The following is a 369,943-nucleotide window of genomic DNA, read 5'->3' on the forward strand; positions in this document are numbered from 1 at the left end:
CACATTCAATTTTCCCAACATCGGATTCAAATAGAAGTAGACTTAGAGAATTTAATATAGAAGATTCTTATTCAAACACATTTGCATATAGACTTGAAAAGGCTAATGTACCATTATATTTTATAGATTTTAAAGAAGCTTCCAAAGATAAGGATATTGATAAATGGCTATCTGAAAATCAACTTGTTCATGAAATAGGGGCAGTATATTCACAAATATTTCAAAGTATGTCATTATGTCCACAGGTTCCAAAAGAAGCATTTGATGGAATTATATTTATAAGGGAAACATCAGCGTCAATTGATATAAAATAATAATTTGCTAGATAAAATTTATAGTTTTACTTAAGTAATAGAAAAAGGACTTTTCGCAATACATATCTATGCATTGTGAGATAGCCCTTTTGTATTTCTATAATAATTTGCATTATAGGTTTTAAGGTTACTCAAAATTTTTAGTATTTCTTGTGAAGATAAATTAGGATTAAGATTTGATAAAAAGCTATATATAGCACCATTAGATAGTTTAGTTGGAGCTAATAAAGAATTTTTTGTTGTATTTTCTATATTGTAATTACTTAAAAGTTGACACCATTTATTATTTTGTGCAAAAGCTAATTTTTTATATATAATTATTGATTTATTTAGATTTGTACAAATTATATTTATAAAATTTTTATTTATAATATCATTAGTATATACGATAGAAGAAAGTATAGAGTTTATCTCTTTTAAATGAATATTACAAGGAAGCTTATTTGTGATATCAGTCATAATTTTAAATATATCCACAGGATTTTTATATCCTAATGATAAGTAACAATTAGCTAATTCACTAAAATGCTCCTTAATTATTTTTAATAACGAGCTATCTAAAGTATAACAAATAAGAGGAAAATTTAGATTGTTAAGCAACTTTTCTATGAATAAATTTAAATTAGTACAATCTATATTTTCTTCAATAAAATTAATTAAATGGCATATAGAAATACCAGAAAGAGGTCCAGTTTGAGAGTAAGTGATAACTTTTTTACAGGTATGGTTTTCCTTATAACCTAATTCATAAATTACTTCAATTAAATTCATATAACACATATCTAGAACTAATACATCTATACTTATGTTGTAATCTTTTTTTATTAAATTTATAGCATAGCACATTTCGGGTATTCCCATAATATAAAAATTATCTAGAGTTATATCTGTAAGACCTCCAATATAAGATATACCATGACCAGATACAAGAAGCATATAGTGTTTAGCTGGAAAATTGACTATACCCCATTTTATAAAATTATATAAAGTTTTAGGATCTGCCATATTCAAAAATCCCATATCTTGAATAAGTATTTCTTTTTCATCCATTATTATATATCGTCTAACACCAGACCATTCATGTATTTCTTTAGGAATAATTTTTGATGGATTTACCATAGTAACTAACATGTTATTAGCCTTACCTATTTGGGTAACTATATTTATATTTTTAGTAGAAGTACATTTTTTTGAATTAATAAAGCTTCTATAAATTTCAGGTGACATTTCATTATTTCCATTATTGTAAATCAATAATGTCCATTCTTTTATATCATTAAACATTTTATTATCACAACCACTATAATATTTAAAGAAAGCCCCAAATAAAGGGGCATTTTATTCTATTATATCTATATCTATAAGGTCTAAAAAATTGATTCCTCGGGATGGTTCAAGTTCACAAGTAGGTCCTATTATAGTTCTATTATCGCAGCCACCACCACTTTGATTGCTGCCTCCTTTTATAGCTACATTAATTAAACCTGGCTGGTAACAACCAATTAAAGTAAAATTATATTCGCCTATATTAGGATGGACATTAGGTTGCACATCTGCATTACTTAAATTATCCCATTTTATTACTCTTACAGTTTCATTAGGATCAAATAAACAAGAACTATTTGAATTTGGAGGATTAAATATTAATATATCTAAATCTGATGCATCATCTATAGGTACTGTAGTTCCATTTTTTGAAACACTTACTAAATCATGATTTGGGCAAAGTTCTAACTCCCAGTGGCTTATTTCTGTACCAACAGTAGGTCCTGTTTTAGTAATAATGTATATCCAGGTTTGCTCAAATCTATTTGTTTGAGGGTTAAATTCACATTGTGGAAAACCAGCTTTTAAAGCTATATCATAATTAAGATTGGTCATAATATCACCTCTTTTTATTTGTAATGGTTACCCATATTTCAAGTAGTACTTATTCATACTCAATAAATTGAAATATTAACAATGTTAAAGATTGGATGAAATAAGTTTATCTATTTTATTATATTAGTTATACACTAACTAAGTTACTTAAATTAATATAATCTTATATTGCTAGCTTATGTAATAATACATATATGTAACAATATATATAAGAAAACATATAATTATATTAGATGTAAAAGCTATTTCAGGGGGATTTTATTTTGAATAATAAACTAAAATATGATTGTGGATGGAGTGAAAAGATAATAGAGGTTAAGCCCTGTGAATTTTCTAAAAAAGTCAAAATAAATCTTCAGCCAGCCCCCCTTTCATCATTATATGTAACTTATGTTGATATAGAAAAAATACTTAAATTTCTAATAGTTTTTATTATTATTAGAAATAGATGGTTTAAAAAGAAAGGGTACTATTTTAAAAAAATTCCTTAAATTATTTTATAGCTTTAGTATAAAGCTAAGTACTTATTAGTAATACTTAAAAATAAATATTATATTTAGAGTAATTTAAGGGGTGATATTATGGGAACAAAAATAAAAGATGTAAAAGATATAAGAGATACGAGAGATTCAGTTGTAAGACAGGCTGCAACATGTAATACTATAACAGCACTTCCGTGTTCCATATGTCAAAAAACTACTTTAGATCCTATTAGTTTAGATAATCTTTTGCAAATAACAGTAACAGCTACCGTAAATAATGTATGTGTAAATAAAACTTTAGCCATAGGTGCTTATACTATGTGAACAAATAGAAGATCAATCTGGAACTACAAATAGGGTGATTTCAACACAAATATTCACAAGGCCAGCTAGTACCGGGAGTACCTGTGAAAGTGTAACTCATGATTTTATATTTGTTATTCCAGATACCTGTCGTCAAACAAATAGAATATTTAAAGCTACAGCCGTAGCTAATTACATTTTAGACAATACAGATTGTGAATGTCCATGCTCTTAACATCAGTGTTTTTTATTTCAAATAGAATAAATTTTAGATTAATAGGGTAAGGGGAAGTCTTACCCTAATTATTTTTTCGTATTTTAAATACAACAGGTTGTATCTGTGGGTCTAAAGATATTATAGCTATGAGTAGAAAAAAGATACCTCCTTTGCTAGAATAAATGCAGGTTCGCCAAGCGCATTGATAATATTTGATAGACATGCAAACTTGAAATATAAGTGTGAAAGAATTTATTGACTTGTTTACAGGTGGTCATGACTTTATGAAAATTTATATATTAAATATACTGATAATAATTTATTAATAAAATAAGATAAAAAATTATTTAAATTAAGGAATATGTACAATTATTTACAAAATTATTTAAAATATTGACAAAATCGCTATTTATTCTTATAATTATTGGCATATGATAAAATTTTATATTTAAATATAGGTGCTAATTTATGGATTAGTGAAAAGGGAAGTAGGTGAAAGTCCTACACGGTCCCGCCGCTGTAACAGAGGAGTTTAACTATATTACCACGGAGTTTACCGGAAGGGTAGTTTAAATTATGATACTGAAGTCAGAAGACCTGCCTATATTTTGTTACACTTAACTTTACGGAGGATAGAGGAGGTGAATTTATTTTGAACAAATAAAGTGCCCTTTATTAACTTTTTAAAGCTTAATAAAGGTTTTTTTTATTTTAATTATTAAAAAAATTAAATAAGAATGAGATATGTAACTCATAGGAGGATTTGTATGAAAATTAAAAAAATTACAAGTATGATTTTGATGACAGTTTTAATGGCAGTATCTATTTCAGGATGTAAAAATTCAAAGGATGTAAGTAATAGTGATACTAATAAAAATGAAAAGAAAATTACATATCTATATGTACATGCTACAAATACATTAAATCCACACTTAAAAGCAAGTGGAAATATTCCCATAAGAGCTGGTATTGTTGAAACTCTTGTTAAAATTGATAATAATTTCACTCTTAAACCATGGTTGCTTGAAAGCTTTAGCAGCAATGACGGAAGACACTGGGAATTTAAGGTCAGAAAAGGTATAACCTTTCATAATGGAACTATGTTAGATGCAGCTATGGTAAAGGCAAATATTGAAAACTGTACTAAAAATAATCCAGGCATTAAGAATACATTAAATATTGAATCTATGGATGCTAGAGGAGATATTTTAAAAATTATTACAAAAAAGCCAAATGCATCATTACCATCAGAATTTGTTCATCCTAGTACAGCCATAATAGATGTAAACGCTTCCGATAAAGATACAAAGCCTATTGGTACAGGTGCTTTTAAGGTTGAAAATTTTAAATCTAATGCATCTATACAGTTAGTAAAGAATGATAAATATTGGGATGGAAAAGTAAAGCTTGATAAAGTAAGTTTTGAATTTAACCAAGATGCAAATGCAAGACTTCAAGCGTTACAGTCAGGATATGCAGATATAATTTTTAAACCTGCATCAGAGGCTATAAATAAACTTAAAAGTGATCCAAAATTTACAATTGATACTACACCAGGATTACGTACAAATGTATTGTTATATAATGTGAAGAAACCAATTATGTCCAATGAGTATTTTAGAAAAGGTTTAGATTCACTTATCAATAGGAAAGAAATAGTGGAAGGCATAATGTCAGGACAAGCTACTGTGGCATATGGTCCGTTTATGGAGAAACTTCCTTTTGCAATAGATTATGAAAAAAATGAATTTGGATTAGATAAAGCTCTTGAGCATTTCAAGAAAGCAGGATTAACTGTAACCAATGGTAAAGTATCAGATAATGGAAAGCAATTAAAGTTAAAAGTAGTTTCATATGCATCAAGAGTAGAATTACCACAGATTGCACAAATTGTTCAATCAAATGCTAAAAAATTAGGCTTAGAAATAGAAATAATTTTAGTTGAAGGTGAAAATGTTGATGAATATTTGAAAAATAATGATTGGGATTTTTGTGTATATTCATTACTTACAGCACCAAGAGGGGATGCAAGCTATTATTTAAATTCTTGTGTTGTACCTGGAGGAGTTTTAAATCATGGACATATTAATGACGCTGATTTGATATCAATAGTTAACAAATTAAATAGTTGCACAGATGAAACAAAAAGAAATCAAGTTGCTAGAGAGGCTGTTACAATAATAAACCAAAAAACATATAATTCATATATAGCATATCCAAATGTAATTGTAGCGTATAATAATCGTGTTGCTAATTGGGTAACATCACCAAGTGAATTTTATATGATAACAAAAGATTTGGATGTGAAATAAAAAAATGTATGGAATAATTAAGAAATTTGGTAATGTTCTTTTATTTATATTTCTACTTTCCTTTTTTAGCTTCATAATTTTAAAATTAGCACCAGGAGATCCTGTAATGAATATATTAGGCACTCAAGAGTTAGCTGCCACAGAACAAGATGTAGCACAAATGCGTGAGCAATTGGGACTTAATAAACCAATAATAATTCAATATTACGATTGGTTAAAGAAAGTAATTCACTTAGATTTGGGAAATTCAATAATAACAGGTAAATCTGTTATAAGTCAGATAGGAAAAGCATTCCCATATACATTTATATTAGCCTTAAGTTGTATCATAGTAATGTTAATTATAACAATACCTTTAGGAGTAGCATCTGCTTTTTATAGAAATGGCATAATAAATAAAATAAGTGAATTATTTAATATTATAGGATCATCAATACCAGGATTTTGGCTGGGCTTTATATTGGTAGATATTTTCGCAATTAGATTAAATTTGCTACCTTCTATGGGCATAGGGGGAATAAAACATATTATTCTACCAGCATTAACTTTAGGTATATCAATGGCCCCACCTTATGTTAGATTGCTAAAGACAAGTTTAATTGAGAGTATGGATCAGGATTTTATTAGAGCTGCTCATGCAAAAGGAGTACTAAAGGGAAGAATATTCTTTTTTCATATTCTTAGAAGAAGCTTAATCCCTTTGCTTACTCTCTTTGGAATGAGTATGGGAAGTCTTATGGGAGGAACAGTTGTTATTGAAGTTTTGTTTTCTTATCCTGGATTAGGTAAACTTGCTATAGAGTCTATAACTAATAGAGATTATCCTATGATACAGGGGGTTATTTTATTTATTGGTATGATTGTATTTATTATTAATCTTACTGTAGATATATTATATCGTTTTATTGATCCTTCTATAGCTATTAAGGAGGCTGAGCAAGTTGAAGTTTAAAATAAATTTCATAGTAATTTTCTTTACTTGTATAATATTGATAATGATTATTGGTAAAAAATTTACCCCTTATGACCCTAATTTAGTAGATATGTCAATTAGATTACAATCACCTAGTGCTGAACATATACTTGGAACAGATAACTTAGGAAGAGATGTGTTTTCCAGAGTACTTGCAGGGGCTTGGACCACTGTTGGTACAGGGATTATAATACTTATGTTATCACTACTAATAGGAATTCCTATAGGATTACTATCAGGATATGTGGGAGGAAGAATAGATTGGATAATTATGAGATTTATAGATGCATTTCTTGCTTTTCCTGATTATATAGTGGCAATAGTATTAAGTGGTGTTCTTGGATCAGGTACATTTAATCTCATACTTGCTATAGTAGCTGTAAAATGGGTTCGTTATGCTAGACTTGTGAGAAGTACCGTGAAATCTGAAAAAATGAAAGATTATATTTTTATGGCTAAGCTTAATGGTATGGGTACAATATCAATATTAGGTAAGCATTTAATACCACATGTTTTAGGAAATGTTATGGCAGTAGCTACTATGGATATGGGAAAAATAATAATTATGATTGCCTCTCTTTCATATATTGGATTAGGAGTGCAGCCACCAAATCCAGAATGGGGATCTATGCTTAATGAGGGAAGAACTTTTTTTCAGAGTGCTCCATATTTGATGATTGCTCCAGGTCTAGCCATAGTAATTGTGGTGCTTGCGGTAAATTTGTTTGGAGATTCAATTGGCAAACAATATAGTACTAATAGACAAAAGAGGTGATAATTATGTCTATACTTAGTATAAAGAATTTAATAATACATTCTCATGGTATACCAATAGTGGACAATATAAATCTTTCAATAGAACAGGGAGAATGGATGGCATTAATAGGTGAAAGCGGGAGTGGGAAGAGTGTAACAGCATCTTCTGTAGGACTATTGATTCCTAAAGACTTAGAACTAGTTTCAGGAGAAATTAACTTTAATGGAAAAGATATGAGAATGTTAGGAGAAGAAGAACTAAGAAAGATTAGAGGAAAAGAAGTTGCATATGTATTTCAAGATTATCAAAATGCATTTACCCCTTTTATAAAGATTGGAAAGCAGATTGATGAAATGATAAAATGCCACATAGATATCCCAAAAGAAGAAAGAAAAAATATAATAATCAAAGCTTTAAATGAGGTAGGATTAGATGAAAAAAGAGTATTTAATAGTTATCCATTTCAACTAAGTGGAGGGCAATTACAAAGGGCGGCTATTGCACAAGCAGTTATACTTAAACCTAGGCTTTTGATAGCTGATGAACCAACAACTGCTCTGGATGCAGTTAATGCTGTAAAGGTGCTAAAGCTATTGCAAGAAGTAAAAGAAAAAACAAAGTGTGCAGTATTATTTATAACTCACGATTTGAGATGTGCAAAAAGTTATGCAACAACAATGGCTATTATGCATAGTGGAAAAATAGTTGAGATAGGCAGTAAGAACAATATAGTAAATAACCCCAAACACAGCTATACTAAAAATTTATTTGCGTCAATTCCCCCTATGCAACATGTACCGGATCGTTTACCAATAACAGATAAATATTATATTGTATAGGCAGTGGAAAAAGGAGAATAACCACATGGAGAATATTAATATTTGCAAAAGCAAAACAGAAGAAAAGTTATTAATTGTAAATGGAGTTATAAAAAAATACTCAAATGAATATCTAGCTGTCAAAGAAGCATCTTTTTCAATGAAAAAGGGTGAATGTCTTGGATTGGTAGGTGAAAGTGGAAGTGGAAAAAGTACTCTTGCTAGATGTATACTCATGCTTGAAAAAATGACAAAAGGAGAAATATGGTTAAATGGACAAGCTCTTCATAATATAAAAGGAAGTGATTTGAAGAAAAAACAAAGAAGAATGCAAGCAGTATTTCAAAATCCAACTTCTTCATTAAATCCAAAGTTGAAAATTTTAGACTCATTAATAGAACCATTAGATTATCAGTGTGATATAAATCCGTCTTTCTTAAAGGGGATAAGAAGTAATAGAAGAAAGTCAGCACAAGTACTTCTTGACATGGTACAAATACCTACAAAATATTTAGATTGCTATCCTCATGAATTAAGTGGTGGACAAAAGCAAAGAATTATAATTGCACGTGCTATAAGTGTAGAACCATGGCTTATAGTATTAGATGAACCTACTGCTAGTCTTGATGTATCAATCCAAGCAAGAGTATTAAATTTATTAAAAGATCTTCAACAGAATCTTAAACTTTCATATTTTTTCATTTCCCATGATTTAAGTGCGGTTAATTTTATGTGTCAGCGAATGATGGTGATGAAAGATGGTAAAATTGTAGATAGATTTAGTAGAAAGGACTTATTTAATGAAGAAAGAAGTTCTTATACAAAGCGGCTATTAGAGATTTTTGGAACATAAATAATTAATTTTGGAATAGAGATCATGGAATATAGTTACAAAATTTTGTGGTCTCTATTCTATAAAATATATTTTGAAATTCAATGAAATGGAGATAAAAAATGAAAAATGGAGTAGTTTATGCAATTTTAACTTCACTTGTATTTAGTATTATGAATGCTCTTGTAAAAGCAGTTAGTCTAACAGTACCTTCAACGGAGGTTGCTTTTTTTAGAAGCATTATAGGTACTGTTATAATATATTTTATTATGAAATACAATAAAGTTAAGTTTTCTACTGAAGGAATACCTTTACTTGTAGTAAGAGGTGTTTTAGGAGCTTTATATTTGATAACTTATTTCTATACTATTTCTAAAATTCCATTAACAGATGCTAGTATATTAGTACATCTATCACCATTCTTTGTTATTATTTTTTCTGGAATTTTTTTAAAAGAAAAGATATCTCGAAAAAGCTTTTATCTATTGCCTATAGTTTTTTTAGGAGCATTATTGTTAATTAAACCATTCAAGTATTCTTATTATTCTTTTGAAGCTATCTTTGGTATAATTAGTGCAATGTTATCAGCAGCAGCTGGGATTTCTATAAGATTATTAACTAAAAAGCATCATACCTATGAAATTATATTTTATTTTTTGGCAACAGCCACATTAGTATCTATACCACTTATGTGGAATAATTTTGTAGTACCAACAAAGCAAGAGTTCTTTTATCTTATAATTATAGGTATTGTCTCCTTAATAGGACAAGTATTTTTAACTAAAGCTTTTACTCACGAAAATGCGATTATTGTAGAAGTAACTCGTTATATAGGTATTGTTTTTAATGCCATGTGGGGATTTTTATTTTGGAGAGAGATACCTGATATGTTAACTATTATAGGAGGAATTTTAATTGTTTCTGCTTGTATAGCTCTATCAAGACAAAAAGGAAGATGAAAAGATAAAATATAGTGATAATATTCTAAGAAATAAATTTTAAATTAAAAGGGTAGGGAGAAAAACCTTGCCATATTTATTTTTCATAAAAAATAATTGTAAATATTAAGAAAGATTTAAGAGAGTTTACTAGAGTTTTGAAAAAAATTTTTATGGCATGTGCTATAATATTTATAGCAAAATTTTTAGGAAAAAAGGTGAAAAAAATTGAATAAAAGAGTGGTTTTAGATATTGTAAGAAGAGAGTATGAAGAAGATATTGAAAAGAATATAAACTTTGAAAACACAAAAAAGTTTTTTAATATGAGTGAAAAAGAATACTATACCATTGATGGGGAAACTTGGGATGACTTGGACATGAATAGAGTATATAAAGAGTTAGATAGAAGCTATAGTACTTTAGGAGAAGCAGTTTTATATTATATGCTAAGAAATCCATTAAAAGATGAAGAGAAATTAAAGAATAGAGATAGACTAATACAATTATTTAAGAAGGATGCAAAATTAAGAGAAAAGCTTTTATGTATATTCTTTCAATTAGGTAGAGATTCAAAAAATACTTTTTTAGAAATGATAGAAAGTGAGCTTGTAGTAAATAAATTTAAATATTATTTGTATACTTTATTAGGGAAAATAGTTCCTTTAATAGCGATTTTTTTAACTGTATTTGTACATGAAAAGTATGCTTTAATGATATTTGGTTCTACTGCTTTAAATATGATTATAAATTACAATGAGAAAAATACTATTAAATCTCGAGGAATAGTATATTTAAGAGATATTATAGTAGCCGCTAAAAATGTATGCAGCATAAAAAATGATGATATTAAAGAATATATAGATAAGATAAAAGATAATTTTAAACATGTTAAAGATATTAATAGAAGTACTCTATTAATAGGACTTATAGATGTATGGGGAGGATTTTTTGAAGTTGTTTCTCTAATCTTTCTTATAGAAGAATGTGCTTACTATAAAATATCAGGTGTTTTAAAAGAGAAAAAAGGATATCTGATGAATATATTTTATATTTTAGGTGAACTAGAAGCAATATTATCTATATCTGGTTATCAGAAAAATTTAAAGCAATCCTATGTGAAACCTAAATTTACAAAAGAAGTTTTATTAAATATTAAAGAAGGTATTCATCCGCTTTTAGATGATCCAGTAGCAAATTCTATATCTATTAAAGATAAGGGAATAGTACTTACTGGTACAAATATGTCTGGTAAATCAACCTTTTTAAGAATGTTAGGTATAAATATACTTTTATCACAAACCTTTTATTTTGCGTTGGCTAAAGAGTATAAAGCATCATTTTTTAATATAGTATCATCAATTAGTCCTAATGATGATTTAGCAAAAGGAAAAAGCTATTATATGGCTGAAGCTGAAGGAATACTTAGAATAGTTAATGCTCTTAAAAAAGAATTACCTGTATTTTGTCCTATAGATGAAATATTTAGAGGAACTAATCCTATAGAGAGAATAGCTATGTCTGCAGAAATATTATCCTACTTAAATAATAGAAGAACTATTTCTATTGTGGCTACTCATGATAGAGAATTAGTAGATATTTTAAAGGATACTTATGAATTTTATTATTTCAGCGAAGATGTTGACAATAAAAATGGATTAAGCTTTGATTATAAACTTAAGGTGGGGGTTTCTAAAACAAGAAATGCAATAAGACTTTTAGAGTATATTGGTTATCCAAAGGAGATAACAGATAAGGCATATAAAAGAGCAGAAACTATTAAAGGATTTATTTAATGCTATGAATTATAAACGTAATAGATTATTATATGGAATTATGACGATAATTGTAGCTACTTTGGGAATATGTTCAAGAAAAATGGCTTATATTATACCTGACTTTTTAAATACATATCTAGGTGATGCTTTGTGGGCTTTAATGATTTTTGTTTTTATTGGATTTATTTTTAAAACTATGGATACAAAGAAAGTTGCACTAATAGCAATATTATTTTGCTACTCCATTGAATTAAGCCAATTGTATCATGCTAGTTGGATAGATAATATAAGGAAAACAACCTTAGGTGGTTTAATACTAGGATATGGATTCTTATGGAGTGATTTATGGGCTTATACTATAGGAATTGCCATAGGAGTAATTATTGAAGTTTTATATAAAATCATCAAAGGTCGGCAAATATACTAGTCTAATATTTTAGCAAGAGGTATTTCTTATTGAGATACCTTCTTTTGTTGTATTTAAAACTTATTTGTTTTATTACAATAGGATAGATAAGTATTGGTAATAAATTTAAAAATAGATGTAAGAAAAATAAATATTTATATTACAAAAAAATTTATTTGTTGATAGAAAATCTATTATTAAAGACGAAGTAATAGATAGGAGCTCTAAAAAATAAAAGTTCCTCTTTATAAAATATATTTTATAATAAGCTTAAGCGTGGAAAGGAATTTGGCAATGAAAATAAATGAAGAAAATTTTATAAGGTATTTAAAAAAGAAAAATGAAAAAGCTTTGGATTATATTATAGACGTCTATGGAGGATTAATAAAAAGTATAGTTAAAAAGCATTTGTACAATTTGGAACAGAGCTTTTATGTTATCTTTACTAATATTAAAGTAACTTGTTCAATTGTGAACCATTATATATAATAAAAGTAAAAGGTAAGTGCTGAAATTATTTCAACAAGTTAATAATCAATAAAAAGGAACCCATATTAATAGAGTTGAATTTATAAATACAAAAACTAGTGTTTATATATTACGCTATTTTATAAATAATAAGGAGTTTAAAAAGGAAGTGAAATTTAATTAAATTAAGGAGTGAAGTTATTGAGAACTAAAAGAAATGTAAAAATAATACCCTTAGGGGGACTTGGCGAGATTGGAAAGAACATCACAGCAATTGAATGTAAAGATGAAATTATTATAATTGATTGTGGATTGGCATTTCCAGATGAAGAAATGTATGGTATAGATATTGTAATACCAGATATAACATATTTAATAAATAATAGTGATAAAGTAAAAGGATTTTTTCTAACTCATGGACATGAAGATCATATTGGAGGACTGCCATATATATTAAAAAAACTAAATGTTCCTGTATATGGAACAAAATTAACTTTAGGATTAGTTGAGAGTAAGTTACAAGAACATAATATAATGTCAGAGTGTAAATTAAATACTGTAAAACCAGGTGATGTTATAAAATTAGAAAGTATGTCTATTGAATTTATAAGAACAAATCATAGTATAGCGGATAGCTGTTCATTAGCAATTCGTACTCCTTTGGGATTAATTGTTCATACAGGAGATTTTAAGGTGGATTATACACCTATTGATGGTGAAATGATAAATTTATCAAGATATGCTGCATTGGGAAAACAAGGAGTATTATTGCTTATGGCAGATAGTACAAATTCAGAACGCCCAGGATATACTATGTCAGAAAAAACTGTAGGTGAAAAGTTAGATGATATATTTTTCAAAGCAAAAGATCGAGTTATTGTGGCTACATTTGCATCAAATATACATAGAATTCAGCAGATTGCAAATTCATCAGTGAAACAAGGAAGAAAAATAGCATTTAGTGGCAGAAGCATGGAAAAAATATCACAAGTGGCATTGGAATTAGGTTATTTGAATATACCTAGTGAATCATTAATAGAGATAGATGATATTGATAAATACCCTAAAAACAAAGTTACCATTGTTACAACTGGAAGCCAAGGAGAACCTATGTCTGCACTTAATAGAATTGCCTTAGGTACTCATAGAAAAATTAATGTAGAACAAGGGGATTTGTTTATTATTTCAGCTTCACCTATACCAGGAAATGAAAAGCCTATATCTAATGTAATAAATGAATTATATAGAAAGGGTGCAAAAGTAATTTATAGTTCGTTGGAGGATGTACATGTTTCGGGACATGCCTGTCAGGAAGAATTAAAATTGATACACATGCTTTTAAAGCCAAAGTATTTTATTCCTGTACATGGAGAATATAGACATTTAAAGACACATGCTATGCTTGCTAAAAAGATGGGTTTAAGTGAGTCTAACATTTTTATTTTAGACATAGGGCAAGTATTTGAAATAACATCTAAAAACGCACAGATTGTTGGTAGAGTTCCTTCGGGAAGAATAATGGTAGATGGACTAGGGGTTGGAGATGTAGGAAATATAGTACTCAGGGATAGAAAACATTTATCCCAAGATGGAATTATAACAATAGTTGTAACAATTGATAAACAAGCTGTCGATGTAATCGCAGGACCCGATATTATATCAAGAGGTTTCGTATATATGAAAGAGTCAGAACAATTATTGAAAGAAGCAAAAATAGTTGTTAAAGATGCATTAGATAAGTGTTTTAGCAATAATGTCATTGAATGGTCAGTAATAAAGACTAGGATTAGAAGTGATTTAGGAGAATTTTTATATAAGAAAACAAAGAGAAAGCCATTAATACTTCCTGTTATTATGGAGATTTAATTTTATATCATAAGTATTTCGTATAATATAATAAATATTGTTTAAGAAGAGAGGTCACATAAATTAGCAAAAGTTAATATGATAACTCTCTTTTTTATATGTCCTCAATTTTATATATCAATATGTAATATAACTATTATAAATTAATCATAATAAATGTAAAAGTTTTATATAGTAGTAACATTAAAACAAAATGTGAATATTATAAGTTTATATAGAGAGTGGTAAATGTAATTAATATTTTTATATGAGTAAAACTATTTTGTATTGACAATTCATCTATATAAGTCTATGATTTATATAGATGAATATCTATATAAGGGGTGATTAAGTGAAACTAAATTATGAAGAAAACTCTAAAATAATTAAAGCATTGTCTGACGCTAATAGATTACGAATAATTGATATATTATCCTGTGGTGAAAAGTGTGCTTGTGATATATTAGAACATTTTGATTTTACTCAACCTACACTTTCACATCATATGAAAGTATTAATGGAATGTGGTCTTGTTAATTGCAGAAAAGAAGGGCTATGGAGTTATTACTCATTAAATATTGTTAATTGCAACAAACTAGTTTTATTTTTCATGAATCTTATAACAGATACAGATGAATGTATTTGTAAAGATAAAAGTAAATGTAAATGTAAATAAAAAGGAGTGAATAATTGTGAAAAAAATGATTATTTTTGATCCAGCTATGTGTTGTTCAACAGGAGTTTGTGGACCATCTGTAGATTCTGAATTATTAAGAGTTGCTACAGTAATAAATAAGCTAAAGAATAATGGAATATTAGTAGAAAGACATAACTTAACTAATAACCCTCAAATATTTGTTGATAAGAAAGAAATATTTGAAATCTTAAATAAAGAAGGAGTAGAAGTACTTCCAGTTATAATGGTTGATAATGTTGTAGTAAAAACAAATTCTTATCCAACCAATAAAGAATTCTGTGAATTGTTGGATATACCAGAGGAATATTTAAAAACTACCATAAAAAAACCATCTAAAGGATATGGCTGTAAAAATGGATGCTGTTAAAAAAAGAAAAGAGGTATAATTAATGTTTAAAAGTTTTAATTTAGAGAATATTAAGTTAACAAAATACTTGTTTTTTACAGGAAAAGGTGGAGTAGGTAAAACTTCAACAGCATGCGCTACAGCAGTAAATTTAGCTGATAAAGGTAAAAAAATTATGCTTATTAGTACTGATCCAGCCTCGAACCTTCAAGATGTTTTTGAAACTAAGTTAAATAACAAGGGAGTTAATATAAAAGAAGTTCCTAATTTAGTAGTAGCAAATTTTGAGCCAGAAGAAGCTGCTGCTGAGTATAGAGAAAGTGTAATAGCTCCTTATCGTGGGAAGTTGCCAGAAGTAGTTTTGAAAAATATGGAGGAACAACTTTCAGGTTCATGTACTGTGGAAATCGCTGCATTTAACGAATTCTCAACCTTTATAACTGATGAAAAAGCAGCAGAAGAGTATGATCATATTATATTTGATACAGCACCAACAGGACATACGTTAAGAATGCTTCAGCTTCCATCAGCTTGGAGTAATTTTATTAGTGGAAATACTCATGGGGCATCATGCTTAGGCCAGCTTGCAGGACTTGAAGACAAAAAAGAAGCTTATAAAAATGCTGTTAGTACTTTAGCAGACAAAGAAAAAACCACACTTATACTTGTATCACGTCCTGAAGTATCACCACTAAAAGAAGCTGAGAGAGCATCTAAAGAACTTCAGGATATAGGAGTAGATAATCAGATATTAGTTATTAATGGAATACTAGAAAGTTATAATGATAATCTTTCAAATGCGATTTTTATGAAGCAACAGAGTGCTTTAAAGGACATTTCAAAACATCTAAGAGCACTAGAAATTTATGAAATTCCACTAAGACCTTATAATGTAACAGGTTTAGATAATGTAAGAGAATTTTTAAAGGGTGATAATATTAAATGTAATAGTGAAACGTTAAATATTAATGATATACCTAAATTAAATAATGTAATAGAGGATTTATATAACAATGATAAAAAAGTAATATTTACAATGGGTAAAGGGGGAGTCGGCAAAACTACAGTAGCTGCTGCAATTGCTATGGGATTAGCTAAAAAAGGTAAGAAAGTGCATTTGACAACTACTGATCCAGCAGCACATTTAAAGTTTGTATTAAATGAGAACTATGGAATTACTTTAAGTCATATTGATGAAAAAAAAGAGCTTCAAAAATATAAAGAGGAAGTATTAAGTAAAGCAAGAAAGACAATGAGTGAAGAAGATATTGCTTATATTGAAGAAGATTTAAGGTCACCTTGTACTCAGGAAATTGCTGTTTTTAGAGCTTTTGCCCACATTGTTGAGAGATCAGAAAATGAAGTAGTGGTTATAGATACTGCACCAACTGGTCATACACTATTATTACTAGATTCCACTCAAAGTTATAATAAAGAAATTCAACGTTCTCAAGGGGATATTCCGGAATCAGTTAGAAAGCTTTTGCCTAAGCTTAGAAACGAAAAAGAAACAGAAGTAATTATTATAACATTAGCTGAGACTACTCCGGTTTATGAAGCTGTAAGATTGCAAAAAGATTTAAATAGAGCTGGTATACACAGTAAATGGTGGATTATAAATTCAAGTTTTTATGCATCAAATACAACAAATAATATTTTAAAAGTAAAAGCAAGCAACGAAGTTCAATGGATTAATAAGGTAAATGAAATATCTGAAGGAAATTTTGCTATTATAGAATGGATAAGTGAAGAAGTTAAAGGTGAAAGACTTAATGATTTAATTAACTAGACATAATTCCACTGCAAAACGTAAATATAAACTTTGCAGTGAATCTTTAATATGGATACAGGGAGGATAAAAAATGAGAATACTTGTTATCGGTGCAGTAGCAGCAGGAACTTCAGCAGCTGCTAAGGCTCGTAGGAATGATGATACTGCAGAAATAGTGATATATGAAAAAGATAAAGATATATCCTACTCAGGTTGTGGTCTTCCATATTATATTGGTGGTGGAATAGAGGATATAGGTGAGCTTGCACCAAGGGATTCTTTATTCTTTAAAAATAAATATAATATTGATATTTTTACAGGGTTTCAGGTATTAAACATAAATCCAGAATTAAAAGGACTAAAGGTTAAAAATTTATACACAGATGAAATTTTTGAAGATAAATATGATAAATTAATTATAGCTACAGGTGCAATACCTTTTGTACCTAACGTAAAAGGTATAGATAATAATAATGTATTTTTTTTAAGAAATGTTGAAAGTGCTAAAAACATTAGAAATTTTATAGAAGAAAGAAAACCACAATATGCTGTAATTGCAGGGACAGGATTTATTGGATTTGAAATGCTTGAAAATTTAATGACAGATGGGATAAAAGTAACTATTATTGAAAAACAAAACAAAATAACACCTAATCTTGATGAAGATATGGCAGCATTTTTAGAAAATGAGTTAATTAAGAAGAACATGAATATAATAAAAAACTCAAGCATTATTGAAATTAACCAAAGTAATGTTATTTTAGAGGATGGTAGGAAAGTAAAAAGTGATATGGTTATTATGGCTACAGGAATTAAGCCTAATGTTACATTAGCTAAGAAGGCAGGGGTTGAAATAGGTGTAACTGGTGCAATTAAAGTAAGTACTAAAATGGAAACAAGTATTAAAGATATCTATGCTTGTGGTGATTGCATTGAAACTTTTTCAATAGTTACAGGAAAGCCAGTATATAGACCTTTAGGGTCAACAGCTAATAAAACTGGAAGAATTGCAGGAGATGTAGTTACAGGTGGCAATTTAGAGTATAAAGGAAATCTAGGAACAGGGATATTTAAGCTCTTTAATATGACAATTGCAAATACAGGATTGACAGAAATGGAAGCAATAAAAGAAGGATATGAAATAGCTATATGTCATAATATTAAACCTGATAAACCATCTTATTTCCAGGGTAAAGAAATGGTTATAAAAGCTGTTGCAGATAGAAAAACAGAAAAATTATTAGGAGTACAAATTGTAGGATATGATGGAGTAGATAAGAGAATAGATATATTTGCAACATTGATTACATATGGAGCTAAAGTTAATGAACTTTTTCATTTAGATCTTGCTTATGCACCACCATTTTCAACAACTAAAGACCCTGTTCACTATACTGGAATGATATTAGACAATGCCTTAAATAAAAATAGACTAACTATTACGGCTAAAGACACTGAAAATTTAATTAAGAATGAAGAAAAAATACAGATTATTGATGCTAGAGATAGTAAACAATATACTGAATCACATGTAGATTCAGCTATAAATATACCTCATAGTCACTTAAGAGAGAAATTAAAAGAGTTGGATAAAAATATAACAACAATAACTTATTGTAATAAAGGGGTAACTGGCAATGCAGCACAGAATATATTGATTAACCATGGTTTTAAAAAGGTTTATAATCTTTCAGGAGGACACAAATTTTATAAATCAATAAAGAAAATTTAAATCAATTTTATACAAAAAAATCATATGGTATGGATTATAGTACCATACCATATATATATATCAAAAATAAAGATGCTTTTACTAAGGATAACTTTACTTTTCATATATTAATATAGTATTGATGATGTAACTATTAAATTTATATTTATAATGTTTTTTGCAGTTTCAATTTGTTTAAATATAACGCTATTTGAGAAGCTGCAAATATCATAACTAAAGGCATAATAGGATAGGAATATCTCCCAAAAGTATAATAAGGTAGGTATATTAAATTAAAGTATAATATCACTAAGAATATAAATAATGAGTTTTCATTCTTTTTAATGTTTTTAGTAATGCCTATACCACCTATAATTAATATTATCCAATGATAAATTGTAACAACAATAGAGGGAATGAAAAGTATAGTTTTCCAATAAAAAGGCACAGCCCAAAGAAATAAAGTTTTACCTATAGTATACCAATAGAGATATAAAAGAGGCTTCTTTGTTACATAGGTTTTTAATCTATAAATACCTGTATTAATTTCTATGGTATCTTGTTCTATTAAATCATCTACAATTTTATAAGGAGTAGGGTTAACTGCATTGTTATGTACATAAGTACCCTGTAAAAATGGATTACCTGTAGATTTAGTAAAAGGTATAAACATATTAAATACCTTATAATTTCTTATCCACCAAGGGCTTAAAATTAAACAAAAAACAGTAGAAACTATGAGGGTGAATTTTATAATATCTTTAAAGTTATATTTATTTTTAATCCACATTATCAATATAACTATAGGATAAGCTCCAACTGTTGGTCTAAATAAACATGCTAAAGCCCAGATAATTCCACCAAGTATATATAGTTTTATACTTTTAGTTTCTACAGCATAAATACTTATGTATATAAGAAGTAGAAGTAGGAATTTAAAACTACATTCCATTAATATTAAATTAGCTGTATATATTTCACAAATATAGAGTGCATCTAGTATACAAGCTATTATAGCAACTTTACTATTAAAAACTTTTCTTCCAATAAGAAATATAAGATAAATGCTAGTCATTTGAAGAATTAATTGAAATATTTTAAAAGCAGTAATACCTCCAAATTTTCCAAATAACAGCGTAAAGAATGATAAAGTAAAAGTAAGACCTGGCATAATATAAACTGTAGATTCATTTATATTATGATAACTTATAATTTTTTTATTGATTAGAGTCCAAGCACTTCTTATATATCTAACATCATCGTTATCAAATTTTTCTAAACTTCCAAGTAAAAGAGAATTTCCATATTTAAATATAGTAAATAGTGTCACACACATAAATATTAATTGGATTAAAATAAAAGTCTTTTTAATATATTTTTCTTCATTTTTTAAGCTAAACATAGTTCCTCCTAGATGCCTATTTACATATTATTATAGCTCCTGATAGTATCAGAAAGGTTCCAATAATTTTTTGTATGGTAATGTTTTCTTTAAATAACGTTATTCCTATTATACATGCAAATATATAGCATAAGCTTTGAAGAGGGTAAATTTTACTTAACTCTTCTTTAGATAATAAATAAATCCATATAAATGTAGCAGCTACATATATAATTATTCCTGAAAAAACGTATATATTAGTAAAGGTATTTGCTATTCCTTTAAAGGAAAAAGAGAAATTTATTTTAGATGAACCTATTTTCCAAAAGGTTTGTCCAATTACTAATAAAATTATATTTAATATAAGTAATAAATAATTCATTTACTTCTCCTTTTCAGAAAGTTTGTTTTTTAATATAGCATTGTCTTGAATAACTCTTGTAAGTTTTCTTTGTATATCTGATATAACAAGCATAAGATAAAAAATAAGTAAAAAAGAAAATAGTATACCAACTAAAAATAATAAAGAAGGAGAATATGTAATACCTATAAATTCAGATAAATATTCTAAAAGATTTTTATTAAGAGACAAAATTATTAAAATTATATTTATACATATCCAAAGAAAGCTATATTTAAACTCTAAAGTTCTTTTTTTCAAAAATAGTATATTTAGAACAAGAAATACCAATGAAATAAAAAGGCAAAATTCATTCAAATTATAATACCTCCTTTATTCTAGGTTGAAGAATTAAGGATAAAGTAACTTTAAACATATAATAAATAGATTTAAGTGGAGTTATTGAAGACTTACCACCTTGTCTTTCATCCATATCTACAGGAATCTCCTTAACTATCATGTTATGTTTATTTGCTAATAAAATTGTTTCAACTTCAGGATAATCTTTTGGATAATAGTTAGCAAATAGTTTTATCATTTTTTTATTAACTGCTCTATACCCAGAAGTAGTATCAAAATAGGGAGATTTACACAAAAAAGATACAAGCTTTGAAAAATATATTATACCCAATTGTCTAAAGGGACTTGGTTTATAATCAGTAGATCTTATGAATCTAGAACCTATAACCATATCTAAATTTTTAAATTTTATCTCATTAATCAGCTTATTCAAATCTTTAGCATTGTGCTGTCCATCACCATCTATTTGAATAGCTATATCATAATTGTTGTAAAGTGCATAAATATATCCTGTTTGTACAGCTCCACCTATGCCTAAATTACAAGATAAATTTATAATTTTTGCACCTGCGCGCAGAGCTTCAGAATATGTATTATCTGTAGAACCATCGTTTATCACTAAAACATCTATATTAGAATTATTAAGTTTTATAGATTTTACTACATTGAAAATACATTTTTCTTCATTATAAGCTGGAATGATAGCTATATATTTCATTCATAATACCTCCTTAAATTACTGTATAATTTTATAGTAATATCAAATATTTAAGGAATTTTTACTTAATTTATAAAATGATTTTTTATTTTCATACAATTACTTTATTTAACACTTCATACATTTTAACACTGAGAAGTTAATATATCAATACATTGTTAAACTTAATAAATATAAAATTAAAAGTAGACCTATAGAATGGGCATAAGTAAAAAGAGTCTATTCATATAAGTTCTTTTTTGTATAATTAAAAGCGTTATTGGAGGAATTATATATGAGCAAAAAAATATTTACTAAGGTTGCCATTATATTAGATACTACAATCAAGATAGATATCAATGGAATCTAAAAAAGATGACTCCTGAACAATACAGGAATCATCTTTTAAGTTATTATATCTGTGAGCCAAAAATAGCTACATATTGATTATCTAAAACAAATCTATTATTTTCCCATTTTAAAGTATTTAAAATATATCCTAAAGAATCAGCATTATATCTTCCAGCTATTTTTTGATATGCCAATAATTCATATACGTTATTTGAATCAAAATCTACAGGATACAATCCGCTTAGTGGATTTACGAATCCGGTGATTGGAGCTTTAAGCTTACCATTTTCGTCGTATATTTCATTTAAATAATCGGATCCTCTATTGGATATATCTATAATATATTTTGTATTATTTTTCTTGCTGATAACTTCAACTTTATAGTTATCTTTATAAGTAACATTGTATTTATATTCTTCGTTATATACATTAAAATCAAATAATAATTTAGGAATGTTGCTAACGAAGGAATAAATATAGTAGTACATTATTCCACCACTACCACCTGAAGCAATACTTATTAGAATATCATATACACCATCACCAGTAAAATCAAACAAAGATAAATTAGGATTATATCCTGCATTATCCTTTAGTTGTATACTAGTAAATCTGCCTGTAACTCCATCCTGTATTACTAAGGTAATATTTTGCGTAAATGGACTAGATGGTGTTCTTATGCCAGTTAAATATATGTTATCAGGAATTCCATCACCATTTACATCTCCCCAAGCATATGACACAATACTTGGATATGTTATATTTGTTCTAAAATAACAATTATACATAACGACTCCTTTGAATTATAAGCTTTTGTATATATTATGAGATAATTAATAAACATGTTACATGACATAGCATATTAAAGACTCCTTATGTATATTTGTGGAACACTTTCTGAATTCAATCATAAAATGTAGTTGATGAGTAGTTGAATATAAATAGAAATATGAGGAGGTTTTCAATGTATAATAATTCATTTTTTTATTGCCCTTATTGTATGCAACAACCTATTTTTCCGTTTAGAAATGATGGAATGAGGAATATAATTCCTATTCCTATTCCAGGTGGTAGATGGAGTCGTTGGGAGGATCTCGGTGGAGTTTTAGCTTCCGCTCCAGGTGCTTCCTCATGGGCACCCAATAGGATAGATACTTTTGTAAGGGGAACTGATGATGCCCTTTGGCATAAATGGTGGGATGGATCTCGCTGGAGTAATTGGGAAAGTCTTGGAGGTAGGTTGACATCAGCTCCTGCTGCTGTTTCCTGGGGCAACAATAGAATTGATGTATTTGCAAGAGGTACAGATAATGCTATGTGGCATATATGGTGGAACGGATCTCGCTGGAGCAATTGGGAAAGCCTTGGTGGCGTTTTGACTTCTTCCCCTGCAGTTGCATCATGGGCAGCTAATAGACTAGATACCTTTGTAAGGGGAACTGATAATGCTCTTTGGCATAAATGGTGGGATGGATCTCGCTGGAGTAATTGGGAGAACCTTGGAGGAAGATTAACCTCTTCACCTGCTGCTGTTTCTTGGGGTAACAATAGAATTGATGTATTTGCACGAGGAGAAGGAAATCGTCTATATCATCTATGGTGGGATGGTGCCCGATGGAGTAGATGGGAAAATCTTGGAGGAAGATTAACTTCTGGTCCAGCAGCTTCTTCTAGAAGAGCGAATAGACTTGAGGTATTTGCTAGGGGATTAAATAATCAATTAATCACTAGATCTTGGAATGGATCTAGGTGGAGTAATTGGTGGAATATTGGTGGAAACATAACTTCTGCTCCAGCAGCAGTATCTTGGGGACCAAATAGAACTGATGTGTTTGCTAGAGGAAGAAATAATGCAATGTGGCATATTTATAGAAATTAGATTAAAGGTAGATAAAGATCTAAAATAACACTATCTCTTTTATATCAATATTACACATATTAAGTAGGTGGTAAAGCTATATAAAGACATTCGATCTTAAAAGATTGAGTGTCTTTTCATATAAGATGTTGAATTTATTAAAAAAACCACGTTAAGTTTTTACTTAACGTGGCATCTATAATATGTCTTCTCATTAGAGGTACTAGAACGCCATCAAAAATCATCTATTTTTAATAAAATAAAAGATATTGGTTGCTAAAAGACATACAACTACTGTTTAACTAAAGAAATTTAATAATTATAAGTTTCATAAGTTAATCACATGGTGAAGTATAGTTAGCTATCACCTTTACATTTAAATCTAATGGTGAGCATACATCACTAACAGGAAGTATGAATCTAAATGCTCTTCTCACATCTATACAAGGGCCAGAACATCCGCAGTTATCAATATTTTTATCTTCAAGAATTATATTATCAGTTTCTATACTTGGTACTCTATCTCTGGATACTATAAATGTGTCTGATTTATAAGCAAGTATTCTTCCAGATCTATTTGTTACTATGCAACCTACAGTTATTTCTTTTCCTGGACAACAATTTACTAGCCTTACTACTACTCTTAATAATCTTGACACATCATTAAGACTAGTACTTAACACAACATTTTTACAAAGTTGGCAAGCATTAAAACGTACATTTCCATTAGTTGCAAATGGATCCTGCTCATAAAAGCTTAATAATTCAGAATTTCTATCTATTTCTTTAGTTTCTTTGTAAGAATCTGTTTTACTCAATTAAGGCACCCCCACTTTTTTATAATATACTGTTTATAATGTATTATATTAAGTGAAGGTGAAATGTGTTAATGTTATTTCCAATTTGATTCAAAATATTGTCCATTCATATTCATATCATATTCAATTTCTATATCTGCATCATCATTTTCAACAGGCATACTAATGCTTTTGTTTTCTTCTATAGGTTCTGGTTCTTCTATTTTAGTTATAGTTTCCTTTTTAGGAATAACTTCTACTATTTCTTCTTCATATTCATCTATGTCATCACTATATATAGGACATACTAATAATAAAAGTGAAACATAAAATCCTCTATTACTTTGTTGTGTTACTATAGCATCCTCAATAAAAGTTTTAGCAGTTAAATTGTGTGTTTCTATATTATTTGTTGGTAATAAACATGAAAAATGTTTATAAAATTCTATAGTATTAATAGGGCTAGATGGTTGTTCAGCAACATAGACTATTTTTGTTGTTATAATGCCATGAAGGAAAAGTTTATCTTCACCTTGAGTATATATTACCTTACTTTTTACTACTTTTGTATCAAAAAAAATTTGTAATGGGGTTTCAACATTAGGCATATCTTCGGAAAAATTAATACCGAAGGTTTCACATACTTCTTTACGTGGATAGTGTAAATTGTAAGAATTTAAATCCTCCTGGGTGATAACACCTGATATTTCTATGTCATTAACTTTCATTTTTTACTCCTTTCCATTTAAATTACTAAAGTTTATATGATCTTATATTTTTAATACTATGAAAATAATGGTGCTATATATACTCTTGTTGACACCATTAATTCTTTTGGATCTATTACTTTTAGGTTAAATTTATCTACTGGTACATAAACATTTTTTATATTCACATCATTATAAGCATAGGATATTTCTGTTGAGAAGGGTATTTTGTAGTTTAGTTGGTGATCCTTTTTAGCTGAGGCATTTGATACATAGTTAATATCTATGTTTTTAAAGCCTATAATATTTACTTTGCAACCTCTTTTTAACTTTATTTTCTTGAATATTTTTATACTAATTCCTATGTTTATACTTAATATCTTTGATATCTCACAAGGGATATATGATAATTTAAGTATATTAGTTTGAGTTATTTTAGAGTGTGGTATATTTATTAAATTTCTAGAAATTTCTTCTGAAGAGGTTAATCCATTAATTACTATATTGTAATCCTTCACTTACTCTCCTCCTTAATAATTTTTATAATATATAATATGTTTTATTTAAATAAATTCCACAATATAATAAAAAAGGAGAATATTATTTAATTAATTGCTTTTTAAAATTATATTAGAAACAAAGCAATATTTTATAATATGATAAAATGGATTATAGATTGACACATAATTCTTCAGATGCTATCATTGGCTTACTCAACTTCGTATTATGGGGATACTAAAACAATATTTGATTAGTACATTATAAGTTATTAAAGTTTACTGCTTTGAAGGAAGTGTAATAATGAATAAAAAGGATGGATTCAAGTTTAATATAAGAAGTGTATTTTTTAATACTTTCAAGATGATAATTATTATGGTTATTTCCACTATATTATCATTTATATTTAGAGACATTGGGTTTCATGAATCAAATGTAATTATAGCATTTATTTTAGGAGTATTATTTGTTGCAAAATATACAGAAGGATATTTTTATGGTGTAGGTTCTTCAATAATTGGAGTTTTGACGTTCAACTTCTTTTTTACTGAACCATATTATACTTTTTCAGCATATAGAGCAGACTATCCAGTTACATTTGCTGTCATGCTTATAGCGGCAGTTATTACAAGTACATTAACTTCAAGAGTTAAGAAAGAAGCAAGAATTTCTTCTATTCGTGAAAAAAGAATAAAACTTTTATATAAGATTAATAAAGGATTGCTTAAATCTAGAAATAAAAATCAAGTAATAGAATTTTGTGGCAAAAGCTTGGTTGAAATGTTTAATAGAATGGTTATTATAGTAGTTACAAATTCGGATTATAATATTGAAGAGCCTAGCACTTATACATCGAAGACAAATGATAATATTAATATTTTTCAATCAACTATAGAAAAGCAAGCTATTTTAAAATCATTTAAAACAGGAAAAGCTATGGGAATTGGAACAGAAATTTTTTCTAACAGTAGTGCATATTATCAACCTATTATAGGACAAAATTCTATTCTTGGAGTAATTGGTTTATCTTGCTTTGATAAGAATTTATTATCGGAAAATGATAAGATATTATTGAAATCGGTGTCAACACAAATTGCTCTAGCTATTGAAAGAGAACATTTATTTGAAAAACAAAAAAAGGCAAATTTAGAGGCAGAAAGAGAGAAAATGAGAGGAAATCTTTTAAGGTCAATTTCACATGATTTAAGAACTCCTCTTACAGGAATTTTAGGCTCAGTTACTACAATAATTGATAATAGTAACTGTTTAGATGACAACATTAAAAATGAACTTCTGCAAAATATTTTTGAAGATACAAGTTGGTTGATACATTCTGTTGAAAATATATTAAGTATGACTCGTATAGATGAAGGAAAATTTGAAATTAAAAAGAATTTAGAGTTAGTAGAAGAAATTATTTCTGGAGCAATATCGAAGGTTAAAAGATTTACTGGAAATCATATTTTAAAAATAAATGTACCAGATAATTTAATTATAGTTAATGTTGATGGATTACTTATTGAGCAAGTAATAATTAATTTAATTGATAATGCTATAAAATATACACCAGTTAATTCAGTTATACAAGTTAATGTTAAGGAAGAGAATGATAAGGTGATTTTTGAGGTTTCAGATACGGGAAAAGGTATTGCTCAAGAAGATTTAAATAACATTTTTGACAGATTTTATACTAGCAGTAAGTCTGGGCATTTAGAAAAAAGAGGAACTGGTCTTGGGCTTGCAATATGCAAATCAATTATATTAGCTCATGATGGAGAAATCTTTGCCTTTAATAATTCATCTGGTGGTGCGACATTTAAATTCAGTTTACCGTTAGGGAGTGATGTAAGTGGATATGAAACCATTAATTTTAATAGTTGAAGATGATAAACCTATCTGCAAGTTTATTCATGTATCACTTGAAACACAAGGGTATAAGTGTGTTAATACACAATATGGCAAAGAAGCTATTTCACTTGTGTTTTCTCATAGTCCAGATATTGTGATTTTAGATTTAGGATTGCCCGATATGGATGGAATTGATGTCATTGAAAAAATAAGACCAGTAACTAAAGCAAAAATAATTGTTGTATCAGCACGTGGACATGAAAGGGAGAAAGTTACTGCATTAGATTATGGAGCTGATGATTATTTAACTAAACCTTTTAGTGTGGCTGAACTTTTAGCACGGATTAGGGTAGCACTTAGACATTCTAATCAAATTAATAATTCTCAAAATGAAATAACAGAAATATTTACAGTTAGAAACTTAAAAATAGATTTTGAAAGACGAAAAGTTTCTATTTTAGATAGAGATATACACTTAACACCTATTGAATATAAGCTTATGGAATTAATGGCTAAATATGCCGGACGTGTTTTAACTCATAAATTTATAATTAATGAAATTTGGGGTAGTTGTTGTGAAGACGATACAAAGTCACTTAGAGTTTTTATGGCAAATATACGAAGGAAAATAGAAAAGAATCCTGCTCAACCAGAATATATTTTAACTGAAGTAGGGGTTGGGTATAGACTTATTGATGAATAATATATATTAAAAAAATGAAGCTAAAATTGGCTTCTTTTTTTATTAATAAATATTAATACAATCTTTATACAGGACAAGCTATTTTAATACTATCTTTATAATAATTTTGATAAACTTTATAACATACACAATAGAAAGGAGAGAAATTATGGTCAAAATTTATAATAAGTTAGAATATTTTCAAGAAAATATAAAGGAAGCCATTATAAATTTAAAAACTAACAATTGTTCTTTGGCACATGAATATATAATTTTGGCTATGGTGGAAGATGAGAATGCACCAGAAGGACACAACTTGCTTGGTATTCTTTCAGAAATTAAAGGTGATTTAATATTAGCAGGAAAACATTATAGAGCTTCTTGGGCACTTGACCCAACATATAAACCAGCTTCTAGAAATTTAGAGAGAATAACTTCTTTTAATTATATATTTAATAGAGAGCATATAGATTATGGTGATAAGCCTGAAAAGGAAGAGGAGATAGTTTATTATATTGAATATAATTCAAAAAATATAGGACATTTAAAAAAGAAGGAGTAGGTTTTATGAAAAAAAAATATAATTATGTAATTATAGCAGGTTGTAGTAGGTTTGGTGTTAATATAGCTTCTTTATTATCAGCGCAAGGAAATGATGTCATCGTTATTGACAAAGATAAAACAGCCTTTAGAAAATTACTGCATGATTATAGTGGATTTAAAATGTATGGTGATGCAACTGATATTGATATCTTAATGGAAGCAGGAATTAAAAAGGCTAATATAGTTTTAGCTGCAACAGATGATGATAATACAAATATTATGATATCTCAAATAGCTAGTGAATTATTTGAAGTAGATAAAGTAGTTTCTAGAATTTATGATACTGAAAAGGAGATTGTATATAGCGATTTAGATGTAAAGATTATTCGCCCAGCGAAGTTATCGATAAATGAATTTGAAAGATTAGCATTGGATAATGTAACGGAGGTACACTAATGAATATATTAATAGTTGGTGGATGGAAAAAAGCAGATTTCTTATTGAATTCTCTATTATCAAAAAAGCATAAAGTAACAGTAATTCATGATAATTATGAATATTGCAAAATTTTATCACGTAAGTATGATGCTCCTATAATATGTGGTGATGGAAGTAAACAATATATTCTTGAGGAAGCAAAAATATACAATGCGGATATTATAATTGCAATGACACCCAAAGATGCAGATAATTTAGTTATATGTCAGCTTGCAAAGAATGTGTACGGTATTAAGAGAACATTTGCTACAGTAGCAAATCCTAAGAATGTAGAAGTTTTTAAAAAATTGGGAGTTGATACAGTAGTAAGTGCCACATATATAATGGCTGGTATAATTGAACAAATTGCAACTGTTGAAGAAATATCTAATTTTATACCTTTAGAAGGTGGCAAAATAGTTTTGATGGAGATTATTATAAAAAGCGAATATCCTATTTGCAATAAGTCTATCACAGAAATAAAATTTCCTGAAAAGGCTATTATTGGATTTATTATTAGAGGGGTAAATAGCATAATTCCAAAAGGAAAAACAAAGATTTTAAAGAATGATAAATTAATTGTTTTATCACCACCTAATGTACAAAAAGAGGTAATAAAACTAGTAGTTGGGAGTAATGGTTTATGATGTCAAGGAACAATAATATATTTAGCGATAATAAAGTTGTATTTGGATATATTGGGGTTCTAACAATGATAATTGGAATTATTATTTTACTACCTTTAATTGTTATAATTGTTTATCCAAATGAAAGCAAATATGCGGCTGACTTTATAATACCATCATTTATTGCTATACTTGTTGGCTTTATACTAAGTCGTTTCATAAAATTGAATGAAAGGCAAAATTTATCTGTTGCTCAAGATACAATAATAGTTGTATTTGTATGGATATTAGCTAGTTTTTTTTCTGCAATGCCATTTATTTTATCTGGACAATTAAATTTCACTCAAGCATATTTTGAAGCAGTAAGTGGGTGGACAACTACTGGATTATCAGTGGTTAATGTTGAAGCTGCACCCAAAATATATTTGATGCATAGAAGCATTATGCAATTTTTTGGTGGAATTGGTCTGGTTTTAGTAATGGTTTCAGCATTATCGGCAACTTTTGGAATGAAACTTTATTCTTCAGAAGGACATTCGGATAGATTGTTACCTAATCTCCTTAGATCATCTAGAATGATTATGTCAATTTATATTGGGTATATTATTGCAGGAACAATATTATATTATATTTTTGGAATGCCTTTATTTGATGGCATAAATCATTCTATAGCTGCTTTATCTACTGGTGGATTTGGTATTAAAACAGATAGTATAGGTGCATACAAAAGTTTTTCTATTGAATTAATAACAATTATTTTAATGATTTTAGGTACAACAAATTTTGCTGCTCATCTATTGTTAGTGAAAAGAAACTTTAGAAAATTTTTAAAGGTGGATGAAGTAAGATTTATGTTTTTAGTATTTGGAATATCAATACCGTTAGTGGCATTTTTTTCACTAAAAAACATTTATGGAAGTGTTTCAGAAAGTTTTAGAATTTCTGCTTTTCAGGTTGTATCAGCACTTTCAACTACAGGATTTTCTACTGTAAGTTTTAATAATTGGGATTCTTTTTCTATATTTATTATGATTATTTTAATGGTTATAGGTGGAGGGGCTGGTTCTACCGCTGGAGGAATAAAACTGTACAGAGTGTATTTAATGATTAAAACATTCTTTTGGAATTTAAAGAAAAAGTTCATGCCTGAACACATGGTTAATGAAGATTTTGTTTTTAAACCAGAAGGTAAAGTATATATACAAGAAAGTCATATACTAGATGCAACCAATTATGCATTTATCTATATTGTTATATTATTTATAGGAACTGGTATTATAGTAGCAAATGGATATTCATTACAAGATGCTTTATTTGAATTTGCATCATCATTGGGAACAGTAGGATTATCAGTAGGGATTACATCTCCAACTACATCTGCAATTGTCTTATGGACCGAAATAATTGGAATGTTATTTGGTAGATTGGAGATATATGTAATATTTATAGCTATAATTAAAGTGTTTAAAGATATTAGAGTAGTTATAAATAGGAAATTCTAATAAATAAAAAATAACGATATGAAGATACCATACATTTGAATTTTAAAAATGTAATCGACAATTAATCTATAAACCTTATACTATAAACTTTATGTAAAGATATAATCACTGAATGAACAATATAAATACTTACGTTTAAAAGGGCATTGTAGGTCAAGAAAAATCATAGAGATTTTGTTATTCTTATTGTAGGAGGTGTGGATTTATGGAATCATGGGAATCTATTCAAAAAACCTTAGATTACATTGAAGAAAATTTATCCGAAAAAATAGAAATCAATAATTTGGCAATGTCAGCACATTTGTCACCTTTTTATTATCAGAGGTTGTTTAGTCGATTGGTTGGTAAGTCAGTTATGGAGTATATAAAGCTTCGTAGACTTGCCAAAGCTGCTGATCTTTTAGTAAATAGTAATAGTAAAATTATTGATATTGGAATGACTGTTGGCTTTGGAAATCACGAAACATTTACTCGTTCATTTAAAGAAGCCTATAGTTTAACACCAGAAGCTTTTCGTAAACAGCCAAGACCACTAACACATTTTTTAAAGCCAGATTTATCTATGCAATATCGATTAGTGGAAGAAGATGTTCCACTTATAGCAGATGGTATTATTTTAGAAGTGAGCCGTAGAGGGTTAAGGAATCCCCGTTTTTTTGAAGGTTTATCAAGTGATACACCTTTTCCTAATAATCCAGGATTAGATTATTTAGCTGAACTTTGGCACAATTTTCATAGTAAAAAAAGTACTATTGATAATTTAAAGCAAGGGGGTAATGAGATAGGTGTTGGAAGCCCTAGTGAAAAAGAGGGGTATCTTAAGTATTTTGTAGGAGCGGAAGTAACAAATCCTAATAATCAAAGAGAGTTTACAATTTGGACGATACCAGTTGGAAATTATGTAGTTTGTTCATTTGAAGCTGAAAACTTTCATCTTTTAACTACTAACGCATTAGATAAAGCAGTACAATATATGTACAGTACGTGGCTTCCAAAAAATAAAATAATCACAGATCCATTTATGGCTGAATTATATTTTGATATTAATAAAGAAGCTGTTTATATGGAAATTTGGTTAAAATTAGTTTAGATTATATAAATTAGAATACTTTTAATTCTTGCGCTTATTAACAATTGTAGTATAAGTAACAAATTAAATCCATAAAGTATAATATAATCTCTTTTTATATGGTAAAGCATAAGCCTATCTTATATAATAATAAGGTACTAAAAATTTTTGAGAGAAGGTTAAAGAGCATATGAAAAGAATAAATGAAATTTTTAGTGATTATGAAGTAGGGGGGAGCATAAATACTGCCATTGTGGAATCTGTGGTCTTAAGTAAAAAAACTAAAACTGTAAAAATGAAAATAAGCTCAGATAAATATATTGAAATAAGAGAACTTGAACGCTTTAATAAGTTTATTAGACAAAGGTTTGCATTAAATGATTCTAAAATCGCTGTAAAGTATGCTGATGGAATAGATAAAAAGCCAATAGAAGAAGAACTGAAAAATATTATATTCTTAATGTCAGATAAATATCCTGCTTTAAAAGCAGTACTAAATAGTAGCGAATTTGAGGTGGTTAACAATACCATAAATTTTAATTTTAAAGTACCAGTATCAGGTTTTTTAAAATCCATGGATTATGATAAAAAAATCTATAACATTATAAAAAACCTATACGGCACAAACTATAAAATAGATTTTATTGATAAAGTAAGTAGTGAAGAATTAATAAGGATGCAAGAGGATAAACGTGCAAGTGAAATGCTAATTATTACAAAGGAAGTCAAGAACGCCTTAAGCAATAATACCCCTAAATTGTCTAAGGAAGTTGTAGAAAAAAAACAGGAAATAAAAGTAGAAAACGATGGGAAAAAGGGCAATTCCCTGTTGATACTAGGCAGAAGCATTAAAATTAGAGAAACTATAATAAAAATTACTGACATTACACCGGATGAGGGAAGGGTTGCTATAGAGGGGGAAATATTTAATATAGAAGAAAAGGAATTAAGGAGCGGAAAAACATTAATTTCCTTTGATTTATATGATGGATCAAGTTCTATGACCTGTAAGGCTTTTTGTAAACCCGGTGAAGAAAGTGATGTATTATCCAGGCTTAAAAAGGCTAAGGGGATTAGAATTGCTGGAAATGCTGGCTATAGCAAGTTTACCGATGAAATTGAGATTATTGCCAATACTATAGTAGAAACAGAAGGCTTAAAGAAAATTAAGAGGCAGGATAATGCAAAGGTGAAGAGAGTAGAATTGCATATGCATACACAAATGAGTCAAATGGATGCTATGACCGGTGCTACTGATTTGATTAAAAGAGCTATGAGCTGGGGGATGAAATCCATTGCCATAACAGACCATGGAGTGGTGCAGGCTTTTCCTGAGGCTCATAAGCTCTTAGGAAGAGATAATCCTGATATGAAGGTTATATATGGAGTAGAGGCCTACTTGGCACCAGATAAAAAGCCTTCTGTAACAAACCCAAAAGGACAGAGTATTGATACTATTTATTGTGTGCTGGATTTGGAAACTACAGGTTTTTCACCAGTAACAGAAAAAATTACTGAAATAGGAATAATGAAACTTAAAGATGGAAAAGTAATAGATCAATTTAGCTGTTTTGTAAATCCTGAAAAGCCTATTCCATCAAGGGTGATAGAGGTTACAAATATAACTGATGATATGGTAAGAGATGCAGAAACTATAGAACAGGTATTTCCTAAGATGCTAGATTTTATTAAGGATAGTGTTTTGGTTGCTCATAATGCTACATTTGATGTGGGCTTCTTAAAGCATAATGCAAGGATGTTAGGTTATGACTTTGATTTTACATATGTAGACACTTTGTCCTTAGCACAGGGACTTTTCCCTGATTTTAAGACTTATAAATTAGGGAGAATTGCTAAAAATCTTGGCATAAAAGTGGAGGTTGCTCACAGAGCTTTAGATGATGTAGATACTACCGTTAAGGTATTTAATGTAATGCTTGAAAAGCTAAAGAAAAGGGGAGCAGAAACTCTTCAGGATATAGATACATACAGTATTGATGAGGAAGCTAAGAAACAGCAATATAAAAAGCTTAAAACCTATCACGCTATAATATTTGCAAAGGATTATGTGGGACTAAAGAACTTGTATAGATTAGTATCTTATTCTCATTTAGATTATTTTTATAAAAAGCCTCGTATATTAAAGAGTTTATATAAGAAATATTCTGAGGGGTTAATTCTTGGTAGTGCTTGCAGTGAAGGTGAGCTGTATCAGGCAATACTTTTAGGAAAATCTGATGAGGAAATTGAAGCTATTGCAAAGGAATATGATTATTTGGAAATACAGCCGCTAGGAAATAATGATTATTTAGTAAGAACAGAGCAGGTACCAAATAGAGAATATCTAAAGGAAATCAATAGAAAAATTGTGGCTTTGGGAGAAAAACTAAATAAGCTTGTAGTAGCCACAGGAGATGTTCATTTCATGGATCCTGAGGATGAAATATATAGACGTATACTAGAGGCAGGACAGGGATTTAAGGATGCAGATAATCAGGCTCCTCTATATTTAAGGACTACAGAAGAGATGCTTGAGGAATTTTCCTATTTAGGGCAAGAAAAGGCTTATGAGGTAGTAGTCACTAATACTAATAAGATAGCAGATATGTGTGAGCCAATTAGTCCTATTTCCCCAGAAAAAGCTACACCACACATAGATGGATGTGAGCAGACTATTAAGGATATAGCTTATGGTAGGGCTCATGAGCTATATGGAGACCCATTGCCGGAAATTGTTCAGTCTAGACTGGATAGAGAACTGGATTCCATTATAAAAAATGGTTTCTCTGTAATGTATATTATCGCCCAAAAATTAGTATGGAAATCCAATGAGGATGGCTATCTGGTAGGTTCCAGAGGTTCTGTTGGTTCCTCTGTTGTAGCATATATGACAGGTATAACGGAAGTAAATGCATTACCGCCTCATTACAGATGCCCTAGCTGTAAATATTCTGATTTTACAGATTATGGTATTAAGAATGGCTTTGATTTATCAGATAAAACTTGCCCTGTTTGTGGAGAAAGTCTAGCTAAGGATGGAATAGATATACCTTTTGAAACATTTTTAGGATTTAATGGTGATAAGGAGCCGGATATAGACTTAAACTTTTCAGGAGAATATCAGGCAAAGGCCCATAAATATACAGAGGTCATATTTGGAAAGGGCACAACTTTTAAGGCTGGAACCATAGGTACCATAGCGGAGAAAACAGCTTTCGGGTACGTAAAAAAGTATTTTGATGAAAAAAATCGTACAGTAAATAAGGCGGAAATTACCAGAATCTCAAAAGGCTGTACAGGTATAAAAAGAACTACGGGACAGCATCCTGGAGGAATAATAGTAGTGCCAAAAGGGCGTGAAATTTTTGAGTTTTGTCCCGTACAGCATCCTGCTGATGACCCAAATTCAGATATTATAACAACACATTTTGATTATCACTCTATTGACCAGAATTTATTGAAGCTGGATATACTGGGCCATGATGATCCGACAGTCATAAGAATGTTGCAGGATATAACTGGAGTAGATCCACAAACTATACCTATGGATGATAAGGAGACTATGTCTATATTTTCATCTACAGAAGCTTTAGGCGTAACACCAGAACAGATAAATTCCAAGGTAGGAACCTTTGGTATTCCTGAATTTGGTACTAAATTCGTAAGAGGAATGCTTTTAGATACTATGCCCAAAACCTTTTTTGATTTAATATGTATTTCTGGACTTTCTCACGGTACTGACGTATGGGTGGGAAATGCTAAGGACTTAGTTGATTCAGGAGTAGTTACATTAGGTGAGGCAGTATGTACCAGAGATGATATTATGATTTATCTTATCAAAAAAGGTCTGCCACCGAATACTGCCTTCAAGATAATGGAGTTGGTACGTAAAGGAAAGGCACTAAAGGATCCTGAAAAATGGGCAGAATATGAGGCTTTAATGAGGAAGCATGAGGTGCCGGAATGGTACATAGATTCCTGTAAAAAGATAAAATATATGTTCCCTAAAGCACATGCTGCAGCCTATGTAATGATGGCTTTTAGAATAGCTTGGTTTAAGGTTCATATACCTAAGGCCTATTATGCAGCGTATTTTACCATCAGAGCAAAGGCCTTTGACAGCGAATTTATGATATTCGGAAAAGAAAAGGTTAAAGAAAAGATGAAGGAAATTGAAATGATTGGCAATCAAGCTGCTCCTAAGGATAAGGATATGTACGATGACTTAGAAATAGTTTTGGAAATGTACGAGAGAGGTATTAAATTCCTGTCCATTAATTTATATAAATCCCATGCTACCAAATTCCTAGTAGAGGAGGATGGCTTAAGACCGCCTCTAAACAGTATAGCTGGTATGGGAAATGTGGCTGCAGAAGGTATATTTAATGCAGCACATGAAGAAAAGCCATTAAGTTCTATAGAGGATTTAAAGAAACGAGCTAAGATTGGGAATGTTGCTATAGATTTACTTAAAAAATTTGGCTGTTTAAAAGGTCTTCCAGAAAGTGATCAAGTGTGCTTTTTTGATATAATGTAAAGTACATTATTGACTGCTAGTTTATTAATTTCATTCTAAAAGGTAGATAATAAAAAAGAAAGCTCATAAGAAAATAAAGTGTAACTTAAGTTGCACTTTATTTTCTTATGAGGTGTTCTTACAGCGATTTCTATTAACTTTGAAACTTTGCTAATCTTCAATTCCAAAAATCTTCTGTTTCCTTTAAGATATCAGAAGTCGGTGTAATGGTAGCTTCAAATATTGTTTTGCCAGTTTTATTAAGATAATGCTTGATCAGCTGATATCCACAAGCATATCCTGCACAATAAGGCATACCAACTGGTAATATGCCACGCATGGTTACGATTTCGTCACCATAAAGAAATGCTGAAAGTTTATTAAAATCATTAATATTCAAATTCTCCTTAATTGCAGGTTTAATGATAGTTTTAAGTGTTTCTGTTGTTGTATTTTTAACCCACATACCTATTTTATCTTCGCCGAACATAAAGGAGGCAAAGTTTTCTGCTAACCCTTCACTAACAACCATATCTCCCAGTGTAATTTTATTGTTACACTGCATAAATTGCCATCTTACATTGTGATTAGTTTCGTGAGCAAATACCACAGGTAACATTTTAAGCGACTTTTCATTTGGAATAATTGTTCCAATGATATATCCGGGAATTCCCCCATCCCCACAATAATCACCAGTCATTTTTGACATTGGATTTAGTGGATCATTCAACAAAATAGTAAAAATATAATCTTTTACATGAAGTGAAATGCCGTTATCCTCAAATCCTTTAAGTGTTTTTGTAATACTTTCTTTACAAGCCTGCCAAAAGCTTTCATTACTGATTTTTTCAACAGCATCAACTTGTTCACTGTTAATCTGGCTTGGCGCAAATCCGCCACCCATACTATTTGCTATAACAACATCGTAGCCACCTAGACAATCTGATTCAAGTGGGATACCAACACATGACCACTTAAATTCAAATGGTTTCATCAGTTCATAGCGATATATGTCATCACGGTCTTCAGGCTTTGAAGAAATCATTTTTTTATAGATTTCATCTGATCTAATTGCTGTAACTTTCATTTTTTTACCTCGTTTCTTTTTAATATAGTTATAAAATACACTATTACGTTGCGTTAAAGTCAATAGCAATCAACAACAAAATCTGAAGTTGGGTTTATTATTTTTATCATTTTGAAAAATGTGGTGAAAGGTATAGCTAAATAGAGACTTGATTAAAAATCACAGAATGAAGTTGATGATGTTTTAGATTAAATTAATCAATATGAGATTAATGGTATAGTTAGTAACTTAGAAAAGACGTTAGATTAAATAAAGCAGACATAAATTACTATATCTCAAAATCTGGAATACTTTTTTCATTTATATAGCAAATTATTTTCCACGCTTCATCTATTACTCTTTGATAGCCTTTTTCATTTTTATACCAATTATCTCTTTGAGTAGTTATATCATTTGCTGGACAAGGACTAAATGTTATCCAACTTGGCATATACGTTTCAGCCATCAATAAGCTTCTTCTCATATGATAATTAGTGGTTACTAAAAGAATGTTATTAATATTACTTAATTTAAATGTTCTTTCTAAGGATAGTAATGCACAAATCATATTCTCTTTTGTTGTCATTGACAGTTTTTCTAATAAAATATCTTCATCTGGTATGCCCATTTCAAGAGCCTTTCTCTTCATTATATCTGCTTCGCTAAGAAAACCATTTTCAGTTTCTAACATTCTACCGCCACAAAGAAGCATTTTAGAAGCTCGTTTATCTTGGTAAATTGATATTGCTTTAGGCAGTCTGTATTTATGTGCTTTTCTACTGCCAAGAACCATTATACAATCACCTTTTTCTCCCATATCATCTAATCCTTCATAAAGCATTTTATCAATTATATTCTTTGATAAATCGTCCTTTTTAAGTAATGATACTTTCATTTGTATCCCTCCTGCAATATAAAATATCCTTTGCATTATAATAATTTACTGATGAGATGTAGTTATGGTGAAACTATATCTTATTTCCAATATAGTTTCACCAATGGCTTATATAAAAATTCCTATTTAACACTGTATTATTTAGTTTATTCATATATCTAATTTTTATTATTTCTTCGTTAAATATTTATATTGCAATACAAAAAACACCACAAAATTCAATTCATGAATAATGAGGTGTTCAGATAAATTATTTGTTTTTTCAGTATTAAAATATTATGTATTAGTATTACTAAATATTTAGTAATATATTTGAAATTTCCTCAAATCTTTCATCAGTTATACCAAGTTTTTTTCTAAATCTTTCATCTTCTATTCTTTCAATAATTATCTTGTTAGGAGATATTTTCTTAATAATATTTTTTATCTTCTGAATTGATTCTTCATCGTCGTTATAGCCCTTAATGATAGTAATTTCAAATATAAATTTCCCTTTGTATTGTTTATTAAAGGAAACCATGTTTGAAATATATTCTACTAACGTATATCCTTTAATGGGTCTTTGGATTTTTTGAAAATCTTCTTCTGTTATTACTTTTATCTCTCCAACAACCTCATCACATTTATTAGCAATTTTCATATATTCATCTTTACTTAGTAAGTATCCATTAGAAAGCAGTCTTACAGGTAAACCTTTGACTTTGATAAAGTCAATAATATCACCAATTTTATCATTTACTAGGGCTTCTCCTTTTGAGTTAATAAATATTAATTCTGCTTTTGTATTTTCTATCATGCTTTCTAGTTCAATCAATGAACTAGAAATTTTATCAAATGACTTTTGGGTATCTACCTTATTTTGCGACCTTCCAATAGGACAAAATATACAATCAAAGTTACAATACTTTTCAGGTAGTATGTTTACTTCCAATACCCTTTTGCCATCCTCAATATAAATATCTTTATAACTGAAACCACCCATTCCTTTATCCTCCTAAAATTACTTTATTACTAGTTCTTTATTATTAATATCCAGAATTGAAATTTTACTTGTTCCACCTAAATTATTCTGTACTGTTATAGCCAAGTCTTTTAATGCGTTCTCAAATTCTATTAATCTACTTTCATCAACTAATTCAATACACAAGAAAGCATTATTTGTATTTTCAGTAAGCATTGTTCTTACTGCTTCACGCCAATTAAAGCATCTGCAAATTGCACCTTTATCATCTTTGTAGACTATTTCGCCCTCATACGGAGGTGTATTTTCATCTGTTCCAAGGGGAATAAATTCCTCATTTCCCACAGCTGTAGTTAATCTTATATCACCAGCAAATTTGTCTATATCCTCACCACCGCATGGTAATGCATATCTCAATGAAATAGAATTGTAAATATCAACTAGTGGGTTAATAGTTCCTATATGATTTCCATTATGAACTCTCTTTAGTAATGCCTCTATGGATGACCTTGCACCTTTCTTTGTTTTAAATTTTTGAAATGCTTCTCTCCATACTTTTATTACTGGATTATTACTAAATTCTGAATTTTGTAAATACTTTAATGTTTCCTTTTGTGCCTCTAAAATCATTTCATTATATTGTTCTTTATCTATTATAGAATTATTTATACCATGACAAATAACAACTCCAATTTTTGCATTAGGAAATATGCTCCAAAAATCATCTTCAATAACAAACTTTTTCACTAAAAATCCTCCTTCATATTAAAATGATATAGCTACATATTTTAACCTTATCACTTCTCTTTCGATAATATTACACGTATTTTTGTTATTTCTAAACTATATACCATTATTAGTTTATTGATATTAATTTTAGACCAACGATTCCAAGAACTATAAATACAATACAAATCATACGCATTACATTAATAGGTTCTTTAAATAAAATAATACCTAAGACTACAGTACCAACAGTTCCTATGCCTGTCCAAATTGCATATGCATTGCCTAGTGGTAAGTTTTTTAAAGACAATGATAAAAAATAGAAACTTGCAACCATTCCTATAACAGTTAGTATACTAGGTAATATTTTTGTAAATCCTTGTGAATACTTCAGACCCATTGCCCAGCCTACTTCGAAAAAACCTGCTATAACTAAATAAATCCATTCCATAAACTTTACCTCCCTAAATTAGTAGTTAAGATTAGCATAGTAATATCTCATGGCTTATTTAAAAGAAAATAAAAAAGCCTAAGGAAATATTATGAAAATATCTCCCAGGCTTTTATCCTTCCGTGTACACAGTTACCTATGCGTCTTCTCTCGGACCAGCCAATGATAATTGCGGAACCCTAGAAAACTAAACTATATATCATTATAATTTACAAGTACAAATAAATTTTAGCACAATATGGTATTTTAGGTCAACACAATATTATTCCTTACAAAATCCTAAAATAGAATAAAATATTTTTGCTTTAGCTTTGGAAGGCAAACAAACTGCATGTAATAATTCATTTTAGGTACCTCCAATGATAGTCTTATTTAATTAGGGATAGGTTTATCTAAACTCTATACCCCGTATTCTATCAGGAGGTGCTTTTTTATCCACTCTTAAATTATTTCATTACAGGAATGCTCCTTTAGTAAATAAAAATAATAATATTCTATAAATATTTAAAAGGTTAAAAATTGATGGTAGATGTTTCTTAATTATCTTATTTCAACTCTATTAAATGTTGAAGTATCATTTAGTAATTTCAAAACATTCTAATATGAATTAATTATAACATATCATCAGAAAAATTGTGGTAAATGACAATGATCACTTTATTCAAAACAGAATAAAAAACTATATGTTTCTAATCTTTTTTAGAAACATATAGTTTTTTAGAATTATCTATAGTGGCAAGATAAACATTTTTTATATCATTTATATTGTACATAGTAAGATTGTTCATAAGCCATTTTTTATCTACACCTGATTTAATTAAATTTTCTTCAAATAATTTACCATCATTGATAATGACCAAGGGCAAGCCTACAGGTTTAGCAAGTAAGTTGAAATCTGTTGGAGTAACTGGATTATGAGATTCTTTTTTTATAATGCTAAAATGCCCATTGGGTTCTAGAATTACATATTTAACTTCTGAAATATCAAAAATATTTTTTAGTCTTAACTCACTCATAAGCAAATCAACATTTATAAAATGCTTTTTTAAATTCTTTCTTATTATCTTCCCATCATCTATTAAAATTATAGGTTTCCCGTTAAAAAATAAAGACAATTTTCTGTTTTTTAAAGATATAGAATTAAATATATAATGCCAAAAAAACAAAGTTAATAAAGGAACAAGTATATATGTAAAGGATATTTCTCCATCTAACAATGGGGCAACGGTAAGGGCTCCTAATATCCATGCTAATACGAAATCATATGCAGTTAGCTGATTTATAGTTCTTTTTAATATAAATCGTCCTACTAAAAAAGCTATTACACCTACTAGAAGGCTTCTCATGATAAAACCTAGTATTGAAATGTTTTTAATAACGCCAAAAACCCTTAACATAAACTCACTCCTATGGATTTATATATAATTTTTTATCAGAAGTTAAAATTCCTAAATAAATATCATTTATATTATCTATATTATTAGATTTAAGTTCCTTATCAATCCAATCATAACTTAATCTATTTTTTTTCAGAATTTCTCTATCTATTTTTCCTTTATAAATGAGAATTTGAGACAAAACATCTTGAGGGGATTCTATTGCCATATCTAATTTAGTTATAGGAAGACTATTGTTATCTATAGCTACACTAAAATCTCCTGTAGATTCAGCAATTAAATAACCTACTTTTTCCAGATTAGATGCATCTTTTTGTCTTAGTATAGAAAATAAATTATCTATAGTTAATCTTGCCTTTTTAAGATTATTATTCATTATCTTTCCGTTTTTGACCAGTATTATAGGGTTTTGAGAGATTAAAGATGGAGCTTTAAAATATAAGTATGAAATAAGTAAATTAATTAAAGTATATACTACTATTATAGCCATTGCATCTACTAATCTTGATTTAGGATTTACCATACGAGAAGCTGCAATATGGCTAATGCCTGCAGCCATTAAAAAATTATATGGAGTTAATATACCAGGCTGGCGAAATCCCATCATTTTTGCTGAGCCAAATAACATAAAGTATAAAATAGATGCTCTAATAAATAATTCAATTATATTTAACTTTTCTCCCTGAAAGAAAATAGTATGTATATCCATGAAATCACCTCATAAGATAGTTTTGGCAAAATGTTAAATATTATGTAGTAAACAATTATAAATTAGAAATAATTAAATTTTTATAATCTACACATACTAATATTACAAAATTTTATAGACAATAACTGAGAATTATGTTAATATTATTGAGTGAAATCTGTGGTGATGGAGTTCGCCATTAAATGCGTAAAGCTAATGACTCCTACAAAATAGCAATTTATATAATTGTTACTTTGTAGGAGTATTTTATTGTATTTAATAATAAAGAAAAAGTTTTTAAGTACTGCTAATCAATTGATAATAACAGGAGGAAGAATAAAAAATGAATGAAGATAGACAAGAAATTAAAAAAAGACTAGCTATTATTAGGAATAAAAGTAATAGTATTTCTATTGCAATATCATTAATAAAATGGATTTTTATTGGAATTATAGTAGGGGCTTTAACAGGCTGTGCAGCTGCATTATTTTTAAAGAGTTTAGAGATAGTCACAGATTTACGTATAAGGTATACATGGTTATTATTTATTTTGCCATTTGGAGGAGCATTTGTAAGTTACTTATATTCAAAATATGGTAAGAATTCATCTAAAGGTAATAATTTAATTATAGAAAAGATTAACGATAACAATGGAGAAGTACCTTTACGTATGGCACCATTAGTTTTTTTTGGAACTGTTGTTACACATCTATTTGGTGGTTCAGCTGGAAGAGAGGGGACAGGAGTACAAATTGGAGCTAGTATAGCAGAAAGCATAGGAAATTTATTTAAATTAGATAAGATAGATAACAGAAAGATTCTTATGGCTGGAATGAGTAGCGGATTCGCTTCTGTATTTGGAACGCCGCTTGCAGGCACTATTTTTGGATTAGAAGTTGCTACACTTGGATTGATGAGCTATGAAGCTTTGATTCCATGCTTTACAGCAAGTATTGTTGGAGATTCTATAGTATCTGCATTAGGTGTTCATCATACTCATTTTAAAGTTTTTGGAGTTCCGAATTTATCTTATATAATTATAATGAAAATAGCTTTTGCATCAATTTTATTTGGATTAACAAGTAAACTTTTTAGTGAATTAACCCATAAGTTAAAAGAAGTTTTTACTGAAGGATTTAAAAATCCAGTAATTAAGAGTATGATTGGTGGCGTTGTTGTTATTGTTTTAACATATATAATTAGAACTAGAGAGTTTTTAGGATTAAGTATTCCTCTTATGGAAGAATCATTTAAGGGACAGGTACATCCTTTTACCTTTTTAGGTAAAATAATATTTACATCAGTAACTTTAGGAACAGGTTATCAAGGGGGAGAGGTTACTCCACTATTTGTTATCGGCTCTAGTTTGGGAAGTGCTTTATCAAAACTACTTCATGTTTCACCTTCATTTTTAGCAGAACTAGGTCTTATTGGAGTATTTGCAGGTGCAACTAATACACCTATTGCATCATTTATATTAGGCATAGAAATGTTTGGTTCTGAAGGAATTGTATTTATATTTATGACTTGTGTTATTAGCTATATTTTTTCAGGTCATACTGGTATATATTCTTCACAAAAAATTGGTAGGAGTAAAAGTAGGTTAATTGAAGTACCAAGTGATGCTACAATATCTTATTTTAGAAAAAGGAATAGTAAGTAAAAAATAATATTATTATGATTAAGAATTTTAGGGGAACATATAGAATAAAGCCATTACAGTTAAAACTGCACATGGCTTTATTCTAGAAAAGAAGAACAGTATAAATACCATTTTTTTAATGTACAGTTTCCCTAGGATTTTCAAAACTAGGAGGAGTTGGATTTGGTGCTTCAAAATGTTTTCCTGGCATTGAAAGGTCGAAATAAAGTTTAGAATCAGGAGTTACACCAAAGTCTCTATTTGATCCAGCATTTTGTACTTTGTTTAAAGCCTCTCTAAATAGTGCATTATGTGCTTCTTCTCTGTTTAAGAGAAAATCTATAGTTTCTTTTACATATTTATCATTTATTTGTCTATAAAGATATTCATATACAACCTTAGCTCTTTGTTCAGCTGCAATATTGGATAATAAATCTGCAGCTAAATCTCCAGTGACATTTACATAGTTTGCTGTCCAAGGTTCACCAGAAGCATTAGCTAGCATTGGGGAGAGTCCTCCAAGCACCGCACTTTCAATTTGCCCTGCAGTTATTTTTTCAAATGCTAAATCATGACCATTTAAAAGATTAATAGTTTGAGCTACCATTTCCATATGACCTAACTCTTCAGCGCCTATGTCTAGAAATAAGTCTTTTATAGCAGGGTCTTTAATTCGAAAACTCTGAGAAATATATTGAAGTGCAGCTTTTAGCTCACCATTTGGACCACCAAGTTGTTCCTGCAATAAAGTTGCATATTGAGGATTAGGTTTTTCCGCCTGTACATCTCTTAATAATTTCTTGTCATGTTTAAACATTATTTATACCCCCAATAAGTTTTATTGATTCTGATTGTATTGTGGTTCTTCGCTTTTTACAAAGTTTAATCTGCTTTCTAGCATTTGAGATATGTTTTCAGCATTTGTAGATAGCATATTAAACATTTGTTTTGCATTTTGATCATTAGTATCCATTGAAAAAGTTTTTAAGTCTGAAGCAAGTCCTTTAGCGTCTGTTAAAGCTTTTTCTAATTTATTCATTGTAGTCATTAAATCACCTCCAATTAATTTTCAATATTATTATTACCAAATGTTTATTTAAATATTAAGAAATGTTTGGTGTTTTTATTTCTTTATTTTTTAAATTTACAAATAGTTTCCCGGATGAATCATACTGAGCTAAAAGTATTTCATCAAAACTTCCAACAGAAAAGGCTTTAAGCTGGTCTAACAGCCACTTTTCATCTTTTTGAAAAAAGTCAAGATTTATTTTATCTACTTCTCCATCAATAATAAGAGGAAAACTTAAATTTACTGAAGGTGTAGGTATTCCCATTTCCTTTGGAGTAACAGGACTAGCTTGTGGGTCAGGTATAACTGATAGTTTTCCACTTGGTTCTATTATGGCATATTTAACATCAGATACATTTTGATAACCTTTTATTCTAAGTTCTGATAAAAGCAGAGGTACATTCATACGAGATTTTTTTAATTCTTTCTCAATAATCTTTCCTTCTGTAATAACTATTGTGGGTTTGGCATCTATATTATAAAAAAATTTTTTTAGGGATAAATTTCCTAAAAAAACTGTGGCAACTAATATTGCAAAAACTCCTACTGTAGCCTTAGACATTATCTTATAAACTAAAGGTTCTGCTGCTACTGTGGTCAAAAGCATTATTGCTGCTAAATCGTAGGATGTCATCTCAGCAATTGATTTTTTTCCTATTAGTTTTACTCCAGTCCAAGATACCAATAGCATAATAATACTTCTTATTATATATATAATTATTTCCATTGTATCCCTCCTTATGGTTCTGGAACAATTTTTCTTATATTTATCCATATATCCTGGGCAGCTAGTATATTACTTAATGTTGTATCTAATTGTTTTGCTTTAGCTCCACCCATAATATAGCCAAGATGATTCTCAAACATAGTAAATTCTGCCTCAGCAAAATTCAACATTAAAAAATGCTTTTTACTATTCCAAGATTCTTTTATATCTATAGAGGTTTCTAAGACTTTATCCCACTCTTCATTTATTGCATATTTTTCTGCCAATTTTAAATTTTCTGTTATATCTTTTTGGAAAGATGAATTTAAAATTAAGAAGTATCCTGTAAATATAATTATAATAATTGTAACTAGTGCTATATTTACTGTGGAATTTTTCATATAATCACTCCTTATGACTTAATATAAATTTATTATGGCTATATAAATTTAAAAATATGTGTTTTAGCAATTATAATTATCCTTAATTGTAGTACATATTTACATTATTATCTGGATAAGCTTACTATAAGAATTAGATAACTATATAATATAAAATCAATATCATCAGGGAGGAAAAACATATGTATGAAATAATAACATTTTCTATAATTAGAGGAACTATTGCATATATTTTGGCATTAATTCTTACTAGATTGATGGGAAGAAAACTTATTTCTCAAATGACATTTTTCGATTTTGTGGTTGGTGTTTCAATGGGATCAATGGTTGCTAATTTATCCATAGGTTCAAAGAATACTCCTATTACTGCACCAACTTCTTTAATTACCTTTGCAATATTAACAATATTAACAGGACTTATGTCTATTAAAAGTTTTAAAGTTAGGAAAATAATTAACTCCGAGCCAGTTGTTTTGATAAATAGCGGCCATATAGTTCAATCTAATATGAAACGTGTACGTATTACAATAGAGCAGCTAACTATGCAATTACGTGAAAAGAATATTTTTAGTTTAGCCGATGTGGAATTTGCTATTCTAGAAACTAATGGACAATTATCTGTACTTCCTAAATCAGATAAAATTCCTCTTACGCCTTCCCATATGAATATTCCAACCACAGGGATGGGTCTTATGAAAGACATTATAATAGATGGAAATATTATCAAAGAAAATCTTGAAGCTGCAAAATTCGATATGCAGTGGCTTCAGTCACAACTTACTATGAATGGCATACAAAATGCCTCAGATGTATTTTATGCTGGAGTGAACAATACGAAAAATATTTATTTATCTAAAAAGAGTGATAGAAATGTAGAGAAGCATGGTAAATATGGTATAGAGTAGTTTTATAATTTGTAGTTATCTTTCCACATTTGATATAGTATTAAATCCAAGAAATTTGGAACGATATTTGATATATTTTAGAATTGATAATAGCATGAATAGGAGTGTTATGTTAACACTCCTTTGTTTCGTGATAATGATATTATATAACAAGTAAAAAATTTATTTTTCAATAAATTGTGTCAATTCTTTATTAAATTCTTCACGTTGATCATAGAACAACCCATGACCACTATTTTTAAATGCTATAAGTTTTGAATTTTTGATACACTGTTTTTGTGCCTTAGCCAATGGAAAGAGACAAACTTTATCATGAATACCATGGAGAATTAAAGTTGGAACACTTATTTTCTTTAGATCAGAGAATAAGCGTTCTTCATCTAACCAGGAGTTTGCAACTGCCGCAGTAGCCCAGCCGGCTGCTTGTAAGCCCAATTGGAAGAACCAATCTGAAAACGGTTCAGTTATATACTGGAAAAAAAACATGTCTCCAAATCCTCGTAACATTTTAGGACGGTCATTATATGTTTGTTGAATAATTTGATTTACGGTTTCTTTTTCTAAACCATATGGAAAGTATGGTCGTTTAATAAGACTAGGAGCAGCTGCTGCAAAAAGAGCAAGTTTAGAGACACCATATTCATTGTGTCTTGCCATATATCTAATAGCAATTGCCCCTCCTGTAGAGTGACCTGCCAGTGTGAAGTTTTTTAATTTAAGTGCTTCAACTACACAACGAACATCATCTGACAATCTATCATAGCAATATCCAGTGAAAGGCTTATCTGACTCTCCAAATCCTCTTTGATCTATGCCAATACATCGATATCCAAGTTTAGGAAGCTGATTAAATTGATATTCAAACAGTTTATGACTTCCAGGCCATCCGTGTAGAAACAAGATTGTTTTTTTGCCTTCTTGGTTAAGATCTTCTACATAAATTTTCACATTTGATTCTACTTTAACATAATATCCCATAGGAAAACCTCTATTAATACAATTTATTCATTATTAGTTTATTACATTGGAAACAAATAGGTGAATTAAATATGCAGTTGGAAAAATAATATGTAAAAAATAATTTAATATTATATATTTACTATATATTTTGTTGGTACATAATTTGTTAGATAAACACCATTTTCTGAACAATAAAAAGCATAATCATCCTTAACCATGTCATAAGAATCTATTTTTAACACTATGGTATTATAGTATGAATTAAGACGCAGAAATTCATTTATGTAGAATAAATTTTATTTCAACGGTTAAAGTGTTTAATTATAAACTTTTTCAATGTTCCTATTGTTGTATTTAACATCTCTATGCTTTTTAATGTATCTGAACATTCAAGACGATGATTGCCACCAGATATTTTAACTAATTCAATGTTTTTATTGTTCTCTATTATATTCATATTTGAAATACTTATTTTCCTGTCTTCTGTACCTGTAATAACTAAACATGGATAATCTACTATGTTTTCAAATGTTTTATCTACCGGTGTTAAATAAACATGAATTTGCTCATAATCTATTAATTCTTTAGATAATTTACTTTGAATAATAGTTCCTAAACTTTTACCAATAAAAATTATCTTTTTATAATTTTTACTCAAACATTTTTTTAATATCTGTTCTGATTCTCTGACTACAATATCAAGTTCTGTGTTCATATCAAAATCTTTATGTGAAATTTGAAAACCATAATCTATACAAAGTACATCTAATCCAAGTTCTAATGCAACTTTATATGAATAATACATAAGTGGTTTTTCATTTGTATAACCTTCTCCTGGAAGAATAATAGTTAGAATATCACTATTTTGATTAATATATCTATTTTCTAAAATTACACTCCAATGAGATTCTAATTGAACATCTCTTTCATTAATTATTATTTGCCCCCTTTAATTTTACTAGTGTAGATTAATTATAACATAGCATTTATGTAGATTATGGTAAAGTGTAATATTTATTATTTATGATAAAAATTAATTAAGGGCATTTTTTAATTTTTTGCATACTATAAATATAATATTGGTAATATTAAAAGATTTCTATTATATTTTTAGGAGGATTTTTATGAAAAAGATTGTAATGTTAGCTACATTAATGATCATAGCTTTAGGAGTGACAGGTATAGCAAAGGCTCAAGGAGACTATATGGCAAATAGTATATTTGAAGCAAATAGATATGAAACGTCTATAAAAATAAGTTCAAATTATAGTAATGATAAATTTAAAAATGTGATCATTGCAAGTGGAAGCAATTTTCCAGATGCTCTATCAGGAAGTGCTTTAGCAGCAAAATTAGATGCACCTGTAATATTGACCCATGGAGCCAACATATTAAATCAGAAAGAATATTTAGACACTAATAATTATAAAAATCTTATACTATTAGGTGGAAATGCTACTATAAGTAAAGAAGTAGAATATATATTAGAAAATAAACCCGTAATATCGAATAAAAATGCTAAAGAATTATTATTTAATGGAGATGAAGCCTTCAAAAAGATGCTGAAAATAGATGTAGATGATGAAAATTATATTGATTTACATGGAATAAGCTTTGCTAAGATCAATGATGATATAAATTCATACGGCTCCATAGAGAATTATTTAAATAAAAACTATGAACTAAATAAATATTATAGTAATACATTTATAAAAAATATGATAAATTTTGTGTTTACTAATATTAATGGAGAATATTATATGAGATATGGCAATCCAGAACCAGCAATTAATCTTGAGAATGCTGAAATAGTAGAGAAAAAATATAAAGCAAATAAGGTAGAAATTTTAGTTAAAGGATATTATTATGATCCTGAGCCATACTATTTAAAAGCATCACTTGAATATAATGGTGGGAAATGGGTAATAGATCAGTTCCATAATTGGTTTTAAATGAAATGTACATTTAAAAAGAAATAGTATAAGTTAATACAAAGGAGAGGAGTATTATGCGGATACTCCTTTCTTTGGTGATATAAAAATAGGATGAATTACTTATAAAACATTTTATTCTAGTAGGTAGTTCCAATCTTAAATTTGGTTGATACAGTCTTTAAGAATCATGTGTATATTTTTATTTATTAAGGATTGTTTGTAATTGTGCTTGTTTAGGTAAATTTTCTTTTAAAATAGTAATAACTCTATCATAATCACTATTTTTAAAATGAAATGTTTGTTCAATAAAACCACCTAATAACTGAAGTTTTATATCTTTTGAACTAATTATAATAACTTTTTCAATTTCATTCCATAGTATGGTTTCTTTATATTTATACATTGATACGAAACCTTTTGAATTAATTCCTTGTTTAATCCATATGCTTACAAACATAAAAATACCTAATGCTCCTGTTACGTAATGAATCCAAGTATTTGCATAAAAATATATAATCCACATGAAAATACCAATACTAAATAATACAGTAATAATTTCTATATAACTTTTTTTTGTAGGTATTATTAATTCTTTTATATATCTTAACTGTTTTAAAATAATTACAATAAAAAGCAATGGAATAATAATATCAACAATACTCATTAAAAATCTCTCCTTATATAAACAATTATAAACAATGTTATTTATTAATATTTAGTATATATTTGTATTGAAACAGAAAAACACCACAAAATTCAACCAGGAATAATGGGGTGTTTAGTAAATTGTTGGATTTTCAAGTTGTTATACTAAATAACAATAACACTCATTAATATAATATATTATAATAGGCTAGTTACCTATAAGGAAATCCAATATATTCCATCCGTCGGAAGACTTTGCTTTGTACAATTCTGTGTACCCACATCTTTTACAGCTGATAGTAATAAATTTTTTATTTTGTATATCAAATATCTTTGCAAAATTCCCACCAGTTGCCTGAAATTGGTCAGTTTCATATTCCATGTTACCGCATTTTGAGCAGATATACTGTTTCTTTTCCATTTTGAGCCTCCTCTTAATCTATATATAAATTTTAAGTAATTAATCTCAATTATACCATAATATTTTAAATAATTATTGTCTAATATTACTTTATATTTTCGTAGTTTATCTGCATATCCTCTTTTTCTGCTAATTTTTATCACAACATCACCTCAATAATTTTGTAATTAATTAATATATAATAGAAGGGTTATATTTATTACCATATTCTTTTTTTGCCTTTTCTGTATATTTCAAAATAAAATCAGACTTGGCATCTGTATATCCATCACGATCATGCTCATATTTTTCTATTAATTTTAATTTAAGTTTACCATATTCGTTAGCAATCTCTTTATGCTCCATAAGGTAGTCCCTAAAATACAATTCATTCCAGTTATCATAGTAACGAACATGTAAATGATATACTTTTTCTTCAAATCCTTTTTTTGTATATCCTTTATTAAATACAATGTTCAAATGTGGCTTTTTTTGGCATGACATTAATGTCCACCCATTATGTGATAGGATATTTATTAATTCTTCAATATTACTTTCATTATCTATTTCCAATAAAATATCCACTGTTGGTTTAGAAATCAATCCTTCAACTGCACTACTTCCTATATGATTAATGCGTATAATATTTTTCTTATTAATACAGTTTAAAAGTCTTTGTTTTTCAATTTCATACCACTTTTTATAATCTGTATTATGTTCTTTTAAAATAATAGGAAATAAACTCCATAATTCTTCTAATGTCATTTCTGACAATTCTTTTTCCATATATACCTCCTATGGAGAGGAAAATATAAATAATCCTTATTTTTCCATCTTCAACAATTCTCATTTACCCTAATAGTAATTATATCATATGCTTCTAATTGGTAGTTATTAGTTTAGGATAGATATGATATTTGGAAGGGATTAAAGAATTTCAGAGGAATAAATTAGGGAAGATACTAAATATGATGTGCTAGTAAACGAAGTACAAATTAAATAATATTATTATGAATATAACAATAGCAGCTATATTTTCTATATAATCATTGGAAATGAGAGATACAAGTTATGAGTAAGATTGTTAAAAGGTGCATCTATATTTATTGGAAACCACTATTTATTGTCTGAGAGACAGAGGCTAGCTTTGATAAGAGCTGTATCTTCAAAACAAGATATCGAAATGCGAAAGAATAAGGAAGTTACTAACAATTTAGAAAAAACTGTTATAAATATTGATGGAATATTACAAACATTAGATAATGTTATAACTAATAAATTTGAAATATAAGTATGGCAACAGACATTTTTTCTGTAAAGGATATTATGTAGATACTGTAGGAATAAATAAGAAGGAAATATAGGAATACATAAAAAATCAGTTACAGGAACATATAGCAAGTGATCAAATAAGCATAAAACAATTTATTGACCCTTTTTTACGGATGGTCATGACTTTGTTTCCATACATATATGAAATAAGCTGCCATAAAATATGGCAGCCATATTGTGGTAGTAATACAAATTTATTTTAAACTAATTAGCACTTGTATAACCACTTATATAGTGAATATGACCATCTTCAAGTTCAACTCTAGTTCTAAAGCAATGATAATGGCGTCCATTTGGTAGGTTGATTCCAGGACTTGTTTCAGTAATATATTTGTGTTCATGACCATCATTAAAAGTTGTAACACCTTTCATTTTGTGATTATGAGGTACTCTACTTGGTGCTTTAGAAGTAACCCCACCGTAATGATGAATATGACCTTGGTTGTATGTTGTAGTGCCTGAGTAACTGTGAGAATGTTGTAGCATTAAAATTCCTCCAAGTTAATTTATACATAAATAATATATGTCTGTTTTAGTTATAATGCTACATTTATCTGAATTTAAAGTTCTTCCGAGGCTATCCATAGATTCCAAGGAGAATAAAGTAGTATTTTTTAATGTAATACTAATACTTAAAAATGAGAATTATTTTAAAATATATTTGGATCTTTTTTATTAGGTCCCTCACCTTGATATCTCAAATGATTAAATGCAGGTCCCTCAACATTATCGCCATCATAGGTAAATCTAGAACCGTGACAAGGACAATCCCAAGTTTTTTCTGATTCATTCCATACTAATTCACAACCTAGATGCGTACAAGTAATATCAACTATGTGCAACTTACCATTTTCATCACGATAAGCACCAACTCTTTCACCATTTACGTTAATGACCTTTGCTTCCCCATTGTTGATTTTAGCATCATTCGGTACAGGGATAATTTTCCCCTTTAAAAGTGTAGATGCTACATTTAAATTTACTGATGCTAACTTAGGAAATGAACTTACATCAAATCTTGATGGACTATATACTTCTTCCCATGAACTTTCTTTTTTAGTGATAAGATCTGTTAAAATCATTGCTGATACTGTGCCATTTGTCATACCCCATTTACCAAAACCTGTTGCTACAAATATATTAGAGGTTTTTGAAGTAAGATACCCAATATAAGGAATATTGTCTACAGTCATACAATCTTGCGTTGACCACCTAAATAGTATGTTTTCTAAATCAAAGGTTGTTTTTGCAAAATCAGCTAAGTTTTTATAGTGAGCATTAGTATTTTTCTCACTGCCGGTTTTATGTGGTTCTCCACCTACTAATATAATTTCACTGCCATTATATTTTTGAGAGCGAAGAGAATGTCCTGACTTTTCAGCAGTTATGAACATACCCTCAGGAAATGGTTCTTTAACCTTAACTCCTAATACATAGGATTTTTCTGCATACATCCTGGCGAAGTACATTCCAAGCCCGTCATAACAAGGAAAGTGAGATGCCACAATTACTTTAGATGCAGACACTTTTTTGTCTTGATTTGTTAATACCACACAATGTCCATTATCGTTATCATCAACATCAACAACTTTTGTGTGTTCAAAAATATAACTTCCATCACCAGGTATTTCCTTAGCAAGGGTAAATAAATATTTCAATGGATGAAATTGAGCTTGGTCATCGAAGCGCACAGCAGCTTTTATATTAAAGGGAAGAGGTACTTTATCTAAATAGGATGCCTTTATCCCTAGACTTGAAGCAGCTTTCACCTCATTTTCAATTTTTTCTACGTATTCATTGGATTGGGTATATATATAAGCAGGTCTCCAAGAAAAGTCACAATCGATATTTTTTTCTCTAACTAAATTAGCAATAAAGTGAATTGCAGATTCATTTGCTTCTGCATATTGCTTTGCGTTTTCTTCTCCAATTTTTCTTAGCATATTATCATAAATTAAATCATGTTGAGAAGTTATTTTTGCGGTTGTATGGCCTGTAGTCCCATGAGCGATTTTATTAGCTTCTATTATAGCAACCTTTAAACCTTTTCGTTTTAAAAGGAAAGCTGAAGTGATTCCAACTATTCCTCCTCCAATTATAGCCACATCTACATTAATATCGTCGTCTAATATAGGACAATCTATTGTAGAGGTAGAACTAATCCAATATGGTTCATGAGTACTAGAGAAAACATCTAGATTAGGTAAATTTTCGTTATTCATTTATACTCTCTCCTTTAAGGTCTTTGAATATAATTATCATTTGCTGATGATAAAAATTTATGTATATAGTATTAGCTAAAACATTTTTTGGGATATGATTATAGGATTTTAAAAACTAAGTTGTAGTAAGTATTAATTATGTATTTTAAGGCTGCAGAATTTATCCTTAGGAAATAGCTTGTAGTAGCAGTTATGGATAACTTGCTGAAAGAAACTTTGTTTTTAATATTAGGAGATTATAAGAATTTAAATCTTTGGATAATTTGTGGACATATAAATATGATGTTATAATTTATAATATAATGTAAAAGGAGGGTTGAAAGCAGATGCTTAATCCTATAGTTATTGTTGCATAGCAAAGGTTATTGCAACAATCAGTTAAAAATAAAACTAAGATGTTAATATAGCCTTTGCTATTCCTAATTGTAATAAAACCTTTAGGAGGGCAAAATGAGCTATAAGAAAGCAATCTATATACTCCCTAATCATTTGCTTGAATAGGTGCAGAAATATGTAGATGGTGAGTTTATATATATTCCCAGAAAATCATGCAATAAAAAAGAAATACTAGTAGGTATTTTGGAATTAGTTAAAGGATTTGAAAAGAATAACATACTTGCGGTAGACGAAGTAGTAAGGTTGTATATTTTATAATATATTTAAGGAAATTATTGGTTTTTATTAGTTAAGGCATTAATAAGAAGATGACGTCTTAACTTTATTGTCTACATTTATAGTAACGTAAATTGTTTATGAACATCTGAGTGTATAAATAAAGATAAATCATTCCAACTCCTATTATCAGGTATTCATTCGGAAATTTAGATTTTTCTACTGTATGGTGGATTTTAAGTCTAAACGCATACGAACTGGCTTTTCGCAAATGCCAGGGTGAGGATACAATAACGGCTGTATTCAGTTCCTTGTTCTGCATGATTTCCCTTGAATTTACTAAATTTTCATATGTATTCTTAGCAAGTTTTTCACGAATTATATTACAATCAGGCACTCCTAATTCAATTAAGGCATTTGCCATGACATCAGCTTCTATATAATCGTTAGCAACAGCTGCACCAGAACAGATTATGACTCCAGCAATCCCTTCATGATATAACTTTGCTGCTTTACTTATTCGTTCTCGTAAAATTGGTGATACATCACCGTTTTTTTTGCAGCATAACCAAGTATAATAATCACATCTCTTCTTTGTCCATTATTATAGGCTGCTACTTTAAAACTGCTACGGATCATAATATACTCAACTATAAAGAACAATAATATTGAGCATAAAATATATAATATCATCATTTTACATATCTCCTTTTATATATGTTTTTTGATACTATTCAATAACATATAAATTATCCTTAATTCACACAAATCCACTATTTAATTTTATTACTAGTAATTATATCACAATTTGTATGGATAAAACTAACCTAACTCTAACAAATGTGAAATAATTCTGTTTGTTCATTACATTAGATTTCTCACAAGGGAGTTGATACTCACAGTTGCTTAATTAGTAGAATAATTTTGTTGTTCACAATAAAATGTATTTATATTATAATAATTTATATTTGCAGTATAATTAAACAATTGTATTGCTGAAATTTAGTACAATTTTGACATGAGGATATAAATATGAAAAATTTGCAAACGTATTATAATAAAAAAATGCCAGATCCAAATTTCGGTATAGATATATTCTTAGCAGAAAACTTTAAGAAAGGAAGAAAATTTAATACACATTGGCATGAAAATATGCAGCTATATTTTTTTACTGAAGGCAAGGCTTTAGTTGAATGCAATAAAAAGCGTTATTATGTTACAACTGACAGTATTGTAGTAATTAATAATAATGAACTACATTCCCTTGAAAGTTTAAGTGATGATCTGAAGTTTTATATAATTCGTATCGATTCTTCATTTGTGTTTAGTAATCAAGTTGATCTATGTCAGACAAAATTCCTTTCGCCACTGTCACAAAATCAAATATCTTTTCAAAATTTAATTGAAAATGACAAACAGATATTGGACTGTGTCACCATAACAATACAAGAATATTTTTCGAAGAAAATTGGGTATGAACTTGCTGTAAAATCCTTTGTTTACCAATTAATTGTCCTCCTATTAAGAAAATACATTAGTAAATTTCTAACTAGAAAAGAACTTATTTCAAAAGTAAATAATTTAAAACGTTTTGATTTGATTTTTAAATATATAGACAGTAATTACTCTAAAAAAATATGCATTGAGGATCTTTCAAATATTGTTCATATCAGTACCTATCATTTTTGCAGAATTTTTAAGGAAATGACAGGTAAGACAACTACAGATTATATTAATGGAATAAGACTGGAAAAAGCTGTTGACTATTTGAATAAAGGTGATATGAATATAACTGAAATAGCGTTAAGATGTGGATTTGATAGTATAAATTATTTTAGCCGTTTATTTAAAAGACATTATAATGTTTCACCAACAAAATTTAGAGAAACTTTATGATATAAATTGTTTTAAAAAGATATAACCTGTTATTTACCACACGTAAGTGGCATTTTCAATATAATCACAGGGATACTAGTAAACCCATGGTATTTTAAGTACAATAAAAGAGAAGATCAGATACTTCTGATTTCTCTTTTATTTTTATTAAGAACTATCTTACTTCTTGCTTTATAATAAATCTAAAGAAAGTGATTTATTATTTTTTATGCCTGTATAAATTACACAAAGCCTGTCTACAGTATATTAGCATCCATAAAATTTTAGATATTTTTCAATGTTTGATTGTATATATTTAGCACTGTGATTACCAGGGAATACATGATTTTGAGAATTTATGCCTTTCTCTTTCAATAGTTTATGTAAAATTGAACAGCCTTCATAAAATCTACCTTCATCCTTATCTCCAGCATCAAGATAGACATCAATATGAGAAGAAATATTATTGTTTTTTGCAATATATATTGGATCATATTTTTCCCATACACCAATGTCTTTATAATATGCTTTGTCTTCCTCTTCAAGTTTCAGTTCTAAAGCAGGCATATGCCCGCCTACTTTTGAAAACATATGTTGATGTCTTAATGTATTGTGAAGAGCTGCATACCCTCCAGCAGATGCCCCGCCTATATATCTTCCTTTTCTATTTTTTATAGTATTGAAAGTTTTATCTGTTAAAGGTATTATTTCATTCATAAAGTAATCTTCATACATTCCTAAATTTATAATTCTACTATTATCTCCAGTATCAGAAATCTCTTTACAGATTAAGGATGAATTCAATCCCCGGCTGTTTTCAATTCTTGGACATATAATTATCATAGGTTTAATTTCCTCATTTTTTATCATTCGATCAGCTATAGTGTTTATATCCATTTCAAACATTACATTTTCATCTCCACTTCTTCCATGTAGAAAATATAATACAGGCAGAGGAGTTAAACTATTATAGTATTTAGGTAAATACACCAACATTGACATTTGTTTAACAAGTACATCACTATAAAAATTTACTTTTTCTACTTTTGATCTATTCATTTTTATACCACCTCATTTGGGATTTTCAACTTAAATTGTTATGTTTATAATATCATCATTAACCATATTTATCATGAATAATCTTGCTTACTATTAGCATTATTTTGTCATTAATCCAATTGCTAAAACAGCTGGTTGGTAGGGGATGACTACCGAAGCTAAACAATTTTATCATTTCGACTTACTGAAGGTGAATTGATAGTATAAAATTACCAAATAAAATAATTAATATTATTGTTGACAATAGATAAATAATGTATTAATATTTTAAATAAATCCTAGTATTCATACTTGTTTAATGGGAATTAAAAACTAAATGCTATGATAAGAAATAGTAACATAATCTAAACTAACAGAGAGAATTCCTCATTGGCTGAAAGGGATTTTAAGTGTAAGTTATGTGAATGCATCTTTGAGCACTGCTTCGAAATATAGTAGACGGCAGCAGGTACGCCTGTTATAGCGTTAAGGTAAAAGGAGATATCGCTATATATTTATATAAGTGATAATTAGAGTGGAACCGCGGAAGTTAACTTCTGTCTCTAAATTATTAGAGGCAGAAGTTTTTTGTTTCTCAAAATCCGGAATTTGAGCAATGTACAAGATTTATTAATTATTACTTTGAAAGTCTAAAAAATATTAAAAATGAATGTAATTATGAAAATATAGGAGGAATTATTATGATAAAAAATAAAAAATTAGTAGGTGTACTAGCGTCAATATTAATATTATCAGGAGTATTAAGTGGATGTGGTTCAAAAGCAGTTAATAAAGCTTCTTCTAATGAAACTGCAAAGGTTATTAGGATTGGAACATCAGGAGGATATTATCCTTATACCTTTATGAATAAGAAAAATAAACTTGATGGTTTTGAGATAGATGTATGGAATGAGATTGGAAAAAGAACAGGTTATAAGCCAGAGTTTGTTACTGCTTCTTTTAGCGGATTATTTGGAATGTTAGATGCAGGAAAAATAGATACAATAGCTAATGAAATTACAATAACAGTTAAGAGAAAAGATAAATATTTATTTTCAAACCCTTATGTTTACTCAGGAGCACAGATTGTAGTTAAAAAGGATAATAACTCAATAGAAAAACTTGAGAACCTAAAGGGCAAAAAAATAGGGGTTAGCTTAGGAAGTAACTACGAGCAAATAATTAGAAATTTTGATAAGAATAAAGAAATAACTGTAGTAACCTATGAGGATGATGGAGGAATGAGACAGGATTTAGCATTAGGAAGAATAGATGCTTTAATGGATGATAAGGTATCAGCTATTGCAACAGTTGAAGAAAATAAAATACCTGTAAAACTTGCAGGAAATGATGTAGAACCATTAGAAAATGCTTTTCCATTTATAAATAATGAAGAAAACAAGGCAGTTGTTGAAAAGGTAAATAAAGCTATTGCAGACATGAAGGCGGATGGAACCTTTGAAAAAATATCCAAAAAGTGGGTTAAAATCGATATAACTAAAAAATAATTAATTTTAGGTGGTAATGAAGTTGAATGCAAATTTTGATTTGAAATATTTTATTGAAATAATACCAACATTAATAAAATACATTAACACAACTTTAAGTTTATCAGTAATATCAATGGCTATAGGATTAGTTTTAGCCTTGATTTTGCAAGTGATTAGAATGTATAAGATAAAAGGATTAAACTCTCTAGCTAAAATATATGTATCTTTTTTTAGAGGAACACCATTATTAGTGCAGCTATTTTTGCTATACTATGGGCTTCCACAGATAATGCCAATGTTTAAAACTATGAATGCTTACAGTGCAGCTATTTTAGGGTTAAGTTTAAATTCTTCGGCCTATATGGCAGAAGTCTATAGAGCAGCTATAAGCTCTATAGATAAAGGTCAGATGGAAGCTGCCCTTTCTGTAGGAATGACACATTGGCAAGGAATGAAAAGAATAGTAATGCCGCAAGCCTTAAGGACGGCAGTACCTTCTTTAGGTAATGTTTTTATAGATTTAATAAAAGGTTCATCTTTAGCCTTTACTTTAGGGCTAGTTGAAATACTGGCTCAAGCAAAAATGTCTGCTGCAGCCAGCTATAAATTCTTTGAAAGCTATTTAGCTGTAGCCATAATATATTGGATTATTATTGTAGCTTTTAATTATCTTCAAAGTATATTGGAAAATAAAATGAATAAAGCATGCTAGGATGTGAACAAATGATTAAGATAAAAGGTTTAAAGAAAAGTTTTAAAAATTTACAGGTGTTAAAGGGCATAGATTTAGAGGTTAATAAAGGTGACATTGTAGCCATTATAGGACCTTCAGGTTCCGGTAAATCTACTTTTTTAAGATGTATAAATTATTTAGAAAAACCTGAAAGTGGAACTGTACAAGTAGGTGAAGTTTTCATAGATGCGGCTAAAGTGAAGGATAAGGACATATTGAAGTTAAGACAACAGTCTGCTATGGTGTTTCAATGCTATAACCTATTTAAGAACAAAACTGTCCTAGAAAATATCACTGAAGGTTTAATAATAACAAAGAAATCAAATAAAGTTAAAGCAGTAGAAATAGCAGAACAGCTATTAAAGTTGGTTGGACTATATGAGAAAAGAAATAACTATCCAGCCACTTTGTCAGGAGGACAACAGCAAAGGGTAAGCATTGCCAGGGCAATGGCTTTAAATCCAGAGGTTATCCTTTTTGATGAACCTACTTCTGCACTGGATCCAGAATTAGTTCAAGAAGTACTTAATGCTATAAAAGTTTTGGCAGAAAGGCATATGACTATGATTATAGTTACTCATGAAATGACTTTTGCAAGGGAAGTGGCAGATAGAGTGGTTTTTATGGATGGAGGAGTAGTTGTAGAGCAAGGAACACCAGAGGATATATTTGATAATCCTAAAGATGAACGGACTAAAAAATTTCTTAGTTTCTTTTCCTAGGGTTTTGCAAAATTAAAATACAGAATAATTTCAAAAGTAGATATAGAGGAAATATAGTAACAGTATTTCTTGACAGATGAAACAGATATTTTAGTAAAAATATATATTAAATACTCTATATGTAAATATACCTGCTGCAACAGCTATGGAAACCTTGAACAAACAGGGAAGAATATTAGCATTAGAAAGAAAAATTACAGAACATTATCTAAATTAACTAAATCTTTCCTGTTTACAATCAGAAAGCTTTTAGAGCTATTAATTATCCCATATTTCTAACTTCGATATTTTTTATCGATTTCCTTATCCACAATTTTTGAATCCCCTTTAATACTAATGTGAGGTATTTCCTTTTTTAACCTTTCAGTTAAATGCTTTACCTCTTTATATTGATGGTTATTAACTGAAACATCTTCTAAAGTTACTGGCTGCTTGTGTATGTGGATACGTTCTTCACTGATGGGTATTCGAATAGTTTCAGTATGAACATCTGATTTGTTACGGAATTGTGAATCAAAAACAGTTTTTTCAATAACAAGTTCCTCACGTTTTACAGGTACAGTAATATTTTTTTCTTCGGTTAAAACTTCTTTGTGAATGGATACTCCACCAGTTTGTATTTTGTTCTTAGATATTTTCATCTGTTCTTCGCGAAGTTGCATCTTTATATCACTATCTGCATTATGAGGAATCTTCTTTGGAATTGTTTCAATATCGTTCTTATATGTCTTACTCTGAACCATTAGCCTACCTATAATTACACCTACAATAATGCCTAATATAGTTCCTATTATGATTGGATCAATTGATGTAATTATAAATATATTTACAAATCCGGGTATAGTTAAAATAGAGAACTTATACAAAATAGCAATTATAAAACCAATTATTCCGCCAATAGTAGCACCTGTTAAATATTGAATACTTTTTATGTTAGATACATCTTTGTTTAACATGCTCTATCCTCCTAAAAAACACCTCCTAAATCTAACATATAATTTGAGAGGTGTTTTTTTATTTATTTTATAAATTCCTTAATGGAAGCCATCATCTGGATTGTTATCTACTATATTTGCATCACCATTTGTGTTTATACGAGCTTCTTCTCTTTTTAGGTTCTCATCCACTTGCTTTGTTTCTTGGACTTCACGTTTATAAGCAGACACTTCTCCAGTTACCACTGTGTGTTTATCCACATTAACCTGTTCTTCACTGACTGGAATACGTATGGTCTCCTCGTCACTAATAGGTGTATCACTAGCTTCGTTATTTATTGATCTTCTTTCGATAACAACTTCTTCATGAGTAACAGGAACATCAACTGTTTTTTGTTCTTCAATAATTTCTTTGCTTAGTTCAACTTCACCTTTTTGAACCTTGCTTTTATTTATATCAAGTTCTTCCTTATGAAGTGTAAGTCTTCCTTCATCTTTATTTTTCTTATTATCATCGTCATTGTCATTGCCTAAAATATTGTCAAATAAACCCATCATAAGTATTACCTCCTATAAGTACATATTTTCAATTCATTAATATTTTATCCCTGCTAGAGTAATATATCCTTTGTGAAATATGGAGTTAAAGTAAATAGATTACAACAAATAAATGCTATTTTCATATATGATATTTAAAGAACTACATTTTTCAATCGATACCTTTAAAATTTAGTTTCTACCATTAATGTATAAAAAACTTAAAAATTTTAAACACCATATTATTCGGTAAAAGTATTATCAGATTTAGGAGAATTTGATTTAAACGTGCCAATAGATAGAGAATGAACTTAAAAACAGAGGAGTTACTGAATTAATGTAAAAATATTTAATATTTTAAAATAACTAGGCATCAGGATAATAATACTCTTACCTAGTTATTCTTAAACACATAATTTTAAAATTTTTATGGAAGCTTATACAAAATTATTGATAGGCTCCAACAATAATGGAAAAAATTTTAGAACAAAGTGCAATTAATTGGAATTTTCCTATAGAACAATAAAAAAAGAGCTTATTTAGGATACACATTACAAATCACCTAAATAAGCTCAAAGAGAAATCTTTTATTAAAATTAAGTTAATACATATTGGCATAATTTCAATAATAGAGAAATTTCTTATATTTTTCTTTTATCTTCTCTATCATTTGTTTCACAATTTCTTTCCCTTGATACTTCGGATTTACGAAAACGTAATGAATGTAAGCAACTAGTTCGCTGTCGTCCAGTGCTCTGACAAGCCATACCAGATTTTCTCCATTTCAAGCCGTAATTACTGTACCAGAATTCATTAATGCCTTATGTAGTCTGTTTGGATATTTACTGGATACCCAGCCAACGGATAAAAATAACTTTTGAATCACTTCTTTTGTAAATATTTTTTTGATTTATATTGAATTTCTATCATTTTTACACCCCTCTAAAATACTATACAGATTGATTCACCATATTCCACGCACAAAAAACAAGAAATGCCCCAAAAATAGCATTAATGAACTTAAAATGTTTCAAATAAATGTCCTGTATTTTTATCCCATCAATGCCCACATAAAAGTAGCAAAAGACCCCACTGCTGTAATGAGAATCTCTGTAATAATCATTGAGTATATGGATTGATAATATGGCACAATATATCCGCTTAATAATGTGATTCCATAAAAATATATTTTAACATTTACAAATTGCAGCAAAAAACCTGTCCAAATACCAAAAAATAATTTTCTTCCTTTTTCCCATCCATGCTTGGTCATTGTGTTGAGTGCTAGTATATTTCCTGGTCCAGGAGTAAATGAATTGATTAACATATAGATAATCAATGCCCACAAAACAGTGATAGGCATTTTTACACCCCCTAGTCATTTTAAGATATAAATTTTTTCAGCGTCACATTTAGCAGTAGGAAAAAAAGCCCAATGCCTTTATTCAGTATTGGGCTTTCTGGATATGTCATGTAGCTAAGAATATTTTTGATTACAATACCTTCTTGTTATCAGCTTCTGGAGTTGTAACGATGACTTGTTTTGGAGTAATGATAAGCGCTCCCTTCGCAGTTGCTGCACCATTAAACATGTCAGAAACCAATTTTTTAAAAGTATCTACAACCGGGCCTTCTGTCACATATTCAGCAGTACCTTTGATTTGATATCCTTCCATAGTTTCTCCGTTGCACGTAGAAACAGCTATCTTACCATTAGCCTTGATATTAGAAAGGGTTGTATTTAAAAATACATCTCCAACTACCAGCTTACCATCATCTGTGACATCCTTAAATGCCACTGGTACAGCATTAGGTTCATCAGAATATGTGCCCAAATACCAAAGTTGCTCTTTTAAAAGTTTTACTACATCTGCGTTCATTTAAATCTTCCTCCTTTTTTATACAGCTTTAGCTGCTTAACTCAGTATCATTATACAGAACGCAATATAGAAAAATAAGATATTAAGAAATTTATAAGTCACTAATAAATTTCTTAGTATAAATTGTAATCACACTTCTGACACTGTGATAGAGTATGTTCATTGTCTTCTTTGTGATACGCACCAGACCATCTGCAAATACTTTGCAAAATTGGTATAACCGACTTCCCTTTGTCTGAAAGACAATATTCCACCTTAGGTGGAATTTCATTAAATTGCTGCCTGATAACAATGCCGTCTGCAATCAATTCTTTTAGTGTTGCCGCCAAAACAGCATCTGTGATATTTGACAGTTCCTTGCGGATGGCACTGTAACGCAGAATTTGCTTTTCTGCCAGAACACAGATAATTCGTGATTTCCACTTTCCACCAAAAACATTCAAACCATATTCCAAAGGACAACGAATATCCTTTTCTAATTTGGGTTTATACATCTTACTTAACCTCCTGTATTTGCTATTATAAAAGCAACATTATGTAAACACAAGTAACTATGAAATTTATAAGTAAGTAAATTTCTCACTTACTTATGATATGGTTCTCCATATCACCTATAAGTGAGGTTTTTTATTAATTGCATTATTTAAATGAATATTTATAACTTTTATTTTTACTGTAAACCAAATAATGTTTAATACATACTTTATTGATAAAGGATGTATTATAGGTATCATAGTACCATCTTTAGCATTAAAATTTGGTTAGATGTTGTAATTGATAATGAAACTGCATTAAAATTTTGATATCAATTGGACTTGTCCAAGTCAAAAGAAATAAAATAAATTTTAGGGAAAATATTGAAAGAGAAGTTATTGTTATGGAAAAATAATTAGATAGAGAATTTTAATTTTGTTTATAGATAAAAACAATTAAATAGTTGAATGGCAATAGATATAAAATAGAAAGGATAGAATAAAAATGTTTAGCTATAAGACTTTAGATAAAACTAGCATAGAAATACTTCATAAAGCATTTGTAAATGCATTTTCTGATTATCAGGTTAAGATAGATTTACCTATTTGGAAGTTTAAACAAATGCTTCAAAGAAGGGGTTATATTGCGGAAATGTCTATAGGAGCATTCTTAAATGAAAAATTGGTTGGATTTGTTTTGAATGGATATCGAATTTGGAATGGAAAGTTAACTGTATATGACATTGGAACAGGTGTTGTAAGTAATTATAGAAGACAAGGAGTAACAAATAATATACTTTCAAATATAAAAAATATAATTAAAGAAGAACAAGTAAAACAATACTTGTTAGAAGTAATTAAATCTAATGAATCTGCAGTGAACCTCTATAAAAAGCAAAATTTTGAAATTCAAAGAGAGTTAGAGTGTTTTCAGCTAGATAAAAGTCAATATAATTCTATAATTAATTATAAGGTTGAGCATGTGAACAAGATTGATTTAAATCAATTGATACAGTTTTGGGATTTTAATCCATCTTGGCAAAATTCTATTGATTCAATTAATGCTATTTCAGAAGCTTTTTTATATTCAATTGTACGTTTTGACAATACTATTGTTGGTTATGGCATTATCGATAAGAAAACAGGAGATATTCCACAAATAGCTGTAGATAAAAATTTTAGGGGGAATGGAATTGCAAGAAGCATAATAACGGACTTGATAAAGAATACAGAGTCTTCTAAAATTAGTGTTCTTAATATAGATGCTCAAGGGAAATCAATCCAAAATTTTTTATTTAAATTAGGTTTTAACAATAGTGTTACTCAATATGAAATGTTATTAAATTTGTAATTTTACTTTGTTCATAATAATATAATGAATATTTTATCATGTAGAAAGAGATATGGGATGGAAAATATAATAATAAGAAATTACAATTAAAAAGATTGGTCACGCATTGAAGAAATTCATGATAGTGCTAGAAAAATAGAACTGCACCTTGCAGGACTAGACGATGATAAATCTCGTATTTATTCTATACTTCTTTAACTAAAAGTACAAAAATATTTGTTAGCATCATTTGATTTATAAAGCATAGTGAAATTGTAGTACCTCAAAATTTGGAATGTTAAGATTTTTAATTTTGATAAAATGGGTATATATTACTACTAATGAACAGAAAAGAGATGAAGGACATATTCATTTTATTGATGAAAATATAGTTTATATAATTGAAAAAGAAAAGGAAAAAGATTATTTTCTTTCTTATTACTAAAGCGCTCATTAATAAATGAAGTAGCAGTTTTCATAATTTCATCTATAAGTTGTTCTGCTAACTCATATTTGTCTGAATAGTACTTATAAAAAGTGGAACGATTAATTAAAGCCTTATCTAATATGTTTTGTATAGTAATTTTGTTGAATTCTTTTTCAGTTGTTAACCAATTGTTAACCAAAAGCAATAAAAAAGCACTTTAAATAAATTATTCAAAGTGCTTTAAACCTATATAAATCAATGGTGCCGAAGGCGGGACTTGAACCCGCACGTTGTTACCAACGACGGATTTTGAGTCCGTTGCGTCTGCCAATTCCACCACTTCGGCTCGACAAAAAAATAATAACATATAGACCAGTATAAGTCAAGAGGCAATATACATAGAGCATGAAAATTATTAAAGTCCATTTATATTAAATAAAAACAAAATTTGTAGTAAAATAATATTTAGAGTATCATTAATAGAAATATTATTTCAAATAGGAGAGATATTTATGCTTAGATTTTTAGATGCTGGAGAATCTCATGGTAAGGCCATGGTAGCTATAATAGACGGTATACCTTCAAACTTTAGGGTGGATATAGAATTTATAAATAATGAATTAAAAAGAAGACAAAGTGGCTATGGTAGAGGGGAAAGAATGAAAATAGAAGAGGATACAGTGGAATTTTTATCTGGTGTTAGAGGGAGAAAGACCACTGGTAATCCTATAACTATGTTAATTTATAATAAAGATTATGAAAATTGGAAAGGCATACTTACAAGAGAACCAAAAGTAGATGAGAGAATAGTAGTTCCAAGACCAGGGCATGGAGATTTAGTAGGATATTTTAAATATGGTACTGGAGATATTAGGGATACTATTGAAAGAACTTCTGCTAGAGAGACTGCCATAAGAACTGCAGTAGGTGCTTTATGTAAAGAGATACTTAAGGATATTGGTATAGAAATTAGAAGCAAAGTACATAGTATAGGCAATCTTTATGATGATGTAGTGGACTTGTTTAATGAGGATATATATGAAAAAATAGATAACAGTGAAGTTAGATGTTATAATGGAGAAATAGAAAAAGCATTTATTAAAAAGATTGATATTTGTAAGGAACAGGGAGAAACTATAGGTGGAAGTGTATTTCTTTCAATAAAAGGAGTTCCCATAGGAGTGGGAAGTTACTCTCAATGGGATAGAAAGTTAGATGCAGTATTAAGTTATGGAATTATGTCTGTCCAGGGAGTAAAAGCCATAGAATTTGGCAATGGATTGGATTTAAATTTAAGAGGAAGCAATTTTAATGATGAAATTGTGTATAAACATGGTAAGATAAATAGAAGTACAAATAATTGTGGTGGTATAGAAGCAGGAGTGTCTAATGGTGAAAATATTGAAATTAAAGCTTTTATAAAACCAATACCTTCTATTAGAAAAGATGTTTGTACTATAAATTTACGAAAGAGAAAAGAAACTAATACTAGATATGAACGTTCTGATGTATCTGCTGTAGTACCAGCTTCTATAGTTTTAGAGAATGTGGTAGCTTTTTATATTTTAAAAGAGATATTAGATAAGTTTTCAGCAGATGAGTTTTTTGAGTTAAAAAAAAGTATAAATCATTATAGAGATACAGTTTATTTAAGATAGATATTTGATGGGAGAGATTATTATATGGATAAAAAAGAAAAGCTACTTATTTTAGATGGAAATAGTTTAATGAATAGAGCTTTTTACGCATTACCACCGTTGACTAATAGTCAAGGACTACATACTAATGGGGTATATGGATTTACTACTATGCTTTTAAAAATGAAGGAAGAAATAGAACCGGATTATATAGTGTGTACTTTTGATAGAAGTGCTCCTACTTTTAGACATAATGAGTATAAAGAATATAAGGCAGGAAGAAAAAAGATGCCGCCGGAATTAGCAGAACAATTTCCATTAGTTAAGGATCTTTTAAATAAATTAGCTATAGATATTTTTGAAATAGATGGCTTTGAAGCAGATGATTTAATAGGTACTTTATCAAAATTTGCTGAGGGAAAAAATATTGAAGTTTATGTTGTTACAGGAGATAAAGATGCTCTTCAGTTAGCTTCAGATAATACAAAAATTATAATTACTAAAAAGGGTATCACAGAGAAAGAAGTTTATGATAAGAACAGAATGATTAAAGAAATGGGAGTAACTCCTACTCAATTTATAGATGTAAAAGGACTTATGGGAGATACTTCGGATAATATACCAGGGGTTCCAGGAATTGGTGAAAAAACTGCTTTTAAGCTTATAAAGGAATATGGTAGTGTAGAAAATGTTCTTCAAAATATAGATAATATAAGTGGTAAAAAGATAAAAGAAAATTTAAAGGAAAATTATGAACAGGCTATTTTTAGCAAAAAGTTAGCTACTATTATAAGAGATGTTCCTATAGAAATAGATTTAGATTCAATAAAATCTAAGGATAATTATGATGAAGAAGGAGTAAGAAATATCTTCATAGATTTGCAATTTAAGTCTTTAATAGATAAATTGCCTGATGCAGAAAATACCAGTGAAAAAAATAGCGAATTTAATGTAGAATATAAAAATATAAATAATGTATTAGAGTTAAAAGATTTATATAGCTATATAATTTCAAATAATGATGAAAAGTTGTATATTACTTTTCAATTATCAAATGAAAATATTTATTCAAAGGCTGCAATTGAAAGGATGTTTATCAATTTTAAAGATAGCAATTATATAGTTTATTTACAGCAGATTTTAAGCGAAAATAATAATGAAACTGTTAATTTATTAAAAGAAATATTTGAGGATAACAGTATAGAGAAAGTATTTCATGATGTGAAAATGCCTCATACTATACTTCATAAGATGGGAATAGATTTAAATGGAGTGAAATTTGACACAAAAATAGCAGCCTATTTAATTGATTCTTCAAGGGGAGATTATGAATTAAGTACTTTAATTTCTCAGTATTTAAAAATTCTAATAAAGGATGATGAAGAAAAAGACATAAAAGAAACTTCTTTACTTAAAGAAGTTTATAAGGAATTAGAGCGTGAAATAAAATCTTTAGATATGGAAAAACTTTTTTACGAAGTAGAATTACCCTTAACTACAGTTTTGGCTTCTATGGAAACAGAGGGGTTTAAAGTAGATAGAGATATGCTAACTAAGATAGGAGATAAATTTCAAAAGGAAATAAAGAGAATTCAAAGTGAAATATATGCTTTATCTGAAGAGGAATTTAATGTAAATTCCCCAAAACAGTTAGGTAAAATTCTTTTTGAAAAGTTGGATTTGCCAGTAATTAAAAAAACAAAGACAGGATATTCTACCAATGCAGAAGTTTTGGAGGCACTAGAGGGAAAACATCCTATAATTGAAAAGATAATTTATTATAGACAGCTTACAAAACTTTATTCAACTTACGTAGAAGGTTTGAAAAATGTAATTGATGAAGATGGAAAAATTCATTCAAGTTTTAATCAAACTGTTACAACTACAGGAAGGCTTTCAAGTACAGAACCTAATCTACAAAATATACCTATTAAATATGAAATGGGCAAAGAAATAAGAAAAGTATTTGTATCTAATAATGAAGATTCCATAATTGTTTCAGCAGACTATTCTCAAATAGAGCTAAGAGTACTTGCGCATATTGCTGGAGATGAAAATCTTATAGATGCATTTAAACATCATGCGGATATACATACTAAAACAGCCTCAGAAGTATTTAAAGTTCCAATTGAACAGGTTACTTCTAGAATGAGAAGTAATGCTAAGGCAGTAAATTTTGGGATTGTTTATGGTATAGGAGATTTTAGTTTAGCTAAGGATTTAAAAATATCTAGAAAAGAAGCAAAGGAGTATATAGATACTTATTTTGAAAGATATCCTAAAGTAAAAAAATACATGGAAGATACAGTAGAAGATGCTAAAAGAAATATGTATGTTTTAACTATATTAAATAGAAGAAGATTCATTCCAGAGATATCTAATGCTAAAAAGATTGTTAAAGCTTTAGGAGAAAGGCTTGCAATGAACAGTCCTATACAAGGAAGTGCTGCAGATATTATTAAATTAGCTATGGTTAAAGTTTATAATGAGCTTCAGAAAAGAGCTTTAAAGAGTACATTGATATTACAGGTTCATGATGAACTTATATTAAATACTTACAAAGATGAATTAGAAGAGGTAAAGGCTATTATAAAAGATTCCATGGAAAATGTTATGCCACTAAGTGTACCATTAGAAGTAGATATAAATGAAGGAGAAAATTGGTATGAAGCCAAATAATTTAGTAAAACTGTTAAGTAAAGAAGAGTTGAAAAAATGTAATGGTAAAATGATAAAAATTGGCTTAACTGGAGGAATTGGGACTGGTAAAAGTACTGTAACTAAAATGTTAAAAGAAAAAGGAATACCTGTAATAGATGCGGATGTAATTGCTAGAGAAGTGCTTAATATATATCCGCGAATTGTTGAGAGTATTAGTGAGAATTTTGGGCCTGAGTTTATTGATAGCTATGGTAATTTAAGAAGAAGAGAATTTGGAAATTACATTTTCTCTTCAGAAGATAGAAGAAAGAAATATGAAACTATTATTATACCTTATATAAAAAAAGAAATATTTAATAGTTTTAATAAACATGAAGTAAAAGGTAGTAAATGTTGTATTTTAGACGCTCCCACTTTAATTGAGCAAAATATGCATAAGTACATGGACCTTACAGTTCTTGTATGGGTAGATAAAGAGACGCAAATTAAAAGGATAGGAAAAAGAGATAAATTGGCTATGGATCAAATATTAAATAGAATAAATGCACAGATGCCTTTAGATGATAAGAAAGTTATAGCAGATTTTGTTATATATAATACTTTAACATTGGAAAATACAGAAATGCAAGTAGATAAACTAATTGATATTATTAATGCTTTATAGGGGAGTGGGAAATAAAATTGAAAAAACTTATAAAATTTATTATATTTATATTGCTAATAGCTGTACTTTTTAATGCATCACAATTCCTATTAAAAAAGATATACCCTATGACATATTCACAAAACATATATAAATGTGCTGAAGAATACAATTTAGATCCATATCTTGTGGCAGCTGTAATTAAAACTGAAAGTAATTTTAATCCTAAGGCAGTATCTTGTAAAAATGCCTATGGACTTATGCAAATAACGGCAAATACAGGTCAGTGGATTGCGGAACAAATGCAATTAAAGGATTTTGAAATAGAAAAACTTTATGAGCCTGAATATAATATTCATATGGGATGTTGGTATTTAAATAATTTGAAAAAAGAATTTAATAATAATATGGATTTAGTGTTAGCAGCTTATAATGGAGGAAGAGGAAACGTTCAAAAATGGTTAAATGATTATAATCATTCTAAGGATGGAAAAAATCTTCATTATATTCCTTTTAAAGAGACAGATAAATATGTAAAAAAGGTTAAAGTAAATTATAAAGTTTATAGATTTTTATACAATAAATAGATGTTGACATTATGAAATAGCGTAGTATAATAATATTGTAAATGCGAGAGTGGCGGAATAGGCAGACGCGCACGTTTGAGGGGCGTGTGGGAGACCGTACGGGTTCAAGTCCCGTCTTTCGCACCAAAAATTGCTATTGAAAATATTCAGCGAGTCTGATATAATAAAATCGCAAAGTGAAATAAATTGAATAATTTCTGAGATATTCGCTGGCTCTATATTTTGAACCTACATTACAGTAAAGGGAGTTCAAGATTTAGAGGTGGATATGTACTTTCATGTGAGACCTTTAGACGGCATTGAAGGCGATAGAGACTTCTGTGAGAACACCCACCTATCGGAGAGATAGGTGTCAAAATTAGAGTAACGGTATTTTGGATTATAACATTGAGATTAAGAGAGACAGTGATGTCTCTCTTTTTAATATAGTTAGAGTTTAGAATGAACTTTGTAAGAGAATACAAAAGAACCTATACAAATAGAATCTTTTTTATAAGTGTCTATTTTATAGGTTCTATTTTATATTTAAATTTTGTTTAATTTTTAGTAGAAATATAAGATGCTATTATTTTTTATGAACTAAGAATAATAGTCTTTTAAAGTAATCTAAGTTAATTCCTTCGTTTTTACAAAAGAATCTAATGTTTTTATTACACTCATTATTATATTCATTGTGGAAAGAATCCACATAGTAATCTAAATTAGGTGCTCCGAAGATAAGCATATATATCACCTCCCAATAAAGTTTTAATTCCTAAATTATTAATTTTTACTGCCATTTTTCAATCTCTCCTTTCTTAAATTTATATATAAAAAAGCCATGGATTTTCCATGGCTTTTCAATAGCGTAATTAAATGTTATAAATTAAAAAAACCACAGGGATAGATAACTCCGTGGCTATAAAAGCTAGTATATTACAAAACACCTTCGGCAGAGTCATCTACTATTTTTGCTAAAACATATTCAGTTAAATTATTTGATAAAATATTTAAATTTAACATAACTCTACCTCCTAATATAAAAATTAATTTTTTTACAAAAATATTATATCAAATAATAAATTACATGTAAATATATTTTTTACCAATAATTCATAAATATAAATTGTGAAATAAAGTTGAAATATTAAGAAAATATATATATAATTATAGGTGATAATAATTTTAAATTTTGGCAGAGAATAAGAGAGCCACATAAAGATAGGTAACTATCTTTATGTGGCTTTTTGCATTTTGATTTAAGAAAAGGTATACAGGAGGAGAGAATATGGGAAAATATGTACTGGTTTTAGACCAAGGAAGTATTAGATCTAGATGTGTATTATTTGACAAAAATGGTGAAATAATAGGAGTTGGAGAAAGAAAAACCAATCCTATATATCCAAAACCAGAATGGGTAGAACTTAATCCTATGGAAATATGGGCAAGCCAATTTGCAGCAGTTACAGAAGTAATGGCTAAATACAATGTAGTGGCAGAGGATATAATTTCTGTAGGAATTACAAATCAAAGAGAAACAGTATTAGTATGGGATAGAAGAACTGGATTACCAATTTATAATGCTATTAGTTGGCAGTGTAGAAGGACAGCAGAAATGTGTGAGGAACTCAATAAAAAGGGTCTTGGAGAAGTAGTAAGAGAAAAAACAGGTTTAGTTTTAAATGCTTATTTTTCTGCCACAAAAATAAAATGGATACTTGATAATGTAGAGGGAGCAAGAAAAGAAGCAGAAAAAGGTAACTTGATTTTTGGAACCGTGGATTCATGGCTTATTTGGAATTTAACTAAGGGAAAAAAACATATTACAGATTATACAAATGCATCTAGAACAATGCTTTTTAATATAAATACGTTAAAATGGGATGAAGACCTCTTAGAGCATTTTGATATACCTAAAGAGATGGCGCCAGAAGTTAAGCCTTCTAGCTATTTATTTGGATACACGGATAGTGTTTTATTTAGTAAAGAGTTGCCTATAGGAGGAGTAGCTGGAGATCAACATGCATCTTTATTTGGACAAGCTTCTTTTGAGGAGGGTATGGCTAAAAACACATATAGTACAGGATGTTTTATGTTTATGAATACAGGAAATAAGCCTATAAAATCTAATAGAGGGCTTTTAACTACTATAGCTTGGGCAACTGAAAATGAAGTGAAATATGCCTTAGAGGGAAGTATTTTTATGGCAGGAGAAGCTATAAGATGGATTTCTGATGATTTAAGAATGTTAAAGTCTCCTGAAGAATCTGAGGAGTATGCTTTATCAGTAGAAGATACAAATGGAGTATATATGGTACCAGCTTTTGCAGGACTTGGCGCACCTTATTGGGATCCTGAAGCTAATGGTGTAGTTATGGGACTTACAAGAGGAACTAAAAAAGAGCATTTTATAAGAGCAGTACTTGAATCATTAGCATATCAAAGTTATGATGTTTTAAAAGTAATGGAGGAAGACTCCAGTATAACTTTAAAAAAGTTAAGGGTAGATGGAGAATTTTCATTAAATAATTTTTTAATGGGATTTCAATCAGATATTCTAGACTGTAAAGTAGAAAAATCAAAACATACGCAGGATACAGCAGCTTTAGGAGCAGCGTATTTAGCTGGACTTACAGTTGATTTTTGGAAAAGCAAAGAGGATATATTATCTAACAATGGAATTGAAAAGGAATACAATAGCACTATTACACAGGAAAAAAGAAAAGAACTTTTAAAAGGATGGCACGAAGCTATTAAAAGATCAAAAAGTGATTATTGCAAATAATTTAAGAAATATTACCTCTTTATAAAAATCTATAAGGAGGTAATATTTTTTATAATATATATAAATTAATGTACAATACTTTCAATAATTAATGAAAAAAACGTACAACTTAGGGTATAATCATAGATGTGATTATAAATACCAAGGAGGCAAATTATGTTGGGTAATGCCAAAGAGGTTTTAAAAAAATATTTTGGGTATGATGAATTCAGAGGTGCTCAGGAAAAAGTAATAGAAAGTATTTTAAATAGTAAGGATACTGTAGCTATTATGCCTACAGGAGCAGGAAAATCTATTTGTTATCAAATACCCGCTCTTTTAAAGGATGGAGTTACTATAGTAATATCTCCACTTATTTCTCTTATGAAAGATCAGGTTGATTCATTAAAGGAGTTGGGAATAGAGACCACATATATCAATAGTTCTTTAAGTAACTTAGAGATAGAAGAAAGAATTTTTAATGCTGAACAAGGATTTTATAAATTGCTTTATATTGCTCCTGAAAGATTAGAGGCTGAAAATTTTTGTAATAGATTAAGCAATTTACATATATCATTAGTAGCAGTAGATGAAGCACATTGTGTATCACAGTGGGGACATGATTTTAGACCTAGTTATACAAAAATTAGTAAGTTTATTGATAAGTTATTTCCAAGACCAGTAATTGGAGCTTTTACAGCTACTGCTACAGAAGTTGTAAGAAAAGATATATTGTCATTATTAGCTTTAAAAGAGCCTAATGTATTTGTAACTGGATTTGATAGAGAAAATCTAAATTTCACAGTAATAAAGGGAGAGGACAAAGAAGGTTTTATATATGATTATTTAGAAAATAATAAAGGAAAGATAGGAATAATCTACACTTCTACTAGGAAAGAAGCAGAGGCTTTATATAATAAGCTTAAAAATAAAGGATATAAAGTGGGAGTGTATCATGCTGGATTAAGTGACGAAGATAGAAAGAGGGTTCAAGAGGATTTCTCTTTTGATAATATAGATATAATAGTTGCAACAAATGCATTTGGAATGGGGATAGATAAGTCTAATGTAAGGTTTGTAATACATTATAATATTCCTAAAAATATGGAAGCTTATTATCAGGAAGCAGGCCGTGCAGGAAGAGATGGAGAGGAAAGTGAATGTATATTATTATTTTCCCCTCAAGATATACATATTCAGAAGTATTTTATAGATGAATCTTTGTTACCACCAGATAGAAAAAATTATGAATACAATAAATTAAGAGCTATGGTAGATTATTGTTACACTTCAAAATGTTTAAGAGCCTTTATACTTGAATATTTTGGTGAAATAGATGTAATGGATAAATGTAATAATTGCAGCAATTGTAATGATAATAGAGAAGTTAAGGATATCACTATAGAAGCTCAAAAAATATTTTCTTGTGTTTATAGAATGAAAGAGCGTTTTGGAGTAAATATGGTAGGAGACGTACTGAAAGGGTCGAAAAATAAAAAGGTTTTATCAGCAGGATTAAATGAACTTTCTACCTATGGAATAATGAGTGAATTTTCACAAAAACAAATAGTAGCTTTGATCAATAAATTAATAGCAGATGAATATCTTCTAACTACAGATGATAAGTATCCAATAGTTAAATTAAAGCCTAAGTCTTATAATGTATTAAAAGGTAAAGAACCTGTATTTATGAAAGTTACTAAAGCTATTAAAAAGCCTAAAGCAGATAATATGTTGTTAGAGATTTTAAAGAGTTTGAGAAAAGAAATATCTCAAAGAGAGGGAGTTCCTCCATTTATGATTTTTCACGATTCTACATTGAAGGAGCTTAGTGAATATATGCCAGCAGATAAAGATTCTTTACTTAAAATTAAGGGGGTTGGAGAGAGAAAAGCTGAGGTATATGGAGATAGGTTTATAGATACTATAAATAAATATATAGAAGATAACCATTTAGAAAGAGAAAATCATAGGAAAGATTATGAAGAGAATAATATACATAATGAAGTTAAAGTTAAAACTCATATAATAACATATAATCTTTATAAAGAAGGGAAAAGTTTAGACGAAATAGTAAAAGAAAGGAATCTAAGTATTGTAACAATACAGCAGCATTTATTTAAATGTTTAGATGAAGGCATGGATGTAAATATAGATGATTTTATTCCAAAAGACTATGAAGAGATAATATTAAATGCAATTAAAAAAATAGGTGGAAATAAATTGAAACCAATAAAGGAAGTTTTACCACCGGAAGTTGATTATATGTGGATAAAATCTGTTTGGTATAAACACATGAAGGAAAAAATAGGTTGAATTTTATGTAAAAATGTATTTTAATTTAAAGATACATAAGTTAAAATAAAAATACATATAATTAAATTGAAATTTAAAATTATGTAACAATATATTTTAATTGAATACATTGGAGGGTTTTGTATGAACAAGTCTAATTTCAAAAGATTACCTAAACACATTGGAATAATTCCAGATGGCAATAGAAGATGGGCTCAAAGCAGAGGCTTTGAAAAAAAAGATGGATATAAATTTGGAATAGAGCCCGGAGTTAAATTATTTGACTTATGTTCACAGATAGGAATAAAGGAAGTAACTTTTTATGGTTTTACCAAAGACAATACAAAAAGACCCTCTGAACAGACAGAAGAATTTAGAAAAGCTTGCGTAGAATCTGTTATGGAATTAGTTAATAAAGATTCAGAGATATTAGTTGTAGGAGATACAAAATCACCCTTGTTTCCAAAAGAATTAATCAAATTTACTAAAAGACAAAAGTTTGGAAAAGGTGGTATTAAAGCAAATTTTTTAATTAATTATGGTTGGCAATGGGACATATTTAAGTATAATGAAAACAATATAAATGAAAGAATAACAACTGACAATATAGCCTCAGGAGAAATATCTAGAATAGATTTAATAATAAGATGGGGTGGAAGACGTAGATTAAGTGGATTTTTACCAATACAATCTGTATATTCAGATTTTTATATATTGGAAGATTTTTGGCCTGATTTTAAACCAGAGCATTTTTATGATGCATTAAGCTGGTATGAAAATCAAGATGTGACTTTAGGTGGCTAATTTATAGTGTAAATAATTTAAGAGTCTTAGAGACTCTTTTTTTATTTTATTTTTATTCTAGGTAATAAATAAAAAATTAAATTAATAAGATATTAATAACATTTAAAAATGCATAATGTACTAATAAATTGAAGGGGGATTATAATTGGAGAAAGAAAACACTAAATTATCACCAGGGAAATTATTTCTTATGGGAGGAGCTCTGTTTTCTATGCATTTTGGGGGATCAAGTATGATATGGCCAATGACCTGGGGAAAGGAAAGTGGAAATAGTATTTTTCCTGCTTTTATAGGAATATATTTAACAGCTCTGTTTTTTCCACTTTTGGGGTATTTAGCTTTATCTAGAGCTAAAGGAACATTTTATCAAGTATCGGAAAGGGTATCACATAGGTTTGCTAATTTCTTTTGTAGTATGGCTATGTTGGTTTTAGGTCCATTATTTTGTATTCCAAGAATGAGTGCAGCAGCTTGGGATGCATTTTTGCAAGTAAGCAAATTTCAGCCGCAATCCTATATGGCACCATTAATTTTTTCAATTTTTTACTATTCACTTACCTACTGGTTTATAGCTAAAAAATCCGATGCTGTAGATAAAATCAGTAGAATATTATTTCCAGTACTTGTAATTGCAGTAATAGCTATAATTTCTAAAGGAATTTTATTTCCTATTTCTACTGTACAACCTAAGGTATATGGTATTAATGCATTTGCTTATGGGTTCAAAAATGGATATGCTACAGCAGAACTTTTATGTGCTTTGGTTTTTGCAACAATAATTATTGATGATTTAAAATTTAAAGGAATTATAGATAGAAAATTAGATATTAATTTAATGAAAGTGGGATTGATTGGAATAGGAATGCTTACATTAACTCATTTAGGGCATATGATTGTAGGCTCTTTGACAGGGACTACTTTTGGGGAGACTAAATATGCAGCTCTTTATTCTGCTGTTGTTCTAAAGCTTTGGGGGAATGTTGGAGGCATGATTTTTAATATAGCCTTATTATTTGCAGCTTTAACCACAGCTATAGGACTTGCAGTTGCTACAGCTAATTATTTTCAAGAAGTTACAAATAAAAAGATTTCCTATAATAAATCTGCAATTATAACTTTAATTATAAGTGCTATTGTAAGTGCTATTGGACTTTCATCTATTGTAGAATTAGCAGCACCACTACTTGATATAGTATATCCAGCAGCCATAACTATGACTCTTTTCTATGCCTTTATACCTAATTTAGACATAAAAAGAAGAACGTTTTCATCTTACAAGTTTGGAATAATAACAGCTTTAATATGGGGAATATTTGAAGGAATATTAACTTATATGGATATGTTTAAAATAGATGTTAGTATTATAAAAAAAATACATGATTTTTTCCCTTTTACTTCTGTTGGTCTTGGGTGGATAAGTATTACTTTTATAGCAATAATCATTGGAGCCATATTAAATATAGATTTTAAAAATAAGACTATAAAAAGTATAGATTTGTATAGGTAGAAATGTACTTATATAAATTTATGTAATAATAAAACATACTTATTCATAAGTATTAGATATAAAAGCTTAAACATTTAAAATTAAGGACACTAGGGAAAAAATAAATGAATTGGGGGAATGATTAAATGACAAAAGCATTAGAAGGTATAAGAGTTCTTGATTTAACACATGCATATAATGGTCCATTTTGTACTACTCTTCTAGCAGATAATGGTGCAGACGTAATAAAAATCGAAAGCTTAAATGGAGATCAGTGTCGTAGTTGGGGGCCTATTGATGCTAAGAGTGGGGAAAGCGGATTTTATGCATTTCTAAATAGAAATAAGAAAGGTATTACATTAAATTTAAAAACTGAAAAGGGTAAAAAAATATTCTATGAAATGGTAAAGACTGCAGATGTAGTGGTTGAAAATTTTAGAATGGGAGTTACAAAAAAGTTAGGTATAGAGTATGAAACTTTAAAAGAGATAAATCCTAGAATAATATTTGCTTCAGGTTCTGGATTTGGACAGTATGGTCCAATAAGTAATAGACCTTGTTATGATATAGTTGCACAATCTATGGGTGGAATGGTTAATTTAACAGGTTTTCCCAATACACCACCAGCTAAAGTTGGGCCATCTATAGCAGACAATGTGACAGGAATATATTTATGTGTAGGAGTCTTAATGGCTCTTTATAATAGAGAAAAAACAGGGTTGGGACAAGCGGTAGATGTAGCTATGCTGGATACTATATTTAGTTTACTTGAGAATTCTATAGTGGTGACTACTATGACTGGAGAGATACCACAGAGAAAAGGAAATATAGATCCATCCATAGCACCTTTTGATATATATGAAGTTAAAGATGGATATATAGCTATAGGAGTTGGAAATGACAAACTATGGGCCAAGTTCTGTAATGTAATTGGAAGAGATGATTTAATTGAAGATCCTAGATTTTTAACTAATGATTTAAGATGCCAAAATTATGTTCCGGATTTACAGAATTTAATTAGAGAGTGGGCAAAAGATAAAACTAAGAAATATTTAGAAGAATTACTTGATAAATGTGGAATACCTTGTGGGCCTGTATTGGACATGAAAGAGGCAATAGAACATCCACAAATTCAAGCTAGGGAAATGATGGTTCATATTGATCATCCAGCTATAGGAGAAATGTATTTTCAAGGAGTTCCTATAAAATTATCTAGAACCCCAGGAAGTGTAGAAGCACCAGCACCTCTTTTAGGACAGCATAATGAAGAAGTATATTCCATGTTTGGTATAGGAAAGGAAGAACTAAAGGATTTGAAAAAAGAAGGGGTAATCTAGTTATAAAAATTAGGAGGTATATTTTATGAGAAAAGAATCAGTATTAAATTATAAAATGACTCCATCAGATGGAAATAATTTAGGGGATATAGTTCCTGTTGGAAGGCAATTAGATATTTGGGGAGATGCAGAAACTGAACTTATGATATTAGTTGATGGGGATGAATCTTTATGTTTAGGCTATAGAGATATTAAATTTTATAAGGATATATATGTAGGAGATCAGATAGATGTTAAGGCTACGTTAGTGAAGGTAGGAAATACATCTCGTACATGTAAATTAGAAACTTATAAAGTTGCTACTCCATCAAGGCTTAATGGAAAGCCAGAAGCCGCTTTAAATGATGTAGATATTTTAAATCCTCCTGTTTTATGTGGTGAAGGATATTCAGTGCTAGTAGTTAAAAAAGAACTTCAAAGGGGAAACCAACCAGATGGAACTATAGAAGATCCTTGGGAAGAAATTGAATAGTAAATTTTATTACAGTAGGAGGTGTAATTATGGCATTTGAAAAATTAGATAGAAATTATGAAACAAAAATGCGTTTGCGTATGTCTTCTAAAGATGTATTTTATGGGGGTGGCGTTGTAAATGGATCACGTTCAATTACATTAATGGGGGATGTAGCTACTAGACTTATGATTATGCATGATGGAAATGAAGGTAAATGTGTAGGGTTTGATAATATAAGATTATATAATCCTATTTTTGCAGGAGATTATTTGGAGTTAGTAGGAAGAATTTTAGGAGTAGAAGATAATAAAAGAAAAATACAATGTAGAACTTTTAAAATAGCTGAAAACCCCAATATTGTCAATCAAGCAAGTGCAATAGATGTTTTAGAAAAACCAATTTTATGCACTGAATTTACTGCAATTTATGAAGTGCCAGAAAGATAATTAAAAGGATTGCGAAGCAACTTTTCAAAGCACAGATTAAAGAGCATAGAATACAGATAAGGAAAATTTTCTGTAATAATAACGGAAAAAAGCTTCCTTATCTGTAATCTGTAATCTTTTCTATGTACTATAAAAAAGTGTGTCGCACTTTTTTTGTATTGTGATTTTTTATAAGAGAAACATAAATAATAAAACTAAAAATATGAATTTTAATATAATAGGAGAAATGAGGGGGAAATATGAATTATAAGCTAAGTAAAGAGCAACTAATGATTATAAAAACACTTAGAGAATTTGTTGAAAATGAAATAGAACCTATTGCGGCTAAAATAGATGAAGACTGTGAGTTTCCTAGAGAAAATATTATGAAAATGGGGAAATTAAATATGATGGGAATACCATTTTCTACTGAGTATGGCGGAGCTGGAGGAGATGAGTTAACTTTTGCAATGTGTATAGAGGAAATAGCTAAAAAGTGCGCAGCTACTGCTGCAATTTTAGCAGTTCACACTATACCTTGTTGGTTGATGTTAAATTATGGTAAGAGCTATCAGAAGGAAAAATATTTGCCGCCTATGCTAAAGGGAGAAAGCTTAGGAGCTTTTGCATTAACAGAGCCTAATGCAGGTACAGATTCTGCAAGTCAAACAAGTGTTGCTGTTTTACAGGGAGATAATTATATATTAAATGGACAAAAATGCTTTATAACTAATGGAGGAGAAGCGAATACTTATATAATTTTAGCCATGACAGATAAAAGTAAAGGTAATAAGGGAATAAGTGCATTTATAGTAGAGGATAGCTTTCCGGGCTTCTTTATAGGAAAGAAAGAAAATAAAATGGGAATAAGAGCTTCTGCTACTTCAGAACTTATTTTTAAAGATTGCATAATTCCTAAAGAAAACCTTTTGGGAAGAGAAGGGGAAGGCTTTAAGTTAGCTATGAAGGCATTGGACGGTGGTAGAATTGCTATGGCATCTCAAGCAGTTGGAATAGCTCAAGGAGCTATAGATGAAACCATAAAATATTTAAAACAAAGAGAACAATTTAAAAAACCTTTGGCTAATTTCCAAGGACTTCAATGGATGTTAGCAGATATGGAGACAAGTGTTAATGCTGCTAGGTTATTAGTTCATAAAGCAGCAATGAAAATGGATAATGGAGAAGCTTTTAGCAAAGATGCTTCTATGGCTAAATTGTTTGCATCAAAAACTGCTATGTATGTAACAACAAAGGCAGTTCAAATGCATGGAGGATATGGATATATGAAGGATTACCCTTTAGAGAGGATGATGAGAGATGCAAAGATAACTGAGATATATGAAGGTACATCAGAAGTACAGAAAATGGTAATTTCCAGAGCTTTATTATCATAGATAAAGGAGTGAATAAAGTTATGAGGATAATAGTTTGTATAAAACAAGTTCCAGATACTAATGAGGTTAGAATAGATCCCATAAAAGGAACATTAATAAGAGAAGGAGTACCAAGTATTATAAATCCTGATGATAAAAATGCTATAGAAGAAGCTGTAAGAATAAAGGAAAATTTAAAAGATGTAGAAATAGTAGCTTTATGTATGGGACCGCCACAGGCAGAAATTGCTTTAAGAGAAGCGTTGGCTATGGGAGTTGATGATGCAATTCTTTTAAGTGATAGACAATTTGCAGGCTCTGATACTTGGGCTACTTCTTTAATACTAGCTTCTGCTATAAACAAAATTGGAGATTATGAAATAATATTCTGTGGTAGACAGGCTATAGATGGGGATACAGCACAAGTTGGACCGGAAGTTGCTGAGCATTTAAATATACCACAAATTACTTATGTAAATAATTTAGAGATACAGGGAAAAGAAGTAATAGCCCATAGAGCTACAGAAGATGGATATTATATAATAAAATCTAAAATGCCTATATTATTAACTACAATAAAAGACTTAAATAAACCTAGATATCCTTCTATATTAGGTATATATAATGCTTTTAGAGAAAAAGAAATTAAAGTATGGAATATAAATGATATTTTAGTAGATAGAGAAAACATAGGTCTTAAGGGTTCCCCCACAAATGTAAAGAAATCTTTTACTCCTTCAGTAAGTTTTAAGGGAGAAATTCTTCAGGGAAATATTAAAGAAATTACCGAACAGTTAATAGTAAAGTTTAGAGAAAAACAGATTATTTAGAAGGAGGGGAAAAAATGGGTAAAGATATTAGTAATTATAAAGGTGTATGGGTTTTTGCAGAGCAGAGAGAAGGAAAATTATTAAATATAGCATTAGAATTGTTAGGAGAAGGAAGAAAAATCGCAGATAAATTAGGAGTAAAACTTACTTCTATTCTTCTTGGAGATAAATTAGATATTATGGCAAAAGAGTTAATAGAGTATGGTGCAGATAAGGTTATTTGCGTTGAAGATAATTTTTTAAAGGTGTATTCTACGGAGGTTTACACTAGAGTAATAAGTAGTTTAATAAATGAAAGAAAACCTGAAATTGTATTGATAGGAGCTACTTCTATAGGAAGAGATTTAGGGCCAAGATTAGCTGCTAGACTTAAAACTGGGCTTACAGCAGACTGTACAAAACTTGAAATTGATGAGCAAAACGGTGAATTTTTACAAACACGTCCTGCTTTTGGTGGAAATTTAATGGCTACAATAATTTGTCCTAAACATAGGCCACAAATGTCCACAGTAAGACCAGGGGTTATGAAAAAGCCTAAATATAATGCTAATAGAATTGGGAAAATAGAAAAGATACCTTTTAATTTATGTGAAGATGATAAGAATGCTATTGTATTAGAAATAGTTAAAAGGGAAAGACAGGAAGTAGAATTAGCAAAAGCAGATGTGATTGTATCTGGAGGAAGGGGACTAGGTGATAAAGAAGGCTTTCAATTAATAAGAAAGCTTGCTAAAAGACTTAAAGGAGAAGTTGGAGCTTCCCGTGCAGCGGTGGATTCAGGATGGATTGAGCAACCTCATCAAGTTGGACAAACAGGGAAAACCGTTAGGCCTAAACTATATATAGCTTGTGGTATATCAGGAGCTATACAACATTTGGCAGGAATGAAGGAATCAGACTTAATAATTGCTATAAATAAAGATAAAAATGCGCCTATATTTAAAGTGGCTCATTATGGCATTATAGGAGATTTATATGAAGTGATACCAGCATTAATAGAAGCTTTAGAACATTCAGAGGATATTTTAGAAACTTTTATAACGCATTTAAATATTTAAAAGAGACAAGCCCTGCAACAATATGCAGGGCTGTGTATTATCTAAAAACATCTCCAGCTATAACCATTTTTTGTACTTGATTTGTTCCTTCATAAATTTGAGTTATTTTAGCATCTCTCATCATTCTCTCTACAGGGAAATCTTTTGTATAACCATATCCACCTAGTAATTGAACAGCTTCTGTAGTTACATACATTGCTGTATCAGTAGCTGCCCATTTTGCTCTTGCTGCAGAGGCTGAATAAGGAAGTCCATTATCTTTATCCCAAGCAGCTTTATAAACTAGGTATCTTGCTTGCTCAATTTTTAAGTTCATTTCTGCTATCATCCACGATAATCCTTGGAATTTATACAATTCTTTTCCGAATTGTTTTCTTTCCTTCATATATTTAACTGTTTCTTCGAAGGCTCCTTCAGCTATTCCTAAAGCTTGAGCAGCAACGCCTATTCTTCCACCATCGAGAGTTTTCATGGCTATTTTAAAACCTTCTCCCTCTTTACCTAATAAGTTTTCTTTTGGAACTATACAATCTTTGTATATGGTCTCAGCTACTTGAGCAGCTCTTATACCCATTTTATCTTCAAGTTTTCCAATAGAGAAACCAGGGAAATCTTTTTCTACTATAAATGCAGAAATTCCTTTAATACCTTTACTTTTATCGGTCATAGCAAATACTACAAATATATCAGCCACAGGGCTGTTAGTTGTAAATTTCTTTTCTCCATTTAATATATAATGATCACCATTTAAGAGTGCAGTAGTTTTCTGTCCACCAGCGTCTGTACCAGCATTAGGTTCTGTAAGGCCGAATCCTCCTAACTTTTTACCAGAAGCTAATTGAGTTAGATATTTTTGTTTTTGTTCTTCTGTTCCAAATTGATATATAGGATAAGCACAAAGTGAAGTATTAACTGAATAAGATATGCCTGTAGCAGCACATGCCTTAGATATTTCTTCAACAGCTATAGCATAAGAAAAATAATCACCACCGGCTCCACCATATTCTTTAGGGAATGGAAGACTAAGTAAACCCAAGTCAGCCATTTTTTTAAAACTATTCATTGGGAAAATACCTGTAGCATCGCTTTCAGCCGCTATAGGTTTTATATTATTCTGAACAAACTCCTTAACCATTTGTCTTATAGATTCTTGCTCTTTAGTCAATTGAAAATTCATATATTTTACCCCCTTAATTGTAAATAATAAGTAATTTTCATAAAATAGAAAAACTTATATAATACTTATGAACCAATTTGATTTAATATAACTTTAATTAAAAGGATTTTAATAATATTTGTAGAATAAAAAATTAAAGTGAGATGAAGTGAGGTGAATCTATGTTAGATGTAAGTATTGACTTTGAAGATATTAATATAATGAATGTTGAAAAAGAAGATATCTCCTTTATGCAAGAATGGATTAATTATCAGAGTAGTTATATGGAGCAAAACATTGTGAATCCAATGAAATTTGACGAGTTATATGAAAGATTTTTAGAATATTATATAAGCGAAAGTGAATTTTTCTTAAAGATAATTAAAAATAATGAATTAATAGGAGTAATAAAAGGAAGATTAGAATTTAAAACTGTTATTGAAGTATGGGTTGGATGCTTTTTAATAGACAAAGATATGAGATATAAAGGCATAGGTAGTAAAATACTTAAAGAATTTATTGACTATCTTATAAAAGAATATAATGTAAAGAAATTTTTTGCAACGGTTATGGCTAAAAGTCATGATACTATAAAGTTTTGGAAAAAAAACAATTATGAAATACTAAGAATATCTAAAAATTATTATAATATAGATGGAGAAGAATCAGATATGATTATATTAAAAAGAGTAGGGGGATTTTATGGATAATAATCTTTTATGGAATTTAGAAAAAAAAGTAGAAAGAACTATTAAAAATTTAGAAAAGAATAATATGGAAGCTTTTTATGTTAAGGATGAAAAAGAGTTAAAATTAAAACTTAGTCATGTGATTAAAGAAGGATCTATAGTATCAGTTGGAGGATCTATGACTTTATTTGAATTAGGCGTTATTAATTTTTTAAGGGATGGAAAATATAAATTTTTAGATAGATATGAAAATGATTTAACGCCAGAACAAATCAAAAAAATTTATAGAGAAACATTTTCAGCAGATATTTTTTTATCGAGCAGTAATGCTATAACAGAGCAAGGTGAATTATATAATGTAGATGGTAATGGAAATAGAGTTGCTCCTATAATTTATGGACCAGATGAAGTTATAATAATTTGTGGAGTAAATAAAATTGTAAAAGATATAAATGAAGCTGAGGAAAGATTAAGAAGAGTGGCAGCTCCTACTAATGCAAAACGATTAAATAAAGATACTCCTTGTGTAAAATTAGGATATTGTATGGATTGCAAAAGTGAAGATAGAATATGTAGCGATTATGTTATTATGAGAAGACAAAAAGTAAAGGGAAGAATTAAAGTTATTATTGTAGGAAAACAACTTGGATATTAATTGATAAAGATATAATAAAGGTATAATGTTTTAAAAGCTATTTTTTTAAATAGCTTTTAAAATTTATATGAAAAATTTACGGATAAAGTAAAATAATACGTATAAAAATATAAAAAGTTATAACAAAATAACATGAATTCTTAAGAATTTCTTAAATTTTCTTGACTTTTTAATTAACAATAAATTATAATGAAGAAGTGCTGAATCCTAAGATGATAAATAATTAGGTACGGAGGAACCAGTAAATTGGGGTTAATCTTGACAATATTATTTGTTGAGTAGGGGAACCTTAACCCGAACCCGGCAGCTAACTTCGGAAGCAAGAAAGGTGGAAAATATGAAGACATTAAAGAAAAAAGTTATGGTAACAGCTCTATTGTTTCTTTGTTTTTCATTACTTGGAGCAAATAGAGTAAATCCTGCAAAAGCTGATGCTAAAATTAATAATGCTAAAAATACAACAACGGTTGTTAGAGCAGCTAGCGTAAAAACAGATAAGGTTATTATAGTTCCTAAAAAAGCAGATACTTCTAAAAATACTGTTAAGAATTCAAAGAAATCATTAAGTAGAGGAAGTAGCGGAAGAAGTGATGTTGTATCTTATTCCTATAAATTTTTAGGGAAACCTTATGTTTGGGGTGCATCTGGACCATCTTCATTTGATTGTTCAGGATTTACAGCATACGTTTACAATGCTTTTGGTGTAAGTCTTGCCCATTATACTGGGTCACAGTTTCAAGTGGGACAAGCAGTATCAAAAGAAAATCTTCTACCAGGAGATTTAGTTTTTTTTAATACATATGGAGACATTTCGCATGTAGGTATATACATAGGTGGAGGTCAATTCATACATGCTTCTTCAGGAAGCGGAAAAGTAACTATAAGCCAACTTTCAGGAAGTTACTATACTTCTAGATATGCAGGAGCTAGAAGAATTTTAAATTAAGTTTTTTAAATAGATTTAGTCCCAGTCTTTTAATAGGTTGGGTATTTTTTTAATCATAAATAAAATCGCTTCTAAATATATTAGTAGTAAAGATAAAACTGTATAAGCGGAGGTGATGAAAATTAAATATACTAGATACGATTTAAGAAGAAGAAAGAATAATTTTTATTTTTTTCTTATTGTTTTAATTATATTACTTGCGTCTCTTCTATTAGGAAGTTTATTTTCTAAAATTTTCATGAAGAATTTATCAAAGAATATTCCTTCTGATAGTAAAGAAGTAGTATATGAAGAGAAAAATCCATCTAAGGATAGAATAGCAAATAAAAGTGAGAGCAATAATAATGCTAAAACTAATGATTTAAAAGGTACAGTATATTCAAAAGGAAAGACAGTATCATATGTAGCTATTCAAGGAGGAGTGTTTGAAAATGAGAAATATGCCTCAGAGACATTAGGAAAATTAAAGCAGGTTGGCAATCCTTTTACCATAAAAGAGGGAAAGCTTAAGAGAGTATTTTTAGGTATATATGAAGAAAAAGAAAGTTTAAATATAATAAAAATATTAGATAGTAAAAAGATAGCAAATTCAAAGATGATTTTATCCATAAAATGTAATGATTTATGCGATGTAGAAATTGTAGAAATTATTAATGCATACATAAAAATACTTAATAAATTATCTGAAAAGAATGTTAAATCAATTCAGACTAAGGAAATTAAAAGTTGGTGTGCATCACTTAAAGAAGTTGACAAAAACAGTAAGAATATAAAAGTATTGAATGAGTTAAAGAATAAGATAAATAAATTGCCAGATAATATTAGTAAAGATAAAACTTCGGAAAATTATATATTTATATATAATTTTCTAAAAAAGTTGAATTAAGGTAGAATTATGTAAAAAAATAATAAAATTATGAGAGAAATAGGGATATGTTCAACAAATCCCTATTTTTTATATTATTTAATAAATATATGAGGTTATATATAAAATTTTTTTTAACAATATATTATATATACTTGTTTAACATTTTATTAAATGATAAACTATAAAAGATATATAAACATATAAAATATTGCATATAAAATATAGAAAATGAAGATATATTTTGTATAAATATGGCAATAATACTAAAGAACAAATATAGGAAGTGAAAAAAATGAATATTATTTTAGCCTCTGCTTCTGAAAGACGAAAAGAACTTCTTAAAAGAATAGTAGAAGATTTTTCTATTATAGTAAGTGATTTTAATGAAAATGAGGTCTTATTTAATGGACATTGTGGATTTTATGTCATGGATTTAGCTAAAGGCAAAGCGCTAGAGGTTGTTAGGAAGTTAAAAGAATCTGGTAATAAGGATGAAAGTATAGTTATAGCTTCAGACACTATAGTTTTTTTCAATAATAAAGTCCTTGGCAAGCCAGTAAATAAAGAAGACGCCTTTAATATGCTTAAATCTTTAAGTGGAAAGATACATCAGGTCTATACAGGCATTTCAGTATATAATACTATAGATGGAAATTTAGTTAAAGATTATGTTTGTACAGATGTTAAATTTTCTGAGATACCTGATGAAACTATAAGAAAATATATAGAATCAGGAGAACCTATGGATAAAGCCGGTGCCTATGGAATACAAGGCTATGGAGGGATTTTTGTTGAAAAAATTAATGGATGCTATTATAATGTTGTAGGGCTTCCTTTAAATAAATTGTATTCTATTTTAAAGGGTATGGGGGTAAATCTTTAAAAGGAGATTTACTTATGAATAAAAACCTAAAAATTAGAGATTTACCTGAAAATGAAAGACCTAGAGAAAGATTACTAAGATATGGCACAGAAAGTATTTCTAATGTAGAGTTATTAGCTATAATTTTGAGAACAGGAAGTAAAAAAGAAAATATAATTAATCTTTGTGGAAGATTGATAGAAAAATGTGAAGGATTAAATGGCATTTTAAATTCTTCACCACAGGAACTTCTAAAAATAAGGGGAATAGGTAAAGCAAAAGCAGCTCAATTGCTAGCATTAGGAGAATTGTTTAAAAGATTTAAGACCTTTAAGTCTGGTGAAAATTTTAAGATAACTAAACCTAATGATGTAGCTTTATTAGTTATGGAAGAAATGAGATGTTTAAAGCAAGAGTTTCTTAAAGTTATAATGCTAAATACTAAAAATTATGTTATAAAAATAACAAATATATTCATGGGAAGTTTAAATTCTTCCATAGTACATCCTAGAGAAATATTTTGTGAAGCTATAAAAAATAGTAGTTCATCTATAATTATATGTCATAATCATCCATCGGGAGATCCTAAACCTAGTAATGAAGATATTAATGTAACTAATAGACTTAAAGAATGCAGCAGAATAGTTGGAATAGATTTGCTGGATCATATAATTATTGGAGATGGAATTTATATAAGTTTAAAGGAAAAAGGTATATTGTGAAAGTGAAAGGAGAAATACTAAATGGGATTATTTGGAATATCTAGAGATATGGGAATAGACTTAGGAACAGCTAACACATTAATATATGTAAAAGGTAAAGGAGTACTTTTAAGAGAACCTTCAGTTGTGGCTATAAATAGTGATACAAAAAGAGTTCTTGCAGTTGGAGAAGAAGCAAAACAGATGATAGGAAGAACTCCAGGAAATATAGTGGCTATAAGACCTTTAAAAGATGGAGTAATTGCAGATTTTGACGTTACTCAGACAATGCTTAAGAAGTTTATTGAAAAAGTAAGTGCTAAAAGTGCTTTTACTAGCCCAAGAATAGTAGTATGTTTTCCATCAGGAGTTACAGAAGTTGAGAAAAGAGCTATAGATGAAGCAACAAAACAAGCTGGAGCAAGAGAAGTACTTTTAATGGAAGAACCAATGGCTGCAGCAATTGGAGCTGGACTACCAGTAAATGAACCAACTGGTAGCATGATAGTAGATATAGGTGGAGGAACTACTGAAGTAGCAATAATATCCTTAGGCGGTATAGTTACAAGCAAATCTTTAAGAATTGCGGGAGATGAGCTTGATCAGGCTATAATAAGTTATATTAAAAAACAGTATAATTTAATGATTGGTGAAAGAACCGCTGAGAATGTAAAAATTCAGTTAGGATCTGCTTATGATACAGGAGAAGAAGATAATTCAATGGAGATAAGAGGAAGAGATTTAATAACAGGATTACCAAAAGTTATAAATATTACAGAAAGCGAAGTTAGAGAAGCTTTAAGAGAACCTGTAGCGGCTATTGTAGATGCTATAAAAAGTACATTAGAAAAAACACCACCAGAACTTGCTTCAGATATTATGGATAAAGGTATTATGCTTGCTGGTGGAGGAGCGGAATTAAAAGGATTAGATTTACTTATAAATAATGAAACTCATATGCCTGTTCATATAGCAGAATCATCTATGGATTGTGTTGCACTTGGAGCCGGAAAAGCATTAGATACTTTAGATACATTAATGAGTAATAAGAAAAGATAAATATGAACTTCTTTAAGAATAAACTGGCAGTAACAATAGTTGTACTGTCAGTTGCATTTTTAACATTAATTGGATATAGCATTAAAAGAGACAAAGTATCTTTTGTGGAAAATGGCATAGGTGTAACGATTAATTCTGCTGGAGGAGTTTTTTATAATATTAATAGCAAAGTTAAAGGGTTTATAGAGTTTTTTTCTAGTTTTTCCGAAGTAAAAAAAGAAAATGAAGAATTAAAAAAAAGAAATAATGAGTTAGAAAGTAAAGCTAAAGAGTATGATGTTTTGAAAGCTGAGAATGAAAGACTAAGAGGAGCTTTAAATTTTAAAACTCAAACCTCACAATATAATTATGTAGGTTGTGACATAATATATAAAAGTGGAGGAAGTTTTTTAAATGAATTTGTAATTAATAAAGGAAGAAATGATGGTATTGAAAAACAAATGGTAGTTACAACAAATGATGGACTTGTTGGACAAATTACCTCTGTAGGAGATAATTGGGCCAAGGTACAAACTTTATCAAATGAGAATATAGCAGTTAGTTGTATGATACAAAGCACAAGAGAAAGTGTTGGTATCATAAAAGGATACAAAGACAGCAACAATAGACAATTAGCTAAATTATATTATCTTCCTCTAGATTCTAAGATTAAAGTTGAAGATTCTATTTTAACTTCAGGAATAGTTGGAGGGCTTTACCCTAAGGGAATTAGAATAGGTAAAGTAATAGATGTAGAAGAGGATAAAGGTAAAGTTATGAAGAATGCAGTAGTTCAACCCTATGTAGATTTCTCTAAGTTGGAAGAAGTATTTGTTGTTGTTCCAAAAAGTAAACTGGATATAAAAAATTAAGGTGATGTAAATATGAAGAAATTTATTACTTTATTCTCAATAATTATGTTGTTACTAATATTTGATAATGCTTTTGTGCCGTTTTTTTCTATTAAAGGATTTATACCTAGTGTATTATTTACTTTTATAATAAGTTATTCAATAGTAAATGAAAGTTGGGAAGGTCTATGGGTAGGCGTTTTTGCTGGAGTTTTACAAGATTTATATTTCAACAATGTATTTGGCATTAATGCCTTTGTAAATATGTTAAGTTGTGTATTAGCAGGTTTTATAGGGGTAAATATATTTAAAGAAAAGATTTTTGTACCTATTATTTCTAACTTTTTTTTAAGTGTATTTAAAGGAATACTTGTTTTTGTTATACTATATTTATTAAAAATAAATATGGATGCTAAAATTATATTTTTTAGCAGTATTTATAATATGATAATTTCTATACCTATGTATAAATTAGTTTATAAATTATGCAATAAACAGTATATGCAAAGAAAATGGAAATTTTAAAGGAATGGTGAATATGAAAGAAAAAAAGAAAAAATTTAATAGGTACACAGCTTTTTTTTTAGTAATAGCTATAATATATTCAGTTTTAGGATATAAGCTTTTAAAATTGCAGGTAGTAAAAGAAGAGTATTACAAGGAACGAGCAGATATGGCAGCTTTAACTGAAGTTCCTGATCCAGCACCAAGGGGAAACATAGTAGATAAGAAAGGTGTGGTCTTGGCTACTAACAAACAAAGTTATATGTTAGTGTATAACGAAACGAGTGATAATGAAAAGTATTTTTTTGAAACTATGGATAAGGTTTTTCAACTTTTAAAAGAAAATAAAGAACAGCAAGAAGATGATTTTGAATTAAAGATAAATCCTTTTAGATTTGAATTTAAGACAGAAAGTGAAAGTGCTAAAAGAATTCAAGAAGTAAGATTTAAAAGAGATAGAGGATTAAATGAGGCTATAGAGAGGAGATTATTTCCTGATAAAAAGGATAATATTACTAAATTTACAAATGAACAGAACGATATGGTAGATAAAGAGTTGCTAAAAATATCTCCGGAAGAAACATATAAACTATTAGTAGATAAATATGAAATAAATCCCAAAAAGGATTTTTACAACCTTTTGGAACAGTATAAGGTAAATCCACAAGAAGCATATAAACTTATATTAAAAAGATTTAATATAAAAGACAGTGAACAGTTAAAATCTCAATTAGATAAATATGTAAAAGCTAAGTCTAAAGATGCAAAAGCAATATTTAAAGATTTAATATCACAATATGGTATAGATAAATTAGAATATGATTTAGAGCTTCAGAGAAATTATATGATAATAAAAGATACCAAGAGGATGCAAAGTTATTCTGGTTACAAACCAGTAATAATAGCTAGTAACATTGAAAAGAATTCAGCATTTATTTTCTTAGAGAGATTAAATGATCTTCCAGGAATAGATGTAACTAATCAGCCTTTAAGAAAATATCCTTTTGGTGAGTTGGGATCTGCTTTTTTAGGATATATATCTAAAATAAGTAATAATCCTGAAAAATATAAAGAAAAGGGATATGATGTAAGTTCTGATTATATTGGTACTGCTGGATTAGAATATGTCTATGAAGATAGACTTAGAGGATCAAAAGGTGGAAGGATTGTAAAATTAAATAAACAAGGAAGAGTTATAGAAGAGTTAGGAAGAAGAGAGCCGTATCCAGGACAAACGTTACAACTTACAATAGATAAGGATGTTCAGATGGCGGCAGAAACAACATTAGATAAAGTTATGGAAGATTTAAGAAGAAATCCTAATGTGAGCTATGATGGGGTAAATACATCTAATGCTACAAGAGGTGCAGCAGTGGCTATAAATGTAAAAACCGGAGGGGTTTTAGCACTGGCAAGTAGACCTGGATATGATCCCAATATATTTTCTACTCCAGGAAAGCTTACTACTGGGGAATATAATAAATTCTTTAATCCAGATTTAGAAGCCTTTGCAAAAAATTATATTTCTGCTAGAAATTTACCTGTAACAATGGATGAGCTATTTCCGCCTATGAATAATAAAGATAATAAATCAGGAAAAGTTCAAAGAAGAGATCAGTATGATATATATCCTAAGCCGTTTTTTAATTATGCTACTTCAGCGTTAACTGCTCCAGGATCAACTTTTAAACCATTAACTGCTATAGCCGGTCTTGAGGAAGGAGTAATAACTCCAACGCAAAAAATATATGATAAATTAATATTTACCAAATACGGATATAACGGAAAGGACTGGAATACTGAAAGTAAAGGAGATTTAGATGTTGCAGGGGCTCTTGCATGTTCTAACAACTATTTCTTCTTTTCAGTAGGAGATGGACTATATGAAAAGAGCTTGGATACTTTAGCAAGCTATGCATGGAAATTTGGATTAGGAGTAGACCCAAAGGGGAAAGCAAAACCATCTACCGGAATAGAAATTCCGGAAAATTTTGGACAGGTATTTAACGTGCAATCTGAAAGAAACAGATCAGCTAATGTGCGTATGTGGAATGTTTATGATGATTTAAAAAATATAAGAAAAGCTAAAGATGGAAGTGGAAATGAAGGAATTGATATACAAATACAAAATGAAGATAGTGAAAAAATAAAGGATTTAAAAGGTAAAATCCAAGATACTATAAAGTCACAGATGAGATTTAAGAATGTAGATAATTTTTCAGATACTGTTAAGTCATTATTAAAGGAATTAGTAGAGAATACACCAGCTTTAAAAAATAAAAAATTTACTGATGGTGATATATCTACAGCATTATCCAAAATATATACACAAATAAATGCCATTGATGAAGAGACTGTTAGACCAGGTAATGTATATAATGCAGCAATTGGTCAGGGTTCTAATGAGTTTACACCACTACAATTAGCAAATTATGTGGCTACTATTGCCAATGGTGGAAATAGATATAAAGTCCATCTTGTTGATAAATTTTTAGATTCAAATAATAATTTAATACAAGAAGTTAAACCAGAAGTTATTGAAAAAATAGATGTAAAGCCTGAAACATTGAAGGCAGTAAAGGAAGGAATGAAGAAAGTTACCGAAGATGGTACAGCTTCTGCTTTGAATAATTTTCCTATTGAAAATGCAGGTAAAACAGGTTCAGCAACTTTTAATGAAAAACTTCAGGATAAGATAGGAAGAACTTCCGCAGCGGTTTTCGTAGGATTTGCACCATATGATAATCCTGAGATAGCCATATGTATATTTGTATTTGATGGAGGGCATGGAGGAGAGTTAATTCCAGTAGCTGAAGCAATGTATGAGCAATATTTTAAGGATGAATTAAAGAAAAAGAATTATAATTTTAAATATAATTATGATAAATAAATTATAGGGGCATATACAAAAAAGTATGTGCCCTTTTTAGAAAAACTATTAATTTGTAGAAGGAATTGTAGGATATTTGTTGAAATATAAACATATGCCGACTCTTGGAGGTTTAAGTTATGTTAGATGAAAGTATAATTATAAAAGGAAACAAAGAAGGACTTAATGCAGTAATAAATATGAACAAATTTAAAGATTTTGACGAAATGCTCGAATTTCTAATTGAAAGGTTATCTAAAGGAAGAATTTTTTATAAAGGATGTACTTTAAAAATAACCACAGAACTTAAATACATCAATGAAAAGGATTTAAGAAGATTAAAGGATATACTTTTTGATGAATTTTTAATCAAAGATTGTATTTTTGAAAATTCAGAAGAAAAGAATATAAAGACTTTTTCAGGTATATATGAAGGAAGAACTAAGTTTATAAGGAGAACTATTAGAAGTGGACAGATAATAAATTACCAGGGAAATGTTGTGATAGTTGGAGATGTAAATTCAGGTTCAGAAATATATGCAGGTGGCAATATAATAGTTCTTGGTGCATTAAGAGGATATGTACATGCTGGTATGGGGGGGAATGGTAAAGCTATAGTAGCAGCTTTTTATTTACAGCCACAAATACTTCAAATAGGAGACATAGCTACCAGAGCACCTGAGGATAATATTAAACCTCAATATCCTGAAGTAGCAAAAGTAAAAGGAAACAGCATAGTGGTAGAACCTTATTTACCTAATAAATTTATTTAACGGAGGGAAGATATGTATGGGAGAAGCTATAGTTATAACATCTGGTAAAGGAGGGGTTGGAAAAACTACAACTACTGCTAATATAGGAACAGCTTTGGCCTCTATGGGAAAAAAAGTTGTAGTAGTAGATGGAGATACTGGCCTTAGAAATTTAGACGTTCTTATGGGACTTGAGAATAGAATAGTTTTTACATTAATGGATGTAATAGAAGAAAGTTGTAAGTTAAAACAATCTTTAATAAAGGATAAGAGATTTCCTAATTTATTTTTATTGCCAACAGCTCAAACTAGAGATAAAACAGATATTTCAATGGAGCAAATGCTTATATTGATTAATCAATTAAAAGAAGAATTTGACTATATATTAATTGATTGTCCTGCAGGAATAGAACAGGGATTTGAAAATGCTATAGCTGGAGCTGATAGGGCATTGGTTGTGGTGAATCCTGAAGTTACCTCTGTAAGAGATGCGGATAGAGTAATAGGAAAACTAGAAGCAAAAGGGGTAGAAGATCATCAATTAATAGTAAATAGAATAAACAGTGATATGGTGAAAAATGGTGATATGTTGGACGTAAATGATATATTGGACAGCTTAGCAATAAAGCTTATAGGTATAGTTCCTGACGATAGAAATATAACCATATCAACAAATAAAGGAGAACCTATTGTTTTAAATAATAAAGCCTTATCTGGACAAGCTTTTAGAAATATAGCACAAAGAATAACAGGAGAGCAAGTGCCGTTTTTAAGCTTTGATAGTGATAATGAAAGTAAGTTTTTACATTCGTTAAAAAAGCTTTTTGGCATTAAGTAGGAGGGATATATATGGATTTTTTTGGTTTCTTTGGCCAAAAGCCTGCCTCTAAAGAAGTAGCCAAGGAAAGATTAAAGCTTATTTTAATACATGATAGGGCGGATTTTTCTCCAGAACTTCTTCAAAATATAAAGGAAGAAATAATGAATGTACTATCTAAATATGCTGACATAGATAAGGAAGAATTGGAAATAAAAATGACAACTACAGATGAAACAGAAGGAAATTCTCCAGCTTTAATTGCTAGTATACCAATTAAAAAGATGAAAAAAAGAAGATAAAATAAAGCTAAAAATTTTAAGCTATGTATAATTTATACATAGCTTTTTTTGAATTACACTGCTATAATCATATTTATATTGGAGGGATTTTAACAATGCTTGATAAATTGAAGATTAATAGAAAGTTACTTAGAGAACTTGATTTTAGTATATTGATTATAGTACTAATTATTAGTATTTTTGGAGCTTTAAATATATATAGTGCTACCCATATGAAATTTGGAATAAGTTTTTTTACATCTCAGTTAAAATGGATAGTATTAGGAACAATTGTAATGTATTTCATCCTTGTTTTTGATTATTCTTTAATACAAGGATATGCCAATATTATTTATTGGTTTGGTGTAATATTATTGTTTTTAAATGATACAATTTTTAAGTCCACAGTTAATGGAGCTGGATCTTGGATGAAAATAGGTTCTACAACAATAGGACAGCCCTCTGAGTTTGCAAAACTAGGAATGATAATCATGCTTGCTAAAAAATTGGATGAAATGGAAGGGAATATTAATAATATCAAAAACTTTTTTATTTTAGCTATGTATGCGGCTATTCCTATGATACTTATTGTTATTCAGCCAGATATGGGAATGATGATGGTGTGTTTTTTTATTGTTTTAGGAATATTTTTTGCAGCAGGATTAAATTTAAAAGTAATTTGTGGAGGTTTTGCAGCTATTATAGGGGCTATTGCTATAGTGTGGAACTCCCCATTAATGCAGAATTATTGGAAAGTAAGACTGATATCTTTTTTAGATCCAGAGGCGGATGAGTTAGGAGCTGGACTTCAGTTACTTCAATCTCAAATAGGTATTGGTTCTGGAGGAATATTAGGAAAAGGATTTTTAAAAGGTACTCAAGTAGCGGGAGGATTTATACCAGAATCTCATACGGATTTTATATTTGCTGTGGTAGGGGAAGAATGGGGTACTTTAGGAGCTATATTTTTACTTGCTTTATATGGAATTTTGATTTATAAATTTATAAATATAGCTAAAACTTCTAAAGATATATTTGGTTCTATGATTTCAGTAGGTGTAGTTTCTACATTTTTGTTTTCCATATATCAAAATATTGGTATGGCTGTTGGAGCAGCACCAATAACAGGCATTACCTTGCCTTTGATGAGTTATGGGGGAAGTTCTTTTATAACAGCTATTATGTCAATTGGACTGGTTGTAAATGTTGGAATGAGAAGGAAAAAAATAAATTTCTAGGGGGATAATTTATGAGAATTGCATTAATCGCACATGATAAGAAAAAAGAGGAGATTATTGAATTTGTAAAAAGATATAAGGAAGTTTTTCAAGAACATGAACTTTTTGCCACAGGAACTACAGGAAGGCTTATAGAATATAATACTGGTCTTAAAGTCTATAGATTCTTATCAGGTCCATTAGGTGGTGACCAGCAAATAGGTGGAAAATTAGCAGAGGGAAAAATTGATTTTGTAATATTTTTAAGAGATCCGTTGACAGCTCAGCCACATGAACCAGATGTTACAGCTCTTATAAGGCTTTGTGATGTACATTGTATACCATTAGCTACTAATATGGGGTCAGCAGAAGTTTTTATTAAAGCTTTGAAAGCACATAATTTTTAACAATAAGAAACCACAAAAACTTAAATATTTAAGTTTTTGTGGTTTCTTATTGTTATATCATAGTCATCAATATTCCCTAAATTTATAGATGGAATATAGTATATGCTGCTTTGCTAGATAAATTATTCTATATAAACATAGCAGTTATTTAATTATTAAAGAAACAGGGTAATATTTAAAAAAAATAATCAATATATATATAAAAGTAATATTTGGTAGTGGGAAGGGAGCAAAAAAATGGGAAGTTATAACTCGCAATATGAGGAGTATTATAGGAATTTAAAAAGACGAAAAGAAGGAAGTAAGATAAACTATTTTAACAGGAAACCATATGATTTATCTTCTAATTATATTAGTAAGAGAATAATTAGAGATTTAGTTGGAACTTGTGTATTATTTTTAATAGTAATATTTTGTAAAATTATAGTTACTCCTGAAACACAGGCCGTTTATAATTATTCTAAGAAAACAGTAAGTGAAAATTATGATTATAAACAAATATATAATAAAGTTAAATCCTTTGATATTAATAGTATAGAAGAAAATGTTACAGATTTTATTGAGAAAGTTAAAGCTAAAATAACAGGAGGTAAAACTATTAAAGAAAAAATAGAAAATCAATTTCAACTACCTTTAGAAGGTAAAATTACTTCTCATTATGGATATAGAGATGATCCTATAGATAAAAGTAAGAAATTTCATGAAGGAATAGATATAGAAGCAAAAGTAAATACGGATGTAAAAGCAAGCTTTAATGGAAAAGTAAAGGATTGTGGAGAAGATACTAGTTTAGGTAAATATATTTTGATAGATCATGGAGAGGGAATAGAAACCAAATATGGACATTTAAATTTGCTATCAGTGAAAAAAGGTATAGAAGTAAAAAAGGGAGAGGTTATAGGGAAAAGCGGAAATACAGGAAAATCTACTGGACCTCATCTTCATTTTGAATTACTTTATATGGGTGAAAGTAAAAATCCAGAAGATTATATAGCAATTTAGAGGATGGGGAATAATAAATTGATAAAAATAAATAGATATTTCATTCCATATATAATAGTTCTAATGATTATTGGATTTAAAGAAAAATTGATAATATCATTTATAGTAGTGTTTATACATGAATTTATACATTATTTAACTGCTAGAATGCTAGGGTTTAAAGGATTTGATGTAGAAATATTGCCTATAGGCACAGTATTAAGATTAAAGGATATTGAAGAAGCTTCTCCTAATGAAGATTTAATAATTGCTTTATCTGCGCCAATTATAAATTTAATTGCAGCAGGTATATTTTATTTATTATATAACAATTATTCTATAGATATATATAATTTATTATTTCAATGTAATTTTGTTATAGGAAGTTTCAATCTTATACCTGCTTATCCATTGGATGGAGGAAGAATATTAAGAGATTTAATAAATTTTAAATATATATATAAAGTTGCAAATAAAGTAACTGTTAACATCAGTTTGATTATAGGATTATTGTTAATTTTTTATTATCTTTTTTTATTTTTTGCAGGAATAAAAAGCATAAATTTAGGTATCATAGCTTTATTTATAATTTTATCATCCTTAAAGGAAAGAGAAAGGATAGTATATTTAATTATGGGAGATATTATTAAGAAGAAATATAAATTTATAAAAAGAGGATATATAGAGAATAAAAGCATTTCTATTTATTATAAAAAAGATCTTGTAAGTGTATTGAGTATTGTAGAGAAAAATAAATACAATATATTTTTTGTTTTAGATGAAAGTATGAAGCTTATGGATATAATATATGAAGAAGAAATAATAGAAGCGCTAAAACTTTATGGCAATGTAACCTTAGAAGAATTGATGGAAATTCAAGATAAACTAGAGATATAAATTAGTTTTCAATTTGTTAATTTATATGTTAGAATATAAAATTGAATAACCTATGAGGAGGTATTTTAATGAACGTAATTTCAGATGATATACTATATAAAGTAGAGAAACCAGCTAGATATATAGGGGAAGAATTTAATTCATATAAAAAAGATAAAGAAAAAGTAGATATAAGATATGCATTTTGTTTTCCAGATGTTTATGAAGTTGGAATGTCCCATCTGGGATCTAAAATACTTTATTATGTTTTAAATGAAAGAGAAGATACTTATTGCGAGAGGGCTTATGCACCATGGCCAGACATGGAAAAGCTTATGAGAGAAAATAATATTCCATCTTTTACATTAGAAACTAAAGATTCTTTGAAAGAGTTTGATATGTTAGGATTTACTCTTCAATATGAAATGAGTTATACAAATATATTAAATATGTTAAATATGGCCGATATAAACGTAAGAGCCTCAGAAAGAGGAGAAGAAGATCCAATAATCATGTGTGGAGGCCCTTGTGCCTATAATCCAGAACCTCTTTATGATATACCAGATATGTTTATTATGGGAGAAGGAGAAGAGGTCTTAAATGAAATATTAGATTTGTATAAAGAATATAAACATAGAAGTAAAAAAGAATTTCTAAGAGCTGTTTGCAAAATAGAAGGAGTTTATGTACCATCTTTATATGAAGTATCTTATAAAGAGGATGGAACTATAAAAGAATTCAAGCCTTTATATGATGATGTGCCAAAAAAGGTAAAAAAGAGAATAATAGCTAATTTTAATGAGGTACCATATCCCGATAAACTTATAGTACCGTATACAGAGATAGTTCATGATAGAATTACTTTAGAAACTTTTAGAGGGTGTACTAGAGGATGTAGGTTTTGTCAGGCAGGTATGATTTATAGGCCAATTAGAGAAAAGAAAACAGATAAGCTTATGGAGTTAGCAGAAGGCCTTTTAAAAACTACGGGATATAATGAAATCTCTCTAACTTCTTTAAGTATATGTGATTATTCTGATATAAGAAATCTTATTTATTCTTTAATAGAGAAACATAAGGATGAAAAGGTAGGGGTATCACTGCCATCACTTAGAATAGATTCTTTTTATGTGGATTTAATTAATGAAATTCAAAAGGTGAGAAAAACAGGATTAACTTTTGCTCCAGAAGCAGGTACTCAGAGAATGAGAGATGTTATAAATAAGGGAGTTACAGAAGAAGATCTTTTGAATGCTACAAGAAGTGCTTTTGAATCCGGTTGGTCAACTATAAAGCTTTATTATATGATAGGTCTTCCTTATGAAACTATAGAGGATGCTAAGGGAATTGCATTTACCACTGAGAAAGTGGTAGATGAATACTATAAGATTCCAAAAGAAAAAAGAAAAAAAGGTTTAAAAGTAACAGCTAGTGCGTCTATATTTGTTCCTAAACCTTTTACACCTTTTCAATGGGCTCCTCAACTCAGAGAAGAGGATGTTATGGAAAGAGTATATGCTATAAAGGATTCTATAAAAAGTAGAGCTATATCCTTTAATTATCATGCTTCAAAGGTAAGCTTTTTAGAAGCTATTTTTGCAAGAGGAGATAGAAGAGTTTGTAACGTGCTAGTAGAAGCATCTAAAAATGGGGCTAAGTTTGATGGTTGGTCTGAATATTTTAATTATGAAATATGGATGAATGCTTTTAAAAAATGTGGAGTGGATCCAGAATTTTATTCTTATAGAGAAAGAAGCTATGATGAAATACTGCCTTGGGATTTTATAAACATTGGAGTAAAGAAAGAATTTCTTATTAGTGAAAATAATAAAGCCAAAGAGGGAATAATTACACCAGATTGTAGATTAGGTTGTACAAATTGTGGCGTGAATGTAAATCTAGAAGGGAAGTGCTTTGAAGGTGCGATATCTAATAAAATTCAGTAAAGAAAGTAACATAAAATTTGTATCTCATTTAGATTTGATGAGAACTTTACAAAAAATTATAAAAAGAGCAGGACTTCCTATAGAGTACTCAAAAGGATTTAATCCTCATATGAGTCTTTCTATAGCACAACCTTTGTCTGTAGGAATGTATTCCAAAGGTGAGTATATGGATATAGTTCTTAAAGAAGAGTTAAGTACTATTTATATAAAAGATAAATTAAATGATAATTCTCCTTCTGGTGTTAAGTTTATAGAGGTAATTAAGATAAGAAAAGCAAAAGATAATGAAAAAAAGATACCACAGTCAATGGCTGCAATAGAAGGAGCTAGTTATTCGATAAAAATAAAATATAATAATACAGAAAGCTTAGAACAAGAAATTAATAAGTTACCTAGTATAAAAGAATGGAATGTTATTAAAAAAGGAAAAAAAGGAGAAAAGGAAATAAATATTAGACCTATGTTGAAAAAATTTAAATATAAAATAACAGATAATATTTTAAATCTTCAAGTACTTGTTAGTTGTGGTAGTAGAGAAAACTTATCAGCAGATCTCTTAAGTAAATTTATTCAAGATAACACATCAAATGTCAATAGAGATGCTTTTGTGCAAATAGAAAGAGAAGAGATGTATGGAATTAAGAATAAAAAGTATATACCCCTTCATGAATTTTTAGAAAGAATGTAGACGAAGAAGAGTGGTGTTTAAAGTGAAAGAAATATTTATAGAGCGTCAAGAGAATATTTTAAGAATTGTGTTAAAGAAGAATAATAAATTAAAAGAATGTTTTATAGAGCAGTATAAAGGAGAACCAGTTGTTGGTGAAATATATAAAGGTATTGTAAAAAATATAGTACCGGGTATAAAATGTGCATTTGTGGATATTGGACATAAAGAAAATTGCTATATGTATATGGATAGAAAATTTAAAAATACAAATATAAAAAAAGGCGATGAAATGATGGTCCAAGTAATGAAGGAAGCCATAGGTAAGAAAGGACCTAAAATTACAAATGCTGTATCTATACCGGGTAGATATTGTGTGTTAAATACATTAGATACATCTATAAGTTTTTCTAAAAAGATAATAAATGAAGACATTAAAGCATATATAAAAGAGAACTTAAAAAAGCCAAAAGATATTGGTATTATGATAAGAACCAATGGAGAAAATGTTCCTGTAGAAATAATAAATGAAGAAATTAAAAAAATATATAAGTTATATGATGAAATTAGAAGAAAGTCAAATTATTCGATAAAACCAACATTATTATTAAGAACTGGCGGATTATTAGGAAGAGTACTAAGGGATAAGCTAGATAATAGTACAATAAAAATATATGTTAATACTATAGAGGATTATAATGAAATAGAAAACTATATCTGTAGTGCTAAAGATACTAATGTACATTTAGAACTGCACAAAGATGAAAGAGAACTATTTGAATTTTATGGTATTGAAAAAGAAATACTGAAATTAAGAAATAGAAAAGTTCAATTGAATTGTGGTGGATACATAATTATTGAAAAAACAGAGGCTATGTATGTAATAGATGTTAATTCAGGGAAAAATACTGGCAGTAGCTCCTTGAAAAAAACAGCTTTTATTACAAATATGCAGGCAGCGGAAGAAATCGCAAATCAAATAATACTGAGAAATTTAAGTGGTATTATACTTATAGATTTTATTGATATGAATGAAGAAGAGGAAAAATTAAAAGTATTAAACAAACTTCAAGAAGGTTTTTATACAGATAAAAGTAAAACAGTTATATATCCCTTTACTCAATTAAATTTAGTTCAAATAGCAAGAAGAAGAGTAGGAAAAGCAATTTATGATTATATAGATGAACCTTGTAGAGAATGTAATGGAAATGGAAGAAGAATTAAATTATCATATGTTAATTTTTTAATAAAAAATGAATTGAAAAATATAAAAAATAACATAAAACATGTTTATATAGAAATTAGTAAAATATATGAAGAAGAAATAAAAGGGGATATTTTGGGTTTTATAAAGACAATAAATGCATTAGATAAAAATATTTACTTAAATTTTGTTAATGAAGAAAATTATTTTAAAGTTGAACCGCTCATTTTTATGAATCAAATAGAAAATTTACAAATGTATAAGGTATATGGATAAAAAACTTTACAAAGTATTTTATATATGTTAAAATGGCTTTTGTAGACCGCACAGAAAAGGCTTAAATCATAGTTTTGGCTATGTGCCTTAATTGGCGAGACTGGATTGAGGAGGTGTTTTTAATGTACGCAATATTAGTTACTGGAGGAAAACAATACAAAGTATCTGAAGGAGACGTTATTTTCGTTGAAAAGTTAGATGCTGAAGTTGATGGAACTGTAGAACTAGACAATATACTTGCAGTAAGCAAGGAAAATGGAGAGTTTGTAGTTGGAAAGCCTGTAGTTGAAGGAGCTAAAGTTACTGCTAAAGTTGTAAAGCAGGGCAAAGCTAAAAAAATACTTGTATTCAAATACAAGAGAAAGAAAGACTACAGAAAGAGACAAGGACATAGACAGCCTTACACAAAACTTCAAATAGAAAAAATTAATGCATAATTATGATTAAGGCAGTATTTAAGAAAAGAGAAGATAATATAGTTTCTTTTACAATAAAAGGTCATGCTAATTCAGTAGATGAAGGGTATGATATGGTTTGTAGTGCTGTTTCTGCTATATCTTTAGCTATAGCTAATGGTATTACTGAAATTGTAAAAGCAAAGGCTTGCATAGGCACTGAAGATGGTTTTTTGAGTTTAAGCTTAGAAGATGAGAATGTTGAAACAATACATAAGTGTCAAATTTTAATGCAGACTATGTTACTTGGATTAAAAAGTGTAGAAAAAAGTTACGGTGAATATATAAAAATAAAATTAGAGGAGGTGGAATAGAATGTTAATTATGAACCTTCAGTTATTTGCTCATAAAAAAGGAGTAGGTAGCTCAAGAAACGGTAGAGATAGTGAAGCAAAAAGACTTGGTGTAAAATCAGCAGATGGTCAGTTTGTTTTAGCGGGAAACATCCTTGTTAGACAAAGAGGAACTAAGATTCATCCAGGTGTAAATGTAGGTAAAGGTAGCGATGATACTTTATTTGCAAAGATTGACGGAGTAGTTAAATACGAAAGAGTTGGTAAGGATAAGAAAAAAGCTTCTGTATATCCAATAGAAGTTGAAGAAACAGTTGCAGCTGAATAATTTAAAGCACCCTTTGTTTAGGGTGCTTTTTTTAAAATTTATATAGAGGGGTTATTATGTTATGGAGGAAATACATGGATTCATAGAATCATTAAGAGAACAAAGACATGATTTCATGAATGAGCTTCAAATTATATATGGATATCTACAAGTTGACAAATATGATAAGGCTAAAGAATTCATAAAGAAAATAAGTTTAGAAAATGAATCATTAAGTCAAATATATAGTTTGGGGGATAACTATTTAGGTTACTGTTTAGAAAAAAATATAAAAAGAGTTAGTTCTAGAGACATAGATGTTAATATAGATATAGAAATATCACATTTTAGCAAAAAACATTTTTATAATGAATACAATAAAAAAATAAATTTAGTAAATAATATATTTAATGATTTAGAAAAAATTGATTCTAAATCTATATGTATATATATTTTTGAAGACTCTATGGGAGAAGGAATATTTATTTCTAACAGTGAGTCAATGATAGATGAGATGAATTGGATGGAAAACTGGGAAAATATAGATGTGTCTGTAGAAGGAATTAAAATTTATAAATGTAGTTATAAAAATGAATTAGCCTATAGGCTAATATTTTAAAATAATATGTAAAAAAATAACAAAAGAGGTGAATTTAATTGTTTATAGATAGAGCGAAAATATTTGTTAAATCTGGAGATGGCGGAAATGGAGCTGTATCTTTTAGAAGAGAAAAGTATATTCCACTAGGAGGACCAGATGGTGGCGATGGAGGTAAGGGTGGCGATGTAGTATTAATAGCAGATCAAAATATGACTACTCTTATGGACTTTACATATAAGAAGAAATATGCGGCTGAAAGAGGAGAAAATGGTTCTGGATCTAAATGCTATGGTAAAGATGGAGAAAGCTTATATATAAAAGTTCCCATGGGAACCATTATAAGAGATAAAGAGTCAAATAAAATTATGGCAGATCTTTCTCACCCAGGAGATAAATTTATAGTAGCTAAAGGTGGAAAAGGTGGAAAAGGTAATGTGAGATTTGCAACAGCTACAAGGCAAGCACCAAATTTTGCTGAGCCAGGTATGCCAGGAGAAGAAAGATATATAGTGTTAGAATTAAAATTACTTGCAGATGTAGGATTAATAGGTTTTCCTAATGTAGGTAAATCAACTATATTGTCTATAGTATCTAATGCTAAACCAAAGATTGCAAACTATCATTTTACTACATTAAGTCCTAATTTAGGAGTTGTTGCTACTAAGGGAATTCAACCATTTGTTATAGCAGATATTCCAGGAATAATAGAAGGTGCTTCAGAAGGTGTAGGATTAGGACTAGATTTTTTAAGACATATAGAAAGAACAAGGCTTCTTATACATGTAGTAGATATTTCAGGTATAGAAGGAAGAGATCCTTTTGAAGATTTCATGAGAATAAATGAAGAATTAAAAAAATATAGTGTAAAATTATGGGATAGACCTCAAATAGTAGTGGCAAACAAAAGCGATATATTAGAAGATGAAGCAGTTTTTTTAGAGTTTAAAGAAAAAGTGGAGAAATTAGGATACAAAGATATATTTAAAATATCTGCAGCTACAAGGCAAGGTATAGATGAACTTATGAAAGAAGCAGCTAGAGTTTTATCAACTATACCAGTAAAAGACTTAGAAATAGATGAAGAAGAAAGATTTATTCCAGAAGACAAGAAGTTTACATATACTATAAGAAAAGAAGATAATATATATATAATTGAAGGAAGTTTTGTAGATAGATTATTGGCTAGTGTAAATGTAAATGATCCTGATGGATTAAGATACTTCCATACAGTACTTAGGAATAAAGGTATTTTAGATGAATTAATCAAAATGGGAATTAAGGATGAAGATACAGTAAGACTTAATGATTTTGAATTTGACTTTGTATTATAATATTATTAGGAGGGAGGATAGGTATGATAACTAGCAAGCAAAGAAGTTATTTAAGATCCATTGCAAACACAATTCAACCTATATTTCAAATAGGCAAAGGTGGAATAGAAGAAAACTTTTTAAAACAAATAGAAGATGCTTTAGAAGCCAGAGAAATAATTAAGATAACAGTATTAAACAATAGTGGATTAACAGCTCGTGAGGCATCAGATATTATATGTGAGGAATTAAAGTGTGAAGGAGTTCAATCTATAGGAAATAGATTAGTTATATATAAGAAATCAAAAAAGAAGCCTAAAATAGAATTACCATAGAAATTTAAGTTGAGAGGTTAGATTTATTATGAAAAAAGAAGCTATATTTGGAGGTACCTTTGATCCTATTCACAATGGTCACCTTCATATAGCCTATGAGGCATTGTATAGGTTAAATTTAGATAAGATAATTTTTATGCCTTCAGGAAATCCGCCACATAAATCTAATAAAAAAATTACTAACAGTTATATCAGATATGAGATGGTACATATGGCTATTAAGGAAGAGAAGAAGTTTGAAATAAGCGATTATGAGATAAAAAAGACAAGATTGAGTTACACTTATGAAACATTAGAATATTTCAAAAACACTTTTCCTTCTGTGCAATGGTATTTTCTCACAGGAGTTGATTGTTTAATGGATTTGCATAAATGGAAAAATATAGATAAAATAATGAAAAATTGTGAATTTGTAGTCTTTAATAGACCTGGATACAATAAAGATACAGTAATAAGACAAAAAAAAAGTGTGGAAAAAATATACAATAGGAAAATAATTTTTTTAGATATACCATTGTTAGATATATCTTCTACAGATGTGAGAAAATTAATTAAAGAAAATAAAAATGTAAGATATTTTCTTCCAGAAAGTGTTTATAATACAATTAAGGAATTAAAATTATATATTTGATTTTATAAAGTTGAGGAATATTTATTTGCATTTTTACTATTAGGAGTGATAAAAGGGATGTGGAGTGAGGAACATATAGAATCTTATTTAAAGGAAAAGTTAGAAAGTAAGAGATTCCTTCATAGTTTAAGTGTAAGAGATACCGCTGTTAAAATGGCTAGACACTATGGAGTGGATGAATATAAAGCAAGAATAGCTGGATTGGTACATGATTGTGCTAAAAATATTAAGGGTTACGAATTAATAAATATAGTTAAAAAACATGGATATAAAGTTAATGAAATTTATGAAGAAAGTCCTCAACTTTTACATGGATTAGTTGGTGCCATTATTGCAAGAGATATTATGGGAATAAAAGATAAGGAAATATTCAATGCAATAGCTTATCATACTACAGGAAGAAAAAATATGACACTATTGGAAAAGATAATATATCTTGCAGATTACATAGAACCTTTAAGAAAATATCCTGGTGTAGATGAACTTAGAAAGTTAAGTTATGATAATATAGATAAGGCAATAGTTAAATCTTTTGATATAACTATAAAATATGTTATTGAAAGAGGACAAATGCTTCATTTAGATACTATAGAAGCAAGAAATTACCTAATCAAAATAGTAGGTGAGTAGTGATGAAGAAGAGAAAAAAAAATAAGTTTAGATTTTTTATCTTATTGTTTATAGTTTTATTTATAGTAATGATAGGAGGATTATATCTCTATTTATTAAGTTTTAGAAATAGTTCAAATAGTGGGTATGGGTTAGCTTCTGTTGAAAAAAAAGAAGTTTTAGATGGAGAACCAGTGAATATATTAGTTATGGGTGTTGACATAGGCAATCCTAATAATAAAGATGAACCAACAAGGACAGATACCATTATGTTAATAAATTATAATCCATCTAATGAAACTATAAATATGGTTTCAATACCAAGAGATACACTTATAAAAATAAACGAGAAAAATCAAAAGATTAATGCTGCTCATGCAATAGGAGGAGTAAAATACCTCATACAAGAAGTAGAAAAGCTTTTAAACTTAAATATAAATTATTATGGAAAAGTTAATTATGAAGGTTTTAGAAAGATTATAGATAGTATAGGTGGAGTTGATATGGAAATTGCTCAGAATATGTATTATGATGATGCATCTCAAGATCTTCATATTAATTTTAAAGAGGGAGAGACTGTCCATCTAGATGGTAAAAAGGCAGAAGAATTTTTTAGATGGAGAAAAAACAATGATGGTACAGGATTGGCAGGAGGAGATATAGAAAGAATAAATAATCAGCATATATTTATAAAAAAAGTTTTAGGTAAGTTTAAAAGTCCTACTATTATACCAAGATTACCAGGTCTAATGAGTGCATTGCCTAAATATGCGGAAACCAATATGGATCCAGAAGAAATAATAAAGTATGCATATACTTTTTTAAAAGTAGATAAAGACAATATAAAGATAAGTACACTAAAAGGAGATGCTAAATATATAGGAAGAATTTCATATTTTATATATAGTGAAAAAGCTAATAAGGATTTATTATTAGCACTGCAAGGAGTTAAGAATGATAACTTTGACAGAAGTAATATAAAAGTTGAAATATTAAATGGTACAAATATAAATGGATTAGCAGGTAATTTGTCTTCTAAAATGCAAAAAAGAGGATATTCTAACATAAAAACTGGAAATGGTGAAAAAACTTCAAAATCAAAAATAATAGTAAGAGATATAGATAAAAAGTTTATAAATTTAATAAAAAGAGATTTTAATATAAGTAATATAGAAAGTGAAGACTATAGACAAGGAGATTTCAATATAACTATATTATTAGGAGAAGATTTTAATAGATAATTATTAGGAGTAGTTATGAGCAGTTTATTAAATTTCAAATATGAAAAAGATGATAAATTAAAGCTTAAAGAATATTTAAGAATAGAATTAAAACTTTCAGGCAGGCTTATAAGAGGCGCTGCAAAAGATGGAAGAATTAAAGTTAACGGAGAAAGAGCTAATCTTAAACATATATTAAAACAAGGAGATTTAGTGGAAATATGTGTTGATAAAGAAGAGAGTCAAAATATAGAACCAGAAGAAATGAATTTAGATGTAGTATATGAAGATGAAGATATTATAGTTATTAATAAAAAGCCAGGAATGGTAGTGCATCCTACTAAAAGATATCCTACAGGTACTTTAGCAAATGGATTGTTGCATTATTTCAAGAGTAAAGGTGAAAATTGTATAGTAAGATTAGTTAGCAGATTAGATATGGATACTTCAGGACTTATAATAATAGCTAAAAATCAATTTTCTCATATGGCATTAGCAAGAGATATGGGAGAAGAATTTTTTCAAAAGGGATATATAGCAGTTGTGCATGGAGCTATGGAAGAGTTAGAGGGAACAATAGACTTACCTATTTACAGACCGGGAGAAGGAAGTATAAATAGAATAGTAGATGATAGAGGACAAGAAAGTGTAACTCACTACAGGGTTTTAGAAAAATTTTCAAAGTGTTCAATTGTGAGTTTAGTTTTGGAAACTGGTAGAACGCATCAAATAAGAGTACACTTAAGTCATTTAGGTCATCCATTATTTGGGGATGTTTTGTATGGAGGGAATTATGATGATAGTAATTATATTCGTAGGCAGGCCCTTCATGCTTATAAACTATCATTTCCTCATCCTAGGACTCGAGAAATCATTAATTTAGAGTGTAGTTTACCAGAAGATATGCATGACTTAATTGATACTTTAAGAAGAGCTAATAATTAAATTTAATTATTAGCTTTTCTTTTTTTTAGTTTAATTATTGATGCTATTACAATTATACATAATGTTAAAGATATAATTATAGTTAAAGTTTTACTAGAAGTTATCTTATTGTTTAAAAATTTATAGGAAGTTATAATATGATCTGAATCACTTGACAAATTTAAAGTTCCTATAGATTTATCCTTTAAAATAATTGATGCAGTTGAAATATTATCACCTTTTTTAAAGGATAAAGAAGATAAATCTTTTTTATCTAAAATTACTGATGCTTCAGAGGGATCTTTTTTATTTTTTATATAGTAAAAATCATCATTAGCCAATAGATTGATATTTAAATCTTTATTGTTATATGTACTAACTATATCACCTTTTGAATACATTTTAACTAATTCAAAGTTATTGTATCCATAATTAAAAAGCTTTATTGCATCCGGAAAGAAGGTTTTGTTTTTATCGTGAATTAAAGCAAGAATAAGTCTTTCATCATTTCTAGTTGCACTAGCTACATATGAATGTTCTGACTGAATAGTATATCCTGTTTTACCAGCTTCACAACCTTCATAATAATATGTAGAAGAATTTTGGATTAATTTATTTTTATTCCAAAGAGGTCTAGTTTTTTTACACTTGTTAGTAGGAGCAATTTTATAAGAAATAGCTGTAGAAATTTTAGTATATTCAGGATGTTTTACAACCTCCCTCATTATAAGAGCTAAATCTCTAGCAGTAGTTCTATGCTTGTCATCATATAAACCGCTCGGATTAACAAAGTTTGTATTTTTACATCCTAATTCTTTTGCTCTCTCATTCATAAGTTTTGCGAAATTTTCAATAGAACCGCCTATATGTTCAGCTAAAGCTTCTGCACAATCATTAGCAGACTCTAATAAAAGAGCATATAATAAATCTTTAACTTTCAGTTTTTCATTTTCGTAAATAAATATTTTACTACCATCTGCTAAAGGGGGTTTTTTTCCTACAGTAACTATGTCATCTAATTTACAATTTTCTAATGTAAGTAATGCAGTCATAATTTTAGTAGTAGAAGCTGGCGCATATGGTTTATCTATACTTTTTTCATATAATATTGTACCAGTAGTAGCATCCATTAGAATTGCTCCATAAGCAGATACTTTGGGTGGGGCATCCTTAGCATTTACAAAGTTCGAACTTATACTAAGAAAAAGAATAAATAAAGTTGTAAATAAAGTAAACGTTTTTTTCATGTTATCCTCCTTTGTTTTGCTAAAAATAATTATATCAAAAATTTTTATTCTGTGCGATATTAATTTTTTCAAAATTGTCAATAATTAAGAGAAAGAATATATAACTTAGGAGTGATTATTTTGAAAGAAAAGAAAAAAATAATAGGTTCCATAGTCCTTGTTTCTATGTTTATATTCTTTATTTTTATAGGATATTTTATATCAAAACCTGAAAAGAATTATAAAAAAGAGGATATATTCGTAGATAATACTGTAAAGGGAGAAGAAAAAAAATCTATTACTATTTATGTGAATGGTGAAGTTAAAAAGCCTGGAGTGTATAAATTAAAGGAAAATAGTAGAATAGAAGATGGAATTAAAATTGCAGGAGGATTTACTGAAAACGCAGACAAAGATAGATTGAATTTAGCAAAAAGATTGAAAGATGAAGATTATGTATATGTGGATGAATTGAAAAATAATAATGATGATATTAAAAGTGAAAAAAATAATAGCAAAGAAGGTAGTATAAATAATAACGGAAAAATAAATATAAATAAGGCATCAAAAGAAGAGTTAAAAACAATTCCAGGAGTTGGAGAAGTAACAGCTGAAAAAATAATAGATTATAGAGAAAAAAATAGGGGTTTTAACTCTATAGATGAATTGAAGAAAATAGAAAGAATTGGAGAAAAAACTTTTGAAAAATTTAAGGATAAAGTAGATATAAGATAATAACAAATGAAAATTTTATTAATATATGAGTAGATTAATATTTAAGTAGTATTTGAAAAAATATACAGGTAATATATAATTAATATAGTATTATAAATTAAATTAAGAAAGTAGGTGACTTTAATGGTTAAACTTACATCCATGTCTAGAACAGCTGGATGAGCAGCGAAAATAGGGCCAGAAACCCTTTCAAAAATCTTAGGTAGGTTACCTGAGATGAAAGATAATAATTTAATGGTTGGAATAGAAACTTCCGATGATGCAGCAGTGTATAAATTAAATGAAGATACAGCTATTATACAAACCCTTGATTTTTTTACTCCAATAGTTGATGATGCATATATTTTTGGACAAATAGCTGCAGCTAACTCCTTAAGTGATATCTATGCAATGGGGGGGGAACCATTAGTTGCCTTGAATATAGTATGTTTTCCATCATGCTTACCAGTAGAAATATTAGGAGAAATACTAAGAGGAGGAGCTGACAAAGTAATAGAAGCAGGAGCTGTAGTTGTGGGAGGACATTCTGTTGAGGATAATGAACCTAAGTATGGACTATCTGTTACAGGAGAAGTTAATCCCAAAAAAGTTTTAAGAAATTATGGATGCAACGTTGGAGATATATTAATTTTAACAAAGCCATTAGGGATTGGAATAATAAATACTGCAATTAAAGGTGGACTTGCATCAGAGGAAAGTTATAAAAAAGCAGTAAAAATAATGACAACTTTAAACAAATATGCAGCAGATATTATAAATAAATATGATGTAACAGCTTGTACAGATATAACTGGTTTTGGACTTATGGGTCATAGTTACGAAATGGCTTCGGCATCAAAAGTAAGTTTTAAAATTTATAAAGAATTGATTCCCTATATAGAGGAAAGTAGAGAATATGCTGAAATGGGTATTGTGCCAGAAGGAGCCTATAGAAATAAAGAATATTTAAAAGGAAAGTATTCTTTAATGAATGTATTGGAATGGATGGAAGATATATTATTTGATCCTCAAACTTCGGGAGGTCTTTTATTTTCCATATCTAAAGAGTTAGGTGAAAATATAATAGAAGAATTAGGTAAGTTAGAAATAGAATCTTCTATTATAGGAGAGGTAATTCCTTTAGAAGAAAATATTTTGATAGTAGAATAAGGGTGAACATATTGGTAAATAAGAAGGAACTATTAAGAAATCTGCCTAAGGTTGATGAGATTTTAAAAGAAGAAGTAATATTGCAAAAATTAAATGAAAATCCTAGGACTTTAATAGTTCAGTGCGTAAGGGAAAGTATAGACTATTATAGAAATAGAATAATTAAAGAAGAAATGAATTGTTTAACAAAGAATGAAATAATAAAGATGGTTCTTCTTTATCTAGATAAAAAGAATGCAATGAGTCTTAAAAAGGTAATTAATGCTACAGGGGTTATAATACACACTAATTTAGGCAGAGCAATTTTATGTGAAGAAGCAATTAGAAAAATTGCAGAAGTATCAGGAAGTTACAATAATCTGGAGTATAATTTACAAGAAGCACAAAGAGGATCTAGATATGAATATGTAGAATATTTGATTAAGTATTTAACAGGAGCAGAAGCTGCTATGGTAGTAAATAATAATGCAGCTGCGATACTTTTAGTTTTAAATACATTATGTAAAAATAAACAAGCTATAGTTTCTAGAGGAGAATTAGTTGAAATAGGTGGAGCGTTTAGAATACCAGATATAATGAAATTCAGTGGAGTAGAATTAATAGAGGTTGGTACTACTAATAGAACTCATTTATATGACTATGAAAATAGTATAAATGAAAATACTGGAGTTTTATTAAGAGTACATACATCTAACTTTAAAATAATAGGTTTTACTGAGAAGATTTCCTTAGAAGAATTAGTACAGTTAGGTAAAAAGAGAAATATACCTATAATTGAGGATATAGGAAGTGGCACGTTCATTGATTTTTCTAAACATGGAGTTAGCTTTGAACCTACTGTTCAGGAAAGTATAAAAAAGGGAATAGATATTGTAACTTTTAGTGGAGATAAGATGTTAGGTGGGCCTCAAGCTGGAATCATTGTTGGAAAAAAGAGTTTAATTGATGAAATAAAAAAGAATCAGTTAACAAGGGCAGTAAGAGTTGATAAGTTGACTTTAGCTGCTCTTGAAGGCACTTTAAAAATGTATTTGAACAGTGAACAGGCAATAGAAAATATTCCTACCTTACATATGATTTTAAGCTCTAAAACATTACATAAGACTAGAGGAGAAAAACTGAAAAGAAAGTTAAAAAGAAAGTTGAAAAACTTTAGTTTTTATTTAGCAGAAGATTATTCAATAGTAGGGGGAGGCTCTATGCCACAGGAAAAAATAGAAACCTATGTATTGAAAATAAAAAGTAATAAGTTTAAATCAGTAGAGATGGAAAGACTTCTAAGAGAAAACTACATACCTATTATTGTTAGAATAAATAAGGATGAAGTTATCATGGATTTAAGAACAATAATGGATAAGGACTATGATAGTATTTTAGAGGCACTTAAATATATAGATGAGCTTTAGGTGAAACGGAGAAAGATAATAAATGAGACATATAGTTATAGGAACAGCAGGCCATATAGATCATGGAAAGACCTCTCTTATAAAAGCTTTAACAGAACAGGATACAGATAGATTAAAAGAAGAAAAAAAAAGAGGTATATCTATAAATCTGGGATTTGCTTACTTAGATTTACCATGTGGTAAAAGAGCTGGAATAATCGATGTACCAGGACATGAAAAGTTTATAAAGAATATGTTGGCGGGGATAAGTAGTATAGATTTAGTTCTTATGGTTATAGCGGCGGATGAAGGAGTAATGCCTCAAACTAGAGAACATTTACAAATATTAAAGCTTTTAGATATAAAAAAAGGGATAGTAGTTTTAACTAAAACAGATTTGGTTCAGAAAGAGTGGATAAATATTGTAAAAGATGAAATAAAAAAAGAGATACAAGAAAGTTTTCTTCAAGAATCAAAAATATATGAAGTATCCTGTGTAACTAAAAAAGGAATAGAAGAACTTATAAAGGCTTTAGATGATATTAGTGAGGAATTAGAAGAAGAGAATATTAAGGAAGATTTTAGAATGTCTGTAGACAGAGTCTTTACTGTTAGTGGTTTTGGTACTGTGGTTACTGGTACAGTTTTAAATGGTATGGTAAATCAGGGGGAAACTATAGAGATATATCCTTCAAAGATAAATTGTAAAGTTAGAGGAATACAGGTACATGAACAAAAAGTGAATTTTGCTAAAATTGGACAAAGAACTGCATTGAATTTATCTAATGTAAAAGTAAAAGAGATTAAAAGAGGGGATGTAATATCTTCTATTAATGCTATGGAATCATCTATAATAATAGATTGTAGACTTCACTATTTAAAAGAGAATAACAAGCCTTTGAAAAATAGACAAAGAGTAAGATTACATCACGGTACATCAGAAATACTATGTAGAGTAGTAATACTTGATAAAGAAGACATAAGGCCAGGAGAAAGTGTTTATGTTCAGTTAAAACTTGAAAGTCCTATAGCTTGTAAAAGTGAGGACAGATTTATTATAAGAAATTATTCACCTATGTATACTATTGGTGGAGGAATTATTATAGATCCTGTAAGTAAAAAAGCAAAAAGGTTTGATAAAGATTACATAAATGAATTAAAGATTAAAGAAAATAGAAATGTGGAAGAAATATTAGAAAATGTTATTAAAAAATTTACAGAGCAAGTACCAGATAAAAATTTAATACAAAAACATTTAGATATTGATGATGAAGTGTTAAAAAAGGAAATTAATAAATTAAAAGACAAAGGAAAAATTATAGAAATATGTATAGATAACAATATTAGATATATTCATAATATTTATTGGAAAGAAAAAGCCAAAGGATTAATAGAAATATATAATGAAGCAGGGTTTTCACCACCAAAGTATGAAGAAATATTGGAAAAAGAAAATAATAAAAAAATATTTAACATAATATATTATTCTCTAATAAAAAATAAGGATATAATAATAATTAGTGAAGATATAGTTCTTTCTTGTAGTAATTATTATAAAGCAAAAAGAATAATTATAGATACTATTAATAAAAATGGTAATATTACATTAGCAGAATTTAGAGATATTCTTAATACTAGTAGAAAATATGCATTAGCAATAATAGAACACTTTGATAGTATTAAATTAACTAAGAGAATAGGGGATAAAAGAATTTTATATAGTGTTGACTTAAAAGAAACATTCGTATAAAATTATAGATAATATTTGGGAGTAGATAAGTGCTGGTGTGCTTACCAGTCTTCAAAACTGTGTTGTGGTGCTAATAACATCATGGGTGGGTTCGATTCCCACATGCTCCCGCCACATAAATAAAAAGTTAAATTTGAGGGCAGCTGTAATGTTTTATATATTGCAGCTGCTTATTTAGATTAAATATCTTAAGAAAAATCATTATAAGACATATTTTTTGAAGATATGCTTAAAATTTGTCATAAATAGAATAATAATATATAAAAATAGATTTAATTTAATATTCAAACTATTTCCATATAGATTGATGCAGATATTCTTGTGAGATATAATAACATATGTATTTAATAATAAAACATTGGGGATGAGAAAGTTGGAGATGATAGAGTTATTAAGGCAAAAGCTAAATGAATTAGTTACAAAAGAAACTACTTTAAGTAGGGGTGAAGTTCTTAAATTGAGTCAAGAATTAGACAAGCTTATATATAAATATTATAGTAGTACACCAGCATAAGTTGGTGTTTATTTTTTTGTAAATTTATATTGTATTAAATTCAAAATTAAATTGTTGAAAAATTAATTTTATATTGATAATATTAAAAAAAATAGGAGGAATTTTATTACAGACGTAGAATATATGAATGTATGACAGGTATATAATGGTATAGAGGGGGTAAATTAATGATTCATTTTAATCATAAAGAATTAGAAATTCTGGATTCTCAGAATTTTGCTAAATACATAAAAAATATTAATGATACTTTCTCTTATAATAATCAATTGGATTTTTTACAAGTTAGGAGTATTGTACTTATTGCTGTAAATAAAGATATATATTTTAAATGTAAAGATAATATAGTAAGGTTACTTATGTTATTAGCAATAACTAGTTTAGACAATGGAAAAAATTATAATTTTACTACAGAAGAAGTTATGGAAAGAATAAGTATTATTGTTAAATATTTTAAGATTAAGTCTCCTGAAATAATAAATAATACTGTTTATTTTAAACCTGATATGACTAAAATAGAAAAGCTTTTAGAAAAAGCTAAAAATGGAATTAAAGTTGGAAAAGAAGAAAATATAATATTTAAAATCTAAATATCTATATGCATGAGTATCAATTGCTCCAATTAAAACCTTGAAATTTCAAGGTTTTTTATTTTTGGTATCAAAAATAGTATTATAAAATTATGAAAAATGGTAATAATATATCTATAGATAACCTCTTCATTTTGTCCCGCTTAAGGCGGGGCTTTTTTTTATAATACATACTTTTCAGGAATAAAAAATAGTTTGGAGTTAAAAATAAAATTATAAGGGAGGTGTGGTAACATGCATAGAGAAGATAAGAAGAAATCTAAAAGAGGAAATAAAAAAAGTTCCAATCCTGATATTATTCATGTAGATGAAATGAAAAAACATAATAATAAAAATAAAAATTTATAAATATAATATTTAAACTATATAAAAAAGAGGAAGATTACTTCACCTTGTAGAATAATGTTATATGGATAAACTTGTGTGAAAATATATGAAAATTAATTTACTAGTTTATATATCTAATAAAACACAGAAAGGTGGAGTATTTTACATGAGTAAAAAAATAGAATTTAAATATGGAGACTTAGAGCAGATATTGGAATATAAACCAGGGCAAGAGATGGAATTTAATTTCCCTATGGGAGCCATATTTTTCGTTGGAAATAATCAAGGTATGGTATTTTGTAATAAAATACACGCTTTTAAAGAAAAAGCTCCAGATAAAGAATTTACTAAGTTTGCATTATATAATAATGATAATGCGGTTGGATATTTTTTCTTTGATTTAGATAAGAATATACAAATAATTCTTTCTTCAGATGATACAGTATTTAAACCTATATTTATATATAATGTTTTTTAAAAAGAGCTTTAGGCTCTTTTTTTATGTTGATTTAAATTTTATATTGATAAAAATATTAATACATAATACAATATATAAACGTTAGTTTTTATATTATAGGTATTAGTTGAAGCTAAAAATTTCTTAATTTATATTTAGAACTAAATTTATAGTCAAACATAGGAGGAGAAAGATTATGTATAAACTATTTGTTAAAAAATTAAATGAAGATGCTATTGTGCCTAATTATGCTCATGAAGGAGATGCAGGAATGGATTTATACTCTATTGAAAATAAATCCATAGAACCTGGAGAAACTGCATTAATACATACAGGTATAAGTATTGAATTATCAAAGGATACTGAAGCACAAGTAAGACCGAGAAGTGGATTAGCATTAAAACATTCTATAACGGTACTAAATACTCCAGGGACCATAGATGAAGGTTATAGAGGAGAAATTGGTGTAATATTAATAAATCATGGAAAAGAAGTTTTTATAGTTGAAAAGCATATGAAAATAGCTCAAATGGTTATTAAACCTACATATAAAGTGGAAGTGTGCGAAAAAGATATTCTTTCTGAAAGTGAAAGAGGTGCTGGTGGTTTTGGGTCAACTGGATTAAAATAATATTAAAGTTATTAAAATATAGAGAGAAGTGATAATATGTTTGATATAGATACTTGTGTAGCATTTATTACTAATAGTTCAGCTAAAAGAATAGCAGAATGTTTCAATGATAGATTAAGCAAGCTTGGAATTACAAGAGTTCAATGGATTGCATTATATTTTATGGGGAAATACGAAAATATAAGTCAAAGTGAATTAGCAGAAAAAATGGATATTAAAGCTTCTTCAGTGGCTAGACTAATTGATAGAATGGAAAGAGATGAATATGTAATTCGACAAAGAGATGAAAATGATAGAAGAATAATTCATTTGGTTTTAACTGAAAAAGGAAAAGAATTAAGAGAAAAAATTATGCCAGAAGGGGAAAAGATGAGTAAGTTAGCATCAAAAGGATTAACTGAAGAAGAAATAGGAATCTTTAAAAAGGTTTTAGAAAAGATGAAAGAGAATGTAGAAGAGGTTAAGAAATAATTTTATAACTTAATTATAATAAGTATATTGGAATTTATAAAAATAATTGCTATACTAATAATTAGTATAGCAATTATTTTTATATTTTATGGGAGGAATATATATGATTACTGAAATTAAGTTAGAAAAATTATCACCAGGGACTAAAGAAGGTAAAGTTGGCAAAGTGCATAAAAATATTGGAGACAGTATAAAAGTTGGAGATATATTACTAGAGGTTGAAGGGAAAAAAGGTAATATACCAGTGAAATCAAAAATAGAAGGAAAACTTACTAGTATAGAAGTAGAAGAAGGATCTACTGTGAAAATTGGAGATATATTAATGAAATTAAGCAATGAAGATGAATGTGAAGAATTTATGTGTGACAAAGAAAATTTTGCAGTGAAATTAGAAAATAGGTGTTGTAAAAAGACTTTAGAAGGAGATATTGCAATTATTGGAGGAGGTCCAGGAGGTTATGTAGCAGCTATACAAGGAGCTAAATCAGGAGCCAAAGTAATATTAATTGAAAAAGATAAGGTAGGAGGAACATGTTTAAATAGAGGATGTATACCTACTAAAGCTTTAGTTCGTTCAGCTGAAGTATATAATAATGTGAAAAATTCAGAGAAATTTGGTATACAGGTAGAAAACTATAATATAGATATGGAAAAAGTATTAGAAAGGAAAAATAGAATTGTAGAAAGTTTGGTCAGTGGAATAGAATACTTATTAGATAAACATAAAGTAACCTTTATAAAAGGTAATGGTAAGCTAATAGATACTACTACTTTACAAGTAGATGAAGATATCATAGTTAAAGCTAAAAATATAGTGATTGCTACTGGATCTAAAACATCTTATTTGCCTATAAAAGGAGCTAAATTAAAAAATGTTATTACTAGTGAAGAGGCTTTAGATTTAAAGAAATTACCAAAGAAAATGGTGATTGTTGGCGGAGGAGTTATAGGAATGGAGTTTGCTTTCATATATGCTAATATGGGAGTAGAAGTATATATTGTAGAATATTTTAATAATATTTTATCGGCTCTAGATGAAGATATAATTAATAAAATAACAAATATAGCTAAAGAAAAAGGAATAAAATTATATACAGGATGCAAAGTAGAGGAAATATTAGAAGGTGAAGGAGAAGAGTGTATAGTAAAGTTTAGCCAAAATGGAGATTTTAAATATATTTCTTGTAATAGTGTTTTAATGTCTATAGGCAGAGAACCTTTTTTTGAAAATATAGGTATAGAAAATTTGAATATTGAATTGAATGAAAAGGGCAAAGGAATAAAAGTCAACAACAGATTACAAACAAATATTCCTAATATATATGCTATAGGAGATGTGACTAATAAAATGCAGTTAGCACATGTAGCATCCCATCAAGGAATAATAGCTATAAAAAATATCCTAGGAGAAAATAAACATATGAAATATAATGCTGTTCCTAGCGTTATATTTACTGAGCCAGAAATAGCTACTGTAGGAATAACAGAAAAAATTGCGAAGGAAGAGAATAGGAATATAGAAACAGGTAAATTCCCTTTTTCAGCCAATGGAAAAGCTATGACTTTAGGAGAAAGTAGAGGTTTTGTGAAAATTATAAAGGATAAAGATACTGGAGAAATAATAGGAGGTAGTATTATAGGACCACATGCTTCAGATTTAATAGGAGAAGTTACTTTAGCCATAAGTAAAGGTTTAAGTTCAGAAGATATTATAGAAGCAATACATGCACATCCTACTACAGCAGAAGCAATACATGAAGCAACTTTATCAACAGAAGGTGGTGCAATACATTTTGCAGAATGATTGCAAACTTAAATTTATAAAATCAGATAGAGTAGACCCTTATTATAATTTAGCCTTAGAAGAATATTTATTAAACAATATAAAGGAAAATGAAGTTATTCTATATCTATGGCAAAATCAAAGTACTGTTGTTATTGGTAAAAATCAAAATCCTTGGAAAGAATGTATAATTTCAAATTTAAAAGAAGATGAAATTAAAATAGCTAGAAGATTATCTGGAGGCGGAGCGGTTTTTCATGATTTAGGAAATTTAAATTTTACATTTTTAATGAGAGAAGAATTATATAATTTAGAAAAACAATTACAGGTTATATTACAGGCTGTAAAAGATATAGGGATTAAAGCGGAGTTCACAGGAAGAAATGATATTACAATAGAAAATAAAAAGTTTTCAGGGAATGCTTTTTATTTTGATAATGATAAAGCTTATCATCATGGTACTTTATTAGTTAATAGCGATTTGAATAAGCTTAATAAGTATCTTAAGGTATCTAAAGAAAAAATAGAATCAAAAGGAATTGATTCTATAAGATCTAGAGTTGTAAATTTATCTGATATTATAGAAAGCATTACTTTAGAGAAAGTTATACATTCTATTAAAAAAAGTTTTTCCAAGGTATATGATGGTAAAATAGAACAACTTCAGCTTTCCTTAGAAAAAGATGAAGTTGAACAATTAGTGAAAAGATACTCTTCATGGAAATGGATATTTGGAGAAAGTCCTAATTTTAATGTGAATTTTACTAAAAGATTTTCTTTTGGTGAAATAGACATAGGCTTTATATTAAAGGATTCAAAAGTATATAAAGTTAATATATATTCTGATTTTATGAATGTAAAATTAATAGAAAAAATAAAAGATTCCCTAAAAGGTATAAATTTGCATATTGATGAAATTAAAAATAAATTAGATGATGTTCATGGAAATAAAGAAGAAGAAATTATGATAAATTGTATTAAGGTATGGTTACAAGATAAAGTGAAAAATATGTAAAGTTAAAAAGCATGGAGTTTTTTCCATGCTTTTTATTATTCTGTATCTGGAATAAACAAAAATTTCCAATTGAATTTTCCTACGATATGAAAGATTAATTCAGCTAATGCTATAGCTGATATTAAATCCATGATAACATGTTGTTTAACAAAAAGAGTAGAAATGATTATCGTAATAGAAGTAATGTAAACAAATAATTTGGTAAATTTATTACAATTACTTTGAAAGTTTATGCCTTTAATCATTAAATAGCAAGTAAGAACATGAATGCTTGGAAAACAATTAAAGGGTTTATCAAATCTATATATTAACTTTGTTAATTGTATAAATATGTCATTACCATACAAATGAGGTCTTGGTACTGTAGTTTGAAATAAAAAGTAAGTTATATAGCATATAATCAAACCTATATTTAAACTTATGAGAGTTCTATAATAAGTATTTAAATTTTTTAAACATAAATATAGAAAAATAATAAATATATAAGGATACCACATTATATAAGGAATTATAAATTCCTTCATAAAGGGTATGTTTTTATCTATTTCTGTAACAAGACTAAATGACCCCCTTTCACTATTATTTAGTAATCCGTAAAATATATTTATTATAGGGATAGATAATAATGCTAATAAGTGAATGGAGTTATTTTTTATTCTTTCCATTTTTACCTCCTAAGTTTATTATGTCATTATATTATCATAATAATGCATAATTCTTAAAGTTTTTTATCAAAATTCTTAAATTAATCTTAAATATTCATATAATATTTTTTTGAAATTATTGTATAAATTTTATCAATAATTCATATATCTTTAAATGTATGTTTTAAGAAAAGAATTAAAGGTTTGAAAACTAGAAAACTTTTGAAAATTTTGTTAAAATATATATTAAGTGAGTAATTACTATAAAGGTGGTGGGGTATAATGAAAAAAGAGGAAATAGTAGCAATGATATTAGCTGGTGGACAAGGAACTAGATTAGGAACACTTACAAAAGAAAATGCTAAGCCAGCAGTTCCCTTTGGTGGAAAGTATAGAATTATAGACTTTACACTAAGCAATTGTTCAAACTCAGGAATAAGTACTGTAGGAATTCTTACACAGTATCAACCCTTGAGCTTGAATTCTCATATAGGAATAGGAGTTCCATGGGATTTAGACAGGACTAATGGAGGAGTAACATTATTGCCACCATATCAGACAAAGGACGGGGGGGATTGGTATAAAGGAACAGCTAATGCAATCTATCAAAATATAAATTTTATAGATGAATATGACCCAGAATATGTTTTGGTATTATCCGGAGATCATATTTATAAGATGGATTATTCAAATATGTTGGAATATCATAAAGAGAAAAATGCAGATGTAACTATTGCTGTAATAGAAGTTCCTTTGGAAGAGGCAAGTAGGTTTGGAATAATGAATGCTAAAGAAGATGGACGAATCTATGAGTTTGAAGAAAAGCCTAAACAACCTAAAAGCAATTTAGCTTCCATGGGAATTTATATATTTAATTGGAAATTATTAAAAGAGTTTTTAAAAAATGACGAAAATGATATTAATTCTAATAATGACTTTGGCAAGAATATAATTCCTAATATGTTAAATAGTAATAAGAAATTATATGCATATTCTTTTAAAGGATATTGGAAGGATGTTGGGACTATAGAAAGTTATTGGGAAGCCAATATGGATCTTATCAATGATGCTGTAGATTTAGACCTATATGGGGATTGGAAAATTTATTCTGTTAATCCTGTGAGACCTCCTCAGTATGTAAGTGAAGAAGCAGTTATTAATAATTCATTAATAACTGAGGGGTGTACAATACATGGAGAAGTAACTAATTCAGTTATTTTTGCGGGGGTTTTCATAGGCAAGAATGTGAGGGTAAAGGATTCAGTAATAATGTCAAATTGTACAATAGAAGATAATGCTGTTATAACAAAAGCCATAGTAGGAGATGGTGTAATAATAAGCAATAACACAGTAGTTGGCAATGAAAATAGTATAACTGTAATTAGTAAAGGAGAAAAAATACTATAGAGAGGATGAATCCTATGTTAAAAGAGTATATGGGAGTTTTAAGTTTATATGAAGAAGAAAGTAATATAAGACCTCTTACGTTGGGGAGGCCACTAGCTTCTATACCCATAGGGGGGAGATATAGAATTATAGATTTTATACTTTCTAATATGGTTAATTCAGGCATAACAAACGTAGGGGTTTTTGGTAAAACAAAATCAAGATCTTTATTAGACCATTTAGGTTCAGGAAAACCTTGGGATTTAGATAGAAAAATAAATGGTTTATTTATTTTTAATTTTGGACATATGGCATCTTGTGATGGAAACTTAGAATGTTTAATAAATAATATGGAATATTTTTCAAGAAGCAAACAGAAATATGTTATAATGGCTTCTTCAAGTATGATTTGTAACATAAATTTTAAGGAAGCAGCTAAATGCCATGAGGAATCACAAAAAGATATTACTTTAATATATAAATCTGTTCATGATGGAAAAAATAATTTTCTTGGATGTCATACAATTAATATTGGTGAAAATAATAAAGTGTTGAGTATTGGGAAAAACATAGGTAAAGAAGATAAAATAAATGTATTTATGGAAATGTTTATTATGAAAAAGGAATTTCTGATAAAATTAATAACTAAATGCTTACAAACTGGATGTGAAAAAAGTATCAAAGATTATATAGAAAACAATATTAAATTATTAAATACAAATGTTTATAAGTTTAATGGATATTTAAATTGTGTAAATTCAATAAATTCTTATTTTAAAGCTAATATGAATATGCTAAATGAAAATATAAGAAAAGAATTGTTTTATGAGAATGGACTCATTTATACAAAAGTAAAAGATGAACCACCAACAAAATATGGGGAATGTTCAAGCATCCATAATTCTTTAATAGCAAATGGTTGTTTAATTAATGGAACAGTAAAAAATAGTATCATAGGAAGAAGAGTAAAAATAGGAAAAGGATCTGTATTAGAAAATTGTATAATAATGCAGGGAAGTAAAATAGAAGAAAATGTTATTTTAAAAAATGTTATTATAGATAAAAATAATATTATACAAAAGGGAAAAGAATTGAAAGGTGATAGTGAATTTCCAGTAGTTATAGAAAAAAGCATATTAGGTTAGGAGGTATTAAAAATGAAAGTACTTTTTGTAGCCTCTGAAGTAGATCCATTTATGAAAACAGGTGGTTTAGCAGATGTAGCATATGCTTTACCAAAAGCTTTAAGAAAACTTGGAATAGATATTCGAGTAATGATGCCAAATTATGAAAGTATCCCTCAAAAATATAAGGATAGAATGAGTAAAATTTCTAGTTTTTCTATACCGGTTGGATGGAGAAATCAATATGGAGGATTATTATATTTAGAGGAGGATGGCATCCCATTTTATTTTTTAGATAATGAATATTATTTTAAAAGAAGTGATGGAGCTTATGGATATTATGATGATGGGGAAAGATTTGTTTATTTTTCAAGAGGTGTAGTAGAGAGCATTAAGTTCATGGGAGATTTTAAGCCGGATATAGTTCATTGCAATGATTGGCATACTGCAATTATTCCATTATTGATTAAAGAACAATATAAAGGGAACCATATTTTTAGCAATATAAAAACTTTATTTACTATACACAATCTTCAGTATCAGGGAATATTTAACAAGGAAATACTTGTAGAGTTATTAGGATTAGGAGATAATTACTTTTCTGAATCTAGTTTAAAGTACTATGATAAAATTTCTTTTATGAAAGGTGGAATAATATATTCTGATATAGTAACTACAGTGAGTAAAACTTATAGTGAGGAAATACGAACGCAAAATTATGGTGAAGGACTTCACGGACTTTTAAATGAAATAAGTTACAAATTATATGGAATTATAAATGGAATAGACTATGATTTGTTTAATCCTAGATATGATAAGGACTTATATTTTAATTTTGATGAAAATAATATAGAAGATAAATGGAAAAATAAACTGGAATTACAAAAATCATTAGGGTTGTCTGTTGATATGAATATACCTATGATAGGCATAGTATCTAGATTAGCAAGCCAAAAAGGTATGGATTTAATATGCTATGTAATGGAAGAGATAATGAAGTTAAATGTACAGTTAGTAGTATTAGGAACAGGGGAGAATAAATTTGAAGAGGCTTTTAGATATTATGCTCAAATTTATCCTCAGAAAGTTTCTAGTAATATCTTTTTTAGTAATGAATTAGCTAAGAAAATATATGGATCTTCAGATATGTTCTTGATGCCATCTCAATTTGAACCTTGCGGAATAGGACAGCTTATTGCTATGAGATATGGAAGCTTGCCTATAGTGAGAGAAACAGGTGGATTAAAAGATACAGTGAATTCTTATAATGAATTTTCTGGAGAAGGAAATGGATTTTCTTTTACTAATTATAATGCACATGATATGTTATATACTATAAAAAGAGCCCTAAATTTTTATTATAATAAAGGTGTTTGGAATAATTTGATGATAAATTCCATGAAAATAGATAATAGTTGGAATAAATCTGCTAATGAATATATACAAATATACGATAAATTATTATGGGATATGTAAATTTTAGATTAATTTAAACTAAGGAGATATTAAATTGAAAATATTAATATATGATAATTTAGAAGAAAAATTTATTAATAGTATTAGACAAAATGGAGAAAATGAAGTTATTACGCTAAGTAAAGGTGCTTTTGAAAAAGGGGATAAAGAATTAGAAGACGCTGATATATTAATAGGTTGGGGAGATACTAGAGATTTTACAGAAGAAAGAATTAAAAAAACAAAAAGATTAAAATGGATACATGTGTTAGCTGCTGGAGTAGATAGATTACCATTTGAATATATAAAGGGAAGAAATATAAAGGTGACTAATTCCAGAGGGATTCATGCAATACCTATATCAGAGTATGTTTTTGCTACACTTCTATTTTTGACAAAGAGCTTAAATATTCTATACAAACAGCAGATGAATAAATTCTGGATGGAACAACCAATAGAAGAGCTTTCAGGAAAGACCATGGTTATAATAGGCTTAGGGAAAATAGGTAAAGAAATTGCTAGGAAAGCTAAAGTATTTGATATGAAAGTTTTAGGCATAAAAAATAATCCTACTTCTGTAGAATATGTAGATGAAGTGTATTCTATAGATAGTCTAAAGGAAGTATTGGGTCAGTCACAAATAGTTGTTGTAGCTTTGCCTTTAACAAGGGAAACCGCAGGATTGTTTAATTTAGAAGTATTTAAGTCTATGAGAAAAGATGCTTATTTTATTAATATAGGAAGAGGTAAACTAGTAGATGAAAAAGCTTTAATTCAATCTCTGAAAGAGGGAATAATAAAAGCAGCTTCATTAGATGTATTTGATAAAGAACCTTTACCTCAAAATAGTCCACTTTGGGAAATGAATAATGTTATAATTACTCCACATCAAGCAGGGCATTCTGCGCTTTATATGGAAAGAGCAATAGATATTTTTATAAATAATTTAAAACGAATGGCAAATAATGAACGATTGGTGAATTTAGTAGATTTAGATAAACAATATTAGTAAATACAATTAAAAGGTAGGAGATATATTGTGATTATAGGCACAGGGAAAATATATTTAAGAGCTAGTTGGGCACATTCATTAAAGGAAAAAAGAATGATAGTTCAAAGTTTAACTACAAAAGTAAGAAATAAGTTTAATGTATCTATTGTAGAAATTGAAAATCAGGATATACATCAATCTATAGTTCTTGGGATAGCCTGTGTTAGCAATAGTACAAGACACGCTAATAGTGTCATACAAAATGTAATAGATTATATAGAAAATAATACAGATGCTGTTTCAGAAAATGTAAGTATTGAAATACTATAAAAAGCAGTGAATATATCACTGCTTTTTATAAGTAATTTATGTGAAATTTTAATTAATATATTTACTTATGAATAAAATTCCCATATGATAAATATTAAAGACCATATAATTTGTGGAGGTAATAGTATATGACTGAATGGTATAGTAATAGCTGGAATGATATTGTGAAAAAATTAAATAGTAATATATATAGTGGACTGAGCGACAATAAAGTTGAAGAAATTCAAAGTTTATATGGTAAAAATATTATAGAAATTCCTAAAAGTAAAAATTTTATATCAATCTTTATTAGACAATTCGGTAGAATGTGGATAGTATTACTTTTAATTACTTTAGGTATATTTTTCTATGTTGGAGATGTGAAAGCTTTTACTGTTTTGCTTTTTATTTTATTTTTAAATTTATTTTTTTTAACAAATTCCCAATATAAAGAAGAAAAAAATTTAATGGAACTTCAAAAGTTAGAATCTAAATATACTATTGTAATAAGAAACAGAAAAGAAGTGAAAATTTTATCTGAGGATTTAGTAGTAGGAGATATAGTTGTATTAAATAAAGGAGATATAGTTCCTGCAGATTTAAGAATAATTGAAAGCAATTCATTAAAAGTTAAAGAAGGTGCAGTTACAGGAGAAGGATATACTGTAGAAAAGTATTCTACTAAAATTGAGGATAATGAAATTTCTTTAAGTGAAATGAAAAATTTGTTATTTAAGTCTTCTGTAATAATGGACGGCAATGCTACTGCTATAGCAATAGCAACAGGAATGAATACTCAAATAGCCAATATATTGAGTATGCTTTTTGAAGAAAAAACGGAGAAACATCTTTTAGAAAGTAAATTGCAAAAATTAATGAATAGTTTAAGTGTTATAGCTATTATAGCTACATCAGTCTTTACTATTTTTAATATTGTTTCAAAGGAAAAGCTAAATTACATATTATATAATTTAGGGTGTTTGCTAATAGCTTTTATACCTGAAAACATATTTCTTATATTGGTTATAATAGGGTACATACTTTTAAAGTATTTTAGAAAAAAAGGAGTATACTTTAAAAATTTATCTGTAATACAGAATTTATCACAGATTTCTTTAATATGTGATGATAAAGTTGGAGTAATTTCAGAGAATACTATGGATATAGATAAGCTATATGCAAATGAAAATATAATAGAAAGCTCACAGGTAACATTAGATGAAGAAAATGAAAATAATCATATTATAGAGAGAATGGTACAAATAGGATTATTATGTAATGACACTAAAGTAATAAATGGAGATTTTATTAATAATAAAAATGATTTAGTAGAAATAGGTATTTCAAAATTTGCCTTTGATGTTGGAATGAGTAAAGAAAGAATAGAAGTAGGACAAGAAAGAATTTTTCAAATTCCATTTGATAGAGAAAGAAGAATTATGACTACTATTAATAAAGTAGAAGATAATTATAGAGCTAATGTAAAAGGTGCAGTAGATGTGCTATTAAATAAATGTACTCATATAGTAAAAAGTGGTATAGAGAAAGAAATAACAGAAGAAGACATAAAGAAAATTAAAAACGCAGATATAATTATGTCTAAAGAAGGATTGTCTTCAATAGCTTTTGCTTATAGAAGTTTTAATTATGAGCCAAGCCTTAAAGAAAATATAGAAAGTAATCTAGTTTTTGTTGGATTAATGGCATTTAAAAATCCTTTGAAAGCTAATGCTGATAATTTAATTAAAAATTGTAGAGCTATGCATATAAAACCAATAATAATTACAGAAGATAATAAAATAGCTGCAGAAGCTTTTGGTAGGAATATAAGCATGGTTGGAAAAAATAAGAAAATATTATCTGGTGTAGAAATAGATAATATGCCAGAAGAAGATTTTGAAAAGATTGTAGAAAACATAGGTGTATTTTCTAGGATAGGAGCTAAACAAAAAGTTAAAATTGCTAAATTTTATAAGGAACACAAGCATAAAATCTTAATGTCTGGAGCTAGAATTACAGATCTACCTTATTTAAGAATTGCCAATGTTGGTATTTCTACAGGTAATAGTAATATAGTGAAAAAATTATCGGATATTATATTAATAGAAAGAAGCTTTAGCAATACGCTAAATATAATAGAGCTTTCTAGAAAATTTATAAATAGCATAAAGAAGGTTATTATATATATACTTGTTTCTAGTTTTTGTGAATTCATTTATGTTGCATTAACTAATTTATTTGGATATAAATATTCTTTAATGTCTTTAAATATGCTATGGATAAATAGTTTTACTGTTATGTTAGCTTCCATTGCTATAATGTTGGATTATAAAAATGAAAATATTGATTATAGACCAGATATAATAGATGATTATATATTAAAAGATAATATTGGGAGTATAGTTTTAAAATCTGCCTTTGTAGCTTTAACAGCATTTATAGCTCTAAAGTTAAATACAGACTTAAACTTAGAAATTAAAAGTACAATATCATTATTCATATTGAATATAAGTTTAATAATTTATTCTCTTGTTTATTCTGAAGGATATTTTTTTAAGAATAAAGTTTCAAATGTAATTACAGTAGTTAATATATTGTTTCAAATAATTCCTATTATAATTATAAATAAAATTAATGTATTTAGTCTATTTAATATAAATTTATGGAAAATGCCAATAATAATGGTATTTGTGTATATTGCTATAATTATCTTTGGGAAAATTATTCATAAACAAGAGCAATATGAATAAATTTAAATAGTAAAGTATAAAAAGAAATATTTTGCAGTTTAAACCTCCAAGTTATTGGACAAAATAGTAACATGGAGGTGTATTTTCTATGGTTGAAAGTGTATTTGAAACAATAATAATGGGGAGTAATACAATATTTCTAGATATACCAGAAGAGCAATACCTTTTAAAATATACTTCTTTATCATTAGACTCTGCTCAAAATTTAGCTGATTATTATTTCAAATATAGAGGAAGAGATGTTATGCCAGAAGTAAAAGACATAGATTTGAATTCAGATATCCACAGGGTGAAAATAACAGTGGAGTTAAATGAACCTAAAAGGGCATAAAATTTAAAGGTTTTTAAAAACATATTATGAATATAAATAAGCCACTTGTATTTTATGCACTTTCTTTTTTTATAGGTTCTCTTTCCTCTCTTATTTTCAGAAATAGCCTAATAATAGGTGCAGTTGTAGCTGCATCTTTTTTATATGTAATTTATTTTACAAATACAAAAATGTTTACATTAATAAATGCTACTTTTGTATTATGTGGAATTATAAGTTTTAATATGTATTTTTATTTTTTGCCAAGTAATTGTGAAAAAATAAGAGTAGTAGAAGTAAAAAGGTATTGCACAATAGGAAAACTAAAGGGAAGAAATATATTATTAAAGGGAAATACAAAAAATTTAAAAGAAGGCAGAAAAATAAAAGCTAAAGGCAAATTCCAAAAAAACATAATTTATGATAAGGGTATAATAGGGAATTATTTTATAGATGAATATGAAAATTGTAATGAAGACTTTATATATAATTGTTATTGTTTAAAAGAAAGAATTAAATATGAGTTTTCTAAAAGATTAGATGATAATAAAAAAGCCTTAGTTATGTCATTGTGTTTTGGAGATACTAGCTTATTAACTATAGAAGAAAAAAATAAATTTCAAAAATTAGGAGTAATACATGCAGTAAGTGTATCGGGATTTCATTTATCTATAGTATATAAAATATTAGAAATACTAGGAGGGGTGAAATTAGGTATAATACTATCTTTTTTATATGTAGTATTTACTGGCTTAAGATACTCTACTTTAAGAGCCTTTATAATGATAGTAATTTTAAAGTTTTCTAAAATAGTATATAAAAATTATGATAGTATATCTGCTATTTCATTAGCTTTTTTATTAATTTTATTTATAAAGCCCTATTCTTTTATGGAAATAGGATTTATGTTATCTTTTCTTTCAACATTAGGAATTATATTATATTATAATAAAATAAGAAAGAAATTATATTACCTTCCTAGTAAAATAAACGATTCTTTAAGTATTACTTTAAGTGCTCAAATATTTACATTACCTTATATAGCTTTTACTTTAGAGGATTTTAGTCTTGGGTTTATAATTGGTAATTTATTTTTACTTCCTTTATATAGTGTAGTAATAATAGTAGGGAATTTTGCATTATTAGCTATTAATTTTAAATTTTTATTTAGTGTAATTAATATATTATTATACAATTTAACTATAGGAATAGAAGGAGCTAATTATATTTTATTAAAAATATGTCCACCTATGATCAATTTAGGTGGGAAAGAAGGAATATGTTTAATAATCATATATTTTAGTTATGTAATGATTAAGTATGGGAAAAAACAATTTAAGTATTTACCTGTAATGGCTGTAACAACTTTATTTATTAGTTATTATACTATATTTCCTGAGATATATATTATAAATGATGAGAAAATGAGCTCAGCAATTATAAAGTATAATATAAATTGTTTAATGATATGCAATTATGATTTAGAAAAAGGAAAAGATGTTATTAAGCTAAAAGAAAAGTATAATGTTAATAAAATTATTACTAATAAAGAAGATAGTATTGTAATTACAACTAATAATTCAGTAGTGAAAATTATAGATGATGATAGAAAAATAAATAGTATAGCAGTAAAAAATATTAAAGGAAAATATATATACTATGATATAATTGATAGAAGCCAAAATAAAGAGATATTATATAAAATTATATTTGGCAAAGTTTATAAGAAAGATTTTAGTTTAAATGGAGGTGAACACCACTTATTTAAGTGGAATTTATGATAAATTTAACTCAGTATGAAGAAAAATTAAAGAAAAATAATATAGATAATTGTTATATATTTTGTGGTATAGATGAAGAGTTAATAAAAGAAAATATTAAAAATTTATTAGAAACAGTGTTAAATAAAGATTTTATAGACTTAAACTATGTTAAAATTGATGGAAATACTTTAGATAGTTTTGATAAAGTTATAAATGCTTGTGAAACTCTTCCTTTTATGAGTGATAAAAAGGTTGTGTTAGTATATAGATCAAACTTTTTAGATGAAGGGGAAGATAACAATAAGAAAAAATTATTTAATGAATTAAAAGAATATGTAAAATCTGTTCCTGAATCCTGTATATTGATATTTTATTATATATTCAAAAATAAAAGAGAAAAGCCTAGTAAAAAAATATATGCATTAGACAGTAAGTGCACAGTGATAAAAGCAGATAAGATTTATGGAAAAGCACTTGAAATGAAGGTTAAAAGCATATTTGATAAGAAAGATAAAAACATTGGAAATGTAGAGTTAAAATTGTTTTGTTCTAATATACCTAATGATATGGGTATATTAGAAAATGAAGTGGAAAAACTATGTTGTTATACTATAGATAGAGACATAAAAAGAGAAGATATATATGCTATGTATCCTAAAAAGAATGATGACGATATATTTGATTTAGTAGATTTTATAGGAGATAAAAAAGTTAAAGATGCGTTAAAAGTTCTAAATGAGCTTATATATAAAGGTGAAGATATACCAGTAATAATATATATGATAGAGAGACAATTTAAATTACTTTATAATATAAAACAGTATATTGAAGATGGTAAAGATAAAAATTTTATAGCATCTAAAATTAAACTACCTAATTTTATAATTGAAAGATTAATTAGACAAAGTAAGAAATTTACACTAAAGCAGATAAAGGGAGCTTTATACATATGTTTAAATGTAGAGGAGAAGATAAAAAGTTCTTCTTTAGATAAAAAAACTGAAATGGAATTATTAATTATAGAAACTATAACAGCATAAATTTAACAAAATAAATAACCGGTTATAAAAAACCGGTTTATTTATTAAGCATTTAAAGCAGTTAATTTTGCAGCTAATCTTGATTTAGTTCTAGCAGCCTTATTTTTATGTATTACTCCCTTTGAAGCAGCCATATCTAATGCTTTAGCAGTTGCTTTAAATTCAACTTTTGCTTCTTCAGCGTTTCCAGTAGCAATAGCAGTTAAAAACTTCTTTATGTTAGTTTTTAAAGCTGATTTTACTATTCTGTTTCTTAAAGTTTTAGTTTCAATAACCTTTATTCTCTTTTGAGCTGATTTTATATTTGCCATTTTTTCACCCCCTTGTATTTTTATAGGGTCTCAGCAGCTTTGGGGAAATCTGCATATGAGTCTAAATTATTAACAAAGGTTATTATATCATTAATTTTAGAGTACTTCAAGTAGAATTTACCTCTAATTTAATAAGAATATGAATAATATTATTGGAAAAACTATAATTAAAATACATGTGGAAAGGAAGAGGCCATATGGTAAGTGTAAGAACTGATTTAGCGGTAGAAGCTAAGGAACTTTATGAAGAAAAAAGTAGCGGGAAAATTCCTGGAGTGGAGGTAGAAGAATATAGAGAAGGATTTATAAAAGTTACTAATGTTAAAATCGTAAGCGAAGAGGGAGAAAGGGTGATGAATAAGCCTAAAGGAAGCTATATTACTATAGATATTCCTGAAATAAGCGGATATGATAAGGATACTATGGAGGAAGTAAGTGAAGTTTTAGCAAAGGTATTAAGCCCTCTTGTAAAATTAGAGGATAGTATGACGGCTTTAGTAGTTGGCTTAGGAAACTGGAATGTTACTCCAGATGCTTTAGGACCTAAGGTGGTAGAAGGTTTAATGATAACAAGACATTTAAAAGAATTAATTCCTAATGAAATTGATGAAGGAATAAGACCAGTATGTGCTATTGCACCAGGAGTATTAGGATTAACAGGTATTGAAACTGGAGAAATAATAAAGGCAGTTTCAAATAAAATAAAACCTAATTTAATAATATGTATAGATGCTCTTGCATCAAGAAAGTTAGATAGAATTAATAGAACAATTCAAATAGGAAATACAGGAATATCTCCAGGATCAGGGGTAGGAAATAAAAGGATGGAGATAAGTGAAAGAACATTAGGTATTCCGGTTATTGCTATTGGAGTGCCTACTGTGGTGGATGCTGCAACTGTAGCAAATGATACTATAGACATGGTTATAGATGCTATGATAAATCAAGCCACTGAAGGAAGTAAGTTTTATAATATGTTAAAAGATTTAAATAGGGATGAAAAGCAAAGGATGATAGAGGAAGTCTTAAATCCTTATGTAGGCAATCTTATGGTTACGCCTAAAGAAGTGGATAGTGTAATAGATTCTATATCAAAAGTAATATCTACAGGAATAAATATAGCACTTCAGCCAGCATTAGACTTAAATCAAATAAATAATTATATAAGTTAAATAAGGTATATATAAAGTCCTCTTCTCATATAATGATTAACATATAAAATTATCTTACATATGAGAGGGGGACCATAAATTTGCAAGAACAAAAAGAAAAGAAAATAAACTACTTAAAAAGTAAAAATAAACAAGATAATAAAAATAAAATTATATTTTTTATTTTAACTATCTCATTAGTACTTTTTGTAATATTACCTTTTGTCGTTAAAGCAAATACTAAAAATGAAAGTACAAGAGAAAATATGTTTTATGTACAAGTTTTAAACTCTGGAATGCCAATAATTGAATCAACGGTTTTTAATGAAGAAGATATGGCAGAAACAGATTTTTCATTTAAAGATGGAGTTTTTAAAATATTTCACGTAAATATATCTAATCCAATATCATTAATAGGAAAAGAAATATCTTGTATGAATATAGAAAATGGAATTGAAGATAGTTTTAAAGATAAGCCGGTAGATATAACATTTGACCCTTTTAAACTTAATGATAAATCTATAAATATAGATAACAATAATGAAAGTACAGATTTACCTAATAAAACTGTAAAATTATATGATCCAGAATTAAAGAAAGAATTAAATAAGTCAAAACCAGAAGTATTTATATATCATACCCATACCACTGAAAGTTATAAACCGGAGGATAAATGTAGTTTAGATGAAACTAAAAATGTTTGTGCTGTAGGTGATGTATTAGCTAATGAACTTGAAAAAAATTATGGAATAGGAGTTATACATGATAAAACAGTTCATGATGCAGCGGCATATACTCAAAGCTATGAAAGATCATCCGTAACAGTGGATAAACATTTGAAAAAATATAAGAGTTTTAAACTTGTAATTGATTTACATAGAGATGCAGTTGATAATAGAAAAGCTGTAACTACAAAAATGAATGGGGAAGATGTAGCAAAGTTTATGTTTGTAATGGCAAGAAAGAATCCTCATTATAAGAATAATTTAGATGTAGTAAATAAACTTGTGAGTATATCAAACAAGTTGTATCCAGATTTTTGTAGAGGAATTTTTTATTATAACTATGGTACAAGGTATTTTAACCAAAACAAAAGTAATAACGCTGTACTCTTAGAAGTTGGAGCTAATTCAAACAATCTTCAAGATGCTAAAAATTCAGCTAAATATTTGGCCAGAATAATAGGAGAGTATATAAATGGTAAAAAATGAATAAAATCTAAATAAAAGGACACCCTTATAACAGTGAATAGTTAAGGATGAAGAGTGAATAATAAAGAATAAATTTTCTCCATTAAAATTAGAAAAATTTTAAAATTGAAATTTTTAAATATAGAATTGAGAATGAATAAAACTTTTATTGGCAGAAAAGTAGTATTTATTCTTTATTATTTCAAAAGACTGTTCTACACTCTTTATCATTAATTATTAGAAAGTAATTTTGGGGGTGTTTTTTTTGAATAAAAAAGGAATGAAGATTATATTGATAATTTTCGTATTAATTATAAGTTTTGGTTTTATTAAGGTAAGTAGTAATCTTCCTAGGTTTATAAAAAATAATTCTAAATTAAAAGTTTTTTTTACTGAAAAACCATTTAATTTAACTTTTGAAACAGATAGATATATATTATATATTAATGATAACGCTATTAATAATATAAAAGAAAATATATTTGAAACTTATACTAATATAAAAAATAGTATATCAATAGGTGGAGAGAATACGTCTAAAAGTATACAAAAAACTTTCGGTGATACATTTGATAGACTTAAAAAATTATATAAACACATAGGAGAAGGGGATAATAGGTAATTTAAAAAAATAATTGATATTGACATATCCCCTTTTACTTATGCTATAATTTATTTTGAATTATTCTACAATGGAGGTAAAATTCATGCAAAGCGAAAGACAAAAGCATATAAGAAATTTTTCAATTGTTGCGCATATAGATCACGGTAAATCCACACTTGCAGATAGATTATTAGAAAAGACGGGTACTTTAACTCAAAGAGAGATGGAAGAGCAAACTCTTGATACTATGGAGCTTGAGAAAGAAAGAGGCATAACAATAAAATCTCAGGCAGCTAGGCTTATATATAAAAGACCAAATGGAGAAGAATTTATATTAAATTTAATAGATACACCAGGACATGTAGATTTTAATTACGAAGTGTCAAGAAGTCTTGCAGCTTGTGAAGGGGCAATACTAGTTGTAGATGCTACTCAAGGAATACAAGCACAAACTTTGGCAAACTGTTATCTTGCCTTAGATCATGATTTGGAAATAGTTCCTGTTATAAATAAAATAGATCTTCCAAGTGCAAGACCAGAGGAAATAAAACAAGAGATAGAAGATGTAATAGGAATAGAAGCTGCAGATGCACCATTAGTTTCAGCTAAAACTGGATTGAATATAGAAGATGTTTTAGAATCAGTGGTAGAAAAAGTTCCAGCACCAGAAGGTGATGAAGAAGCACCACTTAAAGCACTAATATTTGATTCATATTATGATAGCTATAAAGGTGTAGTTTCATATGTGAGAGTGAAAGAGGGAACTGTAAAATCTGGCACAAAAATAAAGCTTATGGCTACAGGTAAAGTTTATGAAGTTACAGAAGTAGGGGTATTTGTGCCTCAGTATATGAAAGTAGATGAACTTAGAGCTGGAGATGTTGGGTATATTACGGCTTCAATTAAAAATGTTAGAGATGCTCGAGTAGGAGATACAATAACAGAAGCTAATAGACCAGCAAATAAACCTCTTTCAGGATATAGACCGGCAGTGCCTATGGTGTTTAGCGGTATATATCCAGTAGATGGAGCAAAGTATGAAGAACTAAAAGAAGCACTAGAAAAATTGCAGATAAATGATGCTGCACTTTCTTTTGAGCCTGAAACATCTATAGCATTAGGGTTTGGATTTAGATGTGGATTCTTAGGACTTTTGCATATGGATATAATTCAAGAAAGAATTGAAAGAGAGTTTAATTTAGATATTATTACTACAGCCCCATCCGTTATTTATAAAATAGCAAAAACAGATGGTACTATATTAGAAATTACTAATCCAACTAATTTACCAGATACAACAGAAATAGATTATATGGAAGAACCAGTGGTAAAGGCTTCGATTATTACGCCTTCCGATTATGTAGGAACTATTATGGATCTCTGCCAAAATAGAAGAGGAACTTTTAAAGATATGCAATATATTGAAACTACTAGAGTAGTTTTAAATTATGACATACCTTTAAATGAAATTATATATGATTTCTTTGATGCATTAAAATCAAGAAGTAGAGGATATGCTTCTTTAGATTATGAACTTAAAGGATATCAAACAACTAAGCTTGTAAAACTTGATATAATATTAAATGGAGATGTGGTTGATGCTCTATCTATGATAGTACCTGATGAGAGAGCTTATGCTAGAGGAAGAAGTATGGCAGAAAAGCTAAAGGAAATTATTCCAAGGCAGATGTTTGAAATACCTATACAGGCAGCTATAGGCTCAAAAATAATAGCAAGGGAAACAATAAAAGCCCTTAGAAAAGACGTTTTAGCAAAATGTTATGGTGGAGATATATCAAGAAAGAGAAAACTGTTAGAGAAACAAAAAGAAGGAAAAAAGAGAATGAGACAGATAGGTTCTGTAGAAATTCCACAGGAAGCATTTATGGCTGTGCTTAAGACAGAAGAATAATATTAAAGTGAAGAGTGAAGAGGATGAAAAAACCTCTTTTACTCTTCTTTTTTCAAGGTAGAATAACAGTAGTCACAATTTTTTTAGTGGGGTGAAGCCATGTATATTGAAGATGAAGAAGTTGGTTTATATATTCATATACCTTTTTGTAAACAAAAATGCTTATATTGTGATTTCCCTTCTTTTTCAGGAAAAGAGAATCTTATGTTAGAATATTCTAAGGCTTTGGCAAAAGAAATAGGAAGAAATTCTAATAAAAAGATAAAGACCATATTTATAGGAGGAGGTACTCCTACATATTTAAATTTAGATGCTTTAAATATTTTAAAGAAAGCTATTAAAGGTTTAGATAAGGATGAAAATATTGAATTCACAGTAGAAATGAATCCTGGAACTGTAAATGATGAAAAATTAAAAATTTTAAAAGAAATGGGGGTAAATAGATTAAGTATAGGATTGCAAGCATGGCAAGATGAATTATTAAAAAAACTAGGAAGAGTGCATAAATTAGATGATTTTTTACAAGTATATAATGAAGCTAGAAATTTAGGATTTAGTAATATAAACATAGATATAATGTTTGGTTTACCTGATCAAACTTTAAAAGATTGGGAAGAAACATTACAAAATGTTTCTATGTTAAATCCAGAACACATATCTTGCTATAGCTTAATAATAGAAGAGGGAACTAAGTTTTATAAGATGTACAATGATGACAAATTAAATATTCCTTCAGAAGAAGTAGAAAGAAATATGTATGCTTATGGAATAAAATTTTTAGAAAGTAAAGGATATATTCAGTATGAGATATCAAATTTTTGTAAACCAGAAAAACAATGTAGACATAATCTTATATATTGGGATTTACAACAATATGTAGGCTGTGGATCAGGAGCACATTCTTATATAAATGGGTTTAGATATAGAAATACTGATAATATAGAAAAATACATTATAGACATAAATAACAATATAAACATGAAGTTAGATTTACATAAAAATTCAGCTAAAGAACAGATGGAAGAGTTTATGTTTATGGGGCTTAGGAAGATAAAAGGAGTAAATTGTAAAGAATTTAAAAGAAGATTTAATAAAGAAATTACAGAAGTATATGGAGATGTAATAAATAAATATTTTAAAAATAATCTTTTGACAATAGATAAAGAAAATATATCTTTGTCTTCAAAAGGTATAGAAATTTCTAATAGCATAATGTGTGAATTTATATTAGATTAATTATAATAGAAATTCATAGTTATAATGAGAATTATTGAGAAAAACATGCAAAAGGTTATTTAAATAACATTAAATATAACAATATAATAATATTGAGATATATTTAAATTTGACAAATATAAAATAGAATGATATTTTTTAATCATAGTAGTTAGCACTCACTTATGTTGAGTGCTAATAAATGAGGTGATTATATGGAAATGGATGAGAGAAAAATAAAAATACTTCAGGCTATAATACATGATTATATTGATACAGCTGAGCCTGTTGGTTCCAGGACCATAGCAAAAAAGTATGATTTAGGTATAAGTTCTGCTACTATAAGAAATGAAATGGCAGACTTAGAAGAAATGGGGTATATTGAACAATTACACACTTCTTCAGGAAGAAAACCATCAGATAAAGGGTATAGGCTGTATGTAGATAAGTTTATGCAATTGAGACAGCTATCACCTATGGAGGAGTATGTTATAAGAACTCATATACTAAAGTCTGCTTTATATGAAATGGATAAGGTAATAAAACAGGCAACAACTATTCTTGCAGAATTAACTGGACTTACTTCTATAGTTAAATCACCTTCAAGTAAAAATAGTTGTATAAAATCTATTCAGCTTATTAGTATTGATAGTAATAATATTTTATCTGTGATAATAGTCAATACAGGTATTATAAAAAATAATGTAATAAGATTAAAAAATCCAGTAAGTACAGATGTATTAGCAAAATTAAGTAACATTTTAAATGTTAGACTTAATAATCTAACTATTGAAGAAATAAACTTAGAAGTTATAAATGATTTGAAAAATGATCTCAAAGATTATGAAGATATATTTAATGCTATAATACCAGCTCTTTATGAAAGTTTAAATAGTATAGATACTTCGGATATATATTTGGAGGGAACTACCAATATATTTAACTATCCAGAGTACAATGATATTCAAAGAGCAAAGAGTTTTTTAGCTTTAATTGATAACAAAGATAAGATTAAAGATTTGATAAATAGTAATGATACTATAAATATAAAAATTGGAGAAGAAAACTTTATAGAAGATGCTAAGGAATGTACTATTATATCATCAGTATATAGACTTAGAAATACACCTCTTGGAACAATAGGGGTTATTGGACCAACGAGGATGCCGTATTCTAAAGTTATATCTATATTAGATAAAATAGTTAAAGAAGTAAACAATATTTTAAATGAAGAATATAGGGATGAATTTTAATATTAAGTGCTTAATATTAAATGTGGTTTAAAATATGGTTTAAAATATAAAGAATTGAGAAGAATGGAGGCATGGAATAAATGGAAAAGGACAAAATTCACAGCCTGGAAACAGATTTGAAGGATGAAAATTTTAAAGAGGAAACAGAAATTAAAGAAGAAACTTTAGAACAGGCTGAAAAAAAAGAAGATGAAGAGTTTGAGGGAATAAGTAAAGAAAGTAAAGATGAAAGTAAAGATGAAAGTATCATAGATAATATTAAAGAAGAAAATAAAAAATTAAAGAATGAATTGGATACTTTGCAAGATAGGCTAGTAAGAACTGTAGCAGAATATGATAACTACAGAAAAAGAACTTCTAAAGAGAAGGAAGGAATATACTCTGATGCTTGTGAAGATGTTCTAAAAGAAGTATTACCAGTACTTGATAATTTAGAAAGAGCTTTATTAGCAGATGGAAATATAGATGATTTAAAGAAAGGTGTAGAAATGACTCTAAAACAGTTTAATGATGCTTTAGAAAAATTAGGAGTTGAAGAAATTTCTACAAAGGAAGGCTTTGATCCTAATATCCACAATGCAGTAATGCATATAGAAGATGAGAATTTTGGAGAAAATGAAGTGGTGGAAGTATTTCAAAAGGGATACAAAAGAGGAGAAAAAGTTATAAGATATAGCATGGTTAAAGTTGCTAATTAGTCTTAAATAGAAAGATTCTATTTAATATATATGATAAAAATTTGATTTTAAGCTAACTATTAAGGAGGTTTTTGATATGTCAAAAGTAATAGGTATTGATTTAGGTACTACAAATTCATGTGTGTCAGTTATGGAAGGTGGAGAAGCCGTAGTTATTACAAATTCAGAAGGAGCAAGAACAACCCCATCCGTTGTGTCATTCCAAGCAAATGGAGAGAGATTAGTAGGTCAAGTTGCAAAAAGACAGGCTATAACTAATCCAGATAAAACAATTATATCAATAAAGAGACATATGGGAACTGATTACAAAGTAAATATAGATGGAAAAGAGTATACTCCACAAGAAATTTCAGCTATGGTGCTTCAGAAATTAAAGGCAGATGCTGAAGCATATCTTGGAGAATCAGTAACTCAGGCTGTTATAACTGTACCAGCTTATTTTAACGATAGCCAAAGACAGGCTACAAAAGATGCTGGTAAAATAGCAGGACTTGAAGTTTTAAGAATAATTAATGAGCCAACAGCAGCATCACTTGCTTATGGTGTTGATAAAATGGATACAAATCAAAAGATATTTGTATATGACTTAGGTGGAGGTACTTTTGATGTATCCATATTAGAATTAGGAGATGGAGTATTTGAAGTTAAAGCTACAAATGGTAACACTAAACTTGGTGGAGATGACTTTGATCAAAAGGTAATTGACTATATAGCAGATACATTTAAGGCTGAAAATGGTATTGATTTAAGAAATGACAAAATGGCTCTTCAAAGATTAAAAGAAGCAGCGGAAAAAGCTAAAATAGAATTATCATCATCAATGCAAACAAATATAAATCTACCATTTATAACAGCTGATGCTACAGGACCAAAACACATAGATATGAATTTAACAAGAGCTAAATTTAATGAATTAACTCATGACCTTGTTGAAGCTACTTTAGAACCAATGAAAAAATCATTAGCTGATGCTGGATTGTCAATGAATGAAATAGATAAGGTTATACTTGTAGGAGGTTCTACAAGAATTCCAGCAGTTCAGGAAGCTGTTAAGAACTTTACAGGAAAAGAGCCTTCAAAAGGAATTAATCCAGATGAATGTGTTGCAGTTGGTGCAGCAATTCAAGCAGGAGTTTTAACTGGAGATGTTAAAGATGTATTGCTTCTTGATGTAACTCCATTAACACTTGGAATTGAGACTTTAGGAGGAGTAGCTACTCCATTAATAGAAAGAAATACAACAATTCCAACAAGAAAGAGTCAGGTATTTTCTACAGCGGCAGATGGTCAAACTTCTGTTGAAATTCATGTAGTTCAGGGTGAAAGACAGATGGCTGCAGATAACAAGACTTTAGGAAGATTTACTTTATCAGGAATAGCTCCAGCTCCAAGAGGAATTCCACAGATAGAAGTAACTTTTGATATAGATGCTAATGGTATAGTTAATGTTTCTGCAAAAGATAAAGGAACAGGAAAAGAAGCAAATATTACCATAACAGCTTCAACTAATCTAAGTGATGATGAAATAGATAAGGCAGTTAATGAGGCTAAAAAGTTTGAAGAAGAAGATAAGAAGAGAAAAGAATCTATAGAAGTTAAGAACAATGCTGATCAAATAGCATACCAAACTGAAAAGACTTTAAAGGAGCTAGGGGATAAGGTATCACCAGAAGATAAGGTTACTGTAGATGAAAAATTAAAAGCTTTAAATGCTGTTAAAGATGGTACAGATATTGAAGCAATAAAGAAGGCTACTGAAGACTTAACCCAAGCTTTCTATGCAATTTCATCAAAAATGTATCAACAAGCAGGTGGAGCACAAGATGCAGGAGCAGCAGGATTTGACCCGAACAACATGGGAGGAGCAAATGCAGGAACTAACAATGAATCAAAGGATAATGTAGTAGATGCAGATTATAAAGTGGAAGATGATAAATAATAAATATTTATTATTAACTAAATTAGCATAAATAGTGTATAATATATAATTGAGAAAATTAAGGGATGAGGAAACCTCTTCCCTTAATTTTAAGTTAATAATTAATGGATAATAGATAATAAAGAATAAATAACGATTATTGAAGTGATTTTTTATACAGAAAAAATTTCATTTGGCCTGTTATTTATGATTTTAAATTTATTATTTAATTAAAGTAGTAGGTGGTGAAAGGATGGCAAAAAAAGATTATTATGAAATTCTTGGTCTCCAAAAAGGAGCAAGTGATGAGGATATAAAAAAGGCATTTAGGAAATTGGCTATAAAATACCATCCAGATAAAAATAAAGGGGATAAGGAAGCAGAGGAAAGATTTAAAGAAATAAATGAAGCATATCAGGTGCTTTCAGATCCTCAAAAGAAAGCTCAATACGATAAATTTGGTACAACAGACTTTAATGGAGCAGGTTTTGACGGTGGATTTGGAGGTTTTGATTTTTCTGATTTTGGTGGGTTTGGAGATATATTTGATTCGTTTTTTGGAGGCGGATTCAGCGGAGGAAGAAGAAGGAATGGTCCTCAAAGAGGAGCAGATGTTGAATATACTATTAATTTAACTTTTGAAGAAGCTGTATCTGGAGCTGAAAAGGAGATAAGCTTAACAAAAAGTGAGACATGTACAAAATGTAATGGTACAGGAGCTAAATCTGGTAGCCATCCAAAAACATGTGGAAAATGTGGTGGAACTGGTCAGGTTAAAGTTCAGAGAAGTACACCTTTTGGAAGTTTTGTAAGTGTTACTACTTGTGATGCATGTAATGGAAAAGGTACAATTATTTCAGATCCTTGCCCAGAATGTAAAGGAAAAGGAACTGTAAGAAAGCAGAAAAAGATAAAGGTAAATATACCTGCTGGAGTAGATACAGGAAATGCAATACCTATAAGAGGCCAAGGGGAAGCAGGAACTAATGGAGGGCCTGCAGGAGATTTATATGTAAGTATAAAGGTAGCGCCACATCCTTTCTTTAAAAGAAGAGGGGATGATATATATATAGATGCTCATATAAGTTTTGCTAAAGCTGCATTAGGTACAGAGCTTAAAGTGAAAACCATTGATGGAGAAGTAAAATATGATGTGCCATCAGGTACTCAGCCAGGAACTATTTTTAGATTAAAAGGTAAAGGTGTTCCACATGTAAACGGAAGAGGTCGAGGAGATCAATATGTTAATATAATTGTGGAGATACCAAAAACGTTAAATCAAAAACAAAAAGAAGCTATAATTGAATATATGGAAGCTAGTGGAGAAATAAAATCTTCTGAAAAAGAAGGTATTTTTAAGAAGTTTAAAAAGAATTTCAAATAATAAAAGAATTTGTTTCCTGAGGGGGAAACAAATTCTTTTATTGTTTGATTGTTTTAAAGTTTATAGGTTATAATGTATAATTGAATAATAAGAAAATGAAATACATATTTTAAACTTGGAGGTATAGTTAATGAATAATGAAAAGGACTGGTTAGAAGTTACAATAGTTACTAGTAGTGAAGCAGTAGAAGCTGTATCAGCTATTTTATATAATACAAACGTAAAAGGAGTATCTATTGAAGATCCAGAAGATATAGAATTTAAAAAAAAGCACCCAGGAGATTGGGACTATTTTGATGAAACTTTATTAGAAGTTAAAGATGGTGCTATTATAAAAGGATATTTTAAAGAGGATGATAAGTTTGAAGAATATATAAAGTACATAAAAGAAAGTGTTGATAATTTAGACAAGTTTGGATTAGATAAAGGAAAAGGATTAGTTACGGTAATAAAAGTAAATGAAGAAGATTGGGAAAATAACTGGAAGAAATATTATAAACCTACTAAAATAGGAGAAAAGATTATTGTAAGACCTATTTGGGAACCTTATAATAAAAAAGAAAATGAAATTGTAATAGACTTAGATCCAGGTATGGCATTTGGGACAGGAACTCATGAGACTACAAGAATGTGTGTGCAGGCATTAGAAAGATATGTGACAGATAAAACTACTGTATTTGATATTGGAACTGGTTCAGGTATATTAGCTATTGCTGCAGCAAAACTTAGAGCTAAGAAAGTAGTAGGAGTTGATTTAGATCCTGTTGCAGTTACTTCAGCTAAAGAAAATGTTGCATATAATAGTTTAAATAACATAGAAATACTTCATGGAAATTTAATGGAAGTTGTAAATGGCAAAGCAAACATAGTAGTAGCTAATATCATAGCAGATATAATAATTCTTTTGTCAGAAGATGTTAAACACTTTATTGAAAAAGGAGGATATTTCATATCTTCAGGAATAATTAAGGATAGAAAAAATGATGTAGTTAATAAATTGGAACAATGTGGTTTTGAAATAGTAGAAGTAAATGTTGACGGAGAATGGGTGTGTATCATTTCAAAACTAAATTAAGGAGTGTATGCTGTGCATAAATTTTTTGTACTACAAGACAATATTATTCTTGATGAAGCTATAATTCAAGGAGATGATGTAAAACATATTTATAAGGTTTTAAGATTAACTGAAGGTACTATTATAAGTGTAAATAATTGTAATGGAGAAGAATTTTTAGGAGAAATTAAATCTATTGATAAAAAAGAAGTAAGAGTTAAGTTAAAAGAAAAGTTAGATATAAATAATGAAAGTAAAGTGGAAGTATATCTTTTTCAAGGTTTACCAAAATCATCCAAGATGGATTTGATAGTGCAAAAAAACTGTGAATTAGGTGTTAGGGAAATTACTCCTATTATAACAGAGAGAGTAGTAGTTAAAAATGAACTAGGTGAATTTAAAAAATTAGATAGATTGGCAAGAATAGCTTTAGAAGCTTCTAAACAATCTAAAAGGACATTAATACCAAAGATAAATTTCCCTATAAGTTTTGATGAGTTATTAAGAAGATTAAAAGATATGGATTTAATTGTAGTGCCTTATGAAAATGAACAGGGTTTTGGAATAAAGAATATGATAAATAGTATAGATAAGGGCAAAATAAGAAAAGTTGGAGTGATTATAGGGCCAGAAGGTGGTTTTGAAAAAGAAGAAATTGAAGTTTTAAAAGATATAGGGGCTTTTATTGTTACATTAGGCCCAAGAATATTAAGAACAGAGACTGCAGGATTTGTAAGTATTTCTTTAGTTATGTATGAATTAGGCGATTTAGGAGGAAATATTTAATGAAAGTTGCTTTTACTACTCTTGGTTGTAGAGTAAATCAATATGAAACGGAAGCTATGACAGAAAAGTTTATTAAATCTGGATATAAATTAGTGAATTTTGATGAATATGCAGATGTTTATGTTATAAATACTTGTACAGTTACAAATATGGGTGATAAAAAGTCAAGGCAGATGATAGGAAGAGCTAAGAAAAACAATGAAAAAGCTGTTATAGCTGTAGCAGGTTGTTATTCACAGCTTGCTCCAGATAAAGTAGCAAAAATAGATGGAGTAGATGTGGTTATAGGAACAAGAAATAAAGGAGAAATTGTACATTTAGTAGAAAAGTGTATAAGTGAAAAAAAGCAAATAGTTCATGTTAAAGATGTATTAAGAGATAATATTTTTGAAGAGTTAAACATTGAAGAATATCAAGATAAAACTAGAGCTTTTTTAAAAATACAAGATGGATGTAATAGTTTTTGTTCTTATTGTGCCATTCCTTTTGCTAGAGGAGCAGTTTGCTCAAAGAAGCCAGAAAAGATATTAGAAGAAGTTAAAAAACTAGCATCTCATAACTTTAAAGAAATTATATTATCAGGAATACATATTTCATCTTACGGTGTTGATTTACAAGGAGATTGGAACTTAATAAATATATTAGAGGAAATTGAAAAAATAGATGGCATAGAGAGAATAAGAATAGGCTCTATTAGCCCTAAGTTTTTTACAGAAGATGTTATTAATAGAATATCTAAATTAAATAAGATGTGTCCACATTTTCATTTATCATTGCAAAGTGGATGTGATGCTACATTAAAAAGAATGAACAGGCATTATACAGTTGAGGAATACAAAAATGTAGTAGAAGCTTTAAGAAAAAATATTAGATATGTTTCTATAACTACAGATATAATAGTTGGATTTCCAGGAGAAACAGAAGAGGAATTTAATAGTACATATAATTTTTTAGAGGGAATAAAGCTTTCTAAGATGCATATTTTTAAATATAGTCCTAGAGAAGGAACAAAGGCTGCTGCAATGAAGGAACAAATAGATGGAAATGTTAAAGAGTATAGAAGTAGTAAACTTATAGAGTTAAATAGAAGACTTGAAAAAGAATTTATGAGAAAGTTTATAGGAAAAAGCTTTCAAGTGCTTTATGAAGAAAAAGTTAAAAACAAGGAAAACTTTTATGAAGGATACACACCTAATTATATAAAAGTAATATGTAAGGTTGATGATGACATACAAGGAAAGATAGTAAATACAAAAATAATTTCTGTAGAAAATGAACATAGTATAGGGAGTATAGATACTCACTAGAGCATAATTTTATACAGTGAACATGTAATAAAAGAAGGGAATAAATATAATTTGTTGAATAAATTTAATTAGATGTATTTTAAAGGAGGTGATATTATGGGTAATTGTATTTTTTGTAAAATAATAAAAGGGGAAATACCTTCAGAAAAAATATATGAAGATGATTTAATATTAAGTTTTAAAGATATAAATCCTGAAGCTCCTATGCATGTTCTTATAATTCCTAAAAAGCATATTTCAAGTTTAAATGAATTAAAAGAAGAGGATAGTAAAATTATTTCTCATATTTTTATCGTAGCAAAAGAAATAGCTAAGAAGCTTGGAATAGACGAAAAAGGATATAGAATAGTAACTAATTGTGGAGAGGATGGCGGTCAGACTGTAGAACATATACATTTTCATATGTTAGGAGGAAGACTACTTCAGTGGCCACCAGGATAGAATAATAAATAAAGTAAAACAATTAATGAAATTGTTGACAGCATCCGCTCAAGTATTATATAATAAACTATGTGCTATGTAACCCATATTGCCTGTTTAATTTATTTAATTAAATTGAGCTAGCGGAGGGAGGGAGATCAATGTCAGAAATAAAGGTTGGAGAAAATGAATCATTAGAAAACGCATTAAGAAGATTTAAGAAAAAATGCGCTAGAGCTGGTGTTCTTTCAGAAGTAAGAAAAAGAGAACATTATGAAAAACCAAGCGTAAAGAGAAAGAAAAAATCTGAAGCTGCGAGAAAGAGAAAATTCAAATAGAATAGAATTTTTTTGAAAGAAGGTACTAAATTATGGCCCTTAAAGAAACACTGCAGGAAGATTGGAAGCAAGCTTTAAAGGCAGGAGATAAGTTTAAAGCAAATGTTGTAAGTATGGCTAGAGCAGCAGTACTTATGTTAGAAAAAACTGATGGAAGAAAGCTTGATGATGAAGAAATCATTGAAGTTTTGGCTAAGGAAGTTAAGCAAAGACGTGAAGCAATTCTTGAATTTGAAAAAGGAAACAGACAGGATTTAGTTGAGAAAACTCAAGCTGAAATAGAAATCTTGTTAAGTTACCTTCCTCAGCAATTAACAGAAGAAGAAATTATAGAATTTGTTCGTCAGGCAATTAATGAAGTGGGTGCTAATAGTATGAAAGACATGGGCAAAGTTATGTCTATTGTTGTACCTAAGTTAAAAGGTAGAGCAGATGGCAAACTTGTAAGCCAAATTGTAAAGCAAAGTTTGAATAATTAACTATAATTAATAAATAAAAGACTGAGATATCTCAGTCTTTTTTATTTTACTATGTCATTTATTTAATGGTAAATTCATAAATTAGTATGAAAGTACTTTTTGAAGGTGTAATTTTGGAGGTTAAGTTGGATAAAGCTAAGAATAGTTTAGCAGAAAAATTGGATTTGCCAAGAGATGTGGTTTTAGATTTGCCTAAAATAGTAATCACTGGAGATAGTGAAATAAGTATTGAAAATCATAAAGGTATAATTATTTTTGATGAAAGACAGGTTAAAATAAATTCGAAGATAGGCCTTGTATCTATCTATGGCAGTAATTTTGAGATGCTTTTTTTAGAAGGGAGTACTATGACTTTAAAAGGAAAATTTAAATCGGTGGTGTATGAAGGAAATGAGTAAAATTGATTTAGATAAATATAAGAGAAGTATAATTACTCTGGAAATTAAATCATTAATGCCAGAGAAATTTATTAACCTGCTTTGGAAAAATAAAATTTTTATAAAGAATGTTAGAAAAAAAGATATATCTACTTTTGTTATGGATATCAGTTTAGGGGATTATAGAAAAATAGAAGAAATTGGAAGAAAAACTGATACAAAAATAAAAATTGTAAAGAGAAAAGGAATGGCGTTTTTTATATTGAAAATGAAAAAAAGAAGAGCTATGATATTTGGCTCAGTTATTTTTATATTTATTATTTATTATTTATCTACTTTTATATGGAAAATAGACATAGAAACAGATAAAAATTTATCCCCCTATGAGATAAGAAGAGAATTATTATCTTATGGAATAAAGGAGGGGATAAACAAGAAAAATTTAAATGTATATTCTATAGAAGAAAAATTGATAGAGGATAATGAAAATATAATGTGGGTAAGAGTAAGAACAGAAGGATCTATTCTTAAAATTGTTGCATCTGAAAGGCAATCACCACCTAAAGTTGTAATGGATAATGAACCTTGTAATTTAATTGCAAAAACTGATGCAGAAATCACTAGAGTATATACTACTTCAGGAACTGCTGTAGTGAAGAAAGGTGATATAGTAAAAAAAGGTGATATATTAGTAAAAGGGGAACAAGGCAAGGAAGGAAATGAATATCAGGTTCATGCCAAAGGAGATGTGATAGCAAGAACTTTTTATGAGAAGATAAAAAATGTAAATAAAATAGAAATAAAAAAAGAAAGAACTGGGGAAAAGGCAGAGAATATATATATTCAGATTGCAGGGAAAAAGTTATATATCAAAAAATCTATGAATAATTTTACCAAGTATGATAAAATAGAAAATAGTAAAGGGCCAATTGTATTTGAAACATATTATGAAGTAAAAGAAAATACTCATAATCTAGATAAAAAGAAGGTTGTAGAAAATATATCTAAAGAATTGATTAATGAAATTACTTTAAATTTTGATAGAAATGTAAAAGTAGTCGATAAAATAATAAATCACTCAGAAGAAAACGGAAAGATTAAAGTGAGAGTTCTGTTGGTTGCGGAAGAAAATATAGCATTACCTGAAAAAATAATAGACGAAAGTTAAATTATATTAATCAAAGGATGGTATTTTATGGATAAGATTACCTTAGAAAAAATATATAAAGGAAGTAAAATTAAGAGAATCTTTTTATTTTTGTGTACGTTTCTATTTATATATTGTGTACTAATTACTTCATTGGTTACGCAGAAATATAGCCTAAAAGAAGGAGATATAGCAAGAGTAGATATTAAAGCACCTCGTGAAATAGTTGATGATGTAGCAACAAAAGCTAAAATACAACAGGCTATTCAATCTGTTCCATTACAATATAATAAAAATCCTGAAGTTAAAATAAATATTATAGATAATATTAATGGATTATTTGAAAAAGTATATGTATTGAAAAATAATAATTTAGATATTAAAGAAAAATTAAATAAATTGAAAACAGAATCTAAAGTTAGTTTAGCGGATGAAGACTATATGGAATTATTAAAAGCAAATAAAGAAGATTTAAAGTTACTTAATACTTTTCTAGAGAAAACTATGTCTAATTTATATGATAGCATTAACATAAATGATGATAGTCAAAGTAAAAATGGAGAAGATATTAAGAAAGCTCAGGAATTTATATCATTAAAAGTAAATAGTTCTAAGTTGCCTAAAAAAGCATTAAAAGATTTGGCTATTGCAATAGGCTATAGTCAGATAAAACCGAACTTCTTTTATGATAAGGAAAAAACTGAAGAGCTTCAAAATGAAGCTAAAAAGAAAGCTCCAGTAGTTATAAAAAAAGACCAGACAATAGTCAAAGAAGGAGAGCCTGTAACAAAAGCTCAAATAGAAATATTAGAGAAGTTAGCACTTTTAAATTCAAAGGATAAATTTGAATGGTATATATATTTAAGTTTAGCTATATTGATAATATTTATATTAAATTTGCAATGGTATTATATAAAGAAATATAATAAAGAAGTTTATAATGATACAGGTAAATTGATATTGGTTAATATATTAACTTGCATTTCAGTTATATTAGCTAGAGTTTTAAGTCCAATACCATTTTTAATTCCACTTGCTTGTGCACCTATGCTTTTTACGTTACTTATTGATAATAGATTGTCTTTAGTTATTAATGGATTAAGCTGTATATTAATTAGTTGCGCAGTGGAATTTAATGTTGAGATAACTTTATTAGCTATTATAAATGCCATAATAGGTTCTTTAGTTTTAAAGAAAATGCAACAAAGAAATGATATTTTATATTCTGCTTTTTATATAGCTATAATTAATGTAATATTGACTTTTTCAGCAGGATTTTTATTAAGTAATAATACAATAGATGTAGTTAAAAAAGCAACATTTGCTTTTCTAGGAAGTGTATTATCAGGAATACTTACTATTGGATTTTTACCTTTATTTGAAAGTGTATTTGATATAGTAACTACAATAAAGTTATTAGAATTATCAAATCCTAATAATCCTTTATTAAAAAAATTATTAATGGAAGCTCCAGGAACTTATCATCATAGTATATTAGTTGGTAACTTAGCAGAAGTTGCAGCAGAAGAAGTAGGTGGTAATCCAGTTCTTGCTAGAGTAGCTTCTTATTATCATGATGTAGGAAAAATAAAAAGACCTTATTTTTTTAAAGAAAATCAGTTAGGGAATGATAATCCGCATAGTAAAATAAACCCTAATTTAAGCACACTTATAATAACAGCTCATGTTAAAGATGGGGTAGAGTTAGCTAAAGAATATAAAATTCCAAAAGCTATATGGGATATAATTGAGCAACATCATGGTACTACGCTTGTAAAATATTTCTATATAACAATGAAAAATTCTAGTGAGAATCCAGAAGAGGTAAATGAGGAAAATTTTAGATATCCAGGTCCTAAACCAGCAACTAAAGAGGCAGCAATAATAATGTTAGCTGATGGAGTAGAAGCAGCTGTTAGATCTATAAGTGAACCTACTAAAGGAAAGATAGAAGAAATGGTTAATAATATAATTAAAGCTAGATTAAACGAAGGGCAGTTAGATAATTGTGATTTGACATTAAAAGATTTGGAAAAAATCAGAGAATCATTTACCAAAATATTGATGGGTATATATCATCAAAGAATTGAATACCCAACAGATAAGTGGGAAAACAAAACTGAAAGGAAAGATAAAAGAAAATGATATATATAGATAATAGACAAAACAAGTTAGAAGTTAATAATGATTTAAAAAGTACTATAGAACAGATAGTTCATTATGCTTTAAAGGATGAAAAAGTAGAGATAGAATATGAAGTAAGTATCATTTTTGTAGATAATGAAACAATTAAGCAAATTAATAGAGATAGCAGGGAAATAGATAAAGTTACAGATGTTTTATCTTTTCCAATGTTAGATTATCCAAAAGGAAAAGTGTATAAGGATGTTTATTATAATTATGAATTTAAATCAGAAGATTTAGATGGAAATAATTTGGTTTTAGGAGATATAGTATTGTCTTTAGAAAAAGCTAAAGAACAAAGTGAAGATTTTGGACATTCTTTTTTGAGAGAAGCTTGTTATTTAACTATACATTCTGTATTACATCTTTTGGGATATGACCATATGGAAGAAGAAGAAAAATTATTAATGAGAAAAAGAGAAGAAGATATATTGGAGAAGTTCAATATTGGAAGGAAAAGTTTTTAAAAGTGAAGAGAAACTTCTAGTATATAAGAAAACATTTTAAGCATTAGCTAAACTTTAGAGTGGGTGTTTTTATGAAAATGAAGAAATTATTGGATAGCTTCAATTTTGCTATAGAAGGAATTGTCTATGCAGTAAGAACTCAAAGAAATATGAGAATACATATGATTGCAGCTTTATTAGTTCTTACTGCTTGTTTTTTTTATGATATAACTAAAATGGAGTTATTAATTATATTAATTACAATTACTATGGTGATTACAGCAGAACTTATTAATACAGCTATAGAATGTACTATTGATACAACTACTAATTATTATCATCCATTAGCTAAAATTGCAAAAAATGTAGCAGCAGGAGCAGTATTGATTACTGCAATAAATGCAATAGCTGTAGGATATATCATTTTTTGGAAAAAACTAGAGGTGATAAATCTTATAGTTATAAATAAAATAAAAAATTCAGACCCTTATATGATTTTTATAATATTATTTATTGTATGTATATCTACGTTAGTTGTAAAAGCTATATATGGAGAAGGAACACCTTTAAAAGGAGGAATGCCTAGTGGGCATAGTACTATAGCATTTTCTATTGCTACAACTATAGCACTTATTACAGAAGAAGTTGTTCCAATAATACTTAGTTATTTTTTAGCTATTATAGTAGCACAAAGTAGAGTGGATTCTGAAACACACTCGGTTTTAGAAGTAGTAGTTGGAGCAGTATTTGGCACAATGCTTACTATATTATTATTTAAAATATTTGGGTAAAATAAAAGATAACTATAAGTTTAAAATATATTTATTGAAAAGAGTAAAATTAATGCTATAATTTTATTTACAAGATAATGATAGACTTCTTTTGAAAGGAAGGGTTTATATATGGGAGATATAAATTATAAAGAATTGATTAGGAAGGCATTAGATGGGAGAAAAAAAGCATATGTTCCATACTCTAAGTTTAAAGTTGGAGCAGCAGTACTTACATCAGAAGATAAGATTTATACAGGTTGTAATATAGAAAATGCATCTTATGGTGCTACAAATTGTGCAGAAAGAACTGCAATATTTAAAGCAATATCTGAAGGGGAAAAAGATATAAAGGCAATTGCTATAGTTGGAAGTGAAGAAGAATTAACTTATCCTTGTGGAATTTGTAGACAGGTGATTAGCGAATTTGCAATGGATGATATTAAAATTATAATAGGAAAAAATGAAAATGAATATGTTGTAAAAACACTTGGAGAAATACTTCCTGGAGCTTTTACAAAGAAAGATTTACACAAATAAGGAGGATATATGTTTAAATCAGGATTCGTAACAATAATAGGAAGACCAAATGTGGGGAAATCTACATTATTAAATACAATAATGGAAGAAAAGTTATCTATAGTATCTAGTAAACCTCAAACTACAAGAAATAATATACAAACAATTTTAACAGCACAGGATTATCAAATTATATTTGTAGATACACCAGGTATACATAAGCCTAAACATAAATTAGGAGAATATATGGTAAAATCTGCAGAAGATTCATTAAAGGAAGTAGATTTAGTTTTATTCTTAACTACTCCTGAAATTAATCCAGGAAGAGGAGACGAATACATTTTAGAAGAGTTGAAAAATACTAAAACACCTGTATTCTTAATAGTAAATAAAATAGATGAAAATACTCAAGAAAGAGTAGCAGAAACTTTGAAAAATTATTCAGGAATAATAGAATTTAAAGAATATGTTCCTATTTCAGCTATGAATGGGAAGAATGTTGATACATTAATAGAACTTATGAAAAAGTATCTTCCAGAAGGACCTAAGTACTATCCAGAAGATATGATAACAGATCAACAAGAAAGATTTATTGTTTCGGAAATAGTACGAGAAAAAGCTTTAAGATTATTAAGTGAAGAAGTGCCTCATGGAATAGCTGTAGATATAATAACTATGAAAAAAAATGATAATGGAAGTTATGAGATAAATGTGAATATGTTATGTGAAAAAGATTCTCATAAAGGCATTATAATAGGTAAAAATGGATCTATGTTGAAAAAAATATCTAAGTATGCAAGGGAAGATATTGAAAAATTCTTAGGTAATAAGGTTTATTTGAAAGTATGGGTAAAAGTTAAAAAGGATTGGAGAGACAGTAATTCGCTTCTAAAAGAATTAGGATATAAGTAGGTTATCCTGCCTAGGTTCAAGTATGTTTTTGCTAAATTTCACATTTTGGTTAGGAGATGATTTTCTGTCCATTTTTGATACTAGAGCAGTAGTGATAAAAACTCAGGATTATAAAGAATGGGATAAAATAATATGGTTTTTTAGTGAAAAATTAGGTAAAATTTCTGTTATAGCAAAAGGAGCAAAAAAAAATAGAAGTAAGCTTTTTTCAAGCACTTTATCATTTTGCTATGGTAATTATAATGTATATAAAGGTAAAGGTATGTATACTCTAAATGAAGGAGATATAATAGATTCTTTTCAGAGTTTATTATCAGATTTAGAAACTATAACTTATGCTTCATATTTCTGCGAATTGATAGATATTGCTTTAAATGAAGAGGAGAGTAATAGACAGCTATTTAAGGATTTTGTAGGAGCATTTTATTTAATGAAAAACAAGGCAGTTGATTTAGAAACTTTAGCTAGGATTTTTGAATTAAATATATTAAAAGCATCTGGTTATGGATTGAATCTAGATAAATGCTCTATTTGTAGAAAAAAATTAAGTTCATCTAATTATATGAGTTTTCAGTATTTGGGAGGAATTTGTGGTGAATGCGAGAAAATAAATGGTATTAAAATAAGTCATGCCTCTTATAATATAATAAAGTACTTAAATAATTTACCTTTAGAGAAGAGTTATAGAATTGTTATACCTAATGGATTAAAAGAAGAAATTTATAAAATATTAAATATAATAATTTCTCAAAATTATTGCAGGAAACCAAAAAGCTTAGAAACACTTAAGTATATACCTTAGATAAAAATAATATTAATTTAAAAGGAGAGGAAGAAATGAGTGAAATAACTTTAGAAAAAATAGACCTTGTTAGGGAAAGAACAAAGGTTAGTTATTCAGAAGCAAAAGAAGCTTTAGAAATTACAGATGGGAATGTAGTAGATGCATTAATATACATAGAAGAAAAAAAGAAAGCTTCAAGAGATGAATTGTATACTACAAAAGAAGAATTTGTTACATGGATAAGAGAATTAGTAAAAAAGGGAAATATCAATAGAATAAAAATTAAAAAAGAAGATAAAGTTATTGCAGATATACCTGTGAATGCAGGAGTAGCTGTAACTTTAGTTGGATTATTTGCTTCCCCATTTATAACTATAGCATTATTTGCAGCAGCTTTAACTCAAGTTACTGTAGAAATTACTAAAACTGATGGAACAGTAGAGGTAGTAAATAAAATAATTAAGACTACAGTAGATGATGTAACAGAGAAAGTTAAAACAAAAACTTCTTCTGTTAAAGAAAAGTTTTCAACAGACAAGAAAGCTGACGAAAATGTTAATAATACATTTACTTATACAGTAAATTTTGAAGATGAGGACGAAGATAATAAATAATATTTTAATAGAGATAGTCAGCAGAGGAAGTCTGCTGACTTTTAGATTACTAACTCTGAAACATATTGAATAAAAATTGATAATTTGGTAAGATTTAATAGGGGGTATTTAACGAAATATTTTAAATAAGTTAAATATTTTAAATAATGATTTTCTTACAAATTACATATATAATTTTTCGGTAATTATATATTATTGAAAAAATTTTAAAAAATTATGCAATTTAGGCACATAAAAAAAAGATACACATAGAATACAAAAGGAAAAAATATATAAGAGGTAGAATAGTGTAAATAAATAAGCATAAAAGGGTGAAAGTGATATACTAATTCGATTAATATGGTGATATAATATACTAGAATTTTAAATTATTAATCTTTTTGAAAAGAGGGTGAGAAATATTAAATTATCACAAAGACAAGAAGAGATTATTAAGTTAGTTAAAGGCCATGAGCCTATAACAAGTGAGCAATTAGCGAAAAAGTTAAATGTAACTAGGGCAGCACTTAGACCAGACTTAGCTATACTTACTATGACAGGCATACTAGAGGCAAAGCCTAAGGTTGGATACATATATTCTAAAAAACCCTCTTATAGTTTAATATATGATTATATTAGAAATATAAAAGTAAAGGATATTATGTCTAAGCCTGTGGTAGTCAATGAATCTACTACAGTATATGATGCAATTGTAAATCTTTTTCTAAATGATGTGGGAACATTATTTGTTGAAAATAATGGAATTTTAGTAGGAGCTACTTCTAGAAAAGATTTCTTGAAATTTGCTATGGGTGGAACTGATATGCATAAGGTTCCAGTAGGAATTATTATGACAAGGATGCCTAACATAGTTGTAGTTGATGAAGAGGAAATTGCATATGAGGCTGCTATGAAAATTATAGAACATGAAGTTGATAGTTTACCAGTAGTAACAAAATGTGAAGATGATGACAAAAAAGATGCTTTTAAAATAATAGGAAAAATTTCAAAAACAAATATCACCAAATTATTAGTAAAAATGGGAGAAAATTCCTAAAAGAATTGTAATGAGTATTCACTCTTTACATAAATAAAGACATTATATAAATAACAAAGGGGATGTTATTATGGAAAAAAGCAAATATGTGTATCTTTTTAAAGAAGGCAATGCGTCAATGAAAAATTTACTTGGAGGAAAAGGAGCTAATTTAGCGGAAATGACTAATTTAGGAATACCTGTTCCACAAGGATTTACAGTTACTACTGAGGCTTGTAGTAAATATTATAAAGATGGAAAAAGATTATCAGAAGAAGTAATAGAACAGATTTATGAAGCATTACAAGAGATAGAAAATATAAATGGGAAACAATTTGGAAATTTAGAAAATCCTTTATTAGTTTCTGTAAGATCTGGAGCAAGAGTTTCAATGCCAGGAATGATGGATACTATCTTGAATCTTGGACTAAATGATGAGACTGTTGTAGCATTGTCTAAATTAACAAATAATGAAAGATTTGCTTATGATTCATATAGAAGATTTATTCAAATGTTCTCAGATGTTGTTATGGGAATAGATAAAAGACAGTTTGAAGATGTGTTAGATGAAGTTAAAGAGTCAATAGGAGCAAAATTTGATACAGATCTTAAAGCATCAGATTTAAAAGAAATAGTTAAGAAATTTAAAAATATTTATAAAAAAGAAATGGGAGAAGAGTTCCCACAGAATCCAAAAGTGCAATTAATTGAGGCTGTTAATGCAGTATTTAGATCTTGGGATAATCCAAGAGCAATAGTTTATAGAAGATTAAATGATATACCAGGAGACTGGGGAACAGCTGTAAATGTTCAAAGTATGGTATTTGGAAATATGGGAGAGACTTCAGGAACAGGAGTTGCATTTACTAGAAATCCTGCTACTGGAGAAAGTGAAATATTTGGAGAATACCTAATAAATGCACAAGGTGAAGATGTTGTTGCAGGAATAAGAACACCTCAACCTATAACAAGATTAAAAGAAGATCTACCAGATTGTTATGAACAATTTATAAAAATAGCTAATAATTTAGAAAAGCATTATAAAGATATGCAGGACATGGAATTTACTATAGAACAAGGTAAACTTTATTTCTTACAAACAAGAAATGGTAAAAGAACTGCTCAAGCAGCTTTAAAGATAGCTGTTGATATGGTAAATGAAGGTCTTATTACTAAAGAAGAAGCTATATTAAAAGTAGACCCAAAACAGTTAGATGCACTTTTACACCCAAACTTTGATGAAGTAGAATTAAAAAATGCTAAAGTAATAGCAAAAGGACTTCCTGCGTCTCCAGGAGCAGCTTGTGGTAAAGTTTATTTTTCAGCTGAAGAAGCAAAGTCTCATCATGAATTAGGGGAAAAAGTTATATTAGTAAGATTAGAAACTTCTCCAGAAGACATTGAAGGCATGGTGGCAGCAGAAGGTATACTTACTGTAAGAGGGGGTATGACTTCTCATGCAGCTGTTGTTGCAAGAGGAATGGGAACTTGTTGTGTAGCAGGATGTGGAGACATTAAAGTAAATGAAAATAACAAAACCTTTGAAGTAAATGGAGAAGTTTACGCTGAAGGAGATTATATATCATTAGATGGAGGGTCAGGATACGTATATGGCCAGGCGATAAAAACTGTAGATCCAGAAATAAGTGGATATTTCGGAACTTTTATGAGCTGGGCAGATGAAATAAGGACATTAAATGTTAGAACAAATGCTGATACTCCAAGAGATGCTCAACAGGCGGTTAAATTTGGAGCAGAAGGAATAGGTCTTTGTAGAACTGAGCATATGTTCTTTGATGAGGATAGAATTCCTGCGGTAAGAGAAATGATAGTGGCAGAAACTGAAGATCAGAGAAGGAAGGCTTTAGAAAAGCTTCTTCCAATGCAAAAGAAAGATTTCATAGGAATATATGAGGCTATGGAGGAAAGACCAGTAACTATAAGATTTTTAGATCCACCACTACATGAATTTTTACCAACAGAAGATGAAGATATAGCTGAATTAGCAAGGGATATGGGAATTACTTTTGAAAACCTAAAAGCTACAGTAGAATCATTACATGAATTTAACCCAATGATGGGACACAGAGGATGTAGACTTACTGTATCATATCCTGAAATCGCTGAAATGCAAACTAGAGCAGTAATTGAAGCTGCTATAGATGTAAAGAAAAGAAAAGGATATAATATAGTTCCTGAAATAATGATTCCTCTTATAGGTGAAATAAAGGAATTGAGATTTGTGAAGGATATAGTTGTATCTGTTGCGGATGAAATAATATCTAGATTAGGGGTAGATTTAAAATATAAAGTAGGTACTATGATAGAAATACCTAGGGCTGCTATTACAGCGGATGATATAGCAAAAGAAGCAGAATTCTTCTCTTTTGGAACAAATGATTTAACTCAAATGACATTTGGATTCTCAAGAGATGATGCTGGTAAATTTTTAAATGACTATTATGATAAGAAAATATATGATTTTGATCCTTTCCAAAAGTTAGATCAAAATGGAGTAGGAAAACTTATAAATATTGCTTGTGATCTTGGAAGGAAAACAAGACCAGATATTAAACTCGGAATATGTGGAGAACATGGTGGAGACCCAGCTTCTGTTGAATTTTTCCATAATACAGGATTATCCTATGTATCTTGTTCACCATTTAGAGTACCAGTAGCAAGACTTGCTGCAGCACAAGCTCAGGTTAAAAATCCAAGAAAATAATTTTGTATAAGAAAAATTTAAAAGTACCCTGCTATAAGAAGCAGGGTGCTATTTTTAATGTATTATAGTATTAAATCTATCTTCTATATATTTTGTAAATAATTGAATAAATTTTGATTGATTCATGTCATTTTTAACTGACTTTTCTAGAAGAATTGTAAAGGCATTTTTATTACATTTTTTTATGTTTTTATAATAATCTCTAGATATTTTCCAATATTTTTGCGGAAAACCAACGTAAGCTAAAATATATTTGTATTCATCTGAATTTAAAGGATGAGATTTTTCATATAGGTTAAGGCAATTTATAGCTAAGTCTACATTCCAATTAGTATTATCTCTTTTTAAAAATCTTCTCATGAAGTATGATATGTCATGGACAGAATAATCTATTTTGCATTTATCAAAATCTATTGTCCATATATGTTCAGTTTCATCGAATATAATATTTTTATTTACGTAATCTAAATGACATAAAGATCTACTTAAATTATTATTATCTATAGTACTAGCTATTGATAGAATTGATTTTGCCATAGTAAGGTTTTCGTCAAAATGTTGTAAGAACTTTTTAGAGAATTTATCTTTATATTTAAATGCTAAGTTAGAGCAGTCTAGTAGTTGATGAAAATTTTTTTCTGTTGATTTATATATGTTATCAAAATTTATTCTTTTAGAACTTCCTTTAATAGGAATAAAGTTTTTAGAACAAGTATGCATATCTCCCAAATTTTTAGAGGCAGTAAGTATATGTTCTTCTATATCGTAATTACATTTAACACCTTCAATCCAAGGTGTTAGAATAAATAACATGTTTTTAAATTCTACATATCTACTTTTGCCTAATGTAGGTAATATTCTAGGTACATTTATACCATATCTATAGAACCATTCTATTGAGGAATATACAAAAAGTAGTTCTTCTAATGGGAAATATACTTTTTTTAAGCAATAACTTTCGCCATTAAAGTCTACCCTATAGACAGCTCGTTGTTTATCTGTATTTTTAAATTTTATTTGTGTAACGGATGAATCTTGTAATCCATAATGAGGAAGAACGTATTTTTTTACGTTTTCTTCAGATAATAAATTAATATTATATGTTTCAGCCGCATATGGCATGGTAACACTCCTTATTTATTTATCTCTGTATAATCATATTATCTAAACATTTATAATATACATATAAATTATAAAAATGAATTATGACAAAAAATGATATAAATAAAAAGGAGTTTTAATTAAAATATAGAATATATTAAAAGTGGTGATTGTATTATGAATATTAGGGAAAAAATAGAATATAATGAAAAAATAAGTCTTAATAAGTATGCTACATTATCATCTAATACTAAGGGAAGAGTTTTAAAAGAAAAAAGTGATGAAATAAGAACTGATTTTATGATAGATAGAGATAGGATAATACATAGCAAATCTTTTAGGAGATTAAAACATAAAACACAAGTATATATTAAAACTTGGGGAGATCATTATAGAACAAGACTTACTCATACATTAGAAGTATCTCAGATAGCTAAAACCATAGGGAAGGCATTAGGATTAAACGAAGAGTTAATAGAAGCTATAGCATTAGGACATGATATAGGACATGTAGCTTTTGCACATAGTGGAGAAGAACTTTTAGATGAATTACTTCCCAATGGCTTTAAACATAATGAAAATAGTATAAGAGTTCTTACAAAAATTGAAAGGCAAGGAAAAGGATTAAACTTAACAGATGAAGTATTAGATGGTATACTTCATCATAGTGGTTTTTCAAAGGAGAATAAAAGATCTTATACATTAGAAGGACAGGTAGTAAGATATAGTGATAAAATTGCATATGTTAATCATGATATAGATGATTCAATAAGAGCAGGACTTTTAAATGAAGAAGATATACCCAAAGAATATTTAAGTGTTCTTGGAAAAACTCATGGAGAGAGAATAGATACCTTAGTAAAAGATTGTATTTATAATACTTTAGAAAATATAAAAAATAAAAAAATTTATATATCTTTAAGTGGAGAAGTAGAAAAAACTCTTAGAGATTTACGAGCTTTTATGTTTACAAATATATATAAAGGTTCAATATTAAGAGAAGAGAGAGAAAAGGCTAAATTTGTATTATATCAAGTGTTTAATTATTATTTAAAATATCCCGAAAAAATGCCAGAGTTTTATAAAAGTATGGTTCAAATGGAAGGATTATATGCAGGAGTAGCAGATTATATAGCCGGAATGAGTGATGATTATTGTTTACTTTTATTTAATAAGATATATGTACCCAAAATTGTAATTTATTAATAAAAATTAGAATAATTTTTATTAGCTTATGGGTAGAATAATACTTGCATGGATTAATATAAAAAATTATAATTTTGAAGGATATTTAATTTTTATAAAGAATATATATTATAGTTAAATATAATTTTTTTAAAAATTTTCAAAAGCAGAAGGAATATATTAATTTTTGTCGAATATATTTATATTTGTCAAGAAAAAGTTCAGATAAAGTAATATTTTATTTGAAAAATTGAATTAATATTTATTATAATATTATAAAGTTAGGTGGAATGATTATTTGATATCAGAGGATGTCATACAAAGAGTTAAAGAATTAAATAATATTGTCGATGTAGTTTCTGAAACTGTTAGACTTAAAAGAGCAGGTAGATATTACACAGGATTATGTCCATTTCATCATGAAAAAACTCCCTCTTTTACTGTAACTCCAGATAAGCAAATATATAAGTGTTTTGGCTGCGGAGAAGCTGGAAATGTGATAAGTTTTGTAATGAAAACAAAAAACTTGTCATTTTTAGATGCAGTACAAATGTTAGCAGATAGAGTTAATATAGATATAAAATATAAAGATAATTTTAATCCAGCTATAGAGAAAAATGAAAAATTATATAAAATAAATGTAGAATCAGCTAGATATTTTTTTTCAAATTTAAAGAAAAATAAAGTTGCAATGAATTATTTAATTTCTAGAGATATTACAGTTAAAACAATAAATAAATTTGGACTTGGATATGCAGTAGATAGTTGGGATGGACTCTTAAAATTTTTAAGATCTAAGGGCTATTCAGAGCTAGATATGTTATCAGCGGGTCTTATTATAAAAAGTAAAAAGGGTTCTTACTATGATAGATTTAGAAATAGAATTATTTTTCCTGTTTTTAATTATAAAGGAAAAGTTATAGGATTTGGAGGAAGGGTATTAGACAATTCTAAACCTAAATACTTAAATTCTCCAGAAACTAACGTTTTTAAAAAGGGAACAAATTTATATGGTCTAAATTTTGCTATTAAAAATAACACTAATAGAACATTTATAATAGTAGAAGGATATATGGATTGCATATCTTTACATCAGCATGGAATAAGCTCAACAGTTGCCTCATTAGGTACAGCACTTACGGCTAATCAAGCAAAATTATTAAAAAGATACGCAGATAAAGTTATAATAGCCTATGATTCAGATTTAGCAGGAGAAAAAGCAACATTAAGAGGACTACATATATTAAAGGAAGAAGGATTTGATGTAAGAGTTCTTACTATACCAGAAGGGAAAGATCCAGATGAATTTATAAAAATCCATAGTAAAGAAGAATTTATTCAATTGATGGAAACTTCAGCTGGATTAATTGATTATAGAATAGAAAAAGCATCAAAAGGAATAAATTTAAAAAAACCTGAAAATGTAGTTAAGTATGCTGAAGTAGCTTTGGATATAATAAAAGACTTAAAACCAGTAGAAAAGGATATTTATATAAGGAAAATAGCAGATAAAACTGGAATTAAAAATCAAGCTTTATATGATCTTATGAATAATAAATTACAAAGAGATGCAAATATTGGTGAAAATATGAATATTGATAATATTTTTGGAAATAAATTATATGTAGAACCAATATATTTAAAAGCAGAAAGAGAATTATTAAAACTTATTATAAAAAATAAATCAGCTCAAAGTTATGGGTTGAAAGTTTTAAATGAAGATATTTTTATTTCTAAAGAAGCAAAACAGATTTTTAGTTTAATCTTGGAAAATTTAGAAGCAGAAGAAGATGAAATAGGAACATTAATAGAAATTAAATTTGGAGATGCAGATACTATAAGGGAATGGGTGAATATAGTTCAAATAAAATTAATAGGGGAAAATTGTGATTGTAAAATTTTAATAGATGATTGTATAAAAGAAATTAAAAAATATAAGTTGGAGGAGACCAGAAAAGAAATTATGAATAAAATTAAAAAGTATGAATCTGAAGGAAAAATTAATGAATCACTAAAATTAGCCCAGGAGCTTATGAATATTCAAAGACAGTTAGGTGGGATGCAGTAATGGCGGAAGGAGGCAATAATATGAAGGATAAAGGCGCAAAAATGCAACTAGTAAAAAAACTTATTGAAAAGGGCAAAAAAAATGGAACGCTTACATATAAAGAAATAATGGATGAATTAGATGAAATTGATTTAAGCCCTGAGCAAATAGAAAAAATATATGAAGTGCTTGAATCTATGGGAATAGATGTTATAGGTGACATGCAAGATACAGATGTGCAGGAAGAAGAGTTAGATCTATCAGTACCAGAAGGAATTGCTATAGATGATCCAGTAAGAATGTATTTAAAAGAAATAGGTAAAGTTCCATTGTTATCATCTGAAGAAGAAATTCAGTTGGCTCAGAGAATAGAGGATGGGGATCAAGTAGCTAAGAAGAAGCTGGCAGAAGCAAATTTGAGATTGGTTGTAAGTATAGCTAAAAGATATGTTGGAAGAGGAATGCTATTCTTAGATTTAATTCAGGAAGGTAATTTAGGACTTATAAAGGCTGTAGAAAAATTTGATTATAGAAAAGGGTATAAGTTTAGCACATATGCAACATGGTGGATTAGGCAGGCAATAACTAGAGCTATAGCAGATCAAGCTAGAACAATTAGAATACCTGTTCATATGGTAGAGACTATAAATAAATTAATAAGAGTATCAAGACAACTTTTACAAGAACTTGGAAGAGAGCCTTTGCCAGAGGAAGTAGCAAAACATATGGAAATGCCAGTAGATAAAGTAAGGGAAATAATGAAGATTGCTCAAGAGCCAGTATCCCTTGAAACACCTATTGGAGAAGAAGAAGATAGTCATTTAGGAGACTTTATACCAGATGATGATGCACCAGCTCCAGCAGAAGCGGCAGCTTTTACTATGCTAAAAGAACAGCTTATAAATGTATTAGATACTTTAACTCCAAGAGAAGAAAAAGTATTAAGATTAAGATTTGGTTTAGACGATGGAAGAGCAAGAACATTAGAAGAAGTAGGAAAAGAATTTAATGTAACAAGAGAAAGAATAAGACAGATAGAGGCTAAAGCTCTTAGAAAATTAAGGCATCCAAGTAGAAGTAAAAAGTTAAAAGATTATTTAGATTAATATAAAGCACCTTTTGGTGCTTTATTCTATAAGATTATAAGCCATATATACCTATAAAGTATATTGGAAGGTGATTATATGAAAAAATTTCAATCTATAAAAGGAGAGGGATTGCCCTATATAATAGGAGAAACTATATTATATAATTTATTTATAATTTTGATGGTTTTAGTAGTGAACTCTTATGAACTTTCAAATGTATTTAAGATATCTTTAATTATTATAAATATATATGAATTCCATTATATATTTATGTACTCTTCTCTAGAATATAATGTGTATGAAGAATATATTGAAATAAGTAGTATATTTGGCTTAAAAAAGGACAAAATATTCTTTAAAGATATAAAGGGATATTTTAGAATTAGTGGAGAGATTAAAGGAGTTAAACTATATGGCTATGGAAAAGATAATTTTGCTTTAGGAAAATCAATTATAGATAAAGTAGGAACAGCTAAAATGTATGTAACATCTAATGAAAATATAGTATATCTTAAAGTTGAAGATATAAGTTATGGATTATCTCCAAAAGAAGTTGAGGAGTTTGAAAGTATACTAATTAAAAAAGGAATAATATCATGTAATTGGGATTATTCTATAAATAAAAATATAAATTTATATAAGGATAAAAAATTTATAATTCCATTTATTATTGTAACTATAATAATAATAATATTAACTTTACATCCTTTTATATTGTACTTATATAACAAGTTACCCGAGAAAATGCCATTAAGTTTTGATGCTAATTTCCATGTAGTAAAAACAGGAACAGGAAAAGAATTTGCATTTAAACAAATGGCTTATGGAGTATTAAATATGGCTATTCTATTCTGTATGCACTATGCTTCTTATTTTTATGCTAAATATGATAAAAAGTCTGCTTATAAATTTATTTATATATCTTTAGGATCATCTCTTTTATTTTTAATAATACAAATTAGAATATTAATAACTTTTTAATTAATTTTAGAATGGAGACAAGGCATGGATATAAGTTTAAGATTAAAAACTATTGCAGATATGGTAAATAAGTGTCAATGCTGTGCAGATATAGGAACAGATCATGGTTATTTACCTATTTATCTTGTTAAAAACGGAATTTTGAATAAAGTCATAGCTTCTGATATAAATAAAGGACCTATTGAAAAGGCTAAAAAAAACATTAAAGCAGAAGGATTAAATGAATTTATAGAGTGTAGAATTGGTGGAGGACTCACTACTATAAAACCTGGTGAAGTAAATTTGGCTATAATAGCAGGTATGGGAGGAAACTTAATAAGGGATATTATAGAAGAGAGCAATAATATATTTAAAAGCTTAGATTACATTATAGCTCAACCTGTACAGAATCCTGAAGTATTAAGAGAACATATTTATAACAAAGGATATTCTATATTAGAAGAAAATTTATGTATAGATGATAATAAATTTTATGAGATCATAAAAATAAAGTATAATAATACACATGAAGAAATAGATCCTATATTTTATGAAGTAAGTAAATATTTATTTAACAAAAAACATCCTTTAATAAAAGGTTTTATTTTAAAAAAGATAGACAAGTATAAAAAAATATTTTATTCTATAAGTGACAGTACTGAATTAGCAGATGCAAGAAAGAAAGAATTGGAAAATAAAATTCACAGATTGGAGGAGTTATTAATATGTCTTTAAAAGTAAAAGATATAACTAAAATATTAGAAGAATATGCTCCTTTAAGATTAAAAGAAAGCTATGATAATGTAGGCCTTATGATAGGAGATCCTAATTGTGAGATTACATCTATTTTAATAGCATTAGATTGCACAATGAAAGTAATTAACGAAGCATATAAAAATGGATGCAATTTTATATTAACTCATCATCCTTTACTATTTAAGAAACCAAGCAGTATAACAACAGAAAGTTTACAGGGAAAAAAAATCATAGAAATAATAAAAAATAATATAAATCTTTATTCAAGTCATACTAATTTAGATTCAACTAAAGATGGAATAAATGATTTAGTTATGAAATTATTAAATTTGAATAACTATGAAATTATAGAAGTAAATAGAGAAAATTTTCAATATGGTGAAGCAGGAATAGGAAGAATTGCCATTTTAGATAGCAATATTACTCTTGCAGAACTATGTGAAAAAGTCAAAGAAACCTTTGAAGTATCTTCATTAAGATATTCAGGAGATGATAGTCAAATTATTAAGAAAGTAGCAGTAATAAATGGCAGTGGTAATGATTTTCTTATGAAAGCAAAATCTTTAGGGGCGGACTGTATTATTACAGGGGATACTACCTATCATTATGTTAGTGACTTACAGGAAGAAGGAATTAGTATTATAGATCCAGGGCATTTTGAAACAGAATGGCCGGCTATGAAGGTTGTAGCAAAATGGCTAGAAAATAGAATAAAATCTATGGGATACAGCAATGATATAATAATATCTAAAGATACTGTTTCCCCTTATAAGTATAAATAGAAATAGGCATATTTGTCTGTTTCTATTTTTATTTACTTTTTATTCTATATATAACAATGATATATTTATATTTTTTAAATGTAATATAAGTATTGATAGACGAATAAAGAAGTTATTTTAAGCAAACTTCATTTTAAAATTAAGAACCATTTGGGTATATATATAATTAGAATTAGGAGGAATAACTTATGAAAAATGTAGAATTATTATTAAAATTACAGGAAAGCTATAATAAAATGGATGAAAGTTATAAAATATTCAATGATAAGTCCTATATAAGATTGTTAAGTAGTATGAAGAAAGAATTTGATAAATTAAAAATTGATTATATGCGTAATAAAAATCAGTTAGAAGATACAAATAGAAGATACAATTTAATAAATAAAGATATGGAATCTATAAAAAATGAAATTAAAGAAGGGGAATATAAGCTATATAATGAATGTGGTAGTGATTTAAAGATGATAAATACTTTAGAAAAAGAATTAGAAAATAAAAATAACAAATTAAAAGATATGGAGAAAGAAAGCCTTAATTTATTAGAAAAAGAAGAAGAACTAGAAAAAAGAGAAAAAGAATTAAAAACAGTATTAACTAAAATTAAAAATGAATTTAATGACTATAAAAGAAAAATGAACAATATAATGGAAGAAGCAAAAAAAGAATTTGAAATTTATAAAGAGGAAATAGAGAAGATAAGAAATGAAATTTCACCAGATATACTAGAAGAATTTGATTATATAAAAACTCAGAAAAAGATTGCAGTATCAGCATTAGAAAAGGACGTATGTACTGGATGTAAAGTTAAAGTATCTTCAATGACATTAAGCGGACTTAAAAGGGGAGAAGATATAGTTCATTGTGATAATTGCGGTAGAATACTTTGTTTAATAAGTAAAAAAAATGAATAATAACCAAAATGAAATTAATATTAAACCATAAAAATTATTTGCAATTTATATTATAATATGTTATTATAAGTTCTGCGAGTAAGCCAGACAGTCGCTGCTGCTTTATGCAGGAGAGGAAAGTCGGAGCTCCATAGGGCAGGGTGCTGGGTAACCCCCAGTCAGGGTGACCTGAAGGAAAGTGCAACAGAGATATACCGCCTAAGTTTAACTTAGGTAAGGGTGGAAAGGCGAGGTAAGAGCTCACCAGCGTAATGGCGACTTTACGGCTATGTAAACCCCACCTGGAGCAAGATCGAATAGGGGAGTAGGAAGATTAACTTCCAGGGACGGCCCGTCCTGCTCCCGGGTAGTATCGCTTGAGCTTATTGGTAACAATAGGCCTAGATAGATGACTGTTTAATACAGAACTCCGCTTATAGGTTTAGTCGCATATTAAAATACTGCCTTGAAGGTAGTGTTTTTGTTTTTGGATAAATTTTTAATTGTAAAATTTTTAATAAAAAATAATAGATAAGGAACCTTTGCTTTAATGGCGAAAGGTTCCTTATCTATTATCTATAATTTAATCTTTTTCGTGAAATTAGTCGATTATTCTTTCTAACTTATAGATAACTGGATGAAGACCATCATTACAGCAACGAATTGCAACTCCATCTTGCTTTACATAAGGGTTGTTTCCTCCTGAAGCTAAAACAGAAACAGTATCAGCTATACCTTTCCAAGCTCCATTACAAAAACCTTCAGGTTGAGTAGCATTTTTTGATATGAATTCATCTCCCTCTTCACTTTTTGAACAGACAATAGGAATATCGCTTTTAGCATATTCTTTATGAATGCTATCTACTTGAGTTTTTTTAAGAACTGTGATTTTTACATCATAATTTTTGATATTTTCCATACTATTACCCCCAAAATAAATAATATAGTGTTCAATATATATAATAACTCAAATATTTATATGAAACAAATTATTTTATGTTATAATTTTACTTAGAAAGAAAAATAAATAATATTTAATTCATATATGTAAAATTGAGGTGATCGTATGGAATTAGTAAATGATCCTATAATTACTATAAAGGATTTAAAAATGAGTTTTGGAGATAAAAATGTATTAAAAGGTATAGATTTGGAGGTATATAAAGGGCAAATAATAGGATATATAGGACCTAACGGAGCGGGAAAGAGTACCACAGTAAAAATTATGTTAGGGCTTATTGAAGGATATACTGGGGATATTAATATATTTGGAAAATCTATAAAAGATGGAGAAATAGAATATAAAAGAAGGATAGGGTATGTTCCAGAAACTGCAGATATATATGATAATCTTACTGCTAAGGAATATTTAATTTTTATAGGAGAATTGTATGGATTGGATTATAATGATGTAGATAATAAGGCGAAAAATCTTATGAGGATGTTTGGAATAGAACAAGTCTATGATTCTAAAATTTCTTCTTATTCAAAAGGAATGAAACAAAAGATTTTAATAATATCAAGTTTGATACATGATCCAGACATATTATTTTTAGATGAACCTTTAAGTGGATTAGATGCAAATAGTGTAATGGTAGTGAAAGAAATTTTAGCCGAATTAGCAAGTCAGGGTAAAACTATATTTTATTCATCTCATATAATGGATGTTGTAGAGAAAATAAGTAATAGAATTGTTTTGCTAAGTGATGGAAAAATAGTAGCAGATGGGAGCTTTGATGATTTAAAATATCAATGTAAAGAGGGTTCATTAGAGCAGATATTTAACCAATTGACAGGATTTAATAAATATAAAGATGTAGCAGAAGAATTTGTATCTATAGTGCAAGGTAGGAAATTAATATGAAAGAGTTTAAAGTATTAAGAATTATAGATAAATTTAAATGGATTTTTGAGAAATTTGGTGTAGATTATAAAATAATGAGAAAAATTCTTCAGCTTAAACTTACTATGGATGGAAGAAGAGTTCCAACTATAATGAATAATTCACAAAAAAAGAAGGAAAATGATGATAATAAATTTTTTAAATCTTTGTGGATGTATGTATTGTTTGGACTAATTTTAGTGACTTTAGTAATATCAAATAATAATATAATGTTTCAAATGAGCATATTTTTTGGAATATTAATGTTTATGCTTATTACAACTTTTATTTCTGATTTTTCATCTGTATTATTAGACATTAGAGATAGAAATATTATGTTTACTAAACCTGTAAATAGCAAAACCGTTAATGCAGCTAAATTTACTCATATATTAATTTATATGTTTTATATAACTATTTCATTAACGGGAATTGCACTTATAGTATCAACTAGACATGGAATTAAGTTTTTTATAGTTTTATTATGTGAAATAATTTTAGTAGATATGTTTATGGTAGCACTTACAGCTTTGTTATATGCTATAATATTAAAATTTTTTGATGGAGAAAAATTAAAGGATATAATAAACTATGTTCAGATAACTTTAACATTAACTATAACTATAGGATATCAGTTCATAGGAAGATTATTTAATATTATTGATGTAAATGCAATTTTTACGCCTAAGTGGTGGCAATATTTAATATGGCCTATATGGTTTGCTGCACCTTTAGAGATGGTGTTAAATAATAATTTTAGCAACTATATTATAGCATTATCAGTATTTGCTATTATTATTCCTTGTGTAGCTATATTAATTTATATAAAGCTTGTTCCAAGCTTTGAAAGAAACTTACAAAAATTAAATGACAGCTCAGCTGCAAATAAAAAGAGAAATTTTGGAGAAATACTAAGTAAAGTTGTTTGCTTCACTAATGAAGAAAGAACATTTTTTAAATTTGCTTACAATATGATAAAAAATGAAAGACAATTTAAATTAAAAGTATATCCATCATTGGGCTTTGCTATTGTTTTTCCATTTATATTTATGTTTAATACTCTTTCAAAGACTCAATCTTTTAGTGAATGGTTAAATTATATGCCTTCAACAAAGTATTATTTTAATATATATTTTTCTGTTTTAAGTTTACCTACTGTGGTTATGATGATGAAATATTCAGAAAGATATAAGGGGGCATGGATTTATAGAGTAATGCCTCTTAAAAACTTAGCACCAGTTTTTAAAGGAGTATTAAAAGCTTTATTATTTAAATTAATAATTCCAATATATTCATTTATATCACTTGTATTCTTATTCATATTTGGAATTAAGATTTTTCCACATTTAATTATAGGATTCTTAAACATGATGATATTTACAATTATGTGTTTTAGACTTATGAACAAAGAGCTTCCATTTTCTCAGAGTTTCCAAGTTACGCAAAGCAGTGAAGGATTATTAATCATACCTCTGATGTTTGTATTGGCGGCTTTAGGAGGAATACATTTTGCTATTACATCAGTTAATTTTAATATTGGCATATATGTATATATGATAGTTATGTTAATAGCTGCTGTGATATATTGGATAAAGGCACTTGATATTCCGTATAACAAAATTATGAAATAGTATATATAATAAATACAGTTGTTATAAGTTTATCCTTAATTATAACAACTGTATTTATTATAGTAACTCATTGACGTACATATAAAACTTAGTTTTAAAGTACTGAAATATATGAGAAATAATATTTATATTTTAAAATTTTGTATTAACTCGTTTAATTTTTGTGCAAGTTCTGCTTGATTTTGTGCTGTAATGGATATTTGTTCCATACGTTGTACTGCTTCATTAATACTATTTAGTATTTCAGAAGAATTTCTTGCTGTATTTTGTGAATTAGTTGCCATATTGTCTATTGCTTTATTAACTTCAAAAATTGTAGAAGCTAATTCTTCAGACATGAAGGCAATATCTTTAGACATTTTATTAATAAAATCAGCATCATCATTATATTGTTTTCCTGTATGAACTAAAAGTTTATAGTCTTCTAATACTTTTTCATTTACAAATGTTAAAATTCCATTAGAATTTTCGGACAAATAGCTAAATGCTGAATTAACTCTGCCAATAGTTTTTTGAATTTTTGATACAGTATTTGAAGATTGTTCCGCAAGCTTACGAACTTCTTCAGCTACTACTGCAAAACCCTTACCATTTTCACCAGCTCTGGCTGCTTCAATGGCCGCATTTAAAGCAAGTAAATTAGTTTGAGAAGCAATATTTGAGATGGCATCTGCCATAGATATTATTTCATCTACAATCTTACCTTCCTCTATAGCCTGTAATATATTTTTCTCTTTTTCTCTATATAGATTTTCTGTTTCTTCACTAGAGGCCTTTGCTTTATCACTTATTTCTATAGCTCTTTTACTTATTTTGCTAGATTGATTATTTCCGTCATTAGCTTTGTTGGAAAGATTGGTTATATTAGAGTTAACTTCCTCAACAGAAGAAGCTATTTCTTTAGAGGTAGCGCTAGATTGTTGAGAAATATTTGATATTTGCTCAGTAGATGTACTTATAGTTTCTATTTTTGAAGTCATTTCTTCAACAGTTGCAGAGAGTTCTTCACTTGCAGCGCTCATGTCTTGGGAATTGTCCATAATGGTTTTTATAATGTTTTTCAAATTCTCTATCATTTTATTTAAATATGATGCCATTTCCCCTAATTCATCATGAGAGTTTACTTCTATATTTTGAGTTAAATCTCCTTTAGATATGGCTAAAGCTAATCTATTAACTTTGTTAATATTTATGGTTAAATATTTTGCAAAGTATAACACAAATAATATGGACAGTATTATTGTAAATAATACAACTAATAATGTTTTTAGTAAAAGAGCTTTAGTAGCAGCATATAGTTCAGATTGTGGAACAATAAGTGCTAAGGTCCAATTTACATCTGGTATTTTTGAATAATATACATTATTTATACCATTTTCATTTTTAAAGGATGCTTCGCCTTTTTCTTTTCCTAGGATAGTATTTCCTAGAGAAACTAAAGCACTATTTTCCTCTTGGATTATTTTTTTAGTTAATATTTTAGATGCATCTTTATCAGCAATATATGTTCCATTACTATCTATTAAGAATGCCCTACCTTTGGTTCCAATTTTTATATTTTGTATGATATTTTGTATAGTGCTTAAACTTATATCTCCTGTTGTAACTCCAATAAATTTATTGCTGCCATCATACAATGGACTTGTTGATGTAACCATACTAATTTTAGTAACGCTATCAATATAGGGAGCAGACCAAACAACTCCTTTAGTGCTGTTTACACCTATTTTATACCAATCATTTTCATTATAATTGCTATTATCTGCACTATATTCGTCTGTATATTTTATAGAACCATTATCTTTATATGCATAAGGTGCAAAAAATTTAATTTTCTTATCTAATTTATAAGGTTCAAACCATACTCCACAACCTAATGTATCAGCATTAGTGTCAATAACTCTTTTTAGTAGAGAAGCATAAGTATCTTTTTTTAGTATTTTATAACAGGATTCAACTGTTTTAGAAAGAGACTGAGTGATTTGAGCATGTTTTAGTAATTTTTTCTGTATTTCTTCTATATTTGCAGCTAGTTGATTGTTCATTTTATTTTGTATTTCATTATTAATAATTTTTTTTGAACTAAAATAGCTTATAAAAGTTAAAGATAGTGTAGAAATGATAATAATGGGAAGTACTGAGGCTATAATTTTTGATTTTATACTTTTAAATTTCATAATAATCCCCCTTTTGATAACTTTTGTTAATAAGTATTTCGTTTTTAATTACTTAATATTTAGTATTGTTTTATGTAAGTTTTTATAAGAATATGAATTTAATTCTATGAAGCAGAATGTCTAAAAGTATTATTTGACATCATTAGTAAAATGTATTAATATTAAATTTGCAAATGCCAATAATCATTTTAGGAGGAAAAGAAAATGAAAATAGCATTACCAACAATAGAAAATAAAATAAGTGGACATTTTGGACATTGTCCTTTATTTACAATTTATGAAATAAATGAAGATAAAATAGTAGATAAAAATATTATAGAAAACCCAGGTCATGAAAAAGTAAAGGTTCCAGTATATTTAAAAGAACTAAACATAGATGTAGTAATAGCAGGCAATATGGGAGAAGGTGCACAAAATCTTCTTAAAGAAAATAATATAAAAGTTATACTTGGTGCAAATGGATTATGTGATGATATAGTAGATAAGTATTTAAAAGGAGAGCTAAAATCCGTAGAAAGTACTTGTCATGGTCATGAAGAACATCAGGGAGAACATGGACATAAGTGTAAATGTAGTTGCCATAATCATCATTAATATTTATTAAATAAGCTTTTAAAATCAGTATATTAGTCAGCTTAGTATAATACTTTAAAATAGTATTATACTAAGCTTTTATTTTTATATAAAAGGTACTAGTACTATTTTTGTTATCCTCTAGTAAAATAGATATAAGCATTGATAAATGTACGTAGAAAAGTTTTGAAATAATAATAAATTACGGTTATAATAGATATTATAAAAGCTAATAAATAATTATTAATTAATAATTTATATTGATAAGGAGAGGTATATGTTAAGTATAACAAAGTTATTATGGAATTCGCATAATTTTGGAGATAGTTTAAGATATGAAAAAGGTGCAGGAGAATGTAAACATGGAGTTAATTTTGGAAGAGGTCCTGTAGTAGTTTGGAATTGCACTAAGAAGTGTAATTTAAAATGTGTACATTGTTATGCAAATGCAGAAAATAAGAAGTGCAATGAAGAGTTAAATTTGGATGAATCTAAAGATTTTATTGAAGATTTAAAGAACTTTAATGTGCCTGTAATACTATTTTCAGGTGGAGAACCTATGCTAAGGGAAGATTTTTTTGAAATATTGAATTTTACATCTAAGCTTGGAATAAGAAGTACTATATCTACTAATGGTACTTTACTTAATGAAGATGTCTGTAAAGAGTTAAAGAATATGAAGGTTGGATATGTAGGAGTAAGTTTAGATGGTACTGGCACAAAGCATGACGAGTTTAGAGGGGTTAAAGGATCTTTTGATAAAGCATTACAGGGAATAAGAAATTGTGTAGAGGTAGGGCAGAAGGTAGGACTTAGGTTTACCATAAATAAACATAATCTAGAGAGTATTGAGGATATATTTACATTAATAAAAGAAGAACAAATACCAAGAGTATGTTTTTATCATCTTGTTTATTCTGGAAGAGGAAACAAACTTATGGATGAAGATATATCAAAAGAGGAAAGAAGAGAAGTTTTGGATTTAATTATGAGTAAATCTTTAGAGCTTGGAGAAAATGTAGAAATATTAACTGTAGATAATCATGCAGATGCAGTATATTTATATCTTAGAGCTTTAGAAAGGTTTCCAGATAAAGCTGATAATATATTAAATCTTATAAAAACTAATGGTGGAAATAGATCTGGAATGGCTTTTGGATGTGTAGATTATAGGGGAAATGTTCATCCAGATCAGTTTACATGGCAGCACAGTTTTGGAAATGTTAAGGAAGAAAAGTTTAGCTTTATATGGAAAAATTCAAAGCATCCTATTTTAAATGGACTAAGAGATAGGAAATCCTTACTTAAAGGAAGATGTAGAAAGTGTAAATGGCTCTCTATATGTAATGGAAATTTTAGAACTCGTGCAGAAGCGGTTACAGGGGACTTCTGGCAGTCAGATCCTACTTGTTATCTTACAGATAATCAAATAGGGCTATAAGGGGGCAAATTATGATAGTATCGTGGAATACAACAAATAAATGTAATTTATATTGTAGTCACTGTTATAGAGAAGCTGGTGAAAAGCTTAAGGAAGAACTTACAACACAGCAAGCTAAAGAACTTATACAAGAAATACACAAAGCAGGATTTAAAATAATGATTTTCTCAGGAGGGGAACCTCTTATGAGAGAAGATATATTTGAGCTTATAAAATATGCTTCTAAAATAGGTTTAAGGCCAGTACTCGGAACAAATGGTACTTTAATTACTAAAGATATAGCTGAAAAACTTAAACAGGCTGGAGCCAGGGGGGTAGGAATAAGCTTAGATAGCTTAAATGCTAAAAAACATAATCAGTTTAGAGGAGATAAAAATGCATTTAGGGATACTCTTTTAGGAATGAAGAACTGTAGAGATATAGGGCTAAGATTTCAAATACATACAACAGTTATGGAGTGGAATAAAGAAGAAATAATTCCTATGGCAGACTTTGCAGTAGCTATGGGAGCATCAGCCTATCATATTTTCTTTTTAGTCCCTACAGGAAGAGGAGAAAATATAGAAAAAGAAGTTTTAGAAAAGAATGAATATGAGATACTACTTAAGGAAATAATGAAGAAGCAGCAAGAAGTTAAAATTGAAATAAAACCTACTTGTGCGCCTCAATTTATTAGAGTAGCTGAAAGTATGAAAATGAAACTTAGATTTACTAGAGGATGTCTTGCAGGTATAAGCTATTGTATCATTAGTCCTAAAGGAGATGTTCAGCCCTGTGCTTACTTAAATAAAGTGGTTGGAAATGTTAAGCATACTCCATTTAATTATATATGGGAAAATAGTAGTATATTTAATGAACTTAGGACACAAAATTATAAAGGAAGCTGTGGAGTATGTAAATTTAAGCATAATTGTGGGGGCTGTAGAGCAAGAGCTGCTTATTATAATAATGGAGATTATATGCAGGAAGAAAATCTTTGTGTTTATTCTCATAAGTAATTAGGAGGGCTATATGGATAATATAGATAAGACTATTTTGACATGTATACAAGAAGGACTGGACATAGAGAAAAGACCTTTTTTAGCATTAGCACAAAGAATTAATATAACAGAGGATGAAGTAATAGATAGGATTAAAAAGTTAAAGGAAGAAGGATATATAAGAAGATTAGGTGGAATATTTAATTCTAAAAAACTTGGTTATGTCAGTACTTTATGTGCAATAATTGTACCAGAAGATAAAATAGAATATGTAGCCACAATCATAAATAAGTATGATGAAATAACCCATAATTATATGAGAAATAATAGATACAATATGTGGTTTACTATAATAGCACCATCTAAGGAGAGAATAGACCAAATAATAAGAGAGATAAAGAAAGAAGCTGATATATTAAATCTAATAAGTCTGCCATCTAATAGATTATTTAAAGTAAAAGTTACTTTAAACTTAGGAGGAACAAAAGATGCTCGGTGCTCTTGATAAGGAAATAATAAAAAGACTTCAAGAAGATATAATTATAGAAAAAGAACCTTTTAAAACTATAGCAAAGGAACTAAATGTAGAAGAAGAGAAAATACTTGAAAGGATAAAATATTTAAAAAATATAGGCATACTTAAAAGAATAGGGGCAGTTCTTCATCATAGAGAAGCAGGTTTTAAGGCTAATGCTATGGTGGTATGGTGTGTTCCAAATGAAAAAGTTGAATGTATAGGAAGTTATTTAGCTAAGTTATCAAAGGTAACTCATTGTTATGAAAGAATTACTTGTAAGGAATGGAAGTACAATCTTTTTACAATGATTCATGGAAAGACAAAAGGGGAATGTGAAAAGTTAATAGAACATATAGCTAAAGAAATTAATATAAAAGATTATGATATACTTTATAGTACAAGAGAATTAAAAAAAAGCAGTATGAAGTATTCATTTTAAGCAAATTTTATCTAAATCTAAGAATCAATTGATAATAATTTAAGAGGTAATAAAGTATATGATTTTATTACCTCTTAAATTTCAAATTATAGCCAATATATTTTTATTTAGCAAAATAATTAATAGCTTTATTAGTTACCAAATATCCTAGTATAGAACCTATAAGTAAAAAGGAATACATAGCTAGCAAGCTTCCATCACTATAACCAACTCCAAGTACTGCGGAACACAATAAGCCCAAGCAAATTGCAACTCCAAATTTTAATATATACTCAAAAGGTTTAAATAGTACTAAATAGCCATTCATCTCGAATTGATTTTTATTATAACAGTATATAGATAATAAATATGTGATTCCAATTAAAAATAGTAATACTACTATTTTTAAACCATAATTATAATATATATAATAATGTTGTTGAATATGATTATCACCTATTACCAATTCATCAAATTTAAATGTAGGTTTACTTGAGGTATAAAGCAATATGTTTTGTGAAATAGTATTTATTTCTTTTATTATTAGGCTATATGTTAGAGGATTTTGTATATGAGTTATTATAAATTCATTTATAATAGAAAGACATCCAGAAGGAGCAGTTAATATTAAACTACCCACTATAGCTGCAGATATATTTTGTCCCATTATAGTTTCTATAAAGAATATAAAAGAAAATATAGCAATACAGGTAAATATATTTATAAATAACCAATTTAAAATTAAAGAAAAGGGTTGCTCTATCATCCATTTTAAATTAATAAAATAAAATACGCTTATAACAACAAAGGTTATTATAAAAGGTAAAGTTATAGCAAGCATTCCTGTAAGCCATTTAGTTTTTATAACTTCTGATCTTTTAAAAGGCATAGAAGCTATAAGAGAATAAGTAGAACCATTTCGTTCACTTTGAAATAATATTATTGCTAAAACTATAGTTAAAATTATTACTCCAAAAATCCATGGTTCAAATTCGTTTAATGAATTATTAAACCAATATTTTTTATACAGATTATAATTCATAATACTATAATTAGAATGTTCAGCAGCACGTTCTAGAATAGATTGCTTATAAGATTTTAAGTTATTTAAACTTGAGGTAACATTTATGATTTTAAATATTATAAGATCTAAAAGAATGAGTAATGAAATCCATTTAGCATTTCTCCACTCCTTATAAAATAATGGATTATGCCAAAGATTTTTCATGTCTTTCACCGTCCTCTGCAGAATAAATAAATATATCTTCAAGGCTTAGATTTAATTCATCAACAAATAGTGCGCCTTTATTTAATAATTTGGTAACTAATTCTTTAGAATATTTTTTAGTAATTATATAATTTACCCTTCCTATGCTTTCTATAGTTAAAATTTCAGACCAATATTGTATATCTTCTGGCAAGGTATCTTTAAATACTACTTGAAGCTTTTTTATACTACTTTTCATATCATCTATATTATTAATATAATTTATTTTTCCACTGCTTATAAAAGCTACTGTGTCACATATTCTCTCTAAATCAGATAGATGGTGAGAAGATATAAATACGGTAGTTCCTCTTTGGGCTACATCTTCTAAAATTATATTAATAACCTTTTTCTTTATAATTGGGTCAAGACCTGAAGTAGGTTCATCTAATACCAATATTTCCGGCATAATACTTAAATTTAGCATTAAGGATACTCTCATTTTCATACCTTTAGATAAATCTTTTATTATTTTATTCAATGGTATGTTAAAAATATCATTTAGTTCTTTAAATCTATCCATAGAAAATTTACAATAAGTTAGACTGTATAATTTAATTAATTCACTAATCTTAAAAGTAAGAAAAAATTGATTTTCATCAGCCACGTATCCTATTTTTTCTTTTATAGTATTATTTTCGAATACATCTTCATTAAGTATTTTTATAGTTCCTTTATCAATTTTGTAAACACCTAGTATACATTTGATTAAAGTAGTTTTACCAGCACCATTTTCTCCAATAAGACCAAATATGCTTCCTTTATTTACAGTTAAGTTTACATCTTTAAGTATTTGTTTGTCCCCTAAGGATTTATAGACATTATTTATTTGAAGCATTATTTCACATCCTTTCAAAATTGTTATATAATTGGTCTAAAATATTTTTAAACTCCTTCTTATCTATGCCCATATAGTAAGCTTCTACTATAAGCTTTTTTAGGTCATTTTTTATAAACTCTAGCTTATCCTCATCTATTTTAGGGTTATAGTTAGAGGATACATAAGTTCCTTTACCTCTAATAGTTTCTATAGTTTTTTGTCTTTCTAGCTCTCGGTAGGCTTTGCTAACAGTATTTGGATTTATAGTAAGCATAGAAGATAATTCTCTAACGGAGGGTAGTTTATCACCTGGGTTTAATATTCCTTTTAAAATATTTTCTTTTATTTGATCAACTATTTGTTCATAAATGGATTTACTGCTTCTGCTATTTATATTTATCAAAACATCACCTCTTTTCTATGAGTGTGTATTGTGTATTAGTTGATGTAGTACACTATATGCATTTATGATATTACTTTCCATAAATTTTGTCAACAGTTTAATGAGATAATTTATCATCTGATATTATAACAGAAATATATTGTATAAATAGGATTAAATATTATGTACTAGAATTTAATAAGTATTTTATTACATAGTACAAAGGGCAACTCAGTTGAGTTGCCCTTTGTATAATTATTATTTTATTTCTACATTTTCAGTTGTTTCAATTGCATTTTCCATTGTTGATTGTAAAAATTTAAAATAGTCTATAGAGTTTGATTCAGTTAATGCTGGCATATTAACAGTTATGCTACTATCATTTAACTTAGTTAAAGATGTATTAAAATTAATAGTCATACCAACTGTACCTTTAACATTTGGGGCACCCATTTTTGCTAAATCAAATTTGAAGTCCATTACGCCTTCTTCATAAACAGTTCTACCTTTGTCATCTAAGTAATATTTAATTTGGATACCATCTTTTCCCAATAACTCCATAGATGAGAAGCCTTCTACGAACTTGCTATAAGCCAATTTGTTAGCTGGCATATTATCTAAGAATTCATTAAATCCTTTATCAAATTCTTTTTGGAATTCAGTCTTATCTATTGTTTTATCAGAAGAATTTACTGAATCTACGCAAACATTCATGTAAGCTTTGATAAAGTCCATTACTTCTTTTTGTTCAACAAAGTTTAAAACATTGTTTCCTGTATAAGCTAAAAATGCTTTTAAAGTTTCATTATTTAAAGTTATTTGATAACCAGTAGCAGTTCTGCCATCAGGAGTAGTTTTAGTACCTAATTTTGTTACTATATTAAAATTAGGTTTGTAAGCAGCAGCATATTTTAATCCTAATTTTTCAAAAGTGTTCTTGTTCTTTTCTATAAAGCTTGTAATTTTAGCATAATCCATTTTAGGAGTAGTAACATCTTTTGAGTTATCATCTAATTTGTCCATATCTGACATATTAAGAATCATATATTCTTTTCCTTTTAGCTCAGCCATGCTTGGATCAGCTACTGCAAGATCAGTTAATTCTTTAGGTAAACCGTATATTAATTTAAATGATGGATCAGCAGTCTTTGAAGCATCCATATCTATCCACATAGGGAATTTAATAGGCTTTGCAGCCATAAAACCACCTAATTTTATTGTACTAGATACTTCTTCCTTCATTTTTGTATCAGATTCATTTTGAAGTTTTCCAGTCATGTCTATAGTTATAGTATCTCCTACAGTGGATAACATTTGATTAAATCCATTTTGAACTTCAGCAGGAAGATCTTTTGCTGTAAATTTGATATCATAATTTCCAGCCATTTCACAAGATTTAACTTCTTCAGCTGTAAAAAGTTTAGTTAAAAATTCTTGTCCATCAGCTGTTTTGGAAACAGTATTATTTAATGTATTTTCTATAGATTTACTAACAGACCCTTCAAGACCTAATATATAGTGATTTACATATTCTGTTGAATTTAAATAAGAGCTTTGTTCTGAAAAATCTTTTCCGTTAGTTAAGATCATTGGAGCATTTAACTTAGCAGCTAGCACACTACCAGTAAGAGCATCTCCAAAGCTTTCACCAGAAGCTACTACCGTATTAGAAGATTTTAAATCAAAGGATTTATTTATTAATAAGTTTGTCTCATATCTATCTTTACCAGCGATTCTAATGATATCAGAATCTGTTAGATTTGAATTAATTGATTTTAATTCATTTACAATATTATTAGATACTAAAGCTTGGGAACTTATTATATATACTTTCGAAGGTTGTATTTTATTTAACTGAGCTTTTAATTCTGTTGGAAGTTTATCCTTACCAGTCATAATTAATGGGTAACCTTTTGTAGCAGAAATACTGGAAACACTTAAAGAGTCTCCAAAACCTGCAGCACTTGCTATAAATACAGGAGTTCCTTTTTCTATCTTTATCTTATCAAGTATTTTACTGCTTGTGTCAAATCTGTTTTTACCTGAAATTCTTTCAGCTTTAAAACCTAATTTTTTTATTTCAGCTTCTACATCTTTTCCTATTGCTCCTTCACCACCTAAGATGTATACAGTACCAGATTTACTTAAATGTTTTTTAATATAATTGAAAGTTTCTTTACATTCGTTCTTATCTTTATCTGCAAGAAGGATAGGAGCATTAATGTTTTTAGCAAATAAGCTAGCTGATAGAGCATCATAAGGAGCTTTTCCACTAGCTAGCACTATGTTGTCTACAGTACCGCTGTAAATACGGTTAGCAATTGCTTCAGCTGTAGCATAACGATTGTTACCCCCTAATCTAGTGTCTACTTTCGCATTAACACTAGCTGTATTAGTAGCTGTAAGAATAGCTGCTAGTGTAGCGGAAGCTACGATTGATCTGATTTTTTTCATATAAATCTCTCCTCTATTAACAATTTATAACGCCTATAAATTATATTGGTATAATTTTATTATAATGTAGAGATTAGGGGTGAAGTCAATAGTTTTATGGTAAATTTAAGGTATATATATCTTTAAACGAGTTATTCTTTTGTATTCTACTTCCTCTATTTTAAAAACTATGCCATTATATTCTAAGGTTTTTTCATCTGTATTATTAGGTATACTACCTAATAGATTTATGGCAAAACCACCTATAGTATCTGCATGGTTAGAAGGTAAATTTAAATGAAGAAGGTCATTTATATCATCAATTGAAAGAAGACCATCTACTAAGTATGTATGAGCGTCTATTTTTCTTATAAGTTCACTATTTTCATCATATTCATCAAAGATATTTCCTACAATTTCTTCTAATAAATCTTCCATGGTTACAATTCCTGAGAATCCTCCATATTCATCTATAAGCATTGCTATATAATTTTTACTCTTTTGAAGGTCTTTAAATAAAGTATCTATAGTTTTTGTTTCTGGAACAAAGTATGCAGGTCTTAATAATTTTTTTATAGAATCTTCATCTAATGAATTATGTCTAATATTAAAAAACAGATCTTTGATGTATAAAATTCCAATTATATTATCAATATCTTCTTCATAAACAGGTATTCTAGAGTATTTTTCTTCTAAAATTTGATCAATAAGTTCATTTAATGGAGAATTTATATCTACTGCAAAAACATTAGTCCTAGGAGTCATAATTTCTTTGGCTAAAGTATCGTCAAAGTCAAATATACCATTTATCATTTCTTTTTCTGTTTGTTTTATCACTCCTGTTTCTTCACCTACGTCTATCATCATTTTTATTTCTTCTTCTGATACATCTTCCTCTATATTATCTGTACTTACTCCAAATATTCTTACTAAAAGGTTAGTTGACCAAGTTAATACTTTTACAAAGGGGAGTGTAATTTTTGAAAATAATATTATAGGTTTAATTACAAACATAGCTATATTTTCTGAATGTTGTAGTGCTAGACGTTTAGGAACTAATTCACCAAAAACTAAAGTAATATATGATAGTAATATTGTTACTAAAATTAAGGAAAGTTGACTGCTAGCAGGCACATTCATTTTTTTTAGCCAATTTGACAATGGAGTAGAAATATTTGTAGCTGCAGAAGCGCTAGCTAAAAATCCAGCTAAAGTAATTCCTACTTGTATTGTAGCTAAAAATTTACTAGTTTCCTTTGACAAATTTAAAATGAGATTTGCTTTAACGTTTTTATCTTCTTCTGCCATATGAGATAACTTTGTTTTATTTAAAGATACTATGGCCATTTCAGAAGCAGAAAAAAAAGCATTAATGCAAACTAGTAATAATATGATTAATATATTTAATGTAATATTAGGTGAGTGAATATCCATAGCAGAACCGCCTTCCTACAAATAAATAATATATAATTATATTTTTACTAAGAATGACTATATTATTCTTTATATAAAAATATTGTATGGCAACTTTTTAGAATATAGAGAAAAGATTACAGTGTATAGATGTAGAATAAATTTAATCTTTGAGGTAAAATTGTTTATAGAAAAGATTATAGGGTTTGAGGATGGTGGTTATAAAATGGTTGATATAAATGTGTGTGTGGGAAGTGCTTGTCATCTAAAAGGATCATATGTGGTTATTGAAGCATTACAAAAACTTATTATAGAGAATAGATTAGAAGATAAGATAGAGCTTAAGGGAGCTTTTTGTTTAGGGCATTGCACAGAAGGGGTATCTGTAAAAATAGGGGAAGATATATTTTCAGTAAATAAAAGTAATGTAAATGATTTTTTTAAAGAACAGGTTATGGAGAGGATAATAAAATGAGCCATATGAATTTTTCAAGAGCTAATTGTAAAAATTGTTATAAATGCCTTAGATCTTGCCCTGTAAAAGCTATAAGGTTTAAAAATGAACAAGCTGAAATAGTAGAGGAAAGATGTATAAGTTGTGGTCATTGCCTAGCTATATGCCCTCAAAATGCAAGAAATATAGTAAGTGATTTGGAAAAGGTTAAAAATGCCATACAAAATGGGGAAAAGGTTATAGTGAGTATAGCTCCTTCTTTTGCTGGTTTTTTTAAAGGAAGAGAAGGAAAAATAATTCATGCTCTTAAGAAAATTGGGTTTCATGATGTAAATGAAACTGCATTTGGAGCAGAAGTAGTGACAGAATTATATAAAGACTATATAAATAAAAATTGTAGAGAAAATTATATAACTACTTGTTGTCCATCAGCTAATTATCTTATAGAAAAGTATTTTCCAAAATTGATTTCTTATATGATACCAATAGTTACTCCTATGACAGCTCATGGTAAAATACTGAAAAGTATATATAAGAATAGTTTTATAGTTTTTATAGGACCTTGTGGAGCTAAGAAAGTTGAGTCAGATAGTTATAATGAAGAGGAAAGACCTATAGATGCAGTATTAACTTATGAAGAGATAGAAAAATGGATTGTGGATGAAGGCATAGGTATAGATAAATTAAAAGAAGAAAAAATTAATGGAATGGCTTTTGATATAGGAAGAGGATATCCAATACATGGAGGAATAATTAAAGCTGTTGGAAATCTGGAGAAAATAAAACATTATCATAAACTATCTGTAAGTGGAATAGAGGATTGTATAGAACTTTTTACTAGTATAGAAAAAGGAGAATTAAAAAATTTATTAGTTGAAGTAAGTGCTTGTAAAGGAAGTTGCATAGGTGGTCCCAATAGAATTAGAGATAGAAAGGATTATTTTGAAAGGCTGAATGCTGTAGAGGATTATATAAAAAAAAGAGAAACAAATTCTAAAGAAAATATTGATATAGTGTCAACACCAGAAAATATGGATTTTACCACAGAATTTATTGATAAGAGTTTTTATAATCATAATCCTTCAATGGAAGAAATAGAAAATATAATGAAAAGTATGGGAAAATATAGTGCAGAAGATGAATTAAATTGTGGAGTATGTGGATATGATACTTGTAGAGAAAAAGCAAAAGCAGTATATAATGGTATGGCTGAAACTACTATGTGTTTACATTATATGAGGAGTAAAGCTGAGAATATAACAAATGTTATATTTGAGAATACAGTTACATGTATAATTTTATTAGATGGAAATTTAAGAATTAAAGAAATAAATCCAGCAGGAGAGAAAATATTTTCAGTAGATGCAAACAATATAAAAGATAAACCTATTACTAGTTTAATGGCAGATGAAGATTTTAGATATGTAAGAAAAACGGGAAAAAGTATTATAGGTAAAAAAATAGCTCTTCCTCAATATAATGTAGTATTTATTGAAAATATTGCATATTTGCCTAAGCAAGATATAATAATGGCTTCTATGGTAAATATAATGGAAGAAGAAAAAAATAAAAAGGAGCTTATAAAAGTAAAAGAAAATACTTTAAATGCTGCCCAAGAAGTTATTGAAAAGCAAATGAGAGTAGCACAAGAAATAGCAAGCCTTTTAGGGGAAACAACAGCTGAAACAAAAATGATTTTAACTAAACTAAAAAAGGTAGTGGAAGGAGAAGAGGGGGAAATAAGATGAGCTTATTTGTAGATGTATCCTTTCATAGCTTAATAAAATATGGAGAAGAATTATGTGGAGATAGTGTTGAAACGGTGAAGCTTGCAGACAGTACTATAGTAGTTATGGCTGATGGATTGGGAAGTGGAGTAAAGGCTAATATATTATCTACTTTAACTACTAAAATATCTGCTACCATGTTAAAGGATGGAGCAGATATATACGAAACTGTTGATACTATAGTAAATACTTTACCTGTGTGTAAAGTAAGAAAGGTAGCTTATTCAACTTTTACCCTTATAAAAATATATGATGATGGAAGAGTTTATTTAGCAGAATACGATAATCCGCCAACATTTATAATTAGAGATGGCAATTTGTTAAATATACATAAAAAAGAGATTATAATAAATGATAGAAAAGTTTATGAAAGCAAATTTTATGTAAAACATGGAGATGCATTAATTGTAGTTAGTGATGGGGTTATTCATGCTGGGCTTGGAAATATAATGAATTTAGGATGGAAATGGGAAAATGTCAGTGATTATCTTCAAAGAAGCTCAAGGAATAGAAAAGATGCTAGAAGTATAACAAAGGATTTATGTGATGTATGCTCAGATCTTTATGGAGGTAAACCAGGAGACGATGCTACCGTAGTTACTATGAAGATAAAAGCACCAGAATATATTAATTTATTTACAGGACCTCCTAAAGATAAGACTAAAGATGGACAAGTTATAAAACATTTCATTAATAGCTTTGGAAAGAAAATAATATGTGGAGGAACAGCAGCAAATATTGCTCAAAGAGAACTTAATAAACCATTAAAAGTTAATTTAGATTTTATATCAAAGGATATACCGCCTACAGCTGATATGGAAGGAATAGATTTAATAACAGAGGGAGTTATTACTTTAAGTAAAGTTGTAGACATGCTAAAGGAATATAAAAGGAATATTTTATCATCAGCATACAATATAAATAATATTACTAGACAAGATGGAGCATCAAAACTTATGAGAATTCTTTTAGAGGAATGTACGCATCTTACTATTTGGATTGGAAAAGCAGTGAATCCAGCTCATCAAAATCCAAACTTACCTATGGATTTAAGTATAAAATTAAAACTTGTTAATGAGTTGGCTGAACTTTTAAAAGATTTGGGAAAGAAAGTGCAAATTAAGGAGATTTAGAAAAAATTAAAAAGGCATAATCCAATATTGGATTATGCCTTTTTAATTTTTTACTATTACATATATAAAAAGACATTTATCTTTTTATATATGTAGTATGAAGTAATTCATGAGCTTTTTCACCATAAGGCTCGCCTAAAAATTCTTTATAAAGTTTTATAATAAATGGGTTTTCATGAGATTTTCTAAGTGTCTTATTTGAATCTTCTTTGTATAAAGCTTCCATTCGCTTTTCTAAAATATTTATATTTTCATGCATATATGGTTGACCTCCACCATCTATACAACCACCAGGGCAAGCCATTATTTCTATCATATGATAGTAAGCTTTACCTTCTCTTATATTTTGTAATAGTTTGCGAGCATTACCAAGGCCACTAGCTATAGCTACTTTTACATCCATATCTTTTATTTTTATAGTAGCTTCCTTTATACCTTTCATTCCACGAACTGCAATAAAGTTTACATCTTTTAAATCCTCTTTAGTTATTACTTCATAAGCAGTACGTAAAGCTGCTTCCATAACTCCACCAGTTACACCAAAGATTGCAGCGGCTCCAGTGGATTCACCTAATGGATTATCGAAGGAATCATCTTCTAAAGAATTAAAGTCTATACCTGCTTCCTTTATCATTTTAGCTAATTCTCTTGTACTTATAACTATATCTACATCAGGAATTCCATCTCTAGACATTTCTGGTCTTGCAGCTTCATATTTTTTAGCAAGACAAGGCATTACAGATACAACTACTAAATTTTTAGGGTTAATTCCCATTTTTTCAGCTAAATATGTTTTAGCAATAGCCCCAAACATCTGTTGAGGTGATTTACAAGTAGATGGTATGTCTAATAAATCACTAAATTGATGTTCGAAGAATTTTATCCAACCAGGACAACAGCTTGTAAGCATAGGAAGTCTTCCACCATGTTCAAGTCTGTGGATAAGTTCGTTGGCTTCTTCTAATATAGTTAAGTCTGCTGCAAAATCTGTATCAAAAACTTTATGGAAACCAAGAGCATGAAGAGCAGATACCATTTTACCTGTTACTACAGTTCCTGGTTCTAAACCAAATTCTTCTCCTAAGGCTGCTCTAATTGCTGGAGCTGTCTGAATTATAACTACTTTATCTGTATCATCTAAAGCATCCCAAACCTTTGAAGTATTATTTACTTCTGTTAAAGCACCTGTAGGGCATACAGCAACACATTGTCCACAGAATGTACAATTAGTGTCTAACATATCAGCAGAAAAAGCTGGCGATATAACAGTATTAAATCCTCTATCTACAGCAGAAAGCACGCCAACAGTTTGCACATCATTACACATAGTAACACATCTTCTACAAAGGATACATTTATCTAAATCTCTTACTATAGAGAAAGAAGATGTATCTTTTGGGAATCTTGATATTTCACCAGTGTATCTTATAGATTTTATACCCATATCTGCTGCTAAACTTTGGAGTTCACATTCTGTATTTTTTTCACATAGTAAGCAATCCTGTGGATGATCTGATAATAAGAGTTCTACCATAGTTCTACGAGCTTGTATAGCTTTAATAGAATTAGTTTTAACTACCATTCCTTCAGTGACAGGAGTACAACAAGCAGGTGCTAGATTCTTTTTACCTTCCACTTCTACTACACATACTCTACAGGAACCAGGGTGGTTTTCTGTCTTATTATCATGAATTTTTAAGTGACAAAGGGTAGGAATGTTTATATTTAATTTTTTAGCGGCATTTAGTATAGTTGTTCCTTCTTCAACTTCAATTTTTTTATTGTTTATGGTAAGAGTTACTAAACTCAAAGTTCACACCTCTTTCTGAAATATTATTTTCTTACTATAGCTCCTACAGGGCAAGCACTATAACATGTGCCGCATTTAATACATTTATCTTGGATAATTTCATGTTTCTCTTTTACCTTACCAGTAATACAGGAAGTAGGACATACTCTAGCGCATTTTGTACAACCTATACATTTATCTGTAACATAGTAATGTAAAAGATTTTTACAGACTCCTGCAGGACAACGTTTTTCTTTAACATGAGCTTCATATTCATTCATAAAATATTTCATAGTACTCAATATAGGGTTAGGGGCTGTTTGACCAAGACCACAAAGTGAAGTATCTTTAATGGTTTGAGATAGTTCTTTTAATTTAACTAAATCCTCTTCTGTTCCATTTCCTTCTGTTATTCTTGTTAATATTTCTAATAAACGTTTGTTTCCTATTCTACAAGGAGTACATTTTCCACAAGATTCATCAACAGTAAATTCAAGATAGAATTTAGCTATATCCACCATACAGTTATCTTCATCCATTACAATCATTCCGCCAGAACCCATCATTGAACCAATTGCTGTTAATGATTCATAGTCAATAGCAGTGTCTAAATGGCTACTAGGAATACATCCACCAGAAGGTCCTCCTGTTTGAACAGCTTTAAACTTACGACCATTTTTTATTCCACCGCCAATATCATATATTATTTCTCTAAGGGTTGTTCCCATAGGTACTTCTACAAGACCTACATTATTAACTTTTCCAGCTAAGGCAAAAACTTTTGTTCCTTTTGAGGTTTCTGTTCCAATAGATTTAAACCAGTCTACTCCTTTGTTTATAATATCAGGCACTATAGCTAATGTCTCTACGTTATTAACACAGGTAGGTTTATTCCAAAGCCCACTTTCTGCAGGGAATGGAGGTTTATTTGTAGGCTCACCACGATTACCTTCTATTGAGTGAATTAGAGCTGTTTCTTCTCCACATACAAAGGCACCTGCACCATATTTAATATGAATATCGAAGCTAAAGTTTGTCCCTAGTATATTATCACCTAATAAACCGTACTGATGAGCTTCATCAATTGCTTTATAAAGTCTTTCTACTGCAAGAGGATATTCTGCTCTAATATATATGTTTCCTTCATTTGCACCAATAGCATAACCAGCAATAGCCATAGCTTCTAGAATACTATGAGGATCTCCTTCAAGTATAGAACGATCCATAAATGCACCAGGATCTCCTTCATCTGCATTACAGATTATATATTTTTTATTACTATCATATTTTTTAGCGAAACCCCACTTTTTACCTGTAGGGAATCCACCACCACCTCTTCCACGAAGTCCTGAATCTGTTATTATATTAATTACATCATCTTGACTCATTTGGGTTAAGGCTTTTGCTAAGGCCATATAACCATTTTCTGCAATAGATTCTCTTATATCTTCAGGATTTATAAGACCACAATTTCTAAGAGCAATTCTCATTTGTTTTTTATAAAAAGACATTTCATCTTGTCTTTTAACTTTCTTTTGAAGAGTAGGTTCTATATAGAGAAGTCTTTCTACTACTTCTCCTTTCAATAGATGCTTTTCAATAATTTCTTCTACATCTTCAGGTTTTACACTTACATAGAAAGCATTATCTGGAGTTATATGAACAATAGGTCCTTTTTCACAAAAACCAAAGCATCCAGTTATTGATACTTGAACTTCTTGAGAAAGGCCAACTTTTTCTATACCTTCATTAAAATTTTTTAATATATCATAACTTGCTGAAGATTTACAGCCAGTACCTCCGCATATGGATATATAACGATGACATCTTTTTCCTTCAGCTTTTAATTCTTCTTCATGAGAAAATTTTTTAAGTCTAATTAGTTCTTCAAATTCTGTCTTAAGCTTTTGAAGTTCTTCAAAGGATTTTATTTTAACCAACGGTTATTCCTCCCTTACTCACTATACTCTTCTAATAATTTGTCCACTTTATCTTTAGTAAAGTGTCCATAAACTTTATCATTTACAGTTACTACAGGAGCTAATCCACAGGCACCTACACATCTTAAAACTTCCAAAGTGAATTTTCCGTCAGTTGTGGTTTCTCCAATTTTTATATTTAATTTCTTTTGTAGTTCATCAACTACGTCTCCAGCACCTCTAACGAAGCAAGCAGTACCCATACATACGTTTATTACATATTTACCTTTTGGTTCTGTGTTAAAATAAGAATAGAAAGTTACCACGCCATAAACTCTAGATACAGGTATGTCTAATTGTTTAGCGATAAACATCTGAACTTCTTTAGGAAGATATCCAAATATATTTTGAGCTTTATGCAAGACAGCTATTAACGAACCTTCTTTATTTTCAAGAGTGTTAATAAATTCACTTAATTGATTAAATTTACCTTCCATTACCTCATTTTTGCAGCACACCATAAAAACCTCCTTTACTATGTTTTAAATTTAACATAAATTGATTATATCAAAAAAGAATTAAAAAAATAAGTCTATTTTAAAGCAAAAAAAGACAAAAAAAGACAAAAAAAGACAAAAAACAACTGGATTATCAAAAATAATTTTCTAAATATAATATAATATTCCTAAAAATAATTAAAAATTATTTTTTTAAGAATAGTATGACATATAAAATTGTTAAAATATTTTTATTTAAAATTCTCATTTTTCCCCCTTATATACTATTTTATCATAATTTCTGAAATTTGGAATAATATAGTTAGAATTTTAGCTAATTATTTATGTTAAAAATTTATCGTTCTCAAAATTTAGTTTAAAATTGAGATAATATTAATAAATTGGCTAAAATACGCAATATAGAGTAAAATAATAATTATAAAAAATAAGGAGGAGATACATTGAATCCAATAGCATTTAGTATTTTTGGTATAGATATAAGATGGTATGGAATATTTATTGCAACAGGAGTGTTATTAAGTTTATGGTTAGCTAAATATACTTCTAAATTGAAAAATGTAGATTTTGATATGCTATTTAATACTTTTTTTATAGCTTTTCCAATAGCCGTAATTGGAGCAAGATTATATTATGTAATCTTTAATTTTCAGTATTACAAAGATAACCTATTGAGTGCTTTAAATATAAGAGAAGGGGGCCTTGCCATTCATGGAGGAATAATATTCGGGTTAGTTACTGCTTATATATATATTAAAAATAAGAAAGAAAACTTTTTGAAATTTGCTGATATAGCAGCACCATCTTTAATTTTAGCTCAGGGCATAGGAAGATGGGGGAATTTTTTTAACAGTGAAGCTCATGGAGGGCCTGTAAGCTACGAATTTATAAAACATTTTCCTAAGTTTATTCAAAAGGGAATGTTTATAGATGGGGTATACTATCATCCAACTTTTTTATATGAATCATTATGGAATATTTTTGTATGCATAGTATTAATAATAATTCTAAAAAAGACTTTAATAGAAGGAATTACCGTATTTACTTATATAGGTTTATATTCATTGGGCAGGTTTTTCATTGAAGGTTTAAGAACAGATAGTTTAATGTTTGGGAATATGAGAGTGGCACAGATGGTAAGTATTCTTGGAATATTATGTTGGGTATTTTTCTTAATATATATTAGAACAAAGGAAAGGAGGCAAAATTAAAAATTGATATACAATTTTTAGGGATTATGAGTAATTATAGAAGAGAAGTTTGGAATGGAAAATATGTACTGATTTCAGAAAAAAGAGGAGATAGGCCCTATGATTTTAATAATAGTAATGAAAAAAATAATATTTCTTTTAAAGCAGATTGTCCATTTTGCGTTGGAAACGAAAAAGAAAGTGATAATGCTATATATGAAGTAGGAACTCCTTGGATTGTAAGAGTTATACCAAATAAATATCCATGTATAGAATACAACATTAATAATGATGAAATATGTGGTTATCATTATGTAGTGGTAGAAAGTAGAGAACATAATAAAAAACTTCATGAATTTACAAGTGAACATATATATTATATTATAAAATCGTATATTACAGTATGTAGAGACATATATAAAGACAATAATATTAAATATATACAAATATTTAAAAACTACAAGAAAGAGGCAGGAGCATCATTATCACACCCCCATTCTCAAATAATTGCATTAAATATAATACCTGAAAAAATAAAAAGAACTATAAAATATAATCATAATTTATATGTAAAGCAAAGAAAGTGCTTATACTGTAATATTATAAAAGAAGAGAAAAGATTTAAAGAAAGAATAATTTATGAAAATTCTAAGTTTATATGTTTTTGCTCTATAGCTCCTATTTTTTCTTATGAAGTTACAATAATGAAAAAGGATCATGTAGGATTTTTAAATTTTTCTACAGAGGATATTGAATCACTAAGTTACTGTATTTATAAAATACAGAATAAAATTTTTTTGGAACTAGGAGATATTCCTTTAAATATAGGTTTTTATTTTTCTAAGAAAGACAATAATTATTCTCATTTTTATTTAAACATTTATCCTAGAATATCTAGACATGCAGGTTTTGAAATAACAACTGGAATAATACAAAATTCTGTATCACCAGAAAGGGCTGCTAAAAAGCTTAAAATAAATGATGAAAAATAAATTTATAGAAAAATTTTTTCTATAAATTTATTTTTTATTAAAGTCCAAGAATTTCTTTTAATTTTTTAACATTATTTCTACTTATAGGAACTTCGGAATTTTCTTTATCATTCATTACTAATTTATAGGTTCCATTAAACCAAGAATAAAGTTCTTTTATATTGTTTAAATTTACTAAATAACTTCTATGAGCTCTAAAAAAGTGAGATTTATGCTGAATTTTATGCATAGTATAGTTTGTAAAATATTTATTATTAAAAGTTTTTACAAAGACTTTTTCATTTTCAGTATAGCAATAAAAAATATCTTTTAGTGAAACTAATATTATTTTTCCATAGTTTTCACAAGGGATTTTTTGAACAGTTTGTTCTTGTATAGTTAGCTGATGCATTATTTCATCTATAACTTTAGGAAGCTCTATATTATTCTGTTTTTCTGTAAACTTATTAAAGAGTCGACGTATTGTAGTATCTATTCTTTTTTCATCAAAAGGTTTTAGTATATAGTCCAATGCTTCAATTTCAAAGGCTTCTAAAGCATGTTCTTCATAAGCTGTAACAAATATAATTTGTATATCGTTATTAAAATCTTTTATTTCTTTTGCTAAATCCATTCCATTTTTTACAGGTATATTTATATCTAGAAATATAGCTTGAGGATTATGTTTTTTTATAATGTTCATAGCAGTAAGGCCATCAGAACATATAGCTAAAATATTTAAAAAATCATATTTATTTAATAAAAATTTTAATTCCTCTGCAGCAGGAATTTCATCTTCAACTATTATACAATTTATTTGTTTCATTTATTCATCTCCTTTAGGAATTGTAAAACTTACACAAGTGCCTTCATTAAGTGAACTGTTAATTTTTAATTTATAATTATCTCCGTATAATAGTTTTAGTCGTTCATTTACATTTCTTAATCCAATACCAGAAGGATTAAGAAATAAGTTGGACAATTTATTATCATCCATTCCGATTCCATTATCTTCCACTGTGAAAATTAATTCATCATTTACTAAATTTACATTAATATTTACAATTCCACCAGAAGGCCTAGGTAATATACCATGTTTTATGGAGTTTTCAACAATTGGCTGAAGTATAAATACTGGTATTTTACGTTGTAGTAAATTACCTGGTATATTTATATTTACCTTAAGTCTATCACCAAATCTTGCATGTTCTATAGATAAATATGAATTTAAGAAATCACATTCATCTTTAATTGTAACGAAATCTTCTTCTCTTTTCAATGTTTGTCTAAAATAGTTGGAAAGATTTATAATAAGTTCACGTGCTTTATTAGGATTTATTCTACAAAAAGAAGCTATTGTATTTAATGCATTAAATAAAAAATGGGGATGAATTTGAGTACGTAAAGCTTTATATTCTGCAATGCAAGCTTCATGAGCTATTTGGTTTAATTTATATATTTGTAATTGATTAGATAAAAGACTACTTAATTGTTTGGCAAATTGTATAAAGTATTCATCCACATAATTTTTAGATTTTAGTTTTAAGCCTATGACAGCTTCTAATTTATCTTTATTAAATATTGGAATAAAGAAAAAGATTAATTCATTCCTCATATTCCCATTGGATATAGGCACTATTTTATATTCAGGATTAAGAAAATAGGAATTAAGGGACTCATTTAAATATTCTAAGGGGATTTTTTTTCCACAATAATATAATAATTCTTTATTATTTGCAACAAATACACCTTTGAAATTATTAACATCATATATTATTTTAGCTACATTTTCAGCAGTTTCATTATTGAAGCCTTTTTTCAAATATTTTAATGTTTGCTCTGCAATTATCAATGTTTTTTGTGCCTGAATAGCTCCTATTCTGTTATATTGTTCAGCAGCATCGTTAATAATATTTATAAATATTACAACTCCAAAAGAGTTTATAAGTATCATAGGTATAGCTATTATTTTTTCTAATTCTAAAGCTTCATTAAAAGGTTTGGAAAATACTAAAATAATTATCATCTGAAGAGATTCTGCTATTACAGCAGCTATTAAACCAATTTTAGGGTCTAAGTGATCTTTTTTTAAGTATTGTCTTGCAAATCCACCACATAGTCCTTCCACAATAGTAGATATACCACAAGCTAGAGCAGTAAAACCACCCATACTATATCTTTGAAAACCAGCAAGAGTTCCAACCATAAAACCAATTGCTGGTCCACCTATATATCCAGCAGCAATAGCGCCAATAGGCCTAGTGTTAGCTATAGCGTATGGATTAATCATAGTCATTGTGCTATTAGATGATTTAGGATCTACATTTATTCCAGTATAAGTACCAATTATAGAAAGCACAGTAAAAAATAGTATTATTGTTAGTTCGTTTGAAAAAGGATCTTTATTTTTAGCAAAAAATCTTTTTGATATTGTAATTTGACCATATATATATGCAGCTAATGCTATTAGAGACATGCTTTCTAATAATTGAATATATATCATAAATTTATACCACCTTAAATTTAATAAATTTGATACTACAATTATACACAAAAAAAACAATGTTTAAATGATTTTCACAACTATAATTAGGCTGTTTACCCCCTATATTTTGCACTTCACTGTGAACATTATTCCGTTTACCATAAAAGTATATATAAGAAATCAGAATTTTAATATAATTTATTTGAAATATTAAAGAGATTTTAAAAGCTAGTGAAAAGGTTTTTTATTATGATTTAAGGAGGTTTTATTGATGGTATCATTTATCATTTCTCTTATTGCACTAGTAGTGGGATACTTTATTTATGGAAAAGTAGTTGAAAGGTTTTTCGGAGCAGATGAAAATATAGAGACTCCAGCTATACGTTTGGAAGATGGTGTAGACTATGTACCTATGCCAGAATGGAAGATATTTTTAATACAATTTTTAAATATTGCAGGATTGGGACCAATATTTGGAGCTATTTTAGGCGCAATGTTTGGACCAGCAGCTTTTTTATGGATTGTATTTGGCTGTATATTTGCAGGAGGAGTACATGATTATTTTTCAGGAATGCTTTCAGTTAGACATGATGGAGCTAGTGTTCCCGAAGTAGTAGGTAAATATCTTGGAGGCGGATTTAAGCAATTTATGAGAGTATTTTCAGTTATACTCTTAGTGTTAGTAGGAGTAGTTTTTGTAACAGGACCAGCTGGATTACTTGCAAGTTTGACTCCTAATTCTTTAGACAAGAATTTTTGGTTATATGTTATATTTGCATATTATATTTTAGCTACATTGCTTCCCGTGGACAAACTCATAGGGAAAATATATCCTATATTTGGTATATGTTTACTTGTTATGGCTGTAGGTGTAGGGGCAAAATTAATTTTAGATGGTTATCCTATACCAGAAGCTATTCCATCAAACTTATATAATATGCATAGTAACCCAGGGACAACACCTTTATTCCCGGTATTATTTGTAACTATCGCTTGTGGAGCTATATCAGGATTTCATTCTACACAATCACCATTAATGGCAAGATGTATAACTAATGAAAAACAAGGTAGAAGAATATTTTATGGATCTATGATAGCAGAAGGTATAGTAGCTTTAATTTGGGCAGCAGCATCAATGAGCTATTTTGCAGGTCCTAATGGAGTAGATGGAGTAACAAAATTAAATGTAGCTATGACAGCTAATGGTAATAATGCAGCTTGGGCAGTAAATGTAATATGTAATTCACTACTTGGAAAAGTTGGAGGAGCTCTTGCTATACTTGGAGTTGTAGCGTGTCCTATAACTTCAGGAGATACTGCTTTTAGAAGTGCAAGACTTACTATAGCAGATTCAATTAATTATAAACAAGAAAAAATCAAAGGAAGATTAGCAATTAGTATACCATTATTTGTAATAGGGTTTGTTTTAACTCAAATAGATTTCAATGTTATTTGGAGATATTTTGGATGGTCAAATCAGGCTTTAGCTACAGTGGTTTTATGGGCTTCAGCCATGTATTTAGTTCATAATGAAAAAATGCATTGGATAGCAAGTATACCAGCAGTATTTATGACAGCAGTAAGTATAACTTACATTATAGTTGCTCCAGAAGGATTTAAAATGTCTACAGCAATAGGATATCCTGTTGGAGTAATTGGAGCAATAATTGTATTAGCAATCTTTTTGGTAGCAGCCAAAAAAAGATTATCACAACTTCATGCAAGTTCAAAAACAATTTAATATAAAAGTTACCTTTCCATATTTTAAAAAACGCCCTTTAAGTTAGGGTGTTTTTTATTATATTAATGTATCCATACATTTGATAGATTATAAAAATATCTTATAATAATATTCAAGAGTATGAAATAATTAAAAGTAGGTGATTTTATGGAAAATAAATTGTGGACTGGAAATAAAACAGCTGAAATAGTTCAAATTAGCTTGATTGCGGCAATTACTTGTTTGGTTACTATGACTATAAGAGTTCCTACTCTTATAGGATATACTCATTTAGGAGATAGCATGGTATTTTTATCAGCTATACTTTTAGGTAAGAAAAATGGAACAATAGGAGCGGCATTAGGAATGTTTTTAGCGGATATGCTAGGAGCATACTTTATTTGGGCACCATTTACCCTAGTTATAAAAGGGGGAATGGCTTATATTGCGGCTACAATAGCATATAGAAAAGATTTTAATGGGCTTGATACTAGAAATAATATTTTGGCTTTTTTATGTGCTGGTACATGGATGGTTTTAGCTTATTATATAGCAAATGCTGTAATTACAAGATTTATATATGTAAAAACTGCAAGCATTAATGAGAGTTTAATAATAGCTTTAGGAGAAGTTCCAGGAAATATTATAGAGGTATTGGTAGGTATAATTCTTGCTGTTCCTTTAATTAAGGGAATTAGAAAATATTTTTACAAAAAATAGAAAAATACCAATAAAATTTTATTTAAAATATATTGCAATTAAAAAAAATAGATGATATAATCTTATATAATTTAATAAGTGGTTCGGATGAAGGTAATAGGAGAGAGGCTTTATGCCCACCGAAGATGTTAATCTTTCAGGTACCATTATTTATGGGGAGGACTGTTATTGGACGAAACTCTGGAGAGACTCTTAAATGAGCACCGAAGGAGCAAGTTGAAATATTTCAATGAAACTCTCAGGTAAAAGGACAGAGAATAGAACTGTAATCCAGAGGTCTATCATTTTTTGAAAAGACCTCTATTTTATTTGCGTTGTCTCTATTCATCCTCTGTCCAAATCAAAAATAATAGGAGGATGGGAAATGGAAAAATTAATTCAAATCTTTACTAAAATCGATTCAATAGTATGGGGAGCACCTTTACTAATTCTACTTGTAGGAACAGGTATATACCTAACTCTACGACTTGGTGTAATTCAAATTAGAAAATTACCAATAGCATTTAAGTATCTTTTTTCAAAACAAGATGAAGATAGCAAAGGAGAAGGAGATGTTACAAGTTTCCAAGCTTTATGTACTGCATTAGCAGCTACTATTGGTACAGGAAATATTGTAGGTGTGGCTACGGCAATTAAAGCAGGAGGACCTGGAGCATTATTTTGGATGTGGATGGCAGCCTTCTTTGGAATGGCTACTAAATATGCAGAAGGTTTACTTGCAGTAAAATATAGAGTAGTTGATAAAAATGGACAAATGTCTGGCGGTCCTATGTATTATATTGAAAGAGGATTAGGAAGTAAATGGTTGGCAAAAATGTTTGCAGTGTTTGGAATAGGAGTTGCTTTTTTTGGAATAGGAACTTTTGCTCAAATAAATGCAATATCTGATTCTTTAAAAGATTCTTATGGTGTACCAGTTATAGTATCAGGAATTATAATTACATTGTTAGTAGCTATGGTAACTTTAGGAGGAATAAAAAGTATTGCTAAAGTAGCTGAAAAGATAGTTCCATTTATGGCTATATTATATATTTTAGCATCATTGATTATATTAATATTAAATATAAAATTAGTACCAGGAGCTGTGGCTTTAATTTTAGAAAGTGCTTTTAAACCTAGCGCAGCTGTGGGAGGATTTTTAGGTGCTACAGTTAAACAGGCTATACAAAATGGTGTAGCAAGAGGGGTGTTTTCTAATGAATCTGGACTTGGAAGTGCTCCAATTGCAGCAGCTGCTGCCAAAACCAAATCTTGTGTACGTCAAGGTCTTATATCAATGACAGGAACATTCATAGATACTATAGTTATATGTACTATGACAGGAATAACTTTAATACTTACAGGAGCTTGGAAATCTGATTTAGCTGGAGCAGCTATGACAAATTCTGCTTTTTTAAATGGTATACCATTGCCAATAGTAGGTAAACTTATAATAACTATTGGATTAATGTTCTTTGCATTTACTACAATTCTTGGATGGAATTACTATGGTGAAAGATGTACAGAATACTTATTTGGAGTAAAGGGAATAAAACCATATAGGTATACATTTATTGCTATAGTTGCTGTAGGAGGACTTGCTATATTAAAGCTAGATTTAATATGGATAATTGCAGATATAGTTAATGGACTTATGGCTATCCCCAATTTAATAGGTTTAATAGGACTTAGCGGAATAGTTGTAAGTGAAACTAAAAAATATTTTAATAATTTAAATAAAAATGAAGATGAAATAGTAGAAGAAGTTAGAAAGGTTGCAGCAAGATAGTAATAAAAAAGGCTTTGCTAAATTAGTAAAGCCTTTTTTATTTTATAAATTATTTTTACGAACATTATCAAAATTAAAATGCATAAAATAGCTATATATACGAACGATGATAAAAAAAAGCTCAAAAACATATTGACTTATTTAAAGTATAATGTTAATATTTTATTGTAATAATAATATAAATGTTCGTAATCCAAAAAGTATAAATTAGGAGGTTTATGATATGGAACAACCAAAAGAAAAAGAAGATGCAGTAAATAAAACTTCTTTTATAGACTCATTTTTCAAATTATCTCAAAATAAAACAAATGTAAAAACTGAAATTATTGCAGGTATAACTACATTTATTACCATGGCATATATAATATTCGTAAATCCAGGTATATTAATGCAATCTGGAATGAACTCACAAGGATTATTGGGAGAAGCAGCAGTTAAGGCAGGAATAAGCGCATTAAATGATAGCATGGTAGCAGCAGTATTTGGAGCAACTTGTATCTCAGCAGCTATAGGAACTTTTGTAATGGGACTTTATGCTAATGTACCTTTTGCTCAGGCTCCAGGAATGGGTCTTAATGCATTTTTTACTTTTAGTGTTTGTTTAACTTTAGGATATACATGGCAGCAAGCTTTAGCAGCAGTATTTATATCAGGAATATTTTTTATAATAATTACTCTTACATCTATAAGAGAAAAAATAGTTGATGCTATACCTCAAAATTTAAAATTTGCTATCTCAGCTGGAATAGGTTTATTTATAGCTTTAATTGGATTAAAGGGTGGAAGTATTATAGTATCAAATCCAGCTACTTTAGTTGGATTTGGAGATTTTACAAATCCACATGTGGTATTAACTTTGATAGGTATTACAGTTACTGCTATATTGATGTCAAGAAATGTTAAGGGATCTATATTGATAGGAATTTTAATTACTACTATTGCAGGAATTCCTTTAGGAATAACAAAATTAATTCCTTTAACTTCTCTTGTAAGTACTCCACCATCAATTGCACCTACTTTTATGCAGTTAGATTTAAAAGGGTTATTAAATTTTGGGGGTAATGGATTAGTAGGAGCTATATTGAATATTTTAATGGTAGTAATATCCTTTAGTTTAGTTGATATGTTTGATACTATTGGAACACTTGTTGGTACAGCTCAGAAGGCCAATATGTTAGATGAAAATGGAAGAATGAAGAATATGAATAAAGCACTTATGGCAGACGCTATAGCAACTACTTCAGGTGCATTACTTGGTACAAGTAGTGTAACAACATATGTAGAATCTACTGCCGGAATTTCAGAAGGTGGAAGAACTGGTTTAGCATCTGTGGTAACAGGAATATTATTTTTATTAGCAATGTTTTTTACTGGATTGGTTGGAATAGTACCAGTAGAGGCTACATCACCGGCTCTTATAATAGTAGGAGTTTTAATGATGGGATCAGTTAAGAAAATAGATTTTGATGATTTTACAGAAGCGTTACCAGCATTCTTCACTATAGCAATTATGCCTTTTAGTTATAGTATAGCTAATGGAATAGCTTCAGGTATAATATTTTATCCAATTGTTAAATTAGTTACAAGAAGAGGAAAAGAAGTTCATCCTATAGTTTATATTTTGGCAGCATTATTTATAATCAGGTTTACTATACTTCCTAAATAATAAATACCCCAAACTAAAAAATAAGGTCTTCAATTGAAGATCTTATTTTTTTATATAGTTAAACGGTTTTCATTATTGGAAATAGATATTTCATCCCAAATTGTGCTATTATAAAATTTAAAATAAGTACCACATTCTTTTTTTGCATTGTACATTGCTATATCTGCATGTTTTAAAAGAGAATTTACATTGTTACCGTCATTTGGATAAATACTTATGCCTATACTTGATGTAATAGTAAGTTGTAAACTTTTATATATAAAAGGTATCTGAAGTCCTTTAATAATTCTTTTAGCTATTTGAACTACATCTTGTAACCCATTACTTATTTTTAGAAATATCACAAACTCATCTCCACCTAGTCTAAAAACAGAGTCATTTCTTCTTATATTGTTTTTAAGTCTAAAAGAAAATTCCTTTAATACGTAATCTCCAACTTCATGACCTAAATTATCATTTATATTTTTGAAGTTATCTATATCTATAAACATTATGGCAAATATATAATTACACTTTTTAGCTAAATTAAGCTCTTCATTAAGTTTCTCTACTAAAAATCTTCTATTAGGCAAAGCGGTCAGCGGATCATGATAGGCCATGAACTTCCAATTTTTCTTTTTTTTGCTTTTTATATTAGTAATTAAGTTTATATTTTTATTATCTTGAATATATGGGGAAAGAAAAATTCCAAGTTCTCCATACCTAGGGCGAAAGGCATTAACTTTAAAAAATTTTTTAGATTTTGAAGAATATATTTTAAAACTTATAGTTTCCCCTTGTAATGCTACTTGTGTAAAAATACCAAGCCAAGGATCTAAAGGGTCAAATAAAAAATTTTTTAAACTTTTACCAATAACGTCAGTATTTTTTATACACATGATATTTTCAAAGCTTTTATTTACCATGGTAATAATAGCATCACAAGGAGAGTTATTTTCATCGAAAATTATTTTATTTAATACAAATCCTTCTATAAGTAGATTTAGTATAGTATCTAATAATTTAAAGTCTATATTTAAATTATTGTCTTTTTCCACTAATGCATCAATTATCGTATTACAAGAACTAGAGTCAGTAATAAACTTTAACATAGATTTATCCCCCCATAAACCATAAATACACAAGTGTAGTTAATGAAAATACATGCATTATGTACATATTTTACCATTAAATAGGGCTTATTTAAAGATTTTTTATTATAATTTAACATAAAATTTTAATAATTTTCTAAAAACAGTAAAAATTATGTATATCTACTATATATATGATTTTAAAATAAAAAGATACCATCTAGTATAATTTTAGATAGCATCTTTTATTTGTAAAATTTTAATCTACTAAATCAATAGCATCCACAGGACATTATTGACAAGCTCATTCTTTCAATTAATTTATTTTAAAATAGTTTTTAAGTCATTTTCTGGGTTCGATATAGGGGTTATATTAAATTTATCAACTAATATTTGAAGTACATTTGGTGATATAAAAGCTGGTAGTGATGGCCCTAAATGAATGTCCTTAATCCCTAAGGATAACAGTGATAATAAAATACATACAGCTTTTTGTTCATACCAAGATAGTATTAAAGATAATGGCAAATCATTGACTCCACAATTGAAAGCTTCAGAAAGGGCTAAAGCTATTTTAATAGCTGAATAAGCATCATTACATTGACCTACATCTAATAGTCTAGGAAGTCCATTAATAGTTCCAAAATCTTTTTTGTTAAATCTAAATTTACCACAAGCGAGAGTAAGAATAATAGTATCCTTTGGAGCTAAATCAGCAAATTCAGTATAATAGTTTCTACCAGGTTTAGCACCATCACAACCACCAATCAAGAAAAAATGTTTAATAGATCCATTTTTAACTGCTTCTATAATTTTATCTGCATGACTTAATGTAGCATGGTGACCAAAACCTACTAAAATTTTCTTTTCATCTTCATCTGTATTCCAACCACCAAGTTCTAAAGCCTTATTTATAATAGGAGTGAAATCTTTTAGTCCATTTTTTTCTTCTATATATTGTATATCAGGCCAACCAACCATTCCACTTGTAAATATTCTATCTTTATATGAGTCTAATGGTTTTTGTATGCAATTTGTAGTCATAAGAATACATCCCGGTATTTGAGAAAATTCTTTTTGTTGATCTTGCCAAGCGCCTCCATAGTTCCCCATTAAATGTTTATATTTCTTTAATTCTGGATAACCATGAGATGGAAGCATTTCACCATGAGTATAAACATTTATTCCTTTTCCTTCTGTTTGCTCTAATAGTTGTTTTATATCCTTTAAATCATGACCAGATACTATAATAAATGGTCCTTTTTTCTTTGTTATTAATACTTCTGTAGGTTCAGGGTTTCCATAAGATAAGGTGTTAGCCTTATCAAGTAATTCCATACATTTTAAATTAACTTGTCCTAATTCTATATTAATTCCTATTAAATCTTCAGATGTTAAATTATTATTTATTATAGAAGCTAAGGCTTTATAGAAAAAGTTATTAACATTATCATCACTATAACCTAGTACATAAGCATGGTGAGCATAAGCCCCCATTCCTTTTAATCCATATATTATCATTTCTCTTAATGAGCGAATGTCTTCATTTAAAGATTTGTCCCATAAAATACTAGCCTCTTCTGCATCCTTTAACATATGTTCTTTTTTTTCTGGCAGGATATATAATGCCTCTTTTGTAATTGGGACTTCAATTGCACCTGCTAAGTTTTTTAACTCATTTTTAATTTCTTGGGATTTTCTTAAATAACATAGGAATCTTTCTGAATCAAAATTTACATTTGTAAGAGTTGAAAAAATGGCATCCATTACAAAACTATGAATTCTATTTTCTATTTTAAGACCTTTTTTTAGTAATTCATTTCCGTAAAATCCAATACCTTTTAATTGATATACTAACAAGTCTTGTAGGGCGGCAACATCAGCATCTTTACCACAGACACCAGCTTTTGTACAGCCTTTTCCACCTAAGGTTTGTTCACATTGATAACAGAACATACTAGTACAGGTTGTCATTTCCATTCCCCCTATGATTAAAAAATTATTCAGATAAAAATTATCCATATATGATAAATTTATCTGAATTTTTAAAATATTGCTATAATATATTATACTACATTTTAATACAAATTTAAATAATTATTTTGTTAAATAATGTTACCGTCTGTTGATATAATAACTTCTTTGTAAGGAATAATAGTTTGAGATTTTAGCATAGCATGTTTTACAGCATTAACTATTCCACCACAACAAGGCACTTCCATTCTTATTACTGTAATGCTTTTAATATTATTTAATTTAAGTATTTCAGCAAGTTTTTCTTCATAATAGTTATTATCATCTAGCTTTGGACACCCTATTACAGTTATATGATCTTTTATAAAATCTCTATGAAAATTAGCATAAGCATATGCAGTACAATCAGCTGCGACAAGTAAATTAGCTTCTTTTAAATAAGGAGCTTTAGTATTAATTAAATTTAACTGAACAGGCCATTGTCTTAATTCTGATTCATTATTTGTACAACAGGTGGATTCATTTTTAGATACAACTGCTTTTTTTAATGGTGTTCTTTGAATTAATTTAGCTGCAGTTCCAGGACATCCACAAGGTAAAGGCTGATCATTAGATTTTATTTCCATCATTTTCTTTTGTACTAATTCTTCATTGTAATCTTTAGCTTCTCTTTCTATCATTTTAATGGCACCTGTTGGACATTCAGGAAGACAATCACCTAAACCGTCACAATATTCGTCACTTAGAAGTTTGGCTTTACCATTTATCATTTCTATAGCACCTTCATGGCAAGCCTTAGCACATAGTCCACATCCGTTACATTTTTCTTCATCTATATGAATTATTTTTCTTATCATAATTTATAACCTCCTAAACTAGTATACATTGATTTTATAAATTTATTATATTAGAATTACATATATAAGTCGGTAACAAAGGTTACAAGTCTATATTATTAAATTTAGGAGGATTTATATGGAAGATATATCATATAAAATATTGGATTCTTTAAAAAAGTCATCCATATTTAAAGGCATAGAGAAAAAAGAAATAATATCATCAATTAAGAATACTGTATATAGATTAGTCTATTACGGGAAAGGTGAAACTGTAGCTATAGAAGAGGACTTATGTAATAGTATTGGAATAGTAGTAGAAGGAAAAGTAGAAGTTCAAAAAATTTTTGCTTCAGGAAAGACTGTAACAATAAATAGGTTAGAATCAGGAGATACGTTTGGAGAGGTAATTATATTTTCAGATGCCAAAAAGTACCCAGCTACAATTATTGCCGCAAGTAAAGCTACAATAATATTTATATCAAAGGAAGATATGCTTAAGCTATGTAGTTTAAATACCAGTGTTTTAAACAATTTTATGGGACTTTTATCAAATAAAATACTTATGTTAAATAAAAAAGTTAAAACTTTATCTTATCAAAATATAAGACAAAAACTTTGTAATTATCTTTTAGAAGAAAGTAAAAAACAAAATAGTTTTATATTAAAGATGAGTGTGTCAAGAAAAGAAATGGCAGAGCAATTAGGAATACCACGACCTTCTCTTTCTAGAGAAATGATAAATATGAAAGAAGAAGGACTTATAGAATTTGAAAAAAATATAATAAGAATATTGGATGAAGAAGCTTTAGAAACAGAATTATTATAATTAGCATATTATAAATAATGTAAGAAAGTAGGTAGGAGTATGAAAAAAATTTTTAAAATGATAGTAATTATATTTTTATCAGGAGCAATTATAACTTTAATATTAGGAACTAGCATTTATAAATTTGGAAAAAACTCTAAAGCAGAAAAATCAGATTGTGTAATAATATTAGGATGTAGTGTATACGGAGAAACACCTAGTCCCTTTTTACAATGGAGAGTTGAGGAAGGGTATAGACTATTTAAGGAAGGATATGCAAATTATATAATAGTATCAGGTGGTAAGGGACCAGGAGAAGATATTTCTGAAGGAGAGGCTATGAAGAGATATCTTTTAAAGAAAGGAGTTAAAGAAGAGTATATAATAAAGGAAGATGAATCTAAAAACACAATGGAGAATTTAAAAAATTCTAAAATGATAATGGACAAGAAGGGATTTAAAAAAGCAATTGTAGTATCTAATAGCTATCATTTAAAAAGAGCTTCATTAATGGCTAAAAAATTAGGAATAGATTCAAGTTTTTCAGGTGTTTATGTAAATACTTATAAATCCCATGAAAGGATTGGTTTTATAAGGGAAATTCCTGCATTATTTAAATTTTATATTTTAGGCAAATAATTTTAATTTATACGAATTTTATAATTATTAGAAGGAAAAATTCAGAAAATATAGAATAATAATTAAATAGACTAATTTAATTGGAGGGATAAATCATGGGGAAACTTTATTACTGCAGTGAATGCAAAAGAGTTTTAAAAGATAATGAGAAATGTGAATATTGTAATGCAGAAAGTATAAAAGAATTAAATTACGGTACACCTGTAAATGTAATAGGAAGTAAATTAAAAGGAAAAGTACTTAAAATAAAGGATAATATGGTTAGACTTATAATAAGAGATGAAAACAATAGTAAATTTATAAAGGAATATGAATTAGAAAAGTTAAGAAAAATTTTATAAAATATAAGTAAGAAGGAAGGCATAATGGGGAAGCCTTCCTTGCTACTCTCTTAAAATTATTATTTATAATCTTTAGCTTTAAAAGGAATTAACTGTTTAAGTACTTGAAAGGAGGTTAAATTGAATTTTATAGTTTTAGTTTCATTATTTTCAGTGTATTCTAAAACTGTTCTTGCCATATTTTCATCTTCATAATATGAATTAATGCAATCTAAATTAATTTTATAAGGGCCTAAATAAACAAAAAGTTTATCAAGCAAGTAAAGCTTATCATCTTGTATCCAAGCAAAGAATTCTCTGTATTCAGGAAGTTTTCCTTTATTTAATAGCTTTTTATATTTTTCAGCAGATTTTTGAAAACCTTTAAGATAATTATTTACAAAAAATTTTCCTTTCTCTTTTAAAAATTTTAATAGGCCGTCATTATAATAAAGGTTTTGGCCTTGCTTTATGTTATTTAAAGCATAAAAAAAAGATTTTCTTACTTTCGGCTGCTCATTAAGACAATTAATTAAAGAAATTTTTTTATAATTAAATAAATATGGTAGGTCAAAATTTTCTAACTCTTTTTTTATAGACTGATCTAAATATTCATTTCCATTTATGTACCATATAAATTTAGCATCACTAGGAAGAAAACATTCTTCCATTTCTTCTGAGAATTTATCTATAAGTTGTGAAATTTCTTTTATGGTATTGTCATCTACTTTTTTGTTTAATAAAAACATAAAATCACTCCTAAATATAATTTGCCAATATTCACTTAAAATTATTATATACAATTTTAACATAAAGAATTTAATCAGTGAACAAATAGTTTTAATGGAGGAAATATACGAATAATATTTAAAAGTTTTAGCATATATTTAGTTACAAATACGAACGATTATATAATTATTTTCAATAATATATTGATTTATTCAGATTGTTATGTTACCATGAAGGTGTAAACAATATTAAATATATTTTGGAGGTATTATTTTATGAAGGTGGCAATAATTTTTGGTAGTAAATCTGATAGTGAAATTATGAAAGGAGCCGCCAAAGCTTTAAAAGAATTCAACATAGAGTACAAGGCTTTTATCCTTTCAGCTCATAGAGTACCTGAAGAGTTAGAGAAAACTATAGAAAAACTTGAAAAGGAAGATTTTCAATGCATAATAGCAGGAGCTGGGCTTGCTGCACATTTACCAGGAGTAATAGCTTCAAAAACAATTCTTCCAGTTATTGGGGTGCCTATAAATGCGGCTTTAAATGGATTAGATTCGCTTTTATCCATTGTTCAGATGCCAAAATCAATTCCAGTAGCTACGGTAGGAATAAATAATAGTTATAATGCAGGAATGTTAGCTATAGAAATGCTTTCTATAAAGTATCCTAATATAAGAGAAAAATTGATTGAATATAGAAAAACTATGAAGAAAAATTTTATTGAAGAAAATGAAAAAGGAGTGGATTTATAATGGAAAAAAGAGAAATGATTTATGAAGGAAAAGCAAAGAAAGTTTATTCAACAGAGGATAAGGACAGAGTAGTTATATATTACAAAGATGATGCTACAGCATTTAACGGAGTTAAAAAAGGACAAATAGAAGATAAAGGTGCATTAAATAATGCAATTACTTCTAGTTTATTTACATTACTTGAGCAAAATGGAATAAAAACTCACTTTGAAAAAAAATTAAGTGAAAGAGAACAGCTATGTAAGAAAGTGGAAATAATTCCATTAGAAGTTATAGTAAGAAATATTGCAGCAGGAAGCATGAGTAAAAGATTGGGAATTGAGGAAGGATATGAATTAAAAACTACTGTATTTGAAACATCATATAAAAATGATGATTTAGGAGATCCACTTATTAACGATTATCATGCAGTAGCTATAGGATTAACTACTTTTGAAGAATTAAAGGAAATGTATTCTATTGCTGCCAAAATAAATGATATATTAAAAGAATTTTTTATGAAACAAAATATAAAATTAATAGATTTTAAATTAGAGTTTGGAAGATTTAATGGTGAAGTATTACTTGCAGATGAAATATCTCCAGATACTTGTAGATTTTGGGATGCTAAAACTAACGAAAAGTTAGATAAAGATAGATTCAGAAGAGATTTAGGAAATGTAAAAGAAGCCTATATTGAAATATTAAATAGAATAAATGAAGGAAAGTAATTATGAGAAAAGAGATATTTGATATTGAAGCAGACAAATTTAAAGAAGAATGCGGAGTTTTTGGAATCTTTTCTGGAGAAAAATCACAGGTAGGAGCTATTACTTATTATGGATTATATGCATTACAGCATAGAGGACAGGAAAGTGCAGGTATAGTAGCATCTAATGGAAAAGAACTTATTTGTCATAAAGATATGGGACTCGTAAGTGATGTTTTTAATACTGAAGTACTAAATAATCTTGAAGGTGTAGGGGCTATAGGCCATGTTAGATATTCTACTACAGGAAGTAGCCAGAAGAATAATGCTCAGCCAATTGTAGGAAAATATAAATTAGGATCTATAGCTATTGCGCATAATGGAAATTTGATAAATGCTGATGTGATAAGAGAACTATTAGAAGACGGTGGAACTATATTTCAAACTTCTATTGATACGGAAGTTATATTAAATCTTATTTCTAGAGGAGCCAAAAAGGGAATAGAAAATGCAGTGGTAGACGCAATACAAGCTATAAAAGGTTCCTATGCCATAGTTATTCTTACAGAAGACAAACTTATAGGAGTAAGAGATCCTAATGGAATAAGACCATTATGTATAGGAAAATTAGGAGATAGCTATATTTTATGCTCAGAAAGTTGTGCTTTAGATACTGTTGGTGGAGAGTTCATAAGAGATGTGGAGCCTGGAGAAATAGTTATTGTAGATAAAGAAGGAATAAGAAGCATAAACTTTGCGGAAAGAACTAAAACTCAAACTTGTTCTTTTGAATATATATACTTTGCAAGGCCAGACAGTACTATAGATAAAATAAATGTTTATCAATCTAGAGTTAGAGCAGGGGAAGAATTATATAAGGAACATCCTGTAGAAGGAGATATTGTCATTGGAGTACCAGATTCAGGAATACCCGCTGCAATAGGATATTCTAAAGCTTCAGGAATTCCTTATGGAACAGGTTTTATTAAAAATAAATATGTTGGAAGAACATTTATTTCCCCAACACAAGAAATGAGAGAAAAAGCTCTTTGGGTAAAACTAAATCCATTAAAGGCCAACATAGAAGGTAAAAGAGTAATAATTATAGATGATTCTATTGTAAGGGGAACTACTAGTAAAAGACTTGTTGAGATTTTACGAAAAGCAGGAGCTAAAGAAATTCATTTTAGAATAGCTTCCCCTATAGTAAAATTCCCTTGTTATTTTGGTATAGATACTCCGTATAGAAATGAACTACTTGGATCTAATATGACAGTGGAAGAAATGAAAGATATGATAGGGGCAGATAGTTTAGGATATATAAGCATAGACGGATTATTGAAAGCTTTAGATAAAGATAGAGGATTTTGTTTAGGATGTTTTTGTGGAGAATATCCTATATCTGCACCAATAGAAGCTCCAAAAGAAAGATTAGAAAAATAGTTTGAAAGGAGTCTATTATGATTAGTTACAAGGATTCGGGAGTTAATATAGAAGAAGGTTACAAGTCTGTGAAATTAATGAAGGAATATACAAATAAAACATTAACACCTTCAGTATTAAATGGAATAGGAAGTTTTGCAGGGATGTACGAATTAGGACATTATGACAATCCTATATTAGTATCAGGTACTGATGGAGTAGGAACAAAACTTAAAATTGCTTTTAAAATGAATAAGTATGATACTATTGGAATTGACTGTGTTGCTATGTGTGTAAATGATATTTTATGTCATGGAGCTAAGCCATTATTTTTCCTTGATTATATAGCCTGTGGAAAACTTAATGGTGAAACAGCAGCGGAAATAGTAAAGGGAGTAAGTGAAGGCTGCATTCAAGCAGGTTGTTCTTTAATAGGGGGAGAAACAGCAGAAATGCCAGGTTTTTATAGTGAAGGGGAATATGATATAGCAGGCTTTGCTGTAGGAGTAGTAGAGAAGGATAAAATAGTTGATGGAAGTAGCATTAAAAATGGAGACAGTTTAATTGGTATTGCTTCATCAGGTATTCATAGTAATGGATACTCTCTAGTTAGAAAATTAATACAAGATTTAAGTATAGATCTTAATGGCAAAAATATGGGGGAAGTGCTACTTACTCCAACAAAAATATATGTAAAACCAGTATTGGAGTTGTTGAAAAAGTTTAACATTAAGGGTATGGCTCATATAACTGGAGGAGGTTTTTATGAAAATATACCTAGAATGTTTAGAGATAATTTAAATGCAGTAATAGATAAAAATAGTTTTCCTATGCCAGATATCTTTAGATATATGCAAGATCAGGGATTGGATGAAAAGGAAATGTTTAATACCTTTAATATGGGTATAGGATTTGTATTGTGTGTAAATAAAGAAGATGAAGAAGAAGTTATAAAAGCATTAATAGAAATAGGAGAAAGAGCTTATAAAATAGGGCATATAGAAGATGGTGCAGGTAAGGTAGTTATTCAATAGATAGTATAGGGGGGCACATTTAATGAAAGATATATTTAAAATTGCAGTATTAGTGTCTGGTGGCGGTACCAATCTTCAATCCATTATAGATAGTATTAATTCCGGTTATTTGAATTGCTCTATAGAAATGGTGATAAGTGATAGAAAAGATGTTTATGCTTTAAAAAGAGCAAAAGATAATAATATAAAAACTTATGTTTTAGAAAGAAACATTTATAAGGAAAGTATATCAGATGAAATCCTTAAAATAATAGAAGGAAAGGTGGATATAATAGTACTTGCGGGGTGGCTTTCTCATTTAAAGGGAAACATAATAGATACATTTCAAAATAGAATTATTAATATTCACCCTTCCTTAATCCCCTCGTTTTCTGGAAAGGGTATGTATGGTATAAAAGTACATGAAAAAGCTGTAGAATATGGAGTTAAAATATCTGGCTGTACTGTACATATTGTGGATAGCGGTATGGATACAGGGCCTATAATACTACAAAGAGCTGTACCGGTTTTACCAGAGGATACGGCAGAATCTCTACAAAAAAGAGTTTTACTAGAAGAACATGTGGCTTTACCTGAAGCTATAAAGTACTTTATAGAAAATAAAATAGAGATAATTAATAGAAAAGTTATTATTAATTCCTAAAGAAAAGGAGTTGTTTGTCATGATAAAAAGAGCTTTAATAAGCGTTTATAATAAAGAAGGAATTTTAGATATAAGTAAGTTTCTACAAGATAGAGGTGTAGAGATAATATCTACAGGAGGAACTTATAAGCATTTAAAAGATAATGGAATTAAAGTTAAAGAAATTTCCGAAGTAACAGGTTTTGAAGAAATTTTGGATGGAAGAGTAAAAACACTCCATCCATTTATTCATGGTGGAATTTTAGCTATTAGAGATAATAAAGAACATATGGACACTATAACTAGTAAAGGTATAGAACCTATAGATATGGTTATTGTAAATCTTTATCCTTTCTTTGAAAAGGTTAAGGAAGATTTATCCTTTGATGAAAAAGTAGAGTTTATTGATATTGGTGGACCAACTATGATAAGAGCTGCAGCTAAAAACTTTAAGGATGTTGTAGTTCTAACAGATGTTAATGATTACCATGACATAAAAGCACAATTGAAAGATAATAATGAAGTAGATTATAAAACTAGAAAGAAATTAGCAGGTAAGGTATTTAATCTTATGTCTTCCTATGATGCTGCTATAAGCAACTTTTTATTGGAAGAAGATTATCCAGAATACCTGACTTTATCATATAAAAAAATGATGGATTTAAGATATGGTGAAAATCCACATCAAAGTGCAGCTTATTATGTTTCTAATACTGATAGGGCAGCAATGAAGGATTTTACTCAATTAAACGGTAAGGAGTTATCCTACAATAATATAAAGGATATGGATATAGCTTGGAAGGTAGTTAATGAGTTTGATGAAATAGCTTGTTGTGGATTAAAGCATAATACTCCTTGCGGTGTAGCTATTGGAAATTCAGTTTTAGATTCTTATGTAAAAGCTTATGAATGTGATCCAGTGTCCATATTTGGTGGTATTGTAGCTTTTAATAAAATAGTGAATAAGAAAACAGCAGAAGAATTGGTGAAAATATTTTTAGAAATAGTAATTGCACCAGGATTTGAAGAGGAAGCGTTAGAAGTATTAAAGTCTAAAAAGAACTTGAGAGTTATTAAATGTGATGTGAAATCTGAGAATAAATTTGAAATGGCAAAAGTAGATGGTGGAATATTGCTTCAGAGTTCAGATGATAAATTAATAGATGAGATAAAAGTTGTAACAGAAAATAAGCCAAGTGAAGAAGAAATGAAAGATTTGATGTTTGGTATGAAAGTAGTAAAATATGTAAAGTCTAATGCCATTGTAGTAGTTAAGAATGGAAAAGCAGTTGGTATTGGTGGAGGCCAGGTAAATAGAATATGGGCAGCGTCACAAGCTTTAGATAGAGGAAAAGAAGGAGTAGTGTTAGCTTCAGATGCATTCTTCCCATTTAAAGACGTAGTAGAAGAAGCTGCAAAATATAAAATAAAAGCAATAATACAACCAGGTGGCTCTGTTAGAGATGAGGAATCCATTGAAGAATGCAATAAACAAGGAATTTCTATGGTGTTTACAGGAATTAGACACTTTAAACACTAGTTTTTGGAGTGAAGAGTAAAAGAGAATTTTTCTCAGCTACTGCTGTGGAAAATTTTCAATACACTCTCAACTCTTCATTCTCAATTTTTAATTTAAATTGTGGTAAAGGGGTGTTATTTTGAAAATATTAATCGTTGGTAATGGTGGTAGAGAACATGCCATAGCTTGGAAAGTAGCACAGAATCCTAAAGTAGAAAAGATATACTGTGCCCCAGGAAATGGTGGTACAGCGTTAATGGATAAATGTGAAAATATAGATATAGAAGGAATAGATTCTTTAGCAGATTTTGCACAAGAAAATATAGTGAATTTAACAATTGTAGGACCAGAAGTACCTTTAGTAAATGGTATAGTAGACCATTTCAAAGAAAGAGGTTTAAAAATTTTTGGACCAAGTAAAAAGGCAGCAGCTTTAGAAGGAAGCAAGTCTTTTTCAAAAGATTTTATGAAAAAGTATGGAGTAAAAACTGCTGCTTATGAAGTATTCTATGAAAGAGATAAGGCTTTACAATATTTAGAGGTATGCAACTATCCAATAGTAATCAAAGCAGATGGTTTAGCAGCAGGTAAGGGAGTAGTTATATGTGAGAACTATTCTCAAGCAGAAGACACAATAATAAAATTTATGGTAGAAGATATGTTTGGCGATGCAGGTAAAAAGGTAGTAATAGAGGAGTTTTTAGTAGGAGTGGAAGCATCTATATTATCTATAACTGATGGAAAGGTTATATTACCATTTATATCCTCAAAGGATCACAAGCAAATTTATGACGAAGATAAGGGACCCAATACAGGTGGTATGGGTGCAATTGCCCCAAATCCATATGTTACTGAAGAAGTTATGGAAGACTTTAATGAAAACATATTAAAGCCAACATTAAAAGGAATAAATGAAGAAAATTTTGATTTTAGAGGAATAATATTCTTTGGTGTAATGATAACTAAAAAGGGAGCTTATCTTTTAGAATATAACGTTAGAATGGGAGATCCAGAAACTCAAGCAGTATTACCTTTAATGGACAGCGATTTAGTAGAACTCATTGAAGCTTCTTTAAATAATGAGCTTTCATCTTTTGATTTAAAATGGAAGAAAGGTAATTCTTGCTGTGTAGTAGCAGTGTCAGAAGGATACCCAGGAAAGTATGAAAAAGGTTTTAAAATAAATATGCCTAAGGAAGTTAACTCATTTGTAGCTGCAGGAATATTTAAAGGAGGAAATCTTTTAACTAATGGTGGAAGAGTTCTATGTACTTATGCTGTAGAAAACAATTTAGAAGATAGTATAAATAAAGCCTATAAAGAGATGGGCAAAATAGATTTTCATGGAATATATTTTAGAAAAGACATTGGAAAACTTAGATATTAGGATTAAAGTGTCAGGATTGTGGAAAAGTAATAGATTAATTCTTAGAAAATGTTCTTAGAAGTTTTTTATAAATGTTTTTTAAAAGTGGTAGTTGAAATCGTAAAACTACCACTTTTTAGCATTAGTTCTTAAAAAGTTTAGTTAGATATTAAATTGATTTTCTTAGAAATATTTTTTATAATAGAGTCATTATCTGCACAACCCCAATACTTAACAAGGATTACTCCTTTTCCTTTTAAAGCAAATATTTTTTTGAAATTATTTCCTCCTTGAAGAACAATTAATTGGTCAAAATCTTTATTATTTATTTCTGTAAAAGAGCCTCCTTTGTATTTTACACTACGTTTTTTTATTAAGTCAGAAATTAAGCCCTTTCCCATAGATGGGAATTTCAATTTATAAGCCCAGGTATTAATATTGGAAGAATATACTTCAATGCGATATTTTTACATTTTACTAGGGATAATACCATGTTTATTAGAATAATATTGTACAGGTGCAAAGAAGCTCCAATTATAGATATATATATATTGTCATAATCAACATTGTTTGAATTGCAATTATAAGAAGAATTTCTTGCTAATGTAGGATTTTGTTCAATATCTAATAGTCTTATAATAGGTAAATTTGTGATGTTATATGGTAAAGGCGATGTTTTACTTATTGCAAATTGAATAAAAGGAGGAAGTATAATTCCAAAAATAAAGATACTATTAATTATAAAACTTATTTTTCTATGGTTTTTTCATGGAGAATTGTGATTAATGAACCTTCCTTCAAAAAGAGTTTTTTGTAAGGTACGTAATATGCAAACCAACTTTCGGGCTCATCAATACGCCAATAATCAGTAGGTCTGAGTTTTCTAATTGCTTCATTCATTTTCATCACCTTCCTTTAAAATCATTCCATCTCTTACTAAGGCTAATAACCTATTATATTCAGCATGAAGAGCCTCCTTACCATGGGCTGTAATTATGTTTTTCTTCTACCATCATTCTCTGATAGACAGATTAAACAATCTTTTTGCATACGGGAAAGCGCTCCATACAGCGTTCCAGGTCCCATACATTAGAGACTTCTTTAATTGAGTTCATCAGTTGATATCCTTGATTTGGATGCATAAATGCTAATAATACATAGTACATAGATTCTGTCATAGGGCCACCAGTATATGGCACTACTAACACCTCCATTTATTATGCAACATATATAAGGAATCTTAATTTTATTTTACTTTAAGCATAAGATTTAAAATGAATTTATTTTTTTCTTCTATAATGTCTAAAATGCCATTATATTTTTTTACTATCATTTCTATATTAGAGATTCCTATGCCATGATTGACTTTATCATTTTTTTTAGTTACAATTCCATCTTCATTATACTGAAGTTTATCTGCTGCACTGTTGGAAATCTCAATAATTAGATATAAGTCTCTAAGATAAGAGCTAATAAAAATTTTTTTATGAATATTTTCGTCCTGAATTCTCATACAAGCTTCCAATGCATTGTCTAAAGCATTGCCCAAAATAATACATAAATCTACAGAATTTAGTATAAGCACTTTAGGTATTAGAAAATCACAGATGAATTCGATGCCTTCCAGTTTGGCAATATTATATTTTTCGTTTATAACTGCATCCGAAACAGTATTACCTGTTTTAATCTTACAATCTAATTTACTTACGGTTTGTCCAAGAGTATCTAGATATTTAGTTATTTCTTCAATATTTTTATTTTCAGCTAGATTTCTTAAACAAATAAGGTGATTGTTCATATCATGCATGATCCTACGAATGCCACTATAAACACTTTCAACATTTTTACTATGATCAATTTGCAACTTAAATTGTTGTTCCATTAATAAGTTTTTTTGCCTAATTTCTTCTCCTTGAAGCATTTTTTTAAAAGTATAGGCTGTAATAAGTATAGAAACTAATAAGGAAATGCTTACTAGTGGCACAACAGAATAAATTTCAGGAAAAATAGAGAATAGATAATAGTTTTTATTATCAACATGAATAGCTTGAATAAAATAGAAAACTAATATCAAACTATAAGTTGCCAAGCAGGGAATAAGCAAATACAGACTTTGATATGTATTCACAGTTTTTCCTTTAAAGCTTAAAAATTTGCAAATATTTTTTAAAGCGAAAAAAAATAAAGCTAAATTTATAAGTTCACGTGTAAGGTTCATTAGGCAAAGGAGAATAAGATCTTTTCTCATATCCATATTTAAACTATTTACATAGGAAGAAATATGAAAATCAAAGCTTAAAAAAGTGATATAAATAAGCAATAAAATAGCACTTGGAACAATAGCAGCATAAAGCTTTATGAGAAAATTTCCATAACACAAATAACATAAAAGTATAAACCAAAGCAAATCATTTACTATAATTCTTAGGGGATACTGCATTTTTAAAGTTAAAAAATTTAAAATAATAAGAAGAACTACAAAAGAAGTAAACTTCCATATTTTATCCTTAAAACCTAAAAATTTATTTAAAAAATAATATTGAATTGCATAGTGAAAAGGAAGAGCAAGGGTGGAAGATAAGAGGCCGATTTTATCAATTACTTGAATATTATTCATATTATAATCCCTCACTTTTTAAATAATACATAAAGGTTTTTGAAAAATCAGAAATCTTGTATTTAGAAATATATATCTTTTCACCATTTTTTAAGGTTATAAATGTCGAATCATAGCTTCTTATGTATTTTAAATTCACAATATAACTTTTATGACATCTAAAAAAATTACAATCTTTTAATTCGCTTTCAATATCAGATAATTTATAATAATATTCAATGATGTCATAAGTTGTATGAACTTTTATTTTTCGTAGATGCGACTCTATATAAAATATATCCTTGACAAAAATCTTAAAAGACTCACTAATGGTTTTTCCAAGAATAAATTTATCTGTTTCTTGAAATTGTAATAAAGCAGAATATAGAACCTCTCTTAACTTTTTTTCTGTAATTGGCTTTAAAATGTAGTGAAAAGCTCTTACATCAAAAGCCTGAAATACATATTCTTTAAGAGCAGTTATAAATATAATTACTGCCTCTTTATTTATTTCTCTAATTTTCTTTGCTGTTTCTATTCCACTAAGTTTATCCATGCGTATATCTAAAAAGTATAAATTCATTTCTAATTTTGAATGTAGTAATTCTTCACCACTGTCATATTGATATATGAAACATTTTATATTTTTAAGTTGCAAGGCTTTTTCTATCATATTTATAAGTGAAGTTCTTTGATGAATTTCATCGTCGCAAATTGCTATTTTTAGCATAAAATCACCTCGGCAATAATTATATCATACATCACCTCCTTCCATTAAAGATAACAACTTGCCTTATTTATAGAGAAGTAAATGTGCATTTAGGATAATGCATTTTCAGACAACTTTTATATCGAAATCTATTTTTTAAAATTAAACAGATTGTAATAATAGGATTTGAGAATGTAATAAATAGATTAAATACAATATGAAGTTAATAAAAGTTTTTAAAATATTTTTTGTTTTTTGGATCATTTTTATATTTTTCAGAGTAGATATTGATAATCGTTATCAATTATAATTAATTAAAGAAAGTCATGAATGAAATTTTAGTTAATGAATTTGTTACATATGGTAGCGCTATATAAGTAATTTTTTATCCGATAGCTACATCCGCAATATTTCCTACCTATACAGGTGGAAGATAGCGGCTGCTACGCTCCTAAATAAATTCTTCTAATGTTCAGATGGAGAGAGTAGTTCTCTTAAGCAAATCCACCTGAACTTAAGAATCATTTGATATAGATTAAAGGAAAGGTGGAGATATCCATGAGTAAAAATAGAGAAGAATTAATTAAAACAGAACCTAAAAAGTTGATGTTTAAATTGTGCATTCCAGCAATTGTAGGAATGGTAGTAATAGGCCTGTATTCATTTATGGATGGAGTTTTTGCTGGACAACTAATAGGGAAAAATGCTATGGGTGCTGTAGCAGTTGCATATCCAATTACATTTTTAAATAATGCTATAGCTACGTTGATAGGAATAGGGTCATCTTCTATTTTATCTAGAGCAATAGGTAAGAATGATCAAGAAACAGTAAATAAAATTATGGGAAATTTATTATCTTTAGTATTGATATTTTCTACTATAATTATGATAGTAGGAATCACATTTGCAAGAGATATTTTGATTTTAACTGGTGCTAAAGGAGAAATTTTAGAGTTAGGGGTAAGGTATCTTCGAATTATTTTTATGGGTTCAATATTTGTTAATTTTGCACAAAGTGCTAATATGGTAATGCGTGGAGAAGGACTTATGAAAAAGGCCATGACTATTATGATGATAGGAGCTATTTTGAATATAATATTAGACCCTATTTTAATAATAGCTTTTGGAGAACATGGCATTGAGGGTGCAGCAGTAGCTACTATAATAGCTCAAGTTATACAAGCTGTTATTACAATGTTTTATTTTGTGAGAAAAAGTAAAAATGTTAGATTTCATAAAATACAAATTGAGAAAACACTTCTTTCAGAGATATTTTCAGTGGGAACATTTGCTATGATGATGCAATTGATGAGTATGGTGCAACAAACATTAATGTATAGGATGGCATCAAAATATGGGGGAAGTAATCAATTAATATTAATGGGAGCAACATTAAGAATACAAGCACTTTCTTTTATTCCTCTTTGGGGAATGAGCCAAGGATTACAACCAGTAGTTGGAACAAATTATGGAGCAAAATTATTTCCTAGAGTAAAAAAATGTACAAATACTTTTATATTAGGAGCTACTTGTCTTGCTTGTGTATTTTGGATGCCTATTGAGTTATTCCCTGAAAAAGTATTATCACTACTAATAACAGATTCTACAATAGTTAATGAAGGAGTTAATAATTTTAGAATGATGTATAGCTTATTTCCACTAATGGGCATATTCATTATGGGGGTAACATTCTTTCAATCAATAGGTAATGGTAAAAATGCAGGTATAGTTGTTTTATTAAGACAAATAATTTTATTTGTACCAGCAATTATATTGATTCCCTATGCGGTAGGAATTACAGGAGTATGGTTTGTTAATCCACTATTAGATGGGATAATATTTGTTATAGTAGTATATTTAATGCGTAAAGAGTATAAAAAAATAAATACAATAAAGTGATTCTTAGTTGTTTAGGCAATTGGTATAACTATATGTTCTTTTAACAAAATAGTAGCTAATCCATTTATAGAGAGGCTACTATTTTTTATTTAAATATTATACCTTGTTAAATGGACTTCTTCTATATGATATTGATTTTTCTAAATAAAAGCAAAGCTAGTTTATCAAGTGCAACTTTTTACAATTCCTCTCGTAAAAGAAGTGAAAATTATTTGGGAGGAAATCATAATGAAAATTCAAATTGAAAATTTATCTAAATCCTATAAAAGGGTGAAGGCATTAAATAATGTTAATTTTTCTATTGAAAGTCCATGCCTTATTGGACTTGTAGGTCCTAATGGAGCTGGTAAGTCTACACTTATGAAGCTTTTAGTAGGTCAGCTTATGCCAACGGAAGGAAGTATTTGTATTGATGGCATGGAATTAAGTAAGAATGAAAATTATTTAAAAGAAAGACTTGGGTATGTACCACAGGATTTTGGGTTATATGATAATCTTACAGTATATGAATTTTTAGACTATATAGCCGCTGTTAAAGGAATTAAATCAAATGTTAAAGGTAAAATTAATCAGTGCATTAAAAAAACAAATTTAAATGATAAAAAAGATAAAAAAATTAAAACATTGTCTGGTGGACAAAAACAAAGAGTTGGAATTGCTCAAGCATTTTTAAATGATCCCGAACTTTTAATTGTTGATGAGCCAACAGTAGGGCTTGATCCAGAAGAAAGAATTAAATTTCGTAATTTATTTTCGGAAAATGCAAGTGATAAGCTTGTAATTTTATCTACACATATAATTGAGGATGTTGAGGCTATATGTAATCTTTTAATAGTTATGGACAAGGGAAAAATATTATATTTTGGATCTCCATCAGAGTTGATTAAAAGAGCAGAAGGACATGTATCAACAATTCATATAAAGAATGAAAAAGAAAATGAAATTAGAGGGGATTTTAAAATTACTTCAAGGATTATTACTAGTGATGGAGTAAAGTATAAAATAGTTGGAGACAAGCTGCCTTCAAGTGCAGTAAGTACAACTCCTACATTGGAGGATGCATATGTTTATTGTATGTTAAAGGAAGGTGAGTCCTTTGAATAATGCTATTAGAGTATTAAAAAAGGAAATAAAGACAATATATAAAGATAAGCTTGTAATACCTTCAATAATAATATTATTAATATTTACTGCTTATGGACTTTTAGATACTACAAGTGCCAATGAAATGAGTTTAACAAATTTAAATAGAACTTCATTAACTATATCTCTAATATGTGCTAATGTAGCAGCAATACCAGCTGCAGTTTTATTTGCAATAATAACCTGTTTTACTTTAAGTAGAGACAAGCGTAAGAGAAGTGAATTTATGATACAAAGTACTATGGATTACAATAAGTTAAATTTAATACGTGTTATGTCAGTAATATTTTATGCTTTTATTACTGTTGTATTGATTACTATTGTTTCATTTATAGTTCAAAGTGGATTTTTAAATATAAAATTTGAGGCATTCACTAATATATTTACTTATACTTTTATAATATTTTTTTCTATGATATTTGCAATACTTTTGTGTAGTGGAGTATACTTTATAATCCAAAGTATGGATGTTACTTTTTTAACTTTTGGAGTATGCTTTTTTATTGGAGTTGGGTCCTCAAATTATTTATTTAATTGGATTAATTATTCCTATTCTATATATTCAGATTTTGCAGGAATACAACCTATTGCAAAGTATATTATATACAGTAGATTATTTCAGTTAATTGGATTTTTATGTATATTTATTATAGGCATTTTATTTAGGAATAGATATAAGCTTTCATTATTTAAATCTTTTTCTATAAATATAAAATCAATAAAAGTTACTGCGATATGTATAGTTGTTTTAGTAGGAGCAGTATTAATGTATATAAAGGAGCCTTATACAGATAAAGTAGATGCAGCAGTAAGGCATATGAAAAATGATGAGATAAATAAAAGTATAATTCTTAAAGAAGTATATCCTACTTCAGTAATTAATACTAAAAATGAAACAATTTCATGTGATGTAAAATATGTTTTTAAAAAAGATTATAAAGAGGAGTACATTGATTTCAAAGGAAACATAGGACTTAATATTAAAAATATATTAGTAAATAAAAAAGAAACATCATTTTTAAATATAGATAAAGACGATAATGTTACAATACCAGTTCCTAAAGGGGAAGAAGTGGAAATTACTATTAAATATGATGGGAAAATAAAAAATCCAGCTCCAGCAGGTTTTGCAGGATATATAAGTGATGATAGTATTTATCTTTTGGAAAACAGTAACTGGTTATTAAGGCCAATGACTAAAGAGGGGGAAAAAATAAAAATAAAAGGCTCTATTAAAGCACCTAAAAATTTAACTGTAGTTACTGTTGGAAAACTTGAAAATGTTAGTGAGGATAATGAAGATACGGTTTGGAATTATGAAGGAGAGTTATCAGAGCTTAATGTTGGAATATTTGCATCAAATTATAAAATAAAAAAATTTAAATCTGGAACTGTGGATGTGGAATTTTATTATAGTCCAAAGCATGAAAACTATATAAAAAATGTAGAAATAGAAAAACAGATAAATAATATTTTAAACTATTATGAGAATACCTTTGGAGAATATGCCTTTAAGAAATATCCATTTAAAATAGTTGAAACATCTCAGTATAAAACAGGAGGGCACTCTACAGCTAATGTGGTAACTATTGCAGAATATATGTTTAATAGGGAAAAGAGTGCATTAAAAGAGGTAAAGGGAAATCATAATATGTTTATATATTATCATGATATGGAAATATTATCCCATGAAATAGCACATCAGTGGTGGGGTGGAGGAGTAAACATTAGTGGAGATAAATCATGGATTACAGAAGGACTTGCTAATTATTCAGCTTACAAATATTTAGATAGTGAATTTGGTAAGGAGGCATGGTTAAGTTCAGTACAAAATTGGCAAAGGAAAGTTAATAATCCTAATAAAAAATATTTTGAAGAAAAAAATCTTAAGGATAGAATACCTAAGGAAACTCAAATGAAGTTAGGACTTTACGATAAAAAAACAAATGCATACATGAAAGTTCCTTTAGAGCTTATAAGAATTGAAGATGAAGGTAAGTGTGATGTTAAAAAAAATCTAGCGGATTTATATAGAAAATATAAAATGAAACCCCTAACCTATGATGAATTCTTAAAAGAAATGAAAATAGCAAAGGGGGAGTTAAACATTGACTAAATTAATTAAATATGAGCTAAAAAGTATTATATTATCAAAAAAATATTTTTATATAAATTTATTATTAATTATAAGTGTATTAAAGGACTTAAATACATTATTAGGTTCTTGGAATTTACATGCAGCAGTTTCTCCGTGGACTTATGCTGATTTTATAGTAAGGCAAAATAGCCTTCTTATTACATTTATAGTTCTTTTAGGGTTAAATGTTTTTTCTAATAATGAAAATAGAGTGAAAAATATAATGTTTTCAACTACATTTTCAGAAAAAGGCTATTATTTTTTAAAACAAATAAGTATATTCATATCAATATGTATTTCAATAATTATATTAATAGCTTTAAGTTTTATATGGTATGCATATTATTTAAGATTTTATGATTTTAATAAATTTTTATATCCTACTGTCATATTGGTATTTCCAGCATTACTTTTAATTTTAGGGTTATCTATGAATATTGGAAGGGCAAGTGAAAAACTTCTTAATTTATTTATTCCTATTGTATTTTTAGGGACATCATTAAATTTAAATCTGCCTCAATGGTTAGATATAGCAGGAAATAATACTATTAGATATTTATTGTTTGCAAGTAATGAAGATTTTATTTTACCTTGGGACTTTTTATTTAGTAGAATATTTATGACAGTATTAGGAATGGTTCTTATTATATTTGCATGTAGAAAGAGTAAGGCGTGATAATTTGTATGAATGATGAAGAATTAATAATTCGTGTGAGAGAAGGAGACAACCTTGCCTTTGAAGCATTAGTAGGTAAATATAGAAATAGTGCTGTGTTGTTTGCCTATGGATATCTTTCAGATTTCCATATTGCAGAGGAAGTTGTGCAGGATGCTTTTGTAAAGTTATATCTTTCCATTGATAAATATGATTCTAAAAAGGCATCTTTAAAGACATATCTCTTTACAATAGTTAAAAGGCTTTGTATTGATAGCATTAGAAAAAAAAGAGTAGATATTGTTCCATTAGAAGATAATATTAATTTATCCAATGAAAATATTCCCGAGGAAATAATAATTTGTAAAGAAGAGTATGAAATTTTATTAAAGAACATAGAAAAACTTAATGACAATTACAAGAAAGCTATTATTTTAAGGGATTATGATAATATGAGCTATGAAGAAATAGCTCATATTATGGATAAAAGCTTATCTAGTGTAAAATCTTATATACATCGTGGTAGAAAGAAACTTTTTAATTTTTTTAGAAAGGAGTGTGGAAAATGAAGTGTAAAGAAGCCATAGAGAAACTTGATATGTATACCATTGAGGAGATAAATAGCGGAAATATAGATGATGATATTAAAAAACACATTGATAAGTGCAGTCACTGCAAAGGGTATATAGAGTTACTTAATAAGACAAGAACGGTAATTGGTGATTTGAAAGAAAGCCAGCTTAAACAGTATGAAACAATTAAAATGGATAATAGAGAGTTTAATAATGAAATATGGCAAAAGATAAGACAAGCTAACAATAAGAAAAAACATTTTACATTTGTATGGATAGAGGTTGTGATAGCTGTTTTACTTACTATAATATCATTAATAAAACCACAGCTTGTTTCTAGTGAAATTATAAAATTTTTTACAGTAATCCTTATGATATTTGGAATGATTTATACAAATTATAAAGAGGTTGAATTTGATGAGTAATTTTAAGAAAGAATTTAAAAATATATTAAAAAAACCTTTATATTGGTTGTTTATATGTGTAATAGTTCTTGTTTATACTACAGAGGTTATACCTGCAATAAAGATATATGGACCAGAGGGAAAAAATATGGATTTTTCTACTGCCTGTGAAAAGACAACTATGGATATGGCATACCAAAATACTAAATGGATATATAAAAATCAATGTATTATTTTTGATAAACGATTATTGGGATTTAATATAGATTATAAAAAGGTTGACATAGATAAGGGTACAAAAGAAAAATTAAAGAACATGTTAGATCAATTTGATAAAGGACAAATCACATATACAAAATATAGAAGTGATATTGATGATATATGCAAAAAGCTACAAAAACCTAAAGAAGGAATTTTTTCATATACGTATAGTTATTTATATTGTGAAAAACCTTTAAATACCCAGGAAAATTATATAAAGTTTAGAAAAGAAATAGATGATGTAATGAAAAATATGAGTTTTTCTAAATATACTGCCACATTTTTTGCAGATATTTTAGGGATTACCATTTCAGTATTTCCTATTTTTCTTATAGGATTTTTGTATAAAAAAAGAAGAACTAATTTAGTGTCCTACTATTTTGCAATGTGTTTTAATTTAGTTTTATTCTCAATTATTTTGGCAGGGGTTACTTATGGTGTTTCAGTAAATATTGCAAACTTATATGGATGGTCAGTAAATATAACAGATTTTTTAAATCCTGTATTTATATGGATTATTCCTACAATACTTTATTCAATAGCGGAAATGATGCTTTTAAGTCTCTTTGTGAAAAATGGATATATAGCTGTTGCAATTCAATTTGTTTATGTTATTACAGCAATGTCTTTTGATATTAACCTATCTTCATTTGTAATAAGGTGGAATTATTATTTATACAGTGGATATGTAAATGAGTTAAATAACTATAGTTCAATTATATATTATAACAGGCTATTATATATGTTAATTGCCAGTGTGTTTGTATATATAATTCATAAAATGAATTGTAGTAGAAGTTTGAAATAACAAAAAGGTGCTGTATTTCTTAGTTTTTAAATCTTTTTTTAATCTCATTCCGATGAAGTTTTAATTGAAGAAGTATTAAAAGGGAACCAAGTGATTCTAAGACTCAGGTGGAGTTTGATTCTCTCCATCTGAGTCTTAGAAGAACTTATCCAGGGGCGTGTCAGCCGTTATATCCCACCTAAAGAGGATGGGAGTGTTGCGGATGGTAGCTGTCGGATAAATCTGCTATAAACCTTTTAAGTAAAAGATATTATAAAATTATTTTTGCTTATGTGTACAGAAATATAGGAGAAAAACAAAGTTCTTAAGTATGTATGTACGATTAAAATGAAATTAGCAAAAATATCTGTATCATATCGAATAATAGTATTGATTTAAACAATAAAGTTGGTATATAATGAAAAGTGTAGATTATATGGAAATTTTTATCTAATAACTACCCGCTCTAATACTCCCATCTTCTTCAAAGTGGGAGTAAAGAGCGGATACGTTCCTGGATAACGATTTCCCCTAAAGGATAACGACTTCTAAGGAGTAAAACTCCTAAGAAGTCTGTTAATAAGTTTCGGAGGGAGTAAAAACTCCCTCTAAAGCCAAGGATTCTGTTTATTAGATAAGGAGTGAAGAAAATGAAGCTTGTTTATAAAGGTAAAACAAAGGATGTATTTCAATTAGAGGACGGAAATTATTTGCTTAAATTTAAGGATGATGTAACAGGAGAAAATGGAGTTTTTGATCCAGGTGCTAATACTGTTGAATTAACTATAGAGGGAGTAGGTAAAGCAGGACTTAGATTAACTAAGCTGTTTTTTGAAAGGTTAAAAGGAGAAAAAGTACCTACGCATTATATAGACGCAAATATAGAAGAAGGTACAATGAAGGTAAAACCAGCTGTATTATTTGGAAATGGTCTTGAGGTAATTTGCCGTTATAGAGCAGTGGGAAGCTTTATGCGTCGTTATGGCATGTATGCAAAAGAAGGACAGGAATTAGATGCTTTTGTGGAAGTTACGCTTAAAGATGATGCTCGTCAGGACCCACCAATTACTAAAGATGCTCTTGAGATGTTAGGAATACTTTCATCAGATGAATATAAAGTATTAAAGAATCTTACTAAAAAAATATGTGGTATAGTAAAAGATGAATTAATGAAAAAAGGTATAGAATTATATGACATAAAACTTGAGTTTGGAAGAGTAGGAGAGGATAACCATATTGCTTTAATAGATGAAATCTCAGGGGGAAATATGAGAGCATATAAGAATGGAGAATATATAGAACCATTGAAGTTAGAGAAATTAATGCTTGAATAGTAAAATAGCACCCATATGGGTGCTATTTTACTATTCTTCCCAGTTCCACAGTTGTACATCACCTACATTAATCCCTTTAATCCATTGTTCTTGCTTTAGTTTTAATATTTCTTTCGATGGTCCGGTTATCACCATTCCATATATTTTGACTCCATTTGAGTGTATATAATCTATTCGTTTTTGTAAATCTAATTTAGAAATTGAAGATACTTTACTAGTAATTTTATTATGCTGATTCAAGAAATCTAAAGTTTTTATAAAGTTTTCATTACGCAATTTACCACTGCCATAAGCATCAACACTAGGTGAAGATTTGCTTTTAAATACGATTTTACTAAATAATATACCTTTTTTTTCTGTTTTAGTGGTTAAAGTCATATCATCACTATGCCAAATAGGATTATATGGGAAACCTATAGGCTCATCTATAAAATCTTTATATTCAAAGCCTGTGTCTACAGCAAACCAGACAGGTGATACTTGTTTGTGTTCAAATTTTTTTAATATCTCATCAGTTTCATAAAATTTATCAAAGGAAATAGAAGCTTCTGCTACAGTACCTTCAGGAAGTTTCTCGAGTTTTTTCCAATCTTTAACCATCGCATCATTATTTGATGACTTAGGATAGGAAAAAAACAATCCATTATTTTGAGTATTCAACCAATTTTTTTTCGGATAGCCTATTTTTCCAAGAAAAAAATTTATATTTATCTCTCCAGTTCTAATATAATCTGATCCTATATGTTTCTCTAATTCTCCAGTTATTTTGGCTGTAAAAAATGAACCTATACTTGTACCACTTGATCCAAATTTTACATTAGGTTCTGTTATAGCAATAGTAGATGTAACCACATCTCTGTATATTTCCATACGATTTGGTTCTCCACTGCCATAAAATATTGAGGTAATAATTCCGGAAATAATAGTAAATATAATAAATATACCTATAACAGTAAAAGCATTTTGCATCCTTGCCTTCCACTTGCTAATTTTTATTATTTTAGCTCCATTTTTGTGTTCAAAACATGTTTCTTTACTGTTATTTTTATCATCCATATTTAGTTGTTCATCTAAGAACTCTTGATAGTCCTCAAGTTTTTGAAGTTCTATCTCAATTGATTTTTTTTCATCATCAGATAGATTACCTTCTGTATAATCTTTAAGCTTTTGTTTAAAATCTTTATTCAAAAATATCATTCCTTTCTACTTTATTTCTTATATTTTGTCTTGCTCTAAATAGCAAAACTTTAAAATAAGATAAGCTTATGTTCATAATTTCTGATGCTTCTTTATAGGACAATCCGTTAAAATCACAAAGTAGTATAGCCTGCTTCTGATTTTCAGGCAGTCTGTCTATAAAATAGTTAATCTCCTTAAGCTTTTCTTGCATTAACACTTTATTTTCTGTAGTTTTATTATCAGCAATGTTATTAAAAAATTCATTATCTTGAGAAAAACTACGTCTATCTTTTCTTATAAAATCCATGTATGCATTATATGCAACCCTAAAAAGCCATGGTCTTATTCCATTAGCAGGACAATCTTCAAAATACAAATAAGCCCTAAGGAATGTTTCCTGCATTATATCTTCTGCAATATATTCATTATGGCATAGAGATAGGAGATAGCGCGGTATACGTCTACCATAAATGATTGATATATATCATCTAGTGTATTTTTTTCACTTACCATACCTCCTTCAATGTAATAACGTATGTAACTGGAAAATGTTACAGAAAAATAATAAATTTTATTAATAATAAAAATTGCTTTCTACATCAAATTATTTAATCATTACATCGGGTATAATTAAAAAACGTTCAATAGAAAAACATTTTTTAGCTGTTTTTTTTATTACTTGAACAATTTTAGAATATAAATGATTTGCATTTTGAACTGATATTTATAGGCTAATAAATAGTTTTTTGTTATTTTAATGGGGGTAAAAATGAAAAAATTATAGTATTATTAAAAAATAAATTAAACTAAAGGATGAAGGGGAAAAGAAAATTTACGATAAATCTATGGTGAAAATTAATCCAATATTAGAATTACATGATTAGGGAGGAAAAATAGTGTTAAAGAAAATTTTATCAAGTATTTCAATTTGTGTGGCAATGTGTTTATTATTAACTTCTTGTGGTTCAGCTGATAAATCAAAAGCTGTGAGTTCACAAGAAGATACAAAAAAATATAATAATTATGTTACACTAAGCAATTATATGACTGGATGGCTAGATACTGCCTTGGCTACTTATTTTAATAAGTTTGGAATTGAAAATGAAATTATAATAAAAAAAGGTTTTGATGGATTTAATGGAGTACCTATTTTAGATGCGCATAAAAATGATTTAGATAAGGCTTTAGAATATGCTTCAAAAAAGCCTTCATATGGAGAAACTGATGCTAAGATAAAAGTATTACATCCAAAAATGAAAGAACTAATGAATACTTTAGGGGAAATACAAAGTTACTACAAATCAAAAGGTTTTATAGATGATAAATTTGCTAAAGGTAAAGAATTACATAAAAAAGTATGTGCTCAGTATAAAGAATACGATGCTTTAGCAGAAAAGTTTTTTACTAGTTTTGATACTATAACTGAACAAAAGAAAAAGGAAGATTTAGATAAGCTAAAGAAAAATGATATGATGATAAGATACTATGCAATGAGTATTTTAAATAGGGCACAGGATATAGAAATGTCTTTTTATAAGGCAAAAATTAATGATAACAATATTTTAAATTATGATGTTAATAAATATAAAGAAAAATATGATTTGTTAACAGAAGATATAAATAAGTTTATTGAATATTCCAAGGATGATGAGAGAAGAAAAAAAGAGAAGATTGCTATTATACCAACCTTTAGTAGTGATGTAAAAAGAGTAAAAGTTACTGCTACAGACATTATGGAAGTTTTAAAAACAAAAGATACCACTATAAACAGTACCACAAAAGGAAAGGTTACAACAGGTGGAAAAAATGCTCTTTTACATGAATTTAGCAGAATAGTATCTAACATGGTTGATTCTTATAATAATATGATTAACACGAAAGTAGTAGATTAAGGTGATATTATGTTTAGAAAAATTGCATTAGCTATATTAATGTGTATGGGTGTATCTTTTATTACTACTTCTTGTGAATATAAAGAAAAAAAATTAACTATAAAAAATAAAGTAATTTCAGAAAAAACAGATGAAAAGTATAATGAGAAGTATAAAGCTTATGCAACCTTAGATACATTTATTACTGGAAAATTACAGGAGTCTTTAGAATATTATTTTTTAAAGTTTGGAGATACAGAAGAATTTAAGAGAGACAAAAATGATAATCTTTATAATGGTATTCTTTTAGAATTTAACAAGAAGGAATTAGAAGAGGCTTTTAGTTATTATTCAACAGAACCGCGTTTTGATAAAGTTGATAATTCTCTAAAGGAGCTTCATCCTAAATTTAAAGAGTTAATACAATATTTAAGTGATGCAGATACATATTATAAATTAAAATCTTATGTAGATGATGATTTTGTTAAGGGAAAAGAACTGCATAAAAAAATATACTATCAATATATTAAAGTTAAACCTTTGAACGAAAAATTTAGTTGTGATTTTGGAGAATTTTTTAAAAATGATAGTAATAAGAAGTTAGAAGAATTTAAAAAAAATGATTTTATGATAAAATACTACGCCTTAAATACTTTATTAAAAGCTAAGGAGTTGGAAAGTGAGCTTCAAAGACAAAAGGTTAATAAGAATAATATGGGAAGTTTAGACATTAGTAAATATAAAGAAAAATATAACTTGTTGGTTGCAGATATGAATAAATTTCTACAGTATTCCAAGGATTCCAATAGAATAAGAAAGGAAAATATTGACCCAGCTTTTCCATATATAATAATGGATGTTAAAGCTTCAGCTACTGATATTTTAACAAAAGCCAAAGGAAAGAATAATAATTCATATGGAAGTTCAAGTTATAGAAGAAATCAGGAAGGAACTACAGAATATTTTTCAAATAAAATCAAAGAAGCTATTTTACAATATGCTAAAATGAAATAAAAACACAATACAATTTAATGGAACAACAATAATAATGTTGCTCAATTATATTAGCATGTTTGATTTATCTATTGGTAAATTAGACATGCTTTACTATTCATAAAAAAAATTCTATGTTATAATATTAAGCTAAAGGGATATAATTCATTAGAAAATATTTGAAATTGGTATTAAATTAAGTTAAAATATTAATAATTTATCATACTAAAGCAACGGAGGGATATATATGAGTAAGGATATTGTAAAACCATCAATATTACCAGGTTTTATGGAATTACTTCCATCAGACCAATTAGTTTTTAATAAAATGATGGATACTATAAGACATAATTATGAAAAGTTTGGATTTATACCATTAGATACTCCAGCTATAGAAAAATCAGAAATACTTTTAGCAAAGGGCGGCGGAGAAACTGAGAAGCAAATATATAGATTTATGAAAGGAGACACAGATCTTTCTTTAAGATTTGATTTAACAGTGCCTCTAGCAAGATATGTATCTCAACATTTCTCAGATTTAACTTTCCCTTTTAGAAGATATCATATTGCTAAGGTTTATAGAGGGGAAAGAAATCAAAAGGGACGTTTTAGAGAATTTTATCAATGTGATATAGATATTATAGGAAATGGAAAGCTAAGCATTATAAATGATGCTGAAATTCCAACAGTTATATATAATACTTTTAAAGATCTTGGATTTGAATCTTTTACAATTCATATAAATAACAGAAAAGTTTTAAATGGATTCTTTGAATCTTTAAATGTTACAAATAAAGTGGATATTTTAAGAACCATAGATAAATTAGATAAAATAGGTAGAGGAGCTGTAATTGAAGAGCTTAAGAATTTAGGACTTGAAGACTTAGTAGTAGAAAGAATAATGGAGTTCATTAGCATAAAGGGTAAAAATGATGAAATATTAGCTTCTTTAAAGAATTTAGGAATAGAAAATGAAATATTTAAAGAAGGATTAGAAGAACTTACTCAGGTTGTTAATTATATAAGATGTTTCAATGTTCCAGAAAAGAACTTTAATATAGATTTAACTATAGCAAGAGGATTAGATTATTATACAGGAACAGTATATGAAACTATTTTAGATGATTATCCCAAAATAGGAAGTGTATGTTCTGGTGGAAGATATGATAATCTTGCAGAATATTATACTGAACAAAAGTTACCAGGAGTAGGTATATCTATTGGATTAACTAGATTGTTTTACCAATTAAGAGAAGCAAAAATCATAGGAGAAAATGCATCATCAACTCTTTCACAGGTATTGATAATTCCTATGGATAACCTTATAGAAGAGTCAATTAAGGTTGCTAGTAAGCTTAGAGAAAATGGAATAATTGCAGAAATGTACTCAGAGGATGCTAAAGTAGGTAAGAAATTTGGATATGCAGATAAATTAAACATACCTTTTGTAATATTAATAGGACCTGATGAAGTAAAAGAAAATAAAGTAACTCTTAAAAATATGAAAACTGGAAATCAGGAAACTTTACCTTTAGAAGAAGTAATAACATTGATAAATAATAAGTAGTTAAATAATTTTTGATATACAAAAATCATTATATGGGGCTGCCGCACTAAGAATAAAGGTCACAACATATTGTATTTGTTATTAATTTACAAAGCAATATATTGTATGTAAATTTCTTAATGTCACAGTCCCATAATTCTTAATTTTTAGATTGTGTTTTCCATCATATTTAATAGTTCATCAAATCTTTTAATAGTATCTTCTATTGGCTTAGAGGTTGTCATGTCTACTCCAGCTTTTTTAAGTATGTTAATAGGATAATCGCTACCACCACTTTTTAGAAATCCTAGATATTTTTCTAAAGCTTTGTCTTCACCATTTAATATTTTATTGGCAAAGGAATTAGCGGCAGCGTAACCTGTAGCATATTGATAAACATAAAAATCAGAATAGAAATGAGGAATTCTAGCCCATTCTATATCTATTTCTTTATCTATAACTATGTCTTTTCCAAAATATTTTACATTTAGTTCATGCCATATATTACATAAATCTTCACTAGTTAGAGGAATCCCATTTTCTAGTTTTTCATGAGTTGATTTTTCAAATTCTGCAAACATAACTTGCCTAAAAACTGTAGTTCGTATTTGTTCTAACTGTTGATTTATAAAGTATAATTTTTTGTTTTTATCTTTCTCTATATTTATTAAATGATTTATCAAAAGGCATTCATTTGTAGTAGAAGCTACTTCTGCACAAAATAAAGTATAATTTGAATATATATAAGGTTGATATTTTTTGGAATAATAACTGTGGATAGAGTGACCCATTTCGTGAGCTAATGTGGATACATCATTTAATTTGTAATTGTAGTTTAAGAGTATATAAGGCATTGTATCGTAGGAACCAGATGAATAGGCTCCCCCTCGTTTACCTCTATTTTCAAAAATATCTATCCAGCCATTTTCAATTCCTTCTCTAAAAATACTTAAGTATTCAGGGCCTAAAGGGTTAAGTACATTTTCAACAATTTTTATAGCTTCATTAAATTCTATATGAACATTAGGTGTTGATACAATAGGAACATATAAATCATACATGTGCATTTCATCAAGTTTTAATAATTTCTTCTTTAAATTTACGTATCTGTGAAGAGAAGATAAGTTATTATTTATGGTTTCTATAGTTTTATTATAAACTTCTATAGGAATATTATTAGGTTTTAAAGAACTTTCTAAGGAAGAATTAAATTTTCTAATTTTTGAGTTAAATATAAAGTTTTTTATAGAAGAGGTAAGAGAAATTGCAAAGGTGTTTTTATATTTATTATAGGTATTAAATAAGGCTTTAAAGGCAATTTCTCTAACTCTTCTATCTTTAGAAGAAATATAAACAGAATAATTTTTATCTGTAAGTTCTATTTCTTCATCATTCTCATCTTTTATTTTAGGGAAAGTAATATCTGCATTAGATAACATACTATATATATTTCCAGGAGATTCAAGACATTCTGAAACAGAAGCCATTATATTTTCTTCTTCCTTACTCAAAGTATGAGGCTTTAAATTTAAAATGTCTTCTATTAAGAAAGTATATATTTTTAATTCCTCTACTTTTTGTATTTCTTCTAAAAGTTCATTTTTAGGTATAGAAAGTATTTCAGGTATAAAGAAAGATGTATTTGCTAATATTACAGGGAAAAAGGTATCTATTTTAGATTTTAAGCTTTGAAAAGTTGTATTTGTTGTATCTTCATCAGATCTACAATGAGCAAATACAGCAAGTTTTTCTCCAAGTCTTAAGATTTCTTCATATAATTTATAATAGGATAATAAATTCTGACCAATATGCAATTTGCCTTCATATTTAGTAATGTTGGGAACTATTTCCTTTAGTTTATTAAAGTCATTTTCCCAATCTGCAATACTAGCATAGATTTTTTCTATTTGCCATTTATACATGGAATCCATTTCTTCTCTAGATTTTAAATTGTTTTTTTCCATAAATACGCCTCCTAAAAAATTTTAATTGTAAATATTTAAATTATTCTCATATTATTTATAAATTATAACATAGTTTTCTATGAGAGAAATTTTGTAATTTCTTTGTAATGAATATTTTAAGCTTTAGTGATAGAATATAATCGAATCATATTGTTGACAAACAATTATATTATAGGGTGGGATTCATATGAATAAGATATTATTAGTTGAAGATGAAATGAGTATAAGAAGCTTTTTAAAAATAAATTTTGAAAGAAATGAGTTTAGGGTTATAGAAGCAGAGTCGGGAGAAGAAGGTGTAAGAAAGGCAAAATTAGAAAAGCCTGATATAGCTATATTAGATGTTATGTTACCTGGTATAGACGGTTTTAAAGTTTGTGAAATTTTAAGAAAAGAATTTTCTAATATGGGTATAATAATGCTTACAGCTAGGTCTCAGGATATGGATAAGATAATGGGACTAGAATTTGGAGCTGATGATTATGTAATAAAACCATTTAATCCATCAGAATTAATTCTTAGAGTAAAGGCACTTCTTCGTAGGATGGAATTACCACAAAATGAAAAAGAAGATACCTTATATAGTCAACCATTTAAAATAGATACTTATTCTCAAAAGGTATATAAAAATGATGAAGAAATAGATGTAACACCTAAGGAATACTTATTGATGAAAATATTTGTTGAAAATGAAGGAAAGGCTTTTAGTAGAGATGAGCTTTTAGATATAGTTTGGGGATATAACTTCATAGGTGATTCTAAAATAGTGGATGTAAATGTTCGTAGGTTAAGAGCTAAGATAGAAGATAATCCATCTCATCCAATTTATATAGAAACTGTATGGGGAAGAGGATATAGATGGAGAAAATCTTAAAATTAGATAGGAGCAACTATGAAAAGTATAAAGAAAAGATTGTTAACAAATTTCATGCTTATTATAGTAACTAGTGTAATGGCTTTTGAGATTATATTGATAAATTTTATTAAGAGATATTATTATAATAACGCTGAAGAGATTTTATCAAATCAAATAATGATTTCATCAGATTTTTATTATAGATATTTTTCTAATAACTCTTTAGAAGAAAATGTAATGGATAATGTAGATGTATTTTGGAAACAAACTCAGGCTCAAGTACAAATTATAAATAAAGATGGAAAAGTATTAATGGATTCTATTGGAATAAAACCAAAGGAGGCTATTAATACAAATGATTTTAAAAAGGCTTTAAATGGAGAGAAAGGAAAATGGATTGGAAATGTAGATTATGATGATGCTAGGGTTATGGCTATAGCATATCCATTGAAATCGGATGGAAACATTGTAGGAGTGCTAAGATATATAAGTTCACTTAAAGAAGTAGATAGAGCAGTGAGAAAAGTTTCTTTGTTATTTTTAACAATAGGAACTATAGTAATAATTATAGTAGGCATATTTAGTATTTTTTTAGCAAATAGCATAATAGGACCTATAAAACAGTTAACTAACACTGCAGAGAAGATGGCTAATGGAGATTTAAAGGTAAGAAACAACAAAGTAGTTGATGATGAAATAGGAAAACTTTCAGATACATTAAATTATATGGCAGAAGAAATACTAAAAAAAGATCAGTTGAAAAATGAATTTATATCATCAGTATCTCATGAGTTAAGAACCCCACTTACAGCAATTAAAGGATGGGCAATTACGTTAAACACAGATAATTTAGATGATGAAAATTTAATAAGAGATGGACTTAAAATAATAGAAAATGAAAGTGATAGACTTTCATCAATGGTAGAGGAGCTGTTAGATTTTTCTAAACTAATTTCAGGAAAGGTTACTATAAAAAAAGAAAAGGTAGATTTAAAATGTATTATTGATTATATAGAAAAATATTTAGGTCCTCGTGCCAAGAGAGAAAAAATAGATTTTATAGTAGAGTATAATTATGATATATCCCAAATATTTATAGATAGTAATAGAATAAAGCAGGTATTAATAAATATTTTGGATAATGCTTTTAAATTTTTAAAAGATGATGGAGAAAGAAAAGTTTTATTAAAAGTCCAAAGAGAAGATAATTATTTAGTTATTTTAATTAAAGATAATGGAACAGGAATTAGCAAAGAAGATTTACCGAAGGTAAAAGAGAAATTCTATAAAGGAAAAAGTAGTAAATCACAAAATGGTATAGGATTATCTATATGTGATGAAATAATTAAAATGCACAATGGTTTTTTTAATATAGAAAGTGAATTAAATGTGGGAACAACAGTTTATATTAAATTACCTAATTCATAGAAATTATTAGGAGATAGGATATGAAAAAAAGAGGAGTAGTTATTATTTTATCTTTTATTATGATATTTATTATTCCACTAACAATTTTCCAAGGATGTTCTTTACAAAATTTTAGTGTAACAGATAAAATAGTATCACCAAAAAACAAACTTATACCAATAAATGGTGTATGGGAAATAGAAAAATATAAAATAATCAATTCAGGAAGTAATAAATATTATGATGAAGAGAATAAACCGGAAAATGCTTTAGGTAAAAAGGCTGCTTTTAATAGAAGATATGCAGTATTTAATGAAGAGGTGTGCCAAAATCCTCAATATAAGATAAGAGAAGTAGATGCTAAATATTATTTTTTTTATACTTATAAAGTAAATTTGAAGGAGTTGGATATAGATACTGAAAAGTTAGAAGTGGTATCTATTACTTCAGAAGGAAAGTTATTTTATGATTTTATAAAATTAAATGAGGAAGAACTATTAGTATATTCAGATAAGGTGTTTTATTATCTAAAAAAGGTTTCTGATAAAACTGAAGATGTATTAAATAAAAAGAATATAAACAAATTAGAAGAAACAAAAAAAATGAATTTATCAAAACATGACACTACCTTAAGATCAGGAGTCTTAATTGGATTGAGATCAGTAGCCCCTTTAAATTATAAGAATTCTTTAGGGGAAATTTATGAAAATAGAACTATATTTTATAGAACTTTATGGATTGCATCTAAAAACAGGGAGCTTCATCCAGTATTAGAAACTCCGGATTTATTTGTGCCTAGAATGAGTGGTTTTTGGTGGCTAGGTATAGATAGGCAAAATGATAATTCAAAATATGCAATAGATAATATCTTCGCATTTCCTATTGGTAATGAAAAAATAGACATTAGAATGTATACTAATGATAAAGTGTCTAGGAGAATACTATTTGTAGGAAACGACTATGTAGCAACAGAATATAAAATATCCTCCAATTTTTCAGATAATGAGGGAAAAAGTTTCTTACAAGTGTTGCCAATGGATAATGTAGTAGAAGGAAAAGGAATAAAAATATCTGATGTAGCTGGAGAAAATGGTAAAAATGCTTTAAAAAATTCTGCTTATGCTTTTTTATCTTCACAAAATAAGGATTTAGTTAAAAGATTAGAAAAAGAGCCAAAAGAGGAAAGTTTCACATTAGTTAGGAAAAACGGCCATTGGATTATGAAAGGAAGATTAAATAGTAATAGTAATGAGGATTTGGCTTATGGAGACTTTAACATAAATATTGTACCACCCTCAAAAATATTAAATTACGATAGTTTTTCTTTATCTTGGAATGATGTAAAAGGGAGGGTGCCAGATGCTAAGGACGCATATACTTCTCCTAATAAAGATATTGCTATAATTATAAGTGCAAATTTCATATATGTGTATGAAATTAGAAATGGACAGTTAGGAAGTAAACAGATAAAGAAGATACCATTGCATGAAGGTGAAAGTGTGGTTATGTCAGAATGGGCTACAGGAGATTATGTAGAAAGATGGGAAAAGACCTTAAAAAGTAATAAAGTATTAATAGTAGATAAATAGTGGTTGTTGCATTAAGAAATTTACATACAATATATTGCTTTGTAAATCAATAACAAATACAATATGTTATGAGCTTTATTCTTAGTGCGACAGCCCTTTAAAATATTGGTCAAATTTTAAGCACATTGTTCCTTAGTAATTTTATTATTGTTATTTAAACGTCTAATGTCTTTTACTAAGAAAAAGCCTGTAATTAAGGCTGATAAGCCATCAGAAATAGGACCTGCTAGCCAAATTCCAATAAGGCCTAAATACTTAGGTAAAATTAAAAGTAAAGGTATTAATAAAATAACTTGTCTTAATAAACTTAAGAATGCAGAAATTTTGGCTTTACCAATAGCTTCAAAATAGTTTGAGCTTATTATTTGAAATCCTACCACTGGAAGCATAGCTAGGAAAATTCTTATTCCTTTAGAACCAACTTCTATTAGAGCAGAATCTTTATTAAACATATTTATAATAGCTTCAGGAAAAGCTTGTACTGCAATGAAACCTAATAAAGAAATTACTGATGCTGCAAATATAGCATATTTAACAGTATCTTTTACTCTTGTATATTTTTTAGCACCATAATTATATCCAATTAAAGGCTGTGAACCTTGATTAATACCAAATATAGGCATCAAAAATACTAAACATGTACTATTTATAACTGTCATAGCTCCTATAGCTAAATCTCCTCCATAAGTTTTTAAAGCATTGTTAGATATTACATTAACTACACTAGCTGCAAGCTGCATACAAAATGGAGACATACCAATAGAAACTATACCTATGAATATTTTTTTATTTAGTTTAAAGTTTACTAGTTTTAATTTTAAGCTACTTTTATTTCCTGTAAAATAACGTAATACCCATATTGTATTAGCTGTCTGAGATATAACTGTAGCAAGAGCAGCACCTTTTATTCCCATATTTAATGTAAAAATAAAAAAAGGATCTAATAAGGTATTAAGTATGGCACCTAAAAGCATTGTACACATTGCCATTTTAGGGTTTCCTTCTGATCTTATAATATTATTTAATCCAAATCCTAGAGAATTGGTTATTGCACCTATAAGTATTATGGTTATATATTCTTTAGCGTATATAAAAGTATCACTACTAGCACCAAAAGATTTTAAAAGAGGGTTTATCAGTATAAGACCAATAATACTTATAGTTATAGTAACAATACAAAGAAGAACAAAGGCATTTCCTAGGATTTTTTCTGCTTCATCTTTTCTTTGTTGTCCAAGTCTAATAGAAATTAAAGCACCAGAACCAATTCCTATAAGCATTCCAAAGGCCATTATAATAGTCATTATTGGTAAAGTAAGACCTACACCAGTAATTGCTAAAGAACCTACTTTAGGAATATGTCCTATAAATATTCTATCAACAATATTATAAAAAGCATTTACCATCATTCCAATTATAGCAGGTATTGAAAATTTAAATAAAAGAGATTTTATATTATCTGTACCTAATTGTTTTTGCCTATCCATATTATCATTCTCCAATCTTTTTAAAATCCTGTTGTTATAAGTATAGATATATATTTACACTCAGAATTCATTGTCCTTTTTATAAATTATTAATTAACTAAATTGCATTATATAGGCAAAGAACATTATACATAAAGTTAGTCTATATATCAACTAATTTTTATACAATGTTACCCAGCTTTACCATCACCAATGCTTTACCTTCTTAATTTTCAGATAGGTAATGCTAATAGTGTATTAAACTAAAACTCCATGCAATGCATGGAGTTTTAGTTTAATACACTATTCTGTTGCGTAGTTATCAAAATATCCTTGTATAAGGACTATAGGAGTTCCTTTATCCCCACTTCCACTAGTTAAATCACAAAGACTACCTAAAAGATCTGTTAATTGTCTTGGAGTGGTTCCTTGAGTTTCCATAGTACCTACTAGATTAGAATTTTTATTTTTGATTTTTTCTTTCATAGCTTCAATAGCATTAATTCCATTTAAGTCTTTTAAATCATTATCAGCTAAATACTTAAGTTTAAGCTCATTAGGTGTTCCTCTAAGACCAGCAGTAAATCCAGGAGAAACTACAGGATCTGCTAATTCCCATATCTTACCTACAGGGTCTTTAAAAGCTCCATCTCCATAAATCATAACTTCTATATTTTTGTTTGTTAATTTTTTTAATTTATCTTGGATTTGTTCTACTACTGTTTGACAATCTCTAGGGAAAAGTTTGATTTTTTCTTCAGTAGATTTATTTGAACCTAATAGACCATAATTAGGATTATATCCACTACCATTTATAGGGGATGTACAAATCTCATCTAATCCATAAACAGTTTCAGCACCAGCATTTTTTAATAGTCTTTTAGTTCTTTTTCTAGTATGAATATCTGCAGTTAACACTTCTTTTGTATATTTAAGTATTGTTCTAGGATCATTAGCAAGATAAACTGAAATATTATCATTATAAGCTAAGTCTTTATACATTTTTATATAATCTATGCCTGTAAACTTATGTTTTACAGTCTCACCAAATAGCTTTCTGTAATCCTCTTCTGTCAATACATCTTTGTAAGGATCTATATTTAGTTCATCCATTTTATCTATATCCATAAGATGATTTCCCACTTCATCAGAAGGATAGCTTAATAGCAGGTGAATCTTTCTTTCAGTTTTTGCAATAGCTTTTAATATTATAGAAAATCTATTTCTACTTAGAATAGGAAATACCACACCAATGTCCTCTTTAAATTTATTCTTAAGCTCAAAAGCAATTTGATCTATTGTTACATAATTTCCCTGTGCTCTAGCTACTAGTGATTCTGTAACCCCAATAACATCTCCATCTTTTAGTGAATATCCTTCCTCTTTTGAGGAGTTAATTACAGAATCAACCACAATTTGGATTAAATCATCACCTTCTTTTACTATTGGTGCTCTTATACCTTTAACTTCTGTTCCAATAGTTCTAGCCATTTCTATTACCCCCAATATATAAGTAAATTTAAATACCTTACTATTTTACTACAACTTAAGAAAATTTTCATTAAACATTTAGTAAATAATATTTAATCTGTAAAATATGAATGGAAAAGGTATGTAAATTAATGTACTCTTGTGGAATTAGTGCATAACAATATATAATATTACTAATAGTAAAAGTATAAGCTGAAAATTTGGAGGAATACTTATGAAAAATATTATATTAAGTACCTTAGCTGCAATGGGAGTAGCAGCTATATGGGGATATTTTACAGATTTAAGTAAAGGAAATGTGTCTGGATTTATAGCAAGAATATTTTTTGTAGCAGCATTTATTTTTGCTCTTCAACTTTCTATGTATAGAGGAAGAAAAAAGAATAAAGAAAAAAATAATAGCAATAAAGTAGGAAATAATGGTGGCAAAAATAAAAAAAAGGGTAAAAATAAATAAAATATCTTATAATTAAAGAGATCAATTAATTTAGATCTCTTTTTTAATATGTGAATTTAAGGATATTTACGTTTATATATGGGGGGAAGAATTATGGTAAATAAAAAAATTCTTATAATTGAGGATGAAATAGCTATATCAGATTTTATGTCTTATTCTTTAAGCAAAGAAGGATATATAGTTAAGTGTTATGATAATGGAGAAGAAGGAATTAAAGCCTTAGAAGATTTCAAACCTAATTTAATTATTTTAGATCTTATGCTACCAGATATTAATGGATTTGATATATGTAAAAAAGTTACAAATACTTTTAACATACCTATAATAATAATAACTGCAAAGTGCGATATAACAGATAAAATACTTGGAATGGAATTAGGAGCCGATGACTATATAACTAAGCCTTTTGATATGAGAGAAGTAATAGTTAGGATAAAGTCTATTTTTAGAAGAATTGAACTTACTAAAGAAACTGTTGAGAATAAAAGTGAAGATGTAATTACTATTCAAAAATATATACACATATATAAAGATGAGAGGAAAGTATTAAAGAATGGTGAGGCTGTAGATTTAACACCTAAAGAATTTGATCTAATATTATTTCTATCGGAGAACAAAGGAAAAGTTTTTTCAAGAGCACAATTACTAGATAGTGTATGGGGATTTGAATATATAGGAGACACTAGAACTGTAGATATACATGTGCAAAGATTAAGAAAGAAGTTAGATAGAACTAAAAATTATTCCATTATAGAGACAGTTTTTGGTGTAGGATATAAACTAAATTTTAGCTGATAAAGCACAAATAATAAAGTATATAGTAAAGGATAAATTTTTTAATGGGGTGTACTAATGAAATTATCAATAAGATATAAAATACTTGTAAGTTTTTCCTTTGTATTTTTAATAGGAATTACTTTACTTATTTATTCAACAGAGAAAATAATTAATAAAAACAATGAATTTATTATAAAAAATGAAATGATTCAAGGAAGAAAAGATATAGATATGTATTTGAAACAATATTTTGTTTTAAACAATATTGAGCCTAGTAAATCTGTATTTAAAATAGATGGAAAAAATATTGTAGAAGAATTAAGTTATAAGGTAGGAGATGAAGTTATTCTTTATTCAGATAAGGGGGAACTTTTATGGAAGACCTATGATAATAATGAAATAAAAAGTGATAATAAAGAGTTAAAATTAGCTTTAGAGGGCAAAACATCTTATTCCATTAATAAAATAAAAGATAAAGTAGTGGTTAATTTATGTTATCCTGTATATTTTAAAAGTGAAAGATTAGGACTTATTGGATATTGTAAAGAATATACAGAACTATATGGAAAAAGCAATCATATAGTAAACACTATTAAAATTATAGGTATTATTTTATTTTTAGTAATACTTATTCTTTCATTTATAATTTCAAAACGCATTACAAAACCTATTACAGAATTAACAGAAGCTTCTAAAGAAGTTAGTAGAGGAAATTTTAACGTGAAATTTAAAAAAAATTCAGGAGATGAGATAGGAGAATTGGCTTTAAATTTTAAATATATGGTAGATAAAATCAAAAATCAAATATTAACTATAGAAAAAGATAGGGATACATTAAGAAATCTTGAAATGAGCAGAAAAGCATTTTTTGATAATGTGACACATGAATTAAAAACTCCTATAACTACTATATTAGGATATGCAGAAATTATAGAAAAAAATGGATTTGAAGATGAAAATTTTTTTAAAAAAGGTGTAAGTCATATAATAAGTGAAAGCAAAAGATTAAATAGAATGGTAATAGAGCTTTTAGAGCTTTCTAAAAATACTACCGGAGATTTTAATTATAATTTTACTAAAGTACATATCTCAAAGTTATTAAAGATTACTTGTGAAGAAATGAGCATTAGAGGGAAAAGATATAATATACAAATAGTTAATAATATAGAAGAAGATTTATGGGTGAATGGTGATGAGGACAAGCTGAAGGAAATATTCATAAATTTAATTGATAACAGTATAAAGTATGGTTATGTAAATTCCATAATAGAAGTAGAAGGAGTAAAAAAGCATAGTAAAATAGTTATAAATATAAAAGATAGAGGGGATGGAATACCTAAAGAAGAGTTGGAAAATATATTCCAACCTTTTTATAGAATAAATAAAAAGGTGTCTAGAAAAAAAGGTGGGAATGGATTAGGGCTTCCTATAGTTAAGGCTATAGTAGAAAAACATGGTGGAAATATATATATAGAAAGTAAGATTGAACAGGAAACAAAAGTTAGTATAGAAATTCCATGTATTTAATTTTTACAATTTAGATACAATTAATACAACTTCTGAAACATTGATAGTTTAAAATTAGATATATAAACAACAGGAGGAAATTAGTGAAGATATTAATAAGAAATATTTTAATTACTGTGAGTTTGATTACGTTGTTTTTTATTATATTTACCTTTAGATATGAGAAAACAGGATTTGATAAGATAGTGGTATTAGACGATATAAATTTTAATGAAGACATATTAAGTAGTGACAGAGAAGAGAAGATGACATTAGAAAAAGTAGATAAAGTTCCTTTTAATGAAGAATGTGATTCTTGTGATTTTATAGATGATGAAAATATAGTTTATGCATCTAGAAATAGTAAGGACACCTTTTTAGATGTAAATGATGAAAAATTAAATTATTTTCAATTAAATAAATTTAATTTGAAATCTTTAAAAGAAGAAAAAATAAAACCTGTTCATAATAAAAGTCAAAGATTTATAATTTCTTCGCCAGATAAAAAAAGAATTTTTTATAGTGAAGGAGATGAAATATTACAAAGAGAGATTAAAATAGTAGAAAAAAATAAAAGTTTTATATATAACGTTAAAGATAAGGAAAATATAAATATTTCTTATAAAACTTTTGTAAAATGGATGCCAGATAGTAGTGGATATATTGGAATGAAAAGTACTCTCTTTTTTCAAGATTTAAATAATAATACTACAAAGGAAATATTAGAAGCTAAACAGTTGAAGAATATAGGCAACATTCATGAAATATCTGTAGCAAAGGATTGTAAGAACATATTTATTCAAAGCTTTAAATCAGATGAAGAATTTAATAGCTATATTTATCATTTAAACTTAGATAAGCCATATAAATTAAATTTAATATTTAAAGGAAATATAAATAAAATAGAAGGAATAGATGGAGATAATTTCATATTTTCCGGTAAGTTTTGGGGAGATAAAGCATTATATTTATATAATATAAAAACTAAAGATATAAAAACTATTTTAAATGAAGAAGTTATATTGTTTAAACTCTCTAATGATAGGAAAAATATAGCTTATGTAGTTAAAGATAAAGAGGGAAATAATACTCTCTATGCAGCCAAAATATATAAAAATAGTATAAGCCATAGTGTAATGTTATATAAAAATTTAAATATAAAAAATTCTACTTTAAATTGGAGTGAAGATAATAATAAGCTTATAGCAGCTTTTTACGAAAATAAAGAAGAAAAAAGTAAGATGTACATATTTTATTTTAAATAAAGGAAGTGGTGATTTGTTAAAAAGGGTCAGCAGAAAAAATAAAAGAAAAAGTTCTGGAAAGCTAATAAGTATTTTTTTAATATATGAGATTATATTTGTATTGATTACAGCGCCAATATTAGTGTTTTATGGACCTTTTCAAAATGTAAAAAAGACTTTAGTTGGAACTGCTATGTATACATTTAAGCACCAATATATAGCAACTTTATTTTTGTCTAAAGAGGATATAGATAAAATATTACATAAAGATAAGAAAAAAGAAAAAGATATAAAGCAAAATTTTGATAATATAAAGATTAAAGATACTAATGATAATAGTATTGAAAGATATGATATTCATCAAGACAGATTTGATGGATACCTATTGGAAATAAAAAATCCTAAAAAAGTAAAAGTTGCATATACAAATAAAATGAAAGTACAAGGTCAAAGAGTTAGTGAAATGGCAGAAGAAAAGGGTGCATTAGCTGCTATTAATGGAGGTGGATTCTATGACCAAAATAAAAGTGGAAAAGAGTGGGTTGGAACTGGTGCATATCCAGAAGGCATAGTAATATCAGGTGGAGAGAAAAAATGGTGTAATCTAAAGGATAATAAAGAAGTAGATGTCATGGCTTTTGATGAAAAAGGAAAACTAATTGTTGGACAGAGAAGTTTAAAAGAACTTGAAGAACTTAATGTAAAGGAAGCTTTATCCTTTAATAAAACTTTAATAATGAATGGAGAGCCTTTAATAGATGATGATGGTGGACAAGGTGTGCAGCCTAGAACTGCTATAGGACAGAAAGAAGATGGTACTGTAGTATTTCTTGTTATAGATGGCAGAAGGCTTTTTAAAGAAGGTGCAACATTGAGAGATGTTCAAGATATTTTGCTTAAACAAGGAGTATGCAATGCAGGAAGTTTAGATGGAGGATCTTCTTCTACAATTTATTATAAAGGGGAAGTAATAAATAATCCATGTAATAGAGATGGAGAAAGAACAGTAGCTACAAGTTTTTATGTAGAACCCTGAGGAGAGTGCTTAATATGAAGTTGGGTAAAAGAATTATTATTTGGAGTATATTGCCTTTATCTATAGAATTAATGGGGCTTTTGTATGTAGATAAAATATACTTAAGACGCAATGGAAATTATAAAATAGAAAAAGTTGTAGAAAAGGAAGAAAAAAAAATAGATAATTTAGAAATTCCTATGGATGAGAATATTAATAAAATTCAATTATCTCATGACGGAAAGTATGTTTCATATATAAAGAATGGAAATATAGAAATAATAAATACTTTAAATGGGGAGAAAACAAGTGTAGAGTCATCTTTAGGAGAGTTAAACTATTATACTTGGTTACCAGATAGAGCTAGAATGTATATCTTTGAAAAACATATAAAAGAAAATGGACAAAGTTATATGAAGTTATATTCTTATGATAAAGATAAAAACCATAAAGAGGAGGTTTTAGATAATCACTATAATAAAATTAATATTCCTTTAGCTAATTCTAAATATAATATTCAAGATATAGTTATGTCTACGTTAACTGGGGTGTCATATGTTAAAGTAGAAACTAATAATGAAAGATCTAATATATATAGGTTAAACATTATGTCACAAACAGAAAAATATAAAGGATATTTAAAGATTGGAAATATAAATATTCTAAATAGAGATGATACAATGATTTATGAAGATTTAAGATATGGAAAAATTAGAGTAGCAGATAAACAAAATTCAATAAGCATACCTGATACAAAAAGACTTTGCTTATTAGGAGTAGATAATCAAGATGTAATATATTTAGGAAGTATAAATGAGGAAGAAAAAATAGAGAGTATATACTATGATAATATAGATGATGAAGATAAAAAATGGAATAGGATAAATATAGATAATCCTTGTAAAAGTGAGGATATTAAAATATTAAAAAGCGGAAAAGTATATATAAATGATAAAGCTAAAAGTGCTATAATAGGAGTTTCTTTAGGAAAAGAAATTAAATATAAAGGGAAAATTGTAGCATACTATGATAAGGGTTTTGGAGTATTATACAATGGGAAATTTACAAAAATAAAATATTGATATTTATCTTACATACATTACCTCTATATACATACCGAAAATAGATTTATATAAAAATAGGCTGTCACATTAAGAAATTTACATACAACATATTGCTTTGAAAATCAATGACAAACACAATATGTTGTACGATTTATTCTTAATGGGATAGCCTATTTCTAAGCTTTTTTAAAAAAATATAACTTACCATCTTCAATAGAAGAGTCTACTAAATCTTTATTATAAAGATAACTTATAAATGCAGATACAGCAGAAAGATTTAAATGGTATTGTGTAAAATTCATGGGTAAATCATTTAATATAACAATGTTTTGAAGAAGATCTTCTTTTGTTAAAGGCTGATCTAATAATTCTAAAATTTGATCTATATAATTTTCAATGTTTTTTAAGTTTTTATGGACTAAAGCGGGAATCTCTGATTTATCTAACAAGTTATTACTATGACCTACTAAAAAAAAGTCTGCATCTATTTCTTTTATACTTTTTAAAGTTTTTATACTTTCTTCTATATCATATAGATATGGTAAGGAGTATTTTTCTATAATTTCATGGCTAAAAATGGAATCTCCTAAAAAACAAACTTTTTCAGGGGTTATAAAGCCTATTTGTTCATCCGTGTGGCCTTTTAAAGGTAGTACTTGAAATTTTTCATCATTTATTTTATTAATACCATAATCTAAAACAAAATCTACAGTAAAAGATTTATTCACTCTATACAAGCCTTTTATAGGAAGAGAACCATATAACATTTGGGGACAGAGCTCAATATTTTCCATAAATAATTTTTCCTTAGCAGAAGTATATACTAAACATCCTGGATAATTATTTTGGAAATAATGATTTCCACCACAATGATCTATATGATTATGAGTATTTACAATATATTTTGGATGAAGTCCATTTTCAATTAATACTTCATCAATTTTCTTTGCATGTGATGTATTTATACCTGTATCTATTAAAATACAATTTTTATTCTTAAATATGTAAACACCTATATTAGTAGGGGCATTTATGTAGTAGGTATTTCCTTTTATTTTTATTAGTTCCAAAAAATCACGTCCTTATAGAAATAAAATTAATATTTATTCCATTAGTATAAATTTTATTCTATAACTACCATTCATAACTAATTTAGGCGGTTTTAGAATTATTTAATGGAATTACTAAATTAAAATATATCATTAAAAAAATATAATATCAACAGTGCCTTATATTCAGAAAATTTCTAAAATATATTGATTTTGCCATTTTTTCATAATATAATAATATTAAACATAAAATATTTTTGTGTTTACTGCTCTGTTTATTTAGATGCCAAAAGCATTATCGTAAGCAAAGCCCAGTAAATGATGAAAGTCATTTATTGGGCTTTTAAATTTGACAAATTTAGAATTAATTAGTAACTTAATAGTAAATACTAATTTTGAGGAGTGATATTATGCTAGATAAAAAAATACTTGAAATGAAAGAAGAGATTATAAAAAGTGTACAAGAATCAGTAAAAATTAAGAGTGTAGAAGAAGAAGCAAAGGAAGGTATGCCTTTTGGAGAGGGAGTACATAAGGCTTTACAGAATTGCTTAAACCTTTCTAAAAGCTTGGGATTTAAAACTGTAAACGTTGATAATATGATAGGATATGCAGAGTATGGTGAAGGAGATGAGATGGTAGCAGTACTTGGACATCTAGATGTAGTTCCAGAAGGTGATGGATGGACTTATCCTCCTTATGCAGCAGAAATTCATGAAGGAAAAATATATGGAAGAGGAACCACTGATGATAAAGGGCCGACTATAGGAGCACTTTATGCATTAAAAGCAATAAAAGATTTAAATCTTCCTCTAAAAAGAAGAGTTAGAGTTATATTTGGATTAAATGAAGAAACAGGTAGTAATTGTGTGAAACATTATGTAGAAAAAGGTGAAGAGATTCCAGTAGCTGGCTTTACTCCAGATTCAGAATATCCAATAATAAATGCAGAAAAAGGAATTGTAACTTGTAAATATAAAAGAAGTTTAAACACAGAAGGAGATATAATTTTAAAATCCATAAGGGGAGGCATTGCTCCTAATGTAGTACCAGATTATTCAGAAGCAGTAGTCTATGTAGATAATAATAAATTAGAACATATATTAGAATTAGCAAAAGATATAAATGGAATTAAAATAGAAAGAAAAGAAGATTCTATTTTAATAAAATCTTTTGGTATCTCTGCTCATGGAAGTACACCACAAAAAGGGAAAAATGCTATTTCACATCTTCTATTATTTTTAGGCAAACTAGATTTTAAAGGGGATATAAAAGAGTTTATAGACTTTATGAATGAGTATATTGGATTTGATTTAGAAGGAAGGAAATTAGGAATCTATTTAGAAGATGATATATCAGGTAAATTCATTTTTAATTTAGGAACTATATGGGGAAATGAAGAGGAAATAAGTATAGAAATAAATATGAGATATCCTGTTACTAAAAAATATGAAGATTTTATAGATAATTTTAAAGAAAAGATAGATTTAGGAAAAATGAAAGAAGTATATATGAGACATAAAAAAAGTCTTTATGTGCCTGCAGATACAGAGTTTATAAAAAAACTTCAAAAAGTATATGAAGAAAAAATGGGAGAAAAGGCTGAGCTTATAGCAATAGGTGGGGGAACTTATGCTAAAGCTATGGAAAACATTGTAGCTTTTGGACCAGTATTTAGAGGACAACCTAAAGTAGAACATCAACCAGATGAATATATAGAAATAGATTCCTTAATAAAAAATGTACAGATAATGGGGGCAGCTATTTACGAATTAGCTAAATAAGTAGCAACTTAGATATGGGGGAATAAATTATTAATAAATAAGACTAAAAAGTAATCAAAAATAAAAGGGGGAAATTCATGATTACAAAAAGTTTTACTTATGTGGCATTTTTAATTTTTTTTGCTAGTATGTTAGTATTAGTAGAAAAAAAATCTAAATCAAAATTTTTTAACTATGTACCAGCCATTGTGTTACTTTATTTTACTGCTATGCTTTTATCTACTTTTGGAGTTTGGCAAAATAATAAAGAGATAACTGCAGTTTATAAGGGACTTAAAAACAACTTATTGCCTGCTATGATTTTTTTAATGTTATTAAGATGTGATATGAGAAAGATATTAAAACTTGGGCCTAAAATGCTTATTGGATTTTTTTCAGCTTCAGTAAGTATAGCTATTGGATTCATAATAACTTATGCTATCTTTAAGGGTTTTTATGAAGCGGATACATGGAAAGCTTTTGCTGCCCTTTGTGGAAGTTGGATGGGGGGAACAGGTAATATGGTAGCTGTTCAGACAGCTCTAAAGGTTCCCGATGCGAAGCTCGGATATACACTTCTTATGGATTCTATAAACTATTCCATATGGGTAATGTTTTTATTATGGTTAGTATCCTTTTCTGCTAAATTTAATAAATGGACAAAAACTGATACAAAACTTATTGATGAAATAGGAGAAAAGTTAAGTAAAGATAAAGAAAATATAAGAAAGGAAATCCAGTTTTCTGATCTTATGATTTTGCTAGGAACAAGCTTATTAGTATCAGCTATTTCAACATACTTAGGAGGGAAATTGCCACAAACTCAATTTTTCCAAGGGAGTACTTGGACAGTTCTTATAGCTACATTGCTAGGAATAATTTTTGCAATGACATCTTTAGCAAAAGTTCCAGGAGCGTCAGAGTTATCAAATATAATGTTATATACAATAGTGGCTTTGATTGCTTCAAGAGCAAATTTTGCAGAGCTTACAAAGGCACCTATATATATAATATCAGGTTTTGTAATATTAGGAATTCATGCAATTGTTCTTATGATATCTGCTAAATTATTTAAATTAGACTTATTTACTTGTGGAGTTGCAAGTCTTGCTAATATAGGGGGAGTGGCTTCGGCACCAATTTTAGCTGCTGCTTATAGTGAGGCATTAGTGCCTATTGGAGTATTAATGGCTTTAATGGGATATATAGTTGGTACTGGTGGAGGACTATTGGTAGGGAAAATACTATCGATAATATAAATATAGATTTGAATATATAGTATGGGGGGAAGTGAAACAATATGAAAAAAATAAAAATTAGAAGTATTTTATCTATTATATTTTCTTTTATGATGACTACTACGGTTTTTGCTGGAATAAATGATTTTAGTAGTAATATGCCTAAGGTGAAAGAGGAAATGATGGGAGCAGATTTTTGGATAAACAATACACTAGATGTAAATAAAACTATTATGGATAAAAGAGAAATTGAACAGCTTAATATGAAAATAGAAAAGGAAATAGATGAAGTAGTAGATTTGGAAAAATATAAAACTTCATTTACTAAGGATGAACTAACAAAAAAGATTTTAAATTTAAGCAAGCCATCTAAATATCCAAGATATGATAAGAATGGAAAGCTAATAACAGATGCATATTATAGTAATTTAAAAGAGAATTTGAATTTAAATGGGTTGCAGCCTGTAAATAATGTTAAGTATGGTATTACAGTTAGAAGAACTTTAATGAAGACATATCCTACTTATGACATGCTTTTTAAAGAAGGAGATAATTATGAATTTGACAGATTAATGGAAACAGCAGTTTATCCTATAGAGCCTTTAGTTATATTAAGTGAAAGTAAAGATAAACAGTGGTATTTTGCTCAAATGTATAATTATCTAGCTTGGATTCCAGCTAAAGATGTTGCTTTAACAACTAAAGAAAACTTATTTAGCTATGTAAACAATAAAAGTTTTTTAGTAACTACTGGCAAAAGAGTGTTTACTGTATATAATCCATTAGCTCCAGAGATATCAGAAGTAAAATTTGATATGGGAGTTAGAATACCTTTAGCATCAAAATATGAAATTAAAGATGAGTTATATGGACAAAGTACTGTAGGAAACTATGTAATAAAAATTCCGGTAAGAGGTAAGTCGGGAAATATGGCATTGAAATTGGCTATGATTTCTAGGTCAGAAGATGTTAATGAGGGATATTTAATATATAGGAAAAGATCAATTTTAAATCAGTGCTTTAAATTCTTAGGAGAGAGATATGGTTGGGGTGGAATGTTCAATGGAAGAGATTGTTCTGCCTTTGTAATGGATGTTTATAGAACAATAGGAATAAAACTTCCAAGAAATACATCAGAGCAAGAAAATAATAATGTAGGAAAAGTATATGAAATGAATAGATATATGCATATTCAGGAAAGAGAAGATATTCTTGATGATTTGAATCCTGGGGGAGTATTATATATGCCTGGGCATACTATGATTTATTTAGGAAAATATAATGGGGAATATTATATGATACACGATTTCTCAGGATACTATAATAAACAAGATGATGGAAAGTATAAATATTATAAAGCAGGTCAAGTTATGGTTACTCCTGTAAAATTGGGGCTTAATGAAGATGGTACAACTTATTTAGACGAAATAACTACTGCTAAAGAATTTATAAATTTATAATATTTCGAGGTGGTATTAATGTATGGGGAAAGTACCATATATGTAGTAGGTAATTCAAAAACTAACTCAGACAATGCTATTACCAATCAATTTAATTCCTTTTTTATTGGTTTTGTAGTAGATGTAGAAAGCGATACTATAGTAGATTTAAGTTGCTCTTCTACTATTAGGACTACTGATGAATTTGTTAGGAGTTTATTTATAGAAAAAAAACTTTTAGGACAAAATTCTATTACAGAAGAAGAAATAAAAAAAAGATACCATGGTTCTTCTCAAAGAGCTATTGTAGTTGCATATAAAGATGCAGTAAAAAAGTATATTGAAATAAAAAATAAGTATTTTTAAATTACTGCTTTATTTAATGAGATGTAAATTTTAAATTACATTAAAGTAAATGAAATCCAGTAAAAGTATAGATATGTTATGCTTTTACTGGATTTTTTAATATTATTTTCAGGAGGTAATGAAAATGAAAATTACAGATATTAAAATAGGGGAAATTTCAGTACCACTTAGAAAGCCTTTTAAAACTGCATTAAGAACTGTAAATAGTGTAGAAGACATAATAGTAGAAGTCCATACAGATACAGGAAATATTGGTTTTGGAGAAGCACCTCCTACTGGGGTTATTACTGGTGATACTAAAGGAGCTATAGTTGGAGCCATAGAAGAACATATAGAGAAGAATATAATAGGAATGGATATAGAAAATTTTCAACAATTAATGATTAAACTAGACAAATCTTTAATAAAAAATACAAGTGCAAAGGCAGCTATTGATATAGCTTTATTTGATCTTTATGGACAGTTATACAATGCACCACTGTATAAATTATTAGGAGGGTATAGAAATGAGATAATTACAGATATAACCATAAGTGTTAATGATCCAGAGGAAATGGCAAGAGATAGTGTAGATGCAGTCAAAAGAGGATATGGTACATTAAAAATTAAAGTAGGAAAAGACTCTAAAATGGATCTAAAGAGAATGAAAGCAATAAGAGAGGCTGTAGGATATGATGTTAAACTTAGGATTGATGCAAATCAAGGATGGAACCCAAAGGAAGCAGTAAAAGCACTAAGAAAAATGGAGGATGAGGCTTTAGATATAGAATTTGTAGAACAACCTGTTCTAGCTCATGATATAGAAGGATTAAAATTTGTTACAGATAATATATCTATGCCAGTATTAGCAGATGAAAGTGTGTTTTCACCAGAAGATGCATTAAATATATTACAGAGAAGAGCAGCGGATATTATAAATATAAAACTTATGAAAACAGGAGGAATTTATAACGCTCTTAAGATATGTTCTTTAGCAGAAATTTATGGAGTAGAGTGCATGATAGGATGTATGCTAGAAGCAAAAGTAAGTGTAAATGCTGCAGTACATTTAGCAGCAGCTAAGAGTGTAATAACAAAAATCGATTTGGATGGGCCTGTTCTTTGTAGCGAAGATCCTATAGAAGGAGGGGCAACTTTTAATGAGTACAAAATCACGTTAAATGAAGAAGCAGGACTTGGGATAAAAAAAGTAAATGGTATAAGATACTTTGATAAAAAATAGAATATACTAATACTATTTTTCAAATTTATATTCATGGGGAGATGTTATATTAAAGCCAAAAACATGAAAAGGGGGTATTTCATATGTTATTTGGTATGTCACCACTAGTTGCTTTATTACCTTTAATACTTTATATTATATTCGCTTTTAAGGATATAAATCCTATTCTTAACGTTCTTGTATGTGTTATTATTACAGCAATTTTAACTAATAAGCCTTTACTAGGAATGGGTTCGGTAATAGCCGAATCATTAGGATCTTTTTTATCTTTAGTAGGATTTATTATAATGCTTGGATCTGCACTAGGTGCTATTCTTAAGAAAACTGGAGTTGCTGAGAATATTGTTAGAACTGTTATGAAGAAAATAGGAATAAATACTGAGAAAAAAGCAGTACTAGCTGCTATGGCAACTTCTATGATTTTAACTGCATTGCTTGGAACTCTTGCAGGAGCAAATGCCATAATAGCACCTATAGTAATACCTTTAGTTGCTGCAATTGGCATAACACCATCTTGTTTATCCGCAATTTTTATGGGGGCAGGTCTTACAGGACTTTTTATAGGTCCTTTTTCACCACAAGTAGTAACTATAATGGGATTAACAGGATTAAGTTATGGACAATATCTTGTGGCAGCAGGATTGCCTGTAACCGCAGTGTGTCTAATCATAACTTATATAATGTCTAATAAGATTCAAAAGGATACTAAGGGAGTTTATGCATATGAAAATGTTGAAAGTATTGATGTAGATAAACAAGTTACTAATGAAGTAAAAAAAGCTACCTACGCTTTTTTAATAACCTTAACTCTTTTAATTATCTATGGTATTTATGTGAAGAGTGGTGCTTCTTATGCTGTAGTAGTTATGTTTGTAGCTGCTATTGTTACAGGAATATCAGCTAAACTAAAGTTAAATGACATTTTTGAAACTTTAGTAGAAGGTGCATCCCGTATGATGTGGCTATTTATAATGTTTGTTTTATTTAATCCCTTCATAACCTTTATAGAAGAATCAGGTGCATTTAAAGCTTTAGTAGATTTATTAAAACCATTATTAGCTTCAGGAAATAAAATAGTATTTTCATTAGTATCTACACTAACAGGTATATTTGGAATTGGAGGAGCAGCAGTAGCTCAGTCAGTAGTAATGGATAAAATGTTTAAAGGATTTGTAGAAAGTTTAGGAATATCTACAGGACTTTGGGCCATGATTATCCTTGTTGGCTCTCAAATAACTTCTTTTGCTTATCCAGAGGCGGATATGCTTGGGCAAATGGGTCTTGCTAGATCTAAGGACTTGAAGAATATGGTCAAATTTGGAGTAACTGTAGTTATAGCTAATGTACTACTTATATTTGTAAGAGCATTTTTTGGTTAAGGGGGTAAATTTATGGAATTGGAAAATTTAATTGAAGATATAATTAATAATTCAAAAGGAGATATAGCAGTAGCTATAAAAAATCTAGAAAGTAATTCTACTATTATGATAAATGAAAAAGAAGTATTTCCTTCAGCTAGTACAATTAAATTGCTTATTATGGTTACAGCAATGCAGGAAGTTAAAGAAGGAAAAAGAAATTTAAAAGATAAAATAATTATATCTACTGAAGAAAAGTGTGGGGGGGACGGAATATTAAAAGAGTTAAATAAGGATCATAACTTTACCTTAATAGAAATTATAACTCTTATGATTATAATAAGTGATAATACAGCTACAAATATATTAATAGATATGTTAGGAATGGATAATATAAATAAAATAGCTAATGAATTAAAGTTAAATAATACAAGACTTCAGAGAAAAATGATGGATTCTGAAGCAGTAAAAATGGGTAAAGAAAATTTAACTACAGCTTTAGATATGTGTACTATTTTAGAAATGCTATATAAAGGAGAGATAGTAGATAAAGAATATAGCAATATAATGATAGAGATATTAAAAAAGCAGCAAGTTAATGGAAGACTAACATTATATTTACCAGATGACTTAGTTGTAGCTCATAAAACTGGAGATTTAGATAAATTAGAACATGATGTAGGTATAGTATATTATCCATATTGTAATTATATTATTTGTGTATTAACAAAAAACTTATATACAAATAAAGAAGGAAGAGAAATAATAGGTAAAATTTCTTATGAGGTTTATAAAAGTTTTAAAAAATTTCATAGGAATAATGTATCAAATATAATAAATTAAGTATAATATAGTAATATGAATAAATTTACAGAGCTAGTAAGATAAAACTTACTTGCTCTTTTTACTATAATGCTTGTTAAAATATTACAGTAAATTCAAAAACTATATTCTAATTCTTACTGATACTGTGCTATAATATAATTAATAATTCTATCCTATAAATAAAATCAGGTGTTTTATGATATAATTAAAGGGAAAAATATAGTGCAAAATTAGTATATAATAAATTCTTTATATAACAGTTATAGCATCAATGGGTAGACTGCAATATTTTTACTGGAGGTAGAGAAATGGAATTAAATAGAAAAATTAATGAGTTAAAAGAGGACTTAATAGAATCCACCCAAGAAATTATGAAAATAAAAAGTGTAGAAGAAGAAGGAAAAGAAGGTATGCCTTTTGGAGAAGGAGTATCTAAAGCATTAGAATGTGCTTTGAAGATTTCACGAAGATTAGGTTTTAAAACTAAAAATTTAGATGGATATGTAGGATACGCAGAATATGGTGAAGGAGAAGAATATGTAGGAGTATTAGGACATTTAGATGTAGTACCAGAAGGGGAAGGATGGAAATATCCACCTTATAGTGCAGAAATACATGAAGGAAAAATATATGGTAGGGGAGCATTAGATGATAAAGGTCCTATAATGGCAGCTTTATATGGATTAAAAGCTGTAAAGGATTTAAAATTACCATTATCCAAAAAAATTAGAATTATATTTGGAACTAATGAGGAGACTGGAAGTAAAGAGATGGAATATTATTTAAAAAGAGAAAAACCTCCAGTTTCAGGTTTTACACCAGATGCAGAATATCCTCTTATTTATGCAGAAAAAGGAATAACATCTTTTAATTTAGTTAAAGATCTAAAAACATCAGGTACAGAAGAAATATGTATAAAATATATAAAGGGTGGACAAAGAGTTAATATGGTTCCTGATTACTGTGAAGCAGGAATATGGGCTAAGGAAAAAGATCTTGTGATAAAAGCTTTAGAAAAATTTAAGTTAAGTAGTGAGTTTAACTTAACAGCTCATATAAAAAGTGATATGGTAGTTATAAAATCTGTAGGTGTTTCAGCTCATGGAAGTTTGCCAAAATTGGGTATAAATGCCATAATGCAGATGTTTAAATTCCTAGAATCTTTACCAATTGAAGACACAGATATATATGAACTTATTAGTTTTTTTAATAAATATGTAGGATTTGAATGTCATGGAGAGTCTTTTGGAGTAGCATTAGAAGATGAAGAGTCAGGGAAGTTATCTTTTAATGTAGGAACTGTTGAAATGGATTCTGAAAAAATTTCTCTAGGATTAAATTTAAGATATCCTGTAACATATACATTTGATGATTTAATGAAGCCTTTTGAAAAGACTTTGGAAGGAACAGGAATAAGAATAGAAGATATGGCTCATCAAAAGCCATTGTATTTTCCAAAAGACCATGAATTAATTAAGACTTTACTTAATGTATACACAGATCAAACTGGTGAAAGAAAAGAGCCATTGGCTATTGGTGGAGGAACCTATGCTAAAGAAATGCCTAATATAGTTGCATTTGGTCCAATTTTTCCAGGGAAGCCTGATTTAGATCATCAAGTAAATGAATATATAGAAATTGAAGATTTAATAATGAATGCTAAAATTTATGCACATGCTATATATGAGCTAGCTAAGTAGCTTTTAAAATGAAGATTATTCTTTAAGAATGATCTTCATTTTTATTTAATCAAAAAATTTCTTTTCTATATTAAAAATTACAATATCATGTTATAATGGAATTGTTAGAAAATATAATATATTTTTAATTTACATAGTTAGAGTATCATTATAAGGGGGACTTGAAATGTTAAGTACCATGCCAGTAGTCTACAAAATAGTATTTTTATGTGCAGCAGGATTTTTATCAGCATTTATAGATGCAATCGCCGGTGGCGGAGGATTAATAAGTTTACCGGCTTATTTTCTTGTAGGTTTTCCTCCTCATTATACTTTAGGGACAAATAAGTTTTCAGCAACTTGCGGTTCCATTGTAAGTACGGCAAAGTTTGCTCAATGTGGAAAAATAGACAAGAATATATTAAAGGTATTATTACCATTTACTTTCATTGGAGCTTGTACTGGTGTTACTACAGTTTTACTTATTGATTCTAGTGTATTAAAACCTCTAGTTTTATTTTTGTTACTAGGTGTAGGCGTTTACAGCTTTTTTTCAAAAGAAGTGGGAATGGAAGATAATTTTGAAGGTACAAATAAAAAGACATTAATAATAGGAAGTGCTTTTGCCTTTGCAATGGGTTTTTACGATGGATTTTTTGGTCCAGGAGTAGGTTCATTTTTAATATTTGGACTTATAAAAATATATGGTTTTGATTTTGTACGAGCTAGTGGTAATGCAAAAGCTATGAATCTAATGAGTAATTTCACTTCATTAGTGCTATTTGCGATAAAAGGGAAAATATACTATATAATGGGTATTCCCATGGCAATATTTATGATTTTAGGTGCTAGGGTTGGAACAAAACTTGCCTTAAAACAAGGAGCTAAGTTTATAAAACCAATATTTGTTACTATGTCTCTTTTAGTAGCAGGGAAGATGATATATGAAATGGTTATATAATTTTATTAAATAAGATTGTACTGAAAATGTACAATCTTATTTAATTATTTCATAATATTATTCATTTTTTTCTACATTAAATTTTTTTATTAAGTTATGTTTCAGTATTAAATCAGAGTATTCCAATTGATTTATAGAAGATTCCTTTAAATTTTTAAGAACATCATTTTCTTTTAATTTTTCTCCAGATTTTATATTATAGTAACTATCTTGTGGAGAAAGATAAAATACCTTTCCATCTGTAAAGGAACTATTTCTAAATATAACTTTTCCTTCTTTAGAATTAAACAAGTCTTTTCCCATCATATTAGAAGCAGGAAGATTAAATATATTAGCTAGAGTAGGATAAAGATCTATTTGACCACCATACACACTATAAGTACCTTTATATCTATCTTCAGGAAAATGAATAAACATAGGAACTTTTTGTAATTCCATCCATTCTAAATCAGTGAAACCTGATTTGTTTAAAAATTTAGCCAAATCTTTTTCATTGTCCCTAGGAATAGCATAATGATCTCCATATAATGCTATAATGGAATTTTTAGTTATTCCTTCTTTTTCTAATTCATTTAAGAATATACCTAGTTGTTCATCAGTGTAATGTATAGATTTTAAATAATTACCTACTAAAGTTCCTTCTAAATCACCTACATTAAAATTTCCATATTTTTTTACGTCTTCATAAGGAAAATGACTAGTCAAAGTAACCATAAAGGAGTAATAAGGTTGTTGTAAAGTCTTTATTTTTTCTATACTTTGATTAAAAAAGGATTTATCGCTTAAGCCTAAGCCTATTTCTTCATCTATATCAAAACTTTTTTCTCCATAAAAGGTTTCAAAACCATATTTAGGATACATTATATTTCTATTCCAAAAACTTTCTCTAAATCCGTGAAAAGCCACTGTAGTATATCCTTTATTTAAAAATGCCTTTGGCATAGCATTAAATTCATTTCTTGTATATAGATAAGTTACAGAACCAGAAGCTGTTGGATAAAGAGAATTATTTGATAAAAACTCAGCATCAGAAGTTCCACCAGCAGCAGTCTGATAAAAATAGTTATTAAAATAAGCACTTTTCTTTAACCATTTATTTAAATTAGGAGTTATTTCAACACCATTAATCTTTTGATTTATAGGAAAGGACTGAAGAGCCTCTACTTGTATTACTAATAAATTTTTATCTTCTCCAACTCCTTTTAAATTTTCAGTAGGTTTTTCAGAATTACTTTGTAAAAAAGTTTTTACTTTTTCTTGAGTTTTTTGGGAAACAGGAGTTCTTTTACTTATTGAATTACTTATAGAATTAACAGCATCTAAATAATGATAGTTTAAATCACCTAGTCGTTTAGATATATAAACTTTATTGTACATAGTACTTATCAATCTAGGTTGTTCTTTTGATAAATTTATAAAATACATAGCATTCATAATTGCACCTGTGAAAAATACACATGAAAATGGTATTAATCTAAGGGGAAATGGAATAGTATTTTTTTTCTCATATTTAGATTTACTATAAAAGTAGAAAAATAAAGTTAAATCTAAAGCATAAAATAAATCTTGAACTTTAAATAGGTTTCCAACACTAGATTTAACCGCCCCTAATTGAAAACCATTTAAAATTATAGGTATAGAAATTACATCTTTAAAATATCTAAAATAATTTAAATCAGCTATTATAAAAATACTTATAATAAAATTGCAAAATAAAAGAAATCTAATTCTATTTTTTTTATTAAATAAAAATGAAAAAGAAGCTAAAAGCAAAACGGATGCTAGAATTGGAGGTAATATGACTTTGTAGGAAAAATATCCTGTTTCCAGTTCCTTACCACACAAACTAAGCTTTATTGTAATAAGTAAAATAAAGCTTAGTACATCTAAATGATTAAGTATTTTACCTGTAACTTTGTTCATTTATAAATTAAACCTCCCTAAAATAATATATCCAAAATTTATTGAATATATTAACCCTAATATTAAAGATTATAAGATAAATTTATGTATTTCATTAAAACAATATGTAAATAAAATGGAAACAAAACAATAGAAAGTTTTATATCCATGCCTTGCATATATATGAAGGAATTTTTGCACAAGATATATTCTAGTACTTTAAATTATATTAGTCAACGTATTTACATTATTAAAATACTATTGCATAATAATACTTATATAATTAAAATGTTAAAGAAGAGAATAACTCTTTTAACAAAAATGTTCAATGGAAAGATTGGAGGAAATAATTATGTCAGAAGAAAAACATGAAATAGAAATGGATAAAAAAAATGAAATTGTAACAGAAGAAGAAATAAAAGAAGAAGTAGTAAAAGATAAAGAAGAGAAAAATGATGAAAATATCATGAAAGAAGAATGTGCAAAGGAGCATGAAGATAACATTAAAATTTCTTTTAATGATACATTCATGGGTAGCTTAATTGACACTATTGTAATGGCTGGTATTTCTTTGGTAGGTTTTTTTATTTTTGACAATTTAATATTAAGACTTTTAGGATTTAGATTTATAAAAGAATATAGAGGAACTGGATTGCTTATAATTTTTATATTAGTAGCAATATTGTACCCAGCTATAATGGAAAGCAAAAAGGGAAATACTATTGGAAAGAAATCTTCTAAAATATCTTTATACAAAGCAGAAAAATAATATAAAGGCGAGGGAAGTATAACTTATGAAAAAAGGCAAAGAATATGAATTTAATATAGAGAGTATGGAGTTTCCCTCAATGGGAATTGCAAATAGTGAAGGATTAAAAGTATATATAAAAAATGCCTTACCAGGACAAAAAGTATTAGCTAGGATTTCAAAGAAGAAAAAAGATTATGCTGAAGGAAAGCTATTAAAAGTAATTGAAGATATAGACTATAAAAGAGAAGTTAAGTGTTCAGCATTTGGACAATGCGGAGGATGTGTTCATCAAGATGTACCTTATGAAAAGCAGTTGGAATTGAAAAAAGAACAGGTATTAAAACTTTTTAAAGAAGCGGAACTCGAAGGATTTGAATTTTTAGGAATTGAAGGAAGTCCAGAAGAATTTGAATATAGAAACAAAATGGAATTTACCTTTGGGGATATGGAAAAGGGTGGAGAGCTTACTCTAGGTATGCATGCTAAGGGTAAAAGCTTTGGAATAATAACAGTAGATTGCTGTCAAATAGTTGATAAAGACTATAGGATTATTTTAAGCACAGTACTAAATTATTTTAGAAATAAAAATCTTCCTCATTATAGGGTAATGAGTCATGAAGGGTATTTGAGAAATCTAGTTATCAGAAAAGCTTCAAATACAGGAGAAATATTAATAAATTTTGTAACTACATCTCAAATAGAATTTAATTTTGAAGAAATTACAGAAGAACTTAGAAATTTAGATTATGTAGGAAATTTAGTTGGTATAATACATACAATAAATGATTCTTTATCTGATGTAGTTCAAGCAGATAAAATAGAATTACTATATGGCAGAGACTATATAATAGAAGAACTATTAGGATTAAAATTTAAAATAACACCATTTTCATTTTTCCAAACTAATTCTAAAGGAGCAGAAAAACTATATAGCATAGTTAGACAGTTTATCGGTGAAGCTAAATCCAAAACTGTATTTGACCTTTACTGTGGTACAGGAACTATAGGTCAAATTGTAGCTCCAGAAGCAAAGAAAGTTATAGGAATAGAGCTTATTGAAGAGGCTGTTAAATCCGCTAATGAAAATGCAAAACTTAATGGTTTAGATAACTGCACTTTTATAGCAGGGGATGTAGCTAAAATTATAGGAACTATTAATGAAAAACCAGACCTTATAATACTAGATCCACCAAGACCAGGAGTGCATCCAGTAGCTTTAGATTATGTTATAAAATTCAACGCACCAGATATAATCTATGTATCCTGTAATCCGAAGACTTTAGTTACAGACTTAAAGGTACTTGTGGAGAATGGATATACAATAGAAAAAGTGAAGGTAAAAGATATGTTCCCTCATACACCACACGTTGAGTGCGTGACATTGATGTCAAGGGTTGAGAAATAGGAGAGCTCAAAATACTGATAAATAAAGGGTTTTCAAGGTTGGATGATTTTCTGCCTGATGTCTGGCAGTGCCTTTTAACCTTGGAAATCCTTATTTTTGTTTATGAGGAAATAGGTCAACTGTAAAAAATGTGTGTAGGGTTGAGTTGACAGATTAGATTTTTTATAGAGGTTGAGTAGACAGGATAGATAATTAGAATGTCACTTACTATTTATGGAAGAAAGATAGTGAAGCAGAAATGATAATATTATCCATGGTACCACAATTTTACAGAGAACACGATTGTAGGAAATTATCCTAATAATGTAGGAAAAATGATTTACTTTGTGGGAATTGAGTGGTATAATTATTATTTGTGATAGAATGCTGGTTAAGTTAGGGAGTGAAGAAATGCAAGTAAGTTATAAAAAGTTATGGAAACTATTAATTGATCGCGATATGCGAAAGCAAGATTTGAAAGAGAAAGCAGGTATAAGCAAAGGAACAATAACAAAGCTTGGAAAAAATCAAAATGTTTCTACGGAGACACTTGCAAAAATCTGCGCAGCATTAGAATGCAATATTGAGGATATTGTAGAATTTTCGACAGAAGAACAGAGGGACAATAATGTATAGAGAGTTAGAGCAAAAATTCAAAGTTATATATCCAGAAAGTGAAAATGCAACATATTCTAGTTTGTTAAACTATTCTGATGATTTAAATAGGCCTAGACAAAGATGGTATAGGTATAAAGAAGGTTTTTCACTGGAGCTAGTAAGGAAATTGATAAATGAATATAACAAAAATAAAAATGGTACAATAATGGATCCATTTCTCGGCAGCGGAAGTACAATTATAGCTGCTAATCAATTAGGACTTAATGGCATTGGATTTGAAGTGAATCCATTTTCATATTTTCTTTCAAAATGTAAACTACGTAATTACAGTGCCGAGATTGCTTTGGAGTTTAAAAATGCATCACAAGAAGTATTAAGTGTTAAGTATGAGCGAGAATATAAGTTACCGGCATTATCCATAAGTCAAAACGTATTTAATTCTGATGTAGAAAATTATTTAATGAATGTTAAAGCAAACATATTAGAGGGGAAATATAGCGATGAAGTTAAAAACTTGCTGATTTTGGGATGGATTTCAAGTATTGAACCATTATCAAACTATCGAAAAGGCGGAAATGGATTAAAGAAACGAAAGTATGTAAAGCCACGTATCATTACTGTAAGTGATGCGAGGAGTGAACTACTTACTTTCTATACTAATATATTCGATGATATTACTTCTAATGATATAACATTTAAGGCACAAATTTTTAACGACTCATGCTTGAATTCGAGGGAATATGTAGAAGATGGGTCAGTTAGTGGAATTATTTTTTCACCACCTTATGCAAATTGTTTTGATTATACAGAAATATATAAATTAGAGCTATGGTTTGGAGGATTTGTTAATTCATATGAGGATCTAAGAAAACTGAGAAAAAAATCACTACGGTCTCATTTAAATGGTGAATTGAGTTTAGAAAATGTTGATACAACAAAGATATCTAAATCAACTCAAGAGTTACTTGATTCTTTAGCAACAAAAAAATTATGGGATAAGAGAATTCCTTTGATGCTTCAATTGTACTACCTCGATATGTTTAAGGTAATAGATCAGAGTTATGCTGCACTTGAAGATAATGGGTTTTGTGCCATTGTTGTAGGTAATTCTTCTTATGGTGGAGTTGTATTTCCGACAGATTTAATCTTAGCAGAATATGCTCAAAAAATTGGGTTTAAAGTAGATAAGATTGAAGTTGATAGATACATTATCACCAGTTCCCAACAGTACGAATCTACTAAAGAATATGGTAAATATTTAAGGGAGAGTGTTGTATGTCTAAAAAAATAAATAATCACATCATTGTTGAAAGTCTACCAAAGGATATAGAGTTTGGAGGGTCATACATAATTGCTCAATCTAATCCAAACACATATACACATTCATTCTTTAAATATCCATGCCGCTTTATTCCAGAGATTCCAAGATGGGCTATTCAAAAATATTTAACTGGAGTTCAAAATGGTTCTGTTTTTGACCCGTTTGCAGGTAGCGGTACTACGCTATTAGAAAGTGTTATTAATGATTTTGAGGCTTATGGAACTGAGATTGATAATATTGCAAAATTGATCATTAAAGTAAAAACTACTCCTTTTACTAAAGATAAGTTAGATGAAATAGCTAATGAATTTAATAGGATTATTACAAACATAGATACAAGCCAAAAACCTCAAAGACTTCCTGGCATTAATAATTTAAACCATTGGTTCACGGAAGATGCAATTGTAAAATTATCCGGAATTAAAATGAACATCGATAGCATTGATGACAAAGATATCCGTGACTTTTTCAAAGTATGTTTTGTTTCAATAATTAAAAGAGTATCAAATGCTGATGATGTTTCTCCCAAACCATATGTGTCCAATAAAGTTATAAAGAACCCGCCAGAGACTATCAAAGAGTTTTCGTCTACATTTACTAAATACTTTGAAGGAATAAAAGAACTTAGTAATCTTGGACTGACAAAAAAGGCTCGCATTATAAACGGGGATGCTTTGAATTTTGAGTTTGATGGTTTATATGATTTGGCAGTTACGTCGCCACCATATATAAATGCATTTGATTATGCCCGGACAATGAGATTGGAAAACCTTTGGTTGGATACTATGACTGAAAACGAGTTGAGGGAGAAAAAGAAAGATTATGTAGGTACCGAATCAATTAAGGTTGCAGAAGAGGAAAAAAACCTCGAAATTTTGGAGAAAAGTATAATTCTTAAATCATATTACAATCAAATTTTTGAAAAGGACAAAAAAAGAGCGCTGATTGTTAAAAAGTTCTTTGAAGATATGGAAGGTAACCTCAAGAATACTTATAAATACCTAAAGCCGGGTGGTCATTATATGATAGTAATTGGGAACAGCTCAATACGTAAGGTGGAAGTTGAAAGCTGGAAGGTTATCCAACAACTCTCGGAACTTGTTGGGTTTAAAACCGAAACCTATTTTAATTATTTAATCCAAAACCCTTATATAAGAATACCGAGAAAAAATAAGGGAGGAAAAATTAATGTAGATCATGTATTAGTTCTTAAAAAGGAGGGATAAGCTTGAACCTATCTGGATGGAAATATGAAGGCAGAATTATCAGTGATAATTTACAACATCAGATTATGGAAATAATCAAAATATTGAATGACCCTGAGAAGGTTCAGAATAGAACATGGGGTGGGAGTTTACAGAAATTTATTGGTAACCAAATAGGAATCTCTGATGGACAAGTTCGGACCATAAAAAGAATGATGGAAGAGTTTGATATATTAAAACCTGGTGCATTAAATCGACGGACAGTACCAGATAAATCAAATATTTATTCTGAAAATGGGGAGGTTCTTATAAGGTTATTTGAAAGCGAAGAACTTTTGAAACAAAAGCCTTCCAAGGATTCTTATGAACAGATAGAGAGAATTAAAGAAATATATAAATTATTCTATTTGAAAATTTTAGTAAAATACACTATAAGAGATAAGGATGGTAATGAGTTTCATCCTGCAGTTATTCTATTAAAAGCTTTGAAAAAGTATGAATATTTAACTTACTGGGAGTGGTATCTACTTAATACAATAATTACTTCAGATAACAATCCTGAGGAAGAACAGGAGTTTGATAAATATATTACCGACATTAGGAATGGGGCATTAAAAGCTTCTGACTTAAAGATTACGGAAAATGTATTATCACATTCTTATATTTTGGGAAACTTCGCATATGTGGGATTAATCAAAGTTGAAGGTAAAAAAGAAAATATGAAGATCACAATTAACGAAAAAAACAAACATATAATTGATGAGATTCTAAGAGAATGGGGGTCAGATGATGAGTAATAATTTTGATGAATCAATTGATAGTAAGATTGACGAAAATATTAAGGCTATTATGGAAAAACGTAATATTAAATCTTCAGATAACGAGCCGCCAGGAAATACCGACTTTCACGGGAGAAATATATTACTTTACGGCGTTCCTGGTAGTGGAAAAAGTTTTACAATAAAAAAAGAGTATTGTGATGATGAGAATAGACTAGAACGTTTAGTTTTTCATCCTGATTATACATACTCAGATTTTGTAGGACAAATACTACCTGATGTTTCAGATGGAATCGTAAACTATAAATTTAAACCAGGTCCTTTTACAAGACTGCTAAAAAGAGCATACGAAAACCCTACTACTGAATTTTTTCTTATAATTGAAGAAATTAATAGGGGTAATGCACCTGCTATATTCGGAGAAATCTTTCAATTACTTGACAGGGATGAAACAGGTGCAAGTGAATATGGTATTTCAAATACTGATATAGCTAAAGTTGTATATGGTGATGAGACGCGAAAAGTGCGTATCCCATCAAATCTAAACATAATAGGTACTATGAATACTTCTGATCAAAATGTTTTCACGCTAGATACCGCGTTTCAACGTAGATGGGAAATGCGTATGATAGAGAATAATTTTGATAAAGCGGATGCGGAATTTGCAAATCATCCAATTTTGGACACAACTGTAACATGGAAAACTTTTTGCACAGAAATTAACAAAATAATACTTGATAAAAATGTAAGAATGACATCATCTGAGGATAAACGATTAGGGGTATACTTTGTCCATTTGAGTGATCTGATTTATGATGAAAATGCTGATAACCCTAATCTTAGTGAAAAAGAGCGTATTAAAGCTAAACAAAACAACAGTCGTTTCCCAGAAAAAGTATTAAAATATCTTTGGGACGATGCTTTTAAATTTTCCCGTGAAGATATTTTTGAGGTGAGCCAGTATAACAGTTTAGAAGCTGTAGTCGCAAAATTTTCAAGCGAGAAAAAAAATGACCGATTTAAAGTTTTTAAAGAAAATGTATATGATGCATTTGTTTCTCCTAATGCTGATGGACAAAATGATTAAAGGTGGTGACTCAACATGGTAATAGACTCTGAAATACGTAAACGCTGCCGTGTAAATACAAATGAAGAGGGAGATCGCTTTGTCGGTATTAAGGCTGATTCTGATGATGTAGTAGTCTATTTCCCTGTTGGTTATCATCTTCCAGAGAATGAAATAGATGTTAAACGTGATATACTTCATTTGTTTCAAGTGTTGGCTGAGTTTACTGATAGCTCTGACCGAGTGCTTGCTATGAATAAGTTTGAGGCCCCACAATCAGTCGACTTTCCTATTAATGCTTATCTAGAGGTTATATATTATTTTATGGAGAAGAACGGTTACTATATGGAAACTGAACCTGTATATAAAACAAGAGACCGTGGAAATATTGACTGGGCAAAAACTATACAAAGGCAAAAGGCATTGATACAGTCTAACTTTTCACCAGTGTATACACAATATACTGTTCGAGAATCAACTCCGAATGAGAATAAGTTAATAACCCATATACACAGACATTGTGTATATGAAAGTTTTTCAAAACTAGGATGGCTATTTACTCCATATATGCCTGAACCACCACAAATACCCCTTGACATTAAGCGCTTTATAATTGCATTAAATGACAAGTTGGCAACTACATATAACGATAAGGATAAAAAATTATTTAGATCTATGAAGGCAATGCTAGAATATATGGATGAAAAACCATCAGTAAAACAGTTCTATTTTGGAACTGATTATTTTGAGAATGTTTGGGAAAAGCTGATAGATCGTGTGTTTGGAATCAAAAACAAGAAGGATTATTTTCCTAGAACAAGATGGCGTTTGCGAAAAGGTAAACACAAAGAAAAATACCCTCTAGAACCGGATAGTATAATGCTACATAACGATAAGATATATGTGTTAGATGCAAAGTACTATAGATACGGCGTTTCAGGCAATCCAGATCATTTACCGGATTCATCATCGATTAACAAGCAGATAACATACGGCGAGTATATACAAAGACAGTTAAACTTACCGAATGAGTCTTTATATAATGCTTTTATTATGCCATATAATGCTGCGAAAAATTACTTCGGTTTTACTACTCCATTTGGTAATATTGGTGAGGCGGTTGGTGATTGGAAGGGAGATACCTATTATTACGAAAGAATTCAAGGAATTGTTGTAGATACTCGGTATCTAATGTATCATTACACGGGAAATTCAAAAAAAAGCATAATAGCATTAGCAGAATCTATAGAAAAAGCTTTAGTTGAGAATAATGGTTTTCTTCCTCAGCCAAGTTCAGAATAAATTGTAATACCTCTGTCATAGCATCATATCTATGAACAGAGGTATTTTCTATTGTTGGCTTTCCTTTTTACGTTTTCGGTAATTTCTTTGAGCAGTGGCGTTTCCACATTCCGGGCAACAATATTTATTCCTTGTGGATGTCGTCTTTACTAAGAAATATTGATTGCAGTTTGGGTTTGCACATAGTCTATATAATTCTAATCCGGGTTTCATATAAAAAATTGAAAAGTAGATTGCTCCCATAAGCGAATCTACACGCCATGATGGTGACATAGTTGCGACATTGTACTGTGGATGAATACCATTTAAGTTTTCATTGATTTCTTCACCAATAATTAATCGAGCAATATCAATAAGAGCATTTTTCATGTGGTCATTGAACTTTGTCTTGTCTGGTTGCGAGTAATATTGAATACCGTTTTCATAATCAAAGGATTTAATAATCCCTACCTCATATTGATAATGAAATAAAAAATCTGTAATTAGTCGAATAGAATGGTCAGCATTTGGCTTATTACAGTAGAGATTAACCACTGCCTTAAATCGTTTGCTATCAGAACCAGGTTTAGATGTCATATAGCCACCCATGATATCATTATAGTCATTTATGTCCAGTTCATATGTCGGTTGATAAATGGTGTCTGTGATTGTATATGTATCCTTATCAAAAGCCTCCTGCCCTCTGTCTACTATTTGTAGATAGGGGGCATTTTCTATTTCATCATAAAATGGATGTCTGCAAGTAGTGTAAGGTTCTCTCAGACTCATCACATTAATTGAAACAGGATCTGAAAGTAGTAGATATAAAGTTAAATGCAATATATCTTGATAGTTTTTTCTAGGTTCTTCAATTGCGCTCATTAATCTAACTGTTGCTTTAATTCGATAGACTAATTCTAACATTGTATGAGCATCTACAGATTCATATTCACAATCACTGATGGGAAATAAAAAGCCATTCTTTTTGAAAAAGTCAAAAAGCACATCAATATTCCCATTTGGTAAAGAAATCAATGACGATAGAATATTTTTCTCTTCTATAGATCCTGTGCTTGCCAATCTTAAGAGACCTTCCTTTGCAGCGAAAGCAAAGCGAATCCTTTTTGTTGGCAGGCTTTGTAATTTAAGCGTCGTTATCGGTTCGACTCCAGGAGCAATATGTTCTATATCTTTTACACAGTCACAAGAATAGCTTTCATATCTAAATAAATTATTTTCAAAAAAATCTTCCCTATTTGTCTCCATAACTTAAACCTCATTTATATGAAATGTAATTATAAAAATAATATTTAGTAAAATTATCCAGAAGTAATAACTAAAAATATAATATAAAAAAATTATATCATTAAAAAGTAACTTTAACAATAATGTCAAGCTGAAATTTTTGGTAAAGTAATACGAATTTTATCAAATTTACTTACTATTTAAAGGGCAATACAATAATTACAGACGGCGGACAAGTTCTTCGTAAGTAGCAAAATTCGATTGCTTCCCGTCTACAAAAAAATATCGAATGCCTGATTTGCAATAAGGGCAGAGGATACATATTGTTTCGCTCCAATCCGTAAGGATTGTTGCGGTGCAATAGAAGTACCTTACCTTATTGCGCTCATTTTCAGGATAAAAAGGTCTGTGTACTTCTGGTACAGGCCTATTTTTGTATCCTTTGCCGCCAATGCAATCCGGCGGAAAGGATGCAAAATGAAAATTAGAATTCAGCACGAAAACAAATCTATCTATCTGGAGGTACCAGACGAGGACTTCACCTTAATGATTGAGGCGGATTATGAGGACAGGCTATCTTCTGCAGAGGACAAAGAAACCGTGACCCGGCGCTCTCCACAGGAGATAATGGACGAACGTTTCAACAAGCCGGAATACAATAACTGGCACAAATTTGACAGACACAGAGGTATGCCAAAGAAACCATTCCGCAAGGATGACCAAGAGGTTGATGAAACCGACCATATGGACTACTTCCCTGACTACTCAGTTGAAATGACTAGAGAGAAAAAAGAAGAGTATGAGCATATCTGTGAAATTATTCGCAAGGCTCTCAAGGAAAAACAAGCGGAGCTACTGATTGCTATAGTCTTGGATGGTGTTTCGGTAACAGAGTATGCAGAACGTGAGGGGGTAAGTGTAAGTGCCATTTCCCACCGTTTAGATACAGCTAAAAAGAATTTCAAAAAAATATATCCCAAATCCTCAACTTTCCCCTCTTGCCATGGCTAATAGTTAGAGGGCAGCACATAGACGCTCTCGGAAAGAGGTGAATACATGAAGCACAACTTGAAAATCAGTGTTTCAAAAAAACCACAGTCTGGCGGGATTGTTTCCTGTCGAAACGTCACCATTAGGGAGCGTTTCCTTCGTTTCTTACTTGGTGATAAGCAGAAACTGATCATCCTTGTTCCGGGTGACACCGTACAGGAACTCGCCATCAGTGAGATTAAGGAAGGAGGAATAAGCCATGAGCAAGATCAAGCTACTCCTTGATGTGGTTTCCGATATGCGCTCTTTGGCAGACAGCATACAAGCGGTTGCTGATGTAATGGTGGGCAATGAACCTGTCGAAACAAAAGAACCGACTACAACTGTAAAAGAGCCTGAACCAAATAAAAAGGAAATCACTCTGGAGGAAGTCAGAGCAAAACTTGCTGAAAAGAGTCAAGCCGGTCTTACTGCTCAAGTAAGAGAAATAATCCAAAAATACGGTGGCTCTAAATTAAGCGAAGTGGACCCAAAACATTATGCAGATATGTTAAAAGATGCGGAGGTACTTGGGAATGAGTGATCATGCAGTTCTTTCCGCATCAGGCGCCCATAGGTGGCTGAATTGCCTTCCGTCTGCACGATTGGAACTGGAGTTTGTAAATAACGAATCCAGTGCAGCCGCTGAAGGCACCGCCGCCCATGCTCTCTGCGAACATAAACTCAAAAAAGCACTTCACATGAGAAGTAAGCGTCCTGTCTCAGTTTATAACTCCGATGCGATGGAAGAACACAGTGATGCCTATGTGGAATTTGTAATGGAAAAGCTTGAGCTGGCAAAGCAGAGCTGCACAGACCCTTTAATACTAATCGAACAGCGTCTTGATTTTTCCTGCTATGTTCCACAGGGATTTGGAACCGGTGACTGCATCATTATTGCAGATAAGAAACTTCACATTATCGATTTCAAGTATGGCATGGGAGTATTGGTGGATGCGGTGGACAATCCACAGATGAAACTGTATGCACTGGGTGCTTTAGAAATTTACGATAGTTTGTACGACATCGAGGAAGTGTCCATGACCATTTTCCAGCCACGCAGAGAGAATGTCAGCACATGGACAATACGGGTAGAGGATTTAAAAGCTTGGGCAGAAAAAGAACTAAAACCAAAGGCAAAAAAAGCTTATGACGGTGAAGGTGAATATCTTCCGGGTGAGTGGTGTACTTTCTGCCGAGCGGCAGTTAAATGCCGTGCTAGGGCTGAGGAAAAACTGAAATTGGCACAATCGGAGTTTAAACTACCTCCACTACTTACGGACTCTGAAATCGAGGAAGTTCTATCTAAACTGTCCGACCTTACGAAATGGGCAAATGAAATCATTGCATATGCCACCGATGCAGCTGTTAATCATGGGAAAGAGTGGCATGGTTTTAAGGTTGTTGAGGGCAGATCTGTCCGCAAATACAAGGATGAAGATGCTGTGGCTGAAGTAGCCAAAGCAAACGGTTATAAAGATATCTTTCGTCAGAGTCTCATCACTCTTACGGAAATGGAAAGGCTGATGGGCAAATCAAAATTTGAGAAGATACTCGGTGATCTTATATACAAGCCACCGGGAAAGCCGACTCTGGTCCCGCTATCGGATAAGCGTCCGGCTATGAACGTATCAAACGCAAAAAACGAATTTAACGAAATAACGGAGGAATGTGAATATGAATAATAAAAACAGAACGAAGGTTATCACTGGTGTAAACACACGTCTCAGCTACTTTCATGGCTGGGAACCGGTATCCATCAATGGTGGGGCAGAAAAGTATAGTGTATCGGTATTGATTCCTAAATCGGATAAGGAAACCATTAATGCCATCAATGCAGCAGTTGATGCAGCTATTGAAGAGGGCATTGCAAAGTTTGGCGGTAAAAAACCAAATAAGGCTGCTATCAAGCTGCCGCTTCGAGATGGTGATGTAGAACGAGATGATGAGGCTTATAAAGGACATTATTTTGTAAATGCCAACAGCACTACTCCTCCTCAGATTGTAGATAAAGCAGTCAAGCCTATTCTGGATCGCAATGAGGTATACAGTGGTTGCTATGCAAGAGTGTCACTTAATTTTTATGCTTTCAATTCTAACGGGAACAAGGGTGTGGCCTGCGGACTTGGTAACATCCAGAAGATTAGAGACGGAGAGCCTTTAGGCAGCAGAACCACAGCGGCTGATGATTTCACCACAATTGAAGATAATGATTTCCTAGCATAACAGGTAAAGTATGAATACAAACGGGGTGGTGGAAGTTGTTCTTCTGTCACCTCGTTTGCATTGGAAAGGGTGTAATACATGAATTCTATATCTATTGATATTGAGACATTTAGTAGTGCCAATCTTCAAAAATGTGGAGTCTACCGTTATGCCGAGAGTGATGATTTTGAAATTCTATTGTTTGGTTATTCGGTTGATGGTGGTGCAGTTCAGGTGGTCGATCTTGCCTGCGGAGAGAAAATCCCAAAAGAAATAATCAATGCTCTTATGGATAATTCCGTTACCAAATGGGCCTTTAATGCTATGTTTGAGCGTGTTTGCCTATCAAAATGGCTTAACCTTACTGATTATCTTGACCCTACATCCTGGAAATGCTCAATGGTATGGTCGGCTTATATGGGACTTCCGCTTTCTCTTGAAGGTGTCGGTGCAGTCTTAGGATTGGAAAAACAAAAATTGACGGAAGGCAAAGACCTCATTAAATACTTCTGTACACCATGCTCCCCTACTAAATCAAATGGAGGACGAGTTCGTAATCTGCCAAAACACGACATAGATAAATGGGAGCGGTTTAAAGCATATAACCTCCGTGATGTGGAAGCCGAGATGTCAATACAGCAGAGACTATCTAAATTCCCGCTTCCAGAGGATATATGGTCAGAATATCATCTTGACCAGAAAATAAATGATCGTGGAATCTCTATTGACATGGCTTTTGTAAAACAAGCCGTCAAGATGGATGAACAGTCGCGGGAAAAGCTAATGGCTTTAATGCAGGATATAACTAATTTGGAGAATCCAAACTCTGTACAACAAATGAAAGAATGGCTTGCTGATAACGGATTGGAAACAGATAGCCTTGGTAAAAAAGCGGTTGCTGAGATGTTAAAGACAGCACCTGAACCACTAGGCACCGTTTTGGAACTTCGTCAGCAGCTTGCAAAATCATCGATAAAAAAATACACGGCAATGGAGAATGTAGTATGTAATGATGGTCGTGCAAGAGGAATGTTTCAGTTTTATGGAGCAAACAGAACTGGTAGGTTTTCGGGCAGGCTTATTCAACTACAAAATCTCCCTCAAAACCATATGCCTGATTTGGAACAGGCTCGTGCTTTAGTTCGTAGCGGAAACTTTGATGCTCTTACCTTACTTTATGATTCTATCCCGGAGGTACTGTCGGAACTTATCCGAACTGCTTTTATACCACAGGAGGGCATGAAGTTTATAGTTGCAGATTTTTCAGCGATTGAAGCTCGCGTTATCGCTTGGCTTGCGGGAGAAAAATGGAGAATAGATGTATTCCAAAATGGCGGTGACATTTACTGTGCAAGTGCATCTCAGATGTTTAATGTACCTGTGGAGAAAAACGGTGTTAATGGACATCTTCGTCAGAAAGGGAAAATTGCCGAACTTGCCCTAGGTTACGGTGGATCTGTTGGAGCACTGAAATCAATGGGTGCTTTGGAGATGGGAATTGAAGAAGAGGAACTTCAACCTCTTGTAACGGCTTGGAGACAATCCAATCCCAATATTACAAAACTATGGTGGGATGTTGACCGTGCTGTAAAAACCTGCGTTAAGCAGAAAACTCCTACAGAAACACACGGTATTAAATTTATATATCAAAGTGGAATGCTCTTTTTTGTCCTTCCTTCCGGCAGGCGGCTTTCCTATGTGAAACCTCGTATGGGAGAGAATGTATTTGGTGGTGAGTCAGTTACTTATGAAGGTATCGGTGGGACGAAAAAGTGGGAAAGAATCGAAAGCTACGGTCCAAAATTTGTAGAGAATATTGTTCAGGCAATTAGTCGTGACATTTTGTGTCATGCGATGCAGACATTAAAGAATTGTTCCATTGTGGCTCATGTACACGATGAAATTATCATCGAGGCGGATAAGGGGATGTCACTTTCTGCTATCTGTAAGCAGATGGCTAGAACGCCAACTTGGGCAAATGGCCTGTTACTTAGTGCTGATGGTTATGAGTGTCAATTTTATCAAAAAGATTAAATTAATTGGGTATTCGGATTATCATGTGGTAGAAGTTAAAAGACCTTCAATTTTTAAACAACGAAAACAGGATAGCACTATTTTATGGTTAGTACGTGCTATCCTGTTTGTTCCACAAATGCGCCCGTTTGCGGAATACTTTAAAGTTCTTTAAATTTATTTTGCACCTGAACAAGCACGTATTTTTTAGTCCACATTTGAGTAGTAACAAGTAATCTTTCTCCGTCTTTTTCAAAGAACAGACCAGCGCCATCTTTCTCTTTAAATTCCCATCCCTTGGAACCAATCATTTGTATAATATTTTCATCGGCTATCGAAATACCTTCATTTTCGGTTTTTGTGATATACCAAATGGAATCATCGTCTGTTGCAATCTCTACTATCTTTTCATCAGAATTTTTTAGTTTTTCAATTGCTTCTTTTGCTGATAGATTATCTATCGGTAAAGAAGGATAGTATGATTTATTTACAAATATAAACACTGCTACAATCACTACTACTATGCCCAAGATAATTCCAACCTGTTTCATGCATTATCCCCCTCGTATTAAATTTTTATAGTTCCTCTTGAACAATCTAGCCCTTTTGTCGATTAAAAGTTAAATAATCCTCGCTCTTTCCATTGGTCAAAATACTTTTGATAGCCCATTTCCTCAGCAGTCATGGTATATTGCGTTTCTTCCATTCTAAAAGTATGAGAACCAGACAAGGCTTCATATGTTGGACTTCCTTTTACATCCTCAAAAAGATCTTCGAATGTCTTAACATCCACTTCTGTTGTTCCATTCTCGTTAGTTTCAAGAAGAATAAAAACTACATCTTCTTGATCTATACTCCGTTTAAACATTAACCCTGCTTTATTCAATGACGAATATAACTGATTCATTTTTACACTCTCTTCTTGCTAACAAGTTCAGTCCGTTTGTTGAAGTGAAAAACTACTGAATCAATCTTTAAATCCATATTAACATACACAAATTCCGCAGGATAATCATAATTCCAAATTATTTTTTGAAAATCCTCAACAATCATTACCTCCTGTGGCTATTAGGTAGAGGAACTTTCCTCTGACTATATTGCAGGAGGTAATTCGTATGGACGAATTAGTAAAAATCAATTATGAAAGTCAACGACCAACCGTACTCGGTCGTGATCTACATGAAGCCTTGGAAGTAAAGACCGCTTATAAAGACTGGTTTCCAAGAATGTGTGAGTACGGATTTGAGGAAGGGTCAGACTTTAGCTCATTTTTGAGCGAAAGTACTGGAGGCAGACCAAGCATAGACCATCAGTTAACAATTGACATGGCAAAAGAGCTATGCATGATACAGCGTACTCCAAAAGGCAAAGAGTGTCGCCAATACTTTCTTGAAATAGAAAGAAGATGGAATTCACCAGAGGCAATCATGGCAAGGGCACTTCAGATTGCCAATCAACAGCTAACTCAAGTAAGGAAACAAAATAAAGTGCTTGAAGGTACGATTGCTGTTCAGAATCAGCAAATTGCAGAAATGAAACCGAAAGTCTCTTATTACGATGTGGTTTTAAATTGCAAAGACCTCATTTCTACATCAGCAATTGCCAAAGATTACGGCAAGTCAGCTATTTGGATGAACCGCTATCTTAATAAAAAGGGCATCCAATTTAAACAAGGTGGTATCTGGCTTTTATATCAGAAGTATGCAGAAAAAGGCTATACCAGCACCAAGACACATAGCTACATTGGTAGTAACGGTGAACTGCATACAAAAGTCCATACATATTGGACTCAAAAAGGCAGACTCTTCATTTACGAACTGTTGAAGGCAGATGGTATTTTGCCGCAGATAGAAATGGAGGGTGTGTAATGGGAATTGATAAATTCAATCATGAAGGATACCATGACCCAACTCCCCATGAGGCACTGACCAACATAATAAGAAAGAAAAAGGCAGAGAAAAAATCTGCCTTTAAGCCGCTTGTATATATTTGTTCTCCCTATTCCGGTGATGTAGAAGGAAACGTTAAAAAGGCTCGCAACTTTTGTAGATTTGCCTTGGAGAATAATTGCATCCCAATTGCTCCCCACCTTATGTTTCCGCAGTTTATGGATGATGAAGATCCAAAGGAACGGGAACTTGCCATATTTATGGACATCGTGCTTATGGGCAAATGCTCCGAGGTTTGGGTGCTAGGCAATACCATCTCAAGCGGGATGGCAAGGGAGATTGAAGTAGCCAAGAAACGCAGACAAACGGTCAGATATTTTAGTCCGGAGCATGAGGAGGTCGAAAGCTTATGAAAATCGCTGTGGGCAACAGCCGGATGGACAAGAAATGGAAAAACAAAGATATCTCGTGGGAGGATTTTTGTGCCCGTGTAAAGACAACACAACGTACTACGGAAACAGTAGAAGAATATCGGAAATTAAAAAGAGGCCAACAAGATGATATCAAAGATGTGGGTGGTTTTGTCGGAGGGCATTTAAAAGGGGGAAGGCGAAAGAAGGGCAATGTTTTATGCCGTTCTTTGCTTACCCTAGATATGGATTACGGTAGACCAGATATCTGGGAACAAATCAGTATGCTTTTTGATTTCAAATGCTGTGTTTATTCCACCCATAAGCACACACCGGAAAATCCAAGACTTAGGCTAATCGTTCCTCTCGCTCGTGAAATCAGCGAAGAAGAATACGCAGCCGTTGGACGTATGGTGGCAAAAGAAATCGGCATAGATCTTTTCGATGATACGACTTATGAAGCCCATCGCCTTATGTATTGGCCATCCACTTCCTCTAATGGTGAATTCGTCTATCAAGAGCAGGATGGAGAATTGCTTGACCCTGATGTTTATCTTTCAAAATATCAAAACTGGCGGGATACATCAACATGGCCAGTATCAAGCAGGCAGTCTGAAGTTATAAATCGCAGTCTTAAAGAGCAAGCAGACCCGCTTTTAAAGGAAGGTGTGGTAGGAACATTCTGTCGTGCCTACTCCGTTCGTGAAGCAATTGAGAAATTCTTAGGTGCAGTTTATGCACCTTCTGCTATGGAAGGGCGATACGATTATATTCCAGCTGATAGTAGTGCCGGTGTGATTATCTACGATGATAAATTCGCATACAGCCATCATGCTACAGACCCAGCAAGTGGATTACTCCTCAATGCTTTTGATCTCGTTCGTATTCATAAATTCGGTTCTTTAGATGATAAAGCTTCTACCACTACAGCTCCTGGTAAGATGCCATCTTTTGTGGCAATGTGCGAGTTTGCTATAAAAGATGAAAGAGTAAAAGCTGAGTTTTCTAAGGAAAGACAGGCACAGGCTGAAGAGGAGTTTAGTGATGAGGATTGGCAGACAGCTTTGGAATTGGATAAGCAAGGCCGAATAAAAGACACTCTAGACAACATCGTTTTGATTATTCGTCATGACAAGGAATTACAGCATATAGCTTTTAATTGCCACCGTGATGGTATTGATGCCAAAGGTGGCCTGCCTTGGGAACAGATCAAGGCGGGTTGGAATGATTCAGATAATGCACTTCTTAAAGTGTATTTAAGCAGCAAATACGGAGTTTATTCACCTACCAAGACCAAGGATGCTGTGTTAGCTGTAGCGTCAGAACGAGCCTACCATCCTGTTAAGGAGTATCTGGACTCCCTGCCAAAATGGGATGGAATTAGTCGAGTAGATAATCTATTAATTGATTATTTCGGTGCAACAGATAATTCCTATACAAAAGCAGTCATCCGCAAAACGATGGTTGCAGCGGTAGCCCGCATTTATAGACCAGGCACAAAGTTTGATAGTGTCCTTATCTTAAACGGTCCTCAAGGTATCGGTAAGTCAACCTTCTTTGCAAAACTTGCTGGAGATTGGTTTTCAGATAGTTTGACCATTACGGACATGAAAGATAAATCTGGAGCTGAGAAACTTCAGGGATATTGGTTATTGGAACTGGGTGAGCTTGCTGGTATGCGTAAGACGGATGTGGAAATTGTGAAGTCTTTTATTTCGAGGGCAGATGATAAGTACCGGGCAAGTTATGGAGTCAATGTGGAAAGCCATCCCCGTCAGTGTGTGATTGTAGGTTCAACAAATGCAGAAAGCGGGTTTCTTCGAGATATAACTGGCAATCGAAGATTCTGGCCAGTCCGTATTAGCGGTAATGGTAAAAAGAAAGCTTGGCAGATGACTAAAGAGGAAGTACAGCAGATTTGGGCAGAGACACTAGTGCTATATGAGAAAGGCGAAAAACTCTACCTTGAAGGTGATGATGCATCCATGGCAACTAGTGAGCAGGCAGATGCCATGGAAACAGATGAACGAGAAGGATTGGTTCGTACCTATCTGGATACTCTTTTGCCGGATGATTGGGACACTATGTCTTTATACGAACGTAGAAATTTCCTCGGCGGTAGCGAATTTGGCGGCGGAACCCGTGTTGGAACAGTAAAAAGAACCCTTGTCTGCAATATGGAGATTTGGTGTGAATGTTTTGGAAAAGATGCATCCTCAATGAGAACATCTGATTCTTATGCCATCGGTGCCATTATGAGAAAGATCAGTGGGTGGAACAAGTACACCGGGAACAAGAACGGAACAATCAATTTTCCTATCTATGGAAAGCAACGAGCTTATTCCCGAGTCGAGGAACAAAGCTAGTTGTACCTTACCTTGTTCTCATACTGGTTCTTTCCCCAAAGCTAGTAATCAAAAGGAAAATCTACGGTTCGGAACAAGTGGAACAAGAAGTACCCTATTTATTTATAAATAGTAAAAAAGAGGAAAGTGTAGCCTGTTCATACACGCATACGCGCGCGTATAGGAAAAATGGGTTAAAGTTGTTTTCTTGTTCCGAGCCTTTTTATATGGGAGGCATTTATGCTTGAAAAATATATCGAAAAGAAACTGGTGGCTGAGGTAAAAAAGATGGGAGGCATTGCAGCAAAGTTTGTTAGTCCGGGTTTAGATGGGATGCCAGACCGCCTAGTGCTTTTACCACTTGGAAAGATGGCATTTGTGGAATTAAAGGCTCCCAGAAAGAAACCTCGTCCACTACAGATTAGAAGAATAAAGCAATTACAAAAATTAGGCTTTACCTGCTATGTCATTGACGATGTTGAGCAGATTGGAGGGATACTCGATGAAATACAATCCTCATAAATATCAAACATATGCTACGAATTTCATACTTGAGCATCCCATAGCAGCGGTGTTTTTAGAGATGGGTCTTGGCAAAAGCGTAATCACTTTAACTGCTATATTTGATTTATGTCTTGATAGTTTTGAAATTGGAAAGGTTCTGGTCATTGCCCCTCTAAGGGTAGCAAGGGATACTTGGCCAGCTGAGATAAACAAATGGGAGCATTTAAAAGGACTGGAGTATTCAGTGGCTATTGGAACAGAACAGGAGCGGTTAGCAGCTCTTAGGAAACCAGCAAGTGTCTATCTTATAAACAGAGAAAATGTTGACTGGTTAGTAAACAAAAGTGGCATTCCTTTTGATTATGACATGGTGGTCATTGATGAATTGTCATCTTTTAAGTCCTATGGAGCAAAAAGATTTAAGAGTTTACTAAAAGTCAGACCTAGGGCGAAACGTATCGTGGGTCTTACAGGTACTCCATCCAGTAACGGGTTAATGGATTTGTGGGCAGAGTTTCGTATTCTCGACATGGGTAAAAGACTCGGCAGATACATAACTCACTACCGCAATTCCTTCTTTACTCCAGATAAACGTAATCAGCAGATTGTATTTTCATATAAACCGTTACCTGGGGCAGAAGATGCCATATATCGGCTAATTTCAGATATTACCATTTCAATGAAGTCGGTTGATTTTCTGAAAATGCCAGAATGCGTGATAAATGAAGTGTCGGTGTATCTAAATGATAAAGAACAATCAGTATACGATCACTTTCGTGAAGAGATGGTTCTTGAGCTTGCAAATGAGGAGATTGATGCCATGAATGCAGCAGTCCTTTCTGGCAAACTCCTTCAAATGGCAAACGGTGCTGTCTATGATGATGATAAAAATACTCATATTATCCATGACCGCAAGCTGGATGCTCTTGAAGATTTAATCGAAGGTGCAAACGGCAAACCTGTTCTTATTGCATATTGGTATAATCACGATTTAGAGCGTATTAAAGCAAGATTTAATGTTAGAGAAATTAAAACATCTAAGGATATCAAAGACTGGAACAACGGAGATATTTCTGTGGCGGTTATCCATCCCGCATCAGCAGGACACGGTCTCAATTTACAAAGTGGAGGTTCAACACTTATTTGGTTTGGTCTTACCTGGAGTCTGGAACTCTATCAGCAAACAAATGCAAGACTTTGGAGACAGGGACAAAATGAAACGGTTGTTATCCATCACATTGTTACTAAAGGCACGATTGATGAAGATGTGATGAGAGCCTTGAAACGAAAGGAAAAGACACAGTCCGATCTTATTAACGCTGTCAAAGCAAATCTGGGGAAAGCGAGGGGTGTTGTATGATGGATGCATTTGAAAAGCTGGCAAATGCCATTATTCTACAGGCGGTCAAAGATTATCGTTTTGCTTTGAAAAGACTAGCAAAATACCCTCGCAATGATTCTGCTAGATATACGAAACGTGAGATTGAGCGTTTCTTCCATTCCGGGTATTTCACTACCCTGACATCTCTCGATCCTGAGATGCTAATTAAAAAGCTACATGAGGAGGTGGTGCGATGACGGCAAAGGAATTCTTGAAACAAGCTTATCGCTTAAATGAGCTGATTAATTCCGATCTTGAGGAGTTGCAAAATCTAAGGGAACTCTCAAGAAGTGTTTCATCTCCTGTTCTTGAGGAAAAAGTCAGTAAAACAAAAAGTACTGATCCACCTTTTGAAAAATACGTGATTAGAATAGTAGATTTGGAGAAGCAGATACAACAAGAGGTGGAACGTTTAATAAAGCTTAAGTCAGATATTCGTGAAGCGATTAACCAGATGGAAAACGTGGATGAGAAGCTGCTTCTTCGCTACCGTTACATTAACTTTCTTAACTGGGAAGAAATCTGTGTCAACCTTAATGTTTCTATGAGAACTGTGCATAGACTTCACTCATCAGCCTTGCAGCATTTAAAGGTGCCTAAATAAAAGTTGGCACACTTTGGCACAGGTTGGCATACGATGACACTGTTTGTCCGTAGTGAAAGTTATATAATGGTAGTATGGAATATTAGCAAACAGAAGCCTTCACGGGAGCATTTCTCCTGCGAGGGCTTTTTCTATGGGCAAAAGGAGGTGTAGTATGCCAAGGAAACCTAAGCGACCATGCTCTTACCCTGGTTGTCCAGAGCTGACTGACAGACGTTTTTGTGAAGAACATGCTAAAAAGGAAGCCGCACGGTATGAAAAGTATGACCGTGACCCAGCAACTCGTAAGCGATATGGTCGTGCATGGAAGAGAATACGTGACCGCTACATTGCAACTCATCCTCTTTGCGAGGAGTGTAAACGGCAAGGAAAGCTGACCCCAGCAACCGAGGTACATCACATTCTTCCTCTTGCAAGAGGTGGAACACATGATAGAAGCAATCTGATGTCCCTTTGTACTTCTTGTCACTCTGCCATCACAGCAAAAGATGGAGACCGTTGGGGAACCCGGTAGGGGGAGTCAAATCTCTACAGCTTTTTAGATGTGCAACGGGCGTGGAGTAACGCGTGAAAATTCGCGGTTTCAAACAGGGTAATAGACCCATCAACGAAAAGAGGTGAGTGAATGGCCAAAGATGGAACAAATCGTGGCGGTGCCCGTATAGGCTCTGGTCAAAAAAAGAAACCACTTGCTGATAAAATTGCACAGGGTAATCCAGGTAAGAGAAAGCTAGAAATTATCGACTTCCAAAATACCGCTGATTTAAAGGGGCAGGAAATGCCAAAGCCAAGGGCCATGCTCTCAGCGGTGCAAAAGGACGGGAAAACCCTAGTAGCCAGCGAGATTTATGAAATTACTTGGAAATGGCTTGAGGAGCGAGGCTGTGCCCATTTGGTGCTCCCACAGCTTCTAGAACGATATGCCATGAGTGCGGCCAGATGGATACAGTGTGAGGAGGCGATAACTGAGTTTGGCTTTCTTGCCAAGCATCCAACTACCGGCAATGCTATTCAAAGTCCTTATGTAGCTATGAGTCAGAACTTTATGAGTCAGACAAACAGATTGTGGATGGAGATTTATCAAATCGTTAAAGAGAATTGTGCTACAGAGTATTCTGGTTTAAACCCACAGGACGATGTGATGGAGCGACTGCTATCTGCCCGCAGAGGAAAATAAAGATGAGGAGATATATAATGAGTAAAAGATATTTAACAGCTGAAAGTGTATGTGCTGGACATCCTGATAAACTATGCGACATCATAGCAGATAGCATTTTAGAAGCATGTTTACGTAAAGACAAAGCATCACGTGTCGCTTGTGAGGTAATGGCAACCAAAGGGAAAATTATCGTGGCGGGCGAAATCTCCTGCAGCGAGAAAATAGACATCCGATACATTGTTAGGAATGTCCTTAAAGAGATTGGATACAACCCTCTTAAATTCTTGATTTATGTATTTGTACACAAACAAAGTGTAGATATTGCAACTGGCGTGGATACTGCACTGGAAGTAAGAAATGGAATAAATGAACAGTATGGTTCGATAGGTGCTGGAGACCAAGGAACTGTGTATGGCTATGCTACAAAGGAAACGGGAGAAATGCTTCCCCTACCCCTTGTACTATCTCACAGGATTGTAAAGAGACTGGATGATTGCCGAAAAGGGAAACTGATAAAAGGTATACACCCAGATGGTAAAGCACAGGTGACGGTGGAATATGAAGGGGACACTCCAGTGCGAATAAAGACTATTGTGATATCGGTACAGCATGATAAGGATAAAACACAGGAAGAACTTAGGACAGATATCCTTAACAATGTCCTATGGCAGTGCTTTGAGGACTTCCCATTTGATGATGAAACAGAAATTCTCATTAACCCCTCTGGTAGATTTGTCGAAGGTGGTCCCGCTGCCGATACAGGCTTAACTGGTAGAAAAATTATGGTTGATACCTATGGAGGACTTGCATCCCATGGAGGTGGCGCACTTAGTGGTAAAGACCCCACCAAAGTTGATCGAAGCGGTGCCTATATGGCTCGGTACATTGCAAAGCATATCGTCTGGTGTGGTTATGCAAAGAGATGTGAAGTTAGTATATCCTATGCAATAGGTAAGGCAAATCCTGTAGCCTTTTCTGTAAATACCCTTGGCACAGGTATTGTTTCTGACGAAATATTAACTCTTGCTGCACAGGAGATTTTCAATTTAAGACCTGCGGCAATCATAGAGAAGTTGCGTCTAAGGTATGTGATTTACTCTGATACAGCTGTTTATGGTCACTTTAATAGTTGTCTATTCCCGTGGGAGGATGTAAATAAGTATAGTGAATTTAGAAAGGCGGTGGAAAAGTATGTTGATAGAGAAGATAAAGACTAAACAACTCATCCCCGCTGAATATAACCCAAGAAAGGATTTAAAACCGGGTGATCCGGAATATGAGAAACTAAAACGCTCCCTTGAGGAGTTTGGATATGTAGAACCCGTAATATGGAATAAGACCACAGGCAGAGTCATCGGAGGTCATCAGCGTTTGAAAATCCTGCTGAGTATGGGCATGGATGAGATAGAATGCGTAGTTGTTGAAATGGATGAGCAAAAGGAGAAGGCGCTGAACATTGCACTAAATAAAATAAGTGGTGATTGGGATAAAGACAAATTAGCACTTCTCATCACGGACTTAAATGCTTCAGACTTTGATGTGTCTTTGACAGGTTTTGACCCAGGAGAGTTGGACGATCTTTTCAAGAATTCCCTTAAGGATAATATAAAAGAAGATGATTTCGATGTAGACAGCGAGCTGAAAAAGCCCGCTGTTTCGCATTTAGGGGATGTTTGGCTACTTGGGCAGCATCGATTAGTCTGCGGAGACAGTACAAAGAAAGACACCTTTGATGTCTTGATGGATGGGAAAACTGCTAATTTGGTAGTTACGGACCCTCCATATAACGTTAACTATGAAGGCACCGCTGGAAAAATCAAAAATGACAATATGGCTAACGAAGCGTTCTACGATTTCCTGCTTGCAGCATTTCAGAACACCGAAGCAGCGATGGCAAAGGACGCTTCTATTTATGTATTCCATGCGGATACCGAAGGACTCAATTTTAGAAGAGCATTCTCTGATGCAGGATTTTATCTTTCCGGTACTTGTATATGGAAAAAGCAGTCCCTTGTTCTCGGTCGCTCCCCTTATCAGTGGCAGCATGAGCCTATTCTCTTTGGGTGGAAAAAGAAAGGTAAGCATAACTGGTATTCCGATAGAAAGCAGACCACCATCTGGGAATTTGAGAAACCGAAGAAAAACAGTGATCATCCTACGATGAAGCCAGTTGCACTTGTGGCCTACCCTATTTTGAATTCAAGCCTTTCTAATTGTATCGTGCTTGATCCTTTTGGTGGTTCAGGAAGCACACTGATTGCCTGTGAGCAGACAGATAGAATCTGTTACACCATTGAACTGGATGAAAAGTACTGTGATGTTATTGTGAAAAGGTATATTGAGCAAGTTGGAAACTCAGACGGTGTGTTTCTTTTAAGAGATGGTTCGAAAATAAGATATTGTGACCTGCCAGACGTTACTACCGCCGATTAATGGAACAGTATTTTCTACAGAAAGATGCTCTAAATGACTTGATATTAACAGCCTTTAGAGTGATATATGTATGTACCGAAAATAGAAAGGCGGTATAAAAAATGCAGATAAACTATAATGTCACAGGAGCAAAAAGAAAAGAGCTAGTCAATGCAATCAGCCAAAAACTGAATGCTCCTGCAAGATATCTTGGAGCGCCTACATTTGCATATGAAGTGGCAGACTACAATATTGACAAAAACGGGGTAGTCAGAGGACCAGATAATTCTGAACTGGTTAATAATCTATTAGGCCTTCATGACTTTAAGGCGGTTACAGTAGAATTTGACACACCAATTCCAGCAGCAGAGCCTGTTCTTGAAAATATTCAAGTTCCTAATGAAGCGGCTCTTGGGGGTAGGGTAAGTCCAAATAGTGATTACGAAGAACCTCCCGTATACAGCGAATCAAATGAAACCGAAGAAGCTATTAGTTTGATTATTCAAATGCCGAGGGAGGGTTTTAGCGAAACTGCACTTGGTAACCTAAAAGGATTGGTAGAAAGCAAAGAAACCCTTATAAAGAAAGCACTTGATACTGACTCTATTCCCATTATCATAAATGAGGAATTTATAACCTTCCCTTGGTTCCAGAGTGAGTGCTCCGCAGAGGAGGTGAAGGCTTATACCCACTTTGTAACAGCACTTTGTGAAATGGCAAAGAAGCAGACCCGCGTCAACTCGACCGAGAAATCAGTGGAGAATGAAAAGTACGCTTTCCGTTGTTTCCTTCTAAGACTTGGATTTATCGGGCCAGAATACAAAACAGAACGAAAAATTCTCCTCTCCAAATTGTCGGGTAGCTCTGCCTTCAAAAGCGGAAGTGCCAAGCATGAGGAGGTGAGTGAATAATGAATATCATTCACCCAGAAATGCTAAAGCAACTTAGAAGTTATTACACTCCAGGAACTCGTGTCATGCTACTTAAGATGAATGACCCTTATACCAAGCTTCAGCCAGGAGATAAAGGTACGGTTACTAGTGTTGATGATATGGGAACTATCCACGTCAGTTGGGATTCAGGCAGTTCCCTTGGAGTGGTTTTTGGAGAGGATTTATGCAAGAAAATCGAAGAATAAAAATACACATTTTAAGCCCAATATGGCAGTAAATATGTAGATTTGTATTGCAGAATTGTCTTGCTATATAAGCCTTTTAGAGTGATATATGTACATGCCGAAAGGACAAACACACTTTAAAAGGAGCGAGACACGATGTTAAGTGCAAAATTCGGGATTGAGATTGAATTTACAGGGATTACAAGGGAAAGGGCGGCTAGAGTCGCTGCAGAGTTTTTGCAAGGCATTTACAGTGAAGGCGGGACTTACTACGACACCAAGAAGGTAAAAACTTCAGATGGTCGAGTGTGGAAGTTTATGTACGATGGGAGCATCAACTGCCAAAGAAAAGAAGGTAGAAGAAAAGTAGCTGCAGGTAGAGATTATAGTGTTGAGCTGGTTAGCCCAATACTAACCTATCGGGAGGACATTGAAACTTTGCAAGAGCTAGTAAGAAAGCTTCGCAAAGCTGGAGCCTTTACAAATACATCTTGCGGAATTCACATTCATCTAGACGGTGCTGAACATACCCCACGAAGCATTCGAAACTTTGTAAATATCATTGCAAGTAAAAATGACTTATTTTATAAAGCACTTCAGATTGCACCGCAGAGAATGAATTACTGCAAAAAGATGGACAGCATTTTGGTTGAGAAGATAAACCGTAAAAAGCCTAGAACCATGAGACAAATTGAGGACATTTGGTACGAGGGCTACAGCGAGAGTAGAATCACTCATTATCACAACAGCCGCTACCATTTCCTCAACCTTCACAGCTTTTTTACCGGAAACCATACAGTTGAACTTAGAGGGTTCAATAGCGAACTTCATGCAGGAAAGATAAGAAGCTACATTGTTCTAGCACTTGCCATCAACCACCAAGCCTTAACACAAAAGTGTGCATCAGCAAAGAAACCGCAGGTGGAAAACGAGAAATTTGCCATGAGAACCTATCTAAACCGGATTGGTTTCATTGGGGATGAATTTGCAAACTGCAGAGAACATTTGACAGCAGCACTTTCGGGTTCAGCTGCATGGCGGTTTCGGGCGGCCTGAGCTGCCCCTAACCCACAAAGCTAAGAAGGAGGATTACAATGAAGAATAAATTATATCTTGCCTATGGCTCCAACCTTAATCTAAAGCAAATGGCCGACAGATGCCCCACAGCGAAGGTGGTAGGAGCAAGCCAAATCAATGACCACCGCCTATTATTTCGAGGGGCACACGCGGGCGCTGTGGCGACAATCGAGCCTTTTGAGGGTGGCAATGTACCAGTTTTAGTGTGGGAGATTACACCGACCGATGAAGCGGCACTTGACCGTTACGAGGGCTGGCCGTTCCTTTATCGAAAGGAAACAATAAAAGTGAAGTTGGGTGGCAAAACCGTCAAGGCGATGGTATACATCATGAATGATGGTAGACCGCTTGGACAGCCGAGTTGTTATTATTACAGTACAATTTTAGAAGGCTATAAGAGTGCGGGCTTCGATGTGGAAATCCTGCGCAAAGCTACAACCGATTCAGTAGAATCGGAGGAGGTAGCCAATGAATGAGATAATTAAGCAACAAATCCTTTCCATCCGAGAAAGTGGAGTCACAAATATGTTTGATGTGAACCGAGTCCAGTATGAGGCAAATGAACGAGGATTTTATGAATTGGTAGTCTATTTAATAGACCATAAAGCAGAATATGCCCATTTCATACTGACGGGTGAAGTGGATAAAAAGAAATAACTAAATCTAAATAGGATAGAGAAAAGGGCTTCATCTATAGGATTGAGGCTCTTTTCTTATGTCCTTTTCCATAAAAGGGGCGGTGTTTATGCGGAAACTGAAGAAATATAAGCCGACCGCCTTTATAGCTGAAGGGTCATATTACGATAAGGACGCTGCTGATTACGCTGTGGCTTTTATCGAAGCACTCTCCCATACGAAAGGTTCATGGGCAGGCAAGCCTTTTGAACTTATCGATTGGCAGGAGCAAATTGTCCGTGATTTATTCGGTATCTTAAAACCTAATGGATACCGGCAGTTTAACACGGCTTATATAGAAATACCTAAAAAGATGGGAAAAAGCGAGCTTGCAGCAGCAATCGCACTTCTCCTCACTTGTGGAGATGGTGAAGAACGAGCAGAGGTATACGGTTGTGCCGCAGATCGCCAGCAGGCATCAATTGTATTTGAAGTAGCAGCCGATATGGTGCGGATGTGTCCAGCGCTGAATAAACGAGTGAAGTTGCTGGCTTCAACTAAACGACTGGTGTACCTGCCGACCAACAGCTTTTATCAGGTATTGTCGGCTGAAGCCTATTCAAAACACGGCTTCAATATACATGGTGTTGTTTTTGATGAACTTCATACTCAGCCAAATAGGAAACTATTTGATGTTATGACAAAAGGGTCTGGTGATGCGAGAACCCAACCGCTATATTTTCTTATCACCACTGCAGGGACGGATACCCAGAGTATCTGCTATGAAACACACCAAAAAGCGGTTGATATTATTGAGGGCAGAAAATTCGATCCTACTTTTTATCCCGTAATCTACGGTGCCAAAGAAGAGGATGATTGGACTGATCCTAAAGTATGGAAGAAAGCAAATCCAAGCTTAGGAATTACAGTAAGTATCGATAAAGTTAGAGCAGCTTGTGAAAGTGCAAAGCAAAACCCTGCTGAGGAAAATAGCTTTCGACAACTGCGTCTAAATCAGTGGGTTAAGCAATCTGTCCGTTGGATGCCAATTGCAAAGTGGGATGCCTGTGCGTTTCCAGTAAAACCAGAGAGCCTTGAAGGTCGAGTATGTTATGGAGGACTTGATTTATCCTCTACCACTGACATTACAGCCTTCGTGTTGGTGTTCCCACCGGAGGATGAAACAGATAAATATACCGTTCTCCCATATTTTTGGATGCCGGAGGATAATATTGACCTCCGAGTTCGACGAGACCACGTGCAATACGACCTTTGGGAGAAGCAGGGACACATTTTAACCACCGAGGGGAATGTAGTCCATTATGGATACATTGAAAAATTCATTGAAGAACTGGGGGAAAAGTACAACATTCGAGAGATTGCTTTTGATCGTTGGGGCGCTGTTCAGATGGTGCAGAACCTTGAAGGGTTAGGCTTTACTGTAGTTCCCTTCGGTCAAGGTTTTAAAGATATGTCACCACCTACAAAGGAACTTATGAAACTGACATTAGAAGAAAGAATAGCACACGGTGGGCATCCGGTACTACGGTGGATGATGGACAACATCTATATAAAAACAGATCCGGCTGGAAATATAAAACCGGACAAGGAAAAAAGTACAGAAAAAATAGATGGAGCAGTGGCAACTATTATGGCACTCGACCGCGCCATCCGCTGTGGGCCAGGTAATAGTGGAGACTCGGTGTATGACGAGAGAGGTTTAATAATTCTATAAATTTCAATGATTGTTTGTGGTGTAATTTTTTCAATTTGGAGGTGAGGCCTATGAATTTATTAAAAGGACTGTTTCGTTCAAGGGATAAACCGCAAAACCGTGTGGGTAGCGCATTTTCCTTCCTATTTGGCGGTACATCATCTGGCAAAACAGTAAATGAGCGTACTGCAATGCAAGCAACAGCGGTGTATGCCTGCGTAAGAATACTAGCTGAAGCGATTGCTGGACTGCCACTACATGTATATAGATATCGTTCTGATGGAGGTAAAGAAAAGATTCCATTCCACCCTTTGTATTACCTTCTTCATGATGAACCAAATCCAGAGATGACTTCATTTGTGTTTCGAGAAACACTGATGAGTCATCTTTTACTTTGGGGCAATGCTTATGCACAGATAGTTCGAAATGGTCGTGGCCAGGCAATTGCGCTTTATCCCCTACTTCCTAACAAGATGGAAGTAAGTCGAGCATCAAATGGTGAACTGGTTTATACCTACTACCGGGATACAGACGAAAGTGGCCTGAATCCAAAGGGAGGCTATGTCACACTTCGCAAAGATGATGTACTTCACATACCAGGCTTAGGCTTTGATGGACTCATTGGCTATAGCCCTATTGCTATGGCAAAAAATGCAATCGGTATGTCACTTGCTACTGAAGAGTACGGTGCGGCATTCTTTGCTAATGGAGCCAATCCCGGCGGTGTGCTGGAGCACCCGGGAGTAATTAAAGACATACAGAGAGTGAAGGATAGCTGGAATAGTGCTTACCAAGGCACAGCTAAGGCACATAAAATCGCTGTATTGGAAGAGGGCATGAAGTTTCAAGCCATCGGTATACCTCCAGAACAGGCTCAGTTTTTAGAAACACGGAAATTTCAAATCAATGAGATTGCAAGGATTTTCCGTGTGCCTCCCCATATGGTGGGAGACCTTGAGAAATCTAGTTTCTCCAATATCGAGCAGCAGTCTTTGGAGTTTGTAAAATACACTCTCGATCCGTGGGTGGTGAGATGGGAGCAAAGTCTCCAGCAATCGCTTATTTTGCCTTCTGAGAAAACATCAGTATTCATCAAGTTCAATTTAGATGGTCTGCTGCGCGGCGATTATCAAAGCCGAATGAATGGCTATGCTATTGGGCGGCAAAATGGCTGGATGTCAGCTAATGATATCCGTGAATTGGAGGACATGAACCGTATCCCAGCTGAGGAAGGTGGCGATTTATATCTGGTTAACGGAAATATGACGAAATTGGCTGACGCAGGAGCGTTTGCCAAAACCGAAGGAGGTCAGTAAATGAAGAAGTTCTGGAATTGGGTGCGAGATTCTGATGAAGGGCGCACTCTCTATTTAAATGGAGTGATATCCGAAGAAACGTGGTGGGGTGATGAGGTCACACCTAAGATGTTCAAAGATGAACTGCTGGCTGGCACCGGTGATATTACAGTGTGGATTAACTCTCCTGGCGGGGATGTGTTTGCAGCAGCTCAGATTTACAACATGCTTATGGACTATACAGGAAAGGTCACTGTAAAAATTGACGGGCTTGCGGCAAGTGCAGCTTCCGTTATTGCAATGGCGGGTGGAGATGTATATATGTCGCCGGTATCCATGATCATGATTCATAACCCTTCGACCATTGCCATCGGTGACAGCGAGGAAATGTTGCGAGCTAAAGCTCTATTAGATGAAGTTAAGGAAAGTATTATTAATGCCTATGAGTTAAAGACTGGTCTTTCCCGAACAAAGCTTTCTCATCTGATGGATGCAGAATCATGGATGAATGCAAATAAAGCCATCGAACTTGGTTTTGCAGATAAGATCATGTTTATGGAAAATGAAACACCGGATTTGACGGATAGCCTTATCTTTAGCAGGATGGCGGTTACCAACTCACTTATTAGCAAACTACCTAAAAAACAAAAACAAAAAGCAGGTACACCTATAGAGTCGCTGGATAAGCGGCTTTCTTTAATTTCTCACTAATTTAAAGGAGGAAATACAATGAGTAAAATTCTTGAATTGCGCGAGAAACGCGCTAAGGTTTGGGATGCGGCGAAGGCATTCCTTGATTCAAAACGTGGCGGTGATGGATTGTTATCCGCAGAGGACACACAAACCTATGAAAAGATGGAAGCTGAAGTTGTTGCACTTGGTAAGGAAATAGAACGTTTGGAACGTCAGGCGGTTATTGACTTAGAACTTTCCAAAGCCACTAGTAGCCCTATTACAAACACACCATCCAAACATGCTGAAGATAAGACAGGACGCGCGTCTGCAGAGTACAAGAAAGCATTCTGGAATGCTATGCGTACTCGTGCAGGGGAAGGCCTTGATGTAAACGTAAGAAATGCCCTTCAAATTGGTACAGACTCCGAGGGTGGTTATCTTGTGCCTGACGAGTTTGAACGTACCTTAGTAGAGGCTCTTGAGGAAGAGAACATTTTCCGTTCACTGGCCAATGTTATCAATACATCTTCTGGCGATAGGAAAATTCCTGTTGTAGCTACAAAAGGTACTGCTTCCTGGGTGGATGAAGAAGGCACTATCCCAGATAGCGATGATAGCTTCGGACAGGTTTCTATAGGAGCTTACAAACTCGCTACCATGATTAAAGTTTCCGAGGAACTTCTCAACGATTCTGTGTTCAATCTTGAAGCCTACATCTCTAAGGAGTTTGCAAGACGTATCGGTAACAAAGAGGAAGAGGCGTTCTTTACCGGTGATGGATCTGGAAAACCGACAGGTATACTTGCTTCTACAGGTGGTGCCCAAATTGGTGTGACTACTGCAGGTGCTACGGCAATTACTATGGACGAGGTACTTGATCTGTTCTATTCACTAAAGGCACCTTACCGTAATAAGGCTGTATTCGTTATGAACGACGCCACTGTAAAAGCAATCCGTAAACTAAAGGATGGTCAAGGACAGTATCTATGGCAACCTTCCTTACAGGCAGGTACACCGGATACTATCCTCAATCGACCATTGTATACTTCTGCATATATGCCAACTATTGCTGCAGCTGCAAAGAGTATCGCATTTGGTGATTTTAGTTATTACTGGGTAGCTGATCGTCAGGGTCGTGTATTTAAGAGACTTAATGAACTTTATGCTGTTACTGGCCAAGTAGGCTTTGTTGCTACTCAGCGTGTGGATGGAAAATTAATTCTACCTGAAGCCATAAAAGTACTTCAGCAGAAAGCTTAATGGAGGTGCGTTATGAGCTATAACACAAAGAATTATACCGAACAAGGCGGAGAGAAAACTGTTATAGGCGGAACACTTGAAATCAAGGAAGGAGCCTCGGTAACGGGACTCTCCGCCGATCCGCTTCTCGTGGCAACAGAGGAGACTCTCGGTGGTGTAAAAGCCGCAGCTGCTGATGAGGGTGATACTGTCGAAATCAAAATTGGTGAAGATGGTAAGCTGTATGCTCCAACATATCCTACCGATGCTACGGAGTCAGTCTCTGGGCTGGTAAAAATGGCTGCTAATCAATCCGACAGCATAGCCGAGGATACAGCCACTCTTGTCACGGATTTTAATGCTCTGCTCGCTAAACTAAAAGCGGCTGGGTTAATGGCTGCAGACGAAGAATGACCGGAAGGAGGCGGACGGCATGACAACTGATAATCTTCTCCCTAAAGTAAAAGCAAATCTGATCCTAACGCATGACGCAGACGATGGACTTCTGCTGCATTACATCAAAGCCGCCGTCTCTTATGCGGAAAGTTATCAGCATGTTGCTGAGGGTTATTACACTGAAAACATCATGCCCCCAACAACTGAACAGGCAGTAATCATGCTGTCGAGTCATTTCTACGAAAGCAGAGATGGCTCGACGGCTGGTTTCTTCGCCGATAGCGTACAAGCGGGGCAGCAGGTTTGGAACACAGTGAACCTACTTCTTAGACTAGACCGGGATTGGAAGGTGTAAATTATGAGTTTTGGAAAGATGAACACCTTTATTGATATCATCAGTACAGAGCCTATTAAAGACAAGGATGGTTTCGCTGCTATAGGCGATAACATACTTGCTAGTGTACGTGCCTACAAGGAAGATCGGCATGGCAGTGAGCGGTGGGCAAATAGGGCATCATTTTCTTCTGCAACTTCCCTATTTAGGTTTAGAAAAATTTCTGGCCTTAGGGTGACCAGTGAAATGGTCATCGTTTGTGATGATGGCAGATATCAGATTTTAAGCGTTGATGATGTAAGAAACCGAGGTATGTATGTCGAGGTTTTAGCAGAAAAGATAGAACCAACTGTGAGGTGATGGATATGGCAAAAGTGAATATAAAGATGCCAGAAGAATTCCTTTTAAAGGTATCACGATTAGCTGACCAGACCGATGTAATTCTTCCTAAGGTTCTGGAAGTTGGCGGTGAAGTGGTATTGGATAAAGTTAAGGGAAATCTAAGTAAAGTGATTGGTAAGAATACAAAATATCCATCCAAAAGCACTGGGGAGCTACTATCTTCACTAGGACTTTCAAGTGCAAAGCAAGATAGAAACGGAAACTTCAATGTCAAAGTTGGCTTTGCCGAGCCGCGTTCTGATGGTGAGAGCAATGCTAAAATTGCCACAATCATTGAATATGGTAAACATGGTCAGCCTGCAAAACCCTTCCTAAAGCCTGCGAGAACTGCATCTAGGAAACCTTGTATCAATGCGATGATCGCAAAGCTAGAGGAGGAGATTGATAAAATATGAATATCTTAGAGGAGCTAAATACACTTCTGACAGCAATACCTATCCCCGTAGAAACCGGGGTTTTTTCAGGTTTGGCACCGGATGAGTACGTGGTGATACTCCCACTTTCGGATGTTTTTGAAGTTCATGCGGATAACCGCCCTGGCTTTGATGTGCAGGAAGCACGGATATCACTATTTTCCAAGAGCAATTACTTAGAGAGAAAGAGGCAGATTACAACGGCTTTGTTAAACGATGATTTTACAGTGACTGAGCGTAGGTATATTGGTCACGAGGATGATACTGGATATCATCATTACGCCATCGACGTGGCGAAAAACTATGGAATGGAGGAATAACATATGGCAACTATCGGTTTGGATAAACTGTACTATGCAAAAATAACCGAGGACTCAAATGGCGAGGAAACCTATGGTGTGCCTTCGGTACTCGCAAAAGCCATTACTGCCGAACTTTCGGTAGAATTGGTGGAAGCAATTCTGTATGCCGATGATGGTGCTGCCGAGGTTGTGAAGGACTTTAACAGCGGTACACTCACTCTCGGTGTAGATGACATTGGCCCGACAGTAGCAGCAGATCTAACTGGTGCGTCCACCGACGACAATGGGGTATTAATTTCTGCAAGTGAGAGTGTAGGTACACCTGTTGCAGTGGGGTTTCGTGCGCAAAAGGCCAATGGAACATACCGATATTTTTGGTTGTATCGTGTTAAGTTTGGACTACCAGCGACCAACTTACAGACAAAGGCGGATTCCATTACCTTTTCTACACCTACTATTGAAGGAACAGTTATGCGTAGGAACAAGCTGGATGGGTTGGGCAAGCACCCATGGAAAGCAGAAGTCACAGAAGGTGACCCCGGTGTTTCATCGTCCACCATAACAGGCTGGTTCACTGAAGTTTATGAACCCGTATATACACCTGAACCATAGGAGGAGAAATGATGGATAATGAGAGAAGTGCCACAATCAAAATAGGTGACAAAGAGTATGAACTGGTTTTAACTACACGTGCAACAAAGGCAATTGCTGGTCGTTACGGTGGTCTTGAAAATCTTGGAGAAAAACTGATGAAATCAGAAAACTTTGAGATGGCACTGGACGAGATAGTTTGGCTAATCACATTGCTTGCAAACCAGTCCATTTTAATTCGTAATCTTAAGAATAAGAACGCACCAGAAGAATTGTTGACAGAGGAAGAAGTGGAGCTTCTTACCTCACCGCTTGATTTGGCGGAATATAAAAGTGCAATCACCGAAGCAATGTTCAAAGGTGCAAAGCGCAACGTGGAAAGTGAGGAAGAAACTCCAAAAAACATGGAAGTCGGGTAACGGACGCTGAAGTCTTTACCCGACTTTATTATTATGGAACAGTTCAGATGGGCATGGACGCAGAGGAATTCTGGCTTATGCCAATTGGACTGTTTTTTGATTTATGGGCTTGCCACAAGCAATGGCATGGGATCGAAAAGCCGAAGAAAACTCGAACGATTGACGATATTATCCCACCAGGCATATAGGAGGAGGTGAAGGTATGGCGGACAATTTTGGATTGAAAATAGGCGTCGAGGGCGAGCGTGAGTTTAAGAACGCCCTACGAGATATCAATCAGTCCTTTAAGGTGCTGGGCAGTGAAATGGCACTTGTGACCAGTCAGTTTGATAAAAACGATAAATCTATCCAGTCGGTCACTGCTCGTAATGCGGTTTTGAATAAAGAAATCGACGCACAGAAAGAAAAGATTTCAACCCTTAAGGCCGCTCTTGATAATGCCACCTCCTCTTTCGGTGAAAATGACCGCCGCACTCAAAACTGGCAGATTCAGCTGAACAGAGCTCAGGCAGAACTCAATAATATGGAGCGTGAACTTCAGCAGTCTGTGGTTGAAGCAGATAATCTCGGTGAAGAGTTAGACAACTCAGGCAAAAGTGCGGAAGATTCTGGAGGTAAATTTGAAAAGCTTGGTGGTATACTCAAGGGCATCGGTGTGGCTATGGGCACAGTTGCAGTTGCTGCTGGAGCTGCTGCTATAAAATTGGGTAAAGAGGTAGTTACCCAGTTTGGGGAATTGGAACAAAACCTAGGTGGATCGGAGGCGGTTTTTGGAGCATATGCTGCTTCAATTCAAAAGACCGGTGAAGAAGCCTATAGAAATCTCGGAATTTCCCAAAGTGAGTATTTGGCAACAGCTAATAAAATGGGTGCATTGTTTCAAGGCTCTGGCATTGAACAGCGAAAAAGTCTTGAATTGACAGAAAAAGCGATGCAACGTGCAGCAGATATGGCATCCGTTATGGGTATAGATATGTCTTCTGCCATGGAAGCGGTTACGGGAGCGGCAAAAGGCAACTTTACCATGATGGATAACTTAGGTGTTGCCATGAATGCTACAAACATCGAAGCTTATGCTCTTGCTAAGGGACTAGATTTCACTTGGAATACCGCTACACAAGCGGAAAAAGCGGAAGTCGCAATGCAGATGTTTTTTGAAAACACACAGCAGTATGCCGGAAACTTTGCGAGAGAGTCAACTGAGACCATTTCTGGTTCTATTGGGTTATTACAAGCTGCACTTGGCTCTTTTACAGCAGGACTCGGTAACGCTAATGCAGACATGACAAATTTGACGGAAAATCTTGTGGATGCATTCCGTGCAGTCGTTAAAAATATCGTGCCTGTTTTAGAAAACATCGTAACCGCACTACCGCCTGCGTTCGATGCGATATTAACAGCAATAGGTGACTTGCTTCCGATGTTGTTGGAAACTGTAACGAGCCTGTTCACGCAGGTGTTGGAGACACTCTTGAACTTATTGCCTGAACTGATTCCAGCGGCAGTAGATGCAGTAATGACGATTGTCGGTGCGTTGATTGATAATCTTCCACTGCTCATAAATGCAGCAATAGAACTGGTAACCGCACTTGTGGAGGGTATTGGCATGGCTCTACCACAACTGATACCCGCAGCAGTTTCGGCAGTCACGCAGATTGTTCAAGGATTAATGGATAACCTACCACTTATTTTGGATGCCGCTTTGCAGTTGATAATAGGATTAGCACAGGGATTGGTAGATGCAATACCTCAACTAACATCTGCCTTACCTGTCATCATAAAAGCAATAGTGGATTTTATAGTGGAGTCCATTCCACAGATTATTGATGCAGGTATTCAATTATTGACTTCACTGGTTACAGCACTGCCTACTATCATCACAGCAATCGTGGAAGCAATCCCGCAGATTATCGACAGTATTATCAGTGCAGTTATTGGGTCAATTCCATTGATTATAGATGCGGGCATACGTCTATTAATATCACTCATACAGGCACTCCCACAAATTATCACTACTGTGGTTGGGGCTATTCCGAAAATAATAACATCTTTGGTAAACGCTATTGTAGGTAACGTCGACAAGATCATCTTGGCCGGTGTTCAGCTGTTTGTGGCATTAATTGCGAATCTTCCAAGGATAATCGTAGAGATCGTCAAGGCTGTACCTCAGATTATCTCAGGATTGGTCAATGCTTTTACCAGTTATATAAGCCAGATGGCTAAAGTAGGTGGAAACTTAATCAAAGGTCTGTGGCAAGGTATTTCAGATGCAGGTGCATGGCTATGGAGTAAAATATCTGGATTTTTCGGCAATGTTGTATCAAAGATTAAGAATTTCTTCGGCATCAGTTCACCTTCAAAGCTATTTGCTGGGATTGGTCACAATATGGGTGAAGGGATCGGTGTAGGTTTTGAGGATGCAATGACAGCAGTTTCAAGGGATATGCAAAATGCTGTACCAACTAGTTTTGATTTTAATTACAGAGGTTTATCTGGGCAAGGGAATGCCAATGGTACAAATATCACTCAAAATATCTCTGTTGTGTCACCAAAGCCTCTATCTGAAAAAGAATTAGCCAGAGAATTCAAAAATCTGTCTCGCAAACTGGCACTAGAATATTAAAGGAGGTCTGGCAGTGGAACTTATTTATATTAACTCAAGCGGTGAGAGTATCACCCTAAAACAAAGCCGCCCGTATTTTCTTACCAAGATAGACGGCACAGGCAACATACGCCAGACCGTTAATACATTTAAGGCACCGGATCAAGACGGTGCTTTTTATATTTCCTCCACACTGGATATGCGTAATATCACGCTAGAAGGTACGGTCGTAGCGGATTCTCTTGATGAGGCTTATGTACGGAGACAAAGATTTCTTAGGATATTTACTCCAAAAATGCGGGGAACTCTTTTGTATCGTGGACGGCAAATTGCTTGTGTGGTAGAGGAAGCAGGATTTACTGTTTCTACTAGACAACGCATACCAAACTTCTTTGTAAGTTTACTATGTCCATCCCCTTTCTTCGAAACATTGGATGAGGTGAGAGAGGAACTGGCATCATGGATACCTCTATTTGAGTTTGAACTGGAGATACCAGTAAGTGGTATGGAGTTTGGAATGCGCCAACCGAGTCAAATCATCACAGTAGAAAACATTGGTGATGTATCTTGTGGATGCGAAATCGTATTTCGAGCACTGGGTACGGTTACCAACCCTGAACTACTAAACATAGACACGGGAGAATATATCCGGCTTCTCACTACAATGAGTGCTGGTGATGAACTTCGTGTGTATACCCATTTCGCTGGTAAGCGTGTGGTCCAGGTTGTAGGCTCAACGGTTACAAATGCTTTTTCACTATTGGACACCAATTCAACGTTTTTCCAGCTTGCTGCAGGTACTAACACACTGCGCTATGACGCTTCAGTTAATATGGAACTGTTGGAGGTCAGTATTTACTTTCGTCCACAATTTCTGGGGGTGTGAGTATGGAACTATATATCTTTAATACAAACCGGGAGCTTGTGGGCATCGTGGAATCTTTCGAATATCTTCGATGGACACGGCGTTATTCTCAGTGTGGTTCATTTGAACTAAAAGCCATCGCCACACAAGAGAATGCCGAACTTCTAAAAGAAGGAAATATCATTTGGAAGAACGATGATGAAGAAGCTGGGATTATTGAGCATCTTTCCTTGTCTCAGACGGATCAGGAATTTATTACAGTAAGTGGTCGCTTTGCCACGTCTTTTCTTGCTAGACGCATTGTATGGCAAACGGAGAAATTGTCCGGTGATATTTCTGATTGTGTAGAGCAACTTATAGAAAATAATCTTATCAATCCTTCTGATGTAGCAAGAAAGATTAGCGGTATATCCTTTTCATCTCCAAACCTGGGTATACCCATCAGCACCCAAATTTCGTACCGCAACTTGATGGGCGCAGTGACGGAACTATGTGAAGTTTCGGAGGTTGGTATCAAGACTATTTTTACTCCTGAAACAGGGGTTTTTACAATAATGCTGTATAAGGGGACTGAATCACAGGCAGTGTTCTCTAAGGAGTACGAGAACTTAACTGAGCAGGTTTATACAGTAAGTGCAGCAGATTTTGCTAACACCGCTCTTGTTGGTGGGGAGGGCGAAGGTGCAGAGCGGACATTTGTAGCAATTACAAGTGGATCGGGAGAAACACGACATGAGATTTTTGTGGATGCTAAAGACCTACGGGCAGAAGATTTTGGAGTGGATTATATCAATACGCTGATTTTTCGTGGGCAGAGCAAGCTAAATGAGCAAGTAATACGTTATTCCTTTGATACATCAGTTAACCCACATGGCAACCTAACTTATAAGGTAGACTTTGACCTTGGCCAGGTTGTTAAGGTAATTTCCAAAGCATGGGGTGTATCTATGACAACACGCATCGCTGAAGTGGAGGAGACTTATGACGCGGACGGTCAAAGCATCAGCGTAGTATTCGGAAAGAGCGAGCTAACAATAGCTCAAAAAATTCGCTCTGATATGAGTGAGGTTAAAACGGCATTATCTGCCCCAACTGGCATCTCTGATATTGCAGAAGCATTAGGCAATGTGTCAGAAACACTTGGAGATATTCATGACCTTGACCCCAATATCCAAGGAGATACTGTTACCGATAGTATTAACAATCTGTTTGGGAAACTGCCCTCACTTGAGGTAATTGTTGGAGAAGGAACTATATCGATCGGCCAGTATGCCCTGCATCATATGAGCCCTGGAGATGCTTTTTATTTCACCTCGTGGAGCGGCAACAAATTCAGTGATCAGCCAAGCGATGACGGGCATGTCTTTTTGGTTAAGCATAGCGGGGATAACACGGGAAACGGATATCAGCGGGCAATGGGATTTTTTATATCTCGCAACACAATGACGTTTTATGTGATATCTGTTTTTGTATTTAACAATCCGTCTGGTGAAGCGAACTGGTTGAATATTAATAACGATCCAATAACTACATCACGGATTGCAAATGGAGCGGTCACTGGTGCCAAGATTGCAGAACGAACGATTACTGCAACTAAAATCTCCTCTGCGTTTACTGATTACTCTATGACAGAACAAAACACAGGGCGTCTATGGATAGATGGTAAGGCAATATATCGAAAAGTAGTAAACCTCGGCTCCCTTCCCAACGCTACTCCTGGGAGTGTAGCCCATGGCATAGCAAACCTAAGTACAGTTGTTAGTTTATCTGGCTTTGCAACAAATGGCACCAACTTCTTGCCACTACCGCTTGCACGGTATAACAACTTCGCTTCACAAATCGGTCTTTATGTGGATAAAACAAATGTCGTTGTTGAACCTGGTATTGACCGGACAGATTATACGGGCTACGTGGTTATCGAGTATACGAAAACCATCTAGGAAGGAGGAATTTTTGTATGGAGAAAAGCGGATTTTTCAATTCATCCGATGGAGATAGAGTCTATGATGCCACGGATTTTGCAGCATACTTTGGAAGTCTTGTTTCAAACGGGATATTTTATAAAACAGCTACAAATCTGCAGGTATCACCAGGGATGGGATTGGCAGTAAGCGTGGCGGCTGGAAGTGCGTGGATTAATGGATATAGATATGAGAATACAGATGCGTTAAATATGCCTCTCACTACAGCGCACGGTAGCAATCCACGCATTGACCGGATTGTTGTTCGCTTAAGCCAAATCAGCAGGAATATTCAGCTTGCAGTTGTTACAGGGACTCCAGCTGCTACACCAGTGGCCCCAGACTTAACAAGAACCAGCGATGTATATGAACTCGGTATTGCAGACGTTCTTATACCTGCTGCGGCTACATCAATAGCAGCAAATAACATTACTGATACCAGATTAAACACCAGCCTTTGTGGGTTAGTGAACTCATTGGTATCGGCGGTTTACGAGTGAGGTGAATTTCTATGGCAACCTATCAAGCGATAAATGCTTGTACATGGCGTAATGGCAGTTGGATTGCTGGTGTAACCGATTACGTTCGACAAGGGGTTTATGCCCCAGCCAATAATTATGAAAATGTTGGTGCCATGTTATTTGACCTTACAAGTATTCGAAATACCTATGCAAACTATTATCCTACCTCTGCCAGTATTCGTCTTGTTAGGATAGCTGCAGGTGATTGGGGTTCAGCTAGAACGATAACGCTATATGCTGGAAATGCATATGGTTTGCCATCTCCTAGTTCGGGTACCAGCATATCCGGGAGTAGACCTACGAAAGTTACTTCTGGATATAGCTATACTGTTTCTGCCGGACAGGGTACAAAGGATATCGCAATTTCCACCGCACTCATTGATTCCATCGGTAGTGGAGCTAGTAATTGTTTATTCATGGATGCTGGCTCCAGCACACTAAACTATATGGGATTTCGAGCCAGAGATGATTTAAGCCAGATAGTGTTAACCATTAACTGGGCAATAAGAACCACAGCTTGTAGTGCTCCGACATCCTGTTCATTGAGTGCAACTCTCTCGGAGGACAATGTTACATTATCATGGAGTGGTGCTTCCGGTGGTACAAATAATGCCATCTCCTCCTACGAGATACAGTATAGTGATTCTGCTGACAACTTGAATTGGGGATCGTGGACAGCACTAACTACAGTAACCACCACGGCCACTAGTGGCAGCTTGTCAGTTGCACCACCATCAACACGGGGTAATTATCGTAGGTTTCGGGTGCGAACTCGAGGTACAGCAGGAGCAAGTTATTATTCAGGCTGGAGAGTATCATCGAACTCTGTTCGCAGAAACACAGTTCCTAGTCCACCAACTACAGTAACTGCTACTCCAATCAATTATAGTGATGAAACAATCACGCTTACTTGGAGCGGTGCTTCTGGAAGTACGAGTGCAATCAAGGGATACCAGATTGCCAGTAGAACATCTACGGATAACAGCACATGGAGTTCATGGAATGTTCTAACCATTTTAGCCCTATCGGCCAGTGGAGGTAGTTATAACCCTAACGTGTCACGAGTTCCAGGAACATATACTCAATTTGGTGTATGGACGATAGATAATCTCGATGTCTACTCCTCGGAAAAAATCAGTAATAGCATCTACTGTGATATCACGGCTTGTGGAGCACCGACTGCTTGCTCGGTAAGTTCAACTTTAGCTGAAGGAAATGTTACTCTTTCATGGAGTGGTGCATCCAGTGGAGCAGGCAACACCATCACATCCTATGAAATTCAATATAGTGACTCGGCAGATAACAGCACATGGGGAGCATGGACAGCATTAACAATAGTGGTTACCTCAACAACAATTGGCAGCGTAGTTGTTGTCCCACCGACAACTCGCGGTTATTACCGTAGGTTTAGAGTTAGGACACGTGGCACGGCTGGAGAGAGTTTTTATTCTGACTGGACTATATCTAGTAACACTGTCCGCAGAAATACACTGCCCATTCCGCCTACTTCTTTTACTGCAACTCCTTCAATATATGAGACGAATACAGTAACTCTTATGTGGAGCGGAACAATACCGGGAACCAGTGCTATCAAGCAATATGTTATTCAACAAGCTACATCAGCAGACGGTATAAATTGGTCGGTATACGAAGCATTGACTACTATTATTTCAAGTGCTACTTCAGGTACCCATCAGGTAAATGCTTCCCCGGTACCTGGAATATATACCCGCTATCGAATAAGCGTAACAGATACACTTGATGCAGTTTCAAGCCATGTGGTTAGTAACACGGTAAAGAAAAACAGTCCGCCTGCTGCTCCGATCATCGTCAGTCCTATGACCGGAAAGTCTACTTATAACACCACACCACGCTTTATGATTACTACAGGTACTGAACCAGACGGTCAGACACAGATTGTGGAAGTAAAGATTGATTCAGGTGAGTGGGTTAATAGTGTGGATAATCCTGAGAGATTTTCTACGAGTGGCTATCTGGGAAATGGTGTTAGTACAGTGTACCAAGCGGAACCGCTTGCAGTAGGAAACCATACTGTAACCTTCCGCTGTCTTGATAGTGATATTGAGTCGGCAAGCGCAGAAGTTGTCCGGACATTTACTATATTACAGCCACCTTTTGAAACGATTACTGCAAATGAGACTGTTGTAAAGGCAGCACATATTCAGACGCTTCGAACCGCTTTAAATATAGTGCTAAGTTATTACAACTTATCCCCAATAATTTGGAATGAAGAAATTATTGCGGGAAGAACAACAGTTAAAAAATGGCCATCTCACATTACTGAAATCCGAAAAGCTATTGATAATATCATTACAGTGGTTAATGGTTTTGACTCTTCTACAGCATTTGATATACCACCTGTGACATGGCTCCCTATTGGAACAGGGCGTCCAAAGGCGGATGTGATGCAACAAATCCACGATCTTATACTGATGCTGTAAGGTGTGTGATACGGCAACAGCACTCTTGTATTTTACAGGGGTGCTTTTTTAAATACACAAATTAATGTAATGGAGGTGTTTACAGTGAAAGAGATTTGGAATTGGATACAGTTAGCTTTTGCGGCTGTTGGTGCTTTTCTTGGATGGTTTCTCGGCGGGTTTGACGGATTTCTATATACACTGGTCACTTTTGTAGCTATTGATTATCTGACAGGTGTCCTTTGTGCGATTACAGATAAAAAGCTGTCCAGCGAAATTGGTGCCAAGGGAATTTTCAAAAAGGTGCTCATCTTTGTAATGGTAGGTATCGCTCATATTCTTGATACACAAATTTTGGGGAGTGCAGGATACAATGGCAGCGCTTTGCGAACGGCGGTAATCTTTTTCTATCTAAGTAACGAGGGTGTATCCATTTTGGAGAATGCAGGTCATATTGGGCTACCCATCCCAGAAAAACTAAAGGCGGTTCTTAAGCAACTACATGGTCGTGATGAGGAACCTCCTAAGCCAGGTGATGAAATATGATTGACTTAACAAAAGCGGTAACGGTATTCATTGGTCGACGCGGTGAACACAATTACCGAAATATTGAGTTTGATGTATCAAGCCTACTGGAAAATAACTACCCAAGTGCCTCCTTAAATGCGATTTACAAAAGGCCTGATGGGGTTGCATATCCGGTAGTCACGAACTACGCTGATGGTGTCCTTACATGGCAGCCCAATGCAACGGACACATCATTTGTTGGTGTTGGTCGGCTTGAAATAAGGGTTACTTATGGTGATGTGGTTGGAAAGAGTGCAAGAATACTAACCATAGTCGAGGATGCTCTTGTGGATGGAATTGTTGAACCACCAGAACCTCCTGCACAGGAATGGTTAAATAAAGTGCTTTCAGCTTTAGCTGAACTGGATATTGATGAAATAAATAATCTGCTCAACCTCACTTACAATCTATTAAACAACAACTATGATTTGCTAAATACAACACACAATTTGGTTGAGGATACCCGCGAAAATCTATATAGGCGGACAGGTATTCTACTCAACCATTTGCATCCAATAGAAACAGCTAGTGCACCGGATATGATTAGCCGGAGGGCAGCCATCACATTTAGCAATATAGCAAATGGAAACAATGTAGTAATTGGCACGATAACATATACTTTCGTTACAGCTTTGGGCAGTCCAGCTACAAATAATGTGCAGGTTCTAATTCAAGACACCCTTCGTAATACAGTTAAGACACTTGCTAGAGCTATAAGGGGCATTGATGACGAAATGAATATTGCCTATGGAACTGGGACTGATCCAAACCCAATATGTACAGCTTACTGGACAAGTCAAAGGTTTTCCATAGGTAGTACTACCGTTGAGGCAGGTGAGAGCCTTTTTCTACTTGAAAGAGCAGAAAATGTGACTTCCGCAATACCGCTCTCATCCACAGCAACGGCTATTATTAGTGACTTCACCCGTTCGGCCTATTCAAGATATATTTTGTCGGGTAATGTCACGGGTTCAGGCGGTGCAAACAGTGTCCGTGGTCCTTTGCACACGATATTACCTATTAATAGTGTGGTTATTGGCGGTCAGGGCGGAGAATTGTATACGACGGCTTATGATTGCCATTTGATAACTCTTTGTCGTCAATCGGATACTAGTGAAAAGGAACTGGACTTGTATATTTCCAATGATGAGGAGACGTTCACTAGAATTCAACGGAGTACACCTGTCGGATCGAATACTTCAGCAGAATCCTTACACATTCATATTCAAATGCGGCAGGCCAGAGTTCCAGCCGGTTACGGACTGTATATCTGTATGGGAAGTGATGGAACATCATCAAATGCTTATTGTGATTTAAAGTTTACCTATCACCTGTATCCTGTCCATCTTACACCTGAGCCAAATGATTAAATGTTGAGGTGATTATAATGAAATTATACAAACTAATACTTACGAACAACGCCTGCTACAAAGCAGGCAAAACAATAAAACCGAAGGGTATAATGGTTCATTCAACAGGGGCTAACAACCCATGGTTGAAGAGATATGTTGGTCCAGATGATGGTTTGCTCGGAAAGAACCAATACAACAATCATTGGAATCAGGATAAACCTGGAGGTCGTCAAGTTTGCGTCCATGCTTTTATTGGTAAATTAGCAGATGGCTCCATTGCCACATACCAAACATTGCCTTGGAATCATCGTGGTTGGCATGCTGGAGGGGATGCGAATAATACCCATATAGGATTTGAGATTTGCGAGGACGGTCTAACCGATGCCTCGTATTTTTCTGCTGTTTATAAGGAAGCAGTAGAGCTTTGTGTACATCTTTGCAAACTCTATGGACTAAGTGAGAAGGATATCCTCTGTCATAGTGAAGGCTATAAGCAAGGTATAGCCAGTAACCATGCGGATGTTATGCACTGGTTTCCTAAGCATGGCAAGACCATGGATACCTTTAGAGCAGATGTTAAGAAACTTCTAAGCGAAGAAGAAAAATCAGCAGAACCAGCGAAAAAGAAATACTATCGTGTACAAATAGGTGCATACACTTTCAAAGCAAATGCTGAGGCACAGCTTGCCAAAGCTAAAAAGGCAGGATTTACGGATGCATTTATTAAGTATGATTAATCAAAGGGAGCGAGTAATAAGCAATTATGCTTTAGCTTTACAGAGATTCCCTAAAAATATTAACTATTAGATGTATATAGCCTGTGGGGGGGTTATTCCCTTGCAGGCTCTTTTTTTATGCTCTGATTTTATTTAATTTTTACAAATCCTCAACTTCGACCTGTTCCCGCGGCTATTAGGTAGGAGGTGATTCTAAGTGAATCAGAATGAGGATAAAAAAGTCATGAAGATCTCGGATGAGCTTATAAACAAAAGCATCGAGTTAAAGAAAATGTCACAGGAGCAGCTACAGCGTGAGTTTGATTATATTCAGGCAGAGAAATTACTTAGAAAGATGCTCCAAAAAGGTTTAATAACGGAAGCAGAATTCAACAAGATAGACGCACTCAACCGCCAAACTTTCTCTCCTTTTTTAGCAGAGATAATGCCCTGAAGTCGTTGATATATAAGGGTTTCAGAGGTAATATGTGACCTACCAAGAAGGAGGTGAGGCGATGAAAAAGATAACGAAAATAGAAGGAAATCAAGATTATATTTTTAAGCCAAAAACACGAGTAGTTGCCTACTGTCGAGTTTCTACAGATAGTGATGAACAACTAGTCAGCCTGCAAGCACAAAAGGCTCATTATGAGACCTACATTAAGGCAAATCCAGAATGGGAATATGCAGGCTTATACTATGACGAGGGTATCAGTGGTACGAAAAAGGAGAATCGCTCTGGCTTACTTAGAATGTTATCAGACTGTGAAACCAGAAGCATTGACTTAATTATTACAAAGTCCATCAGTAGGTTTGCTAGAAATACTACAGACTGTTTAGAGATGGTTCGTAAACTGATGGACCTTGGGGTTCATATTTATTTTGAGAAGGAAAACATTAATACAGGGTCAATGGAAAGTGAATTGATGCTCTCCATTTTAAGTGGCCTTGCAGAGAGTGAGTCAATTTCTATTTCAGAAAATACTAAATGGGCAATTCAAAGACGATTTCAAAACGGAACATTTAAAATTTCCTACCCACCCTATGGCTATCAAAACATTGACGGTCGCATGATAGTAAATCCTAAGCAGGCTGAAATTGTGAAGTATATTTTTGCAGAAGTATTATCCGGCAAAGGTACACAGAAAATTGCAGATGATCTTAATCGAAAGGGTATACCTTCAAAAAGAGGTGGTCGTTGGACAGCTACTACCATTCGTGGAATGTTGACCAATGAAAAATATACTGGCGATGTTATTTTGCAAAAGACCTATACTGACAGCCGTTTTAACAGGCACACCAATTACGGTGAGAAAAATATGTACCTAGTAGAAAATCATCATGAGGCAATTATCAGCCATGAAGATTTTGAAGCTGTGGAAGCTACTCTCAATCAGAGGGCAAAGGAAAAAGGAATCGAAAAGCGCAACAGTAAATATCTAAACCGATATTCTTTTTCCGGTAAGATTATTTGCTCGGAATGTGGCAGTACCTTTAAAAGACGGATTCATTCATCTGGAAGAAGAGAGTACATTGCTTGGTGCTGTAGTAAGCATATTAGCCAGATAACGGAATGTTCCATGCAGTTCATACGAGATGAAGATATAAAGACTGCATTTGTTACGATGATGAATAAACTCATTTTTGGTCACAAGTTCATATTAAGGCCACTTTTGAATGGGTTACGCAGCCAGAATAATGCAGAGAGTTTTCGTAGAATCGAAGAGTTGGAAACCAAGATAGAAAACAACATGGAGCAAAGTCAGATGCTGACGGGCTTAATGGCCAAAGGATATCTGGAACCTGCTCTGTTTAATAAAGAAAAGAATTCATTGGAAGCAGAAAGAGAAAGTCTTTTTGCGGAAAAGGAACAACTTACCCATTCTGTCAACGGAAATTTTACAAAAGTAGAGGAAGTTGACCGACTTCTTAAGTTTACGACTAAGTCCAAAATGCTCACAGCCTATGAGGATGAGCTGTTTGAAAATTATGTAGAGAAGATTATTGTCTTTTCACGGGAGGTAGTTGGGTTTGTATTAAAATGTGGAATCACACTGAAAGAAAGGTTGGTGAATTAGATGGGTCACACACCCTTTGGATATAGAATTGAAGATGGAAAGGCTGTTGTAGATGATAAAGCAGCAGAACAAGTAAAAGAGTTATTTTCAGGTTACTTGTCAGGATTATCTTTGAAGAATGCTGCAATAAAAGCTGGGATAGATTGCTACCATGCCACAGTAAGTAGGATGCTACAGAACAAGCAATACCTTGGAGACGAATTCTACCCTTCAATTATTGATGAGGAGATATTTGAAAAAGCAAGGTTAGAAAAACAAAAGCGAGCAGAAAAACTCGGAAGGATATGGGAGCCTAAAGATGTACCGAAAACGGATTATCCTGTAAAGTTCAAAGCAAAACCTCTGGTACAAAAATATGACGATCCATATAAGCAGGCAGAATATGCTTACAGTTTGATAGAAAGTGAGGTGTAACCAGTGGCAGTTAGCAGGAATGTAACAGTAATTCCAGCAATTAAACGAATCGGAAATAATAAAAATAGGGAGAGTAAACCCAAAATACGAGTGGCAGCTTATTGCCGAGTTTCAACGGATAGTGAGGAACAGTCCTCAAGTTACGAAATTCAGATTGAGCATTATACAAACTATATCAAGAGGAACAAGGAATGGGAATTGGCAGGTATTTTTGCGGATGACGGTATCACTGGTACCAATACGAAAAAGCGTGATGAATTTAACCGCATGATTGAGGAGTGTATGGCAGGCAATATTGACATGATCATCACAAAATCAATCAGCCGATTTGCCAGAAACACGTTGGATTGCCTTAAATACATCCGTCAGTTAAAGGATAAAAACATCGCTGTATTCTTCGAGAAAGAGAACATCAACACCATGGATTCTAAGGGTGAGGTGCTACTTACCATTATGGCATCACTTGCCCAGCAGGAAAGCCAGTCCTTAAGCCAGAACGTTAAGTTAGGTATACAATATCGTTATCAGCAAGGTGAGGTTCAGGTCAACCATAAGCGTTTCCTTGGATACACTAAGGATGAAAACAAGCAACTGGTGATTGATCCAGAGGGTGCTGAGATTGTTAAACGGATTTACAGGGAGTATCTTGAGGGTGCTAGCCTTTTACAGATAGCCAGAGGGCTAGAAGCGGACGGTATTCTTACAGCAGCAGGCAAAGCTAAATGGAGACCGGAAACACTGAAAAAGATACTGCAGAATGAAAAGTATATCGGTGATGCCCTTCTACAAAAGACATACACAGTTGATTTCCTTTCTAAAAAGCGAGTAAAGAATAACGGTATCGTTCCACAGTATTATGTAGAAAACAGCCATGAGCCTATTATTCCACGCGAGCTTTTTATGCAGGTTCAAGAAGAGATGGTTCGAAGAGCGAATCTCCGAGGAGGTAAAGGCGGTAAAAAGAGAGTCTATAGTAGTAAGTATGCTTTATCAAGTATTGTTTACTGTGGACAATGTGGCGATATTTACCGACGAGTACACTGGAATAATCGAGGTTACAAGTCTATTGTTTGGAGGTGTGTCAGTCGTTTAGAGGAAAAAGGCTCTGAATGTACGGCTCCTACCATAAACGAGGAAACATTACAGGCAGCAGTGGTTAAGGCTATTAATGAACTTTTAGCTAACAAAGAACCCTTCCTATCAGTGTTACAGAAAAACATAGCTACCGTCCTCAATGAAGAAAATGATAATACCACCGATGATATTGATAGAAAACTGGAAGAGTTACAACAACAGCTCCTTATACAAGCAAAATCAAAAAATGACTATGAAGATGTGGCTGATGAAATATATAGACTTCGGGAGTTAAAGCAAAATGCACTTGTAGAGAATGCAGATCGAGAAGGGAAAAGGCAACGAATCGCTGAAATGAGTGATTTCTTGAATGAGCAATCCTGCGAGTTAGAGGAATATGATGAGCAATTAGTAAGGCGGCTAATAGAAAAAGTTACGATACACGATGACAGGATTGAGGTGGAATTTAAGTCAGGTGTTGAAATAGACATAGAAACATAATATTGATGTCCGATCGTCAATCAGGAAATATACTCTCTTGGTTGGCGGTTTCTCATTTTTTCTTTATATTTTAAAGTTTTTCTAGGAATTTTAAATCCTTTAATCAGTAATACTCGTTAATATAAGTGTAGGACTTTGTACCGAAAGGAGGCGATCTTTATTAAAGATTTTCAATTAATACGACAGATACAAAAGGGTGATAAACAAGCATTTGATATTTTAGTGAGAAAGTACTATCAAAATATTTATAGTTACTGTGTCAGACGAACAGGAAATCAAGTGGTCGCCTCCGACTTAACACAAGAGATCTTTTTAAAACTGGTAAAATCCATTTATGATTATCGCTTTAGTGGGAAGTTTATTAATTTTTTATTTACAATTGCAGTTAATACTTGCAATGACTATTACAGAAAGCCACGTCAAGCCTATGAAAATATTGATGACTTACAGAAAGGTGATGACAAACCAGCTCCCATTGAAAATATCATAAGAAGTGAAGAGGCAATTTTTATTAAGAGTAAAATTGATGAGCTTCCTGATATTCAAAAAGATGCAATTATACTCTATTACTATCATGATATGAAGGCAAAGGATATTGCAAAGATTACGGGTGCAAATTTATCTACAGTAAAGTCACGACTGAAACAAGGTAAGGATAAACTCAAAAAATTATTTAATGAGGAGGATTACTTTGAAAGATAGGGATAATTTTAATGAGATGCTTAATCAATATCAAGTTCCACCAGGTAAAGAAAGTGATATTTCTATGACCATATTGCTGGGGCAGGAAATGATGAGCCGTATGGTACGTTCTAAAACACCATTTAGCATTCTACTCAAAGACCAAGCAAGATATATTTCACCATATCTTTGGGGAACCCAGATTGTTGCTATTATTGCGATAATACTACTTTTTACTAACTTAACCGTGCCACACTTTGAAATACAAAAGATATTATTCAGCGTAACACCTATACTTGCCTTCTTTGCCGTACCAGAATTAGTCAAAAGTGCTGTTTACGGTATGACTGAACTAGAGGGTACATGTAAGAATAGTGTTTCGAAGCTTTTGGCAGCACGACTATTTATCTTAGGAAGCATAAATCTTGTGGTAATAACTATGATCATTGCTTTTGTGTCTATCAATTATAGTATGCCTTTTACTCAAACAGTATTCTATGGATTAGTGCCTTTTAACATTGTAAATGGAATTAATCTGCTTGTGTTTCATTTTGCAAAGATACGTTCTTTTGCAGTATCTAGTGGCATTTCTCTTTGCTTGATTGTTTTAATGAATTTGATAACAGAACTTAGCTTTTTTGTAGCCATAAGCCAAACAATGTGGATTATTTTATTTGTGGTAACAACAGTATTTTTACTAGCTGAACTTTATTATTTTATGCATTCTATTACAAATAAGGAGGTACTTATCCAGTGGAACTAAAAATCAATAAATTAACAAAACAATATGGAAATAAATTAGCAGTGGATCGCTTTTCTGCCACATTCACCGAGGGTATTAATGGATTGCTTGGTGCAAATGGCTCAGGTAAGACCACATTAATGCGTATGATGTGCGACATATTACGTCCTACATCGGGAGAAGTATTATTGGATGGGGTAAGTATATCAACATTGGGTGAAGATTATCGTGAGCTTTTAGGATATTTACCACAAAACTTCGGATATTATCCTGACTTTACAGCTTGGGACTTCATGATGTATTTATCATCCTTAAAAGGTTTGCCGAAGCTGACTGCTAAAAATAGATGTAAAGATTTGCTGGAGATGGTGGGACTTTATGAGGTAAGGAAGAAGAAGATTAAGACTTATTCTGGTGGTATGCGTCAGAGGTTAGGAATTGCCCAATCGTTGATTAATGACCCTAAAATACTTATTTTAGATGAACCCACTGCGGGGCTTGACCCAAAGGAACGAGCAAAATTTCGCAATATCATCAGCGATCATTCTACTGGAAAGATAATCTTGCTTTCTACTCATATTGTCTCCGATATCGAATACATTGCGGACAAGATTATGATTATGAAAAATGGACAACTATTTCAAGAGGCTACCGCAGATCGTATTTGCGATAACATAAAGGATTTCGTTTGGAGTTGCGAAGTCTCTTCAAAAGATGTTGATAGATATAATAATAAGTTTATTATAAGCAATCTAAAACATAACGGTGATAAGGTGGAGCTTCGTATCATATCAGAAGAACGCCCTGCCGAAAATGCGTTAAATGTTTCCCCAAACCTTGAAGACTTGTATCTCTACCATTTCAAGGAGGAAGCGTAGATGGTAGGTGTTGTTCAGTTTGAAATTAAAAAGATGCTGCTACGTCCTCTATCTCTAATAACCATTTTTATTTTACTTGCTGTTAATGGTATTACTATATTTTTAGATAGTGGTGGTAATATTGTTCAGCGCCAAGATATAGAATTGCAGAGAACGGAGCAATCAAAATACGCAGGTGAAATCAATCAAGAGTGGGCCAATTTAATACAGACAAAGCTACAAGAAATCAGGAAGAATCCCGATTATTTGATGTCCCAAGACGAGAAGAAAAAGGTGCAAGAGAATTATCTTCAAAGGGGTTACACAGAAGAATATGTCGATAGCATGGATAATACTGCTTTTTTAAAGCCGGAGTTAATATATAGTTTACCATATAGGGTTCTCCTTAATGCGGAAGCCTCATCCGAATTTTATAATAATGCTCAGAAGTTTTCCATCATGCAGGGAAATGTCTATCGGACAGAGTTTATGGGAAATAAAGGTGAGGTTCTTGCTGCAAAGGCTGAAGAAATGTATAGTTATCTAGCTACAAACTATACTGCGCATTATGATTATAATCTAGGTTGGATTAAGCTAATTTCCATGCAGTACCTAATGCCATTCATAATGGGAATATTTTTAATTATAACATTATCCACTATCTTTTCAGGGGAATATAGTCAGAAGACCGACAGTCTTTTATTATCTTCCAAATACGGTAAAAGTAGACTGATTCACGCGAAATTAATAGCAGCCTTTTTAGTAACTATAGGTTTTTGGTTAATTATACAGATTACAAACCTACTTTTGGTGGCAGGATTGTTTAACTTGCAAGGGGCACATACCTTTGTGCAGGATTGGGTATTTAACAATAGCCCATTTCCCTTTACACAGCTAACAAATTATCTTGCGGTAACATTCATGAGCTTTATAGGTATACTGTTTTTTGCGGCAGCTATTCTTCTTATATCTGCAAAGACAAAAAATCCTTTTATTTCATTATTGGTAAGTGGTGTGGTGTTATTGTTTCCAGTTATGGGAGATGTATCAACTATTGAAGGTTTTCTAGGTGAATTGTCGCCTTTCATGCCTACTCAGATGCTAATAGCTACCAATCATTTTATATTCTTTAAGGCTTATTATGTTTTTGGAAATGCACTTTTAATGCAATACGCAGTACCAATGGTGGCTATTATGTTAACTGGTCTTATGGTGTTAATAGCATATCGAACATTTAAACAACGTCAAGTGGAAAATTAGCGGAGGTGATGACTTTGAAAGAATTAATAAAATTTGAGATAAATAAAAGTATACGTAGACCAATGGTTTTAGGAATTTTTATAGTAATTCTACTTGTTGATATATTAATGATATTCTTTGGAACATTTGGAAGTGAACCAACTCATGGTATGCCATATAGCAAGGAAAAAGTAACCCAACTTCAACAGGAACAATCAAGTTTCGCAGGTTTGATTGATGATGCATGGACACAACATATCATGGATTTGAAAAATGGAATATTGAATAATCCAGCTAACCAGGTTAACGAGGAAGAACGTAAAAGGATAACTGAGGAATTGCTTGCTCAAGGACTTTCGGAAGAAACCATCAATTCTCCTGACAATATTGGAAGATTTATTAGGGAAGATGTTTTTAATAGTCGAGAGCTTCAGAGTTTAGAAGATCCTGAAGTAGCGTCAAACTTTTATGAGTGGGCTGATAAATTTGGAAAGGAAACAGCTGAATATTATCGTGAAACCTATGAAGGTCAAAAGGGTGAGGCTTTGGCTTCAAAAGCGGAGGAAATGTATGGATATTTAAGTAATGAGTATAAGGCCTATTACGATTACGGGTGGGGGTGGTCAAGGCTACATGCTATGCAAACAGTCCTACCTTTTACTATTGGTCTACTCTTAATTGTGGTACTAACACCAATGTTTTCTTATGAATATGGTAAAAAAACAGATTCACTTCTTCTTAGCGCAAAGTATGGAAAGAGCAAATTAATTAAAGCAAAGATGATCGTAGGATTTTCACTTGCAGTTTTGTCATGGTTATTAATACAGCTCATTAATATTGCTATTATATTCTCCTTCTTTGGGATAGAAGGTTCGAAATCTTTTGTGCAGAACTGGGCTGTGAATCCAAGTCCTTACGCATTTACCTATCTAACAAGCTATTTAGCTGTGACAGCTATGAGCTTTGTTGGTCTATTGTTTTTGACTTCTATGATTTTGTTTATTTCATCTAGAAGTAAAACAGCTTTTATATCACTCATTATTAGTGCGATCATTACTCTGCTTCCTACAGCGCACCTCGATATATTTGCTAGTAGGATAGTGCAGAAAATCCTAATGTTTCTACCTACTAATATATTAATAGGTGTAAATCATTTTAAAACTTTTGAAGCATTTTATCTATTTGGTAATGTAATTATGCTACCTTCTACTGCGATGGTTGTTGCCAGTATACTATCGATTCTAATGGTAATGGGGGCATATTTTAGCTTTAAACGACATCAAGTAGAAAATTAAAGAATCACCCTATAATAAAATTAAGACAGCGATTAGGGGATTCTTAAATTGATTAAAAAATGGGACAGGTGATTGGACATAAATGTTTTATATTTGAAGAAAAATGTGTAGGAGAAGATAATTTATAATTCGTAAAGGAGTATACATGAGTAATAATATGAAGATCATTATCGATTTTGTGGTGCTAGCTATATTATATAAAGTTGTCTTTTTTAATAGATGGAGAGCAAAAGGAAAAGCAAAGTTGCTTGTCAATACAATTATGTATATCTATATATCATTAGTATTGTATGTTACATTAATGCCAGTTATTGTTTCTATACCATTTATTTTTAATCATCCGTATATACCGATGAATATGATACCTTTTGATGATTATTTTTCGGGTAGAGGCGATACAGTTCGCCAGATTATTCTTAATGTAATTATGATGATACCGTTAGGATTTTTACTACCAGTAGTGAAAAAGCAGAATATATTATCCATTCTATTCTGGGCGTTTTTATTTAGCTTGGGTATTGAATTGACCCAACCGCTGATTAATGGTTTTCGTGCTGCAGATATAACAGACTTAATCACAAATACAATAGGGGGTCTTTTGGGGTATTTGTTATATATAGTCTTCAAACCGCTAATAAATAAAATCATGCTCCACTTAAAGTAAATTTGCGCAAGCCTAGGTAAGTTAAAGGCCATATTATTCTCATCATAAGAGATGTAGTGGATATGTTCCCGTATACCGATAACCCCAAAAACGCAGTGGATATGTTTCTGAGAACGGACATACTCAAATGACATCAATTCTATCCTCTCGAGCCATGTTGAGTGTGTTGTCTTGATGTCAAGGATTGAGAAATAGAGCACTTTAAAATACTAATAAATAAAGGGTTTCCGAGGTTATAAGATTTTCTGCCTGTTGTTCGGCAGTGTCTTATTACCTTAGAAATCCTTATTTTTGTTTGGTAAGGAAACAAGTCGACCCAGTAATGTGTGAAGGGTTGTAGAGATAGATTAGATAACTTCGAAGGGTTGTGGAGATAGAATAGATGACAGCTAGTGGTTGAAAATAATTATCTCCATTAAATAAAAACAATTGATAACAAACACAAAAATTAAAATATACATTGTAATGTCATATACTCATATCATATAATATAGTTAATATATTCCAGAAGAAGAGGGGGTAATAGTATGGCGACTGTAAATATAACACAGGAAATGAGAAATAGAGCATATGAATTTTCAACTGATATAATTATGCAGAATAACCAATTTGATAGGATGCATCCCGAAAATGTTAGAGATATAAATGAAAGAAATACTATTCGGATTAATCGAACTTATGTGGGAAAGCTTGCTGAATTATGTTTTAATGAATATTTAAATGCTAATAACATATTTGTAGATATTGATGATATGTTTATGATATTTGAGGGACAAGAAAATGTAGATGATTTTGACTTTTGCCTGCCAAATGGTGGAACTATAGATGTAAAAGCTGCAGTATTTAATAATCATCGTAATTTGGTGGTGCCTATAGAGGAAGAAATGCAAAGAAGATTTCAAAATACTATTTGCAAGGCAAAAAAGGGTTCAGGAGGCCAATGATTATGAAGATACGTTATTTCCAAAGATACCATGAGAAAGAGAATGTTGTAACAGCAAATGATTAGACCGTCAATTGAGGGGCACGCCCTTGGTTTGGCGGTTATCTTTTTTAGTTATATATTGACTGTTTCGAGAATGTTGTATACAATGTTGTTATAAATGTTGTTATAATGTTTTATGAGAGGGTGATTATTATGGATGTAAATGAGTTGCTGGAAATTGCAATAAAAGAAACGAATAATTTATTGGATGGAGAGGTTTTTCTTGTAAAAGAGTTGTTTAAAGGTTATGAATGGAATCGGATTGCTGTTAAGGATAGACTTTTACTAGGAACACTATTTTTGAATCATGTTCACAAAAAAGAATCTGGTCTGATGGCGATTGAAAAAACTTCTTCTCATCAGCAAAAGTATAAAAAGACTACCAAACAATAATCAAGGAATAGAAACTGAGAAAACTTATGAGTGAGGTGTTGCTTACATCATAGAAAGTATAATTAAATGAGAAAGGATGACTGCTTTGAATGTAATTGTTTCAAAATTTAAAGAAGTACTGTTCTCGGTCCTCCCGATTACAGTGATGGTATTAATACTTAATTTTACTATATCACCAATGGAAACCCCTTTAATTATTAGATTTTTAATTGGTTCTTTGTTTGTGGTATTGGGTTTGACTATTTTTTTACTTGGAATTGATATTGGGATCACTCCACTTGGAGATCTGACAGGATCATCACTTGCGAAATCAAATAAGTTGTGGATAGTGCTGATAGGCGGACTAATACTTGGTTTCTTTATATCAATTGCAGAGCCAGGGCTAATGGTTCTTGCGAATCAAGTTGATTTAGTTACTTCAGGACAAATACCAGGCATAAGCATACTTGTTATTGTGTCTATTGGTTTAGCGATTTTACTGGCATTAGGTTTTTTAAGAGTTTTCTACAATGTTCCCCTATATAAAATACTAATCATTTTATACCTAATTATATTCGGGTTATCAATATTCACTTCCAGAGAATTTTTAGCAATTTCCTTTGATGCTTCAGGCTCAACAACAGGGATACTAGCAGTGCCATTTATTTTATCCCTTTCTGTTGGTATTTCAAAGCTGAAAAAAAATAGTAAAGCATCTGAAAAGGATAGCTTTGGATTGGTTGCTATTGCATCAACGGGTGCTATTATATCAGTTATGATTTTAGATATATTTACGAAAACGGATAAGTTTTCTGCTGCACTTGATTCGAGTATTTCTGGCTCGGATTCTATAATCAGCCCATTTATTAGAATGATTCCAGATAATTTGAAAGATAGTTTTATGGCTATCCTACCTTTGTTAGTAATACTGTTGGTTCTGCAAAAAGTTACTTTTAAATTATCGAAAAGAGACTTGCGTAAACTACTAACAGGTTTTGGGTTTTCGTTTGTAGGACTGTTCATATTTTTCTTAGGAGTCAATGCTGGTTTTATGGATGTAGGAACGAGTATAGGTAATAATTTAGTTTTATTAGATAATAAGGCGTACATTATTATTATTGGTTTTATATTGGGAGTGGTAACTATTCTAGCAGAACCAGCTGTTTACGTTTTGACACATCAGATTGAAGATATAACGAGTGGCTATGTAAAGAGAAAAGTAGTACTGGTTCCATTGGCAATTGGAGTTGGTTTAGCAGTAGCACTATCGGTTATTCGAGTTTTGGTGGTAGATATACAGTTATGGCATTACTTATTGCCCGGATATATTGTCTGTATATTGCTGATGTTTTTTACACCTAAACTTTTTGTAGGGATAGCTTTTGATGCGGGTGGTGTAGCAACAGGGCCTATGACAGCAACTTTTATTTTAGCCTTTATTCAAGGGGCTGCACATGCTTTTGAAGGGGCAGATTTGATGGTTGATGGTTTTGGTATGATAGCGATGGTTGCCATGACACCAATTATAACCTTAGAAGCTTTAGGTTTGGTATTTGCTTTAAAGTCAAAAACTAAAGGAGTTGAAAAAAAAGGATGATTAATTATGATAGTATACCTATTTTTGAATTGATTTATGTAATTGTAAACTATGGAGCGGGTAGCAGGGTTTTGCATAAGGCTAAAGAATATGGAATTTCTGGGGGAACAGTTTTCCTGGGAAGAGGAACTGTTAATAATTCATTATTAAAGTTCTTTTCCTTATATGATGAAAAGAAGGAAATAGTTTTAATGGGAACAGACAAACATACTGCAGATCATGCTTTAGTTGAACTAAACAAAGATTTTCAGTTTGAAAAACCAAATCATGGAATTGTATTTACTACCAGTATGTGTGAAATAATTGGATCAAGGTGTTGTATATGCGAAGAAAATGAAGAAGAAAGAGGTGTAAATGAACCTATGTATCAGATTATTATAACTATTGTGAATAGAGGAAAGGCTGAGGACGTAATTGAAGCAGCAAAAGCTGCTGGATCAAAGGGTGGAACAATAATCAATGCAAGAGGATCAGGGGTAAATGAAACGAGCAAATTATTCAACATGGACATAGAACCTGAAAAAGAAATGGTTATGATTCTTTCTAAGGAAGATATAACAGAAAACATTGTATCCTCAATACGTGAAAGGTTGGAAATTGATAAGCCAGGTAACGGCATAATTTTTATTCAAAATGTTAATAAGACATATGGGATTTACGAATAAAACTTATTTGTTACTGATAAGTTTGATGGTATAGATACTATATGGGGGTAGGGAACTAAGTTATAGTCATTGATATGTTCCCTCCTACCGATAGTGCCAAAAATGCAGTGGATATGTTTCCGACAACCGACAAATCGAAAGACATTCATTCTATCCTCTCAAGCCATGTTGAGACGGTAGTTAAGATAGTACGCAAATAGGCTGATATCAAAGGCTTTGGAGGATTTTAACTAAATATTGATGTGTGTTTTATGTTCCCCAAGACTTCGGTTTTGGGGATTTTTCGAGTTAGGGGGTTGTACAAATACGCAGAATAGAGGGTTTTGCGTTAAGATATTTAATTTGCGTATTTGTTTGGCTACAGCAAAATGGATTATGCTTCTTGTGGTAGTAGATGGTTATGATATAATTAAGGAGATTAAAAAAGTTTTATAGATGGAAGGGATAATATGTCAGATATTAAGCTGTTTAAAATACATAATGGAGTAGAAGAACTACCAGCTACATGGGCATCGCTAGAACGAGAATTACAGACATTGATTGAAAAAAATATGCCTATACTTTTTGGAGTTACTTTTCTTAAAAGTGAATATGTAACATCTAATGGTGGTCGTATGGATAGTTTAGGCATTGATGAAAATAATTGTCCTGTAATTTTTGAATATAAAAGAGCTAGCAATGAAAATGTAATAAATCAGGGATTATTTTATTTAGATTGGCTGTTAGACCATAAAGCAGATTTTGAACTTCTAGTTATGAAAACATTAGGAAAAGAATACTCTGATAAATTAGATTGGAGCATGCCACGTCTTATTTGCATAGCAGGAGATTTTACGAAATATGATGAATATGCTGTAAAGCAAATTAATAGAAATATAGATCTTATCAGATATAAAAAATTTGGAGAAGAATTGTTGATGTTTGATTTAATTAACTCAAATGTAGCCACACCAATTAATAATGTAGATGAAGAAAAAGTATCAAAACAAAGTACGGATAAGACATTTGATGATCAACTAGAAACTACAAGTGAAAAACTAAGAGAATTGTATGATTCCATTAGGAATTATATTTTAGCACTTGGTGATGATGTAACGGAGAATAAGCTTAAATTGTATAGTGCATTTAAAAAGATAAAGAATATTGTATGTGTAGAAGTTAGGATGAAAAGCATAATGCTATATTTAAGATTGAATCCCGAAGAGATTACTCTTGAAAATGGTTTCACAAGGGATGTAAGTGAAATTGGTCATTGGGGAACTGGTGATTTAGAAGTTACAATAAAGGATACTCAGGATTTTGAAAAAGCTAAGGAATACATTGATAGGGCTTATGAGATGAATTGAGTTTTAACTTTTATAAGGGAAGCGGGAGGTATTATATTGATTAAAACGGAAAAACTAAATGTTAATGGAAATAGAAAACAGATAAGAGAAGAAGTTATAAAAAAATTTTTAAATGAAGATCCAGGCACTGGAACTGGAGAAAAGTGTTCCAAATATAGATATGATGTTGAAGAAATAAGTGATGGCTCTAAGGTATATTTAAGAAGACCTGCGCCATTAAATAAAGGCGTAGACTTTGAGGTACATGTTGAAAATGTGCGATTTAAAGAAAGAGGAAGGGTTCATATGCCTAGCCATTCGGATATTATACAGGATTTAATAGACAAGAAAAATTATAATCCTGCTGAATACCAAAAAGTAATAATTATTATTAATAAATTGTATAATTGTGAGTTAGTTAAAGAAGAAGAATATAGAAATATTAACTTTGATATAGGCCATTCAATAGAAGCAATATTAAAATCAATAAAGTGGCTATTTATAGAACAAGATGTTACTTATTGGAATTGGAGTGGACGAGCTATGCTATATTTAAAGTTAAGAGAAGAGAACTTATGTTAAGTTAAGTAGAGTCAATAGGTGCAGTATAAGTATAGTTACTATGCCATAGTTATTTTAATGGTGTAATTATGGCTTAATAAATTTAAAAATAGCAATTATTAGGATGAAAAATGTAAAAAAATAATTTATTGTATAATATCACATATAATCAATAATTAATATAAATGGGTAGTAATATGTAAAATTATAAAATATGTGGGGGACCGTTAAATGATAAAAATTAACAAATAAACTATCTATGCTTAATAAAGTTTAGATAGTTTATTTGTTTTTTCTATTTTATATTTACAATATATTTCATAAATTCCTTTTTAAAATAGAAGGCGTGATTTTTATTTGAAATTTCTTTATTATATATATCAGAATGAATAGGATGATAAGGTTTTGAATCTTTACTACGAATTTGAATATATTTGCCATTTGAAGTATGAATAAAGCCATCGCTACTAGTTTCAATATGTTCATTAAGTTGAGTACAAATAGAATAGTAATCTTTTTCTAATTGTAATTTTAAATCATGGAATTTAGGCTCATCTAAATTTACGTGAACACAAGGTAAGAACATCCAATCACATGGGTCACCAACTTTACTTATTGGCACATAAAGTAGATTATTCATTTTTTTATAAAGTTTACTTTGATAAAAATCATTGCTATTTAACAGTTCATCTATCATTGTTGAAATTTGAGTTATAAACATTGTTTCTAATGGCTTTCCTGTAGTGTCACATTTATTTGTTTTAAGTTCACCATCTTCAAAATCTAAATTGGTGTTAGACAAATTAAGACCTATTGTTATTTCCAAAAGTTGTCCACTTTTTCCTTTATTTTTTATAATATCCCTCATTTGCTCTTCTTTTAAGATATGTCCAAACTTTTTACCTGCTAAATCATCTATTAGCTTTTTAGCTTCATCTAATTTCATAATATCGCTCCTTTTAGTAATGTATTTTTATATAAGTACAACATTAATTATATAATTAATAGCATAATTTGTATATAAAGGATATATATTGCCTAAGATTATATGTATAGAGGTGAATAAAATGGATGAAGCTTTTAAATTAGAAACAAAATCATTATGGAGTTTTAAAGAAAGAGGAGAATGGGCTACTCATAAAGGAGATTATCCAGGTAATTGGAGTCCATTTGTTCCTAAAAATATTATTCTAAGATATTCAAAGCAAAATGATGTAGTGTTAGATCAATTTTTAGGAAGTGGAACTACGCTTATAGAAGCAAAATTGTTAAATAGAAGAGCAATTGGGTGTGATATTAATCCTAAGGCATTAGAGATAGCTAAAGATAGAATTTCAAGAGTTAAAGCAAATACTGCTATACAATTAATGGAATGTAATGCTAGAAATTTGGATTGTATTAAAGATAATTCGATAGATTTGATATGTACTCATCCGCCATATTCAAATATCATAAAATATAGTAAAAATATTCAAGGAGATTTATCATTATTAAATCTTAATGAATTTTATGAAGCAATAAAAGAAGTATCAATAGAATGTTTTAGGGTATTAAAAAAAACAAAATACTGTACAATTATGATGGGCGATATAAGAAAAAATGGTTGTGTAATTCCATTAGGATTTAATGTTATGAATTTATTTTTAAATCAAGGATTTAAATTAAAAGAAATAATTATAAAAGAACAGCATAATTGCAATTCTACAAAATTTTGGAAAGAAATAAGCTTAAAAAAGAATTTTTACCTATTAGCCCATGAATATCTATTTGTTTTCTTCAAATAATAATTGGATTTATTTTTAAATACCTTTATAATATAGATTGGATGATGCTAGATATAAAGGTGGAGATAGTATGCAGTATGTGAAAGATAGCAATTATAAGTTGTTATTAGGAGATTGTATTAAAGAATTGAAGAAAATTGAAAGTAAATCAATAGATATGATATTTGCAGATCCACCATATAAACTTAGTAATGATGGAATAACATGTAAGTCAGGGAAAATGGTAAGTGTAAATAAAGGAAGTTGGGATAAATCTTTAGGACTTGACCTTGATCATAAATTTAATATGAAATGGTTAAAAGCTTGTGATAGAGTTTTAAAAGATGATGGAACTATATGGATATCGGGCACATATCATATTATACATTCAATAGCTTTTGCACTTCAACAAATGGATTACTACATAATAAATGAAATTACATGGGTAAAACCTAATGCTGCACCTAATATGGGATGTAGATGTTTTACTGCAAGTCAAGAAACAATACTTTGGCTGAAGAAGACAAAAAAAGCAAAGCATACTTTTAATTATCAGCTTATGAAAGAACTGAATGGTGGTAAACAAATGAGAAGTGTATGGGAAATACCAACAACTCCAAAACGGGAAAAAATGAATGGTTACCACCCTACTCAAAAACCTAAAAAACTATTATACAGGTGTATAATATCTAGTACTAATGAAGATGAGTTGATATTAGATCCATTTTGCGGCTCTGGAACAACAGGAGTTGTGGCTAGAGAAAACGATAGAAAATTTATTGGAATTGATATTGATAAGGAATATTTAGAAATTACAAACAAAAGATTAAAACAAGTAACGGAACAAACTATTGAAGAAGTAAAAAGATGAATTTAGGAGTGATAATGATGAATTTTAATGTAAAACCATTTCTAAAATGGGCGGGAGGAAAATCACAGCTTTTACACGAAATAATCCAAGAATTACCGATAAATATTAAACAGATAAAAAGATATGTAGAACCCTTTGTTGGTGCTGGTGCCGTATTTATACATTTTTTAGAAAATAATTATTTTGAAGAATATATTATAAATGATATAAATTATAAATTAATAAATTTATATAAAGTTATTAGAGATAGACCAGATGATTTAATTGAAAAACTTGAAAAACTAAAAGCACAATATTTAGAATCTGATTCAGAAGAAAGAGAGCAACTGTTTTATAAAATAAGAACTAATTTTAATAATGCAGAATGTGATATTATACAGTCATCTGCATATTTTATTTTTTTAAATAAAACTTGTTTTAATGGATTATATAGAGAAAATTCAAAAGGTGAATTTAATGTTCCATTTGGTAAATATAAAAATCCAAGTTTTTTTGATGAATTACAATTAAGAGAAATATCAAGATTGTTGAACTTAAAAAATGAAAATGGGGAATTCAAAGTTAAGATACTAAATAAATCTTTTGATGAACTTGAAGAATATGTAGATATTAATACATTTGTTTATTGCGATCCGCCATACAGACCAGTAACATTGGGAGGATTTACATCATATAATAAAAGCAATTTTAATGATAAAGAGCAGATTTTATTAAGAGATTTCTTTGAAACGCTACATAAAAAAGGTGCAAAGGTAATGTTAAGCAATTCCGATCCTAAGAATTTAGATGAAAAAGATAATTTCTTTGATGATTTATATTCAAAATTTAATATAAAAAGAGTTTATGCTAAGAGAGCTATAAATTCAGCAGGTGATAAGAGAGGAAAAATTACAGAACTATTAATAACAAGCTATAAAGAGCAAGCTAATAGTGAAGCAGCAACGACTAAGATAGATGAATGTATAAAAGAATACTTAAGAACTGAATCTAGTGATTTAGTAAAAATATTCACTAAATCTTTATTAGAAACAAATAGAGGGTTTAATTTCTATGTGAATTGGCAAAGACCAGCTACAATTGTAAGTCAATATAATATAGAACTTAATACTTTGAATGCATTAGTTAAAAATAAAAACTATGATGATGATTTTAAAAAAATAGTTAAGAGATTTCCAACAGTGATAAATGTCTTACCAGCTTTATTTGCTTTATCAAAAGATGAAAGAGAAAACTTAAGAAAAGGTAAGGATGTTTTGAAAGTTGTGAATATAGATGCGTTAGAAGATGATTTGCTTGAGTATAGATTTAATATTGGAGAGGAAGAAAATCTAACTGAAGAAGAAATAGAAAAATATTTAGACTTTACTAAAAAGATAGGATTGAAATACTTATTTACAGATTTATTAGAAAAACACTTAATTGATTATCTAATAGGATGTGAAGTAGGATTAGATAGTAACGGAAGAAAAAATAGAGGCGGATTGGCATTTGAGTTAGCATTAGAACCAATAATATATAATATCGCAAAAAAATATAATATAAAAATGTTAACTCAAAAACAATTTAAAGTTTTGAGGAAAATGGGATTTGAAATTTCAGAGGATATAGCTAATAGGAAGGCTGACTTTATATTAATTAAAGATAATAAAATTATGAATATAGAAGCAAATTTTTATGGTGGTTCTGGATCAAAACCAGAAGAAATAATAGACTCATACATAAATAGACAAGAAGATTTAAGAAATAATAATATAGAATTTGCACTTATAACTGATGGCAAAAAATGTTGGGGGAATGACCATAAGCCACAATTGTTAAAAGGATTTAGACATTTAAACTATCTATTGAATTTCAATATGTCTAAGAATGGAATGTTAGAGGAAATAATAAACAACATTTTTTAAATTATTTATAATGTAGCTTCTATTTTATTATGTGTAAGAATTTGAAAAAAAAAAGAATATTTAATAAATAATGGACAGACACTTTTCAATGATTTTAAAATACCCGTAGAGTTAAAGTTAACTCTACGGGTATTTTTTATATGTTGACAGGAAGAATTTGGAGATGTATAATGTTCTCATAAAAGCATACACGCAACAATGAAAGGGGCGATGAAATGGTTAACTTAGACTTTAAACAAAAAAGGAATGGTGTTCCTGTTCTATCAAAAGATGAAATTGATAATTTAGCGGAAATAGTAATTAATGATTATAATTCTAAAATGTTAAAAGAAGCAAGTGCTTTAGATGTTGAGGAATTTTTAGAATTTTATACTGAATTAGAAATGGATTATAAAGATTTAACCCATAATCAATCCATATTAGGTATGACAGTTTTTAATGATTGTAATATACCAGTGTATGATGCTAAGAATAATAAGGCTAAAAGAATACCTGTAAATGAAGGAACGGTTCTTATTGATAATAGCCTTTTAAATGAAGATCAATTAAGAAGAGGACGATTTACTATAACCCATGAAATAAGTCATTGGCTTATACATAGGCAAGTATATCTAGTAGACAAAAACCAATTATCACTATTTGATTTTATGGAAGATCAAAAACAGCCAGTTGTAAAATGTCGTACTAGTGATATCGAAAGTACTAGAAGAAAAAAATTAGTAACTGATGATGATTGGATGGAATGGCAAGCTGATTCAATGGCATCAGCATTGTTAATGCCTAAGTCAATATTTGTAGAGGTTGCAAGAGATAAATTTATATCTGCTGGAATGGAAAAATGCTATTATGAATTAGGTTCTGATCTTGAAAAAGATTTATGGGCAGATTTATTACCTTATGAATTAGCAGATATATTTGATGTATCAGTAACTGCAGCTAAAATAAGACTTAAGAATTTAGGATTCATACGTGAAGAACAAGGAAATCATCAATATTTTCTTGTATAAAATAAACAAAAAGCTTAATTATATAAACTAGCATGTTTTGCTAGTTAAAAGGGAGGTGTAAAGAATGAGTCCAAACAAATTTGGAGAGTTTGTATCAGAGAGAAGAAAAGAAAAAAAGATTAGTTTAAGAAAAATGGCAGAACTTTTGGATCTTTCTCCAGCATATTGGAGTGACATTGAAAAGGGCAGAAGAAATCCACCTAACATTAACAAACTTCAAGAAATAGCTAATATATTAGGTCTGTCTCATGATGAATTGGATGATATGATAGATATAGCTTCAGAGGATAGAGATGAAATTCCTATGGATTTACCAGATTATATAAAAGAAAGTAATTTAGCTAGAACTGCTCTTAGAAAAGCTCGTAAAATGGATGAAGTCGAAGGCAAAAGTGGCGTTACAGAAAAAGCATGGAAGGATTTTATAAAGGCTTTAGAAGAGGAAGAATAAGGAGGCTTGTTTGTGAATGAGATATTTAAAAAGATGATTGAAGATAATTTTTATGGAGATATATTTAATTCTTTGCAAGCAGAAATTACAAACAATTATGATGAATATGATTTGACTCTAAGAGCCAATGTTGTTCAGGAAGTGCTAGAAGCAGAACTTGATAGCATTGATGTTTTAAGAATTTTTGATATTAATCAAGATGAAGAAGATGTAACTTTTAATATGTTAGTTAGTTGTAATATTGAGATTAGTGATTATGCTTATAATGAAAACATCTCAGAGTCAATTTGTCAGTGGTTTAAGCTAAGTTGTAGTGCTGTCTTAGAAAATGCTACATTAAAAGATTTTACTGTAGATGAAATTGAAGCCTATAACAAGTAAAAAGGTGGGGATATGTTAATGAATTTAAGTAAAGATTTAGTGCCAATTATATATAAAAAGGATATGGATAAAGAGGCAACAAAATTTTTGCTAAAGTACTGTCCAGAAGCTTTAGAGAAACCTATGCCTATACCAGTAGAAGATATTGCAGAATTAGAAATGAATCTTGAGATTAATTATGTAAATATTGACAGAAATTATGATATATTAGGCATGATGATATTTTCTGATGGGTTAGTAGAGTTATATGATAAGGAGCAAAACCAGTGCATTAAAAGAAAATATAATAAAGGAACTCTACTTGTAGAAAGTGATCTTTCTGAGCCAAACTCCAGAGGTAGAGAAAGATTTACTATTGCTCATGAGATAGTTCATTGGGACAAGCATCAGCTAAGATTTATTACTCTATCCTATAAAGATAAAAGATTAGCGAAGGCATGTCGTTGCCCAAAAGAGAAACCATATAAACCTAAAACACCAGATGAATGGGTTGAATGGCAGGCAGATAATTTAGCGGCTGCAATTCTGATGCCATCAGACATGTTTAAAAAGAGGATAGAAGAGCTTAAAAAAACTTATAAAGCAGGGAAAAAAATTAATGATTTTATGTGGAAAGGATATAGTCTAGATATGGTCAAAGAGTTTATTATTAATGAATTAGCTTCAACTTTCCAAGTTTCAAAACAGGCGGCAGAAATAAGATTAAATACTTTAGGAATTTTGCTATAAAAGATAATAGCAGATGGTTAGTTTATGTTGTTATCTTTTATATACATTAATATAAGTGCAGTAAAGACGAATATAGTGTAGGTTTTATTTTTTTTATTCCTTATGTTAGCTTATATGCATACATGACACATAACGACAATTTTTTTTAAGTTAAATGTTCGCTTGAAAGCCTACAGGACATAAAAACAGATAAAAAATGGAGGTGCCTATGGTATTAAAAGAAGTAAGAGACAAAGGAAAACACCAAAAGTTATTATTTAAAATTATTATTGAAAAAGATTCTTTCTTTATATCAACTAAATGTAGAGATCATAAAGAACCTATTTTAATTGATATTGGTTCAATTGTTAGTTCATATGTAGATAAAGAAACAATGGAAAAAATGAAAGCAACTTGTAAATTAATTTATAAACAGAAAACTAAAGAATTATCTTAAAAATTATCTTAAAAATTCAATAAATAACAATCCCTTGTGAGCTGCTTGATAGCCGGATTGAAATGTCAATGCAAATTGAGAATTATTTCTCAATGCAGGACATTTCTCCGGCTATTTTTTTTGCCCTTTTTTGGGTCAAGTGATGTGTAAATACAGCATTTTCATCGGTAATACAGTTTTAAATTCCAAAATTCAAGGAGGTAAATAAAATGAAAAGAGTTATTAAAATAGGTAAAGAGTTAGTGGAAGTAAGTGAGGAACTTTATAAAGAGTACTACAAAATGGGAAGACGTGAAAGATATATGCAAAATGATATAAAGGTAGGACGTATTGATGTAGATATGGAGAAACAAAAGGTTACTTTTGTTGATAGTAAAGAGGATTCTGTTGAAAGGTTAATAGATAAAGGATTAGATTTTAAAGATGCCCAAGCTGTAGAAGACATTGTCTGTGATAAGGCAATGCTTTTTATTTTACAGAAGGCTATGGAAGAACTAGATTGTGAGGAGCAAGAACTTATAAAGAGCATTTATTATAAAAACCTTACAGTAAGAGAAGTTGCAAAAGAAAAAAACGTTTCTCATGTAGCTATTGTTAAAAGACATAAAAAAATTTTAGAAAAGCTTAAAAAATATTTTTTATAAATTTGGTTACCAAACATACCTCCTTATTGGCTAACAAGTGAGGGGGGTATCTCCCATCACAATATACGGAGGTTATATAAATGAATGAATTAATTAAAGTAGATTATAGCAAAGAAGAACCAACGGTATCTGGTAGAGAATTACATGAATTTTTAGAGATCAAAACAAAGTATGGGGATTGGTTTAACCGTATGAAAGAGTATGTATTTACCGAAGGAACAGATTATATATTGGTTACTCAAAAAAGAGAAACCAATAATCCTAAAAATCCTACTACGAAATTTATAGATCATGAACTTACAATTCCAATGGCAAAGGAATTGTGTATGATTCAAAGAACGGAAAAAGGGAAAATGGCACGTCAGTATTTTCTTTCTATAGAAAAGGCATGGAATACACCAGAAATGGTTATGTCTAGAGCATTAAAGATGGCAGATATAACAATAAGAAATCTACAGATAGAAAATGAAGAACTATTAGTTGCTAATACTAATATGCAACCCAAGGCTGAATATTTTGATGAATTAGTAGATAGAAATTTACTTACTAATTTTAGAGATACAGCTAAAGAATTAAAGGTTAAGGAAAAAGTATTTATTAGTTTTCTTCTAAATATAAGATATGTCTATCGTGATAAAAAACAAAAACTTAAGCCTTATGCAGATAAAAATGATGGATTGTTTGAAATTAAGGAAGTAAAAAATGAAAGGACAGGATGGGTTGGTACACAGACACTTATTACTCCAAAAGGAAGAGAAACTTTTAGGCTTTTAATAAAAGGATCATCTATATAAAAATTTTCAAACATAGGTTACCCCAAATGTATTTTTAAAGGCTAATAACTGAGGAGTATTACTTAAATTTGAGTAATACTCCAGGAATAAAGCAACTTTTATTATTTAGAAAAGAAAAAACAATAAAATTTTAGAATTTTGGTTACCAAACCATAGATTTCATTGGCTAATAAGTGAAGGGATTAATTTTAATAAGGAAGGGAGTAAAAAGATATGGAGGCAAATGTAAATAAAGAAATGCAAGATGAAATGGTTGGTGTTCTTACAGCAATAAGTATTGTATCTAAGAGATTAGCTACAAGATTAATAGAACAAAGTGAAAAAGAAAATAAGAAAGGAGAAGTAAGGCATGAACAAAACTAAAATAATTCAAGACATTATAGTAAATATAAAGGGTATTACTGGTAGTTTAGAAACTTTAACAAAAGTCTTAAATGAGCCAGTAAATTCAGAAGAAGTAGAAGGAAAAGAAAATGTAGTAAAAGAGTCTAAGGCTAAAACAAATAAAGAAGATTCACAAGAGCAAAAACAGCCAACCATAGAAGAAGTTAGAGCAGCTATGGCTGAGAAAAATCGTGAAGGACATAGAGAAGAAGTTAAGGCAATTATAGTAAAACATGGAGCAAATAAGCTAACTGCACTTGAGCCAAAGTGTTATTCAGAGGTACTTAAGGAAGTTGGTGAAATAAAATGAGTGGTTCTTATAATGAGCATTCTAAATTTTCACCTTCAGCAGCTCATAGAATTTTAGCTTGCACACCTTCAATGCTTTTAGAACAGCAGTTTCCAAATGAGACAAGCACTTATGCAGAAGAAGGAACTGCGGCACATGATCTCGCTGAACATAAATTAAAGAAAGCTTTAAAAATGAGGTCAAGAAAACCAGTTAGCAAGTATGATTCAGATGAAATGGATGAGTATACAGATATTTATGTAGAGTACAGTTTAGGAATTATAGAAAAGGCTAAGGAAAATTGCAAAGACCTTCAGATTTTAATTGAGCAAAAGTTAGATTTTAGTGATTATGTTGAAGGTGGCTTTGGAACTGGAGACCTTGTGATAGTTGGAACAGGTACACTTCATGTTATAGATTTTAAATATGGTAGAGGGGTTATAGTAGCTGCAGAAAAAAATCCACAGATGATGCTTTATGCATTAGGTGCTTTATCCTTATTTGATATGCTTTATGACATCGAAAAAGTTACTATGACTATAGTTCAGCCAAGAGTAGATAATTTTTCTACTTATGAAATAACCGTAGAAGAACTTCTTAAATGGGCAGAAGAGGAACTAAAACCAAAAGCAGAATTAGCATTAAAAGGCGAAGGGGAATTTTGCCCAGGAGAACATTGTAGGTTTTGCAAAGCTAAAAATCAGTGTAGAGCTAGAGCAGTTAAAAATTTAGAACTTTTAAAATATGAATTTAGAGACCCAGCATTACTTTCAGATGATGAAATAGCTGAAATTATGGGAGTTGCAGAAGAACTTTCTAAGTGGGCAAGTGATATTTATACCTATGCTACAGCACTTGCTATTAATGAAGGCAAAAATTGGGGTGGATTTAAACTTGTAGAAGGAAGGACTAGAAGAAAATATACAGATGAAGAAGCTGTAGCTGAAGCTGCAAAAGGTGCTGGATATAGTGATATTTATAAGAAGAACTTAATTTCCATAACTGAGATGGAAAAGTTAATGGGAAAGAAAAAATTTAAGGATATATTAGGCTCTTTTGTAGAAAAGCCAAAGGGTAAATTAACATTAGTTTCAGATACAGATAAAAGAAATGCAGTAGATGTGGTAGCTGCAGAGTTTCAAATTGAAGAATAATATACAGCTTAAAATAGCTGAATTTAAAATATTAGGAGGATTTTGTTATGAGTAAAAATTCAAAAGTAGTAATACCAGGGAGATTAAGTTATACAAATTTATTTGAACCAAAAAGTATTAATGGAAGTGAGCCTAAGTATAGTGTTTCTATAATCATACCTAAAGGTGATAAGAAAACTTTAACTATGATTCAAAAAGCAGTTGAAGATGCTAAAAAAGAAGGTATAGGTAAGTTTGGAGGAAAGATTCCTAAAAACTTAAAAACTCCACTAAGAGATGGGGATATTGATAGACCAGATGATCCAGCATATGAAAACAGCTATTTTATAAATACAAATTCAAAAGATGCACCTCAGATTGTAGATAAAAGAATACAGCCAATTCTTGATAGAAGTGAGGTTTATAGTGGATGTTATGGAAAGGTAAGTGTTAACTTTTATGCTTTCAATGTAAATGGAAATCGTGGAATTGCAGCAGGTCTTGGTAATGTTCAAAAGCTTCGAGATGGGGAATCTTTAGGTGGTCATAGTAGAGCAGAGGATGATTTTGAAATTGAAGAAGATGATGATGACGACTTTATGTCATAGAAATAAAATAACTTTTATGCAGCTAGAGCCTTATTGGCTCTTTGCCTTGCATAAGGAGGTAATGAAAAATTGAAAATATTATCTATAGATATAGAAACTTTTTCTGATGTTGATATTGGTAAATGTGGTGTGTATCGTTATGCTGATAGTCCAAATTTTGATATTTTGTTATTTGGATACAGTATAGATGGTGGACTAGTAGAAGTAATAGATATGGCTAGTGGAGAAAAACTGCCACAGTTTATTATAGATGCAATAATTGATGATAATGTTATAAAAACAGCTTTTAATGCTCAGTTTGAAAGGGTTTGTTTAATGAGATATCTTTCAAGATTACTAAATAAAAATATATACCTTCATCCATTTTCATGGAGTTGTACAGAAGTACAGGCTTCAACACTAGGATTACCACTTAGTTTAGCAGGAGTAGGCAAAGTGTTAAAACTTGATGAGCAGAAAATGGATGAAGGTAAAGCATTAATTAGATATTTTTGCACACCTTGTAGAGCTACTGTAGCTAATGGTAGAAGAACAAGGAATATGCCCAAGGATGTTCCAGAAAAATGGGAGTTGTTTAAAAAATACAATGCTAGAGATGTTCAGGTGGAACTTGCTATTCGTGAAAAGTTAAAGAAGTATCCTATACCAGAAAAAGAGCAAGAATTTTATGTACTAGATCAGAAAATAAACGATCTAGGATTATTAGTAGATAGAAAATTAGTAGAAGAAGCTATTTCTTGTGATAGGCAGTTTACAGTTGCAGCTACAGAAAAAGCATATGAATTAACAGGACTTGAAAATCCAAACTCTGTAGCACAACTGAAAGGTTGGCTAAAAGATAGGGGAGTTGAAGTAGAGAGCCTTTCAAAGAAAGCTGTAATGGATTTAGTAGAAGAAACAGAAGGAGAAGTTGCTGAAGCTTTAAAGTTAAGACTTTTAATGGCTAAAACTAGTGTTAAAAAATATGAAGCTATAGAAAGAGCAGTTTGCTCTGATGGCAGGGTTCATGGATTATTTCAGTTTTATGGTGCAAATAGAACTGGCAGGTGGAGTGGGCGTTTAGTTCAGTTCCAAAACCTACCTCAAAATCATCTTAAGGATTTAACTCTTGCAAGAGATTTAATAAAAGAAGGTAGATTTGAAGATGTAGAACTTTTATTTGGAAATACACCTAGTGTTTTATCTGAACTTATTAGAACTAATTTTATTCCTAAAGAGGGGCATTGTTTTATAGTAGCAGATTTTTCAGCAATAGAAGCAAGAGTAATTTCATGGCTTGCTGGTGAAAAATGGAGACTTGATGTTTTTGCATCCCATGGAAAGATATATGAAGCGGCTGCATCTATGATGTTTCATGTGCCTATTGAAAGCATTACTAAAGGAAGTCCACTAAGGCAGAAAGGGAAAATATCAGAATTGGCTTGTGGATATGGTGGTGGTGTTGGTGCTTTAAAATCTATGGGTGCTTTGGATATGGGAGTTGAGGAATCTGAACTTCAAGGTCTTATTGATAATTGGAGAACTGCAAATCCTCATATTGTGAAGTTCTGGTGGGATGTTGATAAGGTAGCTATTAAAGCAGTAAAGGAAAGAGGCATAGCATCTACACATGGAATTATTTTTACTTATAAAAGTGGAATGTTATTTGTTACTTTGCCATCTGGAAGAAATCTTGTTTATGTAAAACCAAGGATTGGATTAAACAAATTTGGTAGAGAAGGACTTACTTATGAAGGTATTGGAGCAACAAAGAAATGGGAAAGAATAGAAACTTATGGACCTAAAATTGTAGAAAATATTGTGCAAGCAACTTCAAGAGATTTATTGGCAGAAGCCATACTTAGATTAGATAAAGCAGGGTATAAAATAGTTGCCCACGTACATGATGAATCCATATGTGAAGTACCTATAGGAGAAGGTTCTGTAGAAGAAATGTGTGCAATTATGGCAGAATCACCTAAATGGGTAAAAGGGTTACCCTTAAAAGCAGATGGCTATGAATGCAATTTTTATATGAAAGATTAAGTATGTACTTAGCAAAAGGAAAGTACATCATAGAAAAAATAAGGGAAGAAAAGGAGGTAACAGTACCATGAATTTTGTTATTTCAACTGGTAATAGCCGTAAAGATAAATTATGGAAAAAACAATCAGTAACTTGGGAGGAGTTTACAGAAAAACTTTCTCATACAACTGTTACAAGTGAAACCCAAGCAGAGTATAGAAAAATGAAAAAATTTCAGCAGGATAATGTAAAAGATGTAGGTGGTTTTGTAGCAGGAGAACTTAAAGATGGGAGACGTAAGAAGGAAAATGTTTTATCACGCTCCATGTTAACTTTAGATATGGATTATGCAGATGATGCAGAAGTAATAACTTCAGATATTGAAATGCTATATGATTATGCTTGTTGTATTTATTCTACTCATAAGCATACCAAAGATAAGCCAAGGCTTAGAATTATTATTCCTTTATCAAAAACTGTAAATGCAGATGAGTATCAAGCTATATCACGAATGATAGCAAAGCAAATTGGTATTGAGTTATTTGACGATACTACTTATGAACCAAATAGGTTGATGTACTTTCCTAGTACCTCATCTGATGGAGAGTATTTCTTTAAAGTTATTGATGGAGAATTTTTAAATCCGGATGATATTCTTTCTTTATATAAAGATTGGAAGGATACATCTTTATGGCCTGTATCTTCAAGGCAAACAGCTATTATTGAAAAGACTATGAAAAAGCAGGAAGATCCTTTAAAGAAACAAGGTATGGTAGGAGCATTTTGTAGAAGTTACACAATTATAGAATCTATAGAAACTTTTTTATCAGATATTTACGCACCTAGTATTATTCCAGATAGGTATGATTATATTCCTGCTGATTCTGCAGCTGGGGTTATTATTTATGATAATAAATATGCATATTCACATCATGCTACAGATCCAGCCTGCAACAAACTTTTAAATGCATTTGACCTTGTAAGAATTCACATCTATGGAGATATGGATGAAGATGCAGATGAAAAGAAACAGTTACCATCTTATAAAGCAATGGTGGAATTTTGCAAAGAAGATGAAAAGGTGAAAAGGCAACTTTCAAAAGAACGTGAAGAAGAGGCTTTGGAAGAATTTAAAAATGATAATGAGTGGGAGCTTAATTTAGAACTTAATAAAAATGGAACAGTTAAAGATACTCTTATTAACATAACAGAAATATTTCGTCATGACAGTATGTTTCAAGCTATAGCTTATAATGAGTTATCTCATACCATAGATGTTAATGGAGAACTTCCATGGAAACAAGTAAAAAAGGGATGGAATGATTCAGACCTTTCTTATGCCAAAGTGTATTTAGATAAAAAGTATGGTATTTGGTCTCCTGGAAAGTTTAAAGATGCACTACTTGCAGGAGCATCAGAAAGAGCATTTCATCCAATTAAGGATTATTTCAATTCACTACCTAAGTGGGATGAAAAGGAAAGAGTAGATACACTTCTTATTGATTATTTTGATGCTGAAGATAACCCTTATACAAAAGAAGTTATGAGAAAAACTTTAGTTGCAGCAGTAGCTAGAATATATGAACCTGGTACAAAATTTGATTATGTTTTGATTTTAAATGGAGATCAAGGTATTGGAAAATCTACTTTCTTTTCTAAGCTTGCAGGAAAATGGTTTTCTGATAGTTTAACTATATCAGATATGAGAGATAAAGCTGCCGCAGAAAAACTTCAAGGATACTGGATTTTAGAACTTGGAGAACTTGCAGGTCTTAGAAAAATGGATGTTGAAACAGTTAAATCTTTTATAACTAGAACAGATGATAAGTTTAGACAAAGCTATGGAGTAACTGTTGAAAATCACCCAAGACAGTGTATTATAGTTGGAACTACTAATGCAGAAAAAGGCTTTTTAAGAGATGTTACAGGCAACAGAAGATTTTGGCCTGTTCAAGTTAAATTAGGGAAAAAGAGTGTTTGGGATGAACTTACACAAAATGAAGTTAATCAAATTTGGGCAGAGGCAATTGTAAAGTATAAAGCAGGAGAAGAGTTAACTTTAAAAGGAGAATCAGCAGTAATGGCTTATCAGCATCAGCAAGAGGCTATGGAAGAAGATGATCGTGAAGGTCTTGTTAGAGATTATTTAAATACACTTTTACCTCATAATTGGGATGAGATGGACTTATTTCAAAGACGTAATTTCTTAGTTGGTGACAGCGAATTTGGTACTGAAACTTTAGTAGGTACTGAAACTTTAGTAGGTACTGTAAAAAGAGAGAGAGTATGCATTCAAGAGATTTGGTGTGAGTGTTTTGGTAAAAAGAAAGAAGATATAAAAAGAAGTGATTCTTTTGAAATACAAGGTATTTTAGTAAAAATAGGAGGATGGAAGCGTTATATGGGTAATAAATTTGGTAAAATGAGAATTCCTATTTATGGTCCACAGTTAACATATATAAGAGATGAAAACTAAAGCATATTTACAAGAACTAAATAATTGTTTCTAAGATACTTAAGATTAAAACAGGTACATTTTAAAAACTTGTACCAAAGGCAGATAAAACAAAGGCGTATTATATATTAGTTCTTATGTTCTTATCTCTATTATAGAGTATGTATTTATATTATATATAGAGTATATAGGGTACGCACGTATATATACGCACGCGTAAGAGTTTAAAACCCTAAGAAACAGCCTTTAAGAACTAAAGATGGAAGGTAAAAATCATAATCTCAGCTATAGAAAAAAGCATGGGAGGTAAAAAAGTTATGAGAGAAAAAGATATAGAGCAGAAGTTTATTACAGAAGTGAAAACAAGAGGTGGACTAGCATTAAAATTTATTTCTCCTAATGTGAATGGAGTGCCAGATCGTTTGGTGCTCCTACCTAAAGGTAAAATAGCATTTGTAGAATTAAAAGCACCAGGAAAGAAAATGAGACCTCTTCAGATAAAAAGAAAAATACAATTAGAATCATTAGGATTTTTAGTTTATTGCATAGATAGGAAAGAGCAGATAGAAGGTGTTATAGATGAAATTGAAAAAAGTAGATTATAAGCCGCATGGATATCAAGCTTTTTCAACAGAATTTATATTAAAACATAAATCAGCAGGACTTTTCTTGGAATGTGGTCTTGGAAAAAGTGTAATAACTTTAACTGCAATTGTAGAACTTATGTACAATATGTTTGATGTTTCAAAAGTTTTAGTAATTGCACCGCTTAGAGTAGCTGACACTACATGGCAAGATGAAATAGAAAAGTGGGAACATCTAAAATATTTAAAGCTTTCAAAGGTATTAGGAAGTAAGAAAAATAGGATAATGGCACTTTATAAAAAAGCAGATGTATATACCATAAACAGAGAAAATGTTCCATGGCTTGTGGATTTTTATAAAAATGATTGGCCTTTTGATATGGTAATTATTGATGAACTTTCAAGTTTTAAATCTCCATCAGCTAAAAGGTTTAAAGCATTAAAGAAAGTAAGACATAAAATTAAAAGAATTGTAGGTCTTACTGGGACACCTGCACCAAATGGTTTATTAAATATTTGGAGTCAGATTTATCTTTTAGATGGTGGAGAGAGATTGGGAAGAACCTTTACTGGCTACCGCAATAGATATTTTCATCCACAAAAATATATAAATGGAGTTATTCCAGCAGATTATGTTATTAATGAAGATGCAGAAGAAAATATATATGAAAAGATTTCAGATATCTGTATCAGCATGAAGGCTCTTGATTATTTAAAAATGCCAGAGTGTATTTTTAATAAAGTTATGGTGGAGTTATCAGAAAAAGATATGAAACTATATCATAAGCTTGAAAGAGATTTATTATTACCATTTGAGGATAGTGATGTTGATGCAAAAAATGCGGCAGTACTTTCTAATAAACTTCTGCAAATGGCAAGTGGTGCTGTTTATGATGAGTTTGGTGATGTTAAACTTATTCATGATAAAAAGTTAGATGCACTAGAAGATTTGATAGAAGCAGCTAATGGTAAATCAGTTCTTGTGTATTATGGATTCAAACATGATAAAGATAGAATTAAAGAACGTTTTGAGGTAGAAGAAATTAATACTTCAGATGATATTGCAAAGTGGAATGAGGGAAAAATACAAATTGCTATTTGTCATCCAGCATCTACAGGACATGGACTTAATCTTCAAGAAGGTGGATGTACAATTATTTGGTTCTCTATGACTTGGAGTTTAGAACTTTATCAGCAAGCTAATGCAAGATTATATAGACAAGGACAAAAGCATACTGTGGTGATTCACCATATCATAGCAAAAGATACAGTAGATGAAAAAGTTATACAAGCTTTAGAGAATAAAGATACAAGTCAAACTGCTTTAATTGATGCAGTTAAAGCAAGAATTAAAAAGCAGGAAGGGAGAGCCTAATATGAATGCAAAGGAGTATTTATCACAAGCTGTTTGGCTCGATAAAAGAATAGATAGTAAACTTGAGCAACTAGAATCATTAAAGAGTTTAGCCATGAAAGTAAATACAGATATTACACAAGAAAGAGTATCAGGTGGACCTAATAGTAAAAGCCCAATGGAAAATGTAATGGTAAAGGTTATTGATTTAGAGTATGAGATTAATAAAGATATTGATAAACTGGTGGATCTTAAGAAAGAAATTATGGAAACTATAAATAAACTTAGTGATTTGAATTATCAGTTACTTTTAGAGATGAGATATATTAACGGCAAGTGCTGGGATGATATAGCAAGCTCTATGAGATATGATAGAAGTTCAATATTTAGGATTCATGGAAAAGCATTAAAAGAAATAGATAGATTAAAAGTTGAGACTAAATGAGACTAAATAAGACTGAATGCCACCATGTATCTATGCTATAATATAAAGTGTAAAAGCATAGAAAAATTAAGAGCACCATATGCTGTAGTATATGCCGATGCTATATCGATTCGATTCTTAGGAAACGCAGCATTCTTGATAACAACAACCCTTGGAGGTAAAACTCTAGAGGGTTTTTTCTATGCATAAAAATAAAGGATGGTGAAATAAAGTGCCAATGAAACCATTAAAACCTTGTAGGTATCCAGGATGTCCTGAACTTACAAAGAATAAATATTGTGACAAGCATAAGAATTTACATAGAAATAAAAGAGAAAGTGCTGGAAGACGTGGCTACGATAGCAGATGGAATAAGATGAGGAAGATATTTCTAAAAAATAATCCTATATGTGTTGAGTGTAAAAAACAAGGCAGGATAACAAAGGCTACAGTAGTTGATCATATTATTCCTCATAGAGGAGATTATAAATTGTTTTGGGATGAGAGCAACTGGCAATCACTCTGTAAGAGCTGTCATGATAAGAAGACAATGACAGAAGATAGGTATCAAGAATTTAAATATTAAAGAATAATTAGGTGTAAATAAAAATAATTATATAGTATATCAATTATTTTGAGGGTGTTTTCTTGGAATCTAGGAAGCGAGATATTATAGAATTAGTAAACAGGGCAAAAGAAGAAATTGAAAAAATTAAGAAAAGTAGCATAGAAAACAAAGAAACTATTGATGAAATTAATAGTTTAAAAGTAAAATTAAAAGAAATAGAGGATGCATTAAAACCAAATCAACAAAACATAAAACGTAGGATAGCTAGTTTGAATTCAATATTAGAAGAACTATCAGATATAAAGTCCGATATAGTTTTAAGTATGGAAGAAGAGATGTTTAATGTTATTGGAAAAAATTTATTAGATGGTATGGTACTTGAAAAAGTTGTAAACACTGAAAATTTAAAATCAATTATTTTTAAAGATGAAGAAGTTGGAAACATAGAGATCTTGGAAGATTGTAGACCTGATATTAAAATTAGAGTTAAGGTATATAATAACGTTGACGAGTTTACAGTACAGGACCCATTTAAAATGTATAGTATAATTTCATTTATAAATACTAAGTTTAATTATAAACAAGAATAATAAATATTAAGGTGAATGAGATTTTTTTATGGGTAGGGGGGTTCAAACCTCTAAAGAGGACATGCCAAGGACCGCCGCCCCCTCTCGTGTGAATTTTCGCAGAATTAAACAAGGGGGATAGGTAAAAATCGCATAATATAAAGTTTAAATTAAGTAGCTACAGGTGTTGTGGTTACTTTTTTTATTGCGTAAAAGTTGAAGGAAAGGAGCAACTCATATGACAAGTGATGAAAAAGAAAAAATAAGAGAACTAAGATTAAAAGGCATGGGATATAAAAAAATTGCTAACTTTTTAAATCTAACTAGAGATAGTGTTAGAGGATTTTGTAAGCGTAATGGGTTAGAAGGAAATTCATGTGTTGTTGCTCTAAATTTTCAAGAAAAGATGAAAAAAAATTTACTTTGCGCCTATTGTGATAAACCTTTAAAGCAAAATGGTAAAGGCAGAACTAGAAGATTTTGCTCTGATGAGTGTAGAAGAAAATGGTGGAATGAAAATCAAGATAAAAGAAATAGAAAAGAGACAGCATTTTATAAATATATCTGCGCTTACTGTGGAAAAGAATTTAGTGCTTATGGAAATAAAAATAGAAAATACTGTAGCCATAACTGCTACATTAAAGATAGATTTTGGAGGGAAGAGGAAAATGGAATTTAAGAAATTAAAAATTTCAGATTTAGTTCCTGCTGCATATAATCCTAGAAAAAAGTTAAAACCGGGGGATAAAGAATTTGAGAAAATTAAAAGCAGCATAAATGAATTTGGATATGTTGAGCCTATTATTGTAAATTCTGATAAGACAATTATAGGAGGACATCAAAGAGTTTCCGTTTTAAAAACATTAGGTTATGAAGATATAGATTGCATTGTAATAGATATTGATAAAACTAAAGAAAAGGCATTAAATATTGCTCTTAATAAAATTACTGGTGAATGGAACAAAGAATTACTTGCTGATTTAATAAAGGATCTACAGGAAATTGATTATGATGTAGAATTTACAGGCTTTGAACCACCAGAAATTGATGAGCTTTTTAATGAACTTCATCCTAAAGGTGTGAAAGAGGATGGCTTTGATGAAGCACCACCAGAAGTTCCAATTACAAAGAAAGGTGATGTTTGGTTACTTGGAAGGCATCGTTTGATATGCGGTGACAGCACAAAACTTGAGACATATGAAAAACTTATGGGAGGAAAAAAAGCAAATTTAGTTGTAACAGACCCTCCGTACAATGTTTCCTATGAAGGAACAGCAGGAAACATTCAAAATGATAATATGGAAGATAAAAAGTTTTATGAATTTCTTTTTAATGCATATAAAGGTATGTATGAAAATCTTGCAGATGGTGGTTCTATCTATGTGTTCCATGCTGATAGAGAAACCGTTAATTTTAGAGCAGCTTTTAAAGAGGCAGGATTCTTTTGTCATCAAACTTGTATATGGATAAAGAATTCCCCAGTACTAGGACGTTGTGATTATCAATATAATCATGAGCCTGTACTTGTAGGATGGAAACCTACTGCAGGACATAAATTTTATGGAGATAGGAAGCAAAGGACCACTTGGAATTTTGATAGACCTACAAAATCAAAATATCATCCAACAATGAAGCCAATAGCTTTAGTTGCTTACCCAATTACAAATTCAAGTTTAACAAATTCTATTGTTCTAGATCCTTTCGGTGGAAGTGGTTCAACTCTTATAGCTTGTGAGCAGACAGATAGAATTTGCTATACTATAGAACTTGATGAAAAATATGCTGATGTTATTGTTAAAAGATATATAGAACAAGTAGATAGTGATGAAGCCGTATTTCTTTTAAGAAACGGTAAAAAAATTTCTTATAAAGATATTGAAAAAAGTGAATAAAACCCTTGCTATATGTGTGCTTTAGAGTGATATATGTATGTAACGAAAACACACATGGAGGTTTAAAAATGAAAGCATTATTTGGAAGAAAGGTTTTAAATTTAAAAGAGCTTAAATACCTTACAAAGGAAGCTAAAAAGGATGGCATGAAAGGAGAACTTTACGAAGTTACAAAAGAAATAAAATTAAGTGATGAGGAATTCAAAGAATTTGCAAAAGACTTTTGCAAGGATCAACCTTGGATAACAAAAGAAGACGGGGGATGCAATTCAAAAGGAGAATTAAGATGCATAAGAGTTAAAAATACAAAAACAAATAAAAGCATCTTAGTAGATTCAGAAGGTTATGATTATCCAAGATACACAGCAATAGAAAAGTAGAATTTAAGCCACCTAAAGGGTGGTTTTTCTTATGCCATAATTATAGAAATTAATCCATTAAAAATCTATATTTTATTTGATAGAATCTTGTATATATAACTGGATATACACACCTTTCAGAGGTAATATGTACACTACCAAAAGGTAATAAGCACACTTTGAAAGGAGTAGAGAAGAATTGAAAAACCAAACAGTTGGTGTAGAAATTGAAATGACAGGAATTACAAGAGAAAAAGCTGCCGAGGTTACTTCAAAATTTCTAAATGGAGAAATCAAACGAAGTCATGATAGTTATGATACCTATAAGGTAACGGCATTAGACAAAAGGGTTTGGAAAATAATGAGTGATGCAAGCATCCAAACAATGAAAAAAGAAAAAGGTACACTTATTTCAGCAGATAAAAGTTACAGTGTAGAACTTGTAACGCCTATTCTAAAATATGAAGATATTGAAACCTTACAAGAACTTATAAGACAACTTAGACATGCAGGAGCAGTTAGTCAAAGTAAGTTGAAATGTGGAATACATATTCACATAGGAGCAAAAGAACATGCTCCAAATACATTAAAGAACTTAGTTAATCTTATAGCGGCAAAGGAAGATTTAATTTATAAAAGTCTTGAGATTGATCCAGCTAGGGTTAAGTATTGCAAAAAGGTTAATGAGAATTTGATAGAAACTATAAACAAGAAAAAACCTAAAAGTTTAAAGGAACTTGCGGATATTTGGTACAGTGATTATGGTGTTGAGAATAGAAGTAGGCACTACCATACAAGCAGATACCACGGACTAAATTTACACAGTACTTTTACAAAAGGAACTATTGAATTTAGAATTTTTAATGGGACTATGCACGCAGGAAAAATTAGAAGTTACATAGTTTTTTGCCTTGCTATTAGTCATCAAGCATTAAAGCAGAAAAGTGCAAGTGCAAAACGTACCCATACTGATAATGAAAAATATACCTTTAGGTGATGGCTTCTTAGACTTGGGCTTATAGGAGATGAATTTAAAAATTGCAGAAAACATCTTATGAAAGCACTTGATGGAGATTGTGCCTTTAGAACACCAAGAGTGGCTTGAAGCTAAGTGTATAGATAAAGAGGGAAACTCAAATGGATAATAAATCAGATGTAAATATTACAAATGAGGTGCTTTCTTCTGCATCTAAAATAAAAGAACAGCTTCTTTCTGATATGCTTTCAGAGCAATCGCTACTTTTATCCTCATCACAATTGAGGGCAGCAGAAACTGCTATTCTTCCAAGGATAGCATGGTATAAGGCACTGAAAAACAGTGGTGTGTCTGAGGACGAGGCACTCGCATTTGTTTGGGACAGCCTTATCCAAACCTCAAAGGCAAAAAAGCGTTTTGCATCATTTTGTGGGTATATTCCTGGGGGATTTTTTGTATTCCGCAAAATCTTCTATAAGGCACTGCAGGCTGACCTGTGGGACAATAAGTTTACGCAAAACGATGCTAATGGATTATGCTTTAATACCACACGTTGCCTATATAAGGATCTTGCTGTTTTTTACAACTGTTTGGAAATAGTTTCGTTGTTTTGCAAAATAGACCATGTGCTATTTGACGGGCTTAAACATATCCAATTTAATCGCACTCAAACACTTGGTAACGGGGGAACTATGTGTGACTTTCATTATTTTGCCCGCTGACACAAGCAACGAGGAGAATATAATTATTTACCTAACTTCTCAATAGTTTCAATGAATATAGCAACAAACGGAAAGCATTAAAACCAAAAGAGGAGCAAGATTAATTAATTTTCTTGTTCCTCTTTGCAAAGATTTTGCACGGTAGTATTTTGTTAAATTTTACTATAGAAAAGCAAGTCTTTCAAGCTACTAAATATGAACAACCATAAAGGAGCATGTCCGTATGAAAAGTCAAATCCGTTCACTGTCCTTATGCAAGTATTGACTGGACTATATTGGGTATGTAGTAGGCGAGAGTAGTTGCATTTTCAAAAATGCAACTACATAATCCAACTCATTTAAATGTTGATAATAGTTCTGCGTAATATTTAGCATTGCCTGTCATGTGGTATTGGTACCAAGATTTGATTGTGTCAGATGAATAGACATCTAAGTATTCAATAATTTGTTTTGCCTACAACAGTCCACCAGCTGAACTTGTTGTATAATATTTCCATAAGCTACAGAAAGCCTATCTGTGTAAAATGACTTTCCAGAATAATTTTTAGAAAAGTAAGTAAGATATTCAAGCAAATTACTCGTATGAAAGTGATTATTTAGAATTCCTAATTCGGCTAAAGCTAAAATTGCTAAGAAAAAAGATCCAAATATTATTCCACACAACCTGTAGTCAAATACCTAAACAAACGTATGCTAACTCTGAAATTAAGCTTTCTTATATTAATGGTCATTATTATTATGCACTTAAAGCAACTACTCTTGTTAATGGGCTTGGAATCTTGCGTCATATTGATTTTAACGATACTCAATTAATGGATTTTGAAGTTCATGATACTGGTGAACAAGCTAAAGACCACTATGACTCAAAAACTTTAATTCCTATGATGAGACGTTATTTCAATATACATCCATATTTCAAATATAACTACTTTATTGGTGATGCTGCTTATGATTGTGATGATAATTATAAATATCTAATTAAAGATTGTAGCATAGTACCTATAGTTCCCATTAATCATCGTAATACTTCTGACTTACCACAGTCTAGCGGCTTTACTAATGACGGAATTTCTTTATGTCCAAAGGATTCTTCTCTTCCAATGAAATTTGATGGAATTACAAGAGAAAAAGGTGGTTCTACGAGAGTTAAATGGCTTTGCCCTAAATCTAAAAAAGTTAGACGTAAAGGCAGTCAGTAAACTAGTTCAAAGCTTTTAATCCGCTACGGCGTAATACATAAAAAAGAGGGAAAGGTTTAGCATAAGCAGATTAGTGTGTAGTTATAGAAATAAATAAAATAATAATCCCCTCCTTTTTAGGTAAGGAACCAAAAAAGAAATAATTTAAGGAGCGGATAAGATTATAGGGAAGAAGACTTGAAATAAGATAATGGATAATTAATAGAAGAAAAAGAAGTTTTGTATGAACACTTCTTTCTATCCTAATATAAGAAAAATGTAATTTACTTGAATTATAACTTGTGCTTATTTTGCGAATATACTTTGTTTATTTAATTCCAGTTTAGTTGATGTAAGTTGAATAATCAATTCCTCCATTGCTGATATGCTTGCTACAACACAAATTATATGCATTAATACATTTGTGTTAATATATGGAATAAATATAGGAAACAGAAACAAAACTATGCCAGTAATTTTATTTCCGCAAGTATGAATACTTGCAAAAGTTTTATATTTTTTCATGGCCACAAACATGGATGATAATCTAATAATACTAATTATAACAATCCAAATAACAATTTTTGTTGTAAGATTTAAAATTGGGTAAATCAAAAATAACAATGCAGCTGTCATTATCATATCGCCAATGGAATCAAGTTTTGCACCAAAACTACTTGTTGTACCTATCTTCCTGGCAATAAACCCATCTATAATGTCACTAAATCCACAAATAATATATATTACATAAAAGTCTAAGCTTAATGGTTTTGTATAAATTAAAATCAAAGAAAAAATTATTCTACTAAAGGATATACAATTTGGTAGCGACTTCATATCATTACCTCGCCTAAAATAAGTCTTTATTACACTTAATTTTACTATTATGAAGTAATTATAACATATTACTAAAGAAAAGCATGGAAAAGTGATACATTGATTATTATGGTAAAGAACCAAACACAGGATACCGCCCATGAGGACAAAGGGGCGGTATTTTTATATTCGGATGGTTCTCACTTCGAGACATGTTAGCCCGAAGTTGCAGGGGTTGGGGAGGTTCCTTAACAAGCGATTTTTTGTAGGTTCATTCTAAAAAAATACGCAACTGTGGTCACAGTTGCCCTGCTTGCCGTTTTGTGACCGCTTGCTTTTACAAAGAATGCCCGTTGGACTTCTACTGAATAAAAGCATAGGTATGTTCCAGGTATCTCGTATTTGTTTTGTTAATAGAACGTACTTCTGCCTGTGGTAATACTTGTTATTATTCGGACAACCGTATATAATAAATAAGAATGAATGTGAAAAGGATGATTAGCGTATGGACTATATTTCTGCCCCGGACGCCGCCGTAAAGTGGGGGATTTCAGAACGGCGAGTGCAAAAACTATGTGAAGAAAATCGTATACCCGGCGTGATACGATTTAGCCGTATGTGGTTGATACCAAAAGACGCAGAAAAACCCACGGATAGAAGATATACAAAAGTAAGGAGTGTATGCGATGAGTGACAAAATATTAATTGTCGATGATGAGCAGGAAATTACTGATCTCATTTCTTTGTATTTGGAAAATGAGAGTTTTACAGTTTTTAAATCCTATTCTGCGTCTGATGCTTTGAAATATATAAACGAAGAAAAGCTGGATATGGCAATCTTAGATATAATGCTCCCGGATATGAACGGTTTGGAGATATGCAAAAAAATCCGCGAAAGGTATCACTATCCTATTATTATGTTGACTGCTAAAGGGGAGGAAATTGATAAAATTACTGGATTGACTTTCGGTGCAGATGATTATATTACAAAACCGTTTCTTCCGCTGGAATTAGTGGCTCGTGTGAAGGCACAGCTACGCCGCTACAAACGATACAATATTGTCACAGAGCGGGAAGAAGATATTATTGTTCATGCGGGGCTGGTCTTAAATATTAACACCCATGAATGTACTCTGAATGAAAAACCCATTTCCCTGACCCCCACAGAGTTTTCGATTCTGCAAATTCTTTGTAAGAGAATTGGAAACGTTGTTAGTTCAGAGGAATTATTTCATCAAGTTTGGAGAGACGAATATTTTAGTAAAAGCAACAATACAATCACCGTTCATATCCGGCATCTGCGTGAAAAAATGGGAGACTCTTTTGAAGAACCAAAGTACATTAAAACCGTTTGGGGGTGTGGGTACAAAATTGAAAAATGAATGGGAGAAAGATCGGGTACGGTTCAATAAGGTCTATCGCCAACTTTTACTTCGAGTGCTTTCTGTTGTCATAATTTATACCACATTAGGTATAGCTGCTTATCTCTTGACTGCCAACTTGCTTAGACAATTCGCAGGGCAAAATGAGCTATTGTTACAAATCTTCGCATGGATTGAATTGCATAGGGGACTTGGTGCACTGGTATATATCGTGGTTGGGTATGGAGCAATTTTGCTTTATTATTGGAACAAGCCTTTCCAGTATCTCCATGAGGTTTTAAATGCTGCAGAAAATATTTTTCAGCATACAAACGAATTAATTGAACTGTCGGCCCCGCTAAAAGATGCAGAAATCTATCTGAACCAACTAAAAATATCTGTACAAAACAATGAGCGTGTGGCGCAAGAAGCAGAACAGCGAAAAAACGATTTGATTGAGTATCTTGCGCATGATTTGAAAACGCCTTTAACTTCTGTCATTGGTTATCTTAGCCTATTGGATGAAGCTCTGGATATGCCTGTGGAGCAAAAAGCAAAATATGTTCATATTACACTGGATAAGGCTAAACGCTTAGAAAAACTTATCAATGAATTCTTTGAAATTACCCGCTATGATCTCCAGAATACATCCTTAGAAAAGGAAACTATTGATCTTTACTATATGTTGGTTCAAATGACAGACGAGTTCTATCCTGTTTTATCAGCACATGGAAATACTATAAAATTAGATGCAAATGAGGATTTAACCGTCTACGGGGATTCTGTAAAATTGGCAAGGGTATTTAACAATATCCTAAAAAATGCAATTTCGTACAGTTACCCTGACACTGAAATTATTGTAGGGGCAAAAGCTATTGATGCATCTGTCCAGATCACTTTCTGCAATCATGGAAAAACGATTCCGGCCTCAAAGTTGGATGCCATATTTGATAAGTTCTTTAGGCTTGATGAAACCCGTGCAACAAATACAGGCGGTGCAGGTTTGGGATTAGCGATTGCAAAAGAAATCATTACTTTGCATGGAGGAAGCATAATCGCAGAAAGTGAAAATGAAATTACTACTTTTTTTATGACCTTGCCAATTTCTTGTTAGGAAAACATCAATGTTTTCTTAGGATTTTCTTAGGAATTAAACAAGTTAATATTAAAAAACAAATAGCTCCTGTTAGATAAAATGGTAATTAACAGGAACTATTTTATTATTGGATTTGTCAGAAAGGAGAATATCAGGCATGAATGATTTGCTGTTAAAAGGCTATGAATGTCTAACTGTCATACTACCTTTCTTAATTACATTTGCGATACTAAGCTTCATTTACAAGCATAAGAAAATTCCCCAGACAAAAGGGAGAACCTTGATGCTTGTCGTTTTTATCATGTACATTTTTGCTGTTTTTTATTTTACAGGTGTAGGCACTATATTTGATTTGCAGCGGTACGGTATTCAGCTTAATGCTGGTCAAATCAATCTATTGCCATTTTCAAAAGATATTGATATTGCCGCATATTTTCTTAATGTTTTATTGTTCGTACCATTTGGGTTCTTTTTGCCGTTTATTTGGCCCAACATAGACAAACTAAAGTATACTGTTCTTTCAGGCTTTTCTTTTTCATTATTGATTGAGATTAGCCAATTGTTTAACAATAGACGTACAGATATTGATGATTTAATATTGAATACCCTTGGAACGTTAATAGGTTATCTGTTGTTCAAAGTATTCATTCGCATAACAAAAAGAACGGTTCACCCTATAACCCATTTCAAGTATGAACCGGCTATTTACATTCTAACCGTCTTTTTAGGTCACTTTTTGATGTTTAATGAGTTTGGACTGGCAAAAATTCTCTATGGTTTCTGAAGCATACATTAATCTGCCCTTTGTGAGAAAGAAAAAAACCGCTGTTGTAGTAGTTATTTTCCTATGCTCTTTTCTCTATTAACTCGACTGCGGTTTTGAAAACAAAAATTCAAAGTCGCAGTTTTGCTGTATAAAAGCATATTGCGTAATAAGGAACGTTTAATTTGGCGGTTTTGGGATAGGAGGTTTTCCATGTATCCAAAGCCGCTTTTTTATTCTCGGGAGGAGCTGCCACCTTACCGTGACGGCTTGGCATAGCTGACATCCTAATTCTTCGCAATTGAAAAAATAATAAAAAGATTATGGGCATGATTTGCTACCGTTGTTGCATCAAAGAAATATATACTTGTTGACAATGGAAATAATTTAATAATGAAAAAAAGAACCTCTTTTGGTTAAATAGATTTTGATGAGGAATCTACAAAAGCCGGTTCTTTATATTTGACTATGAAATAACATTGGGAACTGAATATAGTAAAAATAAAACTCAAAATACTTATAGAGAAATACTTACCTTTGATTAAAATGAAGAAGAATTTAGAGTTTTAACAAATATATTTGATATCACACCTGAAGATATACTTTTATTGTACCGAGTTAGATGGAAGATAGAACCATTCTTAAAATGGATAAAACAAAACCTAAAGATTAAGAAATGTATAGGTTACAATGAGAATACCAAGAAGGTTCTTTACGCCTACTCAAGAGTATGACTAAAGAAAAGTAGGGAACTTATTGCTCTTTACAAAAGAGATATGGACAGGAGGGGAAGACTGCTTTGGAAATAGAATGTCCTTCCTTTGCTAATGAAATTGATATAAAAATTGTTATTACTAATGTTATATTTTCAATTATCCTAGCATATTCTACTGATATTCAAAAGGCAATATGATGATGTAATAATGCTTTTAATGATTGATGCTATAGGCTTGTAGGAATTATGGGTGACAAATTGATTTTGCTACCCATCTGCCACTCAATACAGAAAATAATATTTGATAAAGTCTAGTAGTACAAGTTCTGTTTTGGTCTTTGGTTTCCTATTAGATATTATATATCAGTATTTTGTGCATTATAAAAGAATATGATATAATAAAAAATAATATTTTAGTTAAACAAACGCCTCATGTGGAGACGGTGGTGAGGCTTAAAAAGAAACTCGTATAGATAAAAGTTAGTAATATCAATGATTTAAAGCCCTTGGGTGTATGTACACACATTCGAGGGTTTTAGTGTGTGGGAACATATAAATAGAACAAAGTGTTCTGGGTAATATATGCCAAAAGGCAACACATGGAGTACGTTTGCCTTTAGAATAATATGGGAAAAATCACAGCAAGAAGATTTGGATTGAATCTTTAGGAAGATTAATTAGAGGAGGATACATTATGAAAATTTCAAAGAAAGATGCGTTGATATGGTTTGAATTTTTTGCGATATTGCCAGAGGATGAGGAAGTTATGACAAAACAACAAGAAATCATTTACGCTACCTTTGCGCAAATTGAGGAAGCAATCGATTATAGAAATAATATATTAATGTCAGAAATTAGAGGTTTAAAAACTTTGGATAATAGAACTTTTTTCGTGGGAAATGAAAGCAAATTCTCAAAAGGATGTCGCTTTTGTCTGTTGGGAACCGGTTTGAGTGCAATTAGGAAAACGAATAAATGTAACATAGAGTGTAAGTTTTGTTATAATTATGGAGATCTAAAAAATATTCCTCCGATTGGCGAAGGTATGTGGGAAATTGGTGGCACAAAATTTTATGAGAAGGATATTGATTTACTTCTTTCCATACACAAAAAACCCACTGGCATTTCATATGTTTATTTAGAGCCATTTATGGAAATTGAAAAATATTATTCGGTTATAAAGAAATTTAGTGATGCTAAAATTCATCAACATCTATATACAAATGGTATTTTAGCTAGGTCAGAGACATTGAAAGCATTAGGTGAAGCCGGTCTTGACGAGATACGTTTCAACCTGGGTGCTTCTAATTGTTCAGACAAAGTTATTGAAAATATTGGAATAGCGAAAAAATATATTAAAAATGTAGGTATTGAAACTCCAATGACTCCTGAGTTTTTCGAAGCATTTTTTAAGAAAAAGCAAGAAATTTTAGAGACAAAACTTGATTTTATTAATTGTGCAGAATTACATTTAAATGAGAATAACATAGACAATTATTATGGGGAAAACATGTATATTTCCAGACATGGCTATATATTTCCAATTTGGAGTAGGGAATTAACTCTGAAATTCATGAAAATAGCCGATGAAGAAAACTGGGATTTAGCAATTCATGATTGTTCAAATCATACAAAATTTGCTAGAGATTTGAATTTAAGTAGCAAAGAAGGTAAATGGTTTGGAGCCAGTAATTATGCCTGTGAGTTTTCTAGGACTCCATATGAAGCATTTTTACCAATACTACGTGATGACAATTTCAAATTTTTAAGCGAAGAAGAATTGCCTGACGACTATAAACCAGGAGAGTTGATCTATTAGAGAGTCTTTAACTATGCACTTTTGCAGAAAAGAATGCATGTATATACTTGAGAGCTTTTATATGTGGGAACATATAAATGGTGAAAAGTATTCTGAGTAATATATCCTAAAAGGTAATACATCGAGTGCATGGTAAAGCTTAAAAGTAAACACAGTTAGAAGCCTTGATGTGACTGGCGTTATAATATAGTATATGTTTCTTGATACAGGGTCAGGAGACAGGAAAATAAAAGAAAATATAATTAGGTAGAGCTCTTGAGTGTAGATGGTGCGCTTTAGGGCTTTTATCATTTGCTATGGAAAGCTATAATAGACAATTAAGAAATGTTCCTAAAATTAGAAGTATTTTTCTATGTGATGATGCTTTGCTTAAAATGCTATATTTAGCAATGATCGATATAAGTAAAAAATGGACTCAATCAATACGCGGATGGGCTCAGATACTAGCACAATAAACATATTAATTTTAAAATTTTTATAGATATTTACACAAAATTCTTGAGAATCTTAATCAAAATACTTAATAAAATGAATTTCCTCTTTCTTTAAAGAAGCATGAAAATTCAAAAATATATTCTAAATGTGTGTAGTGAAAAATATTTAGAAAAAATCGATGATATAGTTAAAGATATTGTAGAAAATAGGGATAAAAGTTTTAGAAACAAATTTGAAGGCTAGGGTAAGAATGATTTAAAAAAATACTTTTTTGTATTAGAATAATATGATATAATTATTCAATATAACAAAAAATACTATTTAATTACATATATTGTTAGATTTGAATTTATAGGTCTTTTAAGGAAGGCAATATTTTAGAGAAAGGAGGTATAAAATGGAAAGATATAAACAAAAATTAAAAGAAATAGTTGAAATATTGTTAAATAAGGAAGATAACTATGGAGAAATAAAAAGAGCTCAGCAAAAATTTTTGAATGAACAAATACATATTTTATATGCTGGGACAGGCCCTTTTGCTGCATTAATGATTCCTTTGACCACTGTTTTTACAAGTCTGGGAGTAAAGTTTACTTGAAATAAATCCCAATAGTATAGAGAATTTAAAGCAGGTAATTAAGGTATTTGAAGCAGAGGAATATGTAGAGGATATTATTCAATGTGATGCTACAAAATATAAAGCCAAAAAAGGAAGACCTATTCATATGGTGGTTACAGAAACAATGAAAAATGCACTTAAAAATGAGCCGAAGGTTTCAATCAGCCTTAATTTAGTACCTCAAATGGAGAAGGATGGAATTTTAATTCCTCAAAATAGATCTGTTGAGGCGGTTTTATTAGTTCCAAAAAGAGATACTGAGAGAATGATGGGGGTAAAAGGTGCTGGAAAAGATTTTTATTATCCATTAAAAACGGTATTTCAATTAAATAAAGAAAGTTCAGATTATTATAAAAAGTATAAAGAGTGTTGTTTTTCGGAGAAGGAAATTGAACTGTAATGAATGTTCTTTAACTATGCCATATAAAATAATGGATATAGATTGGAAAAAGAATGATATAAAGAAGCTAAGTTTCCAGTATGTAATAAATGAAAAGTCAGGTTTTGTGTGTAAGAAATATTAATTTTAAATAAGGCTTTAGTAGCGTTAAATGTAGCATCGAAGATGAGGCTTTAAAGGAGATAAAAAATGGAAGGATGTATAAAAGAAAATCAAAACTCAATTTTTAATATTTCATTAGGGTCAGTAGATAAAGTGAATGAAAGTGTTCTATTGAAAATATTTAAAGAATGTCATCCAGAGTTAGAATGGATCAGCAACATACCGGAGGAACAAAAGGAAGCGGTTATAGCACAGCAATTTGCAATAGAAAAGCAGCAATTGATGATGATTTATCCAGAAGCAGAATTAAATATAATATTTTCTGATGGAAAGGCAATAGGTCGTATTTATATATATTATGGAAAAAATACAGATCGAATTTTGGAAATTGGGCTGTTAAAAGAATATAGAAGACAAGGTATTGGACAAAGCGTTATTAGAGAAGTAATAGAAAAAGCTGTAGATAGAGAAAAAACAGTGTCACTGCAGGTTACTTGGTTCAATAGAGATGCCTGTAGGTTGTATCAAAAACTTGGATTTCAAATAGTTGAAAATAAAGGTGTTGTTTGTGAAATGAGATATGTTAAACCTTAGTAATTAATTTGCAGAGAGTGCAGCAGTAATGTTTGGTATATTGCTATAAATAATAAAAAGTAATATCAAAAATATATAATCTAGTGTAGAAATACTACACTGTTGATTATAAATAATAAAAAGTAGGAGGAATTTAAAATGGAAGCTTTTTTAGGAACAATTTTAGCATGGCCTATGAGTTGGGCACCAGCTGGCTGGGCTATATGTGATGGGAGACAGATACCAATTCAACAAAATCAAGCCTTATTTTCTTTACTTGGATATACTTATGGAGGAACCCTAAATGTAAGTTTTGCTTTGCCTGATTTGCGTGGACGTTTTCCTTTAGGAATGTCAATTGGAGTTAGTGGAATATTTAACCATCCATTAGGAGCTACAGGTGGAGCAGAAAATATAACCCTTCAACCTGCTCAAGTACCTTTGCTACAACATAAGCATAATATTAAAAGTACTGTAAGTAGTGATGGTGATGAAAGCACTGTGCCTGTAAGTGTGGATGTTAAAATTCCAGTTAATACAGATACTTATGATGTAGCAAAAGCTACCAATACACCTGGTGCCACTTGTACTCTTGGACAAGGTAAAGCAGGTTCTTTTGCTACAAATATTTATACAACAAGTAACCCAACATCAGGAGCAAATTTGAAACCTTTTACAGCACAAGGGAATATTACTGTTCCAACACCGGCAATAACAGTTACTTCAGAGTGTGATTTTACTCCTGCTACACCACAACCTGCAGCAGCATCAGTTAATATCATGCCACCTTATCAAACGGTGAACTATATAATAGCACTTACAGGAATATATCCTGTAAGAGATTAAAATTAAGTGGTGATAAAAGATGCTAGATAATTTTGTTATAGATACCTTTCAAATTGGTGACCTGTTTAAGGTGTTTTATGGAGAAGGTCAGTATGTAGAAATTACTCTTGCAAAGGCAACTCGTGGAAAATATAGAAATCCAGCTTTAAAGAGAGAGCCATTTTTGTGGGTTTTTAAAAGCAGTAAAGAAATATGGATAGAGTCTGGAACTTATAAGATGCAGCAGGAGAAGGTTGGGAATTTCGGAATGTTTATTACACCTACTCAGCCATTAAATGAAGAAGGTAAATTTAATTATTATGAGGCTGTTTTTTCATAACTAGAAATGATATAAATGTACCTTCTCCTTTAAAGGTTTTATTAATGTTTGTATTATGCAGGAAAATTAAAAAGAATTGCCGGAATTTAAGTTTAAACATATATAGTGATTTAAAGTAAGATAAATAGTTAAGATTTATAAAAAATAAATGGAGAGGGATGAGGTGTGAATTTATTGAAAAAAAGTCAAATAACATAATATTATTAACTGTTAAAAGAAATTTAGTTTTCATATTAGCATTTATGGTAGCTATAGTAAATATGCCAATCTTGACGGTAAAGGCACTAGGCGCAATTTTCGATTATGAAGCAAATGTGTCAGGATTTGAAACACACACTGTAACTCAAACTGTAAATGGAGAAACTCTAATGGCAGTTTCTACTAGTTATAATCTCATGAGCAATAACTATCTTAGCGGTGGTATGGCAAATGTAGGAAATGAATCTTTAGCTATAGATTATGGAACAGATACAGAAGCTTCTGTAACATTTTCGTTAGCTGATGGAAAAGCTTTTGATTTAGTTTCCATCAACTTTGGTGATTATTCAGATACCAATGAAAACATTAGAATTACTTCTTCAAAAGGTTCAATAACTACAGGAGCAATTTCCGGTTATAGTAATACCTTTGATATCTCAGCTCAATCTAACGCATCATTTTTTATAGGTATAACTAGCTTTACACTTACAGCTGTAGATGGAGCTATGAATGCGATGGCATTTGATAATATTACCTTGAATAATATTATGCCTATGCTATCACAAGTAACGAATGTAGCACTTTCTTCAACAGGCGTAGCTAGCTGGAATGATGTAAACAATGAAACTGGTTATGAAGTACAGTTATATAAAGATGGAAATCCTCAAGGAACAGCAGTACAAAAAGCAGCAAGCGTACTAAATCATGATTTTATTGCAGATATGAGAGCTGCAGGACCAGGAGTTTATACTGTTAAAGTAACTGCAAAAGGAGATGGGACAAATTACTCTGATGGACCTCAGTCTTTAGCTTCAGGAAGCCAAACTATAGCAAAGCTTACAACAGTAAATGCAGGGCTTAATTGGAGTGGAGATATTGCTCACTGGAACATATTACCTAATGCAGTAAGCTATGATGTGCAGCTTTATAAGGATGGAAATCCAATAAATGCACCAGTAAACATATTGGCAGCTAATGCAGCTTCTGGTGCAGATTTTGCTTCAGCTATTGCGGTAGAAGGCGGCGGAACCTATACTTATAAGGTTACGGCAAAGGCAGATCCAAGTTCTCTGTTTTTAGATGCAGATCAATCATCTGCTTCAAATAATAACATTAAAACAATTCAATTGCTACAGGTAACAAATGTAGTATTTTCTTCAATAGGAGTAGCAACCTGGGATAATGTAGCTAATGAATCTGGTTATGAGGTGAAGTTATATAAAAATGGAAGTTTTTCAGGTATGACTGGGACTCCAGGGGTAGATACTACTAATTATAATTTGCTTAGCTTTATGAGAGCTATGGGTGTAGGAGAATATACTGTAACAGTTAAAGCAAAAGGTAATGGAAGCACTTATTCTGATGGACCTCAATCTGCAGTTTCAAACAGTCAATCTATAGTAAAACTTGCAACTGTAACAGATGGACTTATCTGGAGTGGAAATACAGCACATTGGACAACAGTAGCTAATGCTGCAAGTTATGATGTACAGCTTTATAAGGATGGAAATCCATTAAGTGCATCAGTAAATGTGTTAGCAGGTGATGCGGTTTCTGGAGCAGACTTCTCATCAGCTATTGCATTAGGGGGCGGCGGTAACTATACTTACAAGGTTATAGCAAAAGGAGATGGAGTACTGTTATTAGACGCAGATCAATCAGCCTCTTCTAATGGAAACTCAATTGCTACTCCATTATCACAAGTAACAGGTGTAGCACTTTCTTCAACAGGCGTAGCTAGCTGGAATGATGTAAACAATGAAACTGGTTATGAAGTACAGTTATATAAAGATGGAAATCCTCAAGGAACAGCAGTACAAAAAGCAGCAAGCGTACTAAATCATGATTTTATTGCAGATATGAGAGCTGCAGGATCAGGAGTTTATACTGTTAAAGTAACTGCAAAGGGAGATGGGACAAATTACTCTGATGGACCTCAATCTGAAATTTCAAACAGCCAAACTATAGTAAAGCTTTTAGCAGTAACAGATGGACTTAATTGGAATGAAGATGTAGCTTACTGGACAGCAGTAGCAAATGCAGTAAGTTATGATGTGCAGCTTTATAAAGATGGAAATCAATTAAATATCCCAGTAAATGTATTAGCAGCAAATGTAGCTTCCGGTGTAGATTTTTCTCCAAATATTGCAGCAGGAGGAAGCGGAATTTACACTTACAAGGTTACAGCAAAAGGAAATGGAGTTTTGATGTTAGATGCAATTCAATCTATAGTATCTAACGAAAATATTAAAACATCATCAAATGATTCAGCTCTAAGCGGTTTGAGCATAAGTAGCGGAGCTTTTAATGAAAGCTTTGCACCAGAAATTACATCTTATACTGCAACTGTAGCAAATGGAGTGACTAGCATAACAGTAACACCTATAGTGAATGAAAGCCATGCAATGGTAAAAGTAGCAGGAAAGGCAGTAGTTAATGGACATCCATCAGATGATATACCACTAAACGTAGGAATAAATCCAATATCAGTGGTAGTAATAGCAAAAGACGGAACAACAAAAACTTATGTAATAACTGTGACAAGATTAGCAATGCCATCAACACCAATTAGTAATTTAAAGGCAACAGCTGGAGATGGAAAAGTAACCTTAAATTTTGATGCACCAACAGGAGCCACTAATGTAGTAATGGAACAATCAATAGATGGAGTAAATTATACAGCAGCAAAAACAAGCGTAATAACTGTAGCAACAACAAGTGCAGAGGTAATGAACTTAAAAAATGGTCAGAAATATAGTTTTAGACTATTGGTAACAGGAGGCTTACGTGCAGGAATGTCAAATGTAGCAACAGCAACACCAATAGCTGCAAATTCAGGAAAATCATCAAATGGTGGTTCAAATACGGCAGATAAAGTAAATGATATAATTAGAGATATTGTAAAAATAGAAGTAAACGGAAAAATCACAAATACTAATGAAATAAATCAAGAAAAAATAGTGGAAGAGGTTAAAAGCATCATAAAACAATCTTTAGAAGATATAGAAGTAAAGGCACTAGAAAAAGATTTGAATTCATCAGAAGGAGCAGTACAGATTAAAGTAAATAGAATGTTGACGGATATTGAAACAGAAATCAATAATATTGTAAACAAAAACCTAGGAAATGAAGTTGTTTCTAAAAATAGTATATTAAAATATGAAGTCAAAATGAGTGTTATTGAAGAAGCAACAAATAAGAAGGTATATGAGAAATTAGGTCTAAAGGTAGCGGAAGAAGAGATAAAAGTTGAAGATCTTAAAGATTTTACATCATACATTGTAAAATTTGACATTGTTGTTGATGGAAAGGTTGTAGGAACAAGGGAAACAAAAATTACAACTTTAGATAGAACTCCGCCCGTAGTACACGATTTAGAAATTAATAATGGTATATTAAAAGTAAATGCAACAGACAATTTCAAGCTAAATGATAAACCATACATGTTAATAGTATCAGAATAATAAAAATGGGAGGAGAACAATTGTGAAAAAACTTAAATATATTCTTTTGGCCATAACTACAGTATGCTTTATTTCTGTGCAAAGTGTTCTTGCTTTTGCAGCTTCATCAGATTGGACAGATAAACCGGAATTTAATAATTATAGGATAGGACAAAGGTTGATTCTGAAAGTAAGAGATGCATTTCTTAATTCAACAGAACAGGAAATATTCCAATTTAAATATGAAGGAAAACAGTATGAGAATATAAATGGAAGAAATCCTGTACTTGTTTCTAATAAGGAAGCTATGAGTAAGAAACAAATCTTAATAGAAGCTATGAAAAAGCATAATGAATTAGAAGCTCACATAGCTGAAATAGAGGGGAGAAATCCCCTCCTAAAGGATTTAAATAGTATAAAAGAAGAAAATTATATAATTGCAGTATCTAATAGTGAAATTGCAAGCTTTGATGAAAATGAAATATTAAAGATAAAAGGAAAAGGTACAATATATATAACAATTCAAGAAAAAGAAACAAATAAAGTATATATATTTTTTATGGAAACAGCAGAAGGTGTAAAGAGAATAGCAGGCATGAACAGAGTAGATACTGCACTTAAAATAGCTGAAACTACATTTAAAGGTAAGGTGAGAAATGTAGTTTTGACAACAGGAGAAAATTATCCAGATGCATTAGCAGGAAGTGTATTAGCATATAAATTGGAAGCACCAATTCTTTTAATTGGAAGTTCAAATGTAGATACTGAAAAAGTATTATTCTATATAAAAGAAAAAATGGAATCAAGCGGTAATGTGTACATTTTAGGAGGAAAAGGAGTAGTAAGTGAAGAAATAGAGCAGAAAGTAAAAGATACTGGTATTAAAAATGTAAAAAGATTGTCTGGAGCAACCAGATATGAAACTGCAGCACAAATTGTTGCTAACCTTGGTGTACAGGAAGGAACACCAGTAGTTATTGCTTGTGGGGAAAACTTTGCAGATGCATTATCTGTAAGCATCACAGCGGCAGTAAACCAATATCCTATACTTTTAGCAGAGAAAAATGGGATTTCGGATACAGTAAAGAAAGAACTTTCAAAGATAAAGCCAAAGAAAGTATTTATAATAGGATTGCAAGGTGCTATTAGCGAAGAAGTAGAAAATCAAATTTCAAAGGAATTAACTATTAATAAATCAAATATAGTTAGGATTGGCGGCTCTAATAGATATGACACATCACTTGAGGTGGCAAAGTATTTTAATTTAAATGGAAAAAGCGTATGTATAGCATCTGGGAATAATTACCCAGACGCATTAGTAGGTAGTGCATATGCTGCAAAATTCAATGCACCACTTATACTTTGTGGTAATAAATTAACAGAAAATATGAAAGAATATATGAAAAATAGAAACTTTGTAGATATCACTATTTTTGGTGGAGAAGGAGCTGTTAATAAAATAGTGGAGGATGAACTTAAGTATTAAAAAGGAGGGATGTTCCTAGCAAACTTATGATGAAAATTCTTTGAAAAGGCTTGTTAGAGAAAGTAATTGAATACTCTAAGGAATATCTTGATTTGCCTACTCTTACCATGTGCAAATATTTTTACTTGAATGTTATATTGCAAGTACTTCTTATGTACACAATATTGATGAGATATCAGGTAATATTTAGGTAATAAATATGATTTTATAGCTCACAGGCGTTACCTGTGGGCTTTTTATTGTCTATAAATAAAACCACCTGCTATGCAGGTGTGTTCAGAAAAGCTTAAGCGTTGAAAAAAAAACACCTCACTTTGATAGAATAGATATGGTTTCGTCAGCCAATCTAAAAACAAAGGAGGTATTGCCCAAAATGGACAATAATAGTTTAG

Annotated in this window: 366 protein-coding genes, 3 tRNA genes, 2 other RNA genes, 6 pseudogenes, 5 riboswitches and 1 other annotated feature (1 of these 383 running past the window's edge); of the genes and pseudogenes, 302 read left to right on the top strand and 75 right to left on the bottom strand. The window is 30.4% G+C overall.

All coding sequences use genetic code 11. The features are described from left to right. Positions 1–314, top strand: partial view of an erythromycin esterase family protein gene (locus tag J2Z24_RS00315; RefSeq protein ID WP_035144233.1) — the 3' portion only. Its footprint begins 1,009 nt before the window's first position; only the last 314 of its 1,323 coding nucleotides appear in the window; its start codon lies off the left edge, out of view; the stop codon is at positions 312–314. Between the two features lie 66 nt (positions 315–380). Here J2Z24_RS00315 and J2Z24_RS00320 read toward each other — a convergent pair whose 3' ends face one another. Together J2Z24_RS00320 and J2Z24_RS00325 are read right to left on the bottom strand one after the other, a co-directional pair. Next, positions 381–1,598, bottom strand: coding sequence for a clostripain-related cysteine peptidase (locus J2Z24_RS00320; RefSeq protein ID WP_051593073.1), 1,218 nt, complete (start codon positions 1,596–1,598; stop codon positions 381–383). A gap of 54 nt (positions 1,599–1,652) precedes the next feature. Then, on the bottom strand, positions 1,653–2,195 hold the full coding sequence (locus J2Z24_RS00325; RefSeq protein WP_035144234.1) for a hypothetical protein: 543 nt from the start codon (positions 2,193–2,195) through the stop codon (positions 1,653–1,655). Positions 2,196–2,458: 263 nt separating this feature from the next. Here J2Z24_RS00325 and J2Z24_RS00330 point away from each other — a divergent pair, with 263 nt between their 5' ends. The 17 genes and pseudogenes from J2Z24_RS00330 to J2Z24_RS00410 all read left to right on the top strand — a co-directional run bounded on the left by J2Z24_RS00330 (position 2,459) and on the right by J2Z24_RS00410 (position 18,868). Next, positions 2,459–2,686 carry a hypothetical protein gene (locus J2Z24_RS00330; protein WP_035144235.1) on the top strand — a complete coding sequence of 76 codons (228 nt, stop codon included), beginning with the start codon at positions 2,459–2,461 and terminating at the stop codon, positions 2,684–2,686. A 90-nt stretch (positions 2,687–2,776) separates the two neighbouring features. After that, complete coding sequence (locus J2Z24_RS00335; RefSeq protein ID WP_035144237.1) at positions 2,777–3,001, top strand: hypothetical protein; 225 nt, start codon at positions 2,777–2,779, stop codon at positions 2,999–3,001. A gap of 34 nt (positions 3,002–3,035) precedes the next feature. After that, complete coding sequence (locus tag J2Z24_RS00340) at positions 3,036–3,215, top strand: hypothetical protein (protein WP_185665892.1); 180 nt, start codon at positions 3,036–3,038, stop codon at positions 3,213–3,215. Positions 3,216–3,636: 421 nt separating this feature from the next. Further along, positions 3,637–3,816: riboswitch (cobalamin riboswitch) on the top strand. 148 nt (positions 3,817–3,964) lie between these two features. Continuing rightward, positions 3,965–5,509, top strand: a complete 1,545-nt coding sequence (nikA, locus tag J2Z24_RS00345) for a nickel ABC transporter substrate-binding protein (RefSeq protein ID WP_162175669.1) — start codon at positions 3,965–3,967, stop codon at positions 5,507–5,509. Between the two features lie 4 nt (positions 5,510–5,513). Continuing rightward, entirely contained in the window at positions 5,514–6,461 is a 948-nt protein-coding gene (nikB, locus tag J2Z24_RS00350) for a nickel ABC transporter permease (protein ID WP_035144238.1), read from the top strand. Further along, positions 6,451–7,257: a nickel transporter permease gene (nikC, locus tag J2Z24_RS00355; protein ID WP_035144239.1), complete on the top strand. Its 807-nt coding sequence runs from the start codon at positions 6,451–6,453 to the stop codon at positions 7,255–7,257. Before nikB ends, nikC begins: the two co-directional genes overlap by 11 nt. Positions 7,258–7,262: 5 nt before the next feature. Continuing rightward, positions 7,263–8,078, top strand: a complete 816-nt coding sequence (locus tag J2Z24_RS00360) for an ABC transporter ATP-binding protein (protein WP_035144241.1) — start codon at positions 7,263–7,265, stop codon at positions 8,076–8,078. Between the two features lie 25 nt (positions 8,079–8,103). Continuing rightward, positions 8,104–8,910 (top strand): ABC transporter ATP-binding protein, encoded by an 807-nt coding sequence (locus J2Z24_RS00365; protein ID WP_051593074.1) that lies wholly within the window; start codon positions 8,104–8,106, stop codon positions 8,908–8,910. A 101-nt stretch (positions 8,911–9,011) separates the two neighbouring features. Beyond that, positions 9,012–9,848 carry a DMT family transporter gene (locus J2Z24_RS00370; RefSeq protein ID WP_035144242.1) on the top strand — a complete coding sequence of 279 codons (837 nt, stop codon included), beginning with the start codon at positions 9,012–9,014 and terminating at the stop codon, positions 9,846–9,848. A 207-nt stretch (positions 9,849–10,055) separates the two neighbouring features. Beyond that, positions 10,056–11,621 carry a MutS-related protein gene (locus tag J2Z24_RS00375; protein WP_035144243.1) on the top strand — a complete coding sequence of 522 codons (1,566 nt, stop codon included), beginning with the start codon at positions 10,056–10,058 and terminating at the stop codon, positions 11,619–11,621. Positions 11,622–11,625: 4 nt separating this feature from the next. Beyond that, a complete protein-coding gene (locus J2Z24_RS00380) occupies positions 11,626–12,030 on the top strand; it encodes a ribosomal maturation YjgA family protein (protein WP_035144245.1) in 405 nt (134 codons plus the stop codon). A gap of 273 nt (positions 12,031–12,303) precedes the next feature. Beyond that, positions 12,304–12,432: pseudogene (locus J2Z24_RS00385) on the top strand (sigma-70 family RNA polymerase sigma factor); the annotation flags it as partial. A gap of 246 nt (positions 12,433–12,678) precedes the next feature. Then, positions 12,679–14,343 carry a ribonuclease J gene (locus J2Z24_RS00390; RefSeq protein ID WP_035144247.1) on the top strand — a complete coding sequence of 555 codons (1,665 nt, stop codon included), beginning with the start codon at positions 12,679–12,681 and terminating at the stop codon, positions 14,341–14,343. Positions 14,344–14,674: 331 nt separating this feature from the next. Next, complete coding sequence (locus J2Z24_RS00395; protein WP_035144248.1) at positions 14,675–14,998, top strand: ArsR/SmtB family transcription factor; 324 nt, start codon at positions 14,675–14,677, stop codon at positions 14,996–14,998. A gap of 16 nt (positions 14,999–15,014) precedes the next feature. Then, positions 15,015–15,386: an arsenite efflux transporter metallochaperone ArsD gene (gene arsD / locus J2Z24_RS00400; RefSeq protein ID WP_035144250.1), complete on the top strand. Its 372-nt coding sequence runs from the start codon at positions 15,015–15,017 to the stop codon at positions 15,384–15,386. A gap of 22 nt (positions 15,387–15,408) precedes the next feature. Then, a complete protein-coding gene (gene arsA, locus J2Z24_RS00405) occupies positions 15,409–17,154 on the top strand; it encodes an arsenical pump-driving ATPase (protein ID WP_035144251.1) in 1,746 nt (581 codons plus the stop codon). Positions 17,155–17,227: 73 nt separating this feature from the next. Further along, positions 17,228–18,868 (top strand): FAD-dependent oxidoreductase, encoded by a 1,641-nt coding sequence (locus tag J2Z24_RS00410; RefSeq protein ID WP_035144253.1) that lies wholly within the window; start codon positions 17,228–17,230, stop codon positions 18,866–18,868. Positions 18,869–19,013: 145 nt separating this feature from the next. On the opposite strand, the gene J2Z24_RS00415 is transcribed toward J2Z24_RS00410, so the two are convergent. From J2Z24_RS00415 to J2Z24_RS00430, 4 genes are read right to left on the bottom strand one after another with little or no spacing between them, the layout of a single operon-like run. Next, positions 19,014–20,249, bottom strand: a complete 1,236-nt coding sequence (locus J2Z24_RS00415; protein ID WP_035144254.1) for a glycosyltransferase family 39 protein — start codon at positions 20,247–20,249, stop codon at positions 19,014–19,016. A 16-nt stretch (positions 20,250–20,265) separates the two neighbouring features. Further along, positions 20,266–20,610 (bottom strand): DMT family transporter, encoded by a 345-nt coding sequence (locus tag J2Z24_RS00420; RefSeq protein ID WP_035144255.1) that lies wholly within the window; start codon positions 20,608–20,610, stop codon positions 20,266–20,268. Beyond that, positions 20,611–20,946, bottom strand: a complete 336-nt coding sequence (locus J2Z24_RS00425) for a DUF2304 domain-containing protein (RefSeq protein WP_035144257.1) — start codon at positions 20,944–20,946, stop codon at positions 20,611–20,613. Position 20,947: 1 nt separating this feature from the next. After that, positions 20,948–21,646 carry a glycosyltransferase family 2 protein gene (locus J2Z24_RS00430; RefSeq protein ID WP_035144258.1) on the bottom strand — a complete coding sequence of 233 codons (699 nt, stop codon included), beginning with the start codon at positions 21,644–21,646 and terminating at the stop codon, positions 20,948–20,950. A 306-nt stretch (positions 21,647–21,952) separates the two neighbouring features. Here J2Z24_RS00430 and J2Z24_RS00435 point away from each other — a divergent pair. Beyond that, positions 21,953–22,072 (top strand): annotated as a pseudogene (locus J2Z24_RS00435) (IS3 family transposase); the annotation flags it as partial. On the opposite strand, the gene J2Z24_RS00440 reads toward J2Z24_RS00435, so the two are convergent. After that, positions 22,039–22,764 carry a YybI family spore inner coat protein gene (locus tag J2Z24_RS00440; protein WP_035144259.1) on the bottom strand — a complete coding sequence of 242 codons (726 nt, stop codon included), beginning with the start codon at positions 22,762–22,764 and terminating at the stop codon, positions 22,039–22,041. The pseudogene J2Z24_RS00435 and the gene J2Z24_RS00440 overlap by 34 nt on opposite strands. A gap of 176 nt (positions 22,765–22,940) precedes the next feature. On the opposite strand from J2Z24_RS00440, the gene J2Z24_RS00445 reads away from it, so the two are divergent. Continuing rightward, positions 22,941–23,855: a PLL family lectin gene (locus tag J2Z24_RS00445; RefSeq protein ID WP_035144261.1), complete on the top strand. Its 915-nt coding sequence runs from the start codon at positions 22,941–22,943 to the stop codon at positions 23,853–23,855. A 314-nt stretch (positions 23,856–24,169) separates the two neighbouring features. On the opposite strand, the gene J2Z24_RS00450 is transcribed toward J2Z24_RS00445, so the two are convergent. From J2Z24_RS00450 to J2Z24_RS00460, 3 genes are all read right to left on the bottom strand, one after another. Continuing rightward, on the bottom strand, positions 24,170–24,652 hold the full coding sequence (locus J2Z24_RS00450; RefSeq protein WP_035144262.1) for a hypothetical protein: 483 nt from the start codon (positions 24,650–24,652) through the stop codon (positions 24,170–24,172). 74 nt (positions 24,653–24,726) lie between these two features. Beyond that, a complete protein-coding gene (locus J2Z24_RS00455) occupies positions 24,727–25,359 on the bottom strand; it encodes a DUF3794 domain-containing protein (protein ID WP_035144264.1) in 633 nt (210 codons plus the stop codon). Between the two features lie 56 nt (positions 25,360–25,415). Continuing rightward, positions 25,416–25,856 (bottom strand): hypothetical protein, encoded by a 441-nt coding sequence (locus tag J2Z24_RS00460; protein ID WP_035144265.1) that lies wholly within the window; start codon positions 25,854–25,856, stop codon positions 25,416–25,418. Between the two features lie 283 nt (positions 25,857–26,139). On the opposite strand from J2Z24_RS00460, the gene J2Z24_RS00465 reads away from it, so the two are divergent. The 8 genes from J2Z24_RS00465 to polC all read left to right on the top strand — a co-directional run bounded on the left by J2Z24_RS00465 (position 26,140) and on the right by polC (position 37,120). Then, a complete protein-coding gene (locus J2Z24_RS00465) occupies positions 26,140–27,717 on the top strand; it encodes an ATP-binding protein (RefSeq protein WP_035144266.1) in 1,578 nt (525 codons plus the stop codon). Continuing rightward, positions 27,686–28,387 carry a response regulator gene (locus J2Z24_RS00470; RefSeq protein ID WP_035144268.1) on the top strand — a complete coding sequence of 234 codons (702 nt, stop codon included), beginning with the start codon at positions 27,686–27,688 and terminating at the stop codon, positions 28,385–28,387. The genes J2Z24_RS00465 and J2Z24_RS00470 overlap by 32 nt, the downstream gene beginning before the upstream one ends. Before the next feature lie 148 nt (positions 28,388–28,535). After that, positions 28,536–28,928, top strand: a complete 393-nt coding sequence (locus J2Z24_RS00475) for a hypothetical protein (RefSeq protein ID WP_051593076.1) — start codon at positions 28,536–28,538, stop codon at positions 28,926–28,928. A gap of 5 nt (positions 28,929–28,933) precedes the next feature. After that, entirely contained in the window at positions 28,934–29,365 is a 432-nt protein-coding gene (locus J2Z24_RS00480) for a potassium channel family protein (RefSeq protein ID WP_035144269.1), read from the top strand. Further along, positions 29,365–30,033, top strand: coding sequence for a potassium channel family protein (locus J2Z24_RS00485; protein ID WP_035144271.1), 669 nt, complete (start codon positions 29,365–29,367; stop codon positions 30,031–30,033). Before J2Z24_RS00480 ends, J2Z24_RS00485 begins: the two co-directional genes overlap by 1 nt. After that, entirely contained in the window at positions 30,030–31,514 is a 1,485-nt protein-coding gene (locus tag J2Z24_RS00490; RefSeq protein WP_241396476.1) for a TrkH family potassium uptake protein, read from the top strand. The genes J2Z24_RS00485 and J2Z24_RS00490 overlap by 4 nt, the downstream gene beginning before the upstream one ends. A gap of 205 nt (positions 31,515–31,719) precedes the next feature. Beyond that, positions 31,720–32,604, top strand: coding sequence for an AraC family transcriptional regulator (locus tag J2Z24_RS00495; RefSeq protein ID WP_035144272.1), 885 nt, complete (start codon positions 31,720–31,722; stop codon positions 32,602–32,604). Positions 32,605–32,773: 169 nt separating this feature from the next. After that, on the top strand, positions 32,774–37,120 hold the full coding sequence (gene polC, locus J2Z24_RS00500) for a DNA polymerase III subunit alpha (RefSeq protein WP_035144273.1): 4,347 nt from the start codon (positions 32,774–32,776) through the stop codon (positions 37,118–37,120). Positions 37,121–37,277: 157 nt separating this feature from the next. Here polC and J2Z24_RS00505 read toward each other — a convergent pair whose 3' ends face one another. From J2Z24_RS00505 to J2Z24_RS00535, 7 genes are all read right to left on the bottom strand, one after another. Continuing rightward, positions 37,278–38,186 carry a DUF2268 domain-containing putative Zn-dependent protease gene (locus tag J2Z24_RS00505; RefSeq protein WP_035144274.1) on the bottom strand — a complete coding sequence of 303 codons (909 nt, stop codon included), beginning with the start codon at positions 38,184–38,186 and terminating at the stop codon, positions 37,278–37,280. A gap of 268 nt (positions 38,187–38,454) precedes the next feature. After that, on the bottom strand, positions 38,455–39,060 hold the full coding sequence (locus tag J2Z24_RS00510) for a YdcF family protein (RefSeq protein WP_035144275.1): 606 nt from the start codon (positions 39,058–39,060) through the stop codon (positions 38,455–38,457). Positions 39,061–39,352: 292 nt separating this feature from the next. Further along, entirely contained in the window at positions 39,353–40,042 is a 690-nt protein-coding gene (locus J2Z24_RS00515) for a radical SAM protein (RefSeq protein WP_035144277.1), read from the bottom strand. 18 nt (positions 40,043–40,060) lie between these two features. Beyond that, entirely contained in the window at positions 40,061–40,768 is a 708-nt protein-coding gene (locus tag J2Z24_RS00520; RefSeq protein WP_035144278.1) for a B3/B4 domain-containing protein, read from the bottom strand. 109 nt (positions 40,769–40,877) lie between these two features. After that, a complete protein-coding gene (locus tag J2Z24_RS00525; RefSeq protein ID WP_035144279.1) occupies positions 40,878–41,198 on the bottom strand; it encodes a DMT family transporter in 321 nt (106 codons plus the stop codon). A gap of 99 nt (positions 41,199–41,297) precedes the next feature. Next, positions 41,298–41,392, bottom strand: a riboswitch (guanidine-I (ykkC/yxkD leader). A 495-nt stretch (positions 41,393–41,887) separates the two neighbouring features. Further along, complete coding sequence (locus J2Z24_RS00530; protein ID WP_035144280.1) at positions 41,888–42,595, bottom strand: DUF421 domain-containing protein; 708 nt, start codon at positions 42,593–42,595, stop codon at positions 41,888–41,890. Between the two features lie 10 nt (positions 42,596–42,605). Beyond that, positions 42,606–43,304: a YetF domain-containing protein gene (locus tag J2Z24_RS00535; protein ID WP_035144282.1), complete on the bottom strand. Its 699-nt coding sequence runs from the start codon at positions 43,302–43,304 to the stop codon at positions 42,606–42,608. A 152-nt stretch (positions 43,305–43,456) separates the two neighbouring features. Beyond that, a riboswitch (Fluoride riboswitch) is annotated at positions 43,457–43,516 on the top strand. Positions 43,517–43,626: 110 nt separating this feature from the next. On the opposite strand from J2Z24_RS00535, the gene J2Z24_RS00540 reads away from it, so the two are divergent. Continuing rightward, positions 43,627–44,946, top strand: coding sequence for a voltage-gated chloride channel family protein (locus J2Z24_RS00540; protein ID WP_035144283.1), 1,320 nt, complete (start codon positions 43,627–43,629; stop codon positions 44,944–44,946). Positions 44,947–45,061: 115 nt separating this feature from the next. Here J2Z24_RS00540 and J2Z24_RS00545 read toward each other — a convergent pair whose 3' ends face one another. Genes J2Z24_RS00545 through J2Z24_RS00560 form a run of 4 tightly spaced genes read right to left on the bottom strand, consistent with a single transcriptional unit; the run spans position 45,062 to position 47,101 of the window. After that, on the bottom strand, positions 45,062–45,742 hold the full coding sequence (locus tag J2Z24_RS00545; RefSeq protein ID WP_035144284.1) for a manganese catalase family protein: 681 nt from the start codon (positions 45,740–45,742) through the stop codon (positions 45,062–45,064). Positions 45,743–45,763: 21 nt separating this feature from the next. Then, positions 45,764–45,973 carry a DUF1657 domain-containing protein gene (locus J2Z24_RS00550; protein WP_035144285.1) on the bottom strand — a complete coding sequence of 70 codons (210 nt, stop codon included), beginning with the start codon at positions 45,971–45,973 and terminating at the stop codon, positions 45,764–45,766. A 55-nt stretch (positions 45,974–46,028) separates the two neighbouring features. Continuing rightward, positions 46,029–46,721, bottom strand: coding sequence for a DUF421 domain-containing protein (locus J2Z24_RS00555; protein WP_035144287.1), 693 nt, complete (start codon positions 46,719–46,721; stop codon positions 46,029–46,031). An 11-nt stretch (positions 46,722–46,732) separates the two neighbouring features. Next, positions 46,733–47,101, bottom strand: a complete 369-nt coding sequence (locus J2Z24_RS00560) for a DUF4363 family protein (RefSeq protein WP_035144288.1) — start codon at positions 47,099–47,101, stop codon at positions 46,733–46,735. A gap of 182 nt (positions 47,102–47,283) precedes the next feature. Between J2Z24_RS00560 and J2Z24_RS00565 the strand changes: the two genes are divergently transcribed. Continuing rightward, positions 47,284–48,006: a YetF domain-containing protein gene (locus J2Z24_RS00565; RefSeq protein WP_035144290.1), complete on the top strand. Its 723-nt coding sequence runs from the start codon at positions 47,284–47,286 to the stop codon at positions 48,004–48,006. Positions 48,007–48,168: 162 nt separating this feature from the next. Here J2Z24_RS00565 and J2Z24_RS00570 read toward each other — a convergent pair whose 3' ends face one another. Together J2Z24_RS00570 and J2Z24_RS00575 are read right to left on the bottom strand one after the other, a co-directional pair. Then, on the bottom strand, positions 48,169–48,984 hold the full coding sequence (locus J2Z24_RS00570; RefSeq protein ID WP_035144291.1) for an alpha/beta fold hydrolase: 816 nt from the start codon (positions 48,982–48,984) through the stop codon (positions 48,169–48,171). Positions 48,985–49,267: 283 nt separating this feature from the next. Next, complete coding sequence (locus J2Z24_RS00575; protein WP_207714619.1) at positions 49,268–49,771, bottom strand: alpha/beta hydrolase; 504 nt, start codon at positions 49,769–49,771, stop codon at positions 49,268–49,270. A 319-nt stretch (positions 49,772–50,090) separates the two neighbouring features. On the opposite strand from J2Z24_RS00575, the gene J2Z24_RS00580 reads away from it, so the two are divergent. Further along, on the top strand, positions 50,091–50,918 hold the full coding sequence (locus J2Z24_RS00580) for a cell wall-binding repeat-containing protein (RefSeq protein WP_051593077.1): 828 nt from the start codon (positions 50,091–50,093) through the stop codon (positions 50,916–50,918). Between the two features lie 181 nt (positions 50,919–51,099). Here J2Z24_RS00580 and J2Z24_RS00585 read toward each other — a convergent pair whose 3' ends face one another. The 3 genes from J2Z24_RS00585 to J2Z24_RS00595 form a co-directional block, all read right to left on the bottom strand. Continuing rightward, the gene (locus J2Z24_RS00585; RefSeq protein WP_051593078.1) at positions 51,100–51,564 is read right to left on the bottom strand and encodes a PH domain-containing protein; all 465 of its coding nucleotides are present in this window, start codon (positions 51,562–51,564) and stop codon (positions 51,100–51,102) included. A gap of 189 nt (positions 51,565–51,753) precedes the next feature. Beyond that, the gene (locus J2Z24_RS00590; protein WP_035144294.1) at positions 51,754–51,966 is read right to left on the bottom strand and encodes a zinc ribbon domain-containing protein; all 213 of its coding nucleotides are present in this window, start codon (positions 51,964–51,966) and stop codon (positions 51,754–51,756) included. A gap of 171 nt (positions 51,967–52,137) precedes the next feature. Continuing rightward, entirely contained in the window at positions 52,138–52,731 is a 594-nt protein-coding gene (locus J2Z24_RS00595; protein WP_035144295.1) for a GrpB family protein, read from the bottom strand. Between the two features lie 295 nt (positions 52,732–53,026). Here J2Z24_RS00595 and J2Z24_RS00600 point away from each other — a divergent pair, with 295 nt between their 5' ends. Both J2Z24_RS00600 and J2Z24_RS21980 read left to right on the top strand, forming a co-directional pair. Continuing rightward, positions 53,027–53,236, top strand: coding sequence for a DUF434 domain-containing protein (locus J2Z24_RS00600; protein WP_035144297.1), 210 nt, complete (start codon positions 53,027–53,029; stop codon positions 53,234–53,236). Beyond that, positions 53,223–53,384 (top strand): annotated as a pseudogene (locus tag J2Z24_RS21980) (IS200/IS605 family transposase); the annotation flags it as partial. The gene J2Z24_RS00600 and the pseudogene J2Z24_RS21980, both read left to right, overlap by 14 nt. Positions 53,385–53,481: 97 nt before the next feature. On the opposite strand, the gene J2Z24_RS00610 reads toward J2Z24_RS21980, so the two are convergent. From J2Z24_RS00610 to J2Z24_RS21850, 3 genes are all read right to left on the bottom strand, one after another. Then, positions 53,482–53,763, bottom strand: coding sequence for a YmaF family protein (locus tag J2Z24_RS00610; RefSeq protein ID WP_035144299.1), 282 nt, complete (start codon positions 53,761–53,763; stop codon positions 53,482–53,484). Between the two features lie 164 nt (positions 53,764–53,927). Next, positions 53,928–55,499: an FAD-dependent oxidoreductase gene (locus J2Z24_RS00615; RefSeq protein ID WP_035144300.1), complete on the bottom strand. Its 1,572-nt coding sequence runs from the start codon at positions 55,497–55,499 to the stop codon at positions 53,928–53,930. Between the two features lie 718 nt (positions 55,500–56,217). Beyond that, positions 56,218–56,646, bottom strand: a complete 429-nt coding sequence (locus tag J2Z24_RS21850; RefSeq protein ID WP_206538596.1) for an ElyC/SanA/YdcF family protein — start codon at positions 56,644–56,646, stop codon at positions 56,218–56,220. A gap of 497 nt (positions 56,647–57,143) precedes the next feature. On the opposite strand from J2Z24_RS21850, the gene J2Z24_RS00625 reads away from it, so the two are divergent. Further along, positions 57,144–58,007, top strand: coding sequence for an AraC family transcriptional regulator (locus tag J2Z24_RS00625; RefSeq protein ID WP_035144301.1), 864 nt, complete (start codon positions 57,144–57,146; stop codon positions 58,005–58,007). A 246-nt stretch (positions 58,008–58,253) separates the two neighbouring features. Here J2Z24_RS00625 and J2Z24_RS00630 read toward each other — a convergent pair whose 3' ends face one another. Beyond that, complete coding sequence (locus J2Z24_RS00630) at positions 58,254–59,045, bottom strand: alpha/beta hydrolase (RefSeq protein WP_035144303.1); 792 nt, start codon at positions 59,043–59,045, stop codon at positions 58,254–58,256. Positions 59,046–59,357: 312 nt separating this feature from the next. Beyond that, positions 59,358–59,592 (top strand) — a binding site (T-box leader). A gap of 133 nt (positions 59,593–59,725) precedes the next feature. Here J2Z24_RS00630 and J2Z24_RS00635 point away from each other — a divergent pair. The 3 genes from J2Z24_RS00635 to J2Z24_RS00645 are packed head-to-tail and all read left to right on the top strand — an operon-like array spanning position 59,726 to position 61,969. Continuing rightward, positions 59,726–60,532 (top strand): amino acid ABC transporter substrate-binding protein, encoded by an 807-nt coding sequence (locus tag J2Z24_RS00635; RefSeq protein WP_035144304.1) that lies wholly within the window; start codon positions 59,726–59,728, stop codon positions 60,530–60,532. Between the two features lie 16 nt (positions 60,533–60,548). Next, positions 60,549–61,226 (top strand): amino acid ABC transporter permease, encoded by a 678-nt coding sequence (locus J2Z24_RS00640; RefSeq protein ID WP_035144306.1) that lies wholly within the window; start codon positions 60,549–60,551, stop codon positions 61,224–61,226. Positions 61,227–61,237: 11 nt separating this feature from the next. Next, positions 61,238–61,969, top strand: a complete 732-nt coding sequence (locus J2Z24_RS00645) for an amino acid ABC transporter ATP-binding protein (RefSeq protein WP_035144307.1) — start codon at positions 61,238–61,240, stop codon at positions 61,967–61,969. Between the two features lie 275 nt (positions 61,970–62,244). Here J2Z24_RS00645 and J2Z24_RS00650 read toward each other — a convergent pair whose 3' ends face one another. The 6 genes from J2Z24_RS00650 to J2Z24_RS00675 form a co-directional block, all read right to left on the bottom strand. Then, positions 62,245–62,925 (bottom strand): YsnF/AvaK domain-containing protein, encoded by a 681-nt coding sequence (locus J2Z24_RS00650; RefSeq protein WP_035144309.1) that lies wholly within the window; start codon positions 62,923–62,925, stop codon positions 62,245–62,247. Between the two features lie 78 nt (positions 62,926–63,003). Further along, positions 63,004–63,462, bottom strand: coding sequence for a YsnF/AvaK domain-containing protein (locus tag J2Z24_RS00655; RefSeq protein WP_173702730.1), 459 nt, complete (start codon positions 63,460–63,462; stop codon positions 63,004–63,006). Between the two features lie 601 nt (positions 63,463–64,063). Beyond that, entirely contained in the window at positions 64,064–64,213 is a 150-nt protein-coding gene (locus J2Z24_RS21185; protein WP_111947823.1) for a GNAT family N-acetyltransferase, read from the bottom strand. A 279-nt stretch (positions 64,214–64,492) separates the two neighbouring features. Further along, on the bottom strand, positions 64,493–64,804 hold the full coding sequence (locus J2Z24_RS00665) for a LysE family translocator (protein ID WP_035144310.1): 312 nt from the start codon (positions 64,802–64,804) through the stop codon (positions 64,493–64,495). A gap of 130 nt (positions 64,805–64,934) precedes the next feature. Beyond that, positions 64,935–65,321, bottom strand: a complete 387-nt coding sequence (locus J2Z24_RS00670) for a pyridoxamine 5'-phosphate oxidase family protein (RefSeq protein WP_035144311.1) — start codon at positions 65,319–65,321, stop codon at positions 64,935–64,937. A gap of 113 nt (positions 65,322–65,434) precedes the next feature. Then, on the bottom strand, positions 65,435–65,815 hold the full coding sequence (locus J2Z24_RS00675) for a winged helix-turn-helix transcriptional regulator (protein ID WP_035144313.1): 381 nt from the start codon (positions 65,813–65,815) through the stop codon (positions 65,435–65,437). A 484-nt stretch (positions 65,816–66,299) separates the two neighbouring features. Between J2Z24_RS00675 and J2Z24_RS00680 the strand changes: the two genes are divergently transcribed. Together J2Z24_RS00680 and J2Z24_RS21560 are read left to right on the top strand one after the other, a co-directional pair. After that, complete coding sequence (locus J2Z24_RS00680; RefSeq protein ID WP_035144314.1) at positions 66,300–67,145, top strand: GNAT family N-acetyltransferase; 846 nt, start codon at positions 66,300–66,302, stop codon at positions 67,143–67,145. Positions 67,146–67,437: 292 nt separating this feature from the next. Then, a complete protein-coding gene (locus J2Z24_RS21560) occupies positions 67,438–67,569 on the top strand; it encodes a hypothetical protein (protein WP_276513569.1) in 132 nt (43 codons plus the stop codon). A 241-nt stretch (positions 67,570–67,810) separates the two neighbouring features. Here the strand turns inward: J2Z24_RS21560 and J2Z24_RS00690 are convergent. After that, positions 67,811–67,897: transfer RNA gene (locus J2Z24_RS00690), tRNA-Leu, on the bottom strand. A gap of 166 nt (positions 67,898–68,063) precedes the next feature. On the opposite strand from J2Z24_RS00690, the gene aroC reads away from it, so the two are divergent. The 6 genes from aroC (at position 68,064) to ssrS (ending at position 73,464) form a co-directional block, all read left to right on the top strand. Further along, a complete protein-coding gene (gene aroC, locus J2Z24_RS00695) occupies positions 68,064–69,209 on the top strand; it encodes a chorismate synthase (RefSeq protein WP_035144316.1) in 1,146 nt (381 codons plus the stop codon). Between the two features lie 24 nt (positions 69,210–69,233). Further along, a complete protein-coding gene (gene polA / locus J2Z24_RS00700) occupies positions 69,234–71,867 on the top strand; it encodes a DNA polymerase I (protein ID WP_035144317.1) in 2,634 nt (877 codons plus the stop codon). Next, positions 71,854–72,513, top strand: coding sequence for a dephospho-CoA kinase (gene coaE / locus J2Z24_RS00705; RefSeq protein ID WP_372440058.1), 660 nt, complete (start codon positions 71,854–71,856; stop codon positions 72,511–72,513). The genes polA and coaE overlap by 14 nt, the downstream gene beginning before the upstream one ends. A 17-nt stretch (positions 72,514–72,530) precedes the next feature. Beyond that, complete coding sequence (locus tag J2Z24_RS00710; RefSeq protein ID WP_035144319.1) at positions 72,531–73,079, top strand: lytic transglycosylase domain-containing protein; 549 nt, start codon at positions 72,531–72,533, stop codon at positions 73,077–73,079. A 43-nt stretch (positions 73,080–73,122) separates the two neighbouring features. Then, positions 73,123–73,205, top strand: a tRNA-Leu gene (locus tag J2Z24_RS00715). Positions 73,206–73,270: 65 nt separating this feature from the next. Continuing rightward, positions 73,271–73,464, top strand: a non-coding RNA gene (ssrS, locus tag J2Z24_RS00720) — 6S RNA. Between the two features lie 180 nt (positions 73,465–73,644). Here the strand turns inward: ssrS and J2Z24_RS00725 are convergent. Continuing rightward, positions 73,645–73,803: a hypothetical protein gene (locus J2Z24_RS00725; protein WP_156950169.1), complete on the bottom strand. Its 159-nt coding sequence runs from the start codon at positions 73,801–73,803 to the stop codon at positions 73,645–73,647. Positions 73,804–74,346: 543 nt separating this feature from the next. On the opposite strand from J2Z24_RS00725, the gene glpK reads away from it, so the two are divergent. The 10 genes from glpK (at position 74,347) to J2Z24_RS00775 (ending at position 85,887) form a co-directional block, all read left to right on the top strand. Further along, complete coding sequence (gene glpK, locus J2Z24_RS00730) at positions 74,347–75,843, top strand: glycerol kinase GlpK (RefSeq protein ID WP_035144320.1); 1,497 nt, start codon at positions 74,347–74,349, stop codon at positions 75,841–75,843. Positions 75,844–75,999: 156 nt separating this feature from the next. Beyond that, positions 76,000–78,138, top strand: a complete 2,139-nt coding sequence (gene recQ, locus J2Z24_RS00735; protein WP_035144321.1) for a DNA helicase RecQ — start codon at positions 76,000–76,002, stop codon at positions 78,136–78,138. 123 nt (positions 78,139–78,261) lie between these two features. Then, positions 78,262–78,921: a polyprenyl diphosphate synthase gene (gene uppS, locus J2Z24_RS00740; RefSeq protein WP_035144323.1), complete on the top strand. Its 660-nt coding sequence runs from the start codon at positions 78,262–78,264 to the stop codon at positions 78,919–78,921. Between the two features lie 145 nt (positions 78,922–79,066). Next, complete coding sequence (locus J2Z24_RS00745; protein ID WP_035144324.1) at positions 79,067–80,428, top strand: branched-chain amino acid transport system II carrier protein; 1,362 nt, start codon at positions 79,067–79,069, stop codon at positions 80,426–80,428. A 125-nt stretch (positions 80,429–80,553) separates the two neighbouring features. After that, positions 80,554–81,744 carry a CaiB/BaiF CoA transferase family protein gene (locus J2Z24_RS00750; protein WP_035144325.1) on the top strand — a complete coding sequence of 397 codons (1,191 nt, stop codon included), beginning with the start codon at positions 80,554–80,556 and terminating at the stop codon, positions 81,742–81,744. A 25-nt stretch (positions 81,745–81,769) separates the two neighbouring features. Further along, on the top strand, positions 81,770–82,216 hold the full coding sequence (locus J2Z24_RS00755) for a hotdog family protein (protein WP_035144326.1): 447 nt from the start codon (positions 81,770–81,772) through the stop codon (positions 82,214–82,216). A 29-nt stretch (positions 82,217–82,245) separates the two neighbouring features. Continuing rightward, entirely contained in the window at positions 82,246–82,644 is a 399-nt protein-coding gene (locus J2Z24_RS00760; protein ID WP_035144328.1) for a hotdog fold domain-containing protein, read from the top strand. A gap of 239 nt (positions 82,645–82,883) precedes the next feature. After that, positions 82,884–84,020 carry an acyl-CoA dehydrogenase gene (locus J2Z24_RS00765; protein ID WP_035144329.1) on the top strand — a complete coding sequence of 379 codons (1,137 nt, stop codon included), beginning with the start codon at positions 82,884–82,886 and terminating at the stop codon, positions 84,018–84,020. Between the two features lie 20 nt (positions 84,021–84,040). Further along, complete coding sequence (locus J2Z24_RS00770; protein ID WP_035144330.1) at positions 84,041–84,829, top strand: electron transfer flavoprotein subunit beta/FixA family protein; 789 nt, start codon at positions 84,041–84,043, stop codon at positions 84,827–84,829. A gap of 14 nt (positions 84,830–84,843) precedes the next feature. After that, entirely contained in the window at positions 84,844–85,887 is a 1,044-nt protein-coding gene (locus tag J2Z24_RS00775) for an electron transfer flavoprotein subunit alpha/FixB family protein (protein ID WP_035144331.1), read from the top strand. 37 nt (positions 85,888–85,924) lie between these two features. Here J2Z24_RS00775 and J2Z24_RS00780 read toward each other — a convergent pair whose 3' ends face one another. Then, positions 85,925–87,064, bottom strand: coding sequence for an acyl-CoA dehydrogenase (locus J2Z24_RS00780; RefSeq protein ID WP_035144333.1), 1,140 nt, complete (start codon positions 87,062–87,064; stop codon positions 85,925–85,927). A gap of 161 nt (positions 87,065–87,225) precedes the next feature. Here J2Z24_RS00780 and J2Z24_RS00785 point away from each other — a divergent pair, with 161 nt between their 5' ends. The 30 genes from J2Z24_RS00785 (at position 87,226) to J2Z24_RS00930 (ending at position 113,156) form a co-directional block, all read left to right on the top strand. Continuing rightward, positions 87,226–87,753, top strand: a complete 528-nt coding sequence (locus J2Z24_RS00785; RefSeq protein ID WP_035144334.1) for a GNAT family N-acetyltransferase — start codon at positions 87,226–87,228, stop codon at positions 87,751–87,753. Beyond that, positions 87,746–88,387, top strand: coding sequence for a lactate utilization protein (locus J2Z24_RS00790; RefSeq protein ID WP_035144336.1), 642 nt, complete (start codon positions 87,746–87,748; stop codon positions 88,385–88,387). Before J2Z24_RS00785 ends, J2Z24_RS00790 begins: the two co-directional genes overlap by 8 nt. Positions 88,388–88,575: 188 nt before the next feature. Beyond that, positions 88,576–88,724: riboswitch (cyclic di-AMP (ydaO/yuaA leader) on the top strand. Next, positions 88,725–89,333 (top strand): C40 family peptidase, encoded by a 609-nt coding sequence (locus J2Z24_RS00795; protein ID WP_035144337.1) that lies wholly within the window; start codon positions 88,725–88,727, stop codon positions 89,331–89,333. It abuts the riboswitch before it with no gap. 115 nt (positions 89,334–89,448) lie between these two features. Next, positions 89,449–90,219 carry a hypothetical protein gene (locus J2Z24_RS00800; protein ID WP_051593081.1) on the top strand — a complete coding sequence of 257 codons (771 nt, stop codon included), beginning with the start codon at positions 89,449–89,451 and terminating at the stop codon, positions 90,217–90,219. Between the two features lie 274 nt (positions 90,220–90,493). Continuing rightward, complete coding sequence (locus J2Z24_RS00805) at positions 90,494–91,084, top strand: Maf-like protein (RefSeq protein WP_035144339.1); 591 nt, start codon at positions 90,494–90,496, stop codon at positions 91,082–91,084. 14 nt (positions 91,085–91,098) lie between these two features. Beyond that, positions 91,099–91,785 carry a RadC family protein gene (gene radC, locus J2Z24_RS00810; RefSeq protein WP_035144340.1) on the top strand — a complete coding sequence of 229 codons (687 nt, stop codon included), beginning with the start codon at positions 91,099–91,101 and terminating at the stop codon, positions 91,783–91,785. Between the two features lie 21 nt (positions 91,786–91,806). Next, the gene (locus J2Z24_RS00815; protein ID WP_035144341.1) at positions 91,807–92,823 is read left to right on the top strand and encodes a rod shape-determining protein; all 1,017 of its coding nucleotides are present in this window, start codon (positions 91,807–91,809) and stop codon (positions 92,821–92,823) included. Between the two features lie 2 nt (positions 92,824–92,825). Beyond that, positions 92,826–93,674, top strand: coding sequence for a rod shape-determining protein MreC (gene mreC, locus J2Z24_RS00820; protein ID WP_035144343.1), 849 nt, complete (start codon positions 92,826–92,828; stop codon positions 93,672–93,674). 12 nt (positions 93,675–93,686) lie between these two features. Then, entirely contained in the window at positions 93,687–94,178 is a 492-nt protein-coding gene (gene mreD / locus J2Z24_RS00825; protein WP_035144344.1) for a rod shape-determining protein MreD, read from the top strand. Positions 94,179–94,191: 13 nt separating this feature from the next. Then, the gene (locus J2Z24_RS00830) at positions 94,192–97,047 is read left to right on the top strand and encodes a penicillin-binding transpeptidase domain-containing protein (RefSeq protein ID WP_241392978.1); all 2,856 of its coding nucleotides are present in this window, start codon (positions 94,192–94,194) and stop codon (positions 97,045–97,047) included. 119 nt (positions 97,048–97,166) lie between these two features. Further along, on the top strand, positions 97,167–97,799 hold the full coding sequence (gene minC / locus J2Z24_RS00835) for a septum site-determining protein MinC (protein ID WP_035144345.1): 633 nt from the start codon (positions 97,167–97,169) through the stop codon (positions 97,797–97,799). A gap of 16 nt (positions 97,800–97,815) precedes the next feature. Next, positions 97,816–98,616 (top strand): septum site-determining protein MinD, encoded by an 801-nt coding sequence (gene minD, locus J2Z24_RS00840; RefSeq protein ID WP_035144347.1) that lies wholly within the window; start codon positions 97,816–97,818, stop codon positions 98,614–98,616. Between the two features lie 11 nt (positions 98,617–98,627). Further along, entirely contained in the window at positions 98,628–98,897 is a 270-nt protein-coding gene (gene minE / locus J2Z24_RS00845; RefSeq protein ID WP_035144348.1) for a cell division topological specificity factor MinE, read from the top strand. A gap of 95 nt (positions 98,898–98,992) precedes the next feature. Continuing rightward, on the top strand, positions 98,993–100,114 hold the full coding sequence (gene rodA, locus J2Z24_RS00850; RefSeq protein WP_035144349.1) for a rod shape-determining protein RodA: 1,122 nt from the start codon (positions 98,993–98,995) through the stop codon (positions 100,112–100,114). Between the two features lie 11 nt (positions 100,115–100,125). Next, entirely contained in the window at positions 100,126–100,500 is a 375-nt protein-coding gene (gene mgsA / locus J2Z24_RS00855; RefSeq protein WP_035144351.1) for a methylglyoxal synthase, read from the top strand. 237 nt (positions 100,501–100,737) lie between these two features. Next, the gene (locus tag J2Z24_RS00860; protein ID WP_035144352.1) at positions 100,738–101,502 is read left to right on the top strand and encodes a M23 family metallopeptidase; all 765 of its coding nucleotides are present in this window, start codon (positions 100,738–100,740) and stop codon (positions 101,500–101,502) included. A gap of 18 nt (positions 101,503–101,520) precedes the next feature. Then, positions 101,521–102,378 carry a M50 family metallopeptidase gene (locus J2Z24_RS00865; RefSeq protein ID WP_035144354.1) on the top strand — a complete coding sequence of 286 codons (858 nt, stop codon included), beginning with the start codon at positions 101,521–101,523 and terminating at the stop codon, positions 102,376–102,378. 68 nt (positions 102,379–102,446) lie between these two features. Further along, positions 102,447–104,303 carry a TIGR03960 family B12-binding radical SAM protein gene (locus J2Z24_RS00870; RefSeq protein ID WP_035144355.1) on the top strand — a complete coding sequence of 619 codons (1,857 nt, stop codon included), beginning with the start codon at positions 102,447–102,449 and terminating at the stop codon, positions 104,301–104,303. Then, complete coding sequence (locus J2Z24_RS00875) at positions 104,272–104,991, top strand: TIGR03936 family radical SAM-associated protein (protein WP_207714618.1); 720 nt, start codon at positions 104,272–104,274, stop codon at positions 104,989–104,991. Before J2Z24_RS00870 ends, J2Z24_RS00875 begins: the two co-directional genes overlap by 32 nt. Positions 104,992–105,013: 22 nt before the next feature. Further along, positions 105,014–106,450, top strand: a complete 1,437-nt coding sequence (locus J2Z24_RS00880; protein ID WP_035144357.1) for an Rne/Rng family ribonuclease — start codon at positions 105,014–105,016, stop codon at positions 106,448–106,450. 122 nt (positions 106,451–106,572) lie between these two features. Continuing rightward, positions 106,573–106,887: a 50S ribosomal protein L21 gene (rplU, locus tag J2Z24_RS00885; RefSeq protein ID WP_035144358.1), complete on the top strand. Its 315-nt coding sequence runs from the start codon at positions 106,573–106,575 to the stop codon at positions 106,885–106,887. A 2-nt stretch (positions 106,888–106,889) separates the two neighbouring features. Further along, on the top strand, positions 106,890–107,219 hold the full coding sequence (locus J2Z24_RS00890; protein WP_035144360.1) for a ribosomal-processing cysteine protease Prp: 330 nt from the start codon (positions 106,890–106,892) through the stop codon (positions 107,217–107,219). Position 107,220: 1 nt separating this feature from the next. Next, a complete protein-coding gene (gene rpmA / locus J2Z24_RS00895; RefSeq protein ID WP_035144362.1) occupies positions 107,221–107,526 on the top strand; it encodes a 50S ribosomal protein L27 in 306 nt (101 codons plus the stop codon). Between the two features lie 61 nt (positions 107,527–107,587). Beyond that, the gene (locus J2Z24_RS00900) at positions 107,588–108,124 is read left to right on the top strand and encodes a Spo0B domain-containing protein (RefSeq protein WP_035144363.1); all 537 of its coding nucleotides are present in this window, start codon (positions 107,588–107,590) and stop codon (positions 108,122–108,124) included. A 38-nt stretch (positions 108,125–108,162) separates the two neighbouring features. Then, positions 108,163–109,437: a GTPase ObgE gene (gene obgE, locus J2Z24_RS00905; protein WP_035144365.1), complete on the top strand. Its 1,275-nt coding sequence runs from the start codon at positions 108,163–108,165 to the stop codon at positions 109,435–109,437. Between the two features lie 23 nt (positions 109,438–109,460). Next, a complete protein-coding gene (gene yhbY / locus J2Z24_RS00910) occupies positions 109,461–109,751 on the top strand; it encodes a ribosome assembly RNA-binding protein YhbY (protein WP_035144366.1) in 291 nt (96 codons plus the stop codon). Positions 109,752–109,779: 28 nt separating this feature from the next. Further along, positions 109,780–110,382, top strand: a complete 603-nt coding sequence (nadD, locus tag J2Z24_RS00915; RefSeq protein WP_035144367.1) for a nicotinate-nucleotide adenylyltransferase — start codon at positions 109,780–109,782, stop codon at positions 110,380–110,382. A gap of 57 nt (positions 110,383–110,439) precedes the next feature. Beyond that, positions 110,440–111,012 (top strand): bis(5'-nucleosyl)-tetraphosphatase (symmetrical) YqeK, encoded by a 573-nt coding sequence (yqeK, locus tag J2Z24_RS00920; RefSeq protein WP_035144369.1) that lies wholly within the window; start codon positions 110,440–110,442, stop codon positions 111,010–111,012. A 2-nt stretch (positions 111,013–111,014) separates the two neighbouring features. Further along, positions 111,015–112,232, top strand: a complete 1,218-nt coding sequence (locus tag J2Z24_RS00925; protein WP_035144370.1) for an LCP family protein — start codon at positions 111,015–111,017, stop codon at positions 112,230–112,232. Between the two features lie 15 nt (positions 112,233–112,247). Continuing rightward, positions 112,248–113,156, top strand: coding sequence for an RluA family pseudouridine synthase (locus J2Z24_RS00930; RefSeq protein ID WP_035144371.1), 909 nt, complete (start codon positions 112,248–112,250; stop codon positions 113,154–113,156). A gap of 2 nt (positions 113,157–113,158) precedes the next feature. On the opposite strand, the gene J2Z24_RS00935 is transcribed toward J2Z24_RS00930, so the two are convergent. After that, on the bottom strand, positions 113,159–114,382 hold the full coding sequence (locus J2Z24_RS00935; RefSeq protein ID WP_035144373.1) for a D-alanyl-D-alanine carboxypeptidase family protein: 1,224 nt from the start codon (positions 114,380–114,382) through the stop codon (positions 113,159–113,161). Positions 114,383–114,502: 120 nt separating this feature from the next. Here J2Z24_RS00935 and J2Z24_RS00940 point away from each other — a divergent pair, with 120 nt between their 5' ends. The 12 genes from J2Z24_RS00940 (at position 114,503) to lplA (ending at position 125,165) form a co-directional block, all read left to right on the top strand. Continuing rightward, positions 114,503–115,096: a helix-hairpin-helix domain-containing protein gene (locus J2Z24_RS00940; RefSeq protein ID WP_035144374.1), complete on the top strand. Its 594-nt coding sequence runs from the start codon at positions 114,503–114,505 to the stop codon at positions 115,094–115,096. A 123-nt stretch (positions 115,097–115,219) separates the two neighbouring features. Continuing rightward, complete coding sequence (gene selD / locus J2Z24_RS00945; RefSeq protein WP_085058951.1) at positions 115,220–116,245, top strand: selenide, water dikinase SelD; 1,026 nt, start codon at positions 115,220–115,222, stop codon at positions 116,243–116,245. A gap of 11 nt (positions 116,246–116,256) precedes the next feature. After that, positions 116,257–117,651: an L-seryl-tRNA(Sec) selenium transferase gene (selA, locus tag J2Z24_RS00950; protein ID WP_035144376.1), complete on the top strand. Its 1,395-nt coding sequence runs from the start codon at positions 116,257–116,259 to the stop codon at positions 117,649–117,651. A 22-nt stretch (positions 117,652–117,673) separates the two neighbouring features. Then, positions 117,674–119,380, top strand: a complete 1,707-nt coding sequence (selB, locus tag J2Z24_RS00955) for a selenocysteine-specific translation elongation factor (RefSeq protein WP_035144377.1) — start codon at positions 117,674–117,676, stop codon at positions 119,378–119,380. 17 nt (positions 119,381–119,397) lie between these two features. Beyond that, a tRNA-Sec gene (locus tag J2Z24_RS00960) sits at positions 119,398–119,494 on the top strand. 265 nt (positions 119,495–119,759) lie between these two features. After that, the gene (locus J2Z24_RS00965; protein WP_241392977.1) at positions 119,760–119,894 is read left to right on the top strand and encodes an aspartyl-phosphate phosphatase Spo0E family protein; all 135 of its coding nucleotides are present in this window, start codon (positions 119,760–119,762) and stop codon (positions 119,892–119,894) included. Positions 119,895–120,061: 167 nt separating this feature from the next. Then, complete coding sequence (locus J2Z24_RS00970; RefSeq protein WP_035144378.1) at positions 120,062–120,481, top strand: hypothetical protein; 420 nt, start codon at positions 120,062–120,064, stop codon at positions 120,479–120,481. Positions 120,482–120,974: 493 nt separating this feature from the next. After that, entirely contained in the window at positions 120,975–121,286 is a 312-nt protein-coding gene (locus J2Z24_RS00975) for a hypothetical protein (protein ID WP_035144379.1), read from the top strand. Between the two features lie 175 nt (positions 121,287–121,461). After that, positions 121,462–121,896, top strand: coding sequence for a dUTP diphosphatase (gene dut / locus J2Z24_RS00980; RefSeq protein WP_035144380.1), 435 nt, complete (start codon positions 121,462–121,464; stop codon positions 121,894–121,896). 36 nt (positions 121,897–121,932) lie between these two features. Then, the gene (locus J2Z24_RS00985; RefSeq protein WP_035144381.1) at positions 121,933–122,367 is read left to right on the top strand and encodes a MarR family winged helix-turn-helix transcriptional regulator; all 435 of its coding nucleotides are present in this window, start codon (positions 121,933–121,935) and stop codon (positions 122,365–122,367) included. 103 nt (positions 122,368–122,470) lie between these two features. Beyond that, positions 122,471–124,171, top strand: a complete 1,701-nt coding sequence (lpdA, locus tag J2Z24_RS00990; RefSeq protein WP_035144382.1) for a dihydrolipoyl dehydrogenase — start codon at positions 122,471–122,473, stop codon at positions 124,169–124,171. Continuing rightward, positions 124,161–125,165 (top strand): lipoate--protein ligase, encoded by a 1,005-nt coding sequence (gene lplA / locus J2Z24_RS00995; protein ID WP_035144383.1) that lies wholly within the window; start codon positions 124,161–124,163, stop codon positions 125,163–125,165. The genes lpdA and lplA overlap by 11 nt, the downstream gene beginning before the upstream one ends. A 35-nt stretch (positions 125,166–125,200) precedes the next feature. Here the strand turns inward: lplA and J2Z24_RS01000 are convergent, their stop codons facing one another. After that, positions 125,201–125,830, bottom strand: a complete 630-nt coding sequence (locus J2Z24_RS01000) for a phosphatase PAP2 family protein (RefSeq protein WP_035144384.1) — start codon at positions 125,828–125,830, stop codon at positions 125,201–125,203. Between the two features lie 261 nt (positions 125,831–126,091). On the opposite strand from J2Z24_RS01000, the gene J2Z24_RS01005 reads away from it, so the two are divergent. The 9 genes from J2Z24_RS01005 to holA all read left to right on the top strand — a co-directional run bounded on the left by J2Z24_RS01005 (position 126,092) and on the right by holA (position 136,937). Continuing rightward, positions 126,092–127,216 carry a glucose-1-phosphate adenylyltransferase gene (locus tag J2Z24_RS01005; RefSeq protein WP_035144385.1) on the top strand — a complete coding sequence of 375 codons (1,125 nt, stop codon included), beginning with the start codon at positions 126,092–126,094 and terminating at the stop codon, positions 127,214–127,216. Positions 127,217–127,230: 14 nt separating this feature from the next. Then, the gene (glgD, locus tag J2Z24_RS01010) at positions 127,231–128,340 is read left to right on the top strand and encodes a glucose-1-phosphate adenylyltransferase subunit GlgD (protein ID WP_035144386.1); all 1,110 of its coding nucleotides are present in this window, start codon (positions 127,231–127,233) and stop codon (positions 128,338–128,340) included. Positions 128,341–128,352: 12 nt separating this feature from the next. Continuing rightward, positions 128,353–129,795 (top strand): glycogen synthase GlgA, encoded by a 1,443-nt coding sequence (gene glgA, locus J2Z24_RS01015; RefSeq protein ID WP_035144387.1) that lies wholly within the window; start codon positions 128,353–128,355, stop codon positions 129,793–129,795. 34 nt (positions 129,796–129,829) lie between these two features. Continuing rightward, on the top strand, positions 129,830–130,783 hold the full coding sequence (locus J2Z24_RS01020; RefSeq protein ID WP_035144388.1) for a D-2-hydroxyacid dehydrogenase: 954 nt from the start codon (positions 129,830–129,832) through the stop codon (positions 130,781–130,783). A 30-nt stretch (positions 130,784–130,813) separates the two neighbouring features. Further along, positions 130,814–131,095, top strand: coding sequence for a DUF503 domain-containing protein (locus J2Z24_RS01025; RefSeq protein ID WP_035144389.1), 282 nt, complete (start codon positions 130,814–130,816; stop codon positions 131,093–131,095). A gap of 128 nt (positions 131,096–131,223) precedes the next feature. Continuing rightward, positions 131,224–133,824 (top strand): P-type ATPase actuator domain-containing protein, encoded by a 2,601-nt coding sequence (locus J2Z24_RS01030; RefSeq protein ID WP_035144390.1) that lies wholly within the window; start codon positions 131,224–131,226, stop codon positions 133,822–133,824. 88 nt (positions 133,825–133,912) lie between these two features. Then, entirely contained in the window at positions 133,913–134,155 is a 243-nt protein-coding gene (locus J2Z24_RS01035; RefSeq protein WP_035144391.1) for a hypothetical protein, read from the top strand. A 26-nt stretch (positions 134,156–134,181) separates the two neighbouring features. After that, positions 134,182–135,915 (top strand): ComEC/Rec2 family competence protein, encoded by a 1,734-nt coding sequence (locus J2Z24_RS01040; protein ID WP_051593084.1) that lies wholly within the window; start codon positions 134,182–134,184, stop codon positions 135,913–135,915. Beyond that, a complete protein-coding gene (gene holA, locus J2Z24_RS01045; protein WP_035144392.1) occupies positions 135,912–136,937 on the top strand; it encodes a DNA polymerase III subunit delta in 1,026 nt (341 codons plus the stop codon). The genes J2Z24_RS01040 and holA overlap by 4 nt, the downstream gene beginning before the upstream one ends. A 44-nt stretch (positions 136,938–136,981) precedes the next feature. On the opposite strand, the gene rpsT is transcribed toward holA, so the two are convergent. Further along, positions 136,982–137,248 carry a 30S ribosomal protein S20 gene (rpsT, locus tag J2Z24_RS01050; RefSeq protein WP_035144393.1) on the bottom strand — a complete coding sequence of 89 codons (267 nt, stop codon included), beginning with the start codon at positions 137,246–137,248 and terminating at the stop codon, positions 136,982–136,984. 197 nt (positions 137,249–137,445) lie between these two features. Between rpsT and gpr the strand changes: the two genes are divergently transcribed. From gpr to ppdK, 26 genes are all read left to right on the top strand, one after another. Next, entirely contained in the window at positions 137,446–138,420 is a 975-nt protein-coding gene (gene gpr, locus J2Z24_RS01055) for a GPR endopeptidase (protein WP_035144394.1), read from the top strand. A 104-nt stretch (positions 138,421–138,524) separates the two neighbouring features. Then, complete coding sequence (locus J2Z24_RS01060) at positions 138,525–139,610, top strand: stage II sporulation protein P (protein ID WP_035144469.1); 1,086 nt, start codon at positions 138,525–138,527, stop codon at positions 139,608–139,610. A gap of 244 nt (positions 139,611–139,854) precedes the next feature. Then, positions 139,855–140,211 (top strand): hypothetical protein, encoded by a 357-nt coding sequence (locus tag J2Z24_RS01065; RefSeq protein WP_051593085.1) that lies wholly within the window; start codon positions 139,855–139,857, stop codon positions 140,209–140,211. Positions 140,212–140,296: 85 nt separating this feature from the next. Next, the gene (gene lepA / locus J2Z24_RS01070) at positions 140,297–142,105 is read left to right on the top strand and encodes a translation elongation factor 4 (RefSeq protein WP_035144395.1); all 1,809 of its coding nucleotides are present in this window, start codon (positions 140,297–140,299) and stop codon (positions 142,103–142,105) included. A 99-nt stretch (positions 142,106–142,204) separates the two neighbouring features. After that, positions 142,205–143,341, top strand: a complete 1,137-nt coding sequence (gene hemW / locus J2Z24_RS01075; RefSeq protein ID WP_035144396.1) for a radical SAM family heme chaperone HemW — start codon at positions 142,205–142,207, stop codon at positions 143,339–143,341. A gap of 194 nt (positions 143,342–143,535) precedes the next feature. After that, positions 143,536–144,573: a heat-inducible transcriptional repressor HrcA gene (gene hrcA, locus J2Z24_RS01080; protein WP_035144397.1), complete on the top strand. Its 1,038-nt coding sequence runs from the start codon at positions 143,536–143,538 to the stop codon at positions 144,571–144,573. Between the two features lie 80 nt (positions 144,574–144,653). Further along, a complete protein-coding gene (gene grpE, locus J2Z24_RS01085) occupies positions 144,654–145,271 on the top strand; it encodes a nucleotide exchange factor GrpE (RefSeq protein ID WP_035144398.1) in 618 nt (205 codons plus the stop codon). A gap of 76 nt (positions 145,272–145,347) precedes the next feature. Next, positions 145,348–147,210 (top strand): molecular chaperone DnaK, encoded by a 1,863-nt coding sequence (gene dnaK / locus J2Z24_RS01090; protein ID WP_035144399.1) that lies wholly within the window; start codon positions 145,348–145,350, stop codon positions 147,208–147,210. Between the two features lie 232 nt (positions 147,211–147,442). Further along, positions 147,443–148,573, top strand: a complete 1,131-nt coding sequence (dnaJ, locus tag J2Z24_RS01095) for a molecular chaperone DnaJ (protein WP_035144400.1) — start codon at positions 147,443–147,445, stop codon at positions 148,571–148,573. Positions 148,574–148,703: 130 nt separating this feature from the next. Continuing rightward, positions 148,704–149,648: a 50S ribosomal protein L11 methyltransferase gene (prmA, locus tag J2Z24_RS01100; protein ID WP_035144401.1), complete on the top strand. Its 945-nt coding sequence runs from the start codon at positions 148,704–148,706 to the stop codon at positions 149,646–149,648. Positions 149,649–149,660: 12 nt separating this feature from the next. Beyond that, on the top strand, positions 149,661–150,413 hold the full coding sequence (locus tag J2Z24_RS01105; protein ID WP_035144402.1) for an RsmE family RNA methyltransferase: 753 nt from the start codon (positions 149,661–149,663) through the stop codon (positions 150,411–150,413). Then, positions 150,413–151,720: a tRNA (N(6)-L-threonylcarbamoyladenosine(37)-C(2))-methylthiotransferase MtaB gene (gene mtaB / locus J2Z24_RS01110; RefSeq protein WP_035144403.1), complete on the top strand. Its 1,308-nt coding sequence runs from the start codon at positions 150,413–150,415 to the stop codon at positions 151,718–151,720. Before J2Z24_RS01105 ends, mtaB begins: the two co-directional genes overlap by 1 nt. Positions 151,721–151,816: 96 nt before the next feature. Then, on the top strand, positions 151,817–152,161 hold the full coding sequence (locus tag J2Z24_RS01115) for a histidine triad nucleotide-binding protein (protein WP_035144404.1): 345 nt from the start codon (positions 151,817–151,819) through the stop codon (positions 152,159–152,161). Positions 152,162–152,301: 140 nt separating this feature from the next. Then, positions 152,302–152,478 carry a 30S ribosomal protein S21 gene (gene rpsU / locus J2Z24_RS01120; RefSeq protein WP_010292600.1) on the top strand — a complete coding sequence of 59 codons (177 nt, stop codon included), beginning with the start codon at positions 152,302–152,304 and terminating at the stop codon, positions 152,476–152,478. A gap of 32 nt (positions 152,479–152,510) precedes the next feature. Further along, positions 152,511–152,957 (top strand): GatB/YqeY domain-containing protein, encoded by a 447-nt coding sequence (locus J2Z24_RS01125; protein ID WP_035144405.1) that lies wholly within the window; start codon positions 152,511–152,513, stop codon positions 152,955–152,957. Between the two features lie 86 nt (positions 152,958–153,043). Next, on the top strand, positions 153,044–153,355 hold the full coding sequence (gene yqfC, locus J2Z24_RS01130) for a sporulation protein YqfC (RefSeq protein ID WP_051593086.1): 312 nt from the start codon (positions 153,044–153,046) through the stop codon (positions 153,353–153,355). A 1-nt stretch (position 153,356) separates the two neighbouring features. Further along, on the top strand, positions 153,357–154,502 hold the full coding sequence (gene yqfD, locus J2Z24_RS01135) for a sporulation protein YqfD (protein WP_173680627.1): 1,146 nt from the start codon (positions 153,357–153,359) through the stop codon (positions 154,500–154,502). A 27-nt stretch (positions 154,503–154,529) separates the two neighbouring features. After that, positions 154,530–156,626 (top strand): HD family phosphohydrolase, encoded by a 2,097-nt coding sequence (locus tag J2Z24_RS01140; RefSeq protein ID WP_035144408.1) that lies wholly within the window; start codon positions 154,530–154,532, stop codon positions 156,624–156,626. Next, positions 156,623–157,132 carry an rRNA maturation RNase YbeY gene (ybeY, locus tag J2Z24_RS01145; RefSeq protein WP_035144409.1) on the top strand — a complete coding sequence of 170 codons (510 nt, stop codon included), beginning with the start codon at positions 156,623–156,625 and terminating at the stop codon, positions 157,130–157,132. The genes J2Z24_RS01140 and ybeY overlap by 4 nt, the downstream gene beginning before the upstream one ends. Positions 157,133–157,203: 71 nt before the next feature. Then, positions 157,204–157,902 carry a diacylglycerol kinase gene (locus J2Z24_RS01150; protein WP_035144410.1) on the top strand — a complete coding sequence of 233 codons (699 nt, stop codon included), beginning with the start codon at positions 157,204–157,206 and terminating at the stop codon, positions 157,900–157,902. A gap of 120 nt (positions 157,903–158,022) precedes the next feature. Then, positions 158,023–158,421, top strand: coding sequence for a cytidine deaminase (locus J2Z24_RS01155; RefSeq protein ID WP_035144471.1), 399 nt, complete (start codon positions 158,023–158,025; stop codon positions 158,419–158,421). Between the two features lie 9 nt (positions 158,422–158,430). After that, entirely contained in the window at positions 158,431–159,312 is an 882-nt protein-coding gene (era, locus tag J2Z24_RS01160) for a GTPase Era (protein WP_035144412.1), read from the top strand. 22 nt (positions 159,313–159,334) lie between these two features. Further along, a complete protein-coding gene (gene recO, locus J2Z24_RS01165) occupies positions 159,335–160,114 on the top strand; it encodes a DNA repair protein RecO (protein WP_035144413.1) in 780 nt (259 codons plus the stop codon). 35 nt (positions 160,115–160,149) lie between these two features. Then, on the top strand, positions 160,150–160,710 hold the full coding sequence (locus tag J2Z24_RS01170) for a DUF4342 domain-containing protein (RefSeq protein ID WP_035144415.1): 561 nt from the start codon (positions 160,150–160,152) through the stop codon (positions 160,708–160,710). Positions 160,711–161,101: 391 nt separating this feature from the next. Further along, entirely contained in the window at positions 161,102–161,746 is a 645-nt protein-coding gene (gene ccpN, locus J2Z24_RS01175) for a transcriptional regulator CcpN (RefSeq protein WP_035144416.1), read from the top strand. Between the two features lie 70 nt (positions 161,747–161,816). Continuing rightward, positions 161,817–164,450, top strand: a complete 2,634-nt coding sequence (gene ppdK, locus J2Z24_RS01180) for a pyruvate, phosphate dikinase (protein ID WP_035144417.1) — start codon at positions 161,817–161,819, stop codon at positions 164,448–164,450. A 54-nt stretch (positions 164,451–164,504) separates the two neighbouring features. Here ppdK and J2Z24_RS01185 read toward each other — a convergent pair whose 3' ends face one another. Next, positions 164,505–165,572: a CotS family spore coat protein gene (locus tag J2Z24_RS01185; RefSeq protein WP_035144418.1), complete on the bottom strand. Its 1,068-nt coding sequence runs from the start codon at positions 165,570–165,572 to the stop codon at positions 164,505–164,507. Between the two features lie 156 nt (positions 165,573–165,728). Between J2Z24_RS01185 and J2Z24_RS01190 the strand changes: the two genes are divergently transcribed. From J2Z24_RS01190 to rnpB, 8 genes are all read left to right on the top strand, one after another. Next, positions 165,729–166,757 (top strand): deoxyguanosinetriphosphate triphosphohydrolase, encoded by a 1,029-nt coding sequence (locus tag J2Z24_RS01190; protein ID WP_111947778.1) that lies wholly within the window; start codon positions 165,729–165,731, stop codon positions 166,755–166,757. Positions 166,758–167,034: 277 nt separating this feature from the next. Then, positions 167,035–168,804: a DNA primase gene (gene dnaG / locus J2Z24_RS01195; RefSeq protein WP_035144419.1), complete on the top strand. Its 1,770-nt coding sequence runs from the start codon at positions 167,035–167,037 to the stop codon at positions 168,802–168,804. Then, positions 168,804–169,889, top strand: coding sequence for an RNA polymerase sigma factor RpoD (rpoD, locus tag J2Z24_RS01200; RefSeq protein ID WP_035144420.1), 1,086 nt, complete (start codon positions 168,804–168,806; stop codon positions 169,887–169,889). The genes dnaG and rpoD overlap by 1 nt, the downstream gene beginning before the upstream one ends. Before the next feature lie 78 nt (positions 169,890–169,967). Further along, positions 169,968–170,852: a PH domain-containing protein gene (locus tag J2Z24_RS01205; RefSeq protein ID WP_035144421.1), complete on the top strand. Its 885-nt coding sequence runs from the start codon at positions 169,968–169,970 to the stop codon at positions 170,850–170,852. Between the two features lie 24 nt (positions 170,853–170,876). Then, positions 170,877–171,566, top strand: coding sequence for a tRNA (adenine(22)-N(1))-methyltransferase (locus tag J2Z24_RS01210; RefSeq protein WP_035144422.1), 690 nt, complete (start codon positions 170,877–170,879; stop codon positions 171,564–171,566). Beyond that, entirely contained in the window at positions 171,557–172,369 is an 813-nt protein-coding gene (locus J2Z24_RS01215) for a Nif3-like dinuclear metal center hexameric protein (protein ID WP_035144423.1), read from the top strand. The genes J2Z24_RS01210 and J2Z24_RS01215 overlap by 10 nt, the downstream gene beginning before the upstream one ends. A 188-nt stretch (positions 172,370–172,557) precedes the next feature. Beyond that, the gene (locus J2Z24_RS01220; RefSeq protein ID WP_035144424.1) at positions 172,558–173,280 is read left to right on the top strand and encodes a zinc ribbon domain-containing protein; all 723 of its coding nucleotides are present in this window, start codon (positions 172,558–172,560) and stop codon (positions 173,278–173,280) included. Between the two features lie 75 nt (positions 173,281–173,355). Next, an RNA gene (rnpB, locus tag J2Z24_RS01225) (RNase P RNA component class A) lies at positions 173,356–173,712 on the top strand. 148 nt (positions 173,713–173,860) lie between these two features. On the opposite strand, the gene J2Z24_RS01230 is transcribed toward rnpB, so the two are convergent. Beyond that, positions 173,861–174,178, bottom strand: a complete 318-nt coding sequence (locus J2Z24_RS01230) for a TIGR04076 family protein (RefSeq protein ID WP_035144426.1) — start codon at positions 174,176–174,178, stop codon at positions 173,861–173,863. Positions 174,179–174,325: 147 nt separating this feature from the next. On the opposite strand from J2Z24_RS01230, the gene J2Z24_RS01235 reads away from it, so the two are divergent. Both J2Z24_RS01235 and J2Z24_RS01240 read left to right on the top strand, forming a co-directional pair. Continuing rightward, complete coding sequence (locus J2Z24_RS01235) at positions 174,326–175,123, top strand: ABC transporter ATP-binding protein (protein WP_035144429.1); 798 nt, start codon at positions 174,326–174,328, stop codon at positions 175,121–175,123. Further along, the gene (locus tag J2Z24_RS01240; protein WP_035144430.1) at positions 175,120–176,772 is read left to right on the top strand and encodes a hypothetical protein; all 1,653 of its coding nucleotides are present in this window, start codon (positions 175,120–175,122) and stop codon (positions 176,770–176,772) included. The genes J2Z24_RS01235 and J2Z24_RS01240 overlap by 4 nt, the downstream gene beginning before the upstream one ends. A gap of 125 nt (positions 176,773–176,897) precedes the next feature. Here the strand turns inward: J2Z24_RS01240 and J2Z24_RS01245 are convergent, their stop codons facing one another. Beyond that, positions 176,898–178,949 (bottom strand): methyl-accepting chemotaxis protein, encoded by a 2,052-nt coding sequence (locus tag J2Z24_RS01245; RefSeq protein ID WP_035144431.1) that lies wholly within the window; start codon positions 178,947–178,949, stop codon positions 176,898–176,900. A 204-nt stretch (positions 178,950–179,153) separates the two neighbouring features. On the opposite strand from J2Z24_RS01245, the gene J2Z24_RS01250 reads away from it, so the two are divergent. From J2Z24_RS01250 to ahbB, 5 genes are all read left to right on the top strand, one after another. Then, the gene (locus J2Z24_RS01250) at positions 179,154–179,543 is read left to right on the top strand and encodes a NifB/NifX family molybdenum-iron cluster-binding protein (protein WP_035144432.1); all 390 of its coding nucleotides are present in this window, start codon (positions 179,154–179,156) and stop codon (positions 179,541–179,543) included. A gap of 256 nt (positions 179,544–179,799) precedes the next feature. Next, the gene (gene nirJ1, locus J2Z24_RS01255; protein ID WP_035144434.1) at positions 179,800–180,963 is read left to right on the top strand and encodes a putative heme d1 biosynthesis radical SAM protein NirJ1; all 1,164 of its coding nucleotides are present in this window, start codon (positions 179,800–179,802) and stop codon (positions 180,961–180,963) included. 11 nt (positions 180,964–180,974) lie between these two features. Beyond that, complete coding sequence (nirJ2, locus tag J2Z24_RS01260) at positions 180,975–181,961, top strand: putative heme d1 biosynthesis radical SAM protein NirJ2 (RefSeq protein WP_035144435.1); 987 nt, start codon at positions 180,975–180,977, stop codon at positions 181,959–181,961. A 13-nt stretch (positions 181,962–181,974) separates the two neighbouring features. Beyond that, entirely contained in the window at positions 181,975–182,448 is a 474-nt protein-coding gene (gene ahbA, locus J2Z24_RS01265; RefSeq protein WP_035144436.1) for a siroheme decarboxylase subunit alpha, read from the top strand. Continuing rightward, the gene (gene ahbB / locus J2Z24_RS01270) at positions 182,432–182,899 is read left to right on the top strand and encodes a siroheme decarboxylase subunit beta (RefSeq protein WP_035144437.1); all 468 of its coding nucleotides are present in this window, start codon (positions 182,432–182,434) and stop codon (positions 182,897–182,899) included. The genes ahbA and ahbB overlap by 17 nt, the downstream gene beginning before the upstream one ends. A 103-nt stretch (positions 182,900–183,002) precedes the next feature. Here the strand turns inward: ahbB and J2Z24_RS01275 are convergent, their stop codons facing one another. From J2Z24_RS01275 to J2Z24_RS01295, 5 genes are all read right to left on the bottom strand, one after another. After that, complete coding sequence (locus J2Z24_RS01275; RefSeq protein WP_035144438.1) at positions 183,003–184,106, bottom strand: ABC-2 transporter permease; 1,104 nt, start codon at positions 184,104–184,106, stop codon at positions 183,003–183,005. Further along, a complete protein-coding gene (locus tag J2Z24_RS01280; RefSeq protein WP_035144439.1) occupies positions 184,087–184,983 on the bottom strand; it encodes an ABC transporter ATP-binding protein in 897 nt (298 codons plus the stop codon). The genes J2Z24_RS01275 and J2Z24_RS01280 overlap by 20 nt, the downstream gene beginning before the upstream one ends. Before the next feature lie 4 nt (positions 184,984–184,987). Continuing rightward, entirely contained in the window at positions 184,988–185,368 is a 381-nt protein-coding gene (locus J2Z24_RS01285; RefSeq protein WP_035144440.1) for a GntR family transcriptional regulator, read from the bottom strand. 237 nt (positions 185,369–185,605) lie between these two features. Further along, a complete protein-coding gene (locus J2Z24_RS01290; RefSeq protein WP_051593087.1) occupies positions 185,606–187,801 on the bottom strand; it encodes a cell wall-binding repeat-containing protein in 2,196 nt (731 codons plus the stop codon). Positions 187,802–187,906: 105 nt separating this feature from the next. After that, positions 187,907–189,214 (bottom strand): hemolysin family protein, encoded by a 1,308-nt coding sequence (locus tag J2Z24_RS01295; RefSeq protein ID WP_035144441.1) that lies wholly within the window; start codon positions 189,212–189,214, stop codon positions 187,907–187,909. Between the two features lie 205 nt (positions 189,215–189,419). Here J2Z24_RS01295 and J2Z24_RS01300 point away from each other — a divergent pair, with 205 nt between their 5' ends. The 3 genes from J2Z24_RS01300 to J2Z24_RS01310 are packed head-to-tail and all read left to right on the top strand — an operon-like array spanning position 189,420 to position 192,567. Beyond that, the gene (locus tag J2Z24_RS01300) at positions 189,420–189,668 is read left to right on the top strand and encodes a (2Fe-2S) ferredoxin domain-containing protein (RefSeq protein ID WP_035144473.1); all 249 of its coding nucleotides are present in this window, start codon (positions 189,420–189,422) and stop codon (positions 189,666–189,668) included. Further along, complete coding sequence (locus J2Z24_RS01305; RefSeq protein WP_035144442.1) at positions 189,665–191,395, top strand: [Fe-Fe] hydrogenase large subunit C-terminal domain-containing protein; 1,731 nt, start codon at positions 189,665–189,667, stop codon at positions 191,393–191,395. Before J2Z24_RS01300 ends, J2Z24_RS01305 begins: the two co-directional genes overlap by 4 nt. Continuing rightward, positions 191,392–192,567: a SpoIIE family protein phosphatase gene (locus J2Z24_RS01310; protein ID WP_035144443.1), complete on the top strand. Its 1,176-nt coding sequence runs from the start codon at positions 191,392–191,394 to the stop codon at positions 192,565–192,567. Before J2Z24_RS01305 ends, J2Z24_RS01310 begins: the two co-directional genes overlap by 4 nt. Positions 192,568–192,643: 76 nt before the next feature. Here J2Z24_RS01310 and J2Z24_RS01315 read toward each other — a convergent pair whose 3' ends face one another. From J2Z24_RS01315 to nuoE, 3 genes are read right to left on the bottom strand one after another with little or no spacing between them, the layout of a single operon-like run. Further along, a complete protein-coding gene (locus J2Z24_RS01315; protein ID WP_035144444.1) occupies positions 192,644–194,377 on the bottom strand; it encodes an NADH-dependent [FeFe] hydrogenase, group A6 in 1,734 nt (577 codons plus the stop codon). A 23-nt stretch (positions 194,378–194,400) separates the two neighbouring features. After that, positions 194,401–196,296 carry an NADH-quinone oxidoreductase subunit NuoF gene (nuoF, locus tag J2Z24_RS01320; protein ID WP_035144445.1) on the bottom strand — a complete coding sequence of 632 codons (1,896 nt, stop codon included), beginning with the start codon at positions 196,294–196,296 and terminating at the stop codon, positions 194,401–194,403. Between the two features lie 14 nt (positions 196,297–196,310). Beyond that, entirely contained in the window at positions 196,311–196,796 is a 486-nt protein-coding gene (gene nuoE / locus J2Z24_RS01325; protein ID WP_085058954.1) for an NADH-quinone oxidoreductase subunit NuoE, read from the bottom strand. Between the two features lie 437 nt (positions 196,797–197,233). Here nuoE and lgt point away from each other — a divergent pair, with 437 nt between their 5' ends. Beyond that, positions 197,234–198,001 (top strand): prolipoprotein diacylglyceryl transferase, encoded by a 768-nt coding sequence (gene lgt / locus J2Z24_RS01330; protein WP_035149067.1) that lies wholly within the window; start codon positions 197,234–197,236, stop codon positions 197,999–198,001. A 26-nt stretch (positions 198,002–198,027) separates the two neighbouring features. Continuing rightward, positions 198,028–198,972 carry a galactose-1-phosphate uridylyltransferase gene (locus J2Z24_RS01335; protein ID WP_111947781.1) on the top strand — a complete coding sequence of 315 codons (945 nt, stop codon included), beginning with the start codon at positions 198,028–198,030 and terminating at the stop codon, positions 198,970–198,972. A 37-nt stretch (positions 198,973–199,009) separates the two neighbouring features. Here J2Z24_RS01335 and J2Z24_RS01340 read toward each other — a convergent pair whose 3' ends face one another. Then, complete coding sequence (locus tag J2Z24_RS01340; RefSeq protein ID WP_111947782.1) at positions 199,010–199,777, bottom strand: LytR/AlgR family response regulator transcription factor; 768 nt, start codon at positions 199,775–199,777, stop codon at positions 199,010–199,012. Then, positions 199,778–201,454 carry a LytS/YhcK type 5TM receptor domain-containing protein gene (locus tag J2Z24_RS01345; RefSeq protein ID WP_035150152.1) on the bottom strand — a complete coding sequence of 559 codons (1,677 nt, stop codon included), beginning with the start codon at positions 201,452–201,454 and terminating at the stop codon, positions 199,778–199,780. 253 nt (positions 201,455–201,707) lie between these two features. On the opposite strand from J2Z24_RS01345, the gene J2Z24_RS01350 reads away from it, so the two are divergent. The 4 genes from J2Z24_RS01350 (at position 201,708) to J2Z24_RS01365 (ending at position 207,310) form a co-directional block, all read left to right on the top strand. Beyond that, complete coding sequence (locus tag J2Z24_RS01350; protein WP_035150156.1) at positions 201,708–203,177, top strand: carbon starvation CstA family protein; 1,470 nt, start codon at positions 201,708–201,710, stop codon at positions 203,175–203,177. Between the two features lie 147 nt (positions 203,178–203,324). After that, positions 203,325–203,876 (top strand): ECF transporter S component, encoded by a 552-nt coding sequence (locus J2Z24_RS01355; RefSeq protein ID WP_035150158.1) that lies wholly within the window; start codon positions 203,325–203,327, stop codon positions 203,874–203,876. Between the two features lie 170 nt (positions 203,877–204,046). Then, a riboswitch (glycine riboswitch) is annotated at positions 204,047–204,140 on the top strand. Positions 204,141–204,240: 100 nt separating this feature from the next. Further along, complete coding sequence (locus J2Z24_RS01360; protein ID WP_035150161.1) at positions 204,241–205,644, top strand: alanine/glycine:cation symporter family protein; 1,404 nt, start codon at positions 204,241–204,243, stop codon at positions 205,642–205,644. A gap of 223 nt (positions 205,645–205,867) precedes the next feature. Continuing rightward, positions 205,868–207,310: an NCS2 family permease gene (locus tag J2Z24_RS01365; protein WP_035150164.1), complete on the top strand. Its 1,443-nt coding sequence runs from the start codon at positions 205,868–205,870 to the stop codon at positions 207,308–207,310. Positions 207,311–207,360: 50 nt separating this feature from the next. On the opposite strand, the gene J2Z24_RS01370 is transcribed toward J2Z24_RS01365, so the two are convergent. The 3 genes from J2Z24_RS01370 to J2Z24_RS01380 form a co-directional block, all read right to left on the bottom strand. Next, a complete protein-coding gene (locus J2Z24_RS01370; RefSeq protein ID WP_051593377.1) occupies positions 207,361–208,401 on the bottom strand; it encodes a GGDEF domain-containing protein in 1,041 nt (346 codons plus the stop codon). A gap of 300 nt (positions 208,402–208,701) precedes the next feature. After that, positions 208,702–210,354 carry a hydroxylamine reductase gene (gene hcp, locus J2Z24_RS01375; RefSeq protein ID WP_241392975.1) on the bottom strand — a complete coding sequence of 551 codons (1,653 nt, stop codon included), beginning with the start codon at positions 210,352–210,354 and terminating at the stop codon, positions 208,702–208,704. A 131-nt stretch (positions 210,355–210,485) separates the two neighbouring features. Next, positions 210,486–211,211 carry an ATP-binding protein gene (locus J2Z24_RS01380; RefSeq protein WP_035150169.1) on the bottom strand — a complete coding sequence of 242 codons (726 nt, stop codon included), beginning with the start codon at positions 211,209–211,211 and terminating at the stop codon, positions 210,486–210,488. Between the two features lie 118 nt (positions 211,212–211,329). Here J2Z24_RS01380 and J2Z24_RS01385 point away from each other — a divergent pair, with 118 nt between their 5' ends. The 3 genes from J2Z24_RS01385 to J2Z24_RS01395 all read left to right on the top strand — a co-directional run bounded on the left by J2Z24_RS01385 (position 211,330) and on the right by J2Z24_RS01395 (position 212,978). After that, positions 211,330–212,019, top strand: coding sequence for a Crp/Fnr family transcriptional regulator (locus J2Z24_RS01385; protein ID WP_035150172.1), 690 nt, complete (start codon positions 211,330–211,332; stop codon positions 212,017–212,019). A 39-nt stretch (positions 212,020–212,058) separates the two neighbouring features. Next, positions 212,059–212,637, top strand: coding sequence for a YdcF family protein (locus tag J2Z24_RS01390; RefSeq protein ID WP_035150175.1), 579 nt, complete (start codon positions 212,059–212,061; stop codon positions 212,635–212,637). Positions 212,638–212,732: 95 nt separating this feature from the next. Next, complete coding sequence (locus tag J2Z24_RS01395) at positions 212,733–212,978, top strand: hypothetical protein (RefSeq protein WP_035150178.1); 246 nt, start codon at positions 212,733–212,735, stop codon at positions 212,976–212,978. A 59-nt stretch (positions 212,979–213,037) separates the two neighbouring features. Here the strand turns inward: J2Z24_RS01395 and J2Z24_RS01400 are convergent, their stop codons facing one another. Then, complete coding sequence (locus J2Z24_RS01400; RefSeq protein WP_035150181.1) at positions 213,038–213,706, bottom strand: hypothetical protein; 669 nt, start codon at positions 213,704–213,706, stop codon at positions 213,038–213,040. A 255-nt stretch (positions 213,707–213,961) separates the two neighbouring features. On the opposite strand from J2Z24_RS01400, the gene purE reads away from it, so the two are divergent. The 7 genes from purE to purD all read left to right on the top strand — a co-directional run bounded on the left by purE (position 213,962) and on the right by purD (position 221,113). Further along, positions 213,962–214,441: a 5-(carboxyamino)imidazole ribonucleotide mutase gene (purE, locus tag J2Z24_RS01405; RefSeq protein ID WP_035150183.1), complete on the top strand. Its 480-nt coding sequence runs from the start codon at positions 213,962–213,964 to the stop codon at positions 214,439–214,441. Beyond that, the gene (purC, locus tag J2Z24_RS01410) at positions 214,441–215,151 is read left to right on the top strand and encodes a phosphoribosylaminoimidazolesuccinocarboxamide synthase (RefSeq protein ID WP_035150186.1); all 711 of its coding nucleotides are present in this window, start codon (positions 214,441–214,443) and stop codon (positions 215,149–215,151) included. The genes purE and purC overlap by 1 nt, the downstream gene beginning before the upstream one ends. A gap of 2 nt (positions 215,152–215,153) precedes the next feature. Next, the gene (purF, locus tag J2Z24_RS01415; RefSeq protein WP_035150189.1) at positions 215,154–216,572 is read left to right on the top strand and encodes an amidophosphoribosyltransferase; all 1,419 of its coding nucleotides are present in this window, start codon (positions 215,154–215,156) and stop codon (positions 216,570–216,572) included. A gap of 17 nt (positions 216,573–216,589) precedes the next feature. Next, entirely contained in the window at positions 216,590–217,585 is a 996-nt protein-coding gene (gene purM, locus J2Z24_RS01420; RefSeq protein ID WP_035150192.1) for a phosphoribosylformylglycinamidine cyclo-ligase, read from the top strand. 31 nt (positions 217,586–217,616) lie between these two features. Beyond that, a complete protein-coding gene (purN, locus tag J2Z24_RS01425; RefSeq protein WP_035150483.1) occupies positions 217,617–218,228 on the top strand; it encodes a phosphoribosylglycinamide formyltransferase in 612 nt (203 codons plus the stop codon). 19 nt (positions 218,229–218,247) lie between these two features. Next, the gene (gene purH, locus J2Z24_RS01430; protein ID WP_035150195.1) at positions 218,248–219,747 is read left to right on the top strand and encodes a bifunctional phosphoribosylaminoimidazolecarboxamide formyltransferase/IMP cyclohydrolase; all 1,500 of its coding nucleotides are present in this window, start codon (positions 218,248–218,250) and stop codon (positions 219,745–219,747) included. Between the two features lie 118 nt (positions 219,748–219,865). Beyond that, positions 219,866–221,113 carry a phosphoribosylamine--glycine ligase gene (purD, locus tag J2Z24_RS01435; protein WP_035150199.1) on the top strand — a complete coding sequence of 416 codons (1,248 nt, stop codon included), beginning with the start codon at positions 219,866–219,868 and terminating at the stop codon, positions 221,111–221,113. Between the two features lie 137 nt (positions 221,114–221,250). Here the strand turns inward: purD and J2Z24_RS01440 are convergent, their stop codons facing one another. The 4 genes from J2Z24_RS01440 to J2Z24_RS01455 form a co-directional block, all read right to left on the bottom strand. Then, positions 221,251–221,508 (bottom strand): hypothetical protein, encoded by a 258-nt coding sequence (locus J2Z24_RS01440; RefSeq protein WP_146750616.1) that lies wholly within the window; start codon positions 221,506–221,508, stop codon positions 221,251–221,253. Between the two features lie 331 nt (positions 221,509–221,839). Further along, complete coding sequence (locus J2Z24_RS01445; RefSeq protein WP_156950261.1) at positions 221,840–221,992, bottom strand: hypothetical protein; 153 nt, start codon at positions 221,990–221,992, stop codon at positions 221,840–221,842. A gap of 346 nt (positions 221,993–222,338) precedes the next feature. Further along, positions 222,339–223,709, bottom strand: coding sequence for a sensor histidine kinase (locus tag J2Z24_RS01450; protein WP_035150204.1), 1,371 nt, complete (start codon positions 223,707–223,709; stop codon positions 222,339–222,341). Between the two features lies 1 nt (position 223,710). Continuing rightward, positions 223,711–224,418, bottom strand: coding sequence for a LytR/AlgR family response regulator transcription factor (locus J2Z24_RS01455; RefSeq protein WP_035150206.1), 708 nt, complete (start codon positions 224,416–224,418; stop codon positions 223,711–223,713). Positions 224,419–224,955: 537 nt separating this feature from the next. Here J2Z24_RS01455 and J2Z24_RS01460 point away from each other — a divergent pair. From J2Z24_RS01460 to J2Z24_RS01495, 8 genes are all read left to right on the top strand, one after another. Continuing rightward, a complete protein-coding gene (locus tag J2Z24_RS01460) occupies positions 224,956–226,296 on the top strand; it encodes an MATE family efflux transporter (RefSeq protein WP_035150208.1) in 1,341 nt (446 codons plus the stop codon). Between the two features lie 228 nt (positions 226,297–226,524). After that, positions 226,525–227,400 (top strand): ABC transporter ATP-binding protein, encoded by an 876-nt coding sequence (locus J2Z24_RS01465; RefSeq protein ID WP_035150210.1) that lies wholly within the window; start codon positions 226,525–226,527, stop codon positions 227,398–227,400. After that, positions 227,393–229,555, top strand: a complete 2,163-nt coding sequence (locus J2Z24_RS01470) for a M1 family aminopeptidase (protein WP_035150212.1) — start codon at positions 227,393–227,395, stop codon at positions 229,553–229,555. Before J2Z24_RS01465 ends, J2Z24_RS01470 begins: the two co-directional genes overlap by 8 nt. Further along, positions 229,548–230,252, top strand: a complete 705-nt coding sequence (locus J2Z24_RS01475) for a hypothetical protein (protein WP_035150215.1) — start codon at positions 229,548–229,550, stop codon at positions 230,250–230,252. Before J2Z24_RS01470 ends, J2Z24_RS01475 begins: the two co-directional genes overlap by 8 nt. An 8-nt stretch (positions 230,253–230,260) precedes the next feature. Continuing rightward, entirely contained in the window at positions 230,261–230,800 is a 540-nt protein-coding gene (locus J2Z24_RS01480; RefSeq protein ID WP_035150218.1) for an RNA polymerase sigma factor, read from the top strand. After that, positions 230,797–231,228 carry a hypothetical protein gene (locus tag J2Z24_RS01485; RefSeq protein ID WP_035150220.1) on the top strand — a complete coding sequence of 144 codons (432 nt, stop codon included), beginning with the start codon at positions 230,797–230,799 and terminating at the stop codon, positions 231,226–231,228. Before J2Z24_RS01480 ends, J2Z24_RS01485 begins: the two co-directional genes overlap by 4 nt. Then, the gene (locus J2Z24_RS01490; RefSeq protein WP_035150222.1) at positions 231,221–232,276 is read left to right on the top strand and encodes a hypothetical protein; all 1,056 of its coding nucleotides are present in this window, start codon (positions 231,221–231,223) and stop codon (positions 232,274–232,276) included. Before J2Z24_RS01485 ends, J2Z24_RS01490 begins: the two co-directional genes overlap by 8 nt. A 629-nt stretch (positions 232,277–232,905) precedes the next feature. Further along, a complete protein-coding gene (locus J2Z24_RS01495) occupies positions 232,906–233,589 on the top strand; it encodes a phosphoribosylaminoimidazolesuccinocarboxamide synthase (RefSeq protein WP_035150225.1) in 684 nt (227 codons plus the stop codon). A 30-nt stretch (positions 233,590–233,619) separates the two neighbouring features. On the opposite strand, the gene J2Z24_RS01500 is transcribed toward J2Z24_RS01495, so the two are convergent. Both J2Z24_RS01500 and J2Z24_RS01505 read right to left on the bottom strand, forming a co-directional pair. Continuing rightward, positions 233,620–234,777: an anti-sigma factor gene (locus J2Z24_RS01500; RefSeq protein WP_035150485.1), complete on the bottom strand. Its 1,158-nt coding sequence runs from the start codon at positions 234,775–234,777 to the stop codon at positions 233,620–233,622. Further along, positions 234,770–235,186, bottom strand: a complete 417-nt coding sequence (locus J2Z24_RS01505; RefSeq protein WP_242990846.1) for a sigma-70 family RNA polymerase sigma factor — start codon at positions 235,184–235,186, stop codon at positions 234,770–234,772. Before J2Z24_RS01505 ends, J2Z24_RS01500 begins: the two co-directional genes overlap by 8 nt. Before the next feature lie 478 nt (positions 235,187–235,664). On the opposite strand from J2Z24_RS01505, the gene J2Z24_RS01510 reads away from it, so the two are divergent. From J2Z24_RS01510 to hisS, 3 genes are all read left to right on the top strand, one after another. Next, positions 235,665–236,660 (top strand): YiiG family protein, encoded by a 996-nt coding sequence (locus J2Z24_RS01510; protein WP_035150228.1) that lies wholly within the window; start codon positions 235,665–235,667, stop codon positions 236,658–236,660. Between the two features lie 9 nt (positions 236,661–236,669). Next, a complete protein-coding gene (locus J2Z24_RS01515) occupies positions 236,670–237,653 on the top strand; it encodes a YiiG family protein (protein WP_035150231.1) in 984 nt (327 codons plus the stop codon). A 226-nt stretch (positions 237,654–237,879) separates the two neighbouring features. After that, the gene (gene hisS, locus J2Z24_RS01520; protein ID WP_035150234.1) at positions 237,880–239,199 is read left to right on the top strand and encodes a histidine--tRNA ligase; all 1,320 of its coding nucleotides are present in this window, start codon (positions 237,880–237,882) and stop codon (positions 239,197–239,199) included. A 146-nt stretch (positions 239,200–239,345) separates the two neighbouring features. Here the strand turns inward: hisS and pepF are convergent, their stop codons facing one another. Continuing rightward, positions 239,346–241,142, bottom strand: a complete 1,797-nt coding sequence (gene pepF / locus J2Z24_RS01525; protein WP_035150236.1) for an oligoendopeptidase F — start codon at positions 241,140–241,142, stop codon at positions 239,346–239,348. A 187-nt stretch (positions 241,143–241,329) separates the two neighbouring features. Here pepF and J2Z24_RS01530 point away from each other — a divergent pair, with 187 nt between their 5' ends. The 3 genes from J2Z24_RS01530 to J2Z24_RS01540 are packed head-to-tail and all read left to right on the top strand — an operon-like array spanning position 241,330 to position 244,994. Then, positions 241,330–242,016, top strand: coding sequence for a response regulator transcription factor (locus J2Z24_RS01530; protein WP_035150238.1), 687 nt, complete (start codon positions 241,330–241,332; stop codon positions 242,014–242,016). Between the two features lie 18 nt (positions 242,017–242,034). Then, entirely contained in the window at positions 242,035–243,426 is a 1,392-nt protein-coding gene (locus tag J2Z24_RS01535; RefSeq protein WP_035150240.1) for a sensor histidine kinase, read from the top strand. Between the two features lie 20 nt (positions 243,427–243,446). Then, positions 243,447–244,994 carry a hypothetical protein gene (locus J2Z24_RS01540; RefSeq protein ID WP_035150242.1) on the top strand — a complete coding sequence of 516 codons (1,548 nt, stop codon included), beginning with the start codon at positions 243,447–243,449 and terminating at the stop codon, positions 244,992–244,994. Between the two features lie 116 nt (positions 244,995–245,110). On the opposite strand, the gene J2Z24_RS01545 is transcribed toward J2Z24_RS01540, so the two are convergent. Further along, positions 245,111–246,481, bottom strand: coding sequence for an MATE family efflux transporter (locus tag J2Z24_RS01545; RefSeq protein ID WP_035150244.1), 1,371 nt, complete (start codon positions 246,479–246,481; stop codon positions 245,111–245,113). Between the two features lie 282 nt (positions 246,482–246,763). Continuing rightward, positions 246,764–247,951: a coenzyme F420-0:L-glutamate ligase gene (locus J2Z24_RS01550; RefSeq protein ID WP_035150246.1), complete on the bottom strand. Its 1,188-nt coding sequence runs from the start codon at positions 247,949–247,951 to the stop codon at positions 246,764–246,766. A gap of 214 nt (positions 247,952–248,165) precedes the next feature. On the opposite strand from J2Z24_RS01550, the gene J2Z24_RS01555 reads away from it, so the two are divergent. The 6 genes from J2Z24_RS01555 (at position 248,166) to J2Z24_RS01580 (ending at position 254,032) form a co-directional block, all read left to right on the top strand. Then, the gene (locus J2Z24_RS01555) at positions 248,166–248,408 is read left to right on the top strand and encodes a hypothetical protein (protein WP_035150248.1); all 243 of its coding nucleotides are present in this window, start codon (positions 248,166–248,168) and stop codon (positions 248,406–248,408) included. 93 nt (positions 248,409–248,501) lie between these two features. Continuing rightward, positions 248,502–249,203: a response regulator transcription factor gene (locus J2Z24_RS01560; protein ID WP_035150250.1), complete on the top strand. Its 702-nt coding sequence runs from the start codon at positions 248,502–248,504 to the stop codon at positions 249,201–249,203. 57 nt (positions 249,204–249,260) lie between these two features. Further along, entirely contained in the window at positions 249,261–250,712 is a 1,452-nt protein-coding gene (locus J2Z24_RS01565; RefSeq protein WP_035150253.1) for a HAMP domain-containing sensor histidine kinase, read from the top strand. Between the two features lie 83 nt (positions 250,713–250,795). Continuing rightward, positions 250,796–251,956 (top strand): hypothetical protein, encoded by a 1,161-nt coding sequence (locus J2Z24_RS01570; protein WP_035150256.1) that lies wholly within the window; start codon positions 250,796–250,798, stop codon positions 251,954–251,956. Continuing rightward, positions 251,946–252,971: a phosphodiester glycosidase family protein gene (locus J2Z24_RS01575; protein ID WP_035150258.1), complete on the top strand. Its 1,026-nt coding sequence runs from the start codon at positions 251,946–251,948 to the stop codon at positions 252,969–252,971. Before J2Z24_RS01570 ends, J2Z24_RS01575 begins: the two co-directional genes overlap by 11 nt. Before the next feature lie 14 nt (positions 252,972–252,985). Further along, complete coding sequence (locus tag J2Z24_RS01580; RefSeq protein WP_035150262.1) at positions 252,986–254,032, top strand: hypothetical protein; 1,047 nt, start codon at positions 252,986–252,988, stop codon at positions 254,030–254,032. A gap of 158 nt (positions 254,033–254,190) precedes the next feature. Here J2Z24_RS01580 and J2Z24_RS01585 read toward each other — a convergent pair whose 3' ends face one another. Beyond that, positions 254,191–255,084 carry an MBL fold metallo-hydrolase gene (locus J2Z24_RS01585; RefSeq protein ID WP_035150265.1) on the bottom strand — a complete coding sequence of 298 codons (894 nt, stop codon included), beginning with the start codon at positions 255,082–255,084 and terminating at the stop codon, positions 254,191–254,193. 386 nt (positions 255,085–255,470) lie between these two features. On the opposite strand from J2Z24_RS01585, the gene pepV (J2Z24_RS01590) reads away from it, so the two are divergent. The 9 genes from pepV (J2Z24_RS01590) (at position 255,471) to J2Z24_RS01630 (ending at position 265,914) form a co-directional block, all read left to right on the top strand. Continuing rightward, the gene (gene pepV, locus J2Z24_RS01590) at positions 255,471–256,847 is read left to right on the top strand and encodes a dipeptidase PepV (protein ID WP_035150488.1); all 1,377 of its coding nucleotides are present in this window, start codon (positions 255,471–255,473) and stop codon (positions 256,845–256,847) included. A 77-nt stretch (positions 256,848–256,924) separates the two neighbouring features. Beyond that, positions 256,925–258,085, top strand: a complete 1,161-nt coding sequence (locus tag J2Z24_RS01595) for a DUF819 family protein (RefSeq protein ID WP_035150268.1) — start codon at positions 256,925–256,927, stop codon at positions 258,083–258,085. 41 nt (positions 258,086–258,126) lie between these two features. Beyond that, the gene (locus tag J2Z24_RS01600) at positions 258,127–259,524 is read left to right on the top strand and encodes a C40 family peptidase (protein WP_051593379.1); all 1,398 of its coding nucleotides are present in this window, start codon (positions 258,127–258,129) and stop codon (positions 259,522–259,524) included. An 18-nt stretch (positions 259,525–259,542) separates the two neighbouring features. Continuing rightward, on the top strand, positions 259,543–259,869 hold the full coding sequence (locus tag J2Z24_RS01605; RefSeq protein WP_035150271.1) for a DUF3870 domain-containing protein: 327 nt from the start codon (positions 259,543–259,545) through the stop codon (positions 259,867–259,869). Between the two features lie 124 nt (positions 259,870–259,993). Further along, complete coding sequence (locus J2Z24_RS01610) at positions 259,994–261,091, top strand: dipeptide epimerase (protein WP_035150273.1); 1,098 nt, start codon at positions 259,994–259,996, stop codon at positions 261,089–261,091. An 83-nt stretch (positions 261,092–261,174) separates the two neighbouring features. Next, entirely contained in the window at positions 261,175–262,470 is a 1,296-nt protein-coding gene (locus J2Z24_RS01615) for a GntT/GntP/DsdX family permease (RefSeq protein ID WP_035150274.1), read from the top strand. A gap of 12 nt (positions 262,471–262,482) precedes the next feature. Next, the gene (locus J2Z24_RS01620; RefSeq protein ID WP_035150275.1) at positions 262,483–263,292 is read left to right on the top strand and encodes a serine hydrolase; all 810 of its coding nucleotides are present in this window, start codon (positions 262,483–262,485) and stop codon (positions 263,290–263,292) included. 290 nt (positions 263,293–263,582) lie between these two features. Next, a complete protein-coding gene (gene pepV, locus J2Z24_RS01625) occupies positions 263,583–264,974 on the top strand; it encodes a dipeptidase PepV (RefSeq protein ID WP_035150276.1) in 1,392 nt (463 codons plus the stop codon). Positions 264,975–265,140: 166 nt separating this feature from the next. Continuing rightward, a complete protein-coding gene (locus J2Z24_RS01630; protein WP_085059132.1) occupies positions 265,141–265,914 on the top strand; it encodes a sulfite exporter TauE/SafE family protein in 774 nt (257 codons plus the stop codon). A gap of 57 nt (positions 265,915–265,971) precedes the next feature. Here J2Z24_RS01630 and J2Z24_RS01635 read toward each other — a convergent pair whose 3' ends face one another. Further along, complete coding sequence (locus J2Z24_RS01635; RefSeq protein WP_035150277.1) at positions 265,972–267,837, bottom strand: LTA synthase family protein; 1,866 nt, start codon at positions 267,835–267,837, stop codon at positions 265,972–265,974. A 331-nt stretch (positions 267,838–268,168) separates the two neighbouring features. Between J2Z24_RS01635 and J2Z24_RS01640 the strand changes: the two genes are divergently transcribed. The 8 genes from J2Z24_RS01640 to J2Z24_RS01675 all read left to right on the top strand — a co-directional run bounded on the left by J2Z24_RS01640 (position 268,169) and on the right by J2Z24_RS01675 (position 276,242). Then, the gene (locus J2Z24_RS01640; protein ID WP_051593380.1) at positions 268,169–268,585 is read left to right on the top strand and encodes an RDD family protein; all 417 of its coding nucleotides are present in this window, start codon (positions 268,169–268,171) and stop codon (positions 268,583–268,585) included. 25 nt (positions 268,586–268,610) lie between these two features. After that, complete coding sequence (rlmD, locus tag J2Z24_RS01645) at positions 268,611–269,972, top strand: 23S rRNA (uracil(1939)-C(5))-methyltransferase RlmD (protein WP_035150278.1); 1,362 nt, start codon at positions 268,611–268,613, stop codon at positions 269,970–269,972. 390 nt (positions 269,973–270,362) lie between these two features. Next, positions 270,363–270,587: a helix-turn-helix domain-containing protein gene (locus tag J2Z24_RS01650; protein ID WP_035150496.1), complete on the top strand. Its 225-nt coding sequence runs from the start codon at positions 270,363–270,365 to the stop codon at positions 270,585–270,587. Next, positions 270,580–271,860 carry a DNA methyltransferase gene (locus tag J2Z24_RS01655; RefSeq protein WP_035150280.1) on the top strand — a complete coding sequence of 427 codons (1,281 nt, stop codon included), beginning with the start codon at positions 270,580–270,582 and terminating at the stop codon, positions 271,858–271,860. Before J2Z24_RS01650 ends, J2Z24_RS01655 begins: the two co-directional genes overlap by 8 nt. Continuing rightward, entirely contained in the window at positions 271,845–273,116 is a 1,272-nt protein-coding gene (locus tag J2Z24_RS01660; RefSeq protein WP_035150282.1) for a TRM11 family methyltransferase, read from the top strand. The genes J2Z24_RS01655 and J2Z24_RS01660 overlap by 16 nt, the downstream gene beginning before the upstream one ends. A 2-nt stretch (positions 273,117–273,118) precedes the next feature. Continuing rightward, a complete protein-coding gene (locus J2Z24_RS01665; protein ID WP_035150283.1) occupies positions 273,119–273,892 on the top strand; it encodes a hypothetical protein in 774 nt (257 codons plus the stop codon). Beyond that, positions 273,885–274,961, top strand: coding sequence for an McrB family protein (locus tag J2Z24_RS01670; RefSeq protein ID WP_051593381.1), 1,077 nt, complete (start codon positions 273,885–273,887; stop codon positions 274,959–274,961). Before J2Z24_RS01665 ends, J2Z24_RS01670 begins: the two co-directional genes overlap by 8 nt. A gap of 15 nt (positions 274,962–274,976) precedes the next feature. Beyond that, positions 274,977–276,242: an LlaJI family restriction endonuclease gene (locus J2Z24_RS01675; protein ID WP_035150284.1), complete on the top strand. Its 1,266-nt coding sequence runs from the start codon at positions 274,977–274,979 to the stop codon at positions 276,240–276,242. 48 nt (positions 276,243–276,290) lie between these two features. Here the strand turns inward: J2Z24_RS01675 and J2Z24_RS01680 are convergent, their stop codons facing one another. After that, positions 276,291–277,487: a CGNR zinc finger domain-containing protein gene (locus J2Z24_RS01680; protein ID WP_035150285.1), complete on the bottom strand. Its 1,197-nt coding sequence runs from the start codon at positions 277,485–277,487 to the stop codon at positions 276,291–276,293. 456 nt (positions 277,488–277,943) lie between these two features. Between J2Z24_RS01680 and J2Z24_RS01685 the strand changes: the two genes are divergently transcribed. The 6 genes from J2Z24_RS01685 (at position 277,944) to J2Z24_RS01710 (ending at position 282,734) form a co-directional block, all read left to right on the top strand. Further along, positions 277,944–278,477 carry an RNA polymerase sigma factor gene (locus J2Z24_RS01685; RefSeq protein WP_205943206.1) on the top strand — a complete coding sequence of 178 codons (534 nt, stop codon included), beginning with the start codon at positions 277,944–277,946 and terminating at the stop codon, positions 278,475–278,477. A gap of 45 nt (positions 278,478–278,522) precedes the next feature. Beyond that, complete coding sequence (locus J2Z24_RS01690; RefSeq protein WP_035150290.1) at positions 278,523–278,741, top strand: hypothetical protein; 219 nt, start codon at positions 278,523–278,525, stop codon at positions 278,739–278,741. Next, entirely contained in the window at positions 278,716–279,039 is a 324-nt protein-coding gene (locus tag J2Z24_RS01695; protein WP_035150293.1) for an rRNA biogenesis protein rrp5, read from the top strand. The genes J2Z24_RS01690 and J2Z24_RS01695 overlap by 26 nt, the downstream gene beginning before the upstream one ends. After that, entirely contained in the window at positions 279,032–280,180 is a 1,149-nt protein-coding gene (locus tag J2Z24_RS01700; RefSeq protein WP_035150296.1) for a DUF2800 domain-containing protein, read from the top strand. The genes J2Z24_RS01695 and J2Z24_RS01700 overlap by 8 nt, the downstream gene beginning before the upstream one ends. Further along, positions 280,173–280,721: a DUF2815 family protein gene (locus tag J2Z24_RS01705; RefSeq protein ID WP_035150297.1), complete on the top strand. Its 549-nt coding sequence runs from the start codon at positions 280,173–280,175 to the stop codon at positions 280,719–280,721. Before J2Z24_RS01700 ends, J2Z24_RS01705 begins: the two co-directional genes overlap by 8 nt. A 78-nt stretch (positions 280,722–280,799) precedes the next feature. After that, positions 280,800–282,734: a DNA polymerase gene (locus tag J2Z24_RS01710; protein ID WP_035150299.1), complete on the top strand. Its 1,935-nt coding sequence runs from the start codon at positions 280,800–280,802 to the stop codon at positions 282,732–282,734. A 140-nt stretch (positions 282,735–282,874) separates the two neighbouring features. On the opposite strand, the gene J2Z24_RS01715 is transcribed toward J2Z24_RS01710, so the two are convergent. Together J2Z24_RS01715 and J2Z24_RS01720 are read right to left on the bottom strand one after the other, a co-directional pair. After that, a complete protein-coding gene (locus J2Z24_RS01715; RefSeq protein WP_035150304.1) occupies positions 282,875–283,264 on the bottom strand; it encodes a hypothetical protein in 390 nt (129 codons plus the stop codon). A 62-nt stretch (positions 283,265–283,326) separates the two neighbouring features. Continuing rightward, the gene (locus tag J2Z24_RS01720; protein ID WP_035150306.1) at positions 283,327–283,620 is read right to left on the bottom strand and encodes a hypothetical protein; all 294 of its coding nucleotides are present in this window, start codon (positions 283,618–283,620) and stop codon (positions 283,327–283,329) included. Positions 283,621–283,828: 208 nt separating this feature from the next. On the opposite strand from J2Z24_RS01720, the gene J2Z24_RS01725 reads away from it, so the two are divergent. The 51 genes from J2Z24_RS01725 to J2Z24_RS01975 all read left to right on the top strand — a co-directional run bounded on the left by J2Z24_RS01725 (position 283,829) and on the right by J2Z24_RS01975 (position 330,102). After that, a complete protein-coding gene (locus J2Z24_RS01725) occupies positions 283,829–284,581 on the top strand; it encodes a phage antirepressor KilAC domain-containing protein (protein ID WP_035150308.1) in 753 nt (250 codons plus the stop codon). After that, a complete protein-coding gene (locus J2Z24_RS01730) occupies positions 284,581–285,015 on the top strand; it encodes a DUF7768 domain-containing protein (protein WP_035150310.1) in 435 nt (144 codons plus the stop codon). The genes J2Z24_RS01725 and J2Z24_RS01730 overlap by 1 nt, the downstream gene beginning before the upstream one ends. Further along, entirely contained in the window at positions 285,012–287,378 is a 2,367-nt protein-coding gene (locus J2Z24_RS01735) for a virulence-associated E family protein (RefSeq protein ID WP_035150313.1), read from the top strand. The genes J2Z24_RS01730 and J2Z24_RS01735 overlap by 4 nt, the downstream gene beginning before the upstream one ends. Positions 287,379–287,597: 219 nt before the next feature. Continuing rightward, entirely contained in the window at positions 287,598–287,879 is a 282-nt protein-coding gene (locus J2Z24_RS01740; RefSeq protein WP_035150316.1) for a VRR-NUC domain-containing protein, read from the top strand. Further along, the gene (locus J2Z24_RS01745) at positions 287,860–289,221 is read left to right on the top strand and encodes an SNF2-related protein (RefSeq protein WP_035150319.1); all 1,362 of its coding nucleotides are present in this window, start codon (positions 287,860–287,862) and stop codon (positions 289,219–289,221) included. The genes J2Z24_RS01740 and J2Z24_RS01745 overlap by 20 nt, the downstream gene beginning before the upstream one ends. Beyond that, positions 289,221–289,439, top strand: a complete 219-nt coding sequence (locus tag J2Z24_RS01750; RefSeq protein WP_035150322.1) for a hypothetical protein — start codon at positions 289,221–289,223, stop codon at positions 289,437–289,439. The genes J2Z24_RS01745 and J2Z24_RS01750 overlap by 1 nt, the downstream gene beginning before the upstream one ends. After that, positions 289,436–289,846, top strand: coding sequence for a DUF1492 domain-containing protein (locus J2Z24_RS01755; protein WP_035150326.1), 411 nt, complete (start codon positions 289,436–289,438; stop codon positions 289,844–289,846). The genes J2Z24_RS01750 and J2Z24_RS01755 overlap by 4 nt, the downstream gene beginning before the upstream one ends. Positions 289,847–290,000: 154 nt before the next feature. After that, complete coding sequence (locus J2Z24_RS01760; protein ID WP_035150329.1) at positions 290,001–290,360, top strand: HNH endonuclease; 360 nt, start codon at positions 290,001–290,003, stop codon at positions 290,358–290,360. A 111-nt stretch (positions 290,361–290,471) separates the two neighbouring features. Beyond that, positions 290,472–291,023 carry a P27 family phage terminase small subunit gene (locus J2Z24_RS01765; RefSeq protein ID WP_035150331.1) on the top strand — a complete coding sequence of 184 codons (552 nt, stop codon included), beginning with the start codon at positions 290,472–290,474 and terminating at the stop codon, positions 291,021–291,023. Between the two features lie 17 nt (positions 291,024–291,040). Then, positions 291,041–292,222: a methionine adenosyltransferase gene (metK, locus tag J2Z24_RS01770; protein WP_146750617.1), complete on the top strand. Its 1,182-nt coding sequence runs from the start codon at positions 291,041–291,043 to the stop codon at positions 292,220–292,222. After that, positions 292,197–293,438, top strand: a complete 1,242-nt coding sequence (locus J2Z24_RS01775) for a site-specific DNA-methyltransferase (RefSeq protein WP_035150333.1) — start codon at positions 292,197–292,199, stop codon at positions 293,436–293,438. The genes metK and J2Z24_RS01775 overlap by 26 nt, the downstream gene beginning before the upstream one ends. A 101-nt stretch (positions 293,439–293,539) precedes the next feature. Next, positions 293,540–294,328, top strand: coding sequence for a hypothetical protein (locus J2Z24_RS01780; RefSeq protein WP_035150335.1), 789 nt, complete (start codon positions 293,540–293,542; stop codon positions 294,326–294,328). After that, positions 294,328–294,555 carry a DUF4314 domain-containing protein gene (locus J2Z24_RS01785; protein WP_019155121.1) on the top strand — a complete coding sequence of 76 codons (228 nt, stop codon included), beginning with the start codon at positions 294,328–294,330 and terminating at the stop codon, positions 294,553–294,555. The genes J2Z24_RS01780 and J2Z24_RS01785 overlap by 1 nt, the downstream gene beginning before the upstream one ends. A gap of 135 nt (positions 294,556–294,690) precedes the next feature. Beyond that, on the top strand, positions 294,691–295,590 hold the full coding sequence (locus J2Z24_RS01790; protein ID WP_035150338.1) for an amidoligase family protein: 900 nt from the start codon (positions 294,691–294,693) through the stop codon (positions 295,588–295,590). Positions 295,591–295,628: 38 nt separating this feature from the next. Beyond that, complete coding sequence (locus tag J2Z24_RS01795; RefSeq protein ID WP_019155119.1) at positions 295,629–296,087, top strand: gamma-glutamylcyclotransferase family protein; 459 nt, start codon at positions 295,629–295,631, stop codon at positions 296,085–296,087. Continuing rightward, positions 296,080–296,268 carry a DUF5049 domain-containing protein gene (locus tag J2Z24_RS01800; RefSeq protein ID WP_035150340.1) on the top strand — a complete coding sequence of 63 codons (189 nt, stop codon included), beginning with the start codon at positions 296,080–296,082 and terminating at the stop codon, positions 296,266–296,268. Before J2Z24_RS01795 ends, J2Z24_RS01800 begins: the two co-directional genes overlap by 8 nt. 88 nt (positions 296,269–296,356) lie before the next feature. Beyond that, positions 296,357–297,961: a terminase large subunit gene (locus J2Z24_RS01805; RefSeq protein WP_035150342.1), complete on the top strand. Its 1,605-nt coding sequence runs from the start codon at positions 296,357–296,359 to the stop codon at positions 297,959–297,961. A 50-nt stretch (positions 297,962–298,011) separates the two neighbouring features. Beyond that, positions 298,012–299,256 carry a phage portal protein gene (locus J2Z24_RS01810; RefSeq protein WP_012102986.1) on the top strand — a complete coding sequence of 415 codons (1,245 nt, stop codon included), beginning with the start codon at positions 298,012–298,014 and terminating at the stop codon, positions 299,254–299,256. Continuing rightward, positions 299,257–299,946, top strand: coding sequence for a head maturation protease, ClpP-related (locus tag J2Z24_RS01815; protein WP_035150348.1), 690 nt, complete (start codon positions 299,257–299,259; stop codon positions 299,944–299,946). It begins immediately after the preceding gene. A gap of 18 nt (positions 299,947–299,964) precedes the next feature. Next, positions 299,965–301,170, top strand: a complete 1,206-nt coding sequence (locus J2Z24_RS01820) for a phage major capsid protein (RefSeq protein WP_012102984.1) — start codon at positions 299,965–299,967, stop codon at positions 301,168–301,170. Between the two features lie 12 nt (positions 301,171–301,182). Then, the gene (locus J2Z24_RS21195; protein WP_035150350.1) at positions 301,183–301,563 is read left to right on the top strand and encodes a head fiber protein; all 381 of its coding nucleotides are present in this window, start codon (positions 301,183–301,185) and stop codon (positions 301,561–301,563) included. Positions 301,564–301,582: 19 nt separating this feature from the next. Then, positions 301,583–301,900, top strand: coding sequence for a head-tail connector protein (locus J2Z24_RS01830; RefSeq protein ID WP_012102982.1), 318 nt, complete (start codon positions 301,583–301,585; stop codon positions 301,898–301,900). Between the two features lie 3 nt (positions 301,901–301,903). After that, positions 301,904–302,239, top strand: coding sequence for a head-tail adaptor protein (locus J2Z24_RS01835; RefSeq protein ID WP_012102981.1), 336 nt, complete (start codon positions 301,904–301,906; stop codon positions 302,237–302,239). A 5-nt stretch (positions 302,240–302,244) separates the two neighbouring features. Beyond that, complete coding sequence (locus tag J2Z24_RS01840; protein ID WP_035150353.1) at positions 302,245–302,676, top strand: HK97 gp10 family phage protein; 432 nt, start codon at positions 302,245–302,247, stop codon at positions 302,674–302,676. Continuing rightward, a complete protein-coding gene (locus tag J2Z24_RS01845; RefSeq protein ID WP_035150356.1) occupies positions 302,673–303,014 on the top strand; it encodes a hypothetical protein in 342 nt (113 codons plus the stop codon). Before J2Z24_RS01840 ends, J2Z24_RS01845 begins: the two co-directional genes overlap by 4 nt. A 3-nt stretch (positions 303,015–303,017) precedes the next feature. Then, a complete protein-coding gene (locus J2Z24_RS01850; protein ID WP_012102978.1) occupies positions 303,018–303,608 on the top strand; it encodes a major tail protein in 591 nt (196 codons plus the stop codon). Between the two features lie 11 nt (positions 303,609–303,619). Next, on the top strand, positions 303,620–304,006 hold the full coding sequence (locus J2Z24_RS01855; protein WP_012102977.1) for a hypothetical protein: 387 nt from the start codon (positions 303,620–303,622) through the stop codon (positions 304,004–304,006). Between the two features lie 202 nt (positions 304,007–304,208). After that, a complete protein-coding gene (locus J2Z24_RS01860) occupies positions 304,209–306,629 on the top strand; it encodes a phage tail protein (protein ID WP_035150359.1) in 2,421 nt (806 codons plus the stop codon). Positions 306,630–306,642: 13 nt separating this feature from the next. After that, positions 306,643–307,494, top strand: a complete 852-nt coding sequence (locus J2Z24_RS01865; RefSeq protein ID WP_035150361.1) for a phage tail family protein — start codon at positions 306,643–306,645, stop codon at positions 307,492–307,494. A gap of 2 nt (positions 307,495–307,496) precedes the next feature. Further along, complete coding sequence (locus J2Z24_RS01870; protein WP_035150364.1) at positions 307,497–309,413, top strand: siphovirus ReqiPepy6 Gp37-like family protein; 1,917 nt, start codon at positions 307,497–307,499, stop codon at positions 309,411–309,413. A gap of 17 nt (positions 309,414–309,430) precedes the next feature. Beyond that, complete coding sequence (locus J2Z24_RS01875; protein WP_035150368.1) at positions 309,431–309,934, top strand: hypothetical protein; 504 nt, start codon at positions 309,431–309,433, stop codon at positions 309,932–309,934. An 11-nt stretch (positions 309,935–309,945) separates the two neighbouring features. Continuing rightward, positions 309,946–312,417 (top strand): phage tail protein, encoded by a 2,472-nt coding sequence (locus tag J2Z24_RS01880; protein WP_035150370.1) that lies wholly within the window; start codon positions 309,946–309,948, stop codon positions 312,415–312,417. An 84-nt stretch (positions 312,418–312,501) separates the two neighbouring features. Beyond that, positions 312,502–312,942, top strand: coding sequence for a phage holin family protein (locus J2Z24_RS01885; protein ID WP_035150373.1), 441 nt, complete (start codon positions 312,502–312,504; stop codon positions 312,940–312,942). After that, entirely contained in the window at positions 312,939–314,333 is a 1,395-nt protein-coding gene (locus J2Z24_RS01890) for a hypothetical protein (protein ID WP_111947788.1), read from the top strand. Before J2Z24_RS01885 ends, J2Z24_RS01890 begins: the two co-directional genes overlap by 4 nt. Before the next feature lie 17 nt (positions 314,334–314,350). Further along, positions 314,351–315,052, top strand: coding sequence for an N-acetylmuramoyl-L-alanine amidase (locus J2Z24_RS01895; RefSeq protein WP_035150375.1), 702 nt, complete (start codon positions 314,351–314,353; stop codon positions 315,050–315,052). Between the two features lie 196 nt (positions 315,053–315,248). After that, the gene (locus J2Z24_RS01900) at positions 315,249–315,485 is read left to right on the top strand and encodes an SHOCT domain-containing protein (protein WP_085059134.1); all 237 of its coding nucleotides are present in this window, start codon (positions 315,249–315,251) and stop codon (positions 315,483–315,485) included. Positions 315,486–315,546: 61 nt separating this feature from the next. After that, positions 315,547–317,109, top strand: a complete 1,563-nt coding sequence (locus tag J2Z24_RS01905) for a recombinase family protein (protein ID WP_035150377.1) — start codon at positions 315,547–315,549, stop codon at positions 317,107–317,109. After that, positions 317,110–317,523: a recombinase family protein gene (locus tag J2Z24_RS01910; protein WP_035150380.1), complete on the top strand. Its 414-nt coding sequence runs from the start codon at positions 317,110–317,112 to the stop codon at positions 317,521–317,523. It abuts the gene before it with no gap. A 3-nt stretch (positions 317,524–317,526) separates the two neighbouring features. Then, entirely contained in the window at positions 317,527–319,098 is a 1,572-nt protein-coding gene (locus J2Z24_RS01915; protein WP_035150382.1) for a recombinase family protein, read from the top strand. Between the two features lie 135 nt (positions 319,099–319,233). Continuing rightward, positions 319,234–319,800: an RNA polymerase sigma factor gene (locus tag J2Z24_RS01920; RefSeq protein ID WP_085059135.1), complete on the top strand. Its 567-nt coding sequence runs from the start codon at positions 319,234–319,236 to the stop codon at positions 319,798–319,800. Further along, a complete protein-coding gene (locus J2Z24_RS01925) occupies positions 319,790–320,542 on the top strand; it encodes a hypothetical protein (protein WP_035150385.1) in 753 nt (250 codons plus the stop codon). The genes J2Z24_RS01920 and J2Z24_RS01925 overlap by 11 nt, the downstream gene beginning before the upstream one ends. Continuing rightward, entirely contained in the window at positions 320,533–321,399 is an 867-nt protein-coding gene (locus J2Z24_RS01930) for an ABC transporter ATP-binding protein (RefSeq protein WP_035150388.1), read from the top strand. Before J2Z24_RS01925 ends, J2Z24_RS01930 begins: the two co-directional genes overlap by 10 nt. Then, on the top strand, positions 321,400–322,638 hold the full coding sequence (locus J2Z24_RS01935) for an ABC transporter permease (protein WP_035150392.1): 1,239 nt from the start codon (positions 321,400–321,402) through the stop codon (positions 322,636–322,638). It abuts the gene before it with no gap. A gap of 14 nt (positions 322,639–322,652) precedes the next feature. After that, positions 322,653–323,912 carry an ABC transporter permease subunit gene (locus J2Z24_RS01940; RefSeq protein ID WP_035150395.1) on the top strand — a complete coding sequence of 420 codons (1,260 nt, stop codon included), beginning with the start codon at positions 322,653–322,655 and terminating at the stop codon, positions 323,910–323,912. Between the two features lie 145 nt (positions 323,913–324,057). Beyond that, a complete protein-coding gene (locus tag J2Z24_RS01945; protein ID WP_051593382.1) occupies positions 324,058–324,576 on the top strand; it encodes a VanZ family protein in 519 nt (172 codons plus the stop codon). A 527-nt stretch (positions 324,577–325,103) separates the two neighbouring features. Next, entirely contained in the window at positions 325,104–325,520 is a 417-nt protein-coding gene (locus J2Z24_RS01950) for a hypothetical protein (RefSeq protein ID WP_035150398.1), read from the top strand. Between the two features lie 194 nt (positions 325,521–325,714). Then, positions 325,715–325,954 (top strand): single-stranded DNA-binding protein, encoded by a 240-nt coding sequence (locus J2Z24_RS01955; RefSeq protein WP_205611270.1) that lies wholly within the window; start codon positions 325,715–325,717, stop codon positions 325,952–325,954. Between the two features lie 85 nt (positions 325,955–326,039). Then, the gene (locus tag J2Z24_RS01960; protein ID WP_035150507.1) at positions 326,040–327,530 is read left to right on the top strand and encodes a DUF1538 domain-containing protein; all 1,491 of its coding nucleotides are present in this window, start codon (positions 326,040–326,042) and stop codon (positions 327,528–327,530) included. Beyond that, entirely contained in the window at positions 327,527–328,195 is a 669-nt protein-coding gene (locus J2Z24_RS01965; protein WP_035150400.1) for a P-II family nitrogen regulator, read from the top strand. Before J2Z24_RS01960 ends, J2Z24_RS01965 begins: the two co-directional genes overlap by 4 nt. 449 nt (positions 328,196–328,644) lie before the next feature. After that, on the top strand, positions 328,645–329,541 hold the full coding sequence (locus J2Z24_RS01970) for a DUF5655 domain-containing protein (protein ID WP_035150404.1): 897 nt from the start codon (positions 328,645–328,647) through the stop codon (positions 329,539–329,541). A gap of 36 nt (positions 329,542–329,577) precedes the next feature. After that, positions 329,578–330,102: a hypothetical protein gene (locus J2Z24_RS01975; protein WP_051593383.1), complete on the top strand. Its 525-nt coding sequence runs from the start codon at positions 329,578–329,580 to the stop codon at positions 330,100–330,102. Positions 330,103–330,376: 274 nt separating this feature from the next. On the opposite strand, the gene J2Z24_RS01980 is transcribed toward J2Z24_RS01975, so the two are convergent. Further along, the gene (locus J2Z24_RS01980) at positions 330,377–331,027 is read right to left on the bottom strand and encodes a MutH/Sau3AI family endonuclease (protein ID WP_035150408.1); all 651 of its coding nucleotides are present in this window, start codon (positions 331,025–331,027) and stop codon (positions 330,377–330,379) included. Between the two features lie 121 nt (positions 331,028–331,148). Here J2Z24_RS01980 and J2Z24_RS01985 point away from each other — a divergent pair, with 121 nt between their 5' ends. The 27 genes and pseudogenes from J2Z24_RS01985 (at position 331,149) to J2Z24_RS02115 (ending at position 354,581) form a co-directional block, all read left to right on the top strand. Beyond that, positions 331,149–331,865, top strand: coding sequence for a TRM11 family SAM-dependent methyltransferase (locus tag J2Z24_RS01985; protein ID WP_035150410.1), 717 nt, complete (start codon positions 331,149–331,151; stop codon positions 331,863–331,865). A 70-nt stretch (positions 331,866–331,935) separates the two neighbouring features. After that, positions 331,936–332,715, top strand: a complete 780-nt coding sequence (locus tag J2Z24_RS01990; protein ID WP_035150411.1) for a DNA-methyltransferase — start codon at positions 331,936–331,938, stop codon at positions 332,713–332,715. Between the two features lie 17 nt (positions 332,716–332,732). Then, entirely contained in the window at positions 332,733–334,619 is a 1,887-nt protein-coding gene (locus J2Z24_RS01995) for a DpnII family type II restriction endonuclease (RefSeq protein ID WP_206538616.1), read from the top strand. A 215-nt stretch (positions 334,620–334,834) separates the two neighbouring features. Further along, a complete protein-coding gene (locus tag J2Z24_RS02000; protein ID WP_035150413.1) occupies positions 334,835–335,626 on the top strand; it encodes an ImmA/IrrE family metallo-endopeptidase in 792 nt (263 codons plus the stop codon). A 64-nt stretch (positions 335,627–335,690) separates the two neighbouring features. Next, on the top strand, positions 335,691–336,077 hold the full coding sequence (locus J2Z24_RS02005; protein ID WP_035150415.1) for a helix-turn-helix domain-containing protein: 387 nt from the start codon (positions 335,691–335,693) through the stop codon (positions 336,075–336,077). Positions 336,078–336,089: 12 nt separating this feature from the next. Beyond that, the gene (locus J2Z24_RS02010; RefSeq protein ID WP_035150418.1) at positions 336,090–336,458 is read left to right on the top strand and encodes a hypothetical protein; all 369 of its coding nucleotides are present in this window, start codon (positions 336,090–336,092) and stop codon (positions 336,456–336,458) included. Between the two features lie 18 nt (positions 336,459–336,476). Then, a complete protein-coding gene (locus J2Z24_RS02015) occupies positions 336,477–337,187 on the top strand; it encodes an ImmA/IrrE family metallo-endopeptidase (RefSeq protein ID WP_035150419.1) in 711 nt (236 codons plus the stop codon). A gap of 208 nt (positions 337,188–337,395) precedes the next feature. After that, on the top strand, positions 337,396–337,623 hold the full coding sequence (locus J2Z24_RS02020; RefSeq protein WP_035150421.1) for a hypothetical protein: 228 nt from the start codon (positions 337,396–337,398) through the stop codon (positions 337,621–337,623). A 209-nt stretch (positions 337,624–337,832) separates the two neighbouring features. Beyond that, positions 337,833–338,267, top strand: coding sequence for a sigma factor-like helix-turn-helix DNA-binding protein (locus tag J2Z24_RS02025; RefSeq protein ID WP_035150424.1), 435 nt, complete (start codon positions 337,833–337,835; stop codon positions 338,265–338,267). Between the two features lie 80 nt (positions 338,268–338,347). Then, positions 338,348–339,061, top strand: coding sequence for an antA/AntB antirepressor family protein (locus J2Z24_RS02030; RefSeq protein ID WP_035150426.1), 714 nt, complete (start codon positions 338,348–338,350; stop codon positions 339,059–339,061). A 213-nt stretch (positions 339,062–339,274) separates the two neighbouring features. Then, positions 339,275–339,424, top strand: coding sequence for a hypothetical protein (locus J2Z24_RS02035; protein WP_156950262.1), 150 nt, complete (start codon positions 339,275–339,277; stop codon positions 339,422–339,424). Beyond that, positions 339,411–339,755, top strand: a complete 345-nt coding sequence (locus J2Z24_RS02040; RefSeq protein WP_035150430.1) for a hypothetical protein — start codon at positions 339,411–339,413, stop codon at positions 339,753–339,755. Before J2Z24_RS02035 ends, J2Z24_RS02040 begins: the two co-directional genes overlap by 14 nt. Further along, positions 339,752–340,888 (top strand): DUF2800 domain-containing protein, encoded by a 1,137-nt coding sequence (locus J2Z24_RS02045; RefSeq protein WP_035150432.1) that lies wholly within the window; start codon positions 339,752–339,754, stop codon positions 340,886–340,888. Before J2Z24_RS02040 ends, J2Z24_RS02045 begins: the two co-directional genes overlap by 4 nt. Before the next feature lie 47 nt (positions 340,889–340,935). Then, positions 340,936–341,475: a DUF2815 family protein gene (locus tag J2Z24_RS02050; RefSeq protein WP_035150434.1), complete on the top strand. Its 540-nt coding sequence runs from the start codon at positions 340,936–340,938 to the stop codon at positions 341,473–341,475. A 69-nt stretch (positions 341,476–341,544) separates the two neighbouring features. Continuing rightward, the gene (locus J2Z24_RS02055) at positions 341,545–343,500 is read left to right on the top strand and encodes a DNA polymerase (protein WP_035150437.1); all 1,956 of its coding nucleotides are present in this window, start codon (positions 341,545–341,547) and stop codon (positions 343,498–343,500) included. A 67-nt stretch (positions 343,501–343,567) separates the two neighbouring features. Then, positions 343,568–345,955: a virulence-associated E family protein gene (locus J2Z24_RS02060; RefSeq protein ID WP_035150439.1), complete on the top strand. Its 2,388-nt coding sequence runs from the start codon at positions 343,568–343,570 to the stop codon at positions 345,953–345,955. 296 nt (positions 345,956–346,251) lie between these two features. Continuing rightward, on the top strand, positions 346,252–346,539 hold the full coding sequence (locus J2Z24_RS02065; RefSeq protein ID WP_035150440.1) for a VRR-NUC domain-containing protein: 288 nt from the start codon (positions 346,252–346,254) through the stop codon (positions 346,537–346,539). Beyond that, the gene (locus J2Z24_RS02070) at positions 346,514–347,893 is read left to right on the top strand and encodes an SNF2-related protein (RefSeq protein ID WP_035150443.1); all 1,380 of its coding nucleotides are present in this window, start codon (positions 346,514–346,516) and stop codon (positions 347,891–347,893) included. Before J2Z24_RS02065 ends, J2Z24_RS02070 begins: the two co-directional genes overlap by 26 nt. 1 nt (position 347,894) lies before the next feature. Continuing rightward, positions 347,895–348,317: a DUF1492 domain-containing protein gene (locus J2Z24_RS02075; RefSeq protein ID WP_035150445.1), complete on the top strand. Its 423-nt coding sequence runs from the start codon at positions 347,895–347,897 to the stop codon at positions 348,315–348,317. A 211-nt stretch (positions 348,318–348,528) separates the two neighbouring features. Further along, the gene (locus J2Z24_RS02080) at positions 348,529–348,882 is read left to right on the top strand and encodes an HNH endonuclease (RefSeq protein WP_035150447.1); all 354 of its coding nucleotides are present in this window, start codon (positions 348,529–348,531) and stop codon (positions 348,880–348,882) included. 62 nt (positions 348,883–348,944) lie between these two features. Further along, positions 348,945–349,454, top strand: a complete 510-nt coding sequence (locus J2Z24_RS02085) for a coiled-coil domain-containing protein (RefSeq protein ID WP_035150449.1) — start codon at positions 348,945–348,947, stop codon at positions 349,452–349,454. A 217-nt stretch (positions 349,455–349,671) separates the two neighbouring features. Continuing rightward, positions 349,672–350,112, top strand: a complete 441-nt coding sequence (locus J2Z24_RS02090) for a hypothetical protein (RefSeq protein ID WP_035150452.1) — start codon at positions 349,672–349,674, stop codon at positions 350,110–350,112. Beyond that, complete coding sequence (locus tag J2Z24_RS02095) at positions 350,102–351,325, top strand: site-specific DNA-methyltransferase (RefSeq protein ID WP_035150454.1); 1,224 nt, start codon at positions 350,102–350,104, stop codon at positions 351,323–351,325. Before J2Z24_RS02090 ends, J2Z24_RS02095 begins: the two co-directional genes overlap by 11 nt. Before the next feature lie 68 nt (positions 351,326–351,393). Then, positions 351,394–351,705: a DUF6329 domain-containing protein gene (locus J2Z24_RS02100; RefSeq protein WP_035150456.1), complete on the top strand. Its 312-nt coding sequence runs from the start codon at positions 351,394–351,396 to the stop codon at positions 351,703–351,705. A 178-nt stretch (positions 351,706–351,883) separates the two neighbouring features. Further along, positions 351,884–352,789, top strand: a pseudogene (locus tag J2Z24_RS02105) (amidoligase family protein). Between the two features lie 32 nt (positions 352,790–352,821). After that, positions 352,822–353,382: an L-2-amino-thiazoline-4-carboxylic acid hydrolase gene (locus J2Z24_RS02110; RefSeq protein WP_035150459.1), complete on the top strand. Its 561-nt coding sequence runs from the start codon at positions 352,822–352,824 to the stop codon at positions 353,380–353,382. Positions 353,383–354,161: 779 nt separating this feature from the next. Next, a complete protein-coding gene (locus tag J2Z24_RS02115; RefSeq protein ID WP_173680400.1) occupies positions 354,162–354,581 on the top strand; it encodes a hypothetical protein in 420 nt (139 codons plus the stop codon). A 285-nt stretch (positions 354,582–354,866) separates the two neighbouring features. Here J2Z24_RS02115 and J2Z24_RS02120 read toward each other — a convergent pair whose 3' ends face one another. Further along, the gene (locus tag J2Z24_RS02120; protein ID WP_035150461.1) at positions 354,867–355,397 is read right to left on the bottom strand and encodes a CDP-alcohol phosphatidyltransferase family protein; all 531 of its coding nucleotides are present in this window, start codon (positions 355,395–355,397) and stop codon (positions 354,867–354,869) included. 484 nt (positions 355,398–355,881) lie between these two features. Here J2Z24_RS02120 and J2Z24_RS21200 point away from each other — a divergent pair, with 484 nt between their 5' ends. The 15 genes and pseudogenes from J2Z24_RS21200 to J2Z24_RS21735 all read left to right on the top strand — a co-directional run bounded on the left by J2Z24_RS21200 (position 355,882) and on the right by J2Z24_RS21735 (position 369,551). Then, positions 355,882–356,070: a helix-turn-helix domain-containing protein gene (locus J2Z24_RS21200; protein WP_035150463.1), complete on the top strand. Its 189-nt coding sequence runs from the start codon at positions 355,882–355,884 to the stop codon at positions 356,068–356,070. Beyond that, complete coding sequence (vanR, locus tag J2Z24_RS02125) at positions 356,063–356,758, top strand: VanR-ABDEGLN family response regulator transcription factor (protein ID WP_035150465.1); 696 nt, start codon at positions 356,063–356,065, stop codon at positions 356,756–356,758. Before J2Z24_RS21200 ends, vanR begins: the two co-directional genes overlap by 8 nt. Next, positions 356,736–357,851 (top strand): sensor histidine kinase, encoded by a 1,116-nt coding sequence (locus J2Z24_RS02130; protein ID WP_111947789.1) that lies wholly within the window; start codon positions 356,736–356,738, stop codon positions 357,849–357,851. Before vanR ends, J2Z24_RS02130 begins: the two co-directional genes overlap by 23 nt. 139 nt (positions 357,852–357,990) lie before the next feature. After that, complete coding sequence (locus J2Z24_RS02135) at positions 357,991–358,617, top strand: VanZ family protein (protein ID WP_035150467.1); 627 nt, start codon at positions 357,991–357,993, stop codon at positions 358,615–358,617. A 551-nt stretch (positions 358,618–359,168) separates the two neighbouring features. Continuing rightward, positions 359,169–359,330: pseudogene (locus J2Z24_RS02140) on the top strand (transposase); the annotation flags it as partial. A gap of 675 nt (positions 359,331–360,005) precedes the next feature. Continuing rightward, on the top strand, positions 360,006–361,130 hold the full coding sequence (locus J2Z24_RS02145) for a radical SAM protein (protein ID WP_035150469.1): 1,125 nt from the start codon (positions 360,006–360,008) through the stop codon (positions 361,128–361,130). 293 nt (positions 361,131–361,423) lie between these two features. After that, positions 361,424–361,585: pseudogene (locus J2Z24_RS21985) on the top strand (IS256 family transposase); the annotation flags it as partial. A 377-nt stretch (positions 361,586–361,962) separates the two neighbouring features. After that, a complete protein-coding gene (locus J2Z24_RS21205; RefSeq protein ID WP_051593386.1) occupies positions 361,963–362,163 on the top strand; it encodes a hypothetical protein in 201 nt (66 codons plus the stop codon). A 127-nt stretch (positions 362,164–362,290) separates the two neighbouring features. Then, a complete protein-coding gene (locus J2Z24_RS21210) occupies positions 362,291–362,584 on the top strand; it encodes a hypothetical protein (protein ID WP_051593387.1) in 294 nt (97 codons plus the stop codon). Further along, the gene (locus J2Z24_RS21565; RefSeq protein WP_276512157.1) at positions 362,574–362,708 is read left to right on the top strand and encodes a hypothetical protein; all 135 of its coding nucleotides are present in this window, start codon (positions 362,574–362,576) and stop codon (positions 362,706–362,708) included. The genes J2Z24_RS21210 and J2Z24_RS21565 overlap by 11 nt, the downstream gene beginning before the upstream one ends. Before the next feature lie 65 nt (positions 362,709–362,773). Continuing rightward, complete coding sequence (locus J2Z24_RS02155) at positions 362,774–363,280, top strand: GNAT family N-acetyltransferase (RefSeq protein WP_035150471.1); 507 nt, start codon at positions 362,774–362,776, stop codon at positions 363,278–363,280. 138 nt (positions 363,281–363,418) lie between these two features. After that, positions 363,419–364,105 (top strand): phage tail protein, encoded by a 687-nt coding sequence (locus tag J2Z24_RS02160; protein WP_085059139.1) that lies wholly within the window; start codon positions 363,419–363,421, stop codon positions 364,103–364,105. Between the two features lie 19 nt (positions 364,106–364,124). Continuing rightward, positions 364,125–364,424, top strand: a complete 300-nt coding sequence (locus J2Z24_RS02165; RefSeq protein ID WP_035150473.1) for a DUF6916 family protein — start codon at positions 364,125–364,127, stop codon at positions 364,422–364,424. A gap of 158 nt (positions 364,425–364,582) precedes the next feature. Continuing rightward, a complete protein-coding gene (locus J2Z24_RS02170) occupies positions 364,583–368,086 on the top strand; it encodes a cadherin-like beta sandwich domain-containing protein (RefSeq protein WP_111947791.1) in 3,504 nt (1,167 codons plus the stop codon). A 22-nt stretch (positions 368,087–368,108) separates the two neighbouring features. Beyond that, complete coding sequence (locus J2Z24_RS21735; RefSeq protein ID WP_035150477.1) at positions 368,109–369,551, top strand: cell wall-binding repeat-containing protein; 1,443 nt, start codon at positions 368,109–368,111, stop codon at positions 369,549–369,551. Positions 369,552–369,943 lie beyond the last annotated feature (392 nt).

The organism is Clostridium tetanomorphum (assembly GCF_017873215.1).
Lineage (GTDB): Bacteria > Bacillota > Clostridia > Clostridiales > Clostridiaceae > Clostridium_AO > Clostridium_AO tetanomorphum.

Coding starts and splice junctions, on each gene's coding strand:
- J2Z24_RS00805 (WP_035144339.1), top strand. CDS start 90,494: ATGAATATTATTTTAGCCTCTGCTTCTGAAAGACGAAAAGAACTTCTT.
- rodA (WP_035144349.1), top strand. CDS start 98,993: ATGCTTGATAAATTGAAGATTAATAGAAAGTTACTTAGAGAACTTGAT.
- J2Z24_RS01040 (WP_051593084.1), top strand. CDS start 134,182: ATGAATATAAATAAGCCACTTGTATTTTATGCACTTTCTTTTTTTATA.
- J2Z24_RS00580 (WP_051593077.1), top strand. CDS start 50,091: ATGAAAAAGATTGTAATGTTAGCTACATTAATGATCATAGCTTTAGGA.
- J2Z24_RS00430 (WP_035144258.1), bottom strand. CDS start 21,646: ATGAAATATATAGCTATCATTCCAGCTTATAATGAAGAAAAATGTATT.
- J2Z24_RS01635 (WP_035150277.1), bottom strand. CDS start 267,837: ATGAACAAAGTTACAGGTAAAATACTTAATCATTTAGATGTACTAAGC.
- mreD (WP_035144344.1), top strand. CDS start 93,687: ATGAAGAAATTTATTACTTTATTCTCAATAATTATGTTGTTACTAATA.
- glgD (WP_035144386.1), top strand. CDS start 127,231: ATGTTAAAAGAGTATATGGGAGTTTTAAGTTTATATGAAGAAGAAAGT.
- J2Z24_RS01895 (WP_035150375.1), top strand. CDS start 314,351: ATGAAATTATACAAACTAATACTTACGAACAACGCCTGCTACAAAGCA.
- J2Z24_RS00635 (WP_035144304.1), top strand. CDS start 59,726: ATGATAAAAAATAAAAAATTAGTAGGTGTACTAGCGTCAATATTAATA.
- J2Z24_RS02075 (WP_035150445.1), top strand. CDS start 347,895: ATGAATGCAAAGGAGTATTTATCACAAGCTGTTTGGCTCGATAAAAGA.
- J2Z24_RS01630 (WP_085059132.1), top strand. CDS start 265,141: ATGTTAAGTACCATGCCAGTAGTCTACAAAATAGTATTTTTATGTGCA.
- holA (WP_035144392.1), top strand. CDS start 135,912: ATGATAAATTTAACTCAGTATGAAGAAAAATTAAAGAAAAATAATATA.
- J2Z24_RS00490 (WP_241396476.1), top strand. CDS start 30,030: ATGATGTCAAGGAACAATAATATATTTAGCGATAATAAAGTTGTATTT.
- J2Z24_RS00725 (WP_156950169.1), bottom strand. CDS start 73,803: ATGCTTATCTTCGGAGCACCTAATTTAGATTACTATGTGGATTCTTTC.
- J2Z24_RS00625 (WP_035144301.1), top strand. CDS start 57,144: ATGAAAAATTTGCAAACGTATTATAATAAAAAAATGCCAGATCCAAAT.
- J2Z24_RS01615 (WP_035150274.1), top strand. CDS start 261,175: ATGTTATTTGGTATGTCACCACTAGTTGCTTTATTACCTTTAATACTT.
- rpsT (WP_035144393.1), bottom strand. CDS start 137,248: ATGGCAAATATAAAATCAGCTCAAAAGAGAATAAAGGTTATTGAAACT.
- J2Z24_RS00830 (WP_241392978.1), top strand. CDS start 94,192: ATGAAAGAAAAAAAGAAAAAATTTAATAGGTACACAGCTTTTTTTTTA.
- J2Z24_RS01750 (WP_035150322.1), top strand. CDS start 289,221: ATGGATGCATTTGAAAAGCTGGCAAATGCCATTATTCTACAGGCGGTC.
- nirJ1 (WP_035144434.1), top strand. CDS start 179,800: ATGTTAAGTATAACAAAGTTATTATGGAATTCGCATAATTTTGGAGAT.
- J2Z24_RS01650 (WP_035150496.1), top strand. CDS start 270,363: ATGCAAGTAAGTTATAAAAAGTTATGGAAACTATTAATTGATCGCGAT.
- recO (WP_035144413.1), top strand. CDS start 159,335: ATGTTTTTGCTAAATTTCACATTTTGGTTAGGAGATGATTTTCTGTCC.
- J2Z24_RS01240 (WP_035144430.1), top strand. CDS start 175,120: ATGAAAGAGTTTAAAGTATTAAGAATTATAGATAAATTTAAATGGATT.
- J2Z24_RS00555 (WP_035144287.1), bottom strand. CDS start 46,721: ATGGAAATAATTATATATATAATAAGAAGTATTATTATGCTATTGGTA.
- J2Z24_RS01965 (WP_035150400.1), top strand. CDS start 327,527: ATGATTAATTATGATAGTATACCTATTTTTGAATTGATTTATGTAATT.
- J2Z24_RS00595 (WP_035144295.1), bottom strand. CDS start 52,731: ATGGAAAAAGAATTGTCAGAAATGACATTAGAAGAATTATGGAGTTTA.
- J2Z24_RS01550 (WP_035150246.1), bottom strand. CDS start 247,951: ATGGCTAGAACTATTGGAACAGAAGTTAAAGGTATAAGAGCACCAATA.
- J2Z24_RS01620 (WP_035150275.1), top strand. CDS start 262,483: ATGGAATTGGAAAATTTAATTGAAGATATAATTAATAATTCAAAAGGA.
- J2Z24_RS01835 (WP_012102981.1), top strand. CDS start 301,904: ATGAGTTTTGGAAAGATGAACACCTTTATTGATATCATCAGTACAGAG.
- J2Z24_RS00585 (WP_051593078.1), bottom strand. CDS start 51,564: ATGAGTATTGTTGATATTATTATTCCATTGCTTTTTATTGTAATTATT.
- J2Z24_RS00455 (WP_035144264.1), bottom strand. CDS start 25,359: ATGAAAGTTAATGACATAGAAATATCAGGTGTTATCACCCAGGAGGAT.
- J2Z24_RS01300 (WP_035144473.1), top strand. CDS start 189,420: ATGGTTGATATAAATGTGTGTGTGGGAAGTGCTTGTCATCTAAAAGGA.
- rpoD (WP_035144420.1), top strand. CDS start 168,804: ATGGCGGAAGGAGGCAATAATATGAAGGATAAAGGCGCAAAAATGCAA.
- J2Z24_RS00795 (WP_035144337.1), top strand. CDS start 88,725: ATGAAGACATTAAAGAAAAAAGTTATGGTAACAGCTCTATTGTTTCTT.
- yqfC (WP_051593086.1), top strand. CDS start 153,044: ATGAAAGTACTTTTTGAAGGTGTAATTTTGGAGGTTAAGTTGGATAAA.
- J2Z24_RS02065 (WP_035150440.1), top strand. CDS start 346,252: ATGAGAGAAAAAGATATAGAGCAGAAGTTTATTACAGAAGTGAAAACA.
- J2Z24_RS01660 (WP_035150282.1), top strand. CDS start 271,845: ATGTCTAAAAAAATAAATAATCACATCATTGTTGAAAGTCTACCAAAG.
- J2Z24_RS00860 (WP_035144352.1), top strand. CDS start 100,738: ATGGGAAGTTATAACTCGCAATATGAGGAGTATTATAGGAATTTAAAA.
- J2Z24_RS01655 (WP_035150280.1), top strand. CDS start 270,580: ATGTATAGAGAGTTAGAGCAAAAATTCAAAGTTATATATCCAGAAAGT.
- J2Z24_RS02015 (WP_035150419.1), top strand. CDS start 336,477: ATGAATTTAAGTAAAGATTTAGTGCCAATTATATATAAAAAGGATATG.
- J2Z24_RS00870 (WP_035144355.1), top strand. CDS start 102,447: ATGAACGTAATTTCAGATGATATACTATATAAAGTAGAGAAACCAGCT.
- J2Z24_RS00610 (WP_035144299.1), bottom strand. CDS start 53,763: ATGCTACAACATTCTCACAGTTACTCAGGCACTACAACATACAACCAA.
- J2Z24_RS00985 (WP_035144381.1), top strand. CDS start 121,933: ATGTTTGATATAGATACTTGTGTAGCATTTATTACTAATAGTTCAGCT.
- J2Z24_RS01780 (WP_035150335.1), top strand. CDS start 293,540: ATGCAGATAAACTATAATGTCACAGGAGCAAAAAGAAAAGAGCTAGTC.
- nirJ2 (WP_035144435.1), top strand. CDS start 180,975: ATGATAGTATCGTGGAATACAACAAATAAATGTAATTTATATTGTAGT.
- J2Z24_RS00565 (WP_035144290.1), top strand. CDS start 47,284: ATGTATGAAATAATAACATTTTCTATAATTAGAGGAACTATTGCATAT.
- grpE (WP_035144398.1), top strand. CDS start 144,654: ATGGAAAAGGACAAAATTCACAGCCTGGAAACAGATTTGAAGGATGAA.
- radC (WP_035144340.1), top strand. CDS start 91,099: ATGAATAAAAACCTAAAAATTAGAGATTTACCTGAAAATGAAAGACCT.
- J2Z24_RS00415 (WP_035144254.1), bottom strand. CDS start 20,249: ATGTTTAGCTTAAAAAATGAAGAAAAATATATTAAAAAGACTTTTATT.
- J2Z24_RS01860 (WP_035150359.1), top strand. CDS start 304,209: ATGGCGGACAATTTTGGATTGAAAATAGGCGTCGAGGGCGAGCGTGAG.
- hcp (WP_241392975.1), bottom strand. CDS start 210,354: ATGACAACCTGTACTAGTATGTTCTGTTATCAATGTGAACAAACCTTA.
- dnaK (WP_035144399.1), top strand. CDS start 145,348: ATGTCAAAAGTAATAGGTATTGATTTAGGTACTACAAATTCATGTGTG.
- J2Z24_RS02060 (WP_035150439.1), top strand. CDS start 343,568: ATGAATTTTGTTATTTCAACTGGTAATAGCCGTAAAGATAAATTATGG.
- J2Z24_RS01820 (WP_012102984.1), top strand. CDS start 299,965: ATGAGTAAAATTCTTGAATTGCGCGAGAAACGCGCTAAGGTTTGGGAT.
- J2Z24_RS01830 (WP_012102982.1), top strand. CDS start 301,583: ATGACAACTGATAATCTTCTCCCTAAAGTAAAAGCAAATCTGATCCTA.
- J2Z24_RS01970 (WP_035150404.1), top strand. CDS start 328,645: ATGTCAGATATTAAGCTGTTTAAAATACATAATGGAGTAGAAGAACTA.
- J2Z24_RS00630 (WP_035144303.1), bottom strand. CDS start 59,045: ATGAATAGATCAAAAGTAGAAAAAGTAAATTTTTATAGTGATGTACTT.
- J2Z24_RS01335 (WP_111947781.1), top strand. CDS start 198,028: ATGAGTAATTATAGAAGAGAAGTTTGGAATGGAAAATATGTACTGATT.
- J2Z24_RS01280 (WP_035144439.1), bottom strand. CDS start 184,983: ATGCTTCAAATAAATAATGTCTATAAATCCTTAGGGGACAAACAAATA.
- purE (WP_035150183.1), top strand. CDS start 213,962: ATGAAGGTGGCAATAATTTTTGGTAGTAAATCTGATAGTGAAATTATG.
- J2Z24_RS01715 (WP_035150304.1), bottom strand. CDS start 283,264: ATGAAACAGGTTGGAATTATCTTGGGCATAGTAGTAGTGATTGTAGCA.
- J2Z24_RS01310 (WP_035144443.1), top strand. CDS start 191,392: ATGAGCTTATTTGTAGATGTATCCTTTCATAGCTTAATAAAATATGGA.
- J2Z24_RS02090 (WP_035150452.1), top strand. CDS start 349,672: ATGACAAGTGATGAAAAAGAAAAAATAAGAGAACTAAGATTAAAAGGC.
- J2Z24_RS01490 (WP_035150222.1), top strand. CDS start 231,221: ATGAGTAATTTTAAGAAAGAATTTAAAAATATATTAAAAAAACCTTTA.
- J2Z24_RS01910 (WP_035150380.1), top strand. CDS start 317,110: ATGGGTCACACACCCTTTGGATATAGAATTGAAGATGGAAAGGCTGTT.
- J2Z24_RS00325 (WP_035144234.1), bottom strand. CDS start 2,195: ATGACCAATCTTAATTATGATATAGCTTTAAAAGCTGGTTTTCCACAA.
- J2Z24_RS00675 (WP_035144313.1), bottom strand. CDS start 65,815: ATGTATAAACCCAAATTAGAAAAGGATATTCGTTGTCCTTTGGAATAT.
- J2Z24_RS02000 (WP_035150413.1), top strand. CDS start 334,835: ATGGTTAACTTAGACTTTAAACAAAAAAGGAATGGTGTTCCTGTTCTA.
- J2Z24_RS02040 (WP_035150430.1), top strand. CDS start 339,411: ATGAACAAAACTAAAATAATTCAAGACATTATAGTAAATATAAAGGGT.
- J2Z24_RS01215 (WP_035144423.1), top strand. CDS start 171,557: ATGTCTTTAAAAGTAAAAGATATAACTAAAATATTAGAAGAATATGCT.
- polA (WP_035144317.1), top strand. CDS start 69,234: ATGGATAAAAAAGAAAAGCTACTTATTTTAGATGGAAATAGTTTAATG.
- J2Z24_RS01385 (WP_035150172.1), top strand. CDS start 211,330: ATGGAAGATATATCATATAAAATATTGGATTCTTTAAAAAAGTCATCC.
- J2Z24_RS00650 (WP_035144309.1), bottom strand. CDS start 62,925: ATGTTAAACAAAGATGTATCTAACATAAAAAGTATTCAATATTTAACA.
- J2Z24_RS01245 (WP_035144431.1), bottom strand. CDS start 178,949: ATGAAATTTAAAAGTATAAAATCAAAAATTATAGCCTCAGTACTTCCC.
- J2Z24_RS00900 (WP_035144363.1), top strand. CDS start 107,588: ATGGAGGAAATACATGGATTCATAGAATCATTAAGAGAACAAAGACAT.
- recQ (WP_035144321.1), top strand. CDS start 76,000: ATGTTGGGTAATGCCAAAGAGGTTTTAAAAAAATATTTTGGGTATGAT.
- J2Z24_RS00335 (WP_035144237.1), top strand. CDS start 2,777: ATGGGAACAAAAATAAAAGATGTAAAAGATATAAGAGATACGAGAGAT.
- rpsU (WP_010292600.1), top strand. CDS start 152,302: ATGTCAGAAATAAAGGTTGGAGAAAATGAATCATTAGAAAACGCATTA.
- J2Z24_RS00930 (WP_035144371.1), top strand. CDS start 112,248: ATGAGCAGTTTATTAAATTTCAAATATGAAAAAGATGATAAATTAAAG.
- hisS (WP_035150234.1), top strand. CDS start 237,880: ATGAGTAAGGATATTGTAAAACCATCAATATTACCAGGTTTTATGGAA.
- metK (WP_146750617.1), top strand. CDS start 291,041: ATGAGTAAAAGATATTTAACAGCTGAAAGTGTATGTGCTGGACATCCT.
- J2Z24_RS00440 (WP_035144259.1), bottom strand. CDS start 22,764: ATGTATAATTGTTATTTTAGAACAAATATAACATATCCAAGTATTGTG.
- J2Z24_RS01845 (WP_035150356.1), top strand. CDS start 302,673: ATGAATATCTTAGAGGAGCTAAATACACTTCTGACAGCAATACCTATC.
- J2Z24_RS01450 (WP_035150204.1), bottom strand. CDS start 223,709: ATGAATAATATTCAAGTAATTGATAAAATCGGCCTCTTATCTTCCACC.
- J2Z24_RS02005 (WP_035150415.1), top strand. CDS start 335,691: ATGAGTCCAAACAAATTTGGAGAGTTTGTATCAGAGAGAAGAAAAGAA.
- J2Z24_RS01220 (WP_035144424.1), top strand. CDS start 172,558: ATGAAAAATGTAGAATTATTATTAAAATTACAGGAAAGCTATAATAAA.
- J2Z24_RS00525 (WP_035144279.1), bottom strand. CDS start 41,198: ATGGAATGGATTTATTTAGTTATAGCAGGTTTTTTCGAAGTAGGCTGG.
- J2Z24_RS01305 (WP_035144442.1), top strand. CDS start 189,665: ATGAGCCATATGAATTTTTCAAGAGCTAATTGTAAAAATTGTTATAAA.
- J2Z24_RS01840 (WP_035150353.1), top strand. CDS start 302,245: ATGGCAAAAGTGAATATAAAGATGCCAGAAGAATTCCTTTTAAAGGTA.
- J2Z24_RS01935 (WP_035150392.1), top strand. CDS start 321,400: ATGGTAGGTGTTGTTCAGTTTGAAATTAAAAAGATGCTGCTACGTCCT.
- J2Z24_RS00785 (WP_035144334.1), top strand. CDS start 87,226: ATGTTAGATGTAAGTATTGACTTTGAAGATATTAATATAATGAATGTT.
- rlmD (WP_035150278.1), top strand. CDS start 268,611: ATGAAAAAAGGCAAAGAATATGAATTTAATATAGAGAGTATGGAGTTT.
- J2Z24_RS01725 (WP_035150308.1), top strand. CDS start 283,829: ATGGACGAATTAGTAAAAATCAATTATGAAAGTCAACGACCAACCGTA.
- J2Z24_RS01760 (WP_035150329.1), top strand. CDS start 290,001: ATGCCAAGGAAACCTAAGCGACCATGCTCTTACCCTGGTTGTCCAGAG.
- J2Z24_RS01395 (WP_035150178.1), top strand. CDS start 212,733: ATGGGGAAACTTTATTACTGCAGTGAATGCAAAAGAGTTTTAAAAGAT.
- J2Z24_RS01340 (WP_111947782.1), bottom strand. CDS start 199,777: ATGAAACAAATAAATTGTATAATAGTTGAAGATGAAATTCCTGCTGCA.
- J2Z24_RS00485 (WP_035144271.1), top strand. CDS start 29,365: ATGAATATATTAATAGTTGGTGGATGGAAAAAAGCAGATTTCTTATTG.
- J2Z24_RS01210 (WP_035144422.1), top strand. CDS start 170,877: ATGGATATAAGTTTAAGATTAAAAACTATTGCAGATATGGTAAATAAG.
- J2Z24_RS02135 (WP_035150467.1), top strand. CDS start 357,991: ATGAATGATTTGCTGTTAAAAGGCTATGAATGTCTAACTGTCATACTA.
- J2Z24_RS01030 (WP_035144390.1), top strand. CDS start 131,224: ATGACTGAATGGTATAGTAATAGCTGGAATGATATTGTGAAAAAATTA.
- lepA (WP_035144395.1), top strand. CDS start 140,297: ATGCAAAGCGAAAGACAAAAGCATATAAGAAATTTTTCAATTGTTGCG.
- purF (WP_035150189.1), top strand. CDS start 215,154: ATGAGAAAAGAGATATTTGATATTGAAGCAGACAAATTTAAAGAAGAA.
- J2Z24_RS01875 (WP_035150368.1), top strand. CDS start 309,431: ATGGAGAAAAGCGGATTTTTCAATTCATCCGATGGAGATAGAGTCTAT.
- J2Z24_RS01690 (WP_035150290.1), top strand. CDS start 278,523: ATGAAGCACAACTTGAAAATCAGTGTTTCAAAAAAACCACAGTCTGGC.
- J2Z24_RS01850 (WP_012102978.1), top strand. CDS start 303,018: ATGGCAACTATCGGTTTGGATAAACTGTACTATGCAAAAATAACCGAG.
- J2Z24_RS00755 (WP_035144326.1), top strand. CDS start 81,770: ATGAGAAAAGAATCAGTATTAAATTATAAAATGACTCCATCAGATGGA.
- J2Z24_RS01295 (WP_035144441.1), bottom strand. CDS start 189,214: ATGGATATTCACTCACCTAATATTACATTAAATATATTAATCATATTA.
- J2Z24_RS02035 (WP_156950262.1), top strand. CDS start 339,275: ATGGAGGCAAATGTAAATAAAGAAATGCAAGATGAAATGGTTGGTGTT.
- J2Z24_RS01345 (WP_035150152.1), bottom strand. CDS start 201,454: ATGATATATATTCAATTATTAGAAAGCATGTCTCTAATAGCATTAGCT.
- J2Z24_RS01190 (WP_111947778.1), top strand. CDS start 165,729: ATGAATATTAGGGAAAAAATAGAATATAATGAAAAAATAAGTCTTAAT.
- J2Z24_RS00770 (WP_035144330.1), top strand. CDS start 84,041: ATGAGGATAATAGTTTGTATAAAACAAGTTCCAGATACTAATGAGGTT.
- coaE (WP_372440058.1), top strand. CDS start 71,854: ATGAAGCCAAATAATTTAGTAAAACTGTTAAGTAAAGAAGAGTTGAAA.
- J2Z24_RS02160 (WP_085059139.1), top strand. CDS start 363,419: ATGGAAGCTTTTTTAGGAACAATTTTAGCATGGCCTATGAGTTGGGCA.
- J2Z24_RS00370 (WP_035144242.1), top strand. CDS start 9,012: ATGAAAAATGGAGTAGTTTATGCAATTTTAACTTCACTTGTATTTAGT.
- nikA (WP_162175669.1), top strand. CDS start 3,965: ATGAAAATTAAAAAAATTACAAGTATGATTTTGATGACAGTTTTAATG.
- J2Z24_RS01805 (WP_035150342.1), top strand. CDS start 296,357: ATGCGGAAACTGAAGAAATATAAGCCGACCGCCTTTATAGCTGAAGGG.
- J2Z24_RS02030 (WP_035150426.1), top strand. CDS start 338,348: ATGAATGAATTAATTAAAGTAGATTATAGCAAAGAAGAACCAACGGTA.
- J2Z24_RS01275 (WP_035144438.1), bottom strand. CDS start 184,106: ATGAAAAATCTTTGGCATAATCCATTATTTTATAAGGAGTGGAGAAAT.
- J2Z24_RS00365 (WP_051593074.1), top strand. CDS start 8,104: ATGGAGAATATTAATATTTGCAAAAGCAAAACAGAAGAAAAGTTATTA.
- J2Z24_RS21200 (WP_035150463.1), top strand. CDS start 355,882: ATGGACTATATTTCTGCCCCGGACGCCGCCGTAAAGTGGGGGATTTCA.
- J2Z24_RS21195 (WP_035150350.1), top strand. CDS start 301,183: ATGAGCTATAACACAAAGAATTATACCGAACAAGGCGGAGAGAAAACT.
- J2Z24_RS01995 (WP_206538616.1), top strand. CDS start 332,733: ATGAATTTTAATGTAAAACCATTTCTAAAATGGGCGGGAGGAAAATCA.
- J2Z24_RS01905 (WP_035150377.1), top strand. CDS start 315,547: ATGAAAAAGATAACGAAAATAGAAGGAAATCAAGATTATATTTTTAAG.
- J2Z24_RS02145 (WP_035150469.1), top strand. CDS start 360,006: ATGAAAATTTCAAAGAAAGATGCGTTGATATGGTTTGAATTTTTTGCG.
- J2Z24_RS00575 (WP_207714619.1), bottom strand. CDS start 49,771: ATGTATTATTCATATAAAGTTGCATTAGAACTTGGATTAGATGTACTT.
- J2Z24_RS02120 (WP_035150461.1), bottom strand. CDS start 355,397: ATGAAGTCGCTACCAAATTGTATATCCTTTAGTAGAATAATTTTTTCT.
- J2Z24_RS01740 (WP_035150316.1), top strand. CDS start 287,598: ATGCTTGAAAAATATATCGAAAAGAAACTGGTGGCTGAGGTAAAAAAG.
- J2Z24_RS01250 (WP_035144432.1), top strand. CDS start 179,154: ATGAAAATAGCATTACCAACAATAGAAAATAAAATAAGTGGACATTTT.
- J2Z24_RS00775 (WP_035144331.1), top strand. CDS start 84,844: ATGGGTAAAGATATTAGTAATTATAAAGGTGTATGGGTTTTTGCAGAG.
- J2Z24_RS01600 (WP_051593379.1), top strand. CDS start 258,127: ATGAAAAAAATAAAAATTAGAAGTATTTTATCTATTATATTTTCTTTT.
- J2Z24_RS00815 (WP_035144341.1), top strand. CDS start 91,807: ATGGGATTATTTGGAATATCTAGAGATATGGGAATAGACTTAGGAACA.
- J2Z24_RS00320 (WP_051593073.1), bottom strand. CDS start 1,598: ATGTTTAATGATATAAAAGAATGGACATTATTGATTTACAATAATGGA.
- yqeK (WP_035144369.1), top strand. CDS start 110,440: ATGTGGAGTGAGGAACATATAGAATCTTATTTAAAGGAAAAGTTAGAA.
- polC (WP_035144273.1), top strand. CDS start 32,774: ATGAAAAGAATAAATGAAATTTTTAGTGATTATGAAGTAGGGGGGAGC.
- J2Z24_RS01485 (WP_035150220.1), top strand. CDS start 230,797: ATGAAGTGTAAAGAAGCCATAGAGAAACTTGATATGTATACCATTGAG.
- J2Z24_RS01775 (WP_035150333.1), top strand. CDS start 292,197: ATGTTGATAGAGAAGATAAAGACTAAACAACTCATCCCCGCTGAATAT.
- J2Z24_RS00780 (WP_035144333.1), bottom strand. CDS start 87,064: ATGAATTTTCAATTGACTAAAGAGCAAGAATCTATAAGACAAATGGTT.
- J2Z24_RS01380 (WP_035150169.1), bottom strand. CDS start 211,211: ATGATAAGAAAAATAATTCATATAGATGAAGAAAAATGTAACGGATGT.
- J2Z24_RS00615 (WP_035144300.1), bottom strand. CDS start 55,499: ATGAATAACGAAAATTTACCTAATCTAGATGTTTTCTCTAGTACTCAT.
- J2Z24_RS01495 (WP_035150225.1), top strand. CDS start 232,906: ATGAAGCTTGTTTATAAAGGTAAAACAAAGGATGTATTTCAATTAGAG.
- pepV (WP_035150276.1), top strand. CDS start 263,583: ATGGAATTAAATAGAAAAATTAATGAGTTAAAAGAGGACTTAATAGAA.
- J2Z24_RS00965 (WP_241392977.1), top strand. CDS start 119,760: ATGATAGAGTTATTAAGGCAAAAGCTAAATGAATTAGTTACAAAAGAA.
- J2Z24_RS00420 (WP_035144255.1), bottom strand. CDS start 20,610: ATGAATTATTTATTACTTATATTAAATATAATTTTATTAGTAATTGGA.
- J2Z24_RS00790 (WP_035144336.1), top strand. CDS start 87,746: ATGGATAATAATCTTTTATGGAATTTAGAAAAAAAAGTAGAAAGAACT.
- J2Z24_RS00645 (WP_035144307.1), top strand. CDS start 61,238: ATGATTAAGATAAAAGGTTTAAAGAAAAGTTTTAAAAATTTACAGGTG.
- J2Z24_RS01800 (WP_035150340.1), top strand. CDS start 296,080: ATGAATGAGATAATTAAGCAACAAATCCTTTCCATCCGAGAAAGTGGA.
- J2Z24_RS00935 (WP_035144373.1), bottom strand. CDS start 114,382: ATGAAAAAAACGTTTACTTTATTTACAACTTTATTTATTCTTTTTCTT.
- J2Z24_RS01815 (WP_035150348.1), top strand. CDS start 299,257: ATGAAGAAGTTCTGGAATTGGGTGCGAGATTCTGATGAAGGGCGCACT.
- selB (WP_035144377.1), top strand. CDS start 117,674: ATGAGACATATAGTTATAGGAACAGCAGGCCATATAGATCATGGAAAG.
- J2Z24_RS01170 (WP_035144415.1), top strand. CDS start 160,150: ATGAGTGAAATAACTTTAGAAAAAATAGACCTTGTTAGGGAAAGAACA.
- era (WP_035144412.1), top strand. CDS start 158,431: ATGTTTAAATCAGGATTCGTAACAATAATAGGAAGACCAAATGTGGGG.
- glpK (WP_035144320.1), top strand. CDS start 74,347: ATGGGAAAATATGTACTGGTTTTAGACCAAGGAAGTATTAGATCTAGA.
- J2Z24_RS00800 (WP_051593081.1), top strand. CDS start 89,449: ATGAAAATTAAATATACTAGATACGATTTAAGAAGAAGAAAGAATAAT.
- J2Z24_RS01350 (WP_035150156.1), top strand. CDS start 201,708: ATGGTATCATTTATCATTTCTCTTATTGCACTAGTAGTGGGATACTTT.
- J2Z24_RS01595 (WP_035150268.1), top strand. CDS start 256,925: ATGATTACAAAAAGTTTTACTTATGTGGCATTTTTAATTTTTTTTGCT.
- J2Z24_RS00765 (WP_035144329.1), top strand. CDS start 82,884: ATGAATTATAAGCTAAGTAAAGAGCAACTAATGATTATAAAAACACTT.
- ybeY (WP_035144409.1), top strand. CDS start 156,623: ATGATATATATAGATAATAGACAAAACAAGTTAGAAGTTAATAATGAT.
- rplU (WP_035144358.1), top strand. CDS start 106,573: ATGTACGCAATATTAGTTACTGGAGGAAAACAATACAAAGTATCTGAA.
- J2Z24_RS01000 (WP_035144384.1), bottom strand. CDS start 125,830: ATGGAAAGAATAAAAAATAACTCCATTCACTTATTAGCATTATTATCT.
- J2Z24_RS00410 (WP_035144253.1), top strand. CDS start 17,228: ATGAGAATACTTGTTATCGGTGCAGTAGCAGCAGGAACTTCAGCAGCT.
- J2Z24_RS00925 (WP_035144370.1), top strand. CDS start 111,015: ATGAAGAAGAGAAAAAAAAATAAGTTTAGATTTTTTATCTTATTGTTT.
- nuoE (WP_085058954.1), bottom strand. CDS start 196,796: ATGGTGTGCTGCAAAAATGAGGTAATGGAAGGTAAATTTAATCAATTA.
- J2Z24_RS01680 (WP_035150285.1), bottom strand. CDS start 277,487: ATGGAGACAAATAGGGAAGATTTTTTTGAAAATAATTTATTTAGATAT.
- J2Z24_RS01580 (WP_035150262.1), top strand. CDS start 252,986: ATGAAGTTGGGTAAAAGAATTATTATTTGGAGTATATTGCCTTTATCT.
- ahbA (WP_035144436.1), top strand. CDS start 181,975: ATGGATAATATAGATAAGACTATTTTGACATGTATACAAGAAGGACTG.
- J2Z24_RS01005 (WP_035144385.1), top strand. CDS start 126,092: ATGAAAAAAGAGGAAATAGTAGCAATGATATTAGCTGGTGGACAAGGA.
- J2Z24_RS00640 (WP_035144306.1), top strand. CDS start 60,549: ATGAAGTTGAATGCAAATTTTGATTTGAAATATTTTATTGAAATAATA.
- J2Z24_RS02025 (WP_035150424.1), top strand. CDS start 337,833: ATGAAAAGAGTTATTAAAATAGGTAAAGAGTTAGTGGAAGTAAGTGAG.
- J2Z24_RS01640 (WP_051593380.1), top strand. CDS start 268,169: ATGTCAGAAGAAAAACATGAAATAGAAATGGATAAAAAAAATGAAATT.
- J2Z24_RS01400 (WP_035150181.1), bottom strand. CDS start 213,706: ATGTTTTTATTAAACAAAAAAGTAGATGACAATACCATAAAAGAAATT.
- J2Z24_RS01695 (WP_035150293.1), top strand. CDS start 278,716: ATGAGCAAGATCAAGCTACTCCTTGATGTGGTTTCCGATATGCGCTCT.
- J2Z24_RS01390 (WP_035150175.1), top strand. CDS start 212,059: ATGAAAAAAATTTTTAAAATGATAGTAATTATATTTTTATCAGGAGCA.
- J2Z24_RS01185 (WP_035144418.1), bottom strand. CDS start 165,572: ATGCCATATGCGGCTGAAACATATAATATTAATTTATTATCTGAAGAA.
- J2Z24_RS01810 (WP_012102986.1), top strand. CDS start 298,012: ATGAATTTATTAAAAGGACTGTTTCGTTCAAGGGATAAACCGCAAAAC.
- arsA (WP_035144251.1), top strand. CDS start 15,409: ATGTTTAAAAGTTTTAATTTAGAGAATATTAAGTTAACAAAATACTTG.
- J2Z24_RS02020 (WP_035150421.1), top strand. CDS start 337,396: ATGGTATTAAAAGAAGTAAGAGACAAAGGAAAACACCAAAAGTTATTA.
- J2Z24_RS00550 (WP_035144285.1), bottom strand. CDS start 45,973: ATGACTACAATGAATAAATTAGAAAAAGCTTTAACAGACGCTAAAGGA.
- J2Z24_RS01700 (WP_035150296.1), top strand. CDS start 279,032: ATGAGTGATCATGCAGTTCTTTCCGCATCAGGCGCCCATAGGTGGCTG.
- J2Z24_RS02155 (WP_035150471.1), top strand. CDS start 362,774: ATGGAAGGATGTATAAAAGAAAATCAAAACTCAATTTTTAATATTTCA.
- J2Z24_RS01565 (WP_035150253.1), top strand. CDS start 249,261: ATGAAATTATCAATAAGATATAAAATACTTGTAAGTTTTTCCTTTGTA.
- lpdA (WP_035144382.1), top strand. CDS start 122,471: ATGATTACTGAAATTAAGTTAGAAAAATTATCACCAGGGACTAAAGAA.
- J2Z24_RS01115 (WP_035144404.1), top strand. CDS start 151,817: ATGGGTAATTGTATTTTTTGTAAAATAATAAAAGGGGAAATACCTTCA.
- J2Z24_RS01685 (WP_205943206.1), top strand. CDS start 277,944: ATGAAAATTAGAATTCAGCACGAAAACAAATCTATCTATCTGGAGGTA.
- J2Z24_RS01445 (WP_156950261.1), bottom strand. CDS start 221,992: ATGAATGAAGCAATTAGAAAACTCAGACCTACTGATTATTGGCGTATT.
- mreC (WP_035144343.1), top strand. CDS start 92,826: ATGAACTTCTTTAAGAATAAACTGGCAGTAACAATAGTTGTACTGTCA.
- J2Z24_RS01670 (WP_051593381.1), top strand. CDS start 273,885: ATGAGTAATAATTTTGATGAATCAATTGATAGTAAGATTGACGAAAAT.
- J2Z24_RS01035 (WP_035144391.1), top strand. CDS start 133,913: ATGGTTGAAAGTGTATTTGAAACAATAATAATGGGGAGTAATACAATA.
- minE (WP_035144348.1), top strand. CDS start 98,628: ATGGATTTTTTTGGTTTCTTTGGCCAAAAGCCTGCCTCTAAAGAAGTA.
- J2Z24_RS00750 (WP_035144325.1), top strand. CDS start 80,554: ATGACAAAAGCATTAGAAGGTATAAGAGTTCTTGATTTAACACATGCA.
- J2Z24_RS00970 (WP_035144378.1), top strand. CDS start 120,062: ATGATTCATTTTAATCATAAAGAATTAGAAATTCTGGATTCTCAGAAT.
- J2Z24_RS00505 (WP_035144274.1), bottom strand. CDS start 38,186: ATGAAAGTTACAGCAATTAGATCAGATGAAATCTATAAAAAAATGATT.
- J2Z24_RS00360 (WP_035144241.1), top strand. CDS start 7,263: ATGTCTATACTTAGTATAAAGAATTTAATAATACATTCTCATGGTATA.
- J2Z24_RS01230 (WP_035144426.1), bottom strand. CDS start 174,178: ATGGAAAATATCAAAAATTATGATGTAAAAATCACAGTTCTTAAAAAA.
- J2Z24_RS02070 (WP_035150443.1), top strand. CDS start 346,514: ATGAAATTGAAAAAAGTAGATTATAAGCCGCATGGATATCAAGCTTTT.
- J2Z24_RS01150 (WP_035144410.1), top strand. CDS start 157,204: ATGAAAATGAAGAAATTATTGGATAGCTTCAATTTTGCTATAGAAGGA.
- J2Z24_RS00515 (WP_035144277.1), bottom strand. CDS start 40,042: ATGGGTGGTTTCAGTTATAAAGATATTTATATTGAGGATGGCAAAAGG.
- J2Z24_RS01755 (WP_035150326.1), top strand. CDS start 289,436: ATGACGGCAAAGGAATTCTTGAAACAAGCTTATCGCTTAAATGAGCTG.
- J2Z24_RS01370 (WP_051593377.1), bottom strand. CDS start 208,401: ATGTTAAAGTTTATTACTGACTCTAGTTCTTGTAATACGATAATTGAT.
- J2Z24_RS01890 (WP_111947788.1), top strand. CDS start 312,939: ATGATTGACTTAACAAAAGCGGTAACGGTATTCATTGGTCGACGCGGT.
- J2Z24_RS00475 (WP_051593076.1), top strand. CDS start 28,536: ATGGTCAAAATTTATAATAAGTTAGAATATTTTCAAGAAAATATAAAG.
- J2Z24_RS01515 (WP_035150231.1), top strand. CDS start 236,670: ATGTTTAGAAAAATTGCATTAGCTATATTAATGTGTATGGGTGTATCT.
- J2Z24_RS01480 (WP_035150218.1), top strand. CDS start 230,261: ATGAATGATGAAGAATTAATAATTCGTGTGAGAGAAGGAGACAACCTT.
- purC (WP_035150186.1), top strand. CDS start 214,441: ATGGAAAAAAGAGAAATGATTTATGAAGGAAAAGCAAAGAAAGTTTAT.
- J2Z24_RS00480 (WP_035144269.1), top strand. CDS start 28,934: ATGAAAAAAAAATATAATTATGTAATTATAGCAGGTTGTAGTAGGTTT.
- J2Z24_RS01535 (WP_035150240.1), top strand. CDS start 242,035: ATGAAAAGTATAAAGAAAAGATTGTTAACAAATTTCATGCTTATTATA.
- J2Z24_RS00530 (WP_035144280.1), bottom strand. CDS start 42,595: ATGTTAAGGGTTTTTGGCGTTATTAAAAACATTTCAATACTAGGTTTT.
- J2Z24_RS01745 (WP_035150319.1), top strand. CDS start 287,860: ATGAAATACAATCCTCATAAATATCAAACATATGCTACGAATTTCATA.
- J2Z24_RS01125 (WP_035144405.1), top strand. CDS start 152,511: ATGGCCCTTAAAGAAACACTGCAGGAAGATTGGAAGCAAGCTTTAAAG.
- ahbB (WP_035144437.1), top strand. CDS start 182,432: ATGCTCGGTGCTCTTGATAAGGAAATAATAAAAAGACTTCAAGAAGAT.
- nikB (WP_035144238.1), top strand. CDS start 5,514: ATGTATGGAATAATTAAGAAATTTGGTAATGTTCTTTTATTTATATTT.
- J2Z24_RS01870 (WP_035150364.1), top strand. CDS start 307,497: ATGGAACTATATATCTTTAATACAAACCGGGAGCTTGTGGGCATCGTG.
- J2Z24_RS01710 (WP_035150299.1), top strand. CDS start 280,800: ATGAATTCTATATCTATTGATATTGAGACATTTAGTAGTGCCAATCTT.
- J2Z24_RS00760 (WP_035144328.1), top strand. CDS start 82,246: ATGGCATTTGAAAAATTAGATAGAAATTATGAAACAAAAATGCGTTTG.
- J2Z24_RS02050 (WP_035150434.1), top strand. CDS start 340,936: ATGAGTAAAAATTCAAAAGTAGTAATACCAGGGAGATTAAGTTATACA.
- ppdK (WP_035144417.1), top strand. CDS start 161,817: ATGGAAAAAAGCAAATATGTGTATCTTTTTAAAGAAGGCAATGCGTCA.
- J2Z24_RS01455 (WP_035150206.1), bottom strand. CDS start 224,418: ATGCTAAAAATAGCAATTTGCGACGATGAAATTCATCAAAGAACTTCA.
- J2Z24_RS00380 (WP_035144245.1), top strand. CDS start 11,626: ATGAATTATAAACGTAATAGATTATTATATGGAATTATGACGATAATT.
- aroC (WP_035144316.1), top strand. CDS start 68,064: ATGCTTAGATTTTTAGATGCTGGAGAATCTCATGGTAAGGCCATGGTA.
- J2Z24_RS00655 (WP_173702730.1), bottom strand. CDS start 63,462: ATGATGGGTTTATTTGACAATATTTTAGGCAATGACAATGACGATGAT.
- J2Z24_RS01555 (WP_035150248.1), top strand. CDS start 248,166: ATGAAAAATATTATATTAAGTACCTTAGCTGCAATGGGAGTAGCAGCT.
- J2Z24_RS00680 (WP_035144314.1), top strand. CDS start 66,300: ATGTTTAGCTATAAGACTTTAGATAAAACTAGCATAGAAATACTTCAT.
- J2Z24_RS01530 (WP_035150238.1), top strand. CDS start 241,330: ATGAATAAGATATTATTAGTTGAAGATGAAATGAGTATAAGAAGCTTT.
- J2Z24_RS00560 (WP_035144288.1), bottom strand. CDS start 47,101: ATGAAAAATTCCACAGTAAATATAGCACTAGTTACAATTATTATAATT.
- hrcA (WP_035144397.1), top strand. CDS start 143,536: ATGGAAATGGATGAGAGAAAAATAAAAATACTTCAGGCTATAATACAT.
- J2Z24_RS01610 (WP_035150273.1), top strand. CDS start 259,994: ATGAAAATTACAGATATTAAAATAGGGGAAATTTCAGTACCACTTAGA.
- yhbY (WP_035144366.1), top strand. CDS start 109,461: ATGATAACTAGCAAGCAAAGAAGTTATTTAAGATCCATTGCAAACACA.
- vanR (WP_035150465.1), top strand. CDS start 356,063: ATGAGTGACAAAATATTAATTGTCGATGATGAGCAGGAAATTACTGAT.
- J2Z24_RS01675 (WP_035150284.1), top strand. CDS start 274,977: ATGGTAATAGACTCTGAAATACGTAAACGCTGCCGTGTAAATACAAAT.
- hemW (WP_035144396.1), top strand. CDS start 142,205: ATGTATATTGAAGATGAAGAAGTTGGTTTATATATTCATATACCTTTT.
- dnaJ (WP_035144400.1), top strand. CDS start 147,443: ATGGCAAAAAAAGATTATTATGAAATTCTTGGTCTCCAAAAAGGAGCA.
- J2Z24_RS01560 (WP_035150250.1), top strand. CDS start 248,502: ATGGTAAATAAAAAAATTCTTATAATTGAGGATGAAATAGCTATATCA.
- J2Z24_RS01720 (WP_035150306.1), bottom strand. CDS start 283,620: ATGAATCAGTTATATTCGTCATTGAATAAAGCAGGGTTAATGTTTAAA.
- J2Z24_RS01545 (WP_035150244.1), bottom strand. CDS start 246,481: ATGGATAGGCAAAAACAATTAGGTACAGATAATATAAAATCTCTTTTA.
- nadD (WP_035144367.1), top strand. CDS start 109,780: ATGAAAAAAGAAGCTATATTTGGAGGTACCTTTGATCCTATTCACAAT.
- gpr (WP_035144394.1), top strand. CDS start 137,446: ATGGTAAGTGTAAGAACTGATTTAGCGGTAGAAGCTAAGGAACTTTAT.
- J2Z24_RS02095 (WP_035150454.1), top strand. CDS start 350,102: ATGGAATTTAAGAAATTAAAAATTTCAGATTTAGTTCCTGCTGCATAT.
- J2Z24_RS01705 (WP_035150297.1), top strand. CDS start 280,173: ATGAATAATAAAAACAGAACGAAGGTTATCACTGGTGTAAACACACGT.
- J2Z24_RS02110 (WP_035150459.1), top strand. CDS start 352,822: ATGGATAATAAATCAGATGTAAATATTACAAATGAGGTGCTTTCTTCT.
- J2Z24_RS01140 (WP_035144408.1), top strand. CDS start 154,530: ATGGATAAGATTACCTTAGAAAAAATATATAAAGGAAGTAAAATTAAG.
- glgA (WP_035144387.1), top strand. CDS start 128,353: ATGAAAGTACTTTTTGTAGCCTCTGAAGTAGATCCATTTATGAAAACA.
- J2Z24_RS01465 (WP_035150210.1), top strand. CDS start 226,525: ATGAAAATTCAAATTGAAAATTTATCTAAATCCTATAAAAGGGTGAAG.
- purH (WP_035150195.1), top strand. CDS start 218,248: ATGATAAAAAGAGCTTTAATAAGCGTTTATAATAAAGAAGGAATTTTA.
- J2Z24_RS00665 (WP_035144310.1), bottom strand. CDS start 64,804: ATGCCTATCACTGTTTTGTGGGCATTGATTATCTATATGTTAATCAAT.
- J2Z24_RS00510 (WP_035144275.1), bottom strand. CDS start 39,060: ATGAAAGTATCATTACTTAAAAAGGACGATTTATCAAAGAATATAATT.
- mgsA (WP_035144351.1), top strand. CDS start 100,126: ATGAGAATTGCATTAATCGCACATGATAAGAAAAAAGAGGAGATTATT.
- J2Z24_RS01945 (WP_051593382.1), top strand. CDS start 324,058: ATGAGTAATAATATGAAGATCATTATCGATTTTGTGGTGCTAGCTATA.
- J2Z24_RS01205 (WP_035144421.1), top strand. CDS start 169,968: ATGAAAAAATTTCAATCTATAAAAGGAGAGGGATTGCCCTATATAATA.
- J2Z24_RS01990 (WP_035150411.1), top strand. CDS start 331,936: ATGCAGTATGTGAAAGATAGCAATTATAAGTTGTTATTAGGAGATTGT.
- J2Z24_RS00535 (WP_035144282.1), bottom strand. CDS start 43,304: ATGGATATACATACTATTTTCTTTCAGGGAGAAAAGTTAAATATAATT.
- J2Z24_RS01955 (WP_205611270.1), top strand. CDS start 325,715: ATGGATGTAAATGAGTTGCTGGAAATTGCAATAAAAGAAACGAATAAT.
- J2Z24_RS00975 (WP_035144379.1), top strand. CDS start 120,975: ATGAGTAAAAAAATAGAATTTAAATATGGAGACTTAGAGCAGATATTG.
- J2Z24_RS00890 (WP_035144360.1), top strand. CDS start 106,890: ATGATTAAGGCAGTATTTAAGAAAAGAGAAGATAATATAGTTTCTTTT.
- J2Z24_RS01460 (WP_035150208.1), top strand. CDS start 224,956: ATGAGTAAAAATAGAGAAGAATTAATTAAAACAGAACCTAAAAAGTTG.
- J2Z24_RS02100 (WP_035150456.1), top strand. CDS start 351,394: ATGAAAGCATTATTTGGAAGAAAGGTTTTAAATTTAAAAGAGCTTAAA.
- purM (WP_035150192.1), top strand. CDS start 216,590: ATGATTAGTTACAAGGATTCGGGAGTTAATATAGAAGAAGGTTACAAG.
- J2Z24_RS01795 (WP_019155119.1), top strand. CDS start 295,629: ATGAAGAATAAATTATATCTTGCCTATGGCTCCAACCTTAATCTAAAG.
- J2Z24_RS01785 (WP_019155121.1), top strand. CDS start 294,328: ATGAATATCATTCACCCAGAAATGCTAAAGCAACTTAGAAGTTATTAC.
- J2Z24_RS02165 (WP_035150473.1), top strand. CDS start 364,125: ATGCTAGATAATTTTGTTATAGATACCTTTCAAATTGGTGACCTGTTT.
- rpmA (WP_035144362.1), top strand. CDS start 107,221: ATGTTAATTATGAACCTTCAGTTATTTGCTCATAAAAAAGGAGTAGGT.
- J2Z24_RS00540 (WP_035144283.1), top strand. CDS start 43,627: ATGAATGAAGATAGACAAGAAATTAAAAAAAGACTAGCTATTATTAGG.
- J2Z24_RS01790 (WP_035150338.1), top strand. CDS start 294,691: ATGTTAAGTGCAAAATTCGGGATTGAGATTGAATTTACAGGGATTACA.
- J2Z24_RS00570 (WP_035144291.1), bottom strand. CDS start 48,984: ATGGGATATTATGTTAAAGTAGAATCAAATGTGAAAATTTATGTAGAA.
- J2Z24_RS00465 (WP_035144266.1), top strand. CDS start 26,140: ATGAATAAAAAGGATGGATTCAAGTTTAATATAAGAAGTGTATTTTTT.
- J2Z24_RS02170 (WP_111947791.1), top strand. CDS start 364,583: ATGAGGTGTGAATTTATTGAAAAAAAGTCAAATAACATAATATTATTA.
- J2Z24_RS01880 (WP_035150370.1), top strand. CDS start 309,946: ATGGCAACCTATCAAGCGATAAATGCTTGTACATGGCGTAATGGCAGT.
- dut (WP_035144380.1), top strand. CDS start 121,462: ATGTATAAACTATTTGTTAAAAAATTAAATGAAGATGCTATTGTGCCT.
- J2Z24_RS21210 (WP_051593387.1), top strand. CDS start 362,291: ATGGTGGTTACAGAAACAATGAAAAATGCACTTAAAAATGAGCCGAAG.
- J2Z24_RS01985 (WP_035150410.1), top strand. CDS start 331,149: ATGGATGAAGCTTTTAAATTAGAAACAAAATCATTATGGAGTTTTAAA.
- J2Z24_RS01605 (WP_035150271.1), top strand. CDS start 259,543: ATGTATGGGGAAAGTACCATATATGTAGTAGGTAATTCAAAAACTAAC.
- J2Z24_RS00445 (WP_035144261.1), top strand. CDS start 22,941: ATGTATAATAATTCATTTTTTTATTGCCCTTATTGTATGCAACAACCT.
- J2Z24_RS00670 (WP_035144311.1), bottom strand. CDS start 65,321: ATGAACGCAGATGTAGTAAAACTTTTAAAAGAGCAACTTTGGTATTTG.
- minC (WP_035144345.1), top strand. CDS start 97,167: ATGTTAGATGAAAGTATAATTATAAAAGGAAACAAAGAAGGACTTAAT.
- J2Z24_RS01950 (WP_035150398.1), top strand. CDS start 325,104: ATGGCGACTGTAAATATAACACAGGAAATGAGAAATAGAGCATATGAA.
- J2Z24_RS01855 (WP_012102977.1), top strand. CDS start 303,620: ATGGATAATGAGAGAAGTGCCACAATCAAAATAGGTGACAAAGAGTAT.
- J2Z24_RS00545 (WP_035144284.1), bottom strand. CDS start 45,742: ATGTTTAAACATGACAAGAAATTATTAAGAGATGTACAGGCGGAAAAA.
- J2Z24_RS00590 (WP_035144294.1), bottom strand. CDS start 51,966: ATGGAAAAGAAACAGTATATCTGCTCAAAATGCGGTAACATGGAATAT.
- J2Z24_RS01540 (WP_035150242.1), top strand. CDS start 243,447: ATGAAAAAAAGAGGAGTAGTTATTATTTTATCTTTTATTATGATATTT.
- J2Z24_RS00495 (WP_035144272.1), top strand. CDS start 31,720: ATGGAATCATGGGAATCTATTCAAAAAACCTTAGATTACATTGAAGAA.
- minD (WP_035144347.1), top strand. CDS start 97,816: ATGGGAGAAGCTATAGTTATAACATCTGGTAAAGGAGGGGTTGGAAAA.
- J2Z24_RS01730 (WP_035150310.1), top strand. CDS start 284,581: ATGGGAATTGATAAATTCAATCATGAAGGATACCATGACCCAACTCCC.
- J2Z24_RS02045 (WP_035150432.1), top strand. CDS start 339,752: ATGAGTGGTTCTTATAATGAGCATTCTAAATTTTCACCTTCAGCAGCT.
- J2Z24_RS01365 (WP_035150164.1), top strand. CDS start 205,868: ATGGAACAACCAAAAGAAAAAGAAGATGCAGTAAATAAAACTTCTTTT.
- J2Z24_RS01235 (WP_035144429.1), top strand. CDS start 174,326: ATGGAATTAGTAAATGATCCTATAATTACTATAAAGGATTTAAAAATG.
- J2Z24_RS01355 (WP_035150158.1), top strand. CDS start 203,325: ATGGAAAATAAATTGTGGACTGGAAATAAAACAGCTGAAATAGTTCAA.
- pepF (WP_035150236.1), bottom strand. CDS start 241,142: ATGGAAAAAAACAATTTAAAATCTAGAGAAGAAATGGATTCCATGTAT.
- J2Z24_RS01360 (WP_035150161.1), top strand. CDS start 204,241: ATGGAAAAATTAATTCAAATCTTTACTAAAATCGATTCAATAGTATGG.
- J2Z24_RS21205 (WP_051593386.1), top strand. CDS start 361,963: ATGGAAAGATATAAACAAAAATTAAAAGAAATAGTTGAAATATTGTTA.
- J2Z24_RS01765 (WP_035150331.1), top strand. CDS start 290,472: ATGGCCAAAGATGGAACAAATCGTGGCGGTGCCCGTATAGGCTCTGGT.
- prmA (WP_035144401.1), top strand. CDS start 148,704: ATGAATAATGAAAAGGACTGGTTAGAAGTTACAATAGTTACTAGTAGT.
- J2Z24_RS01290 (WP_051593087.1), bottom strand. CDS start 187,801: ATGAAAAAAATCAGATCAATCGTAGCTTCCGCTACACTAGCAGCTATT.
- J2Z24_RS01735 (WP_035150313.1), top strand. CDS start 285,012: ATGAAAATCGCTGTGGGCAACAGCCGGATGGACAAGAAATGGAAAAAC.
- uppS (WP_035144323.1), top strand. CDS start 78,262: ATGAACAAGTCTAATTTCAAAAGATTACCTAAACACATTGGAATAATT.
- J2Z24_RS01980 (WP_035150408.1), bottom strand. CDS start 331,027: ATGAAATTAGATGAAGCTAAAAAGCTAATAGATGATTTAGCAGGTAAA.
- mtaB (WP_035144403.1), top strand. CDS start 150,413: ATGAAAGTTGCTTTTACTACTCTTGGTTGTAGAGTAAATCAATATGAA.